Source organism: Marinobacter zhanjiangensis, from assembly GCF_014651935.1.
Lineage (GTDB): Bacteria > Pseudomonadota > Gammaproteobacteria > Pseudomonadales > Oleiphilaceae > Marinobacter > Marinobacter zhanjiangensis.
In genome coordinates this window covers 114,023-573,259 of the sequence record NZ_BMXV01000001.1, presented here as the reverse complement: position 1 = coordinate 573,259, position 459,237 = coordinate 114,023, and the positions used below count along the sequence as shown (strand labels likewise).

Genomic DNA, 459,237 nt, shown 5'->3' with positions numbered 1-459,237 from the left:
TGTCCGGCTCACATGTACAGCACTGAGCCCGAGTGCATCCGCCAGCACACTTTGAGTCAGGGGCAGCGACAGGTGATTCTCCACAAAGGTATTGGTGCGCTGCAGGCGGTATGAAATTTCAGCCAGAAAGTGGGCCAGTTTCTGCCGGGCGGAGCGGCGACCGAGATTGACCAACCTCTCCAGCAAAATGGCCTGGTCCCTTGAGGTGATCATGAACATGACGCTGCAAAGCACCAACGAACTGGAAAAAATATGGTCAAGATGCGTCCTCGGGAAGGCGCACAGTTCGGCATCGCTGAGCATGACGACGCTGGTGATGCGCTTGCGGAAGGAGAATTCCCGCAGCCCCACGATATCTCCGGGCACATAGATATCCAGCACCTGGCGTGTGCCGTCTTCCAGGTCACGGAAGGAGCAGGCCCAACCCTTGCTGAGGGTGTAGAAGCTGTCGGATGGATCACCCTGTTGCCAGAGAGGAGTGTTTTTGGGCCACTCGCGCGGTCCCTCTTCCAGCGAAAGTAAAAGCTGCTGGTCTTTCTCGTCGAGGGCCGCATAGGACTCGAAGTGCTTGACGATACAACTACCGTCGGAATTGTCGCTCATATTTTTTCCTTGATTGAACACAGCTTGAACGCCCCGTTCGCCGGGCAGTGTGAATACTTCCGTACTCGGCCCCCATAACCTGGGTTATCTCTTGCCGAAAATCCTCATGGTAGCGTTATTTAAACATTGAACATAACGACCTTAAGGAGGATTGAGCAGCAATGCTACAGACAACGGAGTTCTATCCGACCCGTGAACGCTATACCGAAGGACGTTTTCCCCGGAATGAGCCGGTCATCCATGCAAGCCCGGTACAACGTGCTGAAGGACCGCTGAGCGAATACGAGCTGGAAAAATACGAAAGGGACGGTTTCCTGTCTATGGAAGGCTACTTTTCACCGGAGGAAGTTGCGCCTTTCTTTGATGAACTGGACCAGATCGAAAAGGATCCGGTTATGTGTGAAAAGGACCAGGTGATCATGGACCCGAACCAGCAAAAGGTCCGTTCAGTCTTTGATATGCATAACATTTCCAGCGCTTTCGATCGAATGACCCGCCATCCCCACCTGCTGTCCATGGTGCAGCAACTGCTTGGCAGTGAAGTGTATATCCATCAGTCCCGTATCAACGACAAGTCCGGCTTCTGCGGCAATGGCTTTGAATGGCATTCAGATTTCGAGACCTGGCACAGTGAGGACGGCATGCCGGCCATGAGGGCAGTCAGTGCCTCCATCATGCTGACCGACAACAACGCTTTCAACGGGCCTCTTATGTTGATTCCGGGTTCACACCAATCCTTCGTGCCATGCCCGGGCGAAACCCCGGACAACAATTGGACCGAGTCCCTCAAGACACAGACCGTTGGCGTTCCTCCCCGTGAGGCCCTCGCCGACCTGGCAAACGCCGGGGGCATCGAACAACCTCTCGGGCCAGCCGGGTCATTGCTGCTGTTCGAGTGCAACACCCTGCATGCGTCCAATGCCAATATGTCGCCATGGCCGCGGTCGAACCTGTTCTTTGTCTACAACAGTGTCGATAACCGCCTTCAGCAGCCATTCTCGGGAAAGGCCCCGCGTCCGGGATTCCTGGGTGCGCGGGAAAATACCCGACCGCTTACGGCGGTTCGTCCCTGATCGCGGAACGTCCCTGAAAGGAGCGGAGCAGTGTTTCTCACTGCTCCTGGGAGGCTGTCATAGTGCGCGTGTATGTCCCTGTTGTCCTTCTCGATAGTCGTGCAGGACGATAGCCGCACAGGACAGTTACCACCTCATTTGTTGCCTTGATACACACATATCGAGACACATGCCCTGTACTGCTGGTGTTTTCCGGTCTATTACTTGAATCCAGGGAAGGAGGAAAGTTATGGATATGCCCACGTTCGACGAGCTCAGGGATCTGGCCCAGCGTGACCCGGAAGGCTTTGAGGTATTGCGCGCGCAATTGATCGAGGACTGTATTTGCCGCAGTTCAGGGAGCAATCAACACCGGCTGCGGGGTATTCAGTTTGTCATCGACGCCCGGCGCCGGGTAGCCGGCAGTCCCATGAAGGCCCTGCTGGATATTCAGGCCATGATGTACGATTCGTTTCTCGACCTGAAACAGGCGCTGCTGGTTCGGCGGCCTCCCTCCGGGTCTCCTGCGCCAACTGGCGCACGAATCCTGGAGTTCCGGCGGTCCTTGCCATTCGTGGATTAGCCTCTGTCCTGGCCCTGATATCTCCACCGATCCGGCCGCCCCGTACGTGAATCCCGGGGGTTTGGCAATGCAATACTCTGAGTTAGGCTGGCTTTAATTCACCGGTTGAGGCCAGTCACGACTATGGCAAAGACATCAGAAAAGTTCAGCAACAAGTCACCAACAATCCCTGATCTGGACGGTCACCGTGTTTCGTTGATTGAAAAGGAAGGTCTGACAGTCAAGCAACTGGAGCCTCTGGGCGTTGAAGTCTATGGCGCTGACGTTCGTCACAGGCTCCCCGGGCCGGTTATCGAGGCGTTGGCCGTGGAAATGGCGAACCGGGGCTTCGTCGTGTTCAAGCATCAGACGGATCTCTCAGCGGATGAGCTGGTTGAGGCGAGCAAATGGTGGGGCGCTGGCGAAATCCACTCTACCCATGGTGTTCATCCTGCAACCCCCGGAATGAACAGAGACATCTTTCGCTGCTCCAACGACAACCGCCATGGCATTCTGGGGGTTGGCCCGCAATGGCATAACGACGGCAGCTTTGAAGCCGGGACTTTCTCCCATTCCGCCTACTACATGGCTCGCGCGCCTGAACACGGGGGCGGTACACACTTCGCCCATCAGGGGGCAGCCTTCGATGTTCTTCCCGAGGCAAAGCAGGAATTCTGGCAACGCCTTGTCTCTGTCAATTCCACTACCGGAGTGACTCACCCTTTGGTTCACACGCACGCTGTGTCCGGGCGAAAAAGCGTATGGCTTCATCTGGGAATGACCGGTGCTGTTATCGAAAGGCTGCCGGAGCACGGCGTCCCTGTCGAACAACTGCAGAAACAACCGGCAACCACTGACCAGCTCCGACTGCTGAACGAAGATGAAATGAAGCAACTTTTCAATGACTATAACGATCTGATGAATGCGTCGTTCGAAAAGGGATACGGCATACGTTATCACTACGACAACGGCGATCTGCTATACATCGATAACTGGGCACTGGCCCACAGGGCGGCGCCTGAAGCTCATCTGCCTGCCGAAAAGCAGGGTTTGAGAATCATGGATCGTGTCACTATCAAGTCGAAGCAGAATCTGGCGCCCCACTTCGGATTGCCGCAACACATCAATATATCCGGGCCGCACCCGCTCAATAAAGACGGTGTCTGGCAGGCAGGTGGCGTGGGATTCCGATGGAAAAATGACATCCCCATGCAAAACTGATGGTAATCCCAGCGGACAGTAACGGTACTCAGGTATTCAACAGCAGAATATTCCGTGAGTACCGGCAGTGTCTGCACCATTTGTGCCCGCTGCAGGGGTTGGCTGGCCTGGTTGGACCTGGCTAACCCAGCGCCGAGGAAGGCCACCCGGGAAGCATATAGCCAGTTGCCCTTCCGGCTTCAGGATCAAGCAGCGCCATTGCAGTCGTAACCGTGCAACTCAAGCCCTTCACGCAGATGGTCGGCCAGCAGGGGATGATCGATCAGGTATTGAGCTGTTTCCGGCGACCATTGATCCCTCGCCTGCTGCACAATGCTGTCCCACTCATCCAGTACGTAATCCCCTCGCCCCAGCCAGAGCAGGGCAACCACTTCATGCTGCTGATCGGGCTCCAGATCTTTGACGATGGCTTCAAACTCGCTATAGCTGGTGTTGTCTCTGTGATCGGCCAACATTTGCTGGGACCAGTCATCGACCGCGTTGCTACCTTCCTCCGGAATGCTGACAGGTTCACGAACGTTATAGGCCTGGGCCAGCTCGATCAGCCTGCATACGGTGTCTGGATTAACGTTCAACATGTCGTTCCTCCCGGGGTCTGATTTTTGATGTCCTGTTAACTAAAACTTAGTCCGGCCGCGGATAGTTTCAATGGCTGGCACCAATCTGTGGTCGCGCAGGACAGTCACCACCTCTAGAATGCTCTAAAGACGGTGGCTTAAAACCCTTGGCCACTATTGTTTCATTCCTGACCGAGACCGGAGGGCACTTGGCCTTAAGGATACTGACCCTCAATACCCACAAGGGTTTTGGCCATTTTAACCGTAAATTTCTGTTGCCGGAGCTGCGGGAAGCCGTGCGGGCAGTTGCGGCGGACGTTGTGTTCATGCAGGAAGTGCAGGGAGCCCATGAAAAAAAGGCTTTCCGTCATGCGCGATGGCCTGACGCCCCCCATTATGAGTTTCTTGCGGATTCCATCTGGCCCCACCATGCGTATGGCCGTAACGCCGTTTATCCAATGGGGCATCATGGTAATGCCTTGATGTCCAAGTTCCTTATCATCGACTACAGGAATGTTGACGCGTCAATCACAAAGGCCGAGAAGCGCGGCCTGCTTCATTGCCGAATTGACAAGCCTGATGATAGCGACAAACCACTGCATGCTTTTTGTGTGCACCTGGGCCTGCTGGAGAAACATAGACAAACTCAGCTTGAACAGTTGTGCGATCTTGTGAGCTCAATACCGGAGTCCGAGCCGGTTGTTGTCGCCGGCGATTTTAATGATTGGCAGGGAAAAGCACGGAAGGTGATGGCAAGCTGCGGTCTGACAGACGTTTTCGAGGCCAGATGGGGCGGTCCCCCTAAAACCTTTCCGGCGATTTTCCCTTTGTTTCGCCTTGATCGAATCTACGTCCGGGGCGTAAGCGAGCATGAGCCGATCAAACTACCTAACAGGCCCTGGGCACACCTGTCTGACCATGCGCCGCTTGCTGCGGAAATCACGCTATGAACGAGGGGATGGTAAGAGGAAACTCGATCTCTTTGTTGGTGAACGGCGATGAATTTTTCGCCAGGATCCTGGAAGTTATTGATGCCGCTGAACTGGAAATACTGATCGAGACTTTCATGCTTCGGGATGATCTCGTGGGTAGAAAAGTTCAACATGGATTGATAGATGCCGCCCGTCGCGGGGTGTGGGTTTCTGTACTGGCTGATGGGTATGGTACGCACTTTCTCCCACAAAGCTTTATTGATGAAATGAGAGCGGCGGGCATTGTCTTCCGTCTCTACCATCCTCAGCCCCAATGGCTGAGGATAAGAGCGAATATTTTCAAACGGTTACATCGTAAGATTCTGGTGGCGGATGGCCATACCGCGTTCGTGGGAGGGATCAACCTGGAAGCCAATCATTTGTCTGAATTCGATGCAGAGTGCAAACAGGATTACGCTGCTGAGATACAGGGCCCCATAGTCAGGGATATCCAGCAATTCGCCCGTCAAGCCATTCAGGCCCAGTTTGACAAGAAGTTTGACTTTGTCCGCCACGGTGCAAATCCAGGTTCCGAAATACAAAGCCAGGACGCCACCCTGCAGCTCGTTACAAGGGATAACGACAGATTTCGGACAAGCATTGAAGACCAGTATCTGGAAAGAATTCGTGCGGCCGAGCACCGCATCACCATCGCGAACTGTTATTTTTTCCCAGGCTATCGAATTTTAAAAGCCCTCAGGGATGCAGCACGCCGAGGCGTTGAAGTCCGTCTTCTTACTCAAGGCAAACCGGACTCCATAATGGCAAAAAGAGCTGCCTTCACCATTTATGATTTTCTCGTCAAATCAGACATCCAGGTGTATGAATACTGGGAGCGTCGGCTGCATGCCAAAATCGCAGCTTTTGACAATGAATGGGCAACGATCGGATCAAGCAATCTCGACCCTTTGAGTTTTTTCCTGAATCTTGAAGCCAATATCTTTGTTCGGGATTACGACTTCAATCGTCAGACTCAGGAGGCAATAGAGAATCTTATAAACCGCAGTAATGTTATAAAAATCAATGATTCCTGGCTTGAACAACGCACCTTGTTGATGGGGTTCCTCAGTTTTCTCTCTTATCACTTGGTGCGCCATCTTCCCGGTTTGACCGCCTGGGTTCATAAGCGGGAGAGAGCGAGCGAAACTGGCCCGGGTCACCTCCGCTCCCGGAAGCCTGGTTCTGACCGCAGGCGAAACCATGGATAGGCACCGGCGAGGGAATGCAGAAGTTTCTGAAACAAGCCGTGTTCAGGCCTGAAGTGCTGAAACTTTGGGCCCGGCGCCTTGTGACGGCCGGTTTCCTGGCCCTGGTGGTCTGGCTGCTTATAAACCATGCCCAGAAAACGGATTGGGAAGCTGTAAAAACCGCGCTTGCCGGTTACTCCCCATCCGTTATCCTGATGGGTTGCGCTCTGGCTCTGGCCTCTTACCTGGCTTACGCGTCTTACGATCTTTTCGGGCGCTACTATGTAAAGCACGACATTTCCTTACCTGGCACCATGAAAATTGCCTTCATCTGCTGTGCTTTCACGCTCAACCTGGGAGCATTGATCGGAAGTCTGGGTTTTCGCTACAAGCTGTATAGCCAGCGCGGCGTCGGGAAAGGGGATATTGCTCACATTGTGGGCATGAGCCTGACTACAAACTGGCTCGGCTATGGCCTTCTGGCCGGCATCGTATTTGTCACAGGTAATGTGTCGATGCCTTTCGGCTGGCCTGAAAATAACCTTGCCATGACGGGTGTGGGAGCCCTCCTCATTGGGATTATTCTCGGCTACCTGGGCCTCTGCCTGTTTGGGGCCAGGCGCTCCTGGAATATCCGCGGTCAGGTCATTACCTTGCCTTCCATAAAAATCGCGATTCTCCAGATGATGGCGTCCTGCGCCCACTGGCTTTTCATGTGTGCCGTTATCTTCATTTTTCTGAATCCGGAGATCAGCTTTTTTTACCTTCTGGGCGTTCTTCTGATCAGCAGTATTGCAGGTATCATAACCCATGTGCCGGGTGCTCTCGGGGTGCTGGAAGCTGTCTTTCTTGCATTACTCGCAGACAAGGTGGACCCGGCCCGCATACTGGCAGCATTGATCGCCTACCGGGCCGTGTTCTATCTTCTGCCGCTGGCACTAGCGTTGGTGGCTTATCTGGTGAGCGAAATTGCCATCAGACGGTTGGGGAGGGAGAAATAATGTTACGTACGCAAAGTACTTGCGTGCCTTTCCGCGTTTCTTACGTTTCTTTTCTACGTTTCCTCGTCGTGACTTTGCCAAGGGCTATCTGAGCCACAGTCCGCCGGCTCCACACCCGGCACGAAATCGGCGTCGAGCCCGTAATCGTCGAGGATCTTGCAGAGCCGTCCATCCGCCCGGATCTCTGTGATGCCGCGGTCGAACGCCCGGGCAATAGCCTTTGACCGATCAGGGTGTTGCGGGGAAAGCGCCAGGTAACCCGCGTGGCGTTCTTCAAGGCAGCCCGCGTTAACGAGGCCAGCGTGATTTTCCGAGTAATCAAGCAGTAAGCGGTCATCGAGAAGTGCGTCAAACCGTCCCATCCGGACAAGGTCGCGCAGCCGCCTGGGGATATCATCACCCATGATGAGGGTGGCACCCTGGTCCAGATTCGCGGCAATGTAGGCGTCAATGGCTTCGTTATAACTGTAGCCGGATGTCGCCGCGAAGTGGATGCTGTCCAGTGACTCAGGGCCGGCATAACGCCAGGGGCCATCCTCGGAAACGTAAAAGCAGTACTCACTCACCGACACCGCCTGCCGGGGAAAGATGAAACCCGGGGTTTCACCCCTGAACGCGGGTACGATGGCGTCTACATCTCCCCTGGCGGTTTCGACAAGCGCGCGGTCATAGGGCAGATTGCGATAATTGATGCTGTGCCCGGAGGCTTCCAGAGCGATACGGGTAATCTCGACCGCGAATCCCCAACGCGCCTTGTCCGCCTCACAGGCATAGGGGCACCAATAGGCGGGTGCGGCAACGGAGACCGTCAATGATTCCCCGGCTGGTGCCTCAGACTCGTCAGCCCAGGCCGGCAACGACCAGAGCAGCCCTATCAGATTTACAGTCAACGCCCTGAACCAGACGCCATATCCGGGCGACACACGATTCCCGGCCAAGTCATACCCCTTCGGTAAGCGGAACCACACATCTGACAATCCTAGAGTAAGCCAGCCAACTATGCGCGATAACAGGCCCTGGAGCTCGATGTACGGACAGGAAATCGGTTGGTCCCGGTTGATTCCGGGGAACTCAAGAGCAAACGACCTGGTTGCGCCCCCGGTCTTTGGCCCGATAAAGGGCCTGATCGGCACGGTGCATCATGGTATCCGCCGTGTCACCTGGTTGACGGCTTACCAGCCCTGCGGAGGAGGTCTGCCCGTAGGGCACGAGTTCAAGCATACGCTCAAGCACCTTGCGACCCTGTCCCCTGTTGGTATCCGGAAAGATAGCGACAAACTCCTCGCCACCAAACCGGGCCAGCAGGTCGGCTGAGCGCATCTCCTCCTGCCAGGCGGTTACCACTTCCTGCAAAAGAGCGTCTCCGGCCGAGTGCCCATGGGTGTCGTTGAAAGCCTTGAAGTGATCAAGATCCAGAAAGGCCAGACTCAGAGGCGCATCATGGCGCTCGGATCGGGCCATTTCCCTTGCCAATTCGTTGTCCAGCTCTCTCCGGTTGGCAGCACCGGTCAGAGGGTCGAGCTTGGACAGCCGCTCAACTGCCTCGGCTTGCCGTTGAGTTTCCGTCAGCAGGCCCGCCATGCGGTGCATCATAAGCAGAAACAGCAGAATCGAGGCGAAGGCGGCAACTTTCACGGCTTCAGTGTTGGTACCTTCATGGAAAAGAATCACCGTTGGTACGAGTATGGTTGCTATCCCCAGGATGACGATGCGGCGTTGGGATAGTTCCGAGTTCGGTGTACGAGTGCGCGTTCCGACAGAGGCCGAAGGGTGGTGGGCTGCGGCGACAAAGAGTGCATAGGACAGCAGCCAGAGGCTGTCCGTAAATCCGCCTGGAGCGTACCAGCCGACCAGGTTGCCGTGAGCATAAAGCAGGTCAGCGGCCAGATAGGACAGCATGCCGACGAGAAGAAACGAATTGGCGAGGATCCGTTCACGCTGCAGGAACACCAGATACAGGATGAAAGGGAGCAGGATCAGGTCGGCCACGGGGTAGGCCGCCGAGATGAGGAGCTGACTTGTGCTGAGTTCAGGATTGTTCTGATAGGGAACAATCAACAGAATCCAGCCCAGGACCGCCGCCGATGTACCCACGATAAGCGCATCGCTCAGGGCGCCATCGCTATGCCCTTTCCGCCGCCCGAGCACGTACAGGGCGCCCATGAACAGCGGGTAGACCGCCAGGTAGAAGATATCGGCAGCCGATGGGAAGGGTGAAAGACCGAGAAGATCGAGCCAGTACCAGATGCCATGGCCAATGGCGGCCAGAAACAGCGCGCTAGCGATCAGTTTCCAGGCCAGTGGCTGAATCAGCTGGCGGTGGCTATACGCGGCAAATCCGACGGAAAGCGCGGCGATCACGCTGGTGAGAACGTAAACGATGCTGGCCAGCTGTCCATAGGGCAACACAACATACAACAACGCCAGCATTACACAGATCCCCGGCCACCACTGCCAGGCGCGAGTCCGACTGGTTGCGGGGTTGCTGCCGGGATCATCCATGGGCTTTTTCTGAGCGTGGTGTTTGGCCGACAGTCGGTATTCTTTCGGCATCAACGCCTCGAAACATAGAGTGATCCGGCCCCTGTGTGCCTGTATTCATCAAATCAGCAGGGAAAATGGAAGACGGTCCGAAAGTCCCCGGCCTTCGCTTGACTGGTCACCATGATAAAGTTTTTCTGCAGGAATGCCGGAGAAATTCTGTAACTGAATGTTTGAGAGTGACTGTCCCTGTAGCAATACTCTGTCGTAATGACTGGTCCTGGCTATGACCGAAGTGGGCCGGTGTCACTCATTCAGGTTGCGTTCATGACCTCCGCTGCTATATTCGGTATCGAATGTCGGGCCAGTAAAAAGAAAAATTCCGAAAATATCAGGTTCATTAATGCGAACAACAATAACGGGAGAATGAACATGCAAGGAACAGAGTTTCGTGGTTTCCACAGTCTTGCCGGCAAAGTGATGATGGCTGTTCTCGGCGTATTGCTGTCAGGAGGTATGGTAATGGCAGATGCCAATGAATGGCGAGTGATGGAAGCAACCGATGGCACGGATGTTCACTACCAGTACTGGGCAGCCGACTCCCAGCCCCATGCCGTGGTGCAGGTTGTGCACGGGGCTGCGGAACATGGCAGTCGTTATGACCGTTTTGCCCAATTCCTGAACCGTCACGGGTATGCGGTTTATGCCACTGACCATCGTGGTCATGGTCGTACCCTTGTGCGTTCGGAAGAGCTGGGCGACGCTGGCCCCGACGCCTGGAATAACTTCGTCAAGGATGAGATGCAATTGAGCGCCATCATCCGTGATCAACATCCCGATGCAGACCTGGTGCTTTTCGGCCACAGTCTGGGTTCGTTCATGGCGCAGGACTACATTACCCGCCGGCCGGAGCTGATCGACGGCCTGGTGCTGTCCGGCACCGCCTATGGCCCGCCGCCGCCCCAGGATCTGCTTGACGCCGTTGACGCTGCTGCCGAGGAGGCGCCGTTGGCGGATTCGGAGATCTGGGCCGGTATTTTTACCGACTTCAACAAGCCGTTCAGCGAGGAACCAGGCTTCCAGTGGCTGAGCCGTGATGAGGCGGAAGTCCAGAAGTACGTGGATGATCCTCTCTCAGGGTTTGCCTTCAGCAACGAGCTGGTGCGGGATTTCTTCCATGGCATGGCGGAACTTCGGGATCCTGCTCGCGAGCAGGAGATTCCCAAGGATCTGCCGGTACTGGTCATTCAGGGAGAGCTGGACCCGGTAGGCAATAACCTGGAGGCCACCAGGGCACTGTTGGAGCGCTATGAAGAGCTGGGGCTGACCAAAGTTGAACATGAGTTCTATGATAACGCCCGACATGAACTGCTGAACGAAACCAACCGCGAACAGGTCCAGGAGGATGTCCTGGCCTGGCTCAATGAGCTGACCCGCTGATCAGTGTCTTGCCGCGGAGACTCCGGGCGGATTAGCCCGGATCACTGCGGCGGCTCATTGCCTTACCGAGCACCGTTGTTGATTAGTGGCTGTCCCAGTGATGTCGTCCGGGAAACCCCGAATTCGATGTTGGCTACCGCAAATCGACGTCCGATAACCTTCTGGTAGCTGCGGGCGCTGAGTTTGATGCCAGCAATTTGAGGTTTCTTTTGAGAGTGTCTGTCCCTGTGATCCTGATCCGTCCCGTCCCAGTTACCGCCGCCTGCTCCAGTGGACTGCGACCAATCGGGTTGAAGCAACTACCCCCCGGGGTTAAGGTTGGCCGCGAGCCCTTCCAAGATTGACCGGCTCAATGGACGAGTTGAACAAATATACACAAGGAGTCTTTTATGACGCAGGTGATTTCCCTCACATCCAGGTCCTTTACCAGAATTCTGATTATGTGTGCCATGGTCAGCAGCCTGCTGGCGGCTGGAATTGCACAGGCTGAAACGTTGACCAGTACCCGGATACAGTCTTTCCTCGATACGCGGGATGACCTTGCCGGATTTGACGATGACTACCCGGGACTTCAGCAGGCTTCTGAGGAAATAAGGGACATGACCAGTCCCCTGTCCAGCGCCATTCCGGCGCTGGAGCAGTTCCCTGAGGCTCGTAAGCATTTGGAGAAGACTGTCACTGAACACGGTTTCGATAGTGTTGAGGATTGGGCGAACGTTGGAGACCGCATTATCCTGGCGCAAATTGCCATCTCAATGCAGGACATGTCTGCTGAGGAACGTGCAATGAGTGAAGAAATGATGAGTGCTGATTACGGAGAAGACATGCCCGAATACATGAAAGAAAGGGCCAGGGAGATGGCCGCTGGGGCAAGGGCGATGAGGTCAGCGGCAGAAGCAGTACCGCCGGAAGACATTGAAGCGGTTAGGCCGTTCATGAACCAACTGGATCCGGAAGAGTACAAATAGAACTCGCTTGCGGGAGGCCGTTCGTCGAATCAATGCCAGATACCCTGGATCGGTACTGTCGATCCGGGGCAGAACACTTACCGCACTAGTAGCTAATTGGGATAGTTGCTGAAAGCTGAATGGGTTTTATACAGCAATCGTTGCGACCCGCTGAATGTTTTGGGACTGTCTGTCCCGTGGCTCGGTTATCGATCCCAGGTGTTCACAACTCAACCTGTATTTTCGTGAGCTATTCGGTTGGTAGACCGGGGAAGGTGGGGTACTCTCTGCCGTCTTGGTGTGAGCTGAATATGCTTCATACGTGAAGATCTGCTTTTTACAGGATGTAAAAGATGGCCAATGGATTGACGGTTTTTCTCGGTGGCGCCGGGATGAACGGAAGTTATCAGGAAGATATGATCACCAGCCTGCGCCAGGCGGGCATCTCGAACCCGGCCTATGGCAACTACTCTGGTTTATTCAAAGGCGTCGATGAACATCTGCCTTCATCTCTCGATACCTTAGGCGACGCTTCTGCGGTTGTTTTCTACAATCAGGATAAAAACGACCCGATTGCCCTCCAGTTGGTCAACACGAACCAGTGCAAGGTGGAAGGAAAGTACAGTGCCTTGGGATTGGTGGTTCATGAATACTCTGGAAGAAACAGCCTGGGCGAAGAATGCGCCCGGTACGTCCTTCGCTATGAATTGTCCACTCCCAGGGACGTAAACTTCTCGCTCCAGACGATTGGCATCAATAACCAGCGACCGCAGAGAGGACAGTTCAACTTTATTGGATATTCCTGGGGAGCCGTTATTGCTGCCCGTACTGCCCTCTACTATGCCAATCTGCAGGTAGAAGTTGATCACCTGGTCTTGGTCGGCGCCCCGATCAATTTAAGTCTACTCAGGGCCGTTCGGACCCATGCCCACATCAGGAACGTCATCGTCATAGACCTCAAGCAGCATGGAGATCCGATTTACGCTGGCATGAGCGATGCTGAACTGATCACCTCCGTGCCTATCCTAGCCTCACAGATGAGAAGTGGATCGGGCGAGGGGCATTTTTACTACGCGGTTGAAAACGGAGATGGGCAGACTCGTCGCCATCTTCTGGCACGATCTCTGTTCCAGAAGGGGCTACGTTGATGGCAATCCTGCGTACGTTGCTGGTTATTCAGCTTCTTGCCTGTCTTTCGCTTTACAGCGCCAGGACCTTTGATTGGAGACTGATCGACGGGTCGCCGGCGCTGGATTGGGTGTTCATGTTCGCCTATCCAATGGCATACGCCGTTTTCGTTCCGGCCCTGATACTGCTTGTCACGGACATTATTCGTTTTAAGCGCAGAACTCCGATTGTTGCCATAGGGTGGATCAGCTTTGATGTGCTCTTTCCCATACTGAGCTATGTGATTTTCGAGCTGTATTACAATCAGATCGGACAAATGTAACGTTGTTGGGGGCGGCTCCTGACCCCAGTAGCTAGTGTGGATACTTGCTGACGGCAGCACGCTCTGCTTTTATACAGCAATCGTTGCGGCCCGCTAAAGGACGCATGACTCGCCCCAGGGAACAACTCATCTCCGTCGCCGAGACGCCCTACTACCATGTCGTTTCCCGCTGTGTGCGGCGCACCTTCTTATGGGGGTTCGACTCTCATACCGGCATAAGCTACGAGCATCGGCGCCAGTGGATCGAGGAACGGATTCGGTTACTGTCCTCCCTGTTCGCCATCGACCTGTGTGCCTACGCGGTCATGTCCAATCACTATCACCTGGTGGTGAAGCTCTGTCCTGAGCAGACGGAATCGTGGAGCAACGAGGAAGTACTGACTTGCTGGACCAGCCTGTTCAAGGGGCCGCCCATCGTCCAACGTTTTCTCACAGGTGAAGTTTTACATGAAGCAGAGCACCGGTACGTGGAGCGGATGGTGGCTGTCTATCGTCAACGCCTGACGGATCTGAGCTGGTTCATGAAGTGCCTGACCGAATCCATCGCCAAAGAGGCCAATCGGGAAGATGGCTGTACCGGACATTTCTGGGAGTCCCGTTTCAAATCGCAAGCCCTGTTGACCGAGCAAGCATTGCTCAGCTGCATGGCTCACGTGGATCTTAACCCCGTGCGGGCGGCCATGGCGGAAACGCCAGAAACCTCTGATCACACCAGCATCAAGGAGCGATTGGCTCCAACCTTCAATCTGTCCGAGGCAATCCAGGCCCAGACCGAGCAACTGTTCCTGAGGCAGTTTCCCGTGGCCCTGAAGCCGCTGATCAATTTCGAGGAAGCCGTCAGGAACGAGCCCCAACGGGGCATCCTGTTCATCTTTCAGGGGTAGGCGTTACCGAGGACTTCATCGACAGGCAGATTTGACCCCGGGGTGGCGTTCATATTTGTCCCACGTTTCTAGGATTTCAGGATTGATACCTGAATGATCGCTTGGGGAAGCTCGTTACCTGATGAATCGCGATCTGAACACATAGAAGCCGCCTGGGTGCTTGAGCACCTGACTATACCTCTTCACCCATACCCGTATGCTTGCCATCCAGGCTCACCAGGTTATTCTCTTTCCAGTAGTCCTTCACCCCTCCTCTCCCTCTCTTCTCAGCCCAGCTGGTGAGGGTGTTCCGCTCGCCCAGGAAGGTATAGTACGGAACCGCGAAGCCGCAGGACGTCTGTACGAGCTCAATATTAAGGTCAAAGATCTGGCGTGCTCCGGTGTAGCTTGGGAAGTGCTCAATCAGCCCAAGCCAATTGTCGTCTCTCGGATAGATGACGACTGCCTTGCCGTACACCCTCAGAATCAGCGGCTGCTTGTCGAAGGAGCAGAACATGAGAGTCATGCGGTGGTTTTCCAGCACATGGGCTGCGGTTTCGTTGCCACTGCCGGTCAGGTTGAGCCAGATCAGTCTGTCTGGCCCCAGAACTCTGAGGCTATCCATGCCTTTTGGTGAGATGTTGACCAACCCTTCGGCGCCGGCGGACCCGACAAAGTACAGGTGCTGGGCATTGATGAAATCCGTGTGTTCCGGGAGCAGCTCCCCAAACTTTTTGGCCACCGTATTACCTCCTGTGTAAATAGAACGTTAAAGCTCCCAGAGCCCATGATCATCAAAGCCGGCAACCAGCACACAACCAAGCTCAAGATCAGTGACATGGAGGTGGACGTTCTGCGTCAACGCGCCTGCTTCCATATAGACATACCGCTTTCCACGTTCGCCTAAGGGCGGCTGGAGTCCAAAATGCTCAACGGGAACGGCAAAGTTTGCGGCTACGCCAATCAGGATGGCAGAGTCAGCCAGGGCTGATCGCCAATGCCCACCGCCTGTATGGTTTCAGAGGACGGCAAGTATTGAGAGTGTCAGTATTGAGAGTGCCTGTCCCAGATATTCCGATATTCTGTAGTGACTGCCCCCTTTGTCTCCAGTTTCTTTAGGGCGCAGGCTTGACCGTGGAGTATGCTCCACCGTTTACAGTTCAGATCCTCTCTAACGGATCTGGAGTAAACATGACCAAGAAATCGTCAATCCTCACCACCAAACGACTCGCCTGGTCCGCCGTCGCCGCATGTGTCGGTTGCTGTGCTATACCGGTGATTGCTCTTGCCTTCGGTTTTACAGCAATTGCCGGTTTGGGGGTCTACCTGGAGCAGGCGGCCCTGGGATTTTCCATCGCCGCGTTGATCCTGTTCCTGTATCTGGCCTTCAGGAAAAGACAGCCGAGTTGCCATACCAATTGCTCGTGCAAAGGTACTGCTGCCAAGAAGATCTAAGCTTTCCGTGTGGCAAAGCATGTGGGCAGACCACCGCTGATGCCACAACCAGAATCGCAGGCCTGGCGTACCGAAACCAGTCTCTCCTGGTACTCTTTCAGGAGAGAGATCTTCCGCTGGAGCAGTTCGAGCTTCTGAGCTAACTGCTCCGGCAGATTTCCACAGGGACGGGACACTGTCGCCAACACCTCAAACAGTTCTTTCATCTCAGTCAGCGTGAAGCCCAGCTCCTTTAGCTGTCTAATGTGGTTCAAACGCTCCAGGGCCTGCGGTGGGTAGTCCTTGTAATTGTTCTGCCGTTTGAGATCTTTCCCCGGCGCGAGCAGTCCGAGCTTTTCATAATACCGAATTGTGTCACGGGAAAAACCGGACGATGAGGCGAGCTTTCCTATTAGCATGGTTGTGAGTTTTCTCCCTTTGTCTCACTGCACTCTGAAACGTTACCGTTGGATTTCAGTCAGGCGGCGTCTTGCTACGGACTCCCACCGCAACCGCGGGCATTCAGAATACGGTTCATCGAAGCTGGAAACTTCTCCAGCAGTGCAAAGAGACGAACAGGACGAGGGGCAAAATTGCCGCCGCAATTCGGGCACTGATGGTTCAACACATCGGATGCACAGGACCTGCAAAAGGTGCATTCGAACGTACAGATGACCGCTTCGGTGGAATCCGGCGGCAAATCCTTGTCGCAACACTCGCAATTGGGCCTCAGTTCAAGCATAGAGCTCTCCTTGCTATTGAAACCGGGAAACCAGAGCACAGACGCCATAGCGAACGCCGGCCCGGTACACTTCCAAGCATAGCATCAGACCAGGGGGCTACCGTTGGGAGTTTCTGTCCCAATTACTGCTTAGTTGATATCTCATGTAGAACTCATATCTACCTCCGACTCATCCGGCCAGGTAAGAAGCGGGAGCAAGCCCGTTTTCAGCTCAATGCTCTTCGCAACCCATCGGGCAAATACCCGATAGTTCGGTTGCTCCTGATTTTTAAGCCACAGTATTTGCAAGGTGACTGACGGTGCATCCGGACCTGAAAGAGGGATAACCGAGAGGCCGGGCAAATCATGTCTTGCGATCGACTCTGGTACGATACCCACACCATTGAAAGAACGTACTCCATTGAGCATCGTTTGTAACAGAGCGACCTCCAACTCCACTTGCGGGACAATGCCATAAAGGCTCAATCCTCGCAGTACCGAATCGAACACGGTAGGCGCGTGATTTCGGCTAAAAACCACAAGCCGCTCTTTGTCCAGGTCTTTCAACCCTACCCCTGCCAGACCGGCCAAGCGATGGTCGTTCTGCACCACTATGGCAAGGGATTCTTTGGCGATATTGTTGACCCGAATGTCTTTCGGCCAGATGCCATCCTCTGGATTGCTAACGGCTGCGAAGGCAAGCTCAAGTTCCTCCGCGAACAGAGCTTCATCCGGGGAGCGATCAGTCTGGTCAAGCGGCTCGATTCGAAGTTCCGGTGTTAATCGAGCGAAATCTTCCAGCCCGACAGGAGACATCAGGAAGTAAACGTACTCGATGAAGCCGATTCGCAATCGGTCCGTGTTGCTGGAAAGGGTTCGTGTTTCTTTAAGCGCCTCATCTACTGCTTCCAAAATACCCTGGGCTCGCTCAGATAATGTCTGGCCGGCAGGTGTTAAACGGATCGCTCCTTTTTCTCGCCGAACAAGCGGCACGCCAACGATTTCCTCAAGTCGCCGAATACTTCTGGAAAAAGGTGGTTGAGCAATGTGACAACGGGCGGCGGCACGCGTGAAATGCCGGGTTTCGGCCAAGGCCAGCAGGTGTCGCAGTTGCTCAAGAGACGGACGCATTTTCAGTACCCGCAAGGTATCAAAGGATACCTACAAAGAATTGGTTGTTCTTCCAGCCCACAATATAGCATTCACCTAGCCGATACAGTCTGGTTCGCGGAGGATGGCTCCGGAGTTAACACAATATCGGCCCGGAAAACTAAAAATAAACAACAACATGTTGGAGAACGACGATGTCAGTACAAGAGGTCTCCCATCAAGATAATCAGCAACACGGGTACTGGGATGATGGTTCACTGATCATTCGGGCTTCGCAGGTGCCGTGGACAGAATGGGCACTCCCGGGCACCTGGTTCAAGCTGCTGGATTACGACCGCAACCGCTCTTATAGCGTCATCCTCCTCAAGATTGATCCCACCGCCCCGTCCACCCCGCACAAACACGTTGGCGCCGCAAACGCCTATATCCTCGAAGGCGGCTTCTCATACGAGCACGGCAGCGTACGTGCGGGAGATTTTATGGTCGAAGCAGGAGGCGTCACCCATACCCCGCAGATACATGAAGATGGCTGTATCCTCCTTGGCTTCATGTACGGGGTAGTTGCCGGCTTTAATGAGGACGGATCGCTTGCCGGCATCATAGACGTTGACTGGATGATTGATCAGGCAACCGCGAACAATGCATTTGAGCATCTGAGTAACGTATTGCGTACCTGAAAAGTAGGAAGCTGATATGAGACTGAAGGACAAAATTGCGGTCGTAACAGGTGGTGGTAGTGGCATCGGTCGAGCAGCTTCAATTGCTTTCGCAAAGGAAGGTGCCAAAGTCGTGGTGTCCGATATTGATCTTCAAAGCGCTCAGAGCACTTGCGAAAAAATTGAGAGTCTGGGTGGTGAGTCCATTGCTATCGAGTGCGATGTGGCCAATCACGACCACGTAAACGCATTGGCAGAGAAAACAAAAGATTATTGGCAACGGGTTGATATTCTCTATAACAATGCCGGTATAGCAGGCCCCCCGGGAGGAATCGACGCACTGGATAAAGACGCATGGCAACAGGTGCTGGATACAAACATTAATGGCACCTACTACTGCTGCAAGGCATTCATTCCATTATTTCCTGAGGCCGGGGGATCCATAATCAACCAGTCTTCCGTTGCAGCGCTGGTTGGCGGTGGCCCCCCGCATGTGGGACCAGTCGCGGCTTATACGACGGCCAAATCAGCGATAATAGGGCTGACTCGTTCAATTGCCTACCAGTTCGGAAATCAGGGTATTCGTTGCAATGCCTTGTTACCGGGAACGATCGAAACTGGAATGACCGGACCACTAATGGAATCTGCCAAATACACCGAAGGTGTAAACAGGGCGACGCCTCTCGGTCGATTCGGTCAGGCTGAGGAGGTCGCGAAAGTTGCCTTATTCCTGGCAAGCGATGAATCAAGCTTTGTCACTGGCGAATCAATTGTGGTCGATGGAGGGTTCGTTATTGCTCAAGGTCCCGTATACACGGAAATAGACCTTTGACTCAGGGCAGGGGCGGAGCTTTTTCCTACCGTCCCTGCGCCTACCAGCTCGAGCACCACCCTCAGGAAGTTATCGCCCCAAGCACTTCGAGAGCAATCACCACACCATCTACCTGGAATTACTGGACTACCCTGGTCGAATCGTAAAGCAGGACAAGCAGGGAAGCCTTCCTTTTTGTAATTGACTGCCCCAGTTGCCGCCCAAGTTACTGTTTTTTTATAGTGACTTTCCCGATCTTCGTCTATTACTTGAATCCAGGTGAAGGAGGAAAGTTATGGATACGCCCACGTTCGATGAGCTCAGGGATCTGGCCCAGCGTGACCCGGAAGGCTTTGAGGTATTACGTGCGCAATTGATTGAAGACTGTATTTGCCGCAGCTCGAGCAGCAGTCAGCGCCGGGTAGCCGGAAGTCCCATGAAGGCACTACTGGATATTCAGGCCATGATGTACGACTCGTTTCTCGATCTGAAACAGGTTCTGTTGGTTCGGGAACCCCCTCTGGTCCCTCTGTGCCGACCAGCGCACAAATCCTGGAGTTCCAGCGTTCCCTGGATTAGAGGAGACTGTCGAGGCCTCTCTGTTTTCCAGCGAATGCCGTGCTTGCCCCCTATTCGTCTGGCTGGCCCGGGCTGATGAAGTGCTATACAGAGCCAAGGCCTCCGGCCGGGACCGGATAGTCTTCGCAGATGAGGCGGAGCAGCCCGCTACAGCAACGGCCTGAACGGATCTTTGCTGACCATCTTGCCATTACTCCCGTCGTCACGAAGGTAACGGAATAGCCGCACGGACTGTGCTAGCTGAACGGGCGTCAGTCTGCGGGCACACGGTCGCCCACGAGCTGATCCGCCTGCAGGCGGGTCAGCGAGACGGAGCGCGTCAGCACGGCGGGCCAGGCTCTCGCCAAGGTCACGGCTGCCTTGCGCGCTGCCAGGTACTGCAGGCCATTGCTCAAGAGCCGCGCGCGGCGAACCGGTGAGCGGAAGGCCCGATGGGCCTGGTGCTGATATCGCCGGCTTCCCGATCCGCTCAGGCAGGCCCTGGCGGCGAGAAACCCCGAGTGCAAGGCGATGGCCATGCCATCCCCGGCAAAGGAGGGTATCACTGCGGTCTGATCACCCAGGCGGAATAGCCCCGGGCGCGCCGCACCGGGGGGATGAAGAAAGCCATAGGGCGTCCCGTGAACTGCCAGCGGCCGGCTCCATAAGGACCTGCAACCGACCAGGCGTCGCTCGAGCAAAGGCGACGTGCCACACAACCATTGCAGTATGCCGGGCCAGCTTCCGTTGCAGCTCTTGTACCGGGCTTTGGGCAACAGAAAGCACAGATTGGCTTTACCGTCTTCAACGGGCTCCAGGCCAGCATAGCCACCGTCGTAGAGGAAAACTTCCACATGGCCGCGGAGCTCGCGCTGCTGTTCACGTTGCAGGCGCAGGTGCATTTTCAGCCCGATCAGGTCCCGGTTTTCCGGCTTTACCGGTCGTCGCCACTGCCGCAGGTCGCGTTTTCCGGTGGCCAGGAAGACGTTCCTGGCCACAAAACGGGATTCGGCGGTCGTGATCACCCACCCTTCACTGCCCTCTTGCAGACCGCGAACCGCGACACCGCGGTGAATCTCGGCGCCGCACTGTTCGGCCTGCTCCAGCAATGCCTCGTCCAGCCGTCGGCGGGAAAGACTCCAGGCATTGAACGGCAGCCGGGTTTCAGACTCGGTAGCCCCGGAACAGAGCCGTAGCCGTCGGATTGGCTGTGCGCCCAGGTGCTTCAGATCCACCCCCAGCAGGGCCAGGTAATAAGCGGTATCCCAGCTGATGAACTCGCCACAGACTTTGTCATGGGGGCTCTTTTCCCGCTCGAGCAGGGATACACGCTGCCCGGCACGGGCCAGTTCGATGGCCGCCGCTGCCCCTGCGGGACCGCCGCCAATGACCACCGTGTCATGAAGATTCATGGTCTTTCACGCAGGACAGACAAAGCCGGAACGGAAAGAACCACTGTATGCGCACGTGCTGATCCAAATCGGCCAGGGCCAGCAGCCGCCGCCAGTCCGCGACACTGAAGGCGCGGGCGACGGAAACTGCAGCGTCGTTCCTGATCAGGCGATTGCGGCTCAGGGCTGCCGTGGCAAAGCGGATGAAATGGTAGGGGACGGGATGACGGTGCAGGTCATTGATAAACCACCCTTTGCGGGCCCGGCCGTGCATCCACTTCAGAAAGTCCACCAGCTGGTGGTCGGTCAGATGGTGGGTGAACAGCGAGCTGATCACCAGATCAACGGGACGATCTGGCTCGAAAGCGAACACATCAGCCGTGACATGGCGCGCCCGGGAGCCGGGGGAAGAGCGCTCCGCTGACTGCCTGGACCAGGGGTTGAGGTCGACCCCGATGAGCTCCATGTTGGCGGAGCTCCGGGTTTTCGCTGCCGTGTTTTCGATACGCCGCAGCATGTCGCCGCCGCCACTGCCGGCATCCAGAATGGTTAATGGCTCAGGGCGCTTCAGCCAGGGCCGAAGCCAGCGCAGCGTGGGCCGGTAGGCCAGGGTCAGCTGGTTGATGGTTTCCAGGCTTTGCAGACAATGGTGAAACTCGGCAAAGGAAAGGCCGCCCTGATCCATCAGCTCTGTCTCATTGCTCCGTTGTCCCAGGTTAGCCATTGCATGATCCTTTTCAGCAGGCATTGTCCGCTTACCGGCATCGTTACAGAGCGAAGCGCATGCTCTCCACGGTGAGCCCGGGGCCGAAGGCCATGGCACAGCCGGGCCCGGACCGTGGGTCACGGTTCAGGATATCCTGGAGAACAAACATTATAGTAGCGGACGACATGTTGCCGAACCGGCGGAGCACGTCCCGGGATGAGACAAGCTGCTCTTCGGAGAGCTGAGCGCCACCCCGCACGCCGTCCAGCACTGACCGGCCGCCCGGGTGAATGGCCCAGTGGATGACGTCCGAGCGCGTGAGCCCGTCGAGTATGTCACCCAGATGGTCCGGCAGGCCCCGCGCGATGGCGGCTGGCACCTGCCCGGACAGGTGCATATCAAATCCCTGGTTGCCAATCTGCCAGGTGATGAGCTCGCCGCTGCCCGGTATGACGGTGGTATTGAACCCCTGCAGTGCGATGCCCGCAGGCTCTGCCGTAACGATACCGGCAGCACAGCCATCGGCGAAAATCAGAAACGACAGCATTTCCTCCAGCGTGCCAGTGGACTTGAGGTGAAGTGTGCAGAGCTCAAGGTTCAGTACCAGTACCCGTGCGTTGTTTTCGGAACGGACAATGTGCCTGGCCAGCTTCAGGGCGTTGAGCGCCGCAAAACACCCCATGAATCCCACCATGGTTCGCTCCGTGTCATCGTCGAGACCGTAGTGATCAACAATCTGTTGATCGAGCCCCGGCGCATAGAACCCGGTACAGCTTGTGACAAGAATATGAGTGGTGCCCGCCAGGTCAAGTTGGTCCAGGGCGCGTCGTGCGAGCGTGAAAGCATGACGCTCGTACCATTGCATCCGCTTTCCGGTGTCGGGAAACCCCGCCTCGTCATAGAAGCCCTCGGTGTCCAGGCGCTGGCTGTCGCTGTGGGGCTCGAGGAAGGAATAGCGATGGTCAATCTGAGCACGGCTGGCCATACGACGGAACAGGACCCGGTCCCGCTTGTCTGCAATCAGTTGAGGGCAGTAATCGACGAACTTCTGGTGAACATCGAAGTCCGGCACCGCAGTGGCAATGGTGTTCAGGTACGCTGTGACCATCGGTTTTCCTTAAAGGAATGTCTCAACGCTGTCGTAGTGAGCCTGGTTGCCGCGACCTGGCTTGCAATTTGTAGGGTTAGAACGACTATATCTGAAAAGGCATCGACGACCCGGCCGTTCGTTCATTCATTGCACCACCTGGTCGATTTCACGCTGCATTTCAGGGGTTATCTCGGTGGAACGAGGGGGAAGCGGCGCCCCACCCTGTTCGCCATTCTGCGCAATATCGCTCAGCAGCAATTTCATCTCGGCTATTTCGCGGACCTGAGCCGCAATGATCTGATCCGCGAGCTCGCGAACGCGTGGATCACTAATGCTCGCCCTCCGCGAGTTATTGATGGCAATGGAGTGGTGGGGAATCATGGATTTCATGAAGTCGACATCCCCGATTACCAACTGGCTTCTATTCGCAAACAGCAAAAACACGCCCAACAGGGCAGCCACAACAAGAACCGCGATTTTGGTTCCCACACCTTTGTACATCGACCACATGAATCCCAGCATTACGATAGTCATGACACACCCCATAACCAATGAAGCGATCAGACGGTTGACGCTGAACATGGCGTGGTCGAATGAATAGACGAGCTGATACATCAAGAAGAACATGACGAATACCGACGTCGCGATCATCGCCGCGAATCGGCCCCAGCCCATTCCCATCATCTGTTGCTTTTGTTGTTCCATCCCCTGGCCCTCAGCGTTGGTTCTGTTCCTGCTGGCATCGAACTACTCGACGCCTCTACAAAACAACGTATGCCTGTTTTACCCCTGCCGCAAGAAAGCTACGGGGTGGGTACAGCTGCCAATGATGATGCGGAGTTGTTGGAATAGGGCCCGGAGGGGGCTGGTTGGCGGCTGCCCCCCACGGCGTTAGCCGAGAACCATCAATAGTGACGATCCCTTAATAGTGACGGTTCGCGTCCTCTGGTCTATTACTTGAATCCAGGGAAGGAGGAAAGTTATGGACATGCCCACGTTCGATGAGCTCAGGGATCTGGCCCAGCGTGACCCGGAAGGTTTTGAGGCATTGCGCGCGCAATTGATCGAGGACTGTATTTGTCGCAGTTCGAGGAGTAATCATCGCCGGCTGCGTGGTATTCAGTTTGTCATCGACGCCAGGCGCCGGTCGGCCAGAAGCCCGGTGAAGGCACTACTGGATATCCAGGCCATGATGTATGACTCGTTTCTCGATCTGAAACAGGCCCTGTTGGCTCACCAGTCCTCCTCTGAGCCCTCTGTACCGACCAGCGGACGAATCCTGGAATTCCGGCGATCCGTAGATTAGAGCAGATCGTCGAGCCCCCGCTAGTCACGCTGCTGTCGTTGATTTTCTTCTTGAGAGGACATCTTGAGAGCGCTTGTCCCTGACGACCCTCCACACCAGAAATCATCAACTCAGTGTTCGTCCCCACCATACTCGGAATGCCTTTCCTGGCTGTCCCTCAGGTCGTCCGGAGCCAGACGCCTCGCAAGTGTTTACCCCAATTATGTAGTTTGAGTGTGTCTGTCCCTGCCTGTTTCCCGATAACGGGTGCAGGCGATTGCCGGGCGGCACTTTCAAATCTTCCAACTGTATAGCCAGGTTCACGTATTCAAGTTTTCTGGTGGCTATCGGCGCAACATCCGCAGTCAAATTTCTTTGACTTGCCCTTGGAGTAGAGCTCTTGAGTTCTTTTATCAGCGAAAGATTTGATCATGCACGAAAGCGTATTTCGTCACGTGACACGTGTAAACGTCGAAATCGTCTTTTGAGAGTGGCTGTCCCAGCTTCCGCTTCCTATTTACAGGGGCAGAATTGACGGCCAGAGGCCACGGTTTTCCGTCTCAGGGATGTTTACTATCATGACAACATAGGGGTGAGCCTTGGATGCGGGAATGGGGTCCGACTGACTATGAGTCATCTCCCATTCCCGCTTGTGCAGCAGATGGACGAACCACTCGGTCCCCTATTTGTGAATGATTTCCTCCTTAAGGGAGTAGGCGATACCGAGGACTTCATCACACACCGGGCGTGGATAGTCCATCTCGTTCATGGCCTGCATGATATCGTCAACCACGGCCACATATTCGGCCGAGCTGACGTTCATGCCGGTGTGTGCCTCCAGCATCGACCGGCCCGTGTACTCTACCGGTCCGCCGGAGCCGGCCGCGAGGAATTCCTTGACCTTCTCGCGGGCCCTGGCAGTGGCCTCGTCGGACAGAGCCTGGTATCTGGGGCCGGCAACATCGTTATGGAGGTGGAGATCGACAATGCGGTCTACAAGCTTGTCGATACCAGGTTGGCCGCCGAGTCTGTTGTAAAGGGTGTCGCGCGTAAGGATGTCGTTCATAAGAAATACTCCTTTTTCATAGGGTTTTCGGCAGGTGCACCAGGCACCTACCCAGAGGGGCGTAACAATCCTTGTTACATCGGAACAGGGAGGGCTGAGTAATGGACGAGACGGAACTTTCGCGGATTCACGGGGCGCTGGATGCCGGTGACTTTGCCCGGGCAAGGGAATTGATAACCGCATTGTCTGTGGCGCCGACTGCCGAATTGTTGGAGCTACGGGCCAGGGCAGCGTATGGCAGCGGAGACCTGGAAGAAACGCTGACTGCCTACAGTGAGCTCTACCGCTTTCATCTTGACGCCGGCGACGCCCACGAGGCGGCATTCGCGGCGGTGATGGTGGGCATGTATCTGATGATGGATACGGGGCTGATGGCCACTGTACGGGCCTGGCTATCGCGGGCGGAACGCCTGATGAAAGGGGCACCTGACAGCCCGGTCTGGGCATGGCTCGCGGCAGTACGGACCTATGAGCGTCTGATGTGCGGCGATATGCCGGGTGCGGGGCAGTGGGCCCGAAGGGCGATGGAGCTAGGTCAGAGGCACGGGCTGGCTCCGCCGTCCATCATCGGACAGGTGGCCCTGGCAAGGGTATGGATCTATAACGGTGACGTTGATGAAGGGCTCAGCTCCCTCGACGACGTAGCTGTAGAGCTGAGCGCCGGGAATCTCGACCCCCTGACCACAGGGCAGATGTGGTGTGAGGTGATCTGCGCGATGCAGTGGATCGGGCACCATGATCGCGCCGAGGAATGGACCGAAGCCATGGAACGCTGGCGTCAGGGGGCCGCGTTCGGGGGACTCAATGGCCGCTGCCGGGTGCACCGGGCGGAGATCCTGCGGTTGCGCGGGCCTTGCGACGCCGCCGAGCAGGAGGCGCTGCAGGCGTGTGAAGAGTTGCGCCCGTGGATGCGGCGGGAGTTTGGCTGGCCACTGACCGAACTCGGCAACTCGCGGCTGCGCAAGGGAGACTTCGTGGGCGCCGAAGAAGCCTACCTGGCGGCGCATCAGAACGCCTGGCTGCCCCAACCCGGGCTCGCATTACTGCGACTGGCCCAGGGGCGAGTCGACGAAGCCGTTTCAATGATTGAAACGGCGCTCGAGCATCCGTTTGATATTCCATCGAAGGAACGGCCTCCTTCGGGCAGCCTGCAGCGGGCGCCCCTGCTTGAAGCCCAGGTGGTCATTGCCCTGGCAGCGGACAAGGATGACGATGCCCGTGCCGCGGCAACGGAACTGGCTGCCATCGCGAAAAAATATCAAAGCCGTACGCTGAAAAACTCCTCGCTGGCAGCGGCAGGACGCCTGGCACTCCGTGACGGGCGCGCAAATGACGCCATCCGGCTGCTCACCGAAGCTGTCATGGAATGGTCCGAGTTGCGAATGCCCTTCGATGCGGCAGATCTGCGGATAGTGCTGGCTACCGCTCACCGGGAGGCGGGGGAGGATCGCATCGCAGAGATGGAACTGGATGCCGCCTGCCGGGCCCTTGAAGACCTCAACGCCACACCCTGGGCGGAGCTGGCTCGCCAGCGGGAACCGGTGGTGCCAGTGCGGCCGTGCGCAGAAACCGAGCATTGCCTGTTTTGCTGCGAAGGTGACATGCGAACGGTTACCTTCGGCGGCACCACCGTACGCCTGAAAGACCTCAAGGGCATGCGTTACCTGGAGCGCATGCTGACGGAACCCGGGCGGGAATTCCATGTGCTCGATCTGGTTTCGGTGGAACGTGGGGCGCTCCCCGCCAACGCCTCGTTGGCTGCACCCCGTATTGATGCCCAGTGCGGGCTGGAGGTATTCGACTCGAAGGCCCGTAAGGCCTACCGGCAACGGCTGACCGAGGTGGAGGAGGACATCGCGGAAGCGGAAAGCCAGAACGACTTCCGCCGCGCCGAGCTGGCACGTGCTGATCGCGAGTTTCTGGTCGACGAACTCCGCCGCGGCGTTGGTCTGAATCACCGGGCCCGGACCGTCGGCGACGGCGTGGAGCGTGCACGTACCGGCGCAACCCGCTCATTGCGTTATGCTCTGGACCGGATTGCCCGGCACCACCCCAGTCTTGGCGAGCACCTGGCGCGGACCGTGCGCACCGGCACCTACTTTGCCTATGAACCTGATCCTCGTGCGCCTTTGCATTGGACGACGTAAGCCTGTCCCTGCCAGAGCGGAGGTTTCTTTTGAGAGTGTCTGTCCCAGTTATTCGACCCACTCTGGCACCGAGACTGAGGGGAGAAATCCCAGGGTTTTTCTACCGTTCTCGCCCTGTGGAAGAATATCTAGTGCTCTGGCAACTCTTCACCCGAACCTCCCATCTCCACCGGTACATCCCTGAGCTTTGGCAAGCCGTCCTCGATGGGCAGAACCCGCTCCTGGTAATGCACGTGGACTGCGGGTTGGAACGGGAATTCCTTCAAAAGGGCTGCATACACGTCTATCAGCCCGAGGTCAGGGTGCTCGGTAAACAGGTGGCCACCACACCGGGTACACCACTTTCGGTGGCTTTGAGGTGTTTTGCTGAACCCGGTGATATGGGTTTCGCCCTGTTCAATGGTCAGGGCTTCAGGCCGCCAAAGGGTAAAGGCATTGACGGGCCCGGCGGACCAGAGCCTGCAGGATTCGCAGTGGCAGTACCCCTGGGCCTCCGGTTCCCCCGTTAAAGCCAACTCCACCGAACCGCAGAAACAGCTGGCAGTATAAGTCTGAGTGACGTTCATACCGCATCTCCTTTTTTTCTGGATGGCCGACGAACAACCTCAGTATGTTGGCGTCAGGACTCGTCGGGAAGGGTCGAAAATGACAAGATAAGGAGGTGTTCCTGCCAACACGGAGGTCATCGGATGATCGAGGTTGTGGTTACGCTGGTCGAGGGTGGCATGCCCTCCACGGCAGTAGCACCCGTGGAAATCTTCGGCTGTGCAGGCCGGCTATGGAACGAGATGCGTGGCCTCCCGGCCCAGCCACCGTTCAGGGTCCGAACGGCCGCCCACCTTGGCCGGCCGGTCCGCACTGGTGTGCGCTTGACCCTTACACCCGATTGCGACCTGGTCGATGTGGAAACTGCCGATCTGGTTATTGTTTCCGCCATCGGCGCAAATGTGGAATCGGGTTGCGCAGCGAACCAGGACCTATATCCCTGGCTTCGCCACTGGTACCGGCAAGGGGCTGTTGTAGCTGGAGTTTGTGCAGGGGTTGCGCTGGTTGCCGAAGCAGGTCTGCTTGATGGCCGACCGGCTACCACTCACTGGGGCGTTGCCGAGGCCTGTCGAAGACGTTTTCCACAAGTGGACTGGCACCCGGAGCGATTTCTGACGGAATCAGGCAACGTGTTATGCAGTGGGGGCGTATACGCGTCTGTGGACTTGAGTCTGTACCTGGTGGAGAAATACTGTGGCCATCAGGTGGCCATGGAAACCGCCCAGGCCCTGTTGCTGGAAACTCCAAGGACCTGGCAGTCCGGTTACGCCCTGGACCCGCCAAGAATCAGCCATGAGGATAGCCCAGTTCGGCGGGTTCAGGACTGGCTGTTCCGCCACTTCTGCTCCCCAGTGAAGGTCGAAGATCTTGCCCGGCGGGCTGCAATGACCAAGAGAACCTTTGCCCGGCGGTTCAAGGCTGCAACCGGCGAAACCCCAATGAACTATCTGCATCAACTTCGCATCAATGCAGCCAGACATATGTTGGAGAACAGCTCTCTTACGGTTCAGGAAGTCAGTCAGGCGGTGGGTTATCAGGACCCGGTATTTTTCCGGCAAATCTTCAGGCGCCACACCGACCAGACACCCCGGCAATATCGGGACCATTTCGGTGTAGATGCCCGGGACCAACTGGCAACCGGTGCCCGGTTCCCGCACCGGTAACCGGCGCCCCCCCAAATAGCACCAGGCGGACAAAGCCAATCAGCCAGGACAGCGGACTGAGGACAGTCACCATACCGGTAGCTAGTGTAGATACTTGCTGAAGGCAGCACGTTCTGCTTTTATACAGCAATCGTTGCGACCCGCTAAAGGACTGGCATGACTCGCCCCAGGGAACAACTCATCTCCGTTGCTGATACGCCCTATTACCATGTGGTCTCCCGCTGCGTTCGGCGCACCTTCCTGTGCGGGTTCGACTCTCACACTGGCATAAGCTACGAGCATCGGCGTAAATGGATCGAGGAACGGATTCGGCTACTTTCCTCGCTGTTCGCCATTGACCTGTGCGCCTACGCCGTCATGTCCAACCACTACCACCTGGTGGTGAAGCTCTGCCCGGAGCAGGCGAAACAGTGGAGCGATGGGGAAGTACTGGCACGCTGGACCAGCCTGTTCAAGGGGCCGCCCATCGTCCAACGTTTCCTCGCAGGTGAAGTTTTACATGAGGCAGAGCATCGGTACGTCGAGCGGACGGTTGAGGTCTATCGAAAACGGCTGACAGATCTGAGCTGGTTCATGAAGTGTCTGAACGAATCCATCGCCAACGAGGCCAACCGGGAAGATGACTGTACCGGGCATTTCTGGGAGTCTCGCTTCAAATCGCAAGCCCTGTTGACCGAGCAGGCATTGCTCAGCTGCATGGCCTACGTGGATCTCAACCCCGTGCGGGCCGAGATGGCTGAAAGGCCGGAAACCTCGGATCATACCAGCATCAAGGAGCGGCTTGCTCCAACCTTCAATTTATCCGAAGCCATCCAGGCTCAGACTGAGCAGCTGTTCCTGAGGCAGTTTCCCGTGGCCCTGAAGCCACTTCTCAACTTTGAGGAAGCAGTCAGGAACGAACCCCAACGGGGCATCTTGTTCAGTCTCAACGACTACCTGGAACTGGTGGACTATACCGGTCGAATCATAAAGCCGGGTAAGCGGGGAAGTATCCCTGAACACTTGCCACCAATCCTCAGCCGGCTAGAGCTGACTCCCGACGAATGGCTGGCGGAAGCCACGGAATTCGAAGCCCGCTATCAGGACAACCGCAGAGCTCACCTGGACCGACGACGATCGGCGGCCTGACCTCCCCAAAGACACTTCACTGATTGACGTACGGGCCTTGCCTGGGGCTCCGCTCGGCCGGATTTTGGCTGAATCAACCGAAAAACCTGGAATCCTATGCTGACCACCGGAAATCGGCTTGAGATTAGGTTTCAGAAGCTGCGGGTGCTGAGACTGGCGTTCGCGATCTGAGGTTTCTTTTGAGAGTGACTGTCCCTGTCCGGTCTGACTGTTCCTGAGGCAGTTTCCCGTGGCCCTGAAGCCGCTGCTCAACTTCGAGGAAGCCGTCAGGAACGAGCCCCAACGGGGCATCCTGTTCAGTCTCAATGACTACCTGGAGCTGGTCGACTATACCGGACGAATTGCAAAGCCAGATAAGCGGGGATGCATCCCGGAGCACAAGCCTTTGATCCTCAAGAGACTGGGGCTCACACCTGACGAATGGCTGACGGAAGCTACGGAATTCGAAGTCCGATATCAGGACAACCGCAGAGCCCATCTGGACCGACGACGATCAGCGGCCTGACCTTCCCAAAACACTTCACTGATTAGCGTACGGGCCATGCCTGGGGCTCCGCTTGGCCGGATTTTGGCTGAATCGTCCGCGAAACCCGGAATTCGGTGCTGACTACCGGAAATCGGCTTCAGATAAGCTTCCAGAAGCTGGGGGCGCTGAGTCTAAAACCTGAGATCTCAGGTTTCTTTTGGGAGTGCCTGTCCCAGTTACTCGATCCGAAAAACCCCGGTTTCGATACTGACTACAGGAAATCGACCTCCGACAACCTTCTGGACGCTGCGGTCGTTGAGTATGATGTCAGTAATCTGAGGCTTCTTTTGAGAGTGTCTGTCCCTGCATCGATGTCTGTCCTGGTCAGAGTGTCTGTCCCAGTAACCGAGTAACCGTAACCCACTTGCTGCCACCGGGGGGCGTCCATATATGTCCAAGCTGGTGCCCAAAAGTTGCAATTTCGAGGGGATATCGTAGTTTTAGAGATATTGCCGGGGAATTAGATGCCCCGGCGACGGAGAATAACATCTGCACACATGCGCAATAATGTTTTTCTCCAGAATGGCGCCTTTTAGCATGGTGGCGACAGGGAGGGCTGCTATGTCCGATCAAAAGAATAAGCGGGACCACGATTCCGAAAAGGGATCAAGTTCCTCTTGGAAAGAAATGCTTGCCAGACACCCTTGGGGGGCAGCCGCCTTAATCGTAATTGCCGTGTTCGCCGGCCTTTTCCCTGCGCTGAAGCTGGCCGAGTTGAACCAACTTCAGACGTTTGTCATTGTCTTGAGCATTCTGGGCTTCCTCTTAGCCGTCTTAGTCGCCTTCATCTGGCTAGCCTCTCGCAACCACCCTTTATCCCCCGGCCAGGAACCACCCTCCTCGACTTCGGGCCAGGATCTAGAACCGATTCCCCTCCATGACCGGTTGACGGACATATGGGGGAAACAGCGCCAGCCGGATTTTGAAATGCCCGACGGCGAACACAATGAGACGGCAGCCTACAGCGCGGTCGACGCCATTGGGCGAACCGCTGTGCTATGGTCCCAGTGCTCCCCACAGGGACAGCGATTTATAGCCGACAATGCAGGGCAGCTCATGCTCAGCTGGATGGATTTCCTACACCAGCACGCGATCTCGTTGCCCTCCGGGAAACTGTTGCTTTCTCAAGTCAGTGGCGACAGCCAAAAAATGATTGAGGAGATTCGCCGCCATGGCATCCAAGCGTGAATACAATCGCCCCAAAGACAAGCTTGAATCAGACATTCTCGACCATCTGGACAAAGTCAGATCGCTGCTAGAACGATACAACGAGAATGAGGCGTATGAGGATGGATTCGCTCCAACTAGGCCCTTTGCGGAGAGGATAGGTAGGGATAAAGGGAGCCAGGCCACAGATGTCGACTTTCGTAACCAACTGGTGGATACACTCATAGAAACTCAGCTTCAGGCCATTGTGGGGCTTCCGCCCGATCGCCGTAAGGTGCAATGCCCCGACTGTGGCAGCGAATTTAATCCGCGCAAACGATAAGGGGACAGAACCCCTTTTTGAGCTTCTTGAGGGGTATTTCAAAGTGCCTGTCTATGCTGGCTGCCCACCCGCTTCATCGGCAGGCAGACTTGATCCCGGGGAGGCGTCCATATATGTCCCGGTTACGCCTAGAGTGACTGTCCCAGTTATTGCTCTACTGTCCCAGTTATTGCTCTCTTTTGAGAGTGTCTGTCCCAGTTGTGCTTGAAATCAGGGGCTTTCTTGCGGCTGTTTGGTGGAGACGGCGGGAATTGAGCCCGCCTCTCTGAACAGTTAGGAGTGACTGTCCCTGTTACTCTCCATGCTGCGGGGAGGCGTCCATATATGTCCCAGCTATCCTCGGTTCGCTATTGATCTTGCGATAGGAAGCTAATATCACCCTTTGAGAAGCGATAGCCCCAATAAACCACTACGGGGAGAAAAAACGCTATAAAAGCACCGGGCTTGCCCGTCTGAGCAAAGAGAAAAATGGGCCATAAAGAGTAAACTACTGATACGGCGAGCGCTATTCTGTCTTTTTGATTCATAGGAGAACCCCTCTTCATGGTAAAGAGAGCACGCTATCAAAACGACTGCTAAAAAGATAGGAAGCGTAGCGAAACTTGTCTGAATCGGAATTTTAAGAACGCCTGTCCCCGCTACCGCTCCAGATAAGCTTCCAGAAGCTGCAGACGCAGAGACTGGTGTCCGCAATCTGAGGTTTCTTTTGAGAGTGTGTGTCCCAGTTATCGCTTTGAGAGTGACTGTCCCTGCTGTCCTGTCTCAGAACATGTGTAGTTCATCGCATTACGTCTAACTATGCTACCCACGAATGTCTTTAGGAGTGACTGTCCCAGTTACTCCCTTCAATCTTCTAAACTAACACCAAATTTCATAACCCTACGTTTATTAATTTCGCTCTCGGATGCTATGATTCTTAACGCTGCAGTCGCCCTATCTGCAATTTCCATTTGTTTCTCGTTGGCGTTTGAAAACTGACCAAACCTCAAGCAGGTCGTAACAAACATCGACAAGCGGCGACCGCTCGTACGTTTAAATAACTCAAAGTATTCATCGACACTAGTATTGGAAAGAACCACTAGGTCTCGCTGATTCCAGCTTTTAGTGTGGGAAATACGCTCTAAAACATCATCGACACTTTCCGATTTAATCGATTCTTTGTATACCTTATCGAACCTGTCGACAATCTCTTGATCCCGAAGATCACCGAAAACATCGCTTTTTTCTAAATTAAAAAGCTCTGGCTCATCGCGTCGATTGTCGATGTAGACCTCAATTATCTCTGATGCCCTTTTATCTTCGCCCAACTCTCTGAATAAAGATACAGTACCATTTAGATTGACAAGGGTGATGTAGCTACAGTTCTCCTTGAAACTTCTGTACAGTCGATCAATCACTTCAGCAGCGTTATCATTAAACGTATCATGATACAATCTCCAGGCTTCAGAGAATGATCCTTCGGACTTCGAAGCAATAACCTGTTGGTTTTTGGAAGCTGCCTTGTCTTTTATCTCATTCTCAATATAGAATCCGGTTCTAACTGCCGCAGCAATTAAAAGATCTAGCTCATCTGTCAAGTGATAATTATATGCTTGTAAATTCGTTTGCCATTTCTTTTCTTGATCACCAATTTTGTCGTCTCCTATACCAAGTAGCGCATAGCCTTTTTTGGTGATAAAATCTAAAGGAGGGATGTTATCTTGGGATTCAGAGCAGTAGTAGCTCCAAGAAAAAAGCACAGTTGAGTGTATGATCTGATCAGATATCTCCGGCTCGAATTCTTCTACCAGCGGCAAAGCTAGTTTTACCAACCGCTCAATCTTCTTAAGTATTCTGATGTTTCGAATACCAAGACTTGTCGTTAATTCCTTCAATCTATCTTGGTATGGTGTGCCGTCCGAATACGCAATATCTGCGCATTCCTTAGGTTCTGGTGCGAAAGCTAATTCTATATCAATCACCTTTTCACGATATTTTTCGTAATCTTCAAGTCCCTCCTCTCCATCATTGAGTAAAATAACGACCTGGCATTTTTTTTGTTCTTTTAGCAAGGAAGCGAGCCCCATTACGTCCTTAATAGATAAATTTTTCCCCTTTCGTTCCAGGTCATCAATACAGATCAAATGCTTTTCTAGGGATAAAAATGAGAAAGATTCTATTGCTGGAGCAAAATCTTTCAAAAGTGAAGAGCCTTTTACAAGCTTTACCGTCTTCCTTCCTAAAGACGCGAGTAGGTCTGCTGAGTTTCTCTTGAAAGTATCGACATTGGCTTCCGTTCCAATTAAATTTCGGTCGATAACGTTTTCGAAAATCGAATATTTGAATACATCGAGAGAATTTATCCCAAACAGTGAAATATAGGAGTATTTTTTTAAACTTATTCGATTTTCGTTCCGTGCCTCGACGAGATACTTGTTCCAAGTAAATGTTTTTCCAACTCCCCATTCGCCCTTTATAGCCAACACTCCAGGAACTTCAGAGGCTAGAAATTTGTCTATTTGGTTCTTAATTATTTCTATTGTCATAACTGCGATATTAACTATTCATTATGCTTTTAGTTTCACTATGAAAATAGTGACCATTAGGGCTGACTCGATAATTACTATGTGCTATCTAGTTCTTATACGTAGTATTGCAGTATGGGTGTGTGATCTGGCCGTTATCAGAGTTTCCAATCCCACCATCTTGCTTTTTACTAATATGATCTATTGATATAGAATTTATATGTATATATCCGTTGCATAGTTTGCATCTTGATGCACTCTCAAGCGATGATCTTAAGAAAACCTCTGATTTAGTATTTTGATTGAAGTCGGGGGTTTTCGGCTGATCACCCTTGTAGGAGATGTTGAGATAAGGGTAGTCTTGGGCCAGATGGTTGCCTATACTTTCAATTTCACATCCTTCGATAACTAACTCAATAATTCTTGAATACAAATCCTTAAGCTGCCGGTACCCTTTTAATCCGCTACCATATTTTACCGTAACTTGGTTTGTGAGATATTTGTATACGATAAGAGTCTTCTCTAATTTTTCTCGAATATCAATAAATTCATTGAAACTATGAGACTTTTCAAAATCCTTAATCAACTCTACCCAGGCCATAAAAGCGGTTGGTTGATAGCGACCTTTTTCACTATAAAAGTACACTGCTGGATGTAAGCCTAAGGAAGATGGATGCGTAGTCGTGAATCTTCTTATTATTTTCAACGTATTCTTCAAATGGTCTACTGTAGCTGAGCCATCTTCATCATTATCTACGTTTTTTTCCGCGACGTTATTGGAAAGCTTAACAAGGTCAAATATCAGTGGGAGAGTCCTTGATGAGTAACCCTTTCCTGCCAAAGGAAGGTCTAGGGTCTTTATTGGTGTTTTCATTTCTGGTGTAAACAAATTTTCATTTATTTCTTTGGCTATATTTTCAACATCACTTTGCGCTTTGGCATCGAATTTTTTCCAGTACTTATGACCGGTACCTGACCTTAGAATTGCCCGGGATGCCATTGCATAGGGTTTTTTTCTAGCTTTCAACAGCGAAATTTCAGTATCACTAATTGGTGTGGCTTTTTGATTAATCGTAAAAAATGAGTGCTCTGCTTTTTCGGCGCTACCAGTAACCCACTGAAGCTGAAGTGATAAGAAGCCTAGTTTGTTTGCCATGGCTAATGAGTCTGGGTTAGCTTTATCTGGATCCTTTATTGCTTCCATTAAGCTGGAGTACGAACCGACTTCACGGTCGACGTGGCGTTTTGTCTGCTCTGCGACCTTTTTCTGTTCCGAATCAACGTCATGATTAAAAAACGATTGAGAGATGAATCCATCACCATAATCATCGTTAACCCAAGAGATTAATGCACTTAAACGATGAGCCCCATCAATTACAAAAATATACTGGCCTGCTTGCCAGAGGATAATTGATGGGATTAAATCACCTTCCACGAAACTTTTGACGAAAGAAGCAATCTTGCTTTTGTCCCAGTCCGAAGTTTCTCGTTGGAAATCCGGTTTCCGGAGCGAAGAATAGAAGAAACCTTGTCCCTTTACTAGTTCGCTAACCTTAAGTTTGTCACCTAGGTTCTGAGCCTCAGTTCCTCCGTCTACTTCGAAATCTTCACGTGGGATGAGAGCGTCGAGATTGACTTTTGACATACTGTTTTTTCTCCTAGGTCTGTGTCATTTGTGCAGCGAACGGTTTATTAGATTGAGATCGGTGTTATTGAAATACGTAGAATTGTAGATAACTAAAAGAAAGTTCGCAGTTTGCCCATATTCGAATTTTTTTAAATTAGAGAGATATAAACCATCGATCGCTCACATCGTGAAATATCTCAAGGCGTGGTCCTGCCTCCAATAAATATACGAACTAAAAGGTGGCATAACAATCAGGTCTACGGATTGAGAGGCAGACGGAAGGCCGAACAGACCTAAAAAGGACGACGGCCTCGTGGATCAGGCTGTGCGCCCTGTCTTCAGGAAACTCCAGACAACCCAACAACCCAATCAATAACCGGCCCAGGATAAACCCCAATAACCAAAATCAGCACAGCCACAACCATCAGAGTCAAACCCCCAACCCGACTCCCCCAGTCATGCACAGCATCCCGACGACGCATCCCAGGCTCCGGCATATACAAGGTCACCATTACCCGCAGGTAATAGAACAGTCCGATAGCACTACCAGCAACAATGCTACCAACCAGCCACCACCGGGCATCAGAAACACCTAAAGCAATCACATAAAACTTCCCAATAAACCCGGCCGTCAGCGGAATCCCCGCCAACGACAGAAAGCTAACCGTCATCACGGCAGCCAACCAAGGCCGGCGCCAGAACAGCCCCCGGTAGTGGTGCAGCCCAGCAGCATCTTCACCGCCGAAGGGGCTGGACACCATGGTAACCACACCGAACGCCGCAAGGGTGGTGACCAGGTAGGTGATCAGGTAGACCCCGGTGGTTTCCACGGCGAGTTGTCCGCCAACCACGATGGCCACCAGCAGGTAACCGAAATGGGCGATGGAGGAATAGCCCAGCAGCCGTTTCAGGTTGGGCTGGAACAGGGCCAGCAGGTTGCCGCCGAGCATGGTGATCAGCGCCAGCATGGTGAACAGGGACCGCAACCACTCACTGTCGAAGATGGGCGCGACCATGATCAGCCGCAACAGCACCAGGAACACCGCCAGTTTGCTGACCGTCGCCAGGAAGATGGTGGCCGGTGCCGGGCCGCCCTGGTATACGTCCGGGGTCCATAGATGGAAAGGCACGATGGACAGCTTGAAGCCCAGGCCCACCACCATCAGCACGGCGCCGGCCAGGGTCCAGGGGTCGGGGGTGGCGGCCAGCCCCGCGGCGAGGCCGGCCAGGTCCATGCGCCCGGTGCGGGCGTAGATCAGCGCCATGCCGAATAACAGGAAAGCGGTGGCGGCGGCGGACAGCACCAGGTACTTGATGCCCGCCTCCAGGGACCGTTCCGCCCGGAAGCTGTAGGCCAGCATGCCGTACAGGGGCATGGACAGCAGCTCCAGGCTGATAAACAGGGTGGCCAGGTGGTCGCTGGCCACCAGCCCCAGGGCGCCGGTGACGGCGCACAGCAGTAGCAGGTAGAACTCTTCCCGGGGGCCGATATAGCCGGTCAGGTAGTGGTGGCTCAGGGCTACCGTCACCAGGGCGCACAGCAGCACCAGCACGCTGCCCATGATGGCGAGGCCATCCATGGTCATCAGTGGCGGTGACGACAGGGCCCCGGAGGCCACGGGCACGCTCAGCAGGGCCAGCACCAAGCCGCCGGCGGTTACCAGCGCGGTGACAGCATGGTGCCTTTGCCAGGCGATACCCAGCATCACCACCACGGCAGTGGTGGCCACAATGATCAGCGGCAGTATGGCGATCAGGCTTTCCAGGGTCAGCATCAGTTCACCTCCCCTGCCCGGGCTGCCAGGTCGGCACCACCTGTGAACAGCTCCGCTATCGGAGCGGATACGGCGGCGGTGGTATCCAGCAGCGGTTGCGGGTAAAGCCCCACGGCGATAGTGAGCGCTAACAACGTCAGCATCATGCCGTACTCCCGGGCATCAGGCCCCTTCAGCGGTCCGGTTCGGTACTCGGGGCCGTAGTGCACCCGCTGCATCAGCAGCAGGGAATAGATGGCCGCCAGCACCAGCCCAACGCTGGCGATAACCACCACCACCGGCGCCCCGGGGAAGGTACCGAACAGGATCATGAATTCCCCCACGAAGTTGGCGGTGATTGGCATGCCCAGGGAGGCGGCGACAAAACACAGGGTGAACCCGGGCAGCACCGGTATCCGGCTCCACAGCCCGCCCATCACGCGCATGTCCCGGCTGTGGATGCGCTCATACAGCTGGCCGCTGAGGATGAACAGCCCGGCGCTGGAGAAGGCATGGGCCACCATCAGGATGATGGCTCCCTGGATGGCCAGTTCCGACCCGGAGTACAGGGCGATCAGCACAAAGCCCATGTGGGAGATACTGGTGTAGGCGATCAGCCGCTTGATGTCCTGCTGGCCGCAGGCCAGTACCGCGCCGTAGATAATGCCCACCAGCCCCAGGGTCATGGCCACCGGGGCGAAGGCCTCGGACTGTTCCGGGAACAGCGGCAGGGCGAAGCGGATAATGCCGTAGGCGGCGGTTTTCAGCAGGATGCCCGCCAGGTCGACACTGCCAGCGGTGGGCGCCTGGGCGTGGGCGTCCGGCAGCCAGCCGTGGAAGGGCACCACCGGCAGCTTCACCGCAAAGGCGACGAAGAAGCCCAGCATCAGCCAGAAGGCCAGGGGCTCCGGTACATCGGTACCCCTCAGCGCGTCATAGCTGAAGGACAGCTCGCCGGTGTTGCTGAAATGCACGAACACCAGCGCCAGGATCGCCACCAGCATCAGCAGGCCGCTGGCCTGGGTGTAGATGAAGAAGCGGGTGGCGGCACGGATGCGGGTCTGCCCCGGGGAGCCACTGTGGCCCCACAGGGCAATCAGGAAATACATGGGCACCAGCATCATTTCCCAGAACAGGAAGAACAGGAACAGGTCCAGGGCCAGGAAGACGCCTACTACACCACCGAGGATGAACAGCAGGTTCAGGTGGAAGAAGCCCACCCGTTGCACGATCTCGCGCCAGGAACAGAGCACCGCCAGGGTGCCGAGGAAGCCGGTCAGCGCCACCAGGATCAGTGACAGGCCGTCCAGGGCCAGGTGGATCTCGATGCCAAAGCGGGGAATCCACGGCGCCCGCCATTCCAGCAGCCACTGGCTGTTACCGTCGACGGGGAGGCTGAAGTCGCCGGTCAACCAGAGGAAAATGCTGATCACCAGCACGAACAGCATGGTGCCCAGGGCAATCCAGCGGGGCGCGTGCTCACTCCAGCGTTCTGCCTGCCAGCTCAGCAGGCCCCCCAGGAAGGGAATCAGGATCAGCCACACCAGGATCATGCGCCACCTCCCGGTGCCAGGGCCAGGGCGACCAGTATCAGCGTGGCACCGAATACCATCACCAGGGCGTAGCTGCGGGTACGCCCGTTCTGGGCGCGTACCAGGCCAGCGTTAAACACCCGGGCAACCACCGCCGGCAGATTCATGATCATGTTGATAAAGTCGAATCGCAGCATGCGTACACTCCATTGCCAGGGCCGTACCAGCACACGGTCGAACAGGGCATCAAAGCCCCAGGCGTGGTGCCACAGGGTCCAGAGCCTGGCGCCGGCGCCCTTGCGGGCTATGTCGTCAAGCCATTGCCGGCGCATCAGGAACAGCCACCCGGCCAGGGCAAGGCCAGCGATGGCGGCGCCCATGGCCAGTACCTGCAGCAGGGTGTGACCGGAGTCGGTGGTCTCGCCAGGCGCCTGGGGGAAGAGTTCGCCCAGGCCCGGGTAAATCCAGGCGCCGATAAAGGTGGACAGCACCGCCAGTACCACCAGCGGCAGGTGATGGGTGAACACATTGGTGCCGGGCTCTGGATGGCGGGCGTGGTCACTGCCCGGCTCGCCATGGAAGGTGCCCAGGATCAGCCGCACGGTGTAGAGGCCGGTGAGCACCGCCCCCAGCAGGCCAACGATCAGCAGCCCGGTCTGGTCCGCGGCCATGGCCTGCCACAGGATCTCGTCCTTGCTGAAGAAGCCGGCGGTCACCAGCGGCAGGGCCACCAGTGCCGCGCCGCCCACGATAAAGCCGCCGTAGGCCACCGGCAGCTTGCGCCAGAGTCCGCCCAGCTTGCCCATGTCCTGCTCGTGGTGGCAGCTGATGATCACCGCACCGGCGGAGAGAAACAGCAGGGCCTTGAAGAAGGCGTGGGTGACCAGGTGGAAGATGGCGGCATCAAAGGCCCCTACCCCCAGGGCGAGGAACATGTAGCCGATCTGGCTCATGGTGGAATAGGCCAACACCCGCTTGATATCGGTCTGGGCCAGGGCCGCGAAGGCCGCCAGCAGCAGGGATGCCGCACCGATCACGCCCACCAGCAGCATCACGTCCGGTGCCAGCAGGAACAGCCCGTTCAGGCGGGCGATCAGGTAGACGCCGGCGGTGACCATGGTGGCGGCGTGGATCAGCGCCGACACCGGCGTGGGGCCGGCCATGGCGTCCGGCAGCCAGGTGTGCAGCGGTACCTGGGCGGATTTGCCCAGGGCGCCGCCGAGTACCAGCAGGGCGGCCAGGTTGGCGGTGGTGCTGCCTGGTTCCCAGAGTTCCGGCGCCCGGGCCAGTATGGTGGCGATATCCAGGGTGCCCAGTTCCATGAAGATCAGGAACAGCCCCAGCGCCAGGAACACATCGCCGATGCGGGTCACCACAAAGGCCTTGAAGGCGGCCTGGCCATTGGCGCTGTTCTGGTAGTAGTAGCCAATCAGCCCGTAACTGCACAGGCCGACGCCTTCCCAGCCCAGGAACAGCAACAGCAGGTTGTCCCCCAGCACCAGCAGCAACATGCTGAATACGAACAGATTCATCCAGGCGTAGAAGCGGGTGATGCCGGCCTCGCCAGTCATGTACCAGGCCGCGAACAGGTGGATCAGGAAGCCCACGCCGGTGATCACCGACATCATCACCAGCGTCAGGCCATCCACCGCCAGCCCGATGGTGGGCTGGAAGTCTCCCACCGAGATCCAGTTCCACAGGGTCACGCCCTGACTACCACCGGTATGGGTGAGCACTGCCCACAGGGTTGCCAGTGCCGCCAGCCCTACGCTGCCCACACCGACGGTCGCGCTGGCCCGGGGACCCAGCCGCCCGGCGGAAAAGGCCAGGATCAGAGTGCCCACAAGGGGAAACAGGAACGAGAGTATCACCGCCATTGCCATCATCCGCGCATCCTGCTGGCTACATCGAGATCAAGAGAACGGAAGCGCTGGTACAGCTGGATCATCAGCGCCAGGCCCACGCTGGCTTCCGCCGCCGCGAGTGTAATCACCAGCAGGAACATGGCCTGCCCGTCCGGCTGGTTCCAGGCGGTGGCGCCCACCACGAAGGCCAGCGCCGCCGAGTTGAGCATCACCTCCAGGCTCATCAGCACAAACAGCATGCTGCGCCGGAGCATCAGCCCGGCCAGCCCCAGGCTGAACAGGATGCTGGCCAGGATCAGACCGTGTTCCATGGGGATACCGTTCATGGGGTGCCTCCACGGTTCTCGTTATTACGCAGGGGGTTGCTGCGCCGGCCCACGTGGGACGCGGTCACCAGCGCCGCCAGCAGCAGGATGGCGGACAGTTCCACCACCATCAGCCAGGGGCCGAACAGGGTCATGCCCACGGCTTTGGCGGTGAGCAGTTCGCCGTCAATGGTCTCGCCCACGCCACCCTGGCCGAGCAAGGCCACCAATGCTGCCAGTAGTACCAGGGCCAGCACCGAGGGCCCCAGCCAGTAGCGGGGGTGGGTCCAGGTCTGCTCCCGTTCGGCGTCCGGGTGCAGGTTGAGCATCATCACCACGAACACGAACAGCACCATGATGGCGCCGGCGTAGACGATGATTTCCAGGGCACCGGCAAAGGGCGCCCCCAGGGCAAAGAACACCAGGGCGACGGCAATCAGCGACACGATCAGGTAGACGATGGCATGCACCGGGTTGGTGCCGGTTATTACGCCCACGGTGGCCAGTACCGCCACCAGGGAGCTGAGGTAGAAGGCCAGTTCCATTACGCTTTCCTCCCGGTGTCAGGGCAGCAGGGTTCGCACATCTTCCGGTGCCTCCTCGTTTCTTGCCTCGCCCTTGTCCTTGCCGCCAATGGCCATGCCCGCCACCTTGTAGAAGTGGTAGTCGTGGTCCTTGCCGGGACCATTGATCAGCAGGTCTTCCTTCTCGTATACCAGCTGCTGGCGGTCGTATTCGCCCATCTCGAAATCCGGTGTCAGCTGGATGGCGGAGGTGGGGCAGGCTTCCTCGCACATGCCGCAGAAGATGCAGCGGGAAAAGTTGATGCGGAACCACTCCGGGTACCAGCGGCCGTCGTCCTGCTCTCCTTTTTGCAGGGAAATACAGTCCACGGGGCAGGCGACGGCGCAGAGGTTACAGGCTACGCAGCGCTCCTCGCCGTCCGGGTCGCGGGTCAGCACGATGCGGCCCCGGTAGCGGGGAGGCAGGTAGACCTCTTCCTCCGGGTAGTTCACCGTTTCCCGCTTGCGGAAGCTGTGCATGAACACCATGCCCAGGGTGCGCAGCTGGGTCCAGGTGGCCGGTACCAGCCAGAGCACGGTTCGTATGACTGGGACTTTGGTTTTTTCCATAAGTCCTCCCTATGAGCCGATCAGGAGCATGACGGCCCCTGTGGCCAGTAAGTTGATCAGTGTGAGCGGCAGGCAGACCTTCCAGCCGAAGTTCATTACCCGGTCATACCGGGGCCGGGGCAGCGCCGCCCGCAGCAGGATGAACAGCACCAGGAAAAAGCCGGTCTTGAGAGCGAACCACAGAATCGGTGGCAGCCAGGGGCCATGCCAGCCGCCGAAGAACAGGGTGACGATGAGCGCGGAGATCAGCACCATGCCCACGTACTCGCCGATGAAGAACATGCCGAACTTCATGCCGGAGTATTCCACGTGATAGCCGTCGGCCAGCTCCTGCTCCGCCTCCGGCTGGTCGAAGGGGTGACGGTGTGTCACCGCGACGCCGGCGATGAAGAAGGTGGCAAAGCCGAAGAACTGGGGAATGATGAACCAGAAGCCTTCCTGGGCATTGACGATGTCGCGCATGTTGAAGGAGCCGGCCAGGGCCACCACCCCCATCAGCGACAGGCCCATGAACACCTCGTAGGACAGGGTCTGTGCCGAGGCCCGCATGGCCCCCAGCAGGGCGTACTTGTTGCCGCTGGACCAGCCGCCGAGCAGCACCGCGTACACGTTGACGCCCGCCATGGCGAAGAAAAACAGCAGCCCGATGTGCATGTCCGCCACGCCCCAGCCGGGGGTGATGGGAATGATCACGAACGACAGCAGCAGCGAGGCAAAGGCGATGATCGGCGCCAGCACGAACAGCGGCCGGTCCGCAAAGGGCGGAATCCAGTCTTCCTTGAAGAAGATCTTCAGCATGTCGGCAACCAGCTGCATGGTGCCGAAGGGCCCGACCCGGTTGGGGCCATGGCGGTCCTGCCACAGGCCCAGCAGCCGGCGTTCCACCACGGTCAGGGCCGCGCCCAACAATACCGCACCCAGAAGTATCACCAGGGCCTGGAACATGGCCCAGACGATGGCGGCCAGCTCGGGCGTCCACCAGCTCATGGCTCACCTCCCGTGGTCTTGCTCAGGGTGAGTGCTTCGCCCTGGGCCAGGCCTGGCAGTAACCCGGCAGGCAGGCCGGCCCAGCCGGTGGGCCAGTCATCCTGCTCATGCACGGTCATTGCCGGGCTGTCGCCGAGCACCAGGGTGTCGCCGTGGTGAACGTCCAGCGCCTCGGCATCGATATGGCACAGGATTACCACCGGCGTTGCCATCCGTTGCTGGATGGGCTCGGCCCGGGCGGAGGTTTCGTCGCCGCCGAACAGGCTGGGCAGTACCAGGGCCCGCAGTGTGTTTTCAGCAGTGGCGGCGGCAGGAATACGCAAGGAATAGTCCCGGTGGCCAGGCTGGCGGTGGATCAGCCGTATGCCGGGGTCGCCCCCGCTCAGGTGGCCGCCCACCTCGTCGGTGAACTTGTTCCAGGCCTGGGGCGAGTTCCAGCCCGGGGCCCAGGCGAAGGCGACCTGTTGCCGGGGATGATCGAAGCCACTGTAGCCCTCCATGGAAAAGGCAAAGGGCGTGTCCTCATCCTGCGGGGGCCGGGGTTCGCTGACCGACAGGTTGGCGCGCATGGCGGTACGCCCGCTGTAACGATGGGGTTCCCGGGCCAGGCGCAGGCCTTCGATGCGGTAGCCGGCTCCCGGTGCCGCCTCCACCATGCCGGTCAGGGCCGGGTGGGCTTCGGCGCAGGCGGCAGTGATTTCATCCAGGTTGACGTCGGTGGCGTCTTCCCGCCGCAAGCCGGCAGCCAGGGCGTGCAGCCAGCGCCAGCTCTCGTGGATGCGGGCCTCCGGGCGCAGGTAGCCGGGTTCGTACACCTGGAAGAAGCGCTGGGCACGGCCTTCCAGGTTGACCAGAGTACCGTCGCCCTCGGCGAAGCTGGCGGCGGGCAGGGTAAAGCTGGCCCGTGCCAGCGTGGCTGTACGCTGATGGTCCAGCACCACGCGGATGTCTGCCCGGGCCAGGGCCTGATCCACCCGCTGGGCAGGAAGCCGCTGGTAGAGGTCATTTTCCAGCACCACCACGGCGTCAGCGCGGCCTTCGGTCAGCTCGTCCATGGCCCAGTCCAGAGTCTGGCCGCCCATCAGCGACAGCCCGGTGCTGTTGGCTTCCCGGCGGATCAGTACCAGCCCGCCCTGTCTGGCGCGCCGGGCCAGGGCCTGGGCAATGTTGCCGGCGGCCTGCAGCACTGAGTCCGACACCAGGCTGCCACCGCTGACCACCAGTGGGCGCTCTGCCGCCATCAGGTCGTCGGCGATGCGCTGGGCGGTGTCCCGGGTCGCCGGGTCGAGGTTGTCCACCACCGGTGCCGCCGGGTCGATAATATGGGCGACCGCAAACCCCAGCCGCGCGATCTCCTCCGGTGCCAGGGGGTAACGTGTGGCTACATCATCCAGCTCGGTGGCGGTGGGCCAGGCGATATGCAGCGGGTGGTAAACGTCCTGCCCCAGGGTTTTCAGGGCCTCGGCGTTCCAGGCCGGGATGCCGATCTTCTCGCCCATGGCTTCGCGCCGTGACAGCGCCGCCTGGCGCATGTTCAGGCCGAGGCGGCCGGCGCTCTGCACCGGGTCTTCCCCCAGCACCAGAATGGCGTCGTGGTTTTCGATCTGCCGGGGTGTCGGGGTGTGCAGGCCGGTGGTGCGCTGGAGGTCGTCCATCAGCGCCAGGCAGGCCTGTTCCCGGGCTTCGATGCCGGTGGAGAAGTTGTCGGCGCCCACCAGTTCGCGCAGCTGGTGGTTGCTCTCCAGGCTGGCCCGGGGCGAGCCGATGCCGATCACCCGCTGGCTATGGCGCAGGGTGTCGGTGATGCGGGCCAGGGCCGTGTCCACTTCCAGGGTGGTCGGCTCCTCGTCCGGCTGTTGCCGCCATTCCGGTAACAGGGGACGGTCACTGCGGTTGACGTAGCCGTAGCCGAAACGTCCACGATCACAGAGGAAGTAACCATTCACTTCGCCGTGGTAGCGGTTCTCGATGCGGCGAATGCTGCCATAACGCTCACCGGGGCTGATGTTGCAGCCCATGGAGCACTGGTGGCACACGCTTGGGGCGAACTGCAGGTCCCACTTGCGGGTGTATTGTTCGGAATGGCTCTTGTCGGTGAATACGCCGGTGGGGCATACCTCGGTCAGGTTGCCGGCAAAGGGGCTTTCCAGGGTGCCTTCGGCATAGCGCCCGAAATAGACGTTGTCTTTCGCGCCAAAGGCGCCCAGGTCGGTACCGCCGGCATAGTCGTTGTAGAAGCGCACGCAGCGGTAGCAGGTAATACAGCGGTTCATCTCGTGGGCAATGAACGGGCCCAGCTCCTGGTTGCGCCGGGTGCGCTTGCGGAAACGATAGCGGCGCCGGTCATGGCCGGTCATCACGGTCATGTCCTGCAGGTGACAATGGCCGCCCTCCTCGCACACCGGGCAGTCGTGGGGGTGGTTGATCATCAGCCATTCCACCACGCTGGCGCGGAAGGCTTTCGCTTCCTCATCCTCGATAGAAATACGGGTCTGGTCTGCCGCCGGAGCCATGCAGGACATCACCAGCGAGCCCTTGTCGTCGTCCTCGTCCTTGTACTGACGCACCGCACACTGACGGCAGGCGCCGACACTGCCCATGGCCGGGTGCCAGCAGAAATAGGGGATGTCCAGGCCCAGGGACAGGCAGGCCTGGAGCAGGTTCTGGGCCCCGTTCACCTCGTAGTCTTGTCCGTCCACATGAATAATGGCCATGGTTCAGTCCCGTTGCTGCGTTGTCGTGCTGACAGTCATGCTGTTCATATCTGCGCCCTCACACCTCTGCCCCTATACCTGTCCCACGGGAATCGGATCCTCGTGGGCTTCGCCCCGGGGTTTGCCGACACCCTGCTCGAATTCGTGCCGGAAATGTCTGAGGGCGGTTTCCAGCGGCATGGCCGCGCCGGGGGCATGGGCGCAGAAGGTCAGCCCGGGGCCACAGTCCGCCGCCAGCTTGTCCAGCAGTTCGATATCCCCTTCCTCACCCTGCCCGTGTTCCAGGGCCTGTAGCAGCTTGACGGTCCAGGGCAGGCCGTCGCGGCAGGGGGTGCACCAGCCGCAGGACTCCCGGGCGAAGAACTCCTCCAGGTTGCGCATCAGCGCCACCATGCTCATTTCCTGTGGCACCACCGTCAGCAGGCCGGTGCCCAGACGGCTGCCCTCCTTGCCCACGGTGTCGAAGTCCAGGGGTAGGTCCAGGTGCTCCGGCAGCAGGAAGCCGGTACTGGCACCGCCGGGCAGCCAGGCCTTGAGCTGGCGGTTATCCCGCATGCCCCCGGCCCGTTCGAGGATCTCGGCACCGGTGGTGCCCATGGGCAGTTCCCACAGCCCGGGCTTTTCCACCGGGCCGGACACGCCGTAGAGCTTGGTGCCGCCGTCTTTGGTGCGGTCTCCGGACAGGCCCTGGTACCAGTCGGCGCCGTTGAGGATCACTGCCGGCACGTTGCACAGGGTTTCCACGTTGTTGACCACCGAGGGCTTGCCCCAGGCCCCGGACTGGCCGGGGAACGGAGGCTTGGCCCGGGGATTGGCGCGCTTTCCCTCCAGGGAGTTGATCAGGGCGGTTTCCTCACCACAGATGTAGCGCCCGGCGCCGGTATGCACGGCAATATCGAAGTCGAAGCCGCTGCCGTTGATGTCCGGCCCCAGCCAGCCCGCTTCCCGCGCCTCGTCGATGGCGCGATTCAGCACCCGCGCCGATTCCACATACTCGCCCCGCAGGAAGATGTAGCCATAGAAGGAATTATTGGCGTAGGCCCCCAGGATCATGCCCTCGATGAGCAGGTGGGGCTGCTGCTCCATCAACAGGCGGTCCTTGAAGGTGCCCGGCTCCATCTCGTCGGCGTTGCAGATCAGGTAGCCCCGAGGCATGTCGCCGCCCTGCAGGGTCAGGCTCCACTTGAGGCCGGCGGAGAAGCCGGCGCCACCGCGGCCGCGCACATTGGCCTCTTTCATATTGGCGATAACGGCCTGGGGGTCGCCTTCATTCAACGCCTTGCGCACAGACTGGTAGCCGTCCTTGCGCAGGTACTCATCAAGCCAGACCGCCTCGCCGTCGTCCCGCAGCCGCCAGGTCAGCGGATGGGTGTCGGCACTGCGCTCGGTCTCCGGCTGCAGCAGGCGGCTGCGATACTGCGTTGACTGGCGCTGGCTGGGGATGGACTGGCTCATGGGTAGCCCTCCAGCAGGCGGGGCAGGTCGTCGGGTGTGACCGGCCCGTAGGTGTCGTTATCGATCATCAGTGCCGGGGCGCCGTCACAGGCCCCCAGGCAGCACACCGGCAACAGGGTGAAGCGGTTGTCACTGGTGGTGCCGCCGTAGTCAACGCCCAGCTCATTCACCAGCGCCTGTTTGAGTTCGTCGAACCCGGTCAGGAAGCAGGAGCTGCTGTCGCATACCAGGACTACGTGGCGCCCCACCGGCTGGCGGAAGATCAGGCTGTAGAAGGTGGCCACACCCTCCACGGCACCGGGGCCAATGCCCAGCACCCGGGCAATGGCGGGAATGGCGTCGTCCGGCACCCAGCCATGGCGGCGCTGCACGATCTTGAGGGCGTCGATGCAGGCGGCCTGGGGCTGCTCGTAGTGTTTCAGCTGCTCCAGGATGGCGGTTTCGTCCGCCGGGTGCAGCTCGAAGCCGTCGCTGCCGATCAGTGTGCTGGTGGATACGGGCTCTGCCATGGTTAGCGGTCCACGTCTGCCATTACGAAGTCGATACTGCCCAGGTGGGCAATCAGGTCCGGTACGAAGCCACCGCGCATCACCGCCGGTATCTGCTGCAGGTGCGGAAAGCTGGGCGTGCGGATGCGGGTACGGTAGCTCATGGTGTTGCCGTCACTGGTCAGGTAGTAACTGTTGATGCCCTTGGTGGCTTCCACCATCTGCAGGGACTCGTTGGGTTTCAGCACCGGCCCCCAGGACACCTGCAGGAAATGGGTAATCAGGGTCTCGATGTGCTGCAGCATGCGTTCCCGGGGTGGCGGTGTAGTGAGCGGGTGGTCCGCCTTGTAGTCGCCGGCGGGCATGTGGTTTACGCACTGCTGGATGATACGCAGGCTCTGACGCATCTCGTCGATGCGCAGCTGGCCCCGGTCGAACACGTCGCCGTTTTCTGCCAGGGGGACCTCGAAGTCAAAATTCTCGTAGCCGGAATAGGGCCGCTGCTTGCGCAGGTCGAAATTGCAGCCGGTGGCTCGCAGGTTGGGGCCGGTGACGCCCCACTCCAGGGCTTCGGCGGTGTTGAAGGCGGCCACATGGCGGGTACGCTCGCGCACCAGGGCGTTCTCCATCATCGCCTTTTCATACTCCCTCAGCCGGGGTGGCATCCAGTCGAGGAAGCCCTGCACCAGCTTTTCCCAGCCCTGGGGCAAATCCTGGGCAACACCGCCGATGCGGTACCAGGCCGGGTGCATGCGAAAGCCGGTTATGCCCTCGATGACTTCGTAGGCCCGCTGGCGGTCGCTGAAGGTATAGAACACCGGCGACATGGCCCCCAGGTCCTGCAGGTAGGTGCCCAGGAACAGCAGGTGGCTGTTGATGCGGAACATCTCCGCCATCATCACGCGGATGGTCTTGACCCGGTCCGGCACCTCGATGCCGGCCAGCTTCTCCACCGCCAGCACGTAGGGCAGGTTGTTCATCACCCCGCCGGTGTAGTCGATGCGGTCGGTGTAGGGAATGAAACTGTGCCAGGACTGACGCTCGGCCATTTTTTCGGCACCCCGGTGGTGGTAGCCGATGTCTGGCACGCAGTCGACAACCTCCTCACCGTCGAGCTGCAGCACCAGACGGAACGCGCCGTGAGCCGACGGGTGGTTGGGGCCCAGGTTGAGGAACATGAACTCGGCGCCGTCCCGCTCCCGCTGCATGCCCCAGGCTTCCGGGTCGAAGCGCATCGCTTCCTGCTCCACGTCCTGGCCCTCTACGGTCAGGGTGTAGGGGTCGAACTCGGTGGCCCGGGCGGGGTAGTCCTTGCGCAGGGGGTGGCCGTGCCAGGTTGGTGGCATCAGGATGCGTTGCAGGTGCGGGTGCCCGGAGACACCGACGCCATACATGTCCCAGATTTCCCGCTCATACCAGTTGGCGTTGGCAAACACTGACGTCACGCTTGGTACGGACAGGTCGTCCTCCCTGAGGGCCACCTTGAGGATCAGGTCTTCGTTCCGCTCCACCGACAGCAGGTGGTAGAAAACGGTGAAGTCGGAATCCGGCAGCCCGTGCCGGTGGCTGCGCAGGCGTTCGTCCACCGCCGACAGGTCGTAAAGCATGTTGAAGGGGGCCGGCTGTTCTTTCAGGTGCCGCAGGAGGTCCACAATCCGCTCACGGCGCACCCACAGCACCGGCATGCCCGCGAGCGTCGGCTGCACGTGCACAATGTCCTCCCGGAAGTTGTCCAGCAGGCCCGGTTCGGGGTGACTGCCGGGGTTATCCCGGGGTTGGGTGTCGACGGTGTCTGTGGTCATGGTCCTGGTTCAGCTCCTGGTGCAACGACAATCAACGCGTCAGAGTTTGTCCGGTGTCCGCAGTTCCGTGGTCTGGATGCGGCGGTCCCGCCATTTTTCCCGCTGGGAGGGCATGTCCGCCTTGTAGACGCCCTGGTCGCCTACCACCCAGGACAGCGGCCGGCGCTCCTGCTGGATTCCATCCTGCAACAGCTGCAGCCCCTGCAGGAAGGCCTCGGGCCGGGGCGGGCAGCCGGGTACATAGACATCCACCGGCAAAAACTTGTCTACGCCCTGCACCACCGAATAGATGTCGTACATGCCGCCGGAGTTGGCGCAGGAGCCCATGGAAATCACCCACTTGGGCTCCAGCATCTGATCGTAGAGCTGTTGTATGACCGGTGCCATCTTGATGAAGCAGGTGCCGGCAATCACCATGAAATCCGCCTGCCGTGGGGAGGCGCGGATGACCTCCGAGCCGAATCGGGCAATGTCGTGGGGCGCGGTGAAGGCGGTGGTCATCTCCACGTAGCAGCAGGACAGCCCGAAGTTGTAGGGCCACAGGGAGTTCTTGCGGCCCCAGTTGACGGCGTTGTTGAGCACTTCACTGAGCTTGCCGGTGAACACGTTGCGCTCGAGCTGGCGCTGGACGGGATCCTCCGACGGCTGCTGGCGATCCACCGGGTATCGGCGCTCGCCTTCGGGTTCTGCTCCGGCCCTGGTCAGGGTGTAGGACATGGTTTGCCTCCATGGGCATCCGTCCCGGTGGTCAGCGGACCACCGGCCAATGCAACGATGATGCGTCGGTTCAGTCGACCGGTCTGTTGCCTCGTGACGCCTCCGGTGCCCACTCCAGGGCGCCGGTGCGGCTGTCGTAGAGCAGACCAGCCAGCAGTATCAGAATGAATACGGTCGCGCCCCAGAAACCGGACCAGCCCACCTCGGGGATGACAATGGCCCAGGCAAACAGGAACACGGCTTCAATATCGAAGATCACGAACAGCATCGCGACCAGATAGAATTTGACGGAAAAACGCAGGCGGGCATCGCCGGTACCGACAATGCCGGATTCGAACGGGAGGGCTTTGCTGACACCATGGCTGCGGCCGCCCAGCAGGCTGGAAGCGCCCACCATGAAGGCACACAGGCCCAGAGTGGCGACCACAAAGAAGCCGGTGGCCCAGTAGTTGGCCAACAGGTCGGTAACGGTGTCAGTCATTCGCTCTCCCTGGCAGCGTGACGGCTGCCGTTGAGAAAACCATTAGTGCTTCAGGATGAAGCTATAATTAAAAACTAGCAACCGCTGGTCGAATGAGCAAGCGTGGAACCCGGAAAATCAATGACCTGGATCATGGTGTCCCGGATTGGGTACCAGAACGGAACTGCAGCTCAGCCAGGCGCGCATAGAGCGGATTGCGGCGTAGCAGTTCGTCATGACTGCCGTGGTCCAGCAGCCGGCCTTCATCCAGCACCAGAATGCGGTCGGCATGGCGCACTGTGGCCAGGCGGTGAGCAATGACCAGGGTGGTGCGGTCGGCCATCAGCCCCGGCATGGCCTGTTGCACCAGGTGTTCGCTTTCCGCATCCAGGGCGCTGGTGGCTTCGTCCAGCAGCAGGATCGGGGCGTCTGCCAGTAGCGCCCGGGCAATGGCCAGGCGTTGCTTCTGCCCGCCGGACAGGCCCAGGCCGGTGTCGCCCAGTGGCGTGTCATAGCCCTGGGGCAGGGCCTGGATAAAGTCGTGGGCATGGGCGGTGCGGGCGGCGGCCATGATCTGCTCCAGGCTGGCCTGTGGGCGGGCGTAACGAATATTATCGGCGATGGTGCCGTGGAACAGGGCCGGGGTCTGGGGCACCAGGGCAAAACAGCGGCGCAGTGCCGCCGGGCTGAGCTGGCGGCTGTCGATGCCGTCGATCAGGATCTGCCCCTGTTGCGGGTCGTAGAAGCGCAGTAACAGGTCAAACAGGGTCGACTTGCCGGCGCCGGAGGGCCCCACCAGAGCTACGGTTTCACCGGCGTGGATGGTTACGGACAGGTCCCGGATCACCGTCACGTCGCCCCGGGTCGGGTAGCGGAAGCTAACCTCCCGGAATTCGATGTCACCGTCAACGGTTTCCGGCAGGGACTGGCTGCCGGCGGCTTCCGGGTCGATTTCCGTTGGCGTCTGCAGCAGTTCGAAGATGCGGGCTGCAGCCCCGGCGGCCCGCTGGAGTTCACCGATCACTTCGCTGAGGGCGCCGGCGGACACGCCCACCAGCAGGCTGTAGAACACGAACGCCGCCAGCTCCCCCGGAGTGATGCGCCCGCCAATCACATCGAGGCCGCCGATCCAGATGACAATGCCGACCGCGCCCATCACCAGAGTGATGGCGATGGTCATCAGCCAGGCCCGCTGGCGGATACGGTCGCGGGCGACGGCAAAGGCGTTTTCCGCCACCGCCGCAAAGCGTTCCCGGTCCACCGGCTGGTGGTTGAAGGCCTGTACCGTCTTGATCTGTGCCAGGTTCTCGCCCACGTAGCTGCCCACATCCGCCACCCGGTCCTGGCTCAGCCGTGACAGTTTGCGTACCCGCCGGCCGTAGAACAGGATCGGCACGATCACCACCGGGAAGCCGAAGATGATCACGCTGGCCAGCTTGGGGTTGGTGACAAACAGCAGCACAATGCCGCCGAACAGCATCAGCAGGTTGCGCAGGGCGATGGACACGGTGGAGCCGATCACCGACTGCAACACCGTGGTATCAGCGGTGAACCGGGACTGGATTTCCAGGCTGCGGTTATGCTCGTAGAAACCCGGGTGCAGGTTGATCAGGTGGTTGAACACCTGCTTGCGGATATCCGCCACCACCCGCTCGCCGATCCAGGACACCAGGTAGAAACGGGAGAATGAGCCCACCGCCAGGCCCAGTACCAGCACGAAAAACAGGCCAATGGCTTTGGCCAGCATGTCCGGCGACTGGGTGGCCAGGCCCTGGTCCACCAGGATGCGCAGCCCCTGCCCCAGGGACAGCGTGATGCCGGCGGTGATCACCAGCGCGGTCATGGCGCCGGCAACGGCCTTGCGGTAGGGCAGGATGAAATCCCGGGCGAGGATCAGGGCTCTGCGATTCTTGCTGGCGATGGCGGTTTCTCCTGGGCTGTTCAGGGTTCACGTTCGTAACCCGACATTCTACGGTCTATCATGCCCGATTGATCCACCCCCGAACGGAAGCTGCCCCTTGCGCGCCTACGCCGACAACGATTACCCCGACAACCACAAGCCGGACTGGAAGATCATCGCCGGGCTCTGGCCCTACCTGGCGGAATACCGGGGCCGGGTTGTGCTGGCGGTGGTGCTGCTGGTTGCGGCCAAGCTGGCCACCGTGGCGACGCCAGTGGCGCTCAAGTACATCGTTGACTACCTGGACACCACCAGTGCCGCGGACGTGGTGTTGTGGATTCCGGTGATGCTGGTGGTGGCCTATGGCTCGCTGCGGTTCGGCAGCACCCTGTTCAGTGAGCTGCGGGACGCGGTGTTCGCCCGGGTGGCGGAGCGGGCCATGCGGCGGGTGTCCCTGCGGGTGTTCCGCCATCTCCATAATCTCGCCCTGGGGTTTCATCTGGATCGCAAGACCGGTGGTCTGGCCCGGGACATTGAGCGGGGCACCAATGGCATCAGCTTCCTGCTGCGCTTCACCCTGTTCAATATTGTGCCCACCATTCTCGAGATCCTGATGGTCTCCGCCATCCTGTTGTGGGCGTTCAGCCCCGGTTATGTGGTGGCGATCCTGGTGGCGGTGGTGGTGTACGTGGTCTTCTCGATCCGCGTAACCGAATGGCGTACCCACTTCGTGCGGGAAGCCAACGCCCGCGACAACCAGTCCAACTCCCGGGCAGTGGACAGCCTGCTCAACTACGAGACGGTGAAGTACTTCAACAACGAGGACTTCGAGGCGAAACAGTACGACGAGGACCTGGAGGAGTGGGAGCGCGCGCGGCTCAAGAACCGCCTGTCGCTGGCGGCGCTGAATACGGGGCAGTCGCTGATTATCGGCGTGGCGCTGGTGGTGATCATGGCGATGGCCGTGGCGGAAGTGGCCAGTGGCGCCATCACCCTGGGGGATTTCACCATGATCAACGCCTACCTGATCCAGCTGTTTATTCCGTTGAATGCCCTGGGTTTTGTCTACCGGGAAATCCGCCAGGCGCTGGTCAATGTGGAACGTCTGTTCGGCCTGCTGGGTAAGGCGCCGGCGGTTACCGATGCGCCTGATGCCGGTGAGCTGAACACGGCTGGCGGCACGGTCCGGTTCGAGGGGGTACGGTTCGGCTACCAGCCGGACCGTACCATCCTGCACGATGTCAGCTTCGAGATCCCCGCCGGTCACAAGGTGGCGGTGGTGGGGGCCAGCGGTGCCGGCAAGTCCACCCTGGCGCGGTTGCTGTTCCGGTTTTTCGATGTGGATGCCGGCCGTATCACCATCGACGGCCAGGATATCCGCACCGTTACCCAGGACAGCCTGCGGTCCGCCATCGGTGTGGTGCCCCAGGACACGGTGCTGTTCAACGACACCCTGTACCAGAATCTGGCCTATGGCCGCCCCGGCGCCTCCGAAGAGGAAGTCTATCGGGCAGCACAACTGGCTCACCTGGACCATTTCATCGAGTCACTGCCACAGGGGTATCAGACCCGGGTGGGTGAGCGTGGCCTGAAGCTGTCCGGGGGCGAGAAGCAGCGGGTGGCCATCGCAAGGGTGTTTCTCAAGAACCCGCCGATCCTGATCCTGGATGAGGCCACCTCATCGCTGGATTCCGTATCCGAGCAGGTCATTCTCGAAGCCTTGCGGGAGGTGAGCGAACAGCGCACCACCCTGGTGATTGCCCACCGCCTGTCCACGGTGCGGGACGCGGACACTATCCTGGTCATGGCCGACGGCGGCATGGTGGAGCGGGGCACCCACCGTCAGCTGCTGGCGGCCGGTGGGCGCTATGCGGACCTGTGGCAGCGCCAGCAGGAGGGCAGCGAGCCTGATGCCTCGCCGAAGCAAACGGATTGACCGGACTCAGGCCCCGGCCACGGCGATGCCGCCGAGCTTGGTTTCCAGGTATTCCTCGATACCTTCATGGGCGCCTTCCCGGCCCAGGCCACTTTCCTTCATGCCGCCAAAGGGGGCGGCGGCACTGGTGGGATTGATGTCGTTGATACCAATGATGCCGAAATCCAGCCCCTCGAACACCCGCATGGCCCGTGACAGGTTCTCCGAGTAGATGTAGGCGGCCAGGCCGTAACGGGTGTCGTTGGCCATGGCCAGCGCTTCCTCCTCGGTGTCGAAGGGAATCACTGCCGCCACCGGGCCGAAGGTTTCTTCCCGGTAGATCAGCATCTCCGGAGTGACATCCGCCAGCAGCGTGGGGGCATAGAAGTGGCCGCCTGCCAGCTCCGGGGACTGCAGGCGTTCACCACCGTTCAGCACCCGGGCACCCTTGGCCACGGCATCCTTCACCTGGTTGTCCACCTTGCGCACGGCCAGGTCATTGATCAGAGGGCCGATGCGTACGCCCCCTTCCATACCATCGCCGGCCTTCATGGACCCGATACGCTTGCTCAGCTCCGCCAGGAACGGCTCCATCACCTCCCGCTGGACCAGAATCCGGTTGGGGCTGATGCAGGCCTGGCCGGTGTTGAGGAACTTCACCAGCGACAGACCTTTGGCCGCATGAACCGGGTCGGCGTCGGCAAACACCAGCGCCGGGGCATGGCCGCCGAGCTCCATGGACACACGTTTCATGTGCCGGGCGGCCCGTTCATTGAGCAGTTTGCCCACGGCTGTGGAGCCGGTAAAGGTCAGCTTGCGCACCCGTGGGTCCTCGCATAGCGCCGTGCCTACCGGCACCGGGTCCTGCTTGGTGATCAGGTTGACCACACCTTTGGGAAAGCCCGCCTGCTCGAAAATGCGGAACATGGCCATGGCGCATAGCGGCGTGCTCTCGGCGGGCTTGAGCACCACCGTGCAGCCGGCGGCCAGGGCCGGCCCCACCTTGCGGGTGATCATGGAAATGGGGTAGTTCCAGGGGGTGATGGCACCCACCACCCCTACCGGCTGCTTCTGTACCCAGAAGCGCTGGTCCGGGCGCGCGGAGGGGATGCTGTGGCCATAGAGTCGTTTGGCTTCCTCGGCGAACCACAGCAGGAAGTCGGCACCATACTGGACCTCGTTCAGGGAGGCCTTCAGGGGTTTGCCCTGCTCCCGGGTCATCAGCTCCGCCAGTTCCCGCTTCTGCTCGATCATCAGCTGCCAGGCCCGGTACAGCAGTGCCGAGCGCTCGTAGGCGGTGGTTCTGCGCCAGCTGAAGAAGGCTTCGTGGGCGGCCCCGATGGCCTCGTCGATATGGGCGGAGGTAGCATTCGGCACCTGGCCGATAACGTCGCCGTTGGCGGGGTTGGTCACGTCAAAGGTGTGGCCGGGGTCGGTCCAGCTGCCGTTTATGTACATATTCTCGATACCGTGTTGTTATGGGTCGGGGTTACAGGGCTGTTTCACGCTATCGTAAACATCCTGGTTATTCCTGCAAAGATCAACTGTATCAATGAAGCAGTAACGTGGGAGCAGTAACATGAGTGATCTGCATGGCTATTACCTCGAAGATATAACAGTGGGCATGAGCGCCAGCTACGCCAAAACCATCACCGAAGCGGACGTGGTGCTGTTCGCCGGCATAACCGGCGATGACAACCCGGTTCATATGAATGCTGAATTTGCTGCCGAAACCGCCTTCGGCCAGCGCATCGTTCATGGCATGTTCAGCGCCGGGCTGATCTCCACGGTGCTGGGTACGCGCTTGCCGGGACCGGGGGCGATTTATCTTGATCAACAGGTCAGCTTCAAGGCGCCGGTGCATATCGGCGATACGGTGACGGCGACGGCGACCGTAGAGGAGATCGACGAGCGCCGCCGCCGGGTGAAGCTGAAAACCGTGTGTACGGTGAAGGGAAAAGTGGTGGCGGCAGGCCATGCCACCAATATGGTGGACCGCCGGCCTCAGGACTGAGTGGTCACCACGATCCGGTTCCGACCCTGGTGCTTGGCTTCGTACAGGGAGTGGTCGCACCGGGACAGCAGGTCGCGCATGGAGGACAGGCTGTCTTCCCAGGTGACCACACCGCCGCTTATGGTCACTGTAAAGGACTGGCCTTCGCCATTGTCGAAGTGCTCCCGCTCGGTGGCCTGGCGCAGGTCTTCGGCTACATGGCGAGCCGCCGGCAGGTCGGTATTGGGTAGCAGTATCAGGAATTCCTCGCCCCCGGTACGGGCCACCACGTCGGTGCGCCGGACACGGCTTCGCAGTACCCGGGCAAACTGCTCCAGTACCTGGTCTCCCACCAGGTGGCCCCAGGAGTCATTGATACGCTTGAAGTGGTCGATATCCAGGGCGACCAGCGAGAATACATCACCGTACCGCTCGGCGCGGGCGATCTGCTCTTCAATGGTGCGGAGCATATAGCGCCGGTTGTGGAGGCCGGTCAGTTCGTCGGTGACGGACAGCCGCTCCAGCTCCAGTTCCAGCTGCTTGCGTTCGGTAATGTCCATTACCATGCCATGCCAGACGATGCGCCCGACTTCATCTTCTTCCGGTTGCGCCACCCCTTCCATCCAGCGGATGTCATCGTTGACCCGGATCCGGTACTGGCAACGCCATTCGGTCATGGATCGGGCCGAGCGTCTGATGGTCTCCATCACCTCGCTTATATCATCCTTGATGATAATGTCGAACAGTGCCGATGGATCCTCGAGAGTGTCCTCGGCGGGTATGCCGTAGAAATCCATACTCTTGCGGCTGACATAGGTGAAGCGGTAGGTCCCGTCCCGCTCCAGCACGAAGGTGTAGATCACCCCGGGCAGGGATTCCGCCAGCCGTTGCAGCCGGTGCTGGGTCTCCCGTTCCTCGGAGATGTCGAGGTGGGTGCCGCAGACCCAGTTTGCCGTCAGCTGTTCGTCTTCCAGGCGCTGGCCCCGGGTGTGAATCCAGCGCCAGTGGCCGTCGCGGTGGCGAATGCGGACGACACAATCGAAGTGGGGCACATCGCCCCGCAGGTAGGCCCCCATCCGCTGCTTGGCATTCTCGGCATCGTCCGGATGCGTTATGGACTGCCAGAGCTCATACGTCATCGGCTCCAGCGCTTCAGGCTCGTACCCCAGCATCTGAGCCCAGCGATCATTGACGACCACTTCGCCGGTGTCGAGATTCCACTCCCAGGTACCGGCGCGGGTAGCATCGATGATGGCCTTGAGCCTGGTTTCCGGGGAGAGTTTGGGTCCTTTGGGCATGGACTGATCCGAATTGATGATTTTATGACCACTTATGGTGCAAATAATAACCGCCACAATGGATAGATAACAGTGACAGGGGTCCCTGACCTTTGGAGTTGTGCGGCTCATTCATCCTTGCATGGTGCGTTATCAGCGTTATCCTCGCCCATAATAGACTCGACACTTTGATGTGACGTTGCTTTACGGTTTCAGAGGTTTTGTCACCTCGTTTCGGGAGTAGCCCATCGTTTGAGGGTATTCGAGGATGAAAGCATGGGCACAAGCAAGATTGGGAAGAGCATGCAGCCATGAGCAAGACCGACCTGTTTCGCCAAATGGCGACCTATAATCAATGGATCAATGACAGTCTTTATGAGGCTTCCACCCGTCTTGATGCCGGTGAGTTGGCAAGGGACCGGGGTGCCTTCTTTGGCTCTATCCTGGGCACGCTGAATCATATTGTTGTGGGTGATACCCTGTGGCTCAAGCGTTTCGCTACACACCCTTCCGGAACGGAGACGTTGCGTGCCGTGTCGGCCTTGCCAGCCCCTTCCAGCCTGGACCAGATCCTGTTTGAGGACTTCCGCAAACTCCATGAACATCGCCGCTGGCTGGACGGCGAAATCATCCGCTGGGCCGACGGCCTGACAGAGGCAGACGTGGATCAGGTGCTGGCCTACCGGAACAGCAAGGGCAAGCCCTTCAACAAGCGACTCTCCTATCTGATCCTGCATTTCTTCAATCACCAGACACACCACAGGGGCCAGATCTCCACGTTGCTGTCCCAGGCCGGGGTGGATATTGGTGTAACGGACCTGGTGGCCCTGATACCGGACGAATGATAAAACTGACCAGAACCACGCAAGAGACCCGCCATGGACGAATACCGCGTTAATTTCTTAACCGCTGATGACAAAGCCGAGTGGCAGCCCCTGTTCGAGGGCTATGCCGACTTCTATAAAACCCCCATCACCGATGAGATTGCTGATCGGGTATGGCAATGGCTGCTGGATCCGGCTCACGAGCTTGAAGGATTGATGGTGCGGGACCGGCACGGCAAGGCCCTGGGGATCGTGCACGTGCGTGCCTGCCCCCGGTCCCTGGCTGGCGGATACATCGGTTTTGTCGACGACATGTTCGTGGCCCCGGAAGCGAGGGGAACCGGGGCCGCCGATGCCGTGGTAACCCATCTGAAGGAGCTGGCTGAGCAGCGTGGCTGGTCTGCCCTGCGCTGGATAACCCAGCACTTCAACGAGCGTGGCCGTGGGTTCTACGACCGCCATACTGGCGGCCCCAGCGATTTCATCGTGTACCAGCTGAAGTGTGGTCAATAAGTACCAACGGACAACCTGAGGGAGCCTGATCTGACCTGAACCGGGTGCGGATATGCGGTTTGATGGTTTTTCGCCAGCGACTTATCCGACGATGTGCGAAGAGCTTTGGCAATAAGTCAGGTTGAGTCGGACACTTGTCTGAGGGAACCCTTTTAATAGAACGAAAAGGAATTTATATGGTATTTCAGATCACACAACCAGTATTGGAAGGACAGCACGTCAGGCTGGAGCCTCTTTCGGAGGACCACGTGGATGGCCTGTTTGAGATAGGCCAGCGGCAGGACGACTGGGCATACATGCCGACCGGCGCCTTCACCAGCCGGTCGGAGGCCCAGCAATGGGTGCAACAGGCACTTGATTTTGCCCGTAAGGAGCTGCATTACACCTACGTGCTGGTCGAGCCCTCAACCGGCGCTCTCATGGGCAGCACCCGTTACCTTAACATCCGTGCCCGGGACCATGTCCTGGAGATTGGCTACACCTGGCTGGGTCGTGACTACCAGCGCACGGCGGTGAATACCGAGGCCAAATACCTGCTGCTCCGACATGCCTTCGAGGTGTTGGGAGCCTTCCGGGTGGAGTTGAAGACGGATGCCAGGAACCAGCGGTCGCAAAAGGCCATCGAGCGGCTTGGGGCGCAGAAGGAAGGCGTGCTTCGCCGGCATATGGTGGTTCAGGACGGGTTCGTGAGGGATTCCGTCATGTACGGCATCACCGATCTGGACTGGCCGGATGTCAGGGATGGACTACTGAAGAAATTGGGATAGCGGGAAGGAATGGTCGGCGTGGCAGGATTCGAACCTGCGACCCCTTCGTCCCGAACGAAGTGCGCTACCAAGCTGCGCCACACGCCGAATGTCCGGCGGTATTATACGTATTCTATGGTTGATTGCCAGCCCCCCGCGGCACTGGGAAAGAATCTTTTGGCCCGCTTTCAGGGTTGGACCCTTTGCCGGGTAGAATAGCCGGATACCCTGATCAACAACGGGAGAAGGCTGTGCTTCGACTGTACAGATTTACCAACGGACTCATTCGCGAAGTTCCGGTGACGGACAAGCCGCTGGAGCCCCAGGTCCGGTCGGCCGACTGGATTGACTGCTATGAGGCAAGCGAGGAAGAGAAGGCCATCCTCGAGAAACTGCTGATGACGGATGTGCCGGAACAGGATGAGGTGGACGAGATCGAGGCATCCGCCCGCTGTTTTGTCGATCAGGCCGGCATCCACGTGCATTCATTGTTTCTGACCCAGAGTGAGGGCCGGCACACCACGGTGTCGGTGGCCTGCATTCTCCAGCCCGAACGACTGATCACCATCCGCGATGACGAGATCGCCGACTTCCGCCTGATGCGTATGCGCGCGCGCCGGGGGCAGCTGGAAAGCAACCATCCTTCCGAAGCCCTGGTGACAGTATTTGAACAGAAGATCGAGAATCATGCCGACAACCTGGAGCATATTCACGACCAGCTCGACAAGGTGTCCTACCTGGTGCTGGAGGATGAAGACGCCGAGCTGGAGGAGGCCATCAGTCAGCTGGCCAGGCTGGAGGACAGCAATGGCCGCATTCGCCTTTGCCTGATGGACAGCCAGCGGGACATTTCGTTTCTGGTCAGGCACCTGAGACAACACCCGGAGTTGCGGGAGACCTGTCGTGAAATCGCCCGGGACATTGAGACCCTGATGTCTCACAGCGCCTTCCTGTTCGAGAAGATCAACTTCCTGATGGGCTCCACCCAGGGCTTTATCAACATCGAGCAGAACCAGATCATCAAGACCTTCTCCATCGCCGCCGTGGTGTTCCTGCCGCCCACGCTGATTGCCAGCATCTACGGCATGAACTTCGAGTTCATGCCCGAGCTGGAGTGGCTGCTGGGCTATCCGGGGGCGTTGGTGCTCATGGTGGGATCCGGCTTTGCGCCTTACTGGTACTTCAAGCGCAAGGGTTGGTTGTAACCATAGAGGTCGCCCAACGAAAAAAGGCTTCCCGGTCAGGGGAAGCCTTTTTCATTTCAGACAGATGTCTCAGCTGCCTGGCAGCAACGAGATGTCCGCCACCCGCAGGAACAGGTTGCGCAGACGGTTGAGCAGCGACAGCCGGTTGTTGCGCACGGCCTCGTCGTCCGCCATCACCATCACCTCGTCGAAGAACGCATCTACCGGCGCCCGCAGGCTGGCCAGGGAGCTCAGTGCCGTGGCGTAATCACCTTGATCGAACAGCGGCACGACTTTTTCAGCCTGCTCGCTGACCTGCTCCGACAGGGCAATTTCCGCCTTGTCCTGTAGCAGGGCGTTATCCACATGCTCACCGACAGAGTCACCGCCCTGCTTGGTAAGAATATTGGACACCCGCTTGTTGGCCGCGGCCAGGGCTTCGGCTTCCGGCAGCTTGCGGAACGCATCCACGGCCTTCACACGACGGTCGAAGTCCAGCGGCCTGGTGGGCCGGCGGGCGTGTACTGCCTGGTAGACTTCCGCGGCGATGCCCTGTTCTTCGTAATGGGCCCGGAAACGCTCCAGCATATAGTCCACCACGGTGTTGGCGGTGTTCTGCTCCGTCAGCTGGCTGAAGTTCTTCTCGGCCCATTCACAGCAGGTCTGCAGGTCCAGCGGCAGTTCCCGCTCGATGATAATGCGCAGCACACCCAGCGAGGCCCGGCGCAGGGCAAAGGGGTCACGGGTGCCGGAGGGCGGCTGGTTGATGCCGAACAGGCCCACCAGTGAGTCCAGCCGGTCGGCAATGGCCACGGCACAGCCGGTCAGTGTTGACGGCAGGCTGTCGCCGGCAAAACGGGGCATGTACTGTTCGTTCAGGGCTTTGGCCACGTCTGCATGCTCGCCGTCGTTGGCGGCATAGTACTGCCCCATGATGCCCTGCAGATCGGTGAACTCCAGCACCATTTCAGTAACCAGGTCGGTTTTGCCCAGCATGGCGGCACGCTCGGCCAGGGCCGGGTCGCTGCCGATGGCTTCGGCGATTTTTCCAGACAGGGCCGCGACACGTACCGACTTGTCATGGATGCTGCCCAGCTTGTCCTGGAACACGATGGGCTTGAGCTGTTCGATGCGGTCTTCCAGCCGGGTCTTGCGGTCGGTCTCGTAGAAGAAGGCGGCGTCTGCCAGGCGGGGGCGGATGACCTTCTCGTTACCGGAGATGACCTGCGCCGGGTCCTTGCTTTCCAGGTTGGCCAGGGTGATGAACACCGGCAGCATTTTCCCGTCGCGATCCACCACGTGGAAGTACTTCTGATGCTCCTTCATGGAGGAAATCAGGGCCTCCGCAGGCACTTCCAGGAAGCGCTCCTCGAACCGGCCCAGCAGCGGGACCGGCCATTCGTTGAGGGCGGTGACTTCATCCAGCAGGTCCTCGTCGATCACCGCCTTGCCGCCCACTTCCTTTTCGGCGATTTCTGCCACGCCCTGACGGATAATGTCCCGGCGCTCGGCGAAGTCGGCAATCACGTAGCCTTCCTGCTTGAGCACGATCTCGTAGTCATTTGGCGTGGAGACGATAATGGCACGGGGGCAGTGGAAACGGTGACCACGAGTGGTGTTGCCAGGCTCGAGACCCATGATGGGTGCGTCGATGACGGTGTTGCCGTACATGAACACCAGCCAGTGCACCGGCCGCACGAACTCGGTGCGGTGGGCGCCCCAGCGCATACGCTTGGGAATCGGCAGGCCGGCCAGGGCCTGTTCCACCAGCTGGGGCAGCAGTTCCACGGTGGGCTTGCCCTGCTCCACGGTACGGTGGACCACCCAGGCACCCTTGTCGGTTTCCAGGGTGTCCAGCTGCTCCGGGGTCACGCCCAGGGAACTGGCAAAACCATTGAGAGCCTTGGTGGGGTTGCCGGCGTCATCGAACGCCGCCTTCACCGCCGGACCGCGTTTCTCCACCGGCTTGTCCGGCTGGGCATCTTCCAGCTTGCGGACCCGAACCGCCAGGCGACGGGGCGCGGCAAAGGCCTCCACCCTGTCGAAGGCAATGCCGGCCTCTTCCAGGCCGCCACGGATGCCCTGGGCAAAGGCATCGGACAGGGGTTTCAGGGCCTTGGGAGGAAGCTCCTCGGTGCCCAGCTCAACCAGAAAATCCTGAGTAGCCATGATTATGCGTTCCCCTTGTTGGCCTTGTCGGCGGCCTTCTTGCCTTTCTTGCCCTTGCCGGCATTCTCTTCAGCAGCCAGGACTTCCTTGCGCAGCGACTCCGGCGCCATGGGAAAACCCAGGGCCTTGCGGCTGTCGAAGTAGGCCCGGGCCACCGAGCGCGCCAGGGTACGAACCCGCAGGATGAAACGCTGACGCTCGGTCACGGAAATGGCGTGGCGGGCATCCAGCAGGTTGAAGGTGTGGGAGGCCTTGAGTACCTGCTCGTAGGCGGGCAGTGCCAGGCCCGCGTCGATCAGGCGGGCACTCTCGCGCTCGTAGACATCGAAGCTGTGGAACAGGAAGTCGGTGTCTGCGTGCTCGAAGTTGTAGGTGGACATCTCCACTTCCTGCTGGTGGAACACGTCGCCGTAGGTGACCACGCCGTCCGGGCCTTCGGTCCACACCAGGTCATACACGCTGTCCACGCCCTGCAGGTACATGGCAATGCGTTCCAGGCCGTAGGTCAGCTCGCCGGTGACCGGGTAGCATTCCAGGCCACCCACCTGCTGGAAGTAGGTGAACTGGGTCACTTCCATGCCGTTGAGCCAGATCTCCCAGCCCAGGCCCCAGGCGCCCAGGGTCGGGGATTCCCAGTTGTCTTCCACAAAGCGGATGTCGTGCACCAGCGGATCCAGGCCCAGGGCCCGCAGGGAGTTCAGGTACAGCTCCTGGATGTCGTCCGGCGAGGGCTTGAGCACCACCTGGAACTGGTAGTAATGCTGCAGGCGGTTGGGGTTTTCGCCGTAGCGACCGTCGGTGGGGCGGCGGCTGGGTTGTACGTAGGCAGCATTCCAGGTTTCCGGTCCGATCGAGCGCAGGAAAGTGGCAGGGTGAAAGGTACCGGCCCCCACTTCCATGTCCAGCGGCTGGAGAACCACGCAGCCATGCTGCGCCCAGAAATTCTGCAGTGCCAGGATCAGCCCCTGAAAGGTCTTCAGATCCGGTGTAGACGGTTGTGATGCCATGGTTGTCACGACGCTTGCCTGCTGTTCAGTCTGAGTGTTGCGGGGAGGCTGAAAGACAGGAAACCCGAGCCGGCCCGCATCGAAAGGCCGGTATTATACGCGCCAAGGGCGGGTATTTCTAAGACTGTGACGTTATCTTCGCCAGAATGCAGGTGTCAGCAAGACCAGCAGGGTGAAAACCTCCAGCCGGCCCAGCAGCATGGCGAAGCACAGCACCCACTTGGCGACGTCGTTGATGTTGCCATAGTGATAGGCCACCTCGCCCAGGCCGGGGCCCAGGTTGTTCATGGCGGAGGCGACAGCGGTCCAGGCGGTGACCTGGTCCAGGCCGGTGGCCAGCAGGATGATCAGCATGGCCACGAACATGAACATGTACACCGAGAAGAAACCCCACACCGCCTGCAGTACCCGATCAGATACCGGGCGGTTGCCCAGTTTGACCGGAATCACCGCATTGGGGTGAAGCAGTCGCTTGATCTCCCGGGAGCCCTGGCGGTAGATCAGCAGCACCCGCATGACCTTGAGGCCGCCACCGGTGGAACCGGCGCAGCCACCCATGAAGGCAAGCACGAACAGCATGAATGGCAGCATCAGCGGCCACTGGCTGAAGTCGGCGGCGCCGAAGCCGGTGGTGGTGGCGATGGAGACCACCTCGAAGATGCCCTTGGATATCGCCTTGGTGGGGTCCAGGGTGGCGGTGTATATCAGTACCAGCACAGTGACCACGCTGACCGCCGCCAGAATGCTGAAGTAGAAGCGGAACTCGGAATCCTGCCAGTAGGCCCTGAGACTGCGCTGGCGGAACGCCATGAAGTGCAGTGCGAAGTTGGCCCCGGAAATAACCATGAACACCACCGCGATCATCTCGATCAGCGCGCTGTCGAAGTAGCCGATACTGGCGTCGTGCGTCGAAAAACCGCCAATGGCGATGGTGGAAAAACTGTGGCCGATGGCGTCGAACCAGCTCATACCCGCCAGCCGGTAGGCAATTGCACAGACGGCGGTCAGGGCGACGTAGATATACCAGAGCGCCTTGGCGGTTTCGCCGATGCGGGGGGTGAGCTTGTTGTCCTTAACGGGGCCGGGCACTTCGGCCCGGTACAGCTGCATACCCCCGATGCCCAGCATGGGCATGATGGCCACCGCCAGCACGATGATCCCCATGCCCCCGAGCCACTGCAGTTGCTGGCGATACCAGAGGATGGATTCCGGCAGCGAGTCAATGCCGGTAATAACCGTGGCGCCGGTGGTGGTGAGCCCCGAGACGGCTTCGAAGAGTGAGTCGATATAGGTATAGGGCGCGTTGTTGCTGAGGTAGAAGGGAATGGAGCCGGCCACGCTCAGCACCACCCAGAACAGGGTGGTGATCAGGAAGCCGTCCCGCACCCGCAGGTCACCGGACACGCGCCGAAAGGGCAGCCATACCACCAGGCCACCGATCATGACCATCATCAGGCCATTGGCAAAGCGCTGCCACTGGCCGTCGTCGTAAAGCAGGGAGATGCCCAGGGGCGGCAGCATGGTGAGGCTGAACAGCATCATCAGCAGGCCGAGTACCTTGGCAATCACCGGCAGACGCATTCTAGAGTCCCTTAGCAGCCGTTGCGGTTGGTGTGATCATCAGAAGAAGGTCAGCCCCACCTGGAACAGCTTCTCCACCTCGCGGATGCGGGTCTTGTCCACCAGGAACAGCACCACGTGATCATCCGGCTGCACCCGCAGGTGGTCATGGGCAATCAGTACCTCGTTGTGGCGGACAATGGCGCCGATGGTGGTGCCCTGGGGCAGCTTGATCTCGTCCAGGCGCTTGCCGACGACCCGGGAGGAACGGTGATCGCCGTGGGCGATGGCTTCGATGGCCTCCGCGGCGCCCCGTCGCAGCGAGTGCACGTTAACCACGTCGCCCTTGCGCACGTGGGTAAGCAGGCTGCCGATGGTGGTCTGCTGGGGCGAGATGGCCACGTCGATTTCCCCGCCCTGGATCAGGTCCACGTAGTCCGGGTTGTTGATCAGTGTGAGCACCTTTCGGGCGCCGAGGCGCTTGGCCAGCAGCGAGGCCATGATGTTGGCCTCGTCGTCGTTGGTGACCGCGCAGAATACATCGGTGCTTTCGATGTTCTCTTCCAGCAGGATGTCCTTGTTGGCGGCGTTGCCCTCCAGCACGATGGTCTTGCGCAGGTTCTCCGACAGCATCACGCAGCGGTCCCGGTTCTGCTCCAGCAGCTTGACCTGGTAGCGGCTTTCCAGGGTGTGGGCCAGGCGCTGACCGATGTTACCGCCACCGCAGATAAAGATACGTTTGTAGGGTTTCTCCAGGGGCTGCAGTTCGCTCATGACCGAGCGGATATGGTCGGTGCCGGCGATGAAGAACACCTCGTCGCCATCTTCGATCACGGTGTCGCCCTGGGGGATGATGGGCCGGTCCTTGCGGAAGATGGCGGCCACCCGGGTATCAATGCGCGGCATGTGGGTGCGGAGGTAGGACAGCTCATGGCCCACCAGCGGGCCGCCCTCGGTGGCGCGGATGGCCACCAGCCGTACCAGGCCGTTGGAAAATTCCAGCACCTGCAGGGCACCGGGATACTCGATCAGCCGGGTGATGTGCTGGGTGACCAGATGTTCCGGGCTGATCAGTACATCCACCGGGAAACCGTTTTCTCCGAACAGCTCCTTGCGGGCCAGGTAGGCGTTCGCCCTCACCCGGCTGATCTTGGACGGGGTCCGGAACAGCGAAAACGCCACCTGGCAGGCGACCATGTTGGTTTCATCGGAGTTGGTCACGGCGATCAGCATGTCGGCGTCTTCGGCGCCGGCCTGCCGCAGCACCGTGGGATAGGAGGCAAAGCCCTGAACCGTGCGGATATCCAGCCGGTCCTGAAGCTCCCGCAGGCGCACCCCGTCGCTGTCGATCACGGTGATGTCGTTGGCCTCGTTGGCCAGGTTTTCCGCAAGACTGCCGCCGACCTGACCGGCTCCGAGGATGATGATCTTCACTGGCTCTCCTCCGGCCCGCCTTTCACCAGGCAGGCGTAGAAAAATCCGTCGTGGCTTTCGGGGTCCGGCAGCAGTTGTCGCCCATGGCCGGTGTCCATACCCCAGGTGACTGTTTCGTCGAGCAATCGGGCATCCGCCTGCTGGCCGAGGAATCGCCGGATTATACGGCTGTTTTCCTGTGGAAACACGGAACATGTCGCGTAAACCAGCCGACCGCCAGGCCGCAGGGTCTGCCAGAGGCCCGACAGCAGGCCCATCTGGATGGTGGCGAGGGGGGTGATATCCGTCTCCCGCCGCAACAGTTTGATGTCCGGGTGCCGGCGGATCACGCCGGTGGCGCTGCAGGGCACATCCAGCAGGATCGCATCAAACGGCTGTCCGTCCCACCACTGGTCGATGTCGGCCGCATCGGCTTCTATCAGTCTGGCAGAGAGTTGCAGCCGGTCCAGATTCTCCTGGATCCGGGGCAGGCGATCGGCGGATTCGTCGATCGCCACCACCGTGCCCTGATTGTCGATGGACTCGAGGATGGCGCAGGTCTTGCCACCGGGGGCGGCACAGGCGTCGAGTATGTGCTGGCCCGGCTCGGGCCTGAGCCACCGGGTACACAGCTGGGCGGCCTCGTCCTGAACGCTGACATGGCCGTCAGCAAAGCCCGGCAGCAGGTCGACGGGCACCGGTTTGTCCAACTGGATGCCTTGGCTGGCGAATCTGGTGGCCCGGCCCGGGATGCCCGCTTCCTGCAGCCGGGCCAGGTACTCGTCCCGGCTGCCATGCATCCGGTTGACCCGCAGTGTCATGGGGGCCTGGGCATTGTTGGCGTCCAGTATGCCCTGCCAGTGCTCTGGCCAGTTGTGGCGCAGTTTCTCGATCATCCAGTTCGGGTGGCTGTAGCGAGCCTCGTCGCTGGTGGGATCAGGGGCACCTTCCCGCTCCGCCGCCCGCAGCACACCGTTGACCAGCCCCGCCAGCGGGGTCTTGCCCAGGGCCTTGCAGGCTTCCACGGTTTCGTTGAGCACGGCGTAGGAAGGGTTTTCGCTGAAGCGCAGCTGGAACAGGGCCACCAGCATCAGGTGGTGCACAATACGATCCTGCCTGCGCAGGGGCTTTCGCAGGCGACCGGTCAGTTCACCATCGAGCCGGTGGAACCAGCGGCAGGTGCCGTAGCACAGGGCCTGCAGCTGTGGGCGAAGGTCCGGGTCGAGGGTGTGGGCCTCTGCCGGCAGACACTGGTTCAGGGATTCGCCCTGCTCCACGGCCTGGATGACGCGGGCGGCGACGGCGCGCAGGGGTAGCTCACGGTCCATCAGTGCAGCACCTGGCCGGGCTGCAGCACCGGCTTGCCGCCGTTGATCAGGTCGGACACGGACATGGCCCGGGTCCCCGGCAGCTGCACCCGGGTTACCCGCAGGATGCCATCGCCGCAGGCTACATCGACGCCGGCGCGTTCACGGGTCAGCACAGTACCGGGCGGCTGCGTGGTGGTGTCATCGACAGCAAAGGCTTCGTGGATCCGAACTCGCTGACCGTCCAGCTCGACATCGGTACCCGGCCAGGGGTTGAAGGCGCGGACCTTGCGGGCGATATCGACGGCACTGGCCTGCCAGTCGATATGGGCCTCGTGCTTGCTCAGCTTGTGGGCATAGGTGGCCTGGCTTTCGTCCTGGGGCTCGGCGTCCAGGCCCCGGGTATCCAGCGCCGCCAGGGCTTCCACAATGGCCCGGCCGCCCATGTCCGCCAGCCGGTCATGAAGGCTGCCGCCGGTATCGTCGTCATGAATGGGGGTGCGTTGTTTCAGCAGCATGTCGCCGGTATCGAGGCCGGCCGCCATCTGCATGATGGTGATGCCGGTTTCTGCGTCGCCGGCTTCGATTGCCCGGTGGATGGGGGCGGCACCTCTCCATCGGGGCAGCAGCGAGGCATGGATGTTGAGGCAACCCAGGCGGGGGATGTCCAGCACCGCCCGGGGCAGGATCAGGCCATAGGCGGCCACCACCATGACGTCCGGCTGCAGGTCACGCAGCCGCTGTTGCTCGGATTCGTCCTTCAGGGACTCGGGCTGGTACACGGGAATATCAGACTCCACCGCGGTCTGCTTGACCGGTCCGTACTGCTGTTTACGGCCCCGTCCTGCGGGACGGTCGGGTTGGGTGTAAACCGCGACAATGTCATGATCGGTGGCCAGCAGTGCCCGGAGGGCAACGGCGGCAAAATCGGGGGTTCCGGCAAAAACGATTCTCACAGCGGGTTCCTGTTTCTGGCTGCGTTGGCAAACGAAAAAACCGGGTGCTTTACCCGGTTTTCGTTGTCATGCTCTGGCCTGATGGTGGTATCAGGCGCTTTTCTTGTGAAGCTTCTCGAGCTTCTTGCGGATCCGGTTGCGCTTCAGGGCGCTCAGGTAATCCACAAACAACTTGCCGTTGAGGTGGTCCATCTCGTGCTGAATGCATACGGCCAGCAGGCCGGTGGCCTCCAGCTCATAGGGTTGGCCGTCGTAGCCGATGGCCCTGATGCGAACATGTTCGATGCGATCAACGTCCTCGTAGAACCCCGGCACTGACAGGCAGCCCTCCTGCATGGGCTGGTAGTCGCCGTCGAGCACCTCCACTTCCGGGTTGATGAACACCCGGGGATCGCTCTTGTCCTCGGACAGATCCATCACGATGATCTGCTCATGAACGTTGACCTGAGTCGCTGCCAGGCCAATACCCGGCGCGTCGTACATGGTTTCGAACATGTCGTCGATCAGCTTGCGGTGCCTGTCGGTGACTTCCTCCACCGGTTTGGCAATGGTCCGCAGCCGTGGGTCCGGATATTCAAGAATGTTCAGAATCATAATTGCCTGTGCTTGCCTGAGTTGCCATGATCTCGCAAAGAGGTCTGGCTGGTGTCACAAAATGCGATCGCGTACCGCGACTTTTGCTGTCTACTGGCTATCATAATCGGGACGACAGGTCCGTATTCCCAGGGGAGACAGCGTCCAATATCCATATTATCCCCGGAAGTATCATTGAATACAAACTGATCAGGCGATAGCCAGAATCTACTGCAAGTCAGGAATATAAGGTCACAATTTCGTTACTTTCCTCTATATTAGAGGGAAGTACGCTTTCAAGGCACGCGCGATGAAGGATTTTACAATGAGGAAACTGCTGTACGCTCTGGCAGCCGTGATGTTGCTGTCCACATCCTGGGCACAGGCACAGGGCCCGGAGTTCCGGACCGATCACCCCGAACGGTATGTCGTGAAAAAGGGTGATACCCTCTGGGACATCTCGTCACGGTTCCTGAACAACCCCTGGTACTGGCCAGAGATCTGGCACGTGAACCCGCAGGTGGACAATCCCCACCTGATCTATCCCGGGGATGAACTCGCGCTGGTCTATATCGATGGCAAGCCCTACCTGACGAAGACCAGCAACGGTGTGGTCAAGCTCTCGCCCAAGGTGCGTTCCGAGGCCATCGACACACCGATTCCGGCCATACCCCTGGACGCTATCGACAGTTTCCTGACCAAGACCCGTATTGTCACGGAAGAGGAACTGAACGGGGCACCCTATGTGCTGGAAGGTACCGAAGGCCGGATTATAATGGGCGCTCTTGACCGGCTCTATGCCCGTGGCGAGGCTCCGGCCCGCAGCGTCGGCGTGTTCCGTCGCAGCCGCTCCTATACCGATCCGGACACCGGCGAGTTTCTGGGCCTGGAGGCACGCTCCATCGGCGACGGTAAGGTGGTCGAGGAGAACGACGATATCCTCACTGTGGAACTGATCCGCACTCGCGAAGAAGTGCGCATCGAAGACCGTCTGCTGGCCCGCGAGGATCGTCGCATCAACACGGCGTTCACACCCAGTGCACCGGATGGGCAGATCGAAGGCAAAATGATCGCGGTGGAAAGTGGTGTTAACCAGATCGGTCAGTACAACGTCGTGGTACTGAACCGTGGTAAGCGGGATGGCCTGGAAGTAGGCAACGTGCTGGCCGTGCTGCAAACGGGGAGTATGGCCAGGGATCCTGTGACCGATGAGATGGTGCAGCTCCCCAGTGAACGCGCCGGTTTGCTGATGGTATTCCAGACCTATGAGAAGCTCAGCTATGGTCTGATTCTCCAGGCCACCCGTGCCCTGTCCGTGGGTGATCAGGTGGTGAATCCGTAACGGCCCGCCCGGGCCGTTATTCAATCTGCAATCCATGGGCTGCCAGGACGGCAGCCCGATTGACAGGGAGGTTGCCCTTGCCTACGTCGGTCAAAGCACCCGGCACTGCATTTCTTTCCTCATCGTCAGCCCCCTGGTTGTTGCTGGGCCAGTTGCCCCGTTTCAGTGGCAAGCGCTGGCTGGCAGTCTGCGACGCCTTTGCCGATCCGCTGGAGTTTCTTGACGCTTCTGCCGCCACCCACAAGGCCTTTGGCGCCGGGGCGGAAGCCCGGGCGGTGATGGCCGCCTGGCAACAGGGCGATCTGGATTTTCCTCTGTTGGCCGACATAGCGGCGGTGTTCGACATCTGCCAGCAGCAGTCAATACAGTTGCTGGGCTGGGGTGAAGAGCACTATCCGGAACCCCTGCGCCATATTCAGGATGCCCCGGCGGTGCTCTATTTGCGGGGCCGGGCGGAACTGCTGAGCCGGCCCCAGATCGCCATCGTGGGGTCCCGAAACGCCACCCGCGCCGGCCTGGACCATGCCTGGCAGTTTGCCGGCGCGCTGACGGAAAAAGACTACGCCGTCACCAGCGGGCTGGCTCAGGGCGTGGACGGTGCCGCTCATGCCGGTGCCCTGGCGGCAGGAGGCGATACCGTTGCCGTGGTGGGCACCGGGGCGGATGTGATCTATCCCCGCAGCCACCGGGCGTTGACCGGCCAGATCATCGAGCAGGGGGTGCTGGTGTCCGAATACCCGCCGGGTACCCAACCCAGGTCGCAGCATTTCCCGAAGCGCAACCGCATTATCAGCGGCCTGAGCCGTGGCATCCTGGTGGTGGAGGCGGGATTGCGTTCCGGGTCCCTGATTACCGCACGGCTGGCGCTGGAACAGGGGCGGGAGGTATTCGCCATTCCCGGCTCCATCCACAATCCGCTGGCCCGGGGCTGCCATTCCCTGATCCGCCAGGGTGCCAAGCTGGTGGAAACCGTGGATGATATCGAGGAGGAACTGGCCGCCTGGTGGAACCGGCCGGTGGAGGCGCGAACACCGGAGCCGCCGACAAAACCACCGCCTGCGCCCCAGCCGGAGCTGTTTGCCACGGCGCCCGGGCCGGCACCGGTACCGGATCATCTGGACCCGCGGGAAATCGCGGTACTGAATGCTTTAGGGTATGATCCCTGCTCTACGGATCAACTCTGTGCCGCCACGGGGCTGCCGGCGGACCAGCTGATGCAGTCGCTGCTGTTGCTGGAGATGGAAGGGCTGGTGGAGTCCGCCCCCGGGGGTTACCTGCGGGTGTTCTAGGATTCTGCCGCACTGTGGCGTTCAGACGGGACATTAGTGGAGCATTATGACAACCGCCACAAACCTTGCCACCCCCTGGTCCCGCCAGCGCCTCCGCCATGTCCTGGAGGGGGACGGTGTCATCGCCTATCCCACCGAAGCGGTCTGGGGTCTGGGGTGCAATCCCTGGAGCGAGTTCGCGGTAGACACCATCCTCGCCCTCAAGCAGCGGCCCATGCACAAGGGGCTGATTCTGGTGGCGGCGTCGGTGGAGCAGATCGGCTTCCTGCTGGATCCGCTGCCGCCTGCGGTTCGCCAACGGGCCGAGAGCCACTGGCCCGGGCCGGTGACCTGTGTGGTACCGGACGTGGCCGCACGGATTCCCCACTGGGTACGGGGCGACCATGACACCATTGCCGTGCGGGTCAGCGCCCACCCCCTGGTACAGCGGTTATGCCGGCTGGCGGGCATGCCGCTGGTGTCTACCTCCTGCAATCCGGCGGGTCGTGAGCCCGCCCGGGCCCCCTGGCAGGTACGGCGCTACTTCCCCGATGGTATTGACCTGATGGTATCCGGTAGCCTGGGAGATTCCCGTCAGCCCAGTACCATTATCGATATCACCACAGGCCAGAAGCTGAGATAGGAGGCCCGATGACCGATCCCGCAACGCCGGATTCCGAAGCCGTCCGCACGTATCTGTTGAACCTGCAGGACACCATCTGTCAGCGCCTGCAGGCTCTGGACGGCAAGGCAGAATTCGTGACCGACGCCTGGGACCGTCCCGAAGGTGGTGGTGGCATCAGTCGTGTGATCACCGACGGTGCCGTATTCGAAAAGGGTGGCGTCAACTTTTCACGCGTCATGGGTGAGCAGATGCCGCCCTCGGCCACCGCCCACCGTCCACACCTGGCCGGCGCGCCCTGGCAGGCCATGGGCGTGTCGCTGGTGATGCACCCGAAGAACCCCTATGTGCCCACCTCCCACGCCAATGTGCGGTTCTTCGTTGCCACGCCCAAGGACAGCGAACCGGTGTGGTGGTTTGGCGGTGGCTATGACCTGACCCCCTACTATGGTTTCGACGATGACTGCCGGCACTGGCACGAGACCGCCCGCAATGCCTGCCAGCCGTTCGGGCCTGATATCTACCCCCGCTACAAACGGTGGTGTGACGAATACTTCTACCTCAGGCACCGCCAGGAACCCCGGGGTGTCGGCGGTCTGTTCTTTGATGACCATAACACCGGCAGTTTCGCCGATGACTTCGGCCTGATGCAGTCTGTGGGCTCCAGTTTCATCGCGGCCTACGAGCCCATCGTGCAGCGTCGCATGGACCACCCCTGGGGCGAGCGTGAGCGTGAGTTCCAGCTCTACCGGCGTGGTCGCTACGTGGAGTTCAACCTGGTCTATGACCGTGGCACCCTGTTCGGGCTGCAGTCCGGGGGGCGCACCGAATCCATCCTCATGTCGCTGCCGCCATTGGTGCGCTGGGATTACAACCGAACACCGGAGCCGGGTACCGAAGAGGCGCGGCTGACCGACCATTTCCTGACCGGACGCAACTGGCTGGAGGAAGACGATGCACAATGACCTGTACGCCGTGGTGGGCAACCCTATCAGCCACAGCAAATCCCCCCGTATCCACAGCCTGTTCGCCGCCAACACCGGTGAGGCGTTGGAGTACACCGCCATCCAGGCGCCGCTGGAGGAGCTTGACGAGACGGTGCGGGATTTCTTCGCCAAGGGTGGCAAGGGGCTGAACGTCACGGTGCCGTTCAAGGAGCAGGCCTGGAAAATGGCCGACCAGCGCAGCGAGCGGGCCGCGAAGGCGGGTGCCAGCAATACCCTCTATCAGGATGACGAGGGTCGGCTGATCGCCGATAACACCGATGGTGTGGGCCTGGTGACCGACCTGACGAAGAATAATGGCGTCAACCTGTCGGGCAAGCGGGTACTGATCCTGGGCGCCGGCGGCGCCGTTCGTGGGGTGCTGGGGCCGATCCTGGCGGAACAGCCCGCTGAGCTGGTCATTGCCAACCGCACGCTGGCCCGGGCCGAGGCGCTGGTGGAGCTGTTTACGGATGAGGCCGGCGATACTGCGCTGTCTGCCAAGGGGGTCACCGACGTGGCCGGTGCGTTTGATATCATCATCAATGGCACCAGCGCCAGCCTCCAGGGCGATCTGCCTCCGGTATCCACGGAGGTGGTTACGCCGGATACGGTGGTCTACGACATGATGTATACACCGGGCGTCACCACCTTCAACCAGTGGGCACTGGATAACGGCGCAGTTCAGGTGCTGGACGGGCTGGGCATGCTGGTGGAGCAGGCTGCGGAGTCGTTCCGAATCTGGCGGGGTATTCGCCCTGAAACCGTGCCGGTGATGGACGAGTTGCGTAATAACTGAAGCAGGTCACCGTTTGCCCACCGGGCCTTGGCCCGGGGGCAGCAAACTGGGCTATGCTGTGGGCCACTATTAAACCTTCACCACCGCGTCTTGCTCTCAAGGCCCTCTGTGGCCAGTAGGTTAACGAATTACCCGGACGGGATACTTGCATGGATATTCTGACCCTGGTCGGGCTGGTGGCAGGGGTGGCGATTGTCATAATCGCCATGCTGGCCAATGCCTCCGCACTGACGTTCCTGAACCTTCCCGGGCTGGCCATTGTCCTGGGCGGTACCTTTGCCGTAACCCTGATCCGGTTCCGCATGACCACCGTCAGCAGTGCCTTCAGGCTGGCCCTGAAAACCGCCTTTACCGACCGCCTGGACCGCCCCAGCGACCTGATCCGTGAGGTTGGGGAGCTGGCGCGGGTGGTGCGCAAGGACGGCATTCTCGGCCTGGAGAGCCACGAAACGGAAAACGAATTCCTGCAGAAGGCCATTAACCTGTGCGTGGATGGCCACCCGCCGGAAATGGTGGAAGAGACCCTGGCCCAGGATATCCAGCAGGTGAGCGAACGTTACGAAGTGGCCGAGCGGGTATTTCGTGGTATTGGCGAGTCCGCACCGGCCATCGGCATGCTGGGTACCCTGGTGGGCCTGGTGCAGATGCTCAATACGCTGGATGACCCGTCTTCTATCGGCCCGGCCATGGCCATCGCCCTGCTGACCACCCTATACGGCGCGTTCATTGCCCAGCTTATTGCCCTGCCCCTGGCCGACAAGCTGCAGCTCAAGGCGGACGACGAGCGCCGCAACCAGCTGCTGATCGTCACCAGCATCCAGAATATTCTCCGTGGCCAGAACCCCCGGGTAATTACCGAGATACTGTCGTCGTTTGTCAGCCCGGATCAGCGCCAGGCTCCGGAAGCCGGCCAGGAGGTCTGACCGGTGGCATCCCCGGTGCTCACGCGTCGTACCAGTGTGCGCAGGAAGAAGGGAGGTGCACCTGCCTGGATCGTGACCTTCGCCGACCTGGCAACCCTGCTGCTGACGTTTTTTATCCTGCTGTTGTCCTTTGCTGAAATGGATGCCGAGAAATACCGGGCCATGGCCCAGTCCATGGCGGTGGCTTTTGGCAGTGCCAATGTGGTGGGCGAGGACGTGGGTGGTTCACCGCTGACCCTGATCGAGTCGGATACCGTGTCGTTGCCCGAACCCCCTGACACTCCCCGGGACGAGGCGGAATTCATTGATGACCGGGGGGCCGCACCGGACGTTACCAGGATACCGGAAGGCATTGTCGAGCTGTCCTCGCGGCTGATCAACGAACTGGAACAGCAGGTGGCCAATGAGTCCCTGAGCATCAACTACGATCAACAACAGGTGGTTATCCGTTTCTCGGAGCAGGCCACGTTCAATTCAGGCGAGGCGGAGATCAAGCCGCCGATGCTGCCGATTATCGACCGGGTGGTGGATGTGCTGTCCCGGTGCAGTGGCGATATTATCGTTGCCGGTTATACCGATGATGTGCCCATCACCAGCAGCCGCTTCCGTTCCAACTGGGACCTGTCAGCGGCGCGGGCGGTGTCGGTGGTCCATGAGCTGGTGTTGAACCGGCAGATACCTGCCGAGCGGGTCATTGCCGCCGGCAGAGCAGAGACACAGCCGCTGGCGCCCAATACCAACCCGGACAACCGTGCCCTCAACCGGCGGGTGGAAATTGCCATCCGTGAACCTGAATGCGACGATTCAATGCCCACCCGGGAGCTTCCGGTGGAAGTGCTACCCTGATATCCCCCGGTCCGGGTCGAACATTATAACCTGATAGATAATTCGTCTAGGTCAGGTGAGCCCGGGGCCGTTATACTGCTTCGCCCCATTTTCCTGGCAGCTTTATAACGAGAGAGATCATGAGCGGACCTGAAAAACCGAAAGTCATCGGCGAGGAGTGGAGCGACGAACGGGTAAAGAGCTTCCTGTTTCTGAGCCCCTATGACGCCCGCATCAACCCTGATTATTATGTCCTGATCAGCGCGTATGAGGGCATGCGCGCGGAGGATTTCGAGCGTTTCATCGGTTTCTTCGTGGAGGCGGGCCGGGACCTGAACGCCAAAGACAGTCAGGGCGAGACCATCCTGGACCATGTATCCCGCCACAAGCGCATGACGGCCTATGCCGATATCCTCAAGGCCGCAGGCGCAAAAAAAGCGGCCGAGCTGGAATAACACTCCGGCCCGGCCGCTGGTGTCCCTGGAAGGAGGACGGGAGGTCAGTCGACCTCCACCTCGATGGCTTTGGGTTGCGCCGGTTCCACCTTGGTCAGGGTCAGTGACAGGACACCATCCCTGAAATTGGCCTTGACGCTTTCTTCGTCCACATTGTCCGGCAGGGTAAACCGGCGCAGAAAGCTGCCGTAGACCCGTTCCACACGGTGTTGTTTGTCGTCACCGGTTTCCTCTTCCTGCTTGCGTTCACCCTGAATGGTGAGCACGCCGTCATGGACGGTAACCTTCACGTCTTCTTTCTTCATTCCCGGCAGTTCGGCATCAATCACGAAGGCTTCCTTCGTTTCCTTGATGTCGACAGCCGGAGCCCAGTCGTTACGACGGAACAGGTCCTTGCCTTCACGCTCACCATTGGTGGCAGGCAGCCCGAAGTAGCGGTTGTAACGGTTAATCAGGTCTTCAAACTCGTTGACCGGATTCCAGCGGGTAAGATTGCTCATAATGAAACTCCTCCTGTGAACCTGAATACGATGTCTGGATTCAGCTTCATTCGCGGAACAGCTCCATCACGGTGGCGCCAACCGGATGGTTTATCCGTGAACGTCTGCTGTTTTCGAATGTAAGAACGGGTTGGAGTTTTTCAAGAGGGGCGAATACCATTATTGCTCAGCCAGGTAGTCGTCCTTCAGCTTCACATAGTTCGCAGCGGTGTATGTGAAGAAGGTTTTCTCATCGTCGGTCAGTGCCCTGGCCTTCTTGCAGGGAGAGCCGACATAGAGGTGGCCGGATTCCAGAGTCTTGCCTGGTGTCACCAGGCAGCCGGCGGCGATGATGACGTCGTCTTCCACCACCGCGCCGTCCATGATGATGGCGCCCATGCCCACCAGTACGCGGCTGCCGATGGTGGCGCCGTGGATCAGGGCCTTGTGGCCGACGGTGACGTCGTCGCCCAGTGTGGTGGGCCAGCCACCGGGGTTGAAGTCGGAGGCGTGGGTGATGTGAATCACCGTGCCATCCTGGATGCTGCAACGGTCACCGATACGGATCCGGTGCATGTCGCCCCGCACCACGGTCATGGGCCAGACCGAGCAGTCGTCACCCATTTCCACATCACCAATCACCACCGCTGACTCATCCACCCAGGATCTTTCACCGAATTTTGGTGTGTAACCCTTGTGAGAACGTATATTCGCCATTACATAGACCTAATTAGCCAAGACATTTGCATACCGTTATCTTCACAGATAATCCGGTAAATATCATTGATCCAAATTTGCCATCTGAGACGAGGCCAAATGAACAATCCACTGCTTACCGATGACCTGCTCCCCAGATTCGATCACGTTCGTATCGAACACATGGAGCCCGCCATTGACCAGATTCTCAGTGATAACCGCGTACAGATCCAGGATCTGGCCAGCCAGGACGACCCGTCGTGGGATACCCTGGCCCTGCCCATGGAGGCACTGGAAGATCGCCTCAACAACGCCTGGTCGGTTATCTCGCATCTCAATGGCGTGATGAACAACGAAGACATTCGTGCCGTCCACAAACGTTGCCTGGAAAAGCTGACGGAATACACCACTGAAATCAGCCAGAACGAACAACTCTGTGCGGCCTTCAAGAGAGTGGCTGAACGGGAGGACTTCAAGGACCTCAGTGAAGCCCAGCGCAAGATGGTCAACAACACCCTGCGGGACTTCCACCTGGGCGGTGTTGACCTGCCCGAGGAGAAGAAGAAAACCTTCGCCAACCTGTCCCGGGAGCTGTCCGACCTCTCCAGCCGTTTCAGCGATAACGTCCTGGATGCCACCCAGAACTGGTACAGGCACATTACCGACGAGAGTGAGCTGGCCGGCGTGCCCGACTCCGCCCTGGACGGTGCCCGCCAGGCCGCCAGACAGAAAGATCTGGACGGGTTCGTGATTACCCTCGACTTCCCCAGCTTCTTCCCGGTGCTGACCTATGGCGACAATCGCGAGCTGCGCCGTGAAGTCTACGAGGCCTTTGTTACCCGTGCCTCCGACGTGGGTCCGGACGGCGGCAAATGGGACAACACCCCGATCATGGCGGAGATCCTCAAGCGCCGCCACGCCCAGGCCAAACTGCTGGGCTTCAATAATTACGCCGAGCGCTCCCTGGCCACCAAGATGGCCTCCAGCGTGGACGAGGTGCTGGAGTTCCTGCACGAACTCGGGGCCAAGGCCAAGCCGGTGGCGGAGCAGGAAGTGAGCGAGCTGAAAGCCTTCGCGAAAGAGGAACATGGCGTTGACGACCTGGAAGCCTGGGACATCGGCTACTACAGCGAAAAGCTGCGTCAGAAGCGTTACGACATTTCCCCGGAAACTCTGCGCCCCTGGTTCCCCGCCGAGCGGGTAATCTCCGGCATGTTCCAGGTGACCGAGAAGCTGTTCGGTGTCCAGATCGAGCAAAAACCCGAGGTGGAAACCTGGCACAAGGATGCCACGGCCTATCGCATCTCCCGTGACGGCGAGGAAATCGCCTGGTTCTACCTGGATCCCTTTGCCCGTGAGGGCAAGCGTGGTGGTGCCTGGATGGCCGACTGCCGGGTACGCTGGCGGAACCAGCGCGGCCAGCTGCAGCTGCCGGTGGCCTTCCTTACCTGTAACTTCACCCCGCCCGTGGAAGGTAAGCCCTCGCTGCTGACCCACGACGAGGTCACCACCCTGTTCCACGAGTTCGGCCATGGCCTGCATCATATGCTGACCAAGGTGGACGTGGGGCACGTATCCGGTATCAATGGTGTGGCCTGGGACGCGGTAGAGCTGCCCAGCCAGTTCCTGGAGAACTGGTGCTGGGATCCCGAGTCCCTGGCGCTGATCGCCAGCCACCACGAGACCGGCGAGCCCCTCCCCAAGGATCTGCTGGACAAGATGCTGGCGGCGAAGAACTTCCAGGCCGGCATGCAGATGGTACGGCAGCTGGAGTTCTCGCTGTTCGACCTGCGCATGCACGCGGAATTCAGTGAGCAGGCCCCCACCAATCCGCTGGATATGCACCGGGAGGTCCGCAAGGAGATCGCCGTGGTGCGGACGCCGGAGTTCAACCGTTTCCCCAACTCCTTCTCCCACGTGTTTGCTGGTGGCTACGCGGCCGGTTACTACAGCTACAAGTGGGCGGAAGTGCTGGCGGCCGATGCGTTCTCGCTATTCGAGGAGAACGGCATCTTCGATCCGGAAACCGGGCACTCGTTCCGGCAAAACATCCTCGAGATGGGTGGCTCCCGTGAGCCGGCGGAACTGTTCAAGGCCTTCCGTGGCCGGGAGCCGGATGTGGATGCCCTGCTACGCCAGTCCGGCATCACGGACCACAACCACGCAGCCTGAGGAGTCAGACAATGGCCCGTACACCGAAACGCTTTATCGCCGGGGCCGTCTGCCCCCGGTGCGCGGCCATGGATAGGCTGACCATGTATGCCGATGACGACGGCGTACAGCACCGGGAATGCGTTTCCTGTGGCTTCACCGACAGCCAGGGGGGCGACGGCCCCTCCGGCAACCCGGAACTGGAGACGCGGGTGAACACGCGCTCCAATGAGGAAGATCACACGGTCAAGCAGGTGGTGTTCTTCAAGTCGGATAACACAGACGACTGACTAAAGGGCTAAAAAAGCTGTTTGCTGTTTAAAGCACCATCGCTGCCAGCCACCCGAACACCAGCAACGGCAGGTTGTAGTGCAGGAAGGTGGGCACCACGGTATCCCAGATGTGGTTATGCTGACCGTCGACGTTGAGGCCGGCGGTGGGGCCGAGGGTGGAGTCGGAGGCGGGTGAGCCCGCATCCCCCAGGGCGCCGGCGGTGCCTACCAGGGCCACGATGGCCAGCGGGCTGAAGCCCAGTTCCAGGGCCAGCGGCACGTACAGCGCGGCGATGATGGGGATGGTCGAGAAGGACGAGCCGATACCCATGGTAATCAGCAGGCCCACCACCAGCATCAGGAACGCCGCCAGGGCCTTGTTGTCACCAATGGTCGCTACCGAGCCCTGCACCAGGCTGGCGATGTCGCCGGTTTCCCGCATCACTTCCGCGAAGCCGTTGGCGGCGATCATGATGAAGCCGATCATGGCCAGCATCTTCATGCCTTCGGTGAACAGGTCATCGGACTCCTTCCAGCGCACCACGCCGGACAGGTTGAACAGCACGAAGCCGGTCAGCGCGCCCAGGATCATGGAGCCCAGCCACAGCTGCACCACGAAGGCGGCGGCAATGGCGATGATGGCAATCAATAGGGTCTTGCCGCTGTAGGGGGTGTTGACCCGCTCGGTGCGCTCGATTCTGGTCAGGTCATAGTGGCGTTCACCCCGGTAACTGAACAGCACCGCAATCAGCAGACCCACCAGCATGCCCAGTGCCGGCAGTGCCATGGCCCTGATCACGCTGAGGCCGTCGATGGCAATGCCGTTGTCGGCCACGTTGGCCATCAGGATCTCGTTCAGGTAGATGCCGCCAAAGCCCACCGGCAGGAACATGTACGGGGTGATCAGGCCAAAGGTCAGCACGCAGGCCACCAGGCGCCGGTCCAGGTTCAGCTTTGCCATCACGTACAGTAACGGCGGCACCAGCATCGGGATGAAGGCGATGTGGATTGGCAGGATGTTCTGGGACGACATGGCCACCGCCAGCAGCAGGCCGATGATCAGCCAGCGGACGCCTTTGCTCGCAGCCGCCGGGGCGTCGCCGGCATCCTGGTTGCCCACCATCGCCAGGGCCCGGTCCGCCAGGGCGTGGGCCAGGCCGGATTTGCCGATGGCCACGGCAAAGGCACCCAGGGTGGCGTAGGACAGCGCCACTGTGGCACCGCCGCCCAGGCCGCTGTTGAAGGCGTCAATGGTGGCATCCAGGGACAGACCGCCGAGCAGACCGCCGACCACGGCGCCAATGATCAGGGCAACAACAACATGAATGCGGGCAAGGCTCAGTACGAGCATGACGATAACCGCAGCGACAACGGCGTTCATGGTAAGACTCCGTGAATGGCATCGGCCCTTGTGAGGCCTTTTGCGCTTGATTAAGGATTGGACAGGTTGATTCGAAGGGGCGCTAATGTGCAGGAAAGCCGTAGCGGAGTCAAAGATGCCGGGGACGTCGAGGGCCCCGGCACGGAGGATCAGTCACTTATGCGGGTAAAGCGGGGCACTTCCTCCCCGGCCACGGTCACCGACTCGTTGAACATGTCCAGCGGCCGCACCCACAGGCTCTGGTCGCCGTACAGGCATCGGTACACCACCAGCCATTCTTCCGTCTCGCTGTGGCGGGCGGTGTCAATCACCTGGTAATCCTTGCCCTTGTAGTGGCGGTAGCGACCGGGGAGTACTTTCCGGGGCATGGCGATACCTCAGTTCTTCAGTTTGTAACGGCCCGGCCCCAGAAAGATCAGGGCCAGCGCGGTGAACAGGAAGAAACCCTGCAATTCCAGCGCCCAGCCGCCGTTGCCCCCGAGTTTCATCAACTCGTGGGTGTGCACCAGGGCGATGGCGACCAGCATGTTGAAGACGATCAGCAGGGCGCCGATGCGGGTCTGGTAGCCCACGATTACCATCAGCGGCGCCAGCAGCTCGCCAATCAATACACCATAGGCGAAGAATGCCGGAATGCCATGGCTGACCAGCTGGCCCTCGATAAAACCGACACCATTAAGCAGTTTGCTGATGCCATGAAACAGCAACAGGCCGCCCAGGGTAAGACGCAGGATCAGTTTGCCGAGATCGGGATGGTCCATCGGGGAGGGTACTCCGGTCATGGGACGTTCAGTGAATTGGAAGCCGCCAAGGTTAACGCCCGCGGTTACAAACGCCAAGTGTGATGATCACACCCGGGCTAACGGTGGGTGATCTGTGGGTGCAGCTCCACCAGGCGCTCCAGCAGACGGTTCTGGGCGCTGGTGCTGATGCCGTTGTCCTCCATGGCCAGCACCAGTTGCTCCGCCAGGGCATTGAACTGGGTTTCGGTGACGTTCATGCCGTCATGGACGTCGGTCATCGGGCGTCCGGTGTAGGTGCAGGGGCCGCCACTGAGTTCGCAGAGCTGATCCGTCAGGTTAGTATGGAACTGCACCACGTCGATGTCCTTGAACTGAAAGGCAATCCTGTCGTCCTCGACAATCCGGTACATCAGGTCTTCAACCATCTCGGCAATGCCGGCACGTTTGCCCAGGTCCTGATAGAGGCTGTCTTCCGATGGGCCGGGGGTGGCACAACCGGCGACCAGGGCCATCACGGATATCAGCACGGACACACGCAGTAAGGTCGTCATCATGGCTCTCCTCAGAAACTGCCCTGCAATGAAAGGTAAAGGCCCCGCTGATCCTCCAGCCCGGCAATATCGCCCAGGTCGGTCCAGGCGGCGGTGACGGAGACACGGCGATCCGGAACCCAGGCGACGAAGGCGTCCCACCAGTCATCCTCGGTGGCAAATCCCAGGTTGTCCGGCTTGTGCCGGTATTCGGCGCCGGCGATCCAGCTGCGGTTTAAAAACAGGCCGACACTGGTTTCCAGCATGGCCTTATAGCTGTCATTACGGTCACCGCCAAAGCCCAGCAGCCCGCCCTGGTTGGCCCTGGTGCCCCGTACCGTGGCGTTCACCAGCAGGTTGCGGTCGGCCACGGCGGCGAAGAACAGCTTGCTGCCGGACAGGTAGACATCGGTGCCCTGGTCATCGTCTGCGCCAATGGCCTCCGGTATATCGAAGTCCCGCTGGCGCTTGTGCTGCAGGCCCAGGGACCACTGGCCATAGTCGCTGTAAAGTACATCGCCGAACAGCCGTGCCTTGATGCCGAAGATATCCTGGGACAGTTCGTCCTCGCCGAGGGTGGCACCCAGGGTGTCCAGGTCCAGGGTCTGGCGGGCGATGCTGACTTCCACACGGTTGTGCCAGTTCAGCGCCGCGCCGGTGACGTTCAGCGTGAAATCGTCCACCTCCGCCCGGGACAGGGTGACAGTACCGCCCCATTCCTGATCACTGGCGTAGCCCGCCAGCAGTGCCCAGGGTACCAGCCCGCCGCCAGCGCTACCCTCGATGGTGGTAACGCCACCGGTGGCCCACAGCCGGCTGCCGGGATCGGCAAGGGCCGGCGTGGCAAGGGTCAGGCCGGCCACCAGTGCCAGCACCGGTGCGCCGTGGTTTGAACAATGGGTCATGAAATATCTCCGGTCATCGGACGCAATGTGGCGGCCTGTTCGCGGAAGTCACCAGCCCAGCCGGGCAGGTCCGCGGGTGGCATGGGCCGCGCCATGTAGAAGCCCTGCCCCTTGTCGCAGCCCCAGCCCTGTAACAGGCGCCAGCTGTCCAGGTTCTCGATGCCTTCCGCCACCACCGTCAGGCCCAGCCCGTGGGCCATGTCGATGGTGGAACGCACGATCAGTTGGTCCTGGGGCTCCTGGTTCAGGCGCAGCACGAAGGACTTGTCGATCTTCAGTTCCTGCACCGGCAGCTGGCGCAGCTGGGACAGTGACGAGTAACCGGTGCCGAAATCGTCCACTGACAGGCTGGCACCCATGGCCCTGAGCTGATCAAGGGTGTGCCGGGCGGACTCGGTATCCGTCATGATCGCGCTTTCCGTGACCTCGAAGGTCAGCCAGTGGACGTCGATGCCCTGCCCGCCGAAGGCCTGGCGGATATCATCGGGCAGACGGGTATTACTCAGGTCCAGGGCAGACAGGTTGATCGCCGCACCGATCATCAGCCCTTCCTGATGCATGACCGCAAGGTCGCGGGCGATACGGGTCAGGATGAAGCGGGTCAGGTTGCGGATCTGGCCGGTCTGTTCCGCCAGCAGGATAAATTCCTCCGGCGAGACAAACCCCAGTTCCGGGTGGTGCCAGCGTGCCAGGGCTTCCACCTGGACCATGCGGGCGCTGTCCATGGCAATTTTGGGCTGGTAGACCAGGTTGAGGCCGTCGTTGGCAATCGCGTGCCGCAGATCCTGGGTCAGGGTCAGCTCCCGCAGGTGCGACTCGTCGCCGCCTGACTCATAGGCAGCCACCTGTTGCGGGCTGTCTTCCGCCCGTTTCAGGGTCAGGCGCAGTCGCCGGCGGATCTCGTCCGGGGTGGTGGCATCCCGGGGCAACTCGAGCCCGGCCACGGCAACGTGCAGGTTGATGGGCGTTTCACCAATGGTGGTGCTGGCCTGCAACTGATCCCTGAGCCTGGTCAGCAGGGTTGCCAGCGGGCCCTGATCCGGGTCGGTCAGGACCACGAATTCGTTGCCGCCGGAGCGGGTCAAAAGCCGGGTCTTATCGGGCAGGCAGGCTCGCAGCCGCTCGGCGGCCAGCACCAGCACCTGGTCACCGAATTCGAAGCCGAGGGTGTCATTGAGGGCCCGGAACCGGGTCAGGGTAATACCGGCCAGTAACAGGGGCTGCTGGTTCGCCAGTGCGTTTTCCAGCGTCTCGTTCAGGGCCTTGCGGTTGGCCAGGCCCGTGAGTTCGTCGTGGAAGGCATTGAACCGGATGCGCTCCTCCCGTTCCCCCACCCGCTTTTGCATGGTGGTCAGGGCGTTCTGGAGGGTGCGCAGTTCGCGGGTTCTGGGCGGTGGTGGTTCGGGGGCGTTTCGGCCATCGCCAATGGCGGTGGCGAAGCGGGCCAGATCCAGTACCGGGCGCCCCAGGGCCCGGGCCGTCAACAGCACCACCATGCCGGACAGGACCACCGCCACTAGCAGGATGAGTGCCAGGTCGGCGGCGCGGTCATAGTAGTTGGCCAGCGCCTGCTCCCGGTCGATGAGCAGTACCGCCTGTACCGGTGAAGGCTGAGCGGAACCCAGCTGCAGGGTCCGCGAGAAGAAGCTGTTGGTCTCCTCCATCTGACCGTTATTCCCCGGGGGCGGCAGCTGGCCCATGCTGTCTGGCGGCCGGCTCGACGCCAGCACCGAAGCGCCGGTACGGTCGCGGAAGACCACCTCGGTGCCGGTCAACCCGGCGAGCCGCCGCGCAAAGTCGTCGTCCAGGGCGAAACCCGCTACCAGCCAGGCCCGCAGGCCTGCTCCCCGTACCGGCACGACAAACATCTGCAGGGCCCGGTTGCCGGTACTGAGGATCTGGTCTGCCTGGCCCTGGTCATTCGCCCGCGCCAGTAATTCCGGCAAAAACCGCTGTATGTCAGCTTCCTGTGTGCCGATGCTGGCCAGGGCGGTGCCTTCGCTGTCCAGTACAATGGCAATATCGGCCCCGGCGCGACCGGCGTGATTGTCCAGGGCGCTTGCCATGGTGGCCTGGTTGTCGCTGGCAATGGCCGAACGGAAGCCGAAATCGTCCACCAGTACCTGCAGGTTGCCGGTGAGCAGTTCGCTGCGTCCGGCAATGATTTCGGTGGTTACCCGTGCCGCCACATCAAGGCTGTCGGCGGCTCGCTGTTCCTCGTCTTCCAGCAGGTACACCATGAAAGAAAGGCCCAGAGCCAGGGCGGTGGCTGCCACCAGGGACAGCATCGCGACCAGCAGGCGGCCACGAAACCCGAGTCCGTCCAGACTCACGGTTACAGGTCCCGGAAACGTTGCTGCAGGCGGTCGAGGGAAGAGTCCGTTTCCGGCGCGGGGCGAACGTCCAGCGCAAGGGGTATCGCTTCGCCGCTGGCCCCGTTGACGGCAACCTCCACCAGATTGGTGTTGTCAGCCAGCCGCGGATGCCATGCGCGGACCTGCCGGGGAAGCGGCTGGTCGTCGGGCCAGTCGAGGGTCAGTTCGCCGGTTTCATTGCTGACACCATGCTGCTGGTCGGTCACCAGGATGAATCCCTGCATCCGGTCATGGATATTGCAGCCCAGCTCCACCACGCCGGTGGTGTCAAAGCGGACCGGTGCTTCGGGAACACCGGCATACAGTTCAATTTCGAAGGTCCTGGCGGGCGAGAACGAGTAAACGTGGTGCTGGGTATTGTCCCGGTTGGGGAAGTTGACCGCGGTGCCGCGCGGCACCACCAGTACGTGGGGAACGAACTGACGATTCTCCTGAATCATGCTGGCGTCGGCTGTGGCACTGTCCGCTGACCGGGGCAGCACAATGACGGCATTGGCCAGCGGCATGCCGCTGTCGGCGCCGGTCACCCGAAACGAGACAGTCCCGGCAGCAGCCAGCAAGGGAGCCACGGTAATACACACTATCAGAGCCAGTCTGAACATCATTAGCGCCAATCGCTCGGTTGGTCGGTCAGGGCATCAGGGTAAACCGGATGTGATTCCGCGTCAGCAGGTTTTCCCAGTATTCCTTCATCCACATCCTGGCCGCTTTCTGCAACTCCTCTACGAACGGATCCAGATTCAGTTCATAGTATTCGGGCGAGCCCGCCAGGTTCAGCGTGGTCAGGTTGATGGATTCGTCCAGCTCATTGGCAAAGGGTTCGCCGATCAGCTGGTGGGCCAGCAGGTTGGCCTGGGTGACCTCCACATCCACCACCTGGCTGCGACGGGTGGACAGGTTGTTCTCGTACATTTCCTCCATCAGCCGGTGGCACAGGTAAGCCTTGATCAGCAGGCCGTCGAGGCCGTCGTACCGGATCAGCATGATGGACGGCTGGGTAAAGTAGCAGATGGCGGTCTGGATGAACGGATCGAACAGCCCGCGCTTGCCGGACTTGCGGGCGCAATCATCGATACAGTCAATCAGGCGGGGAGCCATTTCGATGTACTCGATGGCGAACTGGAACAGGCACATGGCCGGCTGGTAGCCCTCGACGGTCACGCTGGCGGGCAACCGTGATGCCTTCGCTCGCATCTGACGGAGGAATTCGCCAGATCGGGCTTCCTGCCGACGGGCCTGATCGATGATGTTCAATACTGCCTCTGGAGTCATGTCAGACAATGCCGGGTTTGCTTCATCATTGCAGGGAATCCCGCTCCGGGCGCCCTTTGTTGGAGTGTAGTTGAGATTTTTTCCGATGCCGGAGGGATTGGCCCTCACTCATGGCGGAACCATGACCTGTTTCCGGTTCGCACCATGAACACCGTCGCCATGGTGCCGGCTCTGGCCAGCATCAGCATGATCAGGGCAAACCACAGGCCATGGTTACCCCATGACGTGGTCAGCCACCAGGCGGGCAGGAACACCGCCAGTGCGGAGAACAGCATGGTGTTCTGCATGTCCCGCGTACGCGTGGCGCCGATGAAGATACCATCGAACAGGTAGCCCCATACCGCGGTCATCGGCAGCAGCCATAGCCATGGCAGATACTGGCGGGCCGTGGCGCGCACTTCCTCGATGCTGGTGAGCAGGCCGATCAGCCAGTAACCGCCCGCGATGAACAGAACGGTGAACAACACCGAACCGATCAGCGACCAGCGGGCGGCGGTGCGGCAGGCTACCATAAAACGCCGGTGGGAGCGGCGGCCCACCGCCTGCCCCACCAGCGCCTCGGCGGCGTTGGCAAAGCCATCCAGGCCATTGGAAATCACCAGAAGAAAGGTCAGCAACACGGCGTTGGCCGCCAGGATGACCTCGCCCTGTCTGGCGCCCTGGGCGGTGAAGAAAGCCAGCACCAGCAACAGCGCGATGGTTCGCACCAGCAGGTAGCGGTTCACCCGGATCAGTGCCAGATAATCCGGCCACTGACCGAGCAGTTCCCGCAGGGTGGCGCGATGGTCCGGCAGGCGCTGCCAGACCAGCCACAGGCCCAGGGCGGTAGCACCGTATTCGGCGGTGACCGTGGCCATGGCGACGCCCCGGCTGTTCCAGCCCAGAACGGTGACGAAAAGCACATCCAGAACAATGTTCACGCCGTTGGCCACGATCAGCATGATCATTGGCCCGCGGGGAAGCTGGCAGCCAATCAGCCAGCCCACCAGGGTGTACTGGCACAGCACGGCCGGGGCGCTCCAGATGCGGATGGCGGCATATTCGGCGGCCAGTTCCGATACCTCCGGGCCGGGATTCATCAGCGCCAGGCCAGTGGCAATCAGGGGCGTCTGCAGCGCAATCAGTATCAGCGCAATGGCGCACGCCAGTAACAACGAGCGCAGCAGCAGGGCGGTCTGGCCGGTGGTATCCCGGCGCCCGAACGCCTGGGCGGCAAGTCCGGTGGTGCCCATGCGCATGAAGCCGAAGGTCCAGTAAAGGATGCTGAACAGGTTGGCGCCCACGGCGACCGCGCCCAGATACTGCGGGCTTTCCAGGTGGCCCAGTACTGCCGTATCCACCAGCCCCAGAAGCGGTACGGTCAGGTTGGTGAGCATGAGGGGCCAGGCCAGTCGCCAGAGATGACGATCCGAGCGGGTCAGTCTGTACATTCCGGATTCCGTCGTCGGTTGCCATGATATAGGTCAAAAAAGAATAAGCTTATTTCCATAAAATTTTTCAAAATGTGCCCAAGGTTTTGAGTGTGACCTAACTATCTGTCTATACTGCGTTCTGGTTATCCGTGAACAGACTTCCCGACGATTGCCCTGTTGCGTGTGCGAGCGCGACAGGTTCCAATATATTCCGGGGGGCGAACTTCCAACCGACAGCTGGAAGTGTCACGCAGATCCGCCAGACATCATGACAGGCAGCCGTCACGGGAGAGACGAGCGCTCGAAGTGTGTCTGTCATGAACAAGAACAACATTCTGTGGAGACGCGGTATGCACGTGCACGTAAAACGGGCAGGTGCCCTTGTTGCGGGACTTTTATTGTCCGCTCCGGCTCTGGCCGAGTGGACCCTGAACATGTCCCCGGGGGTCACCGAAACGAGTAACCAGGTCTATGGTCTGCACATGACCATCCTGTGGATATGCGTCGCCATCGGCGTCGTGGTCTTCGGGGTCATGTTCTGGTCCATTTTTGCCCACCGGAAATCGAAAGGTCACAAGCCGGCCAACTTCCACGAGAACACTGTCGTGGAAATTCTCTGGACTATCATACCCTTTGCCATCCTGGTCATCATGGCCATTCCCGCCACCGCGACTCTGGTCGACATGTACGATTCCGAGGAAGCAGAGGTCGAGATCAAGGTCACCGGTTATCAGTGGCGCTGGCAGTACGAATACCTCGATATGCAAGGCAACGAGGATAACGAGTTCGGGTATTTTTCCAACCTCGCCACGTCACGTGACGAAATCAACAACCGGATGAACAAGAACGAGAACTACCTTCTGGATGTGGATAACCCTATGGTAGTGCCCGTGGGCAAGCGGGTGCGCCTGCTGATTACCGCCAATGATGTCATTCACTCCTGGTGGGTTCCTGCTTTCAGCATCAAGAAGGATGCGATCCCCGGTTTTATCAACAAGGTCTGGTTCCAGGTGGACGAGCCCGGCACCTATCGTGGCCAGTGCACCGAGCTGTGCGGCAAGGACCACGGTTTCATGCCAGTGGTCGTGGAAGCGGTGCCGGAGGAGGAGTACAACCAGTGGGCGGCGAACCAGCGCGAGGCAGCCGAGAAGGAGCGCCAGCTCACCGAGAAGGACTGGACCCTCGACGAGCTGGTTGAGCGGGGCGAGGGCGTGTATGCCTCCTACTGCGCCGCCTGTCACGGTGACGACGGGTCCGGCGGTGGTGCGTTCCCGTCCTTGCGGGGCACATCTGTAGTGACTGAAGATATGGACGCCCATCTGGATATTGTGGTCAACGGCGTCAGCGGTACGGCGATGCAGGCCTTTGGTGGCCAGCTCAGCGAAGCCGACCTGGCCGCGGTCATTACCTATGAGCGTAATGCCTGGGGCAACAACACCGAAGAAATGGTGACGCCGAAAGAGATTTTCGACTACAAGAATCAGTAACAGATAGCCGATTGGCGGGGCCTGGCCCCGCCATCTTCGCCAGATAACAAGATATCGCCAGCGAGAAAACAGGCGGCAACGGGGGTTTCAAATGAGTGCGGTCGCAGATACCCACGCCCAGGACCACCATCATGGTCCCGCCAAGGGCATAACCCGGTGGCTGTTAACCACCAACCATAAAGATATCGGGACCATGTACCTGATATTCAGCTTCACCATGTTCCTCCTCGGGGGCAGCATGGCGATGGTCATACGGGCGGAACTGTTCCAGCCCGGGCTTCAGATCGTGCAACCGGAATTCTTTAACCAGATGACCACCATGCACGGCCTGATCATGGTGTTCGGCGCGGTCATGCCTGCGTTTGTGGGCCTGGCCAACTGGATGCTGCCACTGATGGTCGGCGCGCCGGATATGGCGCTGCCACGGATGAACAACTGGAGCTTCTGGCTGCTGCCGGCGGCGTTCCTGATGCTGGTGTCCACCCTGTTCATGGAGGGCGGCGCTCCCAACTTTGGCTGGACGTTCTACGCGCCCCTGTCGACTACCTACGGGCCGCCGAGCACTACCTTCTTCATCTTCGCGGTGCACATCATGGGGATTTCCTCGATCATGGGGGCCATCAACGTGATCGCCACCATCCTCAACCTGCGCGCGCCGGGCATGACCCTGATGAAGATGCCAATGTTTGTCTGGACCTGGCTGATCACGGCCTTCCTGCTGATTGCGGTAATGCCGGTTCTGGCCGGTGTGGTGACCATGATGCTGATGGACATCAACTTCGGCACCAGCTTCTTTGATGCCGCCGGTGGCGGTGATCCGGTGCTGTTCCAGCATGTGTTCTGGTTCTTCGGTCACCCCGAGGTGTATATCATGATCCTGCCGGCCTTCGGTGTGGTGTCTCATATCATCCCGGCGTTCGCCCGCAAGCCGCTGTTCGGCTATGCCTCCATGGTGTATGCGGTGGGCGCCATCGCCCTGCTGTCGTTCGTGGTCTGGGCGCACCACATGTTCACCGTGGGCATCCCCATCTTCGGGCAATTGTTCTTCATGTACGCCACCATGCTGATTGCCGTGCCCACCGGGGTGAAGGTGTTCAACTGGGTAGCCACCATGTTCCGCGGCTCCATGACCTTTGAAACGCCGATGCTGTTCTCGGTGGCGTTTGTCATCCTGTTTACCATCGGTGGCTTCTCGGGGCTGATGCTGGCCATTGCACCGGCGGATTTCCAGTACCACGACACCTACTTCGTGGTGGCCCACTTCCATTACGTGCTGGTACCGGGTGCCATCTTCGGGATCTTTGCGGCGGCCTACTACTGGTTGCCCAAGTGGACCGGCACCATGTATGACGAGACCCTGGGCAAGACCCACTTCTGGTTGTCCTTCGTGGGCATGAACCTGGCCTTCTTCCCGATGCACTTCCTGGGTCTGGCCGGCATGCCCCGCCGTATTCCGGACTACGCGCTGCAGTTCGCGGACTTCAATATGGTGTCCAGTATCGGCGCGTTCATGTTCGGTGCCACCCAGTTACTGTTCCTGTTCATCGTGGTGAAGTGTGCCCGGGGCAACGGCGAGAAAGCATCCGCCAAGCCCTGGGACGGCGCCGAAGGCCTGGAGTGGACGGTGCCATCGCCGGCGCCCTATCACACCTTTGAAACGCCCCCGGAAGTAAAATAGGGGTCGTTTTCCGGCGGCAGATACCCCGGTCGATTCCGGGCCAGGGTGTCAGTCCGGGGTCCGGCTGGCGGGTGACCGCAGTGAACCCGGGTGCCATTTCCCGTAGCGAGTGACACGACAACAATAAATGAGAACGGACAGGCCACCGGACAGGCCTCTGGAGAAAAGCATGGCGAACAACCAGCAGACGTACTATGTACCTGAACAGAGCAAGTGGCCCATTGTGGCCACGGTCGGGATGCTCCTCACCCTCTACGGGGTAGCGTCCATCATGGTCAGCGGGTCACAGGGCGAATCCGCCCAGGGCGCCTGGATCATTTTCAGCATTGGTAGCCTGGTGATGGTCTACATGCTGTTCGGCTGGTTCGGGTCGGTGATCCGCGAAAGCCGCGCAGGGCTTTACAGCGATCAGATGGATCGCTCCTTCCGCTGGGGTATGGCTTGGTTCATCTTTTCGGAGGTGATGTTCTTCGCGGCCTTTTTTGGGGCCCTGTTCTATGCCCGTGTGTTCGCGGTGCCGTGGCTGGGCGGTGAGGGCGACAAGGGCGCCAGTGCCATGTTGTGGGAAGGTTTCCAGGCCACCTGGCCGCTGATCAACAACCCGGATCCGGAAGCTTATCCCGCCCCCGAAGGCGTTATCGGGGCCTGGGGGCTGCCGCTGGTCAATACCATTCTGCTGGTCACGTCGTCATTCACCGTGACCGTGGCTCACCACGCCCTGAAGGAAAACAATCGCAAGAAAGTGAAGATCTGGCTGGCGGCTACCATCGTGCTGGCTCTGGTGTTTCTGGGGCTGCAGGCCGAAGAGTATGTGCATGCCTACCAGGATCTGAACCTGACCCTGCAGTCCGGTATCTACGGCAGCACCTTCTTCATGCTGACCGGCTTCCACGGCGCCCACGTCATCCTGGGCACACTGATCCTGATCGTGATGTTCATCCGCATCCAGAAGGGGCATTTCACCGGCGACAACCATTTCGGGTTCGAGGCGGCCAGCTGGTACTGGCACTTCGTGGACGTGGTCTGGCTCGGGCTGTTTGTCTTCGTGTACGTTATCTGATCCTTGCATACACCCCGGGCAGTCTTGCCCGGGGCCGTTTCCCACGGCTCAACGGTAGGGGGTAGGATTGAGGTCAAGGCCGCCCTGCCATAGCGCCAACAGGATAACGACCAGCAGCAGAATGCTGAGCCCTACCCTCACCGCCAGCAAATGAACTACCCGCCGTCGACCGCCATCATCCTTGATAAGGAAGAACAGCCCGCTGAACAGGCTGATAATGACGGCCAGCATCAATACCACGATCAGGATCTTGAGAAGCATGGGTATCGTCCCCGGATTGGATTCCCGTTATTGTTGTCAGTATTCGCATCGTAGGTATGGGACTATAACAGAGCATGTCTGAACATGAATCCCGTGGCCGTGTCTGGAGGCCGGACTGGCGGCTGCTGTTGCTGGCCCTGGTGTTGTTGCCGGTGCTGCTGGGACTGGGGTTCTGGCAGCTTGGCCGCGCGGCGGAAAAGGAACAGTTGCTGTCCCAGTGGTCGGATCCTGCCCGGGCGACCGAGTGGGGGCAGCTGGATATTGACGGTGCCGTCACCGGTCAACCGATCAGCCTGACCGGTGACTACGGCGCGCCGGTCTGGCTGCTGGACAACCGTACCCGGGACGGCGCACCGGGCTATGAGGTACTGTCGCTGTTCCACCCCGACCAGGGGCCACCGGTACTGGTAAACCGGGGCTGGGTGCTGGCGGAACGGCGCCGGGACCAGCTGCCGGAGATTGATACTCCGCAAGGGCCGGTCCGGTTGCTGGCACGGGTGGCGGACTATCCGGTACCGCCGGTACTGGCTGGAGAGCCCACCGCCGGCGAACAGGCCGACCGCTGGCCGCGTCGGGTCCAGGCGCTGCCAAAAGAGCAGGTGGTACGGGTGGAGCCGGAGGTGGCCGCGAGAACGGTCAAACTGGATGATTCGAATCAACCGGGTGCCTTCCGGGCAGACTGGGAACCCGATATGATGGAGGCCCAGACTCACTATGGGTACGCCCTGCAGTGGTTCTCCATGGCGGCCGCGCTCATCATACTGACAATAATAGCGAGCTTTCGTAAGCAGGAGTCCTGAATGACCGACACGACTGCCCAGCAGCATGAAACCGAACCTACCCCCGAACAGGTCCGCCGCGGTCGTCGTACCGCCATGTTGTTGTTTGCCATCGGTTTTGGCCCGATGATCCTCGCCACGATCATGTATTACAGCGGTTGGCTGCACCCGGAGACCCGCAGCAACCACGGCGAGCTGATCGAACCTGCCGTGCCGGTGGCCGAGCTGAATCTGGTGGATGCCGATGGTCAGCCCCTGCAAACACGCTTTGGCCCCCAGCTTGAGAATCCCAAGTGGATGCTGGTCGTTACCGCGCAGACCTGTGGCGAAGGCTGCGAACAGCTGCTTTACCTGGCGCGGCAGGTCAATATCGCCCTCGGCAAGAACGCCAACCGGGTCAGTCGTGCCGCCTGGATTGGCACTGTGCCTCCGGAACTCCAGTCCCGCTGGCGCAACGAGTACAGCTCCATGGAACGACTGCGGTTGGCACCGGGCGCGGAAACGGCATGGCCTGAAGCCGTCAATCCCGCAGAGAGCCCCCGTATCCTGGTGGTGGATCCCTTCGGTAATGTGATGATGCACTACGGCAACGAGCACACTGGCAAGGAGATTCTTGAGGATCTCAAGCACCTGATGAAACTGTCCCAGATTGGTTAACATCGCCCAGCCAGGGTCGGTGTCAGAAAGGAAACGGGTTGTGGCGGAAGAACAACAATATTCCATGGACCAGCATTCCATGAACAGACAGGGTCAGGCCCACCGGGTGATGGCCCGTTGGGCGCTGATTGCCGCGCTTTTTACCGTTGTGGTGGTGATGTTGGGCGCCTGGACGCGTCTGGTGGACGCCGGGCTCGGTTGTCCCGACTGGCCGGGCTGCTATGGCTTTCTGACGGTTCCCCAGAGTGAATCCAGCATTGCAACCGCCAACGCCCGATTCCCGGAAAGCCCGGTGGATGCCTCCAAGGGCTGGCCGGAGATGATCCACCGCTATGCCGCCGGTACTCTGGGGCTGATCGTGTTCGGTCTGGCCGGCTATGCGGTCAGGCGCCGCCGGGAAGGGGTGCCGGTAAAACTGCCGCTGTTTATTGCCGGGTTTATTGTACTGCAGGGGCTGTTTGGTATGTGGACAGTCACACTCCAGTTGTGGCCCAAGGTGGTGGCACTGCACCTGCTGGGCGGGTTCACTACCCTGAGCCTGCTGACCTTGCTGACACTGAGGCTCCGGGGCCGGCACAGGCCGCTGCCCCCGGACCGGGAGAGTGCCCTGGCCCGACTGCGGCCCTGGTTGTACGGCGGGCTGGCCCTGGTCATCCTGCAGATTGCCCTGGGCGCCTGGACCGCCGCCAATTACGCCGCTGTGGCCTGCCCGGACCTGCCCACCTGTCAGGGCCAGTGGTGGCCTGAGAATATGGACTTCCGGCATGGTTTTGATCTGCTGCAGACCATCGGCCCCAACTACCTCGGTGGCCAGTTGACAGCCGATGGCCGGGTCGCTATCCATGTCAGCCACCGCCTGGGGGCGATAATTGTACTGGTCTATTTCTCGGCTCTGCTGCTGGCGCTCTGGCGTCAGGTACGGCACACTCCGCTGCAGTCCATGGTGCTCTTGACCGCAGCGGCCCTGGTCGTGCAGATTGTGCTGGGTCTGGCCAATGTGGCGTTCCATATTCCCCTGTCCGTCGCGGTCGCCCACAATGCCATGGGCGCCGGCTTGCTACTGACGGTCATTCACATGCTCTGGCGCGTCCACGGCACTGCACGACAACCGGTCGCAGAACCGGACAAGACAACAACAAATCATCACGAGGTACCTGCATGAGTGACCAGGCCAAAGCTATGGCTGCCGAATCCTCCGCCAGACAATCCGTTTCCTGGCGGGACTTCCTGGAGCTGACCAAGCCCAAGGTGGTGGCGCTGATGATTCTCACCGCCGTCATTGGCATGCTGCTGGCCGCGCCCGGTGTGCCAGGCTGGGACATACTGCTGTTCGGTAACCTGGGTATCGCACTGCTGGCCGGTGCCGCCGCTGTCGTCAATCATGTTGTAGACCAGAAGATCGACACGGTGATGGCCCGCACTCGCCGGCGCCCGGTGGCGACCGGACGCGTCAGCCAGCTGGATGCGCTGTTGTTCGCCACCGTGCTGGCCCTGGGCGGCATGATGATCCTGATGTGGCAGGTCAATGCTCTTACCGCCTGGCTGACCCTGGCGTCGCTGGTGGGCTATGCCGGTATCTACACCCTGTTCCTCAAGCGGGCCACGCCCCAGAACATCGTGATTGGTGGCCTGGCCGGGGCGATGCCGCCGCTGCTGGGCTGGACCGCCGTCACCGGCCAGGTGGAAGGCCATGCCCTGCTGCTTGTGTTGATCATCTTCGCCTGGACGCCGCCGCATTTCTGGGCCCTGGCTATTCATCGCAAGGAAGAGTACGCCAAGGCGGGCATTCCCATGCTGCCGGTCACTCACGGCAACCGCTATACCGAACTGCATATCCTGCTGTATACCCTGATGCTGCTGGCCGCGACCCTGCTACCATTTGCCACAGGCATGTCGGGCTGGATCTATCTGGCCGGCGCCACGGTTCTCGGGTTACGATTCCTGCAGTATTCGGTCCGCCTGCTTCGGGGTGACGACCGGCGAGTGGCCCTGGCGACCTTCAAGTACTCCATTACCTACCTGATGGCCCTGTTCGTGGTGTTGCTGGTGGACCACTTCTTTTATTTCTGAGAACGCCAGGTTAGACAGGAGACATCATGGATCGCTCGATCCGGCGTACGCTGGTGATATTGCTGCTGGTTGTGGCCCTGATATTCGGCTTTGTCGTGTTCCAGCAGATGGAGTCGCAGGATCAGGAGCCAGAACCGGCCCCGGACCTGAGCGCCATGAATACCTTCGTCTACGACAAACCCAGGGAGCTGGCCGACTTCACCCTCACCAGCGAAGAGGGCGGGACCATGACCCGGCAGAGCCTCGAGGGCCAATGGACCTTCGTGTTTGTGGGCTATACCAATTGCCCGGATATCTGTCCCGCTACCCTGTCCACCCTCAGTCAGACCGATGAACGGCTCCCTGCGGAGCTGCCCGAGCCGAGCTACCTGCTGGTCAGCGCTGATCCGCAGCGGGACACCCCTGAGCGGCTGAAGGAATACCTGGACTTCTTCGGCGAGGATTTCCACGGCGTTACCGGCGATATGGATGTGCTGCGGAGCCTGGCCCGGAGCGTGGGTGCCGTGTTCGTTCATAGCGACGACGGCGACGGCAATACCCTGGTGGACCATAGCGGGCATCTGGCCCTGATCAATCCGCAGGGCAGCATGACCGCCGTTATGCAGCCACCCCATGATCCGGACAAGCTGGCCGAGGCTTACCGGGAAATCTACCAATGGACCCGTCGCAACCAATCCGGTGCTGGCTGACAGTCCCGACCAACCGGCGCCCCTGGCGGTGCCCTGACCCAACCCGAGGAAGACCATGCTATACGTACGAGCGATCCTGAACGTCAAACCCGATCAGCGTGAGACCCTGCTGGAAGCGGCCAAGCCATGCATCGAGGCGACCCTGAAAGAGCCAGGTTGTCTGGAGTATGAGCTGCACACCAGTCTGTCCGATCCCAATCGCCTGGTGTTTCTGGAAGTCTGGGAATCCGCCGAGCACCTCGAACCCCACGGCAAGAGCGACCATATGAAAGCGTTTGGCAAGGTGGCTGCCGGCTGCCTGGCAGGACCGCCGCGAATCGAGTACATTACCCCCGCCAAGGTAGATGTGAAGTAACCCGAGGAGCTTCCCCAAAGGCTCCCTGACACCCTTCCGGAGCCGTAATGACTGAACACCGGTCCGCCCCCGATCCGCGCCAACTCGCCATCGTCGTGCTGGCCGGTGCCACGATGTTGCTGGTGGTCCATGCCCTGGGCCGCTTTATCTACACACCCCTGCTGCCCTATCTGGTCGGCGACGGCCAGCTCACTGCCAGTGAGGGGGCGTCGGTGGCCACCTGGAATTACCTGGGTTATCTCATCGGTGCGCTGCTGGCGGTGCGCTGGTACCGCCCGGACCAGATCCGTATCGCCCTGCCTGTTGCCATGACGGTGCATGTGATCACGACCCTGCTGCAGACCCAGGTGGAGCCGGCGTCGTGGCTGTCCGGCCTGCGTCTGATCAACGGCATTGCCAATGGTGTGGTGTTCGTGCAGGCGCCGGCACTGATCCTGGAATGGCTGGTACGACGCAATCGCACGTCCGCCAGCGGTCTGATCTATGTGGGGGTTGGCGCAGGCCTGCTGTTATCCAGCTTTCTGGTGTCCGGTACGGCGGACCTGCTGTCCGGTCCTGCCCGCTGGTGGCCAGCGGCGTTACTGTCGATTCCGCTCGCGGCCTGGGCAACCTGGCGCCTGGTAAAACTGGACGTGCCGGCACGGATCCAGCGGGACGATGGCTCCTTTGCCGACAAGGGCCCGCTGCTGGACCGGGCCAGCATCCCCCTGTTCCTGTCCTACGCTGGCGCCGGCCTGGGCTATATCCTGCCCATGACCTTCCTGCCACTGCTCACCAAGACCCAGTTGCCGGAAGGGCACTGGCTGGTGGATGGTTCCTGGCTGCTGGTGGCGGTGGTGACCATTCCCGCGCCTATCGTGTGGAGCTTTCTGGGCTCCCGCTTCGGCGATCTGGCGGCGCTGCGTCTCAACTACCTGATTCAGTTTCTGGGGGCGCTGGCGGTGGTGATCTGGCCCGGCCCGCTGGGCATTGTGCTCTGTGCCCTGCTGGTGGGCAGTACCTTCGTGGGCACGGTGCTGTTGACCCAGCGCATCGGCCGGGCCCTGCATCCTCACCAGGGTCCGAGGCTGTCTGCGGCCATGGTGGCCCTGTACAGCGTCACCCAGATGGCCGGCCCGTGGCTGACCCGGCAATGGCTGGACGCCGGCGGCACCCTGATAGGGGCCTTCACGCTGGGCGCCATTGCCCTCGGCTGGGGCCTGTTGCTGGCCCTGTTTGTGCCCCGGGCCGAGGACTGGCACGCTCGCTAGTCTTCCTGCTTCCCGATTCTGATTGACTTGAACGCCATGCTGCCCATTGAACAGGTTTTGCCCGAACTCTTGCGCACCCTGGAACAGCACGCCACGGTCCTGCTGCAGGCGCCGCCGGGTGCCGGCAAGACCACCCGGGTGCCGTTGGCGCTGCAGTCGGCTCCCTGGCGGGACGGTCGCAAGGTCCTGATGCTGGAGCCCCGTCGCCTGGCCGCCCGTTCCGCCGCCCGCTATATGGCCCGCCAAAGGGGCGAAAGGCCCGGGCAGACCGTGGGCTACCGCACCCGCCTGGACACCCGGGTGTCATCCGAGACTGTGATCGAGGTGGTCACCGAGGGCATCCTCACCCGTCTGATCCAGTCCGACCCCCTGCTGGAAGACTACGCCGCCGTCCTGTTCGATGAATTTCATGAGCGCTCCCTGCAGGCGGACCTGGGTCTTGCCCTGGTTCGGGAATCCCAGCAGGTGCTGCGTCCCGACCTGCGGATCCTGGTGATGTCCGCCACCCTGGACACCGGGCCTCTGACGAAGCTCCTGGGGGGCGCTCCGGTGGTGTCCAGTGAGGGCCGGGCGTTCCCCGTGGCGGTGTTCTACCGCCCCCTGAAGACCACGTCTGGACGTCCACCCCGTCTGCTGGATCACGTGGTGAGCGTTATCCGCGAAGCCCTCGTGGAACAGCCGGGCTCCCTGCTGGTTTTCCTGCCGGGCGCCGGCGAAATCCGCAAGGTGGAGCAGCTGCTTCGCCCCCACCTGCCGCCAGCCACTGAGCTCGCGCCCCTGTATGGCAATCTCAAAGGCGAGGCCCAGGACAGGGCCATCGAGCCGGCGGCGGAAGGCCGGCGCAAGGTGGTACTGGCCACCGCCATCGCGGAAACCAGTCTGACCATTGAGGGCGTGCGAGTGGTGGTCGACGCCGGGCAGGCTCGCCGGGCGGCGTTTGACGCCAACAGTGGCATGACCCGCCTGATCACCGGCCGCGTCTCCCGGGCCGCCGCCGAGCAGCGCAAGGGCCGGGCCGGCCGGGTGGAGCCAGGGGTGTGCTATCGCCTGTGGAGCGAGTCGGAACACCAGGGCCTGGCGGACTACACGCCACCGGAAATCTTGTCCGCGGACCTGGCGCCCCTGGCCCTGGATCTGGCCCAATGGGGCGCCCGCGACCCTGCCGACCTGGAGTGGCTGGACCCGCCGCCACAAGCCCACTGGACCCAGGCTGTAGAACTTCTGCAATGGCTGGACCTGCTGGACGGGGAAGGCGCCATCACCGACCACGGTCGCCGTGCCCGGGAACTGGGCATCCATCCGCGGCTTGCCCATATGGTGGTGAAGGGCCGTGAACTGGGTTATCCGAAAAACGCCGCCCGGCTCGCTGCCTTGCTCGGTGAGCGGGATCTGCTGGGACGGGGTGCAGGTGCCGATGTGGTCTACCGGCTTCAGCTGCTGGACGGCCAGTACCATGCTCCGCAACTGGACCGGAACCGCCTGGATGCCGTTCGCCGTTCTGCCGACCGTCTGTTACCGGCCAGAAGCGCCAGGGACCAGGATGATGCTCTGCCCGCCGGCCGTCTGTTGGCACTCGCTTACCCGGACCGCATTGGCCGGCGTCGCCCCGGTGACGCCAACCGGTATCAGCTCAGCAACGGCCGCGGCGCCAGTCTGGCCGAGGAAGACGCCCTCGGTCGGCAACCCTGGATTGTGGCCGCGGATCTGGACGGCCAGGCACGGGAAGCGCAGATCTACCTCGCCGCTGCCACCGACCGGCCTACCCTGGAAGCCGATCTGGCCAGGCATATGGAAACCACCGAAGAAGCCCGCTGGGACGATAACCGGGGCACGGTAATCGCTCGCCGGGTGACCCGTCTGGGCGCTCTGGTGCTGGCGGAGCAGCTGCTCCCGGATCCGGGGCCGGAACAGCTTCAGCGCGGCCTGCTTACCGCAGTCCGGGAAAAGGGCCTCGACAGCCTGCCCTGGACCGGGGCCGCGCGCCAGTGGCAGGCAAGGGTCCGGCAGATGCGGGACCTTGAACCGGACCAGTGGCCCGATGTGTCGGACGAGGCACTGGTGGCCACCCTTGAGCAATGGCTGGCCCCTTTCCTGGCCGGCATCCGCAACTGGAAGGGCCTGCAGCAGATCCCGTTGCACGATGCTCTGCAAAGTCTGCTGCCCTATGATCAACAGCAGCGACTGAGCCGTGAGCTGCCAACCACGCTGGAGATTCCCACTGGCCAACACCTGCGGCTGGACTACACCGCCGACAACGGTCCGGTGCTGGCCGCCAAACTCCAGGCCCTGTTCGGCTGGACCGAAACCCCGAAGCTCGCCGGTGGCCGCCTTCCGGTCATCATCCACCTGTTGTCACCTGCCCAGCGCCCACTGGCCGTCACAGCGGATCTGGCGAATTTCTGGAAGCAGGTCTACCCGGAAGTCCGCAAGGAAATGCGCGGGCGCTACCCCAAGCACCCCTGGCCGGAAGATCCGCTGACGGCGGAGGCAAGGATGGGGACCAAGAAGTCCGGAAAGTGAATACAAACAGGCAATACGGTATGTTTGAGGGCCCAAGTTCTTTGAATTGGTTAAGGAAACACTCATGATTGCCAGGGAATGGAAATGCCGGGTCCCCGAGGCCCACGCCGAGGGCTTCACGGCTTATCTGTACGAAACCGGGGTCCGGGATTCATCGGCAACGCCGGGCTTTCTGGGCGCCCAGATCTTCCGTCGGCCGCTGATCGGTAAGATCGAACTGACACTGGTCACTTACTGGAAAAGCCTGGATTCGATCAAGGCATTTGCTGGCGAGGACATTTCCCGGGCGCGGCTTTATCCTGAGGACGAGGTTTACGAGCTTGAGCCGGATGTTGATGTTCAGCATTACGAGGTTATCGAACACGGATTTATCCCGGGGGGGTTGTGACAGAAAGGTTGGGTATCTGAACCATGAAAAAGCCCGAATTTCTTTACCATGGTTCCCGACAGCGCATGGATGTGCTCAAGCCCTCGCAGGGGGTGGGCTACGGAAAGGAAGACGACCGATACGGTATCTACGCTGTGTCAGAATGGGCATTGGCCATTCCATTTGCTATCGCATACCGGCCACTTGCGGAAAACGCCACCTTTTTCGTTGATACTGCGACCCTGCCACCGCGCATTCTTCTGAAGAACACCGATGTTGAATGGGACGAAACGGGATACCTCTATACCGTCAGGTCTGATTTATTTGAACAGGTGGATTCTGACCAGTGGATTTCAACAGATCTGGTGGAACCTGTCAGCATGGAGGAGATTCGGCCGGAGGATTACCGGAGTTGGATCGAATACATAGCTGAAAACTGATGGCAGATTCTAGTCTGCCGGAATAGCGCAGGAGTTGGTCCGACAACTAGATCAGGAGGAACTATGTCACCAATCAAACCAGGAAGGATTTGGGGTTCAGGTCTGCTTTTGTTGACCCTTTTCCCCGGCTGGGCGCTTGGAGAGCAATCGCCAGTAAATAGCACGTCGCTGGTTCTGGAAGTCCGGTATTGCGAATGTGCTGTCGTCAATCCCGATGGCCCTCAAGTTGACGTATTGCCGGGCTTTCTCGAGGAGTCGACCCGGTTGCAGGCTGACGTTCCTGAAGCCGGTCGCGGCAGCCTTTCTACTGACGATATTTCCCTGACTTTCGAAGTGGGTGATGTGAAGGACTCACCGGGAACCTATCGCTTCACCCATTCAGGTTCGTACGCGACTGGCACCGGATACAGCTCCAGTAAGGCGGACCTTATGCTAATGGAGGGTCAGTGGGTCCCCCTTGTGCAGATCGGGCAGAAGTCCACCGGGGAAAACACAGTGTATGGCGTGGCCGCACGCCTGGTTGACGTCAGGGGATCATGATCATCGAGGGTAGCGACCACCGCAGTATTTAGCGCCCGACACTAGAATGTCGGTAACTCACTAAGGCTTCGCCACCTCAACCCGATCCCGGCCATTCTTCTTGCCCAGGTAAAGCGCGTCGTCCGCCCGGCTGACAGAAGCCTCAAACTCCTCATTGCCCCGCCACTCCGTCACTCCCAGGGTGGCGGTGATGGAGAGCGTCTGACCCTCGTCGCTCCGGAAGGTCTGAGCCGCAATCGACTCCCGCACCCGTTCCGCCACGCAGATGGCCCGGTCCAGGTCGGCATCCGTGAGCAGGATCAGAAACTCCTCGCCACCCCAACGGGCCACGCTGTCGCTAGGGCGCATGGTACGGTTCATCAGGCGGGCGGTGTCGGCCAGCACCTGGTCGCCGAAGGCGTGGCCGTAGCGGTCATTAAGCTGCTTGAAGTGGTCCAGATCTACCAGAATAACGGCAAGCTGGCGGGCCTCTGATTGCCGCTCGGCTGCCAGCAGCCGCGCTTCGTCGGTGAGGCTTCGGCGGTTTCGCAGGCCGGTCAGCAGATCCGTAGCGGCCATGTTGCGCAGGTCGCGCTCCGACTGTCGTGAGGTACGGGCATAAACGTTGATCAGGGTACCCAGGGCAGCAAAGCAGAGGATGCCGTTACCCACGCGCAGCCAGGTCAGGGTCTTTTCGGCAAGGGGGAACCAGGGATCATGGAGGATACTGATCAGTTCCAGTCCAGCGAACAGGCCGGTGAGGACCAGTAAGCCGACCAGCCGGGTCAGGGAGTGGCCGCGGGGGTCGATATAAACCAGCGGCACCAGTGCCAGCAAGAGGTAGTGGAAGCCACTGGCAGCGCCCAGTGCCAGGGTGGCAATGCCGGCGTGGGCGATAATCTCCAGCCAGGCTAGCACCAGGGTGACAGGGCGCAGAACGGGGAAACGCATGCCGGTCAGGCACAGCGCGTAGAGCATCACGCTGAACACGTTGAACGCCACCAGCAACCAGACATCCAGCAGCCAGAACAGCACCACGAATGCCAGGTGAGCCCCCAGGGCTGCGATCAGGCCGGTGGTGGCAAGACGACGGAAGCGGACCACCACGCTGTTAAAGCGGGTGATGGGAAGGCTATCCGCTGGCCGTGTTGCGGGGATGGAGGCTGCCATGCTGTCAGTCCTTGGTCTGGCGACAACTGGAGCATAACAATGGCAGCGGGTAGCCGGTGCGCGCTGGTTCCGCTTCGGTGTTAAATGTGGTTAAAGGTGACCGGAATGCCGATCAGTGTTTGCCGGCCTGGTCTGGCCCTTTCAGCCCGGGCCCGCCTGTGCGGGCGATGGGCGGGTCACTCAAGCCACCCGGCAGGTCTTCAGCTGTTCATTCAGGGCCGCCATCACGTGGGAACGGGTGAGCACGCCGACCACGCGGTTGTCCTGGTCGACCACCGGATAGACTTTCGGTTTCTCTCCGGCGAACAGGGCCGCCAGAGCCAGTTCTGATATCTCCGGTGTCACTGTTACAGGGTTGCGGGTCATGATGTCGCTGATACGCACCCAGTTGTCACAGTGATAGCTGCTGCTGGCCAGTGAGCGAATACAATCCTGTTCGGACAGAAACCCCGCCAGCTGATAGTTGTCATCCACCACCGGTAAACCGGTGTAGCCGCTGGAGAGGATCTGGTCCACGGCGCGGCTGAGGTAATCCCGTTCATGGAGAGCGGGCGTCCATCGGGACATCAGGTCTTGTACGGTGCGCATGGGTTGTCTCCTCGGGTATATGAATACGTCTGATTCACAGTATCCGCACACAGGAGGGCCCTGCCCAATCGGACTTTCCAATGCGTATAATTCTCTAAAGCTATGAATAATAGTGAGCTGATAGCTTTATGGCATCTCAGGCCCGCAGGATCAGCAGCACACCAGTGACCAGCAGCACGCCATACACTGCCTGCCGGAAGCGGTCCTCGTTGAGCCGGTGATGCAGGAATTCACCCACCAGCACCCCCACTACCAGCAGGGGCAGGTACCACACCAGCCGGCCGGCACTGGCCATCAGGCTGCCATCGAGCAGGTAGAAGGCGCTCAGGGTCAGGTTCAGGGTGAACCAGACCGTCAGCAGGGTGGCCCGGGTGCGGCTCTTGTCCAGCTGGATGCCCGCCAGGGCATAGACCAGCAGCGGCCCGCCGGAGGCAAACAGGCCGTGGGTGACGCCGGCGCCAAAGGTGATGATACGGCTGGTCATCAGGCCGTGGGGTACCGCCACGCGGCCACCATACAGCCGCCACAGCTCCTTGCCCGCGAACCACACCACCAGCAGCCCGAACAACACCTTGAGGATGCTGGCGCCCAGCCAGGGGGTCAGCAGGTAACCGGCCACGGTGCCGGCCAGCATCAGTGGCAGGATCAGCGTGGCCAGCAGGCGCCAGTCAATGTGCTGGCGATGTTTCCAGGTCAGGTAGCCGCTCATGAATACGTTCAGCGGCACCAGCACCGGCAGCATCTGCGGAATTGGCAGCAGCACTGCCCCCAGGGACAGGGCAATGACGATGGAGCCGAAACCGGTGATGGCTTCGATGGTGTAGGCCAGCAGGATGGCAAGGCCAAGCCACAGCCAGGGATCGATCATGTTATGGAGCCTTTGTCCGGTGTTCGGGGGCGGCAGGGTCGCCATGGTCGTTCAGATCGCCGGCAAATCTTTTGCGAACGGCCCGCAGGTAAAGCGCCGGGGCGATTCGCCACAGCAGGCTGCCGAAACGGGAGACTGGTTCGGGCAGCAGCCAGCGTTTACGACGGGCCAGGGCCTGATCGATCATGCGGGCCATGTCATCGGCACTGGACATACCACCAATGGTGGAGCGGGCGTGACGGGCCTTGTTGCCGTCCGCGCCCAGGGCGTTGTGCTCGATCGGGGTGTCCAGGAAGCTGGGGTACACCATCAGCACATGCACCCCCCTGGGCTCCAGTTCCAGTCGCAGCACTTCGAAGAACTGGGTCAGGGCGCCCTTGGCGGCGCAATAGCCGGCGCGGCCGGGCACCGGCATCCAGCCGGCCATGGAACCGATGGTGATGATGCTGCCACCGCTTTGCTCAAGCAGGGGCAGCGCCAGCTGGGTCAGCTCCACCGGGCCCTGCCAGTCCACGGCCATCACTTTGCGAAAAACCTTCGGGTCGGTACTGGCGGCGGGAGAGCGATGGGTAATGCCGGCGTTGTTCACCAGCAGGTCCAGACGGCCGAAAGTGTCTTCAGTCTCACGCACCAGCCGTTCAAGGTCCCCGCGATGGGTGACATCCACGGTAACGACGAGCACCCGGGTGTCATCCCCCAGTTCATGTTGTCGTTGCAACAGGGCTTCGGCGTCAATGTCGGCCAGCACCAGACAATGGCCGGCCCGGTACCAGTACTGTGCCATGGCCCAGCCCAGGCCGCTGGCTGCGCCGGTGATCAGGGTAACGCTCACAGGTCTCCCTTCCTCCTGGCATTTTCAATAAAGTAATCGAGGGTTTCCGCTGAGGTTTTTCTGAGCCGGTAACCGAATTCCTCTTTCAGCCTGCGGTTGCTCAGTACCGGGCGGTAGCGCAGGAAGTTGACCTGTTCCGGTCCCACCGGTTTGCCCAGCCATTTCGCCACCTGCAGCCCGGTCTTGACGACACTCACCGGCAGCGTCAGCAGCGGCTTGTCGAGTTTGCGGGCAATGTCCTGAATGGTCAGGGCGCCATCGCCGGCCATGTTATAGCGACCCGATTTGTCTTCACGGATACCCTGCTCCATGGCGTCGAGCACGTCCTGGTCCCAGATGAACACGAACGGCGAGTCGCTGCCACGGATCGCGAGCAGTCGCGGCGACAGGAACAGCGCGGTGATCTGGTTGCGGGTTTCGGCACCCAACACCGTGCCGGGGCGGAAAATGAGCTGCTTCAGCTGCGGCTGTTCGTTGCGGTATTTTTCAAGCAACTCTTCCACTTGCCGCTTGTGGTCCGAGTAGGCAAACTCCGGGTTGCCCCGCAGTGGGTCGTCCTCGTCGATCCAGGCGGGGTTGTCCGGGTGGTAGCCATAGGCCGCACCGGAGCTGGTCACGGTGATATGCTGAACCTTGGCGGCAACACAGGCTTCCAGCACGTTGCGGGTGCCGTTGACGTCAATGTCGTAGTCCCGCTGCCGGTCCGGGGAGGCCTGGAGGATGGACGCCAGGTGGATAACGTGGGTGATGCGGTATTCCGCCAGGGTCAGCACGAGATTGTTATCCCGCACGTCCAGTACTTCCAGGGGAAAGTCCAGGCCTTCGCGCCAGTACAGGTCGGTGCCGATGACGAAGTAGTCCTTTGCCAGCCGGTTGCCCAGCTGGTGGCCGATATAGCCGGCGGCGCCGGTGATCAGGATGCGTTTTTCAGTGGTCATGGAATCAGCTTTGTTGGTGAACAGGTTCAGGAAGCGGGCGGCGGGCCCAGATCTGCGACAGGGTCAGGCCGGACACCAGGTGCCAGACACCCCAGAAGGCGGTGATCAGCATCATGCCCCCCGCCTCGGGGAAGAAGGTGAACAGGATGACCAGCCCCAGCCCGGAGTTCTGGATGCCCACTTCCATGGTCACCGCCCGCTGGTCCGGTACCGACAGCTTCATCATCCGCGCCATGCTGTAGCCCAGTGCCAGCGCCAGGATGTTATGGCCAACCACCAGCCAGAAGAAGGTGTGGAACTTCGCCAGGAACAGGTCCACGTTATTCAGAAAGGCGATGGCCACGAATGCCAGGAACACCAGCAGCGAGACAAAGCGCAGGGGCTTTTCGCTGCGTATTGCCAGCCTGGGGAAGCGTCCCCCGGCCAGCATGCCCAGTACCAGTGGCAGTGCCAGTACCAATAGCACCAGCATGAGTATGTTCTCCGGTTGCAGGGCAATTTCCTGCAGGTAGCCACGGGTATGAGGGTTGAGCCAGCCGTAGAGGGCAAAGTTCAGTGGCGTCAGCACGGTGGCGGCCAGGCTGGAGACGGCGGTCATGCTCACGGAGACGGCCACGCTGCCCTTGCCCAGCCAGGTCATGATATTGGAAAAACTGCCGCCCGGGCATGAGGCTACCAGGATCATGCCCAGGGCCAGCTGAGGATCGATCTTCAGGGCCCAGGTGAACAGGCAGGTGGCCAGGGGCAGCAGCAGGAACTGGGCAAGCAGCCCGGCAACCGGAGCCCGGGGGATGGTGAGCACCCGCTTGAAGTCCGCCGGTTTCAGGTTAAGGGATACGCCGAACATCATCAGCGCGAGGATGGCGTTCAGCGTGATCAGGCTGGCGGGGTCAAACTGCACCGTCATACGGTATTACCCCTTCTGGTCGGTGTCGAGTTCAGCGATATGGTCTGCCAGAGTCTCCAGGTAGGCGTCCTTGTTCACATAGTAGGCCATACGAGCGAGCTTGATGTAGTTGTAGCCGCCGTCCAGGCGTTCGCCGGCCCTTTCCTTCTTTTTCTGTCGCAGGGCGCCGGCGGCGGGGGTGTCCCTCTGCTGCTCGCGGATGTACAGGGCCGCCAGCCGCGCCTGCTGGTTGCGACCCTCCCAGCCCAGGCCGGTGGCTTCCACCATGCCCATCATGAACAGGTTGTCGTAGTCCGGGTGCATCATGTTCAGGTACAGCCGGGGGGCGTCCTCCTGCTCTGGCCAGTTGAGATGCTTCCGGTCGATGAAGGGGTAATCCAGCAGGTAGCCGGTGGCCGTCAGGATCAGGTCGTACTCGCCGCTCTCACCGTCGCTGTAATGAACGGTCCTGCCCTCGACCCGGTCGATGCTGCGTCGGGGGCGGATATCACCGTGGCCCAGATGGTGCAGGATCAGGGAGTTGATCACCGGGTGCGATTCGTACATCCGGTAGTCCGGGTCCGGCAGGCCAAAATCCGAGGGTTTGCCCATCACCAGGCGGATCAGCGCCGCATCCATCCGCTGTTTGACGGGCCGGGGCAGCTTCAGCTTGCCGCCAATGGTGTCGATGGGCTTGCCCTTGAGGAACTTGGGCAGGAAGTAGTAGCCCCGGCGCAGGCTCATGTCCACCGAACGGGCGTGATGTACCGCATCCACGGCGATATCCGCACCGGAGTTGCCACAACCTATGATCAGCACCCGCTTGTCGCGGAAGACTTCCGGGCTGCGGTAGTCGGCGGAATGCATCAGTTCGCCGGTGAACTCGCCGGGCAGGGGCGGTTTATTGGGGGTGTGCAGGGTGCCGTTGGCGATCATCACCCCGTCGAAGGTGCGGGTCTGCTGCTGGCCGTCGTATTCAGTGGTTACCTGCCACTGATCCCCTTGCGGCTCAACGCTGACCACCCGGGTATTGAACTCGTAGTGCTGGCGCAGTCCGAAATGGTCCACGAAGTCACGGAAATAGGTCTTCAGCTCGTGGTGGGCGGGATACTGGGCCACCGAGTCTTTCATGGAAAATTCTTCGAACTCGGTCATGCGCTTTGACGAGATCAGGTGAGCGGTTTCGTACATGGTGCTGTGGGGGTTGTCGATGTCCCACAGGCCACCCACATCGCTGTGAAGTTCGAATCCGGTAAAGGGGATGCCCTGTTTCTGGAGGTTGCGGGCACAGGCCAGGCCCATGGGGCCGGCGCCGATCACTGCGTACATGATAGTGTTCCTGCTTTTGTTGTTATGATCCCGTATCTTAGAATTTGCGGAGCCGGCTTTCCTGACCGGACGGGACACAAACCACGACAATTCGGGCCATGATCGGAAGTTCTCCCAGTGTAACTCACCTCTACGCCCAGGCGATCCTGCAGGCGGCCCGGCGCCGCGGCATTGTGATGCCTGAGTCTGTTACCTGTGAGGTGGTGCCAGGTCAGCGGGTGCCACTGGCGGTGCAGGATCAGCTGTGGGACGAATACTGTCGGGCTTCCGGGGAACCATTGGCCGGGCTGGAGATTGGCTTGGCCCTGCAGATCGGGCATCTCGACAGTGCCGGCATGCTGCTGGTCAGCTGTGACACCCTGCGGGAAGGGCTGGAAGCGCTGGTGGAGTATGCTCCGGTGGTGGGTGACGGTGGCGAGTTTTCGATCTCGGAGGACGATGAATGGATCCGTCTCTGTTACCAACCCGGCTACCAGGTCCGTGTGGCGGAGCGGGTGGAGGCCGTGATGGCGTCGCTGGTGCGGCTGGCAGGCTGGGCCACGGGCGAGACTCTCGAGCCGGAGACCCTGCTGCTGGCCCACGAGCCCCTGGCCGAGGAGGCCTTGTATCGTGAGCGCCTCGGTATGCCGGTGGTGTTCAGTGCCGGGCAAAACTGCCTGCGACTGCCGCGGGAGCAGGGTGATCTGCCGCTGATTCAGGCTAACAGCGCGTTACGGGATCATCTGCGACAGCTGGCGGATCATACCCTTGAATCCCTGGGGCACCAGAGTCTGAGCAGTCAGGTGAGTGGTCTGGTACGGGAACATCCGGGCTGGGGCAAGGAGCGGGTCGCGTCGGAGCTGGCGGTTAGTGGCCGTCACCTGAACCGGTTGCTGGCGGACGAGGGGCTGTCGTTCAAGGTGTTGCGGGAGCGGGAATTGCACCGGCTGGCGGTGGATCTGTTGCGGTCCGGGCAGACCGTGGTTTCGGTCAGTGGGCGTCTCGGGTTTTCCGAAGAAGCCGCTTTTGCCCGGGCATTTCGACGGTGGGAGGGGGTTAGTCCTTCTCGTTTTCGGTCTTCTGGTTATGGAGTGGGACGTTAAACTTTTTTGCCGGTAAGGGAGTGCTGGTAGGTCTTTCGCCGCCGCAAACAGGGGTCATCCATGACCCCTGTTTGCGGCGTAGAAAGCACCCCCCACCCCACCGCCAGACTCCGCAACAATCAGGCTAGGAAGCCAGCTATCAGTTACTCCACAAGCTCCCGGGACGTCTCAAGATAAGCAGCGCCTTGCTCGCTAACCGTCTCGGTATCGGCACTCTCGGAAGCCAGATGAACCTCCTCCAGGGTCTCCGCCAGCGAATCGAGCTCTTTACTCATTTTCGCAATGGCGTTTTCCAGCGTGTAGCTCAGCTGGTGAACCTCACTCATGGCCTCCGGGGTCAGTTCGCCTTCCATAACGGCTTCAAGCTTGTCGTTGTACTCCGAAAAGTTTGCGACGGCTTCAGGGAGCGTATTGGATGCTTTGCCTTCAAAGTGCACCACGTCGGTGGCAACCGCCAGGCCGGAAAAAGAGAGTGTTGTGATCAGGGTGCTGATTCTGAGTAATGATGTCATGGGATTCTCCTTTGTTTGAACGAGAATCATTATCTATTACGTTGAGGCGCCAGGCCATGACTGATATCAACTTTCCGGAAAACGCTTGCCAGGCGGCACACAGGCCCTCAAGAGAAAATCGTCCAGTACCTTTGTTTTCCACGCGTCAGGCAGCTAACTTGTTGAGATACCAACGCAAGGAGGAACACGGAATGGGAACCCAGAAAATCGTAGGTATTGTTCTGCTGGTGGTGGGTGTACTGCTTTTGTTTTTCGGTTACCAGGCTTCCCAGTCAATGGGCGAGCAGTTGGCAGAAACGGTGACGGGTCGTTTCAGTGATGAAACCATGTGGTACATCATTGGTGGTGTCGCGGCGGTTGTAGCAGGCGCGTTTCTCGCGTTCTTCAAGAAGTAGCAGGTGGCAAAGGCCCTCAGGCCTTGACATCCACATTGGCGCCCACACGATCAGCAGGATTCGCCCCCGTCGTGGGCACTGCCGTGTCGGTTACGCTTTCCAGCAACTGCATCGCGCCCTGCTCTTGCATATCCATGGCCTGTTTCATCACCATGATCTGGGACTGCTCGCTGACTCGTTGCTGATTCATCTGGGTACTGGCCGAAGCCATGGCGGCAACATCTGACATGACAGCTCCAACTGATGGTATTTTGATCAGGTTAACAGTCGCAAGGCTGCAGGTGAAAGCTCTGGTTGCAATCCTTTACAAAACTCATGTTCCTCAAGGTGTTGCCGCAACCCGAAACACCTTGAGTTATGGGTATCCCCGTCCGTCTCGCGGCGCTCCGGGCATTGTATGAGCGCCGGGCGTAACCTGCCGACGTGACGCATCAGAGCATCTGACACGGAGTCGTGTTTTGAGCATTTCCATTCTGATTCAGGCCGCCGGCGGCCTGGCCCTGTTCCTGCTGGCCATGGGCATGATGACCGATGGCCTGAAAACCTTCGCTGGCGCAGGTCTCAAGCGTCTGCTGGAACGCTGGACGGACCGGCCCCTGCGAGGTGTGGCGTCCGGCGCCCTGATCACCGGCGTGGTGCAGTCGTCAAGTGCGGTGACGGTAGCGACCATCGGCTTTGTCAACGCGGGAATGCTGAATCTGTCCCAGGCTATTGCCGTGGTTTTCGGCGCCAACGTGGGTACCACGGTGACCAGCTGGCTGGTGGCGCTGGTGGGCAGTGGTTTCAAGATCAGCGCCATGGCACTGCCCATTCTCACGGTTGGTGTGATCCTTCGCATCGTCGGTTCCGGCGGCCGCTGGGCCTCGCTGGGGGAGGCCCTGGCAGGATTCGGTCTGTTTTTCCTGGGGCTGGAGCTGCTCAAGGACTCCCTGGGCGGTCTTGCCGGTGGCTTCAGTGCCAGTGTTGAGGGGGGCGGCGGTGATCACTGGGCTGTCTATCTGGGTATCGGCTTTCTTATTACGCTGTTGACTCAGTCGTCGTCCGCCACCCTGGCGATTGTGCTGACAGCGGCCAGTACCGGCGTGATCGGTCTGGAAGCTGGGGCAGCCGGTGTTATTGGTGCCAGCCTGGGCACCACGTCGACCGCGGCGATCGCCGTGCTCAATGCGACCGCCAATGCCCGCCGGCTCGCGCTGAGCCACATCCTGTTCAACCTGGTGGCCGGGGCGGTTGCGCTGGCGCTGCTGCCGCTGGTTCTGTTCCTGGCCGGGGAACTCACCAACTGGCTGAACCTGGAGGGGAGTCCGGCTATTCTGCTGGCGGTGTTTCATACCCTATTCAAACTGATCGGCATTGCCCTGCTGCTGCCGTTGATACCCTGGCTGGCCCGGCAGCTGGAGCGTTTCTTCCGTAGTGCAGAGGAAGATCTCGCCCGTCCCCGTTATCTCGACAAGACCGTGTCTGCCACCCCGGAACTGGCCGTGGAAGCACTGGGGCGGGAGCTGGAACGCATGCAGGAGCTGGTTACCGGCCTGGTTCATGCCGCCCTGACCCGGGAGGGCATGACCGAAGCAGCAGGGGCCCGGCAGATTGCCGCCATTCATGAGCTTTACCTTGCGGTTACCCGCTTCGCGGCAAAAACCCGGACCGAAAAGTTGTCCCCGGAGGTGGTGGAGGAGTTGACGGTGGCGGTCCGTACCGGCCGCTATCTGGCGGAAGTGGCGGAGCAGGTAAACAGCATTATTCGCTTGCGCCAGAGTCGTCGCTCGCTGCCGGAGCAGACCGTCCGGCTGCTGCTTGACCGGTATCTGGACTGGATCAACCGGCTGCTCACGTCGGAAGCGGTAACAGATAGCCGCGTGGACGAAACCGGGCCACTTTATCAAAGGCTAAAGGCAGCGGTATTACATGCCATGGTGAATGGTCAGCTTGACGAAGACCGGGGGCAGTCGATGCTGGACGATCTCAGCGCCCTGCGGCGCCTGCTTGACCAGGGCCTGAAGGCCATGGCCATGCTGAACCGGCCGGTTTTGCCGCGGGTGGCGCCAACGGAAGAGGACTAGCTCCCGGACGATTCCGCCCGTGCCGGCTTCAGGTCCAGTGTGCGAATCAGCGGCAGGACCAGCACACTGTAAGCGATCATCACCAGAATGCTGTGGCGCACGTCTCCGGTCATGTCGGAAACGACACCCCCCAGCATGGGGATGGTGAAGGCCAGGGTGTAGCCCACCAGGAAGGTGCCGGCAGACAGGCGACCGGTTTCCCCGGGCCTGGCCAGCAACGGCGGCAGCGCCACCAGCAGGATCAGCAGGATGCCGGCCACAAAGCTCATCAGGGTGGCACTGGCAATGGCCCACCAGCCCTCCAGGGCGATAGCGCCTGTGGTGCCGGCAACACTGATGACAGCGGTAACGGTGATCATGGAGCGGCGCCCGACCCATTGCCGGGCCATTTTCAGCATCATCAGGGACGCGAAGACCTGGGCAATGTTGTAGCAGAACAGGGCCTGGGACAGCTTGTCGAAGTGTCCGGTCTGAGCCAGCAGGTTGCCCATATAGGCATTGAGTCCGAAGAACATGGATGCCGACAGGCCCAGCAGCAGCCCGAGTTTCAGGGTCAGCGGATTCGACCAGTCCGGTAACCAGGCCGCCCGTTCCGTGGGTCGTGCCAGATCCCGTTTTGGCAGAAATAACGCTGCGGCGACCAGTAATGCCGGCAACGACCAGGCCAGCAGGGTCAGGCGCCAGCTGTTTTCCAGCAGGGGCACCAGCAGTGGCAGGGTGATCCCGGCGCCGACAAACTCCCCCATCAGCATGCCATTCATGTATATGGCGGTGCCCATGGCGACATGGTGGGGCGGTAGCCACCGGGGCAGCAGCGCCGGCAGCGCCGGCTGCATCATGGCAATGCCCAGTCCCATCACGGCGCTGGCGGTAAGCAGGGTAACGATTTCCGGTGCCAGGCCCCGGGCGGCGGACCCCATGGCCATGACCACCATGGCCAGCACCAGCGTATTGCGCGGCCCCAGCCGTGATATGGCCAGGGAGCCGGGCATGGCACCGATGGCCAGCATCAGTATCGGCAGCGTGGTGAGGGCGCCGGTCAGGGTCTGGTTAAGCCCCAGGTCTGAGCTGATAAACGGCGCCAGGGGTGGCGCCACCAGAATGGGCACCCGTAGGTAAAGTCCTGCCAGCCAAAGCAACACCGCCACCGGCAGCAGCGAGGCTGGCGGTGGCGGTGTGCTTGCGGAGGTGTGAGTCACCGTTGAAATAATGCCTCGACGGGATCAGTCGGTGTCGGCGATGTAGGCACCGTCTTCGTCGTGCACTTCACGTCCGGTGACCGGCGGGTTGAAGGAACAGATCAGGCGCATGTCCTCGGTGCCACCGTACAGGGTGTGCTTGTCGTGCTTGTCGAGAGCATAAAGGGTACCGTCGGTGATTTCGTGTACCTCACCCGTGGCCAGGTCCTTGATACGACCATTGCCCGCGACACAGTAAACCGCTTCGAGGTGATTCTTGTACCAGAACGTATGCTCGGAGCCCGCCTTGATGATGGTTTCGTGGAAGGAGAACCCCATTCCGTCCTTTTTCAGCAGCAGGCGGCGGCTGGTCCATTGCTTGTCGCTGACTTCGCGCTCGGTACCAATAATGTCCTGTACTCGTACGATTTTCATGGGCGTACCTCATGGTGGTTGGTTGGCCATAATCGGGTAACACAGTCTTACAATATAAACATCAGAGCTTTCCCGGGTTCAACTGTAATCGCCGGATGTCACCCGCCAATGGCGGTAATGGTCCATGGATGAATGAATGGCTGACTCCAGGGCCTGCTGTTCATCGGTGCCGAGTTTCCGGCCCTTGCGCAGCTTGCCGAGGGCATACTGGATGGCCTTTCTGCGGGGGCTGTCCAGCTGTTCCAGCCAGTGGCTGTCCGAGGGCGGCAGTTCCAGCGGATCGCGTCCGGCATGGTTGCGTTCACTGATATGCCACCAGTGGTCCACGGCCCTTCCCAATACAATATAGCCGAATTGCAGGTCTTGTACCGGACCAAAGGTGACGGTCTGCAGTTCGCCGGTACCCTGGGGGGTTCCCGGCCGCAGGGCCTGTATGGCCAGCCGGTCACCGTAGAAGTAGCTGCCCGCGGCGCCGATAAGGCCACCAATCAGTGCCCCGGCGCCCAGGGAGTGGCCCAGGGTGAGCGCGTCGATGCCGGCGCCGCCAACCGCTCCCGCGCCGAAACCGGCGGTGGCCAGGTAGCGACGGCTTACGGCCCATGCCTGGCGGGTGCTCTCGCTGAACAGGTCATGGTCGTGATGCCAGCTCAGCTCCGCCTCTTGGCGGGCGATCCTGTGGTGCTGGTACAGGCTCTCGATATCCCGGCGCAGGCGTTGTTCCCGCTGTCGCTGGTGTTGATACCACTGTTCCCGCAGACGGGCTTCCAGAGCCTCGCGGCTTTCGCTACCGGGGACGGGCAGGGATCTGGGCAGAGTACGGCTTTCCTGGTGCCGCATCATGTCAGTCAGGGCCCCTGCGATCAGACGCGCTGATTGCCACTGGCGGTCGTCCCGCTGCTGCTTCAGGAAACGGGTGGCATCTTCCAGGGGGCGCTCCCACTCGGGACGCAGTTGGCCAAAGGCCTTGAGCAGGCTCAGATGTTGCTCGAACGGGGCGTTAACGGCGTCAAAACTGCGGACAATCTGGAAGAACTGCCCCAGGGCGGACTGCCAGGTTGCAGTGTGGTCGTCCGGCCCGATGCGGTTGATCAGCGCCAGGCTGGGCTGTCCGGACCAGCGCAGGATGGTCATTTCCGCCTCCTGCTCGGCGGTATAGGGCACCGAGCCATCCACCACGTAGATAATGCCTGCCCCCTCGATGATGGGTGTCAGCAGTTCACACTCGTCCCGGAACTTCGGGTTATCCCGGTGTTGGTGAACAAACGCCGCCACTGTATCCGGCCGGTCGGAGGCCGACAGGCTGTGGGCTTCCAGCCATTCCAGTACCCGGCGGGGGCGCTGGAAGCCGGGGGTGTCCACCAGGGTGTACAGGGTGCGGCCATCCACCGCCAGCGGGTAGGTCTGACTCTCGCGGGTGGTGCCCGGCTCCAGCGCGATAGCAATGCGGTCGTTCTGGGACAGCGTGGCTACCACGCTGGACTTGCCACGGTTGGGGTGGCCCACCACGGCGAATACCGGCGCCTGGTCAGTGCTGGACATGGTTGGCCTCCCCGTTGTCCGTGGCTGCCACCCGAATGCCCTGCCCGGCCCTGTCGGCAAATCGCAGCCACTGGGCCAGTTGCTGATCGGCCGGTCGCCGGGTGGGCGTGGTGGCCAGGGGCAGCAGGGTCAGGGTGATATCCGGAAACTGCATGGCCGCCTCCTCAAGGAAATCCTCCAGCTCGGCGGTGGGTGGTTCCCAGGCGCGGGTCACCACCAGCAGATCGCGGTCACCGGGCCCACGTCGGCTGGCCAGGTCAGCCAGGGTGCGTCGGTCCGCCTGCAGGCTCTGGCTGCCACCGGCCCGCAGGGGGGGCGCGGAGGTCTCGGTCAGGACACCCTGCGGTGATGCGCCAGCCCAGCAGACGATCAGTGGCGTGTCGGGAACCGGCACTGTATCCGTTGAGGCGTCGGCGGGCAGCTGGCCGCTGTCCGTGGTATCGCTGCCGGTCTCCACCGCGGGCGTTTCCATGCGCCACAGCAGCGCCGGATAACCCGGATGATGGCGCAGTGCACGACGGCTCTTGCGGCGCAGGTCCAGGGTGGCCAGGCCCAGCAACAGTAACCGGGGCAGGATGGTCCAGGTCAGCCACGCCATGGCCACAAAGGGCCACCAGGCCCCCCAGCGGGCGGAATCGGTCCCGGGGGTGGTGTCTGCCAGCCGGAAGAAGCGGGTGTCCGACACCAGTTCCAGTGAAGGTGTTGCCACCGGCAGCCAGCCGGACCAGGGAGCCGCGATCCACGATACAATGCTGTGCCAGGCTTCGGCGGAGGTCTCCAGGGTGGTGCTCCAGCCGAAGGCCAGGTCCTGTAGCACCACCGAGCCCAGCAGCGTAACCAGTCCCGTGAGGCCGAAGGCCAGGCCGGCCGCCTGGGCGGTGCGAGCCATCATCGGGCCAAACAACGGCATCAGGGCCGGGGACGGTTGCCGTTTCTCCAGCCGATGCTGCAGGCTGTGAACCAGTGGTGCCCATGGCTGCCACCCGGCCAGTCCCTGTATGGCAGTGATCAGGGCCAACACCAGTTGCAGCAGGATGACACCGAGAATAACGGTGATGTTGATCTGCTGGCCGCCATCGTAGAACAACAGGCCCGACATGGTCACAATACCCAGCAGGGCGCCGAGGCTGACAAAAGCGCTGGCAAAACGCTGCCAGAACCGCAGTTCCGGCGGGTAGCTGACAGTGGCTGTCTCGTTCAGGGCCTGGAGCTGGGCCAGCCAGTGACCCATATCCGGAGCCTGGTTGCTGCCCCGGTCCAGGGCATAGCGGCGGTCACGGCGGTGCAGAAAGGCCGGTGACTGCTGCTGGTCGCGCTGGTATTGACGATCAAAGGCCAGCAGGGTCTCAAGGTGGCCGGGCATGCAGTATCCTTGTATCAATGACAGGCCACGAGAGTGTAACCGATGCCCCACCATTTGATGAATCTGCGCCATGTGCCGGACGACGAGGCGGACGAGATCCGCGCCCTGTTCGGTGAGCATGAGGTGAACTATTACGAAACGCCACCGTCGTTCTGGGGCATCAGCATGGGAGGCTTCTGGGTGCATGACGAGGTGGAGGCGGAACGGGCAAAGGCCCTGCTGCGGGAATACCAGTCGCAGCGCCAGAACCGTCAGCGCCAGGCCTGGGAGGAGGCACTCCAGGCGGGCAAGGGGAGCGGCGTCCGGCACCAGTTCCTGCGCAAGCCGATTACGGTAATCGCCGCCCTGTTGGCGCTGGTGTTTATCCTCGGCGTTTCCCTGGCTCCGTTTCTGCGGCTGGGCTAACCTCACCAGGTTACAAACATTGGCAAAAAAGAAATCTCATGTCACATTCCTGTCGACACCCGGCTATCCGGGGTTGGCCCGAGAGACGATCGACGCCCAGATGACGCTGTTCTAAAGACGAACCGAGGCAACCGTAGCCGGCCAGGTATGGCCTACGATTGAGGAGATAATAACAATGCGACTGGAAAACCGTACTGCCCTGATTACCGGCGCTGGCCGGGGTATTGGCCGGGCAATTGCCGAACTTTTTGCCCGCGAGGGCGCCCGGGTAGCCATTGCCGATCTGAGTCACGATAGTGCCAGCGAGGCTGCCGAATCGATTCGTGCCGCCGGTGGCGAGGCCATGGCACTGGTCATGGATGTCACCGACGAGCAGGCCGTGGACGATGGTTTCAGCCAGCTGGCGGACCAGTGGGGCGGCGTGGATATTGCCGTGGCCAATGCCGGCGTACAGCACATCGACCCGGTGCACAAGCTGGCTTACGCTGACTGGCGCAAGGTGGTAGACGTTCACCTCAACGGGGCCTTCCTGGTAACCCGGGCCGCTCTGAACCAGATGTATGCCGGCACCGGCGGCACCATGCTGTACATGGGCTCGGTCCACTCGCTGGAAGCCTCGCCCCTGAAATCCCCCTACGTGGCGGCCAAGCACGGCATGCTGGGGCTGTGCCGGGCGGTGGCGAAGGAAGGCGCGGAACACGGGGTGCGCAGTAACATCATCTGCCCGGGCTTCGTGCGCACGCCGCTGGTGGAAAAGCAGATCCCCGAACAGGCAAAGGAGCTTGGCATCTCCGAGGAAGAGGTGATCCGTAACGTAATGCTGAAGAACACCGTGGACGGTGAGTTCACCACCGTCGAGGATATCGCGGAACTGGCCGTGCATCTGGCCGCCTTCCCGTCCGCCGCCCTCACCGGCCAGTCCATTGTGGTCAGCCACGGCTGGCACATGCAGTAATCAGGAGGTTCGGATGAGTACCACAGAACAATCACCAGTCGTCTGGAGCCCATCGCGGGAAATACTGGACGAATCCCGCATGGGCCGCTTCAGGCGCTGGCTCGAAGGCCAGGGTTATGGTCCGTTCGCCGATTATCACGCCCTGCACCAGTGGTCCATTGACGACCTGGAAACCTTCTGGCAGAAACTCTGGGACTACTGCGGACTGGTCTGTGAGACACCGGCGGACAGGGTGCTGGGCAGTCGCGATATGCCGGGGGCGGAATGGTTTCCCGGCATGAGGCTGAATTTTGCCGCCAACCTGCTGCGACTGGCAGACGGCGACCACGCCGACCGGGAAGCCGTTGTTGCCTGTTGCGAAACCCGCCCGGTGCTGCGGCGTACGTATCGTCAGCTCAGGGCGGACGTCGGCGCCCTGGAAGGGTTCTTGCGCCACCAGGGTGTGCAGCAGGGCGATCGGGTAGCCGGCATCGTCACCAACGGCTATGAAGCCATCGTGGGTATGCTGGCGACCACCAGCATGGGCGCCATCTGGAGTTCAGCCTCGCCGGATTTCGGGGTGGGCGCGATCAATGACCGATTCGGCCAGATCGAACCGGCGGCGGTGATCGCGGTCAACGGCTATGGATACGGTGGCAAGGTCTTCCCGCGCCAGCAGGCGTTCCGGGAACTGATTGATCAGCTGCCGTCCCTCAAGTGCGTGGTCAGTATCCCGCAACTGCCGGACGAGGATCCCATCTCCGGCGACAAGGTGACCACCTGGGACGATGCGATTGCCGCCGGTTCCGGCCAGGCGCCTTCCTTCACGCCGCTGCCACCGGACCATCCCGTATATATCCTGTATTCCTCCGGCACCACCGGCCAGCCCAAGTGTATTGTGCATGGCAGTGCCGGAATACTGGCCAAGCATGCCAGCGAGCTGATGCTCCACGGCGATGTAGAGCCGGATGACCGTTTTCTGTACTTCACCACCTGCGGCTGGATGATGTGGAACTGGCAGGTATCGGCCCTGATGACCGGTGCCGCCGTGGTCACCGTGGACGGTTCCCCGGGCTATCCGGACCTGAACATGTTGTGGGAGACCGTGGCCCGGGAGCGGGTCACCCACTTCGGTACCAGTGCCCGATTTATTGCCGGCTGTCGCAAGGCCGAACTGAAACCGGCCCGTGACCTGGACCAGAGTCACCTGAGGGTAGTCTTCTCCACCGGCTCGCCGCTGCTGCCGGAAGACTACGACTGGGTTTATGGCGATGGCGCGCCGCAGGTGCTGCTGGGTTCCATTGCCGGTGGCACTGATATCTGCGCCAGCTTCGTGGGCGCGACTCCGTTGCTGCCGGTACGCCGGGGTGAAATCCAGTGCCGCCTGCTGGGGGTGGATGCCGTGGCCTACGGCGATGACGGCAAGCCGGTCAGCAAAGGCCGTGGTGAACTGGTCTGCCGGCAGCCGCTGCCGTCCATGCCGGTGCGTTTCTGGAACGATCCGGACGGTGAGCGCTACCGTAAGGCCTATTTCGACACCTTTCCCGGGGTGTGGGCCCATGGTGACTTTATCGAGTTCACCGAGCACGGGGGTGCCATTATCTACGGTCGTTCCGATGCCACCCTGAACCCGGGCGGTGTGCGCATTGGTACGGCCGAAATCTACCGCCAGGTGGAAACCATTGCGGAGGTGGCCGACAGTCTTGTGGTGGGTCGCCAGGTTGACGGTGACGTTGAAGTGGTGTTGCTGGTGGTGCCGGCAGCCGGGCATGAACTGACCGATGCCCTGCAGCAACAACTGCGTCGGCGCATCCGCGAAGGGGCCAGTCCCCGGCACGTACCGAAGCACATGATTGCCGTGCCGGACATCCCCTACACCCGCAGCGGCAAGAAGGTGGAGCTTGCCGTGGCGCGGCTGCTCAATGGCTCTGCAAAGGCGGATAACCGGGATGCCCTGGCCAATCCCGAAGCGCTGGACAGCATTGCTGAACGGCTGGCCGGGGCGGGGCTGATCTGACATCCGGGGCGGGGTCTTATACTAAGATCGTAACCCGGCGTTCGAAAAAAATGCTATCTTATAGCACTTATCAACAGACCCTGATCAGTCATTGTTCCGTCATGGGTTCACAAGACCCTTGATGCTGATGGTGACCGTCCTGAATTCATCTATTACCCAGAGGACGAAGATGACAACTGAAAACCCCACGATTGTCTATACGCTGACCGACGAAGCGCCTGCCCTGGCGACCCGCTCCCTGCTGCCGATCCTGCAGACCTTTACCACACCGGCAGGCATCACCTTCGAGACCAGCGATATCTCCCTGGCTGCCCGTATCCTGGCAGTCTTTCCTGATTACCTCGAAGAAGACCAGCGCGTTGTTGATGCACTGGCCGATCTGGGTGAATACACCAAGGACCCGGACGCCAACATCATCAAGCTGCCCAACATCAGTGCTTCTATCCCCCAGCTGCGCGCGGCCATCAAGGAACTGAACGAACAGGGCTACAAGGTCCCCGAGTACCGTGAAGATCCCGAAACCGATGAGGAGAAAGAGGCTCAGGCCCGTTACTCCAGGGTTCTGGGCAGTGCCGTGAATCCGGTTCTGCGTGAGGGCAATTCCGACCGTCGCGCGCCGGCCGCGGTCAAGGCGTTCGCCCGCAAGCATCCCCACTCCATGGGCGAGTGGAGCCCCGCATCCCGGACCCACGTGGCCCACATGCGCGGTGGTGACTTCTACTCCAGCGAACAGTCGGTGACGCTGGACAAGGCGACCAGTGTCAATATTGTGTTCGAGAACAAGTCGGGCAAGCAGACAGTGCTCAAGTCCGACCTGGCGTTGCAGGAAGGCGAAGTACTCGACGGCATGTTCATGAGCAAGAAGGATCTGGTGAAGTTCTTCGAGGATGCCATCGAGGACTGCGAGAAAACTGGCGTGATGTTCTCCCTGCACGTCAAGGCGACCATGATGAAGATCTCCCACCCGATCGTTTTCGGGCATGCGGTGAAAGTCTTCTACCGGGAGCTGTTTGATAAATACGGCGACCTGTTCGATGAGATCGGGGTCAACCCGAACAACGGCCTGTCCTCCGTGATCGAGAAAATCAAGCAGCTGCCGGAATCGAAACAGGAGCAGATCCAGGAAGATCTGCACAAGACCTACGAGCACCGCCCGGAAATTGCCATGGTGGATTCCGTCAAGGGCATCACCAACCTGCACGTACCCAGTGACGTGATCGTGGATGCGTCCATGCCCGCCATGATTCGTAATTCCGGCAAAATGTGGGCCCGCGACGGCAAGCTGAAGGACACCAAGGCGGTCATGCCGGAGTCCACCTATGCGACCATCTACCAGGAAGTGATCAACTTCTGCAAAACTCACGGTGCCTTTGATCCGACCACCATGGGCACCGTGCCCAACGTGGGTCTGATGGCCCAGAAGGCCGAGGAATACGGCTCCCACGACAAGACCTTCGAGATCCCCGAAGACGGCACCGTGCGGGTTGTCACCGAAGATGGCACCGTGCTCACCGAGCACGAGGTTGAGGCAGGCGATATCTGGCGCGCCTGCCAGACCAAGGACCTGCCGATCCGTGACTGGGTCAAGCTGGCGGTGAACCGCGCCCGCGCCACCGGCATGCCGGCGGTGTTCTGGCTGGACGACGAGCGCCCCCACGATGCCCAGCTGATCGAGAAGGTGAAGACCTGTCTCAAGGATCACGACACCGAGGGCCTGGACATCCGCATCATGTCGCCGGTGCGCGCGATTCGCTGGACCATGGAACGCCTGATCCGGGGCCTGGACACCATCTCCGTGACCGGCAACGTACTGCGGGACTATCTCACCGACCTGTTCCCGATTCTGGAGCTGGGTACCAGTGCCAAGATGTTGTCCATCGTGCCGCTGCTGAACGGCGGTGGCCTTTACGAAACCGGTGCCGGTGGGTCCGCGCCCAAGCACGTGCAGCAGCTGCTGGAAGAGAACCACCTGCGCTGGGACTCCCTGGGCGAGTTCCTGGCCATTGCGGTCTCGCTGGAGGAACTGGGCGAGAAGCAAAGCAACCTGCGTGCCCGCCTGATGGGCGAGGCCCTGGACAAGGCCACCGGGCGCCTGCTGGAAAACAACCAGTCACCATCACGGGTAACCGGCGAACTGGACAACCGCGGCAGCCACTTCCACCTGGCCCGCTACTGGGCCGAGGAACTGGCCAACCAGGACGAAGACAAGGACATGAAAGAGTTCTTCACCAAGCTGTCCAGACAGCTGGAAGACAACAAGGACCAGATCCTGGAAGAGATGAGCGTGATACAGGGTCAGCCAGCGGATATCGGTGGCTACTACCATCCGCCGGCGGACAAGGTCTGCAAGATCATGCAGCCCAGCGAGACCCTCAACAGGCTACTCGAGGAAGCTCGCCAGCAGGCCCCTGCCAAGTAAGCGGCAAGCCTGAATGAGAAAAACCCGGTGGGCAGCGTTGCTCTCCGGGTTTTTTTGTCGCCACGGAATCCACGGAAAGACACGGAAGGAAAAGATGAAAAGATCGTTCTAGCCACTAAACCCACGAAAGAACACGAAAAAATGATTACTGAATAAGAAAGTCTTTGGTTGTTAAATTTCGTGTTCTTTCGTGGATTTAGTGGCAAATCCTCTTTTTCTTTGTCTTTTTTCCGTGTCTTTCCGTGGATTCCGTGGCAAAAAAATCATGCCCTGATGGTGGCGAATGAGGCCCGGGTCAGACTTGCCAGGTCAGCCGGCGCCAGCTCGATTTCCAGCCCCCGGCGGCCGGCACTGACGTGGATGGTGTCGAAGGTCTGTGCTGACTCGTCAATAACGGTCTTCAGCGCCTTCTTCTGCCCCAGCGGGCTTACGCCACCCAGCACATAACCCGTGGTGCGCTGTACCTTCTGCTTGTCCGCCATGACCACCTTCTTGGCCTTTGCCGCCTTCGCCACCCGTTTCAGGTTGAGGCTGTTGGAAACGGGTACGATCGCCACCACCAGTTCCCCGGCGTCGGTCTCCACCACCAGGGTCTTGAACACCTGGTCCGGATCAACTCCCAGCTTCTCTGCCGCTTCGGTGCCATAGGAATCGCTCTTCGGATCGTGGTCGTATTCGTGTACCTGGTGAGTAATGCCCACCTGGCGGGCAAGATCAATGGCAGGGGTCATCAAGGCTCCTCAACGCGGCTGAAAACCGTGAGCATAGCGCTAAACGCAGCGTGAGTCAGTGCTCGCTGTGGGCCACCTCCCGAGCCGGCGGAATGGTCAGCATCAGCACGAACCCGACCAGCAGGAACGCCAGGATGGTGCTCATGCCCCAGCGCTGGCTGCCGCTGACGGCGGTGACCCAGCCTACCAGCAACGGGCCCATAAAGGCCGTGGCCTTGCCGGAGAAGGCGAACAGCCCGAACATCTGGGTCTGCAGATGAGGCGGTGCCACCCTGGCCATGTAGGAGCGGCTGGCGGATTGCAGCGGGCCCACGAAGATGCCCAGGGTCATGCCGAAGACCCAGAACCAGAGGGCATCCGTAGCCACCAGTATCGCCACGGCGCTGAGGGTCAGCCCTATCAGCGACAGCAGCACCGTATTGCGACCGCCAATGGCGTCGTCTACCCAGGAAAAGGCCAGTGCACCCACGCCCGAGGTGACATTCAGCGCGATGGCGAATTGCAGCACCTGAGTCTGATCCATGCCGAAGGTGCCGGCAGCGTACACGCCGCCAAAGGTAAAAATGGTGGCCAGCCCGTCGGTATAGAGCATACGGGCAATCAGGAAGCGGACAATGATCCGGTACTTGCGGACCTGCCGGATGGAGTCCGCAAGCTGGGCGAGCCCCGCCCGGACGGACGATGCCAGCGACAGACCTCGGGATGGCCGGTCAGGAATCAGAAAAAACGATGGCAGGGAAAACACCAGGAACCAGACGGCCACCAGCACAAAGGTGGCCCGCACGTGTTCGAGGTTGTCACGGTCCAGCCCCAGCCAGTCGGTATCGCCTTCGATAAAGCCGAACAGCGCCACCACCAGACAAGTCACACCGCCCAGGTAGCCCAGGCCCCAGGCCCAGCCGGACCAGCGGCCTACCCGCGCCGGTGAGGCGAGGTCCGGCAACATGGCGTTGTAGAAGATAAAGGCACATTCCGCTCCGAGAATGCCGAGGCTCACCCAGAAGGCGGCAAACCACAAATCGCCGCTGCCTGGCGCGACGAACCAGAGCATGGCGGTGGCGAACACACAGAGCAGGGTAAAGCCAATGAACCAGGGCTTGCGGCGACCATTCTGGTCGGCAATGGCCCCCAGTATCGGCGCCAGGATGGCGACCGCCACCCCGGAAAGGCCGACGATATTGCCCCAGGCTTCGGTACCCGCGACATCATCCTGGATCACCGACTGGCTGAAATAGCGGGCGAAGACGAAAGTCAGGATGATGGCGAAAAAGGCACTATTGGCCCAGTCATACAGCGCCCATGACCAGAGCGCCCGTCGGTTTTCGCCGGTGGAGGTGTCGCGGTGGCCAGCCATCATGGAAAACAGTCCTGTCAAAGTACGAGGTGGTAAGGCGCTTATGAAAAATACTGTGACGGTTGTAAAAAACTGTGTCAGTGGTCGACGTTACCGATGCGACACACTACTGTTCACTATGGGCCCTCGGGCAAACCAGCCGGGGAAATGGCCCCACAGGGTTCAGTCGTGCCGACAGCGATGTAACCTGTCACCCATGTCCTCTGAAGAACCGCCAACTGATGAACCATAGCAAAAGAAGTGGAACCCCGGTAACACGATCTCTTAAGGTTGCCCTTGCCTATCTCGTGGTTGGTGGCCTCTGGATACTGTTTTCTGACGCCGCCGTGGAACAGGTGGTCAGCGATCCGGAGATGCTGACCCGGCTGCAGACCTGGAAGGGGTGGGCTTTTGTTGCCTTTACCGGTGTTGTTCTCTACCTGGTGATGCTGCGGCAGTTCCACCGTGACCGGGAGATGCTCGACCACCAACTGGGCCAGCAAGAGGAAATCCGCCGCCTGAGTCAGTTCCAGCAAAGCGTGATCGACAATGCCAATATCTGGATCAACGTACTGGACCCCCAGGGGCGGGTGCTGATCTGGAACCGGGCAGCGGAGGAGATCAGCGGTTTTTCCAGTGATGTCGCAACAGGCAGTGACAGTATCTGGGAAAAGCTCTACCCGGATCCGGACTATCGCGCCTGGGTGCTGGAAAGGGTCAGCCGTATCCTGTCGGGGCAGGAGGAGGTCGAGGGCCTGGAAACCACCATTGCAACCCGTCACAACGGCGAACGGGCCATCGCCTGGCACTCGCGCTCGTTTCTGGATTCCGCCGGCAGGGTTGCCGGCTCCATTGCCATTGGCATGGATGTTACCGAAAGCCGGGCGGCAGAGAGCGCCCTGAAAGCACGGGAACGACAGCTCAGCACCATCATGGACAACCTGCCCGGCATGGCCTATCGCTGCCTGTACGACGACTACTGGACCATGAAGTTCATTTCCAGCGGTTGCCGTGAGCTGACCGGTTATCAGCCGGAAGACCTGGTCGATAATCGCCGCCTGCCCTGGTCCGATCTGGTGTTTGCGGACGATGCGGCTAATGTGACCGCAGCGGTTGAGGACGCCATTGGCAGCGCCGAGCCATTTTCCGTGGAATACCGCCTGCACCGGGCGGACGGTCAGATCATCTGGGTATGGGAGCGTGGCCGGGGGGTTGAGGACGGCGGCGGTATGGTACTCGAAGGCATTATTCTTGATGTCACCGAGCGCAAGGAGCTGGAGGCGCGGTTATCTGAAATGGCAGCCATCGATCCCCTGACCGGCCAGTTCAATCGGCGGGAGACCGAACGCATCCTGCAGGAGGAGGTGGCCCGGGCCGAACGCTATCACCGCAAGCTGGCAGTGCTCTGGGTAGATCTGGATCATTTCAAGAACGTCAATGACACCTGGGGGCACGCGGTCGGTGACGAGGTGCTCAGGTCGATCAGCCTGCGGCTGGCGGAAAGTGTGCGCACGGTGGACACGCTGGGACGTTTTGGCGGTGAGGAGTTTATCGTCGTGTTGCCGGAAATGTCCGTTGACGAAGCCTGGGAGGTGGCCGAGCGCCTGCGGGGGCGAATCGCCGATGAGCCGGTCAGGGTCTCTTTCGGGATGGCGCTGGACCTGACCATCAGCATTGGTGTTGCGGTCTACCCCGACCACGCCGATTCGGCGGATACCTTGTGCAACCTCGCGGACAAGGCCATGTATCAGGCCAAGGAGCAGGGACGCAATCGCACGATAGTTTTCAGCGGGGTCTCCGGCTCGACTGAATCGGGTGAGATCCAGCACCTGGGGACACCAGCCGGCAAGTCAGATGGTGCGTAACTGCGCCTCGAGAATACCCAGTACCGACGATACGATATCGCGGAAATCCGTCTGTGTCTGGGTGCGCTGGATGATCTCGTGGCGTTTTTCGTCCAGGCGCTCGAGTTGCGGAACCACCCGTCGGATGCCTTCGGTGATGACTTCGTAAGGGTAGTGGTGGTCCTGAATGCTGAGCTTGTTCAGCTCTGCCACTTCCTGGTGGAATATGCTGATGATGTCGTACAGCATATCCTTGTTGCCGATGGTGCTGGCTTCCCAGTAGGCGTCATCGAGGAGTTCAAGCAGGGACAGGTATTCTCTGAGGGTATCGGCAACGGACGTCTGGCTCATGACAGGCTCCTTGTTATCATGAGCCAGACTATAGCAGTTTATGCTACCTGCCGGGCAATCCAGGAATCGTAGCGACTTGCCAGGGCCTTGACGTAGCGGGCCTCGGCGCCGTCCAGGCTGGCCAGAACGCCGTTGAAGATCCAGCCCCGCTCGTACAGCCCGAGTACGCTGCGCTCGTCCTCCAGGTTGACCCGCTGATTCAGTTTTTTGCAGATTGCATCCAGCAGCGGCATTTTTTCCGGACGACGGATAGGGCCAGGCCGGCGGCTGGCCGGTATGTTGGTGGCACGTCTGGGTGTTGGTCTGTTCATGGCACTCTCCTTACCGTTTTGCGGCTGCAAAAACCAGAAAACCCGGCCTCACGGGACCGGGTTTTCATGCGGGAGACTGCATGCCCGGTCGCCTGAGCTTCCGGGCAGGGCCGAAAGCGTTACCTGATAATCACCATGCCACGGGCCGGCATCAGGGCCTTGCTCCGCGTGCTCGCAAAAGACTGGTGTGTTGGTCGCTTCAAGCCCATTGGGGACTCTCCGTTGTATTCATAATACGGTTGAGTATTGCCGGCACTTCACTTGTACAGCCAGCTAATCATCAGTGTATCGCGGACGTCAGGGTTTGCAAATGGGTGACAGGGGCAAGGGTATACGCAGAAACCCTGGCTTCGGCAAACGCGTACAGACACTCAGCAGCCCTGCGAGGATAATTTCCGGCGTCACGTGTTTTACGTTGTGCAATCCACAGCTTCACTGTCAGTGACTGTGTGATCTCTCCTTTATTGTTTGGCGCTACGGGTTTCCCGCAGCGCCTTTTTTTTGTGGTCAGGTGTCTGCGGCCAGGGTTCTGCCTGTCACCATCCACCGGCCACTACAGCTTGCCCAGGGAAGGGCGCTGCTCATCAGGGGTGCCGGCGGTCACCTGACACCAGGTGGTATGGAGAATGCGGGCATCGTTGGCGGCCCGGTGAACCGGCAGACCGAGGTCGTCGATCACCTTGTGGCGCGTGGCGGACCAGTGCTGGACCTGGGCCGGAGAAAGCAACATGGAAACCGATTCCAGCTGGAAGGAAGGCCGCATGTTGGCGGCCCTGTACAGGCGGTGGAGCCAGAAGCTGTCGAAGGTCCAGGCATCGCAGAATACCTCGCCGTGCAGCAGTTCGTTCAGGTGATGGGCTACCTGGCTGACACTGAGCCCCTCTTCGACCAGTGTGTCGCGACTGATGCCGTGAATGGCCTGAGCGCTGTCAGACCAGTCATGCCAGAGAACGTGAGGCCTGATCAGCCAACTATGGAGTTCCCCGTTCGGCAGGCACAGACCGACCTCGATCGGATAGCTGGCGATCAGGTCGAGGCTGGAGGCCTCGAAGTCAATAAAGGCCGGTGCGGTGAGCTGGGTCATCGGCATGTTGGTCAGTTGCTGGGCTGTCTGCAAAGTGTAACCGTCCCTGTGGTTTGACGCGAACCCATAGTGTCGGGTGGCTGTTACAATAAAAAGGCAATACTACCCTCTGGAAAGGATTTTGTGAGTCAGGTACTTCCGAGGGGTGCAGGGATGCTAAACGAATCCTCGACGGATGATCAGTATCCATTTGGTAAGCGGGAGGTCAGGTGCCGAAAACCATTATCGTGATTTACTCCGGGGGTATGGATTCGTTCACCCTGCTCCACCGGGCCCTGTCTGAAGGGCATCGGGTGCATGCGCTGTCATTCGACTATGGCCAGCGTCACGTCCGCGAACTGGAAGCGGCAGCGGGGGTCTGCACGGAGCTGGGTGTGCCTCACAAGGTGCTGGATATCCGCTCATTGCAGGCAGTGATGGCAGGTTCCGCCCTCACCGGCGGTGTTGCCGTCCCCGAGGGGCACTATGAGGAAGAGAGTATGAAATCCACGGTGGTTCCCAACCGCAATATGATTCTGCTGTCCCTGGCCACCGGCTATGCAGTGACGGTGGAAGCGGATGCGGTCTGGTTCGGGGCCCATGGCGGTGATCATGCCATCTATCCGGATTGCCGCCCGGAGTTCGTTGAGAAAATGGACGCGGTGTGCCGCGTGGCGAACTATGAGCCCGTTGCCATCGAGGCGCCCTACATTCGCGCCAGCAAGACTGACATCCTCGCGGATGGTCTTGCCATGGGGCTGGACTACAGCCAGACCTGGACCTGTTATAACGGTCGCCAGAAGGCCTGTGGCGTTTGCGGTTCCTGCGTGGAAAGGCTGGAGGCGTTTGCCGCCCACGGCGTGACCGACCCCCTGCCATACGAGGCCCGCAACTGATGTACCGTGTAAAGGAGGCCTTCTACACCCTGCAAGGCGAAGGCGCCCAGGCGGGGCGGGCGGCGGTATTCTGCCGGTTCAGCAAGTGCAACCTGTGGAATGGCCGGGAGTCCGGCCGGGCGACGGCGGTGTGCGACTTCTGTGATACGGATTTTGTCGGTACCGACGGCCAGAACGGCGGCCGCTTCGAGGCAGCCGAAGCACTGGCGGCCCATGTGTCGGCCCTGTGGCCCTCCGATCCTCGTGCCGACCGCGATAACGGCATTCGCCCCTATGTGGTCTGTACCGGGGGTGAACCTCTGCTACAGCTGGATGAGCCATTGATCGCCGCCTTCCACCAGCAAGGCTTTGATGTGGGTGTGGAAACCAACGGCACGCTGCCGGCACCGGTCGGGATCGACTGGCTCTGTGTCAGCCCGAAAGCCGATGCGGCCGTGGTTATCGATGAATGCGATGAGCTGAAAGTGGTCTACCCGCAGCCCTTGGCCATGCCGGAACGTTTCCTGGCCATCCGGGCCAGTCATTATTTCCTGTCTCCCATGGCGTCCCCGGTCACGCCTGAAAATGGCCGGGACCCGGTCAAGGCCAGCAATACCCGCAAGGCGGTGGACTACTGCCTGCAACACCCCCGGTGGCGCCTGACCATCCAGATGCACAAGATCGTGGGCATCGATTGATTACAAGCTGATATCGGTGATGACCGGGTTGTGATCGGAAGCGCGCCAAAGGAAATCGTCCGGTACCGGTGGTGCGTTTTCGGCATCATAGGCCCAGAGCCGGGGCTCCTCGGCATTCACTGACCAGATATGACTGGCCCTGACCTGTTCACGCAGTGGCTCGTTGGCGACATGATAATCTAGTGTCCCTTGCCGGCCATGGTAGCGGAAGGTCTGCTGTTCCAGGCCATGAAAGTGGGCAATCAGGTCGGTATAGCCGGCGTTGGCGAGCGCCTGGATGGGCGTTTCCCGGGCATAGGCGTTGAAGTCGCCGGCCAGCAGCACCAGGCTTTCCTCGCCGGTGTCGGGTGGCCGCCAGTGCGCCAGTTGCAGCGATGCCGCTTTGCGGGCGGCGGCATAGCAACCCTGACCGTCACCGGCGTCCTTCTGGGCCGGTGGGGCGTTGCGACAACTCTTGGATTTCAGGTGCACCGAGACGACCGTGACTGTCTCTTTCCCGCCGACCAGGCGAAAGCCCTGTGCCAGCGCCGGGCGGTGCCACCGCTTGAATGCCTCTGTGGTGATCAGCGAGGCCGGCCCCTGCGTCCGAACCCGGTCATGCCGGTACAGCAGGCCATTGCGAATGGCATCGTCATGACGGTTGGTGCCGCCCTGCACGAAACGCCAGTGTTCTCCCAGCGCCCGGGCCAGCTGTGCCGGGGCGCTGTTCTCGCCGTAGCCATCGTTTTCCAGTTCCGACACCGCCAGGATGTCCGGTTCCGTGGCCCGGATCTGATGAACCAGTCGTGCCAGTTGTTGCTGGTAGGCCCGATGGCTGGAGGCGCCGCGGTCAGTGGGGAAACCACCGCCCTGACCATCGCCGTTGAAAAGATTCTCCAGGTTGAGGGAGACCACCCGCAGGCTGGCCTGAGGATCTCGTGCTGGCGGCATGTCACGGGGATTGCTGTCGAGGATATCGGGCCGGTAAAGAGACTGAAGCCGCCAGTGCCCGAAACGGTATTCGAGGACCCCGGCCACTGGCGCGATCTGGTCGCCGACCCGTAACGGACTGGCTGGTGCCCCTTCGGGGCCGTACAGGAAGGGAATCGGCCGGGGGTGCTTGCGACGGTAGCCATCGTCCAGGATCAGCCGCTGCCGCTCCTGTTGTTCCTGAAGGCTTCGGGCTTGCGGGCCCGGTGCCACGATCTGGGTGGGTATCCATTGCAGGACAGGCGAGAGCACCAGTTCGCCGTAACGCGCCAGGTTCCAGGTGTCGGTAATCGTCAGCGGAGCTACTGTCTGCACCAGCATGCCCTCAAGGGCTTCCCGGTCGTCCGGCAGTGAGGCACCGGCTTCCAGGGTCCGGGGCTCGGGCAGGCCAGGACGGTCGCAAACGTGAATCTGTGAGACGCCGGTCAGTGAGGTCAGGCCGTAGTATTCCGTGACTTCACCACTGACATGAACCCGATCCCCCGGTTCGCCACCGTTGGCAGTGGTGTGGATAAACAGGCCCTCGGACGTGGAGTCGTCGTTGTCCTGTTCCGCCAGTGCCTGCTGCAGGTAAAACCCCCGGAATCCTCCTGGATGGCGTAGGTCCACCGTGACAATCCCGTCCACACTGACCTGCCGGCCAACCATGGGGGATTCATTTCCCTGCCCCTGAATGTCGGACACCGGTACGTGGGGGCTTTCGCAGTTTGCCGCCGATACCGGAATGGCGGCAATGATCAGCAGCAGGGCAATGATCTTTCGTGGCATGCAAGTCGGTTCCGCGCCGGCAGTGGGGTCTGTCAGGGCCGGTGCCGGTCAGACGGTATCGGTCTGGTTCAGCGTCGCCGCTGGCTGGTGGCCGGGCTTCAGCCAGGCCGGCAAGGCGTCGGCGTTGGTCAGTTCCAGCGGTTTGGCGTCGACGTCGTCCTCGCGCCCCCCTGCCGTCAGCCCGAGCATCGGCATCAGCCAGGGCGCCATGGCTTCGCGGCAGCGGACCTCCATCGGCCCGTCCTCGAGGCCGAAATCGGCGCAAACCAGGCGGCGCTGGGCGGAATTCAGGCCGGCGGCAGGTTGAACCTTCAGGCTGATCATGCGGTTCCAGCGCTCGTCGTGCTCCTCACGGTGACGGGATTTGTCCCGGGAAACCTGGAGCTTGCCGGTGAGACGGCTGAGGCGGAAATCGGCGAAACCTTCCCTGCGATCGCTCCAGGCACGTACGTGCCAGCCCTGGCCGGTCATCACCAGCGTGTGGGGCTCGAGGATCAGTGGCTCGCCGTCCGGATGGTCGAGGGTGAGGTAGCGTGCTTCCAGTTTGCGTTTCTGACGACAGGCCGTAATAACGGCACGAGTCACCTCCGGGCTGGCCTGGCGGCAGGGGGCCCGCACCACACAGCTGTCTGGCAGTCCGATATCGAGGTTCTCGAAACAGTTACTCAGGGACTGGTGCCGGCAGGCCAGCTCCAGATACTCTTCCGGCTGCCCCCGGGTGACCACGGGCTGGAAATCCGTGGCGGGGATGTAGCCTTTGAGGTGTCTGTCGTACACCAGGTTGCCGGGTGCCAGTTCTCGCAGATAGGTATTGATGTCCTTCGACGCCTGCTGACGGCCAATGCCAAAGCCGTGGCAGATGTGATTGGTGGTAAGACGACCTTCCCAGAGGGCAACAATCTCTATCAGTCGATAACGCAGCAGTAAATCCCAGCGAATGGGCCATTCCGTTTTTTTCATAATGTCGGGCTCTTGGTGATGGCTAACAGAGGTCAGGTCGACAGCGACCGATCCATGATCACCCAAACGATGTTAGCAGCATTATGGTGCGTCGGTGTGTTACGGGCCCTTAATGTAAAACTTTGTAAAACCTAGGCGCGGCGCGACTTCCAGAGGTTTTTTGAGATGTTTTTGGGTGGTCATGACAGACACGTTTCGGCAACTGCTTAATAGGTGAAAATGTTGTTGGATGCTTAAATAGAGGTTGCTGGTCATTCAGCAACGGATTACCCGTGGCAGACGGGCCCTGCAGGAAAACCTGATTGTCCCCGGAGAGGTACTGATGACCCGAACGGTGGCGTCTTTGTCGGCGCTGATTCTTAGTATTCTGCTGTTGGTCAGCGGTAATGCGTTTCTCACCACGCTGCTGGGTATCCGCCTGAGTCTTGAGGCGATCGAGCCTTCGGTGATCGGTTGGGTGCTGGTGTGTTACTCGATCGGTTTCGTGCTGGGTACCCTTTACGTGCACAAGGTGATCGGCCAGGTCGGGCACATACGTGCGTTTGCGGTCTTTGCGGCCCTGGCTGCGGTAACGGCGCTGGTCTATCCGCTGGCGGTCAACATGGTGTTGTGGGCCATCCTGAGGGTTATCTCGGGTTTCAGTATCGCCGGGGTGCTGGTGGTCATCGAGAGCTGGTTCAGCAGTCGTGCCACCAACACCAACCGTGGCGCTCTCTTCGCCGTCTACCAGATCGTGTTTTACATTTCCGCTGCCGGTGGCCAGCTGGTGGTGAACCTGGGTGACCCGGCCGATTTCATACCCTTTACCCTGGCAGCCATCCTGCTGACCCTGGCGCTGATTCCGCTGTCGCTCACGCGGATGGCAGCGCCGGTCATCGAGTCTACCGAGCGACTGTCCTTTTTTACCCTGGCGAGGCAATCGTTTACCGGCGCGGCCGGTGCGCTGGTGTGCGGAGTGCTGATCGGTTCCTTCTACGCCCTGGGCCCGGTGTACGCCACCATGGCGGGACTTGACGTGGCAAGAACGTCCCTGTTCATGGCAGCGGCCATCGTGGCCGCCATGATCCTTGCCTGGCCCCTGGGCCGGATCTGTGACAGGTTCGACCGCCGGCGGGTGATGTTCGTAGTGTCGATGATTGCGGCCACCACGGCCGTTGTAGTGGCCATGACCGGCAGCGCCAATATTCCGTTGCTGATGGTGCTGGTAGGCGTGTTTACCGGATTTTCGGCAACCCTCTATCCGATCGCGGTGGCTATTACCAACGATCGCATGGAGACCCATCGAATCGTGGCGGCCAGTGCCACACTTCTGCTGAGCTACGGTATCGGCAGTGTCATCGGCCCCATCGTCATGGCCAAACTGATAAGTGTTCTCGGGCCCTCCGGACTGTTCTGGGGCAATGCCGGCTTCCTGGTGTTGCTGGCCAGCGTGACCAGCTATCGCATCAGCCACACCCCCGATGTGCCGGTGGCCGATCAGGAACACTTCGTGGCGGCCATGCCGGAGGCCTCTGTGGTGCTGGCGGAGATCGATCCGCGGAATGAGGACTTTTATCTCACGCCGGGCATGGAAGCCGAGGTTCGGGGGCCGGATGACCCCGAACCACGTATTTGACCTGGCGCAACTCTGATCATTGTGTAACTTGTGTTCGTCTCAATGATTAGCTTACTATTGCTGAATCTTCAGAAACAGGAAGCGAGACATGGATCAGCAAACTCTTCGAGATCAGTTTCCTTTCGCCGTTGCCCGGGTCACCCGGCGCTGGCGCAAGTTATTGGATGAACGCCTGAAGGATCTGGGCGTCACCCAGGCTCGCTGGTCCACCATGGTTTATCTGCAGCGTGGTGGTGAAGGCCTGACCCAGCGGGAACTGGCCCACCTCATGGCCATTGAGAACCCCACCCTGGTCCGCCTGCTCGACAGCCTGGAGGAACAGGGCCTGATCGAGCGCCGCCCCTGCAAGCGTGACCGCCGCGCCCGTCGCCTGTACCTGACGCCAGCCGGTGAGCGTTTCATGAACGACCTCAACGAGCGGGGCAACATACTGCGGGACGAGATGCTGGCCGGTATCGAGGACAAGGATCTGGAAGTCGCCCTGGGCGTGTTCGAGAAGGTCATGGAAAACGCCGTCAATCTGAAAAAATAGTCTGGCAGTCGACAAAACTGTGTCAGGTAACACCAGCGCCGGTTGAGGTTTTTCAGCCGGCTCGCTATGATCTCATCTCCTTCAGGGGAGTAGTTTCCGCAGCGATTGCTCGTTGCGGGTGATGGTCAACACACTTGGGGCACATCCCCATGGCCATCACGTTCCCGGGTACTGCCCCACGGCGGTGTCCTGCGGAATTAACAAGACCTGGGGAACGGTCACCTCCAGCGGGCGGAGGGTGGCTGTTCCTCGTGTCTTGATATTCCGCCCGGGAAAAGAACACTCTATGGACGCCTTCCTCGCTTCTACCCTGTCTGTTGCCATCGCCGAGATTGGTGACAAGACCCAGTTGCTGTCACTATTCCTGATCAGTCGATTCCATCGCCGTACCCCCATCATTTTGGGAATCCTGGTTGCGACCCTGGTCAACCATGGTTTGTCGGCCCTGCTCGGGGCCTGGGTGGCGAGCTGGTTGCCCCAGGAATGGGTGCCGTGGCTGGTGGCCTTCAGTTTCGTGGCCATTGCCCTGTGGTTGTTGTTTCCGGACAAGGATGAAAGCGAGGATTCCAGGCTGCTGGGACTGGGGGCCTTTGCCGCTACCACGGTCATGTTTTTCCTCGCGGAAATCGGTGACAAGACCCAGATCGCAACCGTGGTACTGGCGGCACGGTACGACGCCACGTTCTGGGTGATCGTAGGCACCACGGTTGGTATGCTGTTGGCTAACATCCCGGTCATTATAGCTGGCAAGTGGCTGATGCAGCGTTTGCCAATGGCGACGGCCAGAATTGGTGCGAGCATTCTGTTCATCTGCCTGGCAGTGATCACGGTGATTGCTGCCTTTAACGGAACATGAAGTGCAACAGCGGACCGGGACCGCTGGAACTCCGGCCCTGGCTGGAGGTCACACTGTCTTTGGGATCAACACGCCCGTAACCTCGGGCCATCGGTAACGTCAGGAACACCAGAATGGTTAGCACCAAGGTTATTGGAGTCACGGTTTTCAGCCTGCTGATGTGGGCTTCTGCAGGGCCCGTCACGGCACAGGAGGCAGGTGGTCGTCAGGCTGGCGACGGCGCACCGGCAGAGATTGAGGCGCCAGCGGGGCAACCCGGTGAGAAGCCCGAACAGAGCCGGACCGGCGCCCCGGTCTGGGTGCTGGAAGGTGATCTGGCGGGCAAGCTGCAGACCATGACCACCGAGCATGAGGATACCTTCGCCGATATCGGCGACCGCCGCAGCCTCGGGTACCTGGAACTGGTCAAGGCCAACCCGGGTGTGGATCCCTGGCTTCCCGGTGAAGGCACCCATATCACCCTGCCTCGCAAATATGTGCTGCCGGATTCCCGCCGCGAAGGCATTGTTATCAACCTGGCTGAATACCGGCTGTACTACTACCGTGATGGCGGTGTCCAGGTGTTTCCGGTCGGCGTGGGTACCGATGACAACCCCTCTCCCCTGACCGATGCCGAGGTGACCATGGGGATTTCCTCCCCCGCCTGGTACCCCCCTTCCAGTATCCGTGCGGAATACGAGGCCAACGGTGAGCACCTGCCGCGAATGATCCCGCCGGGGCCTGAGAACCCTCTGGGGCCTTATGCCCTGATCCTGAGTGAAAAAGGCTACCTGATCCATGGCACCAACAAGGGTTTCGGCATTGGCATGCAGGTCAGTCATGGCTGCTTCCGCATGTACAACGACGATATCATCGGGTTTGCCAAGCTGGTGGACAAGGGAACGCCGGTGCAGGTGGTTCGGCAGCCAGTGAAGATCGGCATGCGTGATGGCCAGCTCTGGCTTGAGGTGCATCGTGCACGCGAGGAATACCCGGAAGATGAAAAGGAGCGCCTGTGGCAGCAGGTCACCGAGAAACTTGCCGGTTTCACCGAAGAAGTCGAGGGGCTGGAAGTCCAGCGCCGGGAAGTCGAGCTTGCGGTTGATCAGGCTGACGGCATTCCCCGTATGATAGGTGAGAGGGTGCAGCAGGTTGCCAGCCGCGATGGCGATACCGCGGGCGCCGGTGAACCGTCGGAGAAAGCAGCCGCCAGTCCGTCCGGTAACAGCCCGCCTTCGCCCCAGCGCTGGTTCTGAGCCGGAGGTGGCCGCAATCCCGGGCTGCCCGTGTCGGCCTGGCTGGTCCGCCAGGCGGTAATACCACGCAAGGGAGCAGGGAATGGAAACACTGACATCATCGCGCTTTCGTCTCGGTCTGTGGGTTGGCCTGATATTGCTCGGGCTTGGCCTTTCAGTGGGTCAGTGGGCGCTGGCGCAATCCGACGCCAACCGTTCGGCGGTGGTGCTGACCATTGACGGTGCCATTGGCCCCGCCACCATGGACTATGTCGTGCGCGGTATCGAACAGGCCGAGCTGGATGAGGCGGCTGTTGTCGTTCTGCGCATGGACACGCCAGGCGGCCTGATGGATTCCATGCGCACCATCATCAAGAGCATTCTCGCGTCCGAGGTGCCGGTAGTTACCTGGGTGACCCCCGCCGGCGCCCGGGCGGCCAGCGCCGGAACCTATATCCTTTACGGCAGTCATGTGGCGGCCATGTCCCCTGCCACCAACCTTGGCTCGGCCACGCCCGTGCAAATGGGTGGCATGCCGGGCAGCAGTGAACCCGCCGAGAATGACGGTGATGGCTCCTCGTCCGGGGAAGAGGGGGAGGCCGGGGACAGCGAGCCGTCATCTGAGGGCAGCACCGCGATGGAGCGCAAGGTGATGGAAGATGCGGTCAGCTATATCCGGGAGCTGGCGGAGCGCCATGGACGTAACGCCGACTGGGCCGAACGGGCGGTGCGTGAGGCGGTGAACCTGGGCGCCAGTGAGGCCCTGGAACAGAACGTGATCGATGTGGTGGCGGACGACCTGGATGACCTGCTGGCCCAGATCAATGGTCGCCAGGTGGTGATGGCCAACGGCGAGCGCACTCTGGATACGGCCAATCTGGCTATCGTGCGCCAGCAGCCGGACTGGCGCACCGATCTGCTGTCGGTAATCACCGATCCCAACGTTGCCTACTTCCTGATGATCATCGGTTTCTACGGTATCATTTTCGAGCTCGCCAATCCCGGCAGCCTTTATCCGGGGGTCATCGGCGCCATTTGTCTGGTGCTGGCCCTGTTCGCCTTCCAGGTGCTGTCAGTGAACTACGCCGGCCTGGCTCTCATTCTGTTGGGTCTCGCCTTTATTGTCGGTGAGGCCTTTGCGCCGAGCTTTGGCATGCTGGGGGTCGGCGGCATCGTCGCGTTCGTGCTGGGTTCGGTTATCCTGATGGATGGCAGTCACCGTGACATTTCATTGCCCACCGTGGGGGGCACCGCTGCCGTGGCAGGTGGCTTTATTCTGTGGACCGTGACACGGTTCATGGGACTGCGGGGCAAGCCGTCGGCTGTCGGTGTGGAGCATGTGTCCGATACGCGATGCCGGGCGCTTGACGATTTCAAACAGGATGGCGACCTCTATCGTGGTCACGTGCAGCTCGGTGGAGAGCGCTGGAATGCTATCAGCAAGGAACCGATAACCAATGGCCAGTGGCTGAAGGCAGAGCATGTCGACGGCCTGACGGTGGAAGTCAGCCCCGGTGCCGAGCCATCCTTGGCTCACCAGGTTGGCCAATCAACCCAGACCCGGTCTGGGCAACAGTAAGGAGGCATTATGTTCGGTGAACTGATTCCCTGGATTGCACCTATTGTGGTGTTACTGCTGATTCTGGGTTCCGCTATTCGTATTCTGCCCGAGTACGAGCGTGGCGTGGTGTTTTTCCTGGGTCGTTTCCAGGGCGTGAAAGGGCCGGGTTTGATTATCATTATTCCTGGCATCCAGCAGATGACGCGAGTCGACCTGCGGGTAGTTGTTCTTGATGTACCCAGCCAGGACGTGATCTCGAAAGACAACGTGACGGTGCGGGTAAACGCGGTTCTCTATTTTCGGGTAGTGGATCCGGAAAGGGCTATCCTGCAGGTGGAAGATTTTGGTTCCGCCACCAGTCAGCTTTCCCAGACCACCCTTCGGTCAGTGCTGGGTAAGCATGACCTGGACGAGATGTTGTCGGAGCGGGACAAGCTTAACTCGGATATTCAGGAGATCATTGATGCCCAGACCGAAGACTGGGGTATCAAGGTGGCCAATGTGGAAATCAAACACGTTGACCTGAACGAGTCCATGATTCGCGCCATTGCCCGGCAGGCAGAGGCGGAACGGGAGCGTCGGGCCAAGGTTATCCATGCCGAAGGTGAGCTGCAGGCATCGAAAAAACTGTTGGAGGCGGCCGAGGTTATGTCCGGCAATTCCGGCTCCATGCAGCTGCGTTACCTGCAGACACTGGCTGACATGAATAACAGTAATTCGTCGACTATCGTGTTCCCGCTACCGATGGATTTCATTGAAACCTTTATGAAGAACGTGCCGAGGGGGCCTTCCGCGCCAGCGGGGTCAGGTAACGGTGGTCAGGGAGTGGGTACTGACGGCTAAGCCATTCAGGCACAAAAAAGGCCGGCATTTGCCGGCCTTTTTTGTGCAGTTGCTATCCCACCATTACTTCTGGCTGGAACGCTGAAGCATGCGACGAGCGCGCTCGTTTGCTTCGTCTGCAGACTGTTGAGCTTCCTTGGCTTCTGCCAGGGCCTGCTCGGCACGGCGCAGGGCAGTGTTTGCCTTGCGGTCGGCATTGTTTGCAGTGCTCAGGGCGTTGCTGGCGGTCTGCTCTGCAGAGTTGGCAGTTGCGGACGCTTCATCAATAGCAGCCTGATCAGTAGTGGCACAACCGGCAGTCAGAGCCGTGGCCAGTGCAAACCCTGCGATCGTCAACTTACGCATGTCTTGAATCCCCTTATTAGTCGTTATACTTCCTGTGTTTCAGAAGTTCTGAATGAATAACATCCTGTTAAACCGGGTCCGATGGGCTTCCCCACCGGGTGCAGTTACAGTGTAAAACACTCCAGACAAAAATGTTAACTCGAGATAGGTAAAAGTTCTTAGGTAATTACACAAACTTAAGTATGGGTTCAGGAACTTTCTGAATCCACTGGAATTTCAGGCGTGTCAGGGCAGTATGCGAATGGGGGTGCCCACATCCACCAGTTGCCAGATTTCGTCCATTTCCTCGTTGGTCACGGCAATGCAGCCGTCGGTCCAGTCCAGGCCCTTGTAGGCAAAGGCCATGTCTCCCACATCGTTGGGCAGGCCGTGGATCATGATGTTGCCGCCGGGCCTGAGGCCCCAGGACGCCGCCAGCTCCCGGTCTTCGGGGTTGGGGTAGGAGATGCGGATGGACTTGTAGAAGTCACTGTTGGGGTTGCGCAGATCGATGGTGTAGCTGCCCTCGGGGGTACGGCTGTCGCCCTCGTACAGCTTGTGACCTTTCGGGGTCTTGCCCAGGGAGATGCGGTAACTGCGAACAATCTGGTCGTTGGCCATCAGGTAAAGGCGGCGTTCTTCCTTGCGGATGACCAGTTGACTGATCTCGCCGTAGGCGTTGGTGCCAGTATCGGCCATGGCCAGCGTCCGGTTTTCATTGGCCAGGGCCCCCGCGACGAACAGAGTCAGGGCCAGGCATACCGGGACGGGGATAGTGTTACGCAGGAGAGTCAGTAGCAAGGTCATGGCTCAATAGTATCAGGGCTGAATGAATTACGGTTTCGTTACCTTATAGCATAATGCCAGTATTGTGAGCAGGTAACTTTTGTGGGGATATGTCACAAAACCTTTCCCTGCTTGCGGAGTGTATCAACATTCGGTCACGACTCGGCCATTTTCAGGCCAACCTTGGTCACCCGATCCGACTCCGTTGCCCGTGCCACCAATACGACGGGCCCGAGAGTCACCTTGTCGCCCACCACCGGATGACCCTTGGTGCGCTTGGCAAAGCACTCGGCCAGTGACAGCTCCGGCGGCAGCTCATCGAACTCGATACCGTAGACCTGCTCCACATCCCCCAGCAGGGCATCACCGTTAAGCACGAAGTCACCGAAGAATGCCCGCTCAGCCAGGTGCCGTGGTGCCTGTTTGCCCGACAGTGATTTGCCCAGCTCCCGCAGTGCCGAGGGCACCGCGAAAACGGCGACGACGTCACCCTGGGAGATCTGCAGGTCCGGAGCCGGTGGCAGACACTCGCGATGGCGGAAAATACCGGCGATGGCGGTGTTATCCGGCAGAGACAACCGGCCCAGCGGGCGGGGGTCCTGCCAGTGATCGCCCCGGAGGGGGAACAGCATCAGCTCGTGATCGCCGGCCGCTGGCACATCCAGGGGCAGGCGGCGGTAGGGTTCCCCGGTGGCTGGTACTTCCAGGTTCAGCTTGCGGGCAAGGGGGGCCAGCGAGGTGCCCTGCACAAGCAGTGATACCAGCACGATAAAGAATGCAAAGTGGAAGATGTCCCTGGCTTCCGGCAGCCCCGCCATGATCGGAAACAGCGCCAGTACGATCGGTACCGCGCCACGCAGGCCCACCCAGCTGATGAAGAACAGTTCACGACGGTTGAACCCGAAAGGCCAGAGGGTGCTGAACACCGCCAATGGCCGAATCACAAAGATCAGTGTCAGGGCGAGGATGAGGCCGCCGCCGGCCAGTGGCAGCAGATCCGACGGGCTGACCAGCAGCCCCAGCATCAGGAACAGACACAGCTGGGCCAGCCAGGCCAGGCCGTCGTGGACCTGGAGGATCATCGGCATCATCCGTACCGGACGATTACCCACAATCACACCGGCCAGATAGATGGCAAGAAAGCCACTGCCGCTGAGGATGTTGGTGCCGGCAAATACACACAACCCGGCGGCCGCGACCATCAGTGGGTACAGTGCCGGGGTCAGGCGAATCCGGTTGGTCACCTCCACGATCAGGAAGCCCCCCAGAACCCCGACAAGGGTACCGATGCCAAACTGGCGAACCAGCATCAACAGTCCATCGGCGAGGCTCGATGCGCCATTGGCACTGAGCAGACTGACCAGCATCAGGGTCAGGAAAATGGCCATCGGGTCGTTGGAGCCGGACTCGATTTCCAGGGTGGCACTGACCCGTTCATTCAGATGCAGGCCATGACCCTGAAGCAGGGAGAATACGGCTGCCGCGTCGGTGGAGGATATGATGGCGCCGATCAGCAGGGCGACCATCCAGTGCAGGTCGAATATCAGCCAGGCACAGAGGCCGGCCAGGGCGGCCGTGATGAAGACCCCCACGGTGGCCAGCATGACCGCCGGTTTGAGGCCAACGCGGAAGGTTTCAGCCCGGGTCCGCATACCGCCATCCAGCAGTATCACCGCCAGGGCCAGATTGCCAATGACAAAGGCCAGCTCGAAATCGTCAAAACGGATGCCGCCGGCTCCGTCCTCCCCCATTATCATGCCCACCACCAGGAAAATCAGCAGCACCGGCATGCCCACCCGGCTGGAAAGCGGGCTGAGCAGTATGCTCATGACGAGCATGGCGGCGCCAATAAGGATCAGATAGGGGTCCATGAATACTCCAGGTGAAAAGACGTCCGGGCGGCCAAAGGGAAAACACGATTCGCCTGAATCGGCGCACGCTCCGGGTTCCTGCCAGCGGTACCCTGAATACTAGCAGCCTGTCGGACTTGGGTCTGTTGTACTGTGGAAAAGCCGGATTTGGTTATTTTCAGTCCCTTTATCGTCAAATAGAACCACTATTCGCCTCGAAAGAGACTAAAATCTGCCTCAAACGGGACGCTAGTGCCTGCGAATACTGTATTTCCCGGGGTGTTGCCTGTTTCGACGGGCAGGCTTATATTGGGATCATGCGGGTGTAGCTCAATGGTAGAGCAGAAGCTTCCCAAGCTTAAGACGAGGGTTCGATTCCCTTCACCCGCTCCATCCCGATGTCCCTGAACATCCTCATACCTCCAGTATTCATCTTTAAATCAGCTAGTTGCAAGCAATCGACGAATTTATACGTCCCTGTACATCCTTCTATATCGGGCCCCCTTTTGTATGGGCGTTTGTATGGTAATTTTGATGGCGAACTCTCCCATACAAATCAGGACGCAGTAGCTGTGAAACGCACCGAGATCAAACGCACTCCTCTGGCTGAAATGGTTCTCAGAAGCCTTGAGCCGGAGAGCAAGCTTTACCGGGTAAGGGGCGGCGACAATCTGCTTTATTTCACGGTTGACTCCAAGGGCGCCAAGAGGTGAGAGGTCAGATTCAAGGCGCCCGGTGGCCGGTGGAGCTGGATGGGCGTCGGAGGCTATCCGGCGGTGAGTGCAAAGCTGGCTCGCAGGGAGACCGATGTCATCCAGGTCAGGGGCGCTCGGGATTCGCAAAAATAGTCAGACGGGCGGTCGACCAACCGGTGTTCGGGTCAGGAAATCAATGAAATACTCTCGGTAGGCAGGGCGCCTCAGCCCGAAGGGGATGAGCAGAGCATTTTCTTGTCTCGTGCCGCAGTTCCCAGAAAAACCGGCAGGTTGGTGCCTGAAGTACTGACTGCCTGCCATGCGAGGCTTTAGACTTGGACCCGTCTCAAACAAGGAAGGTGAAAAGGAATGGAATGTCCGAGTATTGTTGATCTCCAGCTCAGTGAAAAAGATCGGAAAGCCCTCGAAGCTATCCGGAAAGCAGAACGAAATGGGGACTGGCTGGAGAAAGCCCTGCCCGTCGGTGTGCTGGCAACGATCTTCCTGGGGAATAAAGCGCCCGAAGCCTCATTCAATATCGCATCCACGGACTGGGTCCTGTTTACTCAGTCCATGAACAGCATCAGCCCCATCGTGCGCAGAAGGGTTTCCGATATCGCGAAGATGCAACGTCTGCGTCAGGGGCTCACCTATCAGCAGCGCCAGTTCTGGGAAGCTGTAGACAATGGCTGCAGAGGTCGGTAATGAAAATTCTGATTCCAGCTTTTTTCGCGTTTCTGGCCTCCGGCATCTCTCATGCTGAAGAACAGGACATTGAACACCGGTATCTGGCCGAAAAAATCGCCAACTATGGTTCAGCAATTGAACGGTGCGAGGCAAAAGCGAGTTCGCGTGAACTCCCGTCCCCTGAGGTGATGGACAAGCTAACCAGCCTTGAGCCGGACACTGCTCGTCATTTCCTCGTAACGTCCAGTGCGATGGCACAAAGAGCCTGTGAAAAACCGGAACTGACAGAGCTGGCCTATGCGATCGGGCGACTGGAGGAAGTCAACCTTTCCGACAAGGCGAGCGCTGTACTGGAGAATACCCGCCCGCTGTTATTCGGGCCGGGCAGCTGGGAGCTTGAGCGGAAGTACATCGAGCTGCCTGAGAGCATAAAGACAGATCTGATGGCAACGGGGTACTTCGATGAGCCCTTTGACGATATCGGTATCCTGGAATCGCTCAACCGCTAAGCCAGGCCGGAGGAGCCTGCCCCGCCTGTAAACAGCTAATGGCCGGGTTCGTGGCGATTCGTGGAATTTTACCAATCGCTACGAATGATTTTCTACATCAAGAACTGCCCAATAGTCTGTTCCCGTCAAACATTGCAAAAGATAGAGGTAAGGTTGGTCTCGCGATTATGGTATTCCGATAACATGTCTTGGAAATGCACCAAGAGATCATCGAATGCGCGCCGTCATCTTTTCAGTTCTGGCTCCCCTGCTTCTATCGGGGTGTGCGGGATCATCAGCGATAAACGAACCATACAGCCAAGACGCTGACCACAGCCGGGCATACAATCTGGCCCGATCCGTCGGCCTGGACGAACTGGAAGACGTGGAGGTTTCCCGGGATCAGTTGTCACGAGGCCTGGGTGATGCTGTGTCTATCGGTCTGGACACATTTTCGTTGATGGATCCCGATCTTCTTGATCTCAGTTTTGGTTCGGCTTTCGGGATGGGCCTGCTTTTCTCAATGGCTGAACCAACCGATCAGATCAAGCGCCACTCTATCATTGCATGGGTGCCTGAGTCCGAGATCTCCGCGAATGACCAGGACGCCGTCGAAGCGCAGGCATTGAGGTGGGTATCTGACTCAATGACCGCGGCCACCGTCACTGCGATGGAGGAAATGGGGTTCACTTATGAGCTGGAGATGCAGCATAAGGACATTGGTCTCCCGTTCGTTTTCTCCGATTACAAAACTCGTATCACCGCTGTGACGCCCGATGGGGATCAGTGTATGGCCCGCTTTAATGTGAGGGAAGGAAGTGTCTCAAAGCGATTGCCTTTACCCGATATGATCGGTCAGAACGGGTATGGCTATCGACTGAATGCCGGCCACGATCGTCGGAATCCGGAGGGCTTCGCCTTGTGTTATAGCAAGGACAGAGACCTCAGAGAGTTAAACCTGAAACTCGGGGGACTGGTGAGTGAGAACCTTCCACCAACAATATTCATGTACCGGCCTCCCGTAGATTTCGGTGAGGATGGAGTTCGACCTCCTTTCGTGCTTGATCAAGGGAAATCGCTTTTATTCGTCACTGTGAGGGACGGTGTAGAGCCAGACGATTGAGTTAGGCAGGCCAGATCCGGTCAAACATTGCAAAAAACTGGGTGGGGGTTGGTACCTCCGTACGGGTCAGCGGCCAGAGGGAATGAGAAAGGTTAAGACTAGGTATCAAGACCTAGGCAACCGATTCTATTGCCCCGATCGGGTGGTAATCCCCCCGTTTTTAGCGGGGCTTGTATGGCGAACCAGGTTTTAGACTCTAAGTGTTTGATTAATAATCATAGTTAGATTCCCTTCGCCCGCTCCACTTCTGGCTTCGATGCCCTCCTCTTCCGTGGAGTTTTCACAAGCTGACCTGAAACAGAGCGACAACTCCTGACAATGGTGCCCGGGTTTGATCCGGATCAAACCGGTGAAAACCAATTGCGATATCGTTGACCTGTGACCTGCTCAAGGGTTCTATTATTGGTGATGGTATCAGTGACTCAAGTCGGGCGCTGATCAGTCGGTGGTGAAGCAATTTCACTTCGTCAGTGAAACGACGGTTCTGTCTGGAAACGATTATGTCTGCTCGTCAGCTTATCGCGGCATTTCTGAGCATTCTGCTACTGGCAGGCGGGTCCTCCGTGGGCGCGGTTCCCGGGCAGAGTGATCATGCCGGTATGGTGGCGGCGGAGACGATTGGCTGCGGCGGCCTGGACCATGAAAGTGCCGCTGAATCCGACAATGACGTACCAATGGACTGCAACGAGCCGAAGCAGTCTCAGTGCCGCATCAGCGCGGCTCCCCAGTGCTCCTTTGTGTTGGTATTCGGCCCGGTGGCGGGCTCGTTATGGGCACCGGCGCAGCTCCCTGGCCAGTTCATCGCCATACCGGCACGGACGGCCTACCAGAATCCTATTCCTGAAGTACTGACTCCCCCTCCTGACTTCCTCTCCTGAACGCTTTGTTGCTGTAGCAACGCTGAGGCTTTTATACCTCACATCCATAGCTGTTCAGGCTAGTGCGCATACCTCAACCGCGTCCGGATTTGAGACCGCCATGCCTGGAAGGAGATCCCGATGAAAAGCACAAAACTCAAACTTGCAGGCGCCGCCGTGGTTCTGGCCGCCGCAATCGGCAGTATGGCCGTATACGCTCACCAATCCGAGCACGGTGGCATGGGCATGATGAGTGGCCATATGGGCAACATGGAAGGCATGGAGGGAATGATGGAAATGATGTCTTCCATGTCTGAGGAAGACCATTCCGCCATGCATACCGCCTGCCTGAAAATGATGGACAGTGCCAACCAGAGCGAGAGTGGGACAACCCACTCTGATCATCACGACGGCGAATTGAATCAGTAACTGATCGGCTGTTCAGGCGCCGGCATCCGGTTGTTATCCCGTTGCCGGCAGCGACCACTTTACTTCGAAGGTAATAACGATGAAAACTCAAGCTACTCTGGGCCTTGTCGCCCTCGTAATCGGTGTCACTGCCATCGGCTTCAAACTGCAAGCGGCCGAATCCACGCCATCGCAGGCAGTGTCCGCTCCGGCGGACCGGATTATAACCGTTCACAAGAGCCCCAGCTGCGGATGCTGTGGGGGGTGGATCGAACACCTCGAGCAAAACGGTTTTGATGTGAAAGTGGAAAACACCGACAACATCAACGATATCAAGATAGAGCATCAGGTGCCCCGGGATCTGGCCTCATGCCATACCGCCCTCATTGATGGCGCGGTAATAGAAGGGCATGTAGAGGCGACTGATATTGTTGACTACGTTGAGTCGGAAACCCGCCCCTTCGGTGAGAGGACAATCGGCATTGCCGTCCCCGGTATGCCCCACGGTGTTCCGGGAATGGAGACCGGTCGTCAGGACAGCTATGACGTGATGGCCTTTGCCGCCGGCGGGCGTGCTGAAAGCGTAAAACGCTACGAGTACTGATGATGCCGGACCTGGCAACCTGGGGCATCACGGCCGCCTTTTTTGGCGGCCTGGTGTCCTTCTTCTCGCCGTGTACGCTGCCGCTGGTGCCGGGCTACCTGTCCGTAGTCACTGGTGGGGCTGTCAATGATGGTGTCAACCGCCTGAAGGCCTTCTGGCTGAGCCTTTGCTTTGTGCTGGGGTTCAGCCTGGTCTTCATTGCGCTTGGCGCCAGTGCAAGTCTGCTGGGGCAATGGCTGATGGCCTACCGGCAGGAAGCCAATCTGGTGGCAGGCGTGCTGATTGTGCTTATGGGGCTGTTCATGCTGGGCTGGTGGAGCATGCCTGCGCTACAAAGAGACTGGCGCCTGGGACAGGCCCTGGAAGGAGGCCGCCCGACCGCCTCCTTTCTGCTGGGTGTGGCGTTCGCCATTGGCTGGACCCCATGCATCGGACCCATTCTGGGAGCCATACTGGCGCTCAGCTCGACCCATGCCAATGCGGAAGCGGGGATGTTATATCTCGCTGTCTATTCGCTGGGCCTGGCACTGCCCTTTCTGATAACTGCGCTGTCCATCGAGCACTTTCGTAAACGCGTTCGCTGGCTCAGCCGCTGGAGCCAACACTTGAGGATGCTGGCGGGCGCGGTGCTGGTGATCATGGGCGTGATGGTGGTCACCGGCCAGATGACCCGCCTGGCATCCTGGATGCTGTCGGCCTTTCCCGTGCTGGGCCAGCTCGGCTGAAAACCCCGGGCAGGCCGCTGTCAGCGATGGAGTGCTCACGACCTGGTCGCCACTGAGCACCGGTTGCGGGTCCGGAAGGCGAACGAACTCGACGGTAAAACGAAATGTCCCGTAGAGCAACAGAAACAGACCTGACGCTGCGCCAGCGTGTACCGGGTCGATTTGTGGATACTTGAGCATTGGCTCTCCAGAACAATCTGAAATGCGCGGGTTAATGTCGTGTGGCATAGTCGACTCGACTTAATGAAAAAATCGACTGCGCCGGTATCCTTCAACGAGCTTGAAAAACAGCATTTATTGAACGATGCAGACCTGAAACCAGACTGAACTTCGAAAAGGATAGTTCTTGCAAAAAACTGATACCTCGTCAGAAAAGACCGAAGCAGAAAGACTGAATCAGCACTGTAGTTGCGTGACTCTTGATCGACATGCCATTACCAGGAGCCTCGCTGACCAGTTGGGTGATGACGCCGACGGGGTTCTGTCCAGTCCGGCCTGGGACCAACTCTTTTCAGACGTCGCCGTTTTCGTCCCCCCTCCGGATCTGGGTCAGATGAAGGCTACGGTTCAGGCCCTGGAGACCGCTGCCGCGCTGCCCGGCTATCAGCGACAAGTACTTGGCTGGGCTCCGCAAAGTGCGCAGTTCGATCCTGGCCCCGCAGGCGTCTTCATGGGCTATGATTTCCACCTTGGTGAGGATGGACCTCGCCTTATCGAGATCAATACCAATGCCGGGGGAGGGTACCTCAATGCCATGCTGGCACGTGCCCAGTCACAGTGCTGCGGTGGCTCCACGCATGTGGCCGGGGCCGAAGACTTCGATGAGGAGGTAACCGCGCAGTTCGAGAGCGAATGGCGCGCCCAGCGTGGCAGTGGACGGCCGGAGAGGATTGCGATCGTCGATGATGAGCCTGCAAGCCAGTACCTCTATCCGGAATTCAGGCTGGCGCAGCAGTCATTACGAAGCCATGGTATCGACGCCGTCATACTCGCGCCGTCTGACTTTCGATATGAATCGGGCACACTATATGGTGGCGGCAAGCGAATTGACCTGGTTTACAATCGCCTGGTGGATTTCGGACTCGACGCATCCGGGCACAGCGCCCTGCGCACTGCCTGGTTGGAGGGAGGTGCGGTCATTACCCCCAATCCCCATATCCACGCTTTGTTCGCCGACAAGCGCAACCTGGCGGTGATGTCCGATCAGGCGTCTCTCCAGGGGTGGGGGTTGAGTGCTGAGAATGCCGAATTGCTGCGCTCCGGTATTCCCCGGACCGTGCTGGTTACGGCTGATAATGCCGATGCTCTCTGGCAACAGCGACGGCAGTGGTTCTTCAAACCTGTCGCAGGCCACGGGAGTAAGGGAGTGTATCGGGGCAGCAAACTGACCAAAAGTACGTTCAACCGTATTCTGGAAAGCGACTACATCGCCCAGGCCCTGGTGCCTCCCTCGGAACGCCTGGTGTTAGTGGATGGAAAGCGGGAGATGCTCAAGGTCGACGTGCGGCTGTATACCTATCGTGGCGCTCTGCTGCTGGCGGCAGCAAGGCTTTACCGGGGTCAGACGACCAATTTCCGTACGCCCGGCGGCGGATTTGCGCCTCTTCTCCTCAAATCTGCGAACACAACAGGTTAAAACCGGATCCGTTTGCAAAGGTGATCATCGCGCTCCGCCGTCACGCAGCCGCAACAACACCGAATGACCAACAACCGGCATCACCCTATTCCCTGGCACAGTGACAGGGAATAGGGTGTTGAAGCGCAACCGGATCATGCCGGTAGTCGGGTTAATTGGGGCTCAGCTTGTTGTTCAGCGCGAGCCCCGCTGGTTACGATCCATATGCTCCAGCATCTGCTCCATCATTAGCTGCATCTGGTTCATGCGATTTTCCATCATTTGCATGCGCTGCCCATAATCCATATCAGCACCCCCGGCGCGATTTCCCCGGGAGTTACCGGACTGCTTCTGGCCCTGATTGTTCATCATGCCCTGGCCGTTACCCATCATGCCCTGGCCGTCGCCCATCATTCCCTGACCACGCCCCATCATGCCTCCACGCATCATCTCCATGTGTTCCTGCATGGATTCCATGTGCTGGTCCCTCAGGCGCTCGCGTTCCGCGCCCGGGTTGGCATCATGCATCTGCTGCATCATTCCCTGCATCCGGGACATGTTGTCATGCATCTGCTGCATTTGTTCCTGGTTCATCATTCCACCCTGGGGCATCTGCCCGGAATTTCCCTGGGCAAATCCCAGCACGGGGGCGGATACGAGAAGTGAACACGCCATTAAACGGGTAAATTTGTTCATAGGATCCTCCTGACAATCTGCATCGATCTGCATTGATCTGCATCGTCTTCAGTAAAGACCATGAAACTGAATTCTGGCTGAAAAAAGCCGGAATCTGTCGGGCAGAAACGGTCTTCCTTGACCTGAATCATCCGATACCTGTCAGAACATGATCCGGGCGCCTATCACCGCAAACCAGGCTTCGGCTCCGCCGCCGTCAGCTTCGGCGAAATCCGCAGTGTCGCCATACTTGCGCTCGTGGACCACGCCCACATAGGGCGAGAAGGCCCGGTCGATCAGCTCATAGCTCAACCGCAACCCGACCTCGGTGGAGTTCAGTCTGCTGCCGACGCCGATCTCCCGGTCCTCGGAAAAGGCCACCAGGGTTTCGAAGCTGGCGGACAGGATCCAGTAGTTGGTGAAGAGCAGCTCATACTCCGCCTCGAAGTCGGCCGAGGCGTCGCCTTCATCACTGACGTACAGATTGGTGTCCACTTCGACCCAGTAAGGTGCCAGGCCGGTAAGACCCGCCACCCCGTGGACTCGGTCCGGCCCTTCCGGGGTATCCATTCCGTCTTCTCCTGTGCAAGGATTGCGTTGTAACGCCTGTCCCCTTGCTCTGGAAATTGAGCAATGTCCAGAAACGGTTGCTACCATGGCCCGGTAACCTGAATCCTTGCTGAAAACGCCGGATTATCTTTTGTTCAGGCTGAGTTAAGGTGGCTCAGTAACACTGGCTGGTACTTGTGCCAACTTCGGAGATGCGTGGCGAATGAGATTGCTTTTGGTGGAAGATGACCGCCTGCTGGCGGAAGGGCTCAGAGGGCAGCTGGAGAAGGCAGGGTTCAGCGTGGATACTGCAAACACAGCCCGGGAGGCGAGGCTCCTGGGGGAGCAGGAGGATTACCGGGTCGGCATCCTCGACCTGGGGCTGCCCGATGGCAACGGCCTGGATGTGCTGGGGCAATGGCGCGGCCATCATGCCGACTTTCCAGTGCTTATCCTGACCGCAAGAGGCGACTGGCAGGACAAGGTCAACGGCCTGAAAGCCGGTGCCGATGACTATCTGGCCAAACCCTTCCAGACCGAGGAGCTGATTGCCCGGCTCCATGCCATTGTGCGGCGCAGCGAAGGGCGGGTGCTGGACTCGCTGAAGGCCGGGCGTTTCGAACTGGACGAGAACCGTCAGATCCTGAAAGCGGATGATGGCGGGGAGTTCAGCCTGACCGGTACGGAATTCCGGCTGCTGCGATGTCTCATGAGCCGCCCCGGTCAGGTGTTCTCCAAGGAACAGTTGATGGAGCAACTGTACAACCTGAACGACAGCCCCAGCGAGAACGTCATCGAAGCCTACATCCGCCGGCTGAGGAAGCTGGTGGGTACCGATGCCATCAAGACCCGACGTGGTCAGGGGTACCTGTTTGATGCCAGTGTCCGTTAGACCACGCTCCGTCAGGGCAACGCTCCTGCTCCTGTTGCTGCCGGCGGGTATCGCCCTGATGGCGCTGGCCTGGTTTATTCATGGTGCCCTGCTGGAGAGGATGTCCCGGGATTTCGTGGAAAGCCGGTTGAAAGACGAGGCGGCCTTCCTGGAGCACCAGATACATCAGTCCGGTGGCCGGCTTGATACGCTGCGCACCGGTGATTACTTCCAGGAAGTGTTTCACCATGCCTTTGCGATAGCCTCACCCTCCCGGCAGACGTTTTCTCCCGAGTCGTGGGCGCCCCTGTTGAGGCCTCTGCTGGCTGGTGAAGGAGACGGTATCGAGAGGGTTCATGATGCCACTGTGGCTGACGCACCGTCTGATATCCTCGCCTACCGCCGGTCGTTTCTGGTCGAAGGCACCGCCATCGTGGTGATAGTGGCGGAAGATATGGAGGCGTTGAAAAACAGCCAGGGCGCATTGCATGCCTGGACGGCCATAGTCTCGATTCTCCTGATCCTCCTGCTGGTGGGCAGTATCTGGGTGGGGATAACATTGTCTTTGCGCCCGGTTGTGTCGCTCCAGGCTGCCCTGAAGAAATTACAGGGTGGGGAAATATCGCGAATCAACGTCGATGGTCCCGACGAATTCCGTCCGCTGGTGAGGCAACTCAATCAGTTGCTGGATTCACTGGATCTGCGTCTGGAGCGCTCGCGGGAGGCACTTGCCAACCTGTCCCATAGCGTCAAGACACCCATAGCCGCAGTCCGGCAGATTCTGGAGGATACCAACCGTCCCCTCGATGAAGACCTCAGGCGGGAAATGGCGTCGAGGCTCGATGACATCGACAGGCAACTGGAGACGGAAATGCGGCGCAGCCGGTTCGCGGGCCCGCAGGTGGGTAAAAGCGCCTACCCGGTAAAACAGGCCCGCGATCTGCTATGGATGCTGGGTCGCCTGTACCCGGACAAATCCTTCGAGATGGCCACCGAGCTTACCCAGGAGCGTCGTTGGCCGATCGAGGAGCACGATCTCAGCGAGATACTTGGCAACCTTCTCGACAATGCCGGCAAGTGGTCGTCCCGTTGCGTGGAGCTGTCACTGGTGGAAACCCGTGAATACATGCAGATCATCGTCAGTGACGACGGTCCCGGTGTCGCGGAAAGCGCCAGGGACCGATTGGGCAAAAGGGGGTTGAGGCTGGACGAGCAGATTCCCGGACATGGACTGGGGCTGGCGATCGTGCTGGATGTTGTTCAGCGTTATGAGGGCAAGATGGAATTCTCGTCCGGGTCAGCGGGCGGCCTGCAAGTGGAGATTGTTATCGGTTACTGATTGCTGCTTTCGGATCCACGTTGAACTGAAGCCTTTCGCTACCGTTAAGTACTTGGGGATCAATGGATTACCAGGCCTGGCGATAGGCTGCCCTGCCAGCAAAGCGACATGTCCGGCTCGACCATTGAGCGCCAGAATATCTGATGCGCCGGGCCGGACCATCCCGTCCGGCACGGCGCCGGACGGAACACCTTGCTCCGGGGCTGCTACGGCAGGTCGGTAACGGCGCCGATGGATGCGGAACTGACGGTGCGGGCATACTTGGCCAGCACACCCCGGGTCGACCTGGGGGCGGGCGCCTGCCACGCCTGGTGACGCCGTTGCATTTCCTCGTCGGTGATATCCAGTTCGATGGTGTTGTTCACCGCATCGATAGTGATGGTATCGCCGTTTTCGACCAGTGCAATGGGCCCGCCTTCAGCGGCTTCCGGGGTGATATGGCCCACCACGAAGCCGTGGCTGCCGCCGGAGAAACGGCCATCGGTGATCAGGGCCACGTCGCTGCCCAGACCCTTGCCCATGATGGCGGACGTGGGGGTGAGCATCTCCCGCATGCCCGGGCCGCCTTTCGGACCCTCGTAACGTATCACCAGCACGTCGCCAGCCACCACGGTACCGTCCATGATTCGCTCCTGGGCTTCTTCCTCGGAGTGGAATACACGGGCCTTGCCGGTGAAGTGGGTGCCTTCCTTGCCGGTGATCTTGGCCACGGCGCCGGTGGGGGACAGGTTACCGAACAGGATGCGCAGGTGGCTGTCGGCCTTGATGGGGTTGTCGAAGGCGTGAATGATGTCCTGGCCCTCAGGATAGGCGTCTACCTCCGCCAGGTTCTCTGCCAGGGTCCTGCCTGTGACGGTCAGACAGTCGCCATGGAGCAGGCCCCGCTCCAGCAGCATTTTCATCAGCGGCTGGATGCCGCCAATAGCCACCAGCTCCGACATCATGTAGTGACCGGAGGGCCGCAGGTCCGCCAGCACCGGTACCTTCTTTCCGATCTGCACGAAATCATCCAGGTCCAGCTCCACGCCCACGGTGCTGGCCATGCCCAGCAGGTGCAGTACCGCATTGGTGGACCCGCCCAGGGCGATGACCACGGTGATGGCGTTCTCGAAGGCCTTGCGGGTCATGATGTCGGAGGGCTTGATGTCCTCATCCAGCAGTTTCAGTACCGCAGCGCCGGCGGCTTCGCAGTCCGCCAGTTTGGTGTCGGATACGGCATTCTGGGCGGAACTGCCGGGCAGGCTCATACCCATGGCCTCAATGGCGGAAGCCATGGTGTTGGCGGTGTACATGCCGCCACAGGAGCCGGGGCCGGGGATGGCGGTTTCCTCGATCTGCTTCACCTCGATCAGGTCCATGTTGCCCTGGGCGTGGGCACCCACCGCCTCGAATACCGAGATGATGTCGGTGTGGTTCTCGCCGGGCTGGATGGTGCCGCCGTAGACGAATACCGAGGGCCGGTTCAGGCGTGCCAGGCCCATGATGCAGCCGGGCATGTTCTTGTCACAGCCACCAATGGCCACCAGGCCATCGAAACCCTCGCAGCCGGCGACGGTTTCGATGGAGTCGGCAATCACTTCCCGGGACACCAGCGAGTACTTCATGCCCTCGGTGCCGTTGGCAATGCCGTCGGATACGGTAATGGTGTTGAAGATCAGGCTTTTGCCGCCGGCTGCGTCAGCACCCTTGGCCGCTTCCCGGGCCAGGCCGTCGATGTGCATGTTGCAGGGGGTCAGGTTGCTCCAGGTGGAGGCAACGCCTACCTGGGGCTTGCGGAAATCGTCGTCGGTGAAGCCCACCGCCCTCAGCATGGCGCGGCTGGCGGACTTGCCAAGGCCATCCACCACCGGAGCGGAGTGGCGGCGGCGTTTGTCGTCGGTCATGGCGGTTTTCCTTTTTTTGAATCAGGGGATCCGGAAGACTAGTGCGATACAGGGGGCTGCGTAAAGGCGCCAAGGGCAGTGATAATGTCTTCAGTGAGGGTTTTCACGTGCTCGGCATCAATATCCCGCTGGGCCAGTGACCTCAGCCCCATGATCTGGGCCTGAATCAGGCGCGCCAGGCGGCGGCTGTCGACTCCCGGTTTTAGCTCACCCTGCGCCCGTGCCGTTTCCAGCAGCTCCACGAGGTAGTCCTCGACGGCCTGCAGGCGCTTGTTGACCAGGGCCCTGAGCTCCTCCTGCTCCTCGGTGACTTCCAGCAGGGTTTTCACCACCAGGCAGGCCCGCGCCGGGGAGTCGGGGGCGGTCATCTGCACCGTCAGTGAGCGCAGATAGGCAAAAATGCCGTCCATGATGGTCGCCGAATCCTCCAGGGATTCAGCCATGGATTGCGACATACGGCCGGCGTAGATATCCAGCGCTTCCCGGAACAGACCATCCTTGTTGCCGAAGGTGGCATACAGGCTGCCGGGCCGCATATCCAGGGCTTTCTCGATGTGTTTCATGGACGTGCCGCTGTAACCCCGCTCCCAGAACAGGCGTACGGCATCTTCCAGGGCCTTGTTTCGGTCAAACTTTGCAACTCTGGGCATGGTTAAACGTCAACGTTCAGAATTTGAACACACCATAACTTGAATGATCGATCAAATACAGCAAGGAGAAGTTTGCCTGGAAGAAGAATTCCTGATGCTGGTGTAATTTCCTGACGCCCTGGGCGTCCAACCAGTGAGCAGTGATCCTCGATGGTTGACGCAGGGTTCCTTACCCTTCCGGCGCGTTACGGTTATAGTAGCGCGCCATTTTTGTTTTTTGCCGGAGCACAACCCGTTTTGGAACCCCTGCAACGCCAGAAGCTGATGATCCGGGTACTGGCCGTCGCCGGTCTGGCCCTGCTGTTGGCCGGGATCTGGGGAGTCCTGATGGCTCTGGGGGCACCGACCTCCCTGTCTCCCGCGAATCTGGCGGCCTGGCTTCAGCAGGAAGGCCCCTGGGGACCGGTGTTACTGGTATTGCTGATGATACTGGCAGTGGTGGTGGGTCCCATCCCGACATTGCCGGTAAGCGCCGCTTCCGGGCTTGCCTTTGGCATGGTTCCGGGCACACTGATCGCAGTGACCGGTGCCTCCGTGGGGGCCATGGTGGCGTTCTGGACCAGCCGTGTGCTGGCCCGCGATTATTTTCGTCGCAAGTTGTCCGGGCATCCGGTCTTCGCCGAGGATGCGCCCCAGCGATCCCTGTTCTGGGGCATCCTGTTTACCCGTCTGGTGCCGCTGTTTTCCTTTGCCCTGATCAGCTATGCCGCAGGTCTGACCTCCGTCGCCGCGCTGCGGTTCCTGGTGGCCTCGGTGGTCGGTATGTTGCCGATGACCTTCGTGTTCGCCGGCCTGGGGCAAACACTGGATGTGCACCCGGTATGGACAGTGATTGCGGCGGCACTGGTGCTGCTGGTGATGACGCTGATGCCTTTATGGTGGCGTGGCGGTCGCCGCCGCTGATCTGGACAAGTCCGGTACGCAACTGCTAAAACCGGGGAGTATTTCTGAAAGCCAACAGGAGCAGACCATGAAGGTTCACGTGAACGGCATTACCGAGGGGCAGCCGGTCCCCGAGAAATTTGCGTTTGGTGTCTACAGTGAAGAAGACCACATGAGCTTCGGCCCCAACCGTAATCCGGATGTCAGCTGGGAAGATGCACCGGAGGGCACAAAGAGCTTTGCCGTGGTGATGTACGATCCCGATGTGCCCAGTGTGGCCGACGATGCCAACCAGGAGGGCAAAACCGTGTCGAAGGATATTCCCCGGGTGGATTTTTTCCATTGGCTGCTGGTGGATATTCCCGCCTCCATCAACCGTATTCCGGAAGGCGAGGACAGTGACGGCGTCAGCCCCAAGGGCAAGGAACCCGGTCCCGGCCCTATTGGTATCAGGGGTGTCAACAACTTCACCCAGTTCCTGGCTGGCAACCCCGACATGGCCGGCACTTATGCGGGCTACGATGGGCCCTGTCCACCCTGGAATGATGAGCTGGTGCACCACTATCACTACGAGGTTTATGCACTCGATGTGGAGTCCCTGGGTCTGACGGGGGAATTCGATGGCGACGCCGTGCGCAAGGCCATGGAAGGGCATGTGCTGGCCAGCGACCGTGTCACCGCCACCTATACCCTGAACCCGGATCTTCGCTAGTTGTTTACTCCCCGGCTGTAACATCCGTGCTCTTCCGGTGTCGGTGAGTCACACTGACTGCACAGCACCTGGAGAGCCGGACACCTGCCCGCCTTACGGTTCCTGCCTGCCTCCATGGGTTTACATATTGGAGAGCGCACGCCATGACCTCACGAGTCATTCTGTTTGATGTGATAGAAACGTTATTTTCCCTGGCGCCACTGAAGGACCGGTTCCTGCGCAACGGTGCCCCGGAAGAGAGTGCTGACCTGTTCTTTGCACAGCTGTTGCGGGACGCGTTTGCCCTGTCAGCCGCCGGTGTTTTCAAACCCTTCCCCGAGATCGCGCAGGGCACCTTGCGGGTGCTACTTGAGAGCAAGGGCCACCAGGATGTCGACAGCGCAGTGAAGGATATCCTGTCCGTCTTTGGCGAACTGCCTGCCCATCCGGATGTGAAAGCCGCCCTGGAGTCCGTTCATCAGGCTGGCGCCAGGGCCGTGCTGCTGACCAACGGCTCCCGGGCCAACACCGAGAAACTGGTGGCTGGTGCAGGCCTGACCGAGCTGGTGGATGACGTAATTTCCATCGAGGATTACCAGATCTGGAAGCCGCGGTCCGATGTATACCGGGAGGCCTGTCAAACCTTTGGCGTCAGCCCGGCAGAGGCAACATTGATTGCCGCCCATGCATGGGATGTCCACGGCGCCATGCAGGCAGGGCTGGATGGTGTGTGGGTAAGGCGTCAGGATACGATTTTCCACCCACTGATGGGTAAGCCCACTTCCATGGCGGACTCGTTGCCCGAAGCGGTAAAGGCGGCGCTATAAAGCAGGTGCGGCGCCTTACCCTCTGCCCCGGCTCTCCAGCGCTTCGTCCACCGCGTTGTCCAGCTGTCGGGCGTACTCTTCGTCCATACGATAATCCGAGTGGCCCCTTATCAGGCGAACGCTTTCTCGCAGATTTCCGATGAAAGAGCGGCAGTCCCTGCACATCAGCAAATGCATTTTCACGGAAATGGCATCCGTGGCTCCGAGTTGTCCGTCAATGTAATCACTGCCAATTCTGGCCAGATCTCGACACATCAGCATTCGCCGGTCTCCTGGAAGTCTTCTACCATCAGGTAAATTTTCTGGCGGGCACGGTGAATCAGTACCCTCAAATTGGACGCACTGATATCGAGAATGTTACACACATCCTCTGCTTTATGCTGGTGGGCCTCGTAGAGCATGACCGCGGAGCGCTGCTGTTCCGGCAGCGCGGAAAGATGCTTGTCGAGGCAGTCGCTGAGGGCCTCGTTTTCCATCAGGGATTCGGCGTGTTCCTCGAACCTCAGCTTTGGCGGTGTCGCCCAGCGCCCCCCGGACTGGAAACGGTCGGCAATGCCGGGTTCCAGCTCCTCACCAAATTCACTGGATACCTCCCGGTTGGCGGTGCGCAGCCGGTTCTTGCAGCGGTTTGCAACAATGCGATGCAGCCAGGTCTTCAGCCCGGAGCGGCCTTCGAACTTCTGGATGGCTTCCACGACATTGACCCAGGTTTCCTGAACCACATCTTCGGCGCTGGAGCGGTCGAGGTAATAGCGGGCCACGGCGAGCATGCCGGGTGAGTAGTTCCTCACGGCCTGGTGGAAGGCTCGCTGCTCTCCGGCCTTGAGGGCGGAGACCAGATCGCTTTCATCGATGCTCTGTGCTGTCTGCATGTCCATAGTCCGTTGTGTGTCCCGGTTTATAATCGAGTATTTTCCTGTCAGTAGGACGGTTGATTCGAGGTCCGGTTCCCGTTTATTTGAGCAAGCATTCAAAATATAGCATAGCCCTGATGAGATGCTGGCAACGGCAAAAAGGCCCCACTCGCGAGAATGGGGCCTGTGGGGACTTGACCTTTCAGGTCAGCATTTCAAATGCGGGAGTTTCCCGCGCCATCGTAAAGATCGGAGATGTCGATATCCGCCGGTGCGGCATCCTGAGGGCTGAGGCTTTCATCAGCAGTCTCAGTGGCCTTGCCTTGCTCACCTGCCTGCTCCTTGGCCCTCTCTTCTTTGGCGACAATTTGCTCCTGGATGGTCTGCTCAAGTACCTGTTCCATCCACTTCTGCTGGGCGTGACCAACAGAAGCCGTGGCGGTCAGTACCAGGCCGGCGAGGATGGCGGCGAACTTTCTGGATGTGATGGTATGGCTCATGGTGTCTTCTCCTTTCGGCGTTGTTGCCGTCTCTCAATGAGTTCGGATAATAGACCCGCTGAGGCCATGGTTGTTACGGCCGTAACGATGAGATAATTTGTTGAACTTGTTCATAAAAAATCGGGTTGACGCCGTGTAATGAAGACCTGTTTTATGTGTCAGTGAACGGATTTGCGCCTGTTATTCGCCATAACCAACAACAAGAGCCGTACCCATGTTCAACTGGATCTCCAAAGCCCTCGCCAGATACCTGTCCAAACCTGTGGCAAATTTCTCCGTCAGTACCTCCACCTGGGAAGCGCTGGTGGCCACTATCAGGCCGGGAGACGTACTGTTGGTGGAGGGCGATACCCGGGTCAGCGTGGCTATCAAGTACCTGACCCAGTCCACCTGGTCCCATGCAGCCCTTTATCTGGGTGATCAGGCGGCCATGGGGCAGAGTCGAAACGGAGAGCAGAACACGCTGGTGGAGGCAGACCTGGAGGAGGGTATCCGCGCCATCCCGTTATCCTTCTATCGGCATAGCCATACCCGTATCTGTCGTGCGGTGGATCTTGAGGCGGAGGATCTGAAGGCATTGACGGCGTATTCCCGCGAACGCCTTGGCCACCAGTACGATCTCAAGAATATCGTTGACCTGGCGCGCTACCTTTTCCCCACCCCGCCAGTGCCGGCGCGGTATCGCCGGAGAATGCTGGCACTTGGCAGTGGCGATCCCACCCGGGCGATCTGTTCGTCCTTCATAGCCGAGGGTTTTCAGCAGATCCGTTATCCCATCCTGCCCGAAGTGTTCTCTTTGCCCTCGAACGATCCCCGGTGCCGGGAGTGCGAGCGGGAAATCTACCGGATTCGACACCACTCCCTGTTTGCGCCACGGGATTTTGATGCCTCACCCTATTTCGAAGTGATCAAGCCCACGATTGCCCAGGGCTTCGACTATCGGTCACTGGAATGGCTGAAGTCCTGAAACCCTTTCGAGGTTCAGTGGGGGCCGGGCTTTTGCTTCAGGAGTCGCTCAAACCGGCGATCCTTTCGGACGTCAGGTGAGCAGAGTTCATCCGCAACCAGACAATGGCAAGCACAACCAGGGTTATGGGCACCAGCATCATCAGGTTCAGTGTTTCCCAACCAAGGTGGTGCAACAGTGAGCCCGACATCAGAGATCCCACTGCTACCAGGGAAAAGATGGACAGGTCATTGACCCCCTGAACCTTGCCCCGCTCCGCTTCGGAGTGGGTGGTGGATAACAGCGTACTGCCGCCCACGAACAGGAAATTCCAGCCGATACCGAGCAGTACCAGGGCAAACCAGAAATGGGCCAGGGTGTTGCCAAAGACCGCGATGGCAACAGTACCCGCCAGCAGGATGCTGCCGGCGAGGAGGATACGACCCACACCGAAACGGGCAATCAGGCTGCCGGTGAAGAAGGAGGGAGCGTACATGCCCAGCACATGCCACTGCATGATGAAGGCAACCTGACCCATCTCGAAGCCCCGGGCGCGCATGGCCAGTGGCGTGGCCGTCATGACCAGTATCATCACCGCGTAACCGATGGCTCCGGCGACGACGGCAACCTGAAAGGCGGGTTGCCCGGCAATGGTTTTCATGGGGCGGGTGGTCTCGCCGGGTTGTGGCTCACCACCGGGAGGAACCTTCAGCTGGCTCAGCAGGCCCATGGCCAGCAGGGCGAGAATGGCAATCACCAGGTACGGGCCCCCGGAAGGAACACCGGCGATCAGTCCGGTTGCCATGCTGGCATTCCATGGCCCGAGGAAGGCAGCGGCCACGCCCCCGGCCAGCACGAAGGAAATCGCCCGGCCGCGGAAGGCCGGGCTGGCAACGTCCACGGCCGCAAACCGGTAGTACATGGCAAACCCCTGGTACAGGCCCAGCAGTAAACTGCCGAGACAGAATAGCCAGAAAGATTCCAGCCCGATGGCGGTGAAACTCAGCAGGCCGCCGGCGGCACCACCCATGAGGGCGCCGGTCATGAACCCGCGACGACGGCCGACCCGCTTCATGAACAGGGAGGCTGGCAGGGTGGACACCACCGTGCCCAGCATCATGACGGCGATGGGTAGGGTTGCCAGCCCGGGCTCGGGACTCAGTTGCTGCCCCACTACGCCACTGAGTGTCATCACCGTGATGGCCGCCACCATGAACAGGGTCTGGCTGACCACCAGGATGGCTACATTGCGTTTTTCCAGATGGAAGGGGTCCATGAAAGTCTTGCTCCTTGGATAGGGCGAATTCAGAACACCAGCACCTTGTCGGCGTTCAGGGTGGCCTCGGCGAGGGCATCCATGGTGCTGCGTTCGGCCCCCTCGACGATCTCATCTTCAGTAAGCCCTCGGGCATCCATGCAGGTGCCGCAGAGCAATACCTGCCCCTTGATGGCGGCCCGCTTGAGCATGCGTTCCGCGTTGTAAAAGCCATCCGGTGTTTTCTGTCCGGTTTTGGCCCCGGCAACGGCATCCCCCATGAGGAACACCGTGACTTCGGATTCCTGTTTGATCAGGGCGTGGGCCAGCCGTAATCCGTTATAGAGCCGCTCGGTGCCGTAAGGGGGATCATTGATGATAATCAGCGCCTTCATAGTGGTATCTCCATTCCTGTCTTGCCATCATTCTATTAAATGGTAGAATATAAGAATATAGCAGCCTGTCAAGTTCAGTCCATATTCAGGTTCTTGCTTCTTGCGTGACGCTTCCCCGGAAGCTTTGGAGAGACAGAAAACGATGACAGACCGACAGGATCTTCTCGACACCCTGGCCCAGGTTGGCAAAGCCCTGGGTAACGGCCACCGGCTTGCTCTGCTGGAACGTCTGGCGCAGGGGGAAGCTGCGGTGGAGACCCTTGCCACCACAGCCGACCTGACCGTCGGCAATGCCTCCGCCCATCTGCAGCATCTGCGCAGGGGGGGGCTGGTGACTGCCAACCGATCTGGCAAGCAGATGATCTACCACCTGACGGATCAGCGCATCGTGACACTGTTAAGCCTGATGCGGGATGTGGCGGAAACCAATCTTGCGGAAATGGAGCGGCTGGTCAGCCGGCTGTTTGCTGAAGACAACTCCGATGGTGCCCTGGAGGCCATCTCGCAGGATGAGCTCTTGTCCGGGCTCCGGCGTGGCTCCGTTACCCTGCTTGATGTGCGCCCGGAAGATGAGTTCGAGGCAGGGCACCTGCCCGATGCCATCAATATTCCACTGGAGCAGCTGGAAGCCATGCTCGATGAGCTGCCGAAGGACCGGGAAATCGTCGCCTACTGCCGGGGGCCCTACTGCGTGCTGTCCCATGAGGCGGTCCAGAGACTGCGGGCGCTGGGCTACCAGGTCAGGCGCTTTGACGAAGGCTTTCCCGAGTGGAAAGCCGCCGGCCTGCCGGTCCACTAAGGCGAGGCACTGCCATGGCCGACACTCTGCTTGCCCATGAACCTGTGATCCGGGCTGGCTTTTTCCTGTCCGTGCTGGTCATCATGGCCCTGTGGGAGGTCTTTGCGGCTCGCCGTCCCCAGGCGATTGGCCGCGGTACACGGTGGCCGTCCAACCTGATGATCGTGGTGCTGGATACGCTGGCGGTTCGGGTGCCGGATTCCGGGTCGTGGAAGGCGGTGTGAGGCACGAAGCGGGCGCGTCCGTCGGTGCGTCATGTCAGAGCTGTTTGCCACCGCCCCGGATGTCAAGGGTAGCAGTAACTGGCATCAGGGTGGTCAGGCCGCGCAGCAGGACAACTGCTTAACATCTTTGGTAAACGTCTGGGCACAGAGCTTCAGTCCTTCCACCATGGTGAGGTAGGGAAACAGCTCGTCACCGATTTCCTGCACCGTCATGCGTGCCCGGATTGCCATCACTGCTGTCTGGATCAGCTCACCCGCCTCGCCGGTTACCGCCTGCACGCCCAGTAATCGACCGGAACCCTGTTCCGCCACCATCTTGATAAAGCCGTTGGTGTCGAAGTTCACCAGCGCCCGCGGCACGTTTTCCAGGTCCAGGAAGCGCGTGTCCACTTTGAGGCCCTGGCTGATGGCCTCGGCTTCGGTCAGGCCAACTGTGGCCACCTGGGGGTCGGTAAAGACCACCACTGGCATGGCGCTGAGGTCGAGGGTGGCGTCGCCGCCGGTCATATTCACCGCTGCCCGGCTGCCTCCTGCCGCCGCGACGTAAACAAACCGGGGCTGGTCGGTGCAGTCACCAGCGGCATGGATGCCCGGCACGGTAGTCTGCATATGATCGTCCGTGATAATGCTGCCGCCCCGGGTTTCCACGCCGATCGCTTCCAGGTTAAGGCTGTCCGTATTCGGGGTGCGCCCTGTGGCGACCAGCAACTGATCCGCCCGCAAAGTACCAGCATCGGTGGCCACCACAAACTCATTGTCGAGGTAGTCCACGCGGCTTGCCTCGGTTTGTCTGAGCACCTCGATGCCCTCGCGGTGGAACGCCGCCTCCACGGCTTCCCCGACCGCTGGATCTTCCCGTGATAGCAGGTGGCTTCGGGCCAGCACCGTGACCTGGCTGCCCAGCCGGGCAAAGGCCTGGGCCAGTTCTACTGCGACGGCCGAGGCACCGATAACCATGATCCTGCGGGGAATCTCCTCCAGGACCAGCGCACTGGTGGACGTCAGGTAGGGCGTCTCGGCAAGACCGGACACCGGTGGTATCGCAGGTCGGGCGCCGGTGCCAATCAGGGCCCGGTCGAAGTGAACGGTTTGCTCACCGCCGTCACTCGATCGGACCAACAGGCTCCGGGTATCGAGAAACCGGGCGTCGCCCTGCAATACCGTGATGTCCGGATGGTCCCGCAGAATGCCCTCGTACTTGGCATTGCGCAGTTCCCCGACCCGGCCCTGCTGTTGCGCAAGCATTGCGGGGCGGTTTACCTCCGGCGCCTGGGCGCTCAGGCCGGCATCAAACGGGCTTTCACCGCGCTGGTGCGCGATATGAGCCGCTCGAATCAGGATCTTTGAGGGTACACAGCCGATATTTACACAGGTGCCGCCAATGGTTCCCCGTTCAATCAGAGTAATGCGGGCACCGCGCTCCGCCGCTTTCAGCGCCGCCGCCATGGCGGCGCCACCGCTTCCGATAACGGCAATATGTGGGTGTTTGTCACTCATTGAGTCCGGATTTTTCATAAGGTCGCTCGGTAGCCAGATGCGGGTCAGGAGTCTAAGCTTACTTCCGTACCTGACTACGGAATCAACAGCCATGACCACAACGTCCATGACCATCGGCACCCTCGCAAAGCGCGGCGGCACCCATGTGGAAACCATTCGCTATTACCAGAGGCGGGGGCTGGTGGCGGTTCCGGAAAAGCCCTACGGCGGCATCCGGCGTTATGATGAGGCAGCACTGGCGCGGCTGCACTTCATCCGCTCGGCCCAGTGGCTGGGTTTCAGCCTGGATGAGATTTGTGAACTGCTGAAGCTGGACGACGGCACCCATTGCGACGAGGCCCGGGCCCTGGCCGAGCACAAGCTGGATGATGTACGCCGCAAGATCGCCGGCCTTCGACAGATGGAACTCACGCTGGATAACCTGGTGGAGCGTTGCCGGTGTAGTGAGGACCCACAGCAGTGCCCGATTATTCACTCGCTGCAGGGTAACCCTGATTCGCCGGCCGAGGGGGTGCGGGAAGGAGTGCTGGCGGGAGTGCAGCGGTGAGCGGCTATCCCGCTGGCTCTAAAAGTGCTTGCGGCTGACAGTGATCACGCGGCGGGCAGCGAATTACCCGGACGAAGCCTTAACGACGAGAATCTTCCGAGACCACCATCGGTTCACAAAGGAGTACTGACAACCATGAGTCAATCAACGTCCAGGCCTTTCGGTGAACACGACCACCTGAACGCGATCTCCGATCAACTGGACGTCTCCGACGATGTACGCCGGCGACTGGCGCTGTCGATGCAGACCGTGCAAGTCAATATCCCGGTCCGCATGGACGACGGCTCCTTGCAGTTTTTCGAGGCCTGGCGCGTCCAGTACGACAATACCCGCGGGCCCACCAAGGGCGGTATTCGCTTTCATCCTGACGTCAGTGCGGAGGAAGTGACAGCGCTCAGCTTCTGGATGATGATCAAGTGCGCGGTGGTGGATCTGCCCTTCGGTGGTGCCAAGGGCGGTGTCTGCGTTGATCCCAAGACGCTCTCCCTGCAGGAGCTGGAACGCCTGTCACGGGGCTATGTTCGCGCGTTTTACGATGTTATCGGACCCGATCGCGACATACCTGCGCCGGACGTCAACACCAACGAAACCATCATGGGATGGATGAGCGACGAATTTGCCCAGATCGAACGCCGGCAGGTTCCGGCCGCCATCACTGGCAAACCGCTGGGACTGGGCGGCTCCAACGGACGCATCGCAGCCACCGGACGCGGTGCGCTGCAGGTGCTGGATCTGTGGGCCGAGCGCCAGGGCAAAGCGCCGAATGACCTTAAAGTGGCGGTCCAGGGCTTCGGTAATGCCGGCTACCACTTCGCCAGACTTGCCCACGAGCGCGGCTATAACCTCGTCGCGCTGTCGGATTCCAGAGGCGCCATCCACTCTGCGGACGGACTTGATCCCGTCCCGGTCTGGCAACACAAGAACGAAACCCGTGAGCTCAAGGGCATGGTGTATTGCGATACCTCGGTCTGCGAGGAACCTGAAACCGACCAACTGACGAATGATGAACTGCTGGCGCTCGACGTTGATGTGCTGGTGCTGGCCGCAATGGAAAACGCGATCACAGAGCACAATACGGACTCCGTGAAGGCGCGGGCCATTCTGGAAATCGCCAACGGGCCGGTCAGTAGCGCGGCCGATCGCACATTGGCAGAGCGCGGCGTGCAAGTGCTTCCGGACGTGCTGGTCAATGCCGGCGGGGTGATCGTCAGCCACCTGGAATGGGTGCAGAACCGCATGGGCGATACCTGGTCCGAAGAGGAGATCAACCAGCGGCTGTCAGAGCGCCTGGGCCGCGAGGCCGACGCCTGTTTCGAGAGCGCAGAGGAAGGCAACACAACGCTGCGGTCCGCAGCGTACAGGCAGGCCATCGGCCGCATAAGCGATGCCATGGAGCGCCAGGGTACCCGCGAATACTTCACAGACACTTCCCACTGAGCGGCTCGGCACACAATGGAATGAGTTTTCACTCGCACAAGGCAGAGAGGCATCGGCCAGGATGAGTCAAAGTCGGCAAGACCGTGCAACGGGCGCCATTATGGGCGCATTCGTGGGGGAAGCCCTGGGCATTGGGCCCCACTGCTATTACGACCTGCAGGACCTGCGTCGCACCCATGGTGACTGGATTGACGATTACACCACCCCGCAGCGGTCCCGGCCACTACACCAGCGATTCCTGGATGGCCTTGAGTGCTCGGATGAACTGCAGCAACTGGCTCAAGCGCTGGCCTTGGCCTCTCCAATGCCGGGTTAACCATTACGCCTGCCTGGTCAGAGCGGCTGCTTGGTTGGCCGGATGATAATCTCATTCACATCAACATCCGCCGGCTGTTCGATGGCGTAAGTAATCGCCCGCGCAATCGCGTCGGCGTCAATGGCCATCTCGTACATCTCATCCACACCCTTGGCGGTCTCGGGGTCACTGATTTTACTGGTCAACTCGGTCGCCACGGCTCCTGGCGAAATATTGGTGGAGCGGATTTCCCCGTCGCCTTCCTGGCGAAGACCTTCTGAAAGCGCCTTCACGGCATACTTGGTCGCGGAGTAGACCGCGGACGCAGGAAAGACCTTGTGTCCAGCGACCGACGAGAGATTGATGATGTGGCCGACATGCTGCTCGCGCATGGTGGGCAGCACGGCGGCGATGCCGTAGAGCACGCCCCTGATGTTGACGTCGATCATCTGGTCCCACTCGTCGACCTTGAGCTCATCAAGGGGCGACAGTGGCATCAGGCCGGCGTTATTGACCAGTACGTCGATGCGACCATAGGCTTCCTTCGCTGCCCTGGCCAGCGACTCGAGCTGAGCGCGGTCAGTGACGTCGGTGACCTGGTAGATGGCTTCACCACCCTGCTCCGTGATCGCGTCACGCAACTCCACGAGCCGTTCCTCACGCCGGGCAGCAAGCACCAGCTTTGCGCCACCCTTGGCCAGGCGGTGGGCGGTGGCTTTACCGAGACCACTGCTGGCACCGGTAATGATGACGACCTTGCCATTGATTTCTGACATGGTTTTTTCTCCTGTGAATACGAATGATTGAGGGCTGCGAGCGGGGTGTTACACCGGCGCCAGGGATGATCACGGCAGGAAAATCGACTTCACGTTGACGAATTCCTTCATGCCAAAGCCGCCGTGTTCCCGTCCGTATCCGGAGTTCTTGACCCCGCCAAAGGGCATATTCGGATCAGCGGCTCCGAACGAATTGATGCGGATCATCCCTGTATCGAAGTAATCGCGAGCCAGCTTCAGGGCACGTTCCTCGTCTTTTGAGAAGATCCCGCCGCCCAGACCATAGCGGCTTTCATTGGCCAGTCGCATGGCGTCCTCGTCATCCCTGGCGCGGATAATTGAGGCGACAGGTCCGAAGATTTCGTCGTCGTAGGCCGGCATTCCGGGCGCGAGCTCTGCCAGCACCGTGGAGGGATAATAGGCACCCGTGCGGTCAGGCACTTCGCCACCGCAGAGGACTTTTGCCCCCTTGGCGACGCTGGCGTCTACCTGTTCCTTGACCGTGTCAAACTGGTCCTGGCTTGAAAGCGGCCCAAGCTGGGTATCTTTATCCGTGGGATCGCCCATTTTGATGCCTTGCATTTGAGCGACGAAAGCTTCGACAAAGTCGTCATAGACCTTGTCGGTCACGATGAAGCGCTTGGCGGAGATGCAGGTCTCTCCGTTGTTGTACAGCCGCCCCATGACTGAAAATTTCACGGCGGTTTCGATGTCGGCATCATCCAGCACCAGGTAGGCGTCGTTCGACCCCAGTTCGAGCACGGTCTTCTTCAGTGCCTTGGCGGCCACTGCGCCGACGTGGCGCCCGGCGCCGTCGCTGCCGGTCAGCGTGACACCGCGGACCTTGGGATGGGCAATCAGCTTGTCGCTGGTGTCGTGGTCGATCACGATGACCTGAAACAGGTCCTCGGGCAGGCCGGCCTCGATGCATAATTCCCGCAGGCGCAGGCCCGACCCCGTGCAAATGCTGGCGTGCTTCAGAACACAGCCGTTGCCCGCCATCAGATTTGCCGCCAGCACACGAACCGGCTGGTAGATGGGAAAGTTCCAGGGCTGGATCGAATAGATGACGCCAATAGGCTGATAGCTGACAACGCCCCGCTTGCCGTTGAGACCCTGCGCACGCTCCTCATCGGCCAGCGCGGCGGGTCCGTTTTCAGCGGCGTAATCAAAGAGTGCCGCACAGAGCTCGACCTCGCCCCTTCCATCCTTCAGGAGCTTGCCGGTCTCGTTGGTCATCAAGGAAGCCAACTCATCGGCATTGTCGCGTAATTTCTGTCCGATCTTCCTGAGATAGGGGGCCCGTTCCTGATGGGTCAGTTCGCGCCATTGCAGAAACGCCGCATGGCAGGCCTCGAGTCGCTCCGTCGCGTCCTTTTCGGTCATGACGTCGTACCTCTGAATGGCTTTTTCGGTCGCGGGATTAATGGTGGTGATAGTCGACATGGTCACTCCTTCCGGATCTGACGGGGGTGCGTGCAGGGCGGGCGCCATGCACTCCTCCTACGTCAGCGTGGGTGCTATTGATGACTGTGGTTTGGGTCGATGGAAGGAGTTTCACCCCCTTGACGGGATCTGTCTGTTCGATAACGAACGCATACGCCGCGCTGGCGCTGCCGCAGTTGTTTCCGCTCGGTACGGCAACGCACCGACATGGCCATCATCATCTTTGAAACTGTTTGTCGACATGATTCGACGCGTCATGCCGGTCGTCCTTTTCTACAGGATTCCCGCCTCGTCAGTGGTCTCTGACGTGGATCGACAAGTTCCGATTTTCATTTATGCGTCAGTAGGTTTTCTGGAAACCCGCCGAATTGGTCGTAATCTCGGCGCCTCAATATCCGATACGGAGAGGGCCAGCAAAATGACCGGTTGAGCACCAATTCGGACGGGAGTTCTGGCCGGGACAATGCGGGGCCGGTATCAGAGATACCGGCTCGACCAGGCCACCAGCATGTCCGCGACATATTCCGCATCGGCGGCCCGGGATAGCAGGTGGTCGGCCTTGTCCAGGGAAATAAAGCTCTTGGGGTGCCTGGCCGCCTGATAGATGGTGGCCGCTTCGTTGATATCCACAACCTGGTCAATCGGCGAGTGAAAAATGATCAGCGCCTTGCGCAGGTTGCGGATATGGTCCGGGGTATTCCATTGCTTCAGGTCTTCCAGCATCTGTGACTTCACGTTGAATGTCCGGCCTGCCAGGTTCACTTTCGCCTCCCCGGCCTGACGAATCTCCGTGGACTTGTTGTCAAACAGGTGCTGGACATGATGCGCGGTGGCCGGGGCTCCGATGGTGGGGGTCGATAGATTGTCGTCTATAAACACAAGCAGGTGGTTCTTGTTACAAAAAGGCGGCAGAACCCTGTAACAAGCCGGCGTGATGAGTGTCCCCGGTTACTGGTAAGCCATGCATCACGAACAGTCGTAAAGACACACATTCAGCACAGGAGATTTCCATGAACCAGAACACGCCAGCTGATGCGGCTCCGCGCCTTATCAATGCTCTTGCCGGGGGCTGGGTTGCCGATGCGGCCAGTCTCGGGCTGCACTGGTTGTACGACAGCCAACGCATTGTCGAGGTCGGTGGTCATTCCCCTGAGTTCCTGCCACCGAAGGCGGAGTACTTCGAGGGTGTTTTTGGCTACTTTGCCCATGCCGGCAAGCAGCCCGGCGATGTCAGCCACTATGGCGCCGCCACCGGGGTGCTGACAGACAGCTTGCTGGCCAGTGAGGGTCGACTGGATATCCGCGATTATCAGCGGCGCTTCCGGGCGTTTTTCGGCCCTGGTGGCCAGTGGCAGGGTTATATCGACAACCCTACCAGGGTAACCCTCGATAACCTGAACACCATCGAGCAGAAAGCCATTGAACAGGCCCAGTCGGGCACTTCGGCAGAGCTGACCGATAAGCAGAAGCGGATACTGGTGCAGAAGGTCTTGCCTTACACCCGGCGCCTGAGCGGGGATCAACTGGCTGACCCGGTTCGCAGAGCCATCAGCCTGACCTATCAGGAATCCGGGGTACAGGAAGCAGGGGTTCACCTCGCCGAAACCATCGACCAACATTTGCTGCCGGAAAGCGGCGCCGACGACATGCAACTGCCTGCAGTATCGAAATTGCCGCCACTGGTGGCCCGATATTGCGGCAGTGATAGCTTGATGGAGGTTACGGAAGCGGCTGTACGGGTGACCAATCACAATGACGAAGCCGTGGATTGGGCAAAATGCGCCGCGATACTTCTGGACCAGCTTTTCCAGGGAAACCCCCTATCGGCGGCCCTGGAGGCCGCCAAAGCCGAGGCGCCGGACCGGGAGAGCCTGAACAACGCGCAAGCCGGTTCATCACTGGATGCGGTCAAAGCCGGCGACACTTTCGGGCGCACGTGCTATCTGCACGAAGCCATGCCGGTGATCTTTCACATCCTCAGCCATGTCGACAGTTTTACCGACGCCGTCCGCGCCAACATCCATTGCGGAGGCGATTCCTGTGGCCGGGCCTGGATCATCGGGCCGGCCATGGCCGCACTGCATGGCGTGGGCGGTGAGCGCGGCATCCCGCTGAGCTGGTTGGCGCGTGTAACCGGTGCCGCTGATATCCTCACGGATATCGAGAGGCTGGTTAATAGCCAATGATACGCATCATTGCCCATTTTTCGCCGACGACTATGCTTCAAGTAAGATGCACGCTGGGAGGAAGTTGTTATGAAAGCGCTATTGATCAATATGTTATTGACGACTGCCCTGCTCGCAAGCGCACCTTCGCTTGCGCAGGATGATCCGTTGAGGGTCGGGATGTCCGGCCAGTATTTCCCGTTCACCTTTGTAGAGCAGGATAAGCTCAAGGGTTTCGACGTTGATGTCATGAACGCCATTGGTGAGGAGATGGGGCGTGACATCCAGTACGAAACCGCCAACTTCTCGGGCCTGTTTGGCATGCTGGAATCCGGTCGTATCGACACCGTTGCCAACCAGATCACCATCACTGAAGAACGGCAAAAGGCGTATGTTTTCAGTGACCCCTACGTCTATGACGGTGCCCAGGTGGTGACCAAAAAAGGCAACACCGAAGTAGAGGGGGTGGAAGACCTCAAGGGGAAAACCGTCGCCGTCAATCTGGGCTCCAATTTCGAGGACCTGCTGCAGGAATTGCCCTACGCGGACCAGATCGACATCAAGACCTATGAAAGCAATCTGGAACGGGACACTGCCCTGGGCCGCGTGGATGCCTTTGTGATGGACCGGGTCAGCGCCAGCCAGATCATCAAGGAGAAGCCTTTGCCTCTGGAGCTGGCCGGCCCCACCTTCTCGCAAATCACCAACGCCTATCCGTTCCGCGATACCGAAGCGGGCAGGGCCCTGCGGGACGAGGTCAACGAGGCCCTGGCGGCCCTGCGTGACGATGGCACCCTGGCGTCCATTTCCGAGAAATGGTTCGGTACGGATATCACCCGGCCCTGAGGGGCGCCCACCAAGGCCTGATTCCCTATGGACGTGTTGAACGTCGATTACATGCTGGGGCTGGTACCTGTCCTGCTCAGGTACCTGCCCCTGACCCTGCAACTGGCCGGTACGGGGATGGTGCTTGCACTGATTCTTGCCTGCCTGTTTGCCGTTATCCGGGTGCTTCGTATTCCGGTGCTCAACCAGCTGACCATCGTGTTCATTTCGTTCTTCAGGGGCACACCCCTGCTGGTGCAGTTGTTCCTGTTCTACTACGGATTGCCACAACTGGTCAGTGCATTAACCGTGATAGACGGCGTTACCGCAACCATCATGGGCCTGACCATGCACTTCTCGGCCTATATGGCCGAATCAATCCGTGCCGCCATCGTTGGCGTTGATCGCAGTCAGACTGAAGCGGCGCTGTCGATCGGCATGACCAACGGTCAGATGATGCGGCGGATTGTCCTGCCCCAGGCCACGCGGGTGGCCTTGCCAACCCTGATGAACTACTTCATCGACATGATCAAGGCGACCTCCCTGGCATTCACCCTGGGGGTCACGGAACTAATGGGTGCCACCCAGAAAGAGGCTTCCGGCAGCTTCCTGTACTTCGAGGCGTTCATTGTGGCCGCCATCATGTACTGGGTTGTGGTTGAACTGCTTTCAAAACTACAGAACCACCTGGAAATCCGCCTGAACAAGGCCTATAGCCGATGATCAAACTGGACTCACTGAGTAAACATTTCGGCTCGACGGTGGTACTCGACGGTATCGACCTTACCATTGATAAGGGCGAAATCGTGGTGATCATCGGGCCGTCGGGAACCGGTAAATCCACCCTGCTGCGCTGCATCAATTTCCTGGAGCAACCCACTGCCGGCACCATGACGGTGGGAGACCTCACCGTGGATGTGAAAAAAGCCAACCGGGCGGAGATTCTCTCCATGCGGCGGCGAACCGCCTTCGTGTTCCAGAACTATGCGCTGTTTGCCAACAAGACAGCACTGCAGAACATCGCCGAGCGTCTGCTGGTGGTGGATAAGTGGCCCAAAGAAGAGGCTTACCGACGGGCCCGCGAGATTCTCGACCAGATTGGCCTGGGCGAAAAAGCCGATGCCTATCCCGCGTCCATGTCCGGCGGCCAGCAGCAGCGGGTTGGTATCGGCCGCGCCATGGCCGCCGGCGCCGAGGTCATCCTGTTTGACGAGCCCACGTCGTCGCTGGATCCGGAGTGGGTGGAAGAAGTTCTGGGGCTGATGAAACAGCTGGCGTCAGAGCGCCAGACCATGATGGTGGTCACCCACGAAATGTCTTTCGCCAGGGACGTAGCCGACCGGGTAATCTTTATCGACGGCGGCCGGATTGTGGAGCAGGGGCCACCCAGCGAGATCTTCTATAACCCACAGGATCCCCGGACGAAGGATTTCCTGAAGAAGATTCTGGCCACTAACCCGGTATAACCGGCTCTGTCCCCGCCGTCGCTGCCGCCTGGAACACGTACGGATCACCATTGCGGTCGGGTTCACCGAACTGACCGCAAAATGTCACTGCTTTTTCATTTGCCTTTGCCAGCCTGAGGCCATGACAAGGAAACCATCAGGGCCGGGCATGCAACAGTATCGCAGCGTTTTCATTTCTGACGTTCATCTGGGTACACCAGACTGTCAGGCGGACTATTTGCTGGATTTTCTGGACAAGGTTCGCTGCGACACCCTCTATCTGGTGGGCGACATCGTGGATCTGATCGCGATGCAGCGGCGCGTGCATTTCCCGAAATCCCATGAAATGGTGATACACAGGCTGCTGGCCATCGCCGACAGGGGCACCCGGGTGGTCTATGTGCCGGGGAACCATGATGAGTTCATGCGGCGTTTCTGTGGCCAGACGATCAGCGGTGTGGAGATCCACCAGAAGATTGTCCACACCACTGCGGACGGTCGGCGTTTCATGGTCTGTCATGGAGATCAATTTGATCAGGTAGTCCGCTGCAGCCCGCTGATGCTGCTGGTCGGTGACCGTGCCCATGGCCTGTTGCTGCGGCTGAACCGATGGTTCAACGCCTGGCGACGCCTGCAGGGCAAGCCCTACTGGTCGCTGGCGGCCTGGCTGAAAGGTCGTATCGGCAAGGCCCGCACCTTTATTCGCCGCTTCGAACTGGCGGCGCTGACTGCAGCGGAGAAGGGCAACTATGACGGCTTCATCTGCGGGCACATCCACTCCGCGGGGTTTCTGCGCAGCACAGACGGCCTTTACTGCAACGATGGCGACTGGGTGGAACACTGCACCGCGCTGGTGGAGGGCTTTGATGGCCGGCTGCAGCTCCTGCACTGGTCCGAGCAGCCTTCGGTAATCGCTACGGAGCCTGATGCTCCGGCGCCGGAGGTCAGCGGTGACAGCCGCCCGGTGATTGATATCCTGCCGGCGGCCTTCCTGGAGCAGGTCAACCGGATCTAGTGTGCCTTCCCGCCATGCGCCTGTAACCGGTCTGTTTCGCCGCCTCCGTGTATCAGGTCGCTGCTGCCCTCTCCCAGCCATCGTGTCGTGGGTCAGATTTTCTGCTACTCGTTGTAAAAATCCACCGAATCCTTTGACATCAGTAAAGCGCCGGATAAGGTGGTGATTTAGCCGGGTGCCGACCACTTCCGGAACCTTGTCGCGGGGGCGCCCCGGACAAACCAGTGATCTGGTCTCGTCGCAATAACAATCACAGTGACCGGTAAAGTGAGAACACCATGTTACGAGTAGTTGCCTGTATCGATGGCTCCCGGGCTGCCCCGGCCGTCTGTGACTATGCCGCCTGGGCCAGCCAGCATATGCAGGCCCCCGTTACCCTGCTCCATGTGCTGGACGAGGAGCGCTATCCGGTGGCACCGGACCTGGCAGGCAACATCGGCCTTGGCAGCCGGGAACACTTGCTGGAAGAGCTGGCGGACCTGGATGCCAGGCGCAGCAAGCTGGCTCTGGAACATGGCCACAATATGCTCGATGAAGCCGGCACCCGTGTGCGCGAGGCGGGTGTTGAGGACGTGACCAAGCGCCAGCGCCACGGTGATCTCACCGAATCCCTGATGGCTCTGGAGGACCAGACCCGGCTGCTGGTCATGGGGCTTCATGGCGAAAGCAGTTCCGACCGTGACCTGCATATTGGCAGCCAGCTCGAAACGGTGATCCGTAGCCTGCACCGTCCTATCCTGCTGGTCCCCGACGAATTCACGCAGCCCAAAAGCGCCATGCTCGCCTTTGATGGCAGCAAGACCGCGTTCCGCAGTGTCGAGCTGCTGGCCCGCAACCAGGTACTCAAGGGCATGCCGCTGCATATCGTGATGGTCGGGCCGGAAACCGGGGACCGCTGGGAGCAACTGAAGCAGGCGCAAAGCATGCTGTCGGTTCCGGGGAGCGACATTCAGCTGGCTATACGCGCCGGCGACGTGGAGCCGGCGCTCCATGGGTACCAGCAGGAATATGATATCGATATGCTGGTAATGGGCGCTTATGGGCACTCCCGTATTCGGCAGTTTCTGGTGGGCAGTACCACGACAACCATGCTAAAGACGGCCGAAAAGCCTTTGGTGATTCTGCGATAATCTGCCGGGGTTTGGACTGCGGATACCAGTACTTCGTTAACAGGGTCTTGCCGGCCACTGCTTTGTACAGAAAATAACCTTGAAAACAAGACTGTTTCGCTTGCTTATAAAATGAAATAATCCCCATCTACTGTATTGTCGTACTTTGTTCCGGTGTCTGGGCCCGGCAAGAACGCCTGTACCAACCCGGTTCACTTTGATATTTGTCAGGGATTCTCAACCATGCGCACGTTTCTCCGTTTTGTCATTGTTATCGTGCTCCTCGGCGCGGTGCTCGGAGGCATTTTTGGCTACAAGTTCTTCCAGTTGGGCCAGATGAAGGAGCAGATGTCCCAACCACAGCCACCGGCGGCGGTCAGCGCCACCAGGGTGGTCGCCGAGCAGTGGACCCCCTCCATCAAGTCTGTCGGCAGTGTAGAGGCCATTAATGGTATTCGTGTCGCCAACGAGGTGCCCGGCGTGATCCAGGAGATTGCTTTCGAGTCCGGCGATACCGTGGAACAGGGGGATGTGCTGATCCGGCTGGATTCACGGATCGACGAGGCGGCCCTTCGCACCCGCCGGGCCGAGGCCCAGCTGGCGGCCCAGGAATTCAAGCGCATCGAGGATCTGCTGCCGCGCCGGGCGGTTTCCCAGTCCCAGTTCGACGAAGCCAAGGCCAATTATGATGCTGCCCGGGCCCGGGTGAACGAGGCCGAGGCCCAGCTCAGCAAGAAAGTGATTCGCGCGCCCTTCGATGGCAATCTGGGACTCAGGCTGGTGGACCAAGGCGAGTATATTGCCACCGGTACTCCCATTGTCGAGATCAACATGCTCGACCCCGTCTATCTGGACTACACCCTGTCGGAGCGGGAGTTGCCAAGGGTAGACCGGGGTTACGAGGTCGTGGCTACGGTCGCGGCAGTCCCGGGGGAAACCTTTACCGGTGAGGTCAGTGCCATCAACACCTCGGTCAATCCGGAAACCCGCACAGTGCGCATTCGCGCGACCCTGCCAAACCCGGACGGCAAGCTGCGACCCGGCATGTTCGGCACGGTCATGACCCGGCATCCGGATCAGGAGACGGTACTCACCCTGCCGCGTACAGCCGTGTCCTACAACACCTATGGTGACTACGTGTTCCTGATTGAAGAAAACGACAGTGGCCAGCTCACGGTCACTCGCCGCTCGGTTAAGACCGGTGAAGTGCGGGGCAACCAGGTCGCCATTACCAGTGGTGTGGAAGAGGGTGACCGGGTTGTGGCCAAGGGCCTGCTGAGGCTCAGGGCCGGCCAGCCCATTGAAATCCAGCAGGATGACTCGTAATGCGCTTCACTGATGTTTTCGTCCACCGGCCGGTCCTGGCCACGGTGGTCAGCCTGTTGATCCTGCTGCTGGGGGCACGTGCCGCCCTGGAAATGGAAATTCGGGAATACCCGAAGCTGGAAAGCACGACGGTTACTGTCGCTACCGCATACCCGGGGGCCAGTTCCGAACTGGTGAAGGGCTTTATCACCACGCCTTTGCAACAGGCCATGGCGGAGGCCAGTGGCATTGACTATCTCACGTCCACCAGCTCCCAGGGCATGTCCGTCATCAACGCCAAAATGGAGCTGAACTACGACGCCAACGATGCGCTGGCGGAAATCCAGGCCAAGGTGGCCAGCCAGCGCAACGTGTTGCCGGGGGAGGCCCAGGATCCGGTGATCACATCGGAGACCGGAGACTCCACGGCGCTGATGTATATCGCATTCTATAGCAATGATCTGGATGTTCCCCAGATTACCGACTACCTGACCCGGGTGGTGCAGCCCAGGCTGCAGGCCCTGGCCGGGGTGGGCAAGGCGGATCTGCTGGGGCGGAAGTTTGCCCTGCGCGCCTGGCTGGACCCGGAGCGCCTGGCAGCCGTGGACATGACGCCCCAGGAAGTGGTCAGTGTGCTGTTGCGCAATAACTACCAGGCGGCGGTGGGCAACACCGAAGGCAAGTACACCAAGATCAGTCTGACCAGCGACACCGATGTGTCGGACCTGGGCCAGTTCCGGGACCTGGTGGTGAAGGAAGTCGACGGCTCCATTATCCGTCTGCGGGACATTGCCCGGGTGGAGCTGGGTTCCCAGAGCTACGATAACCTGGCCCTGTACAAGGGACAGCCGGCCACTTATGTGGCTATCGAAATGACACCCGGCGCCAACCCGCTGACCGTCGCGCAGCTGGTCAAGGACGAGCTGCCCGATATCGAAGAGCAACTGCCCTCCGGCCTCGAAGTGCGCCTGGCCTACGATGCTTCACAGTTCATTGATGACTCCATCAAGGAGGTCATCAAGACCCTGCTGGAAGCCCTGGTCATCGTGCTGGTGGTGGTGTTCCTGTGCCTGGGGTCGCTGCGAGCGGCGCTGGTGCCTTCGGTGGCGGTGCCGCTGTCGCTGATCGGTGGTGCCTTCGTGATGCTGGTGATGGGTTTCTCCCTCAACCTGTTGACGCTGTTATCGATGGTGCTCGCGATCGGGCTGGTGGTGGATGATGCCATCATTATGGTGGAAAACGTGCACCGGCATATCGAACAGGGTGAGTCGAACTTCGATGCTGCCCTCCATGGTGCCCGCGAAATGGCGGTTCCGATTATCGCCATGACCACCACCCTGGTGGCGGTTTACGCCCCCATCGGCTTTATGGGCGGGCTTACCGGCGCGCTGTTTATCGAGTTCGCCTTCACCCTCGCGGGCACCGTGATCATCTCGGGCATCGTCGCCCTGACGCTGTCGCCGGTGCTGGCCGGCGCCGTGCTCAAGCCCCATGGCAATCCGAGCCGTTTTGAAGAGAAGGTCGAGAAGACCTTCAATGGGCTCGCCAGCCTCTACAAGCGGGCACTGGCGTCGCTGATGTCCACGATTTCGGTGGTGATTTTCTTCGCCGTTATCGTCTTCGCATCCATCTTCTTCATGTTCATGTTCAGCCAGAGTGAGCTGGCGCCGGAGGAAGACCAGGGCATCCTGTTCTACCAGGGCAAGGGCCCGCAGACCTCCACGCTGGAATACCTCCGTGATGAGGGCAGTGAAGTCCAGCAACGGATGACCACCGTGGATGGCTATGAGGAAGACTTCATGATTCTGGGCATCACCGGCCCCAATGAGGTCTTTGGCGGCTTCAAGATGGCGCCCTGGAGCGAGCGTTCGGTGACCCAGTTTGATGTCCAGCCCAAACTGAACGCCGAGCTGAACAAGGTCACCGGTCTGCAAACCGCGGTATTTGCGCCCTCGTCTCTGCCCGGGTCCGATGGCCTGCCGTTCCAGTTTGTGATTACCACCGGCGGTGACTACGAACAGCTCAACGAAGTGGCCAGCGAACTGCAGGGCAAGGCCATGCAGAGCGGCAACTTCATGTTCCTGCAGAAGTCCATTGCCTTCGACAAGCCGGTGGTGCAGATCCAGGTAGATCGTGACCGGGTGGCCGATCTTGGGCTGTCGATGCAGGATGTGGGGCAGGCCATGTCGAGCATGCTGGGGGGCGGGTATATCAACCGCTTCAGCATGGAAGGGCGCTCCTACCAGGTGATACCCCAGGTAGAGCAGGACTTCCGCATCAGTGAGGCTGACCTCAACGAATACTATATCCGGGCGGATACCGGCGAGCTGGTGCCTCTGGGCAGCGTGGTCAGCTTCGAAGACAGCGTGGAGCCTTCCCAGCGGACCCAGTTCAACCAGCTCAACTCCATCACCCTGCAGGGCGTGGTGATGCCGGGGGTGGCCATGGGTACGGCCATGGAGTGGATCGAAGAGAATGCCACGGAGATCTTCCCCCAGGGCTTCAGTTCCGACTACAAGGGGCAGAGCCGGCAACTGGCGACCGAAGGCGCTGCGCTGACCATTACCATGATGTTGTCGCTGCTGGTGATTTACCTGGTGCTGGCGGCCCAGTTCGAGAGCTGGCGCGACCCGCTGATCATCCTGGTGTCGGTACCCCTGTCCGTCGCTGGTGCCATGGCGTTCATTGTGCTGGGCTTCACCACTGTCAATATCTATACCCAGGTGGGGCTGATCACCCTGATCGGCGTGGTCGCCAAGAACGGCATCCTGATTGTGGAGTTTGCCAACCAGCTGCAGATCGAGCGCAAGCTGGGCAGGCGAGAGGCGGTACTGGAAGCGGCGGCGATTCGTCTGCGGCCGATTATCATGACGTCTCTGGCGCTGATCTTCGCCATGGTGCCGCTGCTGATTGCGGTCGGGCCGGGCGCCCAGAGCCGCTTTGCCATCGGCCTGACCATCGTCGCCGGCCTGGGGATCGGCACCCTGTTTACGGTGTTCGTGTTGCCGGCCTTCTACATTCTGCTGGCGCGGGATCATAATGCCGGCCGGCATGAAGAGGCCGAGGCCACAGGCTGACCAGGGACAGAACCGGTCCATCAAAAAAGGAGGCTACGGCCTCCTTTTTTGATGGCAAACTGCTGCGAGCAGGACCACCGGTCGCCGCACCCTTATGGGTTCCGGATCCGCAATCACCGGTGGGGGAGAGCACCCCGGAAACAACAGTTGATTGAGCCGTGTCGGCCTGCATCCCGTATTCCCTGCTGTCCTTGCTGACGATTTGCACGCTACCCTGTAACAGATGGCGGCTGGCTGTGTCTGGTAACCATCATTCCTGCTCACTGGAAGTTCTGAACCATGTCCAAACAGAAACTGATTGTTTTCGCCGTGATTGTCGCCCTGGTGGTGGCCTTCGTGTTCCTGGGAGGCCCTGACCTGCTGACCCTGGAGAATCTTAAGCAGCATCAGGCGCAACTGAACGACTGGATCGCGAACAATCTGCTGCTGGCGGTGTCGCTGTATGCGCTGGTGTATGTGGCAACCACCGCATTGTCACTGCCGGGGGCCACGGTGCTGACCCTGGCGGGCGGCGCCTTCCTGGGCAACCTGGTGGGCCTGTTGACCGTGTCACTGGCCTCCACCATCGGTGCGTCGCTGGCCTTCCTGGTGGCCCGCTTCCTGTTGCGGGACACCCTCAAGCGCAAGTACGCCAAAACCGTCCGCCGGATTGATGAGGGTATTGAAAAGGACGGCGCTTTCTACCTGGCTACCCTGCGCCTGGTACCGGTGTTTCCCTTCTTCCTGATCAACCTGGCCATGGGTCTGACCGGCATGAAACTGCGCACTTACGCTCTGGTCAGCTGGCTGGGCATGCTGCCGGGTACGTTTGTCTATGTGAACGCCGGCACCCAACTTGGTGAGGTCAGCAGTATGGGCGACATCGTCTCGGCGGACCTGTTGCTGTCCTTTGCCCTGCTGGGCCTGTTTCCGCTGATTGCCAAGTTCGTGGTGGGCTTTATTCGCCGGCGCCGGGTCTATCGTGGTTTTCAGAAGCCGCAGTCGTTTGATTACAACCTGCTGGTCATCGGCGGCGGTTCCGCCGGGCTGGTGGCCGCCTATATCGCAGCGGCGGTCAAGGCAAAGGTGGCCCTGATCGAGCGGGACCGGATGGGCGGTGACTGCCTGAACACGGGTTGCGTGCCGTCGAAAGCACTGATTCGCAGCGCCAGGGCGGCGGATACCCTGCGCCATGCCGATCGTTACGGGCTGGATTCCGTCCCCGTGTCCGGGTCCTTTGCCAATATCATGGGGCGGGTGAAGCGCATCATTGCCAAGGTGGAGCCCCATGACTCTCCCGAGCGTTACCGGAGCCTCGGTGTCCACTGTATTGCCGGCAGTGCCGCCTTTGTGTCGCCCTGGGAGGTGGACGTCACCCACAACGATGGCCGTCGTGAGCGCCTCAGTGCCCGCAGTATTGTGGTGGCCACCGGGGGCAAGCCCTTTCTGCCGCCGATTCCCGGGCTGGAGGCCATGGCGCCGCTGACCTCGGAGAACCTCTGGGACCTGGAAGAGCAGCCGGACCGTCTGCTGGTACTCGGCGGCGGTCCCATTGGCTGCGAGTTGTCCCAGGCGTTCGCCCGGCTGGGAAGCCAGGTCATCCAGATCGAAGCCGGTAACAGGATTCTGGCGAAGGAAGACGAAGATGTGGCGGAACAGGTGCAGGCGCAGTTCCGCCACGAAGGCATTGATCTCCGGCTGAACCACAAAGCGGTTGAGTTCAGCGAGCAGGACGGAGAGAAGGTTGCCTGGTGCGACCATGACGGTGAACGCGTACGCATCGCCTTTGATCGCGTGCTGGTGGCCGTGGGCCGCGCGGGCAATACCGAAGGGCTGAACCTGTCGGCCCTGGGCGTCGAGCCAAGGGGCAATGGCACGGTGCCGGTGGAAGAAGACATGTCCGTCCGCTTCCCCAACGTGTTCGCCTGTGGCGATGTGGCGGGCCCCTATCAGTTCACCCACGCGGCTTCCCATCAGGCCTGGTATGCGGCGGTCAACGGCCTGTTCGGCCAGTTCCGTCGCTTCCGGGTAGACTACCGGGTGTTGCCGTGGGTGACCTTCACCGCCCCGGAGGTTGCCCGGGTGGGCCTGAGTGAGGATGAAGCGCAGCAGAAGGGCGTCCATTACGAGGTGACCCGCTATGGGCTGGATGACCTGGACCGTGCCATCGCCGAAGATGAGGATCATGGTTTCATCAAGGTGCTGACGGCCCCGGGCAAAGACAAGATCCTTGGTGCCGTGGTGGTTGGCGCCCATGCCGGCGAGATTCTGGCGGAATTCACCCTGGCGATGAAACATGGCATCGGGCTCAACAAGATTCTGGGTACCATTCACCCCTATCCCACTTGGAACGAATCGGCCAAATCTGCCGCTGGTGCGTGGAAGCAGGCCCACGCACCGGAAGGCGTGCTGGCCTGGCTGGCGAAGTTCCACCAGTGGCGCCTGGGCAGTGGTCAGTCTGCCGCATCCGCCCGTACAAAGGATGAATCTGTAACATAATGCGCGTTGCCGTGTCTGAGGAATCACAGAAAATGAAAGCGGAGCATCTATGCCCCTGACAGCAGAGAAGATCATACCCACGACCGAAGTACTGGAGCCCCGCGCCCGGGACAGCTGGACCCACACCCGGGACGGCGACCCCCGGGGTTTCATCGATTCCGACCAGTTGAAAGAGTTATGGATTCACACGGGCACTGCCTGCAACCTCTCCTGCCCCTTCTGCCTTGAGGGATCCCATCCGGGGGACGGGCGTATCCCGGGGATGAAACTCAGCGATGTCCGCCCCTTTATCCATGAAGCTCTGGACATGGGCGTGGAGCAGTTTTCGTTCACCGGTGGTGAGCCTTTCGTGATCCGGGATTTCGTCAATATTCTCGATTACGCCAGCCAGCACAGGCCCTGTTTCGTGCTGACCAATGCCACCGATCCGCTGCTAAAGCGCCGGCACCAGGTGCTGCCGTTGCTGGACAACCCTTACCCGATTCATTTCCGCGTCAGCCTCGATTTCCCGGATGCCGCCCGTCACGATATGGATCGGGGCGAGGGCAGTTTCGACAAGGCCCTGGAGGGCATCCGCTGGCTGGTGGACCAGGGCTTCAAGGTGTCCATTGCCCGCCAGAGTGATCCCGTGGAAGACCCGGAGCAGGTGGAGTGGGATTTCCGTGCCATCTTCCATGACCGGGGCATTCCGCAAACTCTGGCATTCACCGCTTTCCCGGATCTGGGCACGCCGGGCTCTGACGACGGCAGTCCGGAAATCACCGAAAACTGCATGGAAAAATACCCCACCAGGGAAAGTCGTGCCCACTTCATGTGCACCTACACCCGCATGCTGGTGAAGAAGAACGATCAGGTGCGGGTCTTCGCCTGTACCCTGGTGGATGACGATCCCGACTACGACCTGGGCGGCACCCTGGCGGAAAGCATGGATGAACGCATCATGCTGCGTCACCACCGGTGCTTTGCCTGCTACCGCTTCGGCGCGAGTTGCGGGGCGCCTGAGTAGCCTGAGTGAGGCGCTTTCTCCCTTGTTGGCGCCGAATAAGCCCCTCTCCCTTGAGGGGAGAGGGGTTGGGGTGAGGGTGGGGCGGCCCAGCGCCTACGTCTGCCTTAAGGCGCCCTACGGGCGCTCCCCCTCACCCTAACCCTCTCCCTCCAGGGGAGAGGGGATAAACACAGCGGAGTTTATCGGTCGCTCCTACCATGGACTCAGTCAAGAGGAAAAAGAATGACAGGCACTGAGGCCACCCTGTTCTGGGGTTTCCTGATCGTTTACGGGGCGGTGATGTACGCCCTGTCCCCGAAAAGCCGCAATGCCGCCTCCTTCTACAAGGGAGCCGATGACAAGGGAAGGCCGGTAGGCCAGTGGTCGCTGACCGCCTCCATCTTTATCAGCTGGATTTTCGCCAAGTCAGTGACCAACGCAGCCAATCTTGGCGCTGCCTACGGGGTGACCGGGGGCCTGGCCTATGCCGCCTACTGGCTGTCGATCCCGGTGGCCGGCTACATCATCTACCTGATCCGCACCCAGACCGGCTCTGGCAGCCTGCAGGAATTCCTTACCTCCCGCTTCGGGCGCCTGGCCTCCCTGAGCTTTGCCGCCGCCATCCTGATCCGGCTCTATAACGAGGTATGGAGCAACACCGCCGTAGTGGGCGGCTATTTCGGCAGTCCCGGCGAGTGGCCCTACTACACCGCCGCCATGGTGTTCACGGCCTTTACCCTGGCCTACAGTCTCAAAGGCGGCTTGCGCAGCTCCATCTTTACCGATGTCATTCAGGCCGTGGTGTTCGTGTTCTTCGTGGCGGCGGTACTGTTCCTGATCATACCGGCCAACGACACCAGCACCCTGCTGACCACCGGCGAGTTCCGTCTCGACGCCGGCATGGACCTGCTGCTGGTGGCCGGGCTGCAGTTGTTCAGCTACCCCTTTCACGACCCGGTACTCACTGACCGGGGGTTTGTGAACCGGGAAAAGACCATGCTGAAGAGTTTCGTGGTGGCGGGCCTGCTGGGGTTCGTGGCGGTGTTCATCTTCAGTCTGGTGGGGGTGCATGCGCAGTTTAATGGTATTGCCGCGGATGGCAACGCCCCTGCCGCTGTCGGCCAGTCCCTGGGGCTGACGGCGCTGTTCCTGATGAGCGTGGTGATGATGACCTCCGCCGGCTCGACGCTCGACTCCACATTCACGTCCTTCTCCAAGTCCATTGCCGTGGACCTGCCCCGCCTGATGCGCAGCGCGGCTGACCGGTTGCCGAGTATCAAGGTGGGGGCGGCGGTGATGATCATTTTCGCCGTACTCGGCAACCTGCCGATGTTTGCCGGTACCGATATCCTCAAGGCGACCACCATCTCCGGTACCATGGTGATGGGGCTGGCGCCGGTATTCCTGTTCTATGGCTTCACCCGCTGGTCGCCCTGGAGCTTTCACCTGAGCTTCTGGGGCGGGCTGACCCTGGGGGTGCTGATGACCATTGGCTGGATTCCCCAGTCCTGGGCCATTGGTGAAGGGGCCTATGCCCTGCTGCTGGGCACCAACGCCTGGGGCATCCTGATCTGTACCGCCGGCTTTTTCCTCCCCCTGGTGATCCGCCGGCTGGCGGGGCGGGCGCTTCCGACTGCGGAAACAGGCTCATGATCGAGGGCCGCACCTGTCCGCTGCATTATCGTTACCGGCCCGGTGATCTGGTGCGCAACCCGCTTGCCTGTGATGCTGACGTGCTTTACGTCGTCGGTGGGCTGTATGGCAACCCCCTTGCGCTGGATGAGGTGGAAGCCATGGCCGAACGGGAGCGGGCCCGGGGGCAGCGAGTGCAACTGCTGTTCAATGGCGACTTCAACTGGTTTAACGCCGATGATGAGCTGTTCCGCAACATCAATGCCCGCGTGCTGGACCATGGCGCGATAACCGGCAACGTGGAGTACGAGCTGGCCCGCCCGGGCGACGGCGCCGGTTGCGGCTGTGCCTACCCGGAGTTTGTGGACGATGGGGTGGTTGAGCGTTCCAATCGCATCATGGCACGCCTTCAGTCGGTGGCGGCAAACCATTCCGATCTGCAGGATCGGCTGGCGGGTCTGCCCCGTTACCGATGCCTGTTGTTTGGAGGCCTAAAGGTTGTTGTTCTGCATGGTGATCCCGAGTCCCTGGCAGGATGGGGGTTGTCCCATGAAGTGGTTGAATCCCAAGGGGTCGAGGCGCTGGCTGACTGGTTCCACGAGACCGGCGCCGATGTCATTGTCAGTAGCCATACCTGCCTGCCGGTCATGCGCAGCCTGACCGTCGATGGCCGGCACCGTCTTTTCCTGAATAACGGCTCCGCGGGCATGGGCAACCTGGCGGGAGACACGGCGGGTCTGGCGGCCCGTATCGCCGTATCCCCACCGCCGGAGGGGGCCTTTTCGCTGCCGTCCGTGCTGCCATTCAGCGCGGCGCTGGTGCCAGTGCACTTTCCCCTGAAATCCTGGGTGACCCTGTTCGATCGGCTCTGGCCGGCGGGTAGTGACGCCGCCCTGTCATATCGCCATCGTATCCTTAACGGAACGGGTCTGACCGTGAAACAATTGATCCACGACATAGGAGCGGGTGGAAAAGTGATCTAGTATTACTGAACGTGATCGCTGCCGGAGATGTCTGCCGGTGGCTGAGGCTCGGTTCAGGCCACTTGGCCCGGTTGATTTTTGTTTTGTGGTCTATATAATTCACCACTAACGTTTGCAGCGAAAAGGCTGAACATGACAACCGAAGGTTCAAATACCACCGCCATCACCCTCCGCGTACCGGTCAAGGATGATGGCTACCGGCTTCATCAGCTGGTCGCGGAGTGCCCTCCGCTGGATCCCAACTCCATCTACTGCAACCTCCTGCAGTGCAGCCACTTTGCCGACACCGGCGTGGCCGCGGAGATAGACGGCGAACTGGTCGGCTTTATCTCCGGATATATTCCCCCGCAGCAGCCCGACACTGTTTTTGTCTGGCAGGTGGCCGTTCACGAGAAGGGTCGCGGCAAGGGGCTTGCCAAGAAGATGCTCAAGGAAATCGTGGGCCGTGAAGCGTGCCGTAACGTTACGCATATGGAAACCACGATCACCGAGGACAACGAAGCATCCTGGGCACTGTTCCGTTCGTTTGCCCGGGACATGGGCGCTGAAGTGAAGTACCACGAGCATTTCGAGAAAGAACTGCACTTCGGTGGCCAGCACGATTCCGAATTCCTGCTTCGTATCGGGCCCTTTACCCGGAAGGGCTGAGTCGATCGCAACCACATGGTTTCAATGGGCAGGCAGAGGGCCAGAGGAACCTCTGCCACTGTTGCCCCTGACACTGTGCGGTGTGCCGGTCGCGACCGAACCCCGTCCGGGCACCCCGCATTTCCACCTCGAACCTATATGCTAAGAGGCAAGACAATGGAAATCTTCAAGTCTACTGAATCCGAAGTTCGCGTTTATTCACGGGCTTTTCCGGTCATTTTCAACCGGGCCAAGAACGCGCACCTGTATACCGAAGACGGCAAGGAGTATCTGGACTTCCTGGCCGGCGCCGGTTCCCTGAACTACGGCCACAACAATGACGTGCTGAAAAAGGCACTGCTGGAGTACATCGAGTCCGACGGCGTCAGCCAGGGCCTCGATCTGTTCACCACCGCCAAGCACGACTTCATCGAGTCTTATAAAAAGCACATTCTTGAGCCCCGCGGCCTGAACTACAAGATGCAGTTCACCGGCCCCACCGGAACCAACTGCGTGGAAGCGGCCCTGAAGCTGGCCCGCAAGGTGAAAGGCCGTACCGGTATTATCTCTTTCACCAATGGCTTCCACGGTGTTACCACCGGCGCTGTCGCCGCGACGGGTAACAAGCACCACCGCGGTGGCGTGGGTACGCCACTTGGCAATGTGGATTTCATGTTCTATGACGGCTACCTGGGTGAAGATGTCGATTCCCTGGCCATCATGGACAAGGTGCTCTCCGATGGCTCGTCCGGTTTCGAAACCCCGGCCGCGGTGATTGTGGAAGCGGTCCAGGGCGAGGGTGGTCTGAATACCGCACGCGCCGAGTGGTTGCAGGGTCTCGAGAAGCTTTGCAAGAAACACGACATGCTGCTGATTCTGGATGATATCCAGGCGGGCAATGGCCGCACCGGTGAGTTCTTCAGCTTCGAGTTTGCCGGCATCACGCCGGACATGGTGACCGTATCCAAGTCCCTGAGCGGCTATGGCCTGCCCATGGCACTGGTGCTGTTCAAGCCGGAACTGGACATCTGGGAATCCGGCGAGCATAACGGGACCTTCCGCGGTAACAGCATGGCGTTTGTCACCGCTCGTACCGCAATCGAGACCTACTGGAAGGACGACGCCTTCGCCAATGAAGTGAAGGCCAGAAGCAAGGTGCTGGGTGATGCCCTGCAGTCCATCTGCGACAAGTACCCGGGCGAATTCCACGTCAAGGGCCGTGGCCTGATGCGCGGTATCGAGGCGAAGAATGCCGAGCTGACCGATGCCATCACCGCCCGCGCCTTTGAAAAGGGGCTGATTATCGAGACCAGTGGCCCCAACGATGAGGTTATCAAGTGCCTGATGCCGCTCACCACCAGTGAGGATGACCTGAAAAAAGGTGCTAGAATTCTGGCTGAGAGTGTGGACGAAATCATGCAGGAAGGGATCAGTGAAGCGTCCTGAGACACTTGCTGATCTCCCTGACCATTCATTCTGCAGGATAACAACGGAAACACCATGACTAGCCAATTGCATACCGTCGAGAAGATCGGCGGTACCTCCATGAGCAACTATGAGGCGGTCCGTGACAACATCATCATCGGCGACCGCAAGAAGGAAGATCTTTACCAGAGGATCTTCGTGGTTTCCGCCTACGGCGGGGTCACCGATGAACTTCTGGAGCACAAGAAAACCGGTGAGCCGGGGGTCTATGCCCTGTTCGCCGACGCCGAGTCCGATTGGGCCTGGGCGGATGATCTCACCAAGCTGGTGAGGTTCCTCACCGACATCAACGGTGAGCTGTTTGCCGACCCCATGCTCAAGCAGCAGGCGGACCAGTTCATCACCGACCGTGTCGAGGGTGTGCGGGGCTGCCTGATCGACCTGCAGCGGCTGTGCTCCTATGGCCAGTTCCAGCTTGAAGAGCACCTGCTGACCGTCCGCGAGATGCTGGCCGGCATTGGCGAGGCACACAGTGCCTTCAACACCGCCCTGAAGCTGCAGCAGGAAGGCATCAACGCCCGCTTTGTGGACCTCACCGGCTGGCGTGACAACGAGCTGCTGCCCCTGGACGAGAAGCTCAAGCAGGCCTTCGATGCGGTTGACCTCACCCGTGAACTGCCCATCGTGACCGGCTACGCCCAGTGCAAGGAAGGCCTGATGCGCACCTTCGACCGGGGCTACAGCGAGATGACCTTCAGCCGCGTGGCAGTGATCAGCAATGCCCGTGAAGCCGTTATCCACAAGGAATATCACCTGAGTTCCGCCGACCCCAACATTGTCGGCGCCGACAAGGTGGTGCCCCTGGGCCGCACTAACTACGACGTGGCGGACCAGCTGGCCAACCTGGGTATGGAGGCCATTCACCCCCGTGCCGGCAAGGGCCTGCGCCAGAACGAGATTCCCCTGCGGGTGATGAACACCTTCGAGCCGGAGCACACCGGTACCCTGATCACCGGCGACTACGTCAGTGAAAAAGCCCGTGTCGAGATCATTGCCGGTGCCAAGGGCATATTCGCCATCGAAGTGTTCGATCAGGACATGCAGGGCGAGCCGGGGAGTGACCGCCGGATTCTCGACATCCTGACCCGCTTCAAGGTGCGCTTCGTATCCAAGGATACCAATGCCAACACCATTACCCATTACGTGAACAGCACGCTCAAGCACGTCAAGCGGGTGGTGAAGGCTCTTGAGGAAGAGTTCCCGAACGGCGAGCTCAGTACCCGCAAGGTGGCCCTGGTGTCGGCTATCGGCAGTGACATGAAGGTTCCGGGTATTCTGGCCCGGTCCGTGAAGGCACTGGCCGACGAGGAGATCAGCGTACTGGCCCTTCACCAGTGCATGCGCCAGGTGGATATCCAGTTTGTGGTGGATGAAGACTACTACGAGAAGGCGATCGTGGCCCTCCACGGTGTGCTTATCGAGCCCCACAACCACGAATATGCCATCGTGGCTGCCTGAGGAAGCCCTTCCTCGCGGCAACAGGTTATCGTCGGGTCGGACCGGTCGCTCGGCCCGGCGGTAAGGGAGGTTGTCTTGCCTCCTCACCGGTGAGTGTGCGGCCTTTGATTGCCGGATGCTCGCCGGTCTCCCTTCTTCCGTCGCCTTGCTCTCCTGCCTCTCTATCTGTCTTTCCCCTGCAATCGTCGCTCTCAGGCCTTGCGGCAATCCGCGTCATATCCGGTGTCGTACAGACTTTAAACACCCCTGACCTATGCGGGTGATCCAGTCAGAAGCCAGAACCGGAGTGCCAATGAGTAAACTGATCTTCGATGAATTTCCGGAGAGCCTGGTAGCGCGGTATTTCCGGGATGTATCCGACAACGACATGCTAACTGTTGAACGCGAGCAGCGGCTGGCGCGACGCCTGTCACGAAGTTTTGCGACAGTCGGTGAGCTTGCCGGCCAGCCGGAGCCCGCCACGATTCGTGAAGCCAGGGCGTGTTATGACGCCCTGCCCGACAGCGTGCGTGCCCGAAGGGCCCGATTGCTGGTGGAAAGAAGCCGCGAGCTGCTGATTCGCAGCAATCTGCGGCTCGCCGTCCATATCGCACGCCGCCATGAGCATTCCGGTGGCAGCGGCATGTCCGACCTGATCCAGGAAGCCAACGTGGGGCTGATCAAGGCGGTGGACCGTTTTGATCCCGCCCGGGGCTTCCGTTTCTCTACCTATGCCTACTGGTGGATTACCGAGGAGGTGCGTCGCAGCCAGAAGCGTGGGCAGCGGGTGGTACATACCCCGGATCACATCATTGACGAAATCCGGCAACTCCAGAGTGTCACCATGCGTCTGCACCATCGCCTGGCCCGCACGCCCCGTCAGAGCGAGCTGGCGCAGGAAATGGAAGTATCGCCTTCCAGGATCAGCGAGATCCGTGGCTTTGCCGCTGGCGAACTCTCCACGGAGCTGCCCCAGGGCGGTGAGGGCAGTGCCTCTCTGGGCGACACCCTGATGGATGATCAGCTCGACCCGGCAGACCTGATGCGCGGCCGTGATCGCGTTCGCCTGCTGGCGGGACTGATGGTTCAGCTGAATGAACGGGAGCGGGAAGTGCTGAAGCGGCGTTTCGGCATCAATCTGCAGTCTGAACAGACCTTGCAGGTCATTTCCGACGATCTTGGCATCAGCCGCGAGCGAGTACGGCAGATCGAGAAAGCGGCTATCCGTAAGCTTCAGCAGTTGCATCTCGAGGAAAGTAATCCGGAAACCGGAGCACCCTGAACACTTGTGTTAAAGGCCATTAGTCTGTGCTCAGGGTAGGGCACGGGCGCTGCTCAGTTCATCACCATCCATGCCAGCACCATCAGCTGGCATGCGACCACCACGGCGGTGAGGCCGGTGCGTAGTTTGCGATACCACCGGGGCCAGTAGTTATACAGCCAGCGAACGTCAATCAGACACACAGCCAGGTAGAGCACGGGATAGATCACCGCCCGCCATCCCATGGGCAGCAGCAGGGTAAGGCCTCCGGCCAGGAAAAGCACCTGGCTGATAACCAGGGTCACCACCGGCGACAGCGGGTAGCAGCGGTTTTCCAGCTGCATGGCCACCGGCCAGTAGACGCCGGACATGAAGGCCAGAATGCCGGCACTATAGATGTAGAACCATTTGATCAGCCAGGCGTCGTGGGCCGGCATCAGAAACAGGCCGAAAGCGCCGATCAGGAAGGGGATCAGACCCGCCAGTCCGACCAGCATGGCAAGACGCTGGACGGCAATCACCTGCTCTGCCTCTGAAGCTGGATGCGCAGGGGATCTACTCCGGCGGTATCCATGCCCACCATCTCGTTGTAGGCGGAGGCGTGAACCACTTCGGTACGGTCGATGGGGATATCCCGCAGCGTGTCCTGGGCTTCCCAGCTGCTGCGGAACAGACGAGTCCTGCCCCCGGGGTCTGACAGTATCAGGGTCTGGTCGCCAATTCGCAGCCGGGCCATATAACGTTGACCTTCCAGGGACAGGATTTCCAACAGCTCTATGGGCCCGGTGCCGGGCCTGTAGAGTTCAGCAAGAGTAATACGCACAAGCGGCTTCCCAGTCTCGGTCGATGGTTTCGGTGTAGCAGCTTGTACGCGCCGGGCTCAGGGGAAGATCATCGGGCGCTTCAGAAAAGTGGCCCCAGCATCACGCAGTAGGTCAGCGAATCAACCAAACGGGACACTGGTACCCAACTGGCGGCAGGGTTCATGGGCCGGGCACTGAACCAGGTGGTCGTTGACCATGCCGGTGGCCTGCATGAAGGCATAGACAATGGTCGGTCCGACAAAATTGAAGCCCTGTTTCTTCAGGGCCTTTGACATGGCTTCCGCTTCAGCCGTGGTTACCGGCACCTCGGCGAACGTCTGCCACCGGTTCTGGATGGGCCGGTAGTCCACGAATGACCACAGGAACTCGCTGAAGGAGTCGCCCCTCTCCTGCAGAGCCAGGTAGCTGCGGGCGTTGCGGATGATTGACTGCACCTTGAGGCGGTTGCGGATAATGCCGGGGTTGGCCAGCAACGCCTCCACCTTGCGGTCGTCATAGCGGGCAATCTTCTCCGCATCGAACTGGTCGTAGGCGTCCCGGTAGTTGTCCTGTTTGCGCAGGATCGTGAGCCAGCTCAGGCCCGCCTGCTGGCCGTCGAGGCACAGTTTTTCGAACAGCGCCCGGTCACGGGTCTCGGGCCGGCCCCAGACCCGGTCGTGGTAGTCCACGTACAGCGGATCCGTGCCACACCAGGGGCAGCGTTCGCCCTCACGGGGCGGGTCCGTGGCGGTCATGCCCGGGCCTCCTGTGCGGGTGACAGCTGCTTCACCGGGCAGATCACCCAGGGCTGTTCACCCAGGCGTTCCAGTTCTGCCGGTCGCATATGGGCTTCATCATTATTGTGGACCAGATGCAGCTCAGGTGCTGCTTCGGCGGATTCATCCTGCCAGACCACGGCAATCATGAAGCCTTCCGCTTCGGTCAGGGCGGCGTGCCAGTTCTCACCCGGGCGATCACCGGTCAGCTCCAGGTTGGCGGTTACTTCCAGGGTGCGAAGGTTCCCGGCAATGCCCCGCCGGGTGGCCTTGAGCCAGGCTTCCTTCAGCGTCCAGACCTTGAGAAAGGCCTCCTGACTGGATTGCGACAGCAGCCAGTCCTGCTCCGCGGGGGTGAACCAGCGGCGTGCAATCTTGCGCCAGCTGGAGTCCCGGAACACGGGTTCGATGTCCACTCCGATGCCGGTGTGCGATGAAATGGCACAGGCCGACATACCATGGCTGTGACTGAGGGACAGGAACCAGCCCTCCGGCTCGGCGGAGACCACCGGCCGGCCATGGACCGGCTGGCACAGGTGGGGCGGCCTGCCACTGACCCCATAGAGTCCCTGGCGTATCAGCCAGCGGCTGTGCACGTATTCCATCAGCCGCCCGGTGGCCATACCGGAGGCCACTTCCCGCTCGTACTCGCCCAGCCAGTCGGGAAAGTCATAGGGCTCCAGCGGTTGCCGGCCCAGCCACACGGATATGCTGGCGCGCGCCGGCTCAGGGTTGGAGTCGTTGGATTGTCCAGCCATCATGGCTCCTGAGATATTCGAAACGATCATGCAGGCGGCTCGGGCGCCCCTGCCAGAATTCAATACGGTGGGGCACCACCCGGTAGCCGCCCCAGAAGGAGGGCAGCGGTACTTCCCCGTCACCGAACTTGCGTTTGATTTCGGCTACTTTCTGCTCCAGCAGCCCGCGGGAGCTGATCACCCGGCTCTGTTCCGACACCCAGGCGCCCAGCTGACTGCCCCTGGGACGGCTGGAGAAATAGCGCAGGGATTCCGCCTTGCTGACCCGGGTTACCTCGCCCTGCACAATGACCTGGCGATTCAGGCCGATCCAGGGGAACAGTAACGCAGCCTTCGGGTTTTCTTCCAGTTCCCCGGCCTTGCGGCTGCCGTAGTTGGTATAGAAAACAAAGCCCTCCTGGTCGAAGTATTTCAACAGTACGGTGCGCAGGTCCGGCTGCAGATCGTGCCCGCTGGTGGCCAGTGACATGGCGTTGGGTTCCAGTATGCCGGCCTCGCGGGCATCATTGAACCAGTGCTCGAACTGGCGGACAGGGTCGCTGTCCAGCTGCTCGCGATCAAGGCCTTCGCTCTCGAAATCGCGGCGCATATCACCTATGTCCATCGGGCTTTCCTGTTATAAAGGTTGGGTTCGGGTCTACGGTTATATATTCTTTCAGGATCAGGTGCACTTGAGAACCGCAAAGGAGTGAATGCAGTGACCGAAACTGCCCAACGCAAACCGGCTTACCGCCGCTGGTGGTTCTGGCTGCTGGTTCTGGGGCTGGTCTATCTGGTGACCGGTTTTGGCCTTATCCCCCTGTACCTGTCCTCCGCCATTCCGGAGCGTTTCCAGCAGCATCTGGGCTGGTCTGCGGAGGTCGCCGACGTCGGCTTCAATCCCTTTACCTTTTCCTTCTCGCTGGAGGCGCTGTCCGCCACTGGCCCATCGGGCGAACAGGTTCTGGAGGCGCAAGCGATCGAGCTCAACCTGGGGCTGTTCGATCTGGTGCGCGGCACGGTGCATGTGGAGCATCTGGAGCTGGACAATCCGTTCCTGCGGGTCGACCTGCTTGAGAACAACCGCATCAACCTGATCGAAGATTGGCGCGAGCAGCAGAGCGCCAGTGATGCCGACCCCGATACCGAAGAACAGGCACCCTTCGCCGACAACGTTGTGTTCGATGAAGTCGTGATCAACGGTGGACGGCTTCTTTTTCGGGACTTCACCGAAGATGCCGAGGGTGAGTCCCGGGAATTTCTGATCGACTCCCTGGAGCTCACCCTGCTGGACGTGACCAGCCGGGAGAGCGCCGAGGCCGGAGAATACAGCCTGCAGGCGGTGATGGACGAACAGGTGCTGGACTGGAGTGGCACCCTCAACCTGGATCCGCTGTGGTCCAACGGCCGCCTTGCCCTCAGCAACGTCTCGGCCGAGACCGTACAGCATTGGCTGGGGCAGTATCTGCCCTGGTCCCTGCAGGACGGGCGCATCTCTCTTACCGCCGCGTTCCAGCTTGCCTTTGATGACCAGGGCCTGGCGCTGGCAACGCGGGAAGGGGAAGTGACCGCCCGCGGCCTGGCGCTGACGGACCCCGGTCAGCCGGAAAGCACCCTGGCCAGTGCCGGCAATCTGTCCCTGAATGGTGTGTCGTTCAACCTGGAAGGGCCTGAACTGGTGGTTTCCAGGGTGCAGGGGGAGGCGCTACACCTGAACGCGGTCATGGGGAGTGACGGGCAACTGAACCTGACCCGCCCGTTACAGGGCCCTGCCGCCGGGGAGGACGGAGATGCCGGGGGATTCCGGTGGTCGGTAGGCGATCTGGCAGTCAGCGGCAGCACCATCGACTGGCAGGACAATCGCCCGGCCACGCCGGTACAGCTGGCGCTGGAGGATCTGGAACTGAACCTGGGTGCCATGACCGAGCAGCTTGAGGAGCCCGTCAGCTACCAGGTTCGAACCAGCCTCGATGAAGGTGGCAGTGCCTCCGCCAACGGCCAGTTTACTCTCCACCCGCTGACCTTCGAGGGTGGCATCAACCTGGATCAGGTAGTTCTGGCTCCGTTCAACGGCTATTTACAGCAGTTCAGCCAGATGGACATCCGCGACGGCACGCTCAACCTGGCCGGCAACATCGATATCGATGTCCAGGATGATCCCCTGACCGGTACCTTCAGCGGACGGGGCAGTGTCAGTCACTTCAACGGCCAGCTTCCCGATGAGCCGGAGCCAGTGGTCACCTGGCGAGAACTGCGGCTGGATCCCATCGAATACAACTTTACGCCAGCACGACTCGAGATCGGCACCATGACGGTGTCCGAGCCGGAACTGAACGTGATCAACTACCGTGACCGGCCCCACAATGTCACCCGCCTGCTGCAGCCTGCCGAGGCAACTGCGGACGATGATCAGGCCGACACTGAACAGGAGCGGCAGGGCATTATCTTCCGGCTGTCCCGGATGGACATGGCCAATGCCGAGATCCGCTATACCGACCAGACGCCCCGGCCGGCCTTTACCAGCCGGCTCCATGACCTCACGGCTACCGTTTCGGGCCTGAGCAATGTCACGCCGCAGCAGGGGCAGTTCAGCATTAGCGGAATAGTGAACGACTCTGGTGAACTGCGGGCGGATGGCACCATTGCCACCCTGGGTACCGACGACCGTTCACGGTTCGACGTGACCCTGGACGGCCTTTCGATGCCGGTCATCAGCCCCTACTTCGGTTTCTATCTGGGTTATCGGGTGGATGGCGGCAGACTGTCAGCCGATGGCACCTACAATCTCTACGGCAGCAGGCTGGAATCGGATACGACGCTGGTTCTGGATCGCCTCGAACTGGGGGAGGCTGTGCAAAGTGACACCTCCATCACAGCCCCGGTCAAACTCGGTCTGACGTTGCTCCGTGACAGCGACGACCGGGTCACTCTGGATATTTCGGTGAATGGCAACCTGGCGGACCCCGAGTTCAATCTGGGGCCGGTGATGATGAAGACCCTTCGCAGTGTGCTGGTAAAGGCGGCCATGTCGCCGTTCAGCCTGCTGGGCTCGGTGGTCGACCTGGCCGGATTCTCACCGGACGAGCTGGGTGAGGTGGCGTTCATGCCGGGGGAGACAACCCTGGTAATGGGGGAATACACCAAGATGGAAAAGGTCGCCGAGGCACTCAAGGTCCGCGACGGTCTGGTCCTGAACATCCGGGGCCGGGCGGTGGAGAGTGTCGATATGCCGGCACTGGAAGCAGACCTGGCGGAGGATGAAAGCCTGCAGGAAGGGGCTCTGGATGCTCTGGCCGCGCAACGGGGTCAGTCGCTCAAGCGCCTGCTGACAGACGAGTATGGCGTTACCGCCGAGCAGATTTTCCTGCGGGCCCACGAGGTGCAGCCCGGTGAGGGCGAAGCCGATCAGGTGGCCATTGAATTCCAGCTGGAGGCACGATGAGCCGCCGGCGCGCCAGTCATTTTTTTGCCTATATCGGTCGCCTGCGGTGGATTCGCCGCTGGGGGCTGATGCGCAACGCCATCGACGAAAACGTAGCCACCCACTCCTGGGAAGTGGCCACCATAGCCCATGCCCTGGCGGTCATCCGTAACCGGGAGTGCGGCGGTAGCGTCAACCCCGAGACGGCCGCTACAGCGGCCCTTTACCATGACGCCACCGAAGTGATCACCGGCGACATGCCAACCCCGGTGAAGTATCACTCCGCCGTCATGCGGGAAGCCTTCAGGGATATCGAGCACAAGGCGTCGGATGAGTTGCTGGCCCTGCTGCCGGAGCATCTGCGTGAGGACTTTGCACCCTACATTCAGGAATCCCGCTGGGACAGTGATGTGGCGGAGCTGGTAAAGGCGGCTGATCGTCTGTCGGCGCTGCTGAAGTGCGAGTCCGAGATCCATGCGGGCAACCGGGAATTCGAGCCGGCGGCGCGGCAGATACGCCAGCGTCTGGAGCAGGACAATCTGCCGGAAGTGGCTTATTTCCTGGAGGTCTTTGCCCCCGGCTACAGTCAGCCGCTGGATCATCTGCTGGGAGGCCAGGATTAGTCAGGCCGCCAGAACCTGGTTGCGGCCACCGTTCTTGGCCTGGTAAAGGGCCTCGTCAGCCCGCTTGAAGGTGGATTCCAGGGTTTCCCCTGTCTGGTGCAGAGCCACACCCTGGGAAACCGTGACCCGGTAACCCTCCGGCAGGGCCTCGAAACGGAGCGCTTCCACGGCACGCCTGATGCGATCGGCAGCGGGCACGGTCATCTCGGGTGTGGTTTCCGGGAAGATGATCAGAAACTCCTCCCCGCCAATGCGCCCGATGTAGTCGCCCTTGCGAATGGCGGCTTCAATGGTCTGGCTGACCTTGCGCAGTATCTCGTCCCCGGCCTGATGGCCATAGGTGTCGTTGATGCGCTTGAAATGGTCGATGTCCAGTACGCTGATGCCCAGTGCCTTGGGGCCGGCGGATTGCCGTTCGCTGCGGGCCACTTCCTTCTCGAACTGTTCCATCACGGTACGGCGGTTGGGCAGGCTGGTCAGCGGATCGCGGGTTGCCAGTTCCACCAGTTCCAGGTTGGCATGCTTGAGGTCCCGATTGCGAATGCCAAGCTCCTGGCGCAGGTTGGAAATAAAGCTGCCAAGGTAGGCGACAATGGACAGTACCGAGCCATAGGCGAACAGGGTGACCGCTTCCAGAGGCCAGTAGACATATTCCGGTTTCCTCCAGGTAAGCAACACTACCAGGCCCAGATAGCCAAGCCAGTACAGCCAGGCGATGGTCAGCATCTGACGTCGATTGAGGGCCAGGGTGCCGAACATCAGCCCACCTGCGCCCAGCAGCAGGAAAACGATGCGTCCCTGGGGCAGGGCGACAAAAAACATGACATAAAGGGTAGGCACGATGGGCCAGAGAATTTGGGTCATGGTCATGCTGGGATCGCGGAAGCGAAGGTTGATCCCGAACTGCAGCATCAGCACCAGCACCGTGCCGATCAGGATGCTGCTGGCAAGGAATACCATCGCCGGCGCAAGGGGCAGGAACCCCCCCAGATACAGGCCGACTACTGCGAGCGTGGTGCAGCCGTGGTTGGCAAAGCCCCAGGCCATGCGTTTGAGGCGCAGCGCCTGGACACGCTGAATCCGCTGTTCAATGGTTTCTGCCGACATGTCTTCATCTGACCCTGGCAAGAAGTCCGTGTAGTAGAGCAGCGGGCCGTTGTTACCCGGCACGGTATCTGAAACACAGACTCTCGACTCGGTTCTTATAGTGTTGTTTTAAAGTGCGCCAAGATTATCACGAATTTCGTCGATTGAGGCGCTACTTGATTACAAATGCCACCCCAAAATCCTACAGATCCATTAATTCGGGGATAGATGAAGTCCTTATCAGTAGGCGAGCAAATCACCCGGACGGGACATAATAACTGTAGCAGAGTTGTATAGGTCTGGAAGCGTCGGCGCTTCGTAGCATTGGCGACACGTTGCCATTACAGTCAGTATTACAGGGCAACGGCCTGAAATCATTGCGCACGCCCGGGCACTCAGGGGTTTCTTTGACCGACGGGAGAGGGATATGCCCAGACACTCCAGCCACTGCCACAGGGTCTGCCGCGGCCTGGTGGTTTTTGTTTCCATTATGGTGACCATGGCGGTGGCAGCCCAGGATATGCCCGGGGTACAGCTGTCGGAAGTCATCAAGCGGCCAGTCTTCGAAGAAACCCGCCTCAACGGCACCGTCAACGCCATGAGGCGTTCCCGTCTGTCTACGTCTGTGGCGGGTCTGGTAGACACCGTCAGTGTCAATGTCGGCGATACCGTTGCCCAGGGCGAAAGGCTGATCAACCTTGATGACGAACAGGCCCGTTACGAGCTGAGCAGTGCCCGGGCCCAGCAGCAGGAGGCCCAGGCGAGTCTGGAGGAGGCCCGGCGGCGTTTTTCCGAGGCTCAGTCGGTAGGGGCGGGGCGCAATATTGCCGCCACCGAGATCCGCGCCCGGGAGTCGGCAGTAGCTGTTGCGGAAGCGGCGCTGGCCCGTACCAGGGCCGAGGTCAGCCGCTATCGCACGGCTCTGGAGAGGCACCGTATCGAAGCGCCTTTTGCCGGTGTGGTCAGCAGCCGTGGCAGCGATGTGGGCGAATGGGTCACCCCGGGCGATGAACTGATGACCCTGGTGGATCTGGATAATCTGCGGCTCGACTTCCAGGTGGCCCAGGCTTATTTCCCCAGGCTGGATGACGACTCGGAACTGTTGCTGGTTTCCGGCCCGGCCGGAGATGAGCCTGTACCCCTGACCATTGCTTCCCGGGTGCCGGTTACCGATGCGGCGTCCAGAACCTTCCTGCTGCGGGCGACGGCTCCGGACGACGTGCCGTTGATGCCGGGCATGGCCGTTGAAGCAGTATTACGGGTCAGTACCGGCGCGCAGGGACTGACCGTTTCCCGGGACGCCATCAACCGCTACCCCGAAGGCCGCGTAACGGTGTGGATTGCCGAGCCGGCAGAGGAAGACGACCGTTACACGGTTACTGAAAAGCGGGTGCAGACCGGATCGGGATTCCGCAACCGGGTGGAAATCCTCGACGGCCTGGAGGCCGGTGACCAGGTGGTCTCAAGGGGTAACGAGTCGCTGAATGAGGGCATGACGGTGCGTATCTCCCGGCGGGAGGCCCGCTGATGTTCGCAGCGGTGATACGCCATGGCACCCTGGTGACCGTGGTCACCCTGATCATCGCGATCCTGGGTGCGGCAGCGGCCCTGCGCATACCGGTGCAGATGATCCCGGACCTGGAAACCCGCACCGTCACCGTGGAAACCAGCTGGCCCGGGGCCACACCTCAGGATATCGAGAAGGAGATCCTGATCGAGCAGGAGCGTTTCCTGCGCAATGTGCCCAACCTCAGCCGCATGACCGCTACCGCCGGCAGCGGCAGTGCCGAGATCGAGCTGGAATTCCCCTTCGGTGTCGATATCACCGAAACCCTGATCCAGGTGAACAACGCCTTGAGCCAGGTGCCTTCCTACCCCCGCAATGTGGACGAACCCCGCATCGTGGCGGCATCCTTCTCCGCCAACGCCTTCATGTACTTCCGGGTGTCCACACTGCCGGACAATCCCCGGGAACTGGACATCCAGTTGATGCGGGATTTCGTGGAAGACCGGGTGCGCCCGCGCATGGAGAGCGTGGCGGGTGTGTCGGAAGTCACCGTGGGCGGCGGCGCCAGCCGGCAGATGCAGATACGGGTGGACGAGTCCGCTCTGTCCCAGCGCGGCCTGACCCTGCTGGATCTGCGCAATGCCATCACCAGCCGTAACCAGGATGTGTCCGGGGGCGAGATCGAGTCCGGCAAGCGACGTTACCTGCTGCGAACGGTGGGCCGGTTTGACGACATTGAGGCTCTGGAGGCCCTGGTGGTGGCCCGTCGCGGTGACAGCGTGATCCGGCTGGCAGACGTGGCGCAGGTGAGCCAGGGCCCGTCCCGCATCAGCGAACGCTCCATCATCAATGGCCAGGAGACCCTGGGCCTGCAGGTGCGTCGTGAAAGCGGCTCCAACGTCATCGACATCAAGTGGGCCATGCTGGAGGAAGTGGAGGCCATCAACCGGGAGCTGTTGGAGCCCGCCGGCATGGAACTGGCACTTACCGCCGATGATGCCCGCTACGTGGAAGCCTCGGTGGCCAATGTGTGGACCAATCTGGGCATCGGCGCGGTGTTTGCCACCCTGGTCATGTTCCTGTTCCTGCGCTCCGCCAAAGCCACCTTTGCCGGGGTGGTGGGCATCCCCCTGTGTGCCATTGCGGCATTTATCGGTCTGATGATCACCGGGCGCACCATCAACGTGATCTCCCTGGCGGGCATTGCCTTTGCCATCGGCATGACCGTGGACAATTCCATCGTGGTGCTGGAGAACATTGAACGACACCGGCGGCTGGGCCTGGATCGTTTCGAATCGGCCCTGAAGGGCGTGCAGGAGGTATGGCCGGCGGTTCTGGCGTCCACCATGACCACCATGCTGGTGTTCCTGCCGATCCTGTTTATCGAGGAAGAGGCGGGGCAACTCTATTCCGACGTCGCCATCGCCATTTCCGCCGCCATCCTGGCCTCCATGCTGGTGGCGGTGACCCTGATACCCACACTCAGCGCGCGGCTGGATTTCGGTAAGCAGGGGGCGCAGACGGACGAGCATGGCAACGTGATCACCGGAGGCTGGGTGGCCGCGGTCATGGGGCTGGTTCGCTGGCTGGTGGCCTCACCGGCAAGAAGGCTGGTGGTGATTCTGGCCACCATCGGCGTGAGCCTGTGGGTGATCCTGTTCCTGACCCCGCCGGCGGAGTATCTGCCAGAGGGTGAGGAACCCAAGACTTTTGCCTCCATGAGCGCGCCACCGGGCTATAACCTGGCGGAAATGAGCGCCATTGCCGAGCAGGTGGAGGACCACTTCCTGCCCCACGTGGATGCCGATGGCGAGGCCTATGCCAGCGGTGAAACCCGGGTGCCGCCCATGGCCTACCTGAACATGCAGGTGTCACCCACCGGGTTGCGCATCATAGCCGAGACCCTGAATCCGAACCATATCGAAGCCCTGATGGACGAGATCACCCGATTCTACCGGCTGTTCCCCGGCATGCGGGCCTTTGCCGCCAAGGGCTCTATCATCTCCAGCAACGACGGCGGCACCCGCAGCATCAACCTGGATATCTCGGGGCCGGACCTGGTGTCCATCTATGGCGCGGCCAATGCGGCCTATGGCCGTGCCCGTGAGATTTTCGACGATCCCCGCATCCAGAGCCAGCCCTCCACCCTTACCCTGGCCCAGCCACTGATCCAGGTACGCCCGGACTGGGACCGGGCTGCGGAGCTGGGCCTGGGCACTGAAGCCATCGGCTTCACCGTGTCGGCGATGACCGAGGGCGCCTATGTAGACGATTTCTTCCTCGATGACGACAAGATTGATATCTACGTGTATGGCAGCCAGGGCCGGGACACGGAGCTCTCCCGACTGCCGGATATCATGGTACACACGCCCACCGGCAGCACCCTGCCCCTGTCGAGCCTGGCCACCATCGAGGAAACGGTGGACACCAGCCAGGTGCGCCGGGTGGATGGCCGCCGCACGGTCACCCTTAACGTGATTCCGCCGGGGGATGTCCCCCTGGAAGCCGGAGTGGAGCGGGTGCGTACCGAGTTGCTGGACCACATGCGTGATTCCGGGGCGCTACCCTCCAACGTCAATGTGGATATCTCCGGCGCCAGCGACCAGCTCAATGCCACCCGCGATGCCCTGACCGGCAATTTCATTATTGCCCTGGCCATCGTCTACCTGTTGCTGGTGGCCATTTTCGCCCACTGGGGCTATCCGCTGCTGATCATGACCGCCATTCCCCTGGGTGTGGCCGGTGGTATCGTCGGTCTTGTGCTGATGAACGTGGTGGGTGGGCTGCTGCCGAAGATAGGCCTGCAGCCGCTCAGCCAACCATTCGACATGATCAGCATGCTCGGCTTCCTGATCCTGATGGGCACGGTGGTGAACAACCCCATCCTGGTGGTGGAGCAGGCCCGGCACAACCTGAGGCAGAAGGGCGTTGATGTGGTGGAGGCGGTGGTTGCCGCGGTGCAGACTCGCCTGCGGCCCATCGCCATGACCACGTTGACCACCATCTGCGGGTTGTCACCGCTGGTGTTCCTGCCCGGCGAAGGCACCGAGTTGTATCGGGGTGTGGGGGCCATCGTGTTGTTTGGTCTGATGGGAGCGGCTACGGTGACGGTGACGTTTTTGCCGGCACTGACGGTGTTTGTGTTGGGGTTTCGGCGGAAGGCCTGACCACTCCGCCTATGTTCCTCGTGGCTGGAGTATGGGGGGTGAGGCGGAGCCGTGGATTTGTTTCTTCCGGAAATCGAAAACTCGCTGCGCTCAGACAACGATTCCCTGCAGAAACAAACCCCCGGCTCCACCTCCTCTGGCCTTGGAGGGGCTTTTGGAAAAAGCACGGAAGCCGTTGAAGGGGAAAGCCGGCTTCCGTGCCTATGCGCTGAGGATCAGGCTGCTTCGACCAGGGTCTTTGCCTTGCTTACCTCAAGCCTTACCGCTTTCCCGTCCAGCAGCACTCGATAGGTCCTCACTTTCACGCTGTCGTCTTCCAGGCACTGGCCGGTAACCAGGTTGAAGTGTTGCTTGTACAGCGGTGAGGCCACCACTGGTTCGCCCTTCAGGTCACCGGTGATGCCCCGGGCCAGCACATTGGCGCCACTGAACGGGTCGGTGTGGCTGATGGCGAACAGCGCCGGCAGACGGTGGGGGATATAGAAAATGGCCACGGGGCCCTCCGGGGTCCAGACAGCGATGCCGGATTCAGGTACCAGGTCGTCGACGGTGCAAACGATGTCCCATTGGCTTGTGGTTCTCATGATGATGCTCCTTGTTTCAAAAATGTTCACTGTCTGATGCTGCCGCCCCGGAGTTGTGGCGGCTCCGGGAGTTTTTTTCTGCAGGGAATCGTTGTCTGAGCGCAGCGAGTTTTCGATTTCCGGAAGAAAAAGACTCCCGGGGCCGGCGCAACGGATTCCCGGCGGACCCGAATGTTCAGGCCGGCTCGGCGTCAGTCTCAAGCAGGGGCCGCCGCTGATCCCGCTCGGTAGTCCACACCTGAACCGGATCCTTCTTCTCCGGCGCATTCACGAATTCGCGGAAACGTTTGCGCTTCTCCGGATCCTCCACAGCGGTCTTCCACTCACACTGGTAAGTGCCCACCAGATCCGCCATGTGCTGTTCCAGCTCCTCACCGATACCCAGGCTGTTCTCCAGAACCACCTCTTTCAGGTAGTCCAGGCCGCCTTCCATGTTTTCCATCCACACGCTGGTGCGCTGCAGACGATCGGCGGTGCGTACGTAGAACATCAGTACACGGTCAATGGTCTTGATCAGCTGCTCGTCATCGAGATCGGTGGCGAACAGGTCCGCATGACGGGGGCGCATGCCACCGTTGCCGCAGACGTAAAGGTTCCAGCCGTTCTCGGTGGCGATCACGCCGATGTCCTTGCTCTGCGCCTCGGCGCATTCCCGGGTACAGCCGGACACGCCCATCTTGACCTTGTGGGGCGCGCGCAGGCCCTTGTAGCGGTCTTCCAGGAAAATCGCCATGCCCGTGCTGTCCTGCACACCGTAGCGACACCAGGTATTACCAACACAGGATTTCACCGTACGCAGGGACTTGCCGTAGGCGTGGCCGGTCTCGAAGCCAGCGGCGATCAGCTTTTCCCAGATTTCCGGCAGCTCGCTCAGGGTGGCACCGAACAGATCGACCCGCTGGCCGCCGGTGATCTTGGTGTACAGGTTGTACTCCTTGGCCACCTCACCCAGCACGATCAGCTTGTCCGGGGTGATCTCGCCACCCGGTACCCGAGGCACGATGGAGTAGGTGCCGTTCTTCTGCATGTTGGCCATGAAGGTATCGTTGGTGTCCTGCAGGGGCACATGGTCCGTGGCCAGGATGTGCTCGTTCCAGCAGGTGGCCAGGATTGAGCCCACCGCCGGCTTGCAGATATCGCAGCCATGGCCGCTGCCGTGCTGTTCAATCAGTGTGCGGAAGGTGCGAATACCATTGACCTTGACGATGTTGAACAGGTCCTGGCGGCTGTAAGGGAAGTGCTCGCAGATATCCTTGCTGACTTCCACGCCGCGCTTTTCCAGTTCGCTGTCCACCACGTTCTTGAGCAGGGCGGCACAACCGCCACAGCCGCTGCTGGCCTTGGTTTCACCCTTCACGGCACCCAGGTCCGTGGCGCCGGCGTCGATGGAGCAGCAGATGTCCCCCTTGCTGACGTTGTGGCAGGAGCAGATCTGCGCGGTGTCCGGCAGGGCGTCCGGGCCCAGGGTGGGGGCGCCGCCCTGGCTTTCCGGCAGGATCAGGGATTCCGGATTTTCCGGAAGGTCGATGCCGTTGAGGGCGTACTGTAGCAGGGTGTCGTAGTGGCTGTTATCGCCCACCAGAATGGCCCCGAGAACCTTCTTGCCATCCTCGCTGACCACCATGCGACGGTAGTGCCCCGCCTTCTCGTCATTGAAGCGGATGTTGCGGGCGCCCGGGGTATTGGCGTGGGCGTCGCCAATGGAACCTACATCCACGCCCAGCAGCTTGAGCTTGGTGCTCATGTCGGCACCGGTGAAAGCGGCCTCTCCGTCGCCATTCAGGACGGCGGACAGGGTGCGGGCCATGGTGTAGCCGGGGGCCACCAGGCCAAAGATCTGCTTGTTCCACAGGGCACATTCGCCGATGGCGTGTATGTGTGGGTCCGAGGTGGTGCATTGATTGTCGACGACAATGCCGCCGCGCTCGCCAATGTCCAGCTCGCACAAGCGGGCCAGGGCGTCCTGGGGGCGGATGCCGGCGGAGAAGACGATCAGGTCCGTCTCCAGGAAGTCGTCGTCGCTGAAGTTCATGCGCAGGCGACAGTCTTCGCCGTCGACAATGCCGGTGGTGGCCTTCTCGTTGTGTACCTGAACCCCCAGCTCCTCGATCTTGTTACGCAGTACGGCGCCGCCGTCCTCGTCCAGCTGCACCGGCATCAGGCGCGGGGCGAATTCCACCACGTGCGCGTCCAGGCCCAGGCTCTTGAGGGCATTGGCCGCTTCCAGGCCTAGCAGGCCGCCGCCGACCACCACACCGGTTTTGGCGCCGGCCGCACAGGCGCGGATGGCATCCAGGTCGTCCAGGGTGCGATAGACAAAGCAGTTGTCGTTGTCCTTGCCGTCAATGGGCGGCACGAACGGATAGGAACCGGTGGCCAGCACCAGCTCATCGTACTGGTAATTGCCCTTCGCCGTGGTGACGGTGCGAGCCTCCCGGTCAATGCCGGCGACCTGCTCGTGCAGGTGCAGGTCGATGTTGTTTTCCGTGTACCAGTCAGCGGTGCCCATGGCCAGGTCGGCGTGGGTAGAGCCACTGAAGTACTCGGAAAGATGCACGCGGTCATAGGCCAGCTGCTTTTCTTCACCGAACACGATGACGTTGTAGTCATCGGCTGCGGGGGAGGCGGCAAACTGTTCCAGGAAGTGGTGGCCTACCATGCCATTGCCGATCACGATCAGGGTCTTGTTACTCATGGTTCTGTCCTCTCTCAATATCTCGAATTCTGTTGTTCAGGCCGCTTGTTGGCAGTACTCGGGGCCGAAGGCGAGGTTGGCCCGCCAGGGGGTCATGTCATGGCCCAGCTCGATCTGCTCGGCGTACCAGGGGCCGTCGGTGGTGTCGCCAAACAGCACCGTGCCCACCAGGCGACCATCGCTCAGCAGCAGCCGGCAGTAACGGTTGTGCTCATAGTCGTGCCAGACAATGGATTCGGTTTGTCCGTCCTCACCGGTCTGGCCGCAGGAAAAAATCGGGATACCACTGATCTTCAGTCGGGTAGGCTGGCTGGCGGACTGGAAAATCTGGTCGCTGGCAGGCTCGCGAAGAACGCCTGCAAGAACCTGTGCCTGCTGATAACCCGGGTCCACCAGGCCAAAAGTCTGGCCATCGATTTCGCAGCACTCACCCAGGGCGTAAATGTCCGGGTCACTGGAGCGCATCCGGCGATCCACCTGAACGCCACGGCCACAATCGAGGCCCGCCGTACGGGCCAGCTCGGCGTTGGGGGTAATACCGGCGGCGGTAATCACCAGGTCGGTGCTGATCAGGGTGTCATCATCCAGCTGAACGGCCCGTACGCAGCGCTTGCCCAGCAGGGCCGTGGGTGAGTGGCCGGTACGAATGCTCAGGCCGCGTTCTTTCAGGCTATCGGCCAGCAGTTGGCTGCCGGTGGTGTCCAGCTGGCGGTTCAACAGGTGCGGATTGCGATGCAGTACGGTGACGGCCATGCCGCGACAGCGCAGGCCTTCGGCGGCCTCCAGGCCGAGGAAGCCACCACCGATGACCACGGCCCGGCCATGGCGCTTGCTCAGCTCGATCAGCCGGCGTGTGTCCCGCAGATCCCGGAAGCTCAGCACACCGTCCAGGTCCTCGCCCTCGATACCCAGTGGGGCGGGACGGGCGCCGGTGGCCAGTACCAGGGTGTCGTAGTCGAAACTCTCGCCGCCGGCGATCTCGACCCGTTTATTGTCACGGTCAATGCCGGTCACCGGGGCGCCGTAGTAACGCTCGATACCTGCGGCATCGAACCAGTCGTCTTCCTTCAGGCGGATCTGTTCCAGGGTGGCATCACCAGCCAGTACGGACGACAACAGCACGCGGTTGTAGGCGGCGTCCGGTTCTGCACCCAGCACCACGATCCGGCTGAACGGGTGGCCGCCGTCGTGCAGCTGCTCCAGCAGTCGCTGGGCCACCATGCCGTGTCCGCAAATTACCAGTGTGTTCGAGTCCATAAGGCTGCTCCCGTTAGGTTCCGGTTGGCTCTGGCGGGACCAAAAAAAGCCGGAGCATCAGGTCTCCCGAGGGAGAGCGATGGTCCGGCGCCAATGCCAACAACGATGTTCTGTGGGGCCGGCGGCCCCTGGATGAATGGTCCGGCCGGTCCATGGCCGGGACGATCATCCGTACCTGAGTTAAAGCGAGTACCGTGCCAGCATTAATTAATCCTTTCAGTTCATAAGGATAAGATGTTTCCGGGGTTTTTCGGCCGGGGCAGCCCTGCCCTCTGAACGTTCACCACCCGGTTTTCTGCACCGATATCGAACACACCAGTGACTTTTGCGGGACACTAGGCAATCGCCCGCAATCCACGGCGACTGTCGCTGTCTGCCTCATCATCCCGGGTATCGTCCTTCTTCTGCGCCTGATCCGGGAAGCGCTGCTTCTCATAGAGGAACGACATCACGGCCTGACGGTAATGCACATAGCCCGGGTCGTCGGCCAGTGTCACCCGGTCCCGGGGACGGGGCAGCTCAATGGCCAGGTCCTCGCCCACCGTGGCGGCCGGCCCGTTGGTCATCATGATGATCCGATCCGACAGCAGCACCGCCTCGTCCACATCGTGTGTAATCATGATCACCGTGTTGTTCAGATCCTTCTGGATCTCCATCAGCGAGTCCTGAAGATGCGCCCGGGTCAGCGCATCCAGCGCCCCGAACGGCTCATCCATCAGCAGCACACTGGGCTTCATGGCCAGCGCCCGGGCGATGCCCACCCGTTGCGCCATGCCCCCGGAAATCTCCCCGGGGCGCTTGTCGATGGCATGGTCCATATGAACCAGCGCCAGGTTGTGCAGAATCCACTCCTTCCGCTCTTTCCTGCTCATGGACTTTCGGAACACCTGCTGCACCGCCAGCTCCACATTCTCGTACACCGTCAGCCAGGGCATCAGCGAGTGATTCTGGAACACCACCGCCCGCTCGGGCCCGGGCGTTGTCACCTCATGTCCATTGAGGACACAACCGCCCTTAGTGGCGTTAAGCAGGCCGGCGACGATGTTCAGCACGGTAGACTTGCCACAGCCGGAGTGGCCGATCAGGGAAACAAACTCCCCCTTGTTGATTTTCAGGTTCAGATTGTCGAGGGCGACAAAGGGGCCAGATTGGGTATCAAAGGCCATCTGGACGCCTGTCAGTTCTAGATGCGACTTACTCATTTCGTTCTCCCCAAAGTTGGAGGAGCAGTGGGTGGGGAAGTGGTTTGCCGGACCGTCGAAAAGAGGGACCTTTTCGACGAGCCTACATGGACGTATTTACGGTGTGTCCGGCAAACCACTTCCCCAGCTACTGCGGCGTTCTCCATACCAAAAGTTATTCGTTCCAGGCCACCTTGCGCTGAATCAGCAACATGCCCCGATCCAGCAGGAACCCGATAAACCCGATGGCTAGCACCGCCACCATGATCCGGCTCAGGGATTCACTGCTGCCGTTCTGGAACTCATCCCACACAAACTTCCCGAGGCCGGGGTTCTGGGCCAGCATCTCCGCTGCAATCAGCACCATCCAGGCAATCCCCAGAGACACCCGCAGTCCGGTAAAGATCATCGGAATCGACGACGGCAAAACCACCTTGCGCACATGGGTCCAGAACGACAGCCGCAGCACCTTCGACACATTCACCAGATCCGGATTGACCGCCGCCACCCCGAAACTGGTATTGATCAGCGTCGGCCACAGGCTGCACAGGGTCACCGTAAACATCGACGTCAGGAACGCCTTCTCGAACATCGGGTCGTCACTGACATAAGTGGCAGACACCACCATGGTCACCAGTGGCAGCCACGCCAGCGGCGACACCGGCTTGAACACCTGGATCAGCGGATTGATCGCCGCATTCACATGCCGGTTCAGCCCGATCACAATGCCCAGCGGCACCGCGATGACCGTTGCCAGGAAAAAGCCCGCCAGCACCGTCACCAGACTGGTGCCAATCTGATCAATAAACGTGGGCGCCCCCGGGTAGCTGCGGATCTTCACCTCCGCATCCGGGTTTTCGGCCAGGATGCGCTCGTTACGCTGCTCCTGCATGGTCACGTACTTGTCCGCCCGCGCCCGCTGGTCCAGGTGCTCCTGCCACAGGGCCCCGGTCTGTTCGGCCACATCGGCCGGCCCCGGAAAGGCGCCCAGGGAGGTCTGAACCTGGGGTGCAGCCACCTGCCAGAGACCGGCAAACACCACAATGCCCACCAGCGGCAACAACAGTTGCTGCGCCCGTGAGGCCAGCTGACGCGGGTTGAAAAAGTCCGCCAGGGTGGCCAGCCAGCGGCCGGCCAGAGTGGATGGATTGGTTTGGCTCAGGGTGCTCATAGCCGTTCTCCCTTAATCTGGGTTCAGTGGCTTCAGGGCGACTCTTTGCCCTTCAGCCCGATATCAAAGCTGTCGATGTAGGCGTTGGGCTCACGGGGCGTGAAGGCGACGCCGTCGATCAGCTCACCCTGGTGAGGTCGCACAAAGTTCTCCGCCTCCAGATCCGGGAACTCGTCGGCTGACAGGGTGCCGTCCTCGATCAGCGAGCGGGCGGCCTCCTCGTAGATGTCAGCCCGGTACACTTCCCTGGCGGTCTTCATGTACCACTCGTCGGATTTGGCCTCCGGAATCTGGCCCCAGCGACGCATCTGACTCAGATACCAGATGGCATCGGAAGGATAGGGATAGGTGGCGAAGTAGCGGAAGAACACATTGAAGTCCGGTACCTCGCGCACATCGCCCTTTTCGTACTCGAAGGTGCCGGTCATGGAGTTGGCGATGACTTCCTCATCTGCTCCCACATAATCGGAGCGGGCCAGCAACTTCACCGCTTCCTCCCGGTTGGCGTTGTCGTTCTCATCCAGCCAGTGGGCAGCACGAATCAGTGCCCGCAGCAGCCTCACGTGGGTGTTGGGGTTTTCCTCGGCCCACTCCCGGGTCACGCCAAACACCTTTTCCGGGTTGTTGGGCCAGATCTCATAGTCGGTGATCACCGGTACGCCAATGCCCTTGAACACCGCCTGCTGGTTCCAGGGCTCACCAACGCAGTAGCCCTGGATCGTGCCAGCCTCCAGGGTGGATGGCATCTGCGGGGGCGGCGTCACGGACAGGTGCACGTCGGCCTGCAGGGTGCCGCTGGTATCGCCTCGTTGGGGGGCGTAGTAGCCGGGGTTCAGGCCGCCGGCCGCCAGCCAGTAGCGCAGTTCATAGTTGTGGGTGGAGACCGGGAACACCATGCCCATGCGGAAACGCTCGCCCTGGTCGCGATATTGCTCAACCACGGGCTTCAGAGTGCTGGCGCTGACGGGGTGTTGTGGTTTGCCGTCCTCATTGTCTGGGATCTGCTGTTTCATCGTTTCCCAGACATCATTGGAGACGGTAATGCCGTTGCCATTCAGATCCATGCTGAAGGCAGTGATAATGTCGGCCTGGGTGCCGTAGCCAATGCTTGCGCCCAGCGGCTGACCCGCCAGCATGTGGGCGCCGTCCAGCTCACCGGTGATGACACCGTCGAGTAGCACTTTCCAGTTGGCCTGAGCCTCCAGTTCCACGAACAGGCCTTCATCGATAAAAAAGCCCTGCTCCCAGGCCACCGCCAGAGGCGCCATGTCCGTCAGCTTGATAAAGCCCAGTTTCAGGTCCGGCTTCTCGGCCGGGCCAATCTCTGCGTGAGCAGTGCCTGTCAGCCCCAGAACCAGGGATGCGGCCAGTATCAGATTCCGTTTCATTGCTTCCCCCGAAGGTCTTTCCGTTTGTACTCGCAAAAAAAAACGCCTGTCCCCCGGTTTTCAGAAGGACAGACGCCAATGTCTGCAGATCAGTCAGAATGTTTCGAAGCGGTCCACGCCATTGGGACCGTTCCTGGTCAGACCCTTGCAGCTCCCATGCCAGTTATTAATTCTCTTTTTTATCAGAAGGTTGCAGTTTCTCGGCAGTGAATCGGCACGACATGGGCTGTAGGTAGCGGTGCGTTTTCGGGCGTTATGCACCAGCGATGGGCGGACAGGCATCCGCAAAGGCAGGGGAATCCACGTCAATTCGCCGGTATACCGAGCGGGCTGACGCCCACAACCGACTGTGGTGCCGTCAGTTTGGCGGTTTTCCTGTACCCGATACCCGGCAGCAGGCCTCCGTGGACCCATTATTGCTTGATCGCTGGCAGCACATTATCGGTATCCCGCCTGGCGCGTTTTCAGCAGGTGGGGCCACAGCGGGCAACGACGCCCGGCTGGTCTGTTTCCGAGTCCTGGCTCCGACCGGATTTCGTGAGAAGCATGCCAGCCGGGTTTTTTTGTGCCCCGTCCATCAATACAGGGAATTTGCGGAGCGACCGTGAGCAATCAGACGCTACAACAACCCCGTCGAACCACCTGCCCCTATTGCGGAGTGGGTTGCGGCGTGATGGCAACCCCCCACTCTGGTGACCGCGCCGGCGACAGCCCGCCGGTCGCCGGAGACCGCGACCACCCGGCCAACTACGGGCGGCTGTGTGTGAAGGGCTCCAGTCTTCATGAAACCACCGGCAGCGACGTGCACACCCTCTACCCCCGGGTGCTGGGCAGACAGGTTTCCTGGGATCGGGCGCTGGACGAGGTCGCCGGTGCCATTCGTGCCGCGATGGAAAATCATGGCCCGGAATCGGTGGCCTTCTACCTGTCCGGTCAGCTGTTGACCGAGGACTACTACGTGGCCAACAAGCTGGCCAAGGGCTTTATCGGCACGCCCCACGTCGACACCAATTCACGCCTGTGCATGTCGTCGGCGGTGGCCGCCCATAAACGGGCGTTCGGCGAAGACGTGGTGCCGGGCTGCTATGAGGACCTGGAGCTGGCGGATCTGCTGGTGCTGACCGGCAGCAACACCGCCTGGAACCACCCGGTACTGTATCAGCGCATGAAAGCGGCGGATCGCCCCGGGCGCCGGGTCGTGGTGATCGATCCCAGGCGGACCGCCACCGCCGAGCTGGCGGACCTGCACCTGGCCCTGAAGCCGGGCACCGACACGCTGCTGTTCAACGGCCTGCTGGTGTGGCTTGCGGATACCGGGGCCCTGGACCACGACTATATCGGGCAACACTGCAACGGCTTTGACGAGGCGCTTGATGCGGCCCGCCGCAGCGCCTTTGCGCCACAAAAGGTAGCGGAGGCCTGTGACCTGCCGGAGCAGGATGTGGTCACCTTCTACCGCTGGTTTGCCGACACGGCGCGGACGGTGACCGCTTTCTCCCAGGGCGTCAACCAGAGCTCGGCGGGTACCGACAAGGGCAACGCCATCATCAACTGTCACCTGGCCACCGGGCGCATCGGCCGCTCCGGCGCCGGACCGTTTTCCCTGACCGGTCAGCCCAATGCCATGGGGGGGCGGGAAGTGGGTGGCCTGGCCAACACCCTGGCGGCTCATATGGAATACGATACGCCCGGCGCCCGGGAGCGCATTGGCGAATTCTGGAACACCGACCGTATTCCGCATGCGCCCGGGCACAAGGCGGTGGACCTGTTCGATGCGGTGCATCGTGGCGAGATCAAGGTGCTATGGGTCATGGGCACTAACCCGGCGGTGAGTCTGCCGGATTCCGATCATATCCGCGAGGCCATGAAACACTGCCCGGTGGTGATCGTGTCCGACTGTATTGCCCAGACGGATACCACCGAACTGGCGGATATCCTGCTACCAGCGGAAGGCTGGGGCGAGAAGGATGGCACTGTCACCAACTCGGAGCGCTGTATCTCGCGCCAGCGCCGGTTTCTTCCAGCCGCCGGCAATGCCCGGGCCGACTGGCGCATCCTGGCAGACGTGGGGCAGCGGCTGGGCCATGATGATGCCTTTCGCTGGTCCAACGCCGCCGAGGTGTTCCGGGAGCACGCCCGACTGTCGGCACTGGACAATGACGGGGCCCGGCAGTTCGACCTCTCGGCGCTGGCGGATCTGACCGATGAGGAATACGAGCAACTGGCCCCGGTGCAGTGGCCGGTAAACGGAGAACACCCCCATGGTCGTGCCCGGCTGTTTACCGATGGCGGTTTCAGTACCGGTGATGGCCGCGCCCGCTTCGTGCCGGTACAGCCCCGTATGCCGCAAACGCGGCCGGAACACCCCGGCGAAGTCATTATCAACACCGGCCGCATCCGCGACCAGTGGCACACCATGACCCGCACGGCCCGCTCCCCCCGGCTGGTACAGCATCGATCGGAGCCGTTTATCGAGCTGCACCCGGACGATGTGGCGCAACTTGGCCTTGAAGCCGGTGGTCTGGCGCGACTCACGGGCCGGGATGACAAGGGGTCTTTCCTGGGGCGGGTCCGGGCCGAGCCGGGGCAGCGGCCGGGGGAGGCGTTTGTGCCCATTCACTGGAGCCGCCAGTTCAGCCTTGCCGCACTGGCCAGTTCGCTGATTGCTCCGGTCACCGACCCCGTCTCCGGGCAGCCGGAGTCCAAATATGGCGTGGTGTCTGTCAGGCCGGTTCATGCCGCCTGGCATGGTCGTCTGATTCGGCCCCGGTCGGCGCCCGGTGGCTGGCAGGCAGACTACTGGACCCGGGTGCCCCAGGCCCACTGTGATGCCTGGTGGCTGGCTGGCTGCAAACCCGTGGCCTGGCAGCGGCAGGTTACCCGCTGGCTGGGTGGTGCCCCGGATCTGGTGCTGGAGGACAGCGCCTCGGGACTCTATCGCGCCGCGAGGCTTCAGGACGGGCGGTTGCAGGGGGTGTTGCTGGTGGCCCGCCATGCCGATGAACTGCCGGATATCAGCTGGTTGTCGTCCCTGTTTGACGGGCGGACCCTGAACGGTCAGGAACGTCGGGGGCTGCTGTCGGCCCGTGATGTGGACGTGGCGGATACCGGGCCACTGGTGTGCAGCTGTTTCGGGATTGGCGAGTTGCAGATTGAGGCAGCGATTCGTGATGGCGCCAGGGATGTGGAAACCCTGGGCCGGCAACTGAAGTGCGGCACCAATTGCGGGTCCTGCGTTCCGGAGCTCAGGGAATGCCTGGCGGTTGCCACGGCGGAACCGGCTGAGGCCGCACCCTGACGCTGTTCCGGGTTCAGCCGGATTCCAGCATGACAAAGGGCACCCGGAATCGCAGCCCCCGGGACGCGCCGGTGCCCTCCACGGTGCAGGTCCGGCGGTTGACCTTGAGGATCTCTCCCTCCCGGGCGGCCCGGCCCTTGCCGAACCGCACCTGATCCCCTTTCTGCCACTGCCCTGCCTGCTGTTGCTGGCAGGGCATGGTCATCGCCCTGTCGTCCAGAAACAGGCCCTGTCGTCTGGCCAGGCCTGCCAGGTGACTCCGGGTATGCTCTGCCAGCCCATCGCCATTGAGCTGGTCCAGTATCTGGTAGAAATGGTGGTTGTGCACCGAACCGTGGTAACGCTTGCCGGCATGCTGTTGCAGCAGGTGGGCAAACTCGTGGGTGCAGGTATGGGCCAGCAGGTTCAGCACCGAAATCTCGCCGCCAAAGTAGCCCCGGCTGCGTATCTCGCGGGTGGACAGCCAGCTGGCGGCGGTATCCGGCGCCTGCTTCGCCATGACCATGCGAACGCCATAGGTGATCAGGTGACGCTGATAACGGTGATCATAGCGATGATAGGTGGCACGCCCGGACCCGGTACGGCACTCCAGGTCGGCGCGGGGCCGTGTCTGGCGTACCCGGTCACGATAGCGGGACCAGAGGGTGTCGCGGGTGGTGTCGCACATCAGTCGGGCGATGGCCCGGCTTGCTTTCGGATCAGGTGTCATGTGGGTACTGCGCTGATTGACTGGTGTCCCGTCTGGCTAATTCCTTAATCTAATGCTTGTCTCTGAGGACTCTGACCAAGGCGCCAGTCTGCAGGTGTGGTGGTTCCACATCAAGGACTGGCAACACAGGCTCAGAGTCCTCAGAGGCAAGCCCTTCGGGAGCTTCTGAGAAGCCGAATAGCGTCGTTGTGCTGTCTCGATTTGGAACCACCAAACCTTCACCAGCACGCCTAGCTCTTCGGCTTCTCAGAAGCTCATTAGGTTAAGGAATTAGCCAGACGGGACATTAGCGCAACTTGTACCCTACCGGCAGGGTGTAGGTAAAGCTTTGGCCGGTCATGGACTCGGGTACCTCCGGTAGCGGGCTGGCGTCACGCAACAGCTCCAGCGCGGCCTCATCAAGCAGCCTGTGGGAGGAAGAATCCCGCAGCCGGGCCTCCAGCAGTTTGCCGTTGCGGTCGAATTCGAAGATTACCACGGGCGTTCCCTCCTGGCCCAGGCGCCGGGCGCGACGGGGGTAGTCCCGGTAGCGTGCCAGATGGCTGGCCAGCTTGCCCAGGTACTGGTCCACGGCTTCATCGTCGCCGGCGACCAGTTCCACCTGCTCCTGCTGCGTCGCCTGGTCCGCTCCGACATCCGGTTCCGCTGTGTCCGCTGCGGATTCCGCCTCGACAGGCGACGAATCTGTCGCTTCGGGAGCCGGGGTTTCAGTGGCCGTGGGTTCCACCGGCTGTGGTTCAGGCTCGGGCTCTGGTTCCGGTCTTGGTTCGGGTTCCGGCGTGGGCTCTGGTTCAGGCTCTGGTTGTGGTTCAGGTTCAGGTTCAGGTTCGGGCTTTGGTTCTGGCTCTGGCTTTGGTTCTGGCTCTGGCTTTGGTTCTGGCTTTGGTTCTGGCTGTGGTTCAGGTTCGGGCACAGGTTCTGGTTCAGGCTCCGGTTCCGGTTTTGGCTCAGGTTCCGGCTTTGGTTCTGGCGCTGATTCCGGTTCCGATGGTTGCTCTTCCGGTTTCGACACAGGTGTGCCACCTGCCAGCGACACCTTCAGCGCCGGCCTGGTGACATTGGCATTGCCCTGGGTCTTCAGCTCCAGCGTCGGCACGGATGGTATGGCCAGCCACAGGGTCACCGCCGTCAGCAGCAGCGCGATCAGGAGAATGACGGCCCGGGCGGTGTTGCTCATTCCGCGGGCTCCGTCAGCAGGATGACTTCATCATGGCCGAGCTCCTCCAGCCTGCGGAACAGGGTGTCCAGCTCGCTCATGGCGGTGATGCCCGCGGCGCCGATGCGCAGCGGCTGGTCCAGTTCTCCGGCAGGCGGCAGGGCACTGGCGAGGTTATCCAGGGACACCGGCTCGTTGGTTACCAGGAACCGGCCCTGCCGGTCGATCACCAGGTCGGCCTCCGGTTGCTCGCCGGCCTCCGCTGCCGTCATCTCTGGCAGTTCCGGTAGTGGGGTATCGGTCAGCTGGCCCGCCACGATAAAGAACATCAGCAGCAGGAACACCAGGTTGATCAGCGGCAGCAGGCTGTCTTCCACCCGTTCCAGCAGCGTCTTGCGATCCTCAAAGGGTTCCGGGGTTAATGGGGTCATGGTGACGGCGTTGTCGTATTCCCGGAGGGTGAGCGTTGCCAGCGGGCGTCGATGCCGGCGTTGTCCAGGGTGCTCAGGGTGAGGGTGAAGCGATCCAGGGGCACGTCACCGTCGGTGGCCAGCCGGACTTCCCGGTGACCCGCACTGACCAGTTGCCGGCTGAGTGCCCGCGGCTGCCAGTTCCTCTCCTGCCAGCGTACCTCGCCGCTGGCCAGCAGCTGCAGTTGTGGCAGCGGTTCGCCATCACCGCCCCGGCCGGAAGCCGTGTCGTTTTCCAGCTCCAGGTAGCCGGTGGGCAGCAGGTAACTGGTCACCATGAAAAACACCAGCAGGATGAACACCACATCGATCAGGGGCGTCATCCGTATGGGCATGGGACGTGGGGGCCGGGGATTAACCAGCGGCATGGGCGACCCGGGCCGGCTGACGGGATTCTCTGGTTTCCACCGCGCGGTTGTCTTGCCGTGCCGGCTCCTGGCGGGCCTCGGCGGGCGCGGTGATTGTGCCCGCGTTGAGAATATCCAGCAGTTGCTCGTTCATCTGGCTGTTGAGCCGGCGCAGCCGGAACTCGGCCCAGGCGGCGATGGCCGCAAAGGGGATGGCAATCACCAGGCCGGCGGCGGTGGTGGTCAGCGCCTCGTAGATGCCACCACTGAGCTGGCTGGCACTGGCGCGCCCCTCGGTGGTGGCCATGGCACTGAAGGCTTCCATCATGCCCATGACCGTGCCCAGCAGGCCCAGCAGTGGCGCCAGAGCGGCAATGACTTCGATAATCTTCAGGGGCGCCTCGAAGGGTTGCAGGGCCTTCTGGGCACCCAGGGCGAGATTTTCCCGCAGGTTGTCCGATGGTTCGCCACTGTTGACGCCGGCCATGGCCCGGCGGGACAAGGCCAGCATCGGATTGCAGCGGGCGAAGAGCGAGCCGGATGATGCCGGTGGATGGCTACCGGACTGCTTCCACTGAGCGACTTCACGGCGGACCCGGCCATGGGACCGGGGGGCAAACAGTGCGCCGGTAACCGTCAGGTAGAAAAAGGTCAGCAGCCCCAGAACGGCCAGGGTGATCAGTACGTACATGACCGGGCCACCCATGGCAACCAGGTTTTGCAGGGGGGATTCCACGGAGTTCAGACTGGCGGTGTCAGGCATGGCATTGATCCCGATGGAAATAACAAGTTAACGAAAACGATAACAATTTTTATTAGTTTCTTCCAGTAAAACTATGGCTGCCCGGCAACGGGCCCGGGGTGGTCTGTTAGACTGCGGTCATCGGATCGGTGTATACGCGATTTGACGGACCCGGGCCGTTTGCCGCCCGACCCGACATCAATCCGGGTCCGGGTACCTGCAGGGCATACCGCGACGCATGAGGTTTGTGAGAGTGCCGACAACATCGGGGGAACGCATTAATGCGGGCATGGTTTGACCGGCTGGCAAACCGGGGCGTGGTGCTGTTTGTGGGTGCCATTGTACTGACCGTGGTCATTGTCAGTCTGGTGAATATGGCCATCAGCCGTCAGGAGCTTGAAGGCCAGACCCGCAGCCAGGTGGCCACCATGGCAGAAATGATTGCCTATGAGCTGGACCGGAAACTGACCGATCGATTCGGGGTGCTGGCGGAAGCGGCGGACGCCATGAAAATGGACGCCATTTCGTTTCGCCAGTTTTCCGGCCTGATCATGGAGCGCCAGCGCCCGGTCTCCCACCTGTTCGAGAACCTGTTCCTGTTTGACCAGCAGGGGCGGGTGCTGGAGAGCTATCCGGAAGTGCCCGAGGTGCAGGGTGCGGACCTTTCGGGACGTCAGTACTTCCGGGACACCGTAGCCCAGCTGACTCCGCAGATTTCACAACCTTTTTCCTCCCTGGTCCGGGAACTACCCACGGTGGTCATGACCGCTCCGGTGTTTGACCACAATGGCGCGATGGTGGGCATGCTGGCGGGGTCGATTGTGCTGACGTCCGACAATTTCCTGAGCGAGGTCAGCAGTACCGTTATCGGGGAGCAGGGATACATCAGCGTCATCACTCACGCAGGCTTGATTCTGGTGCAGGAGGGGTACTCCAGTGGCATAAAGGCCATTGATGCCGATAACCAGGCGGACCTGGCCGGGATGGGAGGGTTCGAAGGGGTGACCCGGGGACAGTCCCGCGGTGGAGAGCCAGCGCTGGTCGCGATCCAGCAGCTGAATATGGCCCCCTGGTTTGTATCCGCGACCTGGCCCCTGGAGGACGCCTATGCGCCTGCCAACCGCCTGGGGGAGGACCTGGCCTGGATCGCCGCCATGGTGGTGCTGGTGCTGATGCCCCTCGCATTCTACCTGTTCCGGCGCTACCTCAATCCGCTGGTGGATCTGGCGGAGCAGATCCGGGAACGTCACCTGGGTGTCCGGGAAGCGCCCGTGGATGCCGGTGGCTACCAGGAGTTCCGGGAGCTGGCGGATACCTTCAACCGGGTCATGTCTGAACGCGGTGAAGTGGAGGCCCGCCTGCGAGCCGAGCAGCAACGGGCAGACAGCATTCTCCGTGTTCTGCATGAGGGCGTGGTGATGACCGACACCCGGGGTAATATCCGCTACGCCAATGCCGCCGCCGCGGTCTTTCTCGGGCCGGTGGACAATCCGGTCGGGGGGGCTCTGTTCCAGCTGGTGTCTTTCGAGGCCGGAAACGAGGAATGGAGTGCCAGCCACTTTCTCGAGAGTGACGAAATTCATGCCATGGACGGCGTATTGCGAAACGAGAGCGGCCAGACGCTTGATGTGGAAATCACCATGCTCCACGTCAGCCGGGGCGAGCCGGACGAACGGCTGGTATTCGTGATCCGTGATGACAGTGAACGCCGGCAGCACGAGCAGCAACTGTCCTGGCAGGCGACCCACGATAGCCTGACCTCACTGCTCAACCGCCGGGCCTTCTCTGCTGACCTGGTAAAATGGCTGGGGCAGGCATCCAGCCTGGAGTCCCCGACGGTGCTGATAGTCATCGACCTGGATTACTTCAAGCCGGTCAACGATGAGGGCGGCCATTTGCTGGGAGATGAACTGCTGCGCCAGCTGGCCGGTCTCCTGCGGCGGTCGGTGCGCAGGTCGGATATGGTGGCCCGCCTCGGTGGCGACGAGTTTGCCATACTGCTGCCGGCGTGTGGCCTGGACCGTGCCCGCGAGCTGGCGGAACAGGTGCGTGCAGATATCGAAGCCTTCCGCCTGCAGAATGACGGCCACGACTTCGGGGTCACCGCCAGTATCGGCCTGACCGATCTGAGTGCAGCGGACAGCGGGCCGCGGGAGGTCATGGCCCGGGCCGATGAGGGGGCCTATGCCGCCAAGGCCCGGGGCCGTAACCAGGTGGTAGCGGTGCCTGCGACAGACGCAGGATAATGTCCCGGGCGGAACGCCAGATCAGCCCGCCCACTGCAGCCACGCCAGCCACAGCAAGCGGGCGGCCAGCAGTGTCAGGAGCACATTGAATACGTTACGAAAGGCGCGGTTTCCCAGCCGGCCCAGCAGACGCAACCCCAGCCAGGTACCGGCAAAGCCGCAGGCAATCATGGCCGCGAGGAACACCGCCCAGTCCCGGAACATGAAACCGGCGAGCCCGAACACCAATGCCTTGGGCAGGTGCTGCAGGGTCATGGCGGTGGCGAAGGTGGCCACGGTGGTGAAGCGATCTGTGTGAATCTGCTTGATAAAGGCCGCCACCAGCGGGCCCGTGGCGCCCACGAACAGTGATATGAAGCTGGTCAGCGCCGAAGCCGCCAGAATGCCGCCCCGGCCCAGGGCCATGGGGGGCAGCTTCGGACCCCAGCACAGGTACAGCACGAACAGGGCAATGGTCACCTGCCATGCCCAGGGTGGCAGGCTCACCAGCACCAGGCTGCCGGCCAGCGCGCCCAGCACAACACCGGGGGCGAACGCGGCGATGACGCGCCAGTCCACGTGCCGCCAGGTCAGGGTCATGCGCCCGGCGTTGGAGCCCAGCTGGATGATGCCATGGACCGGAATGACGGCGGCCGGTGGCACCCACATGGCCATCAGGGCCAGCAGCATGACACCACCGCCGGCGCCCAGTGCTGCGGTCACCATGGACGTGAACACCGAGCAGGCCAGCAGCAACAGGGCAATGTCCGGGGTCAGCCCTGGTGGCAGGAATGACAGCAACACATCCTCCGGCATGGTTCAGAACGAGCTGGAAACGGCCTGGGCCGCCAGTTCCACATCCGCCACATAATACAGCGATGCCAGCCCCAGTCGATCCCGGCCCAGATTGTGGAAGATCATGCCGAAGGCAATGTCGCCGGCGCTGAAGCGTTCATGGTTGTCGGCAAAATAGCGGGCGGGGCCGTTAAGGTCTTCGTCATCCAGCAGGCGGCGAATGCGGGTGGCCCCGCCGTGGTAGGCCTGGATCAGCAGCAGGGTAAACAGCCGCTGGCGTTTCGCTGTCGGCAGGGCGGCGAAATACTCGTTGATGGCCGGTTCCAGGATGCGGGCGTTCTGACTCATGAGCTTCATGGCACAGTCCAGTTGGGCAAGGCGGTGCCAGTGATTGCGCGTCGCCACACCACAGTCGGACAGTACCTGGGGCGTCAGCTGCATGACGCCCTTGGCATCGGCGGTGGAGTGGGCGCGGGTGCGTCCGCCGCTTTCGATCATCAGCATGCCGGCCAGATAGCGGGGCAGTTCGTCGGGCAGTGACTGGCGCTGTTGCTGGCTGCGGGTGTTGAAGACGTACAGCAGTGCCTCATGGAGCGTACCGGGCTTCTCCTGTGACGCGAAATCCAGGTCGTCCCAGAGGCCCCAGAGCCGAGCGCCGGGTTCTTCCCCCAGGTAGCGGTCGCGGGCCTCATCGAGCCGGGCATGGGGCTGGTCGCAGCCCAGGGCGAACGGGTAACCGGTGGTGCTGGTGTCGCCGGGGGTCCAGCCGGAGGCCCGGCCTTCCCGGGCCAGTTTCTCCCGCAGGCGGTTGAGACGTTGCTGGGTTTCCGCGCTGGTCTCCGCGTTACTGGTGTACCCCAGGAACTGGCCCCGGTGGTCGAACAGCAGGTGTCGCTCAGGGTCGGCGCAGTAACCGGACTCTTCCAGCACCCAGCGGCGTATGTCCAGCACATTGTTGTACACTCCCTGGCTGGACCAGTAGGGCGCGCTGCGGATAATGGCCTGCCAGTCTTCCACCGGAGCGGTGGGGTTGCTGTGGGCCAGCAGGGGGAGGCAGCACAGGATCAGTACACCTACCCTTCGGGGGTGGCGGGAAAGCCGGAAAAGGTGATGCATGGGGTCCTTCACTCGATGTCGCCTGGCGCGATCCGTTGCCGCCCAGACTCCAGTGGTGGATTTGTCGGCATGTCGCAGAACTACTGATAAACTCCAGAGAGTTATACGCAAGGTATACCTTAACTACATCCGGAATCCCAACAACAACGGATTAAGTCCATGAAACCTTCCGAGTACCTGCAATACGACGCCACGGGCCTGGCCGATCTGGTACGCCGGGGCGAAGTTTCCCGGTCAGAAGTCACCGAGGCCGCTATCGGGCGTGCTGAAGCCCTGAACCCTGCCCTCAATGCCATTTGTCTGCCCCAGTATAGTGAAGCCCGCCAGCAGGGCGCTGTTGACGGGCGCCTGGGTGGCGTTCCCATGCTGCTCAAGGACCTGGGGCAGGAACAGGCGGGCCAGCCCTGCAGCATGGGCAGCCGGGGGTTGCGGCACCGGATCATGGATCAGGATTCCGCGTATGTCACTCGGGCCCGTAGCGCCGGACTGGTCTTCCTGGGCCGCACGGCGACACCGGAATTCGGCCTCAAGGCAGTGACCGAGTCGGCCCTGTGGGGGCCGAGTCGGAACCCCTTGGGTAAAGACCATACGCCAGGCGGCTCCAGCGGCGGTTCCGGCGCTGCAGTGGCCGCTGGCATAGTGCCGGTGGCCGGTGCCAACGACGGCGGTGGTTCCATTCGTATTCCCGCCGCCTATAACGGCCTGGTGGGGCTCAAGCCCTCCCGCGGCCGGGTCTCCTGGGGCCCGCAGACCGGCGAAAGCTGGCTGGGCGCGGCGGACAACCATGTGGTGACCCGCACCGTCCGCGACTGTGCCGCCATGCTGGACGTGCTGGCGGGCCCGGTTACTGGCGACCCCTTCCGCATCGAGTCACCGCAGCGGTCATGGAGTGATCTGGCCGGCGAGACACCGGGCAAACTGCGAATCGGGCTGATTACCGGCTCACCCTATGGCGGTGATGTGCACCCGGACTGTGTGGCGGCGGTGCAGGATGCCGCCCGGTTGCTGGAGTCCCTCGGGCACGAGGTGGAGGAGGCCGCGCCGGCGGTGGACGGAGAAGCCCTGGCCCGGTGCTATCTGGGTATCTATTTCGGGGAGGTGCCGGCATTTATCGATATGGCCCTGGCGGAGGGGGCCGGCAAGGATGACTTTGAGCTGGATAGCCGGGTGCTGGCGATGCTGGGGCGCAGCTTTCCGTTACCGGAGTACGTCCGCATGCGCCAGCAATGGAATCACTTTGCCCGTAGCCTGGGGGCGTACTTCGGACAATACGATCTCTACCTGAGCCCGACCACCGCCCAGCCCCCGGCCACCATTGGTGAACTGGACCTGCCGCCGGTCATGAAAGTGGTGTCGAAACTGCTGGTGAAGGCCCGTGCCGGCAAGCTGCTGCATCGTACCGGCATGATTGACCAGCTCGCCATGGAAAGCCTGGCACGAACGCCGTTTACCCAGCTGGCCAACCTTACCGGCACGCCGGCCATCTCGCTGCCCCTGGGGTGGGATCCACTGGGTATGCCGGTGGGCGTTCAGTTCGGCGCGCCAAATGGCGGAGAAGCCCGGTTGCTGCAGCTCGCCGCCCAGCTGGAGGAGGCGGCGCCCTGGTACGGACGTTACGAGCAGCTCTGGCAAACCACCGGTGAATGATAAATATCAGGCTCGGACTTGTGATCTGACGCCGCAAACACCACGTTTATCTTTGGGGGCGTAACAGGCTATGCTGTGATTAACGGATCGCAGCGACCGCTGCCCCGTTCTCCGGAACCGGCCGTCGAGGCTGTTTCCACTTTATGATGGCATCGAGGAGGCGAGTACCATGAACCAACCGATGGCAATCGAAGAACTGGTGTCCGTAGCGCAGGCGGAAGCCATGGGTGAGCTGGATGCGCCGATCATGGCCATCGTGCTTTCCAGCGAGCAGAGCTACGACCTTCCCATCAACTCCCTTGAAACCGATGCCGACAAGGCCCGGTGGGCCCTGATCCTGCGTGCTGCGCGGGAACACGTTGAAGCAGACGCCGTGGCCCTGCTGTATCCGGCCTGGACCACCATCCGTCAGCGCAATGCAAAGACGGAAGCGCCGAAGGAGCAGGACGATGGTCCCGAACCTATCGATACGCTGTTCGTGCAGCTGCACACCCGCGACCGTATCTACTGGCGTGGTTTCGAACAGATTCGCGACCCCCGTCACCAGCGGATCGTGGGCTTCCGGACCATTGGCGCCCTGTCCAACGAATACGAACGGGAAGAGGCACCCTCGGTGACTGCCTGGCTCAACACCCTGTTCGAGCCGTTGCCGGAAGAGGGTGAGGAAACCGCCGTGGACCGTGAAATGGCGGACCTGCTGGAAGAGCCTGAAGTCAGTGCCGCACTCTATCCGCGGCAGATGCGGGCCTTGCACTGAAGCTGTGCCAGGACCCGGGCGCTACTGACCCGGGCGGCCGGCCATCAGTGTCAGGCAGAGCTGGGCATGCTGCAGGAAGTGGCTGAACGCCTGCAGGTGTTCCTCGCCGGGCTCATTGCCGTTGGCGCCGAAATCCGCGTAGAACATACCCAACATCCGGCCATTGGTCACCAGCGGCCCGATCAGGGCGGGTACCCTGCCAAGCCAGGGGTCAAAGTCCTGTTCCGGAGTCGGTTTGCGTGGCTGGTAGACGGTGCAGGTGTCCCGGGGCAGAAGTGCCCCCAGGGGTCCGCTGCCATTGCGTGGCACCATGAAATGGTTGCGCCAGCTATCGGTCTGCGGGCCTGCCCCCTTGCGCAGGATCAGGTAGCGACCTTCCCGGTCAGACATCAGCAGGGCCACCCGCTTGAGGCCAATGCCCCGCTGGATACCTTCCATCACCAGTTGGAAGACGGTATTCAGGTCCGGTTTTTCCGTCAGGCTCTGGGCCAGTTCCCTGAGGATTCGCAGTTGCAGGTCGGCATCGATGTCCGGTGGCGGTGGCGTTTCGATATCGCCGGTACCATCAGGCATCAGCGACTGAACCTGGGGAATGCCCAGGGACACGGCAACTTCGCCAGCTTCGCCCGCATTCAGCCTGACCCGGTCGCGGATGACGGCAGGGGGCTCGTCCAGCTCGCTCCCCAGGGTCTCCATCATGCGGTCCATCTCCGGCGTGCGCCAGCCATCCTCGGCCAGCTCCGCCATGGTCACCGCATGCCGGGCCAGCCGGCTGGCATTGGAGTTGGCGCGACTGGATGACACCACGTCACGAATGAAGGGGCCAAGGGCCCAGGCTTCCGCCAGCCCGCGGGTAATTTCCGGGAAGGTGGTGTGAAGTACGGCCTTTTGCGCTTCCACGTCGGGCTTGCCGGCCCTGAGAGCCTGTTCGAGCTCACTGGCCTGTTCGGTGTCACAGGCCCAGAATGTCAGCTCGCCGATGTTCATCAGCAGCGCGCCGATGAATACTTCCTCCTGGGCCTGGTCATTGCGCCTGGGCAGCAGGTTGCGGGCCTGCACCGCCGCATGAATGGCCCGGGCCAGGCACTTGAGCAGGTGCGGGCGAGAGGAGCGCTTGAGCAGCGAGTCCACGATCAGCGAGGAGATCGCCATGGACTTTACCGAGTCGAATCCGATCAGGGTGATGGCACGGCTGACGGTGCTGACCTGTACCCGGGTCTGGTTGTAGAACACGGTGTTGGACAGCCGTAGCACCTGGGAGGTGAGCTGGGCATCGTTGATGATCACTTCAGCCAGCTGGTTGACGGTGCTGCTGTCACTGTCTGTGAGCTCGTTGATCCGTTTCAGCGTATTGGCCAGCACGGGAAGCTCGACACGGCTGAGGTAGGAGACCCATGCCTGGGTGGAGGTCATCCTTGTCTCTGGGGATGTCGGGTCGCTCACGGTATGCGGTGCCTCTGGATAATAAGTGTACTTGTAAACCAGATAAGCATACTACACCTTGCCGGCATCGCCCCGGCCCGTGATACCAACGGATACAAAATCCAACATTCGGGTTTGCCAGGTGATTGCGTTATAATCAGCGGCTTTTCGTGCCGTGCCCACAAGGTGTCGGCCAGCACCTCAGGAAGGTTCGTGACTTGTGATTGAACTCGACCAGGTTCAGAAATCCTATCAGGTGGGTGACCGGGCGATCCCTGCGTTGAAGCCCACCGACCTGACCATCGACACCGGCGAGGTGTTCGGAATTGTCGGCCATTCCGGTGCCGGCAAATCCACCCTGGTAAGGCTGATCAACCTGCTGGAACGGCCCACCGGCGGGCGGGTGCTGGTGGACGGCGAGAACGTTACCCACTACGACGCCGCCGAGCTGCGGGCGTTCCGGCGCAAGGTGGGCATGATCTTCCAGCACTTCAATCTGCTGTCGTCGCGGACCGTGGCGGACAATATTGCCTTTCCCATGAAGCTGGCGGGGATCTATTCGAAGGCGGAGATCCGCTCCCGGGTGGCGGAGTTGCTGGCCCTGGTCAGTCTGACCGACCAGGGCAACAAGTACCCGTCGCAGCTCTCCGGTGGCCAGAAGCAGCGGGTGGGTGTTGCCCGGGCGCTGGCGTGCCGGCCCACCATCCTGTTGTGTGACGAGGCCACCAGTGCCCTCGACCCGCAAACCACGCAATCGGTGCTGCGCCTGCTGGCGGAGATCAACCGCGAGCTGGGGCTGACCATTGTGCTGATCACCCACGAGATGGATGTGGTGCGGCGGATCTGCGACCGGGTGGCGGTAATGGACGGTGGCGAGATTGTGGAGAGCGGGCCGGTAACGGATGTTTTCCTGCACCCGGAGCATCCCACCACCCGGGATTTTGTCTTCGAGAGCGAGAATATTGACCGGGAGGAGCTGGAGCGGGACTTCAATCAGGCCAGTGGCCGGATCCTGCGGCTGACCTTTCGGGGCGAGAGCACTTACAAGCCCTTGCTGGGGCATGTGGCGCGGGCGTCCGGGGTGGATTTCAGCATCCTGTCCGGCCGTATCGACCACATCAAGGATACGCCCTATGGCCAGCTGACCCTGTCCCTGGTGGGCGGTGACCTGGAGAAGGCCATGGCGGAATTTGATGCCGCGGATGTCCATGTGGAGGTGGTGCGATGATGGAATCACTGCTGGGTAACGTGGACTGGATGGAGATCGGGTGGGCCAGCTGGGACACTCTGGTAATGGTGGGCATGTCGCTGTTGTTCAGTGTGGTGATCGGTCTGCCCACGGGCGTGTTGCTGTTCCTGACCGGCAAGCGGCAGTTGCTGGAGCAGCCGGTGGCCTATGCCATCCTGTCGTTTGTGGTGAATGTACTGCGGTCGGTGCCGTTTATCATTCTGCTGATTGTGATGATTCCGGTGACGGTGATGATCATCGGCACGTCACTGGGGGTGGCGGGCGCGATTCCGCCGCTGGTGGCCGGTGGTGCGCCGTTCTTTGCCCGTCTGGTTGAGACGTCCCTGCGGGAGGTGGACCGGGGCATTATCGAGGCCACCCAGGCCATGGGCGCCAATGTCCGCCAGATCGTATTGGGCGCGCTGTTGCCGGAGGCTTTGCCGGGCATAATTGCCGGTATTACGGTGACGGCGATTACCCTGGTGTCCTATGCGGCCATGTCCGGTGTTGTCGGTGGTGGCGGTCTGGGTGATCTGGCGATACGTTTCGGTTATCAACGGTTCCAGACGGACGTCATGGTGATTACTGTGGCTCTTCTGGTGGTGTTTGTGCAGTTGCTGCAGATGCTGGGCGACCGGCTGGTTTTGTATTTCAGCCGCAAGTAGATATGCCTGTGGGCTTGGGGGGAGGTTGCCCGGTTCGGTGGCCTTTTTCCGGACACGCCCGGCAAGTACATCCCTGTAGGGCTCGACGAGCGCCGTCCCTGGCGCTCGACGGTCCGGAAAAAGGCCCCCGAACCGGGCGCCCCGGACAGTTTTCGTGCCTGCTTGGCCACACCTTATTATTGAGTATCATCTGGAGGTAGTGTTATGAATCTGAAGAAAACCCTGATTGGCCTGACCGCATTCGCGGCCTTTTCCGGCGCACAGGCGGAAGAAACCCTGTCGGTAGCGGCCACGGCTGTGCCCCACGCAGAAATTCTGGAATTTGTTAAGCCAAGCCTGAAGGAACAGGGTGTGGATCTGCAGGTGAAGGTGTTCACTGACTACGTCCAGCCCAACATTCAGGTGGATCAGGAGCGGATGGACGCCAACTTCTTCCAGCACCAGCCATACCTGGACGAGTTCAATGATGGTCGGGGTACCGATCTGGTGACCGTGACCGGCGTGCATGTGGAGCCGTTCGGTGCCTATTCGCAGAAAGTGGATTCTTTGGATGCGCTGGAAGAAGGCGCCACTGTAGCCATCCCCAATGACCCGACTAACGGCGGTCGTGCGCTTCTGCTGCTGCAGGACGCTGGTGTGATCAAGCTGAAGGATGAGAGCAAGATCACTGCGACTCCGCGGGATATTGCCGAGAACCCGAAGAACCTGGACTTCAAGGAACTGGAAGCCGCAACCCTGCCCCGTATCCTGAACCAGGTGGATCTGGCGCTGATCAATACCAACTATGCGCTGGAAGCGGGTCTGAACCCGGCGGAAGACGCGCTGGTGATCGAGGGTGAGAACTCTCCCTACGTGAACATCCTGGTGGCTCGTCCTGATAACAAGGACTCCGAAGCCATGCAGAAGCTGGCTGACGCGCTGACGTCAGAGGACGTGCGCGAGTTCATTAACACGCAGTATGAAGGGGCGGTTGTGCCGGCGTTCTGATGTCGGTGGATGTCTCCCGGCTCCCCTGAGTCGGAACCGTAAAAAAGCCGGCCAGGTTTCCCTGGCCGGCTTTTTTGTGCGCCGTTGGCTTATTACTCGCCGGACCAGTTTGATCTGGGGTCCGGTGTCATGCGCAGGTAGGACTTCACGGCCTTGTAGCCTTTCGGGAAGCGTTCCTTGATCTCGTCCTCGTCCTGCAGTGAGGGCACGATAACCACATCTTCGCCCCGCTCCCAGTTGCCCGGGGTGGCGACCTTGTGCTCGTCAGTCATTTGCAGGGAATCCACTACCCGCAGAACTTCGTTGAAGTTGCGGCCGGTGCTGGCCGGGTAGGTGATGATCAGGCGGATCTTCTTGTTCGGATCAATCACGAACAGGGAGCGGACCGTCAGGCTGCTATCGGCATTGGGATGGATCATGTCGTACTTCTCGGACACGGTGCGATCCTGGTCCGCGATGATCGGGAAATTCACTTCGCAGCCCTGGGTTTCGTTGATGTCGTTGATCCACTCCTTGTGGGAGTCCACCGGGTCCACGCTCAGAGCGATGGCCTTGACGTTGCGCTTGGCAAATTCGTCCTTCAGCTTGGCGGTCAGGCCCAGCTCGGTGGTGCACACTGGCGTGAAGTCGGCCGGGTGGGAGAACAGAATGCCCCAGCCGTCACCCAGCCACTCGTGAAAGCGGATGGTGCCTTCACTGCTGTCCTGTTCGAAGTCGGGTGCGGTGTCGCCTAGACGTAAACTCATAGCTTTTCCTCCGTTATTGATACTGCGACCTGCAGGCCTCTGCATGGCCCATCGTGTTGGCAGTGTGTGGATCTTCCGGCCCACCGTTAGCGACCGGGTGCCGGAAACTCCGTTGTTTGTTGGTTATTTATGGGACCGGTGCAGCCATTCAACAAGGGTATGGCCGTACCGGTTTTATATTTTTTGGTCATGTTCATAGTCAGCTGCCGACACGGCGCTCGTTCTCGAAGTGCTCTCTGGTCAGGCGGAACACCACCGGGCTGAGCAGGATCAGGGCCACCAGGTTGGGCAGTGCCATCATTGCATTGAGGGTGTCCGCCAGCAGCCAGACGAAGCCCAGGTTGAGGGTTGCGCCGATGGGAATGGCGATAATCCACAGTACCCGGTAGGGCACGATGGCCTTGACGCCGAACAGGAATTCGACGCTGCGCTCACCGTAGAAGGACCAGCCCAGGATGGTGGTGAAGGCGAAGATCGCCAGTGAGATGGCCACCACGTAGTTGCCACCGGGGAAGCCCAGGGCAAAGGCGTCGGCGGTGAGTGCCGCCCCGGATTCGCCGCTGCTCCAGGCGCCGGTAGATATGATTACCATGCCGGTGATGGTGCACACGATGATGGTGTCAATGAAGGTGCCCAGCATGGCCACCATGCCCTGGTTGATGGGGTTTCGGGTCTGCGCGGCGGCATGGGCGATGGGGGCCGAGCCCAGGCCGGCCTCGTTGGAGAAGATGCCGCGGGCAACACCGAAGCGGATGGCGGCCCATACGGCGGCGCCGGCAAAACCACCCTCGGCGGCGGTACCGGTAAAGGCATCGCTGAACACCATGGCGAAAGCGGCAGGCAGTTCGGCGGCATGAACCGCCAGCACGATCAGGCCGATGATGACGTAGGAAATGGCCATCAGCGGTACCAGGGCGCTGGCTACCTGTCCGATACGGCGGATGCCGCCGATCAGCACCAGACCCACCAGTGCCGCCAGCACCAGACCGGTGAGCCAGTGAGGCAGGGCAAAGTTGGTCTGCAATACGTCCGCCACCGAGTTGGCCTGCACGGTATTGCCAATGCCGAAGCCGGCGATGGCGGCAAAGATGGCAAAGAGCACGCCCAGCCAGGCCCAGTTCTTGCCCAGGCCGTTGCGGATGTAGTACATGGGGCCGCCCACATGAGCGCCCCGTTCATCCACCTCGCGGAATTTCACCGCCAGTACCGCCTCGGAATACTTGGTGGCCATGCCCACCAGGGCCGTCAGCCACATCCAGAACAGGGCCCCGGGACCGCCCAGGAAGACGGCGGTGGCGACACCGGCAATGTTACCGGTGCCGATGGTGGCGGAGAGGGCGGTCATCAGCGCCTGGAAGGGTGGGATTTCACCCTCCGATTCCGCGTCACCGCCGGTACGGCCTTTCCACATCAGCCGGAAGCCTTCCCCCAGGCGGAGGATTGGCATCAGTTTCAGGCCCAGGCTCAGGAACAGGCCCACGCCCAGGATCAGGACCAGCATGGGCGGGCCCCAGACCAGTCCATTGATAAATGACACAGCGTTGCTGATTGCTTCCATGGTGTGCTCCGTTGCAATTCCCCCGGGCGACAGGGGCCGCGGCAGGGGGGCGATAAGGTAATGGGGAATCCAGTTGCAGTTTAGTCACTGGTTACCGGATGTAAATGTTTCAAATCAGCAAGTTGGGTAATCGGACACATTCAGGTGAGTTAATGACATTTCGTTTTCGCGGGTTCTTGCCTAAGGTAGGGGCGTATGCGGCAGTTTTTTGTTGAAACCGTAACGGGACGAAAACGAACAGGAGGACGTTCATGATGCGCTCACTGAAAGCGTCGGACATCATGTGGAACCATATAGAACCGGTCAGGCTGGGTACCCCCCTGCCGGCTGTCGTGAAACATTTGCTCCAGAACCATGTCACCGGGCTTCCGGTCGTGGATAATGGCCGCAAAGTGGTGGGGTTTGTGTCGGAGCAGGACTGCATCCACGCGCTGCTGGTCAGCAACTATCACGGCGAGGGCGAGCCCTCGGTAGACGACGTAATGAAGGCCGAGCCGGTGACCATCAGCCCGGAGATGTCCGTGGTAGACCTGGCCCAGAACCTCGGGCACGGCAGGCCCAAGGTCTATCCGGTTGAGGATCATGGCCGTCTGGTGGGTATCGTTACCCGCACATCTATCCTGGCGGAACTGGCCCGGGTGGGTGCCGGTATTGATGTGGGGCGCTTTGCCGCGGCCGACTGACCTTACCCACCGCCACTCTTTTCACTGCGAATAACCGGGAGATGAGGTATGGAACGTCTGGCAAGTAATGTCTGTTTCGGAGGCGAGCACCGTCGCTATCGGCACCGGTCAGCGGTGCTGGATTGTGACATGGAGTTTGCCGTGTTCCTGCCACCGGTCGCCGTCGGGCGCGAGCCCAGAACTGTGCCGGCGCTTTACTGGCTGTCCGGCCTGACCTGCACCGACCAGAACTTCATGCAGAAGGCCGGTGCCCAGCGCCGCGCCGCCGAGCTGGGCATGGCGATTGTCTGCCCGGATACCAGCCCTCGGGGCCTGGGCCTGCCAGGGGAGGACGACAGTTACGATTTCGGCACAGGCGCCGGCTTCTATGTAAATGCCACCCGGGAGCCCTGGGCAAGGCACTATCGCATGCACGATTACGTGGTGGCGGAGTTGCCGGCGTTACTGGAGAGCGAGCTGCCGATTACCGGACAGCGCGGCATCAGTGGGCATTCCATGGGTGGGCATGGGGCGCTGGTCTGTGCCCTGAGAAATCCCGGCCAGTACCAGTCCGTATCGGCTTTTGCTCCCATCGCCAACCCGAGCAACTGTCCCTGGGGCCGCAAGGCATTCAGCGGATACCTGGGTGATGATGAGCAGGCCTGGCGGGAGTGGGACGCCACCCTGCTGATTCCGGAAGTTCGGGAACGCCTGCCCCTGCTGATCGATCAGGGCACGGCGGATGAATTCCTGGAGGAGCAACTGGCGCCTGATGCGCTGGTGGATGCCTGTGAAAAGGTCCACCACCATATTGATCTACGGATGCGCCGGGGTTACGACCACAGTTACTTCTTTATTGCGTCGTTTATTGACGACCATCTGGACCATCACGCCCGGGCCCTTGGCCTGAAGTGAGCGCGATGGTCACGATGATTGGACGGCGCGGAGCGGTCAGGGGTTGACCGCCAGCAGTACTTTGCCGGTGCTTTCGTTGCTGGCGAGGTAGGCGAGGGCGTCGTTGGCCTGTTCGACCGGCCAGGTCCGGTCGATAACCGGTTTTATCTCACCGTTGGCCAGTCTCGGCCAGACATGCTCGTAAAGGGCATCCATGACCTCGCCCTTCACACTGACTGGCTGTGCCCTCAGAGTTGAGCCCATCACCCGCTGGCGCTTCATCAGCATGGCGCCGGTATTCAATTTCGCCTCCATGCCGCCCATCAGGCCGATCAGCACGATCCGGCCTTCCATGTTCAGACACTTCTGATTCTCGCCGATGTAGTCGCCACCGACCGGGTCCAGCACCATGTCGGCACCGCCCCATTCCTTCACCGCGTCGGCGAAGGAGCCGTTATGGCGGTTCCAGGTACCGGTGGCCCCCAGGCTGCGGCAGAAGTCGAGCTTGTCGTCGCTGCCGGCGGTGGCAAATACCGGGTTGCCCATGGCGATGGCCAGCTGGATGGTGGCGGTGCCCAGGCCACTGGCTGCGGCATGGACCAGTACCCGCTCGCCTGGTGTCACCCCGGCGACCATGTACAGGTTCATCCAGGCCGTGGCGAACACTTCCGGCAGGGCAGCGGCCTGCTCCAGGGAAAGCCCGGCGGGTATCGGCAGAACCTGCGCCGATGGCACGTTGACCTGGCTGGCGTAACCGCCGCCGGTAAGCAGGGCACAGACCTTGTCACCGGGTTCCAGGTGGGAGACATCATCGCCAACGGCAGCCACCCGGCCGCTGACTTCCAGGCCGAGAATCTCCGAGGCACCCGGGGGCGGCGGGTAGGCGCCCTTGCTTTGCATCAGGTCGGCCCGGTTCATGCCCGCCCAGGACACGTCGATGGCCACTTCGCTGGGGGCCGGGTCCGGCTGGTCCGGGTGTTCTTCCCACGTGAGCAGGTTTTCTTTTACGGCGATGGCTTTCATGGCAACTCCTGTTGGAGAAAGGGATGGTCTGGCGGCTGCGCCCGAATCCTGTTCCTGGCTTCCGCTTCCTGACATCTTTCTGACAGGTGTGGCGGAAAAGCAGCGCCCGTTTTATGAATTTGCAGATCAAGTTATCACCTGAGCTGCGGTTAAAGAAATCACAACCTATTACATTAATTAACATCCATGCCGATAGCGAACGCGTATATCGTCGCCGTTAGTCATCGCTTTGCCAGCATATTTGAGGAGTTCGGTCCTTGTCCGATTACAGCGTAGCGGTGTCATGCGCACTCGCAGATGCCCAAAAAAAGCTGACGGTAACCACCGTGTGCGTGCTGATGGTCATTGTGCTGGCCACCCTGTGGCAGCCATCGGCACCGGTGCTGACCGGCCTGGTGCTGGCAGGGGCCGTGGTTCTTCTGGGTGCCCTGGTGGTGGTTTTCGGCCAGCTTCGGACGCAGGCGGACAGCCTGTTGACGAATGAAAGCCGGCATGAAGAAGGCCTGTACCAGCTGCTGCAGTCAGTGATTCAGTCCGAGCAGGCTATGTTGAGTGACTTGCAGGGAGAGTCTGACCAGATCCGCGCCTTGCTGGATGATGCCGTGCCGGAACTGGGCGATCTTTTCATTCGCCTGGAGTCCCATACCCGTCGTCAGCAGGACGTCATGGCGCCATTTGCCGGGGAATCCTCGGCCGATTCCGGCCCCGGCTATCGGCAGATGGTATCGGACGTGGGTGACGTCATGGGGCGTTTCGTGGACACGATCGTGGACATGAGCCGGGTATCGGTGGAACTGGTGGACGTGATGGAGCAGATCTCCTCGGAGATGGAATCCGTCTATCTGACACTGGAAGACATGGATGCCATCTCCGCCCAGACCAACCTGCTGGCCATCAATGCCGCTATCGAAGCGGCCCGGGCCGGCGAGTCCGGTCGTGGTTTCGCGGTGGTGGCCACCGAAGTGCAGTCCCTGTCCCGGCGGGCCGCGGAATTCAGCGAGCAGATCCGCGGCAAGGTTGGCCACGCCCGCTCTCATGTGGCCCGTGCGGAAAAGTCCATCAACGACATGGCCAGCCAGGACATGAACTTCTCGCTGCAGTCCAAACGCTCGGTGGACAGTCTGATGGCGGAAGTGGAAGAACTGGACCAGACCCGCAGTTCGGCCGTAACCGAGCTCGGTGATATTGCCGCCCAGGTGCAGCAGGACGTGGGCGAGATCGTCACCCGCATGCAGTTCCAGGACATGGTCACCCAGGTGATCCAGCGTATCCAGGAACGCATTGCCCTGGTGGAGCGCCATTGCGGGATTCTGGAAGAGGAGCTGGACTCCGCCCGGGGCGGGCAGCTGAACGAAGGCCAGGTGGATACCCTGACGCGTCGTCTGTCCACGCTCCGGGAAGAATACGATGCCATCCGCGACAGCGCGGTCAGTCAACGCAATATGTCGGGAGGAAGTGTGGACCTGTTCTGAACGGGCTGCGGTTCCAGGAGTAGTTGTGATGCAATTCCACGTTAACAGCACTATCCACCAGGGTGTCGCCACCCTTGCCTTGCAGGGAAGGTTTGATTTCAGCCAGTACTCGCTGTTCAAGGAACAACAGGAAAAGATGCTGGCCGAGCCGGGACTCAAGGCCGTGGTGCTGGACCTGCGGAGTCTGGACTACCTCGACAGTGCTGCTCTGGGCATTATGCTGGTGCTGCTGGACCGGGCCCGGGAGGTCAACGCGCCAGTCACCATTCGCAACGCGCAAGGTGTGGTGAGAGAGATACTCGATGTGGCGCATTTCGATCGCATGTTTACCATCGAGGACTGAGAGACCGTGTCTGACCTGACCATGACCCCGCCAGACACCGGCCACGAAAGTACGCCCGTCCAGTCATTGCGAGTGTTACTGGCGGACGATGACGTCGCCACACGGTTACTGATCCGCGGCTTTCTGGAACGCCAGGGGCACCGGGTAGTGGAAGCGGCCAATGGTGAAGATGCCCTGCGTGCTTTCCACGCCAGGCCGGATTTCCAGCTGTTTATTGTCGACGTCACCATGCCGATCATGGATGGACTTTCCCTGTGCCGGGCGCTTAAAGAAACCCTGGCTTCCTGGGTTCCCCTGATCCTGATCAGCGCCAATGACCAGGAAAATGACCAGGTTCAGGGTCTGGATATCGGCGCCGACTATTACATGACCAAGCCCATCAGCTTTCCGCTGCTCACTGCCACGGTGAAAGCGGCGCAACGGGTGGCGCTGCTGTACAACGACCTGCGGCAGAAGAATGCGGCGCTACAGCGCTACTACAACAAGAACCGGGCCGACAATGATCTGGCCAGGCAGCTGCTGGAGAAGATCACCCGGGCCGGGGAAAACCGGGTGGTGGACGCGCAATATGTGGTTACGCCCGCCGGTGACTTCAGTGGCGACATGATCGTCTCGGTGCGCAGCATGGCCCAGCGCCATTACTGTTTCGTGGCGGATGCCACTGGCCATGGTCTGCCGGCGGCCATCACCCTGATGCCGGCGGTGGAAACCTTCTATCAGCTGGCGGAAGAAGGCTATGCCCTGTCCACCATTGCCCGGGAGCTCAACGACCGCCTCCAGAAAAGCCTGCCCCGGGGGCATTTCCTGGCGGCCACGCTGATCATGCTGGAGCCCCACACCCATCGCCTGGAAGTCTGGAACGGCGGCAGCCCCCCGGCCTACCTGCTGGAGCCGGAAAGCCGTGAAATCACCGCCAAGTTCACGGCCCGGCATCCGCCGCTGGGTGTGCTGGCGCCGGACCTTTTCGAGAGTGATATCGAGTCGACCATTTTCCACCCGAGCCAGACCCTGGTGGCTTGTACCGACGGAGTGGTGGAAGTGGAATCGCCGGATGGCCGCATGTTTGGCAGCAGAGGGCTGGAGCAGTTGCTCACCGACCCGGAGCGAAACGAAGACCTGGTGGAGGCGGTGTCGGACTGCCTCGACCGGTTTGCCGGTTCAAGGCAGCCCCTGGACGACCAGACTCTGCTGGTGCTGCCATTGGCCAGCCTGTCCCGGTCCAGCATAGGGGGAGTGCCTGTCATTCGCGAGCAAGACGAGACGGATGGTGCGGATCCGGTCAGCGGTGGCTGGTATTTCAGCCTGGGCGTGAGGGGAAATGCCCTGAAGGAGGCCGAATTGGCCCCCATGGTGAGCAAGGTGCTGGCAGAGATCGGACTGTCCGGCCAGTCCGCCGACCGGGCCCAGGTGTGTGTCATCGAATTGCTGAGTAACGCCATCGATCACGGGGTGTTGGGGCTGGACTCGCAGATGAAACATCAGCCCGATGGTTTCGAGATCTACTTCCAGGAGCGTCAGCAGCGCCTGCAGAGGCTCGCGGAAGGGGGTGTGTTCCTGCGGGCCAGTCTTGACCGCCACAAGGACAAGGCGGTGTTGCGAGTCTCCATCAGCGACACCGGCGAAGGTTTTGAAGATATGAAGGCTCCGGCCGATAACCACTATCCCAGTGGCCGTGGTCTGAAACTGGTGGAAAAACTGTCGGACCGGCTGCGGTTCCATGACGGTGGAGCCACTTCCGAATTCGATATCGTGGTGGATGCGGTGACGTCGGCCCCACGCTGAACCCCGCCCAACCCGGACCAGGAGAACCAGACAATGCCCAAAACCGTAATGATCGTGGACGACTCGGTGTCGATTCGCCAGATGGTCAGCCATACCCTCAAGGGAGCCGGCTACGCCGTGGTGGAAGCGCCGGACGGCCAGAGTGCCCTGGACAAGGCCCGTCAGAGCGCCCTCGACCTGGTGGTGACCGATATCAACATGCCGCGGATGGACGGCATAGCGCTGACCAAAGCCCTGCGCGCCGACGCCCGTCACCGCCGCACCCCCGTACTGGTGCTGACCACCGAGGCCAGCGACGACATGAAGTCAAAGGGCAAGGCCGCCGGCGCCACCGGCTGGCTGGTCAAGCCCTTCGAGCCCGCCAAATTGCTGCAGGTGGTACAGAAAGTCATCGGTTGACCCCTCCGCCAGGAGGCAGGCGTCGCCAGTACCCATCGGTAAAAACACCGGAACCCGAACCAAGCGGAATGCCAGGATGTCCGATAACGATTTCCGTGCTGTCTTCTTCGAGGAAGCGGCCGAACACCTACAGACCATCGAGGACGAGCTGCTGACCCTGGATGCGGATCCGGGGGACAGTGAGGCGCTCAATAGCGTTTTCCGGGCGGCCCATTCCATCAAGGGCTCCGCCGGCATGTTCGGGTTTACTACCCTGGCGGAGTTCACCCACCATCTGGAAACCCTGCTGGATCTGGTGCGCAAGGGCCAGGCAGTGCTGGACGATGACCGGGTAGAGCTGACCCTGCAGGCGGTGGATGAGATTCGCGCTATTGTGGATCGGCTGCGGGACGGTGAAGAGTCGCCCCCGGCCGATACTGATCTTACCCGGGCACTGGTTGCCGCGGTGGCCACCGCACAGAGGGGCGAGGCCGCCCCTGGTGACAGCGCCGTGGGTGACGACGAGGGCTTCGGTCTGTTTGATGATGAACCTGGACAACCGGCCCAGGAAGACCGGGAGTTCGGCGGGGACGACGACAGCTTCGGGCTGTTCAGCGACGACGAAGTTGCCGCCGATCCGGACGAGGACGATGGCTTCGGTTTCTTTGATCAGGAGGAAGCGCTATCCGGCTCCGTCGCCAGTGCCGCTTGCGCTTCCTGGTTCGACGAAATGTTCACCGAAGGCGAGGATCACGGGCCAGCACCATCGTCGGGTGAGCAAAACACTGCCAGCGGCGATACTGAAAACAGCCCGGGTGAGGCCCGGGAGACAACGCCTGCGCCCCGGTCGGATGACCCCGAAACCGACGGCGGTTTCGGCTGGCTCAACCGGCCCGAAGCCGGTGCGGAGGCCGAAACTCCGGCACCTGCGCCGCCGTCCCGTCCCGCCAGACGGAACAACGACGGCGGTGGTTCCCTCCGGGTGTCCCTGGAAAAGGTTGACGAACTGGTCAACCAGATCAGCGAACTGGTGATTACCCGGGCCATGCTGCAGGAAACCGCCGACCAGCTGGACCCGGCGGCCAATGAACGACATCTGGCCACCCTGGAAGTGCTGGAGCGCAACACCCGCGAGCTGCAGGAGTCGGTGCTGTCGATCCGGCTGCTGCCGGTCAGTTCCCTGTACAGCCGCTTTCCCCGGGTGGTGCGGGACCTGTCCCGCAAAATGGGCAAGCAGGTGGAGCTGATCCAGCTGGGGGAGCAGACCGAGCTGGACAAGAGCCTGATCGAGAAACTGGCGGACCCGCTCACCCACCTGGTACGCAACAGTATCGACCACGGCATTGAAATGCCCGAACAGCGTCTGGCGGCCGGCAAGCCCGAGAAGGGTCAGGTGATCATGACCGCCGAACACGAGGGCGGCAACATCGTGATCGCCATCAGTGACGACGGCGCCGGCATGGACCGTAACAGGATCCTGGCGAAGGCCCGCAGCAACGGTATCGAGGTGTCTGACGACTGGTCCGACGATGCCGTGTTCGGCCTGATCTTCGAGCCCGGTTTTTCCACTGCCGCGGAAGTCACCGATATCTCCGGCCGCGGCGTGGGTATGGACGTGGTCCGTCGCAATATCCGTGAGCTGGGCGGCACGGTGGACGTGGACAGCCGGCTTGGTGACGGCTCCCGCTTCACCGTGCGCCTGCCGCTGACCCTCGCCATCACCGACGGCATGGTGGTGCGGGTCGGTGCCGAGCGCTACGTGCTGCCCCTGGCCACGGTGGTGGAGTCACTGCAGCTGACGCCCGACGATATCCACGAGGTGCAGGGCAAGGCCCGGGTGATCCATCGCCATGGTGATTACCTTTCCCTGCTCGACCTGGCCGCCATTCTGGATCCGGCCCGGCCACGGCAGGAAGGTGATGACAACCTGGCGGTGGTGGTGGAAAGCGAGGGCCGCCAGGTAGCCCTGCTGGTGGACGAACTGGTGGGACAGCAGCAGATCGTGATCAAGAATCTGGAATCCAACTACCGCAGGGTAGAGGGATTCTCCGGCGCGACCGTCATGGGAGACGGTACCGTCGCTTTCATACTGGACGTCAGCCATTTCGTGGCCCGTTCCGACTCCGGCAGGGATGCACCGGTAATCACTCCAAACAATCGAATCCCTGACTAGATAGGAAAGAGCCATGCCAAGAACACGCGGACTTACTCTTCGCGGCCGGTTGATCCTGGCCTTCGCGGTCGTACTAGCCATGATGCTGATCCTCACGGTGGTAGGCATCGCGCGGGTCGACTTCATTGATCAGACACTGACCGACATTTCGGAAGACAATGCCGTCAAACAGCGACAGGCCATTAACATGCGTGGCAGCGTCCACGACCGGGCGATTGCCGTCCGCGACCTGGTGTTGGTTGACGACCGGCGCGAGCATGAGCAGCTGGTTACCCTGATTCGTGACCTAAGGGCCGATTACGTTAAAGCATATGATGCGCTGGATTCGGGCCTGTCCGGCGCAGGAGCGACAGAGCGGGAGCGGCGGCTATTCAGTGATATTGTCGACACCACCGAGGAGGCAAAACCCCTCGTAACCAGCATCATCGAGGAAACCCGCCGCGGCAACATGGCCAGCGCGACGCTTACTCTGAAGCAGGAGGCAGGCCCGCTGTATGTCCGCTGGCTCAATGAGATCAACGCGTTTATCGATTATCAGGAGGCCGAAAGCCGGGCTCTGTCGAATGAAGTGTACGAGGTTGCAGGAAGTTTCCAGACACTGATGATCGCCATGTTCATCGTCAGCCTGCTGGTGGCCGCGGTGGTGATCGGGCTGCTGCTGCGCTATCTGAACCGCTCCATCGGTGGCGAGCCGGAAGAAATGAAGGCCTTTGTATCGGCCATCGCCGCCGGCGACCTGACGGTCGAAGCGGAGACGCGCCATCCGGAGAGTGTTCAGGGCTCGGTGATCGTCATGCGTGATCGCCTGCGGAGTATCGTTGGCAATATCCGCGAAGGGGCGGGAACGATCAATATGGCCTCCGGCGAGATCGCTACCGGTAACACCGACCTGTCCAAGCGTACCGAGGAACAGGCAGCGAACCTGGAAGAGACTGCCGCCAGCATGGAGGAGATTACTTCTACCGTACGCCAGAACGCCGACAATGCCCGCCAGGCCGACCAGCTGTCGAACCAGGCCACCGAAAACGCTGAAAAAGGCGGCGAAGTAGTGAATGACGTAGTGCGCCGCATGGTGGATATCCGCGATGGCTCCCGTAAGATGGCGGAAATCATCAATGTGATCGACGGCATTGCCTTCCAGACCAATATTCTCGCCCTTAATGCGGCGGTGGAGGCCGCCCGCGCAGGCGAGCAGGGTCGTGGCTTTGCCGTGGTGGCCACCGAGGTGCGTAGCCTGGCACAGCGCAGTGCGTCTGCAGCCAAGGACATCAAGGTGCTGATCGAGGAGTCGGTGGACAGCATTACCACCGGCAGTGAACTGGCCAACAAGGCCGGCGACTCCACGAAGGAGATTGTTGCGAGTATCCGTAAGGTCAGTGACATTATCGGTGAAATCTCTGCGGCCTCCGACGAGCAGACCACCGGTATCGAGGAAGTCAATCAGGCCGTTTCCCAGATGGATCAGGCGACCCAGCAGAATGCGGCACTTGTGGAAGAGTCGGCGGCGGCGGCAGAGTCCCTGCAGTCCCAGGCAGAAGAGCTGGAAGCATCAGTGAAGCTGTTCAAGGTGACGGAGGGCGACCAGTCGGCGACTCATCACAGAGCGCAGCCGCGCCCCCCTTCCAGCGCGGCAGCTCGCCCCGAAGCCCGCAAAACGTCTGCCAGGGCGGAGCCCAGGCAGCCGCCGAAGAGTGTCCAGGAGAACGATGATGACTGGGAAGAATTCTGAGGCTGGCGCTGCCCAGGTGGCAGCGGCCGCCGGGGCGGAACGTGAGTTTCTCACCTTCCGGCTCGGGGAAGAAGAATACGCCATTGATATTCTCAAGGTGCAGGAAATCCGGGGCTATGGCGGGGTAACCCGTATTGCCCGGGCGCCGTCCTTTATCAAGGGCGTGATCAACCTGCGGGGCACCATCATTCCCATTGTGGACCTGCGGGACCGTTTCGGAGTAGGTGAGCTGACCTATGACGAGTTCACCATCGTTATTGTGCTGAACCTCTCCGACCGGGTGGTCGGCATCGTGGTGGATAGTGTTTCTGACGTCATGCGCCTGACCGAGGACCACATTCGCCCGGCGCCGGACTTCAGTACTGCAGTGGACACGCGTTACATCGAGGGGCTGGCCGATATGGACGATGGCATGGTGATCGTGCTGGAAATCAACGGCATGATGAGCGACCCCGGGATGGAGCTTCAGAACGCGGAGTTGGGGTGAGGAGCCAGGCATGACCGGAGCTCCGGAACACCGAGAATTCGCCTACACGGAGCGGGACTTCCGGCGGGTTCAGGCGTTGATCATGGCCCGGATAGGTATTCACCTGGGCGCCGGCAAATCCCAGATGGTATACAGCCGCCTCGCCCGGCGGCTGCGGGCCACGGGTATGACGTCGGTCTCGGTCTACCTGGACCAGCTGGAGGATGGCGAGCATCTGGAATGGCAGAATTTCATCAATGCCCTGACCACCAATCTCACCTCGTTCTTCCGTGAGAATCATCACTTTGAGACTCTGGTGGAGTATTTTCGTGACCATCCCGCATCAGAGCCACTGACTGTCTGGTGCTGCGCTGCCTCAACCGGCGAGGAGCCCTACAGCATTCTGATCGCCCTGCGGGAGGCTTTTGGTCCCGGCAAGCCGGTGCACCTCATCGCCACGGATGTGGATACCCAGGCGCTGGCTTCTGCCAGAGCCGGCGTCTATGCGATGGAACGGGTCAGCAAGCTGTCCCGGCCAGTGCTCCGCAAATATTTCCACAAGGGGCGTGGCCCGCAGGCTGGCATGGTGCGGATCAAGCCGGAATTGAGGGAGGCGGTGGAATTCCGCCAGGTTAACCTGCTGGATGGTCGCTGGCCGGTGGAAGCCCCCTTGGACGCGATCTTTTGCCGCAATGTGTTTATCTACTTCACCCCGGAGACACAGAAACAGTTGCTGCGACGGTTTCGTCGCCTGTTGCAGCCGGAGGGGCTGTTCTTCGCCGGCCATTCGGAGAGCCTGATTTCCTCGGGCGAAGGCTATCACTCCCTGGGGCGAACCGTTTTCACCCCGGACCCGACTTTCACCGGAGTTTCATCATGAGACCCCGGCAGGGCCCGCAAGGCACCGCCACAACCCGCTATTTCGACAGTCATTTCCAGCGCCCGGCGGTGAAACTGAGTCCGGGGGAGTACCATATTTCCGGCGACCAGGAAGTGCTGGTGACCGTACTGGGTTCCTGTGTTTCAGCCTGTATTCGCGACCCGGTGGCCGGGGTTTCCGGGATGAACCATTTCCTGTTGCCCAGCACCAACCGCGAAGACGAGTTGGTACTGGCCCGTTACGGCATCCACGCCATGGAGGTGCTGATCAACGGCCTGCTTGCCCGGGGAGGGCAGCGCGAACGCCTGGAGGTGAAACTGTTCGGTGGCGCCAACCTGATGCGCAGCCGGAACACCTCCAACGTGGGCCACAACAACGCCCGCTTTGCCAGCGCCTTCATGTCGCGGGAAGGGCTTTCAGTGGTTACTTCCGACCTGTTCGGACACGATCCCCGCAAGATATGGTACTTCCCGGAATCCGGGCGGGTCATGCTGCGGCGCCTCAAGGTTACCCGCAACGACACCATCATCCGCCGCGAGGTGGAATACTCGAAGGCCCTGGCGGAGCCGGCGGACTCCGGGGGCGATGTGGAGCTCTTTGGTTAGATCTGTCGCGGAAACGCGGAAGGAAAAACGAAGGTTTAGCCACGGAATCCAGTCCTTTTCCGTGTTTTTCCGTGGATTCCGTGGCCAATTCAGTGTTTGGCGTTCTTTCGCGCATTCCGTGGCAAATAACTGTCTTCAGGGGGTAATAGGTGATTCGGGTACTGGTAGTAGATGACTCCGCGCTGGTGCGCCAGGTGCTGACCGAGCTGATCAACCAGGCACCGGACCTGGAGGTGGTGGGCGTGGCCCCGGACCCCTATGCGGCGCGGGAGAAGATCAAGCAGCTGAACCCCGACGTGATCACCCTGGACGTTGAAATGCCGCGCATGGACGGTATCGAGTTCCTGGAGAAGATCATGCGTCTGCGGCCAATGCCGGTGTTGATGGTGTCGTCTCTCACTGAGGAGGGTAACGAAACGACCCTGCGGGCACTGGAGCTGGGGGCGGTAGACTTTGTCACCAAACCCCGGGTGGGTGTCGCCGACGGCCTGGCGGAATACGTCGAGGATCTGCATCAAAAACTGCGTGCAGCAGGCCGGTCCCGGGTTTCCCGGCGGTCCGGGCGGGTCTCGTCAGCGCCGCGTCGCTCTGCGCCGGTGGCACCCGTTGGCGTTGTCGCCAGCGAGAAGCTGATCCTGGTAGGGGCCTCTACCGGGGGTACCGAGGCGATCTGGCAGTTTCTTCAGGGTATGCCGAGCGATGCACCTGCCATTCTGATTACCCAGCATATGCCGGCCGGATTTACCCGATCCTTTGCGCAACGGCTCGACAGTCATTTGCCGTTGCGGGTACAGGAAGCCGGCGAGGGCCAGCGGTTACGGCCCGGTCACGTCTATATTGCCCCGGGCGGCCGCCACATGACGGTCATACGCAGCGGCGCCGATTATGTGGTGCATCTGACCGATGACCCGCCAGTGAACCGGCACCGACCTTCCGTGGACATGCTGTTCGGGTCAGCGGTGCAGAGCGCTGCCGCCAACAGTGTGGCGGTGATGCTCACTGGCATGGGTGACGACGGCGCCCGGGCCATGCTCAGGCTGCGTGAGAGAGGCGCCAGCACCTTCGCCCAGGATGAGGCTACCTCGGTGGTCTACGGTATGCCCCGGGAAGCCGTGGCCCTGGGGGCCGTAGATGAGGAGCTGCCACTGGACCGGCTGGCGCAGGCGGTATTGAAGGCCGTATCGGGGCGCAGTACCCGGCTGGGATAACCGGGGGTGCCCCAGTGGCTCAGTAGATCAGCGAATTAACCAAACGGGACACTAGGGTTCGCGATCAATGGTCCGCGCAATCGTCGGCGCCAGTTCGGTCAGAATGGCCTCGGCCCTCGTAAAGCAGCGCCGGGCCAGTTGCGGCTGGTTTTGCTTCATTGCCTGTTCCAGCTCCGAGGTCGCTTCGCTCAGTTCATCGTCACCGAAGTAGCCCGCCAGTCCCTTGAGGGTGTGAGCCGCATCGGCATGATCCAGCAGCTGCTGGTCTGCCAGGGCCTGGCGGATAGCGTCGATATGGTCAGGGTAATTGTCGAGGAACAACTCCAGGAATTGTTCCTTGAGCAGCTGGTCGTCGCCGAATGCCCGCTGCATGGCGGTGGAGTCCAGCAGAGAATGGCCGACCGGATCCGGCGCCGCCGGGGTGGCCGGTGCCTGGCTCGCCACGGTAACGGTCAGCCGGTCCAGCAACTGGTTCAGCGCGTCGTGGGTAACGGGTTTCTCCAGGTGGGCATCGAAGCCTCTTGCCAGCATCTGGCGCCGATGATCCCGGCCGGAGTGGGCGGTACACGCAATCAGCCGGGGCAGTCGGCGACCAGCCTCCGCCAGGCGTTGCCTGGCCTGATCCAGAAACTGGAAGCCGTCCATTCCTGGCATCTGGATATCCACGAACACCAGGTCGGGACGGATGTTGTCCAGCATCGCCAGGGCGCGGCGTCCCGACCCGGCGGTATAGACACGGTGAGCACCGGCATTGAGCAGCATCGAGTCAAGAACCTGGCGGTTCACCTCGTTGTCGTCCAACACCAGCACGTCCCGCAGGGGTGTCCTGCCGTACTGACCGGTATCGGTGTCAGGCAGGGCCTGCGGGGATTTGGCCCGGGGCAGGGTGACAATGGTATGGAAGCGGGCGCCCTGCCCCCGCGCGCTGTCCAGGGCCAGGTCGGCCCCCATCAGTTGCAGCAGCTGCCGGCTGATCGCCAGGCCAAGGCCTGAACCGCCATGGGCGCGGGTGGCAGAGTTATCCAGTTGCTCGAAATGTTCGAAAATCCGCTTCTGTTCGGCCTCCGGAATGCCGGGGCCATTGTCGGCCACCGCGAGTTCCAGCTGCACCTGTCTGTGATCCTTTGACAGGGCCCGGGCCTGCACCCGGATCCGGCCCTGCTCGGTGAACTTGACGGCATTGCCCACAAGGTTCATTACCACCTGTTTTATGCGTGTGGCGTCCCCCTGTACCCAGATGTCGTCAAGTCCCTCGACCGCCAGCTCCAGCTCCGTACCCACTTCGGCGGCCCGGGCGCGGAACAGTTCCGCCACCTCCTGCAATTCCGCAGCCGGGTTCATGGGGGCCGGGTCGAGACTCATGTGACCACTCTCGATATAAGACAGGTCCAGAATGTCATTGAGCAGCCGCAGCAGGTGGCGGGAAGACAGGTTAAGAGTCTGCACCATGGACTGCAGGTTTTCCGGTGCGCGATCCTGCATCAGTTCCGCCATCCCCAGGATACCGTTGAGCGGGGTACGCAACTCATGGCTGATGTTGGCCAGGAAGTCACTTTTGGCGCGGTTGGCCCCCTCGGCGGCGTCACGGGCCTGCCGCATCGCCAGCTCCTGTTCCTTGCGACGGGTGATGTTGGTCTGTGACGAGACAAAATGGGTAACCTGACCCTGTTCATCCCGGATTGGCTCGATATAGACATCCAGCCAGTAGGACTCACCATCGCGCCCGTAGTTGAGGATTTCCTGGCGCACGGCCCGGCCCTGATCCATTTGTTCGCGCAGCCAGCGTCGGGCATCCCTTGAAGTGTCCGGACCTTGCAGAAACTCTCCCGGACGCCGTCCGACGACCTCGTTGAGCGGATAACCGGTCTGCTTCTCGAAACTGCGGTTGACCCAGGTGATGTGCTCGTCCTTGTCGGTGATCACGACCAGATTCTGGCTCTGCATGGCGGCCTGGCTGAACAGGCGCACATTGGAGCGGGCTTCCCGCGCCTCAAGGCGGGAGGCCCGCAGGGCGGCCTGGTCGTGGATGATTACCAGCAGGTTGTCGCGGCCGTTCTCACGGGCATTGATCAACCGCACCCAGGTGGTAACCGTGTCTTCGGCGTTGAAGCGGACACGGGTTTCCAGGGTGTGCTCACCCTGGGTGTCGGCAATGAAGTCCTGCAGCTCTAGGACCGGGAACAGCTCACTGAACACCATCGATGACGTGTCGCCGTCGGACTCGAGCCGGCCCTGCATGGCCTGGTTCGTGTAGAGTACCCGGTCCCGGCGCAGATCCAGCAGCAGTACATAGAGGTCGCTGTTGTCCAGGATGCTGCCAATGTAACGGTTCAGGGTGGCTTCCACCCGCCGCTCCAGTCGCTCGGTGACCTGGGCGGCGAGCAGTTTCAGGCCTTCCCGCTGATCGGGGCGCAGGCTGCCGGGTTCGGGGTTGAACACGCACAGGGTGCCGATGGCACTGCCGTCGGCGGTTATCAGGGGGGCGCCGGCGTAGAAGCGGATCATGGGACCGCCGGTCACCAGCGGGTTGTCGGCGAAGCGCTGGTCCTCTGCGGCATCCTCGATGATGAACAGGTCGTCCTGCAGGATCGCGTGGCTGCAGAAGGCCACGTCCCGGTGAGTTTCCTGCACGTCCAGGCCACCCTGGCGGGACTTGAACCACTGCCGGTCACGGTCGATCAGGGTTACGGTGGCATAGCGGGTATTGCATAACAGGGTGGCCAGCCGGGTTATGTCGTCGTAGAGCTGTTCCGGGGCCGTGTCCAGTACATCCATCCGCAGCAGGCGGTCGAGGCGTTGCTGTTCATTTTCCGGCAGGGGCGGTGACTGCATGACAACTCCGCAAGCGGCGAACGAATGACTTTTGATGAAGCCCGGTATGGGGCGAACCAGATGTCGGCCGGCCATAACGGCCATTCAGCACCATACTGAACCAATATACCACCGTCAGGGGCGATACCACTTGTCCGTGGTCATTGCTATCGGCACCCGTTTTACTCGCCCTGCTCCCCGGTGGTAACGACCTGGTCGCCAGGCTGGGCCGACGGGTCGAAATCCCACAGTTCCTGGAAATCCATGGGTGGCATCATATCAACCTCCTCCACGGCACGGATGTTGAAGTCCAGCCTGTCTGTGTTCCGTTCATGGCCATGGGCAAAGCGGTTGCCCCTGGGGTCGGTAATGGCCTTCGCCCGGTGACCGCGAATGTGTTGCGGCCGCTGGGTGATCACCGCCACCTCGTTGTTGGCCAGGCGTACCAGGGCGCCGGGAGGGTAGGGCGTCAGGGCGTTCAGCAGGGCCCGGAACAGGCCCGGGCGCGGGCTGTTGTGGGCGGCATCGGAAATCGCCTTGCGCGCCTGCGGAATACTGAACCTGGGGCGATAGCCGCGGCGGCTGATCAGCGCGACATAGTGTTCCGCCAGTGCCATGACGTGGGCTTCCGGCAAAATCTGGTCGCCGGTCAGCCGCTCGGGGTAACCGCTGCCGTCGGAGCGCTCGTGATGCTGCATCACAATCTTCAGCAACAGGCGGTTCTCGATGCCGGCCTCGTGCAGGGCCCGGGCCGCGAGCTGGGGATGGCGGTGGATGATCAAGCGCTGCTGGTCGTTGAGGGCATTGCTGGAGGCGTTGAGCTTGTCGAGAATGGGCATCAGCGCCAGATTGGCGGACAGGGCGGCCGCCATCAGCACGATGATCCGGCCCTCATCCATATCCAGTTCACGGCCCGCGAAATGGCAGACAATGGCGTAGAACAGCGACTGCTCCGTGGCGGTGGGTTCCACGGAATAGAGATGTACCAGTGCCAGCGAGGCATCCGGCGCCTGCCGGCAGATGCGGTCGATCAGCCGCGCCAGCCCGAGCAGTTTCAGGCGTGCGTCCGGATGCCGGCCGGAGATGGCCTCGTAGGTACGGCTCAGAGTCTTGAGCAGTGCCCGGTAATCGGCGAAGGGGTTGCGCTCTTCCGCCGCGATTTCTTCCTGTACTTCCTCGTCCGGGTTTTCCGCCTGCCGGGGGTAGAACATGCCCCGTTTGTAGAGCTGTTCCAGCTGGGCGTCGCTCTGGATCACGAACCCCTGGGCGAGCAATACCTCACCCTGGCTGTCGAATACCGGCCAGGGCAGGGGCTTGCCTACCACCAGTACGCCGGGGGCTACCCGTACCAGGCTCTGGGCCGGTTCCGCCCGGTTATTCTCCGGCATGGCTGATCACAGTGCCGCGGCCGGCGGTAACCATCTGGTCCCGCAGGTCATCCGGAATCGGCGTCTTGCTCAGGGTGTCGGTGTCCACCATCACGTAGATCACCTCCGCCCGGGCGATGGGCTCGTCGTCGGGGTAGCGGACGAAGTCGATGGCCAGGGTAAACGAGGTATTGCCCAGATGCTTCACCGTCACCCGGCCGCAGAGCACATCATCGAACCGGGCGGGCGCCGACCAGTTGAGGGTCATGCTGACCACCTGCATGTCGAGACCCCGGTCCAGCATGTGCTGGTAATGGCCGAACACCTCCCGGATGTACTCGTTGACGGTGATATCCACGTAATCGGCATAGCGGGCATTGAATACCACCTGCTGGGCGTCGCATTCCGCATAGCGGACCCGAAAGCGGTATTCCAGGGGGTTGTCACTCATGGAGGCTCCTGTTTTGTTCATTGCCCCAAGTGTACCCGGACCGACGGGTTTGTCACCCGTCGGATTCTGATTTACCACCGTATCGGTCAGAGCGAGAACTTGCGGACCAGTTCTGACATTTCCTCCGCAAGGCGTGCCAGCTCCTCGCTGGAGGAGCGGGTCTGGTTGGCGCCGGTGGCGGACTCGGCCGCAAGGTCGCGGATATTGACGAGGTTGCGGTCCACATCCCGGGCCACCTGGGCCTGTTCCTCGGCCCCGCTGGCGATGCTGGCGTTGCGGTCGTTGATCTCGGTGACGGCCTCGGCGATCCGGGCCAGGGCGTTGCCTGCCTCGCGGGCGATGGACAGCACTTCACCAGAACGTTCGGAGCTGCTGGCCATGGCCTGGCGGGCGTTCTCGCTGCCGTTCTGTACGGCGGAGATCATGGTTTCGATCTCGGTGGTGGAGTCCTGGGTACGCCGGGCCAGACCACGAACCTCGTCGGCCACGACCGCAAAACCGCGGCCGGCCTCACCGGCGCGGGCCGCTTCAATAGCGGCGTTGAGAGCCAGCAGGTTGGTCTGGTCGGCAATGCCCCGGATCACGTCCAGCACCGCGCCGATATCGCCGGCCTTGGTGGCCAGTTCCTCGATATGGTGCACGGTGTTGTTGATGTTGTCGGCCAGTCCCTCCATGGCCATCACCGTGTCCTGGACCTTCTCGCGGCCGGCCTGGGAGTGCTGGTTGGCCTCGCGGGAGGAATCGGCGGCGGCATTGGCATTCTGTGCCACGTCATCGATGGCAGTGGTCATTTCGTTGACGGCGGTGGCGGCCTGGTCAAGCTCCTCACTTTGCTGGTTCAGGCTGCGGCTGGATTCCTCGGTCACCGAGTTGAGCTGCCCGGCCGTGGATGCCAGCTTGCCGGAGGAGGCCGTGATGGTGCCGATGGTGTTGCGAAGATTGTCCTGCATGGTCGCCATCGCCTGCATCAGCTCGGTCATCTCATCGCGGCCACTGGTGTCGATGCGGGCGTTCAGGTCACCGCCGGCAATGGTGCGGGCAACGCCCAGCGCATGGCGCACGGGGAGCGCGATGGAGCGTGTGATCAACAACGCCAGGACCAGGGTCAGGGCAATGGCGACCAGAACCGCGACAATGACCCCATTGCGGACATTGCCGGCCTTGCGGTCCGCCTCCGCGGAGGCCTGCTCCACCCGGAGTGTCTGCAGATTCAGCAGCTGGTCCAGGATGTCGGACATTTCCTCGGTGATCGGCTCCAGTTCTTCATCGCGAACCTGCCGTGCGCTGTCTGCCTCGCCCCGTTCGGCATAACGGATAACATTGCTGTGGGCCTCCCAGAAGCGCGCCTCGGTTTCCTTGAACCGGGCATACAGCTCGCGGTGCTGATCGCTGCGAATCATTCCCTCGTAGCGTTCCTGTGCCTTGTTCAGCTTGTCCCTGGTGTCCACCAGCCGGCCGATGAGCGGGGCCCGGGTGGCCATGGTGGTCGCGCCGATCATGGTTTCGGTATGGATCCGGGTGCGCTGGAACAGCTCGTTCAGCCGATTGACCGTCATGATGGCGGGAGCCCGGTGATCGGTCACGCTCTGCAGTTCCTGCTTGAGCGCATTGGTCTGGAAGAGGGCAAAACCACCCAGGCCCGCGAGCAGCAGGACGAGAAAACCAAAGGCCAGCGCCAGACGCAGGCCGACACGCAACTGTCTGAACATAGCAATCTATCCGATAGTGTTGTATTTAAAATGGTCAAAGGGGAGCAATGATACCGGGATCCGTGGGCGAGAACCGTTCCAAAATGTTAACTGGTTCCGTTTGGCTACGACCTTGACCTGCCCTTAACACCGGCTGACTTCATAGGGCGCGCCGGATCCCTGTCCAGGCTGTCGGGGGAGTCAGGAACCGAAGGGAGTGAGGGCGGGGGAGTGCAGAAACTGGCGGGGCGGTGCCTCATTCCGTGGAAGCATCGTAATACACGAACGCCTGGCGGATATGGTTGCGTATCTGCTGGTCATCCCAGGGCTTGGTCAGGAACTTGTAGATGGCCCCCTCGTTGATGGCCTCGGTCACGGATTTCAGGTCCGTGTAGCCGGACAGCACGATACGCACGGTGTCGGGATAGATGTCCTTTACCTGGCTGAGGAATTCCGTGCCCGACATGGCCGGCATGCGCTGGTCCGAGATGATGACCTGGACGTTGTTGGCCGCCAGCAGTTCGAAGGCCTCGGTGATACTGGTGGTGGACAGGATGCGATAGCCGTCCCGGCGCAGTACCCTGGAAAGCGCCCTCAGGATATTGGCTTCGTCGTCCAGCAACAGCAGCGTGGGCTTCGAGTCATGAGTGTCGTCGGTACCCCCGGCATCTTCGTTGTCGCTGGCATTTCCCCGGGTCGCCAGGAACTCCGCAAATGCCTTGAAGGGCATGGGTCTGGCGAACAGGTAGCCCTGCAACAGCTGACAGTTGTTCTTGCGCAGGAAGGCCGCATGGGCCTGGGTCTCGACCCCCTCGGCCACCACTTCCAGGGAAAGGTGGTGAGCCATGGACAGGATGCCCTGGGTAATGGCGGCATCACGGCGGTTGCTGATCACGTCCTTGACGAAGGCCCGGTCGATCTTGATTTTGGTGACCGGCATGATCTTCAGGTAGCTGAGGCTGGAAAAACCGGTGCCGAAGTCGTCAATGGCAATGCCCACGCCCAGGTCGCGTAGTCTGCCAAGTCTGTCGACCACTTGATCGGTGTCGTAGAGCACTGAAGACTCCACAATTTCCAGCTCCAGCCGTTCCGGTGCCAGACCGGTCTGGCGCAAGGTGTCGGTCACCAGGTCAACGAATCCTTCCTGACGCAACTGTACCGGGGACACATTCACCGATACCCGGTAATCCCGGTAACCCATACCCAGCAACCGTATGGCATCCCGGCAGGCCTGCTGCAGCACCCATTGCCCCAGCTCGATGATCTGGCCGGTATCCTCTGCCAGCGGAATGAACTGAATGGGCGCCACCAGGCCCCGGCGGGGATGGTGCCAGCGGATCAGCGCCTCGGAACCGCGGATCTTGCCGGTACGGCTCTCCACGATGGGTTGATAGAACAATTCGAGCTGTCCCTGCTCCAGGGCTCTCTGCAGGTCGTTGCGAAGCTCGACCCGTTCGCTGGCTTCCACGTTGAGGTCAGAGGCAAACCACTGATAGGTATTGCGGCCATGCTGCTTGGCCCGGTACATGGCCAGGTCTGCCTGCTGGACCAGCACCATGGGATCGTCGATGGAGCCGTCGTCCAGGGCAATGCCGGCGCTGGCGGTCAGTTGCAGGGTCCGGTCCTGAATCTGGTAGGGCGCTGCAATAGCGTGCAGCAACTGCTCCACGACCTTGATGACATCATCGCCGTGGGCCAGGTCCGGCAGTACCACGATGAACTCGTCACCGCTGCCTCTGGCGACGGTATCACCGCTGCGAACCCCCTTTTCAAGGCGGGTGGCAATTTCCACCAGCAACTGGTCGCCTACCCGGTGGCCGAGGGAATCGTTGACCGGTTTGAAGCCGTCCACATCAAAGAACAGCACGCCCACCTTGCGGCGGTAACGCCTGGCCATCTGGCAAGCCTGAATCAGGCGGTCCTCCAGCAGGGAGCGATTGGGCAGGCCGGTGAGTACGTCATGACTGGCGTTGTAGGCCAGCTTGCTCTCCGCCGACTTCTTCTCGGAAATATCGTTCTGGATACCGATGAAGTGGGTAACATCGCCGCCACTGTCGCGGATGGGGGCGATATAGAGATCATTCCAGAAGGGGGTGCCATCCTTGCGGAAGTTGCGCAGTACCACGGTGACTTCGCGCTCTTGCCGAAGGCTCTGGCGGATTTCCTCAAGGGCCTGCCGGTTGGGCTCATCGCCGTCAGCGCCTTTTTGCAGAAACCGGCAGTTATGGCCGATACACTCTTCAGCCCGGTAACCGGTAATCTGCTCGAAGGCCGGGTTGACGTAGACAATCGGCATCTGTGGCTGGCGGGCATCGGCGATGACAATGCCGTTGGAGCTGGACTCGATGCCCTGTTTCATCAGCCGCAGCTGACGGCCGTTCTCGATACGTTCGGTGACGTCCATCACCATGACAAGATCCAGTTGCCGCTGATTCAGCTGCATGGCCTGACTGCGGACTTCCACGTAGAGCTCGGTGCCGTCCATGCGGCGGTGTACTTCGAGGCGGCTTCCCGGCTGGGCAAACACGCCCTCGGAGTTGAGCAGCCGTGGCAGCCCGCCGGGTTGCTCCTGCGGGCTGATCAGGTCCGCCAGGGTGAGCGGGGCGGCCTCTTCCGGGGCCATGCCGTACAGGGTCCGGGCCGCCTCGTTGACGGAGACCACCTGGCCGGTATCCGGTTCGGCCAGCATCATGGCCACGGGGTTGCTGTTGAACAGAACCCGGTACCGGGCTTCACTCTGCAGCAGCCCGGTGACGGCCAGGGCACGGTCGATGGCATAGCGGATACTGCGGATCAGTGACTGGGCATCCACCAGCCCCTTGACCAGGTAATCCGCCGCGCCGATTTCCACGGCCTTGAGGTCCAGGTCGTGGTCACCCTGGCCGGTCAGCAGAATCATGGGTGTGCTGATGCCTTCCCGCTGGGCCTGACGGATCAGATCAATGCCTGATTCCGGCCCCAGGCGGTAATCCACCAGCGCGACATCGTGCTGGTTGTCGCGCAGTGACAGCAGGCCGTCGTCGGCGTTGTCGATCCAGGCCAGGTCGAAGGGCGCGGCACTGCCTTCGTGCAGCAGATCACGGGTGATCAGGACGTCATCCTCGTCATCTTCGATCAGCAGAACACGCAGGCGGCTTTGGTCATCGGACATGAAGCGTTCAGACATAATACTTTGATTGCCCTGGCAGTACGGTGGTTCGGGACCAGTAGTGGGTCAGTGAGCGGGTGATTTCCAGCAGCTCCTCATAGCTGACCGGTTTGACAACGTAGGAGCTGGCGCCGAGGTCATAACAGGCAGCAATGTCGTTTTCGTCCCTGGAGGTGGTAAGCACTACGATGGGAATGCCCCGCAGGGCCGGATCGGCCTTGAGTTCCGCAATGATGTCACGACCGTTCTTGCCGGGCATGTTCAGGTCCAGCAGGATCAGCTGTGGCAGGGCCCGCCGGGCACGGGCGTCCGCCAGGCCGTCGACGATGGCGTCACCGCTTTCGAAGAAGGTCAGCCGCAGGGAAGCATCGCTTTCCAGGAAGGCATCCCGGATCAGCAGGCGGTCGTCGGCGTCGTCGTCGGCAATAAATATACGCATGGGCAACGTGTGGCTCATGATTGACGACTCTCTCTGGCCTGGCTGGTGAGTTCACGGGATTGACTGAAGTGTATCCGGAAGATCGCACCCGCTCCGGGTTGACCGTCGGCTACGATGGTACCCTGGTGGCGTTCCACGATCTTACGGACAATGGCCAGCCCGATGCCAGTGCCAGCGAATTCATTCTTGCTGTGCAAACGCTGGAAAGGCTGGAACAGCCGGTCCGCGTACCGGGCGTCGAAACCGGACCCGTTATCCTGCATCACCAGCGTCCAGCCCCGCTCAGTGATATTTTCAGGATAGACGAGGATTTCCGGCTGCACACCCGGGCGCCGGAATTTGATGGCGTTACTGAGCAGGTTCTGGACTACCTGGCGTAGTTGCGAGGGGTCGCCCTGCAATGGTGGTAGTGTGGACACCTGGATATGGGCATCGGCCGCGCTGATGGCCATCTCCAGATCCTGAAGAACATCGTCTGTGATCCGGTTCAGGTCACAGCTCTGGAACGGTTGTGCCCGGGTGGATACCCGGGAGTAGGACAGCAGGTCCATGATCAGCGTCTGCATGCGCCCGGCGGCGCCCCGCATTCGTTGCAGGTAGTCCTGTTCACGCTCGTCGAAATGCGCCGGGTCTTTCAGCAGCCGGTCACTGAAGGTCTGGATCTTGCGCAGTGGCTCCTGCAGGTCATGGGAGGCCACAAAGGCAAAATCCTGCAGCTCCCGGTTGCTGCGTTCCAGCTCGGCCATGGTGGCTTCCAGTTCCTGTTCCGCCCGTTTGCGCTGGTTGATGCTGTCGAAATAGACGGCAAGGCCTTCCCCGGAGGGGTAAGCCTTCACATCGCACCAGAGGTCCAGCGGTTCGAACCAGGCTTCAAATGACGTGGTCTCGCCTGTCGCCATGGCATGCCGGTAGTGTGCCTCGAATTCGGTGCCGATAATTTCGGGGAAAACCTCCCAGAGGCTGTTCCCGAGAACGACCTGGCGGGAGCTCTGGGTCAGTTCCTCACAGCGCTGGTTCATGAAGGTGAACCGCCATTCACGGTCCAGGGTAAAAAAGGCGTCGGTGATGCTTTCAAAGATCCTGGACTGCCGTTCTGCCAGCCGGCGGATCTGTTCACTGGCTTCCTTGCTGGCGGTGATGTCCTGGAAGGCCCCCTGCAGGGCAACAATCTGGCCCTGGTTGTCACGAACCGCCCGGCCGATGGCCCGCACCCACCGAAAGCGACCAGTGGCCGTGCGGATGCGGGCTTCAATATCGAAAGGCAGGCCCAGCTCCATGGCGAGCCGGACAGACTCCTCTACCAGCGGTCGGGTCTCGGGCGTGTAGTAGTCAAGCGCATCCTCCAGGCCAGGTTCCTCCCCGGGCGTCAGGTCGTGTATTTCATAAATCGCATTGGACCAGACGGTCTTGCCCGAAGGCACGTCGACCACCCAGCCCCCGAGGCGACCAATATGCTCGGCCATGCCCAGCAGGTCGTCCTTCTCCCGGAGTTCCTTCTGCACCTGCTTCTCATGGGTGATGTCGCGGGCGGAGCAGAAGATGCGCTGATTGTGCATGGCGGCATTAAGGCGCATCCAGCGCAGACTGCCGTCCTGGTGGTGTAACTGGATTTCCAGTTCGTAGACGGTGTTGCCCCTGACCAGTTGTGCAACGGCATGCTCCACCGCTTTCCGGTAGTCCAGGTGAACGATGTCCAGGTAGGGGCGCCCCACCAGGTCACTACGCACATAGCCCAGTGTGGTCAGAAAGGCCTGGTTCACCTCCAGAAACTGATTATGGGCGACGATGCAGAACATTTCCGGGGTCAGGGAGAAGAATGCTTCCCGTTGCTGGGCCAGTTCTTCAGCTTTCAGCTCTGCAGTCATGTCCCGGCCGATGCAGAACATTGTGCCGTCCGCTGATGACGTCCTCGCCGTCCAGTCCAGGGTAACCAGGTGTCCGTCCCGATGGTGATAGCGGTTGCGGAGCTGGCGGGTCTCCCGTGATTGGCGGGTACGGAGTTGATCGGCGGCCTTTTGGCTTGCTTCCCAGTCATCCGCAAGCACGAAGTCGCGGGCAAAATGCCCCTCCATATCCGCCGGCGCGTACCCGAGAATGCGTTTGCTGGACGGGCTGACAAAGCGGAACATGCCATCACGGTCGATGATGCAGAGCAGGTCGCTGCTGAAATTGATGATGCGCTCGTTGGTTTCCCGCAGTTCCTGCTCCCGGGAGAGGTGCTCCTGTAACTGGTCGTTGATCTGGCGCAGGTGATGGTTCTGGGCGGTGGCCATGGCACTGAACAGACGGTTGACCATGATCAGCACGGTGAGTGCCAGACCCCCGAACAGGATCAGGGTTTCCGTCAGGTAGTCAATGACTGATCGTTGCGCGGGAGGTTCGGTGGTTGCGGCGGGCAGGTCGAGCGCAATTCGGGCCAGGTACCAGCTGGTCACGGTAATGGCGATACCCAGCACACCCACCCAGAGCACTGGTTGCCGGTAGTCGTGGAAACGGTCCTGATACAGCCGGGACACCTTGAGCAGTGCGCCGCCACCGATGATCAGGAATATCGCGGTAGCGGGATTAAGGTCCGGCAGCAGCGTTAACCGAGCCCAGGAGGGTACCCCGAGACCGGGCGCAAACAGGTTTACCACGCCCATGGCAATGGTCAGGCCAGCAATGGCATGGATGGCTGATGAGGGCGCTGATGTCCGGGTGGCCAGTAAATAGCCAAGGCATAGTATAGCCATCGCGGCGGACAGTCCCGGCAAGATGCCCACTTTTGGCATGTCCAGGTTGATCAGTGCAGTATTGGCCAGGGCCAGTGGCATAAGCAATGCAGTCCACCCCAGCAAGGCTGCGGCCATCAGCTGACTCAGGCGCCTGGAGGCAAACGCCAGCGCCAGACACAGGCCACCGGCAAGGCCGGCCAGGGGGCCACCTACCGGGTAAATGGTCTCTGGCTGCCCGGCGAGGATGGCCAGCGCCAGGTTCGCGGACAGGGCCAGCCCCAGACCCACCAGGCACAGGCCCAGAGCGAACATCAGCGACCAGCTCAGGGCCTCGCGGTTGGTAAGGTCAGTCATGAAACTCCTGGGGCCCCAGCACCCGGAGAATTTCCTCGGCGGTGGTCCGTCCGGCTACGAGCTTTTCAAGGGCATCATCCAGCAGAACCTTCATGCCCTGCTTGCGGGCGATGGTGTCGATCTGCATGGCACTGGCGCCCTCGGTAATGGCAACGCGCAACTCATGGTTCATGGTGAGCACCTCATGCAGTGCCACACGCCCCCGGTAGCCCTTGTGGCAGCGTTCGCAGCCCTTTCCCTGGTAGAAGGTGATGTCTGGTTGAGCGAATTCCGGGCCCAGCTGTGCCAGCACGTCTTCCGGCGGCGCCACCTGCTCGCGGCAGTGCGTGCAGATGCAGCGCACCAGCCGCTGGGCGATGATCGCTTCCAGGGCCGAAGCCAGCACGAAGGGCTTCAGGTCCAGGTCCAGCAGCCGGGCCACGGTGGCGGCGGCAGAGCTGGTGTGCAGGGTGGAGTACACCAGGTGCCCGGTCATGGCGGCGTGGAAGGCCACGTCGGCGGTTTCCTCGTCGCGGATTTCCCCCAGCAGGATCACGTCCGGGTCCTGTCGCAGGATGGCCCGCAGCACGGAGGCGAAGTCCAGCCCGATGCGGTCCTTTACCGGCACCTGCCCGGCCATGTCCACATGAAACTCCACCGGGTCCTCGATGGTGACGTAATTGCGCTCCGGCGTAGCGTTGTGTTGCAGCAGGGCATACAGGGTGGTGGTCTTGCCACTGCCGGTGGGGCCGGTAGCCAGGATGATGCCCTGGGGCTTGCCCACCACATGGATCAGCCGTTTGCGATTGTGCTCGGACAGCCCCAGCTGCTCCAGGGACTGGGCCGAGGACTGCCGTTCCAGTACCCGCATGACCACCTTTTCACCATTGATGGTGGGCAGGGTGGAGATACGCAGATCCACGATGCGCATGGGGGTCTTGACGGTAATGCGGCCGTCCTGGGGCTTGCGGCGCTCGGTGATGTCCATCTCCGCCATCACCTTGATGCGGGACACCACCGACATCAGCAGGCTGGTGGGAATGTGGATCTTGTCCTGCAGCACCCCGTCGATACGGTAACGCACCACCAGCGACTTGGTGCGGGGGTGAATATGAATATCGCTGGCCCCCAGGCGCAGGGCCTCCAGAATCACGCCATTGACCAGGCGGATGGCGGGTGGCTCTTCAGAACTGCCCAGCAGCTGTTCGAGGTTTTCGCTTTCTTCGTCGTCCAGCACGATCTCGATGCCCTCATAGGGGTCATCGGTGCCGACTTTGGTGGTCATTTCATCGATGTTATCGGTCTGTTCGCCGAAGATCTCGTTGAGCTTGGCCTGCATCTGACCCGCCTCCACCAGCAGGGGGTGGATGGTGTAGCCGGTCATAAAGCCCAGTTCATCGATCAGGTTGATGTCCATGGGATCCACCATGGCCAGGCGCAGACGTTTGCCCTGAACCCGCAACGGCAGAACGAGCTGGCGCAGGCAGACGGACTGAGGCACCAGTGACAGCAGGCCGGGGTCGGCCTGGAATTCCCGCAGGTCGATTTCCTCGAACATCAGTTCGTCCCGCAGCAGGTCCCGCACTTTCCGGAAGTCCACCCAGTCGTGCTTGAGCAGCTGGCGTACCACCGGCGCCTTCTGGTTCTGCATTTCCCGGTGCAGTTGCTGGATCTGCTGGGGGTTCAGCCAGCCCTTCTTGTGCAGCATGATCGCCAGCTGGCTGCGGTTGGTGCCACCGAGTTTGGCGATGGTCTCCAGGTCCTTGTTCTGTTTCTGGTTCTGCTGTTTCAGCTCGCGTGTCTTCTCGATCAGTTCGTACTGTTCCAGGGCCAGGGCAATGGTCAGGCGCAGGTCGTCATCGTTCCAGGGCTTGAGGATGAAACGGTAGACCGCGCCATCCTTGATCGAGCCCATGACCGCGTCGGTGTTGGCCTGGCCGGTGAGCATGATGCGAATGGTCCGGGGCCAGTGCTCGCGGACGGTACGCAGCAGCTCGCTGCCATTCATGCCCGGCATCATGAAGTCGGTCATGATCAGCTCCACCGGCTCCCGTTCAAGCACTTTCAGGGCCTCGGCAGCGTTCCTGGCGAACAGCAGCTCGTAGTTCTCCCGTTTGAAAACCCGTTTCAGGGCGGAAAGGATGTTGGGCTCGTCATCCACCAGTAGCAGGCGATAGGGCTGGCGCTTGCCGCTGTCCGCGGTGGCGTCATCCTCGCTCTGTGAGTCGCCGGTAAAGAGGGATGCGTAACGTTTTGCCATGGTTATCCTGGTCGGGTTAGGAGGCCTGCGGCAGCAACATGGTGACCCGGGTGCCGTTGGCCTCGCGGCTTTCCAGTCGAATCAGACCCTTGTGGGCCCTGACCGTGTCCCGTGCCACCGTCAGTCCGAGACCCGTGCCGGAGCCTACCGGGCGGCTGGTGAAGAAAGGGTCGAACACCTGGCCCTGAATATCCTCGGCCATACCACAGCCGTTATCCTGGATAACCACCGCGATGTTACCGCTGTTGTCGGTGGCCGTTTTCACCACGATGCGGCCGTCTTCCGGGATGGCCCTGGCAGCGTTGTCCAGCACATTGTAGAAGGCTTCCGATAGTCGCGCCGGGTTGCCGGGTATTTCCGGCAGCTCGCCGAGACGTTCATCGATGGTCAGCCTGCGGTCAGCGTAGCTGGTTTTTAGCAGGTGCAGGGCCGCCTTGAGCAGGTCGTTGATATTGCAGTGGGTGTAGTCTGCATGATCAATGCTGGAGAAGGTCTTCAGGTCCGCCACGATGGTGGCAATGCGGCTGGAGCCATCCAGGGATTCGGACAGCAGGTCGCGGAAGTCTTCCAGCAGTTCTCGGGTTTCCCTGTCATCCGGCAGCTTGGCCTCCAGGTCGTCCAGGTAATCGCCCGCCACTTTCAGGTTGCTCTTGATGAACCCGATCGGGTTGTTGATCTCATGGGCAATGCCGGCCGCCAGTTGCCCGACGGAGCGGGTCCGGGCGCTTTCGTAAAGTTCCTGCTGGGCTTTCTGGATGGTGGCGACCTGCTCCTTTACCCGCTCCTGTAACTGGCCGGAGAGTGTCCGGTAGCGGGCTTCGGATTCCTGCAGTGCCTTGTGCTTGCGTTGCAGTTCGGCGTAGCCGGCTTCGGTGGCGTCATGGTGGATGTCGGCCGCCAGGCGGTACTTGGCGACAAAAAACAGGATGAAGGCGACCAGTTCGGCGGTGGCTTTGAGGCTATCGGCGTCGCAGTCGGCGCTGAGCCAGCCGACGGTTTCCAGGTTGAACTCCACCGGTATCGCGCCCTGTCGTTTTTCTTCACTCAGGGATACCTGGCCAAGACCCAGGCGGGCAAGGCTGGCCTCCAGGCGTTGGATCTGCGACGTTTCCAGCAGGTCGGACAGGACAGGATCGTCTTCAAGGCGTCGCATCTGACCCCCTTGCACTGAGTCGTTCCACGAAGGTTGCTCTTTCAATACCATGATCCCTTGCCAGCCTGAATTCCTGGTCGGCCACGGTGTAGAGACGGTCCAGCAGTTCACGGAACGTCTCCACCACCCCGGTACCGTTGAGGGCGCTGGCCATCTGCAGCGGTGACCAGGGGGTGTGGGCCCAGCGTTGCTGGAGTTCGTCCTCGGCAACGGTGTCGGGCATGTCCCGCTTGTTGAACTGGATAACGATGGGCACCGCTTCGATGTCCAGGCCGACTTTCTCCAGGTTTTCTTCCAGGTTGCCGAAAGCCATGGCGTTGTTATCCTGCTGGTTGCGCTGGGAGTCCGCCACGAACAGGATGCCGTCGGCGCGGGACAGCACGGCCTTGCGGGTGCTGTCGTGCTGCACCTGGCCGGGAACTGTGTAGAGTTTCAGACGCAGGTCCAGGCCATGGCCGCCTTTCAGTCCGATCGGCAGCATGTCGAAGAAAAGGGTGCGGTCGTCGCGGGTTTCCAGCACCATCAGCTCGCCAATGCGTTCCGGCATCAACTGACTGTGCAGCTGCATCAGGTTGGTGGTCTTGCCGCTGAGTGCAGGGCCGTAGAAAACCACCTTGAGATTGAGCCGGTTTTCCTCGGGAATGAAATCAGCCATGGCAGTGGTCAGAGAACGTCGTTGATAACGATAGAACCATCCTGATCCCGGCGTACCCGGGTAATGCCCGGGTTATCGTGCTCCAGCCGCAGCAGCTCTTCCTCCCGCTGGCGCAGCAGGTCATTCTGGCGTTTTACCTGGTCCAGTAGCTGGCGGTTTTCCAGGGTGACCTGGTAAAGGTCCACGGCGGAGCGTATAGCGGCCTGGATCTCGTATTCTTCCCAGGGCTTGGACAGGAACCGGTAGATCTCGGCGCGGTTGATGGCATTGATCATTGACTGCCGGTCGCCATGGCCACTGAGCATCAGGCGGATGGCATCGGGCTGGCGCTGACGGGCGAACTGCAGGAAGGTGACCCCGTCCATCACCGGCATCTTGTAGTCGGAGACAATAACGCTGTAGGCGGTGGACTGAAGCGCGTCGATGGCAGACTCGGCGTCGGTAAAGGTGTCCACCTGCCAACCCTCGTCGCGCAGCAGTCGCCTGAGGGCGGTCAGGATATTGGCTTCATCATCCAGCAACAGGATATGCGTCATCGTCAGCCGGCCTCCACGTTTTGCCCGTCGGCATCATCGGATTTACAGATAAACAGGGTGTAGCGAGTGCCCCGGGGTTCGCCCTTCTCGAACGCGATCAGCTTGTCGATCAGGCGCTCCGTCAGCTCCTTGCCTTCATTGAGCAACAGCATGCCCGAAGCCGCGTGGAGATCCCGGGCCAGCACCATGCCCGGCTCCAGGCCATGGGTGGGGACGGCGATCATGGTGTCGTCTTCCGGGTAAAGGTCCGGTGCATTGTTCTCCAGCAGCTCGGTGAAGGTTTCACACAGTTCCGGCTGGTACAGGCGGCCACCCTGGCGCTTGATGGTCCTGATGGCGTCCTCGCGGGGCATCTTGTGGCGCACCACCAGCCCGGCCTGCATTTCAATGAAATCCACGGTCAGGCGCAGTATGCGGGCGCCCAGGGGAATGGCCTCGCCCTCGAGCTCGTCCGGATAGCCCCGCCCGTCCCAACGCTCCCGTTGATGGCGTATGAGTGCCGCCGCCCCCTGTAGCGGGTCCAGCGCCATCAGCAGTTGCTCGCCGGCTTCCGGATAACGCCGGTAGATTCTGTCCTGCTCTCGGGTCAGTTTGTCCGAGGGAGCCCTGAGCATCTCGTCAGACCAGGCCAGCTTGCCAAGGTTGTAGAGGGCGGCCGCCATTTCCAGGTCTCGGGTCGCGTTTTCCTCCATTTCCAGGTGGGCAGCAACGGCCCTGGCCAGGGAGCTGACCTGAGCGTTGGTCTGCAGGTCCGCCGGTAGCCGTTGGTTGAACAGGGAAGCGAAGACCCCGGTGGTGGTGACATAGCTTTTCCGTAACTCCGCCAGGGTTTCGTCCAGCATGTCGGTGGTCTGCTGAAGCTCGGTGGTTCTTGCCGCCACCTTCTGCTCCAGCGTCTCGTTGAGGGTTTTTAGCTCGCGGTTCTGCTTGCGGGCCAGTTTTTCCAGCGCCAGCCGGCGACGCTCCGAATACTGGAAGGCCAGCGCCTGCTGGATGGTGGTGCGCAGGTCGTCGTCTTCCCAGGGTTTGCTGATGTACTGGTAGATCCGGCCGTCGTTGATGGCCTTGATGGTGGAGTTCATGTCGGCGTAGCCGGTCAGCAGGATACGCACGATCCACGGCCAGCGCCGGCGTGCGGTGCTCAGCAGGGTGGGGCCATCCATGCCCGGCATGCGGGCGTCTGAGATGATCAGGTCAACCCGTTCGTTTTCCAGTACCCCAATGGCGGCATCACCGGACTCCGCGGTCACCACCTCATAGGGCTCCCGGCGAAGAAGCCGCTTGAGGCTGCGCAGGATGTTCTCCTCATCGTCCACCAGCAGTACCCGCAGGTTGTCCGGCAGCTTTTGGGCGTTCTCGGGCTGCTGGCGCTTTTCACTCATCGGAAACCGCTCCCGGCTGTTCTATCGGCAAGCGGATGCGAAAGAGCGTGCCCTGGCCGGGCGTGCTGGCGGCGGTGATCTGTCCGTGGTGTTTCTCGATAATATTGAAGGACAGGGAGAGTCCAAGGCCGGTGCCCTTGCCAACCGGCTTTGTGGTGAAGAACGGATCGAAGATACGGGACAGGTCTGCCGGGTCGATACCCTTGCCCGTGTCCTCGAACTCCAGGGTGACATGATCCCCCTCATGGCGGGTACGAATGGTGATGGTGCCGGTGTTTTCGATGGCGTGGGCGGCGTTCACCAGCAGGTTCATGATGACCTGGTTGAGCTGGGATATGATGCAGCGGATTTCCGGGAGGTCGCCGAAGTCCCGCACCACCTGTGCCCTGTACTTGAGTTCGTTGTTCACCACATTGAGGGTGGTTTCAATACCCCGGTGCAGGTCGGCGTAGCGGAATTCCTCTTCCTCTGTATGGGTGAAATCCTTCATCGCGGCGATGATGGTCTTTACCCGTTCGATGCCCTCCCGGGATTCCGCCAGCAGGTCCTCAAGGTCCCCTCGCAGGAATTCGTAATCAATACTCTTGCGGATCTGGTGGAGGTCTTCGAGGGAGTCTGCCCTTTCCACCGCGTCGGTCAGCCGGAACAGGTCCGACAGGTAGTGCTCCAGGGTTTGCAGGTTGGAGTACACATAGCCCACGGGGTTATTGATCTCATGGGCCACGCCCGCCGCCAGCTGGCCAATGGCCGCCATTTTCTCGGACTGGTGCAACTGCCGGTTCGCTTGCTGAAGGCGGGCCGAAAGCTCCTGCGGTGGCAGGTCCTCTGGCATGTTTGAAGGTGTATCGGCCATGGCGGAAACCACACTCTGGTCTGGGCGGGTGAAGCGATATCGTGTTTACATGAAAAGAGTATAGAACCCTGTCACAGTTCGTTGGGTAACGTTTAGTATCCGGTGTCTTTGAGGGCGACGTATTTTTCAGACAAATTGTCACCCTTTGTCACTATCTGGTGACGATCTGTCTGATCTCGGCTGGTCAGGCTGCTCGCGTGTAGAGAAACAACCGCCACCCCAGCAGCAATGCCGCCGAGGCCAGGCCGGCGGTGATGCCGGCCCAGAAGCCCGGGGCGCCCATGGCGTCGATAATCAGATCGGTGAAGGTGAGGACGTAGCCCAGCGGCATGCCCACGCCCCAGAACGAGAACAGCATGATGAACATGGGGATGCTGGTGTCCTTGTAGCCGCGCAGGGCGCTGATGCAGGTGACCTGGATAACATCGGCGATCTGAAAGGCGGCGGCGAATTTCAGCAGCAGGGTGGTCACTCGCTGCACCTCCGGGTCGCTGGTGTAGAGCCGGGCGATGGCCTCGGCGAACACGAACAGTGAGCTGGCGAACAGCAGTGCGGTCAGGCCCGCCAGGATCAGCGAGCTGCGGGACAGCAGGTGGGCGGTGCGCGGTGTGCCGGCGCCCATCAGGAACGCGATCCGCAGGGTGAGTGCCATGCCGATGCTCAGGGGCACCATAAAGGTCAGCGAGGTTACGTTCAGGGCAATCTGGTGCCCCGCCACCACCACCGGCCCCAGTGGCGCCAGAAACAGGGCGATGACCGCGAACATGCTCGCTTCCACAAAGATGGTGAAGCCGATAGGCAGGCCAATTCGCAGGATGTAGCGCAGGTTCTCCGGGTCCGGTTTTGCCCAGTCGGCGATCAGGTGGAACTGCCGGTAGACGGGGCTGCAATTGAGGTAGACCACCATGGCAATGGCGGCGATCACATTGGAAATGGACGTCGCCCAGCCGCAGCCGACGCCGCCCATTTCGGGCAGGCCGAACTTGCCGTAGATCAGGGCCCAGTTGAGGGGCAGGTTGATGAGGGTGCCCAGCACCGAGAAGGCCATGATCACCCGGGTGTGTCCCAGTCCATCGGTCAGGCCCCGCAGGGCAACCATCAGCAGCATGAAAGGCACGCCCCAGGCGAAGGCGTCCAGGTAGCCAACGGCAATGATGGTGGTGTGGGCATCCAGGTTCATCAGGCTGAACAGCGGCTGCATATTGACCAGCAGCAGGATCATCAGCGCCGCGCTGGCCGCTCCGATGTACAGGCCCTGCCAGGTAGCGGGCATGATGCGCCCGGTCTCGCCGGAGCCGTTGTAGCCGGAAATGATGGGCTGCAAGGCCCCCAGTACACCCATGAAGAACAGGAACACCGGCATCCAGATGGCGCTGCCGATGCCCACGGCCGCCAGGTCTTCCGCGCTGGCGTGGCCGGCCATGACGGTATCGATCACGCCGTTGGCCATCTGGGCAAGCTGGGCAATCAGGATGGGCCCGCCCAGCAAGGCCAGGGTGCGCCATTCCGTCAGTATCCGTGGCACCAGTGGCGCCCGGGTATCCGGTACCGGTTGGTGTTCTTCGTCCAGCATGGGTGGGTCGCTACCTGAAGTCGCCTGAAGGCGGCCTACTATACACGCCAGCCCCGGTTTTCGGGAAAGCCGAAGGTGATCGCAACGGCAGTGCCGGGATTATCCGGCGGCGCAGGCCAGGGCCACAAAATCCTGGCGCAGATCCGTCGTTTCGTTCTGCAGGTGTTGCCAGTGACGGTTGTCGGCGGCCGCCAGCAGCTGGTGGGTCAGGCGGACAATGTCATTGGCGTTCTGCACGGCGCGGGCCTGGCTGGCTTCGCCCTGATAGTGCTGATAGTTGAGGATCATGTCCCGCAGCCGGTCCTCGAAGTCCGGTTGTTGTCGTTCAGCCAGCAACCCGGCAAAGGCGGATTGCCACTGCTGCCGGCCCTCCAGCCAGGCTTCGGTGGCCCCTTCCCGGCTCGCCACCCACTGCCGGATCACGGCAAGCTGGCGATCGTTCAGCCCGCCCAGCCACCGCTCGGCCCGCTCGCGGATCCTGTTCACGGCATCGTCGGGGGTGGACTCCTGAAGATATTCCTGTCGATATTCCGCCTGTTGCGCTTTCATGCCGGCTACCAGCTCATTCACCTGCTCGTCGCTCAGGCTTTGCAGCAGGCGGCTGGCTACCGGCACGATCCGCTCGCTCAGGGGCTCCAGGAAACGGGCGACGTGCTCACGATGGTAGGTGATGCGCTCCGGCGGGAGTTCTCCGCTTGAGGTTTCCTGGCGCAGTTCCTGCAGCCAGTCGGAGTAAAGCGGGAGCTGCGTCTCGCAGTGCCAGTCTCTGAGTCCCCGCAGGTCGGCGCGCAAGGCATCGGCCTGGTTGCCGGTCAGGTCGACGTAGTCCTCGACCCACCAGACCGCTCCCCGGTCTGCAAACCGGTATGACAGACGCGTCGAGCTGCAGGCACTCAGCAACGCCAGCATCAGTATCACGCTGATGATGCGGAGCATGTGGGTCGGTGAGGCGAAACGCACTGGCAGAAGTCCTTTTGAAATTTCGTTATCCTGTGACGTCATGTCTGCCCTCTCAGATGCTCAGGCAAACTATGATAAAAGAGTAGCAGCACTGGAATTGGTACGGTCATTTCGGGCAGTCGGATGTCTGCAAACGGATTCGGGAGACGTTCCTTGGCTCAGAAGGCTTCATTGCGCGTTCAGCAACTTGTCTTTGCGTTCTACATGTCCGGAATCATGTCGCTGCTTATGTCCGGCGTGATCACGGGGATCAATACCGGCCTGACAGGGTCCTTCGTAAAACGCTGGCTGGCCGCCTGGTTGATAGCCTGGGCCGTGGCGTTTCCGCTGGTGATATTTGTGGCCCCTCTGGCCAGGCGTATGACTGAGGCCACGAGCCGTTGGCTGGGGCGTTTCGGGCCCGGAGATGCTGAGTGAAACTACTCCTGCTCGCAGGCCTTTGGCTGGTGCTGACCAACGGTAATGCCGAAGCCTGGGGCTTCGGGCTGGCGGTGGTGGCGCTGGTCTGGGTGATCTCGGTACGGCTTTTCCCACCCGGTGAATACCGCTTGCAGCCGTTGCAGTTGCCGCGGTTTCTGGGCTGGTTTCTGGCCCGGTCACTGGTGGCGGGGTGGGATGTGAGCCGTCGTCTGCTGGCCCCGACCCTGGAGATTGCCCCTGGTGAGCGTCAGGTGGCCCTGGCTCTGCCGGAAGGCAGTCCCCGATGGTTGCTCGCCAACCTGCTTTCGCTGATGCCGGGAACACTCAGTGTTGAGGTTCAGGGGCAGGCATTGCTACTACACTGCCTGGATACCCGACAGGATGTACACGCCGATGTGGCGGAGGCCGAAAGGCGGGTGGCGCGGCTGTTTGGTCTTGAGCTCAGGCCGAAGGAGGACCCATGGCCCTGGCACTGGAGCTGACCGCCGTCTGGCTGTTACTGACCCTGCTGCTGGGACTGGTGCGCATCTGGCAGGGGCCGAAGCCGGGGGACCGGATTCTGGCCTCTCAGCTGATCGGCACCACTGGCGTGGCCATACTGCTGGTACTCGCCAGTGCCCAGCAGATGCCCCCGCTGAGGGATGTGGCGCTGGTGCTGGCACTGCTGGCGGTGCTGGCCACGGTCGCTTTTGTCACTCGTGAAGTGCGACTGGACAAGGAGACCGGTGATGACTGACTGGCTGCCCTGGGTGCAGATAACCCTGTTGGTGGCGGGGTGCTTCTTTTTTGCCGTTGGCACACTGGGTCTGTTCCGGCTGTCGGAAACCCGTGATCGTCTCCATGCCCTGACCAAGGTGGACAATCTGGGGCTGGGGCTGATTGCGGTGGCACTGCTGCCCTCTGCGCCGACCATCGGGGATGCCCTGAAGATCGTGCTGATCTGGCTGGTGGTGCTGGCCGCCAGTGCCACGTCTGCCCACCTTATTGCCCGGGCTGCCGGGCATTCCGGCGACGGGGAGGAGCCATGACGTCCTGGCTGCTGGATGGCCTGGTGGTGTTCATGCTGCTGGCCACCGCGGTGTCGGTGCTGGCCTCCCGCAGCCTGTTCCGGGCGGTGGTGATGTTCATTGCCTTCGGAATGCTGATGGCCCTGGCCTGGGTGCGCTTGCAGGCACCGGATATTGCCCTGGCGGAGGCGGCGATCGGCGCCGGGCTGACCGGTGTACTGCTGCTGGATGCGGTGGCACACTTCCGCCGTGGGCCGGACAAGGAACGTGGGGGTGCGTCGTGAGGGATCGCTTGCGGCTGGCCGCTGTGCTGGTTCTGTGCGCCGTGTTTGCCATGGCACTTGTGGGGACTGTCTGGCAGATTGCCGGCCAGCCGGTAGGCGGCACCCTGCCGGAAACCGTGGCCGATGCCATGGCGGACAGTGGCGTCGATCACCCGGTAACCGCCGTACTGCTGAATTTCCGCAGCTACGACACCCTGCTGGAAATCGGGGTGCTGGTGATCGCTGCCATCGCCGGTATCTCCATGGCCCGGCTGCCGTCCCTGGAAGACCCCGAACTGCGCACCCATGATTCCCTGCTGCATGCCCTGCAGCGCTGGTTTCTGCCACTGATGTGGCTGGTGGCAGGGTATCTGCTGTGGGCCGGTGCCGTGCAGCCTGGTGGCGCCTTCCAGGCCGGGGCCGTGCTGGCCGGCACCGGTGTTCTCATGCGCCTGGGCGGTATGCCTATGAACTTTCTCCAGCCCAGGTTGCTGTTGCGGGTGGGCCTGGCGCTGGGCTTTGCCGTGTTCCTGCTGGTGGCGGTGGTCAGTGCAGCGGGCGGAGACGCCTTTCTGGCCTATCCCGAAGGCATGGCCAAGCCACTTATCCTGTTGATCGAAATCTTCCTCACCCTGTCCATCGCCATGGTGCTGCTGTCGCTGTTCGTGGCGGCTCCGGTCAATGACGCCCGCGAGCCGGCGGAGGGAGAGTCGGAATGAGCGTGCATCTGCTCTATGCCTTTGCCGGGGCGGGTGTGTTCACCATCGGGCTGTTCGGCATGGTGTTCATGGTGCATCTGCTGCGCAAGCTGCTGGCGTTCAACCTGATGGGGTCCGGTACCTTTCTGGTACTGGTGGGGCTGGCCCAGCATCGCAACGGGGTCGATCCGGTGCCCCAGGCCCTGGTGCTCACCGGTATTGTAGTCGCCATCGCCGCGACCGCTCTCGCACTGGTGCTGATCAGGCGCTATTTCCACCTGACCGGGCAGGTAACCCTGGAACCCGGGAGCCGGGACGATGAGGGGCATTCATGATGTCCTGGCTGATGGCCGGGCTGCTGTTCACCCCCCTGGCCTGGGCTGTGGTCTCACTGCTGGTGGGTTTCCGCACGGGGCGATGGTTGAGCTGGGTGGGGATGGTGCTGCAGGTGGGCGCCTCGGTGGCGCTCTGGTTCGCGGTGGCCCGGGAGAGCGGCTTTTACTATGCCCTGGGGGGCTGGCAGGCGCCCCTGGGCATCGAGCTGCAGGTGGACGGTCTGGCGCTGACTTTCGTACTGCTGACCGCCGCTGTCGCCAGCGCCTGCGGGCTTCACGCCGGGGTCTACCTGGATCCGGACAAACCCTGGCAGCGCTATTTCTGGCCCCTGTTCTGGTTTCTCTGGGCCGGTCTGAATGCGGTCTGGCTGGGGGCGGACCTGTTCAACCTGTATGTGGGGCTGGAGCTGATCACCCTCTCTGCCGTGGGTCTGGTGGCTCTGGGCGGTGATGCCGGTGCATTACGGGCATCGCTGCGCTACCTGCTGGCGGCACTGGTGGGCTCGATGGCGTATCTGCTGGGCGTGGCGCTGATGTATGGCCAGTTCGGCACCCTGTCGCTGGCCGGTATGTCGCACCTGGCTCAGGAGTATCCCGGCCTTGAGGGTGCCGGGCTGGCCATGGCGCTGATGATGACGGGCCTGGCACTGAAAACCGCCCTGTTCCCGCTCCATGGCTGGCTACCACCGGCCCATGGTATCGCCCGGTCACCGGTCAGTGCGCTGTTGTCGGCGCTGGTGGTCAAGGCGTCGTTCTTCATCGCGGCGCGGCTATGGCTGGAACTGGGGCCGAACCTGGGCACGCTTGCCCTTGCTCAGCTGGCGGGCGTGCTGGGCGCCCTGGCCGTGTTGTGGGGCAGCTGGCTGGCCTGCCTGCAGCCACAGCTGAAACAGGTGGTGGCCTATTCCTCGGTGGCGCAGATTGGTTACCTGTTCCTGCTGTTTCCGCTGACCTGGGGCGTGACCGAGGCGGTTTCGCAACAGGCACAGCAGGGTATGACCCTGCAGGTGATCAGCCATGCCCTGGCCAAGGCGGCCATGTTCCTGGCCGCCGGCAACCTGATTTTGTCCACCGGCAGTAACCGGGTCAGCGACCTGGCCGGTGTCAGCCGCTTCCTGCCATTTTCGCTGTTCTCCTTCGGCCTGGCGGGGGTATCACTGATGAGCCTGCCGCCCACGGGCGGGTTTGCCGCCAAATGGCTGCTGCTGCAGGCCAGCCTCAACAGCGGCCAGTGGTGGTGGACCCTGGTGCTACTGGCAGGCGGGTTGCTGTCGGCAGCCTATGTGTTCCGCATCTACCGGGCCTCGTTCGTGGAGCATTCCGAACTGGACCAGTTCTATCATCCACCGCGCCGCCTTGAGGCCATTCCCATGATGCTGGCACTGATGTCCCTGGGGCTGGGCCTGGTGGCGGAGCCATTACTGTCAGTCATGGCGCTGCCCTTCGGGGAGGGAGGCTGATGGCTGAGGACTTCTGGCTCAACCCCTGGCTGCCGCTGATGGCACTGGCTACATCGATGGTGGCGGCGGTGGTGATCTTCGCCTTGCCGGAAGAGCGCCATGGCCTGCGCACCGGCGTTAACCTGGCGGCCTCGTTGCTGAAGCTGGGGCTGATCACCGTGATGGTATGGGGCGTGTTCCAGGGGTTGGAGTACCGGCTGGACTTTACCATGATGCCCGGGATCGAGTTCGTGTTACGGGCTGACCCCCTGTCGATGATGTTTGCTGGCCTGTCGGCGGTGTTATGGGTACTGACCACGGCCTACGCCGTGGGCTATCTGGAATATTCCCCCAATCGCAGCCGTTTCTTCGGGTTCTTCAGCCTGTGCGTGGCCAGTACCACGGGTATTGCCCTGGCGGGCAACCTGTTTACCTTCTTCCTGTTCTACGAAATGCTGACCCTGGCCACCTACCCGCTGGTGGTACACCGGGGCACCGAAAAGGCCCTGGCGGCTGGCCGTACCTATATCATTTATACCCTCAGCGGTGGCGCCCTGCTGCTGTTGGGCATGGCCTGGCTGTATGCCGAGACCGGCACCCTGGAATTCACCCAGGGTGGTTTTGTAGAGGGGCCGCTGACGCCTTCACTGGCGATCATTTTCGCCCTGCTGATTGCCGGTCTCGGGGTCAAGGCGGCACTGTTTCCGCTCCATGGCTGGTTGCCCCAGGCCATGGTGGCACCAGCGCCGGTCAGTGCCCTGCTGCATGCGGTGGCGGTGGTGAAGGCCGGGGCCTTTGGCATTGTGCGGGTGGTCAACGATGTGTTCGGTATCGAATTCGCCCGCGACGAGGGACTGTTGTTGCCGCTGGCCTGGCTGGCGGCCTTTACCATTACCTATGGTTCGCTGCGGGCCCTGGCGCAGCAGGACCTGAAGCGGATGCTGGCGTTCTCCACCGTCAGCCAGGTGTCCTACATCGTGCTGGGGCTGTGCCTGGCAAGCCCCCTGGGCATGGTGGGCGGGCTGGTGCATCTGCTGCACCAGGGCATCATGAAGATCACCCTGTTTTTCTGCGCCGGCAATTACGCCGAAACCCTCGGGGTGCACCGTATCGACGAGCTGGATGGCGCCGGCCGGCGCATGCCGGCCACGTCGATAGCCTTCACCATCGGCGCCTTTGGCATGATCGGGGTGCCGCCGCTGGCGGGGTTCATCACCAAGTGGACCATGGGGCTGGGAGCGCTGGAAGCGAATATGCCCTGGGTGGTCCTGGTGTTGCTGGTCAGCAGTGTCCTCAACGCCGCGTATTTCCTGCCGGTGGTGCATCGCCTCTGGTTCCGGGCCCGGGAACGTGACTGGCCGGAAGAGGTCCGCTGGGGCCGCCTGGAGACCATGAGCTGGCTGCTGTGGCCGCCGGTACTGACGGCAGCCGCGGTGGTGGCCATCGGTGTGCTGGCCTCCTTCCAGTTCAGTCCGCTGTCGTGGGCGGAATTACTGGTTAACCGGGAGTACCTGCCATGAGCCCGGAGATGACGTTTCTGGTGCTGGCGGCGGTGGGTCTGCCGCTGGTCTGGCTGTTGCTGGTGCCGGTAGCCGGTCGCTGGCTGCGTTTCGGGTTGCCGTTGCTGCCTCTGCCGGCCCTGGTGCTCGCGCTGGTTCCGGGGGACTGGCAATGGGCATTGCCCTGGCTGTTGCTGGACAGCCTGTGGCTGCTGGATGACCTTCGACGGGTGTTTCTGGTATTGACGGCCCTGCTCTGGTGCAGTGCCGGGCTGTTTGCCATCGGTTATCTCGATGGCAAACATCTGAAGCGGTTTGTGGTGTGCTGGTGTCTGACCCTGTGCGGCAACCTGGGGCTGGTTATCGCCGGTGACGCCGGCAGTTTCTACAGCTTCTTTGCGTTGATGACCTTTGCCAGCTATGGGCTCGTGGTCCATGACGGTTCCGTGGAAGCCCTGCATGCCGGGCGCGTGTATATGGTTATGGCGGTGCTGGGGGAAATGCTTCTGCTGGCCGGGTTGATACTGGCGGTGGCGGTTACCGGCAGTGGTCAGCTGGCGGATTTGCCCGAGGCGATCGCAAAGGCTGACCACGCGCATCTGATAACCGGATTACTGTTGACCGGTTTCGGGGTCAAGGCAGGCTTGCCCATGTTGCATTTCTGGCTGCCCCTGGCCCACCCCGTGGCGCCCACCCCGGCCAGTGCGGTGCTCAGTGGCGCCATGATCAAGGCGGGGCTGCTGGGCTGGGTGCTGACGCTGCCGCTGGGTCACGAGGGCTTCCGCGACTGGGGTGACGCACTGGTTATCGCGGGGGCCGTGGCTTCTCTGGGCGGGGCCTTGATCGGCGTATGCCAGACACAGACCAAGGCCGTGCTGGCGTATTCCAGCATCAGCCAGATGGGGTTGATGCTGTTGCTGGTGGGGGCTGCTTTGGCCACACCGGAGCGGGTGGACCTGATCCTGCCGGTGATTGCCCTTTACGCACTGCATCATGGCCTGGCCAAGGGGGCCCTGTTCCTGTCCTCGACGGTCAGGCTTCCCCGGCAACGTGTGAGTCGCGGGCTGTTCTGGTTGCTGATTGCCCTGCCGGGGTTTGCGCTGGCGGGGCTGCCCTGGACCAGCGGCGCCCTGGCCAAGCTGGCCATGAAGGAGGTGCTCAAGGCGGATAAGCTCGCCATGGTGACGGCACCGTATCTGGCCCCGCTGATGACCGCCGGGGCGGTGGCCACCCTGTTGCTGGTATTGCGGTTTCTCTGGCTCCAGCGACTTAAGGATGAGACCGGGCGGAACCCGCTGGCGCTGACCCTCGGGTGGTCGCTGGCCACCCTTGGCTCGCTGCTTCTGTTCTGGTGGTTGCCGTGGCAGGCAGAAGGGCTGGTGGCGTCACCCCGGTGGCTGCCCGAATCCTACCAGTACTGGCCACTTCTGTGGCCGATCCTGGTGGCTCTGGTCATCGGTGGCCTGGCCGCCAGACTGATTCCCCGGGCGCCCCGGATTCCTCCGGGGGACGCGCTGGTGCTGCTTGAGCTCGGGGGACGCTGGTTGTGGTCCTGGCTGGAGCGTCCGGTCTTCCGTGGACCACGCGCTCCCGCTTCGCTGAACCGGCTGTGGCGGCATTTGCCAGGCTGGTCCGCCAGTGCCGAGCAGGGGCTGCGCGCTGGTGGCATTCTGGCCCTGACCGTTCTGATACTGCTGATGGCGGCATTGCTATAACGGGCGCTGTTTTCGCATCCAGCGATACCGGATTATCCCGGAACTGGTAACCGGGGATACGCCAATCCATTTCATGTCAAAAAATGTCAAATTTCCTGCATCCAATTCATCCAGACTCCCGTAAATCGCTTTGACACACAGGTCAGGGACTGAACCTGTGCAGGTTCGAACCACTGTCATCCGATAACAAAATGATTTCTCCAAACAGGGAGCAAATATCATGAATCGTTTATTGGCTGTACCAGTGGTGCTTGCCGGCGCCCTTGCGATTTCCGGTTGTAATGACAGTTCGAGTTCCAGTGACAACGACAGCGGCCCGGTTTCTCAGGTGCGGATTATCCACGCCTCGCCGGATGCGCCGCCGGTGAATGTACTGGTTGATGACGAGGTTGCCGTTGAGGCTGCGGACTACAAGCAGGCCGCGGTGCTGAATCCGGAAGCCGGCAGCTATCAGGTTGCGGTGGAAGGCATTGTGCCCGGAGGAAATGTTACCGTGATCGGCCCGGTGGATTTCACCTTTGAGGAAAACGTTCGCTACAACGTGGTGGCGGTTGGTGAAGTGGGGGGCATCGCCCCGGTGGTGTTCGAAGATGAGCCTGGCTTCAGTTCCAGCGACGAAGTACGGGTGCGCATTGGCCATCTGGCGCCCAACGCTCCCAACGTGGATATTTACGTGACAGCCGCCGGTGATGGTGATGACCTGTCTGCCGTTGATCCGTTGCTGGTAGACGTTCCGTTCGAAACGGTTGCGGAACCGGTAGAGGTAATAGCCGGAGATTATCGTATCCAGGTAACAACCGTGGGGTCCGCCGACCCGGTTTTTGACAGTGGTCGGGTCACCTTGCCCGCCGGCGCCGATCTGTTCGTGGGCGCGGTGCAGAACACCGGTGCCAACCTCACAGACAGTGGTGCCAGCCCGGTCAGCCTGATGGTAGTCAACGGCGCTGACGTATCAGAGATCTTCGACGTGGATCAGGGCGCCGGGGTGAGAGCGGTGCACAACTCTGCCAATGCCCCCGAGGTGGATGTGCTGGTGGACGATGTACCGACCCTGACCGGTATTGCCTTTGGCGAAACCGCTCCAGCGGCTGTTCTTGACGGCTATGCAGCCCTGGCTGGCGGAGACTACAACGTCAAGGTAACACCAGCGGGCGCAACCACTCCGGTGGTTCTCGATGAGGACCTGACACTGGACAACGGCCAGGGCTACTCTGTATTGGCGGTGGGCCTGATCGACGACGCCGACACCCCCATTGAGGCTCTGGTGCTGGAGGACAGCGTTCGCAGCATCGCCACCCAGGCGTCGCTGAGGGTTGTTCATGGTTCCACCCAGGCCGGTAACGTCAATATCTACCTGCTGCCGGAAGGTCAGGATGAGATTGGCAATGCGGAGCCGGCGCTGGCCGATGTGCCCTACAAGGCGGTGACCGACTATCTGCCGATTCCCGAAGGCACCTACAATCTGCGGGTGACCGATCTGGACGGCAATGTTGCCATCAGTGCAGATAACATCGGGCTGGATAATGGCGGTGTCTACACCGTGATTGCCCGTGATGGTGAGGATGGCAACGGCTCGGTATTGACCGACTTCGGCCTGATCCTGCTGGACGACTTCATTACGGCTATTTGAATCTCGTCAGGGGTGTGCCTGTGCGGGGTGCGGGCACACCCTCTTCCTTTCTTACTCCATCAGCACCGCGGACTTCACCAGGGCAATCACCGTCTGCCCGTTCTCAAGCCCCAGTTCCCTGACCGATGCACGGGTAATCCGTGACAGCAGTATCTGGCCGTCGTCCAGCCGACAGGTGATGGTGCACCGGTGTTCATCCGCCTCCTCTATGCGCTCGATACGCACCGGCATCCGGTTGCGGATGCTGATGCCCACGGGCTCCTGTGTGGCCAGGCTGACGTCGCTGGCCAGTATCCGTAACCGGTGCAGGCTGGTGCGGTGGCTTGAGTGGCCGCTGACCTGGAAGGGCACCGAAGGCCGGCCCTCGCCGCCACGGGTAACGAACTGCCACTCGCCATCGCCGGTGTTGGTGAGCTGACCCTGAAGCACCGCGGCGGGGCCTTCATCACTGAACAGGGGAGAGTCCGGACGGGTCAGTGCCTCCCGGAGTGTCTCGATGCGCTCCAGGCGCCCCCGGGACATGAAGGCCACATGGTCGGCAAGCTGTTCCACTTCCCGGGCGGAATGGGTCACCAGCATGATGGGCACGCCGGTGCTTGCGGGCAGGTCGGCCAGGAACGGCAGAATCTCCCGTTTGGCGGTGGTATCCAGGGCCGACAAGGGTTCGTCCAGCAGCATCAGTTGCGGGCTGGTCAGCAGCGCCCGTCCCAGGGCGACCCGCTGGCGCTGTCCCCCGGACAGGGTCTGCACCGGTTGTTGTGTCAGGTCGTCCAGATCCAGTAACCGATAGATCATTTCCGGGTGCAGCCGGCGTTGGGCTGGCGGGGTCCGCTGGTAACCGTAGCGCAGGTTGGCCTCCACCGACAGGTGGGGCAGCAGGCTGGATTCCTGGAACACCAGCCCCAGCCGCCGGCGGTTCAGGGGCAAGTGCCGGCGGCCCGATTGCCAGATCTGATCCCGGAAGCGCACTTCCGCTTCCCGCGTGCGTTCCAGGCCGGCAATCAGCCGCAGCAGTGTGGTCTTGCCGCAACCGGAGCGCCCATACAGCGCCGTAATGCCTTCGGTCGGCAGGGTGTCGTTGATGGCGAGAGTGAAATCCCCGCGCTGGAGCCGTGCCTGTACCTGGAGCGTCACGGCCTTACCCCGTCGACCCGCCGGTTGAAACTGTACACTGCCACCAGCACCAGGAAGGCGAATATCAGCAGCCCCAGGGAAAGCCGATGGGCGGCGGCATAGTCCATGGCCTCGGCGTAGTCATAGATCAGTACCGACAGCACCTGGGTTTCTCCGGGAATGCTGCCGCCGAGCATCAGGATGACCCCGAACTCCCCCAAGGTGTGGGCAAAGGTCAGGGTCGCCGCCACGATAAACCCGCCCCGGCACAGGGGCAGGATCACCGTAAACAGCCGGTCCACGGAGCCAGCGCCCAGGGAGGCCGCCACTTCCACCGGCCGTGTGCCCAGGTGTCGAAAAGACTCCATCAGCGGCTGCACCGCGAAAGGCAGGGAATAGATGACCGAGGCTACCAGGATACCTTCGAAGCTGAACGCCAGGTGAGTCAGCCCCATGGCCTCCAGGGCCTGGCCCACCGGTCCCCGGGGGCCGAGGGCAATCAGCAGGTAGAAGCCCAGCACGGTCGGCGGCAGAACCAGCGGCAGTGCCACCAGTGCCTGAACCACCGTGCGGGAGGGTGATTGCCGGTGGGCCAGCCACCAGGCCAGGGGCGTGGCCAGTACCAGCAGGATAACCGTGGTCAGGGTGCAGAGTTTCAGGGTGACGGCAATGGCCTGCCAGTCCTGGGGAGAAAGCTCGAACATGCAGTCTCAGTCCCTGTCCGGGGTTTCAAAGCCATACTGGCGGAGGATGGCACCGGCCCGGGCAGATTGCATGAAATCCCGGAAACGCTGGCTCGCCGGGTTCTCCGCACCATGGTTGGTGATCACCATGGCCATTGCCAGGGGCCCGTGAAGGTCCCGGGGAAGCAGGGTGAATGGTCGCCCGGCCAGCTCCGGGGAATAGGTCAGCGACCACGCGATCAGGCCCGCATCCGCCGCGCCGGATTCCACCATGGCAGCCGTCTGACCGATGTTTTCCCCGTAGACCAGTTTCGGTTGCAGATCCTGCCACAGTCCCAGTGATTGCAAGGCTTCCCGGGCCCGTTGGCCGTAGGGCGCGTGGCGGGGCTGGGCAATGGCAATGCGCTGAATAGCGTCGCGACCAAGAGCCTCCGGCGTGAGTGCTTCACGCTGCGGGTCGGCGTGCCAGAGCACCAGTCGTCCCAATGCGTAGATTTCGGGCTTCGAGCTGGCCGAATCAAGACCGACGAGCTGCTGTGGATAGGCGGTATCCGCCGACAGGAAAACGTCGTAGGGGGCACCATTGACGATCTGGGTGGCCAGCTTGCCGGAGGCGCCGAATATCATGGTGACAGGTGTTTCCGGATATTTCTGTTCGAAGGCTTCGGTCAATGGCGCCATCGCCAGACGAAGACTGGAGGCAGCGGCAACCGTCAGGGCGCTGGCCGGGGTAGCAAGACTCAGAGTCAGCAGGCAACAGAGCAGGGTAATGCGCATGATTCGGGGACAGTCTCCGACGTTTTGTTTCAGCCTACCGGATTCGAAGGGTCCGTCAAAGACCGTTGTAGCAGCGCCTTCATGTGATTGGCGCCCAGGGCCTCCACCCGCTCGATATTCCGTCGCGGAATGGCGTCGGTATCCGGATAGGCGGCTATGGCCTTTTCAAGACTGGCCTCACGTAGCAGATGAAGCATCGGCCAGGGGGAGCGGTTGGTGTAGTTTTCCGCCGCATCGGCGGCGGTACCGGCGAACTGGTAGTGGGGGTGAAAGCTGGCGATCTGGATCACGCCTTCCAGTTCCAGGATTTCCACCAGGCCATCGGCCATCGCCAGGAAATCATTGTAGTCATGGAAATCCTGCAGAACCCCCGGGTGAATCAGCAGGGTGGTCTCGATACTGTTGTCATCGACCAGTTTCAGCAGTTCCCGTTGCAGGTCGCCCAGCAAGGCATCCGGTGTCTGCACATCGGTCACGGCAAAGCGAACGCGGTTATTGATCAGCTCGCGGCGGGCGAAGGGGCACAGGTTAAGGTCGACAACCACATCTTCCACCCAGCGACGGGTGGCCTGGACAACGGCTTGCTGATTCATGGTGCTGGAGTTCCGGAAAGTCAGGTCATTTTGATAGTAAGCCATGATACAGTGCCGCCCTCAAAAAGGGTGGATGGATATCATGATACTGCTGATTCTGGTCACGGCGCTCTGGGCCTTTTCCTTCAGCCTGATTGGTGAGTTCCTGGCTGGCCATGTGGACAGCGATTTTGCCGTGCTCAGTCGTGTGCTGATGGCGTCACTGCTGTTCCTGCCGCTGACACGCTGGGCGGGGGTGCCGGGGCGGCTGAAGCTGGGCATCATGCTCACCGGTGCCCTGCAGTTCGGTATCACCTACCTGTGCCTGTATCGCTCGTTTGCCTACCTGACGGTACCGGAAGTGCTGCTGTTCACCGTGTTCACCCCCTTGTACGTCACCCTGATTGATGATGCCCTGTATCGCCGGTTCTCCCCGGCGGCCCTGATGGCCGCGGCAGTGGCTACCCTCGGAGCCGCCATCATCCGTTACGACGGCCTCAGTCAGGAGTTTCTGACCGGATTTCTGCTGCTGCAGCTGGCCAACCTGACCTTTGCTTCGGGCCAAGTGGGCTACAAGCATCTGATGCAGGCGTTTCCGTTGCCTGCTGTTCCTGCTTGGCGCACCTTCGGTTATTTCTTTTTCGGCGCACTGGTGATTGCGCTGCCGTCCTTCCTGGTGTTCGGCGACCGCTCCATGCTGCCCGTCACCGGGCTGCAATGGGGTGTGCTGGTCTGGCTCGGGCTGGCGTCCTCCGGTCTCGGGCTCTTCCTGTGGAACCGCGGTGCCTGCAAGGTGGATGCCGGCACCCTGGCAGTGATGAACAATGCCCTGGTGCCGGCCGGGCTGGTGGTGAATCTGTTGATATGGAACCGGGATGCGGACCTGCTCCGGCTGCTCATCGGTGGTGCGGTGATCGGCTTCTCCCTGTGGCTCAATGCCCGTTTTCATCCCCGGGCAAGGCTGGGTCTGGCGACGTAAACCAACGGCATCGCGATCAACCGGACCTGGCCCGGTCACAATCGCTTACACACGATGTGGTTTCTCATTGTTATCATTGCTGCCCGTTGACTAAAGTCAATATAAAGCCAGCCGATACCACCTCCGTAGTTTGCAATACGCCAGCCTGGTCCGACCGTTGCACTGGTCTTGCGAGACCATTCCGGTGTCGGCGTGTACATCGACCATCGTTCAGGAATGCTATCCCGTCATGCGCAATAACGGCCCCGTTACCCAACGCGAAGCGAAAATGAAGCCGGGCAGCCGGCTGATCACGACCACGTCGCTGAAGGGCGTGATCACCTACTGCAACGATGATTTCGTGGCGATCAGTGGTTTTGACCGGGACGAGCTGATTGGACAGGCCCACAATATTATCCGCCACCCGGATATGCCCCAGAGCGTATTCAAGGCCATGTGGGACACCATCAGTGCCGGCAAACCCTGGATGGGCGTGGTCAAGAACCGCTGCAAGAATGGCGACCATTACTGGGTGAGTGCCTACGTTACGCCGATACTGGAAAACGGGCAGATGACCGGTTACGAATCGGTTCGTGTCGAGCCTACCCGTGAGCAGGTGGCGCGGGCCAGCCGTTTGTACCGCAGATTGTCTGCCGGTAAGGGGGCCTTTGCCGCCAGCACCCGGCTGCAGTCGATTGCCCGCACTGGCTGGCCGATGCTGATTCCACTGGCAGCAAGTCTGGTGGCTCTGGGATGGGGAGCGTTCTGGCCGGGTGCAGGGTTGATTGTTGCGGGTTTCGTGGTCGGAGGCGCCCTGCAGACGGCATCGTTGAGTGCCCGCCTGCGGTCGCTGATCAATCTTCGTCCGGAGGCCTTTCGTGACCCCCTTGTGGCCCGGACCTATACAGACGAAAGCGGTCTGTTTGCCGAGCTAGGCATGGTACTGATGAGTGAAAAGGCCAGGATCCGTACCGCGCTGGCGCGTATCGAGGACCGTGCCGGTGATTTGCTGCAAACCGCCCGGGAAGGCCAGAACCAGATTGCCGAAGGGGCCAGGGCCATCGAGCAGCAGCGGGAGGAAACCGATCAGGTGGCCTCGGCCATGAACGAGATGACCGCCTCCATCCAGGAGGTGACCGACAACGTCAACAGTAACGCCGACGGCGCCCGCCAGGCCAATGAGCTGGCCCGCCGTGGTGGCAACCTCAGCGGTGAAGCGTTGCAGTCCATCGAGCAGTTGGTGGCGCAGGGTACGACCATTGGCGATTCAGTCGGCCGCCTGGGCGAGTCCACCGACAAGATCGGCGATGCGGCACAGTTGATTTCCGATATTGCCGAGCAGACCAACCTGCTGGCCCTGAACGCCGCCATCGAGGCTGCCCGTGCCGGTGAGCAGGGCCGTGGCTTCGCCGTGGTGGCGGACGAAGTGCGCTCCCTCGCACAGCGCACCCGCCAGTCCACCGTGTCCATACACGATGTGATCGAGAACTTCCGCGCCCAGGTGGACGAGGTGGTCACCGCTACCCGCGAGGGTGAGGAAATCGGCAACCAGGGGCTGGCCAAGGTACGGGAGACGGAAGCGGCACTGAAGGACATCATGCAGACCATCGAGGGTATTTCAGACAGCTTCATGACCATGTCTGCGGCCTTCGAGGAGCAAAGCCAGGTCTCCGAGGAGATCAACCAGCAGGTGGTCCGTATTGCTGGGCTGGCGGATACCAGCACCGAAAAGGCCGATGGTGCCCGCGGTGCCAGTGAGAACGTCAGCCAGCAGGCCCATGGTCTGAACGATCTGGTGGCGCGGTTTGTCAGCCGGCAGTAAGCGGCTGTTCCGGCTCCCATTCTCGTAGACAACCCGGTGTGGTGGCGGCCCTCCTCTGCTGCACCGGTCCCTCCTGTTACATAGTTAACCCGCCATTTTACAAACTATCCGGCTCCCGAGGTGGCATCGGCCGCCCGACACTGGCAAAATCCGCCGCCAACAGCTGGTTGCAGGCAGGGAACACCATAGCCAGCTACTCTTATTTCCTATCCGGATTCAACTGTATCAGTACAGGGTTCTATTATGTCTGAAAATAGCCTGACCAGCCGCGGCAACTGGTCGTCCCGCATGGCCTTTATCCTGGCCGCTGCGGGCTCTGCCGTGGGCCTGGGCAATATCTGGAAGTTCCCCTACATGACCGGCGAGAACGGGGGCGGCGCCTTCGTAATTGTCTATCTCGCCTGTATCGCCGTGATTGGCGTTCCCATCATGATGGCCGAGGTTTTTGTGGGCCGTAACGGGCAGCGCAACCCGGTGGCCAGCATGCGGCTGGTGGCCGAGCGTAACCTGAGCAACCCGGCCTGGCGACTGTCCGCCATTATCGGTGTGCTGGCGGCGTTCATGATCCTTTCCTTCTATTCCGTGATCGGGGGCTGGTCTGCCTCCTACGTGATGCACTCCGGCATGGGTGACTTTGCCGGTCAGGATGCCGACGCCGTGGGTGCCATCTTCAGTGCGTTGCTGGCGAGCCCGGGCATCCTGCTATTCTGGCACACAGTGTTCATGGCGCTGGTGATTTTTGTCGTTTCCCGTGGCCTGAAAAGCGGCCTGGAGCGGGCGGTAAAGATCCTGATGCCGGCCCTGTTCCTGCTGTTGCTGGTGGTCGTTGGCTATGCCACCACCACCGGGCATTTCATGGAGTCTCTGGATTTCCTGTTTACTCCGGATTTCAGCAAACTGACCTGGGATGCCGTTCTGCAGGCGCTGGGGCAGGCCTTTTTCACCATGAGCCTGGGTATGGCGATCATGATGGCCTACGGCTCCTACCTCGGCAGGGATGTCTCCATTGGCCGTGCCGCCGTGGGCGTGGGCATCATGGACACCCTGGTGGCCCTGCTGGCGGGTCTGGCGATTTTCCCGTTTGTCTTTGCCAATGGCCTGGAAGCCGGCCAGGGTCCCGGTCTGATCTTCGTGACTCTGCCACTAGCCTTCGGTCAGATGCCCCTGGGTGTGTTCTTTGCTACGTTGTTCTTCGTGCTGCTGCTGTTTGCCGCCTGGACCTCCGGCATTTCGCTGCTGGAACCGGTCACCGAGTGGGTGGAAGAAAAGATGGCCATCACCCGCACGGGAGCCGCCATTCTTGCCGGTGTTGCCTGCTGGTTGCTGGGTGTGGCGTCAATCCTGTCCCTGAACGTGTGGTCTGACGTCTACCTGCTGGGCATGTTTGAGCGCTTCGAGACGACCGGCATTCTGGATCTTCTGGACTTCTTTACCGCCAATATCATGCTGCCGTTGTCCGGTCTGCTGACCGCCCTGTTCGTGGGCTGGTGCGTGGCGAAGGAATCCCTGCAGGCGGATATGGCCATGTCCGATGGCATGTTCACCCTGTGGCGCAACCTGTTGCGTTATGTCACGCCGATTGCGGTGCTGGCAGTGTTCATCTACAACCTGTTGTAAAAGCAGAAAGCACACAACCAGAAAGCCAGGGGCCGGGTGTGTCTTCCGAAACAGTCAGAGAACAGGGTTCTCGTTTCGGAAGGCATGCCCGGCCCCTGGCGTTTTGTGCCAGGTATAATGGTGCATTCTGAAAGAACGGGTTCGGGGACTTCTCTTAGAAATGAAAACCCTGTTTTCTGACTGTTTCAAAGGAAAATCCCCGAACCCGTTTGCGTTAGCCTGAAAGGCTTAAGTCCGTGCAATAAAAAACCCGTGAGCCTCCTCAGGCCCACGGGTTTTTTTGTGGTTGCCGGTCCGCTTACAGTCGGAAGCGGGCCACCTGGCTCCTGAGATCTTCCCCCAGTCGCGCCAGTTCGTTGCTGGAGGTGGAGATCTGCTCAGCCGCGGTGGCGGACTGGTCGCTGACATCGCGGATCTGGGTGACGTTCTGGTTGATGTCTTCGGCCACGGAGGTCTGCTGCTCCGCTGCGGTGGCAATCTGGCTGTTGTATTGGCTGATGTTTCCCACGGCCTCGGCGATCTCGCGGATGGTTTCGCCGGTCGTGCGGGCGCTGTCCAGGGTCTGGCCGGCGAGGGTGGTGCCGCTCGACATGGTAGAGACGGAGTCCTCTGCACTGTTGACCAGGTTGGTGATCAGCGTTTCGATCTCGGACGCGGAGCTCTGGGTACGCTGGGCCAGGGAGCGAACCTCGTCCGCCACCACGGCGAAGCCGCGGCCCTGCTCACCGGCGCGGGCGGCTTCGATGGCGGCGTTCAGGGCCAGCAGGTTGGTCTGCTCGGCCACCGACTTGATAACGTCCAGCACGGTGCTGATGTTCTGGGTATCCGTCTGTAGGCCACGCAGCCGTTCCATGACCGTTTCCACCTGGCCATTGAGCTGGTTCACATAGGACAGGGTTTCCTCGACGGCAGCCTCACCGGCAGAAGCCTTTTCGTTCGCGGTGGTGGCGGCGCCGAAGGCTTCCTCGGCACTCTTGGCTACCTCGCTGACCGTGGCCACCATCTCGTTCATGGCAGTCGCCACCTGATCAGTTTGGTCCCGTTGCCGCGTCACGCCCTCGCTGGTCTCAGTAGTTACCGTGGACAGCTCTTCAGCGGAGGAAGCAATGTTGGTGGCGCCGGAATCAATATGCCGCACCAGCTCCCGCAGGCTGGTTACCATGGCGCTCAGGGCGGACAGTAGCTGGCCGAGTTCATCGGTCCGTTTGCTGGTGACGGTCTCCTGCAGGTCGCCGCTCGCTACCCGGGTTGCCAGGGCCACTGCTTCACGGACCGGATGCAGAATACTGCGGGTCAAAAGCCAGGACAGGGCAGATCCGAAAATCACGATCACCGCCAGAACACCGGCGATCAGCATCATTGCCTGTTGTCGTTCGGCAAGCATCTCCTGCTGCTGAGCCTGCTGCAGGGCACTGGCCATTTCAGCGCTTTCCTCGGCGGTTGCCACCATGTCGCCCTGGATTTCGCTGGTACGGTTCTCCGCGTCGACAACCGCCCGGAAAGCGTTGAGATATTGCTCGATCAGTCCAGCCAGCGACTCTTTCAATTCCTTGTCCAGAAAAGAGGACTTAATAGAGCGCTTCGCTCGCTCACCAGTGCTGAGGAGCTGTTCCACGGCCTCCTGTTGACCTTCCACCAGGAAATTACTTTCCAGACGACGCATCTGCTGGATGGCGGCGTTAGCGGCATAAAGCTGGTCTTCACCCGCAAAACCGTTGATGACACCCCGGGTTGCCAACTCCAGCTCTTCCAGGCTTTTGGCCCTGTTCTGGCGGACTTCGACGAGTGAGGTCAGTAACTCATCGTAGCGGTCGACATCTTTGACAATGGTATCAAGCCGTTGCTGACCCTCATCAGACGTCACTCTGCCCCGCAGGTCCCGGGCGGTGTTTCGTGCTTGCGTTGTCAGGCCAATGGCTTTATCCACGAAGCTGGTGTCGTTCTGAAGCAGGAAATTTTTCTCGGCCTGCCGTGCCGACAGCAGTGTGGTTTCGATGCTGGAGGCGTCGGCGAGGATAAGCGATCGCTCACTATACTGCTGCAGGGTCAGCAGGCCGATACCGCCGACTATTATCGTCAGCACGATCAGTACAGCAAATCCCAGGGCCATTTTCATGCCCAGGGACAAACTGAGGTTGGAGAAATTCTGCGGCAGATGCATTGCTGGCTCCGGCAATCTTGTTATTGAAGAAACTGGGTTATAGATCGGTTATCGGCCGCAACCACCATTTATTTAGCAGCCGGCCATTTGACCGTGGCGGAATCTTCATGGGGAGGGCGCCGGCTCAAGTGCCGGCGAAGGCCGTCATGTGAAGCCACGACCAGTGGCTCAGTTAATCGGGGTGGGGGTGATCAGGCAAGGGGCATTTGGTAACAGAGTGCAACGATCCCAGTGCATTCGCGGCTGCCTCAAGCCGGAACCAGAAACGCCGGCCTGAATCAGGCCGGCGTTTTTGTGGCGAGGTCTGCCGTCAGAAGAACAGGTTTGGCAGGTAGGTGACGATTTCGGGGAAGATCATCAGCAGGATCAAGCCTACAATTTCCACCAACACGAACGGGATCACCGATTTGTAGATATCCTTCATGGTGATGCCCGGCGGCACAATGCCCTTCAGATAGAACAGGTTGAACCCGAAGGGTGGTGTCATGTAGCCGATTTCCATATTGATCACAAACAGGATGCCGAACCAGATCGGATCGAACCCCAGGGACTCCACGATAGGCAGGAATACCGGCAGCGTTATCAGCATGATGCCCACAGGGTCCAGTACCATGCCCAGAACGAAGGTGATCAGCATCATGGCGATGATCACACCCCATGGTCCGCCGGGGATACTGGCCATCCAGCCTTCAATCATCGGCTGCGCACCCATGCTCTGATAAGCAGCGCTGAAGGCGTGTGCTGCAAACAGGATCCACATGATCATGCCGGTCAGCTTGAAGGTGCGGATGGACGCTTCCTTCAATAGTCCGAATTCCAGCTTGCGGTAGACCGCGGCGGCAATCAGGGCGCCCAGAACACCCATGGCGGCTGCTTCGGTGGGCGTGGTGATGCCCCCCATGATGGAACCCAACACCATGATCACAATGAGAATGGGCAGTGCAACGGAGCGCAGGGCCAGCAGTTTTTCACGCATTGTGCCCCGGTCCTCGGGAGGCAGCGCCGGTGCCAGATGCGGCTGCAGGCTGCTGCGGACCAGGATGTAGATGGCAGTCAGTACCATCAGCAGAATGCCCGGCAGAATACCGGCGGCAAACATCTTGCCGACCGAGACACCACTGATCAGCGCATACAGGATCATCATGATGCTGGGGGGAATCAGGATGCCCCAGCCGCCACCGGTATTGATCACGCCCAGGCACATGCTGCGGTCATAACCGCGCTCCATCATGGCGGGCAGGGCGATGGTGCCCATGGCCACGACGGCGGCACCACTGATGCCCACCATTGCGGCAAAAATCGCACAGATAAAAAGGGTACCGATGGCGAGACCGCCGCGCAGTCCCCCGAACCACAAATGCATGGCCCGGTAAAGATCCTTTGCCACGCCGGTTCGTTCCAGAATCATCGCCATGAAAACGAACAGGGGGATGGCCACCAGGGTGAAGCTGCCCATGGTGCTCCAGATCTGGGAGGCCACCATGTAGAAGGAGCCAACGCCCCAGGTGAAATACAGAAAGATAACGGACACGCCGCCCAGCACAAAGGCCAGGGGCAGGCCCAGAAATACGAAAAACAGCAGCGACCCGAAGAAAAGCAGGGTGAGGACTTCAATGCTCATAGTTGCTCTCCCTTGGGATCATGCTCTGAATGGTCCTCGGGCCGGTAGTAGCTCAGGTTGCAGGCGATGGCGATGTCTTCCAGCAGCTTGACGATACCCTGTAGTAACAGCAGGGCAGTACCTATAGGGATGCAGGCTTTTATCGGCCAGATGGGCGGATTCCAGGCAGAATAAGAGGTCTCCCAACTGCTGATGGATTTGCTGGCCATCTCAAAGCTGAAATACAGCAGCGCCAGGGTAAAGAGAAAGAAAAGAATCGATGTGAACACATCGACTGCGGCCTGCATGCGCGTGCCGAGAAATGACTGGATCAGGTCAACGTTAACGTGCCCCCGATGCGCCATGAGGTATCCACCGGAAAGCACGGCGTAGGCGCCGAACATCAACTGCGTCAGTTCGTTGGTCCACATAGTGGGAGAGTTGAAGGCATACCGCAGGAAAACTTCCAGCAATATGAACACGAACATGGCAAACACCAGAAACGACACGGCAACGCCTATGGCCTTGTTGAGTCTGGTAACGCCGTTCATGAATGCGGTGATCGCACGCATGGGGCCTCCGGGAGGGGTCATGTGGCTTGCAATAAAAAGCCGGGGGCCTGTTAAGCACCCCCGGCCGGCTCGGTTCGGCTTACAGGTAGCCGAGATCGCCCAGGTAGTCCTTCAGCATGGCAAGTGCTTCAGCAGCCTTGTCGCTGCGCTCGCCTTCCTCGTCCCACATGGACTGGGCTGTCTGTACCAGGTGGTCCTGCACTTCCGGAGGCAGGGTAGTCACCTCGACACCCATCTCATCGATGGCCTTGGCCAGGGTGATGCGCTCTTTGTACAGGTACTCATTGGTGCGGAACCAGAACTGCTCCTTCAGCACGTCCTTCACCAGTTTCTGCAAGTCTTCCGGCAGCTCGTCCATGGCCTTCTGGCTGACGATGATAACGTCAGTGCCGGCAATGTTCAGGGCGGGCTGCACGTGATACTTGGCAATCTCGTACAGACCCATGGAGTACGCACCCTGGGCTGCGCCCCAGTGAGCACCGTCAACGATGCCGGAATCCAGTGCGGTGTACAGCTCGCCACCCGGGATGTAGGAAGCAGCCGCACCGGCTTCGGTCAGGAACTTCTGCAGGGCACCAGAGGAGCGGATTTTCAGGCTCTTGAACTCTTCCAGCGAGTCGACAGGCTCCTTGACCACCATCTCGGTGGGATACACCTTGTCAGTAGCCCAATAAACGCCGTCTTCGGCGGCTTCTTCACGCAGCATTTCCTCGAAGCCCAGGACCTGGTGGAAGTAGGCTGCTTCCCAGACGTTGCGGAAGGCAAACGGCAGACCGGAAGCGATACCCGCCAGGGTCATCTCGTTGGACGCATAGGCCGGAGAAATAGTGCCCATTTCCAGGATGCCACGGCTTACCGCGTTATAGGTTTCCTTGGCACTGAACAGCGAGCCAGCTTCGAACAGCTGAAGTTCGAGACGACCGTCGGAGCGCTCTTCAAGCTGTTCCTTCAGGCGACCCAGGCTGTCCTCGTAGGAGCTGGATGCGCCCGGCCAGTGAGACTGCACTTTCCAGGTGAAGGTTTCTTCCTGTGCGGAGGCAGGGGCGGCGATCAGGGCGGCAGTGGCGCCCAGGGTAAGTGCCGAAGCAAATACCGTCAGTGATTTGCGAACGTTGTTAAGCATTACTTCTTAACCTCTTTGTTGTTTTCCAAGGGGACGTCCTGTCTTGATTTCATCTAGCGAAACTTGTGACTGCAGAATGGATCTGCGTTTCCCAAATTTATCGCAATCGGGCGAGGGTTTGCAATAACTGCCGGGATTCCCTGGTCAGATCGTGTAACCGACCCCGGGACAAGGTCCCGGGTACCCTCGGTAAAACATAGCGTATGCAAGCGAATTTGTCCGCCTGCCCGACGGATTTTCAGGACTGATCCGGCCAAGGCAGGCCATCCGGAAACCGTTGTGCCTGTATCAGGCGCGCGACCCGGATCAGCGTTTTTTCACTCCAGGCCGGGCCGATGATCTGTACCGCCCGTGGCAGGCCGTCATCACCGAAGCCCACCGGGAAGCTGATGGCGGGCAGGCCCACCATCATGGCGACGCCCGCCCAGGCGGTAATGTCCAGATAGGGTTCGGCCTTGCCGTTGATGGTCAGGGTGCGTTCCATGGCGGAAGTGTCCTGGCTGTGGGGGAACGGCAGGGTATTGGTTACCGGGCAGATCAACAGGTCATGGTCTTCGAAGAAGCGGGCCCAGGTGCGTTGCAGTTGCGCCCGCTCCTCATCTTTCTGCAGCCATTCACCGTGACTCTGCAGGGCGGCCCTGGCGAACCGGTGACGGTATTCGTCGCCTTCCTCGGCAGCAATCTTTGCCAGCCGGTTGCGGACCTTCTCCGGCAGACCCACCCCCATGGCGCCGCCGAGCAGATGGTAATAAAGACGATGGCTTTTCTCCAGGGTCAGTCCTTCCGGCCGGGCATCTTCCACGGCGGCACCCGAGGACTTCAGGTCTTCACAGAAACCGATCAGGCCACTGAGCACCTCGTTGTCCACCGGCGCCCATTCGTCGTTGAGCCAGGTGGCGAAGCGGTAGTCTGCCAGCGGTTTCGGATCCGGCTGCGGCAGATTTACCTGCCAGGCTGACATGTCGTCATCGGGGCCGGCCAACAGCTCCAGTTCCGCCTCCAGGTCATCCAGGTGGCGGGTCAGCGGGCCGCCGACACCCATGTCCCGTTTGCCAACACTGCCTGGTGCACCGGGCACGTGGCCGCGCATGGGGATCAGGCCCAGGGTCGTCTTGAGGCCGTAGATGCCACAGAAAGCCGCCGGGGTGCGAATGGAGCCGCCAATATCGCTGCCCAGCTCAAGGGGCGTCAGGCCGGCGGCCATGGCGGCTGCGGCACCGCCGGAAGAGCCTCCCGGAGTCAGGTCGGTATTCCAGGGGTTGTTGCTGGTGCCATAGATATCATTGAACGACTGCAGGTCACCGGCGAACTCCGGCACGTTGGTTTTGCCGAAGATGATGGCGCCGGCGTCCAGCAGCCGCTGTACCGCCACGGCGGTACGGGGCGAGACGTGATCCTGGTAGCCCTTGTGACCGGCGGTGGTGGGCCAGCCCTCCAGCTCCCAGGTTTCCTTGATGGTCATGGGTACACCGTGCAGCGGACCCAGGTCGACACCGTCCCCGGCCGCCCTGTCCGCGTCCCTGGCCTGTTCGCGGGCCTGGTCTTCGCGCAGAACCACGATGGCGTTCAGGGCCGGGTTCAGGCGGTGGGTACGCTCAAGAAAATGGTCCAGCACCTGTTCGCTGGTGTAGTGCCGGGCCTTGATGCCGCGGGCGAGTTCGAATGCGGGGATTCGATGAAAATCCATGGGGACTCCCTGGTGATTGTTCTGGTTTTGTCGAGCGCTCGTTCGGTTTGACAACCATAGAATATCCCATCGTTTTGTGGAACAGTATTTCAGAATTCGCCAACCGATCAGGAGCTCCCGTGATTCAGACTGAGAAGAAAAATGGCTATGTCCATCTGTTGATTGCCCGCCCGGAAAAAAAGAACGCACTGACCCGTGACATGTATGAAGCTCTCTCGGACGGGGTCAAAAAGGCGGCCGATGATCCTGACGTCAATGCCATCGTTATCAGTGGCGATGGCGGCGTCTTTACGGCTGGCAACGACCTGGACGACTTCCGCGCCCGGGCCACGGACACCACGCCCAAACCATCGGCCGGGCTGGCTTTCATCGAAACGCTGATGAACTGCGATACGCCGGTACTGGTGGCGGCAGAGGGCCTGGCGATCGGCATTGGCACCACCATGCTGCTGCATGTTGATGCCGTCTATGCGGGTCGCTCCACGCGCTTCAAGACCGCATTCGTGGATCTCGGCCTGGTGCCGGAGGCGGCCTCGACCGTGACCATGCCGTTGCACCTGGGGTCCCGCAAGACGGCGGAGCTGTTGCTGATGGGGGATGTGCTGGCGGCTGATGAAGCGGCGGAGATCGGCCTGATCAGTCGTGTGGTGGACGATGGCGAGGCGCTCAATGAGGCATTTGCCGCTGCTGAAAAGCTCGCTGGCAAGCCCCGAGAGGCCTTGCGGGCCAGCAAGCGGCTGATGAAGGCGCCCTGGCAGGCCATGGTAAAGGAAGCCATGGAGCGTGAGCGTGAGGTGTTTGCCGAGCGTCTGACCTCGGACGACTGCCATGCCGCCCTGGCCCGCATGGGCAAGAAGTAGAACCCGCCTCAACCATGCAGGCAGGAGCCTGCGGGAACTCCTGCCTGCGTTTGCCTTGGATGGCGCCCACGCTTATACGGCGTAGCCGGGGTTCTTGCTGTCCAGCAACCGGGTCAGCGCCGGCCAGGTCAACGCCGAAGCCTTGCCCAGGGACTGGGACTGCTCGCGGGTGGTCTCGATGGCCTCCTGAGAAGGCAGGCAGTACGGCGTCGGGGTCTTTACCTGAATCTCGCAGGCTTTCATCAGAAAGTAGAGATAAGTGAAGCATTCCGGTACCGAGCCGCCAGCGGTCAGGATGCCGTGGTTGCGCAGCATCAGCATGTTCTTGTCGCCGATGTCCCGGATCAGTCGCTCCCGTTCGTCCAGGTTCAGGGCAACCCCTTCATAGTCATGATAGGCCATGTGGTCCAGGCACAGCATGCCGGTCTGGCTCAGGGGCAGCAGGCCTTCCTTGTGGGCGGATACGGCAACGGCGTCAGCGGCGTGAACGTGCATCACCGCATGGGCGTCGTCCCGGCCCATATGCACCGCGCTATGGATGGTAAAGCCGGCCGGGTTGACCCGGTCGATGCCGCCCGCCTGCACAACCTGACCTTCCTGATCCACCTTGACCAGCGACGAGGCTGTGATTTCGTGGAAAAGCAGGCCGTAGGGGTTGATCAGAAAATGGTGGTCCGGTCCGGGCACCCGGGCTGACAGATGGGTAAAAACCAGGTCATCCCAGCCAAACAGGGCGACCAGCCGGTAGGCGGCAGCCAGTTCCGTACGGACTTTCCATTCCGCTTTCTTCAGTTCATCGGTGTCCATTTCATTGGAGCCGGTGATATTGGAGTCGTTCATACTGCGCGATCCTCTTGTTGTTGGACATCGGGAGCTGTTTAAACGCTCCCTGTTGTTGGGGGTGCATGGTTGTTGGGGGTGCATGACAGTGTAGCCCACAAAAAAGGGACGGTCCCTACGGGACCGTCCCTAACACTCTCCGACTGGAGGAGAGACCCGACAGGTTCGTAACTACCGGTTACTGATCAGCTGGCTTCCAGCAGGGACGCGTAGCGCTCCAGATGGAAGTCATCGTCGCCCAGCTGGTGGCCGATCATGACCAGGCGCTTGGCATAATGGGCAAAGCTGTATTCCCAGGTCATGCCGATGCCACCATGCATCTGGATACCGCTTTCGGAAATGAAATGCCCGGCACGGTTGATAACGCTCTTGGCAGCGGCCAGAGTGCGACGGCGCTCGTCATTCTGTTCGGCGTCGGCATAGCTGGCCGCCAGGATCGCCATGGAGCGGGCCTGTTCCAGCTCGGACATCATGTCCACCATGCGGTGCTGCAGCACCTGGAATTTGCCGATGGGCACACCGAATTGCTTGCGCTGCTTCAGGTACTCCAGGGTCAGCTCGTTGGCTTCTTCCATGCAGCCAACCGCTTCGGCGCACAGGGCTGCAATGGCGCGACCAGTCTGATATTCGATCACGTCTGCCGCCTTGCCTTCCTCGCCCAGCAGGGCATCAGCACCAACCTTGACGTTGTCCAGGAACACATCGCAGCCCTTGGCGCCATCAATGGTCGGGTATGAGCGACGTTCTACGCCCTCGGCGTTGGCGTCGATGGCGAACAGGCTGATGCCATCGGCATCGCGAACGTCGCCGGAGGTGCGGGCAGACACGATGAACACGTCAGCACAATGGCCGCCGATGACCACGGCTTTGCGACCGCTCAGGGTGTATCCGTCACCGGATTTCTCGGCGCGGGTTTCCACTTCGTTCTGGTTGTAGAACGCCTGCGGCTCCTGCAGGGCAGCGGCCACTTTCAGTTCGCCAGAGGCGACGCCTTCCAGGTACTTTTCCTTCTGGGCGTCGTTGCCGGCCTGGCTCAGAATGCCGCCACCGAAGACCACCGACTGCATGTATGGCTCGAGGCAAAGGCCACGGCCCAGCTCGGTCATGACGGACTGGATTTCAACACCGCCACCGCCAAAGCCACCCAGCTCCTCGGGGAAGGGGACGGCGGTCAGGCCTAGCTCGCCCAGCTGCTTCCAGAAGTCTTCGCTGAAGCCCAGCTCGGTTTCGCTGAATTCCAGACGCTTTTCAAAACTGTATTCACCGCGAACCAGACGCGCCACGGTGTCCTGCAACATTTGTTGCTCTTCGCTCAGAGTGAAGTCCATGGTCGCCTCCTTATAGTCCCAGAATCATTTTGGATACGATATTCTTCTGGATCTCGTTGGATCCGCCGAAAATCGACAGCTTGCGGTTATTGAAGTACTGAGCGGAGAGCGGCGCGGCGTTCTCGTCAGACAGGAACTCGCCCTCGTAATCAAGGCTCATTTCCTCTTCAATAAACGGCAGGGCGTAGGGACCAATGGCGCGACGGGCCAGGTCGTTGATCGCCTGGCGGATCTCGGTACCCTTGACCTTGAGCATGGAGCTTTCGGCACCGGGTACGCCACCGCCTTCAACCGCCGCAATGATGCGAAGGTTGCTGATGGTGGCGGCCATCAGGTCGATTTCCACCTTGGCGATACGCTGGCCGAAGGTAGGATCTTCCAGCAGCGGTTTGCCATTTTTCAGCCGGCGTGAAGCCAGCTCCTTGAGGTGGGTCAGCGCAGCCTTGGACATGCCAATGCCGGCCAGGCCGGTACGCTCGTAGGTAAGCAGGTACTTGGCGTAGGTCCAGCCCTTGTCTTCTTCACCGACCAGGTTTTCCACCGGTACCTTGACGTCCTGGAAGAACACTTCGTTGACTTCGTGCTCGCCATCCAGGGTGATGATCGGGCGCACGCTGATGCCCGGGGTGTTCATGTCGATCAGCAGGAAGGAAATGCCCTCCTGGTTCTTGACCTCGGTGTTGGTGCGCACCAGGCAGAAGATCATGTTGGCGTGCTGGCCCAGGGTGGTCCAGGTCTTCTGGCCATTGACGATGTAGTGGTCGCCATCGCGAACCGCCCGGGTTTTCAGGGATGCCAGGTCGGAACCGGCACCGGGCTCGGAGTAGCCCTGGCACCACCAGTGCTCGCCGCTGAGGATCTTGGGCAGGTAGTACTGTTTCTGTTCTTCGGTGCCGAACTTGATGATAACCGGCGCCACCATGTTCACGCCAAACGGGACGGTGCGCGGTGCGCCGTAGGCGCAGGACTCTTCATCCCAGATGTGCTTCTGAACCGGGGTCCATTTCACACCGCCGTATTCCTCGGGCCAGTGGCTGGCGTACCAGCCCTGGTCAACGAGGATCTTTTGCCAGCGCTGGTGGTCTTCCTTGGTCATCTTGCGGAAGCCCTTGACCTTGGCAGCGATGTCGGCCGGCAGTTTCTCATCCAGAAAAGCCCGCACTTCGTCGCGGAAGGCGAGCTCTTCAGCCGTGTAGTTCATGTTCATGAATCAGCCTCTCGGTTCGTTCTAGCGAAAACATATACCGCATAGCAGAATATACCTATGATGGCGGAAGGCCGTTTTCGTGTCAATTCCCCCCGCCTGTCCACCAGCGGTGGACACTTGCCTGCCAGGCACGTTCGGTCCGGCCCGTGTCATGGGCGGATGCGGGCTCGCCAGGCGGTATTCCGGGCTTTCCATAACGGAAACCATGTACCGCACAGCGAAACACCAGAGTCGAAGTCATGCCTTTCTGGTACAGGTGCCACTCGGGCACACAGAACAGACCCACTATCTTAGCGGAAGGTTTCCGGGAATGCGCGTCGCCGGGCGGGAGGGATGCATGCTTTGGGTTATTGCGGGCACAAAAAAACAGGGCCCGAAGGCCCTGTTTCTGGTGGCAGGCGGTGAACTGCCTTATTTGAAGGCCTGCAAGCCGGTCTGGCCACGGCCGAGGATCAGGGCGTGTACATCGTGGGTGCCTTCGTAGGTGTTGACGGCTTCCAGGTTCATCACGTGACGGATAACGTGGTACTCGTCGGAAATACCGTTACCACCGTGCATGTCGCGGGCGACCCGGGCAATATCCAGCGCCTTGCCACAGTTGTTGCGCTTGAGCAGTGACACCGAATCCGGTGTCGCCTCGCCGGCGTCCATCATCCGGCCCAGCTGCAATACCGACTGCAAGCCCAGGGTGATCTCGGTCTGCATGTCGACCAGCTTCTTCTGGATCAGCTGGTTGGCGGCCAGGGGCTTGCCGAACTGCTTGCGCTCAAGGGTATAGTTGCGGGCAGCGTGCCAGCAGAACTCGGCGGCACCCAGGGAGCCCCAGCTGATGCCGTAGCGAGCCTTGGTGAGGCAGCTCAGCGGGCCTTTCAGGCCGGTGACATCCAGCTTGTTGGCTTCGGGTACGAAAACCTCGTCCATAAAGATGGAGCCGGTTTCGGACGCGCGCAGGGAAAACTTGCCCTCGATTTTCGGTGTGTCCAGGCCCTTGGCGCCTTCGCGCTCGATGATGAAACCGGTGATTTCGCCATCCAGCTTGCCCCAGATCACACACACATCGGCAATCGGCGAGTTGGTGATCCAGGTCTTGGAGCCACTCAGCAGATACCCGCCGTCGACCTTCTTGGCGCGGGTTTCCATGCCGCCGGGGTCGGAGCCGTGGTTGGGCTCGGTCAGGCCGAAACAACCAACCCACTCGCCGGAGGCCAGCTTGGGCAGAATGCGCTTCTTGGTCTCTTCCGGTGCGTACGAGAAGATCGGGTACATCACCAGGGAGGACTGTACGCTCAGGGCGGAGCGGTAGGCGGAGTCCACGCGCTCCACTTCCCGGGCGATCAGGCCGTAGCAGACGTGGTTCAGGCCCGGGCCGCCGTACTCTTCCGGCAGGGTGGCACCGAGCATGCCCAGTTCACCCATGTCGGTGAAGATGCTGCGGTCGAACTTCTCGTGGCGGTTAGCCTCGATGATGCCGGGCATCAGGCGCTGGTCGCAGAAGCTGCGGATACTGTCGCGAACCTGACGCTCGGTCTCGTCAAGTTGCTTGTCGAACTGAAGCAGGTCGTCCCAGGGTGCGGAAGCCATAATGTGTCTCCTGAAATTCATAGTGGCGGCGCTGTCAAAATGTCGCACCGCCCGGTTTCTGATACGGCCTTGGGCCGGATTCTGATCAGTCCGTGAAACGCTCGATAACAGCCGCAATCCCCTGGCCGACGCCAATACACAGGCTGATCACGGCGTAACGGCCTTCCATGCGTTCCAGCTGACGGGTAGCCGTCAGCGCAATCCGCGCACCGGACGCACCCAGCGGATGGCCTACGGCAATGGCGCCACCATTGGGGTTCAGGCGCGGGTCAGTCTGGTCGATACCCAGTTTGGTGGTGCAACCAAGCACCTGGGCAGCGAATGCTTCGTTGATTTCGATAACGTCCATGTCCTTGATGGACAGGCCGGCCCGGGCCAGGGCCTTCTCACAGGCTTTTACCGGGCCAAAACCCATGACCCGGGGCTCTACGCCGGTAATGGCTGCAGACACGATGCGGGCACGGGGCCTGATGCCGGCCTTTTCGCCGGCTTCCAGTGAGCCGATGATCAGGGCGGCGGCGCCGTCATTGACGCCGGAGGCGTTGCCGGCCGTCACTACGCCACCTTCAAACAGTGGGCGCAGGTTCGACAGAGCGGCTACATCGGACTGCGGGCGCGGATGTTCGTCCTGGTCCACGGTGACCGGCGGCTTCTTGCGACCCTGGGGCACGTCGATGCCGAGGATTTCCTCGTCGTAGAAGCCCAGTTTGCGGGCACCCTCGTAGCGAGCCTGGCTCTGGGCAGCGAACTCGTCCACCTTGTCGCGGCTCAGGCCCAGATCCGCGGCGATGTTGTCGGCGGTCTGGGGCATGGTGTCGCTGCCGAACTCCGCCTCAACCCGCGGGTTGGGGAAGCGGGCGCCGATGGTGCTGTCGAACATGCGGAAGTCGCGGGAATAGGGGGCTTCGCTCTTGGCCATGACAAATGGCGCACGGCTCATGCTCTCTGTGCCACCGGCCACGAACAGATCACCCTCGCCACAACGCACCGCGCGGGCGGCATCAATAACAGCGGCAAGGCCGGAGCCGCACAGGCGGTTGACGGTCAGACCGCCGGTTTCCACGGGCAGGCCTGACATCAGGCCGGCGTGACGGGCGACGTTACGGGCATCTTCACCAGCCTGGTTGGTGCAGCCGGCGATCACATCCTCGTAGGCGCTGAGCTCGAAACTGTTGCGCTCAATCACGGCCTTGATGACGCTGGTCAACAGGTCATCCGGGCGAACTTTCGCCAGGGCTCCGGCGTGGCGTCCAAAGGGTGTCCTCAAGCCGTCGTAGATATAGGCGCTCATGATTTCTCCTGTACAGGTGATCCGCCGGGAAGGTCTCGCCTACCGGGCGTTGGATAAACGTTCTTATGACCTTTCAATGATAACGGAAAATGCACCCTGCTTGTTTTGGCAAAAATGATAATGTAGTTTCATTGAGCGAAATTCAGTTTTATCCAACGTCAGGGTGGCTAAAGATTAATCCGGCAAATGCGCAAATGCAAGCCATCCGGTAGCCTCTGGAACGTCACCCCAGCCTCCAGGGAATCGCCTGTTCAATGAGTCGTTACCTGCTTTCCCTGGCTGTCGTTATCGAGCTGTTTGCGCTTGTTACGTCAGTCAGGTTGTTCAGTATAGTCGCCGGTTGCCTGTTTTTGGGCTATTTTGCCGTTTTCCTGCCACGGATTTCGCCCTATGCACGGAGTCTGTTGCTGGTAACGCTGGTGCTGGTGGCCGGTCTGGCGGCTAGCGGGCACCTGGACCAGGCCGGGTTGCTGGATGCGGCTGAATCTGCCGGCTTCTATGGTGCGTTCCTGGGTAGCCTGGGCATGATGCAGTGCCTGGTGCGTCGCTTCGAAGTACTCCGCAGAATCCACGATGTGTTGCTCGGCGGTGCCCCGATGCTGCTGTATCCGAAATACGCGGTGACCACCCTCAGCATTGCCTCGGTGCTCAATTTCGGCGTTATGAACCTGCTGTGCGGAACCCTGACCGACACCCTGGACGAGCGGAACATTCACGGCGAATCCCGGCTGAACTGGATTCGCAGCGTGCTGATCAGTGCCCTCAGAGGCTTTGCCCTGGTGCCACTGGTGGCGCCCACCAGTGTCGCCGTTGCCATTATTACCCGGGAAGTGCCGGCAATCTCCTGGTCCCAGCTGCTGCCCTACGGCCTTGCCGTTGCGGCCCTGCTGATCGGCGTGGGCTGGGTACTGGAGCAGGCCCGGTTCCGCAAGGTCAGTGAGGAGCGGGTCAAGCTGGAGGGCTGGCCCCAGGGCTCCCGCACCCTGATCGTGGTGGTCTCCCTGATGCTCGGCGGCATGGCGGCGCTGGTCTACACGGCGGGTTTCAACGTTTCCAGGGCCGCTATGATCGCGGTGCCCTCGGTCACCATCCTTTACATGCTCTGGCGGGAGCACAACCCGCTGGCAGTGTTCCGGGAGGCCACTGGTAACGTTGCCTCCATGAGCAATGAAATGGCGATTTTCGCGTCGTCTGCCTGTCTGGGGGTCGCGTTGATGATTTTGGTGCCGGACGACCTGATCTCCGGCGTGGCGGCGCGGGAACCGGGAGTCTACCTGGTGGCGGTGGCAGGAATGTTGCTGCTGCCGTTGCTTTCTGCCATCGGCATCATCCCCATTACCTCCCTGAGTATCGTTGGTGGCCTGTTGCCTCAGCTGGAGGCTGCTGGCATGGATATCCTGCCCGTTGCCGTGGCCCTGACAATCGGCTTTTCCCTGGCCATGATGCTTTCACCCATGGGGCCGGCGGTGACCCTGCTGGCGCGGTTCGGGCGGGTTTCCCAGCTCAAGGTTGCGTTCAGCTGGAACGGTCTGTTCGTGGCGGCTGCACTGCCGTTGTTGCTGTTGTTCCTGGCGCTGCTGGTCTGACCGTCAGCGGGCCGTGTCCGGGGCGCTCTGCCGTTTGTGGATCCCGGCGTCGAGAGCCCGGAACACGTAAGCCACCGTCAACAGGCCGTCGAATGCGATAGTAAAGGGAACCCCGAAGCCATTACCACGACCGAATTCTGAGACCTGGTTCCGTTGACCTGCCACCGCCATCGCGGGAATATTATGGCAAAGGGATGATCAGCCCCGTTGGGGGCAACACACAGGATTTCAGGGATGAAACCAGCAACGCCTGCCAATGCGGCACCTTCGGTGCCCGCTCAAAACGCCTTGTCCGCTTGTATCCCGCCTGTCGGGTCCCTTTCTCAATCGTGTTCAACCTGGAGTGGGTATGCTCTCCATCAGCCGTTTTCCGGTCGTAATCGGTGTTTTTCTTGTGCTTGTTATCAGTGAGGTGTCTGCGGGGATGTTTGGGTTTGGGAAGAAATATGACGTTCATCTGTTTCCACCCGTGCAGGGAAGGATTCTTCTGGATGGAAGTGCCCTGTCGGGGGTCACTGTTATTCGGGAGGCTACCTATGATGAGGCCGAGATACAGGAAACCCGAACTGATCAGGAGGGGCACTTTTCCTTTCCCGCGTGGACAATAAAATCCCGGACACCTGGCAAGCCCTTCGTGGAAGACCGATTGAGGCAAGTCATCATCGTTAATCATCGAGGCAGTAAATACGTACTTTGGTATTACGTCACTGGTCGCATAGATGGTGAAAAGGTTGTTGCGGAGAAGCTCCAGACACTGAATTGCGACCTGCAGAACGAGGAGATCGATCACCATTTTCAGAAAGCGGAGAATCCCGACTTTACGCACAATATTTCCAGCATTTGTCGCTGGTAAACGGATGTCTCATCAAAACATAAGGAAATGTTATGAAGCAGCTAACTCCGAAGCTCGCAGCAGAATTTGCCGATATCGTATACGAAGTCAGGGAGCCTGGGCCCGCAGGTGTTGTCCAGGTCAAACCCTCCGAGGCGCTTAAGCAGGTTTTCGATGTGAAGTTAGGTAATGGCCCTGTTATGGCTGAGACAGGAGGATTCTGGGGCTTTTTTCAGAGAACCTCCGGCTTCGCCATGGTGGCTGATGGCAAGAACAATTTTGCCGGGCATCATGTCGTTGCAGTGCGAGGGACCAAAACCAACCACGACTGGCTGACCAATGGCAACGTCGGGCTGTCCTCCAGTACCGGTGGCGCGATGGTACATGCCGGATTCAATGAAACCTTCGAAAGCATGAAGCCCGGCCTCGAGGCGCTGCTGACACCTCGCCTCAACCGAGGGCCAGTGGCCGGGATACATTGTATTGGCCACAGCCTCGGTGGCGCTCTGGCGTCCCTGGTTTCTGACTGGATCCATAAGCGGTACCGGCTTGATGCCAACCTGTATTCCTTTGGCGCTCCAAGAGTTGGTATGAAAGGGTTCGCGACCAAATCCAGTTTTGAGGTCAACAAGCTATACAGATGTACCCACGGCGCTGATCCTGTGCCTGCAGTACCTTTATGGCCGTTTATGCATGCACCGGTTAATGGTATCGAATATCGCCTCGATAGAGGGGAAGGTATGAGTGCCGAGGCCCATGCCATGGGTGAGGATGCGGTGCCGGGTTACCGCAACACTGCCCAAAAGGGCGACTGGGACATGCTCCACCAGAACTCAATGAAATACCTCAATAATCCGGTGAGACTGGACTATGCACGCCGCCATGAGGCTTCGTTTTCAAACTACTGGGCAGAGAAACTCTCCGCTGCGCTGGTAACGCTTCTCAAGGACGCCGGATACTATTCTGCTGTATTGGCCCAGGCCGCCATCAGTACCTCATTAACCTTCTACGACATCCTTGCCCATACGCTGGAGGACATCGCCAAGGCATCAAAGTCGCTGGCTGAGCAGACCCGGGGATTGCTGGGCCACATGCTGGCATTTGCCCGGGCTGCAGTCACCACCGTAGTGGACCTGACCTTCAGGTTCATAAGGTGGGTTTTCGATCGGACTTCCGAAGCGTTGTATGCCGTGGTCAGGCAGGCCATTGATAGAACTTGACGGTTCTGAGTGACGACCGCTCGAATACTTTTGAAGGGGGTGTGTACGGCTCCCCCATTCCGCCCCAGGCCTGCTAAGCTGAACGGAATATTTCCAATCTGACCGCGCAACGGAGGCACCATGAGGCGAGTGGTCTTTAACCAGAAAGGTGGTGTGGGTAAATCCAGTATTGCGTGCAATCTTGCTGCAATCGCTGCGTCGCGGGGCAAGCGGGCGCTGGTGGTGGACCTGGACCCCCAGGGCAACTCGACCCTGTACCTGTTGGGTAAGTCGCCCGAGGGGCTGAAGGATACGGTGGCGGATTTTCTGGAGCAGACCGTAACCTTCACCGTGTTCAACCGGCCGCCGGAAGAATTTGTCCATGATACCCGTTTCCCGGGCCTGTCTGTCATGCCCGCCAGCCCGGAACTGGAATTCCTCGAGCGCAAGCTGGAGGCCAAGCACAAGATCTACAAGCTGCGGGAGGCGTTGAAGAAGCTGGAGGACGACTTCGATGAGATCTATATCGATACGGCCCCCTCCATGAACTTCTATGCCCGCGCGGCCCTGGTGGCGGCGGACCGTTGCCTGATTCCCTTCGATTGCGACGATTTCTCCCGCCAGGCCCTATACAACACCCTCAATGAAATCGGCGATCTGCGGGAAGACCATAATGAGGACCTGGTGGTGGAAGGTATCGTTGCCAACCAGTACCAGCCCCGCGCCCGGTTGCCCCAGCAGGTGATCCAGGAGCTGCTGGACGAGGGGCTGCCGGTGGCATCGGTGCGCCTGTCCAGCTCGGTGAAGATGAAGGAATCCCATCAGCGCCAGGAGCCGCTGATCTACATGGCGCCCAGCCATGGCCTGACGGTCCAGTATTGCGAGCTTTATGACGCCCTGGACAGGGCGCCGGTCAGCAGTTCTTCGGAGGCTCGTTGAGGTTCTGGTGCCGTTCAGGTCAGCGAATGTCCGAACGGCACGCTAGTCAACCACAATCTCGGGCACTGGCCGCTCGGTTTCCCTGGTGTGCTGTTCGATACGTTCCAGTTCAACAATGATGCTCCGGGCAACCCCTTGATAGGCCTGGGACAGGGAACCCCCGGGCTCACCCAGCACAACCGGTCGCCCTGAATCTGCGCCCTCACGGACACGAATATCCAGGGGCAGCTCCCCTAATACTCTGGTGCCGGCCTGCTCGGCCATTCGCGCCGCGCCCCCTTCCCCGAAGATATGCTCCTCATGGCCGCATTCGCTGCAGACATGGGTGCTCATGTTCTCGACGATCCCCAGCACCGGCACATTCACCTTTTCGAACATGGCCAGGCCCTTGCGGGCATCCATCAAGGCGATGTCCTGAGGCGTGGTGACGATAACGGCGCCGGAGACGGGGATTTTCTGGGCCATGGTGAGGTGGATATCGCCGGTGCCCGGGGGCAGGTCCACGATCAGGTAGTCCAGATTGTCCCAGCGAGTGTCGTACACCAGCTGTTGCAGTGCCCGGGTCACCATGGGCCCGCGCCAGATTACCGGCGTCTCCTCATCCATCATGAAGCCAATGGACATGGTCTGGATGCCATGGCCTATCATCGGTTCCATCTTCCCGTCCCGGGTTTCCGGCGAGCCGGTGATGCCCAGCATCCGGGGCTGGCTGGGGCCGTAGAGGTCGGCGTCGAGCATGCCGACCCTGGCGCCTTCCGCTGCCAGGGCGAGGGCCAGATTGGTAGCGGTGGTGGATTTGCCGACGCCGCCCTTGCCGGAGGCAACGGCGATCAGGTGCTTGACCCCGGGCACGGCGCGGGGGCCGTTGGCCCCCGCATCGCCACGTGGGGGCATGTTGATCACGGAACTGGACATAAGCCTTCTCCTATTTTTCCACAAAGGCACGTTCGATGACGTAGTCACCGGGTTCGCCCTGCTGGGGTGAGCCCTTGAACCCCAGGCTATCGAGCATGGAGGTCATGGAATCCAGCATGGCCGGACTGCCGCAGAGCATGGCCCGGTCGGTCTCCGGGTTGAGCTGGGGCAGGCCCAGGTCTTCCGCCAGTTTGCCGTTCTCGATCAGGGTGGTGATGCGGCCCTGGTTGCGGAAGGGTTCGCGGGTGACGGTGGGGTAGTACACCAGTCCCTCCCGGATGTACTCGCCCAGGAACTCATGGTTGGGCAGCTCTTTGGTCAGGTAGTCGTGATACGCCAGCTCACTCACCTCGCGCACGCAATGCACCAGGATCACCTTGTCGAAGCGGTCATAGGCTTCCGGGTCACGGATAATGCTCATGAATGGCGCCAGCCCGGTGCCGGTGCCGAACAGGTAGAGGTTCTTGCCTGGGTTGAGGTCATGCATCACCAGGGTGCCCACGGGCTTGCGGCTGATGAACAGGTCGTCGCCCTCCTTCAGGTGTTGCAGGCGGGAGGTCAGCGGGCCGTCCGGCACCTTGATGCTGAGGAACTCCAGGTACTCGTCGTGGTTGGCGCTGGCGATACTGTAGGCCCGCAGCAGCGGCTTGCCGTCCACCGGCAGGCCGATCATCACGAAGTGACCGTTTTCGAAGCGCAGGCTCTGGTCACGGGTGGTGCGGAAACTGAACAGGGTGTCGTTCCAGTGATGAACGCTGATAACGCTTTCTTTTCCCAATGCAGCCATGATGTTTCTCCTTGGACAGTGATTTTGCGAATCAGTGGTAATCAGGATGAATAAAGGGCCAGGGTGGCCATGGCGCTGATGATCAGCAGGCCGCTGAGACTTGCCAGCAGCGCCATGGGGCGCCAACCCTGGGCGATAATGGCGCCGAGGCTGGTGCGCATGCCCAGCGCCGCCATCACCACCAGCAGGCAGGCGCCGGAGGCGGTCACCAGCAATTGGCGCAGCTCTTCCGGTAGCAAGCCCAGGCTGTTGAGCGCGAACAGCGCCACGAAGCCCAGCAGGAACCAGGGATGGTCAGCGGGGCCCGAGCTACGGTCATTCAGCAGTGCCCCCAGCAGCAGGATCAGCGGTGCCAGCAGGGCCACCCGCAGCAGCTTCGTGAGGGTGGCGATGTCCCCGGCGCTGTCGGACACCAGGTAACCGGCGCCGGCGGCCTGGGCCACGTCGTGAATGCTCGCGCCCAATAACAGGCCGGTATGAAGCTCACTGAACCCCAGCCCTGAAAACAACGGCGGAAGTAGCAGCATGGACAGCGTGCCCAGACCGGTAACGCCCACCACGACCCCCAGGAGGCGCCGCTCCTCCAGCTTGCCCTGGGGAATCACGGCAGCCACAGCGACTGCCGCTGAAACCCCACAGATCGCCACGGCAACCCCGGCCACCAGGCTCTGCATGCGGGGCAGGTTCAGCCAGTGCCCCAGCAACAGCGCACTGCCGATGGTCAGGGGCACGCAGCTGAGCACCACCAGCAGGGGCAGGCTGCCCACAGCCATCAGTTGTTCCGCGCCGATGCGCGCACCCAGCAGGGCAACGCCAATCCGTAGCACCGGGCGGGCACAGAACTCCACCCCGGGGCGCATGCGCTCGTCACTGGCCTGGCTGGCAAAGCCGAAGCCCAGCAGCAGCACCAGTACCAGCGCCGGGGCGCCGTAATGCTCCGCCAGGAAACTGCCCGCCAGGGCCACCACCACGCACAGGGCCGCGCCCGGGTAGCGCCGTTTCAACGGCACCGTCCACGGGTGATCCAGGGCGCGCAGGCTAGTGTTCATGACACCTGCTCACACAGCTGGCGCAGGTAGGACCAGGGATAGAGCCCCCGGTTGTGGCCGTCGCTGAAGTGGAACTGCATGGCACTGACACCGTGCACATTCAGGTTGTCGATGCCGATGTCCGCGTCGATCAGGCTGATGGCGCCCTTCTGACGGGCATTGCTACAGCTGGAACAGGCGCAGGACTTCCTCAGTACCAGGCAGCTCAGCTGGCTTTCCAGGCCGTCGGGCCAGGTGATTTCCACCATCTTCTGTTTGCCGCGCAGGCGGACCTGGCTGGGTGCTTCTGTCCTTGTGTCGGTTTGGGCAAGGGCTTCAGCGGTCATGGCGTTACTCCTTCAACATCAGTAGTCGGTTTTCGGATAGCAGGCTCAGCGGGTGCTTCCGGCATCTGAACCGTGTTCACCGGTATCTCCAGGGGTCGGGCGCTGCTCTGGCTGGCGGTCATGAGTGCGACCAGTACCGCCAGCGTTTTCAAACTCGTTATGACAAGTTGCGGCATCAGTTAACGCTCCAGAAACTGCAGCTTTTCCCCCTGATCAATCCACTGCTCGGCTTCCGGCAGGGGAGTGCCAGCCTCGCTGATCACTGGCCACACCTGGGCCAGTTCGGCATTGAGTTCGATAAAGTGGCGCTGGTCGTCCGGCAGATCGGACTCCTCGTAAATGGCGTCCGCCGGGCACTCCTGCACGCACAGGCTGCAGTCGATGCAGGTTTCCGGGTTGATCACCAGGAAGTTCGGGCCTTCGTGAAAGCAGTCCGCCGGGCACACGTCCACGCAGTCGGTGTACTTGCAGCGGATGCAGTTTTCGGTGACAACAAAGGTCATGGATTCTCTCCTTTGCAGAGACAGCCAGTGGCCGCCCCGACCAGACCCACAAGATCCGGTCAGGGCAGACGCTCAGGCTGCGTTGTCCAGTTTCGACATCGCCCAGCGGGCCAGCTTGCGCACGTCCGGGTCCGGGTCGTCCATGGCACTTTGCACGAAGGGCAGGCCGTCGCTGTGGCCGATGGTGCCCAGGGCGCCGATGGCGGCCTTGCGCAGGTTGCTCATGGCATCCTGGGAACACTCCCCCAGTACCGGAATGGCCTGTGCGGAACCCAGCTTGCCCAGGGCATCCACGGCCTTTTCCCGCACCTGCCAGAGCTCGTCCCGGGTGGCATCCATCAGCGCCGGCAAGGCGGCCTGGTGGTCCAGCTTGCCGATGCTGTTGGCGGCCTCGCAGCGCACCTGCCAGTGGTCGTCGGTGAGCAGGCCGATCAGGGCCTGGCCCACCTGCTGCGGGCTGGCATAGACCAGGGCGCCGGTGGCGGCCCGGCGCACTTCCGGGTCCTCGTCGTGCTGGGCAGTTTCCACAAGGGCAGGCAGGTTTTCCGGCTGCTTCAGCCAGCCGATCACCCCCACCGCTTCCCGGCGCACCACCGGATCGGTGTCGCCGAGTCGTTTCAGGGCCGGGCGTTGCGAGCCCGGGTGGCGCAGCGGCTTGAGGGCCCGCAGGATGCCGGCCACCACGAATCCATCGGAGCTGGAGTCCAGTGCCTCCAGCAGCGGCTCGGCCACGGCGGGATCCTTGAGGTCCGCCAGGGCGTGGGCGGCGGCATTGCGCACCACCTCGTCGTTGTCACCCAGTGCGGCGATCAGGGCGTCGGCCATGTCCTCGGCTTCGAACTCGTCCACCACCTTGGCGGCTTCCTGGCGCACGGCGGTGTCGCTGTCCCGCAGGGCAAGCAGCAGCAGTTCCACCGCTTCCGGCTCACCGGAGTCCACCAGGTCGAGCACACCGACACGGCGGATGCCGGGGTCATCGGAGGCCAGCTTGACGGCGATGGCCTGCAGTTCGGGGTCGTCGTAAGTCTTCATGGCTCACCTCAGCTCAGCAGGTAGGGGATGTTGACGGTGACGGCATCCGTGGGGCAGTCCGCCTCGCAGGGCATGCAGTACCAGCACTCGTCGTATTTCATGTGGGCCTTGCCGGTGTCCTCGTTGATCCACAGGACATCCAGGGGGCACACATCAATGCACACGGTGCAGCCCTTGTCGGCGATGCACTTGTCTTCGTCCACGGTGACCGGGACGGTGGAATGATGATTGGCGATAGGCATGGTCGTTTCCTCTCTTGTTTCTTGAATTTGAAAGCCGTTATGAATCAGGCGTTGGCGGCTTTCTGGACCCGCAGCTTGTTGTAGGCGTCCTTCTCTTCACCGAGGGACACGATGTAGTCGGCAATGGGCCGTTTGCCGCTGGCCATGTTGCCGTTCTCGTCCTTGTACAGGCGGGTGTGGCAGAACCAGTCCTCGTTGTTCTGTTCCGGGCAGTCCACCCGGTAGTGGTAGAGGCCCCAGCGGGATTCAGTGCGGTACAGGGACGCCCGGGCTGCCATCTCGGCGCAGTCGATAATGGACTGCACTTCCATGGCCCGGAGCAGTTCATGGGGGTCGCGGGCACAGAGCTTGTCGACGTCCTTGCGGACGTTAAGGATGCGTTCCAGACCGATCTCCATCTTCTTGGTGACCTTGGGCGGCTGTAGGTAGTCGTTCACCAGCCGGCGCACCTTGTACTCCATCTGCTCCGGAGGAATGCCATCGGCCCGCTTCATGGGCGCCTGGATGCGCTCCAGTTCGGCAACGATAAAGTCCTCATCCAGCTTGATGTCACCGCGGGTCTTGACGAACTCCGCCGCGCTTTCACCACAGATCTGGCCGTACACGAAGGCCCCCAGCATGTAGTTGTGGGGCACGCTGGCCATATCGCCGGCGCCATAGAGGCCGGGCACGGTGGTGGCGCCGGTTTCGTCGGTCCACACACCGGAGGCGGAGTGGCCGGAGCAGAAGCCGATCTCGGAGATGTGCATTTCCACCATGCGCTGGCGGTAGTTCACATTCCGGCCCTCGTGGAAGCGACCACGGCTGGGGCGCTCGTTGGTGTGCAGCACGGTCTCGATTTCCTGGATGGTTTCCTCCGCCAGGTGATCCAGCTTGAGGAACACCGGGCCGGTGCCGGATTCCAGTTCCTTGAAGAACTCCAGCATCATCTGGCCGGACCAGTAGTCGCACTCGATGAAGCGCTCACCGAAGGCATTGGACGTAAACCCGCCCAGGGGGCCGGTCACATAGGCACAGGCCGGGCCGTTGTAGTCCTTCAGCAGCGGGTTCACCTGGTAGCACTCCAGGTTCGCCAGGTCGGCGCCGGCGTGGTAGGCCATGGCGTGGCCATCACCGTTATTGGCCGGATTCTCGTAAGTGCCGAACAGGTAGCCGGACGTGGGCAGGCCGATGCGGCCGGCGGCGCCGGTGGCCATGATCACCGCCTTGGCGCGGATGATGATGGGCTCGGCGGTGCGGGTGTTCACCCCGATCATGCCGGCGATATTGCCGTCCGGGTCCTTCAGCAGCCGGGTGGCGGTGTAGCGGTTTTCAATCTCCACCCGGTTGCGGCGCAGACGGCGGTAGAGGATCTTCTTGACGTTGTGGCCCTCCGGCATGGGCAGCACGTAGGTGCCCAGGTGGTGCACCTTCTTCATGTCGTAGTCGCCGGTCTCGTCCTTCTGGAAGTGCACGCCCCAGGAGTCCAGCTTCTCGATCATCGGGAACGACCGGGTGGCATAGGCCATCAGCGCCGGCTGGTGGACGACACCATCGTTGGCGATGGTGATTTCCTTCACGTACTGCTCGGGCGTTGCGTGGCCCGGCACCACGGCGTTGTTGAGTCCGTCCATGCCCATGGAGATGGCGCCGGAGCGTTTGACGTTGGCCTTCTCCAGCAGCATGACCTTCAGGTTCGGGTCCTGCTCCTTGGCGGTAACCGCGGCCATGGGGCCGGCGGTGCCGCCGCCGATAACCAGTACGTCGGTGTCGATTACGGGAATGTCGTTGATCTTCATCATCAGGTGCTCCTATTTCCGGTCGATCCGGAATTGGTATTTGAAGGAATCGCCGCGATAGCAGAGGTATTCGAAGTCGATGGGCCGGCCGTCCCGGTTATGGGTCAGGCGTTCCACCCGCAGGATGGCTTCGCCGGCCCGGAGGTTGAGGTATTCCCGGGTTTCGTCATCCGCGAGGATGGCGTCCAGGCCGATATCGGCACCGCCCAGGGGCAGGCCGAAGAGGTTTTCCAGCATCGGGAAGATGTCGCCGGACAGGTCGAGGGCGAACATCTGCCGGCCCACATCCAGAGGGAAGTAGCTGTTCTCGATGCAAACCGGCTCCCGGTTCAGGTAGCGCACCCGCTTCACTTCCACCACGTCGTCACCGGCGTGTAGGTCAAGCGCTGCGACCACGGCCTTGGGGGCCTTCATCTGCTGGATGCTCAGCACCCGGGCGGAGGCCTCGTAACCCTGAGCGGCCATGGCCTCGCCGAAGCCCTCCAGGCGTTGCACGTTCTGCACCGCCTTGGGCTTGCTGACGAAGGTGCCCTTACCCTGGGCCGAGAACACCAGACCTTCGTTGTGCAGGTCCCGCAGGGCCTGGCGGATGGTGATCCGGGACACGCCAAAGGTTTTCATCATGGCGTTCTCGGAGGGCAGCCGCTCGTGGAACTGGTACTGGCCCTCGAGGATCTGCCGCCGCAGGCTGTCGCGAATCTGCACGTAGAGCGGCAGTGGCGAATGCCCGGCCATCAGTTGGGTGGCGTTGTTCATCGTGTGCCCTCCCGCTTGTCATGACAGGTCATGGCGAGTGCAGTCGAAGTCGGGTCAAAGAGGTTCATGGTTTACCCCGCCTTGTTCTGCTGCTGGAACGCGTTGAGGGTTTCCTGGCGGATCAGCTCCAGGCATTGGCGCTTCAGGTCCATAAACTCCGGCGTAGTGATCAGGGACTGCTCCCGGGGTCGGGGCAGCTCGACAGGAATGTCGGCGATGATCCGGCCAGGGCTGGCGCTCATGACCACAATGCGGTCGGAGAGGAACACGGCCTCGTCGATGTCGTGGGTGACGAACACCACGGTGTTGTGGAACTCGCTCCAGATCTCCAGGAGGTTCTCCTGCATCATGGAGCGGGTCTGGGCGTCCAGGGCGCCGAAGGGCTCATCCATCAGCAACACGCTGGGGTAGTTGGCCAACGCACGGGCGATGCCCACCCGCTGCTGCATACCGCCGGACAGGGTGTTGGGATAGGCGTTCTCAAACGCCGCCAGACCCACCAGTGAGAGGAAGGTTCGGGCGATGCTGGACGCCTCCGATTTGCTGGCTCCGGCCATCAGCGGACCAAAGGCCACGTTTTCCTTCACCGTTTTCCAGGGGAACAGGGAGTGCTGCTGGAACACCATGCCCCGGTCCGGGCCCGGTTCGGTGACCGGCTTGCCATCCACCATCACTTCGCCCTGGCTGGGCTTCACGAAACCCGCCACGGTGTTCATCAGGGTGGATTTGCCACAGCCAGAGGGGCCCAGCAGACACAGGAACTCGCCCGGACGTACCGTCAGGCTGGCGCTCTGCACGGCCATGTGGGGGCCACTGGCGGTATCGAAGACAATGTCCACGTCCCGCACCGAGATCCGTCCCCGGTCCTCGCCGGTCTTGTTCCCCTTGCCCTGCAGGCGGCTGTGGTCCAGCACCGCCAGTCGGTTGTCGTTCATCATCGCTGCATCACTCATGACTGACCTCCTTTTACCTGCCACTTGAGCAGCGGGTTACAGGCCTTGCGGATCAGCAGCGTGCACAGGGTGCCCAGGCCACCGATGGTGAGCATGCCGATGATGATCTGCGGGTACTGGATCAGGGTGTAGGAGTTCCAGGTGTAGTAACCAATGCCGTACTGGCCGCTGATGATTTCCCCGGCCAGCAGGGAGAACCAGGCCACGCCCATGCCGATGGCCAGCCCCGCCACGATGGACGGCATGGCCCCGGGCAGCACCACATGCCAGAGGATGGCCCGGTTGCTGGCCCCCAGGCTGCGGGCGGCGCGGATCAGCACGCTGTTGGTCTGCTCCACACCATGGATGGTGTTCAGCACCACCGGGAACAGGGCCCCCAGAAAGGTGATGAAGACGATGCTGGCCTGCTCGGTGGGCAGCATCAGGATCGCCAGGGGAATCCAGGCCACCGCCGGAATGGGCCGCAGCAGCTCGATGTAGGGCAGGATGATGTCTTCCGCCCATTTGGAACGGCCCATGGCTACACCCAGAACGACGCCGATCACCACGGCCAGGCCGTAGGCAATGGCCACCCGTTGCAGGCTGTGCATGATGTGCAGGTAGAATTCCTGGCCACCCAGTTCCGTCATCAGCGCTGAGCCCACGGCGGTGGGGGCCGGAATGTTGTCGAAGTTGATGTAGACGTTGAACCCGTTATCGGATGCCAGTTGCCACAGGACCACCGCTGCAATCAGTGCCACCACCCGTACCAGATAGCGGCTGCCGGTGGTGCGGAACCACAGGCCGGTGGGCGAGGGACGTTTCGTTGCTGTCGGGGTGTTGGCAGCGGGCCGTGGCGTTTCCGGCGCCGACACGGACGGCGCGGGAGTCGCCTCTGCGACGGCCTCCGGCCCCGTGGTTTTCAATGCTGCGTTGCTCTTGCTGTCCATTGTCTGCTCCTCGGACCTTGCCGGGCGGATACCGCAGTACCCGCCCGGGAGTGGGTCACTCAGCCATGGCGACGGCACTGTCCCCGGTGATCAGGGTGCCGCCGTTTTCAGCGATGAACTTGTCGGAGTCGGCCTTCTTCAGGAAGGCCACGACCTCACCATCGGTGCCGCGCACCAGGTAGGCCGCCTTGCCGAACAGCTTCAGGCCGGTGAGGTTGTCGTAGACGTAGGTGGCGTTGATGTTGCCGACCGCTTCTGACTGGGCTGCCAGCATGTCGGATACGCTGTCGTAGGTGACGATGCCCTCGTCGGCGAACCAGATTTCCGCAGGCTTGAGGTCCGGGTTATTGGGCTCGGTATCGACAACAGTGCTGACCAGGGCCTCGTAGTCCATATCCATGGTTTCGTAGGCGTTACGCAGGTAGCTGTCGTCCAACCAGCGACCGAAATCCAGGTCGGGGATGCCCACTTCCCGCTGCAGCAGGGCGTGGTCGTATTCCAGAGCGTCGACCCATTCCGGCTTGACGCTGGCTTCGAAGGTGGTGATGCCACCCTCGCTGAAGTAGAGGTAGAGCACCTCTTTCTCCACGCCGGTCCATTCGGATACTTTTACCGCCGCTTCCATGGGGTCGTCCTGGATCCACTTCTGGGCTTCCAGGGTGGCGGTCAGATAGCCCTCGACCACTTCCGGGTATTCATCGGCGAAGTCCTTGCGCACCACGGTGCCGTGGAAGGTGGGGATCTCGGCTTCACTGCCGTCGTAGATCTTGCGGCCAGTTTCCCGGTACTCCATGATTTCCGACCAGGGGCAGAAGTCGGCATGGGCGTCGATGCGACCCGCCTGAATGTTGGCGGCGCCCACGGGTGGGCTCTGGTTGACGATCTGCACCTTATCGCTGAGGCCAGCTTCACTCAGGGCCTTCAGGGTCATGCCCCAGGCAGCGCTGCCTACCGGTACGGAAAGCTGTTTGCCTTCCAGATCCGCCAGGCTCTGGGCATCGGAGTCGATGGGTACCACGATGCCGTTACCAGTGCCGCGCAGGTTGTAACCGGTAACCGCGATAAAACGGGTTTCCTGCTTGCCGGTTTCCTGGAACTTGGCGCCATTGACGATCAGGGGGTAGTCCCCCATTACCCCGAAATCCAGCTTGCCGGCCAGCATCTGGTTGGTGATGGGCGGGCCGGAATCGTAATCCCGGTAGATGATCTCGTAATCAACGTCTTCGTATTTGCCGGTAGTGGGCAGGTGCTTTTCCAGCAGCTCCAGTTTCTCAAGGATGATGCCGCCAGGGATGGTGTTGGTCACCATGCTCTGGTGGCCGATACCGACGCGGATGGTTTCTGCCGATGCGCCGGCCGCGAGGAGCGTCAGCGAACTGCACAGCGTAATTGTTGCCAGTGTTTTTGAGTCTCTCATCGTTCTAGCCTTCCTGGTTGGTCCACTTGTACTAACAGGTCATGATGCCTGCCAGTGATGTTGCAGTCGGCGTGCCAGAAGCGGATTGGAAAGCGCTAAGTCGAGGGATTCAAAAAGATTATTGGCGGGTCATGAATGGCGATAATGAAAAAATGAACAGTGCTGTCATCGCCCGGATTTGGTGCGATGGTGACAAAACGGTTCCAGACCGGCGCAGGGGTTTCGCAGGGGCCTATAACAAGTAGTGCAAGTGGTTAGCAGGGTATCTGCTCATTGGCCGGCAGAGGGTGTCGCCATCAACCGGCCCCGATTCTCCTCGGCCCGCTCCCTCAGAAAATCCCAGGTCACCCGCATACGGGCGATGTGGCGCAGTTCTTCCGGCATCAGCATCCAGAAGGTCCGGATAAAGCGGATCTGATCCGGCAGGACCACTTGCAGGCGGTCATCGATGTCGGCGGAGAAGGCGGGCAGTATGCCGATGCCAGCGCCGGTGGCGATGGCTTCCTGCTGGGCCAGTACGCTGGTGCTGCGGATGTTGACCTCGCCGGAGCCGGCGATTTCGTTCAGAAACAGCAGCTCCCGGCTGAACACCATGTCGTCCACATAGCTGACAAACCGGTGCTTGCCGAGCTGGTTGCGGTGACGGATGGGACCGTGGTTCTCCAGGTACTCCCGGCTGGCGTAGAGCCTGAGCACATAGTCGGTGAGTTTGGTGACGATGAACGGCCCCCGTTCGGGGCGCTCCAGGGTGATGACAATGTCCGCCTCATGGCGGGACAGTCGCAGGGCCCGGGGCATGGCCAGCAGGTCCAGGTGCAGGTGAGGGTAGCGGCGGATGAGGTGGCCCAGTTCCCGGCCCAGCATGATGGTGCCATAGCCTTCGGTGGCGCCGATGCGAACCTGGCCGGAGAGCTGCTCGTCCGCTTCCGGCAGGCTCTGTTCGATGCGCACGCTGGCGCTTTCCATCTGCTCCACCTGGGGCAGCAGTTGTCGTCCCGCTTCGGTAAGGCTGTAGCCGGTCTGCTCGCGGATGAACAGGGTCATGCCCAGGCTTTTCTCAAGGGCGTGGATGCGCCGTGACACGGTGGTGTGGTCCACGCCCATACGGCGGGCTGCCGCTGTCAGCTTGCCGGCCCGGCTCAGTTCCAGGAAGAATTTCAGGTTGTCCCAGTCCATTTATTGCTCACCTTGTGCATTTTTGCAGAACGGCGTTGCATCAAGCGCCATTGTAGCTTTGAAAAATGCACTGCTACTATCCGGGGAGCGTCATTTTTCAAAGTCACTACAAGAACAACACCGGAGAGCCCCCATGAGTACACAGGTGCCAAGCGTCAAACTGCTGATTGACGGCGAATTTGTTGAATCGAAGACCAGTGAGTGGCGGGATATCACCAACCCGGCCACCCAGGAAGTGCTGGCACGGGTGCCTTTTGCCACGACGGAGGAGCTGGAGGCCGCGGTCAGTGCGGCGAATGAAGCCTTCAAAAGCTGGCGAAAGACACCCATCGGAGTCCGTTCCCGTATCTTTCTCAAGTACCAGCAACTGATCCGCGAGAATATGAAGGAACTGGCGGCCACTCTCACCGCCGAGCAGGGCAAGACGCTGCCCGACGCGGAAGGGGATGTGTTCCGGGGGCTGGAAGTGGTCGAACACGCGGCCAGTGTTGGCACGTTGCAGATGGGCGAGTACGCCAACAATGTGGCCGGTGATGTGGACACCTACACCCTGCGCCAGCCCATCGGTGTCTGTGCCGGCATCACCCCGTTCAACTTCCCGGCCATGATTCCACTGTGGATGTTCCCCATGGCCATCGCCACCGGGAATACCTTTGTGCTCAAGCCGTCAGAGCGTGACCCCATGGTCACCATGCGGCTGGTGGAACTGGCCGTGGAGGCGGGCATCCCCAGGGGCGTGCTCAACGTGGTCCATGGCGGCCCGGATATGGTGAATGGCATCTGCGATCACCCGGATATCAAGGCGGTGTCGTTCGTGGGCTCCACCCCGGTGGGCACCCATGTGTATAACCGTGCCTCCGAGGCGGGCAAGCGGGTGCAGTGCATGATGGGCGCCAAGAACCACGCGGTGGTGATGCCCGATGCCAACAAGGAACAGACTCTCAATGCCCTGGTGGGCTCCTGCTTTGGCGCCGCCGGCCAGCGCTGTATGGCGGTGTCGGCCCTGGTGCTGGTGGGCGAGGCCCGAAACTGGCTGCCGGAACTGGCCCGCCGGGCGGAGAAGCTGAACGTCAATGCCGGTACCGAGGATGGCACCGATATTGGCCCGCTGATCACACCCCAGGCACTGGAGCGGGTGACAGGCCTGGTCCAGCAGGGTGTCAGTGAAGGCGCCAAGCTGGTACTGGATGGTCGTGATGTCAGCGTGCGGGGATACGAGAAAGGCAGCTTCATCGGGCCTACCCTGTTCTCCGGTGTTACCCCGGACATGGCCATCTACAGGGAAGAGATCTTCGGGCCGGTGCTGTGCGTGCTGGAAGCGGAAACCCTGGATGAGGCCATCGACCTGGTCAACGCCAACCCCAACGGCAACGGTACCGCCATTTTTACCCGCTCCGGGGCCGCGGCCCATCGTTTCCAGGAGCATATCGACGTGGGTCAGGTGGGTATCAACGTGCCCATTCCCGTGCCTGTGCCCTACTTCTCCTTCACCGGTTCCCGGGGTTCGAAGCTTGGTGACCTGGGCCCCTATGGCAAGCAGGTGGTGCAGTTCTACACCCAGACCAAGACCGTCACCTCCCGCTGGTTCGATGAGGACGAGCAGGTCGGTTCCGTGAATACCACCATCAACCTGCGGTAGGCGAGGAGACACGTTATGGCTTATGACACGATTGTTACCGAGGTGAAAGGCCGGGTTGGCCTCATTACCCTGAACCGGCCCAAGGCCCTGAATGCCCTCAACAGCCAGTTGATCGAGGAACTGAACCTGGCGCTGGATGAGTATGAGCGCAACCCGGATATCGGCTGCATCGTGCTGGCCGGCTCCGAGAAGGCCTTTGCCGCCGGCGCCGACATCAAGGAGATGTCGGTACTGGAATACCCCCAGATCTACCTGGATGACTTCTTCGCCCAGGCGGACCGCATTGGCCAGCGCCGCAAGCCGATGATTGCCGCCGTGGCCGGCTTCGCTCTGGGCGGCGGCTGTGAGCTGGCACTGATGTGTGACTTTATCTACGCCGGCGATAACGCCCGTTTTGGCCAGCCGGAAATCAACCTGGGTGTGCTGCCGGGGATCGGTGGCACCCAGCGCCTGACCCGGGCCCTGGGCAAGGCCAAGGCCATGGAAATGTGCCTCACCGGTCGCCAGATGGATGCGAAGGAAGCGGAAACCGCCGGCCTGGTGGCCCAGGTTTTCCCGGTGGACCAGTTGCTGGAGGAAACCCTCAAGGCCGCCACCACCATTGCCGAAAAGTCCCTGCCCAGCACCATGATGACCAAGGAAGCCGTAAACCGGGTGTTCGAGACCAGCCTGGCGGAAGGTGTGCGTTTCGAGCGGCGGATCTTCCATGCCATCTTTGCCACCCATGACCAGAAGGAAGGCATGAATGCCTTTGTGGAGAAACGCAAGCCGGACTTCAAGCACCAGTAAGCCAGCAACGCCCCGGACAACAACAAAATTGGAGGCTTCAATATGAAAATCGGATTCATCGGCCTGGGCAACATGGGCGCGCCCATGGCCAGCAACCTGCTGAAGGCAGGTCACGAACTGACGGTATTTGACCTGGTACAGAGTGTGGTCGACAAGGCGGCCTCCGAGGGTGCCACGGCAGCGGCAGATATTGCCACCGTGGCCCGTTGCGGTGCCGAACTGATCATCACCATGCTGCCGGCGGCCCGCCATGTGAAAGGGGTTTACCTGGAAGACGACGGACTACTGGCCCACGTCCCCAAAGGCGTTCACCTGGTCGATAGCTCCACCATCGACCCCATGACCGCCCGGGATGTGGCCGCGAAGGCGACGGCCCAGGGTAACCCCATGCTGGACGCGCCGGTGTCCGGGGGTACCGGCGGTGCCCAGGCGGGCACACTGACCTTTATGGTGGGTGGCGAGGATCAGGAGTTTGCCTTCGCCCGCCCGGTGCTGGAGACCATGGGCAAGAACATCGTCCACTGCGGCGGCGCCGGTAATGGCCAGGTGGCCAAGATGGCCAACAACATGCTGCTGGGTATCTCCATGATTGGTGCCGCCGAGGCCATGACCCTGGGCGTATCCATGGGTATGGACCCGGAAGTGCTGGCGGGGGTCATCAATACTTCCAGTGGTCGCTGCTGGAGCACCGACACCTACAACCCCTACCCGGGGGTGATCGAGACGGCCCCCTCCAACCGTGGCTATTCCGGTGGCTTCGGCATGGACCTGATGATCAAGGATCTGGGCCTGGCCACCGAAGCGGCGAAGGCCAGCGGCCAGCCGGTGGTGATGGGTGGTCTGGCCCAGCAGCTGTACCAGTCCATGAGTTTTGAAGGGCATGGCCACCTGGATTTCTCGGCCATCATCAAGCGCTATATGAAGGATGAGGAATGAGTGACAACCAGCCAGAAGTAATTGTCGAGGTCAGGGGCCGTTACGGGTACCTGATCCTGAACCGACCCAAGGGGCTGAACGCCCTGACCCTGGGCATGGTGCAGACGATTCACCGGCAACTGGATGACTGGGCCACAGACGGCGCCATTGATGCGGTGGTGTTCACGGGGGCTGGCGAGAAGGCCTTCTGTGCCGGCGGCGATATCCGGGCGCTGTACGACAGCTACCACTCCGGCGAGACCCTGCACCGGGTGTTCTTCGAGGAGGAGTATGCCCTCGACCAGGCGATCCACCAGTATCCCAAGCCGGTCATGGCACTGGTCAACGGCATCGTCATGGGCGGCGGCATGGGGGTCTTCCAGGGCGCCAGCCTTCGCATCGTCAGCGACCGGGCACGGCTGGCCATGCCGGAGACCGGCATCGGCTATTTTCCGGATGTGGGCGCGACGTATTTTCTCGGCCGGCTGCCTGGCCGGTTGGGGGAATACCTGTCGGTGACCGGCAGCCAGCTGAACGCGGCTGACGCCCTCTACGCCGGGCTGGCGGACCTCTATGTGCCGGACGAACACTTTGCCGCCATGGATGCGACCCTGGACAGCGTGGACGCCGCCAGCGATGACAGCCTGAAGGCCGGATTGTCCGCCGTTCTGGCTGACCCGGGGGAGTCGCGCCTGGCACGGCTCCAGCCGGTCATCAATGAGCATTTTTCCAAACCGACCCTACGGGAGGTGCGGGACTCCCTGCGCCAGGAGCAGCGGCCGGACTACGCCGACTGGGCGAAAGACACCCTCGCTGCCGTTGAAGGGCGCTCGCCCCTTGGCATGGCGGTGGCCCTGGAGCTGGTGCGCCGGGGCCGCGATCTTTCACTGGAGCAGGCGTTCGCCCTGGAGCTGGCTCTGGATTACCAGTGGTTTGATCACGGCGACATGGTCGAGGGGATCCGGGCGCTCATCGTGGACAAGGACAAGTCGCCGAACTGGCGGGTGGCCAGTATTGATGACCTGAGACCGGAACACGTTTCCGTCTTTTTCGACGAGGCAGGCGGCTAAGGGTTATGCCAGTGTCGGGCAATAACTGACCTTTCGGAATCGGACGAGCACAACAAGAGACACCGCCATGCAGGATATCGAGTTCAATGAAGACCAGCGGATGATCCGCGACATGGCCCGCCAGTTTGCCCAGAGCGAACTGGCCCCCAGGGCCGCGGGATGGGACAAATCCGGTTACATAGACGACGCCGTGATCCGGCAGATGGGCGAACTGGGCCTGTTGGGCATGGTGGTGCCGGAGGAGTGGGGCGGCAGTTTCGTGGATTATGTCGCTTACTGCCTCGCCGTGGAGGAAGTGGCAGCGGGCTGCTGCGCCACCAGCACCCTGATGAGCGTGCACAACTCCGTGGGCTGCTCGCCGGTGCTCAACTATGGCACCGAGGAACAGAAAGAACGCTGGCTGCCTTTCCTGGCCAGCGGCCAGACCATCGGCTGCTTCTGCCTGACGGAGCCCCAGGCCGGTTCCGAGGCCCATAACCTGAAGACCCGGGCCGAGCTGAAGGACGGTGAATGGGTACTCAACGGCGCCAAGCAATTCGTCACCAACGGCAAGCGTGCCGGCCTGGCAGTGGTGTTCGCGGTTACCGACCCGGACCAGGGCAAACGGGGGCTGTCTGCCTTTCTCGTGCCCACCGACAACCCCGGCTTCCGAGTGGACCGGATGGAGCACAAGCTGGGTATCCGTGGTTCCGACACTTGCGCCATCACCCTCGAGAACTGCCGCATACCCGAAGAGAACCTGCTGGGGCAGCGGGGCAAGGGCCTGAACATCGCCCTGTCCAACCTGGAAGGGGGCCGTATCGGCATTGCCGCTCAGGCGGTGGGCGTGGCCCGAGCTGCTTTCGAGGCGGCCCTGAAATACGCCCGCGAGCGGCAGCAGTTCGGCGTGCCGCTCACCGAGCATCAGAGCATAGCCAACATGCTGGCGGACATGCACACCCGCCTCAATGCGGCCCGCTTGCTGGTGGTTCACGCCGCCCGCCTGAAAACCGCCGGTCAGCCCTGCCTTTCCGAGGCCTCCCAGGCCAAGCTGTTTGCCAGCGAGCTGTCGGAGGAAGTCTGCTCCCACGCCATCCAGATCCACGGCGGCTACGGCTACCTGGAAGACTACGGCGTGGAGCGCCTGTACCGGGATGCCCGCATCACCCAGATCTACGAAGGGACCAGCGAGGTGCAGCGCCTGCTGATCGCCCGGGAGCTGAAGAACCTGCTCTGACCGGTGACCCGTCCGGTTGGCGATAGAACCGGAAGGGTCACCCATCGTCCTGCCTCATGGAAGAGGCACTTTTGTCACAAATTCTCTCCCGCCCTGCCGGTTCGTCCGTTCCGACGATGTGTGACCTTGCTTACCAAATGATCATGATATGAACACTCCATAAACTGGTGCGCGACCCGTTGCCGCGCCCGTTGGCGAGGAAGCCGTTTATGTCTGATCTGCCCCCATCCCTGAAGATCGAAGAGTCCGGCGGCGTGGCCCGCGTCACGCTGGCCCGGCCGGATGCCCTTAACGCCCTCGATCGCCCGCTGGTCCAGGCCCTGCGTCGCTATTTCAGTGAGCTCTACTACCGCCGCGATATCCGTGTTGTCGTCCTGGGCGCGGAGGGCCGGGCTTTCTGTGCCGGGCTGGATCTCAAGGAACAGGCGCAAACCCCCATCAACCCGAGGGTAGGCGGTGCCCTGGACGAGCAGCGGGCGGTACGGGACATTATGGTGGCCATGCGGCGTTGCCCCCAGCCCATTATCAGCATTGTTCAGGGCGCCGCCAGTGGCGGCGGCTTTGCCATCGCCCTTGCCAGCGATATTCGCCTGCTGACACCTGACGCCCGACTGAATGCGGCCTTCATCAAACTGGGGATCAGTGGCTGTGATGTGGGGGTGAGCTACTTCCTGCCGCGGATGGTGGGCAGCTCCGTGGCGGCTGAGTACCTGCTCACCGGTCGCTTCATGGACGCCGAACGGGCCCGGGAACTGGGGCTGACCAGCATGGTGGCACCGCTGGAGGAACTGGAAACACACGCCGAAGGACTGGTGGCCGACATGCTTCGGGCAACGCCTGTGGCCCTGAGGCTGACCAAGGAAGCCCTGGGCCTGGCCATTGATGCACAGAGTCTGGAGGCGGTGGTGGCACTGGAAGATCGCAATCAGATTCTGTGCATCCAGGACGATGACTTCCGGGAGGGTGTGAGCGCTTTCCTGGAGAAACGTGAACCCCGCTATGGGCCCGAAGGAGAACAATCATGAAAGCAGAAGAACTGATGTATCGCGAAGGGCTCCTGAACGGTGAGCGTATCCTGATAACCGGTGGCGGTACCGGCCTGGGCAAGGAAATGGCGGAAGCCTGCCTGATTCTCGGAGCCCATGTGTATATCTGTGGTCGCCGGGGCAGCGTGCTGGAAGAAACCGCCGAAGCGCTGACCTGGCGCCACGGCGGCAGGGTGACCCCCATTCCCTGTGATATCCGCAGCCCCGAGGCCATCGACGAGATGGTCCAGAAAATATGGGACGACGGCGGCGCCCTTACCGGTCTGATCAACAATGCCGCCGGCAACTTCGTCAGTCGTACCGAGGATCTATCCCACCGGGCCTTTGATGCGGTGGCCAATATCGTGTTCCGGGGCAGCTTTCTGGTCACCCAGAGCTGTGGCAAACGCTGGCTGGCGGAGGGCAAGCCGGCGTCGGTGGTGTCTATCGTCACCACCTGGGTCTGGAACGGGTCTCCGTTCGTGGTGCCCTCGGCCATGTCCAAGGCCGGGATTAATGCCATGACCCAGTCACTTGCGGTAGAGTGGGGCAACCGTGGTATCCGCCTCAACGCCATCGCACCGGGCCTGTTCCCCACCGAAGGCATGAGCAAGCGCCTGGGCCCGCTGGGGGAAATGGACCTGGGTGACAGCCCCATGGGACGCCCGGGCCGTCATCCGGAACTGGCCAATCTGGCGGTGTTCCTGCTGGGCCCGGGTGCCGAATACGTCAACGGTCAGACCATCGCCATCGATGGTGGCCAGTATCAGGCGGATGGCGGTAACTTCACCGCCCTGTCAGCCTGGGGCGACGACGAATGGCGGCGTGCCCGGGAGGCAATTTCCGCCATCAACAACCAGGACAAGGCCAAACGCTCCACCTGAGCGGGCCAGCTGTTATCGAGGAAGTCACTATGTCTGAAACCGTACAGGTCATCCGCACCGAACATGAAGGCGTGGTCGAGATCCGCCTGAACCGCCCCGACAAGATGAACGCGTTGGATACCGGCATGTTCAACAACCTGGCCAACGTCGGCGAAGAGCTCAAGAAAGACCCCACCCTGCGGGCGGTGGTGATCAGCGGTGAAGGCCGCTGCTTCTGTGCCGGCCTGGATATGGGGAATTTCTCGAAAATGGCCGAGGGTGGTGGTGCTGGTGTTAGCGGCAATGGCCTTGAGCCCCGCACCCACGGCGCTTCGAACCTGGCCCAGTACGTGGCCATGGTGTGGCGGGAAGTGCCGGTGCCGGTCATTGCCGCCGTGCATGGGGTCTGCTTTGGTGGCGGGCTGCAGGTGGCCCTGGGCGCGGACATCCGCTATGCCACGCCGGACTCCCAGTGGGCGGTGATGGAAGTGAAATGGGGCCTGGTGCCCGACATGGGTGGCATGGTGCTGCTGAACGAACTGGTCCGCCCGGACGTGTTCCGGGAGCTGTGCTACACCGGCCGCATCCTCACCGGCCAGGAAGCATGCGATCTGGGCCTTGCCACCCATGTTGGCGGCAACCCCCGGGAAGAAGCCCTGGCCATGGCCCATACCATCGCCGGCAAGAGCCCCGACGCCATCCGCGCCATGAAACGCATGCTCAACAGCGCCATCACCTCGAAGGAGCACGCCGCCCGCATCCTGCTGGAGGAGTCCCGGGAGCAGGACCGCATCATCGGCAGCGCCAACCAGGTTGAGGCGGTGTACGCGAATCTGGAGAAGCGGGCTCCGGCGTTTGTGAATCCCGAGGTGTGAGGCTATTGGTAGCCCCTCGCCCTTGAGGGGGGAGGGGATATAGACCTGTAATCCGGCGTAAGCCCCGTTGCCCTCTGGAAAACGAGTCAGGCCCTGTCTGGCTTCCCGGAATACTACAGCCGTTCCAATGCAATCGCCGTTGCCTCGCCCCCGCCAATGCACAGTGACGCCACACCGCGCTTCAGGTCGTAGGTCTGCATGGCGCCCAGCAGTGTCACGATAATCCGTGCGCCAGAGGCACCCAGGGGGTGGCCCAGGGCGCAGGCGCCGCCGTGGACATTGACCTTGTCGTGGGCAATGTCCAGTTCCTTCATGGCGGCCAGGGGCACCACGGCGAAGGCCTCGTTGATTTCGAACAGATCTACATCCGACACCGCCCAGCCGGTTTTTTCCATCAGACCCTGAATGGCGCCCACGGGCGCGGTGGTGAACCATTTCGGCGCCCGGGCATGACTGCTGTGGCCACGAATGGCGGCCAGGGGCGTGAGGCCCCGCTTTTCCGCCTCTGACTGGCGCATCAGCACCAGCGCTGCCCCCCCATCGGAGATGGAAGACGCATTGGCGGGGGTCACGGTACCATCCTTGCGGAAGGCCGGTTTCAGGGATGGAATCTTGTCGGGTCGAGCTTTGCCCGGCTGTTCGTCCACGTCCACCATGCCGCGGCCGGTGTCCACGGGGGTTATCTCGTTGCGGAAATGGCCCTTTTCGATGGCTTTCAGGGCCCGGTCCAGGGAGGCCAGAGCGTAGTCATCCTGCTGCTCCCGGGTGAAGCGATAGTGATCGGCGCAGGCCTCGGCGAAGGTACCCATCAGCCGACCCTTTTCGTAGGCATCCTCCAGGCCATCGAAGAACATGTGGTCCAGCATCTCGGCATGGCCCAGGCGGGCGCCGTTGCGCATCTTGGGGACCAGATACGGCGCGTTGGTCATGCTCTCCATGCCGCCGGCGGCGATGATATCGGCGCTGCCGACGGTGATCAGATCATGAGCGAGCATCGTCGCCTTCATGCCGGAGCCGCATACCTTGCTGATGGTGGTGCAGGGGGTTGAGAGGTCCAGCCCGGCACCCAGCGCCGCCTGCCGTGCGGGAGCCTGGCCCAGGCCGGCGGGTAGCACATTGCCCATCATCACTTCGCTGACGTCAGAGCCCCCCAGGCTTGACCGCTGCAGCGCCGCCCTGAGAGCAGACGCCCCAAGGTCGGTTCCGGACAGGGCCTTCAGATCGCCCTGGAAACCACCCATGGGGGTGCGGGCCATGCTCGTAATAACAATCGGGTCGTTTGTCACGGTATTTTCCTTCAATCTTCAGTGTTCGGCTTCGATATATTACGCCCTGTGGCGGTGATCCAGAACAGCCGGAACATCTCCAGCAGCATAAGACCGAACGCCAGGGGCACCATCAGTATCACCGGCCAGATCGGCCAGTGGGTTGAACTGATCTGGAACTGTCGGCCACTCTCGACCGAGCTCCAGGCGTATTCGGTGACATACCACATGACTATCACGAATATGACGATTTCCACCAGCAGCACCAGTGACGCCATAATGCGGTAGAGCATAGGCGGGAGCCGGGTCTGCAGCATGTCGAATTTTGGAAACATGCCGTCCCGATGGGCCAGGGGTATGGCCCAGAACACCAGCAGCGGGAAGGCCACCCGTTCGATCAGGTTATAGCCCCCCGGTATCAGGTCCATCTCGAATACATATCGCCCGAGAACGCTCAGTACCGTCATGATCATGATGGCGAACAGACAGAACCCTGCGCCTACGGAGGCCAGTCCACCTTCAATTTGCCCAAGTCTTTGCCAGAATCCCATGGTTTTCTCCTTAGCGCATCTGACCGGGTAGCCAGGTCACGACGGATGGGAATGCCAGCAACAGGCCGGTAACAATGATACCCGCCGCCAGCGCAAATATGGTGGCGCCACGGAATACCTGCGACGCCGGATGCCCGGCAGCGCTGGCGGCGGCGAAGCTGGCCAGTCCGACAGGCGGGGTCAGCAGGCCCAGGGCAATCATGGTAGAGGCACTGACCCCAAACCACAGCAGGTCAATACCCGCTGCCTCCAGCACGGGAAGGATAATGGGTACCAGCAACACGATCACGGCGGCGGACTCCAGAAACATGCCGGCCAGGAAAAAGACTGCCAACAGGATGACGGCCACCAGTCCGGGGTTGGACATCAGCGGGTCCATGACGGCTATCAGCTCATTGGGCAGTCGTGAAAAGGTCAGGAAGCGGGCGAAGATCTTGGCCCCGATCACCAGCATCATCAGGGCTGCGGTGATTTTCACGGACTCCGACAATGCCCGGAGAATATCCTGATGTCCCACGCGCCGCATGAGCAGCATGCCGGTCATGGCGGTGAAGGCCCCGATGGCGCCGGCTTCGGCAACGGTAATGATGCCCCCGTAGATACCGCCAAATACCACCACCATCAGGGTGACCACAAACAGAAAGGCGTTCCGGCTTTTACGGCGACTGTCGGCTGCTTCCGGTTCATCCGGTACGGTGCCGTCGGCGTCGGCCTCCTTGCGGATTTCACCAAAGACTTTCAGGCAGACCACATAGATGGTGATGCACAGTAAAGCGGGACCGATGGCACCGATGAACAGGTGCCCGATGGGAACGGAGGTCAGTGAACCGTAGATGATCATGATCAGGCTGGGTGGCACGATGGCCGACAGTGACCCCGCCACGGCAGCAATACTCAGGGAGAACCGGCGGGTATAGCCCACCTTCTCAAGTTCCGGCGAGGCCACGGAAGCCAGAGAGGCGGAGCTGGCGGCACCCGAGCCGGATACCGCCCCGAGCAGCGAGCCGGTCACAATGGTGGCTATGCCGAGGGGAAAGCGCCGGTAGCCACTCATGCGATGGCCCACCTGGAACAGATCATTGATGATGCCCCCCCGGAGCAGCATCTGAGCCATCAGCAGGTACAGGGGGACAATCGACAGAGAATAGATCGAGGCGGTGTAAAAGGTGTCCGGGCCGATGATGCCACCCAGTGGCCCGATACCGATATAGAGGGCGATACCGATGATGCCGGCGCCGAAAAGAACGGTGGCCACATTCTGGCCCAGCGCGAGGAATACGGCGAACCAGGCGAGGACGATCCAGATAACAGTCGTTGCAGACACGGCGGGTTACCTACAAGGTTGGAAGGAGAGAAAGAGCGGTGATGGTCGTCACACCATCACCGCTCGCTGATGGACCTCAGTTGAGCTCGAGGTACTCGGCCGCACCTTCCGGGATCTGTCCACCACGCTCCATGATTAGCTCGGCCCATTGTTGGGCTGCTGCTCTGGCCGGGTGGCCATTATCTTCAAGCTGCTCGATCCAGCGGATCCAGGTCTGACTGGCCGCCTCTGACATGTGCGCCTGCATGTCTTCAGAAAGATCTTCGATCTGGACGAAGGTGATACCGTCTGCGCTGGTCTCCTCACGTACCGTTACTTCCCGCTTGTCGATGTAACGGGCATTGGCCATCGCTGTTTCCCGGGCAATGCGGTCCCAGGTCTCACGCTGCTCCTCGGTGAGTCCCTGCCAGGTTTCCTCGGTCATGGAGAGGTAACTTTCCCAGTGCCCCATGGAAATCCCGGTGATGGCGTATTCGAGAAGCTCTTCAAAGGAGTAGGAGGGCCAGTCCGCGACCGACAGGATAGTGCCTTCCACGGTATTGCGTGAGAGAGCTTCATAGGAGGCGGCACTGGTCATGGTAACCGGTGTCGCGCCCAGCTCTTCCAGCAGGATGGTGTGCAGAGGGGAGCCTGCACGGATGGGAAGCCCCATGATGTCGGAAGGTTCTTTCAGTTCGATACCGGTGGTTGCCAGCGAGTAGGCGGAAGTGGCGCCGACAGGCCAACCACGGATGCCCTTCTCACCCAGCTCATAGTCGTAGAAGGTCTTGCCATCCTTCAGCTCCTGATCGGAGTCCATCAGTTCCAGCAGTGCATCGGTGACCAGTTCCGAAGTGGTTTCCAGGGTTGGCAGTTGCGTCACGTCGGATAACGGGAAACGGCCTTCGTGGTAGGGGGCCAGCAGCGGCGCGGCTACGTGAATAATGCCGTCTCGAAGACCATCCAACTCCTGGCCGGGGGTAACCAGGGACCCGGAATAGTAGGCTTCGAAGTCAATGCCGATATCGGCTGCCTCGATGGCTTCTATAAAGGGGTCCATGTGTTCCCCGGCCCAGAAGTGTTGCTGTCCGATGCCGGATGAAATGCGCATGGTTTCGGCGGCGGCTGTTCCGGTAAACCCGATCGAGCCTGCCAACAGACTTGCGGCGGTCAGTTTTAAAAAGTTGCTCTTCATTACGATTCTCCCGTGGCCATGAAGAGGGCCACCTGCAGTTGCGTGTTGTATTTGTTGTGTGCGGCTTCCGTGCTTCCCCGGCAGTTCGGGTCGGGGGCAGGTTACTCCTATAAACCGGATGTAGCGTCAGTTCGACAGGCGTTTTCCGGACAGCAACTCCGCACCCCGGCGCCCGAGGGCAACCGCGAGCGCGCCGACCTTTGCAGCATTCTCCGAAGCGGCATTGCCAGACTCGGCGCGCTTGGCGATACCCTGAAAAATAACCGCCCAGCGGAACAGGGCGAAGGCGTGGTGGAAGGTGGTCAGGCCGTCACTGAAACCGGCCGCTTCCAGGTAGGTGTCCTCGAATTGCTGGCGCTCCGGAATGCCCAGAGCCTTGAGATCGGCACCCATCAGTCCACCGTATTCTTCCGGGGTGATGTGCCACATGGCGGTGGCATGGGCCAGGTCGGCCAGAGGGTGCCCCAGGGTGGACAGCTCCCAGTCCAGCACGCCCACGATGTGGGGTTCTGTCGGGTGCAGCATCAGGTTGCCGATGCGGTAGTCGCCGTGCACCAGAGTGGAGGTTTCGTCGCCGTCATCGTTTTCCTTCAGCCAATTGGCGAGCTGGTCGATCTCTGGAATCTCCCGGGTTTTAGACAGCTCCCACTGTTTGGTCCAGCGATGGATCTGTCGACTGAAGAAGGGACCCTTGCGGCCGTAGTCCTCAAGCCCTTTTTCAGCGATATTCACACGGTGAAGATTGGCCAGAACCCGGGCCTTGTGGTCATAGATGGCGAATCGTGCGTCGGGGGTGTGGTCCGGCAGAGTGCTTTCATGAAAAACCTGACCATGCAGTCGCTCCATCAGGTAGAAGGGGGCGCCGAGCAAGCTCTTGTCTTCCTCCAGTCGCACCATGTCCGGCACTGGCACCCCGGAGCCAGCCAGGGCATCCATGATGCGGTATTCCCGGTCCACCCGGTGGGCACCGGGCAGTAGTTCGCCGTTGGGTGCCTTGCGCAGCACCAGTTCCCGGTCATCGATGGTCACGAAGTAGGTGGGGTTGGACTGGCCACCGGAGATTGGGTCGATGGACAGGTCTCCGGCGTCAATGGATGCCGAGAGCTCAGGAAGGTGTTTTCTGAGGTAGCTGAGAAGTGCCTCCGGATCAAAGTCTGTCTGACTTGCGCGCTTTGATGTCGGCTGTTGCCCGTTGGTGCTCATTGGTAAGGCCTTTCGGGGCGGATAACCAAAGAGGATCGCCCGCTGGTTTGTTGATTATCAGGAGTGAGTCTAGACGATATGCCAGGGTTGGCCGCCCAAGTATCGTCGCAACAGACGATTTTCTGCCATGAGGAGGATTGATCCGGGTGTTCGAATCAATATCGTCGGAATGGACGATTTCTTCGCTGAATCGCCCCCGCAATCTATTCAAAAGATAAAAACAACAACCAATGAGCCGCTTCTGGTAATGATCCGCCCGGCGGGGACAGCTGGAATGTGGAAGCGGGTCAGTACATGGAGGCGTTGTGAGCATACTGGAAATCAGCCAGCTGTCGCTATCCTTCGGTGGTGTGCATGCGCTGCAGGATGTCAGCTTTCAGGTGCCCCGGGACACTATCACCACAGTGATTGGTCCCAATGGTGCGGGCAAGACCTCACTATTCAACTGTATCTCCGGCTTTTATAAGCCACAGGAGGGTGAAATCCGCTATCAGGGCCAGCCCCTGAAGGGCGTCAAACCCCCGAAGCGGGCTGCCATGGGGCTCGCTCGTACCTTCCAGAATATTGCCTTGTTCCGGGGCATGACGGTGTTGGACAATATCAAGCTCGGTGCCCACGTGCACATGAAGACCGGTCTGCTGAGCTCACTGGCCTATTTTGGCCGCGCTCGCCGGGAGGAAATGGAGATTCGCGAGGAGGTGGAGCGCCGGATCATCGACTTCCTCGAGATTGATCATATCCGTCGTCACCCGGTAGCGAGCCTGCCCTATGGCCTGCAGAAGCGGGTCGAGTTAGCCCGGGCCCTGGCCATGCGCCCCAAAGTGCTGATGCTCGATGAGCCCGTGGCAGGTATGAATCGGGAAGAGAAAGAGGACATGGCCCGGTTCATTCTGGATATCCGTGAAGAATGGGATATCACGGTGCTGATGGTGGAACACGACATGGGCATGGTGATGGATATCTCCGATCATATTGCCGTGCTCAACTTCGGTCAGGTGATCGCCGAGGGCGAACCGGAAGATGTTCAGCAGAACCCCGAAGTCATCAAGGCCTACCTTGGCAACAGCGATATCGACAGCCTCCGGAAACGGCTCAATCCGGATCGGGAGGCGGCCTGATGGACTGGCTGTTTTTTGGTGAAATCAGCCTGGCGGGGCTGGCCATGGGCGGTCTCTATGCCCTGATTGCCCTGGGTTTCGTCATCATCTACAAGGCCACCCGGGTGATCAACTTCGCCATCGGCGAAATCATGATGTTTGCGGCTTATCTCTTTCTGGCCTTTGCCGGCGGCATGGAAATGTCACCCTGGGTAGCGGTGCCGCTGGCGGTGCTTGGCGGCGCCCTGCTCGGGGGTGTCATCGAGAAAACCATGATTCGGCCCATGCTGGGGGAGTCACCCATTTCCGTGGTTATGGTAACCATCGGCATCGCCAGTATCCTGGTGGGGCTGGTGGAAATGATCTGGACGTCCAACCCACAACTACTGCCATCCTTTCTTCCTCGTGAGCCGGTGTTTATCGGGCCCATGTATCTCGCTCCCAAGATTGCCTATGGCTTCTTGATAGGAATGTCCGTGCTGGTCCTTTACCTGCTGTATTTCCGGTTTTCCCGGGGCGGGGTGGCACTGCGGGCCACGGCGTCGGATCAGGCGGCGGCCTACTCCATGGGCATCAATGTTCGCCGGGTATTCAACCTGGCCTGGGTATTTGGCTCCCTGGCCGCGTCCGTGGCCGGCATCCTGGTGGCAGCCACCGGTGGCCTCAGTCCCCAGTTCGGCATCATCGGCCTGAGTGTGCTGGTGGTGGTCATCGTCGGTGGGCTGGACAGCATCCTCGGTGCACTGATCGCCGGGGTGTTTATCGGCTGGCTGGAAACCGTTGCCGGAGCCTACCTGGGTGGGGAATATCGCATGCCAGCAACCTTTGCGGTGCTGGCAGTGATCCTGGTTTTGAAACCCTACGGTCTCTTCGGTACTCACGAGATAGAGAGGGTCTGATGCGCATCGGCGACGCCAAACAGACGTACCTGGCTGATGAGGCCATCTGGACCAGCAACACCCAGAAAATCTGGTTTGCTCTGCTGCTGGCCGCACTGCTGGCCTTTCCGTTTATGGCCAGCTCCTACCTGCTTTACCTGGGGTGCCTGGTGGGCATAGCGGTAATCAGTGCCACCGGCCTGAACATCCTGACCGGCTACACCGGGCTGATCTCCCTCGGCCAGGCAGGTTTTATGGGGGTGGGTGCCTATACCGTGGCCTGGCTGTCCAACAATACCGCCTTGCCATTCCCGGTGACTCTGCTGGCGGCAGGATTGTTGGCGGCTGCGGTGGGGATTCTGGTGGGCCTGCCATCCTTGCGAGTAAAGGGACTTTACCTGGCCATCGCCACGTTGGCGGCCAGTGTGTTCCTGCACTTCATTTTTGCCGAATGGGAGCCAGTGACCGGTGGCATGGAAGGCCAGAGCCTGCAGCCTGCCCACCTGCTTGGTCTGGAGTTCCGCAGTGACTTTGCCATGTACTTCATCATCCTGCCGCTGGCAGTTCTTGCGTTGCTGGCAGCAAAAAACCTGTTTCGGACCCGCGTCGGTCGTGCCTTTATCGCCATTCGTGACCGTGACATTTCGGCAGAAATCCTGGGCATCCCCCTGCTGAAGTACAAGCTGATGTCCTTTGCCCTGAGTTCGTTCTATGCGGGGGTTGCCGGTGGCCTGTTCGCCTATTTCTACCGGGTGGTAACGCCGGAGAGCTTCCCGCTGTCCATGTCCATTTTCTACCTGGCGGCAGTGATCGTCGGGGGCATGGGCAACCTTTTGGGGGGAATTCTGGGCGCAGCTTTCATGACCCTGGTGCCGGAAGCACTGAAACTGCTGACGGCGGTGATGACGCCTATTTGGCCCAATGCACCGGTGTTCATGTCGCCGATGCTGGAGATTATTTTCGGTGCCCTGATCGTGGGCTTCCTGATTTTCGAGCCCCACGGGCTGGCGGAGATCTGGCGCCGCATACGCCGATTCTTCCACCTGTGGCCATTCCGTAGCTGAAAACGCTACGGTCAAAACAGACCTGACCACACCAACAACAAGAAGCAAGGAGAAGACCCATGTTCAACCAAGTGATGCGAAAGGGTCGCCGGCTGGCCGGTATCGGCAGCGTGGTAGCCGCCCTGGGGCTGGCAGCACCGGTTCTGGCCCAGGACAAGGAACCGATCGTATTTGGCGGTTCAATCCCTCTCTCCGGAGTGTTTGCCTTTGCCGGTATCCACATTCACGCAGGCCTGACGGACTACACCGACTGGATCAACAGCCAGGGCGGCATCAACGGTCATCCGGTGGAGTACGTCATGGAAGACACCGCGTACGAGGTGGACCGATCCGTGGCCGCCTTCAAGAAAATCTCCGGTAACGATAACCTGGCCACCTATTACGGCGACAGCACCGGGTTCATGAAAGCTATCGCCTCCGAAGTCAACGAGATGAACTCCGTGCTCATGAGTGGCGCGTCCTTTGCGACCGCGCTGACCGACAATGAGCAATACCCCTATCAGTTCATTCCCGGGCCCAACTACAGTCAGATGTTCGGCATCATCCTCGAATATATCGCCAGCCAGGGTGAAGGTGGCGACATGCCTACGGTGGCTTTCGTCTACAGTGATACCGAGTTTGGCAAGGATCCCATCGAAAACGGCAAGGCCCGTGCGGCGGAACTGGGTATCGAGGTGGTCGAGGAAATTGTCACCAAGCCCGGCAGCGTGGATGTCTCCGCCGAAGTGCTGAAAATGCGCAGGGCCCGTCCTGATTACATCGTTTTCCATGGATATATCCTGTCTCCGATCAACGAATTCATGGTTCAGATGCGCCAGATGGGGCTGGACACCCAGTTCATGGGCACCTTCTGGTCCTCCGACAAGTTGATCATCGACAAGATGGGTGAGGATGCCGATGGCTACATGGGCGTCATGCCCTATAACTACTACGACAGTGAGGAAGGCGGACCCATGCTGGACGCACTGCGGACCCAGGCGGAACAGAGCGATCCCGAAGCGGGCTACCGTCCTACCGGTTACATGCAGGGCTGGTTCAACGCCATGGTCTGGACCGAGGTGGTCAAGCGTACTCTGGACGCAGGCAAGGAGCTGACCGGTGACAATATGGCCGAGGCTCTGGCTTCTATCGAGGACTGGGACACCGGAGGCATTATCGGGGTTCCCGTAACCGTGAAGAACATGTCCTTCCCGGTCGGCCGTATCTGGCGGGTAAACGCGAAGGAAGGTCGTTACGAGCCGGTATCTGACTGGATTCACCTCGACTGAGGGCATTATGGACGCCGTTCTGGAAGTCGATAACATCGAAGTTGTCTATAACAAGACAGTGCAGGTCCTCCGGGGCCTGTCCCTGAGCGTTCCCCACGGTGCCATTGTGGCACTGCTGGGGTCCAACGGAGCCGGCAAGTCTACCACCCTCAAAAGCGTCTCTGGTCTGCTGTCCCTTGAGGATGGCGAACTTACGGCTGGCGATATCCGCTTCAATGGCGAGAGCCTGAAGAACCGCCCACCGGAAAAAATGGTGCGGGATGGGCTGTTTCACGTCATGGAAGGCCGTCGGGTATTCGAAGACCTGACCGTAGAGGAAAACCTTGTCGCCGCGACCTACGCCCTGACCGGTCGGGGGCAGTCCCGTACTCAGGGTTATGAACTGGTTTACGACTACTTCCCACGTCTGCGGGAACGCCGTCGTCAGCTGGCCGGCTACCTGTCCGGCGGCGAGCAGCAGATGCTGGCCCTGGGGCGGGCGCTGATTGCCCGGCCGGAACTGATCATGCTGGATGAGCCTTCACTTGGGCTGGCCCCCTTGCTGGTGGAGGAAATCTTCGAAATTGTTGCCCGTATCAACCGTGAGCAGGGCACGGCGATCCTGCTGGTTGAACAGAATGCCGCCGTGTCCCTGGCCCTTGCGTCCTATGGCTATATCATGGAAAACGGCAAGATTGTGATTGACGGACCGGCGGATAAACTCACCTCCAACGAGGATGTACGGGAGTTCTACCTTGGCGTCGGTGCCAAGGGGGAAGAAGCCCGCAGTTACCGGGACATCAAGCATTACAAGCGCCGCAAACGGTGGCTTTCATGACAGCGCCTGCACTACCTGAACTGACCCTGCCGCAGATGCTGCGGGAGCATGCCCGCCAGCGGCCCGGTGACCTGGCCCTGCGCCAGAAGGACTTTGGCATCTGGCAGGCCATTGACTGGCAGACCTACTATCGCCGGGCCTGGCAGTTCGGCCTGGGGCTGAAGGCCCTGGGGCTGGAACCCGGCGGCCATGTGGCCATTATTTCCGAAAATCGTGAGGAATGGGTGATCGCCCAGATGGGGATCGGCCTGGTGCGGGGAATCTGTGTCGGGGTATACCCCACCAGCCCCTGGAATGAAGTGGCCTACGTGCTGGAGCACAGCGACACTACCATGGTCATCTGCGAGGACCAGGAACAGACGGACAAAATTCTGGAAGCCTGGCCCCAGCTGCCTTATCTGCGACACAACATCGTCATCGACATGAAGGGGTTGCGCCACTATCCGGACCCGCCCACCCCTTTCGGGGAAGTGGAGGCCATGGGTGCCGCCCATGAGCGGGCACACCCCGGGATTGTGGACCAGCTGCTGGATGAGCAGTCCATGGATGAAACCGCTCTGATGATCTATACCTCAGGCTCTACCGGCCGCCCCAAGGGGGCAATGATTTCCTGGCGGAATCTGTACGCGGCAGCGCCCGGGCTGATCGAACTTCTGGATATCGGCGAGCATGATACCAGCCTGTCCTATCTGCCCCTGTGTCATGTGGCGGAGCAGGCGTTCACCAATATCGGGCCGCTGTATGTTGGCAGTACAGTCAGTTTCGGGGAGAGCCTGCGCACGGTGCAGGAAGATCTGCGTGAAATCGCGCCAACGTTTTTCCTTGGGGTGCCTCGAATCTGGGAGAAGTTGCATTCCTCAATCTACATCAAGATCCAGGAAACCGGTCGCCTGCGTCGGTCCCTGTTCAACCGGGCCATGGCGGCCTGCGCGCCCCTGGCCACCAAACCGAAGTCGCAGTGGAGCCTGTCAGACAAGGCCCGCTATGGCCTTTGGTACTGGTTGGTGTTCCGGGCCCTGCAGAACTACGTGGGACTGCGACGCTGTCACATCGCCATGACCGGTGCCGCACCCATATCTTCCGGTATCCTCGAGTTCTTCCGCACCATCGGTGTGCCGCTGGTGGAAGTCTACGGCCAGACTGAAAGCACCGGTGTCGCCACAGCCCAGCCACCGCGCGATATCCAGCTGGGCACGGTGGGCAAGGCCGTGAGAGGCGTAGAGGTAAAACTCGGTGACTACAATGAGATCCTGTTACGGGGCAACAGCATGTTCCCGGGCTACTACAAGAACGACGAGGCCACCGCCAAAACCCTGAGGGACGGCTGGCTCCATACCGGCGACGTCGGGGAATGGCAAGGTGAGCACCTGCGCATCGTGGACCGCCTGAAGGACATAATGATCACCGCCGGCGGCAAGAACCTCTCGCCCACGGAGATTGAGAACACCATCAAGGCCAGTCCTTACATCAAGGAATGCATCGTTATTGGTGAAGCCCGCAAGTTCATCAGCGCCCTAATCCAGATCGATTTCGAGACCGTCGCAAAGTGGGCAGAGCAGGAGCGGGTGGCCTACACCACCTTCCGTAGCCTGGCGGAACATGAACAGGTCAACGCGCTGATTCAGGAAGAGGTTGACAGAGGCAACGACCAGTTACCCCAGGTTGCCCAGGTCAAGCGCTTCAGCCTGCTCACCAAGGAACTGGACCACGACGATGACGAGGTAACGGCCACCATGAAGGTGCGGCGGAGCAAGATCTACGAGAAGTATACGGAGGTCATCGAATCTCTCTACGCAGGTTGAGAGATCGCGGGGTCTGACCCATTTTTCCGAAGGAAAATAGGGTCTGATCTAGCCCCATTTTTCGGAAACTAGCCCCCAATCCGCTCCTTCAACCCGGCTTTCACCAGCTTGCCATTGGCATTCCGCGGCAGCGGATCTTCCTGAATAGTGACATAGTCCGGCGTCTTGTAGTCCGCCAGGTTTTTCCGGCAGAACTGGCGGATATCGTCTTCCGTCACTCCCTGTTCCTCCACCCTGGTGACAAACACATGGATTTTCTCACCCAGTACCTCGTCGGGGTGAGGGATTACCGCGCATTCCACCACCGCCGGGTGCCCGGTGATCAGGTTTTCCAGCTCCACGCTGTAGATGTTGTAGCCACCCCGGTTGATCATGTCCTTTTTACGGTCGAACACCCGCACGAAGCCCTGCTCATCCATGGAGCCGATGTCACCGGACTTCCAGTGCCCGGCGGTGAATTCGCGGGCGTTTGCCTCCGGATTGTTCCAGTAGCCCGGGACCACCATGGGGCCGCTGATCCACAGTTCACCGGACTGTCCCCGGGGTACCTCGCGGCCAAGGTCGTCCATGATTCGGACATCGCCGCAGGGTACGGGTTGACCCACACTGTCTGCGTGCTCGCCGGCGTCACCCAGAGGCAGGCAGGTGGAAGGAGAGGTAGTCTCGGTGGCGCCGTAGGCGTTGATCAGTTCAAGGTCCGGCAACTGGTCCCGGAGTTTTTCGATGGTACTCTCCGGCATGGGGGCGCCGCCAAAGCCGCCGATGCGGAATGCACTCAGGTCGTGATCGCGGAAGTTGGTGCGCAGCAGGCACAGGTTGTACATGGCCGGCACCATAATAGTGTGGGTCACTTTCTCGCGGGCAATCAGAGCCACCGCTTCCACCGCGTCGAAGGCGGGAATCACCACGATGGCGCCGGCCACGTGGGTCATGGTCAGGATATTGGCCACCAGACCTGTGACGTGGCTGCCCGGCGCCACCAGCAGGCTACGTTCACCATCCCCCAGGGCCATGGTGTGCTGAAAGTGCATCACCGAGTGGAGAATGTTGAAGTGGGTCAGGATCACACCTTTGGGTGTACCGGTAGTGCCGGAGGTGTAGAGAATGACCGCCGGATCCTCCTCGTTTGCGGTGGGCAGGGGCAGATCGGTACCGGCGGCTTTCAGCAGGTTTTCAAACGGCTCGCTGTAGGTGTCTTCGACCCCGATGGCAAACCGGTGAAGGAGGCCCGGCAGGACCTCCGGAGATGGCAGCTTGCCGCTCTGGTCGGCGGTATAGACCACCGCCCGCGCATCCGAGTGCTCCAGCATATAGCGCAGCCCTGGAGCCTGCTCGCGGGTGTTCAGTGGCATCACGATGGCGCCGGCACGCAATACACCGAGCACGGTCAGCACCAGCTCGGTACTGTTGCCGATCAGCAGGCCAACCCGGTCTCCGGGCTCCACACCCCGATGGCGAAGCTGCGCTGCCATCGCATCTGCCCGGTCGGCCACTTCCTGATAGCTTAGCCGCTGCCCATCGCAGACAATGCAGTCAGCCCCCGGTGCCCGTTCCACTGATGCCAGGAAGGAGGCCAGCACACTTTCCGGACGCTCCTGATAACAGTGTACCACTCGGTCACCGAAATGGTGTTCGTGGCGGATGGTAAAGTTCGCGGTGGTGCTCATCGGGTTGCGTCTCCGGGTTCGGTGTTACGGGTGCTGAAGCATTGGTGTTGACAGGCGGACCAGGGCGTCGCCCACAACTTTGGTTTCGCCGTGCTGGTTGATAACGCTGAGCTCGAGCCACGCTCGCTGTTCGCCTGCTTCCTTGAAGCGCTCGGTAATCCGTCCCTGGCAGCTCAGTTTATCGTGGACATGGGAGATGGCCACAAAGCGCATGCCGAAACTGATCAGGGTATCCTGTGGCAGCCAGTTGGTGAGCATCCGGCCGAGGTAGGCGGAAGCCAGCATGCCATGGGCAAAAACGTCATCCATGCCATGATAGCGGGCGAAATCCAGATCTACATGAATCGGATTGTGATCACCGGACGCGCCGGCATACAGTGCCAGGGTCAGTCTCGAAACGGGAGGTGTGGACAAGGGCGGAATTTCATCCCCGACCTCGAACGTTGCGGTGTCGACATCAGTACGCATGCGGCTTTACCTGTGACGGATAATAATGGTGGAACGAAGGTCGGCCAGCTTTTTCCGGTTCGACTCGTCGCTTTCCCGGAAAACTGCAGTGTCCCGTACCACGAACTCCAGGGCGCCGGCCTTTTTCTGGTAAATGTCGGTGATCCGGGAGTCAAAAGTCAGCCGATCTCCGGCGCAGGCAACCTGGTAGTAATTGAAGCGTTGTTCCCCGTGAAGGACCTTGCCCAGTTCAATACCCAGAGTGTCCATGTAGTCATAGGGGTTGTCCCGCTCCATGTCCAGACAGAAAAGGAACGTGGGCGGCACCGGTAGCGACACCCAACCTGCTGCTTTTGCGGCCTCTTCTTGCAGATACACGGGGTTGGTTTCGCCAATAGCTCTGGCGAAGAAACGCAGGCGGCCCTTTTCGACGACCTGAGTGTGGGGCGGTAAACGGAAACCGATAAATGTCTGGTCGATCATGGCTAAACCATCGGGAAGGTCCCGCCAGCTGAAAGCGCTGGCGGGAGATGGGGTCAACCGGTGCTTACCGGTTTGAAGTCACCGAACTCTTCCCGGAGCTTGGTCTTCAGCAGCTTGCCGGTGGCAGTGTGGGGAAGCTCGTCCACGAACAGTATGTCGTCCGGCAGCCACCACTTGGCAACATGCTCTGCCAGGAACTGCATCAGGTCCTCCTTTTCCGTGTTGGTATTGTCCTTGAGTACGACGATCAGCAGAGGGCGTTCCTGCCAGGTCGGATGAGCAATGCCGATCACGGCAGCTTCGGCAACGTCAGGGTGAGAGGCTGCGGCGTTTTCCAGCTCGATGGAGGATATCCACTCACCGCCGGACTTGATCACATCCTTGGAGCGATCTACCAGTTGCAGGAAGCCGTCGGGGTCGATGGTGCCTATATCGCCAGTGGGGAAGAAGCCCTCGCTGTCCAGCTTGCTGCCTCCTTCCTGACGGTAGTAGCCACTGGCAATCCACGGGCCCTTCACATAGAAATGGCCGGAGGTTTTGCCGTCCCAGGGTAGGCGTTCGCCGGCATCGTTGACGATCTTGATCTCTACGCCCCAGATGCCACGGCCGGCCTTGGTCTTGAGCTTTGCCATCTCCTCATCACTGAGGCTGGCATGCCTGGGCAGCGGTTTATTAATGACGCCCAGCGGACTGGTTTCAGTCATGCCCCAGCCCTGAACCATGTCGATGCCGGACTTGCGGAAACGCTCGATCATGGCAATCGGCGGTGCCGAGCCACCCACGCCGACACCGGTCAGGCTCAGCTCGTCCAGACTGGCACCGGGTGTGGAATCCAGGTACTGGAACAGCATCAGCCAGACGGTGGGTACCGCCATGGAGAAAGTGACGTTTTCGTCTTTCATCAACTGGTAGACACTCTCGCCATCCAGATGCTGGCCGGGCAGCACGACCTTGGCGCCCACCATGGGGGCGGAGTAGGGCACGCCCCAGGCGTTGGCGTGAAACATGGGCACAATCAGCAACATACTGGTCTTGCTGCTGATTTCGAACGCATCCGGCGCCACCTGCATCAGAGAATGCAGCACCGTGGAGCGATGGCCGTAGAGAACCCCCTTGGGGTTGCCGGTGGTGCCGGAGGTGTAGCAAAGCGAAGAGGCAGTGCGCTCGTCAAACTCGGGCCAGTCGTACTCTTCGCTGGCGGCTTCCACCAGATCCTCGTAACAATGCAGGTTGGGCAGGTCGATGTCCGGCATGTGCTCCCGGTCAGTCATGGCCACAAAGGCCTCGACAGTCTCCAGTTGTGGTGCCAGCTGCGCCACCAGATCCGCGAAGGTGATATCGAAAAACAGTACCTTGTCCTCGGCGTGTTTGATGATGTAGATCAGCTGTTCCGGAAACAGGCGCGGATTGATGGTGTGGAGGATGGCGCCGCTGCCGGACACGCCGAAGTACAGCTCATAGTGGCGATAGGTATTCCAGGCCAGGGTGCCCACGCGGTCCTGGAAGTCTGTGCCCAGAGTCTGCAGGGCGTTGGCCACCCGCTTCGAACGGTTACGCAGCTCGCGGTAGTTGGTCCTGTGCATGGGACCTTCCACGGTCTTGGTCACGATTTCCGTTTCCGGGTGGAAAGTAGCTGCGTGCTCGATAAGTGACGAGATGAGCAGGGGCTTGTCTTGCATCAGTCCGTGCATTGTATTCTCCCGATGTTGTTGTGGTTGTGGCCGGACGTATCACACAGTGTCTCTTAGCACAAAAGCCCCGACCTCGTCTGATTCGACGATTTGACCTGTCGGTAGCAGGCGGTGCTGCAGTGATCTCGTCGGAACGGACGAGGCCCATTTCCGCCAGCCTTCCTATGCTGATGGATGGCCGGGATTGCCCGGCTTTATTACCGACAGCAATCACACAACAACAAATGCACCCGGAGCAGGTGCTATCAGGAGCTGTTATGCATTCGCTGAAAATGCCCCGTTTTATCCGTCTTGCCGTGCCACTGGCCGTAACTGGCACCTTACTGGCCGGCGCAGCCCATGCCCGTACCATCAGTTATGCCACCGGCTATGCCCCTCAATCCATCGGTGCTGAGGCGGGTGAAGCCTTTGCCGAGGCCATGGAGACTTATTCCGGTGGAGCGCTCAGTGCGAAAGTTTATCCCCAGTCGTTGTTGAGCTTTTCGGAAACCCCCTCAGGCGTCAGGGACGGTATGGCCGACAGTGGGCTGGTGTTGACGCCCTACTTTCCAGCGGAGTTTCCCAGCACTAACCTGGCAGCGGAAGTCTCCATGCTGCTGGAGTTGACCGACGCCCCGGCGGAGTCGGCAGGCCTGGCCTACGCCGGTGCCATGTCCGAATACCTGTTCAATGATTGCCCGGAGTGTGCCGGCGAGTTCGAGGCCCAGAATCAGGTGTTTATCGGTGGCGGTGGTACCTCACCCTACATGCTGCTATGCAACACTCCGGTGCGCAATCTGGAAGAACTGGAGGGCAAGCGGGTGCGGATCGGTGGTGCACAGTGGTCGCGGTGGGCGGAAGACCTCGGGGCATCGCCGGTATCGGTGCCGCAGCACGAAACTTATGAGGCCCTCAGCCAGGGCGTGGTGGACTGCACCATCCATTCGGCACCGGAGCTCACCATTGTCAATCTGATGGAAGTAGTGACTGATATCACCACAGGTGCTCCGGGAGGCGTATTTGCCGGCGTAGGCAACACGGTCAATCGTGATGCCTGGTCCAGTCTGAGCGAAGATGAGCGCACCGCTGTTCTCCATGCCTCTGCAGTGCTCTCTGCGGAGCTGAGCTGGGGCTATGCTCAAGCTGCCATGGACAACATGGAGACCGCCCGGGAACTCGACAGAATCGATGTCCATGATGCCAGCGATGCCATGAAAGAGCAGACCCGTGAGTTCATTCGTCAGGATCTGGACAACATGGCCGCCACCTATGCCGAAAAATATGGTGTCACTAACGCCGATGAGATGATCGAAACCTTTCGTCCGATCCTTGAGAAATGGGTTTCTCTGGTGGAAGGGGTGGATAGTGGTGAGGCCCTGGCCGACCTCTACTGGAAAGAAGTCTTCTCTAAAGTGGATGTGAGCCGTCATGGTTTGTGAGTGCCGGGCAACAAAAAGACCCTCGCGACAGGAGATCTGAACCATGATTTTGCACAAACCTGAATTGATCGAGGAATATACCCGCAAGGGATACTGGGGGCGCAGGACCCTGCTTGAGCGTTTCCAGGCCAACTGCGAGGCTCATCCCGACCGCGAGGCGGTGGTGGATCCCCCCAACCGGGACGAACTGGTGGGAACGCCGGCTCAACGCCTGAACTGGGCTGAATTTGGCCGGGCGGTTGATGCCACCGCTTCGGAACTGTCACGTCGTGGCTTCGGCAAGGACGACGTACTGGTCGCCCAGTTGCCCAACGTGTGGGAGCTGGCCATGCTCTATCTGGCTGCGGCAAAGGCAGGCGGACTGCTTTCGGCCCTGCCCATGCAGTGGCGCCGGAAGGACGTGGGTTATGTGAAGGAAATGACCGATGCCCGGTTCTATGTTTCCGCTGAGACCTTTCACGATTTTGACTACAAGGCACTGGGTCAGGAACTGGGGTTCGAACATTACATCGGCCTGCGGGAGCTGACGGATTTTGCCCGTGGCGAGCCGGGAGAGGCGGTGAGTGCACCGGTGGATGCCAACGATATCTTCACCCTTTGCTGGACCTCGGGCACAGAGGCCGACCCCAAGGGCTGCCCCATGAGCCACAACAACTGGGAGTACCTGATCAGCCTGGTATTCACTACCTGCGGCCTGGAGAAGGGCGATCGCATTTTGTGTGTGGCACCGCTGGTGAACATGACGGCGGTGGGGGTCAACTACGTGCCCTGGCTGGCGGCCGCAGGTACGCTTGTGCTGCACCATCCCATTACCCCGGATATCCTGTTGCGACAGCTGGTGGAAGAGCGAATCCAGTACACCATCCTGGTGCCGGCGATGCTCAATATGATTGCCAAACTGCCCAATGTAGATCAGCTGGACCTGTCCAGTATCCGTACGATCACCACCGGTTCGGCACCCCCGTCCGCGTGGTCCATGCAGGAGTTCAAACGCCGCTGGGATATCGACATCGTCAACATCTGGGGCCAGAACGAGGGTACCAGCCTGGTAGCGGGTCCGGCGGACGTTCCAGAGCTGGATATGCGGGTGGACCATCTGCCCTGGTGGGGCAAGAAAGGCGTTGAGTGGCCATCCGGCATTTATGGGGTCGAAGTGAAGATACTGGGTGATACGGACGAGGAAATTACCGAGCCCGGTGGAATCGGAGAGCTGTGCTATCGCAGCCCGGGGCTGTTTGCCGGCTATTTCCAGCGCCCGGATATCACCGAGCGCTCATTCACCGATGACGGTTTCTTCCGTACCGGTGATCTGTTCATTGTTCAGGACGAGAAACACGTAGGCTTTTACGACCGCAAGAAAGACATGGTCATCCGCGGTGGTTTCAATATCTCCAGTGTGGAGGTGGAGAATGCCGTACTGGGCTTCGACAAGGTGCAGGACGTGGCGGTCATTCCCCAGCCGGACGACGTCATGGGAGAGCGGGTCTGTATCTGCGTGGTGCCTGCAGACGAGGACAACCCGCCGACCCTGGAGGAAATCAACGACTACCTGAAGGAGCAGGGTATGAGCGTCTACAAGCTGCCGGAAAAGATGAAGCAGATCGATGCCATTCCGCGTAATCCGGTTGGCAAGATACTGAAAAAAGAGCTGCGGACCATGTAAAATGTTGCCGGACCGGGGCTCAATGCCTCGGCCCGGCAAACGCTTTCCTTTTCCTTTACATACCGTACTGATTTACATCAACCTTCGAGAACACTTTGTCCCAGTAGAGTTGTTGCAACTCTTCACCGGTTTCCACGTCCTGTACCAGTTCGAGCCAGTGGTTCAGCCGCTCACGGAACTCGGCGATCATCTCGTCGGAGCGTTCCAGGCCGTGTTTGTCCTGATAACGGGCCGCAATGGTAGCGATGTCATTCTCGATGAAGCTGCGGGTGGCCGCCTTGAGCTCATCGCCGGCCTCGTGCACGGTGATGTCTTCCTTCTCCTCGATCAGCACCCGGTTTTCTTCATGCTCCTTCACGTACAGGCGACCCAGTTCGGCGATGATGGCGGCCGAGCCATAGAGTACCGCCTCCCGGTTCTCCGGCGACAGGCTTTGCCAGGCATTCGCGTTCATATGAGTGGCAATGCCTCCGAAGATGCCACCGGGAACGCCCACGGTGATGTCACTGGTCACTTCAATAAAATTGAAGTTGGTCAGGTCGGGCAGGTTATGGGCGGTACAGTCCAGCACGCCCTGACCCAGGCCTTCATACACTTCGTTTACCGCCATGGAGACCGGTGAGGCATTCATGGCTTCCGCCCACCGGGCCCACTGGGGTCCGCCGATACGGATCCGCTTGCCTTCGATATCCTCCATGGTTACCACTGGCTTGTTGCAGATCAGGGTATAAGGTGTGCTGCCGCCAATCCCCAGGAAGACCTGATTGTTGTTGGTGTATTCGTCCAGACATTCAGGACAGTTATTGAATACATATTCGGAGATGGCACCACCAAAGGCGTAGGTGGCTTCCCTGGCGGAGGTGTCGTCCAGCTCCAGCAGCATGGTCAGTTCCGTCAGCATGATGGTGCTGGGAAACTGGCTCTGGAAATAGGGCGTCAGCACCGCGCCGAAATCTGCCATGCCATCTCTCAGACCAGGCGGGGTCTCCATAAAACTGAGCAGTGACTGCATGTAAGGTTTGACGGTCAGATCACCATCGCTGCGCTCCTCCAGAGCATTGGTAAATACCTCAATGCTCTTGGAACCGATGGAGTTGGGCGTGGCACCGGAGGCAAAGCTCAGTTCCCTGGCGTCCACATTGCCTGCGACCAGCATACCGGCCAGTGTGGCGCCGGCGACAAAGCCGGCAAGCGGGGTTTTCAGGTAAGTCATGGGGCACTCCTGTCTGTTTGTTGTTGTCGTGTCGTTGTTCAGCTCACCTTGCGGTCCCGGTCGGACCAGTGCTCTTCCCTCAGCTTATACTTGAGCAGTTTGCCCGCGGGGGACACGGGCAGCTCATCCCGGACTTCCAGGCTGCGGGGAATCTTGTAGTTGGCAATCAGGGACTTGCAGTGTGTCATAAGGTCGTTCAGGTTCAGGTCCTCGCCTTCCTGCACGACCACCGTGGCGTGAACCCGCTCGCCCCAGTCCTCGTCCGGCACCCCAATCACTGCGCACTGGGCGACCTGGGGCATCTGGAGTACCGCTTCCTCCACTTCTGCGGAATAGACGTTCTCGCCGCCGGTAACAATCATGTCCTTGATTCGATCCACCACATAAACGAAGCCGTCATCGTCCATGTAGCCGGCGTCGCCGGTGTGCATCCAGCCATTACGCAGTGCCTGGGCGGTCTGCTCGGGCTTGTTCCAGTAACCCTGCATCACCACAGGGCCCCGGGCCACGATCTCGCCCCGAGTGCCATTGGGTACGGTGTTGTCCTCGCCATCCACAATGCGGATCTCCACCATGGGAAGGGGGCGGCCGGCGGACATCATCTTGCCGCTTTCAAAGCCTTCGTCGGTGTGCCAGTCCTTGGTGAGAATGGTGACGGTGGGTGACAGTTCGGTCATGCCATAGGCCTGCAGGAAGCCGGCCTTTGGCATGGCCTGCCGCGCCTTGCTCAGCAGGGTGCTGTCCATTGGTGAGGCGCCGTACATCATGTGTTGCAGGCCACTGAGGTCGTAACTGCCAAACTCGGGATGCGCCAGCACCATGCGCAGCATGGTGGGCACCAGGAAGGTCTCGATCACCTTTTCGTTCTGGATGGCCTCCAGAACGGCCTTGGGGTCGAACATGGGGATGATGACGTTGGTGCTGTGACGGGCCACCGCCTGCAGAATCAGCCCGGTGCCGGCAACATGGAAGGTAGGGGCCGCGTGCAGCGTAACCGAGCGTATCGGCATGTTTGCTACCGCCTGTGAGCCCAGTCCGTTGCTGAACAGGTTCATGTGGCTGAGCATCACTCCCTTGGGCTTGCCGGTGGTACCACCGGTGTACATAACGGCCGCCAGGTCGTCCTTGCTGCGCAGGGTATCTTCCATTTCCTCGTTGTCGCGGACCAGGTCCTCGAAATTGTGGGTTTTGGCGGGTGCTTCCCCGTCGCCGGCATAGATCACCGTCTGCAGGGATTTCGAACCCTCCATTAGCGGGATGATCATGGGGCTGAAGGTATCGTCCACGATCAGGAAGGTACTGTCACAGTCATCCAGGGAATAGATGATTTCCGCCGGACTCCAGCGGATATTCACCGGGTTGATCACGCCACCTGCCCAGAAGGTCGCATAGATGGCTTCGGCGTAGCGATCCGAGTTCAGGCTCAGGATCGCCACCCGGTCGCCTTCATTCAGACCCAGCTGCTTGAGGCCCGCTGCCAGCCGTGCAACCCGGGAAACAAATTCCCGGTAACTGTGGCGGCGGCCGCTGCAAACGGTTGCCGTCTTCTCCGGGGCCTCGATCAGGGCCTTATGAAGCGGTTGTGTCAGATACATTCGATGGGTTCTCCGTGTGTTCTTATTGTTCCGGATGTTCGTGGTTGTTTGTTGATCAGCAAGCATCAAGCTAGGTCACGACTGACAGGTCAGCTATCGTCGAAACCGACGAATTGTTCATTTTTGCGTCAGCAACAGACTGAGAGGGTCAGGCAAGAGGCGGGGCAGGGAGCCACTCCTGTGTCGGAGGGCTCCTGGAGGGAACTGGCTTATTGGCCGAACTCGTCATTGCAGGCCTTGTGCATGGCCTCACGATATTCCGAGCTAAGTCGCTGGCACAGTTCTGCCGCCGAGGGCTCGTCGTCGATGGCGCCCACACCATGGCCGGCGGACCAGACGCTCTTCCAGGCCTTGGCCTCGTTTTCCATATCCAGGCCGGCATGCGCCTCAGTGCTGTCGAGATCCAGGCCAGCAGCATCCACACTGGGGCGAAGAAAGTTGGCGTTTACCCCGGAGACCTTGGATGTATAGACGATGTCGGCCACCCGGGTGTCCCGCACCATTGCCTTGTATTCGGGTTGCACCATGGACTCTTTCGTGGCCAGGAAGCGTGTACCAAGATAGGCGAGATCAGCACCCATGAGTCGGGCAGCTGCAACCTGGGCGCCGGTACTGATGCTACCGGCGAGGATGACCGTGCCGTCGAACACCTGGCGGATCTCCTGAACCAGTGCAAAGGGGCTCATGTTGCCGGCATGGCCACCGGCACCGGCGGAAACTGCAATGATGCCGTCAACGCCCGCCTCGGCGGCCTTTTCCGCATGGCGGCGGTTGATTACGTCGTGGAACACCAGTCCGCCATAGGAATGTACCGCCTTGACCAGTTCCGGCACGGCACCCAGTGAGGTGATCACCAGTGGCACCTTGTGTTTCACCACCTGCTCCAGGTCCGCTTCCAGTCGCGGGTTGGAACGGTGGACTATCAGATTGACGCCGTAGGGTGCGGCATCCTGTCCGGCCAGACGGCCTTCGATTTCTTCAAGCCACTCAACGAAACCCTCCGTGGATCGCTGGTTGAGAGCGGGAAAGGTGCCTATGACACCATTCAGGCAGGCTTCCACCACCAGATCCGGGCCGGAGGTGAGGAACATGGGGGCGGCAATGGCCGGGACCTTGAGCCGGCCTTCGAACGACGCGGGAATTGGCATGGCAGAAATCTCCTTCAATGTGCGTTTAGGCGAAAACGGGCCTGAGAGCCGGTTTGCGGCATCGGATCATCCTCCCATGTTAATGACCGGGTCGATTCGTCCAATCTGACGATTCTTTTGATGGTTGAGGTCGATTATTTTTGTCTGAACACAATAAAAAAACGGGGAAGTTATGCATTGGCAGGACCATATCGATACCGGCAGGCTGCAGGCATGGATGGTGGATCAGGGGCTGGGTGAGGGTAAAATAACCGGCGCTCACCTGCTTGGTGGTGGCACCCAGAACCTGCTGTTGCGCTTTGACTACAATGGCCGGGGTCTGGTTCTGCGCCGGCCGCCCCCTCACCTTCGCAGCAACTCCAATGAAACCATGCGCCGTGAAATGCGCATGCTGGAGGCCCTGGCAAAGTCCGATGTGCCTCATCCCCGGCTGGTGGCCGGTTGTCCGGACGAGAATGTGCTGGGCGCTGCTTTCTATCTGATGGAGCCTGTCGATGGCTTTGCTCCGGTCAATGGTCTGCCAGCACTTCATGCTTCGGATTCAGCTATCCGGCACCGCATGGGTCTGTCGCTGGTGGAAGGCATCACGGCTCTGGGCGCGGTGGACTACGAAGCAGTGGGCCTGACCGGGTTTGGCAAGCCCGAGAACTATCTGCAACGCCAGGTCAGCCGCTGGCGTCATCAACTGGAAAGCTACGCTGACTTCCCCCACTGGTCCGGCCCCCGGGCCATTCCTGGCGTGGAGACGGTTGCCGACTGGCTGGAACGCAATCAGCCGCCGTCGTTCGAGCCGGGCATCATCCACGGTGACTATCACCTGGGTAATGTGATGTACCGCCATGACAGCGGTGAGCTGGCCGCCATTGTGGACTGGGAGCTGACTACCATTGGCGACCCGCTGCTGGACCTGGGCTGGCTGCTGGCCACTTGGCCCGGAGAAACACCGGCTGAGGACACTATCGAAGAGTTCCGGGTAGAGCCCTGGGAAGGGTTTCCCGCAGCGGATGAACTGGTGGCGCATTACCGGACCCGGACGCAGCGGGATACGTCCGGTATCGACTGGTATGCGGTGCTGGCCTGCTACAAGCTCGGTATCATCCTGGAAGGCACCCATGCCCGTGCCTGTGCCGGAAAAGCGCCGAAAGCCACAGGGGATCAGCTACACGCCAGCACCGTAGCGCTGTTCGAGCGGGCGCTGGGCTGGGTGCGCTGAGGGTGAGCCTGGTGTATCAGCCGCTCTTGTGTGAAGAGGGAATGGCGTAGGTCACCACGGCATGGGCCACCGGCTTTTCCAGATGCCCTTCTGAGTAGATGTTCACTTCGGTCAGCACGGAGCGGCGTCCCAGATGCAGCAAGGTACCCTTTGCCAACAGCGCCTTGCCGGACTCCGGCTTGCGCAGGAAGTTGATGTTCAGGTTACTGGTGACGGCCAGTGGCACGATGCCGATATGGGATAACACCACCACATAGGCGGCGGTGTCGGCGGTAGCCATCATGGTGGGACCGGAAACCGTACCGCCTGGGCGCAGATGGGTCTCGTCCACCGGCTGGCGAACCCAGGCGCCCTGTTGATCTACCTGTTCGACGGTGATGGTTGCCTGGGGAAATTCGCTGCTCATGAATGCCTGCAGCTCGTACGCATCAGCCTGGATCGCCATCTCTCGTTTCCTCGGTCATTGTTATATCGGTTCAGTAGTCCGGAGTGGCCTGTCCGGCCTGCTCCAGTGCTTGTTGCATGGCCAGTTCGAGTGCCGGTAGCTGTTGGGCGGCTTCACTGACGGCGTTTATATCCATGGCCTCTGCCCGGGCAATTTCACCCAAAGCGCTCCAGGCATCAGCGCTGCGCTGACAGGCTTCTGTGGCGGCGGCAAAGCTTTGGTCGCCAGTGGCCTCCGCCACATCACGACAGAAGCTGGCTTCCAGTCGACGGAAAAGACCGCCGCCCGTGCCCGCCTTTTCAATGAAGACCGGCAGGCTTCTGACCGCAGCGGACAGTTCTTCGGGGCCAAGACGGTAGGGCCAGGTAATGATGTCATCGGCGAAGGCCCTGACGCCCTCTACGCCAGACGTCACGAGGCTGCCTTCCGGCAGGCTGGACACATCGAACAGCAGGGCGTCCTCACCACCCAGCACACGGGCGGCCGAGGCCGCTGCTGCCCGGGCACTGGTCAGCAGGTCGGGAAGCTGCGCCGGAAATCGCATCGGATAGGTTGCAAACCGGTTCGGCCCCGGAAAACCATTGGAACCGTGGGCCCGGCGGAAGGCCTCCATGGGCACTTCCTGGGTGTCTTCCCGGTCATTGTCCACGATGAATACCGTGTTCCGGTCGTTATCGTAGCCGATGATGACAACATCATGCCGGGTGTTGGACAGCCTGACCCGCAGGTAGGGCAATTCAGCGATATCGCACCAGACCATCACCGGACGGCCATGGTCGATTTCGTCTTTGACCCGGTGCCAGGCATCCCAGGCGTTATCGGTCTGCTGTCGGTCGGTGTCGATGTCCAGCCGCCGGCAGAAATCGAGTTCCATATCGGCGTTGCGGCCCACCAGGTAAATGGGGGGTGTCAGGCCGGGATACCGGGTGTACATGAAAGACAGGCCGCCCCCCAGGCCGAACACCAGGCCTTCACCCGGTAACCGGTCACCGGACAGTCCGTCCCAGCCGAGCCCAGCCCAGTGCAGCAGATCCCGCAGGGCGCCTGAGCCGCAATGGCCGCCCAGTTGGTGGGGGTAGGGTTCGATAATGACCCGGCTCATGACAGCTTCCTCCCCGAACACTGATAGAAGTGCTGGTGACACGGGGATCCGCAGTGGGTCATCCGGCTGGCGACGCTAGGGCGGTGATAGGGCACTTTCGGTTCCTCAGGTTCTTTTTGTTTTTCGCTGCCACCATAGCCTGGCCAGCAAAGCCGGGCATCGTCCGATCCGACGATGCCCGGTGAAGGGCCAGGGGGTAGTGTCAAAGGACAATACCAGCACATCAGCAGGCGACACCAGGAGACAAAAACAATGAATGATCTGGACTATAGCGGCAAGACGGTACTGGTAGTAGGTGGCTCCAGCGGCATCGGCAACGGTATCGCCCAGGCCTTTCGTGCCCGGGGTGCTAAGGTGCACGTGTGGGGTACCCGGGCCTCGGCGGACGATTATGACGCTGCTGAAGGTTCGGATCTTGGCGGTCTGCACTATGCGCAGGTGGATGTGGGCGATATGGATGCGATTGAACGTGTTCAGCCCGCCTTCGACAAGCTCGATGTGCTGATTTTGTGTCAGGGTGTGGTGGTCTACAAGCGGGGCGAGTTTGAGCGTGGCGGCTGGGATCATGTCATCAATGTGAACCTCAACAGCCTGCGGGCCTGCGCCATGAAGTTCCATGACCAGTTGGCCGCCAGCAAAGGGTCGCTGATCATTGTCAGTTCCACTGCGGCCTTCCATTCCACCAAAGGCAATCCTGCCTACAACGCTTCCAAGGCTGGTGCGGTGGCCCTGGTGCGTACACTTGGCGAGGCCTGGGCGCCGGAGGGTATTGCAGTGAATGGCATTGCGCCAGGCTTCGTGGCCACCAAGATGACCAAAGTGACTACGGACAACCCCAAACGCCGCGAAATGGCAGAGGCGGCAATACCCGTAGGCCGTATGGGACTGCCTTCGGAAATGGCAGGCCCGGCGCTATTCCTGGCTTCGCCGCTGGCCTCCTACATGCGGGGCCAGACCCTCATCGTGGATGGCGGTCTCACCTTGTCGTGATGCTGCGAATCCCGCCTCCACAATCTCTGGAAGGCGGGAGCAGCTTCAGGCATTTCTGGCCATCAGCCCGCCATCCACCGGAATGACGGTTCCCGTGAGATAAGAAGATGCCGGCAGGCAAAGGCTGACCGTTACGTGGGCGACTTCCTCCGGTAAGCCATAGCGGCGTAATGCTGTGCGTCGTTTGGCGAAAACCTGCTTATGCTCCGGCTCGATGAACGCGGTCATGGCGGTATCGATAGGCCCCGGGCAGATGCAGTTCACGGTGATGCCTTCGGGCCCGAGCTCCACGGCCAGAGCACGGGTCAGTCCGCTGACGCCAGCCTTGGCGGCGGCATAGGCGCTGTCCTGCGCGGTGGCACCAAGGGCTTCGGTGGAGGCAATGTTCACTATACGTGGGTGCGATGACTGTCGAAGCGCGGGCAAAGCAGCCCGTATCATCTGTTGCTGCGCAGTCAGCAGAACCGACAGACAGCGGTCCCAGACGGTGTCGTACTGGTCATCGTCAATGGCTGCAAACCCCGAGATACCGGCGTTGTTGATCAGGACATCAAGGCCGCCGAAGGCCTTTTCCACTTCTGCAACGACATTACGAATTGCTTGCAGATCGCTCACATCCAGATGCCAGGCTTGGGCCTGATAGCCGGCGTTGGTGAGTTCCTCCGCCACAGACCGGGCACCGTCAGCGTCATAATCCGTCACCGCGCCCCGGGCTCCCTCGCTGGCAAACACGGCAGCGGTCGCCCGCCCCATGCCGCTTGCGGCTCCGGTCACCAGTGCCCGGCTACCTTTCAGTGAACGGCTCAGTTCAGTGATTCCATACATGGCTCAGCCCTCCCCGTCGAGACCGAACTTTTCCCGGGCCCGGCGCACCTGCTCGGACTTCAGGTAATCCGGGAATGGACCCTCGGCCGGTTGTACCGCCTTGAGGACTTCCCGGGCGACGGTAACCTTGTGCACTTCCGTGGGCCCGTCCGCCAGGCCCACATGAAAGGAATTGATGATCCATTCGGCAAAAGGCATGTCGTGGGATATGCCCAGTGAGCCATGGATCTGCAGGGCGCGGGCGGCAATCTCGTTGAGGATCCGCGGCATGACCGTTTTCACGGCCGCAATGTTCTTGCGGGTGGCCTTGTAGTCATGGCCCTGATCCAGCAGCCAGGCAGTTTCCAGAATCAGCAGGCGGAACTGGCGCAGCTCCACCCAGGAGTCGGCGATTTTTTCCTGCACCATCTGTTTCTTTGACAGCTGCTCACCCTTGGTGAAGCGTGACACCGCCCGCTCGCACATCATGTCGAAGGCCCGGGTGGCCTGGGCCAGGGTACGCATGGCGTGGTGCATGCGACCTCCGCCGAGGCGAACCTGTGCCACCACAAAGGCATCCCCCTGTTCCCCCAGCATGTTCTCGGCCGGCACCCGGACGCTCGTCCAGCGCAGGTGGGCGTGGGTGTCCTGGGGCTCACCATAAAAGCCGTAATTGCGGACAATTTCGATACCCGGGGTATCCGCCGGCACGATGAACATGGACATCCGCCGATAGGGCGGCGCATCCGGGTCGGTCACCGCCATGATGATGAAAAAGCTGGCGAAACGGGCGTTGGAGGCAAACCACTTCTCGCCGTTGATCACCCATTCGTGGTCTTCCCGGACCGCCGAGGCTTCCAGCACCAATGGATCGGCACCGCCCTGGGGCTCGGTCATGGTAAAGCAGGAGACGATCTCGTTATCCAGCAGCGGGTCGAGGAACCGTTTCTTCTGTTCCGGGGTGCCGTAATGGGCAAGTATTTCGGCGTTGCCCGTATCCGGGGCCTGGGAGCCGAATACGATCGGGCCGAATCGGGAACGGCCGAACTGCTCGTTCATCAGGGCCAGCTTGAGCTGGCCGTAGCCCTTGCCGCCCAGTTCCGGTCCCAGATGGCAGGCCCAGAGTCCGCGCTCCTGCACCTGCTTCTGCAGTGGTCTTACCAGGCGCTGAAACTCCGGGTCATGAATGTTCCACTGGCTGCCCAATACATGGTCCAGCGGCTCCACCTCGTCCCGGACAAACTGGTTGATCCAGTCCAGCTCCTGCTGGAAATCCGGGTCTGTCTCAAAGCTCCACATGGCCAGCTCCTCTGGTTACGGCCCTAGAATCTGGGCTCCCGCTTTTCCAGAAAGGCCATTACCCCTTCCTGAAAGGTCGGACTGTCGATCAGCCCCTGTTGACGCTCAGCCTCATAGGCCAGCTGTTCCGCGAGGGTTGCGGTATCAGCCCGGTCGAAGGCCTGGCGCAGTTCCGGAGCGGCGTGATTGGGGCCCGCCGCCAGCCGTCTTGCGATGGCGATGGCTTCGGATTGCAGGTCCTCGTCGGGCACGGCTTTCCAGATCAGACCGTCCCGGACCGCATCGTCTCCGTACATGCGTTCTCCCAGAAGGCTGACCGCCATGGCTCTGGCGCGGCCGATCAGTCGTGGCAGGATCCAGGTTGCGCCGAGATCGGGCAGGATGCCCAGTTTGGGAATGAACGGGAACAGAAAGTAGGCAGACTTGCCCGCCACCACGATATCCGCCGCCAGGGCAATACTGGCGCCGGCACCGGCCGCGGCCCCGTTGACCGCCGACACCACCGGGAAGGGCAGATCCCGCAGTTCCAGGGCCATGGGGTTGGACAGGTCTTCCATCAGGTTCTTGACCTGGATGCCCAGGCTGGGACCGTCGGAATCCGGGCTCATGGAGCCCAGATCGGCGCCGGAGCAGAAGGCTTTGCCGGTTCCGGTCAGAATCAGTACCTTGATGTCATCGCGGCTTCTGATTTCCTGGAGGGCGTCACGAACCTCCTCCTGAAGCGGCACCGACATGGCGTTCATGGTTTTGGGCTGGTCCAGAGTGAGGGTGGCTATGCCTTCCTCAATGGCCAGATGAATGCGTTCGTAGCTCATGGCCGCGTCTCCTGTCAGTTGCCCGTGGGGAATTCGTCGTAGAAGCTGCCGCCGGTTTCCGCCAGCTTGCGGATGGTGGCAGTTGGTTCGTACTGTATGCCCAGGTGACGGTACTGCTCACACTGTTCCAGGATAGCCTTTGCGCCCAGGCTGTCGGCATAGCGCATGGCGCCCCCCTTGTCCCGGGGGAAGCCCACGCCCATCAGCAGGGCTGTATCCAGCTCTTCGGCGGAATTGACGACCTTGTCTTCCAGGCAGTGTACGGCTTCGGTGATCATCGCCAGCATCATGCGTTGCTGGATTTCCTCAACACTGAAATCCTTCTGGCCGTCGGGCTGGATCTCCATCAGCAGCTCGTGGGCTTCGGCGCTGGAATGCTTCTGGGGTCGGCCGCTGTCGTCCGGCGTGTATTCGTAGAAGCCCTTGCCGTTCTTCTGGCCGAGGCGATCTTTCGATTTCATCAGCCGGAAGGCATCATTCTCGATATGTGGCATGCGCTCCGGGTAACCGGCAGAGATTACGTCGGAGACGTGGCTACCGGTGTCGATACCGATCACATCTTCCAGGTAGGCCGGGCCCATGGGCCAGCCAAAGGCTTCCATGGATCTGTCCACATGTTCAAAGTCGGCGCCTTTTTCGACCAGCTGCAGGAACGCCCGTGTGTAGGCTGTCAGGATGCGGTTCACCAGGAAGCCGGGGCAGTCCTGTACCACGATCGGTGTCTTGCCCATTTTCAGGGCCCAGGTGACGGCAGTGGAGACGGACTCGTCAGAGGTGCGGGTACCCTGAATGATCTCCACCAGCGGCATGACCGGCACCGGGTTGAAGAAGTGCATACCCACGAAGCGTTGCGGGTGCTTCATGTGCTGGCCGATATCGTCAATGCGCAGGCTGGAAGTATTGGTGGCAATCAGGGTGTCGTCGTGGACCACGGCTTCCAGCTGGTCCAGTACCTTGTGCTTTAGGCCGAGGTTTTCCACCACCGCTTCGATGACACCATCGACCTTGTCAAAGCCCTCGTATTCCAGGGTTGGCTCGATGGTGGCCAGCACCTGGCTCGCCTGTTCCTGCGTCATCTGCTCCTTCTTGATCAGCCGGTCTACCTGGCTGGACGCGGTTTTCATGCCCAGGTCCAGTTGCTCCTGGGCGATGTCCTTCATGATTACCGGCACACCGTGAGCGGCATTGGTAATGGTGATACCCCCGCCCATGATTCCGGCGCCCAATACCGCGGCCTGATTGACCGGGCGGGCCTGGTCACCGTGTTCCTTGAAAACCTGTTTGAGTTCGGCGGAAAGTCCGGACATGTGTTTTCCTCCTGCTGTCTGAATGCTGCTGTCAGAAATAGCGTGACCAAGCCCCGCTGTCGTCGTCCGAACCGACGAAGCGGGGCTGGTGGTGGTCGGTGGCTGTCTCAGATACCCCGGAAGCGGGCGAATTCGTCCAATGAGGCGCGGCGGGTGCGGAGCTGGTTAACCGGGTCATCTTCATCCATGTAACCGATGGACATGCCGGTAAACAGCATGAGGTCTTCTTGAGGATCGAGGAATTCCTTCAGGGTTTGGTGATACAGACTCCAGCATTCCTGTGCGCATGAGTCCAGGCCCTCCTCGCGAAGCAGCAGCATGACCGTCTGCAGGAACATACCCAGGTCCGACCACTGGGGCGGGCCCATCTGCCGGTCCACATAGCAGAACAGCGCCAGCGGAGCACCAAAGAACTGGTAGTTGCGGGCAAACCAGCCCATGCGGGCGGCTTTGTCTTCCCGGGGGATGCCCAGCAGCCCGTACATGTCTTCCCCCACCTGGAAGCGATAGTCCCGGTAGGGCGCCTTCAGGCCCTGGGGGTAGACATTGTATTCCGGGTCCTCGCCCTTTGGCGCCTCCTGCACCCGGGTGGCCATGAGCTCCTTGAAGGCTTTGAGGTCGTCGCCGCCCACGACATAGAGTTGCCATGGCTGGACGTTCCCGCCGGAGGGTGATCGTGCGGCCTTTTCCAGCACCCGGCGGATAACGGCGCCGTCTACGGGCTGGTCGGTAAAACCGCGCACTGACATACGGGTATCGACGGCTTCGGTAACGGTGCTGGCCTTGCTTCTCATGGACGGTTCTCCCTGGTGGAGTGTTTCTTGTGGCATTATCAATCAAGCCATGGTGGCGCCCGCCGGACCGGTTGGCAATCGTCGCTTACGACGAAGCAGGTTGCGAAACCGGGTGGGAATATGGATGCTTGAGATCCAATTGTTTACAGGAATTCCGTCACATCATGAATGCAGAATCACAACCCGGTGCCGTATTCCGCGGCATCCTGACCCCCCGTTATACCGACCAGGACACCTGGCGCCATGTGAACAATTCACGGGCGTATCAGCTGCATATTGAGGCCCGGATGCAGGCGCTGGTCAAACGTTTCGGGCCGGACGCCTGGTTTTCTGACACTGAGCGGCTGCGGCCTTTGCGGGCGATTACCCAGTTCAACGCAATGAGCTTCTACGGCAGCAACATAGACTTTGTGGTGACAGTGTCGGGTGCTGATCACGACAGGCTCCATATGCGCACCGAGTTGCACCAGAACGATGAGCTTGTGGGCATTCAGGACGTCTGGTTGGGTGCCTTCCTGAACCATGAGCGCGTGGCCCTGCCGGAGCATATCTACAGCAGCTTTCGGGCGGATGTGGATGCTGATCCGGTTGCCATGCCCGACGAAGGTTACAGCCAGTACGCCGACGATTTCTCCCGGTTTCCCGTTCACCGGGAGCTGACCCCTCGTTATGCTGACCTGGATGCCGACAGCCAGCGTAGTGAAGCGGCGATTGCCCGCTATATGGAACAGGCCCGGTTTGGCACTCTCCAGAGTGTCGAAATGGGTGGCCTGGGTCTGTTGATTGCTGCCCTGGACGTTACCTACGGCCACTACCGTCCGAGTTCCACCCCTGTGGAGCTGGTAACCGGAGTGAGCCATGTGGGTAACACATCGTTCCATCTGACCGGTGGTGCCCAGAGCCGTCACGGCGTCCACGCCATTGGCAACAGCGTTATGGTGGTGGTGAACCTGGCGACCAACCGGCCGGCACCAATAACCGATAACATCCGGGAGCAGTTGGAAAAACTCCGTCTGTAGCGGATAGATGCCATCGTCGGACACGGACTGGCTACTGTGAACAGTTCGTCGGTTCCGACGATGGTGAGGCCCCTGGTGGCTACCTACACTGATCTTGAGACTACGTTGCCCCGATACCGGTACAACAACAAAAAGATCAGGAGGTCCACATGATTTCGCGTAAATCCCTGTTATCCCTCGGCGGTGTATCCGCATCCATTCTCACTGCCGCGCTGCTGGCCGCGCCGGCCCAGGCCCGAACACTATCCTATGCATCGGTCTATCCGGCCGGCTCGGAAGCCGACAAGGCCGTGCATGAATGGGCCGACAAGCTGGAGGAATACTCCGACGGAGATCTCACGGCCAAGATTTTTGCCATGTCATTGCTGAGTGCTTCCGAGGTGTCTGCGGGTGTACGGGACGGTATGGCGGATGTGGGTTACCTGCTGACCGTGTACTTTCCCGCCCAGTTTCCTCATATCAACCTGATCAACGAATCTGCCATGCAGGTGAACCTCATCGATCGTGACCGGCTTAACGGAATGGGTACCTATGCCTTCGAAGGGGCTGTCACGGAGTTTCTTTTCTTCAATTGCCCCGAATGCATGCAGGAACTTGCCGCCCAGAATCATGTGTACACGGGCAATGTGGCCAGCAGCGGCTATGGCATGGTATGCAACGAACCTGTAGTGGAGCCGGCAGATCTTGAGGGCTTGCGCATGCGGGTCGCAGGGTCCCACTGGTCCCGCTGGGTGTCGGAATTCGGCGGCTCCTCAGTGTCCATGACCATAAGCGAAATTCGTGAAGGTCTCAGTCAGGGCGTCCTGGACTGCACCATTTCGTCACTGCCTGAAATCACCAACCTGAATCTCACCGAAGTGGTTACTGACGTGACTGTGGATCTGCCCGGAGGTATCTACGCCGGCTCCAGCGGTGCCAGCGTCAACCAGGATGTGTGGCGGTCGCTGTCCGAGGATCAGCGCCGGGCCATGCTCCGTGCAGGCGCCTATCTTACGGCCATTACGCCATGGCGTTACGAACAGACCCAGGATGAAGCCCTGGAAGCGGTACGTGAAAGTGGTGGCAACATCCACAACGCCTCGAAGGAATTCCATGAAGCAACCGAAGCGTTCGTGAAAGAAGATCTGGAAACGATCGTGGGCTATTACCAGGAGCGCCACGGCGTTGAACGGGGTAAAGAGATGCTGGACGAGTTTGCAGTGTTGCTCGACAAGTGGGTTGATCTGGTGCAGGGCGTTGAAAGTGCGGATCAGCTTGCGGAGATCTACTACGACGAAATTTTCGCAAAAGTGGATGTGTCGAAGCACGGGCTCTGACAAGCGGCGCTGGCCCTTTATTGACCGGGTCACCGAGTTGGCCCGGTTCACCTGGTATCGAAGGTAATGTGAGGAAACAATGGCAGGTCCACTGACTGGCAAGCGAGTGATCGAAATGGTTGGCTTGGGCCCGGCGCCATTCTGCGGCATGATGCTGGCGGATATGGGAGCCGAGGTCATCCGCATCGACCGGCCGGGCGCCGGCAAAGACGGCGCCTGGAAATATGACATTCTGTCCCGGAATCGCACTTCGGTGTGTCTCGACCTGAAGAAGCCGGAAGGCGTAGAGGCGGTACTGGCGCTGCTTGAAAAAGCCGACGCACTGATTGAAGGCTTTCGCCCGGGTGTGATGGAAAAAATAGGGCTGGGCCCGGATGAATGCATGACGCGCAATCCGGCACTGGTCTATGGTCGCATGACCGGTTGGGGGCAGCATGGCCCTTTGGCTCACGCCGCTGGTCATGACATGAATTACATCGCCATCAGTGGCGCCCTGCACGCTATTGGTCGTGCCGATGAGCCGCCGGTGGTCCCGCTGAATCTGGTAGGAGATTTTGGTGGCGGCGGCATGCTGTTAACCGTGGGCGTGCTGGCCGCAATGCTGGAGGCGACCGGCTCTGGAAAGGGGCAGGTGGTGGACGCCGCCATGACCGACGGCGCTGCCCTGCTGTCTTCCATGATGTACGGTTTCAGGGCGGCCGGGCAGTGGAGTAACAATCGGGGTGAGAACATGCTGGATGGTGGCGCCCACTTCTACGACGTCTACACCTGCGCTGACGGGAGGTATGTAGCGGTAGGCGCCATCGAACCAAAATTCTACGCCGAGTTGCTTGAGCGCTGTGGACTGGACCAGCAGGCCTTCCAGCCTCAGATGGACCCTCGCCGCTGGCCCATGCTCAAGTTGAAACTGGCGGATGTGTTTCGCACCCGCACCCGTGACGAGTGGTGTGAGATCCTGGAAGGTACCGATGCCTGCTTTGCGCCGGTGCTGGACTGGGACGAGGCGCCCCTGCACCCCCATAACCAGGCCCGCAATACCTTCGTGGAGTCGGGTGGCTTTACCCAGCCCGCGCCGGCACCACGCTTCAGTCGGACTCCTTCGGATACGCCGGAGGCACCGACTGCGCCGCAGGAAGATGCTACCGGCATTCTCTCCAGGTGGGGAGTGCCGGATGATCTGATCCGCTCCCTGTGAACCGTTTTTATGAACCGAGGACACTATTATGTCGATTGATCTGACACCGAGCTGGCAGGACGAAGAACTGTCCATGTTCCGTGATAACGTGGGTCGTTTCTTGGAAGCCGAAGTGGCACCCCATGATGAAGAAGCCCGCAAACAGGGCCATGTGGGCCATGAAATGTGGCGCAAGGTCGGTGAAATGGGCCTGCTGTGCACTGATATTCCCGAGCAGTACGGCGGTGCTGGCGGTGATTTCCGTCATGAAGCGGTGGTTGCCGAAGAGATGGGCAAACGCGGACTGACAGGTCTGAATCATTCCGTTCACAGCATTGTGGCCCATTATTTCCTCAACCACGGTACCGATGAGCAGAAGGAAAAATATCTGCCGCGTATGGCCCGGGGTGAACTGGTGGGAGCCATCGCCATGACCGAGCCCGGTACCGGGTCGGACCTGCAGAGCATTCGCACACATGCCAGGAAAGATGGCGATCACTATGTAATCAATGGCTCGAAGACCTTCATTTCCAACGGCTTTCTGGCCGGTGTGGTGCTGGTGTGCGTGAAAACGGATACCAGCCAGGGCGCAAAGGGCATATCCATCATGGTCGTGGAGACCGAAAACCAGCCGGGTTACCAGGTGGGTCGTGTCCTGGACAAGATCGGCTTGAAGGCTCAGGACACCGCGGAGCTCTTCTTCGAAGATGTCCGTGTCCATGAAGGCCAGTTGCTCGGAGGTGTTGAGGGCAAGGGGTTCTTCCAGCTGATGGGGGATCTGCCTTACGAGCGTCTGTTTATCGGCGTTGGTGCCCAGGCCGCCATGGAGGGGGCTTACCGGGCAACCCTGGATTATGTACGCGAGCGCACCGCCTTTGGTCAGCCCATTGCTGACTTCCAGAATACCAGGTTCAAGCTGGCTGAAATTGCCACCACCATCAAGGTGGGCCGTGCCTTTGTCGACGAGTGCGTCGGAGACATGCTGGAAGGAAAACTGGACACCACCAAAGCGTCGATGGCCAAGCTCTGGGGCAGCGAGAACCAGTGCCGGGTGGTCGACGAATGTCTGCAGTTGTTCGGTGGCTATGGCTACATGAACGAGTACATGATTGGACGCATGTACACCGATGCTCGCATTCAGCGGATTTACGGCGGTACCAACGAGATCATGAAAGAGGTGATCTCGCGGTCTCTGTAGGTTCGGTGCCAGTAAATGCCTGGCCACGGAATCCATATATGGATTCCGTGGCTAAAAAGCCTTGTCAGTAAATGCCGTTAAACAATCCCCAGTCTGCGGGCAATGGCCACCGCCTGGGTCCGGCTGCTGGCGTTGAGCTTGGAATTGATGTTCCGCAGATGAGTGCGGACCGTGCTGTCGGAGACAAACAGTTTCTCCGCCATAGCGCTGTTTGAATAGCCTTCCGACAGCAGCTGCAGCACCCGGATTTCCTTGCGTGTGAGGGGATCGAGCAGGGTGTTCTCGGGCTCCGGCGCTGCCGCTGGTTCCTGGATTTCCGGTCCGAAGGCATCCAGCAAAGATTGTACGTAGCTGGCCAGTATCGGGTCGGTACGCTCACTACCTTCCTTCTGGTTCTGGGAGAAAAGCAGGACCAGTGCACCCGCAGCGGCGCCTTCATCCACCAGCAACCGCAAATAGCCCTCCGACGATGCGACGTGCAGCACATCGCCCATCACCGTCATGGCTTCCTGCGATCGTGTGTTCTTGTGAAGGGCGATTGCTTTCAGGAGTTTCAGCATAAGGGCCCGTCGGAAACGTTGTTCATCGTTTGCGTAAGCGAGTTCCCGCTCAATATCCTCCAAAGCTTTCTCCGGATGGCCGGCGACTATGTCCATGCGGATTTCCGCCAACTCCCGATACTCAAGATCGTTGGCCGGCAGCCTCAGGGTCTGCACCCGCTGCCATAGTTCAGCATCTCCGGCCCGGTCCAGCTCCTGGCGTGCAGCGTCAAACCGCCTTTGCAGCAGGAGCAGCCGGGAACGCTCCAGGCGCGTGGTGGCCACCACGCGACTCAGGTTGCGGATATGACCCAGGTGTTCCAGTTCGGTGAGAATGCGAAAGGCCTGATCGATTTCGCCCCTGGAAAAGGCGATTCGTGCCAGCATGATATCGCTCAGCAACATATGATCTGGCAGGCCCACATCCCGGGCCAGGGGGCCGTAGACGTGGAGTAGTCGTGCGGCCAGGTCCAGCTGATTCTGCTCGTAGATGGCTCCGGCATGGAGCACGCCTGCCCACGCATTGCCATTGGCCTGGCTGAACGAGGATGCTTCGCGGGTTGCCCCCACGGCCAGGCGAAAGCGTGCAGCCGCCTGGCGCTGGCGGCCCTCCTGCATGTCGATGATGCCTTCCACTGTTTCCGAATACATCACATTGAACGCGCTGGCGTAAGTGCCTTGCGCATCCCGTGCAAAGTCCAGCAGTTGACGGGCCTTGTTGTACAGACCCATCACTGAATAGCTGCTGGCCATGGAGTTGATCAGGGCCATATCTGCGAAAGGTTGGCAGGTGGGCAGCTCCGGCAGGCCCAGTTCCCCGATTTCGATCGCCTCCTCCTGCTGGTCCATCATGGACAGGGTCAGTGGCCGGATGGCCATGACGTGGGGACGGATCTGCGGATTGGTGGACTGTTCCAGCCCGGTTTCCTCCAGCATTTCCAGGGCTTCAGTGGGGCCTCGGGTAAAGCAAAGGGCCCAGACCCAGGTCATCTGCAGCTCTTCATCCTGCTTCAGGCGCTCGGGCGGAATGATGCTGAACCATCTGGACAGCAGCCGCATGCGCCCCTGAGAAAGCAGGTTGGCTGCATGACCTCGTAACAGGCTGAGTGCACGCTGGTAATCGCCACTTTCAAGGGCGTGGTCAATGGCAGGTACTGGCCGGTTTTCCTGTTCGTACCACCGTGATGCGGCGAGATGAAGTCGGGGAATTTCTTCCGGGTGTTCGGCATTCAGCTGAGACTTGAGGAACTCCGCAAAAAGACTGTGGTAACGATAGGTCTGATCGTCGTTGTCCAGCGGCGTCAGGAAGGTGTGACTGTTGGCCAGGTGTGACAGCATGGCCCTGGCGTTGGTATGGGGCAACAGCGCCTGGCAGATGGAAACGTTAAGGTGCCGCAGGATGCTGGTGTGCAGGAGAAACTCGCGCACCGGTTCCGGTTGCAATGCCAGCACGTCATAGGCCAGGTAATCGGAAATGGTCTGGTTGGCTCCGGAAAAACGCTCGATAAAGGTTTCTGGCGAGTCGTGGCCTTCCAGGGCCAGTGATGCCAGCCAGAGGGCGGTCACCCAGCCTTCCGTGCGGTCGTGGATTCGCAGCAGATCTTCCTGGGTCAGTGCCAGCTGGCGGCGGGATATTAGAAAGTCCGTCGTTTCATCCATCGAGAAACGCAGCTGTCGGGCATCGATTTCCAGCAGCTGACCCCGGGCCCTCAGCCGGCCAAGGCCAAGTTCCGGCAGGTTGCGGGTGCCAATGATGAACTGTCCCCGTCTGGGCAGGTGCTCGACGATCTCTCGGATCAGACCCAGTACCGCAGAGTCCTGGACCCGTTCGAAATCATCCAGAAACAGGGCAAAAGCCGACTGGTGTTCTGACAGACGCGCCACGATATCAAGAGCAGCGTCGCCTGTGGAGGTAAAGGCACGATCATACGGGGTGGAGGGCGGCTCCTTGCCATCTTCTGTAAGTCTTGATACGGCGGCATTGAGGTACCAGAGGAAGCGGGAAACATCGTTGTCGGCATCGTCCAGGGTCAGCCAGGCCGTCACCATGCCCTGTTCTTCCATGCGGCCCATGCACTGGCTCATCACGGTAGTCTTGCCGAACCCGGCGGGAGCGCGGACCAGCACCAGGCGGGCAGCAGAGGCCGACAGTACCTTGTCAACCACGCAGGTACGGGGAACCTGCGCCGCCCTGGACGTGGGCGGATTGAGCTTGCTGGTCATCAGAACCCGGTTGGGTGAAGCGCCTGCCATTGCTAACTTGTCCTTATTCTCTATGGTGGAGGCATCTTTTGTTATGTGGGTGCGATGCCTTCCACAAGGACAACAGTCTATGCTGACTTCCGAGTGGCCCGCAAGTATCGCTTTGCTGGTGGAAATGCTTACAAATCAACCCTGTGAATAACGCATATTTCTCAGGAAGGCCCCTGTCCCCCAATTCGTCGGATACGACGATGCCGCGGGTCCGCGCAGCCCCTAACCTGTGATGAAAGCATGCAGTGGTGCGTTCGATCCACAAGCCAGAACAGGTTCTGACACACTGCTGGACCAACAGATACCTGGATAAAAAGGAAACCCTATGAAGCTCGACTCTTCTATCAGTGCGGTGGTCACCGGCGGGGCCTCGGGTATTGGCGAGGCAGTGGCCCGCCGACTGGCCGCTTCCGGCGTCAAGGTTGCGATCTTCGATTTCAATGAGGAGCGCGGTGAGGCCATCGCCTCCGAGTTGGGCGGGGTATTCTGCAAAGTGGACGTAACCTCCGAAGAGACCGTGGATGCAGGCCTGGAAAAGGCGCGGGCAGCCATCGGTCAGGAGCGGATCCTGATAAACTGCGCAGGTACCGGCAACGCCCACAAGACTGCCAGCCGGGACAAGAAGACCGGTGAGGTAAAGCACTTTCCACTGTCGGAATTCGAGAAGCTTATCCAGATCAATCTGATCGGCAGCTTCCGTTGTGCGGCGAAGTCGGCTGCCGGTATGCTGGAGCTGGATGGGCTGCAGGACGGCGAGCGGGGCGCCATCGTCAATATTTCATCGGTTGCCGCCCAGGATGGCCAGGTCGGTCAGGCAGCCTACTCTGCCTCCAAGGCGGGCGTGGTGGGGATGACCCTGCCCATGGCCCGGGACCTGATGAACGACGGTATCCGGGTCAATACTATCATGCCGGGCCTTATCAATACTCCGCTGATGAGTGGCCTGCCGGACAACGTCAAGGACGCTCTGGCGGCGTCAGTGCCTTTCCCCAAGCGACTGGGTGAGCCGGATGAGATCGCCTCTCTGGTTGAGTTAATGGTGAGTAATGGTTACTTCAATGGTGAGAGCGTTCGCCTGGACGGTGCCATCCGCATGGCGCCCCGATAAGAGTCGGAAAACGCATTTCGTCGCTTCCGACGACGCCGGAGTAGTGTGTGAACGCAAGAATGGCGTCCCACTCTCCGGCACAATCCGACCCTGATCTGGTCGGACTGTACCTGAATCAATAGCGCCGCAGGGCGGCCGAAACGAGGATCCAGACATGGCAGAAGCATATATCGTAGCCGCAACCCGCACCGCCGGTGGCCGCCGGGGTGGCCGACTTTCCGGGTGGCACGCCACCGATCTGGCGGCGGAAGTACTGAACGACGTGGTGGACAAGGCCAAGGCCGATCCCAAACTTATCGACGACGTGATCATGGGCTGTGTCAGCCAGATTGGCGAGCAGGCCACCAACGTAGCCCGCAACGCCGTGCTGGCGTCAAAGCTGCCGGAGTCCGTTCCCGGCACATCCATCGACCGCCAGTGTGGCAGCTCGCAGCAGGCCGCTCACTTTGCTGCACAGGCCGTGATGTCTGGCTTTCAGGACATCGTGATCGCATCCGGCGTGGAAAGCATGAGTCGCACGCCCATGTTCTCGCCAGTGGCCCTGGCTCAGAAGGCTGGCATAGCCGAGCATTACATGGGGCCGAAGATCAAGGAACGGTATCCGGACATCGAATTCAGCCAGTTCATGGGTGCGGAAATGATCGCCAAGAAGTACGGCCAGTCGGCTGACGATCTCCACCGCTTTGCACTGGGAAGCCACAAACGTGCCATTGCAGCCACCGAGGCGGGGAGGTTTGACAAGGAAATCCTGCCGCTGCAGGCCAGGTTTCAGGATGGCACCGTGCTGGACGAGATGCACCGGGTTGATGAAGGCATCCGTTTTGACGCCACCCTGGAAGGCATTGCCGGCGTCAAGCTGCTGCAGGAAGGCGGTGTGATCAACGCCGCCGTGGCCAGCCAGATCTGTGACGGTGCCACCGCAGTGATGATTGTCAACGAAAAAGGGCTGAAAAAGCTGGGCGTGGAGCCCCTGGCCCGTATTCATCACATGAGCGTTATCGGTCACGACCCGGTAATCATGCTGGAGGCTCCGATTCCGGCGACCCGACAGGCCCTGGAAAAGAGTGGCATGAGCATTAACGATATCGACCTGTTCGAGGTTAACGAGGCTTTCGCGCCGGTACCCCTGGCCTGGTTGAAGGAAACAGGTGCGGATCCTGATCGCCTCAATGTGAACGGCGGCGCCATAGCTCTGGGTCATCCTCTGGGCGCATCCGGTACCAAGCTCATGACTACCCTGGTTCACGCCCTGCATGACCGTGGCGGGCGTTATGGCCTGCAAACCATGTGTGAAGGTGGTGGCATGGCCAACGTCACCATTATTGAGCGGCTCTGATGACAGTGCGGGTGGCCCTTGACAGCCGCCCGCACTAGCACCGCAACCAGGCACACAATAACAATGAGCCCCCACTGGGCAGGAGGTTGCAGGATGTTTGCAATCGGTCGGTTTCTGTCAAATATAACCAACCTGATCTCGATCATCGGTGGTCTCGCTATCGCACTGATGATGTTCCACATCACCTTCGATGTGATCGGGCGCTATTTCTTCAATGCGCCTATTCCCGGCACCATCACCATTGTTTCCTATTACTACATGTCCATTGCGGCCTTTGTTCCCCTGGCATTCGCCGAGCAGAAGGATGCTCACATCTCGGTTGAGGTGATTACCGAGCACATGCCGGCCTGGATGCGCAACAATCTGGAACGCCTGGCAATGCTGTGCTCGCTGGTGGTGTTCAGCTTCCTGGCGGTGCGGACGTTTGGCGAGGCCGAAAGCAAGCGCGCCATGGGTGCGTCCATTGTGCAGGGCAACTCGGACATTCCCATCTGGATAACCTATTACATGCTGCCCCTGGGCGCTGGCCTGATGACCCTGGTGGTGTTGTACAAGTTGATCAACGGTTTCCTGCCAGGCGAAAGCGGCCTTGATACGGATCGCGCCAAAGCCGACGAACTCGACCCGGACTGATGAGAGATAACAACAATGAGTGATGTTCAGATTGGCCTCACCGGTCTTGGCTTGATTATTTTCCTGATTGCGCTGCGCATTCCTATTGGCGTTACGCTGATCGGGGTTTCCTTCGGCGGCTTGTGGTATCTGATGGGCTTCAATGTTGCCTGGGGTTCCATTGGCATCGTGCCCTACCAGTTTGCCGCCAACTGGGTGCTCAGTTCGGTACCCATGTTCCTTTTGCTGGGTTTCATCTGTTATCACACCCAGCTCACTCAGGGCATGTTCCGGGCGGCGCGAATGTGGTTGTCCGGTATCCCCGGTGGGCTGGCTATCGCCGCCGTGTTCGGTTCTGCCGGGTTTGCAGCGGTGTCCGGCTCGTCGGTGGCCTGCTCGGCGGCCATGGGCCGTATTGCGGTGCCGGAGATGGTGAAGTACCGCTATAACCCGGAACTGGCGACCGGTACGGTGGCCGTGGCAGGCACCATCGGCGCGTTGATACCGCCGTCCATCATCATGATCCTGTACGGCATTATCGCTCAGCAGTCGATTACCGGGCTGTTCCTGGGGGGCATCTCCGCCGGGATCATCACCGCGATCGGCTACATCACGGTGATCCTGGTACGGGTGAAACTCAAGCCCGAGCTGGCCCCGGATACCAATGAAAGTTTTCCCTTTGCCGACAAGGTCTGGGCACTGAAAGACACCTGGCCGGTAATCCTGATCATGATCGGCATTTTCGGTGGCCTGTTCGGTGGCATCTTCACGCCCACCGAAGCCGGCGCCGTCGGTGCCTTTCTTTCATTGATCGTGGCAGGCATCAAGGGCAGCCTGACCTGGGTGCGCTTCCGGGACGCCATTCTGGAAACTCTCCTGACGACCAGTGCCCTGATCATTATCGCGGTGGGTGCGAGCCTGTTGACGCGGTTCCTGGCACTTACGGGGGCAGGTGATTTCCTGTCTGACTGGATCATCGGTCTGGACGCCGGCGCGGTAGTGGTCCTGCTGGCGATCGTACTTATCTACATCCTGTTGGGCATGTTTCTGGAGCCCATCGGCGCCATGTTGCTGACCCTGCCGATCGTGCTGCCAATCATTGATAACCTGGGCCTCAGCCTGCTGTGGTTCGGTGTGGTACTGACCAAGTTGCTGGAGGTGGGTATGATCACGCCGCCCATCGGCATGAACGTGTTCGTGATCAAGAGTGTGGTAGGCAACCTGGTCACGACGGCCCAGGTCTTCCGGGGCATCTTCTGGTTCCTGATGATGGATCTGTTCGTGCTGTTCCTGCTGATGACCTTCCCCGAAATCATTCTGTTCCTGCCAGGGCTCGGGTAATTCGCCCTGGCCGGGTCTGAACCAATTTTCCGGGTTAGTCCGAACGAAAAAAGCCAGATCGGGGCTCCTGATCTGGCTTTTTCGGTTTCATGAAGCCCAACTGAGCAGGTGAGTCTACGCGGCATGCGTATTCTTTCGCTACAGGGCTCCCCAAGGGGTGAGGGCCTGAGGCGACTACTGAGACAGAAATGCGCCAATTGCGCGATAGGTATCCGAACACGCCTGCGGCACCAGGTCCTCCAGATTCAGGTAGGCGTGGATCATGTCCGGGTAGTCCCTGAGTTCGCAGGCTATCCCGGCTTCCCGAAGCTTGCGGGCATAGGCCACGCCTTCGTCGTGGAGCGGGCAGTAGCCGGCCGTGATCACCAGGGTGGCCGGCATACCCTCCGGCACCGGCATGTGCAGCGGTGATGCCGTCCGCCGGTCTTCTCCGCTGGCAAAATAGTGGTCGAAGTACCAGCGGATGCGTTCCGCTTCCAGCAGGTAGCCTTCACCGTGTCCGCTGATGGATGGATGCTCCAGTGTGTAATCCAGGCTCGGGTAGATGAGCATCTGGTGGGTCAGGTTAAGGTTCGTGTCACCGCCCAGTTGATGGCTGATGGTGGCGGCATAGGTGGCGCCACCGGAATCCCCGACCAGGGCCAACTGGCGGATGAAGGCAATGTCCTCGGTTTCCAGTATATCCCACACTTGGCGCGTCACATTCAGGCAGTCGTTGAGGCCCCCCGGGTAGGGGGTTTCCGGCGCCAGCCGGTAGTCCACCGACACCACCAACTGGCCTGTGGCCTCGGCCAGTTTGCGCGCAATGGGTTCATAGACCGCGACGCTGCCGGCCATATGGCCGCCGCCGTGGAAGAACAGAATGACAGGCCGGGCGACACCGGGTTCGGGGTCATAGAGTCGAACGGGAACGTCGCCTTCAGCGGTGGCTACCTGTACGTCATGGACCCGGGGCAGGTCAGGCGCCCGGGTGACAAAGGTGGCAGTCAGGCCGGCCAGGCTGTCCCGCACCATGTCGGGCGTGGCTTCCACGCCCCTGGCTTTTTGCTCGGCAACCATGGCGTTGAGCTGATCGAGCCAGGCGCGCAGGTTGGGGTGTACGTCTGTCATCGGTTTGACTCCGTCGTGAGCGGCCTCAGTGCTGGAACAGCACCAGTGCTTCGCCATCACAGATCAGGCGGCCATCGCGGCCGGTACAGGTGGTTGCCAGGTTTACCAGCGCCTTGTCCCGGCGCAGGCGGCGAATGCTGACACTGGCCTGCAAGGGTTCATCGGCTTCGGCTGTGGCGTGGAACGTCATCGCCTGTTTCAGGTAATTGGTGCCGTGGCCGGGCAGGTCCTCCCCCAGCAGGCAGGAGAAGAGGCCCGCAATCAGCGGTTCCGGTACCCCACTCCATGCCTGGTCCAGTTGGCACAGGTCGCACCATTCCTGTATGTCCGTGGCGGAAAAACGGCGTTCGAGGTGCGCGGTCTGGCCTTCGTTCAGTGCGTCGAAACGTTTCAGGTTCATGATGCTTCCCTTGCGGGCAGGGTCAGCTGGCACTCGCCGGCAAGGCAGGTTTCGCCGTCGGGCCCCGTGATCGTGGCTTTCAGGTAAAGTTGCGGACCGTCGCGACGCTGCTCCTCTACCACCAGTTCCAGTGTCTTGCCGGCGTAAGCTGGTGCAGGGAATATCAGGTTCTGGTTTTTCAGGGTTGAACCGGGCCAGTTCTGGGCCAACAGGCTGCGCACCACACTGAACAGCAGCATGCCGTGGGACACGGTCTGGCCGAAGCTGGTGCGGGCCGAAAATTCCGGATCCACATGGATCGGATTGTGGTCGCCACTGAGACGGGCAAACCGGTCAAAGTCTTCCTGGGTGAGCACGAAGGTCTGCTCGCAGGGAATGGTTGCATCGATCATGATCAGTCCTGTCTGAGGGCCTGTTTGGTGACCTTGCCCAGAGCATTGCGGGGCAGCTCATCCACCACGCGGAAATGCTTCGGAACCTTGTAGCCGGCCAGTCGCTCGCGGCACCAGGCGCTCAGGTCCTCCGGCTGAGGCTCCTCGCTGTCCGGTTTAAGGCACAGGAAAGCCTTGCCCACCTCGCCCCATTTCTCGTCCGCTACGCCAACCACCGCCACTTCGCTGACGGCCGGGTGTTCGACCAGTACCCGCTCCACCTCGGCGGGATAGACGTTCTCGCCGCCGGAAATGAACATGTCCTTCCAGCGGTCGACAATGTAATAGCAGCCATCCTCGTCACAGCGGGCGACATCGCCACTGTGCAGCCAGCCGTCCGGCTCGATGGCCTCGCGGGTGGCGTCCGGGCGGTTCCAGTAGCCGGGGGTGACGTTCGGTCCACGAATCAGCAGCTCTCCGGATTCCCCCGGTGCAACGTCCTGGCCATCGGTGCCGACAATGCGGATTTCCGTCAGCAACTGAGGCCGGCCCACGGAGCCGATCTTGTCCAGCACGTCAGCTTCGTCGAGCAGGAACACCGTGGGGCCGGTCTCCGTCATGCCCATGCCAGTACGCACGCGGATGCCTTCTTCCACAAACTGCCGCGCCACCGGGAGTGCCAGTGGTGCACCGCCACAGCCCCAGGAGCGGACATTGCGCAGGCGCTCGCCGCTGAACGATGGATGCTCGAGAATGGCCTGGTATACCGCTGGCACACCGAAGAAAATGGTGGCACGCGTCTCCAGTACATCCATGGCCTGATCCGGGTCGAACGCGCGGGCAACCAGCACTGTGCCGCCTGCCAGGAAGACTGCAGACGAATAAAGGTTGATGCCGGCGGTGTGGAACAAAGGCAGCACGTTGAGCAGGGTGTCCTGGCCGGTCAGGTCCACCGCCAGCCCGATGTTCAGGTAGTTGCTCATCATCATCCGGAAGGTCTGGATGACTCCCTTGGGCCGTCCCGTGGTTCCGGAGGTGTAGAGCAGATACCAGGGTGTGTCCGGGTCCCTGTCGGGGTGGGGGGCAAGATCTGGCGTGGTATCAGCCAGGTCTGTGTCGTAATGACGACAGTCACCGGCCTTGCCGTCCAGGTCCACCAGCACGCGGGTATGCCCGGAGGCCCTCAGCTTGCGGGCACTGTCGGTGAACTCCTCGCCGAAGATCAGTGCGTCCGGCGTGCAGTCTTCCATCAACTGCTCCAGCTCCGGCTGGGCCAGGCGCCAGTTCAGGGGCACCAGGATCAGTCCGGCCTTGGCACAACCGAACAGCATGGCGAAGAACTCGGCCCGGCTGTGGCCGAGAAAGGCCACCCGGTCACCTTCCTGCAAACCCCATTGGCCTAGGGCGGCAGCGGCAAACCTCGCGGCCTGCTCGTTAAGTTGCTGATAAGTGTAGGCGATGCCCGAGGCCAGGTCTTCCAGGGCCGGGCGGTTGGGGGTGACGCGGGCGCGGTGACCCGCCAGATCGAACATGTTCATGCATTCCTCCCGAGAAATTCAGCCATGCCCTGATCGGCTTCATCGGTGATGATCTGTTCCAGAAATTGCTCAAGCTCCCGCTCCAGTGCCGCCGCTGCCCGCTCCGGGTCAGGCCGGTTCAGTCGCAGTGTCCGTGCCATACTGCCGGCCTTGTGCCGGGCGAGCGTGGTGGCAATGGCCAGGGCTTTCGACAACTCAGCGCCGGCAGCAGAGCTGTACTGGACCAGTCCCCAGGCCACAGCCTCGTCCCGCGAAATGGTGCGATTGGTCAGTTGTACATCCAGTGCCCTGGCCCGTCCGATGCGCTCCGGTAGCAGGGCGGTCCAGCCGCCATCAGGACTGTAGCCCACGACCGTATACCAGGGAGCAAAGCTGGCTTTGGGGCCGGCGACCACGATATCGCTGGCCAGTACCAGGCCAATTGAGCCACCGGTCACCATGCCCTGAACAGCCGTTACCGTGGGCACTGGCAAGGTCAGAAGCTGGCCGATGACGGTATTGAGCGTACCGACCACGGTTCTGGCGTAGCTGTGACGGTCTGCCCTCGGCGTGTCGTAAAAGCCGGCCACATCGCCGCCGGTGGAAAAGGATTTGCCGGCAGCGTCGATCACCAGTACGGACGGGGACTCCTGCCGGCACTGCTCGAGGGCGCGGCTGAGATCTTCCAGCAGTTCCGGTACCAGGGCATTGTGGCGTTCCGCCCGGTTCAGCGTCAGGCGGCCGATGCCATTGGATTGACGGTAGATGACGTGTTTATAGGGCATTGTAGTCATCCCCGTTCCCTCCCGCTCAGCGCCAGCCCGTTACGCAACAGGTCCGACATGGTCTCCACAATGGGGTCGAAGGCGTCCTCGCCTTGCTTCGCCCGCTGGTCCCAGAGAGCGTATTTCATGCCCAGAAAATGGGACAGCCCCATCAGGGCCCAGGCCCGGTGCTGGTTATTGCCAGCGCGAATTTCGCCCTTGCGGGCAGCGGCATTGAGCATGTCGGCATAGCCTCTGGCGAACGTCTCGTAATACTCCTGGTAGATGGCCTCATCCACGAACTGGGCTTCCTGCAATACCCGGTACAGGGACGGGTGGTCTGCCAGATACTGGAGAAACGCCCGCAGCCCCTGTTCTTCCGCTTCCAGCCGCTCGTCGGTGCTGATTACTTCGGCGGCAAGGTGAGCCCGGAGCTTGTGACCCAGGTCCATGACCAGTTCCCGCAGGATTTCCTCCTTGCTGCTGAAATACGTGTAAAAGGTGCCCTGGGCTACGCCAGCAGCCCTGGTAATGTCGGTTACGCCGGCCCGGTGATAGCCGAGGGTGCCGAAGGTGTCTTCCGCCGCTTTCAGTATCTTCGCCCGGGTGCGGGCACCCCGGGCCGTCTTCGGTGCGCCCGGAGACTGCGGGGCCTGTATGGTTGTATTCATCAGCCATGTCCTTTCGCGTCGATCTGGAGACGGAGCACCGTCCTCTGCCCCGGGGCGGGGGCGGCCAGTAACAGTTTCTATCATTACTAAACATGAACGGGTCGTCAACTAAACTAGAGTCGAGCCAAGCGGGTGTCAAGCTCCGTGAGGTCGCATGATAAGGGGGCTCGAGGGGTGAGAGTGGGAAAATCTATCGGATTCTGGTTGTTTGATAGCCAAAAAAAGATGATTTTTTTTCTTGATAAAACCTGAATCAGTTGTCATATTTTGAGTCGAGCAACAATAATAAAGTGGGGCCAGCCGACAGGTGGCCCTTCATGTAGTCACAGAACAGCCCGACAACAATAAGAGGGGATCACCGTATGAAGCGCATCATGCTTGCAGCTGCCATTTCGATAGGCGCTCTCTCTGCCCAGGCGGCAGAAGATTCCATCCGTATAGCCCATGTCACCGGGTTCACGGGCCCGCTGGCTCCTTACGCCGAACAGCTGGATGTCGGCCTGAACATGGGTTTTGAATACGCGACCAACGGCACCATGGAAATCGAGGGGCGCCCCGTTGAGCTGTCCACCAAGGACACCCAGCTGGACCCGGCCCGGGCTCGTGCTCTGGTGGAAGAGGCTTACGCCGAGGATGACGCACACATCGTCGTGGGACCGGTTTCCTCCGGTGTTGCCCTGGCGACCCTGCCGTTGGCCCAGGACTATGAGCGCATCATCATGCCCGAAGGTGTGGCAGACGCCATCACTGGCGAGGAGTGGAACCGCTACGTGGTCCGGGTGGGACGCAACTCCTCCCAGGATGCCGTGTCCAACGCCGTTGCGCTCGGTGAGCCGGGGGTTTGCGTATCCACTATTGCTCAGGACTACGCATTCGGTCGTGACGGCGTAGCAGCTTACAAGGAGGCCATGGAAGCCGAAGGTGGCAAGATCGTCCATGAAGAGTACCTGCCTACCGACGCTACAGACTTTACTGCGGCGGCTCAGCGGTTGTTCGACTCCCTCAAGGACCGTAGTGACTGCGAAAACGGCAAGTACATTTTTGCGATCTGGGCCGGTTCGTCCAACCCGCTGGGTCGAATTCAGGATCTGGATCCGAGTCGCCACGGTATCAAGCTGGCCACCGGTGGCAACATCCTGGCCGCGATGGTGGGTTATGCTGACTTCCCGGGCATGCAGGGTGCAGGCTTCTACTACTTCGAGTCGCCGGACAATGAAGTTAACGACTGGCTGGTGGAGCAGCACTTTGAACGCTACAACTCTGCCCCGGACTTCTTTACTGCCCAGGGATTTGCCCAGGCGATGGCCATTACCGAGGCTATCCGCAAGGCCGGTGGTTCCACAGATGCCGAGGACCTGATTGCAGCCTTTGAGGGACTGGTGTTCCAGACCCCCAAAGGCGAGATGGAAATTCGCGCCGAGGACCATCAGGCGATGCAGGATATGTATCACTTTGAGATTGAGGTTCAGGAGCGTGACGACTGGTTTGACGACCGTACCGTTAAAGCAGGTGTGCCCGAGCTGATCCGGGTTATCGACCGCAAGGAAATGGACATCCCGGTCCGCAACTGAACGATTCCCTCCCACAGGCCCCCGGTTCCCCGGGGGCCGCATGATTACAAAAACGCAGCCGGAGTTGTTCATGTCAACCGAACAAGCGGTTCTTGAAACCCGTGACCTGACCATAAACTTTGGTGGCCATGTGGCGGTCGACCGGGTCTCCTGCCAGTTTCACAAGGGGACCCTGACCTCCATTGTCGGGCCCAATGGCGCCGGCAAGACCACCTGGTTCAACCTGATTTCCGGTCAACTGAAAGCCAGCGCCGGCCAGGTGCTCCTCAACGGTGAGGACCTTACCGGCCTGTCCGCGCCGCGCCGGGCAGACAAGGGCCTGGGCCGGGCCTTTCAGCTGACCAACCTGTTTCCGAATCTCACCGCCCTGGAGAATGTCCGGCTGGCGGTGGCCGCCCGTCATCACATCGGCCATGTGTTCTGGCAGATGGCCAGCCACCGCCGGGATCTCACCGAACGGGCCATGGCATACCTCACCCAGGTCAATCTGGGCGGGCGTGCCGAATACCTGGTGTCCGGGCTGCCCCACGGCGACCAGCGCAAGCTGGAAGTGGCATTGATGCTGGCGCTGGAACCGAAGGTGTTCATGTTCGACGAGCCCACCGCCGGTATGAGTGTGGACGAGGTACCTGTGATTCTCGACCTGATCGCCGATATCAAGAAACAGCAGGACAAGGTGGTGCTGCTTGTGGAGCACAAGATGGACGTGGTGCGTTCCCTGTCGGACCGTATTGTGGTCCTGCATAACGGTGAACTGGTGGCCGATGGCGAGCCGGCCGAGGTAATTGCCTCGCCGGTGGTGCAGGAAGCCTATCTGGGCGCCTCGCCAGACGTCGAAACGGAGGTAGCCCATGGCTGATCCCATCCTGACACTGTCTGGCGTAAAGGCGGACATCGACCAGTACCACATCCTCCATGGTGTCGATCTGACGGTTCCCAAAGGTGAACTCACCGTGCTGCTGGGCCGCAACGGCGCCGGCAAGAGCACCACCTTGCGCACCATCATGGGCCTGACCACCCTCACCGGGGGCACGTTGACCTACCAGGGGCAGGACATCAGCCGATGGCCAACACCGAAAATTGCACGCGCCGGTATCGCTTTCGTGCCCGAGAGCATGGGCATTTTTGGCCTGCTGACGGTACGGGAGAACCTCGTTCTGGCTGCCGTTAACGGCCCCATGGACGAAGCGCGCCTGCAATGGATCTTTGATCTGTTTCCACCCCTGAAGAAATTCTGGGACAAGTCTGCCGGTACCCTGTCCGGCGGCCAGAAACAGATGCTGGCCATTGCTCGTGCGGTGATTGAACCCCGGGATCTGCTGCTGGTGGACGAGCCCACCAAGGGGCTGGCACCGGCCATTATCAACGATCTGGCGGATGCCTTCGAACAGCTCAAGGCGCAGCAGGTGAGCATCCTGCTGGTGGAGCAGAACTTCAACTTCTCCCGCCGTCTTGGTCAGACCGTGGCGGTCATGAACGATGGCGCGGTAGTCCACGCTGGCACCATGGCCGAGTTGGCCGAGAATGATGAGCTGCAGCAGGATCTGCTGGGCCTCGGACTGGGAGCGCATCAATGACTGAGGAGACCACTGCCATGCCGATGTCCGATACCGGGGCCGAACGACAGCGCCGCCGCCCCATCGAGTGGCTGAAAGATGTGCGGGACAACAAGGCCCACCTGTTTCTGCTGGGCATCATGTTACTGGCTTCCGTGGCCGTGATTGATTTCCGGACCTGGCTGGTGCTGACCATCAGCGGGGTGGCCATGGGCGCCATGCTATTCCTGATGGCGTCGGGCATGACCCTTACCTTTGGCCTGATGAGTGTGCTCAATCTGGCCCATGGAGCCTTTATATCACTGGGGGCCTTCGCCGGCGGCACCGTGCTGGCCTTCTGGCTGGATGGCTTTGCCGGCTCACCATCGTTTCTGCTCAATCTGGTGGCCATTGTTCCGGCGCTGCTGTTCGCGGCCGTGGTCGCCGGTGTGGTGGGGCTGGTGTTCGAAAAGCTGGTGATCATGCCGGTGTACGGCGACCACCTGAAACAGATCCTTGTGACCGTGGGTGGCTCCATCATCCTGATGCAACTGATCGAGGTGGTCTGGGGGCCCAATGAGATTCCGGTCACTCGCCCCGACTCCCTCAGCGGTGCTTTTTTCGTGCCGGAATTCCTGCCCCTGATCGGTGGCATCGTGCTTGAAAAATACCGCCTGGTGGCCGTAGTGCTGGGCCTGGCCATCTATGCCGCCATGCTGTGGGTAATCGACCGTACCCGCATCGGCATTCTGATCCGCGCTGGTGTGGAAAGCCGTGAGATGGTGGAAGTTCAGGGCTACCGCATTCATCTTCTGTTCCTGGGTGTGTTCGTTGCCGGTTCCGCACTGGCGGGCCTCGGCGGCGTCATGTGGGGCATGTACAAGGAACTGCTGACGCCCCATATGGGGGACGAGATGATGATCTCGGTCATTGTGGTGATCATCCTCGGCGGACTGGGCTCCATTCGCGGCTGTTTCTACGGCGCGCTGCTGGTGGGGCTGATCAATCTCTACATCGGTTTTGTGGAGCCCCGCCTGGCGGCGGTGGCGACCGTGGGGCTGATGGTGGGCGTACTTATGTGGCGGCCCCAGGGGCTGATCCCGGTGATCAAGGTTTAGGGAGAGGCAAAGATGTTGAGAAGAATTCTGTCTGAGGATTACCCCCGCAGCAAGCCGTTGACAGCTCTGCTGCTGATCATCGTGGTCAGTCTGGTGCTTGGTCCGTTCCTGTTTGATGGCATCCGGGCGTTCACCACTCTGGGCATGATCTGCGTGTTCATCATGGTGGTGGCGGCCTACGATCTGATGTTGGGCTATACCCACATTGTGTCCTTCGCTCACACCATGTTCTTTGGCATCGGTGCCTACGGGGTGGCGATGGCCATAGAGAGCATGGGCAATAGCTTTGGCGCGATATTGGTGGGCCTGGTGGGCGCACTGGCGATAAGCTTCGTGCTATCACTGCTGCTGGGTTTGCTTTCGCTGCGGGTGAAGGCCATTTTCTTTGCCCTGGTGACCCTCGCGGTTGCGTTTGCGTTCCTCAGCCTGGTGACCCAGCTGTACCACGTCACCGGTGGCGAGGATGGTATGCGGGTGCGAGTGCCCCGGGAGCTGGGGCCGGCCTTCCGTCCCTTTGAGGCGCCGTTGCCCGGTATTGATATTCCGACCCTGCTCAAGGGCTTGCTGACCCAGCCGTGGAACCTGGGGCAGGTATGGCAGGAGTCACAGTTCGACTTGCGCTTCAATGGCCGCAATGTCATGTACTACGTGCTGGTGGCGATGGCCACCGGGGTGTTCCTGTTCCTGCTTCGCCTGGTGAATTCGCCCTTTGGCCGGGTGCTGCAGGCGATCCGGGAAAACGAGTTCCGGGCCGAAGCGCTGGGTTACCGCACCGTAGTCTACCGCACCGCCGTGGTCATCCTGGCCGCCCTGGTGGCGACCCTCGCGGGAGCCGGTTTTGCCCTCATCAACCGCTATGTGAATCCGGAAAACACCCTCAATTTCGAGCTGATGGTATTTATCCTGCTCATGTGTGTGATTGGTGGCATGGGAACTGTATACGGCGCTGTCGTGGGTAGCACGCTGTTCATCCTCGCGCAGAATTACCTGCAGGACCTGCTCAAGTGGGTAGGGCAGTACACCGCCGGCATTCCGGTGGTGGAGAACCTGCTGGGGGCCGACCACTGGCTGTTATGGTTCGGGGTGCTGTTCGTCCTGAGCGTATACTTCTTCCCGGCCGGGGTCGTGGGGCAGCTCAGGATCTGGTCGATGCGCCGACGTAGTCGGCAGTCGCCCCCGCCGTCCGGGCCGGCGGCCGAACCCGAGCCCGAGCCACAAACCTGAGCCGCGGCACCGGGGATCTGACCCGATTTTTCGGTTCTCAGATTCGTCGTAACAGACGATGCCGCCGAACTACGTAGGGGGCAAACTGTTACCACGTACAAGAACAACAGGATGCCCGCAATGACCGACAAGCGTCAGAACCAGCGATGGGTACTGAGAAAGCGCCCCGAGGCGGAGATTACCGCCGAACACCTGGAACTGGTAACGGAGCCGGTTCCTGAACTGCAGGACGGACAAGTCCTCATTCGGAATATATATCTGTCACTTGACCCGACACATCGCCTGTGGATGAGTGACCGTGAACAATATCTGCCGCCTGTCCGGGTGGGGGATGTTATGCGTGGTGGCAGTCTGGGTGTGGTTGAGGAATCACGTTCCGACCGCTTCAGTGCCGGTAATATTGTCAAACCCATGGTCGGTGGCTGGGAGGCCTGGACCGTTGCCGACGACAAGCTGGTTCGCCCTGTCGATCGTCATCCGGACATCCCCCTGTCTGCCTATATGTCTGTGCTCGGCTCCACCGGGATCACCGCCTACTTCGGGCTGCTGGATATCGGCGATCCCCAGCCGGGTGAAACCCTGGTGGTGTCTGCAGCGGCGGGCGCGGTTGGCTCCATTGTCGGGCAGATCGGCAAGCTCAAGGGCTGCCGGGTGGTAGGCATTGCCGGTGGCCCTGAAAAATGCCGGTGGTTGACTGAAGACCTGGGCTTTGACGGCGCCATCGACTACCGCAATGAAGACGTTCCCGCCGCGCTGGACCGGCTCTGTCCGGACGGTGTGGATATCCAGTTCGAGAACGTGGGTGGCGACATCATGGACGCCGTCTATAACCGTCTGAATCTCAACGGCCGTTTGTCCCTGTGCGGCATGATCTCCCGTTACAACGACGAAGGCGTCATGCCGGGGCCCCGGGATTTCGGGCGGGTTTTGATGAAGCGACTGACGGTGAAGGGCTTTATCGTCCTGGATTACCAGAAGCGGTTCCCCGAAGCCCAGGAAGCGTTGACCGGGTGGGTAAGCCGGGGTGAGATCCAGTGGAAGAACCATGTGGTGGAAGGTCTGGATAATGCCCTTGATGGCCTGGCGCTGCTGTTCACGGGCGGTAATGACGGCAAGCTGATGGTCCGGGTATCCGATGACCCCTAGTGTCCCGTGTGGTTAATTCGCAGTAGGTCAGCAAATTAACCACACGGGACACCAGTTTTCTCCTGTAGCGAGCGACCTCGAGCAGAGGCGATAGACAGCCACCATACTGTCACCGGAGGCCTGTTTCTGGGCGCTCCGGTTTTTTCGTCCGGGGTCTGACCCCATTTTCACCGAGGTGCAGTACGCCCCATACTTGCTATTTGAATTCCGGCTCTCCCTGCCAGTCGAAAAATTCGGGCATATCAGTCGATACCTTGTCGGGGTACTCCGCCGGGCGTTTCTCCAGGAACGACGCTACGCCTTCTTTCGCGTCCGCCGACGCGCCACGGGCCTGTATTGCCCGGCTGTCCAGCTGGTGGGCTTCCATGGGATGGCTAGCGCCGGCCATACGCCATAGCATTTGCCGGGTCATGGCGACAGATACCGGCGCGGTGTTGTCGGCGATTTCCCGGGCGATGGCCACGGCGGCCGGGTAGAGTTCTTCCGGGGCGTGGACCGATTCGACCAGGCCACGTTTTTCCAGCTCATCAGCATTGATCAGCTTTCCGGTCATGCACCATCGTAATGCCGTGGACAGTCCCACCGCCCGGGAGATAAACCAGGAGGACGCCGCCTCTGGCACGATGCCCCGGCGGGCGAAAACGAAGCCGTAGCGGGCCTTTTCCGAAGCCAGGCGGATATCCATAGCCAGGGACATGGTGGCGCCCACGCCCACTGCCGCGCCATTGATGGCACCGATCACTGGCTTCAGGCTGCGGAAGATGCGCAGTGATACCATGCCGCCGCCGTCGCGGTTGACGCCATTGGCCAGCGGGTCAGGCGCGTTGCCTTTCTGTTCCTCATAGTCGAACGTGTCGGCTCCGCCGGACAGATCGGCGCCCGCGCAGAAGGCCTTGCCGGCGCCAGTGACGATCACTACTCGCACGGCATCGTCGGCATCGGTCTGGTCAAACGCGGCAATCAGCTCTTCCATCATCTGTAAGGTAAAAGCATTCATCCGGTCAGGCCGGTTAAGGGTGATGGTGGCAATGCCGTCTTTGACGTCGAGGGTGATGGTTTCAAACTGGCTCATGGAAGCTCCTTATCCGCAGATCATGGCGGAACAGCCGCCATCGATGTAAAGGATCTGTCCAGTGGTGTGTTTGCTGGCGTCGGAGGCGAACATCACGGTTGCGCCCTTGAGGGCCTCGTCGTCGCCGGTCTGACGCAGGGGTACATTGCGCACCAGACCTTCATCACCGTGCTGGTCCCGCAGGCCTTTGGACATCTTGCTGGGGAAGTAGCCGGGGCCGATGGCGTTCACGGTAATACCGTGTACGCCCCATTCGGCGGCCAGTGATCGGGTAAAGGTCACCACGGCGCCTTTGCTGGTGTTGTAGCCTATGGCCGTCATCAGGTCACGGTTACCACCAATGGCGGCGTTGGAGGCGATGTTGATAACCCGGCCGTATCGGCGCGGAATCATGCTCTTCTTCGCCACTTCACGGGTCAGCAGGAACAGGTTGCGCACGTTCAGGGTCATCACCTTGTCCCAGCCATCCATGGGGTAGTCTTCGGCAGGGGCACCCCAGGTGGCGCCGGCATTGTTCACCAGGATATCGATATGCCCCAGGGTGCTGATGGCCTGGTCTGCCAGCGCAATAACGTCGTCTTCACTGGCCAGGTTGGCCACGATGGGTGTGACGTCGTGACCGGCCTCCCGCAGTTCCTCGGCCGCTTCGTTGAGGTCGGATTCCTTGCGGGCACTGATTACCAGCCGTGCCCCGGCTTCTGCCAAGGCATGGGCCATCTGCAGGCCCAGTCCGCGGGAACCTCCCGTTACCACGGCGGTGCGGCCCTTCAGATCGAACAGTTGCTGAATGTTACGTGGGGGGGAATCGCTCATGTTGCCCATCCTCTTGTGGTTTTTGTGATGCTGACACCCTGACGTGGTCAGTCGCAAAGAGCATCGTCCGTTGCGACGAAAACACCCCGGGTGCCTGATTCGTCGGTTCAGACGATGCCCCGGAGCCACTTCAGGCCGACGATGGACAAAACAAGGAGACTGCATCATGAGCGACTATACCGCCGTCGAATACCACGCCCGCGACGCCGTGGCCTGGATCCGTATGAACCGTCCGGACGCCCTCAACGCTTTCAACGAAGACCTGCGCCGTGATCTGACAGCGGCCCTGGCCCGTGCCGCCGGCGATTCCGCTATAAAGGTGGTCGTACTGGCCGCCAGCGGTCGTGCCTTCAGCGCCGGTGCCGACCTGATGGAGGACAACGCACCGGACAAGTCCGACGTGACCAGGCAATTGCTGGAATCCTACAAGCCGATTCTCGACGCCATTCAGTCCATGCCCAAGCCGGTGATTGGTGTGGCCCCGGGCGTTGCGGCCGGAGTGGGGGCTTCAGTACTGATGAGCTGTGATCAGGTGGTGATGGCGGAAGAAGCCCGCATCTATATGGCGTTCAGCCATATTGGCCTGGTGCCGGATGGTGGTGCCACCTGGTTACTGTTCCAGACTCTGGGGTACCACCGGGCTTTTGCCCTGATTACCGAGGGTGGCAGCATCAGCGCCAAAGAGTGCCAGGAACTCGGCCTTGCCCGGGCCGTGGTGCCTCAGGATCAGGCCGAGCAGGTCGCGGCCGATATTGCTGCCACCCTTTGTGAGCGCCCGGCGCTGGCTACTGCTGAAGCCAAGGCGCTGCTTCGCAAGGCGGCAACTGCGTCTTATGACGAGATTTTCCAGGCGGAAGCCATTGCCCAGAAGCACTGCCTGCAAAGCCCCGAATCCCGGGAGGCTATTGCCCGCTTCAAGAACAAGAGCAAATAAGGCTGTCCCTGCAAAGCGCATTATCCCGACGGGGAGTGACTGAGCCATGGCCCATTCTGCGCCTGAATTCGAAACACCTGCCAATGAGGCAGACATGCAGGAAAAGCTGACACGCGTTGCGCAACGCCTTTTGTCCGGGGCGCGGGTAGAAGGCTTGAGCCGGCTCACTGGTGGTGCTAACCAGCAGATGTGGTCGCTGGAGGCTGTATCCGAGCAGGAACGGATGCCCATGATCCTGCGACAGGCCAGCACCTGGAACCAGGGCGCCGAAGGTGTGATGCAGCTGGATGACGAGGCCCGACTGGTTATCCGTGCCGGGGCGGGTGGGGTACCGGTGCCCCGTGTTCACGAAATTCTGAGGCCTGAAGACGGGCTTGGTACCGGTTATCTGATGGCCCGGGTGGAAGGGGAAACCCTGCCACCGAAAATCCTCAAGGGCGACCGGTATTCACGCGCCCGTCAGGTTCTGGCCGGGCAGTGTGGTGAAGTATTGGCGGGTATTCATCGGCTGGACGTGAGTGATCTGACCTTTCTGCAACCGGCGACACCAGCGGATGTGGTAGCGAATCTGTACCGGGAGTACCAGGGCTACGGCGAGGCACGTCCGGTGTTCGAGCTGGCCTTCCACTGGTTGCGGGAACATTTGCCGGAAGTGCCGGACAAGCTGGCACTGGTGCACGGTGATTTCCGGCACGGCAATCTCATGGTGGACGAGCAGGGGCTGGCGGCCGTTCTGGACTGGGAGCTGGCATTTGTGGGTGATCCCATGGCCGACCTGGGCTGGCTGTGTGTGAACTCCTGGCGGTTCGGCAATATCGATCTTCCCGTTGGTGGCTTTGGCAGCCGGGAGCATTTGTTCGATGGCTACGAGGCTGCCAGTGGCCAGCGGCCCGACCCGGACCGTGTCCGGTTCTGGGAAATCCTTGGCACCCTGCGCTGGGGCATCATGTGTCAGGGCATGGCCGCTTCCTTTGTGGCGGGACACGACACCTCCCCGGAGCGGGGCGCCATCGGACGCCGGGCCTCGGAAACTGAAGTGGACCTGCTGCGTGAGCTGGTACCACTGAACCCCTGACCGGAGATTGTTATGCAGGATCTGCCCGAAAACACCGCATTGCTGGCCTCGGTGGAGGCCTTCCTGAAAGAAGAAGTCATGCCACAACTGGACCCGGCGGGTGGGTTTCGTGCCCGGGTGTCCGCCAATGTGTTGGGTATGGTGCGTCGCCATCTGGAACAGGCAGGCCTGGACACGGCCCACGACGAGCGGGAGTTGCTGACCCAGCTCACCGGCCGGAAGGGCACACTGGCGGGACAGACCGCGGAACTGTGCCGGCTTGTTGCTGATGGCACTCTCACCCCGGACAACCCCCGGCTGAGGGATTACCTGTGGCTTACCACCCTCGCCAAATTGGCGGTGGACCAGCCGAAATACTCTGGTTACCTGCGGGCCCGGGACGAGTGGGCCGGGTTTCAGGCCGACCCGAACCCGCAGCACTGATCTGCAACCTTTTTCCGATCTGACACCTGGAGACGACTGATGGATTTCAACCTGCCCCGGGAGCTGACCGAGTATCTGGCCAAGCTCGATGAGTTTATTGAAAAGAAGATCAAGCCCCTGGAAGAAAAGGATGACAACATCCGTTTCTTCGACCATCGCCGGGAGTGGGCCCGCACCGACTTTGAGGGCGGTGGCCTGCCGCGCAAGGAATGGGAGGACCTGCTCAAGGAAACCCGCCGCATCGCCGATGAAGCGGGTCATCTGCGCTTCCCGCTGCCTGCGGAATTCGGTGGCAAGGACGGCTCCAATCTGGCCATGACCGTAATCCGTGAGCATTTCGCTGCCAAGGGGCTGGGCCTGCACAACGACCTGCAGAATGAGCACTCCATCGTTGCCAATAACCCCTTTGTCCTGTTGCTGAGGGACTTCGGCACCCGCGAGCAGTACGCCGAGTTCGTGGACAATATGCTCAACGAGGAATACCAGCTGGCCTTCGGTCTTACCGAACCGGACCATGGCTCCGACGCCACCCATATGGAAACCCGGGCTGTGCCCGAACAACGGGATGGGGTTGATGGCTGGCTGATCAACGGCGAGAAAATGTGGACCACCGGCATGCATACCGCCACCCACTGCGTCACTTTCGTGCGTACCAGTGGCAACGACGGTGATGCCAAAGGGATCACCGCCCTGATCGTGCCTTCCGAAACACCGGGCGTGAAGGTGGAGGAATACCTGTGGACTTTCAACATGCCCACAGACCATCCCAGGGTCAGTTTTACTGATGTCTGGGTGCCGGATTCCGCGATTTTCGGTCCATTGGGCGGTGGCCTGGCCATTGCCCAGCACTTCGTACACGAGAATCGCATTCGACAGGCCGCGTCCAGTCTTGGGGCTGCCGATTTTTGCATCCGCGAGAGCGTCGACTACGCCCGTAAGCGAAAGCCGTTCGGGCAGGAACTGGCCCGTAATCAGGGCATCCAGTTCCCCATGGTGGAACTGGCCACTCAGGTGGAAATGCTGCGCCTGCTAATCCGCAAGACCGCGTGGCAGATGGACCAGATGTCCAAGCCGGAAGTGGCCAACCAGCTTTCCGACAAGGTGGCCATGTGTAACTACTGGGCCAACCGGCTGTGCTGCGAGGCGGCGGACCAGGCCATGCAGGTACATGGTGGCATCGGTTATTCCCGCCACAAGCCCTTCGAGCATATCTACCGGCACCACCGCCGCTACCGGATTACCGAGGGGTCGGAGGAAATCCAGAAGCGTAAAGTGGGGGCCTTCCTGTTCGGTTACCTGGGCCCGAACAAGTGGAAAGAGGCATAACCCTGAATTTCGTCGCTATCGACGACGCTGGTGCGCCGGCGTCGTTCACATAATGGCGCCAGACATTCAAGACCATAACCACAAGAGAGACTTCCATGTACCTGACCCAATTCCTCCACAAGGCCGTGCGCGAATACCCCGATGACGAAGCGGTGGTATTTGGTGACCGGCGTCAGACCTGGGCCCAGCTCACCGATCGGGTAGCCAGTGTGGCCGGAGTGCTGCAGAGCCTGGGTATGGGCGAAGGCGACCGTGTGGGCATTCTGGGCCTGAACTCCGACCGCTATATGGAAACCGTTTTCGCCGCCTTGTGGGGTGGTGGTGTGTTCAATACCGTCAATATCCGCTGGAGCGCTCCGGAGATCGCCTATTCCCTGGATGACTGCGACACCCGCATTCTGTTCGTGGACGACGAGTTTGCCCCGATGGTGGCGAAAATCCGGGAAAAGTCGTCCGTTCTGACCACCATCGTCTACATGGGGGATCAGCAAACGCCGGAGGGCGCGGAAGATCTGCGTTCACTGATGGACGGGGCCGCTCCCGTGCCCGATGCGGGCCGGGGTGACAAGGACCTGGCCGGCATTCTTTACACCGGCGGTACCACCGGTAAGCCCAAAGGCGTCATGCTCAGTCACGGCAACCTGTATCTCAGCGCCCTGAGCACGGTGATTCCCGCCTGTCGCCGGGAACGTGTCGTGGGCCTTCACTCGGCGCCGTTCTTTCATGTCGCGGGCATTGGCCTGATCTTACAGCTGGCCATCCGTGGTGGCACCCACGTGATTCTGCCGAGGTTCGAACCGTTGCCCGTCATCGAAGCCATTGAACGGGAAACGGTGCTGGAAACCTTCCTGGTGCCCACCATGTTGCGGGCGGTGCTGGACCACCCGGAATTCGACCAGTACGACACCAGCTCCCTGCGCTGTCTGATCTATGGGGCCTCGCCCATGGACAGCACGCTGCTTAAGCGGGCCATGGCCAAACTGCCGAATGCCGACTTCCTGCAGATGTACGGCATGACCGAGTTGTCTCCCACCGTGACCATGCTGCTGCCGGAAGTGCATGCCGATCCGGCACAGCATGACAAGCTGATGTCGGCCGGTAACCCCACCCATATTGCCGAGATCCGCATTGTCGACCCCATGGATAACGAAGTGCCCCGGGGCCAGGTCGGGGAAATCTGCGCCCGGGGACCGATGGTCATGCAGGGCTACTGGAACAAGGAGCAGCAGACCGCGGAGGCCATTCGCGACGGCTGGATGCACACCGGCGACGCCGGCTACATGGCTGACGACGGTTATGTGTTCCTGGTGGATCGCATCAAGGACATGATCGTCACCGGCGGCGAGAACGTCTACTCCGTCGAGGTGGAGGATGTCCTGCTGCAGTATCCGCAGGTGGCCCAGTGCGCCGTGATCGGTGTGCCGGACGACAAGTGGGGCGAGCGGGTTCATGCGGCGGTGGTCCTCAGGGACGGTGAGGAGCTGGACGAAGCGGACATCACCGCCTTCTGCAAGGCGCACATAGCCGGCTACAAGTGCCCCGGCAGCTACGAGGTGCGGGACGAGCTGCCCATGTCCGGCGCCGGTAAACTGCTGAAATTCAAACTGAAGGAATCGCACTGGAAGGGCCGGGGGCGGAACATCGGCTGATCCTGGTCAATTCGTCGCAACCGACGATGGCATGTCCAGGCACTCATCCTAGAGTGGACACTGGCAATCATCATCAACAAGAACAATGAACCGATCGGTCTCCGCTGGAGACCATCGAAACGGAGGTAAGCACGATGAACCTATTCACTCGCAACAGCCTGGTTACTGTGGCTGCGGCCGGCCTGATGTTGTCAGGTACGGCGATGGCGGAAACCCTCAGCCATGCCACCGGCTATCCGCCCAACACCATCGGGGCCAATGGCGCCGAGGCTTTTGCCAGCGCCCTGGAAGAATATTCCAACGGTGACATGGACGCCAAGGTCTATGCCAGCTCCCTGCTCAGCTTCTCGGAAACCTCGCCGGGTATCCGGGACGGCATGGCGGATTCGGGCTTTGTGCTGATGTCCTACTATCCGAAGGAGTTTGCGGTTTCCAACCTGGCGGCTGAGCTGAGCATGCTTGTCCAGCTGGACAATGTGCAGGACAGCACCGCCGGGCTCGCCTTCATGGGGGCCATGGCGGATTTTGTGTTCAACTACTGTGATGAGTGTGTGAACGAGTTCTCCGCACAGAACCAGGTTTTCACCAGTGCCTCGGCCAGTGACAACTACATGCTTCAGTGCAACGAGCCGGTGGCCAGTATGGAGCAGCTGGAAGGCAAACGCATCAGGACGTCCGGCCCCCACTGGGCACGCTGGGTGGAGCATGTCGGCGGTTCCCCGGTGACCATGTCGGTGAGCGACCAGTACGAAGCTTTGAACCAGGGCGTTCTCGATTGCACCATTTCATCAGCCATTGATATGGATATTTTCAAGATCAAAGAGGTGGTCACCGACATAACTCCGGGAGTACCGGGTGGTGTCTATGGTGCCACCGCCTTCAATAACATCAACCGTGATGTCTGGATGGGCCTGAGCGAGGAACAGCGCAAGAACGTCCTGCGCGCATCCGCTGCGGGCGCGGCCCGCGTCAGCATGGACTATCATGTGGGTGCGGCAAGGGAAGTGGCGGCAGCCGAGGGCCGGGACATCACTGTTCATGAGCCAACCGCCGAACTGGTTGACGTGACTAACAGTTTTATCAAGTCCGACATTCCCCGGATAGCGGATAACTATACCGAACGCCATGGCGTCAATAATGCCGATCAAAAGGTTGAGCAGTTCCGTGAACTACTGGCCAAGTGGGCTGAACTGGTTCGCGACGTGGACAGTGCCGAGGCCCTCACAGACATCTATTGGAACGAGCTCTATTCCAAAGTCGATGTGAGCAGCTACGCACTCTGATTGCCACCAGGCTTTCGCCGCAGTGCTCACCTGTCCCCTAGTCGGGAGAGGGGCTGGGTGAAGGGGCGACTCCAACTCCGGAGTTCGCCTTTCCCCCCTCTCCCTAACCCTCTTCCGCCAGGGGAGAGGGGATAAAGAGGAGGCGAATCAAGCCCCCTGATCCACTGGTAATGATCCCCGAGGCTCCCATGTCCACCCAGGAATCAGCCGAACTCTCCCGCTTCCGCCAACAGGTCCGCGATTTCATCGAACAGAACGCCGACGAGGAAATCCTGGAAGCCGGCCGCAAGACCACCAGTTTCTTTCCGCCCTTTGACCAGGTGATGAAGTGGCACCGTATCCTGCATGGCCAGGGCTGGTCTGCCATCCGCTGGCCCGAGGAGTACGGCGGTACCGGCTGGGATGTGCCCCGGCAATTGATCTTCGAGGAAGAATGCCGTCGCGCCGGTGTACCGCTGCTACTGCCCCAGAGTATTGCCATGGTGGGGCCGGCGATCATCCATTACGGAACCGAAGCGCAGAAGAAGAAGCACCTGCCGGGCATCCTCGCTGGTGAGGATTTCTGGGCCCAGGGCTATTCCGAGCCCAACGCCGGCTCCGATCTGGCTTCTCTCAAATGTCGGGCCGACCGGGACGGTGACCATTATGTCATCAATGGCTCCAAGACCTGGACCACTTACGCCCACCACGCCAATCGTATGTTCCTGCTGGTACGTACCGGCGGGGGCGCCGGCAAACCCCAGCAGGGGATCAGCTTCTTCCTGATCGAGGACCTGAGCGACCCGGGAATCGATATCCGCCCCATCATCGGGCTGGACGGTGTGCCGGAGCAGTGTGACGTGTTTTTCACCGACGTGCGGGTGCCCCTGGACTGCTGTCTGGGGGAGGAGAACGATGGCTGGTCCGTAGCCAAGTACCTGCTCGAGCACGAGCGGGGCGGGGGCACCTCCTTTGCCACCACCTTTCGCCATGAGCTGGACCTGATCCGCCGTCTGGCGGGGCGGACCGGCGACGGGTTCGGCGGCATGCTGGCGGATGATCCGGTGTTCCAGGACCGGTACATACGGCTGGCCCTGGAAGTGGACACCCTGGAGGCCACCGAGGAAGTCTTCGCGAGCATGGAGAAAGGCTCGCCCCAGTCCGGCCCCATGAGCTCCATGATCAAGGTTACGTCCATGGAAGCCATCCAGCGCATCACCGAACTTGCCATTGACGTAGCGGGCTCCCCGTCACTGGCGCTGCAATTGGCCGCCCTGACGGTGGGCAGCGGCGTTGAGCCTATCGGTGACGAGGATGCACTCACCCTGATGCCGAAGTACCTGAACAACCGGGCCGCCTCCATCTTTGGCGGCAGTAACGAAATCCAGCGCAATATCATCGCCAAGAGCCTGCTGCGGTAAGGAGACGGACCATGAGTACCCTGAACCAGGAAACCCGCTCCATGCTGGAAGACAGCGTCAATCGCTTTGTCCAGGGGGAGTACACCTTCGATGACCGCAAGCATAACCTGAAGGAGCATCACGGCCAGTCTCCTGACCACTGGCACACCTTCGCCGAGATGGGCTGGCTGTCGATTCCGTTTCCGGAAGAGCAGGGCGGTCTCGGGGGTGATATAACCGATACCCTCGGCGTCATGAAGGTGTTTGGCAGGGGTATGGTCACCGAACCCTACCTGAGTGTCATCACCGCCGCGCGTCTGCTTTCCCCTGCCAACTATAAAGGTGAGGTCGCAGAACTGCTGGATGGCATTCTCAGTGGCGAGCGTCAGGTGGTGTTTGCCAGTGAGGAGCCGGGCAGCCGGGGCAACCCGCTTGCCGTGGCCCTCAAGGCGGAACCGGATGGCACGGGCTACCGTTTGAGTGGTGAAAAAATCGCCGTCATGCATAGCCTGACAGCCGGCCATGTGCTGGTGTCCGCCCGCAGTGCTGGTGGCTATACAGATGAACAAGGTATCGATCTGTTCCTGCTGGCGCTGGATGCTCCGGGTGTAGAGGTCACCGGATACCCGATGATGGACGGCCACCAGGGGGCAAACATCACCTTCAATGGCGTGTCGGTCAGCAAAACCCAGCAGCTGACCGGGGCTGGAGGCGCTGCGGCCCTGATCTTGCAGGCCAGCAGCGAGAGCCTGCTGATGCTGGCGTCGGAAGCGGTGGGCATCATGGAAACCCTGGTTAGGAAAACCGTCGCCTATACCCGGACCCGCAAGCAGTTTGGTGTGGCGCTGGCGGAATTTCAGGTACTCCAACACCGCATGGCCGACATGTACATCGAAACCACCAGCCTCGCCAACCTGCTGGCCCAGACCGCGAGCCGGTGGCTTGAAGCTGAAGCACCTCAACAGGCCATCCTGGCCTCAAAACTCAAGGCCCGGCTGGGCCCCGCCGCCCGCTACGTGGGTCAACAGGCTGTGCAGCTACACGGCGGTATTGGCATGACTGACGAATTGGATATTGGCCACTACTTCAAGCGGCTGACGTCCATCGAGCTGCAATTGGGGAATGCCGAGTGGCACCGGAAACGGCTGTGGCGGGAGATCGCGGCATAGCCGGGGTCAGGCCGCTACCTGCTCGTAGGAAAAGTCAGGAATGTCGGTGCGCTTGCTGGCATGCTCAAACGTGATGGCGCAGATCTGCCCTTCCTGATCGACATCTATGGTAGTGTTTTCGTCCAGGTCACGGGTCTCGAATATATCCGTTACCCGAAGCTCAATATACAGGGTGTCTGAATCCTGAAAATACTTGATTTTCACGGCCGGAACCTCCGATCAAAAAAGGCGTTGTGCACTGTTTCGCCATCTTCAAGAAGAATAACACGTAAATAGCGACTCTGCGCCTGCGGTATGGCTCGCCATAACCGGATACGACCATCCTCCTGACGTTCAGTGTATTGTGGTTTACGAACGGTTTCAGCGACCCAGTCCATGTGTATGGCAGCTCGGTCTGGTCTTTTTCGCATGGAGTCGAAGTATTTGGTGGTCTTCAAGGGGCAACGTCCTTTGCCTTTACTGGTCCTGTAATCGATAGACTGCCTGAGAAATAGTGAGGGCGACTTACCAGTCGCCCAAACGTAAAACTTCAAACTGCCGTTCTGGATCTGTGACGCTATCCCGGCAAAATCAGTCCTTGACCAGAATCAGATCGTGCTCAGGGGTCGGGCGCTGCCCGTCTACCGGCACCAGCGATGCCAGGTCACTGCCGAACAGTTCGCCGATACGCAGGGTACCTACGCGCTCACCCTTGCGCCAGGTGATGGGCTGGCCGTTCGGGGAGCGAACCAGGGTGCCCGGCTCGTGAATGGCCAGTTCATCGCCCGCTTCCAGACCGTTGGCACGGCCTGCTGAAAGGTACAGGCGGCCGTCGTCGGCGCGGAAGGCTTTCATGGCCCAGGGGGCGATATCGGCCCGTTGTGAAGCCAGCTCCAGCAATTCCTCACCCTGCTTACCGGAGGTCAGCTCTGTCGTGCCCCAGCGGGCGCCGCTGGCGGCATCCAGAATCGTCACGGACGATCCGTCCTCAACGGTGACCACAAGACGTGAGCCGGGGTAGGCGGCCAGGGCTTCGGCGCAGTCCGCCGAGGTTGTGTCGTCACAGGCCGGGGTGTTGACCAGGGCGTCCCGCAGTTCGGCCCGGGGGATCAGTCGGAAACCATAGTCTGCAGCAGCGTTGTCCAGTTCGCGGTAGAGGTAATCAGAGGCGCCTACGATAGCGAGGTTAGTGCGGAGCTGGCCGCTAGCTGGTGTGGCTTGGACAGAAGATGACGATACTGACTGAGAGCGTTCATCGGCGCTGGAGTCGCCACGCTCCCAGAATGGAGTGCTCCACTCAGGCTCTTCACGACCAAGAGCTTTATCTGCAGTATTCACTTGTTCTTGAGCCTGTTGGTCGGAGGCACAGGCTGTCAGTAAAAGTACCGCAGAGGCTGCTGTGAGCAGAAAACCAGATCGTATGGGGTAAAACATGTTGGTTGGTATCCTCAAAAACAAAAAAAGGCAGCATGGATAATACCATGCTGCCCGAGGGTCGCTAAAAACAGGTTAACTCGTCGGTTTAGAAGTCGATCGACAGGTTTGCGGTAACGGCCATGGCATCATTCTCGTCCCAGTCGCCATCGACGTTGGACAGAGAGTTGCCGGAAAGGCCGCCAACGTCGTTGTTGGTCAGCAAACCTGCGGTGAGCGAAGTCTTGACGGCATCGTTAACCTGGTAGTGAGCCTGCAGGTCGTAAACCATAGAGCTGTCATCATCATTGCCATCATCGACAGTCAGATGACCAATAGCAGCCTGCAGCTTGAACTGTGGTGTCAGGTTCAGGCCAACACGCCCGATAAGCAGTTGCTCGTCGAAATCTTTCAGGCCAAGACCCCCGCCCATGCGATAGAGGCTCGCGGCGCTAGCGGTGGACTCAGGGTTGGTGTTTACAACGCTTGCGTAACTGTCAAAGCCAGAGGAGATCAGGCCGCCGTCTTGTGAGCCAACATACTGGAAGTCCAGTTCTGCCATGCCCACAGACGAACCAACACGTACGTATTGAGACAAGTTGGACTCAGTGAAGTATTGATCGTTATTGAGATAGACAAAATCACCAGTAGCAGGATTAACAGTACTCGTATCCTGTGCTTCGACGCCACCGTTGAATACATAGTTGAAGCCAACAGCAAAATCGACGACACCGCCAAGATTGCCACTCACGTAAGGTGAGAACAGGTGAACATCGTCTAACACGTAAGCTGCATCGGCGCCATCGAGGACAGGGCTCGCAACACCACCTTCATAGTCCTTCAACCAGTGCACCCAGAGGAGGCCGATGTTCATGTCAGCGGCGCGGGTAATCAGGCCGGCTGCCACCATGTCACCATCATCCTGGTTCTGGAGAGGTGAAGTATCCTGACGACGGTCGTAAAGGACTACCGCGGTACCGATTTCGGTCGGGAAGATGCCGCTGATGCGGTCACGGCGGTCGTCACATACCAGGAAGCAGTTGTTCCAGCTGGCAGATTGCCGACCTACTCGGAAGATGTTGCCACCCAGAGGTATTTGTACGTAGCCGAGATCCAGGCGAACATTGTCACCTACGTTACCAGTGTTGTACGCACCATTGTTGGCACTGCCAACCGGAGTGTTACGACCGCCGTCACCTGTCCAGCGGTCGCCGGCCAGTTCAATGCTGGTGATGAGGGATACGCCGGACTCGTGCTTGAAGTTGCCTTTAAGGCGGATAAGGTGAGCAAAGCCGTCATCGGTGTCGCTCTGGTATTCACCGGGATTTTCTGCCTCATTCTCTACGGCGAAGGCAGTTGCTTCGTACTCAACACCAAAATCGGTTTCCAGGGCATTCGCGACGTTGGCGCCGGCGATTGCCATGCTCAGGATGGATGCGGTTCCCAGTGCCTTGGTCAGCGGGCGGGAAGTGATCTTGCTTTGTTGTGCCATGGTTTTAAACCCTTATTTTTGTCTAATCGACTCGATTGTTGGACTCAGTGACGCTTTTCTACGTGCTTGTTTTTGCTTTGGTTATCACTTGGTGCTTTGTCAAACCTCCGGTTGTTATCCCTGTGGCCAGTTCATGTCAGGCGCAGAAAGCCTGTGGGTGTTCTGGTCGACTGCCGCCTCTGCCAGGTGCAAATCGCAACCCAATCAAGGCGGTTATCAGCAAAAGCTCAAGTACAGTCTTAGCAGAGAATCCGGTAAAGGCAATAGCCTTTGCGGGCTGGGACAACACTTTTTTTCGTGTGTCTGATAAGAGTCACACTTCCGTGGTGCTTTTTTTGTTCTCTGCTCCGACTGCAGCCTATCATTGGCCGCTTCAGTCAGGATGCCTTCCAGTTAGCAGTCCTCGGGATAGTAGGAATAAATTTTTTGTCATGCAATAGCCACGATCACTTTTTTGCAGTTTTTTGAGAATTGGTAATGCACAATGAAACAGGTGCTTTCCTATGCGTCGGCCGCGAAAGGCCGCCCACCGGAGTGGGAGGCCGTGGGTACAGGGGCGCTCCGGCACAGTGCGCTGCACCTTCCTTTTCAGGCTGCATCCTGTTATCAAATTGCGGTTGGCATCTTGTGTCCAAATTAACTAAGCTGTTCCGCAAAGCAGAACGTTATACCGAAAAAGCTTCTGTCCGCAGTGAGCTGGTCCGTCGGATCCCGGTTTGCATGGTGGCGGAGTCTGTTTTGTCATGAGGTTTCGCGCTGGTCCGATTCTTGTAGGTTTTTCGGTGAAACCATGGCCGTGAGGCGGTAGCGCACGTAAACTGCGCGGCTTCTGACGTTTGCATTCATTTTTACTGAAGTGCCCTGGTGGTCATGCTGCAATCCGGTGCATTCGGATTGGCGACCATGGGGCTTGTTGAGGCACCGGAAACTATGACCTTGAGCAATACAACAAAAGCAGATCTGGTCGAAGCGTCCCCGGATGCACCGGAAAAGCCGGAGAAGGACCGCAAGTTCGTAGAGGCCCTTTCCCGGGGGCTGGATGTGCTGCGCGCGTTCAGCCAGGGTTCGGTCATCCTGGGCAACCAGGACATCGCCCGGCTGACCGGGCTGCCCAAGCCCACCGTGTCCCGCATGACCTACACCCTGACCAAGCTGGGGTATCTCAGTTACAACCCGGTGCTGGAAAAGTACCAGCTCAGCTCCGGCGTTCTGGCACTGGGTTATGCCTATGTGTCCAACCTCAAGGTGCGCCAGCTCGCCAAGCCCTACATGGATGAGTTTGCACGGCGCAATAACATGTCCGTTGGTCTGACCTGCCGCGACCGTCTGCACATGATTTATGTGGAGAACCGGATGCCGCCGGAGGCTTCCCTGCTGCGCATGGAGATCGGGCTCAAGCTGCCCATGGCAACCACCGCCGCCGGCCGGGCGTATTGCTCGTCTCTCTCTGAGGATGGTCGCAAGATCGTGATGGAGGCCCTGGCCGAAAAATACGGACCGGAAGCCTGGCCGGAAAAGAAGGCTGGCCTGGACCGGGCGCTGGAAGATTATCGGGAATATGGCTTCTGTCTGACCCTGGGCGAGTGGGACCGCAACATCAACGCCGCCGGCGTACCGGTTCGCCTTCAGGATGGCACCACGATGGCGCTGACCTGTGCAGCGCCTTCCTATCTGGTGTCTGGTGACAAGCTGCGCAGTTCCATCGCCCATCAGCTGGCGATGCTGGCCAGCGACATTGAGTCGCTCGGGGTTTAGGTTTTTTCCTCCCCTCTCCCCAGCGTGGGAGAGGGGCCGGGGGTGAGGGGGCGCCCGCAGGGCGTTTCAGGTCCAGCAACGGAGCTGAAGTCTCCACCCTCACCCCAGCCCTCTCCCGTCAAGGGAGAGGGGGTTTAAGTCCCGCGTAGTTTTCTGCCTTCCGTCGGTTTTTTTCTCTCCTGCCTCAAGAGGCGTACAATCTCTTACACAAAGTTACCTGGTTGCTGTTTAGCCAGCCAAGGTTGAAACATTCCGCAAACTTGTATTAAATCACTGGTCTGTTTCGCGTAATAAAACTCTATTCCATGATTTCGCAAGGAGGATCTATGTCCGACGTCGTAACCTATAACCGCGAAGGCGCCATCGGCGTTATCACCGTTAACTACCCGCCGGTGAACGCGCTCAGCCACGCCGTCCGTACCGGCATCCAGGGCGCCATTCAGCAAGGTCGTGATGATGCGGACGCGAAGGCTCTCCTCATCGTATGTGACGGTCGTACCTTTATTGCCGGTGCAGACATCCGTGAGTTCGGCAAGCCCATGCAGGAGCCGGGGCTGCCGGAAGTGGTCAACTTCATCGAAGCCACCGACAAGCCCGTCGTCGCCGCCATCCATGGCACCGCCCTCGGTGGCGGTCTGGAAGTGGCCCTGGGTTGTCACTATCGCGTTGCCGTGCCCAGCGCCAAGGTTGGCCTGCCGGAAGTCAAGCTGGGCCTGCTGCCCGGTGCCGGTGGTACCCAGCGTCTGCCGCGCCTGACCGGTGCCCAGAAGGCCCTGGAAATGATCACCAGCGGCGAGTTCGTGGCCGCGAAGGACGCTGCCCAGTTGGGCATTGTTGATGAACTGGCCGACAACGACGACGTCAAGGCTGCCGGCCTGGCGTTTGCCCAGAAGGTTGTCGATGAAGGCAAGCCGGTGCGCCGGGTCAGCGAGCAGAACGACAAGCTGGAAGCCGAGAAGGGCAGCGATGTATTCGACAAGTTCCGCGAAGGCCTGAAGAAGAAGGCCCGTGGCCTGCTGGCACCGTTCAAGTGCACCGACGCGGTGGAAGCGGCCTTTACCTCTGCCTCCTTCGAGGAAGGCATGAAGCGCGAGCGCGAACTGTTCGGCGACCTGATGGACTCTGATCAGCGCGCTGGTCTGATCCATGCGTTCTTTGCCGAGCGTGAAGTTTCCAAGGTTCCGGGCCTGCCCAAGGACACCCCGGTCCGTGAGATCAAGACAGTGGGTGTGATCGGCGCCGGTACCATGGGTGGCGGTATTGCCATGAACTTTGCCAACGCCGGCATTCCCGTGACCATTGCGGAAGTGAAGCAGGAAGCCCTGGACAAGGGCCTGAGCATTATCCGCAAGAACTATGAAGCCACTGCCAAGAAGGGCCGTATCACCCCGGAGCAGGTCGAAGAGCGCATGAGCCTCATCGACGGCACCCTGACCTACGACGATTTCAAGGACAAGGACTTGGTGATCGAGGCCGTGTTCGAAAGCATGGACCTGAAGAAGAAAATCTTCAGCGAACTGGACGAGAAATGTAAGCCCGGTGCCATCCTGGCCTCCAACACCTCCACCCTGGACATTGACGAGATCGCCTCTGCCACCAAGCGTCCGGAAGATGTCATCGGCCTGCACTTCTTCAGCCCGGCCAACGTTATGAAGCTGCTGGAAATCGTTCGCGGCGAGAAGACCTCCGACGAAGTGAAGGCCACAGGCATGGCGCTGGCCAAGAAGATCAAGAAGGTCGGTGTACTCGTCGGCAATTGCAACGGTTTCGTGGGCAACCGCATGCTGCACAAACGTGGTGCTGAAGCCATGGCCCTGGTGGACCATGGCGCCAGTCCCCAGCAGGTGGACAAGGTGCTGACCGACTTTGGCTTCCCCATGGGTCAGTTCGCCATGGGTGACCTGGCGGGTATCGATATCGGCCACAGCATTCGCGAAGAGCGCCGCAAGGCTGGCGAGGATGTACCGCCGAGCTGGATGGACAAGCTGGTAGAGAAGGGCCGCCTGGGTCAGAAGACCATGGCCGGTACCTACAAGTACGAGGAAGGCAACCGCAAGCCGATCCCGGATCCGGAAGTGGACCAGATCATCGCCGATTTCCGTAAGGAGCAGGGTATCGAGCCCCGCGAGATCAGCGATCAGGAAATCCTCGAGCGCTGCATGTACGTGATGGTCAACGAAGGCGCCAAGATTCTGGACGAGGGTATTGCTGACCGCTCGCTGGACATCGACATCACCTGGATCTACGGCTACGGCTTCCCGGCCTACCGTGGCGGCCCCATGTTCTGGGCGGACCAGATCGGCCTGGACAAGATCCTGGATGCGGTCAAGAAGTACCACAAGGAAGTCGGCGGCAAGCAGTGGGAGCCGTCGCCGCTTCTGGAGAAGCTGGTAGCCGAGAACAAGAAGTTCGGCGACCTGTAAGCAGCTACTGATTTGCTGCGGCCTGGTCTCCCCTCTCCCCTGGAGGGAGAGGGGCCGGGGGTGAGGGGGGAGCGGCCCATTCCGATGCTCGTTTCAGGCACCCTTCGGGTGCTCCCCCTCACCCTGGCCCTCTCCCGCGTTGGGGAGAGGGGATGTACTGCCCAACACGCAGTCCGCAGCAAAACCTTTTTCAAGAGGACAAAAGAATGTCTGATGCAGTTATCGTCTCCACTGCCCGTACCGGTCTTGGCAAGTCCTACCGGGGTGCGTTGAACAATACCCACAGTGTTGATATCGCTGGCCACGTTATCCAGCACGCCGTTGAGCGTGCCGGTATCGACCCGAACATCGTCGAGGACGTGATTCTCGGCGCCACCTTCCACGAAGGTGCACAGGGCAAGAACATGGCCCGTCTGGCCGCTGTTCGCGCCGGACTGCCGGTGACTACCGCCGGCCTGTCCATCAACCGGTTCTGTTCCTCCGGCCTGCAGGCCATCGCGCTGGCCTCCCAGCGTGTGATCTCCGAGAAGGTGCCGGCCATGGTCGCCGGTGGTGTCGAGTCCATCTCCCTGGTACAGAACGACAAGCTGAACCAGTTCCGCGCCACCAACGAGTGGCTGATGAAGAACAAGCCGGAGCTGTACCTGTCCATGATCGAGACCGCGGACATTGTGGCCCAGCGCTACGGTGTCAGCCGCGAGGCCCAGGACGAGTATGCGCTGATCTCCCAGCAGCGCACCGCTGCCGGTCAGGAATCCGGCAAGTTCGATGACGAGATCGTGCCCTACGATGCCACCATGCTGGTGAAGGACAAGGAAACCGGTGACGTCAGCGAAAAGCAGGTCACTTTGACGAAGGACGAGTGCAACCGTCCGAACACCACCCTGGAAGGTCTGCAGGGCCTGGACCCGGTGCGTGGTGAAGGCAATTTCGTCACCGCCGGTAATGCGTCCCAGCTGTCCGACGGTGCCTCCGTGTGTACGGTGATGAACAGCACCTACGCCGAGAAGAACAACATCGAGCCCATGGGCATCTTCCGTGGCTTCGCCGTCGCTGGTTGCGAGCCGGACGAGATGGGTATTGGCCCGGTGTTCGCCATCCCGCGTCTGCTGGAGCGCAATGGCCTGACCATGGATGACATCGACCTGTGGGAGCTGAACGAAGCCTTCGCCTCCCAGGTGGTCTACTGTCGTGACCGTCTCGGCATTCCTATGGAGAAGCTGAACGTCAATGGTGGCTCCATTTCCGTGGGCCACCCCTACGGTGTCACCGGCTCACGCCTGACCGGCCACGCCCTGATCGAGGGCAAGCGCCGCGGCGCCAAGTACGTGGTGGTGACCATGTGTATCGGCGGCGGACAGGGCGCCGCCGGCCTGTTCGAAGTGGTATAACAGGGCGGATCGAAGAGGGGGCGGGCGAGAGTTCGCCCCCTTTTTTGCTTTTAGCCACGGAATCCACGGAAGGACACGGAAAGAAATGATCGAAAGAGAGAAACAGATCAGCACGGATGAAACGGTTAAAATGTAAAAATCTTTTGTCTTTGTCCGTGTTCTTCCGTGGATTCTGTGGCAAAGATTCCAAAAAATGAGGAAAACATCATGAGTCGTCAGGCCAAAGCTGTCGTTTGCCGAGAATGGGGTAAGCCTGTTGAGGTGGAAACCATCACCGTTGATGCCCCCAAACGGGGCGAGGTCACCATCAAGGTGGCTGCCTGTGGCGTCTGCCATAGTGACCATTCCGCCACGACTGGCAAGATCCAGTACCCGCCACCCCTGGTGGTTGGTCACGAGGCCGCCGGTGTCGTGGTCGATGTGGGTGAGGGCGTAACCGGCCTCAAGGAAGGCGATTACGTGGTTAGCACCTTCATTACCATGTGTGGCAAGTGCCGCAACTGTGTTCGTGGTCGTCCGGTGCTGTGTGAAAACGCCAAGAAGTCCATGGTCACTCTGCCGGACGGTACCGTGCGCACCCACGGCAAGGACGGTGAGGATCTCTACGTGTTCGGCGCCTGCGGGGTGATGGCGGAATACGCCACCCTGCATGAGGACAACTGCGTCAAGATCGACGAGGGTGTGCCCATGTCCAGCGCCGCGTTGGTAGGCTGTGCGGTTATTACCGGTGTCGGTTCGGTGTTCAATACCGCCCAGCTGGAGCCGGGCTCCCGTGCGGCCGTATTCGGCATCGGCGGTGTTGGCCTGAACGCCATTCAGGGTTGTGTGACCGCCGGCGCTGAAATGGTCATCGCCGTGGACACCAACGAGAAAAAGCTGGAGATGGCGAGGGAATTCGGCGCCACGCACACCATCAACATCAACGAGGTGGACGACGTCAGCAAGGCCATCAAGAAACTGAGCGGCGGTGGCGTGGACTATGCCTTCGAGTGCGTGGGCAACGGCAATGTCGTCGAGCAGGCGTTCAAGGCCCTGGGCCGTGCCGGTACCGTAGTGGTGGTCGGCGTGGCCGACATGAAGGACAAGACGTCCATCAGCACCTTCGCCCTGCCCGCCGACGAGCGTACCCTCAAGGGCAGCTGGCTGGGTTCGGCAAGACCCCAGTACGATTTCCCGAGAATCCTGAATCTTTACAAGGCCAATCGCCTGAAGCTGGATGAACTGGTCACCCAGACCTACAGCATTGACGAGGCGCCCCAGGCGTTTGAAGACATGCTGGAAGGCAAGAACGCCCGTGGCGTGATCATTTTCGAATAACACAGACTCCCATAAGGAGCGCAATAATGAACAACCTCAGCAAGAACTACATCAACGGCCAGTGGGTCGACTGGTCCGGTGACACCATCGACGTTCACGAGGGCACCAAAGGCGAGGTGATCGCCAAGGTTCCGTCCTCTGACCGGGCTGCCATGGAGCAGGCCATCGACGCTGCCGATGCGGCGTTTGAAAGCTGGAGCGAAACCCCGCTGGAGCAGCGCATCAAGGTGATCAAGCAGCTGCACGAAGGCCTGCAGAAGCGCGCCCCGGAAATCGCCCAGGCGGTCGCCAGGGAAGTAGGTATGCCCATCAAACTGGCGGGCATGATCCAGGCCGGCATGCCGATGAAGGTGACCGAAACCTACCTGGACATGCTGCCGGACTATCCGTTTACGGAGAAGTCAGGCAACTCCGAAGTGCAGTACACACCGGTGGGCGTGGTTGGCTGTATCACCCCCTGGAACTACCCGCTGCACCAGGTGATCCTGAAAGTGGTTCCGGCACTGGCTGCTGGTTGCACCATCGTGCTCAAGCCCAGTGAGGTGTCTCCACAGAGCGCCTTTATCCTGGCGGAAATCCTGGATGGCACCGACCTGCCCAAGGGCGTGTTCAACATGGTCTGTGGCCTGGGTCAGGAAGTGGGCGACACCCTGATCAAGCATCCGAAGGTGCGCATGGTGTCCTTCACCGGGTCCACCCGTACCGGGAACCTGATTGCCCACGCGGCCGCGGATGACTTCAAGCGCATTGCCCTGGAGATGGGCGGCAAGTCTGCTTCCGTCGTCCTGCCGGATGCCGACCTGAAGGAATCCGTGAAGGGCACCTTTATGAACTGCCTGATGAACAGCGGCCAGACCTGTACCGCCCTGACCCGTATGCTGGTGCACAAGGACCAGCACGACCAGGCCTGCGAGATTGCCGGTGGCATTGCCAATGGCGTGGTACTGGGCGATCCGCTGGACGAGAACACCCGTCTGGGCCCGCTGGCCTCCGCGGACCAGCTCGACAAGGTGCGTGATTACATCAAGCTGGGTGTTGAAGAGGGCGCGACTCTGGTAGCCGGCGGTGCCGACGCTCCGGAAGGCCTGGAGGACGGCTATTTCGTCAAGCCTACGGTATTCGGTAACGTGGATCCGAACAGCCGTATTGCCCAGGAGGAAATCTTCGGGCCGGTGCTGTGCATCATTCCCTACGAGACTGAAGAAGAAGCCATCCGCATTGCCAATGGCACGCCTTATGGCCTGTCTGGCGCGGTGTTCTCCGGCGATCAGGACAAGGCCAAAAAAGTGGCCGGCAAGATGCGCACCGGCCAGGTGTTCGTCAATGGCGGTGCCTTCAACCCGCTGGCGCCGTTCGGTGGCTTCGGCCATTCCGGCATCGGCCGCGAGTTCGGCAAGTGGGGCCTGGAGGAATTCCTCGAGGTTCGTGCACTGCAGTTGTAATACCCCGGTCTGATCGGGTAAATATAGAAGCCTAACGAAACGGGTAGTCCTGCAGGCATGGGGGCTGCCCGTTTTTTATGGGCCGGTCGGCGGCTTTATCGGCCGCGCCTCCGGGTCACGACACCAACAATGAGAGGACAGCCCCGTGAGCAGTATCTGGACCATTACCCCCACCATTGAAAGCATGCAGGAGCGGGTTGTTAATACCGCTGTCGACAACATGGGCATCGAGTTCACCGGCGCGGGTGACGACTACATCAGTGCCCGCATGCCGGTGGACGCCCGTACCGTGCAGCCATTCGGTATCCTCCATGGCGGCGCTTCGGTGGTGCTGGCGGAAACCCTTGGCAGTGTGGCCACCAACCACTGCCTGAAAAAGGAAGGCACCGCCGGTGTGGGTCTGGAAATCAATGCCAACCACATCCGCTCGGTCAAATCCGGATGGGTCCACGGCACGGCGCGCCCGCTGCACCTGGGCGGCTCTACCCAGGTCTGGGAGATCCGTATCGAGACCGAGGAAGGCAAGCTGGTGTGTATTTCGCGGATTACCATGGCAGTGATCAATCTGTAAGTGCACAGCATTGATTGGTACCCCCTCTCCCCTGGAGGGAGAGGGTTAGGGTGAGGGGGGAGATCCCAACTCCGAGCTTGCCCGCTCCCCCTCACCCCCAGCCCCTCTCCCTCCAGGGGAGAGGGGATCACAGGGGGAGTTCGTCTGAACATTGCGGGCACTCGTCCAACATTCTGAACAACAACAGGAGAACTCTCCCATGCAACTGGGCCTCAAAGGCAAAAATGCCGTCGTGACCGGCGGCAGTAAAGGTATCGGACGTTCCATCGCCCTGGCACTGGCGGCGGAAGGCGTCAACGTGGCCATCTGTGCCCGCAGCGAAGGGCCGTTGAGCGATACGCAGAAAGACATCGAGGCACTGGGTGTCAAAGGCTACAGCGAGGCCTGCGATGTGGCTGACAAGGGCAGCCTTGACGGTTTCCTGGAGAACGCCCGTCGCGAGCTGGGCAGCGTGGATATCCTGGTCAGCAATGTGTCTGCCCTGGGCGCGGGCAACGACCTCAAGGCCTGGGATGCCAATGTCACCCTGGACCTGATGTCCACGGTGCGGGCGGTGGACAAGGTGCTGCCCTGGATGAAGGAGGCCGGCAACGGCAACATCATTATCCTGTCGTCCATCTCCGGTATCGAGGTGGGCACCACCCAGCCCTATGCGGCCACCAAGGCGGCACTGATCAGCTATGCCAAGTCACTGGCGGTGGATCACGGCCCCGAGGGCATTCGGGTCAACAGTATCGCGCCGGGTTCCATCAAGTTTCCCGGTGGCGTCTGGGACAAGGCGGAAAAGGCCAATTCACCCCGCTATCACAGCACCTTGGAGCGGATACCCTGGGGGCGTTTCGGCAAGCCGGAAGAAGTGGCCAACGTGGCGGTGTTCCTGGCCTCGGACGCGGCCAGCTGGGTAACGGGTGCCTGTATTCCGGTGGATGGGGCTCAGCACCGTTCCAATATGTAAAAGCCGGAAGCATGGAAAATGGGGTCAGACCCCAGTTTCTGAGGCTTCAACGGAATTCTGAGGCACCCGCAGGTCGAGAAGACTTTCCGGGACCTTCGAAAAGATGGGCCTTTTCGAAGGATCTACAGGGAAGTATTCACGGCGTGTCCCGGAAAGTCTTCTCGTCCTGTGGGGGCTGGCACCAAAACCAGCAGGCTCGAAATCGGTTCAACCCTCGGTTCAGGGCTTTCCGCCCAGCAATATCCTCACTGCCAGGCAGGCTTCCTCCACTTCTTCGATATTCGGTTCCCGCCCCAGGATAACGTCGGAATACAGGCACGACTCCGCCAGCCGGACCATGAAGTAGGAGAGGCTTTCCACCCGCATGGGTGGCTTTTGCAGATAGCCCCTGTCGATCTGGTCCTGGATCATGATCGTGTTGGCCTCCACGACCCGGCCGTGCATGGTGGAGGCGGAGGAGGTGAGCACCCGCAGGGCGTGCTCCGGGTCCTGCTTGACGAACTTCTGGAGGGGCTTGGCGGTAATCAGTTCGATGTTGACTCGCCGGTAGACTTCCACAATGTAGTCGACGCCATGCCCGGGCGTGGAGGCCACGATCGAACTGCGGATCGGCATATACAATGACCAGAGAATGTCCCCCAGCAGGAGATCCTTGTTGCCGACCCACCGGAACAGGGTCGCCCGGCCAATGCCCAGTTCCTCCGCCAGGTCAGCCAGATGCAGGCGCTCGCCCTTGAGCCAGATGCGCCGGGCCTTGTTGAACGCATCCTCCGGAGTGGCACCGGAGGATCGCTTGCGGGTTTTTTGCAGTTCGCGCTGTAACGGAGAATGAATAACTGCCACGGGGGTCTCACTTCTGGCACGAAAAAGGCAGCAAACATGTTTCAGTTACTACCTTTTTTGACATTGTTTTTGTTACATAGGCTACACGTTTCTGTTGGAATAGAGCCAGCGCTCTATTTTGAGACGATACCTTCCCCGGTAACGTCTCGCAAATGAGTACGACTTTCCAACATATTCAATATAAAAACAATAACCCATTTGGCAAATGGGCCATGAAACCCGGGAGCTGGTGAATGCTGTTTGTATCAGCGCTGTTTTTTTTGTTTCTGGTCACGCTCCTTCTGGCCCGGTATGCCTGGGTACGGCGTGAAGTGCCTGCCGCCAGGGCGGTAGCGGCCATGATGGCCGGGATCAGCTGGTGGACGCTGTGCTACGCCCTCGAGCTGCTCCACGCTTTTGAGCCTGGCCTGGTACCCGAACCGGAAGCCATGCCGTTATTCTGGTTCAAACTGATGTTTGTTGGCGTTTGCGTGCTACCGGCGGCTTTTCTGATCTTCGTGCTGCAGTATACCGGTGTGCGGGAACGCATCAGCCCACGTCTGGTCTTCTGGCTGGCGGTCGAGCCGGTGCTGGTGGTGACCATCGCGCTGACCGACGGTCTGTTCCATGACTGGTTCCTGGCGGGCTTTACCTCAAGCGAGACCCAGCAGTTCAAGGGTGGGCCAGCGTTCTGGCTACACACCCTCTATTCCTACCTGCTTACCCTGGTGGCCTATGCCTTGCTGATCCGGTTTATTGTCCAGACCCGGGTTTATCGCAAGCAGGCTGTCATGTTGTTATTCGGCGGCATGGCGTCATCAATCGCCAACATACTGACGATTCTGCAAGCCCTCCCGGAATCCCTGCAGGGGCTGGATATCAGTCCGTTCGGGTTTATGGTCACCGCAGTGCTCATGTTGCTGAACATCCGCAAGCAGGGTTTTCTGGATGTCATGCCTATCGCCCGGTCGCTGGTTTTCGAACACATGGCCGATGGTGTGCTGGTGACCGACGCCTACGGTCGTCTGGTGGATCGCAATCCCGCTGCCCGTTACTTTTTCGAATACGGCGACCGGAACCTGGAGCGCGGCCTGCCGATCACCGAACTGGTGCCCGGTCTGGTGGACGGTGGCCAGGTGGCGCCTGAAATCGAGGCGAACGGGCGTATTCTCAGCGTTCAGCGCAACCTGTTTCACACGGCCACCGGCAAGTTGCGGGGGGTTGTCTATGGGTTCCGTAATGTCACCGACCTGAAGCAGATCGAAGCAGACCTGCGGGAGCAGCTGAGCAACAACGAGGAACTGCGCCATGCCCTGAAAGAGGAGTCCATCCGGGACCCGTTGACCGGCCTTTATAACCGGCGCTGGCTGGACGAGGTGCTGGAGCGGGAAATACCGCGGGCGCTTCGGGAGCAGAGCTCCCTGAGTTTCTGTCTGATCGACCTTGATTTCTTCAAGCGGGTCAACGACACATGGGGGCATGATGTGGGCGACCGGATTCTGGTTGCCCTGGCCCGGTTGCTGAAAGATGGCAGCCGCAAGCATGACGTGGCGGCCAGGTTTGGTGGCGAAGAGTTCGTGCTGGTGTTGCCGGGGCTGGATGCCACGCGGGGGCGGGAAGTGGTGGATCGGCTACGGCACGCCTTTACTGAACTGGATTTCGGCCCGGACGGGCCCGCCAACCTGACGTTCTCGGCCGGGCTGGCGGTGGTGCCGGATCATGCCACGGATCGGGAGAACCTGTTCAAGATGGCGGACCGGGCGCTGTATGAAGCCAAGGAAACCGGGCGCAACCGGGTGGTGATTAGTGTCCCGTTCAGTTAATTCGCTGACCTGCTGACCTACTGCGTGTAGATCAGCGAATCAACCAAACGGGACACCAGGCAGGGCTGATCCACCAGCCGATAACCGGGGCCCCGGTTATACCCGGAACTGGGATACCAGTTCCCGCAGGCGCTCGCCCAGGCGGGCCAGCTCCTGGCTGGCGTCGTTGGTCTGGGTGACGCCGGTATCGCTGTTCTGGGCCGCTTCCACGATACGCACCACGTTCTGGTTGATCTCCTCGGCCACGTGGCTCTGTTCTTCCGACGCGGTGGCAATCTGGGTGACCTGATCGTGGATATGCTCCACGGACTGCTCGATGGTGTTGAGGGCCGAGCTGGCGTGGTTGATGCGCTCCACGGTTTCCTCGGACAGCCCCTGGGAAGACCGCATGCGATCCACGGCACCGCGGGTTTCGTTGATAAAGCCATCGATCATCTCGCGGATCTGACCGGCGGATTCGCCGCTGCGCTTGGCCAGCTGGCGCACCTCGTCAGCGACCACGGCGAAGCCACGGCCATGTTCACCAGCGCGGGCCGCCTCGATGGCTGCGTTGAGGGCCAACAGGTTGGTCTGGTCGGTGACTTCGTGAATCACGTCCAGCACCTTCTGGATCTCGTCGCTGCGGGCCGCCAGGGCTTCGATGGCTTCCGCGCTTTCCATGATGTTCTGTGACAGCTTGTTCACCGACTGCTGGGAGCCGGCCATGGTCTGACCACCGTCCTTCGCCAGCCTGTCGGCGTCGGAACCGGCCTGCTGTACCTCACTGGCGTTCTTCGAGATCTGGTGAATGGTGGCTGCCATTTCGGTGATGGCCGAGGCGATCTGGTCGGTCTCGGATCCCTGGGTCTGCACTGACGAGCGGGTCTCCTCCGCCACCCGGCTGAGTTCCTCCGCCGCTGATGCCACCTGGTTGGTGGTGTCGCCCACTTCCCGGATGGTTTCATGAATCTTGCTCACAAAGGCGTTGAACTGGCGACCCATGTCGGCAAGTTCGTCGTTACCCTCATCTGGCAGGCGACGGGTCAGGTCGCCTTCACCTTCGGCGATGTCCTGCATGGTCCGGGTGACCCGGTGCAGAGGTACTGTGACCGTACGGCCCATGAACATGCCGAAGCCGACGGCGATCAGCACGATCAACACAGTGATGCCCAGGATGGTCAGCAGGGCGCTGGTGATCTGCTGGTCGATCTCCTCCCGGGCAGCAGCCACGGCCTGTTCGATATCAGTGATATAGACGCCGGCCCCCATGACCCAGTCCCACTTGTCCAGGGTGATGGAGTAGGACAGCTTCGGCTCAGGTGTTTTTTCCTCTGTGGCCGGGTTGTCGAATTCGTAGCGGAAGAACCCGCCACCATTGCGCCCGACCTCGAACAGTTTGGCGAGCAATCCCCGGCTGGCGTCGGTGGAGTCCTCGGAGGGGCCTTCCATGCTTGGATCCGGTGCGTAGATCAACATGTAGGAATCGTCGCGGTAGGCGTAGAGGTAGTTATTATCACCGAAAACGATGGACCGGAGTTTGTCCCGTACCCGTTCCTTGGCCTCATCTTCCGGGTAGGTCCCGCTGTCATACTCCTCGCGGATCAGAGCCCGTGCGCCTTCTACCAGGTTCTTGAGCCCGGTTTTGTGAGCTTCCAGCAGGTTGCTGCGTAACCGCTCGACTTCGGCCTCGCCGTTGGCCTGCAGCTGATCGGTGGTTACCCATGCCACGGCCCCCGCTGTCACCAGCACGGGAACCAGAGTGGCAATCAGCAGACGTGAACGAATGCGCAGTCGCTCAAACAATTTCATGTTAAAACTCCGGGGATTAGTTTAAGGACATCAGGCCAGGAAAGTTGTGCGAATATTAACCGGGTTTGTGGCGGGGCACCGTTCCAAAATGTAACGCGACACGCCGCCTTTGCTTACGTAACGGCTTCTGGTGTTTTTTCTTTAGGGCCCGCTCCGGGTGACCATGGCGACGCTGAAAAACTTCTACGATATGCCTGGTGTCTGGATAGATATTGCCGCTTATCACGACCTGAAGGTTCGCCGCTACCATGTACAGGGGCTGGTGAACGAGATCGACGGCTCCAGGGTCTTCCGGGACGAGTTTCCCGGCAAACGTTATTTCTCGCCCTTCACCCTGCGCCGGCGCCTGTCTGAATAAGGGTGATTTGTTAATTTGTGTCAAAAGAACGTGACTGGTTGCTCGTCAGCGCACAACGATAACCGACATGGCCGTGGTGCGCTGGCAAGTTTCCGGGAAATAATAAAGAATGAGTCCAAATCCCATAATGCCCGCAAGACACACGCGACAGGAGTGGTGACTGTCAGGCTCCTGTTTTGTAGTCAAAACAATAAGATGGTCGGCCAATATGTACGAGACTATGCAAAAAAAACTGATCCCCGCACTGTGTATTTCGTTGCTGGCCCTGGCCAGTGTCAATACCACCCAGGCTGCCGTGTCCCAGGCCCAGGCCAATCGCCTGGGTAATAGCCTGACGCCTTTCGGGGCGATCCGGGCCGGGAACCCGGAAGGCACTATTCCCCGCTGGACTGGCGGTGACACCACCATCCCCGACGGTTACCAGGGTAATGGTGATCACCATGTCAATCCTTACCCCGACGACAAGCCGCGCTATGTGGTGACCGCCGACAATATCGAGGAATACCGGGATATGCTGCCGGACGGGGTGGCCGCTTTGATCAACCGGTACCCGGAAACCTTCAAGGTTCGGGTGTTGCCGACACGCCGGACCCACACCGCGCCGGACCATGTCGTCGAGAATACCAAAGACAATGCCACGTCGGCGTCTCTGGTGGATGGTGGTAATGGCATCAAGAATGCCTTCGGCGGACATCCCTTCCCGATCCTCCACGGTACCAGCGAGGAAAAGGCCAAGCAGGCCATCTGGAACCACACCACCCGCTGGCGTGGCCGCTATGTCAAGCGGGAATTTTCCGAAGTGGTGGTTGTCGGCGGCAAATTCCGCCCGGTTACCATGCGCCAGGAGATATTCTTCAACTGGAACATGAAAGGCGGCAGCACGGAAACCCTGGACAATATCGCCAACTACTACCTGTCCACGGTGATCGCGCCGGAGCAGTACGCCGGGGGCGGCATACTGACTCACGACACCCTGGACCAGGTCAAGGAGCCCCGCAAGGCCTGGGGCTTCAGTGCCGGTGAGGTTCGCCGGGCGCCCAGCCTGGGCTACGACGCGCCCATTGCGTCGTCAGGTGGTCTGCGTACCGTGGACGACACCGACATATATAATGGAGCGCCGGACCGTTTCAACTGGGAGTACAAGGGGCTGGAAGAAAAGATCATCCCCTACAACAACTTCGAGCTTACCAGTGACAAGTACACCTACGATGAAGTGCTCGGCGACCAGCACCTGAACCCGGACCTGATGCGCTGGGAACTGCACCGGGTGCATGTGGTGGAGGGGATCCTGCGGGAAGACTCCCGCCACCTGTACCACAAGCGGGTGTTCTATATTGACGAGGACAGCTGGAACATTGCCGTGGCTGATCAGTATGACGACAAGGGTAACCTGTGGCGTGTATCCACCGGCATGCTCAAGAACTTTTACGATCTGCCCGGAGTGATAAATGCGCTTGATGTCTTCCATGACCTGCATAAAGGCCTTTACCACGTCTCCGGTCTGGTGAACGAATCCGGGAGCGCCCGCCTCTACGAGGACGAATTCCCGGGCAAACGATACTTCTCACCGTTTACGCTGCGTCGCCGTCTCTCCGATAACTGAGGCGATTTGTGAAATGTGTCACAGGGAAGTGACACGACATGCCATCCTCCCCGACACTTCCTCCCCCGAAGCGCCAGACAACCACCGCGCACCACCCTTAATCTGTCTACAGGTTTTCGAGCGCTCGCTCATTGAAAGAGCTTTCCCGCCTATCGAAAACCATCCGGCTTTCGGACAACCGTGCCGGTCTACAAAAACAACAGATCAAGGCTGACTGAATAATGAAACTTCAAGATAACAACACATTCTGGCGAATGTCTCTGAGTACTGTGCTGGCGGCAACCCTGTTGGCGGGTTGTGGTGGTTCGAGTTCCGGTGATGACGACGATATCGAATCCGGGGTATCGGGACCCACACGCGCCACCCAGCAAGGTGAGGTCGAAGGCGTAGAGCAGGGCGATATGCTGGCGTTCAAGGGGATTCCCTATGCCAAGCCGCCTGTTGGCGAGCTGCGCTATGCAGCACCGGAGCCAGCGGAAGCCTGGGAGACGCGGCTGAAGGCCACAGAGTTCGGGGGCAGCTGCCTCCAGCCCCAAGCCGAGGACAGTACGTTTGGTGCCGCTGGATCCACCGAAGACTGCCTGTACCTCAACGTGTATCAGCCTGAAGAGGCCAACGGCGACAATGCCGTAATGGTCTGGATCCATGGCGGTGCCTTCGAGACCGGTTCAGGGAACGCCTATGACCCGGCCGGCCTTATTGATGAGGGTGTCGTGGTGGTCACCATCAACTACCGGCTGGGCGTGCTGGGCTTCCTGTCCCATCCGGATCTGGCTGCGGAGGATCCCAATGGTTACTCAGGTAGCTGGGGCCTCCTGGACCAGCAGCTTGCCCTTCAGTGGGTCCACGACAATATCGAGAACTTCGGCGGTAATCCGGACAACGTGACTATTTTTGGTGAGTCTGCTGGTGGCGCAAGTGTCATGTCGCTCGTCGTTTCCCCAACAGCGACTGAGTTGTTCGATAAAGCCATCGTACAGAGCGGCGCTTACACTGGTAGTCAGCCAGACCAAGCTACCGTTGAGGGTGGCGGCGCCACTTTCTACCAAAACCTTGACTCTGCGTGTTCCGATATTGATTGCATCCGTTCGCTTGACGCCTCCGTGATTCAAGCTGCTCAGGCGGATGCCGATCTTGATTTCGTTCCCAGTCGTCGCGGTGACGTCATGCCCGACAGCATCAGCACAGCGCTTGCCAATGACACCTACAACATGGTTCCAGTCATGACCGGCAGTAACCTGGACGAATGGCGCCTGTTCGTGGCGATTGGGGAGCTGACCCGATTTGCAGCGGGACAATCGCCGGAGGAGGCCGTCCTGGGCCGGGATGATTATGCACCGGAAGTCGCCAGCCTGCTGGAAGTTCCGGAAACAACCGCGCAGATGATCATCGATAACCAGTACCCACTGGCTGACTATGACAACACCAGTGTCGCGGTGGGCGCTGTGGGAACAGACGCCGTATTTTCATGCGGAGCCCTGGGGCAGATCGGTCAGATGGTTGGCCATAATACGGTGTACGCCTATGAGTTCACGGATCGGGCTGCTCCGAAGATCATTCCTGAGGGCAACAGTTTTAATCTGGGTGCTGCCCATGCTTTCGAAATCCAGTACATTTTCAATTCCCGTGAAAGTCGCCTGGCGTCGCTGGACGATGGCGGGCGTGGTATGACGGAAACGCAAGCTGACCTGGCCGATGCCATGACGGCCTATTGGGCCAACTTTGCCAAGTCGGAGGACGGCAATCCCAATTCGACTGACGGCACTGGCGTGAGCTGGCCATCGGTCAACTCCACCGGAGAAATGATTGAGCTTGATCCCGACGGAATTGCCACCAAGAGCACTACGCAGTTCGGAGATGAGCATAAATGCGGCTTCTGGGGCAGTTTCGGAAGCGCGACCTGATCCCGACCAGGAAGGCCTGAGATAACCGCACGTAATCAGGGCGACCTTCGGGTCGTCCTACTTCTTTGTAAATCCCCGCCCCCTGATGAATAATGGACCACCATTCCAATAACCTGAACATTCACTCACCACATATCCATCAGGGGAGTTCCATGAAGACAAGAATCACTGAACTGTTTGGCATCGAGCATCCGATCATCCAGGGCGGCATGCACTGGGTGGGCTATGCGGAGCTTGCCGCTGCCGTTTCCAATGCCGGCGGCCTGGGCATTATCACCGCGCTGACCCAGCCTACGCCGGAGGATCTGGCGAAGGAGATCGCACGCTGCAAGGAACTGACCGACAAGCCCTTCGGCGTCAACCTGACGTTCCTGCCTTCCTTTCAGGAGCCCCCCTATCCCGAGTACATCCAGGCCATCATCGACGGCGGCGTAAAGATCGTGGAGACCGCCGGTCGCAGCCCGGAGAAGTACATGCCAGCGCTGCATGAAGCCGGCATCAAGGTGATCCACAAGTGCACGTCCGTGCGCCACGCCCTGAAAGCCCAGAAGATCGGCTGCGATGCGGTGAGCGTCGACGGCTTCGAGTGTGGCGGTCACCCCGGCGAGGACGATATACCCAACTTTATCCTGCTGCCCCGGGCCGCCGAGGAACTGGACATTCCCTTTGTGGCCTCCGGCGGCATGGCCGATGGCCGCAGCCTGGTCGCTGCCATGGCCCTGGGTGCCGACGGCATGAACATGGGTACCCGCTTCCTGGCGACGAAAGACGCCCCGGTTCATGATCGTGTCAAGGAAACCATCGTCGAGTCCGATGAACTACAGACCCGCCTGGTCATGCGGCCACTGCGCAACACCGAACGGGTGCTGAAAAACGCGGCGGTTGACGAGATTCTCCGCATCGAGAACGAGAAGGGTGCCGATACCCAGATTGACGACATCCGCCATCTGGTATCCGGTGCCAAGGGCAAGCTGGTGCTGCACGAGGGCAAGATGGACGAGGCGGCCTGGAGCTGCGGCATGGTGGCCGGACTGATCCACGATGTGCCATCCTGTGAGGAACTGATCAACCGCATCATGAGCGAAGCGGACAGTATCATTCGTGATCGCCTCATGGGCGCTCTGTAAGGAGACAGCACCATGGCAGACGTCAACCTGCTTACCGACGGCGGACAATTCTTTGAAGGACCCCGCTGGCGCGATGGCCGCTGGTGGGTATCGGATTTCTACCGTCAGGCCGTCTATACGGTGACCGTGGACGGGCTGGTGGAAAAGGTGCTCGACGCGCCTCATCAGCCTTCCGGACTGGGCTGGCTGCCGGATGACTCACTGCTGTTTGTCTCGATGGTAGACCGCAAGGTCATGCGGCGGTCGCCGGATGGCGAGGTCAGCGAATACGCGGATCTGTCCGACCATGCCACCGGCCACGTCAATGATCTGGTGGTGGCCAATGATGGCAATGCCTGGGTGGGCAACTTCGGTTTCGACCTGATGGCAGGGGCCGACCTGGCACCGGCGAAACTGATGCGGATTGACCCGGAAGGCAACCTCAGCGTCGCCGCCGAGGACCTTTATTTCCCCAACGGTATGGTCATCACCCCGGATCAGAAAACCCTGGTGGTGGGTGAGACCTTCGGCAACCGCATGACCGCCTTCACCATTGCCGATGACGGTGAGCTCTATGATCGCCGGGACTGGGCCGAGTTTGGCCCCCGGCCGGCAGTGGGCCCCCGGGCCGATATGCTCAAGCAGCTTGCCATAGGCCCCGACGGCTGTAGTCTTGATGCCGAAGGCCAGATCTGGATAGCCGACGCCTTCAACCAGCGTTGTATCCGCGTTGCCGAGGGTGGTGAAATCACCGACGAGATCGGGGCGCCCGACGGTCTGGGTGTCTTTGCCTGCATGCTGGGCGATACCGATGGCCGCACGCTGCTTATGTGCTGTGCCCCGGATTCGTCCGCCAAACGCCGCAAGCAGGCCAACGAGGCCGCGCTGTATACCGCACGGGTGTCGGTCCCCCACGCCGGCAATCCCTGACGATTTTCATCCCCTTCCCGGGCCGACCTGGCCCGGGACACTTTCCGATGCACTTCGGTTACCTTCGGGCTCCCCATTGCACTCTTTAGTCCTGTCTTTCGTATACAGGTGGCAGGGCAGGGGGAACCCCCGACGGGTTTGCCCCTCTAAGCTTCATGAAACACCTCACTGGCAGCCGGCCTGACCGGTGTCACTGACTAACGGGGGCTAATGTGTCAAGACAACGAACAATCCTGATGGCTCTGATCGCTATGGGCGCGCTGATGGCGTGGGCATTTGCAGGAGCTCAGGACAACAGCGAACAGTCGGAGTTTGCCCCGGACGACCCGGACCTGGCGGTGGCCACCTTTGCCGGTGGCTGCTTCTGGTGTGTTGAGGCCGGGTTCGAGAAGATTCCCGGTGTGGTGGAGGCTGTCTCCGGCTATGCTGGCGGTACCGAGCCGTCGCCCACCTACGAACAGGTCGCCTCCGGGCAGACCAGTCACACCGAGGCGGTACAGGTGTACTATGACCCGGATAAAATGACCTACGAAGGGCTGCTGGAAGGCTTCTGGCGGTTTATGGATCCCACTGATGCCGACGGCCAGTTCGTGGACCGTGGCCAGCAGTACCGCCCGGCCATCTTCTACCACAACGAGGAACAGAAACGGGCGGCGGAAGCGTCAAAGCAGGCGCTGGCGGAATCCGGCCGCTATGACGACCCGGTGGTGATTGAAATCACGGAGCTGGATCAGTTTTACGACGCCGAGAAATATCATCAGGACTATTACAAGAAGAACCCGATCCGCTACAAGGTCTACACCTTCAACAGTGGTCGCTTCCAGTTCATCGACGAGTACTGGACGGAAGAAGAGCAGGACCTGGATTTCTCGCAGTTCCGGCCGGGGTCCGATGGCAACAATGCCGGCAACGACGCTGGCTCCTTCAGTCGCATTGTCACGGGCGCGGGCTTTGACGCCGACAGCTTCACAATGCCGGACGAGGATACCCTGCGCAGTCATCTGACGGATCTGCAGTACGAGGTTGCCCGGGAAGACGGCACCGAGCGGGCCTTCGACAACCCTTACTGGGACAACAAGGAGCCGGGCCTGTACGTGGATATTGTCTCCGGTGAGCCGCTGTTCTCCTCCCGCGACCAGTACAAGTCCGGCACTGGCTGGCCCAGTTTTACCCGTCCGGTCAGCCCGGATGCCGTGGTGGAGCGGGAAGACAACAAGTTGTGGATGAGCCGCACCGAAATCCGCAGCCAAAACGCCGACTCGCACCTGGGGCATGTGTTTGACGATGGCCCGGCCCCCACCGGGCTGCGTTACTGCATGAATTCCGCCGCTATGGCATTCATCCCGCTGGACCAGATGGAAGCCGCCGGCTACGGTGAGTACATTGACGAGGTCCGGGAGCCCTGAGCCCCCGGCGCTCTACAGCCAGAGGTCGCGGACGGGCGTATCCGGTCCGAAATGATGCCGGATCTGCGCCTGTAGCAACTCGGCAGTGGCAATGGCATCAATCAGGGCATTATGGCCGGGGTAGTGGGGCAGATGGTATCGCTGCCGGCTGTCCGCCAGCCGGATGGATACCGGCTGGTGTCCGAGTAATCTCTGCCACCGGCTGGGGTTGCGATCCGGGTGCAGGTGCGACTCGATGGCCATGGTGTCGATCAGCGGAAAATCGATGCCTTCCTTGAGGCGCCAGTGCATGGCCACGTTGAAGAAGGGTCGTTCGATGGCGCGGTAGTGCACCACGACAATACGGCCCGCCAGGGCCGGCAGCAGATCCCCCAGAATTTCCCCAAGGTCCGGCGCGTTTTCGATATCCGAGTGGGTGATACCATGGATAGTCACCGATGTCTGATGCAGGGGCAGGGCCGGCCTGACCACCCAGTGCCGGGCCCCCGGCAGACTGATCCGGTCCAGGGTGAAGGGCACCAGGCCGATGCTGACAATGGAGTGCTGGTCCGGATCCAGCCCGGTGGTCTCGAAGTCCACCGCTACCATCGGCACCTCTGACATGGGTGTTTCCGGGGCTACACAGCCGGCCTCGTAGAAGGCCTTCAGCCGTGGGTCTCTGGCTTCGCCGGCAAGCGCCGCCAACCGGCCGGGCCAGTCGCCACGGGCCGGCTGGTCCGGGGTTGGCTGCTGTTCGTTGTTGCTCATGGTGCTCCCGCAAGCTACCTGGGAATAGTGGCGTTGTAGCGATACCGAAGAAACTTCTGGGACTGGCTGACAATCTGGAAAGCTTCTTTCAGGTGACTGCGCTCAAACGGTGACAGATCTTCCGGTCGCACGTTGTTGTCCGGTTCGCGACCCTCTTCCAGGGCCAGCGCCTGGTGGCGGATGCGCACGATGGCAATAAACTCCATGGCGTCCCGCAGGTTGTCCACGCCGTCATCCGGCAACAGCCGGGTCTTGGCGATGTCTGTCAGCCGGCCGAAGGAGTTCTGCCGGCGGGAGCCGCAGGCCAGGGCATGCACCCGGATCAGGTCGGACACCGGTGCCGTGCCACGACGCTTCAGGTTGAAGGTCTTGCGTTCCTGGCCGTTCTCCTCGAGCACAAACTGGCGGAAAAAACCCAGCGGTGGCGTACGGTTCAGGGCATTGCGGGCCAGCATCGCCAGAAAGCGCTGGCTGTTCTGGGCCCGGGTGGCAATCAGCTCCTTGAGGGTTTCGGCAAAGCTCATTTCCCCGTGCACCCCGTCCAGGTCGAAGAAGATGTTGCTGTTCAGCAAGGCCTCTGCCTTGGGGTTGTCGATCCAGTCAATGAAATAGCTCTTCCATACCGACAGTGGCTGTCGCCACTTCTTGTTGGTGGCCATAATGTCACCGGTGCAGTAGGTGTAGCCGCACTCCGCCAGGCCGTCACTGACATATTTCGCTAACGCCAGGAAGTACTCGTCGTGCTGCTCCGGGTCGAAGCTGTCGTCCAGTACCATGGCATTGTCCTGGTCGGTCACAAGAAGCTGCTCGTCCCGGGCCATGGAGCCCAGTGCAAGGAAGCAGTAGGGCACGGGGGGCGGACCCAGTTTCTCCTCGCCCAGTTTCAGCAGTTGCTGGGTAAAGCTGCGCCCGATACCGGCCATGGCGCTGCCGATCATGTGGGAGTTGGCGTCTTCGTTGACCATGCGCACAAAGCTGGCCCGCACGTCCTTGCTGACCGCTTTCAGACCTTTCACGTCCTGCTGCCGGTAGATATTACTGACCACATACAGGCTGTTCTGGGATTCGTACTTGAGGATGTCAGACAGGGCGATCACGCCAACGGGTTTGCCATTGGCCACCACCGGCAGGTGATGCACGTTGTTATGCAGCATCTCAAGCATGGCTTCGAAGATGAAGGCATCCGACCGCATGGTGATCAGTTTCCGGGACATGATGTCGGCAACCGGCGTTTCCGATGGCAGGGCATCGGCTACGGCGCGGGTGCGAAGGTCCCGGTCGGTGATGATGCCCACCAGGTCGCCCACGTTCTCGCCGCTGCCCTCAATCAGGGGCAGTGCGGATACCCGTTGCTCGGTCATGATGCGGGCGGCTTCCTGGAGACGGACAGTGGCCGGAGCCATCACCGGTTTCCGGTTGATCAGCCGCGACACGCGGGAGGTCATCAGCTCATTGCCCTGTTGTGAGCTTCTCACGGCGCTTCGCAACCGGTTGTTATCCTCGATTTCCACGAAGTCGGCGAACACTTCCTGGGTATCGAACAGGCGCTGGAACATCGGGTAGGGGATCAGGTAAACCAGCGTGTCCTCGATGGCGATGGCCGGAAAACGCACCTGACGGCCCATCAGCAGCCCGAACTGACCGAAGATCTCACCTTCGCCCGCCCGGTTATAGAGTTCGCCAGAACGCCGGAAGACCTCCACGGCACCGCTGCGGATGTAGTGCAGGTCTGTATTCTTCTGGCCCAGCTCCAGGATTTGTGCGCCGGCCCGGAAGTAGGCAATCTCGATACTGCCTGCCACCTCATCCAGCATCGACTCAGGCAGCTCGGAAAAGGGGGAGTGTTGCTGAAGGTGATTCCGGATGTCGATCAGTTCCGCTTGCATGGTCGAACCTGTAATCCTGTTATGTTCTACGCAATATAGCAGGCAAACCGGTGGTGCCGCGAATGCAGCGCGTCCGGTCAGGGTGGGCCGGGCAGCGACCGGGTGGTGGTCCGCTGGCGGCTTGGGTGGAAAATCCCGGGATGTGCGGCGGTCCGTGTCAGGACGGTGCCCCGGTTACGTAGACTGTGTCTTTGACAGGCATGGGAAGTCGGGCAATCAATCGCGATGGTTGTGACTTGGTGGTTACGGGAGGTATGGAATGAACAGGATGCCCACCCATGGTGGCCGGTTGATCGAAGCCGCCCGACGCTGGGGCGTTCCCCTGGATCACTGGCTGGACCTGTCGACGGGCATCAACCGGCGGGGCTGGACGGTGCCGCCATTGCCTGCCCGGGTGTGGCGACAGTTGCCGCAGGAGGACGATGGCCTTGACCTGGTGTTGCGGGAGACCAGACGGGCACCTGGCAGTGCCGGCTGTCTGCCGGTGCCTGGCAGTCAGGCGGCCATCCAGGCCCTGCCCCTGTTGCGGTCGCCCTGCCGGGTAGGTGTGCCCGGGCCCGGATTCTCGGAACATGCGCGCTGCTGGGCCCTGGCCGGCCACCAGGTGGTGATGGTGTCGCCGGAGCAGGTTCGCCGGGGGGATGACTGGCTGCGCTCACTGGATGTGCTGGTGTGGGCCAACCCGAACAACCCCACCGGCGAGACGGTGGGCCGTGAACGGCTGCTGGACTGGCACTCGGAGCTGGTGGGCCGTGACGGCTGGCTGGTGGTGGATGAAGCGTTTGCTGCCGGTTATCAGGGCCTGAGCCTGGTGCCCATGTCATCCGCGCCGGGGCTGGTGGTGTTGCAGTCGCTGGGTCCGTTCTTCGGGCTCGCCGGGGTGCGGGCCGGGGCGGTGTTCGCCGAGCCAGCCATTACCGACGCCCTGGCCGCCCGGCTGGGGCCCTGGTCGCTCAGTTCCCCGGCCCGATACATCATGGCGCGGGCACTGAAGGACACGATCTGGCAGCAACAGGCCCTGGAGCAGCTGCGGTCCGACAGTGATCGTCTGGATCGCTTGTTGCAGGGCATGGGCCTGCCGGCCACCACCGGTACCCTGTTGTATCGCTATCTGGCCCATCCCGATGCCGCGCTGATGGCGGACTTCCTTGCCGGCCGCGGCATCCTGGTGCGGTATTTCGACGATCCGCCCGCATTGCGCATCGGCCTGCCCGGCGACAGTTTCGAGTGGGAGCGCCTGAAACGGACCCTGCAGCACCTGATGAATGTCGTTGACCAGGGCAGGGCGGGTTGCTAGCCTGTCGCCCTGTTTTTCAGGTGTCCTGCTGTCATCGTGGCACGGGATGAAACGGGAAGTCGGTGCGCCCTGAGGCAATCCCGACGCTGCCCCCGCAACGGTAATTGAGATGAGTGGCCAGACCAGCCACCGGGTTAACCAATACAGCCACTGCGCCTACGGCGTGGGAAGGCGGTTAACCGGAACCTGACCAGGGTTCGCTCATAAGCCCGGAGACCGGCCTGTAAACACACCCGGAGTTGCGGAGGGCTGCTCGGGTAGGCGACTCCCGGTATTATCCTGCCCTCCGTCCTGCCTGCCCCACTGACCACTCCGCAATGTATGTCTTGTAACCCCGTGCGGGTGCGCGCGGTTTGTGGAGTAGTCCGATGGTCAGGTTTACCGTTATTGTGGCAGGTGTCTCCCTGCTCTCCCCTTCCCTGAATGCTGTTGCCCAGCAATCTTCCGAAACAGAAGCCCTTGATCCGATCGTGGTAACGGCCACGCTGGGTCCGAAAACAGTTGGCGAGAGCCTTTCTTCTGTCACGGTAATTGACGAGGCGGATATTCAGCGCCAGCAACCGACTGAATTCCGCGACTTGCTCCGGGGCCAACCGGGGGTGAACCTGGCTTCGGAGGGGGGCTATGGCAAGACCACCAGTCTGTTTCTGCGCGGCGCTGGTAGCTCCGGTACCGTAATGCTGCTCGACGGCATCCGGTTGCGCTCTGGAACGGCCGGCATTCCCCCCTGGCAGTTTCTGCCTGCCGATCTGATGGGGCGTGTTGAGCTGGTGCGTGGCGCCAAGAGTTCGCTTTATGGTGCTGATGCCGTTGGCGGCGTGGTCCAGGCATTTACGCTGGAGCCCGACGCCGACCGCCAGGGCTGGGCTGAGGTTACCGGCGGCTCCCATGAAACCCGTGAAACCAATGTGGGTGTTGCAGGCCGGGTCGGGCAAACATCGTATCTGGCCAGTGGCCTGTATTCCGATACCGATGGTACGAACTTGCGCTCTGGTGGTGAGGACAAGGGCTTCCGTAACGCAGGCGGACTCGCCAAACTGAGTCATCGCTTTGAACAAGGGGGCGGGGCAGGGCTGACTGTTTTCCAGTCCGAGGGAAATACTGAATTTGAAGGTGGCGATACCGATTTCACGATCAGGGCGGTCGGGTTGTATCTTGAAGCCGTTGCCAGTGACTACTGGCGCACGCGAATCCAGTTCTCCGAGTCCAGGGATGAGCAGGAAACCTTCGGTAGCTACCCCAGTACCTATAATAGCCTGTCCCGTTCTGCTCGCTGGGACAACACTCTGACCGCCGGCAGCCATGAATTGGTGCTGGGCTCCGAGGTCATGGTGGACGAAGTGGATGGTAGTGATGACTTTACCGAAACCAGCCGCACCAATACCGCAGTCTTTGGCCAGGGGCGCCTGAACTTCGGCCCCACTGAGCTGATGCTGAGCCTGCGTCTGGATGATAACGAGGCCTTCGGTAAAGAGGAGACCGGCGGCATTGCCTTCGGCCATCAGTTTGACCGGGCGCACCGTGTGCGGGTGAGCTATGCAACGTCTTTCAGGGCGCCTACCTTCAATGACCTGTATCTGACCACACCTTTTTATACCGGTAACCCGGACCTGAGTGCGGAGCAGGGCCAGATGGTGGAGCTCGGTTTCTCCGGCCGCTATGCCAGCTGGTTCTGGGATGTGGCCGTGTATCAGAATGATGTGGACGACCTGATCACCTACGTGTCTGACCCGGTCACCTGGCAGGGCACCATGGAAAACATAGAAACAGCCAGAATTCGTGGTGTGGAGTTGTCATCCGGATATGAAACCGGAAGCTGGGACCTTGTCGCCGCGCTGACCTACGCTGACTCGGAAAACCGTGATACCGGAGCCCGTCTGCCGCGCCGCGCCACCAAAAACCTGAGACTGGACGCTGACCGGCAATTTGGTGAGTGGTCTGTGGGTGCCAGTCTCATCGCTGAGAGTGATCGCTATAACGATCCAGAGAACACCAGCCTGTTGCCCGGTTATGGCACGGTGGATCTGCGCGCTGCGTGGAACTTCATGCCGGGCTGGTCCGCAAGCTTCAAGGTAGATAACGTACTGGACCGCCGCTATACCACGAGCCAGGGGAGTGACAGCGTTACTTTCGAACCGTTCGATTATCTGGCACCGGGGCGCACCTATATGGCGTCGTTACGTTATGATTTCAGCCGGTAAATCTATAACTCAGGCGGTTGTGGACCTCTTATGAGTAAAAACGGGCTGACCACTATGGTCTTTCTGCTCTTTTTGCTGTCACCGGCCTCGGTGGTGGCGCAACCGGGTTGTGTCCATGACGCCCTCGGGCGGGAGGTTTGCCTGGATAAGCCCGCCGGGCGCATTGTTTCCCTCTCCCCCGGTGCCACCGAGCTGATCTTCTCGGCCGGTGCCGGAGATGCCCTGGTAGGCGCTAGTGCCTGGAGCGACTACCCGCCGGAAGCCAGGGAGCTGCCCAGGGTGGGGAACAGCGACCGGGTGGATCTGGAGGCGATCCTCGCCCTGGAGCCGGATCTGGTCGTTGGCTGGACGGATGGCAACTCCAGGGCGCAGCTGGACCGGCTGCCAGAGCTGGGTGTACCCGTGTTCTGGCTGGCACCGCGAACCTTTGAGGACATTGCCGCGGCAGTAAAAACCCTGGGTCTGCTGACCGGTCACCCCGAGCTGGCAGAGCGGCAGGCCCGGGACTTTCTGGCCGGCATCGAGGCCTTACAGTCACGGCACGGGGCATCCGAACCCGTGCGAGTGTTCTACCAGGTATGGGACCAGCCACTGATGACCGTCAACGGCGAAGAGCTGATCAGCAAGGCCATTCAGGTGTGCGGCGGCACCAACGTGTTTACGGACCTGCCGCGGCTGGTGCCCCGCCTGTCGGTGGAAACGCTGCTGGCCGCGAACCCGGAAGTGATCGTGACCGCCGGCAGGGGGGAGGCTGACCAGAGCTGGCTGGAACGCTGGCGGGACTACCCGACGCTTGCCGCCGTGGCCAGCGACAATCTCTTCCTTGTCTCGCCGGATCTGCTTCAGCGGGCCACCTTCCGTATGCTGGACGGCACCCGGGAACTGTGCGACCTGTTGGAGCAGGCCCGTGCCCGCCTCTGAGGCCTTTCGTCCGCTGGTGCTGCTGGCCCTGCTGGGGCTGGCCACCATGGTGCTGTCCGTCAGCGTGGGCAGTGCCGGGTTATCCCTTGCCGACACCCTGGCGGCACTGACCGGCAGCGGCAGCGAATTGAACCGCACGCTGGTGCTGGAGCTGCGCCTGCCAAGAACACTGGCTGCTTTTGCCACCGGCGGCCTGCTGGCGGTGGCCGGCGCCCTGATGCAGGTGCTCTTGCGCAACCCGCTGGCAGACCCCTATGTGCTGGGGCTTTCCGGTGGCGCGGCGGTGGGGGCCCTGTTGAGTATGTTGGCGGGGCTGGCCGGGGTAATTGTTACGGCGTCGGCCTTTGGCGGCGCGCTGCTGTCGACCCTGATGGTATTCGGACTGGCCCATGGCACCGGCAGCTGGACGCCGTCCCGCCTGTTGCTCACCGGGGTGGTCGTTGCCGCCGGCTGGGGTGCGGTCATCACCCTGATGCTGGCGATTGCCCCGACCCGGGACCTGCCCGGCATGCTTTACTGGCTGATGGGCGATGTGGCCTATGCCGGTACGCCCTGGCCGGCGTTTGTGCTTTTGCTACTGGCCTGTCTGTTGGTGCTGCCCGCCGGACGCAGTCTGAACGTGCTGGCTCGTGGCCCCCTGCAGGCGGCTGCCCTGGGGGTGAATGTGCGCCCCATGGAATGGGGTATCTATATCGGCGCCAGCCTGTTGACCGCCACCGCCGTCACCACAGCCGGCAGCATCGGTTTTGTCGGCCTTGTGGTGCCCCATATGCTGCGCCTGCTGCTGGGTAACGACCAGCGGGTTATTCTTCCTGCTTGCGCCCTGGGTGGCGGTGCCCTGCTGGTGCTGGCAGACACCCTGGCCCGGGTGGTGATTGCCCCGGAACAGCTGCCGGTGGGCGTGATCACCGCGTTGCTGGGTGTGCCTACGTTTCTCTACCTGCTGTACCGGAGCCGCTGATGGAAGCGCTGCAGACCCGCCAACTGGTGATCGACATTCCTGGCAGGGCGAATGGTTCGCCACTGGATCTGACGGTTGAAGCCGGCCAGACGTGGGGCGTTCTGGGCCCCAACGGCGCGGGCAAAACCACGCTGTTGCATACCCTGGCGGGACTACGCCCCCCACGGCAGGGAGAGGTGCGGCTGGGTGAGCGCTCACTGTCGGCGTTGCGGCGGCGCATCGTCGCTCAACGGCTGGGGCTGGTGTTCCAGGACCGCCAGGACGGTTTCCCGGCTACGGTGCTGGAAACCGCCCTGATCGGTCGCCACCCCTGGCTGTCTCCCTGGCAGATGGAGGGCGGCGACGACCTGGCCCTGGCAGAGCAGGCCCTGGAAGCGCTGGATGTAGCGCACCTGTCGGACCGGTTGGTGAACACCCTGTCCGGGGGTGAGCGCCAACGGGTGGCCATTGCCACCATACTGACCCAGAACCCGGATATCTGGCTGCTGGATGAGCCCACTAACCACCTGGATCTGCATCATCAGGTGGCGGTGCTGCGGCTACTGGAGGATCAGGCGAAATCCGGCAAGGTAGTCTTCATGTGCCTGCACGATCTGAACCTGGCCGCCCGCTGGTGTGATCACCTGTTATTGCTGTTCCCCAATGGCGAGGCCTGCTGGGGGCCAGCGGAGCAGATGCTGATGCCATCGGTGCTGGAGCGATTGTATAACCAGAAACTGATTACGGTGGAGGCTGATGGGGCGCCGGTGTTTGTGCCTGTCAGGAGCTGAACTTTGGTGGAAGGACTGAAGCCGGGTGAGATCTTCCGGGACACGCTGTGGATACAGTATCTGGCGACTCGCGGATGTGAAGCACCCCATGCGGCATGGAGTTCAGCAAACGCGTTCGTATCGCAGCCCGATTTTCTTCAACCCATTGTTCTGCCACGCGTTTAGAGGGCTCTTCTTTCAGAGCTCGTTCTAGGGTAGCAGACAAGTTAATGTTCAGGTCACGGGTCTTACGCAACAGATCGCTATTGATTGAGAGGTTCGCCGCTTTTTTGGGTGCTGCTGAGTTGTAGAGTTCGGCCATTGGAGCCTCCAAGTGGCTGTTGTCGGACGCACCTACGCTGGCGCTCGGGCGCGCCGCCAACCCACGGCGTTAGCCCGGATTGCCACTCCTGAGTAGTGATACTATAGTGACACTATTAGTCTGATTCAGGGTGAGCCCATGAAAGTTGAGCTTGTTACAAACCTTAAGCGCCAAGCCACAAAAATCTTGGCAGACCTGCATCTGTCCAAAGAGCCGGTACTGATCACGGAACATGGCCAGCCATCGGCCTATCTTGTTGATGTGCAGGATTACGAGTTCATGCAGCGTCGGCTTGAGCTGCTTGAGGGGCTCTCACGAGGAGAGCGAGCTGTACTTGAGGGAAGAACGTACAGTCAAAGTAAGGCCAGGGAGAAAATGAGTAAATGGCTGAAGTAATCTGGACGGAGCCCGCCCTTCAAGAACTGGATGCCGTCGCTGAGTACATTGCTCTGGATAAACCTGGTGCCGCAAGTCATCTGGTCCAGGAAGTTTTCGATAAAACCGACCGCCTGGAAGATTTCCCCCAATCCGGGCGGATTCCTACAGAGCTCCCTGATTCGGTATACAGGGAGGTAGTGGTTCCACCGTGTCGCATTTTCTATCGTGAGGATGAGCAGCGGGTTCTCGTCCTCTATGTTATGCGAGAGGAGCGGCAGCTTCGTGCCTACATGCTTGGGAACAGCTAATCAGGCGCGCCACTATTCTAAGGGTATGGCACGAGCTGGAAGGTGAACGATAGCCCTTTAACCAGCCGCTGTTGCCGGATTTTTTTTCCGCCGCTGCGCGGCTTCAAAACTGCCGAAAAGCTTCGTTAGCACCTCAGGCCCGACGATTTTCGTTCACGTCATTCGCAAGCCAGGCCTTGATCAAAGACTGATAGGGCATATCCCGCTTGTTAGCCTCGATCTTGATCCGGTCGAGGACAATGCGGCCTGTATGGCACTCGTATACGCCACAACCTGGGTCGCCCTCCATCGAGGAATTTTTTGCTATCGTGAATACTGACAAAAATGGCTGTTTTTTCGGGTAACAAATAGCCAAACCATGCACCGGATGCCACGATTCCGGCTTCCCGTCTGGAAAACGCTTTCTTCAGAGGTCGGCTTTGCCCCGTTTCAGGGTCGCCTCCGTGCCCGGCGTCGATGAACAAAGACGTACCAGGTTACACAAGGAGATAATGTGATTGACTTTATAGCACCCGTAGCGGCCTGGTGCGCCGCTTTGATTGAAACCATCGGAATCGGCGTTATTACACTGTTTGCACTTTATGTGTTGTATGACGCTATAGCCCGGATTCTCAAAAAGGAAGAGAGCGAATCCATTTTTCAGGAGCTTCGTCAATCACTTGGTCGTGGCATTTTGCTTGGGCTTGAGTTTCTGATTGCATCGGACATTATTTACACGGTGGCCGTCGAGTTGACCTTTGAAACAGTAGGGGTTCTGGCCATCGTTGTGCTTATCCGTACCTTCCTCAGCCTGACGTTGGAAGTGGAAATGTCCGGTAAATGGCCCTGGCAGGGTCAGCCGTAGTTGGTTGTCAGCCCCGCCGGCCAGCCCGAGTGTTTTCCTGGTCTACTCTTGTACTCTGGTGGCGGCCGCACCGGTAGTGTCTCGCATCAGGAATGTGTGTTATAACGATATAACAATATCAAAGGTTAGCCAGATCTGGAGCCAGTACAATGATGGTTTTTCGTTGGTGCCTGCTTTTCCTCTGGGTGATGGCGGGGTCTGCGCTTGCAGAGCTCCAGATCAACGAGGTGGAGCGTGGTGTTTTCAGGGAGGTTCTGCAACTCGATGGCCTGATCGAGGCGGTGCAGCAAAGCACGGTCTCCGCGCAGACCAGCGGCACGGTGATGGAATTACCGTTCGATGTGGATGACTCCGTACCTGCCGGGGCATTGCTCGTGCGTCTGGAAGACAGCGAACAGCAGTCGCGGCTGAACCAGGCGGAGGCCGGCCTGGAAGAAGCACAGTCCGGCCTGTCAGATGCACGCCAGCGGTTTAACCGGATTGAAGCGTTACAGGGTGAGGGGCTGGTGTCGCAGCAGGAGTATGACCAGGCTCGCAATAACCTGGCAGCAGTGAGGGCCCGGGTGAGGAGTGCCGAGGCGGCAGTGGCAGTGGCCAGTGAGCAGCTCAGCTACACCCGCGTTGTTGCACCTTATGATGGCATCCTCACCGAACGGCATGTGGACATCGGCGAAGCCGTCAGACCCGGCCAGCCGTTATTGAGCGGCCTGTCCCTCGAACAATTGCGGGTGGTGGTGGACCTGCCGCAGCAGTATGCCGACATCGCGAGGAGCCAGCGCCGGGCGCTGGTAACCTTGGGCGCTGGACGCCAACTGGAAACCGGCGAGATGACATTTTACCCCTACGCTGATCCCCGGACACATACCTTTCGCCTCCGCATGAGTCTGACCGAGCCCAATGGCAGCCTGTTCCCCGGCATGTTGGTGAAGGTCAGCGTTCCGGTCGGCAGTCGCGAGAGTCTCTGGGTGCCGGCCAGTAGCCTGATACATCGCAGTGAACTCAGGGCCGTGTATATCCTGGGCAGTAACGACCAGCCTCGCCTTCGCCAGGTAAGCACGGGCGTCCTCGATGGCGACCGGCTGGAAATTCTGGCGGGCGTCAGTGAGGGCGAGCGGGTGGTGACCAATCCGTCTGAACTGGTGGGCAGCGAGCGCCTGACTCTGCCTGACGCCGCCGAGCCTGGCGGGGAGGAAAGCCGGTGAGCGACGAAAAGCCGCGCGTTGGACCTTCCGGTGCCATTGCCCGGGTTTTCCAGGATAGCAAACTGACACCGTTGCTGGCGGTGCTGGCGGTGGTGCTGGGTATCCTGGCGGTGATCATTACCCCGAAAGAAGAAGAGCCGCAGATTGACGTTACCATGGCCGACATCATTGTGGGCTTCCCCGGTGCCAGTGCCCGGGAGGTGGAAAGCGCCATCGCCACTCCCGCCGAACAGGTGATGAGCGAAATTCAGGAGATCGAGCACGTTTACTCGGTATCGCGTCAGGGCCAGGCAGTCATTACGGTTCAGTTTGAAGTCGGTGTGCCCAGACAGGAGGCGCTCGTCCGCCTTTACAACAAGGTCTACTCCAACCAGGACTGGTTACCTGCCAATCTGGGTGCGACCCAGCCCCTGATAAAGCCCAGGGGTATTGACGATGTGCCGGTGATGACCCTGACACTTTACGATCCGGTAAATGGTCACACCGGTGAGGAGCTGACTCGCCTCGCCCACACGCTGGAGGTGGCTCTCAAGCAGGTGCCTGGTACCCGGGATATCTACACCGTGGGCGGAATACCGGACCGTGTTGATATTGTCTTTGATCCGGCCCTGCTGGCCGGTTTTCAACTGACGGTCAGCGACATCCAGAATGCCCTTCAGGCGGCTAACGCCAGTAGTCAGGAATCCCGGGTGACCCGCAATAATCTGTCGATACCGGTGCAGGTGGGCACGTTGCTGGAAACCGTGGGAGACGTGCGCAGCCTGGTGGTCGGCATGCACGACGGTGCTGCCGTGCGCCTGGACGATGTGGCATGGGTCCGTCGGGGTGGCACCGTCGCGGATCAGAGCGTGATGACGGGCTTCGGCCCGGGCGCGCAAACCGGGTCCTCCCATGAGCCTGGTCAGGTTTACCCTGCGGTCACGCTGGCCATCGCCAAGAAACCCGGCGAGAACGCCATCGATATCACCACCGCCATCGAGAAACGCATGCAACGGCTGCGCAACCGATCTCTGCCAGCGGGTGTGGAAGTGCTGGTTACCCGTAATTATGGTGAGACGGCCTCGCAGAAAGCCCGCACACTGATATCGGACCTGATTTCCGCCACTCTGGCAGTGATGATTCTGGTCCTGGCCGCCATGGGCTGGCGGCAGGCGTTGATCGTCGGGATTGCGGTGATGATCACCCTGTTGCTGACCCTGGTGTTCTCCTGGGCCTGGGGCTTTACCCTTAACCGGGTGTCCCTGTTCGCGCTGATTTTTTCCATCGGCATTCTGGTGGATGACGGTATCGTTATCACCGAAAACGTCAATCGTCGCATCCAGAGTTCCCGCCGAGCGGTGAAGGAAATAATCCCGGTGGCGGTGGACGAGGTGGGCACGCCGACCATCATGGCCAGTCTGACCATCATGGCGGCACTGCTTCCCATGGCCTTTGTCAGTGGCCTGATGGGCCCCTATATGAGCCCGATTCCGATCAACGCCTCTGCTGGCATGGTAATTTCCCAGATCGTCGCTTTTGTGGTGGCGCCCTGGCTGGCGTTCCGTCTACTGCGGCACAAGAAAGGGCAAGCGGCTGAAGAGGCGGGCGAGGCTTCCAATTCGGCCGACGGGGTCAACCCCAAGTCCCTTCGGGTGTTCCGGATCCTGCTATCGCCATTTCTCGGCGACCATGCCTGGCGGCGTCGATTGCTGGCATTGGTGGTGGTGTTGCTAACGGTTGCCGCAGTTTCGTTGCCGGTGTTCCAGGCCGTGATCCTGAAAATGCTGCCGTTCGACAACAAGTCCGAACTGCAGATTGTGGTAGATATGCCCGAGCGCACGCCCATGGTACAGACCCAACGTGTGCTGCTGGAGATGGGCCACTACCTGGAGACCGTCGACGAGGTGGTAAGCTGGCAGACCTATGCCGGTACCGCATCTCCGATCAACTTTAATGGCCTGGTGCGGCAGTATTATCTGCGCAGCGGGCCTTATCAGGGCGATATCCAGGTCAACCTCGTTGGTGACGAAAATCGGGTGCGGCAATCTCACGCCATCGCCCAGTCCCTGCGCGGACCGCTGACGGACATTGGTGATCGGTACAATGCTGAAGTGAAGGTGGTCGAAGTGCCCCCCGGACCCCCGGTTTTCGCGCCGGTAGTGGCGGAAATCTACGCCGTGGATAACGAGCACCGTGCCGAGCTGGCCATCCGGGTGGCCGAGAAAATGACCAGAGTGGAAGGTCTGGTGGAGATCGATACCACCCTCGAAGCGCCTACCCGGCAGTGGGAGGTAATCGTGGACCGGTCCCGGGCTGCCCGCCTGGGTGTTTCCGAGGCCCAGGTGGTGATAGCCCTGCAAACAGCCCTGGGCGGTCGGAATATCAGCTTCCTGCACGATGAACACGCCAAGTATCCGGTGCCGATCCGAATCATCCTTGGAGAGGGGGACAAGGCCCGGCCTTCTGCTCTGTTGTCCGTGAACGTGCGCGGCCGTAGCGGCCAGCTGGTGCCGTTGGCCAGTATTGCCGAGGTTCGGGAAGCGGACTGGATGGGTGCGATCTATCACAAGGATCTGCTGCCAGTCACCTACGTGACCGCGTCAATGGCCGGTGAGATCGATTCACCCCTGTATGGCATGTTCGATATGGTGGAGATGCTGAAGCAGGACCCGGGCGCGCCGGAGCAGTATTTCATCAGCCAGCCAGTGTTGCCGGGGGAAGGCGCTCTGAAATGGGATGGTGAGTGGCAAATCACCTACAAGACCTTCCGGGATATGGGTGCTGCCTATAGCGTGGGGATCTTCATGATCTTTGTGTTGCTGGTCGCTCAGTTCCGCTCCTATATCCTGCCGCTGGTGATCATGGCGCCCATACCGCTGACGCTGATCGGCATCATGCCCGGCCACGCCTTGCTGGGGCGGGAATTCACCGCCACCAGCATGATCGGGATGATTGCCCTTGCGGGCATCATTGTCCGCAACTCCATTCTGCTGGTGGTGTTTATCCGGCAACTGGTAGACGAGGGCGTGGAACTGGGCGAGGCGGTGGTGCTGGCGGGAGCGGTCCGGATCAAACCCATCGCCCTCACGGCCATCTCGGCCATGGTAGGGGCTTACTTCATCCTGGATGATCCCATTTTCAACGGACTGGCCATTTCGCTGATGTTCGGGCTGGCGCTGTCGACACTGTTGACGGTGGTGGTCGTGCCCCTGCTGTACTACACCTTCGCCCGCTGTGGCTGGCTGGGGCCGGTCGGTGACCAGGAGAAGGCCTGAGGTTTGCGCGGCTCACAACAGGGAGATTGAACGTGCAGAAACGCGTTGTTCGCCGCGCTTCAGGGGATACCCGGGTGCTGCTATGGTGGTGACAACTTCCCGCTCAGGAGAGAGCTCCGTGCACCAGCCATGGCGCCCCGCGAATCACGTGGCCTGGCTCTGTCAGGCGCCACAGCTGCTTGACAGCCCGCAGACCTTTGCCCTGGCGGATTATCTGCCGGAGGACTGGCGCTCGCGGCTGGCAGGCTGGGAGGCAAAGCCGGATACCCGCCCTGCATCCCTGACTGAGCCCGCCAATCCCCGCCTGGGCTATTACTTCGAACGACTCTACGAATGCGTGGTGACACAACTGATGGGCTGGACCCTGCTGGCGAAGAACCTGCAGGTGCGGGATGCCGCCGGGCGAACCCTGGGTGAGCTGGACTTCGTGTTGCGTAACCCCCGTACCGGTGCCGTTGAACACCACGAAATTGCGGTGAAGTTCTACCTTGGCTATGGCGGGAAAGGGTGCAACACGCTGTGGTATGGCCCCAACAGCCATGACCGGCTGGATGTGAAGGCCCACCGGTTGCTCGACCATCAGAGCCGTCAGGGTGAACGGCCGGAAACCCGGGCACTGCTGGCGGAGCTGGGCATCGACGGGCCCGTGGTGCCACGGGTGTTCATGCCCGGCTATCTGTTCTACCCTGCTGCTCAGAAGGTCGACCTGCCGGATTTCGTGCCCCGGGACCACTTGCGTGGGCATTGGCTCTATCACCAGGACACCTTGTCCGTGGATACCCGTCACTGGGTCCCCTTGCACAAGCCCCACTGGATGGGCCCCTGGTCACAGGCGGAGCGGCCGGATGAGGCCGTGTCCGCCGAGGCCCTGGCCAGCGTGGAGGAACAGTACCGGCCGCGGCTCTTCGCCGCCCTGGCGCAGGCCCCCGGCAGCGGCCTCTGGCAGGAGACGGCGCGCACCTTTGTGGTGCCATCTCGCTGGCCAGATAGAATGCGGGATCAGAGTTGATCGCCCCTAAGCTCGCGAACCTGTTGTTCCAGCGTGGCCATCGACGCCTGCTCTGGTGGCACGGGGTCGCCGGCCCGCAGGTGGACTTTCGACCAGAACCGCTTCGGTAAGTGCCGGAAGGCCGGCCCGCCGCGGTTGCTGAAGAAGCTGCCCCACAGTCCCTGCAACGCCATGGGTACGACCGGTACCGGCCGGCGTTGCAGAATCATATCGACTCCCGATTTGAACGTATTGATGTCGCCATCCCGGGTCAGTTTGCCCTCTGGAAAAATACACACCACGTTGCCCGCCGCCAGCTCATCGTCGATGCGATCAAAAGCCGCCTCGTAGATGTCGGGCACCTTCGATTTCGGTCCGATGGGAATGGTCTTCGCCAGCCGGAAGAAGCTGCCGATCAAGGGGATGGAAAAAATCTGGTAGTCCATCACGAAGCGCACCGGGCGGCGGACGGCGCCGGCGATCACCAAGGCATCCACGTAGGACACATGGTTGCACACCAGCAGCGCCGGGCCTTCTTCCGGTATACGTTCCAGATCATAATGCCGCACCCGGTAGATGGTGTGAGACAAGACCCAGATCACGAAGCGCAGGGCGAACTCCGGCACCTGCTGGTACACGAAGGCAGACACCACCAGATTCATGACGGCCAGTACCAGGAAGAACTCGGGAATGCTCAGCCCGAACAGGCCGAGCATCAATATGCCCAGCAGTGCGCTGGCCACCATGAACAGGGAGTTGAATACGTTGAGAGCGGCAATCACCCGGGCGCGCTTGTCCGGCACGGTTTCCCGCTGCACAAAGGCGTACAGGGGCACGATAAACAGCCCGCCGAAAATGCCGATGGCCAGCAGGTCGATGGCCACCTGGCGGTAGTAGGCGTCGGTAAGAATCATCCACCAGTCCGAGGGTATCGGCTGCTCGGGCATGTTCAGGTACAGGTCGACACCGAACAGGCTCAGGCCCAGGGAGCCGATGGGCACAATGCCCAGCTCGATGCGGTGTCCGGACAGACGCTCGCAGGCGATCGAGCCGGCGGCCACACCAATGATGAAAATGGCCAGCAACAGGGTAACTACGGTCTCGTCGCCCAGCAGAGCAGACTTGGCAAAATTCGGGAACTGGGTCAGGTAGGCCGTGCCCAGAAACCAGAACCAGGAAATCGCCAGAATGCCGAGGAAAACCCGGTGGTTCTCCCGGGCAATGGCCATCAGCTTCCAGGTTTCCCGCAGCGGATGCAGGGACACTTTCAGATCCGGGGCCGCGGCGGGTGCCCTCGGGATCAGCAGGGCGGAGACCAGCCCGGCGAGGGCTAGCAGGGCGACAGCCATCGCCACCAGTTGCTGTCCCTGGGGCCATTTCATCATCACTCCAGCCACCAGGGTGCCGAGCAGGATGGCGATGAAGGTGCCCGTCTCCACCAGGCCATTACCGCCCACCAGTTCCTGGTCCTTCACCACCTGGGGCAGGATGGCGTATTTGACCGGCCCGAAGAAGGCGGACTGGATGCCGGTCAGGAACAGCAGCAGAAGCAGAACCTCATACCAGCTGTACCACAGGGCCAGTGCTGCCAGCGCCATGATCACTACCTCCGCCAGCTTGATCCAGCGAATCACTGAGGACTTCTCGTAGCGGTCTGCCACCTGCCCGGCAATACCGGAAAACAGGAAAAACGGGAGGATGAACAGCATGGCCGCCAGGTTGGTGACCACATTCAGTGGCATGCCCAGTAGGCCGGCGGCGCTGTAGGTCACGATCAGCAGCAGGGCGTTCTTGAACAGGTTGTCATTGAAGGCGCCGGCGAACTGGGTCAGAAAAAAGGGCAGGAACCGTCGCTCGGACAGCAGGCGAAACTGGCTCTTGTCTTCCATGGGCACTGATCTCCTTGTTCGGGAAACGTCATTGTAGTCGAACCGTACTGTGTGATCTGGCAACAGTTGCCGGCATGAATAGCACAGCGGCACATGCGGCGTTATGCGCCATAATGGTGCGAAATAGCAGCCTCCCCGGCCCGTCAATCAAATGGAGTGCGAACAATCCCGGCCTAGTGGCTGAAAAGCCGGTGGAAAAACGGTTACCGGCACAGAATCTGCACTCACAGGGAGTAAGGACACACCATGCAACCGAGGCCCATGGCCGGGAGTGACCGTGATACTTGCCACTGATCTGGACGGAACCTTTCTCGCCGGCGATCCGGAAAATCGCCTGAAACTCTACCAGCTGATCTCCACCCATCCTGACCTGACCCTCGTCTACGTTACCGGGCGCGGGCTGGAGTCGGTGCTGCCGCTGCTGTCGGACCCGACCCTGCCGCAGCCGGATTACATCATCTGCGATGTGGGTTGCACCGTGGTGGAAGGAGCAACCCAGCAGCCGATCATCGAGATACAGGCGGAGATCGAGAAGCGCTGGCCCGGGGAGCACGTGGTGGAGGATGTGATGGCCGCGTTTGACGGCCTCAGCCGCCAGGAAGTCCCCCAGGAACGCCGCTGTTCGTTCCTGTGTGAACCGGACGCGGTCACCGATGAGGTTCTCGCGGCGGTCCGGGAGTTGTCCTGCGACCTGTTGTATTCCGCCGGCCTGTACCTGGACGTGCTGCCGCCGGAGGTCAACAAGGGGCGCACCCTGCGGGACCTGGTGAATCACCTGGGCGCCGACCCGGAAAATGTGCTGGTAGCCGGCGACACCCTCAACGACCTGTCCATGTTCGAGCAGGGCTTTATCGGCGTGTGCGTGGGCGAGTCGGAGCCCGGCCTGCTGGACGCCACCGAGAGCCGCGCCCGGGTCTACCACGCCACCCTGTCGGGTTGTGGCGGCATTCTCGAGGCTATCGGCCACTTCGGCTTCCTGGGCCCCCATGGGCTGGCAGCCGAGGCCCGGGATATCCTCAAGCCCGGCAAGTCCGACCTGGTGATCGTCTACCACCGCCTGCCCTATGAGGAAGTGGTGGAGAACGGCACCCTGGTACGCCGGCGCCCGACTTCGCCCAACGGCATCATCCCCACGCTGTTGAGCTTCTTTGCTGACGGCAAGGCCGGCTCCTGGGTGGCCTGGTCGGTGCACGACCCGTCGCTGGGTGCCTTCGAGACCCATACCGAGGTGGACACCAGCCGTTATGCCCGTTTGCGGGCGGCGCGGGTGCAGCTCACCAAGGAGGACGTGGATATCTTCTACAAGCAGTTCTCCAAGGAAGCCTTCTGGCCCACCCTGCATACCTTCTGGGAGCGGGCCACGTTCCGCGAGGATCACTGGCAGGTTTTCCTCAAGGTGAACCGGCTGTTTGCCGAGCGCACCGCGGCGGAAGCCTCGGAAAACGCCGTGGTCTGGATTCATGATTACAACCTCTGGATGGTGCCGGCGTTCCTGCGGGAACTGCGCCCGGACCTGACCATTGCCTTCTTCCACCACACCTACTTCCCCTCGGCCGACGTGTTCAACGTGCTGCCCTGGCGCCGGGAGATTGTCGGCAGCCTGCTGCAGTGTGACTACATTGGCTTCCATATTCCCCGTCAGGCGGAAAACTTCGTGGATGTGGCCCGGGGTGTCACTCCGCTGGAAGTGGTGGATCGCGCTGGTTGTGCCCCCCGCTTTCTGACCTATGGCTGTGCCGTGGGGCTGGACGAGATGACCACCACTATCCGCGTCAGCGATCGTGAAATCGGGCTGGGCGCCCACCCAGTGGGGCTAGACCTGAGCCGCGTGGCCCGGGCCCTGGAACAGGACTCGGTGCAACAGCGAATGGAGGAGTTGCGCACAGAGCTGGACAATACCCGGCTGGTGCTGTCGGTGGAGCGCCTGGACTACACCAAGGGCATCCTGGAAAAACTGGAGGCCTTTGACCGTCTGCTGGATGAACACCCGGAACTGGTGGGCAAGGTCACTCTGATGATGGTTTGCGTGCCGGCGGCCCGGGAGATGACCATCTACCGCCAGCTGCAGACGGACATCGAACAGGCGGTGGGTCGCATCAACGGCCAGTACGCCCGGGTGGGCTGGACGCCGATCCAGTTCTTCTTCCGGGGTTTCCCGTTCGAGGAACTGGTGGCCTGGTACGCCATGGCCGACGTGATGTGGATTACCCCGCTGCGTGACGGTCTCAACCTGGTGGCCAAGGAATACGTGGCCGCCCAGGGCATGACTGATGGCCGCGGCGTGTTGGTGCTGTCGGAATTTGCCGGTGCGGCGGCGGAGCTGCGCGGCGCCCTGCTTACCAACCCCCATGACCCGGTGGAGATGGCCCGCACCTGTTACCTGGCCCTGGCCATGCAGAAGGACGAGGCCAGGGACCGCCTGCAGAAAGGCTACGAGGTGGTCAGCCACTATGATATTGAACTGTGGGGCCGGGAATTCCTGGAGGCCGTGGGAGAGTGCCGAAAAAAGCGCCTGGCCAGTCAGGGCAAGCGGGTAAAGCCCCTCACTTCAGTCGCCTGAAAGAATCTGAATCCACCGAATAACAGGGAGCTGCAATGAGCCTGCGTAATGCCGTCCAGCTGATGTGCTACCCCAACCGGATTGGTCGTAATCTGGCGGACCTGGGCACCTTTATCGAGCGTCATCTGGAGGGCGCCATCGGTGGCGCCCATATCCTGCCGTTCTATCCTTCCAACGCCGACGGCGGATTCTCGCCCCTGACCCACACCGAGGTGGACTCCGCCTACGGCGACTGGTCGGATATCGAGCGCCTGGCGAAAGACTACGACATCTGCGCCGACCTGACGGTGAACCACATTTCCGACCAGTCCGCGGAGTTTCTGGACTTCGTGAAACATGGCTACGAGTCCGAGTACGCCGACCTGTTCGTGCACGTTCATACCTTCGGCGAAATCAGCCCGGACGACCTCGCCAAGATCCATATCCGCAAGGAGAAGGAGCCCTTCCGGGATGTGACCTTTGCGGATGGCAGCACCGGGCAGGTCTGGTGCACCTTTACGGAACGGCAGATCGACCTGAACTACGAGTCGCACAAGACCTACGAGCTGATGGAACACTACATCCATTTTCTCACCAGCAAGGGCATCAAACTGCTGCGGCTGGATGCCTTCGGCTATACCACCAAGCGTATCGGCACCAGCTGTTTCCTGGTGGAGCCGGAGGTGTACCGTATCCTCGAGTGGGTGAACGAAACGGCCCATCACTACGGCGCTGAGTGTCTGCCGGAAGTCCATGACCACACCAGCTACCAGTACGCCATTGGCCGGCGCAACATGCACCCCTATGGCTTTGCCCTGCCGCCGCTGGTTCTCTATTCACTGATGGCTGCCAACAGTGTGTACCTCAAGCACTGGCTGCGCATGTGCCCGCGCAATCAGATCACCGTGCTGGACACCCACGACGGCATCTGTATTCCCGACGTGGAGGGCGTGCTGCCGGACCAGGCCATTCAGGATCTGATCGACAACATCGACGCCCGCAGCGCCGACCCGATCCTGCGCCGGTCGGCGGCCAACATTCACAGCGTCGGCTCCATCTACCAGCTGACCTGCACCTTCTACGATGCCCTGATGCAGAACGACGATGCCTATATCGCGGCGCGGGCGATCCAGTTTTTCACCCCGGGCATTCCGCAAGTCTACTACGTAGGCCTGATGGCCGGTTGTAACGATCAGGAGCTGATGGACGAAACCGGCGAGCTGCGGGACATCAACCGGCATTTTTATTCCCTGGAAGAAACCGACGAGGCCATGCAGCAACCGGTGGTCAAACGCCTGCTGACGCTGATGCGGTTCCGCAGCCAGTACCCGGCATTCGACGGGCGCTTCGAGCTGAACTATTCCAACAGTTCCAGCGTGGCCATGGCCTGGCGTCACGGTGACTACTATTGTCACGTGTTCGTGGACCTGAACTTCAATACTGCCCGCATCCGTTACCTGGACCCGGATAACGGCTTCAGTGAGCGGACCCTGGAGTGCTGAAAAGGTGTGCTACGCTGAGATAATCACTGGCAACTTTACAGGGAGATGGCCATGTACCTGTCTGTCCAACTCAGTTTCTACCCGTTCACGGACAACCATAAGCCACCCATCCGCGATGTGATCGATCGCCTCCAACGCAGTGGCCTGGAGGTTCACGCCAACCGCATCAGCACCCAGGTGTTCGGCGAGTACGACCAGGTCATGCGGGTGCTCTCCGACACCATGAAATGGGCCTTCGAACAGTACGGCCAGGCGGTGTTCGTGGCCAATTTCATCAACGGTGATCGCCGGCCCGAAGGCTGATCGGGGGCGCGGGCCTGTCTACCCAACCGCCAGGGGGCAGGGCGTTCTGGTGGTGATGGTCACGAGGAGTTCATAACCCTGTCACGCTTGCCATGAACACTGGAGGGGCATGAACGGTCATGCCACAGTATTCAACTAGGGAGCGGTTTATGAAACTCAAGCGTCTGGGTTCGTCGGTTCTCGCGGTCACCACACTGGTGGCTGCGGTTTCCCTGCCAATGTCCGCGTCGGCCAGGGGGTGGCAGCATGAAGGCGACCTGCCTCCGGGGCTGGAGCGCCTGCAGGAAAAGTTCGATCGGTTGAAAAAGGACCTTCGCCACCATCGTGCCGAGGCCAATCTGGGCCCGCGCCCGGCCTGGCTGGTCAACGATATGGATGAGGGTCGCCTCAAGAAAAGGCTGCAGCGCTGTGAGAACAAGCGTATGCGGCCAACGGATTTCTCCATTGGCCACCGGGGTGCACCGCTGCAGTTCCCGGAGCACACCATGGAGTCCTACGTAGCGGCGGCAGACATGGGTGCCGGTATTCTGGAGTGTGATGTGGCGTTTACCGCGGACCGCGAGCTGGTGTGCCGCCATGCCCAGAACGACCTGCACACCACCACCAACATCGTGACCATTCCCGAGCTGAACGCCAAGTGCACACAGCCGTTCGTGCCGGCGGACCCGGAATCCGGCACGCCGGCCCGGGCGGAATGTCGTACCAGCGATATCACCCTGGACGAGTTCAAGTCGCTGGAGGGCAAGATGGATGCCTCCAACCCCATGGCAACCACACCTGAAGAGTATGTGGGCGGCACCGCCGACTGGCGCACCGATCTTTACGCCAGCCGGGGCACCCTGCTCAGCCACCGGGAAAGCATCGAGCTGTTCCAGGCCCTGGACGTCAGGATGACACCGGAACTGAAAACGCCCGTAGTGGATATGCCCTTCGAAGGGGATTACACCCAGCAGGATTATGCCCGCCAGATGATCCGGGATTATATCGACGCCGGTGTTAAACCGGGCGACGTGTGGCCCCAGTCGTTCCTGCTGGACGACGTGTTGTTCTGGGTGAACGAAATGCCGGAGTTCGGCCGCCAGGCAGTGTTCCTGGACCAGCAAGCCATCACCCCGGAAACCTCGTCACTGGCCTATATGGAAAGCCTCAAGGCCCGGGGTGTGAATGTCCTGGCGCCAGCATTGTGGAAAATGCTCACTCTCAATGGTCACCAGGAAATCGTGCCATCAGAGTACGCCGAGAACGCCCGTGCCGCCGGCCTGGACCTGATCGCCTGGACCGTTGAACGCAGTGGCCCGCTGGCCGATGGCGGTGGCTGGTACTACCAGACCGTGACCGACGCCATCAATAACGATGGCGACGTGATGAACGTGATTGATGTACTGGCACGGGACGTGGGAGTGATCGGTATTTTCTCCGACTGGCCGGCCACCACCACCTACTACGCCAACTGTATGGGTATTCGGTAAGCCCGAAGCCGGGACGTTCCGGACGTCGATGAACTTTCCCGGCGGCACCCGGTCCGGTATTCTGGAATCCCAAATCCAGTTTTACCGGGCCAACGGTGTTCATGTCAGCAGAACTTTTCACCCGACATTTCCTCGGCAGCTTCTTTCTCCTGATCGGCATCCTGTTTGCCTGTCGTGCCCTCGGGTTGTACGCCCGGCTGGGGTTCAGCCATATCAACTATGGCGAAAGCGGCAGCGCCACCTGGTGGAACCGCCAACTGTTCAATGTCTTCCGCGCCGCGATCCTGCTGGTGTGCCTGCTTCGCATCCTGTGGCCCATTGACCCGTGGCTGGGAATCATCGGCTGGCTCTATCATCCGGTCGTGCTGCTATTCGGGGTGGCGGTATTACTGTGCTCTTTCGGGCTGGCCAGTTACCTTCAGGCGTACATGAGCGCCGACTGGCGATCCGGGATTGACCGGGAACAGGCTCCCAGCCTGCTTACCTCGGGGCCCTACGCCCGCAGTCGCAACCCTCTGTTTCTGGCCATTATCCTGGGGCAGGCGGGTTTCTTTCTGGCACTGCCCAGTGTGTTCTCTCTGATCTGCCTGCTGGTGGGTGTGTGGGTGATACGCCGTCAGGCGCTGGCGGAGGAAGCGGCACTGGCCGAGCACTATGGTGAGCCCTACAGTCACTATCGTCAGCAGGTGCCCCGCTGGCTCTGAGTCAGGGGTAACCACCCTGCCACGGCTATACCCGCGGCAATCAGCATCGCCCAGCCAATGGGAGACTCCAGCCCAAGCAGGGTGGCGCCACCGGTCATGCTCCACAGCAGGGGCACAGGCAGTGCCAGCGCCAGTCGCCAGCCAGCCAGGGTGGTCAGGGCAATGCCCAGAGTGGTGAGGGCAAGTGGGTCGGGAAACAGCAGCCAGGTATCCGCGGCCTGCATCCTTCGATCATCCAGTAAAAAGCCCAGGGGGTGGATCAATGTACCCCAGATCACCAGCATCAGCCCGATTCGGTACCGGTGAGGTCGACAGGCTGTCACCGGCCCGGTCGTCATGGCAAACACCAGGAGCAGCGCGCCCAGGATTACCAGCGCGGGAATGGCCCAGTCGACCGCCCAGTTAATGGCCCGGTACTGCTGCCACAGGAACGACCAGGTCACGAACCACCAGAGTGCGCCGGCGCTGGCCAGGGCAAGGCGGCGACCCTGACTGCCCCGGCGGGCAATCAGCCAGACCACCAGTACACCGGCCAGTGGCGCCAGTATCGCCAGAGGCCACCAGGACTCGTTGTTGCCGGTTACCAGTGCCCAGTAGACCCGGGGGGAAAACAGCAAAAAGTCCCGGGGGTGATAGCTCAGCAGCGCATCCATTACAAGGCGCGAATCGTGTCGGCAATGCGGGCCCTCAACGCCTGGTCGGGCAGCGGCTGGCTCGCGGCTGCCAGGTTTTCCCGTACATGGTCTACCCGGGTGGTGGCGGGGATGGCGCAGGTGACGGCCGGATGGCTGAGGATGAACTTGAGGATCAGCTGTGCCCAGGACTCTGCGCCCACCTCGCCGGCCCAGTCCGGCAGGGGCTCGCTGGCCAATCGTTCGGTGAGGGCGCCCCGACGGAACGGGCGGTTGACGATCACGCCAATACCTTTTTCCCGGGCCAATGGCAGCAGACGGTCCTCCGCCTCACGATCCACCGGGTTGTAGGTCAGCTGCACGAAATCGATGGGCTCGCTGTCCATGATCCGCTCCACCTCCCGGTGGCGGCGCCCATGGGAGGTGGTGATGCCGATGGTTCGCACGGCGCCGTCGTCCCGCATGGCCCTGAGGGTGTCCATGTGTGCCCGCCAGCTCACCAGATTATGCACCTGCAGCAGATCAAACCGGTCCACCTGCCACAGTTCGGCGGATTCCCGGCTCTGCTGGCGACCCTGGTCCGCGTCCCGCGTCCAGATCTTGTCGGCGGAAAACACCTGCTCGCGGGCATTCAGTTTATCCAGACCATAGCCCACGGTGTTCTGGGACGAGCCGTACATGGGCGAGGAGTCGATCATGGCGCCACCGCCTTCGAAGAACGCTGCCATAACGTCCGCGCAGTTATCCAGCAAACGCTGGTTGTTGCCGACATTGAAGGTGATCCAGGTGCCCAGGCCAACGGTGGGAAGGGTGATGTCCGCCGTGGGCAACGGGCGGGTAAGCGGACCGCTGTCCTGCGCCCGTGCCAGCGAAAAAGGTAACGCGGACAGACCAGCGCCTGCCGCCAGGCCCTGTAGCAGGCGCCGCCGCTGTAGTGACCATTGGTCTGCCATGACTGTCTCCGGTCAGAAATATAACTTCACTGACCCTGACAATAACCGACAGTTCCTGAAAGTCCAGTTTCCCCCGGGGTGACCCTGGCAGGTCAGGGCTCGCCGTCAGTGGCTTCTTCGGACTCGGACTCCGGCGCCGGCTGGTAGTACACCTGCAGCATGGTTCTGGCGCCCTTCATATGGGTTGCAGTGCGGGCGTCGGTAGGCTGGATGCGGATATTGGGAATGCGGTAGGTGTCCGGGCCGTCGATACGGGTATCGTCACTGGCCTTTTCCAGAACCTGGGCGTGCTCGCCGCTGTCACTGCGCAGAACGGTATAGTCCGGCAGCTGTTCCCGGTACCAGTCGACCACATCGTCCGGGGTCATCAGGGTCAGAAACACGGCCAGGGGCAGGCTCTGCACGGTGTCCTCACCGGTGCTTTTGTCGATACCCCGGGTGGCATGAATGATCAGCTTGCTCTCGGGGACGACTGGCAGGGTGACCTTTCCCTCGCCGTCCTGGGTGATATCGCTCAGGGTTGAGTGTGCGCTGGCGCCGGCCACGAGCAGGCTGCCAGCGAGCAGGGCTATCACGGAAGTTGCCAGTAAGCGGGTTGGCGTCATGGTTCTCGTTTCCTTTCGTCCTTGTTGGCGACCGGTCGGGTTGACTTGCACGACAGGCGGGCCTGGTACCGGCCTGCTATCGGCGCGGGGACCTCCAGCTCCCTCGGACCGGCTATCCTGCACCACTGTCGTGGCGACTGACATCGAACGGTTGGCAATTTACCAGACTGTAAGGTGCCCTGCCGGTGGTCCTTGCCGGTTATACTGGTTGCGCCTTGTTAACCACTGACTGGAGAGTGTCATGCAATACCTTCACACCATGGTTCGCGTGAGCGACCTGGACGAATCCCTGCGTTTCTACTGCGATCTGCTCGGGCTGAAGGAGATCAGCCGCAAGGAGGTGGAAAAGGGCCGCTTTACCCTGGTGTTCCTCGCGGCACCGGAAGACGAGCAACGGGCGCGGGAAGATCGGGCGCCGATGATCGAACTGACCTGGAACTGGGACCCGGAGGAGTATGCCGGGGGCCGCAACTTCGGCCACCTGGCCTACGGGGTGGATGACATTTACGAGTTGTGTCAGCACCTGCAGGACAACGGCGTCACCATCAACCGCCCACCGAGGGATGGGCGTATGGCGTTTGTGCGCTCTCCGGACGGTATATCCATTGAATTACTACAGAAAGACGAACCCCTGCCGATACGTGAACCATGGGCCAGTATGGAAAACACAGGTAGCTGGTGACCCGGTTGCCGCCAATAAAAACCACAACGTTCTGACGCCAGACTGATTCCGAGCAGGGGGGGGGGTATACATGCAATCTTCGTCCGCCAGTGCCGAAGCGGTGTCCCACGGGCATCCCTCGGCTTCCGACAAGCCTTCCGGCGTCAATCGCTGGCTGCCTTCACCAACTGCGCTGCTATTGATTGTGCTACAGGTGGCGCTGGTCGCGGTGGTGGCGTGGCTGTCCTCCGGCACTGTTGCCCTCATTGCGGTTGTTCTGAGCGTTGCCGTTGTGGCCCTTGCCTGGTACCTGGGTATCCAGTCCCGCCGGGATCGCAGCATCAGCCAGGTATTCGAGCGGGCTCTGGGCCAGCAGATTGATCTTTCCGAAGGCCTGACGGCGAATGATGATTCCGAGGAGGCCCGGGCGCTGAGAGCGTTCAACAAGCGCCTGCGGGAGATGATCCTGGACTTCCAGCACCAGAGCATCAGCATCTCCCTGTCGTCCGCCCGCAGCCGCTTGCTGGCGGAACTGGCCAACCGTGACGCGAACGGCCAGCAAAGCCTGTCGGAGCAGATTTTCCAGGCCAGTAACGAAACCACCACGGCGTTGCAGGAGATCTCCGGTCGCACCACCACTATTACCGAAATGAACACCCGTAATCTCGACGTGGCCCGGGAGTCCAGCCAGCAACTGGAGGAAGCCCGCTTCCAGGTGGAGACTATCAATAACGCCATGGGTGAGTTCCAGCAGAATATTGCCCGGCTGGAGGATTCCTCCGGCCAGATCCAGAAGATACTCGGCACCGTGCAGGATTTCTCGGAGCAGACCAACATGCTGGCCCTGAACGCGGCCATCGAGGCGGCCCGTGCCGGTGAGCAGGGGCGGGGCTTTGCCGTGGTGGCCGATGAAGTGCGCAATTTGTCGGTCCGCGTGGGCGAAGCGGCCAGCCAGATTGGCAGCCTTCTGGAGGAGATGATCAACGCCATGTCCGGGGCGGGTAATCAGGCCCAGTCAATCATGACCCAGAGCGCCACCGCTGGCGAATCCGTCAAGGCGGCTGCCGGTCAGTTCGGCACCATGGTGAACGACTTCACCCAGGCTCACGAAGACCTGTTGATGGTGAGCAGCTCCCTCGAACAGCTGACGGCCACCAACACCGAGACCCATGGCCATGCCTCGGAAATCCGTGACCGCAGCGAGCAGATCCGGGAGGGCATGACCAACATCTACACCCAGGCGGATGCCCTGCGGGACAACACCAACCTGGTGCTGCAGGCCCTGTGTCGCTTCAACCTAGGTGAGGGTCCCCTCGAGAGCATGACCAACAAGCTGTTTGCCCGCCGTGACCAGCTTCAGGAAATCATGGAAGACCTCCGTCAGGAGGGCTACAACCTGTTTGACTTCAACTACAAGGAAATTCCGGACACCGGTGGGCAGAAATTCTCCACCAGCTGGAACGAGGCCCTGGGCAAACGCATCCAGCCGCTGCTGGACGAGTGGGATCTGGGGGGCAAGGACGGCATCATCTACACCCTGCCCACGGACCATAACGGTTACCTGCCGATTGCCCGCAGCGCCAGTGCCCAGCCCATGACGGGCGACCCCAAAGTCGATGCAGCCCGCAGTGTGCACAAGCGTATTACCGTGCGCGGTCAGGAGCTGGAGAACCTGCGCAAGTGTACCTACCTGAGCATGGGTACCTTTGTGCTGCCGGGCACCACCAATGTGGTGCTGGTGATCTACGTACCCTTGTATGTGGATGGCAAGAAATGGGGTGTGATGACCTCCGGTATCGTTCCGAAAGCGGTGGGCGTTGATAAATGACCCAACAGGCCATTCTCTAGTCTCCATTCAACATCCCCTCTCCCTTGAGGGGAGAGGGCCAGGGTGAGGGTGAAAGGCGGTCTAGCTGTGGAGACGCCGGCTCCACCCTCACCCCAACCCCTCTCCCCTCAAGGGAGAGGGGCTTAAGCGCCCTTTCCTTACTCGCTTTCTTTCCTCCCGACATGAGCTCTCCTCCCACAGGTGCTAACATGCGCCTTTTACCCGGGGAGTCAGACCATGGGTCTTCTGTTTGAACAGATCGACAGCCAGCCTTCGCCACTGGGGGAGATTACCCTGCGTCGCCGCCGTATTCCGGCCCTTGGTGAGCGGGACATCTACGAGGTCAAGCTGGGGGAGGAGTTCCTCATGTCCAGCATGTTTGTGGATGCCGAGGTGGCGCTGGCGGATCTGACCCTGGAGGTGACCCAGGGGGACGATCTCGCCGTGGTAGTGGGTGGTCTCGGCCTTGGCTATACCGCCGAGGCAGCCCTGCGCCATGACCGGGTGGGGGGGGTGCTGGTAGTGGACGCCCTGGGTACCGTCATCCGCTGGCACGAGGAAGAAAAGGTGCCCCTGGGCCGGGCACTCAATGACGACCCCCGCTGCCGTTACATTCATGGCAGTTTCTTCGAGCTGGCCGACCCGCAGCAGGGCTTCGACCCGGACCAGCCCGGGCGTCAGTTCGACGCTATCCTGCTGGATATCGATCACTCTCCCCGGGCCCTGCTGAACGAATCCAACGCCACCTTCTACAACGCCGAGTCCCTGGGGCGTATGGCCGAACAACTCAGGCCTGGCGGCATGTTCGGTATGTGGTCCAACGAGCCGCCGGACGAGGACTTCCTGCAGGTTCTGGAACAGGTGTTCGTGGCCCCGGAGGCCCGGGTGGTGTCTTTCTTCAATCCGTTCCAGAACCGGGAAGCCACCAATACCATCTATCTGGCCAGGGCGAAGGGAGAGACCGATCAATGACCGACACCGCCATTGACTGGGCCAGCCACACCGCGGCCGTCTGGCGTCGTCACCGCCAGGGCCTGCGGGCGATTCGCCGGCTGGACCCGGTGCGCTGGGACCAGCTGCAGGGCATCGAGCGGCAACAGGCGGAACTGGCCCGCAACACCGAACGCTTCCTCGCCGGCAAGCCATCCAACAACGTGCTCCTGTGGGGCTCCCGGGGTACCGGCAAGTCCTCCCTGATCAAGGCACTGCTGAACCGTTATGGTCAGGATGGCCTGCGCATGATCGAGGTGGACAAGGACGACCTGGTCAACCTGCCGGAAATCGTTGACGACATCAGTGAGCAACCCTGGCGCTTCGTTATCTACTGTGACGACCTGTCCTTCGAAACCGGAGAGTCCGGTTACAAGGCCCTGAAAAGCGTGCTGGAAGGGTCCCTGGAGCTGCCGCCGGAGAATGTGCGGGTCTACGCCACCTCCAATCGTCGTCACCTGATGCCGGAGTTCATGTCGGACAACCTGCAGAGTGAGGTGAAGGGTGGCGAGCTGCATCCGGCGGAAGCCATCGAGGAGCAGGTATCGCTGGCGGACCGGTTCGGGTTGCAGCTGTCGTTTTATCCCTTCCCGAAAGATGTCTACCTGCAGGCCATCGATGCCCTGTTCCCGCAGGTCACCGACCGGGAAACCCTGCACCTGTATGCCATGCGCTTTGCCACCAGCCGGGGCGGGCGCAGCGGTCGCACGGCCCAGCAGTTCTACCGTCAGTTCAGCGGCGACTTCCGCTAAGCATCAGCGCCGGGCAGATCCACCTCAAACCTCACCCCGGCCACGCCCTGATCGGCATGATTGCCGGCCCGCACGCTGCCGCCATGGTGCTCGGCAATCAGCCGCACGATCAGCAGCCCCTGCCCCAGATGGCCTTCGCCGCTGCCTTCCCGGACCGACACGAAGGGGTTGAAGATATCCCGCGCCAGGGCTTCCGGCAGGGCCGGTCCTTCATTGAACACCGACAGTCGCAGGATCGGCCCGGCCCGGACCAGGGAGACAACAATCTGTCCGCCCACAGGCGTGAAGTCCCGGGCGTTGTCCACCAGCTTGTCCAGCAGTTGCACCATCAGTTCCGGAGAGCCGGTTATCGGGCAGCCGTGGGCGGGACCCCGGTAGCGGATCTGGTGGTCCGGATCCAGGCTCTGGTAGGCGGCGGTGGCTTCGGCCATCACTTCTGCCAGATCAAAGTTTTCCGGTTCGGCCTGATCGAAGCTCTGCTCCAGCCGGGCCGCCTCGCTCATGCCCTGCAGGATCTGGCTGAGCCGGTCGGTGGCACTGCGGGCACGGTCCCGGTAGCTGGCCCGTTCCTCATCGGAAGTGGCATGGTCGAGGTTGTCCAGGGACGAGCGGATTACCGCCACCGGCGTTTTCAGCTCATGGGACAGGCGGCGTGAGAAGCTCTCGAGGTAGTCGGTATAGCCCTGCAGGCGCTCCACCATGTGGCCGAACTGGCGGTTGAGCTCCCCCAGCTCGTCCCGGGCGCGGCTGGGGGGAATGTTGGCGAGTATGCGGCCATCGGGATCGACACTGGCATTTACCGCCCGCTGCAGCCGCGCAATGCGCCAGGACAGCCAGCTGGCATAGCCCAGCAGCACCAGCATCAGGCCGACGATCAGTAGTACGCTGCGGGCAATCACCGAACCCAGGGTATTGCCGGACAGCGCCAGGATCTGGTCCAGGGATTGTTCCAGTACCAGTACCCGGCCATCTGCCAGTGGCGCTGTTGCCATCAGGTAAACCTCGTTATCCGGGTGCCGGACCAGGCCGCCGCTGTCCGGCGTCTGCCGATGGGTCTGTTCATCCCGGAAAGACGCCGGTTCCGGCTGATAGAAGCGGACCAGGGCGCGCAGGGCGTTCAGGGTGATCTGTTCCATTACTTCCAGCGGCGACAGACTGTCGAAAGCGGGGCCATTGTCCGCCAGAGGCTGCTCGCTGCGGGCAATCAGCCAGCCTGCCGGCTCGCTCACCAGCACCCGTTGCCCGGACGAGAGCAGGGTGTTCAGCCGGGCTTCCAGCGCGGGGTTGCGGCCAGTCACCACAGGCAAGGGGTACTGCCGGGTTCCCGCAGTCTGGAGGAGCTCCGGGTTGTCCGGATCCGGCCACACCACTTCCATGGCAAGCTCGTCCCCCACCTGCAGCCGCGGCAGGCGCAGCTCTACCTGGTAGCCATTGCCCCGGCTCTGCCAGACCCCGCTGAGGCGGTGGTCCTGCCGTCCAAGGCTGAAGGGAAGCCGGCCTACTACCTGACCGGGGGCGGAGGTGCGGATAATCCGCTCATTCACCAGCGTGTCGGACCGCCAGCGCAGCCGCAGGAATTCATGGGGCTGGTCGGGGCTGGCGGGGTTGTAGTAGAGCGGGTCGGGGCGCTGCACCCGCAGCAACAGGTACAGGTACCGGCCATGGACGGCGGCCTGCCAGGCAAGCACATCCTCGGCGTCTGCGGTGGTCTGCCAGGGCTGTTCGCCCTCCTGGTAACCGGGCCAGTCGTCGCCGTGGCCATCGGGTTTGATGGGCTGGTGCGCCTGGCGGATGTAAATGGCGCTGTCGTCGCCGGTCAGCGGTTCCGTGCCCTCCAGTTCCGACGACGCCACGTCGGCCATGCGCCGGGCCTGGGTCTGCAGCTGGCTGGCGGACTGGTCGCGCAGGGCCTGGTCCAGCTCCAGCACGAACTGCAGCCCCGCCCAGGGGATCAGCAGCATCAGCAGGCTGGCGAGGAACAGCTGGCGCTTCAGGGACAAGAGCTACACCTCACGGGCGTACCAGCGATAACCCATGCCGTAGGCGGTCTGGATGCCGTCGAAGTCCGGGTCCACCTGCTGGAACTTGCGGCGGATGCGTTTGATATGGGAAGTCACGGTGTTGTCGTCCAGCACGGTACTGGCTGCCTGCATCAGCTGCTCGCGGTTGCGCACGTGGCCGGGGTGGCGGGCCAGTGCGTGGAGCATCCAGAACTCGGTGACGGTCAGATCCACCGGCTGGTCGTCCCAGGCTACGGTCATGCGGTCCACGTTGATGGTCAGGCGGCCCCGGGTCATCACTTCGTCCGGCTGCTGCAGGGCCTCGGCCCAGGCGTCCGCCCGGCGCAGCAGGGCGGTGACCCGGGCCAGCAAGTGATCCAGGCTCATGTCCTTGGTGACATAGTCGTCGGCGCCCAGGCGCAGGCCATGGACCGAGTCGATATCACTGTCCCGGGCGGTGAGGAAGATGATGGGCACGGTGGCGGACAGCCGGCGCAGGTCCTGGCAAAGCTCGAAGCCGCCTTCCGGCTCGTCACCCAGGCCCACATCGATCACCGCCAGGTCGGGGAGGGCGGTTTTCAGGGTTTTCCAGGCACTCTGGCGATCACCGTATACGGCCACACTGTAGCCCCGGCGCTCGAAGGCATCCCGGTAATTTTCCCGGATGGCGGGCTCGTCCTCCACCAGCACGATCTGTTTCTTCATCGCCGTTTCCACTTCCTTTTTGAATCTGGTCCAAATGTAACCACCCCGGGGGGAGGGGACAAGCTGACAGCCTCCTGATTGACGGCTATTGCCACAATTCATCATTTTCTGGCCGGATCCTGGCCAGATTGCACCACCGGATCGACGTTTCCTTTCGTTTTAATGGTTTCAGGTACACACCACGTTCAACCCGAAAAAGGAACCTGAGCCATGCTGCCCAGCCAGCCATTACCGGAATACCGGACAAAGATTCAGACACCACGCCGGCGGCGCCTGAGCTACCGTCAGGTGCGCCGGATCGAGGGGGCCAGCCTTTGGTTGGCAATGCTGATGCTGCTGTTTGTCCAGCCGCTGTTCGAGGACGCCAGGGCAACGGAACGCCAGGTGGAGGAAGGCACCGGCGAATTCCATTACCTGGGTGACCAGGGGCGGGTGCCGGCTCCGGTGCTGAGTACTGATTACAAGGTGACGGTGACCGGGCTGATTGCCGAAACGCGTCTGCGCCAGAGCTTTGGCAATACCTCGGATCAGTGGCAGGAGGGAGTCTATACCTTTCCGCTGCCGGAGAATGCGTCGGTTCATGCCATGACCATGACCACCGACGAACGGGTGATTGTTGGCGAGATTCGGGAGCGGCAGCAGGCCCGCCGGGAATACGAACAGGCGAAGCAGGAGGGCCGTCAGGCGGCGCGGGTGGACCAGCAGCGCCCCAACCTGTTCACCACCCGCCTGGCCAATATCCCACCGGGCAGGACGGTGACCGTGGAACTGAAATACCAGCAGCTGGTGCGTTACGACAGTGGCGAATTCAGCCTGCGCCTGCCCACCACCCTGACACCACGTTATATTCCGGGTGTGCCAGCAGTGCCGGAAGACACGCAGTGGACCGGTGGCTGGGCGGTGCCCACCACCGAAGTGGCCGACGCTCACCAGATTACTCCACCTCAGGTGGCCCGGGATGGCGTGGCCACCGGTAGCCACGAGGCGACCATTGCCATCGAATTGCAGGCCGGGCTGCCGGTGAGCAAGGTGAGCAGCCCGAGCCATCAGGTGACCGATGTGCATGGCAACGACAGCATCCGGGTAACAGCGGTATCCGGAACGGTGGCCATGGACCGGGATTTCCAGCTGAGGTGGCGACCCGTTCGCGGCCAGGAACCGGCCGCCGCCGTCTTCCACGAAACCTGGCAGGGTGAAGATTATCTGCTGGCGATGCTGGTACCAGGTGAGCAGGGCAGCCGGGTGCTGACGCGGGAGCTGATCCTGGTCATCGACACCTCCGGCTCCATGGCCGGCGCCTCCATCCAGCAGGCCCGGGAAGCCATGCTGACATCACTGGATACCCTGGGGCCGGGCGATACCTTCAATGTCATCCAGTTCAACAGCCACACCAGCCGGTTGTTCCCGCAGCCGGTGACTGCGGGCGCCGACAACCTTGAGCGGGCCCGCCGTTATATCCGGGGCTTACAGGCCAATGGTGGCACTGAGATGGCCTCTGCCCTGGACGCGGCCCTGGATGGTGACAAAGAATCCACCATCACCGACCTGCGCCAGGTGGTATTTGTCACCGATGGTGCGGTCGGGAACGAGCAGGCTTTATTCGGCCAGATCCGCGACCAGCTCGGTGGCAGCCGGCTGTTCACGGTGGGTATCGGCTCTGCCCCCAATATGCATTTCATGGGGCAGGCCGCGCGTTTTGGTCGTGGTACCTACACCGCCATCAGTGATCTGTCGGAAGTGTCCCGCCAGTTGGATACCCTGTTTCGCAAGATGCAGTCACCGGTGCTGACAGATATCGACGTGAACTGGCCGGCTGGTGTGGAGGCCGATGAGCAATTCCCGGCAAGAGTTGGTGATCTCTACCTGGGCGAGCCCATGATGCTGCTGGCCCGGGGCGCTTCGCCCGAAGGAGATCTGGCGGTGTCCGGCTCGCTGCCTGGCGGCCAGTCCTGGCAGCGCGGACTGGCTCTGGAGCAGGCCTCGTCGGGAGCTGGCATCCATCGCCTGTGGGCCCGGGCGCAGATCGACCAGCTGCTGGACCAGGGTTTGTCGGGCCAGGTCGGAGACGATACCCGGGAGCAGGTGCTTGCCTTGGGTCTGAGACATCAATTGGTGACGCCCTACACCAGTTTCGTGGCCACTGACAAGACCCCGGCAAGGTCTGTGGAAGAGGACTTGGAGCAAGCTGCGGTGCCCTCGCTGATGCCCGCTGGCAGCCCGCATCAACGCATCGGCTACCCGCAGACCGCTACGCCGGCGCCTTTGCTCATGCTCAGCGGGTTGCTCGGGTTGTTGCTGTCCGGTCTGATTGCGGCGATCCGCCGCTGGAGGGTGTAACCATGGGGCGCCTGTTACTGTTGGTGGTCACCCTGTCCGCCGGCCTGTTGCTGGCCGGCCTGTGGATTCCCTTCAAGGCCGTGGTGGCCCAGGAACTCCTGACCATGGCCTGGGCCCGGACCCAGGCCAGCCAGGTGGAAAGCCGGCCCTGGCCCTGGGCGGACACCTGGCCGGTGGCGAGGCTGCAGTTGCCCGGGGAAAAGTCTGCGCTGGTGGTACTCTCCGGCGGTCACGGCGAAAGCCTGGCTTTCGGGCCGGGGCAGGTGACCGGCCCAGGCCTGGGCGAACGGCCCCGGTCACCGGTGGTGGTTGCCGGCCATCGCGATACCCACTTCCGGCCGCTGAAGGACATTCGCCAGGGGCAGGAGATCCGCCTGCAGTTCGCCGACGGGGCGTGGCGCCGGTACCGGGTGGACTCCCTGAAGGTTGTCGACAGTCGCCAGCAACAGATGGACCTGAGCCACTACAACCGGAACTCACTGGTGCTGGTGACCTGCTATCCCTTTGACGCTCTCGATGCCAATGGCCCGTTGCGTTTCGTGGTGGAGGCCAGCCGTGATATGGCGTGGCCGGCGGACGATCAGCCGCCGGCCGGCGTCTGACGGGCAGGTTTCGTCGGGCTCTCTGCCGGTCTCCGTCTCGGGGCGTTTGTTTTTATACGCTTGCATGCACCTGAAAATAACGGCAATCTCGGTTCATCCAGGCGCGGGCGGTTGCGTCAACAGTGCCGCCCGTTTCTACCCCTCTACCAGGGAGTCACACGGATGAACCTGATTCTGTTCCTCATTATCGGTGGTGTTGCCGGCTGGCTGGCCGGCCTGATCATGAAAGGCCGTGGCTTCGGCCTGCTGGCCAATATCGGTATCGGTATTGTCGGTTCGTTTGTCGGCGGCTTCGTGTTCGGCCTTCTGCAGCTGCAGGCAGGTGGCCGGATTGGTGAGCTGGTCACCGCGACCGTAGGTGCTGTTCTGCTGCTGGCCGTGGTCAGCGCTATCAAGAAGGACTGATTTATGCTGATGCCTGTTACTGCGGTGTTTGCCGCTGTTACCGCAATTCTGCTGCTGTTCCTGTCGGTCCAGGTGTCCCGGTACCGTCTGAAGTATCGACAGGGCCTGGGGGTTAACGACGACCAGGAGTTCGAGGTGGCGGTGCGCGCCCATGGCAATCTGGTCGAATACGCGCCGATGGCGCTGATCCTGATGGCGGTTGGCGAACTCAATGGGGTCAACGGGCAATGGATCTACTGGGTGGGCATGGCCCTGGTGGGTGGGCGCATCCTGCACGCTTTCGGCATGTTCAATGGCCACGGCGGGCCCCATAAGGCGCGGCTGGTGGGCATTCTGCTGACCTGGTTCAGTATTCTGGTGATGGCGGTGCTACTGGTCTGGAACGTGATCCAGGTTCAGCCCTGACGGGGGCGGTTCTGCGGGAATCGTGTCCGGCCTGCCCTGACGATATCATCATCGGGCAGACCGGGAGGTTGGTCAGATAACAAGGGCCAGGGTTTCTTGCGGTTGCTCGCAACGTGAATTCTTACCCGTTGTGCAGGCCATTTGGCCGGAGGCTGAAGCCTCCGCGTCTGCGTGAACGTCCCCGGTTTCTTCCGCCTGAACCTGTTTGCTGGCCTGGGCTGCCTCCATGGCCGCTGCGCGGGCAATCAGCTCCGGGCTATCCAGTACAAGTACCGTCATGTCGTGTTCCTTATCTTATTGGGTCAGGCTATTGTTCTGATTCCCGCATACTATCGTTGGTCTGCGGGAGCTTGGCAATACCTGGTGTTCTGCGTGGGTGATTCGCTGTCCTGATTTAATGACATTGCTATGACGCCTGTGTGACATGCGCTGTTCCTCGTTTCAGGAAATTGCCGGCAGATGTCCTGCCGCCCATGACTATTACAGCGCGAAAAGCTGGCCGGGCTGTGGTAAAAAACCGGGTAATCACCGACCTATTGTGATGAAAAGTGGCCGCCAATGCTGATTATTCCCGCTGAGAAGAAAGTCGACTGGAAACGTCCGCCCTGGATGACCTTCGCGCTGATGCTGGCAAGTCTGCTGGCGTTCCTGCTCTACCAGGGCAAGGACCCGGAGTTGACGGAAGGCGCTGTGCGCAGCTACCTCGAGGCGGAGCTTGACCGGCTGGAAGCGCCGTTGTACCAGGACTACCTGGAGCGGGAAATCAGCCTGGAGGGCAACACCGACCTGCAGGTCACGCTGGACTGGGTCGAGTACCTGAAGACGGAGGGGGACCGTGTCGGCCTGGCCTCGATCATTCTGTCCGACCAGGCGTTCTACCGGTACCTTCAGGACAACCGTGACCTGCTGATGACCAGCCGCGAGCGCAGCCTGTGGCAGTCGCAACGGGAGCAGATCCAGCAGCAGTACATCTCACGGCTGAGCGCCTATGAGGCGGGGCTGATGCCGTCGGACCTCAATTTCTACAGCCTGATTACCTACCAGTTTCTTCACGGCGGCTGGGATCATCTGATCGGCAACATGCTGTTCCTGTTTCTGCTCGGGTTTACCGTGGAAAAGGCCCTGGGCCCGGGGCGTTACCTGCTGGCCTATCTGTTGTGCGGGGTGGTTGCGGGGCTGACCCACGTGGCCTTCAACTGGGGCGAGGCGGTGCCGTTGGTCGGTGCTTCCGGGTCAGTATCCGGGCTGATGGGAATGTACGTGGCCTTCTTCGGCCTCAGGAAGATCCGGTTTTTCTATTACCTGGGCGTCTACTTCAATTATTTCCGGGCCCCGGCGCTGGTGATCCTGCCCATCTGGGTGGGCAAGGAGATCTACCATTACTGGGCTTCCGGTGGTGACGGCATCGCCTATCTGGCCCACGCCGGCGGGCTGCTGGCCGGCGCCGCGTTGATCCTGCTGTCGGGCAGGGGCTGGTTCCAGGCCCGCGAGTCGTTCTACGAACCGGAAGTGGAAGAGCAGGACGAGGCGTTCACACGGGAGTACGCCAGGGCCATGGAAGCTCTGGCGCGGATGGATTTCACCCAGGCGCGGCAACGTTTCGAAGCTCTCTGGCAGGCTCACCCGGACCGGCCGGTCATCCTGGAGCACCTGTACCATCTGGACAAGCTGCGACCGGACCAGCCCGCCTACCGGCAGCGGGCGGTTGCCCTGATGCACCAGTATCTGCGCCTGCAGCAGCCGGAAAACCTGCTGGCTACCTGGCAGGAGTACCTGGACCTGGCAGAATCCGACCAGCCCCTGCCCCCGGAGGAGCACAACCGGGTTCTGTTCGCCGCCCTGCGCAGTGATGACCTGAAACTGGCGGAAAAAGCCTTTGCCAGGTTGAAGGCGACCGGCGGCGTGGACATGGTACGGGAGGCGGGCCGTCTGTTGGCCGAGGAGTTCAGCAAGCGGCAGATGGAGCCCAGGGCCAATGAATACCGGATGTTGTTGAAGGGCCTCTGACGGCGTCGGCGGCTTTTTTCAGAGTTTTCCGGTGGCGTGGGTCTGGTGCCCGCTGTGCGAAACGTCTCCGATTTGTCTCGGTCATCCACTTCCGGTACCCTTCCGTACATCGGTGTATTGTTGTTTTGTTGTGCAATTCATTGTAAATAAACGGTAATTCTGAAAACCCTGAGGCCGGATGGGGTTCAGGGCATGACAGACAGCCCAGTGATAAGGCATTATTCTATCGGTTTTCCGCCTCCGGTTTTTGCTGGGCGGAACAGAATTCCATTGTGACACCGGCAGCACCACCACAATAACCGCCAGGCGGACCCTGCAGGGGTCATTGTGTGCTGCCCCCAAGGAGAGCAAGCATGACTGATCTGGATACCTTCCGTCAGGAGACCCGGGCGTGGCTTGAAGAGAACTGCCCCCAGAGCATGCGTTCCCCCATGAAGAGCGACAAGGACGTATGTTGGGGTGGCCGCAATTTCAAGTTCCAGAGCGAGGACCAGCGCCTCTGGCTCGAGCGTATGGCCGACAAGGGCTGGACCGCGCCCGACTGGCCCACCGAATACGGTGGCGGTGGTCTGTCCCGCGAGCAGCACAAGGTGTTGCTGGAAGAGATGGCCCGCATCCAGGCGCGCCCGCCGCTGAACAGCTTCGGCATCTGGATGATCGGCCCGGCCATTCTCAAGTTCGGCTCCGAGGCTCTCAAACAGCAGCACCTGCCACCCATCGTGCGTGGTGAGATCCGCTGGTGCCAGGGGTATTCCGAGCCGGGCGCCGGTTCCGACCTGGCGGGTCTGCAGGCCAGGGCCGAGGACAAGGGTGATCACTTCATCGTCAACGGCCAGAAGATCTGGACCTCCTACGCTGACAAGGCCGACTGGATGTTCGCCCTGGTGCGCACCAATCCGGATGTGAAAAAGCAGGAAGGCATCAGCCTGGTGCTGTTCGACATGGAAACCCCGGGTGTCTCCACCCGTCCCATCAAGCTGATTTCCGGCGAGTCCCCCTTCTGTGAAACCTTCCTGGACGACGTCCGCGTAGAGAAGGATCAGGTGGTGGGCGAGGTCGACAAGGGCTGGACCATTGCCAAGTACCTGCTGACCCATGAGCGCAGCATGATCGGCAACATGGGCAGCACGGCCGCCGGCCAGAAAACCCTGGCGGAACTGGCGGTGGATGCGGTCGGCCTGGAGGATGGCAAGCTGGCAGACCCCATGCTGCGGACCGAGATTGCCTCCTGGGCCATCGACTCCATCGGCTATGAGCTGACCGCCGAGCGGGCCAAGGACCAGGCCAAGTCCGGCCAGGGCGTGGGCAACGTATCGGCCATGCTCAAGCTCGCCGGTACCGAACTGAACAAGCGCCGCTATGAGCTGCTGGTGGCCGCCTATGGCAGTGAAGGTCTGCTCTGGGAAGGGGATGATCGCCCCGCCGGGGCCCTGCCCCAGGAGTGGCTGCGCACCAAGGGTAACTCCATTGAGGGAGGCACTTCCGAAGTGCAGCTCAACATCATCGCCAAAAACATTCTCGGATTGGGCTAAGGGCGGAGACCATCATGCAAAAGCTTGTACTGACTGAAGAACAACAGATGCTCAAGGATGCCGCCCAGGGCCTGTTCGGCGAACAGGCGCCGGTATCCCAGCTGCGCAAACTGCGGGACGAGAAAGACCCGCTGGGTTATGTGCCGGAGTTCTGGAACCACGCAGTGGAACTGGGGCTGGCGGGTACGCTGGTCCCGGAAAGCCACGGTGGTTCCGAGTTCGGCCATGTGGGCATGGGCCAGGTGATGGAAGAGGGTGGCCGTACACTGGCGGCATCTCCCCTGTTTGCCTCCGGCGTGCTGGGCGCCTGCGCCCTGATCCTGGCGGGCAATGACAGCCAGAAAGAAATTCTGAACGGCATCGCCGACGGCAGTCACCTGACAGCCCTGGCCATTGATGAGACCGGGCGCCACCAGCCCCTGCGCGTAGCGACAAAGGCGGAAGCCCAGGGCGACGGTTTCGTGCTCAATGGCAGCAAGACTTTTGTGGTGGACGGGCACATTGCCAACACCCTGATTGTGTCAGCCCGCACCAGCGGCGGCGAGCGGGACGAGTCCGGTATCACCCTGTTCCTGGTGGACCCGAAAGCGGAAGGGGTGACTGTGGAGCGCACCATTTTCCCGGACGGTCGCAACTACGCGAAAGTGACGCTGGACAATGTCGCCGTGGGTGCCGATGCGGTGCTGGGCGAGAAGGATCAGGGTTCCGCCCCACTGCAGAAGCTGCTGGATATCGGCAGCGCTCACCTGGCGGCGGAGCTGCTGGGTCTGTCCAGCGAAGCCTTTGATCGTACCGTGGCCTACATGAAGGAGCGCAAGCAGTTTGGCGTGTACATCTCGTCCTTCCAGGCCCTGCAGCATCGTGCCGCGCATATGTGGAGCGAGCTGGAGCAGGTCAAGTCCATGGTGCTGAAGGCCTTTATGGCACTGGACGCCGGTGACGAGCAGGCCTCCATGCTGGCCAGCGCGGCCAAGGCCAAGGCCAGTCAGGTGGCGGAACTGGTCACCAATGAAGGCGTGCAGCTGCACGGTGGTATGGGTATGACCGATGAATACGATATCGGCCTGTTCATGAAGCGCGCCCGCCCAGTGCAGTTGCTGCTGGGTGACTTCCGCTACCACGCGGATCGTGTTGCCGGCCTCAAGGGCTTCTGACGCCTGGCTCACTGATAACTGTAGTGATGAAAACGGCAGGGCCCCGGGGTCCTGCCGTTTTTGTTTCAGGGTGAGCTGCTGCCAAGGTCTGCAGCGGGGGCAAAGCTGGCTTTGGGACCTTTGAGGGGCTCCCGCTGCTCTGCCTGGGCCAGATAGGCCGCAATGGCTGCTTTGGTGTCCGCGTCCCCGGTATTTTTGTCGGCAAACTTCAGGAAGCTGGTGGCCTTGTCCCACTGTTCAAAGCCATTGGCCAGTATGCGGGCCACCAGGATATAGGCGGGAGCAATCTGGTCGCTGTCCGGGAAGCGTTTGTGGAAGTCCTTCAGCAGTTGCAGGGCCGGCTTCGGCTCGTGCTGCAGGAACAGCAGGTCGGCGCAGGCCACCACCAGATCCGGGTCCTGCGGCTGGAATTGTGGGTCGTGCTGGCGTAGCAGCGTGAGCAGGGTTTTCATGTCCCGATGGCGGCGATGGGCAGCCATCCAGCGCAGCAGCTTGGCGTGGTGGCGGGTCAGCGCGTCCAGGTCATGGCGGGCCAGGGATAGCTGGAAGAGCTGGCTGAGCCGGTTGGGGTTGGCCGGGTCCCGTTTCAGAGCCTCCTCCAGGATGCTGGCGACACGGTTGTAGTTGCCTTCCTTCAGGTTCATGTCGATATCTGCATCCACACGGCGGGAACGATCCCGATTCGGGTCGGCCGGCTGTTCTTCGTCCTGGAAATCACTG

The 459,237-nt window shown here is 60.6% G+C and carries 426 protein-coding genes, 2 tRNA genes, 2 pseudogenes and 1 riboswitch (2 of these 431 only partly in view); of the genes and pseudogenes, 230 read left to right on the top strand and 200 right to left on the bottom strand.

All coding sequences use genetic code 11. From position 1 onward, the window contains the following. Nucleotides 1-603, bottom strand: partial view of a Crp/Fnr family transcriptional regulator gene (locus IE079_RS02655; RefSeq protein WP_189572351.1) — the 5' portion only. It extends 138 nt beyond the left edge of the window; 603 of the gene's 741 nt are visible here — the first part of the coding sequence; the start codon lies at nt 601-603; its stop codon lies off the left edge, out of view. 161 nt (nt 604-764) lie between these two features. On the opposite strand from IE079_RS02655, the gene thpD reads away from it, so the two are divergent. The 3 genes from thpD to IE079_RS02640 all read left to right on the top strand — a co-directional run bounded on the left by thpD (nt 765) and on the right by IE079_RS02640 (nt 3,438). Then, nucleotides 765-1,676 (top strand): ectoine hydroxylase, encoded by a 912-nt coding sequence (thpD, locus tag IE079_RS02650; RefSeq protein ID WP_189572348.1) that lies wholly within the window; start codon nt 765-767, stop codon nt 1,674-1,676. A 229-nt stretch (nt 1,677-1,905) separates the two neighbouring features. Beyond that, nucleotides 1,906-2,238: a DUF3135 domain-containing protein gene (locus IE079_RS02645; protein ID WP_189572345.1), complete on the top strand. Its 333-nt coding sequence runs from the start codon at nt 1,906-1,908 to the stop codon at nt 2,236-2,238. A gap of 123 nt (nt 2,239-2,361) precedes the next feature. Then, nucleotides 2,362-3,438: a TauD/TfdA dioxygenase family protein gene (locus tag IE079_RS02640; RefSeq protein ID WP_189572342.1), complete on the top strand. Its 1,077-nt coding sequence runs from the start codon at nt 2,362-2,364 to the stop codon at nt 3,436-3,438. Between the two features lie 185 nt (nt 3,439-3,623). Here the strand turns inward: IE079_RS02640 and IE079_RS02635 are convergent, their stop codons facing one another. Beyond that, nucleotides 3,624-4,016 carry a DUF3775 domain-containing protein gene (locus IE079_RS02635; protein ID WP_189572339.1) on the bottom strand — a complete coding sequence of 131 codons (393 nt, stop codon included), beginning with the start codon at nt 4,014-4,016 and terminating at the stop codon, nt 3,624-3,626. Nucleotides 4,017-4,162: 146 nt separating this feature from the next. On the opposite strand from IE079_RS02635, the gene IE079_RS02630 reads away from it, so the two are divergent. Genes IE079_RS02630 through IE079_RS02620 form a run of 3 tightly spaced genes read left to right on the top strand, consistent with a single transcriptional unit; the run spans nt 4,163 to nt 7,154 of the window. Then, nucleotides 4,163-4,945: an endonuclease/exonuclease/phosphatase family protein gene (locus tag IE079_RS02630; RefSeq protein ID WP_227712265.1), complete on the top strand. Its 783-nt coding sequence runs from the start codon at nt 4,163-4,165 to the stop codon at nt 4,943-4,945. Next, nucleotides 4,942-6,174, top strand: a complete 1,233-nt coding sequence (gene clsB / locus IE079_RS02625) for a cardiolipin synthase ClsB (RefSeq protein ID WP_189572335.1) — start codon at nt 4,942-4,944, stop codon at nt 6,172-6,174. The genes IE079_RS02630 and clsB overlap by 4 nt, the downstream gene beginning before the upstream one ends. 14 nt (nt 6,175-6,188) lie before the next feature. Next, complete coding sequence (locus IE079_RS02620; protein WP_189572332.1) at nt 6,189-7,154, top strand: lysylphosphatidylglycerol synthase transmembrane domain-containing protein; 966 nt, start codon at nt 6,189-6,191, stop codon at nt 7,152-7,154. A 53-nt stretch (nt 7,155-7,207) separates the two neighbouring features. On the opposite strand, the gene IE079_RS02615 is transcribed toward IE079_RS02620, so the two are convergent. Further along, on the bottom strand, nt 7,208-7,966 hold the full coding sequence (locus tag IE079_RS02615) for a transporter substrate-binding domain-containing protein (RefSeq protein ID WP_227712264.1): 759 nt from the start codon (nt 7,964-7,966) through the stop codon (nt 7,208-7,210). A gap of 259 nt (nt 7,967-8,225) precedes the next feature. Next, entirely contained in the window at nt 8,226-9,707 is a 1,482-nt protein-coding gene (locus IE079_RS02610) for a GGDEF domain-containing protein (protein ID WP_227712263.1), read from the bottom strand. Nucleotides 9,708-10,067: 360 nt separating this feature from the next. On the opposite strand from IE079_RS02610, the gene IE079_RS02605 reads away from it, so the two are divergent. From IE079_RS02605 to IE079_RS02585, 5 genes are all read left to right on the top strand, one after another. Next, nucleotides 10,068-11,075, top strand: a complete 1,008-nt coding sequence (locus IE079_RS02605; RefSeq protein WP_189572322.1) for an alpha/beta hydrolase — start codon at nt 10,068-10,070, stop codon at nt 11,073-11,075. A 389-nt stretch (nt 11,076-11,464) separates the two neighbouring features. Next, entirely contained in the window at nt 11,465-12,043 is a 579-nt protein-coding gene (locus IE079_RS02600) for a hypothetical protein (RefSeq protein ID WP_189572319.1), read from the top strand. 332 nt (nt 12,044-12,375) lie between these two features. Next, a complete protein-coding gene (locus tag IE079_RS02595) occupies nt 12,376-13,170 on the top strand; it encodes an alpha/beta hydrolase family protein (RefSeq protein ID WP_189572316.1) in 795 nt (264 codons plus the stop codon). Then, on the top strand, nt 13,170-13,472 hold the full coding sequence (locus tag IE079_RS02590) for a hypothetical protein (protein ID WP_189572313.1): 303 nt from the start codon (nt 13,170-13,172) through the stop codon (nt 13,470-13,472). The genes IE079_RS02595 and IE079_RS02590 overlap by 1 nt, the downstream gene beginning before the upstream one ends. Before the next feature lie 104 nt (nt 13,473-13,576). Then, on the top strand, nt 13,577-14,356 hold the full coding sequence (locus IE079_RS02585; protein ID WP_189572310.1) for a transposase: 780 nt from the start codon (nt 13,577-13,579) through the stop codon (nt 14,354-14,356). A 172-nt stretch (nt 14,357-14,528) separates the two neighbouring features. Here IE079_RS02585 and IE079_RS02580 read toward each other — a convergent pair whose 3' ends face one another. Beyond that, nucleotides 14,529-15,077 carry a pyridoxamine 5'-phosphate oxidase family protein gene (locus tag IE079_RS02580; protein WP_189572307.1) on the bottom strand — a complete coding sequence of 183 codons (549 nt, stop codon included), beginning with the start codon at nt 15,075-15,077 and terminating at the stop codon, nt 14,529-14,531. A 449-nt stretch (nt 15,078-15,526) separates the two neighbouring features. On the opposite strand from IE079_RS02580, the gene IE079_RS02575 reads away from it, so the two are divergent. After that, on the top strand, nt 15,527-15,790 hold the full coding sequence (locus IE079_RS02575; protein ID WP_189572305.1) for a hypothetical protein: 264 nt from the start codon (nt 15,527-15,529) through the stop codon (nt 15,788-15,790). On the opposite strand, the gene IE079_RS02570 is transcribed toward IE079_RS02575, so the two are convergent. The 3 genes from IE079_RS02570 to IE079_RS02560 form a co-directional block, all read right to left on the bottom strand. Further along, nucleotides 15,787-16,188, bottom strand: coding sequence for a MerR family transcriptional regulator (locus tag IE079_RS02570; RefSeq protein ID WP_189572302.1), 402 nt, complete (start codon nt 16,186-16,188; stop codon nt 15,787-15,789). The two genes, IE079_RS02575 and IE079_RS02570, sit on opposite strands and share 4 nt — an antisense overlap. A 74-nt stretch (nt 16,189-16,262) precedes the next feature. After that, complete coding sequence (locus IE079_RS02565; RefSeq protein WP_189572299.1) at nt 16,263-16,511, bottom strand: DUF1272 domain-containing protein; 249 nt, start codon at nt 16,509-16,511, stop codon at nt 16,263-16,265. A gap of 141 nt (nt 16,512-16,652) precedes the next feature. Then, nucleotides 16,653-17,621 carry a LysR family transcriptional regulator gene (locus IE079_RS02560; RefSeq protein ID WP_189572297.1) on the bottom strand — a complete coding sequence of 323 codons (969 nt, stop codon included), beginning with the start codon at nt 17,619-17,621 and terminating at the stop codon, nt 16,653-16,655. A 173-nt stretch (nt 17,622-17,794) separates the two neighbouring features. On the opposite strand from IE079_RS02560, the gene IE079_RS02555 reads away from it, so the two are divergent. From IE079_RS02555 to IE079_RS19075, 3 genes are all read left to right on the top strand, one after another. Continuing rightward, the gene (locus IE079_RS02555; protein WP_189572294.1) at nt 17,795-18,277 is read left to right on the top strand and encodes a cupin domain-containing protein; all 483 of its coding nucleotides are present in this window, start codon (nt 17,795-17,797) and stop codon (nt 18,275-18,277) included. Nucleotides 18,278-18,293: 16 nt separating this feature from the next. Beyond that, the gene (locus IE079_RS02550) at nt 18,294-19,088 is read left to right on the top strand and encodes an SDR family NAD(P)-dependent oxidoreductase (protein WP_189572291.1); all 795 of its coding nucleotides are present in this window, start codon (nt 18,294-18,296) and stop codon (nt 19,086-19,088) included. A 274-nt stretch (nt 19,089-19,362) separates the two neighbouring features. Continuing rightward, nucleotides 19,363-19,722, top strand: coding sequence for a DUF3135 domain-containing protein (locus IE079_RS19075; RefSeq protein WP_189572288.1), 360 nt, complete (start codon nt 19,363-19,365; stop codon nt 19,720-19,722). Between the two features lie 175 nt (nt 19,723-19,897). Here the strand turns inward: IE079_RS19075 and IE079_RS02540 are convergent, their stop codons facing one another. The 4 genes from IE079_RS02540 to IE079_RS02525 all read right to left on the bottom strand — a co-directional run bounded on the left by IE079_RS02540 (nt 19,898) and on the right by IE079_RS02525 (nt 23,517). Further along, complete coding sequence (locus IE079_RS02540) at nt 19,898-21,037, bottom strand: NAD(P)/FAD-dependent oxidoreductase (protein ID WP_189572285.1); 1,140 nt, start codon at nt 21,035-21,037, stop codon at nt 19,898-19,900. Further along, the gene (locus IE079_RS02535) at nt 21,024-21,740 is read right to left on the bottom strand and encodes a methyltransferase domain-containing protein (RefSeq protein WP_189572282.1); all 717 of its coding nucleotides are present in this window, start codon (nt 21,738-21,740) and stop codon (nt 21,024-21,026) included. The genes IE079_RS02540 and IE079_RS02535 overlap by 14 nt, the downstream gene beginning before the upstream one ends. 43 nt (nt 21,741-21,783) lie before the next feature. Then, complete coding sequence (locus IE079_RS02530; RefSeq protein WP_189572279.1) at nt 21,784-22,830, bottom strand: type III polyketide synthase; 1,047 nt, start codon at nt 22,828-22,830, stop codon at nt 21,784-21,786. 126 nt (nt 22,831-22,956) lie between these two features. Continuing rightward, on the bottom strand, nt 22,957-23,517 hold the full coding sequence (locus IE079_RS02525) for a DUF305 domain-containing protein (protein ID WP_189572276.1): 561 nt from the start codon (nt 23,515-23,517) through the stop codon (nt 22,957-22,959). A gap of 277 nt (nt 23,518-23,794) precedes the next feature. On the opposite strand from IE079_RS02525, the gene IE079_RS02520 reads away from it, so the two are divergent. Beyond that, on the top strand, nt 23,795-24,118 hold the full coding sequence (locus tag IE079_RS02520; protein ID WP_189572273.1) for a DUF3135 domain-containing protein: 324 nt from the start codon (nt 23,795-23,797) through the stop codon (nt 24,116-24,118). 661 nt (nt 24,119-24,779) lie between these two features. Here the strand turns inward: IE079_RS02520 and IE079_RS02515 are convergent. Then, nucleotides 24,780-25,163 (bottom strand): truncated hemoglobin, encoded by a 384-nt coding sequence (locus IE079_RS02515; RefSeq protein WP_227712262.1) that lies wholly within the window; start codon nt 25,161-25,163, stop codon nt 24,780-24,782. Nucleotides 25,164-25,264: 101 nt separating this feature from the next. Between IE079_RS02515 and IE079_RS02510 the strand changes: the two genes are divergently transcribed. After that, entirely contained in the window at nt 25,265-27,310 is a 2,046-nt protein-coding gene (locus IE079_RS02510; protein WP_189572270.1) for a tetratricopeptide repeat protein, read from the top strand. 128 nt (nt 27,311-27,438) lie between these two features. On the opposite strand, the gene IE079_RS02505 is transcribed toward IE079_RS02510, so the two are convergent. Then, entirely contained in the window at nt 27,439-27,876 is a 438-nt protein-coding gene (locus tag IE079_RS02505; RefSeq protein WP_189572267.1) for a GFA family protein, read from the bottom strand. Between the two features lie 123 nt (nt 27,877-27,999). On the opposite strand from IE079_RS02505, the gene IE079_RS02500 reads away from it, so the two are divergent. The 5 genes from IE079_RS02500 (at nt 28,000) to IE079_RS02480 (ending at nt 32,162) form a co-directional block, all read left to right on the top strand. Continuing rightward, the gene (locus tag IE079_RS02500) at nt 28,000-29,019 is read left to right on the top strand and encodes a GlxA family transcriptional regulator (RefSeq protein WP_189572264.1); all 1,020 of its coding nucleotides are present in this window, start codon (nt 28,000-28,002) and stop codon (nt 29,017-29,019) included. 156 nt (nt 29,020-29,175) lie between these two features. Continuing rightward, the gene (locus IE079_RS02495; protein WP_189572261.1) at nt 29,176-30,147 is read left to right on the top strand and encodes a transposase; all 972 of its coding nucleotides are present in this window, start codon (nt 29,176-29,178) and stop codon (nt 30,145-30,147) included. A 229-nt stretch (nt 30,148-30,376) separates the two neighbouring features. Further along, on the top strand, nt 30,377-30,652 hold the full coding sequence (locus IE079_RS02490) for a hypothetical protein (protein WP_189572258.1): 276 nt from the start codon (nt 30,377-30,379) through the stop codon (nt 30,650-30,652). Nucleotides 30,653-31,234: 582 nt separating this feature from the next. Then, entirely contained in the window at nt 31,235-31,861 is a 627-nt protein-coding gene (locus tag IE079_RS02485; RefSeq protein ID WP_189572255.1) for a hypothetical protein, read from the top strand. After that, nucleotides 31,845-32,162, top strand: coding sequence for a hypothetical protein (locus tag IE079_RS02480; protein WP_189572253.1), 318 nt, complete (start codon nt 31,845-31,847; stop codon nt 32,160-32,162). The genes IE079_RS02485 and IE079_RS02480 overlap by 17 nt, the downstream gene beginning before the upstream one ends. An 845-nt stretch (nt 32,163-33,007) precedes the next feature. Here the strand turns inward: IE079_RS02480 and IE079_RS02475 are convergent. From IE079_RS02475 to IE079_RS02400, 16 genes are all read right to left on the bottom strand, one after another. Beyond that, on the bottom strand, nt 33,008-34,687 hold the full coding sequence (locus IE079_RS02475; RefSeq protein ID WP_189572250.1) for a hypothetical protein: 1,680 nt from the start codon (nt 34,685-34,687) through the stop codon (nt 33,008-33,010). 88 nt (nt 34,688-34,775) lie between these two features. Continuing rightward, the gene (locus IE079_RS02470; protein WP_189572247.1) at nt 34,776-36,311 is read right to left on the bottom strand and encodes a DUF262 domain-containing protein; all 1,536 of its coding nucleotides are present in this window, start codon (nt 36,309-36,311) and stop codon (nt 34,776-34,778) included. Nucleotides 36,312-36,631: 320 nt separating this feature from the next. Continuing rightward, entirely contained in the window at nt 36,632-38,068 is a 1,437-nt protein-coding gene (gene nuoN, locus IE079_RS02465; RefSeq protein WP_189572243.1) for an NADH-quinone oxidoreductase subunit NuoN, read from the bottom strand. Next, on the bottom strand, nt 38,068-39,600 hold the full coding sequence (gene nuoM / locus IE079_RS02460; RefSeq protein WP_189572240.1) for an NADH-quinone oxidoreductase subunit M: 1,533 nt from the start codon (nt 39,598-39,600) through the stop codon (nt 38,068-38,070). Before nuoM ends, nuoN begins: the two co-directional genes overlap by 1 nt. Further along, nucleotides 39,597-41,465, bottom strand: coding sequence for an NADH-quinone oxidoreductase subunit L (gene nuoL / locus IE079_RS02455; RefSeq protein WP_189572237.1), 1,869 nt, complete (start codon nt 41,463-41,465; stop codon nt 39,597-39,599). The genes nuoM and nuoL overlap by 4 nt, the downstream gene beginning before the upstream one ends. Then, nucleotides 41,462-41,770: an NADH-quinone oxidoreductase subunit NuoK gene (gene nuoK, locus IE079_RS02450; protein ID WP_189572234.1), complete on the bottom strand. Its 309-nt coding sequence runs from the start codon at nt 41,768-41,770 to the stop codon at nt 41,462-41,464. Before nuoK ends, nuoL begins: the two co-directional genes overlap by 4 nt. Beyond that, nucleotides 41,767-42,294 (bottom strand): NADH-quinone oxidoreductase subunit J, encoded by a 528-nt coding sequence (gene nuoJ / locus IE079_RS02445; protein ID WP_189572231.1) that lies wholly within the window; start codon nt 42,292-42,294, stop codon nt 41,767-41,769. Before nuoJ ends, nuoK begins: the two co-directional genes overlap by 4 nt. An 18-nt stretch (nt 42,295-42,312) precedes the next feature. Then, the gene (gene nuoI / locus IE079_RS02440) at nt 42,313-42,882 is read right to left on the bottom strand and encodes an NADH-quinone oxidoreductase subunit NuoI (RefSeq protein ID WP_189572228.1); all 570 of its coding nucleotides are present in this window, start codon (nt 42,880-42,882) and stop codon (nt 42,313-42,315) included. Nucleotides 42,883-42,891: 9 nt separating this feature from the next. After that, a complete protein-coding gene (nuoH, locus tag IE079_RS02435; protein ID WP_189572225.1) occupies nt 42,892-43,869 on the bottom strand; it encodes an NADH-quinone oxidoreductase subunit NuoH in 978 nt (325 codons plus the stop codon). Further along, the gene (nuoG, locus tag IE079_RS02430; RefSeq protein ID WP_189572222.1) at nt 43,866-46,583 is read right to left on the bottom strand and encodes an NADH-quinone oxidoreductase subunit NuoG; all 2,718 of its coding nucleotides are present in this window, start codon (nt 46,581-46,583) and stop codon (nt 43,866-43,868) included. Before nuoG ends, nuoH begins: the two co-directional genes overlap by 4 nt. Nucleotides 46,584-46,655: 72 nt before the next feature. After that, the gene (gene nuoF / locus IE079_RS02425; protein ID WP_189572219.1) at nt 46,656-48,038 is read right to left on the bottom strand and encodes an NADH-quinone oxidoreductase subunit NuoF; all 1,383 of its coding nucleotides are present in this window, start codon (nt 48,036-48,038) and stop codon (nt 46,656-46,658) included. Continuing rightward, nucleotides 48,035-48,547 carry an NADH-quinone oxidoreductase subunit NuoE gene (gene nuoE / locus IE079_RS02420; protein WP_189572216.1) on the bottom strand — a complete coding sequence of 171 codons (513 nt, stop codon included), beginning with the start codon at nt 48,545-48,547 and terminating at the stop codon, nt 48,035-48,037. Before nuoE ends, nuoF begins: the two co-directional genes overlap by 4 nt. A 2-nt stretch (nt 48,548-48,549) precedes the next feature. After that, nucleotides 48,550-50,328 carry an NADH-quinone oxidoreductase subunit C/D gene (gene nuoC / locus IE079_RS02415; protein WP_265013620.1) on the bottom strand — a complete coding sequence of 593 codons (1,779 nt, stop codon included), beginning with the start codon at nt 50,326-50,328 and terminating at the stop codon, nt 48,550-48,552. Between the two features lie 39 nt (nt 50,329-50,367). After that, the gene (locus IE079_RS02410; RefSeq protein ID WP_189572213.1) at nt 50,368-51,045 is read right to left on the bottom strand and encodes a NuoB/complex I 20 kDa subunit family protein; all 678 of its coding nucleotides are present in this window, start codon (nt 51,043-51,045) and stop codon (nt 50,368-50,370) included. Between the two features lie 70 nt (nt 51,046-51,115). Next, nucleotides 51,116-51,526 carry an NADH-quinone oxidoreductase subunit A gene (gene ndhC, locus IE079_RS02405; protein WP_189572210.1) on the bottom strand — a complete coding sequence of 137 codons (411 nt, stop codon included), beginning with the start codon at nt 51,524-51,526 and terminating at the stop codon, nt 51,116-51,118. A gap of 130 nt (nt 51,527-51,656) precedes the next feature. Beyond that, nucleotides 51,657-53,426 (bottom strand): ABC transporter transmembrane domain-containing protein, encoded by a 1,770-nt coding sequence (locus IE079_RS02400; RefSeq protein ID WP_189572949.1) that lies wholly within the window; start codon nt 53,424-53,426, stop codon nt 51,657-51,659. A 97-nt stretch (nt 53,427-53,523) separates the two neighbouring features. Between IE079_RS02400 and IE079_RS02395 the strand changes: the two genes are divergently transcribed. Continuing rightward, complete coding sequence (locus tag IE079_RS02395; RefSeq protein WP_189572207.1) at nt 53,524-55,341, top strand: ABCB family ABC transporter ATP-binding protein/permease; 1,818 nt, start codon at nt 53,524-53,526, stop codon at nt 55,339-55,341. Nucleotides 55,342-55,347: 6 nt separating this feature from the next. On the opposite strand, the gene IE079_RS02390 is transcribed toward IE079_RS02395, so the two are convergent. Continuing rightward, entirely contained in the window at nt 55,348-56,778 is a 1,431-nt protein-coding gene (locus tag IE079_RS02390) for an NAD-dependent succinate-semialdehyde dehydrogenase (RefSeq protein ID WP_189572204.1), read from the bottom strand. Nucleotides 56,779-56,899: 121 nt separating this feature from the next. Here IE079_RS02390 and IE079_RS02385 point away from each other — a divergent pair, with 121 nt between their 5' ends. Then, nucleotides 56,900-57,334: a MaoC family dehydratase gene (locus IE079_RS02385; RefSeq protein ID WP_189572201.1), complete on the top strand. Its 435-nt coding sequence runs from the start codon at nt 56,900-56,902 to the stop codon at nt 57,332-57,334. Here the strand turns inward: IE079_RS02385 and IE079_RS02380 are convergent. After that, nucleotides 57,325-58,611 carry a sensor domain-containing diguanylate cyclase gene (locus tag IE079_RS02380; RefSeq protein ID WP_189572198.1) on the bottom strand — a complete coding sequence of 429 codons (1,287 nt, stop codon included), beginning with the start codon at nt 58,609-58,611 and terminating at the stop codon, nt 57,325-57,327. The genes IE079_RS02385 and IE079_RS02380 overlap by 10 nt on opposite strands. 290 nt (nt 58,612-58,901) lie before the next feature. Between IE079_RS02380 and IE079_RS02375 the strand changes: the two genes are divergently transcribed. The 3 genes from IE079_RS02375 to IE079_RS02365 all read left to right on the top strand — a co-directional run bounded on the left by IE079_RS02375 (nt 58,902) and on the right by IE079_RS02365 (nt 60,694). Further along, on the top strand, nt 58,902-59,435 hold the full coding sequence (locus tag IE079_RS02375; RefSeq protein ID WP_189572195.1) for a DinB family protein: 534 nt from the start codon (nt 58,902-58,904) through the stop codon (nt 59,433-59,435). Between the two features lie 33 nt (nt 59,436-59,468). Next, complete coding sequence (locus IE079_RS02370; protein WP_189572192.1) at nt 59,469-59,927, top strand: GNAT family N-acetyltransferase; 459 nt, start codon at nt 59,469-59,471, stop codon at nt 59,925-59,927. A gap of 176 nt (nt 59,928-60,103) precedes the next feature. Then, a complete protein-coding gene (locus tag IE079_RS02365) occupies nt 60,104-60,694 on the top strand; it encodes a GNAT family N-acetyltransferase (RefSeq protein ID WP_189572188.1) in 591 nt (196 codons plus the stop codon). Nucleotides 60,695-60,704: 10 nt separating this feature from the next. On the opposite strand, the gene IE079_RS02360 is transcribed toward IE079_RS02365, so the two are convergent. Continuing rightward, a tRNA-Pro gene (locus tag IE079_RS02360) sits at nt 60,705-60,781 on the bottom strand. 143 nt (nt 60,782-60,924) lie between these two features. Here IE079_RS02360 and corA point away from each other — a divergent pair. Further along, nucleotides 60,925-61,878: a magnesium/cobalt transporter CorA gene (gene corA / locus IE079_RS02355; RefSeq protein WP_189572185.1), complete on the top strand. Its 954-nt coding sequence runs from the start codon at nt 60,925-60,927 to the stop codon at nt 61,876-61,878. Nucleotides 61,879-61,947: 69 nt separating this feature from the next. On the opposite strand, the gene glyS is transcribed toward corA, so the two are convergent. The 7 genes from glyS to def form a co-directional block, all read right to left on the bottom strand. After that, on the bottom strand, nt 61,948-64,026 hold the full coding sequence (gene glyS, locus IE079_RS02350; protein ID WP_189572182.1) for a glycine--tRNA ligase subunit beta: 2,079 nt from the start codon (nt 64,024-64,026) through the stop codon (nt 61,948-61,950). Nucleotides 64,027-64,028: 2 nt separating this feature from the next. Beyond that, complete coding sequence (gene glyQ, locus IE079_RS02345; RefSeq protein WP_189572179.1) at nt 64,029-65,033, bottom strand: glycine--tRNA ligase subunit alpha; 1,005 nt, start codon at nt 65,031-65,033, stop codon at nt 64,029-64,031. Between the two features lie 132 nt (nt 65,034-65,165). Further along, the gene (locus IE079_RS02340; protein ID WP_189572177.1) at nt 65,166-66,614 is read right to left on the bottom strand and encodes a TrkH family potassium uptake protein; all 1,449 of its coding nucleotides are present in this window, start codon (nt 66,612-66,614) and stop codon (nt 65,166-65,168) included. 39 nt (nt 66,615-66,653) lie between these two features. Continuing rightward, nucleotides 66,654-68,027, bottom strand: coding sequence for a Trk system potassium transporter TrkA (gene trkA, locus IE079_RS02335; protein ID WP_189572174.1), 1,374 nt, complete (start codon nt 68,025-68,027; stop codon nt 66,654-66,656). Next, entirely contained in the window at nt 68,024-69,334 is a 1,311-nt protein-coding gene (gene rsmB / locus IE079_RS02330) for a 16S rRNA (cytosine(967)-C(5))-methyltransferase RsmB (protein WP_189572171.1), read from the bottom strand. The genes trkA and rsmB overlap by 4 nt, the downstream gene beginning before the upstream one ends. Then, complete coding sequence (gene fmt, locus IE079_RS02325) at nt 69,334-70,269, bottom strand: methionyl-tRNA formyltransferase (protein ID WP_189572168.1); 936 nt, start codon at nt 70,267-70,269, stop codon at nt 69,334-69,336. Before fmt ends, rsmB begins: the two co-directional genes overlap by 1 nt. A gap of 90 nt (nt 70,270-70,359) precedes the next feature. Then, complete coding sequence (gene def, locus IE079_RS02320) at nt 70,360-70,866, bottom strand: peptide deformylase (protein ID WP_189572946.1); 507 nt, start codon at nt 70,864-70,866, stop codon at nt 70,360-70,362. Between the two features lie 301 nt (nt 70,867-71,167). Here def and IE079_RS02315 point away from each other — a divergent pair, with 301 nt between their 5' ends. The 8 genes from IE079_RS02315 to IE079_RS02280 all read left to right on the top strand — a co-directional run bounded on the left by IE079_RS02315 (nt 71,168) and on the right by IE079_RS02280 (nt 78,059). After that, nucleotides 71,168-72,184, top strand: coding sequence for a LysM peptidoglycan-binding domain-containing protein (locus IE079_RS02315; RefSeq protein ID WP_189572165.1), 1,017 nt, complete (start codon nt 71,168-71,170; stop codon nt 72,182-72,184). A gap of 77 nt (nt 72,185-72,261) precedes the next feature. Beyond that, nucleotides 72,262-73,473, top strand: a complete 1,212-nt coding sequence (dprA, locus tag IE079_RS02310; RefSeq protein ID WP_189572162.1) for a DNA-processing protein DprA — start codon at nt 72,262-72,264, stop codon at nt 73,471-73,473. 46 nt (nt 73,474-73,519) lie between these two features. After that, nucleotides 73,520-74,095: an L-threonylcarbamoyladenylate synthase type 1 TsaC gene (gene tsaC / locus IE079_RS02305; RefSeq protein WP_189572159.1), complete on the top strand. Its 576-nt coding sequence runs from the start codon at nt 73,520-73,522 to the stop codon at nt 74,093-74,095. A gap of 8 nt (nt 74,096-74,103) precedes the next feature. Continuing rightward, nucleotides 74,104-75,039, top strand: coding sequence for an oxygen-dependent coproporphyrinogen oxidase (gene hemF / locus IE079_RS02300; RefSeq protein ID WP_189572156.1), 936 nt, complete (start codon nt 74,104-74,106; stop codon nt 75,037-75,039). Then, nucleotides 75,029-75,856 carry a shikimate dehydrogenase gene (gene aroE, locus IE079_RS02295; protein WP_189572153.1) on the top strand — a complete coding sequence of 276 codons (828 nt, stop codon included), beginning with the start codon at nt 75,029-75,031 and terminating at the stop codon, nt 75,854-75,856. Before hemF ends, aroE begins: the two co-directional genes overlap by 11 nt. Before the next feature lie 149 nt (nt 75,857-76,005). After that, complete coding sequence (locus IE079_RS02290; protein WP_189572151.1) at nt 76,006-76,779, top strand: MotA/TolQ/ExbB proton channel family protein; 774 nt, start codon at nt 76,006-76,008, stop codon at nt 76,777-76,779. Nucleotides 76,780-76,782: 3 nt separating this feature from the next. Next, complete coding sequence (locus IE079_RS02285) at nt 76,783-77,625, top strand: flagellar motor protein MotB (RefSeq protein WP_227712261.1); 843 nt, start codon at nt 76,783-76,785, stop codon at nt 77,623-77,625. 119 nt (nt 77,626-77,744) lie between these two features. Beyond that, complete coding sequence (locus IE079_RS02280) at nt 77,745-78,059, top strand: PA4642 family protein (RefSeq protein WP_189572148.1); 315 nt, start codon at nt 77,745-77,747, stop codon at nt 78,057-78,059. Nucleotides 78,060-78,103: 44 nt separating this feature from the next. Here IE079_RS02280 and IE079_RS02275 read toward each other — a convergent pair whose 3' ends face one another. Both IE079_RS02275 and IE079_RS02270 read right to left on the bottom strand, forming a co-directional pair. Beyond that, the gene (locus IE079_RS02275; protein ID WP_189572145.1) at nt 78,104-78,559 is read right to left on the bottom strand and encodes an Hsp20/alpha crystallin family protein; all 456 of its coding nucleotides are present in this window, start codon (nt 78,557-78,559) and stop codon (nt 78,104-78,106) included. 159 nt (nt 78,560-78,718) lie between these two features. After that, entirely contained in the window at nt 78,719-79,255 is a 537-nt protein-coding gene (locus IE079_RS02270; RefSeq protein WP_189572142.1) for a gamma carbonic anhydrase family protein, read from the bottom strand. Between the two features lie 99 nt (nt 79,256-79,354). On the opposite strand from IE079_RS02270, the gene prlC reads away from it, so the two are divergent. After that, nucleotides 79,355-81,406, top strand: a complete 2,052-nt coding sequence (gene prlC, locus IE079_RS02265; RefSeq protein ID WP_189572139.1) for an oligopeptidase A — start codon at nt 79,355-79,357, stop codon at nt 81,404-81,406. 11 nt (nt 81,407-81,417) lie between these two features. Beyond that, nucleotides 81,418-81,675 (top strand): YheV family putative zinc ribbon protein, encoded by a 258-nt coding sequence (locus tag IE079_RS02260; RefSeq protein WP_189572136.1) that lies wholly within the window; start codon nt 81,418-81,420, stop codon nt 81,673-81,675. 28 nt (nt 81,676-81,703) lie between these two features. Here IE079_RS02260 and IE079_RS02255 read toward each other — a convergent pair whose 3' ends face one another. The 9 genes from IE079_RS02255 to IE079_RS02215 form a co-directional block, all read right to left on the bottom strand. Beyond that, on the bottom strand, nt 81,704-83,038 hold the full coding sequence (locus IE079_RS02255) for a Na+/H+ antiporter family protein (protein WP_189572133.1): 1,335 nt from the start codon (nt 83,036-83,038) through the stop codon (nt 81,704-81,706). A 149-nt stretch (nt 83,039-83,187) separates the two neighbouring features. Further along, nucleotides 83,188-83,406 (bottom strand): DUF1653 domain-containing protein, encoded by a 219-nt coding sequence (locus IE079_RS02250; RefSeq protein WP_189572130.1) that lies wholly within the window; start codon nt 83,404-83,406, stop codon nt 83,188-83,190. 9 nt (nt 83,407-83,415) lie between these two features. Next, nucleotides 83,416-83,820, bottom strand: a complete 405-nt coding sequence (locus IE079_RS02245) for a DoxX family protein (protein ID WP_227712260.1) — start codon at nt 83,818-83,820, stop codon at nt 83,416-83,418. Between the two features lie 77 nt (nt 83,821-83,897). Beyond that, on the bottom strand, nt 83,898-84,335 hold the full coding sequence (locus tag IE079_RS02240; protein ID WP_189572127.1) for a group I truncated hemoglobin: 438 nt from the start codon (nt 84,333-84,335) through the stop codon (nt 83,898-83,900). An 8-nt stretch (nt 84,336-84,343) separates the two neighbouring features. Next, the gene (locus IE079_RS02235) at nt 84,344-85,216 is read right to left on the bottom strand and encodes a DUF3034 family protein (RefSeq protein ID WP_189572124.1); all 873 of its coding nucleotides are present in this window, start codon (nt 85,214-85,216) and stop codon (nt 84,344-84,346) included. Continuing rightward, nucleotides 85,213-87,549 (bottom strand): putative bifunctional diguanylate cyclase/phosphodiesterase, encoded by a 2,337-nt coding sequence (locus IE079_RS02230; protein WP_189572121.1) that lies wholly within the window; start codon nt 87,547-87,549, stop codon nt 85,213-85,215. Before IE079_RS02230 ends, IE079_RS02235 begins: the two co-directional genes overlap by 4 nt. 2 nt (nt 87,550-87,551) lie before the next feature. Beyond that, complete coding sequence (locus IE079_RS02225; protein ID WP_227712259.1) at nt 87,552-88,193, bottom strand: methylamine utilization protein; 642 nt, start codon at nt 88,191-88,193, stop codon at nt 87,552-87,554. A gap of 28 nt (nt 88,194-88,221) precedes the next feature. Further along, the gene (locus tag IE079_RS02220) at nt 88,222-88,863 is read right to left on the bottom strand and encodes a hypothetical protein (RefSeq protein ID WP_189572115.1); all 642 of its coding nucleotides are present in this window, start codon (nt 88,861-88,863) and stop codon (nt 88,222-88,224) included. Nucleotides 88,864-88,967: 104 nt separating this feature from the next. Further along, nucleotides 88,968-90,293, bottom strand: coding sequence for an MATE family efflux transporter (locus tag IE079_RS02215; RefSeq protein WP_227712258.1), 1,326 nt, complete (start codon nt 90,291-90,293; stop codon nt 88,968-88,970). Nucleotides 90,294-90,625: 332 nt separating this feature from the next. Between IE079_RS02215 and coxB the strand changes: the two genes are divergently transcribed. The 3 genes from coxB (at nt 90,626) to IE079_RS02200 (ending at nt 94,500) form a co-directional block, all read left to right on the top strand. Beyond that, nucleotides 90,626-91,762 carry a cytochrome c oxidase subunit II gene (coxB, locus tag IE079_RS02210; RefSeq protein ID WP_189572112.1) on the top strand — a complete coding sequence of 379 codons (1,137 nt, stop codon included), beginning with the start codon at nt 90,626-90,628 and terminating at the stop codon, nt 91,760-91,762. Between the two features lie 91 nt (nt 91,763-91,853). Then, on the top strand, nt 91,854-93,440 hold the full coding sequence (gene ctaD / locus IE079_RS02205; RefSeq protein ID WP_189572109.1) for a cytochrome c oxidase subunit I: 1,587 nt from the start codon (nt 91,854-91,856) through the stop codon (nt 93,438-93,440). A 169-nt stretch (nt 93,441-93,609) separates the two neighbouring features. Beyond that, the gene (locus IE079_RS02200; protein ID WP_189572106.1) at nt 93,610-94,500 is read left to right on the top strand and encodes a cytochrome c oxidase subunit 3; all 891 of its coding nucleotides are present in this window, start codon (nt 93,610-93,612) and stop codon (nt 94,498-94,500) included. A 48-nt stretch (nt 94,501-94,548) separates the two neighbouring features. Here the strand turns inward: IE079_RS02200 and IE079_RS02195 are convergent, their stop codons facing one another. Continuing rightward, complete coding sequence (locus IE079_RS02195) at nt 94,549-94,761, bottom strand: twin transmembrane helix small protein (RefSeq protein ID WP_189572103.1); 213 nt, start codon at nt 94,759-94,761, stop codon at nt 94,549-94,551. A 74-nt stretch (nt 94,762-94,835) separates the two neighbouring features. Here IE079_RS02195 and IE079_RS02190 point away from each other — a divergent pair, with 74 nt between their 5' ends. The 11 genes from IE079_RS02190 (at nt 94,836) to IE079_RS02140 (ending at nt 104,428) form a co-directional block, all read left to right on the top strand. Then, nucleotides 94,836-95,561, top strand: coding sequence for an SURF1 family protein (locus tag IE079_RS02190; RefSeq protein WP_189572100.1), 726 nt, complete (start codon nt 94,836-94,838; stop codon nt 95,559-95,561). After that, nucleotides 95,562-96,197: a redox-active disulfide-containing membrane protein gene (locus tag IE079_RS02185; RefSeq protein WP_189572097.1), complete on the top strand. Its 636-nt coding sequence runs from the start codon at nt 95,562-95,564 to the stop codon at nt 96,195-96,197. It abuts the gene before it with no gap. A 64-nt stretch (nt 96,198-96,261) separates the two neighbouring features. Next, nucleotides 96,262-97,359 carry a COX15/CtaA family protein gene (locus IE079_RS02180; RefSeq protein WP_189572934.1) on the top strand — a complete coding sequence of 366 codons (1,098 nt, stop codon included), beginning with the start codon at nt 96,262-96,264 and terminating at the stop codon, nt 97,357-97,359. A gap of 17 nt (nt 97,360-97,376) precedes the next feature. Further along, nucleotides 97,377-98,267 carry a heme o synthase gene (cyoE, locus tag IE079_RS02175; protein WP_227712292.1) on the top strand — a complete coding sequence of 297 codons (891 nt, stop codon included), beginning with the start codon at nt 97,377-97,379 and terminating at the stop codon, nt 98,265-98,267. A gap of 26 nt (nt 98,268-98,293) precedes the next feature. Continuing rightward, complete coding sequence (locus IE079_RS02170; RefSeq protein ID WP_189572091.1) at nt 98,294-98,956, top strand: SCO family protein; 663 nt, start codon at nt 98,294-98,296, stop codon at nt 98,954-98,956. Between the two features lie 55 nt (nt 98,957-99,011). Then, on the top strand, nt 99,012-99,311 hold the full coding sequence (locus tag IE079_RS02165) for a putative quinol monooxygenase (protein WP_189572088.1): 300 nt from the start codon (nt 99,012-99,014) through the stop codon (nt 99,309-99,311). Nucleotides 99,312-99,358: 47 nt separating this feature from the next. Next, the gene (locus IE079_RS02160; protein ID WP_189572085.1) at nt 99,359-100,561 is read left to right on the top strand and encodes a YbfB/YjiJ family MFS transporter; all 1,203 of its coding nucleotides are present in this window, start codon (nt 99,359-99,361) and stop codon (nt 100,559-100,561) included. A gap of 36 nt (nt 100,562-100,597) precedes the next feature. Continuing rightward, nucleotides 100,598-103,081: an ATP-dependent helicase HrpB gene (gene hrpB, locus IE079_RS02155; RefSeq protein WP_189572082.1), complete on the top strand. Its 2,484-nt coding sequence runs from the start codon at nt 100,598-100,600 to the stop codon at nt 103,079-103,081. A gap of 64 nt (nt 103,082-103,145) precedes the next feature. Next, entirely contained in the window at nt 103,146-103,469 is a 324-nt protein-coding gene (locus IE079_RS02150; protein ID WP_189572079.1) for an antibiotic biosynthesis monooxygenase family protein, read from the top strand. 23 nt (nt 103,470-103,492) lie between these two features. After that, complete coding sequence (locus IE079_RS02145; RefSeq protein ID WP_189572076.1) at nt 103,493-103,888, top strand: hypothetical protein; 396 nt, start codon at nt 103,493-103,495, stop codon at nt 103,886-103,888. A gap of 63 nt (nt 103,889-103,951) precedes the next feature. After that, complete coding sequence (locus IE079_RS02140) at nt 103,952-104,428, top strand: hypothetical protein (RefSeq protein WP_189572073.1); 477 nt, start codon at nt 103,952-103,954, stop codon at nt 104,426-104,428. Between the two features lie 60 nt (nt 104,429-104,488). On the opposite strand, the gene IE079_RS02135 is transcribed toward IE079_RS02140, so the two are convergent. The 7 genes from IE079_RS02135 to IE079_RS02105 form a co-directional block, all read right to left on the bottom strand. After that, a complete protein-coding gene (locus tag IE079_RS02135) occupies nt 104,489-105,577 on the bottom strand; it encodes a GGDEF domain-containing protein (RefSeq protein ID WP_189572070.1) in 1,089 nt (362 codons plus the stop codon). Nucleotides 105,578-105,757: 180 nt separating this feature from the next. Next, entirely contained in the window at nt 105,758-106,165 is a 408-nt protein-coding gene (locus tag IE079_RS02130; protein ID WP_189572068.1) for a CBS domain-containing protein, read from the bottom strand. 136 nt (nt 106,166-106,301) lie between these two features. Continuing rightward, nucleotides 106,302-107,033 (bottom strand): sulfite exporter TauE/SafE family protein, encoded by a 732-nt coding sequence (locus tag IE079_RS02125; RefSeq protein WP_189572066.1) that lies wholly within the window; start codon nt 107,031-107,033, stop codon nt 106,302-106,304. A 1-nt stretch (nt 107,034) separates the two neighbouring features. Continuing rightward, on the bottom strand, nt 107,035-107,865 hold the full coding sequence (locus IE079_RS02120) for an SDR family oxidoreductase (RefSeq protein WP_189572064.1): 831 nt from the start codon (nt 107,863-107,865) through the stop codon (nt 107,035-107,037). After that, complete coding sequence (locus tag IE079_RS02115; protein ID WP_189572061.1) at nt 107,862-108,803, bottom strand: SDR family oxidoreductase; 942 nt, start codon at nt 108,801-108,803, stop codon at nt 107,862-107,864. The genes IE079_RS02120 and IE079_RS02115 overlap by 4 nt, the downstream gene beginning before the upstream one ends. Before the next feature lie 4 nt (nt 108,804-108,807). After that, on the bottom strand, nt 108,808-109,710 hold the full coding sequence (locus IE079_RS02110; RefSeq protein ID WP_189572059.1) for a bile acid:sodium symporter family protein: 903 nt from the start codon (nt 109,708-109,710) through the stop codon (nt 108,808-108,810). Nucleotides 109,711-109,716: 6 nt separating this feature from the next. Further along, nucleotides 109,717-111,018, bottom strand: a complete 1,302-nt coding sequence (locus IE079_RS02105; protein ID WP_189572057.1) for a flavin-containing monooxygenase — start codon at nt 111,016-111,018, stop codon at nt 109,717-109,719. Nucleotides 111,019-111,116: 98 nt separating this feature from the next. Here IE079_RS02105 and IE079_RS02100 point away from each other — a divergent pair, with 98 nt between their 5' ends. Beyond that, a complete protein-coding gene (locus IE079_RS02100) occupies nt 111,117-112,100 on the top strand; it encodes an AraC family transcriptional regulator (RefSeq protein ID WP_189572054.1) in 984 nt (327 codons plus the stop codon). A gap of 143 nt (nt 112,101-112,243) precedes the next feature. On the opposite strand, the gene IE079_RS02095 is transcribed toward IE079_RS02100, so the two are convergent. Next, nucleotides 112,244-112,612, bottom strand: coding sequence for a DUF6746 family protein (locus IE079_RS02095; protein ID WP_189572050.1), 369 nt, complete (start codon nt 112,610-112,612; stop codon nt 112,244-112,246). Between the two features lie 56 nt (nt 112,613-112,668). Between IE079_RS02095 and IE079_RS18730 the strand changes: the two genes are divergently transcribed. Next, nucleotides 112,669-113,007, top strand: a complete 339-nt coding sequence (locus tag IE079_RS18730) for a DUF3185 family protein (RefSeq protein WP_227712257.1) — start codon at nt 112,669-112,671, stop codon at nt 113,005-113,007. Between the two features lie 16 nt (nt 113,008-113,023). Here the strand turns inward: IE079_RS18730 and IE079_RS02085 are convergent, their stop codons facing one another. Then, complete coding sequence (locus IE079_RS02085) at nt 113,024-113,236, bottom strand: YjfB family protein (protein ID WP_189572047.1); 213 nt, start codon at nt 113,234-113,236, stop codon at nt 113,024-113,026. Between the two features lie 229 nt (nt 113,237-113,465). Here IE079_RS02085 and IE079_RS02080 point away from each other — a divergent pair, with 229 nt between their 5' ends. Continuing rightward, on the top strand, nt 113,466-115,070 hold the full coding sequence (locus IE079_RS02080) for a Na/Pi cotransporter family protein (RefSeq protein WP_227712256.1): 1,605 nt from the start codon (nt 113,466-113,468) through the stop codon (nt 115,068-115,070). Here the strand turns inward: IE079_RS02080 and IE079_RS02075 are convergent. From IE079_RS02075 to IE079_RS02060, 4 genes are all read right to left on the bottom strand, one after another. Beyond that, nucleotides 115,067-116,269: an MFS transporter gene (locus IE079_RS02075; RefSeq protein WP_227712255.1), complete on the bottom strand. Its 1,203-nt coding sequence runs from the start codon at nt 116,267-116,269 to the stop codon at nt 115,067-115,069. The genes IE079_RS02080 and IE079_RS02075 overlap by 4 nt on opposite strands. Before the next feature lie 24 nt (nt 116,270-116,293). Continuing rightward, nucleotides 116,294-116,683, bottom strand: coding sequence for an ectoine synthase (locus tag IE079_RS02070; RefSeq protein ID WP_189572044.1), 390 nt, complete (start codon nt 116,681-116,683; stop codon nt 116,294-116,296). Nucleotides 116,684-116,761: 78 nt separating this feature from the next. Beyond that, complete coding sequence (locus IE079_RS02065) at nt 116,762-118,222, bottom strand: GTPase/DUF3482 domain-containing protein (RefSeq protein WP_189572041.1); 1,461 nt, start codon at nt 118,220-118,222, stop codon at nt 116,762-116,764. Then, nucleotides 118,209-119,585, bottom strand: coding sequence for a DUF2868 domain-containing protein (locus IE079_RS02060; protein ID WP_189572038.1), 1,377 nt, complete (start codon nt 119,583-119,585; stop codon nt 118,209-118,211). Before IE079_RS02060 ends, IE079_RS02065 begins: the two co-directional genes overlap by 14 nt. A gap of 42 nt (nt 119,586-119,627) precedes the next feature. Between IE079_RS02060 and IE079_RS02055 the strand changes: the two genes are divergently transcribed. The 4 genes from IE079_RS02055 to IE079_RS02040 all read left to right on the top strand — a co-directional run bounded on the left by IE079_RS02055 (nt 119,628) and on the right by IE079_RS02040 (nt 125,360). Then, the gene (locus IE079_RS02055) at nt 119,628-119,990 is read left to right on the top strand and encodes a DUF6164 family protein (protein WP_189572035.1); all 363 of its coding nucleotides are present in this window, start codon (nt 119,628-119,630) and stop codon (nt 119,988-119,990) included. Between the two features lie 175 nt (nt 119,991-120,165). Then, complete coding sequence (locus IE079_RS02050) at nt 120,166-120,945, top strand: 3-hydroxybutyrate dehydrogenase (protein WP_189572032.1); 780 nt, start codon at nt 120,166-120,168, stop codon at nt 120,943-120,945. A gap of 13 nt (nt 120,946-120,958) precedes the next feature. Further along, nucleotides 120,959-122,941 (top strand): acetoacetate--CoA ligase, encoded by a 1,983-nt coding sequence (locus IE079_RS02045; RefSeq protein ID WP_189572029.1) that lies wholly within the window; start codon nt 120,959-120,961, stop codon nt 122,939-122,941. Nucleotides 122,942-123,110: 169 nt separating this feature from the next. Continuing rightward, nucleotides 123,111-125,360: an NADP-dependent isocitrate dehydrogenase gene (locus IE079_RS02040; RefSeq protein WP_189572027.1), complete on the top strand. Its 2,250-nt coding sequence runs from the start codon at nt 123,111-123,113 to the stop codon at nt 125,358-125,360. Nucleotides 125,361-125,623: 263 nt separating this feature from the next. Here the strand turns inward: IE079_RS02040 and ybaK are convergent, their stop codons facing one another. Both ybaK and IE079_RS02030 read right to left on the bottom strand, forming a co-directional pair. Further along, nucleotides 125,624-126,091, bottom strand: a complete 468-nt coding sequence (gene ybaK / locus IE079_RS02035; RefSeq protein ID WP_189572025.1) for a Cys-tRNA(Pro) deacylase — start codon at nt 126,089-126,091, stop codon at nt 125,624-125,626. 55 nt (nt 126,092-126,146) lie between these two features. Beyond that, entirely contained in the window at nt 126,147-127,448 is a 1,302-nt protein-coding gene (locus IE079_RS02030; protein ID WP_227712254.1) for an MFS transporter, read from the bottom strand. 218 nt (nt 127,449-127,666) lie between these two features. On the opposite strand from IE079_RS02030, the gene IE079_RS02025 reads away from it, so the two are divergent. After that, a complete protein-coding gene (locus IE079_RS02025) occupies nt 127,667-129,289 on the top strand; it encodes a sensor domain-containing diguanylate cyclase (RefSeq protein WP_189572023.1) in 1,623 nt (540 codons plus the stop codon). Here IE079_RS02025 and IE079_RS02020 read toward each other — a convergent pair. The 3 genes from IE079_RS02020 to IE079_RS02010 form a co-directional block, all read right to left on the bottom strand. Beyond that, nucleotides 129,275-129,619, bottom strand: a complete 345-nt coding sequence (locus IE079_RS02020) for a hypothetical protein (protein WP_189572021.1) — start codon at nt 129,617-129,619, stop codon at nt 129,275-129,277. The genes IE079_RS02025 and IE079_RS02020 overlap by 15 nt on opposite strands. 38 nt (nt 129,620-129,657) lie before the next feature. After that, nucleotides 129,658-129,930 carry a hypothetical protein gene (locus IE079_RS02015; protein WP_189572019.1) on the bottom strand — a complete coding sequence of 91 codons (273 nt, stop codon included), beginning with the start codon at nt 129,928-129,930 and terminating at the stop codon, nt 129,658-129,660. A 553-nt stretch (nt 129,931-130,483) separates the two neighbouring features. Further along, nucleotides 130,484-131,014, bottom strand: coding sequence for a 3'-5' exonuclease (locus IE079_RS02010; RefSeq protein WP_189572919.1), 531 nt, complete (start codon nt 131,012-131,014; stop codon nt 130,484-130,486). Nucleotides 131,015-131,223: 209 nt separating this feature from the next. Here IE079_RS02010 and queC point away from each other — a divergent pair, with 209 nt between their 5' ends. Together queC and queE are read left to right on the top strand one after the other, a co-directional pair. After that, the gene (queC, locus tag IE079_RS02005) at nt 131,224-131,889 is read left to right on the top strand and encodes a 7-cyano-7-deazaguanine synthase QueC (protein ID WP_189572016.1); all 666 of its coding nucleotides are present in this window, start codon (nt 131,224-131,226) and stop codon (nt 131,887-131,889) included. After that, a complete protein-coding gene (gene queE, locus IE079_RS02000; protein ID WP_189572014.1) occupies nt 131,889-132,566 on the top strand; it encodes a 7-carboxy-7-deazaguanine synthase in 678 nt (225 codons plus the stop codon). Before queC ends, queE begins: the two co-directional genes overlap by 1 nt. Here queE and IE079_RS01995 read toward each other — a convergent pair whose 3' ends face one another. Together IE079_RS01995 and IE079_RS01990 are read right to left on the bottom strand one after the other, a co-directional pair. Continuing rightward, nucleotides 132,567-134,303: an ExeM/NucH family extracellular endonuclease gene (locus IE079_RS01995; protein ID WP_189572011.1), complete on the bottom strand. Its 1,737-nt coding sequence runs from the start codon at nt 134,301-134,303 to the stop codon at nt 132,567-132,569. It abuts the gene before it with no gap. A gap of 48 nt (nt 134,304-134,351) precedes the next feature. After that, the gene (locus IE079_RS01990) at nt 134,352-135,263 is read right to left on the bottom strand and encodes a WYL domain-containing protein (protein ID WP_189572008.1); all 912 of its coding nucleotides are present in this window, start codon (nt 135,261-135,263) and stop codon (nt 134,352-134,354) included. 322 nt (nt 135,264-135,585) lie between these two features. Between IE079_RS01990 and IE079_RS01985 the strand changes: the two genes are divergently transcribed. From IE079_RS01985 to IE079_RS01960, 6 genes are all read left to right on the top strand, one after another. Further along, on the top strand, nt 135,586-136,878 hold the full coding sequence (locus tag IE079_RS01985; protein WP_189572005.1) for an MFS transporter: 1,293 nt from the start codon (nt 135,586-135,588) through the stop codon (nt 136,876-136,878). Between the two features lie 88 nt (nt 136,879-136,966). Next, nucleotides 136,967-137,410, top strand: a complete 444-nt coding sequence (locus tag IE079_RS01980) for a MarR family transcriptional regulator (RefSeq protein ID WP_189572002.1) — start codon at nt 136,967-136,969, stop codon at nt 137,408-137,410. Nucleotides 137,411-137,696: 286 nt separating this feature from the next. After that, entirely contained in the window at nt 137,697-138,266 is a 570-nt protein-coding gene (locus tag IE079_RS01975; protein WP_189571999.1) for a TMEM165/GDT1 family protein, read from the top strand. Between the two features lie 113 nt (nt 138,267-138,379). Further along, a complete protein-coding gene (locus IE079_RS01970; protein WP_189571997.1) occupies nt 138,380-139,501 on the top strand; it encodes a L,D-transpeptidase family protein in 1,122 nt (373 codons plus the stop codon). 82 nt (nt 139,502-139,583) lie between these two features. Beyond that, nucleotides 139,584-141,059 carry an NfeD family protein gene (locus tag IE079_RS01965; RefSeq protein WP_189571994.1) on the top strand — a complete coding sequence of 492 codons (1,476 nt, stop codon included), beginning with the start codon at nt 139,584-139,586 and terminating at the stop codon, nt 141,057-141,059. Nucleotides 141,060-141,068: 9 nt separating this feature from the next. Next, nucleotides 141,069-141,884 carry a slipin family protein gene (locus IE079_RS01960; RefSeq protein ID WP_189571991.1) on the top strand — a complete coding sequence of 272 codons (816 nt, stop codon included), beginning with the start codon at nt 141,069-141,071 and terminating at the stop codon, nt 141,882-141,884. 63 nt (nt 141,885-141,947) lie between these two features. Here IE079_RS01960 and IE079_RS01955 read toward each other — a convergent pair whose 3' ends face one another. The 3 genes from IE079_RS01955 to IE079_RS01945 form a co-directional block, all read right to left on the bottom strand. After that, on the bottom strand, nt 141,948-142,229 hold the full coding sequence (locus IE079_RS01955) for an Lpp/OprI family alanine-zipper lipoprotein (protein WP_189571988.1): 282 nt from the start codon (nt 142,227-142,229) through the stop codon (nt 141,948-141,950). A 225-nt stretch (nt 142,230-142,454) separates the two neighbouring features. Beyond that, nucleotides 142,455-142,907: a L,D-transpeptidase family protein gene (locus tag IE079_RS01950; RefSeq protein ID WP_265013626.1), complete on the bottom strand. Its 453-nt coding sequence runs from the start codon at nt 142,905-142,907 to the stop codon at nt 142,455-142,457. Nucleotides 142,908-143,149: 242 nt separating this feature from the next. After that, nucleotides 143,150-144,865, bottom strand: coding sequence for a potassium/proton antiporter (locus tag IE079_RS01945; protein WP_189571982.1), 1,716 nt, complete (start codon nt 144,863-144,865; stop codon nt 143,150-143,152). A gap of 298 nt (nt 144,866-145,163) precedes the next feature. On the opposite strand from IE079_RS01945, the gene IE079_RS01940 reads away from it, so the two are divergent. From IE079_RS01940 to IE079_RS01900, 9 genes are all read left to right on the top strand, one after another. After that, nucleotides 145,164-145,237 (top strand) — tRNA-Gly (locus IE079_RS01940). Between the two features lie 179 nt (nt 145,238-145,416). Beyond that, nucleotides 145,417-145,557: a hypothetical protein gene (locus tag IE079_RS01935; protein ID WP_227712251.1), complete on the top strand. Its 141-nt coding sequence runs from the start codon at nt 145,417-145,419 to the stop codon at nt 145,555-145,557. A 351-nt stretch (nt 145,558-145,908) separates the two neighbouring features. Further along, complete coding sequence (locus IE079_RS01930) at nt 145,909-146,244, top strand: hypothetical protein (RefSeq protein ID WP_189571979.1); 336 nt, start codon at nt 145,909-145,911, stop codon at nt 146,242-146,244. Beyond that, entirely contained in the window at nt 146,244-146,735 is a 492-nt protein-coding gene (locus IE079_RS01925; RefSeq protein ID WP_189571977.1) for a hypothetical protein, read from the top strand. Before IE079_RS01930 ends, IE079_RS01925 begins: the two co-directional genes overlap by 1 nt. 214 nt (nt 146,736-146,949) lie before the next feature. After that, nucleotides 146,950-147,837 carry a hypothetical protein gene (locus IE079_RS01920; protein WP_189571974.1) on the top strand — a complete coding sequence of 296 codons (888 nt, stop codon included), beginning with the start codon at nt 146,950-146,952 and terminating at the stop codon, nt 147,835-147,837. A 500-nt stretch (nt 147,838-148,337) separates the two neighbouring features. Then, complete coding sequence (locus IE079_RS01915; protein ID WP_189571971.1) at nt 148,338-148,715, top strand: hypothetical protein; 378 nt, start codon at nt 148,338-148,340, stop codon at nt 148,713-148,715. Between the two features lie 120 nt (nt 148,716-148,835). Then, nucleotides 148,836-149,123 (top strand): hypothetical protein, encoded by a 288-nt coding sequence (locus IE079_RS01910; protein ID WP_189571968.1) that lies wholly within the window; start codon nt 148,836-148,838, stop codon nt 149,121-149,123. Nucleotides 149,124-149,202: 79 nt separating this feature from the next. After that, nucleotides 149,203-149,706: a DUF411 domain-containing protein gene (locus IE079_RS01905; protein ID WP_189571965.1), complete on the top strand. Its 504-nt coding sequence runs from the start codon at nt 149,203-149,205 to the stop codon at nt 149,704-149,706. A gap of 2 nt (nt 149,707-149,708) precedes the next feature. Then, a complete protein-coding gene (locus tag IE079_RS01900; RefSeq protein WP_189572913.1) occupies nt 149,709-150,431 on the top strand; it encodes a cytochrome c biogenesis CcdA family protein in 723 nt (240 codons plus the stop codon). Nucleotides 150,432-150,455: 24 nt separating this feature from the next. Here IE079_RS01900 and IE079_RS19070 read toward each other — a convergent pair. Then, nucleotides 150,456-150,611, bottom strand: a pseudogene (locus tag IE079_RS19070) (prolipoprotein diacylglyceryl transferase family protein); the annotation flags it as partial. Nucleotides 150,612-150,777: 166 nt separating this feature from the next. Here IE079_RS19070 and IE079_RS01895 point away from each other — a divergent pair. Next, nucleotides 150,778-152,067: an ATP-grasp domain-containing protein gene (locus tag IE079_RS01895; protein ID WP_189571962.1), complete on the top strand. Its 1,290-nt coding sequence runs from the start codon at nt 150,778-150,780 to the stop codon at nt 152,065-152,067. Between the two features lie 174 nt (nt 152,068-152,241). Here IE079_RS01895 and IE079_RS01890 read toward each other — a convergent pair whose 3' ends face one another. Together IE079_RS01890 and IE079_RS01885 are read right to left on the bottom strand one after the other, a co-directional pair. Beyond that, nucleotides 152,242-152,742: a hypothetical protein gene (locus IE079_RS01890; RefSeq protein ID WP_189571959.1), complete on the bottom strand. Its 501-nt coding sequence runs from the start codon at nt 152,740-152,742 to the stop codon at nt 152,242-152,244. 141 nt (nt 152,743-152,883) lie between these two features. After that, nucleotides 152,884-153,288, bottom strand: a pseudogene (locus tag IE079_RS01885) (copper resistance protein B); the annotation flags it as partial. Between the two features lie 205 nt (nt 153,289-153,493). Here IE079_RS01885 and IE079_RS01880 point away from each other — a divergent pair. Both IE079_RS01880 and IE079_RS01875 read left to right on the top strand, forming a co-directional pair. Continuing rightward, nucleotides 153,494-154,162: a response regulator transcription factor gene (locus IE079_RS01880; protein WP_189571956.1), complete on the top strand. Its 669-nt coding sequence runs from the start codon at nt 153,494-153,496 to the stop codon at nt 154,160-154,162. Next, nucleotides 154,146-155,480 carry an ATP-binding protein gene (locus IE079_RS01875; RefSeq protein ID WP_189571953.1) on the top strand — a complete coding sequence of 445 codons (1,335 nt, stop codon included), beginning with the start codon at nt 154,146-154,148 and terminating at the stop codon, nt 155,478-155,480. Before IE079_RS01880 ends, IE079_RS01875 begins: the two co-directional genes overlap by 17 nt. A gap of 206 nt (nt 155,481-155,686) precedes the next feature. Here IE079_RS01875 and ilvD read toward each other — a convergent pair whose 3' ends face one another. Together ilvD and IE079_RS01865 are read right to left on the bottom strand one after the other, a co-directional pair. Then, nucleotides 155,687-157,363 (bottom strand): dihydroxy-acid dehydratase, encoded by a 1,677-nt coding sequence (gene ilvD, locus IE079_RS01870; protein WP_189571950.1) that lies wholly within the window; start codon nt 157,361-157,363, stop codon nt 155,687-155,689. 38 nt (nt 157,364-157,401) lie between these two features. Continuing rightward, complete coding sequence (locus IE079_RS01865) at nt 157,402-158,013, bottom strand: TetR/AcrR family transcriptional regulator (RefSeq protein WP_189571947.1); 612 nt, start codon at nt 158,011-158,013, stop codon at nt 157,402-157,404. Between the two features lie 237 nt (nt 158,014-158,250). Here IE079_RS01865 and IE079_RS01860 point away from each other — a divergent pair, with 237 nt between their 5' ends. The 3 genes from IE079_RS01860 to IE079_RS01850 all read left to right on the top strand — a co-directional run bounded on the left by IE079_RS01860 (nt 158,251) and on the right by IE079_RS01850 (nt 160,413). Further along, nucleotides 158,251-158,916 (top strand): TVP38/TMEM64 family protein, encoded by a 666-nt coding sequence (locus IE079_RS01860; protein WP_227712248.1) that lies wholly within the window; start codon nt 158,251-158,253, stop codon nt 158,914-158,916. Nucleotides 158,917-158,983: 67 nt separating this feature from the next. After that, entirely contained in the window at nt 158,984-159,607 is a 624-nt protein-coding gene (locus tag IE079_RS01855; protein WP_189571944.1) for a YbhB/YbcL family Raf kinase inhibitor-like protein, read from the top strand. A 143-nt stretch (nt 159,608-159,750) separates the two neighbouring features. Further along, the gene (locus IE079_RS01850; protein ID WP_189571941.1) at nt 159,751-160,413 is read left to right on the top strand and encodes a haloacid dehalogenase type II; all 663 of its coding nucleotides are present in this window, start codon (nt 159,751-159,753) and stop codon (nt 160,411-160,413) included. A 15-nt stretch (nt 160,414-160,428) separates the two neighbouring features. On the opposite strand, the gene IE079_RS01845 is transcribed toward IE079_RS01850, so the two are convergent. The 3 genes from IE079_RS01845 to IE079_RS01835 all read right to left on the bottom strand — a co-directional run bounded on the left by IE079_RS01845 (nt 160,429) and on the right by IE079_RS01835 (nt 161,767). Further along, the gene (locus IE079_RS01845) at nt 160,429-160,674 is read right to left on the bottom strand and encodes a zf-HC2 domain-containing protein (protein ID WP_189571938.1); all 246 of its coding nucleotides are present in this window, start codon (nt 160,672-160,674) and stop codon (nt 160,429-160,431) included. Further along, nucleotides 160,668-161,285, bottom strand: a complete 618-nt coding sequence (locus IE079_RS01840; protein ID WP_189571935.1) for an RNA polymerase sigma factor — start codon at nt 161,283-161,285, stop codon at nt 160,668-160,670. Before IE079_RS01840 ends, IE079_RS01845 begins: the two co-directional genes overlap by 7 nt. Nucleotides 161,286-161,482: 197 nt before the next feature. Continuing rightward, nucleotides 161,483-161,767, bottom strand: coding sequence for a hypothetical protein (locus IE079_RS01835; protein WP_189571932.1), 285 nt, complete (start codon nt 161,765-161,767; stop codon nt 161,483-161,485). A gap of 214 nt (nt 161,768-161,981) precedes the next feature. Here IE079_RS01835 and IE079_RS01830 point away from each other — a divergent pair, with 214 nt between their 5' ends. Then, nucleotides 161,982-162,734, top strand: coding sequence for a YiiX/YebB-like N1pC/P60 family cysteine hydrolase (locus tag IE079_RS01830; RefSeq protein WP_189571930.1), 753 nt, complete (start codon nt 161,982-161,984; stop codon nt 162,732-162,734). Between the two features lie 37 nt (nt 162,735-162,771). Here the strand turns inward: IE079_RS01830 and IE079_RS01825 are convergent, their stop codons facing one another. After that, nucleotides 162,772-163,989, bottom strand: a complete 1,218-nt coding sequence (locus tag IE079_RS01825) for an MFS transporter (RefSeq protein WP_189571927.1) — start codon at nt 163,987-163,989, stop codon at nt 162,772-162,774. 29 nt (nt 163,990-164,018) lie between these two features. Continuing rightward, on the bottom strand, nt 164,019-164,363 hold the full coding sequence (locus tag IE079_RS01820) for a DsrE/DsrF/TusD sulfur relay family protein (RefSeq protein ID WP_189571924.1): 345 nt from the start codon (nt 164,361-164,363) through the stop codon (nt 164,019-164,021). A 142-nt stretch (nt 164,364-164,505) separates the two neighbouring features. Here IE079_RS01820 and IE079_RS01815 point away from each other — a divergent pair, with 142 nt between their 5' ends. Both IE079_RS01815 and IE079_RS01810 read left to right on the top strand, forming a co-directional pair. After that, nucleotides 164,506-165,162, top strand: coding sequence for an ArsR/SmtB family transcription factor (locus tag IE079_RS01815; RefSeq protein ID WP_189571923.1), 657 nt, complete (start codon nt 164,506-164,508; stop codon nt 165,160-165,162). Nucleotides 165,163-165,176: 14 nt separating this feature from the next. Beyond that, nucleotides 165,177-165,386, top strand: coding sequence for a hypothetical protein (locus tag IE079_RS01810; protein WP_189571921.1), 210 nt, complete (start codon nt 165,177-165,179; stop codon nt 165,384-165,386). Nucleotides 165,387-165,479: 93 nt separating this feature from the next. Here IE079_RS01810 and merA read toward each other — a convergent pair whose 3' ends face one another. Continuing rightward, the gene (gene merA / locus IE079_RS01805) at nt 165,480-166,901 is read right to left on the bottom strand and encodes a mercury(II) reductase (RefSeq protein WP_444543414.1); all 1,422 of its coding nucleotides are present in this window, start codon (nt 166,899-166,901) and stop codon (nt 165,480-165,482) included. Nucleotides 166,902-166,974: 73 nt separating this feature from the next. Between merA and merR the strand changes: the two genes are divergently transcribed. The 3 genes from merR (at nt 166,975) to IE079_RS18725 (ending at nt 169,183) form a co-directional block, all read left to right on the top strand. Beyond that, entirely contained in the window at nt 166,975-167,430 is a 456-nt protein-coding gene (gene merR, locus IE079_RS01800) for a mercury resistance transcriptional regulator MerR (RefSeq protein ID WP_227712247.1), read from the top strand. 135 nt (nt 167,431-167,565) lie between these two features. Then, nucleotides 167,566-168,867 (top strand): Glu/Leu/Phe/Val family dehydrogenase, encoded by a 1,302-nt coding sequence (locus IE079_RS01795; protein WP_189571917.1) that lies wholly within the window; start codon nt 167,566-167,568, stop codon nt 168,865-168,867. Between the two features lie 61 nt (nt 168,868-168,928). Continuing rightward, nucleotides 168,929-169,183, top strand: a complete 255-nt coding sequence (locus IE079_RS18725; protein WP_227712246.1) for an ADP-ribosylglycohydrolase family protein — start codon at nt 168,929-168,931, stop codon at nt 169,181-169,183. Nucleotides 169,184-169,200: 17 nt separating this feature from the next. Here IE079_RS18725 and IE079_RS01785 read toward each other — a convergent pair whose 3' ends face one another. Beyond that, complete coding sequence (locus IE079_RS01785) at nt 169,201-169,938, bottom strand: SDR family oxidoreductase (RefSeq protein WP_189571915.1); 738 nt, start codon at nt 169,936-169,938, stop codon at nt 169,201-169,203. A 69-nt stretch (nt 169,939-170,007) separates the two neighbouring features. Beyond that, nucleotides 170,008-171,384, bottom strand: coding sequence for an NAD-dependent succinate-semialdehyde dehydrogenase (locus IE079_RS01780; RefSeq protein ID WP_189571913.1), 1,377 nt, complete (start codon nt 171,382-171,384; stop codon nt 170,008-170,010). Nucleotides 171,385-171,430: 46 nt separating this feature from the next. Between IE079_RS01780 and IE079_RS01775 the strand changes: the two genes are divergently transcribed. Further along, nucleotides 171,431-171,814, top strand: a complete 384-nt coding sequence (locus tag IE079_RS01775; RefSeq protein ID WP_189571910.1) for a hypothetical protein — start codon at nt 171,431-171,433, stop codon at nt 171,812-171,814. 47 nt (nt 171,815-171,861) lie between these two features. Here IE079_RS01775 and IE079_RS01770 read toward each other — a convergent pair whose 3' ends face one another. Continuing rightward, nucleotides 171,862-172,263 (bottom strand): alpha/beta hydrolase family protein, encoded by a 402-nt coding sequence (locus IE079_RS01770; protein WP_189571908.1) that lies wholly within the window; start codon nt 172,261-172,263, stop codon nt 171,862-171,864. 131 nt (nt 172,264-172,394) lie between these two features. Here IE079_RS01770 and IE079_RS01765 point away from each other — a divergent pair, with 131 nt between their 5' ends. The 16 genes from IE079_RS01765 (at nt 172,395) to IE079_RS01690 (ending at nt 193,234) form a co-directional block, all read left to right on the top strand. Continuing rightward, complete coding sequence (locus IE079_RS01765) at nt 172,395-173,570, top strand: ADP-ribosylglycohydrolase family protein (protein ID WP_189571906.1); 1,176 nt, start codon at nt 172,395-172,397, stop codon at nt 173,568-173,570. Between the two features lie 69 nt (nt 173,571-173,639). Further along, nucleotides 173,640-174,395, top strand: a complete 756-nt coding sequence (locus IE079_RS01760; protein ID WP_189571902.1) for an amino acid ABC transporter substrate-binding protein — start codon at nt 173,640-173,642, stop codon at nt 174,393-174,395. A 27-nt stretch (nt 174,396-174,422) separates the two neighbouring features. Beyond that, nucleotides 174,423-175,097: an amino acid ABC transporter permease gene (locus IE079_RS01755; RefSeq protein ID WP_189571899.1), complete on the top strand. Its 675-nt coding sequence runs from the start codon at nt 174,423-174,425 to the stop codon at nt 175,095-175,097. Then, a complete protein-coding gene (locus tag IE079_RS01750) occupies nt 175,094-175,840 on the top strand; it encodes an amino acid ABC transporter ATP-binding protein (protein WP_189571896.1) in 747 nt (248 codons plus the stop codon). Before IE079_RS01755 ends, IE079_RS01750 begins: the two co-directional genes overlap by 4 nt. Before the next feature lie 148 nt (nt 175,841-175,988). Next, the gene (locus tag IE079_RS01745; protein WP_189571893.1) at nt 175,989-176,834 is read left to right on the top strand and encodes a UDP-2,3-diacylglucosamine diphosphatase; all 846 of its coding nucleotides are present in this window, start codon (nt 175,989-175,991) and stop codon (nt 176,832-176,834) included. Between the two features lie 278 nt (nt 176,835-177,112). Beyond that, complete coding sequence (locus IE079_RS01740; RefSeq protein ID WP_189571890.1) at nt 177,113-177,964, top strand: universal stress protein; 852 nt, start codon at nt 177,113-177,115, stop codon at nt 177,962-177,964. A 222-nt stretch (nt 177,965-178,186) separates the two neighbouring features. Beyond that, nucleotides 178,187-179,269: an efflux RND transporter periplasmic adaptor subunit gene (locus IE079_RS01735; RefSeq protein WP_189571887.1), complete on the top strand. Its 1,083-nt coding sequence runs from the start codon at nt 178,187-178,189 to the stop codon at nt 179,267-179,269. After that, nucleotides 179,269-182,325: an efflux RND transporter permease subunit gene (locus tag IE079_RS01730; protein ID WP_189571884.1), complete on the top strand. Its 3,057-nt coding sequence runs from the start codon at nt 179,269-179,271 to the stop codon at nt 182,323-182,325. The genes IE079_RS01735 and IE079_RS01730 overlap by 1 nt, the downstream gene beginning before the upstream one ends. 279 nt (nt 182,326-182,604) lie before the next feature. Continuing rightward, the gene (locus IE079_RS01725; protein WP_189571880.1) at nt 182,605-184,803 is read left to right on the top strand and encodes a dihydrolipoyl dehydrogenase family protein; all 2,199 of its coding nucleotides are present in this window, start codon (nt 182,605-182,607) and stop codon (nt 184,801-184,803) included. Between the two features lie 49 nt (nt 184,804-184,852). Further along, nucleotides 184,853-185,809, top strand: coding sequence for a radical SAM protein (locus tag IE079_RS01720; RefSeq protein ID WP_189571876.1), 957 nt, complete (start codon nt 184,853-184,855; stop codon nt 185,807-185,809). A gap of 222 nt (nt 185,810-186,031) precedes the next feature. Beyond that, nucleotides 186,032-187,441: a sodium:solute symporter family transporter gene (locus IE079_RS01715; protein WP_189571873.1), complete on the top strand. Its 1,410-nt coding sequence runs from the start codon at nt 186,032-186,034 to the stop codon at nt 187,439-187,441. After that, entirely contained in the window at nt 187,438-188,403 is a 966-nt protein-coding gene (locus IE079_RS01710; RefSeq protein ID WP_189571870.1) for a metallophosphoesterase family protein, read from the top strand. The genes IE079_RS01715 and IE079_RS01710 overlap by 4 nt, the downstream gene beginning before the upstream one ends. Nucleotides 188,404-188,535: 132 nt before the next feature. Continuing rightward, the gene (gene ectA, locus IE079_RS01705) at nt 188,536-189,051 is read left to right on the top strand and encodes a diaminobutyrate acetyltransferase (RefSeq protein WP_189571868.1); all 516 of its coding nucleotides are present in this window, start codon (nt 188,536-188,538) and stop codon (nt 189,049-189,051) included. Nucleotides 189,052-189,207: 156 nt separating this feature from the next. Further along, nucleotides 189,208-190,476: a diaminobutyrate--2-oxoglutarate transaminase gene (ectB, locus tag IE079_RS01700; protein ID WP_189571866.1), complete on the top strand. Its 1,269-nt coding sequence runs from the start codon at nt 189,208-189,210 to the stop codon at nt 190,474-190,476. 54 nt (nt 190,477-190,530) lie between these two features. Continuing rightward, nucleotides 190,531-191,973 (top strand): aspartate kinase, encoded by a 1,443-nt coding sequence (locus IE079_RS01695; RefSeq protein ID WP_189571864.1) that lies wholly within the window; start codon nt 190,531-190,533, stop codon nt 191,971-191,973. A 292-nt stretch (nt 191,974-192,265) separates the two neighbouring features. Continuing rightward, the gene (locus IE079_RS01690) at nt 192,266-193,234 is read left to right on the top strand and encodes a sigma-70 family RNA polymerase sigma factor (RefSeq protein WP_227712244.1); all 969 of its coding nucleotides are present in this window, start codon (nt 192,266-192,268) and stop codon (nt 193,232-193,234) included. A gap of 53 nt (nt 193,235-193,287) precedes the next feature. On the opposite strand, the gene IE079_RS01685 is transcribed toward IE079_RS01690, so the two are convergent. From IE079_RS01685 to pdxH, 5 genes are all read right to left on the bottom strand, one after another. Continuing rightward, a complete protein-coding gene (locus tag IE079_RS01685) occupies nt 193,288-193,734 on the bottom strand; it encodes a DUF3429 domain-containing protein (RefSeq protein ID WP_189571860.1) in 447 nt (148 codons plus the stop codon). Then, nucleotides 193,731-194,036 (bottom strand): DUF6482 family protein, encoded by a 306-nt coding sequence (locus IE079_RS01680; RefSeq protein WP_189571858.1) that lies wholly within the window; start codon nt 194,034-194,036, stop codon nt 193,731-193,733. Before IE079_RS01680 ends, IE079_RS01685 begins: the two co-directional genes overlap by 4 nt. A 120-nt stretch (nt 194,037-194,156) precedes the next feature. Next, complete coding sequence (locus IE079_RS01675) at nt 194,157-194,771, bottom strand: DNA-3-methyladenine glycosylase I (protein ID WP_189571855.1); 615 nt, start codon at nt 194,769-194,771, stop codon at nt 194,157-194,159. Beyond that, nucleotides 194,768-195,550: a 4'-phosphopantetheinyl transferase family protein gene (locus tag IE079_RS01670; protein ID WP_189571852.1), complete on the bottom strand. Its 783-nt coding sequence runs from the start codon at nt 195,548-195,550 to the stop codon at nt 194,768-194,770. Before IE079_RS01670 ends, IE079_RS01675 begins: the two co-directional genes overlap by 4 nt. Continuing rightward, nucleotides 195,519-196,154 carry a pyridoxamine 5'-phosphate oxidase gene (pdxH, locus tag IE079_RS01665; protein ID WP_189571849.1) on the bottom strand — a complete coding sequence of 212 codons (636 nt, stop codon included), beginning with the start codon at nt 196,152-196,154 and terminating at the stop codon, nt 195,519-195,521. The genes IE079_RS01670 and pdxH overlap by 32 nt, the downstream gene beginning before the upstream one ends. Before the next feature lie 93 nt (nt 196,155-196,247). Between pdxH and IE079_RS01660 the strand changes: the two genes are divergently transcribed. Both IE079_RS01660 and yfbR read left to right on the top strand, forming a co-directional pair. After that, nucleotides 196,248-198,971, top strand: coding sequence for a DUF748 domain-containing protein (locus tag IE079_RS01660; RefSeq protein ID WP_189571846.1), 2,724 nt, complete (start codon nt 196,248-196,250; stop codon nt 198,969-198,971). Continuing rightward, nucleotides 198,968-199,573, top strand: a complete 606-nt coding sequence (gene yfbR, locus IE079_RS01655) for a 5'-deoxynucleotidase (protein WP_189571843.1) — start codon at nt 198,968-198,970, stop codon at nt 199,571-199,573. Before IE079_RS01660 ends, yfbR begins: the two co-directional genes overlap by 4 nt. On the opposite strand, the gene IE079_RS01650 is transcribed toward yfbR, so the two are convergent. After that, complete coding sequence (locus IE079_RS01650) at nt 199,574-200,680, bottom strand: GGDEF domain-containing protein (RefSeq protein WP_189571840.1); 1,107 nt, start codon at nt 200,678-200,680, stop codon at nt 199,574-199,576. A 406-nt stretch (nt 200,681-201,086) separates the two neighbouring features. Between IE079_RS01650 and IE079_RS01645 the strand changes: the two genes are divergently transcribed. Together IE079_RS01645 and IE079_RS01640 are read left to right on the top strand one after the other, a co-directional pair. Next, the gene (locus IE079_RS01645) at nt 201,087-202,187 is read left to right on the top strand and encodes an efflux RND transporter periplasmic adaptor subunit (RefSeq protein WP_189571838.1); all 1,101 of its coding nucleotides are present in this window, start codon (nt 201,087-201,089) and stop codon (nt 202,185-202,187) included. Next, nucleotides 202,187-205,333: an efflux RND transporter permease subunit gene (locus tag IE079_RS01640; RefSeq protein ID WP_189571836.1), complete on the top strand. Its 3,147-nt coding sequence runs from the start codon at nt 202,187-202,189 to the stop codon at nt 205,331-205,333. The genes IE079_RS01645 and IE079_RS01640 overlap by 1 nt, the downstream gene beginning before the upstream one ends. 215 nt (nt 205,334-205,548) lie before the next feature. On the opposite strand, the gene nirD is transcribed toward IE079_RS01640, so the two are convergent. The 6 genes from nirD to IE079_RS01610 all read right to left on the bottom strand — a co-directional run bounded on the left by nirD (nt 205,549) and on the right by IE079_RS01610 (nt 213,609). After that, nucleotides 205,549-205,917, bottom strand: a complete 369-nt coding sequence (gene nirD, locus IE079_RS01635) for a nitrite reductase small subunit NirD (RefSeq protein WP_189571834.1) — start codon at nt 205,915-205,917, stop codon at nt 205,549-205,551. A 175-nt stretch (nt 205,918-206,092) separates the two neighbouring features. Further along, nucleotides 206,093-208,612: a nitrite reductase large subunit NirB gene (gene nirB, locus IE079_RS01630; RefSeq protein ID WP_189571832.1), complete on the bottom strand. Its 2,520-nt coding sequence runs from the start codon at nt 208,610-208,612 to the stop codon at nt 206,093-206,095. Nucleotides 208,613-208,648: 36 nt separating this feature from the next. Then, nucleotides 208,649-209,869: an NAD(P)/FAD-dependent oxidoreductase gene (locus tag IE079_RS01625; RefSeq protein WP_189571830.1), complete on the bottom strand. Its 1,221-nt coding sequence runs from the start codon at nt 209,867-209,869 to the stop codon at nt 208,649-208,651. Nucleotides 209,870-210,204: 335 nt separating this feature from the next. Continuing rightward, nucleotides 210,205-211,035 (bottom strand): ABC transporter ATP-binding protein, encoded by an 831-nt coding sequence (locus IE079_RS01620; RefSeq protein WP_227712290.1) that lies wholly within the window; start codon nt 211,033-211,035, stop codon nt 210,205-210,207. A 190-nt stretch (nt 211,036-211,225) separates the two neighbouring features. Then, nucleotides 211,226-212,221 (bottom strand): ABC transporter permease, encoded by a 996-nt coding sequence (locus IE079_RS01615; protein WP_189571825.1) that lies wholly within the window; start codon nt 212,219-212,221, stop codon nt 211,226-211,228. Nucleotides 212,222-212,253: 32 nt separating this feature from the next. Next, a complete protein-coding gene (locus tag IE079_RS01610; RefSeq protein WP_189571822.1) occupies nt 212,254-213,609 on the bottom strand; it encodes a CmpA/NrtA family ABC transporter substrate-binding protein in 1,356 nt (451 codons plus the stop codon). 604 nt (nt 213,610-214,213) lie between these two features. Between IE079_RS01610 and IE079_RS01605 the strand changes: the two genes are divergently transcribed. Beyond that, a complete protein-coding gene (locus IE079_RS01605) occupies nt 214,214-216,907 on the top strand; it encodes a nitrate reductase (protein WP_227712243.1) in 2,694 nt (897 codons plus the stop codon). 13 nt (nt 216,908-216,920) lie between these two features. Here IE079_RS01605 and IE079_RS01600 read toward each other — a convergent pair whose 3' ends face one another. The 5 genes from IE079_RS01600 to IE079_RS01580 all read right to left on the bottom strand — a co-directional run bounded on the left by IE079_RS01600 (nt 216,921) and on the right by IE079_RS01580 (nt 220,352). Beyond that, nucleotides 216,921-217,616, bottom strand: a complete 696-nt coding sequence (locus IE079_RS01600) for a hypothetical protein (protein WP_189571818.1) — start codon at nt 217,614-217,616, stop codon at nt 216,921-216,923. Between the two features lie 286 nt (nt 217,617-217,902). Next, nucleotides 217,903-218,793 (bottom strand): TonB family protein, encoded by an 891-nt coding sequence (locus tag IE079_RS01595; RefSeq protein WP_189571815.1) that lies wholly within the window; start codon nt 218,791-218,793, stop codon nt 217,903-217,905. Next, a complete protein-coding gene (locus IE079_RS01590) occupies nt 218,790-219,203 on the bottom strand; it encodes an ExbD/TolR family protein (protein ID WP_189571812.1) in 414 nt (137 codons plus the stop codon). The genes IE079_RS01595 and IE079_RS01590 overlap by 4 nt, the downstream gene beginning before the upstream one ends. Then, on the bottom strand, nt 219,200-219,577 hold the full coding sequence (locus IE079_RS01585) for an ExbD/TolR family protein (protein ID WP_227712242.1): 378 nt from the start codon (nt 219,575-219,577) through the stop codon (nt 219,200-219,202). Before IE079_RS01585 ends, IE079_RS01590 begins: the two co-directional genes overlap by 4 nt. 19 nt (nt 219,578-219,596) lie before the next feature. Next, nucleotides 219,597-220,352: a MotA/TolQ/ExbB proton channel family protein gene (locus IE079_RS01580; RefSeq protein ID WP_189571804.1), complete on the bottom strand. Its 756-nt coding sequence runs from the start codon at nt 220,350-220,352 to the stop codon at nt 219,597-219,599. A gap of 260 nt (nt 220,353-220,612) precedes the next feature. Between IE079_RS01580 and IE079_RS01575 the strand changes: the two genes are divergently transcribed. Next, on the top strand, nt 220,613-222,577 hold the full coding sequence (locus IE079_RS01575; RefSeq protein ID WP_194523915.1) for a sensor domain-containing diguanylate cyclase: 1,965 nt from the start codon (nt 220,613-220,615) through the stop codon (nt 222,575-222,577). A 21-nt stretch (nt 222,578-222,598) separates the two neighbouring features. On the opposite strand, the gene IE079_RS01570 is transcribed toward IE079_RS01575, so the two are convergent. Together IE079_RS01570 and IE079_RS01565 are read right to left on the bottom strand one after the other, a co-directional pair. Continuing rightward, a complete protein-coding gene (locus IE079_RS01570; RefSeq protein ID WP_189571801.1) occupies nt 222,599-223,360 on the bottom strand; it encodes a sulfite exporter TauE/SafE family protein in 762 nt (253 codons plus the stop codon). A 15-nt stretch (nt 223,361-223,375) separates the two neighbouring features. Beyond that, nucleotides 223,376-224,479 (bottom strand): lysozyme family protein, encoded by a 1,104-nt coding sequence (locus tag IE079_RS01565; RefSeq protein WP_227712240.1) that lies wholly within the window; start codon nt 224,477-224,479, stop codon nt 223,376-223,378. Nucleotides 224,480-224,626: 147 nt separating this feature from the next. On the opposite strand from IE079_RS01565, the gene IE079_RS01560 reads away from it, so the two are divergent. Both IE079_RS01560 and IE079_RS01555 read left to right on the top strand, forming a co-directional pair. Continuing rightward, nucleotides 224,627-226,114, top strand: a complete 1,488-nt coding sequence (locus tag IE079_RS01560) for an amidase (protein WP_189571798.1) — start codon at nt 224,627-224,629, stop codon at nt 226,112-226,114. A gap of 169 nt (nt 226,115-226,283) precedes the next feature. Further along, nucleotides 226,284-226,871, top strand: coding sequence for a hypothetical protein (locus tag IE079_RS01555; protein WP_189571795.1), 588 nt, complete (start codon nt 226,284-226,286; stop codon nt 226,869-226,871). Between the two features lie 21 nt (nt 226,872-226,892). Here IE079_RS01555 and IE079_RS01550 read toward each other — a convergent pair whose 3' ends face one another. Continuing rightward, complete coding sequence (locus IE079_RS01550; protein ID WP_189571791.1) at nt 226,893-228,284, bottom strand: HDOD domain-containing protein; 1,392 nt, start codon at nt 228,282-228,284, stop codon at nt 226,893-226,895. Between the two features lie 229 nt (nt 228,285-228,513). On the opposite strand from IE079_RS01550, the gene IE079_RS01545 reads away from it, so the two are divergent. The 3 genes from IE079_RS01545 to IE079_RS01535 all read left to right on the top strand — a co-directional run bounded on the left by IE079_RS01545 (nt 228,514) and on the right by IE079_RS01535 (nt 231,173). Next, a complete protein-coding gene (locus tag IE079_RS01545) occupies nt 228,514-229,521 on the top strand; it encodes a methionine ABC transporter ATP-binding protein (RefSeq protein ID WP_189571788.1) in 1,008 nt (335 codons plus the stop codon). Beyond that, the gene (locus tag IE079_RS01540; protein ID WP_189572893.1) at nt 229,521-230,186 is read left to right on the top strand and encodes a methionine ABC transporter permease; all 666 of its coding nucleotides are present in this window, start codon (nt 229,521-229,523) and stop codon (nt 230,184-230,186) included. The genes IE079_RS01545 and IE079_RS01540 overlap by 1 nt, the downstream gene beginning before the upstream one ends. 204 nt (nt 230,187-230,390) lie before the next feature. Next, on the top strand, nt 230,391-231,173 hold the full coding sequence (locus tag IE079_RS01535; protein WP_189571784.1) for a MetQ/NlpA family ABC transporter substrate-binding protein: 783 nt from the start codon (nt 230,391-230,393) through the stop codon (nt 231,171-231,173). Between the two features lie 92 nt (nt 231,174-231,265). Here IE079_RS01535 and IE079_RS01530 read toward each other — a convergent pair whose 3' ends face one another. Together IE079_RS01530 and IE079_RS01525 are read right to left on the bottom strand one after the other, a co-directional pair. Further along, entirely contained in the window at nt 231,266-231,919 is a 654-nt protein-coding gene (locus tag IE079_RS01530) for a peroxiredoxin (RefSeq protein ID WP_189571781.1), read from the bottom strand. A gap of 199 nt (nt 231,920-232,118) precedes the next feature. After that, entirely contained in the window at nt 232,119-233,477 is a 1,359-nt protein-coding gene (locus tag IE079_RS01525) for an alanine/glycine:cation symporter family protein (protein ID WP_189571778.1), read from the bottom strand. A 254-nt stretch (nt 233,478-233,731) separates the two neighbouring features. Here IE079_RS01525 and IE079_RS01520 point away from each other — a divergent pair, with 254 nt between their 5' ends. After that, on the top strand, nt 233,732-234,160 hold the full coding sequence (locus tag IE079_RS01520) for a CBS domain-containing protein (RefSeq protein WP_189572890.1): 429 nt from the start codon (nt 233,732-233,734) through the stop codon (nt 234,158-234,160). Between the two features lie 48 nt (nt 234,161-234,208). After that, nucleotides 234,209-235,054 carry an S-formylglutathione hydrolase gene (gene fghA, locus IE079_RS01515; protein ID WP_189571775.1) on the top strand — a complete coding sequence of 282 codons (846 nt, stop codon included), beginning with the start codon at nt 234,209-234,211 and terminating at the stop codon, nt 235,052-235,054. Between the two features lie 36 nt (nt 235,055-235,090). On the opposite strand, the gene IE079_RS01510 is transcribed toward fghA, so the two are convergent. Continuing rightward, the gene (locus IE079_RS01510) at nt 235,091-236,056 is read right to left on the bottom strand and encodes an NAD(P)H-quinone oxidoreductase (protein ID WP_189571772.1); all 966 of its coding nucleotides are present in this window, start codon (nt 236,054-236,056) and stop codon (nt 235,091-235,093) included. A gap of 257 nt (nt 236,057-236,313) precedes the next feature. On the opposite strand from IE079_RS01510, the gene IE079_RS19010 reads away from it, so the two are divergent. The 10 genes from IE079_RS19010 to IE079_RS01460 all read left to right on the top strand — a co-directional run bounded on the left by IE079_RS19010 (nt 236,314) and on the right by IE079_RS01460 (nt 247,092). Next, nucleotides 236,314-237,528 (top strand): methyl-accepting chemotaxis protein, encoded by a 1,215-nt coding sequence (locus tag IE079_RS19010; protein ID WP_308427754.1) that lies wholly within the window; start codon nt 236,314-236,316, stop codon nt 237,526-237,528. 28 nt (nt 237,529-237,556) lie between these two features. Further along, nucleotides 237,557-237,871, top strand: coding sequence for an STAS domain-containing protein (locus IE079_RS01500; protein ID WP_189571769.1), 315 nt, complete (start codon nt 237,557-237,559; stop codon nt 237,869-237,871). 6 nt (nt 237,872-237,877) lie between these two features. After that, nucleotides 237,878-239,653, top strand: coding sequence for an ATP-binding SpoIIE family protein phosphatase (locus tag IE079_RS01495; protein WP_189571766.1), 1,776 nt, complete (start codon nt 237,878-237,880; stop codon nt 239,651-239,653). A 33-nt stretch (nt 239,654-239,686) separates the two neighbouring features. Then, on the top strand, nt 239,687-240,052 hold the full coding sequence (locus IE079_RS01490; protein WP_189571763.1) for a response regulator: 366 nt from the start codon (nt 239,687-239,689) through the stop codon (nt 240,050-240,052). Between the two features lie 76 nt (nt 240,053-240,128). Beyond that, nucleotides 240,129-242,204, top strand: coding sequence for a chemotaxis protein CheA (locus IE079_RS01485; protein ID WP_189571758.1), 2,076 nt, complete (start codon nt 240,129-240,131; stop codon nt 242,202-242,204). A gap of 13 nt (nt 242,205-242,217) precedes the next feature. Next, nucleotides 242,218-243,933, top strand: a complete 1,716-nt coding sequence (locus IE079_RS19005) for a methyl-accepting chemotaxis protein (RefSeq protein ID WP_189571755.1) — start codon at nt 242,218-242,220, stop codon at nt 243,931-243,933. After that, a complete protein-coding gene (locus IE079_RS01475; protein ID WP_189571752.1) occupies nt 243,914-244,420 on the top strand; it encodes a chemotaxis protein CheW in 507 nt (168 codons plus the stop codon). Before IE079_RS19005 ends, IE079_RS01475 begins: the two co-directional genes overlap by 20 nt. 10 nt (nt 244,421-244,430) lie before the next feature. After that, nucleotides 244,431-245,279, top strand: coding sequence for a CheR family methyltransferase (locus IE079_RS01470; protein ID WP_189571748.1), 849 nt, complete (start codon nt 244,431-244,433; stop codon nt 245,277-245,279). Further along, nucleotides 245,276-245,884, top strand: coding sequence for a chemoreceptor glutamine deamidase CheD (gene cheD, locus IE079_RS01465; protein ID WP_189571745.1), 609 nt, complete (start codon nt 245,276-245,278; stop codon nt 245,882-245,884). Before IE079_RS01470 ends, cheD begins: the two co-directional genes overlap by 4 nt. Nucleotides 245,885-246,033: 149 nt before the next feature. Further along, complete coding sequence (locus IE079_RS01460; RefSeq protein WP_189571742.1) at nt 246,034-247,092, top strand: protein-glutamate methylesterase/protein-glutamine glutaminase; 1,059 nt, start codon at nt 246,034-246,036, stop codon at nt 247,090-247,092. A gap of 51 nt (nt 247,093-247,143) precedes the next feature. On the opposite strand, the gene IE079_RS01455 is transcribed toward IE079_RS01460, so the two are convergent. The 15 genes from IE079_RS01455 to IE079_RS01385 all read right to left on the bottom strand — a co-directional run bounded on the left by IE079_RS01455 (nt 247,144) and on the right by IE079_RS01385 (nt 269,457). Continuing rightward, nucleotides 247,144-249,924, bottom strand: coding sequence for a GAF domain-containing hybrid sensor histidine kinase/response regulator (locus IE079_RS01455; RefSeq protein WP_189571739.1), 2,781 nt, complete (start codon nt 249,922-249,924; stop codon nt 247,144-247,146). Between the two features lie 161 nt (nt 249,925-250,085). Next, nucleotides 250,086-251,291: an HD-GYP domain-containing protein gene (locus IE079_RS01450; RefSeq protein WP_189571736.1), complete on the bottom strand. Its 1,206-nt coding sequence runs from the start codon at nt 251,289-251,291 to the stop codon at nt 250,086-250,088. Continuing rightward, the gene (locus tag IE079_RS01445) at nt 251,278-251,721 is read right to left on the bottom strand and encodes an acyl-CoA thioesterase (RefSeq protein ID WP_189571733.1); all 444 of its coding nucleotides are present in this window, start codon (nt 251,719-251,721) and stop codon (nt 251,278-251,280) included. The genes IE079_RS01450 and IE079_RS01445 overlap by 14 nt, the downstream gene beginning before the upstream one ends. Before the next feature lie 86 nt (nt 251,722-251,807). Further along, complete coding sequence (locus IE079_RS01440) at nt 251,808-253,430, bottom strand: methyl-accepting chemotaxis protein (protein ID WP_227712238.1); 1,623 nt, start codon at nt 253,428-253,430, stop codon at nt 251,808-251,810. 235 nt (nt 253,431-253,665) lie between these two features. Beyond that, a complete protein-coding gene (locus IE079_RS01435; RefSeq protein ID WP_189572880.1) occupies nt 253,666-256,560 on the bottom strand; it encodes an EAL domain-containing protein in 2,895 nt (964 codons plus the stop codon). 7 nt (nt 256,561-256,567) lie between these two features. Then, a complete protein-coding gene (locus IE079_RS01430; protein ID WP_189571730.1) occupies nt 256,568-257,014 on the bottom strand; it encodes a response regulator in 447 nt (148 codons plus the stop codon). Next, nucleotides 257,011-260,064 carry a PAS domain S-box protein gene (locus tag IE079_RS01425; RefSeq protein WP_189571727.1) on the bottom strand — a complete coding sequence of 1,018 codons (3,054 nt, stop codon included), beginning with the start codon at nt 260,062-260,064 and terminating at the stop codon, nt 257,011-257,013. The genes IE079_RS01430 and IE079_RS01425 overlap by 4 nt, the downstream gene beginning before the upstream one ends. Continuing rightward, nucleotides 260,057-262,303 (bottom strand): ATPase, T2SS/T4P/T4SS family, encoded by a 2,247-nt coding sequence (locus IE079_RS01420; protein ID WP_189571724.1) that lies wholly within the window; start codon nt 262,301-262,303, stop codon nt 260,057-260,059. Before IE079_RS01420 ends, IE079_RS01425 begins: the two co-directional genes overlap by 8 nt. A 16-nt stretch (nt 262,304-262,319) precedes the next feature. Beyond that, the gene (locus IE079_RS01415) at nt 262,320-263,456 is read right to left on the bottom strand and encodes a sensor histidine kinase (protein ID WP_189571721.1); all 1,137 of its coding nucleotides are present in this window, start codon (nt 263,454-263,456) and stop codon (nt 262,320-262,322) included. Continuing rightward, nucleotides 263,443-264,111: a GTP-binding protein gene (locus IE079_RS01410; RefSeq protein ID WP_189571718.1), complete on the bottom strand. Its 669-nt coding sequence runs from the start codon at nt 264,109-264,111 to the stop codon at nt 263,443-263,445. Before IE079_RS01410 ends, IE079_RS01415 begins: the two co-directional genes overlap by 14 nt. 8 nt (nt 264,112-264,119) lie before the next feature. Next, a complete protein-coding gene (locus tag IE079_RS01405) occupies nt 264,120-264,647 on the bottom strand; it encodes a response regulator (RefSeq protein ID WP_189571715.1) in 528 nt (175 codons plus the stop codon). A gap of 2 nt (nt 264,648-264,649) precedes the next feature. Next, nucleotides 264,650-266,029, bottom strand: a complete 1,380-nt coding sequence (gene nosR, locus IE079_RS01400; protein WP_189571712.1) for a response regulator c-di-GMP phosphodiesterase, NosR family — start codon at nt 266,027-266,029, stop codon at nt 264,650-264,652. Continuing rightward, nucleotides 266,022-266,882, bottom strand: coding sequence for an ATP-binding protein (locus IE079_RS01395; RefSeq protein ID WP_189571709.1), 861 nt, complete (start codon nt 266,880-266,882; stop codon nt 266,022-266,024). Before IE079_RS01395 ends, nosR begins: the two co-directional genes overlap by 8 nt. A gap of 184 nt (nt 266,883-267,066) precedes the next feature. Then, nucleotides 267,067-268,452: an MATE family efflux transporter gene (locus tag IE079_RS01390; RefSeq protein WP_189572877.1), complete on the bottom strand. Its 1,386-nt coding sequence runs from the start codon at nt 268,450-268,452 to the stop codon at nt 267,067-267,069. 102 nt (nt 268,453-268,554) lie between these two features. Beyond that, nucleotides 268,555-269,457, bottom strand: a complete 903-nt coding sequence (locus tag IE079_RS01385) for a DUF6279 family lipoprotein (protein WP_227712236.1) — start codon at nt 269,455-269,457, stop codon at nt 268,555-268,557. A gap of 111 nt (nt 269,458-269,568) precedes the next feature. On the opposite strand from IE079_RS01385, the gene IE079_RS01380 reads away from it, so the two are divergent. The 11 genes from IE079_RS01380 to IE079_RS01330 all read left to right on the top strand — a co-directional run bounded on the left by IE079_RS01380 (nt 269,569) and on the right by IE079_RS01330 (nt 278,421). Next, nucleotides 269,569-269,832 (top strand): DUF2798 domain-containing protein, encoded by a 264-nt coding sequence (locus IE079_RS01380; RefSeq protein WP_227712235.1) that lies wholly within the window; start codon nt 269,569-269,571, stop codon nt 269,830-269,832. Continuing rightward, on the top strand, nt 269,829-270,317 hold the full coding sequence (locus tag IE079_RS01375; protein ID WP_189571701.1) for a Na+/H+ antiporter subunit E: 489 nt from the start codon (nt 269,829-269,831) through the stop codon (nt 270,315-270,317). The genes IE079_RS01380 and IE079_RS01375 overlap by 4 nt, the downstream gene beginning before the upstream one ends. Next, a complete protein-coding gene (locus tag IE079_RS01370) occupies nt 270,296-270,571 on the top strand; it encodes an MrpF/PhaF family protein (RefSeq protein WP_189571698.1) in 276 nt (91 codons plus the stop codon). Before IE079_RS01375 ends, IE079_RS01370 begins: the two co-directional genes overlap by 22 nt. Continuing rightward, nucleotides 270,564-270,863 carry a cation:proton antiporter gene (locus tag IE079_RS01365; protein ID WP_189571696.1) on the top strand — a complete coding sequence of 100 codons (300 nt, stop codon included), beginning with the start codon at nt 270,564-270,566 and terminating at the stop codon, nt 270,861-270,863. The genes IE079_RS01370 and IE079_RS01365 overlap by 8 nt, the downstream gene beginning before the upstream one ends. Continuing rightward, complete coding sequence (locus IE079_RS01360; RefSeq protein ID WP_189571693.1) at nt 270,860-271,126, top strand: Na(+)/H(+) antiporter subunit B; 267 nt, start codon at nt 270,860-270,862, stop codon at nt 271,124-271,126. The genes IE079_RS01365 and IE079_RS01360 overlap by 4 nt, the downstream gene beginning before the upstream one ends. Further along, nucleotides 271,123-271,824, top strand: a complete 702-nt coding sequence (locus tag IE079_RS01355) for an MnhB domain-containing protein (RefSeq protein ID WP_189571691.1) — start codon at nt 271,123-271,125, stop codon at nt 271,822-271,824. Before IE079_RS01360 ends, IE079_RS01355 begins: the two co-directional genes overlap by 4 nt. Next, nucleotides 271,821-272,138: a cation:proton antiporter subunit C gene (locus IE079_RS01350; protein WP_189571688.1), complete on the top strand. Its 318-nt coding sequence runs from the start codon at nt 271,821-271,823 to the stop codon at nt 272,136-272,138. Before IE079_RS01355 ends, IE079_RS01350 begins: the two co-directional genes overlap by 4 nt. Continuing rightward, nucleotides 272,135-273,598, top strand: coding sequence for a complex I subunit 5 family protein (locus tag IE079_RS01345; RefSeq protein ID WP_227712234.1), 1,464 nt, complete (start codon nt 272,135-272,137; stop codon nt 273,596-273,598). The genes IE079_RS01350 and IE079_RS01345 overlap by 4 nt, the downstream gene beginning before the upstream one ends. Beyond that, the gene (locus IE079_RS01340; RefSeq protein ID WP_189571685.1) at nt 273,598-275,097 is read left to right on the top strand and encodes a complex I subunit 5 family protein; all 1,500 of its coding nucleotides are present in this window, start codon (nt 273,598-273,600) and stop codon (nt 275,095-275,097) included. Before IE079_RS01345 ends, IE079_RS01340 begins: the two co-directional genes overlap by 1 nt. Continuing rightward, the gene (locus tag IE079_RS01335) at nt 275,094-276,791 is read left to right on the top strand and encodes a complex I subunit 5 family protein (RefSeq protein WP_189571682.1); all 1,698 of its coding nucleotides are present in this window, start codon (nt 275,094-275,096) and stop codon (nt 276,789-276,791) included. The genes IE079_RS01340 and IE079_RS01335 overlap by 4 nt, the downstream gene beginning before the upstream one ends. Before the next feature lie 220 nt (nt 276,792-277,011). Next, on the top strand, nt 277,012-278,421 hold the full coding sequence (locus IE079_RS01330; protein WP_189571680.1) for a DUF4397 domain-containing protein: 1,410 nt from the start codon (nt 277,012-277,014) through the stop codon (nt 278,419-278,421). Nucleotides 278,422-278,472: 51 nt separating this feature from the next. Here the strand turns inward: IE079_RS01330 and modC are convergent, their stop codons facing one another. From modC to IE079_RS01310, 4 genes are read right to left on the bottom strand one after another with little or no spacing between them, the layout of a single operon-like run. Further along, a complete protein-coding gene (gene modC / locus IE079_RS01325) occupies nt 278,473-279,555 on the bottom strand; it encodes a molybdenum ABC transporter ATP-binding protein (RefSeq protein WP_189571678.1) in 1,083 nt (360 codons plus the stop codon). Further along, the gene (modB, locus tag IE079_RS01320) at nt 279,552-280,238 is read right to left on the bottom strand and encodes a molybdate ABC transporter permease subunit (protein ID WP_189571675.1); all 687 of its coding nucleotides are present in this window, start codon (nt 280,236-280,238) and stop codon (nt 279,552-279,554) included. The genes modC and modB overlap by 4 nt, the downstream gene beginning before the upstream one ends. 6 nt (nt 280,239-280,244) lie before the next feature. After that, nucleotides 280,245-280,994: a molybdate ABC transporter substrate-binding protein gene (gene modA / locus IE079_RS01315; RefSeq protein WP_189571672.1), complete on the bottom strand. Its 750-nt coding sequence runs from the start codon at nt 280,992-280,994 to the stop codon at nt 280,245-280,247. Nucleotides 280,995-281,023: 29 nt separating this feature from the next. Continuing rightward, nucleotides 281,024-281,587: a DUF1415 domain-containing protein gene (locus IE079_RS01310; RefSeq protein WP_189572871.1), complete on the bottom strand. Its 564-nt coding sequence runs from the start codon at nt 281,585-281,587 to the stop codon at nt 281,024-281,026. Nucleotides 281,588-281,669: 82 nt separating this feature from the next. On the opposite strand from IE079_RS01310, the gene IE079_RS01305 reads away from it, so the two are divergent. From IE079_RS01305 to IE079_RS01295, 3 genes are all read left to right on the top strand, one after another. Next, on the top strand, nt 281,670-282,545 hold the full coding sequence (locus IE079_RS01305) for an EamA family transporter (RefSeq protein WP_189571670.1): 876 nt from the start codon (nt 281,670-281,672) through the stop codon (nt 282,543-282,545). 229 nt (nt 282,546-282,774) lie between these two features. Then, nucleotides 282,775-284,346 carry a methyl-accepting chemotaxis protein gene (locus IE079_RS01300; protein ID WP_189571667.1) on the top strand — a complete coding sequence of 524 codons (1,572 nt, stop codon included), beginning with the start codon at nt 282,775-282,777 and terminating at the stop codon, nt 284,344-284,346. A gap of 243 nt (nt 284,347-284,589) precedes the next feature. Next, the gene (locus IE079_RS01295; protein ID WP_189571665.1) at nt 284,590-285,963 is read left to right on the top strand and encodes a sodium-dependent transporter; all 1,374 of its coding nucleotides are present in this window, start codon (nt 284,590-284,592) and stop codon (nt 285,961-285,963) included. A gap of 298 nt (nt 285,964-286,261) precedes the next feature. Here the strand turns inward: IE079_RS01295 and IE079_RS01290 are convergent, their stop codons facing one another. From IE079_RS01290 to IE079_RS01270, 5 genes are all read right to left on the bottom strand, one after another. Continuing rightward, the gene (locus IE079_RS01290) at nt 286,262-288,124 is read right to left on the bottom strand and encodes a HAMP domain-containing methyl-accepting chemotaxis protein (protein WP_189571662.1); all 1,863 of its coding nucleotides are present in this window, start codon (nt 288,122-288,124) and stop codon (nt 286,262-286,264) included. 310 nt (nt 288,125-288,434) lie between these two features. After that, nucleotides 288,435-289,745, bottom strand: coding sequence for a TRAP transporter large permease (locus IE079_RS01285; protein ID WP_189571660.1), 1,311 nt, complete (start codon nt 289,743-289,745; stop codon nt 288,435-288,437). Further along, entirely contained in the window at nt 289,742-290,296 is a 555-nt protein-coding gene (locus tag IE079_RS01280; protein ID WP_189571657.1) for a TRAP transporter small permease subunit, read from the bottom strand. The genes IE079_RS01285 and IE079_RS01280 overlap by 4 nt, the downstream gene beginning before the upstream one ends. 79 nt (nt 290,297-290,375) lie before the next feature. Beyond that, nucleotides 290,376-291,419 (bottom strand): TRAP transporter substrate-binding protein DctP, encoded by a 1,044-nt coding sequence (gene dctP / locus IE079_RS01275; protein ID WP_189571654.1) that lies wholly within the window; start codon nt 291,417-291,419, stop codon nt 290,376-290,378. 238 nt (nt 291,420-291,657) lie between these two features. Further along, a complete protein-coding gene (locus tag IE079_RS01270; protein ID WP_189571651.1) occupies nt 291,658-293,106 on the bottom strand; it encodes an amidase family protein in 1,449 nt (482 codons plus the stop codon). 119 nt (nt 293,107-293,225) lie between these two features. On the opposite strand from IE079_RS01270, the gene IE079_RS01265 reads away from it, so the two are divergent. After that, entirely contained in the window at nt 293,226-293,966 is a 741-nt protein-coding gene (locus IE079_RS01265; protein ID WP_189571649.1) for an enoyl-CoA hydratase-related protein, read from the top strand. 72 nt (nt 293,967-294,038) lie between these two features. Here the strand turns inward: IE079_RS01265 and IE079_RS01260 are convergent, their stop codons facing one another. From IE079_RS01260 to IE079_RS01240, 5 genes are all read right to left on the bottom strand, one after another. Then, nucleotides 294,039-294,806 (bottom strand): class II aldolase/adducin family protein, encoded by a 768-nt coding sequence (locus IE079_RS01260; RefSeq protein WP_189571646.1) that lies wholly within the window; start codon nt 294,804-294,806, stop codon nt 294,039-294,041. Between the two features lie 185 nt (nt 294,807-294,991). Beyond that, a complete protein-coding gene (locus tag IE079_RS01255) occupies nt 294,992-296,134 on the bottom strand; it encodes an acyl-CoA dehydrogenase family protein (protein WP_189571643.1) in 1,143 nt (380 codons plus the stop codon). Between the two features lie 10 nt (nt 296,135-296,144). Further along, nucleotides 296,145-297,341, bottom strand: a complete 1,197-nt coding sequence (locus IE079_RS01250) for an acyl-CoA dehydrogenase family protein (protein WP_189571640.1) — start codon at nt 297,339-297,341, stop codon at nt 296,145-296,147. A 411-nt stretch (nt 297,342-297,752) separates the two neighbouring features. After that, complete coding sequence (locus IE079_RS01245; protein WP_189571636.1) at nt 297,753-298,922, bottom strand: acyl-CoA dehydrogenase; 1,170 nt, start codon at nt 298,920-298,922, stop codon at nt 297,753-297,755. A gap of 85 nt (nt 298,923-299,007) precedes the next feature. After that, the gene (locus tag IE079_RS01240; protein WP_189572868.1) at nt 299,008-300,216 is read right to left on the bottom strand and encodes a 3-oxoadipyl-CoA thiolase; all 1,209 of its coding nucleotides are present in this window, start codon (nt 300,214-300,216) and stop codon (nt 299,008-299,010) included. Nucleotides 300,217-300,467: 251 nt separating this feature from the next. On the opposite strand from IE079_RS01240, the gene IE079_RS01235 reads away from it, so the two are divergent. The 4 genes from IE079_RS01235 (at nt 300,468) to IE079_RS01220 (ending at nt 304,769) form a co-directional block, all read left to right on the top strand. Beyond that, the gene (locus IE079_RS01235; protein WP_189571633.1) at nt 300,468-301,799 is read left to right on the top strand and encodes a hypothetical protein; all 1,332 of its coding nucleotides are present in this window, start codon (nt 300,468-300,470) and stop codon (nt 301,797-301,799) included. 349 nt (nt 301,800-302,148) lie between these two features. Next, nucleotides 302,149-302,652 carry a DUF6795 domain-containing protein gene (locus IE079_RS01230; protein ID WP_189571630.1) on the top strand — a complete coding sequence of 168 codons (504 nt, stop codon included), beginning with the start codon at nt 302,149-302,151 and terminating at the stop codon, nt 302,650-302,652. Between the two features lie 32 nt (nt 302,653-302,684). Beyond that, nucleotides 302,685-303,851, top strand: coding sequence for a lipase family protein (locus IE079_RS01225; RefSeq protein ID WP_189571627.1), 1,167 nt, complete (start codon nt 302,685-302,687; stop codon nt 303,849-303,851). A 120-nt stretch (nt 303,852-303,971) separates the two neighbouring features. Further along, the gene (locus IE079_RS01220; protein ID WP_189571624.1) at nt 303,972-304,769 is read left to right on the top strand and encodes a ParA family protein; all 798 of its coding nucleotides are present in this window, start codon (nt 303,972-303,974) and stop codon (nt 304,767-304,769) included. Between the two features lie 42 nt (nt 304,770-304,811). Here IE079_RS01220 and apbC read toward each other — a convergent pair whose 3' ends face one another. From apbC to IE079_RS01155, 13 genes are all read right to left on the bottom strand, one after another. Beyond that, on the bottom strand, nt 304,812-305,663 hold the full coding sequence (apbC, locus tag IE079_RS01215) for an iron-sulfur cluster carrier protein ApbC (protein ID WP_227712287.1): 852 nt from the start codon (nt 305,661-305,663) through the stop codon (nt 304,812-304,814). Between the two features lie 31 nt (nt 305,664-305,694). Then, complete coding sequence (locus IE079_RS01210) at nt 305,695-306,471, bottom strand: ferredoxin--NADP reductase (RefSeq protein ID WP_189571619.1); 777 nt, start codon at nt 306,469-306,471, stop codon at nt 305,695-305,697. 41 nt (nt 306,472-306,512) lie between these two features. Continuing rightward, entirely contained in the window at nt 306,513-307,520 is a 1,008-nt protein-coding gene (locus IE079_RS01205) for a YeiH family protein (protein WP_189571616.1), read from the bottom strand. Beyond that, the gene (locus IE079_RS01200; RefSeq protein WP_189571614.1) at nt 307,517-307,846 is read right to left on the bottom strand and encodes a DUF971 domain-containing protein; all 330 of its coding nucleotides are present in this window, start codon (nt 307,844-307,846) and stop codon (nt 307,517-307,519) included. Before IE079_RS01200 ends, IE079_RS01205 begins: the two co-directional genes overlap by 4 nt. Before the next feature lie 179 nt (nt 307,847-308,025). Further along, nucleotides 308,026-308,349, bottom strand: a complete 324-nt coding sequence (fdxA, locus tag IE079_RS01195) for a ferredoxin FdxA (RefSeq protein ID WP_189571612.1) — start codon at nt 308,347-308,349, stop codon at nt 308,026-308,028. A gap of 72 nt (nt 308,350-308,421) precedes the next feature. Further along, complete coding sequence (locus tag IE079_RS01190) at nt 308,422-309,381, bottom strand: HEAT repeat domain-containing protein (protein WP_189571611.1); 960 nt, start codon at nt 309,379-309,381, stop codon at nt 308,422-308,424. Between the two features lie 8 nt (nt 309,382-309,389). Then, complete coding sequence (locus IE079_RS01185; RefSeq protein WP_189571609.1) at nt 309,390-309,623, bottom strand: 4Fe-4S dicluster domain-containing protein; 234 nt, start codon at nt 309,621-309,623, stop codon at nt 309,390-309,392. Between the two features lie 44 nt (nt 309,624-309,667). Next, nucleotides 309,668-311,404, bottom strand: a complete 1,737-nt coding sequence (locus IE079_RS01180) for a fumarate reductase/succinate dehydrogenase flavoprotein subunit (RefSeq protein ID WP_227712232.1) — start codon at nt 311,402-311,404, stop codon at nt 309,668-309,670. Between the two features lie 9 nt (nt 311,405-311,413). Beyond that, nucleotides 311,414-312,157 (bottom strand): GntR family transcriptional regulator, encoded by a 744-nt coding sequence (locus IE079_RS01175; protein ID WP_189571607.1) that lies wholly within the window; start codon nt 312,155-312,157, stop codon nt 311,414-311,416. Nucleotides 312,158-312,228: 71 nt separating this feature from the next. Next, entirely contained in the window at nt 312,229-313,110 is an 882-nt protein-coding gene (locus IE079_RS01170) for an ABC transporter ATP-binding protein (RefSeq protein ID WP_189571605.1), read from the bottom strand. After that, nucleotides 313,107-314,039, bottom strand: coding sequence for an ABC transporter permease (locus tag IE079_RS01165; RefSeq protein WP_189571603.1), 933 nt, complete (start codon nt 314,037-314,039; stop codon nt 313,107-313,109). Before IE079_RS01165 ends, IE079_RS01170 begins: the two co-directional genes overlap by 4 nt. A gap of 55 nt (nt 314,040-314,094) precedes the next feature. After that, nucleotides 314,095-315,456 carry an ABC transporter substrate-binding protein gene (locus IE079_RS01160; protein WP_189571601.1) on the bottom strand — a complete coding sequence of 454 codons (1,362 nt, stop codon included), beginning with the start codon at nt 315,454-315,456 and terminating at the stop codon, nt 314,095-314,097. Nucleotides 315,457-315,726: 270 nt separating this feature from the next. Then, nucleotides 315,727-316,632, bottom strand: a complete 906-nt coding sequence (locus tag IE079_RS01155) for a LysR family transcriptional regulator (protein WP_189571598.1) — start codon at nt 316,630-316,632, stop codon at nt 315,727-315,729. Nucleotides 316,633-316,765: 133 nt separating this feature from the next. Here IE079_RS01155 and IE079_RS01150 point away from each other — a divergent pair, with 133 nt between their 5' ends. The 8 genes from IE079_RS01150 (at nt 316,766) to IE079_RS01115 (ending at nt 325,024) form a co-directional block, all read left to right on the top strand. Continuing rightward, nucleotides 316,766-318,271, top strand: coding sequence for a CoA-acylating methylmalonate-semialdehyde dehydrogenase (locus IE079_RS01150; protein WP_189571595.1), 1,506 nt, complete (start codon nt 316,766-316,768; stop codon nt 318,269-318,271). Between the two features lie 15 nt (nt 318,272-318,286). After that, a complete protein-coding gene (locus IE079_RS01145) occupies nt 318,287-319,060 on the top strand; it encodes an enoyl-CoA hydratase (protein WP_189571592.1) in 774 nt (257 codons plus the stop codon). Nucleotides 319,061-319,102: 42 nt separating this feature from the next. Then, a complete protein-coding gene (mmsB, locus tag IE079_RS01140) occupies nt 319,103-319,996 on the top strand; it encodes a 3-hydroxyisobutyrate dehydrogenase (protein WP_189571589.1) in 894 nt (297 codons plus the stop codon). Continuing rightward, complete coding sequence (locus tag IE079_RS01135; RefSeq protein WP_189571585.1) at nt 319,993-321,045, top strand: enoyl-CoA hydratase/isomerase family protein; 1,053 nt, start codon at nt 319,993-319,995, stop codon at nt 321,043-321,045. The genes mmsB and IE079_RS01135 overlap by 4 nt, the downstream gene beginning before the upstream one ends. 67 nt (nt 321,046-321,112) lie before the next feature. Then, entirely contained in the window at nt 321,113-322,261 is a 1,149-nt protein-coding gene (locus tag IE079_RS01130) for an acyl-CoA dehydrogenase family protein (RefSeq protein WP_189571582.1), read from the top strand. A 209-nt stretch (nt 322,262-322,470) separates the two neighbouring features. Beyond that, nucleotides 322,471-323,286, top strand: coding sequence for an enoyl-CoA hydratase/isomerase family protein (locus IE079_RS01125; protein WP_189571580.1), 816 nt, complete (start codon nt 322,471-322,473; stop codon nt 323,284-323,286). Continuing rightward, the gene (locus tag IE079_RS01120) at nt 323,283-324,170 is read left to right on the top strand and encodes an SDR family oxidoreductase (RefSeq protein WP_189571577.1); all 888 of its coding nucleotides are present in this window, start codon (nt 323,283-323,285) and stop codon (nt 324,168-324,170) included. Before IE079_RS01125 ends, IE079_RS01120 begins: the two co-directional genes overlap by 4 nt. Before the next feature lie 29 nt (nt 324,171-324,199). Then, nucleotides 324,200-325,024, top strand: a complete 825-nt coding sequence (locus tag IE079_RS01115; RefSeq protein ID WP_189571575.1) for a crotonase/enoyl-CoA hydratase family protein — start codon at nt 324,200-324,202, stop codon at nt 325,022-325,024. Nucleotides 325,025-325,137: 113 nt separating this feature from the next. Here the strand turns inward: IE079_RS01115 and IE079_RS01110 are convergent, their stop codons facing one another. From IE079_RS01110 to IE079_RS01090, 5 genes are all read right to left on the bottom strand, one after another. Continuing rightward, on the bottom strand, nt 325,138-326,310 hold the full coding sequence (locus IE079_RS01110) for an acetyl-CoA C-acyltransferase (RefSeq protein WP_265013619.1): 1,173 nt from the start codon (nt 326,308-326,310) through the stop codon (nt 325,138-325,140). A gap of 11 nt (nt 326,311-326,321) precedes the next feature. Beyond that, on the bottom strand, nt 326,322-326,840 hold the full coding sequence (locus IE079_RS01105) for a TRAP transporter small permease (RefSeq protein ID WP_189571573.1): 519 nt from the start codon (nt 326,838-326,840) through the stop codon (nt 326,322-326,324). A gap of 10 nt (nt 326,841-326,850) precedes the next feature. Then, complete coding sequence (locus IE079_RS01100; protein ID WP_189571571.1) at nt 326,851-328,164, bottom strand: TRAP transporter large permease; 1,314 nt, start codon at nt 328,162-328,164, stop codon at nt 326,851-326,853. Between the two features lie 76 nt (nt 328,165-328,240). Further along, on the bottom strand, nt 328,241-329,338 hold the full coding sequence (locus IE079_RS01095) for a type 2 periplasmic-binding domain-containing protein (protein ID WP_189571569.1): 1,098 nt from the start codon (nt 329,336-329,338) through the stop codon (nt 328,241-328,243). A gap of 126 nt (nt 329,339-329,464) precedes the next feature. Next, nucleotides 329,465-330,541 (bottom strand): phosphotransferase family protein, encoded by a 1,077-nt coding sequence (locus IE079_RS01090; RefSeq protein WP_189571567.1) that lies wholly within the window; start codon nt 330,539-330,541, stop codon nt 329,465-329,467. Nucleotides 330,542-330,846: 305 nt separating this feature from the next. Between IE079_RS01090 and IE079_RS01085 the strand changes: the two genes are divergently transcribed. Genes IE079_RS01085 through IE079_RS01060 form a run of 6 tightly spaced genes read left to right on the top strand, consistent with a single transcriptional unit; the run spans nt 330,847 to nt 337,467 of the window. Beyond that, nucleotides 330,847-331,659, top strand: a complete 813-nt coding sequence (locus IE079_RS01085) for an ABC transporter ATP-binding protein (protein ID WP_189571564.1) — start codon at nt 330,847-330,849, stop codon at nt 331,657-331,659. Then, on the top strand, nt 331,659-332,537 hold the full coding sequence (locus tag IE079_RS01080) for a branched-chain amino acid ABC transporter permease (protein ID WP_189571561.1): 879 nt from the start codon (nt 331,659-331,661) through the stop codon (nt 332,535-332,537). Before IE079_RS01085 ends, IE079_RS01080 begins: the two co-directional genes overlap by 1 nt. Then, the gene (locus IE079_RS01075) at nt 332,537-333,580 is read left to right on the top strand and encodes a branched-chain amino acid ABC transporter permease (RefSeq protein WP_189571558.1); all 1,044 of its coding nucleotides are present in this window, start codon (nt 332,537-332,539) and stop codon (nt 333,578-333,580) included. The genes IE079_RS01080 and IE079_RS01075 overlap by 1 nt, the downstream gene beginning before the upstream one ends. A 59-nt stretch (nt 333,581-333,639) precedes the next feature. Beyond that, nucleotides 333,640-334,848 (top strand): ABC transporter substrate-binding protein, encoded by a 1,209-nt coding sequence (locus IE079_RS01070; protein WP_189571557.1) that lies wholly within the window; start codon nt 333,640-333,642, stop codon nt 334,846-334,848. 7 nt (nt 334,849-334,855) lie between these two features. Beyond that, complete coding sequence (locus IE079_RS01065) at nt 334,856-335,665, top strand: ABC transporter ATP-binding protein (RefSeq protein WP_189571554.1); 810 nt, start codon at nt 334,856-334,858, stop codon at nt 335,663-335,665. Next, a complete protein-coding gene (locus IE079_RS01060; protein WP_189571552.1) occupies nt 335,662-337,467 on the top strand; it encodes an AMP-dependent synthetase/ligase in 1,806 nt (601 codons plus the stop codon). Before IE079_RS01065 ends, IE079_RS01060 begins: the two co-directional genes overlap by 4 nt. A gap of 68 nt (nt 337,468-337,535) precedes the next feature. Here IE079_RS01060 and IE079_RS01055 read toward each other — a convergent pair whose 3' ends face one another. Genes IE079_RS01055 through IE079_RS01040 form a run of 4 tightly spaced genes read right to left on the bottom strand, consistent with a single transcriptional unit; the run spans nt 337,536 to nt 341,755 of the window. Continuing rightward, nucleotides 337,536-339,134 (bottom strand): class I adenylate-forming enzyme family protein, encoded by a 1,599-nt coding sequence (locus tag IE079_RS01055; RefSeq protein WP_189571549.1) that lies wholly within the window; start codon nt 339,132-339,134, stop codon nt 337,536-337,538. 24 nt (nt 339,135-339,158) lie between these two features. Beyond that, nucleotides 339,159-339,602 carry a MaoC family dehydratase gene (locus IE079_RS01050; protein WP_189571546.1) on the bottom strand — a complete coding sequence of 148 codons (444 nt, stop codon included), beginning with the start codon at nt 339,600-339,602 and terminating at the stop codon, nt 339,159-339,161. A 6-nt stretch (nt 339,603-339,608) separates the two neighbouring features. Further along, a complete protein-coding gene (locus tag IE079_RS01045) occupies nt 339,609-340,064 on the bottom strand; it encodes a MaoC family dehydratase N-terminal domain-containing protein (RefSeq protein WP_189571543.1) in 456 nt (151 codons plus the stop codon). Between the two features lie 53 nt (nt 340,065-340,117). Further along, nucleotides 340,118-341,755, bottom strand: coding sequence for a long-chain-fatty-acid--CoA ligase (locus IE079_RS01040; protein WP_189571541.1), 1,638 nt, complete (start codon nt 341,753-341,755; stop codon nt 340,118-340,120). 257 nt (nt 341,756-342,012) lie between these two features. Between IE079_RS01040 and IE079_RS01035 the strand changes: the two genes are divergently transcribed. Together IE079_RS01035 and IE079_RS01030 are read left to right on the top strand one after the other, a co-directional pair. Further along, the gene (locus tag IE079_RS01035; protein ID WP_189571538.1) at nt 342,013-343,173 is read left to right on the top strand and encodes a C4-dicarboxylate TRAP transporter substrate-binding protein; all 1,161 of its coding nucleotides are present in this window, start codon (nt 342,013-342,015) and stop codon (nt 343,171-343,173) included. A 43-nt stretch (nt 343,174-343,216) separates the two neighbouring features. Continuing rightward, the gene (locus IE079_RS01030) at nt 343,217-344,836 is read left to right on the top strand and encodes a class I adenylate-forming enzyme family protein (RefSeq protein ID WP_189571535.1); all 1,620 of its coding nucleotides are present in this window, start codon (nt 343,217-343,219) and stop codon (nt 344,834-344,836) included. A 55-nt stretch (nt 344,837-344,891) separates the two neighbouring features. Here IE079_RS01030 and IE079_RS01025 read toward each other — a convergent pair whose 3' ends face one another. The 3 genes from IE079_RS01025 to IE079_RS01015 all read right to left on the bottom strand — a co-directional run bounded on the left by IE079_RS01025 (nt 344,892) and on the right by IE079_RS01015 (nt 348,792). Beyond that, nucleotides 344,892-346,049, bottom strand: coding sequence for a C4-dicarboxylate TRAP transporter substrate-binding protein (locus IE079_RS01025; RefSeq protein ID WP_189571532.1), 1,158 nt, complete (start codon nt 346,047-346,049; stop codon nt 344,892-344,894). Between the two features lie 38 nt (nt 346,050-346,087). Then, the gene (locus IE079_RS01020; RefSeq protein ID WP_189571529.1) at nt 346,088-347,644 is read right to left on the bottom strand and encodes a long-chain-fatty-acid--CoA ligase; all 1,557 of its coding nucleotides are present in this window, start codon (nt 347,642-347,644) and stop codon (nt 346,088-346,090) included. A gap of 209 nt (nt 347,645-347,853) precedes the next feature. After that, nucleotides 347,854-348,792 (bottom strand): NAD(P)H-dependent flavin oxidoreductase, encoded by a 939-nt coding sequence (locus IE079_RS01015; RefSeq protein WP_189571526.1) that lies wholly within the window; start codon nt 348,790-348,792, stop codon nt 347,854-347,856. A gap of 172 nt (nt 348,793-348,964) precedes the next feature. On the opposite strand from IE079_RS01015, the gene IE079_RS01010 reads away from it, so the two are divergent. Beyond that, nucleotides 348,965-350,005, top strand: coding sequence for a phosphotransferase family protein (locus IE079_RS01010; protein ID WP_189571522.1), 1,041 nt, complete (start codon nt 348,965-348,967; stop codon nt 350,003-350,005). A 16-nt stretch (nt 350,006-350,021) separates the two neighbouring features. On the opposite strand, the gene IE079_RS01005 is transcribed toward IE079_RS01010, so the two are convergent. Beyond that, entirely contained in the window at nt 350,022-350,450 is a 429-nt protein-coding gene (locus tag IE079_RS01005) for a PaaI family thioesterase (RefSeq protein WP_189571519.1), read from the bottom strand. A gap of 31 nt (nt 350,451-350,481) precedes the next feature. Next, nucleotides 350,482-351,552, bottom strand: coding sequence for a BtrH N-terminal domain-containing protein (locus IE079_RS01000; RefSeq protein WP_189571517.1), 1,071 nt, complete (start codon nt 351,550-351,552; stop codon nt 350,482-350,484). A gap of 252 nt (nt 351,553-351,804) precedes the next feature. On the opposite strand from IE079_RS01000, the gene IE079_RS00995 reads away from it, so the two are divergent. Next, nucleotides 351,805-352,542 carry an SDR family NAD(P)-dependent oxidoreductase gene (locus IE079_RS00995; protein WP_189571514.1) on the top strand — a complete coding sequence of 246 codons (738 nt, stop codon included), beginning with the start codon at nt 351,805-351,807 and terminating at the stop codon, nt 352,540-352,542. 45 nt (nt 352,543-352,587) lie between these two features. Here IE079_RS00995 and IE079_RS00990 read toward each other — a convergent pair whose 3' ends face one another. From IE079_RS00990 to IE079_RS00970, 5 genes are all read right to left on the bottom strand, one after another. Then, the gene (locus tag IE079_RS00990) at nt 352,588-353,367 is read right to left on the bottom strand and encodes an SDR family NAD(P)-dependent oxidoreductase (RefSeq protein ID WP_189571509.1); all 780 of its coding nucleotides are present in this window, start codon (nt 353,365-353,367) and stop codon (nt 352,588-352,590) included. 3 nt (nt 353,368-353,370) lie between these two features. Next, nucleotides 353,371-354,645: an acyl-CoA dehydrogenase family protein gene (locus tag IE079_RS00985; RefSeq protein ID WP_189571506.1), complete on the bottom strand. Its 1,275-nt coding sequence runs from the start codon at nt 354,643-354,645 to the stop codon at nt 353,371-353,373. Nucleotides 354,646-354,668: 23 nt separating this feature from the next. Next, nucleotides 354,669-355,460: an enoyl-CoA hydratase-related protein gene (locus tag IE079_RS00980; protein WP_189571502.1), complete on the bottom strand. Its 792-nt coding sequence runs from the start codon at nt 355,458-355,460 to the stop codon at nt 354,669-354,671. A gap of 14 nt (nt 355,461-355,474) precedes the next feature. Continuing rightward, nucleotides 355,475-356,767 carry a 3-hydroxyacyl-CoA dehydrogenase NAD-binding domain-containing protein gene (locus IE079_RS00975; protein ID WP_189571499.1) on the bottom strand — a complete coding sequence of 431 codons (1,293 nt, stop codon included), beginning with the start codon at nt 356,765-356,767 and terminating at the stop codon, nt 355,475-355,477. A gap of 107 nt (nt 356,768-356,874) precedes the next feature. Continuing rightward, nucleotides 356,875-357,561 (bottom strand): nitroreductase, encoded by a 687-nt coding sequence (locus tag IE079_RS00970; RefSeq protein WP_189571496.1) that lies wholly within the window; start codon nt 357,559-357,561, stop codon nt 356,875-356,877. A gap of 164 nt (nt 357,562-357,725) precedes the next feature. On the opposite strand from IE079_RS00970, the gene IE079_RS00965 reads away from it, so the two are divergent. The 4 genes from IE079_RS00965 (at nt 357,726) to IE079_RS00950 (ending at nt 362,268) form a co-directional block, all read left to right on the top strand. Continuing rightward, nucleotides 357,726-358,580: a thioesterase family protein gene (locus tag IE079_RS00965; RefSeq protein WP_189571493.1), complete on the top strand. Its 855-nt coding sequence runs from the start codon at nt 357,726-357,728 to the stop codon at nt 358,578-358,580. Between the two features lie 149 nt (nt 358,581-358,729). After that, nucleotides 358,730-359,896 carry a C4-dicarboxylate TRAP transporter substrate-binding protein gene (locus IE079_RS00960; protein WP_189571490.1) on the top strand — a complete coding sequence of 389 codons (1,167 nt, stop codon included), beginning with the start codon at nt 358,730-358,732 and terminating at the stop codon, nt 359,894-359,896. Nucleotides 359,897-359,975: 79 nt separating this feature from the next. After that, nucleotides 359,976-361,091, top strand: a complete 1,116-nt coding sequence (locus tag IE079_RS00955; protein ID WP_189571487.1) for a CaiB/BaiF CoA transferase family protein — start codon at nt 359,976-359,978, stop codon at nt 361,089-361,091. 28 nt (nt 361,092-361,119) lie between these two features. Then, nucleotides 361,120-362,268 carry an acyl-CoA dehydrogenase family protein gene (locus IE079_RS00950; protein ID WP_189571485.1) on the top strand — a complete coding sequence of 383 codons (1,149 nt, stop codon included), beginning with the start codon at nt 361,120-361,122 and terminating at the stop codon, nt 362,266-362,268. Nucleotides 362,269-362,345: 77 nt separating this feature from the next. Here the strand turns inward: IE079_RS00950 and IE079_RS00945 are convergent, their stop codons facing one another. After that, nucleotides 362,346-365,060, bottom strand: coding sequence for a winged helix-turn-helix domain-containing protein (locus IE079_RS00945; protein ID WP_189571482.1), 2,715 nt, complete (start codon nt 365,058-365,060; stop codon nt 362,346-362,348). Between the two features lie 325 nt (nt 365,061-365,385). On the opposite strand from IE079_RS00945, the gene IE079_RS00940 reads away from it, so the two are divergent. From IE079_RS00940 to IE079_RS00925, 4 genes are all read left to right on the top strand, one after another. After that, nucleotides 365,386-366,168, top strand: coding sequence for an SDR family NAD(P)-dependent oxidoreductase (locus tag IE079_RS00940; protein WP_189571479.1), 783 nt, complete (start codon nt 365,386-365,388; stop codon nt 366,166-366,168). Between the two features lie 154 nt (nt 366,169-366,322). Next, on the top strand, nt 366,323-367,504 hold the full coding sequence (locus tag IE079_RS00935) for an acetyl-CoA C-acetyltransferase (protein ID WP_189571476.1): 1,182 nt from the start codon (nt 366,323-366,325) through the stop codon (nt 367,502-367,504). A gap of 93 nt (nt 367,505-367,597) precedes the next feature. Further along, nucleotides 367,598-368,137, top strand: a complete 540-nt coding sequence (locus tag IE079_RS00930; RefSeq protein ID WP_189571473.1) for a TRAP transporter small permease — start codon at nt 367,598-367,600, stop codon at nt 368,135-368,137. 15 nt (nt 368,138-368,152) lie between these two features. Continuing rightward, nucleotides 368,153-369,457 carry a TRAP transporter large permease gene (locus IE079_RS00925; RefSeq protein ID WP_189571470.1) on the top strand — a complete coding sequence of 435 codons (1,305 nt, stop codon included), beginning with the start codon at nt 368,153-368,155 and terminating at the stop codon, nt 369,455-369,457. Nucleotides 369,458-369,631: 174 nt separating this feature from the next. On the opposite strand, the gene IE079_RS00920 is transcribed toward IE079_RS00925, so the two are convergent. Genes IE079_RS00920 through IE079_RS00895 form a run of 6 tightly spaced genes read right to left on the bottom strand, consistent with a single transcriptional unit; the run spans nt 369,632 to nt 374,290 of the window. Further along, nucleotides 369,632-370,567: an alpha/beta hydrolase gene (locus IE079_RS00920; RefSeq protein ID WP_189571467.1), complete on the bottom strand. Its 936-nt coding sequence runs from the start codon at nt 370,565-370,567 to the stop codon at nt 369,632-369,634. Nucleotides 370,568-370,592: 25 nt separating this feature from the next. Continuing rightward, nucleotides 370,593-370,967, bottom strand: coding sequence for a hotdog family protein (locus IE079_RS00915; protein ID WP_189571464.1), 375 nt, complete (start codon nt 370,965-370,967; stop codon nt 370,593-370,595). Beyond that, the gene (locus tag IE079_RS00910) at nt 370,964-371,359 is read right to left on the bottom strand and encodes a MaoC family dehydratase (RefSeq protein WP_189571462.1); all 396 of its coding nucleotides are present in this window, start codon (nt 371,357-371,359) and stop codon (nt 370,964-370,966) included. The genes IE079_RS00915 and IE079_RS00910 overlap by 4 nt, the downstream gene beginning before the upstream one ends. A 2-nt stretch (nt 371,360-371,361) precedes the next feature. Beyond that, on the bottom strand, nt 371,362-372,876 hold the full coding sequence (locus IE079_RS00905) for an acyl-CoA synthetase (protein WP_189571460.1): 1,515 nt from the start codon (nt 372,874-372,876) through the stop codon (nt 371,362-371,364). Further along, complete coding sequence (locus IE079_RS00900; RefSeq protein ID WP_189571456.1) at nt 372,873-373,640, bottom strand: enoyl-CoA hydratase/isomerase family protein; 768 nt, start codon at nt 373,638-373,640, stop codon at nt 372,873-372,875. The genes IE079_RS00905 and IE079_RS00900 overlap by 4 nt, the downstream gene beginning before the upstream one ends. A gap of 5 nt (nt 373,641-373,645) precedes the next feature. Beyond that, nucleotides 373,646-374,290 carry a TetR/AcrR family transcriptional regulator gene (locus IE079_RS00895; RefSeq protein ID WP_189571453.1) on the bottom strand — a complete coding sequence of 215 codons (645 nt, stop codon included), beginning with the start codon at nt 374,288-374,290 and terminating at the stop codon, nt 373,646-373,648. A gap of 362 nt (nt 374,291-374,652) precedes the next feature. On the opposite strand from IE079_RS00895, the gene IE079_RS00890 reads away from it, so the two are divergent. From IE079_RS00890 to IE079_RS00865, 6 genes are all read left to right on the top strand, one after another. Continuing rightward, nucleotides 374,653-375,861 carry a substrate-binding domain-containing protein gene (locus tag IE079_RS00890; protein ID WP_189571450.1) on the top strand — a complete coding sequence of 403 codons (1,209 nt, stop codon included), beginning with the start codon at nt 374,653-374,655 and terminating at the stop codon, nt 375,859-375,861. 70 nt (nt 375,862-375,931) lie between these two features. After that, on the top strand, nt 375,932-376,720 hold the full coding sequence (locus tag IE079_RS00885) for an ABC transporter ATP-binding protein (protein ID WP_189571447.1): 789 nt from the start codon (nt 375,932-375,934) through the stop codon (nt 376,718-376,720). After that, entirely contained in the window at nt 376,713-377,438 is a 726-nt protein-coding gene (locus tag IE079_RS00880; protein ID WP_189571443.1) for an ABC transporter ATP-binding protein, read from the top strand. Before IE079_RS00885 ends, IE079_RS00880 begins: the two co-directional genes overlap by 8 nt. Then, nucleotides 377,435-378,514: a branched-chain amino acid ABC transporter permease gene (locus tag IE079_RS00875; protein ID WP_227712231.1), complete on the top strand. Its 1,080-nt coding sequence runs from the start codon at nt 377,435-377,437 to the stop codon at nt 378,512-378,514. The genes IE079_RS00880 and IE079_RS00875 overlap by 4 nt, the downstream gene beginning before the upstream one ends. Before the next feature lie 12 nt (nt 378,515-378,526). Further along, nucleotides 378,527-379,738, top strand: coding sequence for a branched-chain amino acid ABC transporter permease (locus IE079_RS00870; protein WP_189571441.1), 1,212 nt, complete (start codon nt 378,527-378,529; stop codon nt 379,736-379,738). Nucleotides 379,739-379,858: 120 nt separating this feature from the next. After that, complete coding sequence (locus IE079_RS00865) at nt 379,859-380,884, top strand: NADP-dependent oxidoreductase (RefSeq protein ID WP_189571439.1); 1,026 nt, start codon at nt 379,859-379,861, stop codon at nt 380,882-380,884. 196 nt (nt 380,885-381,080) lie between these two features. Here IE079_RS00865 and IE079_RS00860 read toward each other — a convergent pair whose 3' ends face one another. Next, a complete protein-coding gene (locus IE079_RS00860; protein WP_189571436.1) occupies nt 381,081-381,956 on the bottom strand; it encodes a crotonase/enoyl-CoA hydratase family protein in 876 nt (291 codons plus the stop codon). Between the two features lie 9 nt (nt 381,957-381,965). Continuing rightward, nucleotides 381,966-382,769, bottom strand: a complete 804-nt coding sequence (locus IE079_RS00855; RefSeq protein ID WP_189571434.1) for an SDR family oxidoreductase — start codon at nt 382,767-382,769, stop codon at nt 381,966-381,968. 166 nt (nt 382,770-382,935) lie between these two features. On the opposite strand from IE079_RS00855, the gene IE079_RS00850 reads away from it, so the two are divergent. From IE079_RS00850 to IE079_RS00815, 8 genes are all read left to right on the top strand, one after another. After that, nucleotides 382,936-383,703: an enoyl-CoA hydratase/isomerase family protein gene (locus IE079_RS00850; RefSeq protein ID WP_189571432.1), complete on the top strand. Its 768-nt coding sequence runs from the start codon at nt 382,936-382,938 to the stop codon at nt 383,701-383,703. A gap of 46 nt (nt 383,704-383,749) precedes the next feature. After that, on the top strand, nt 383,750-384,778 hold the full coding sequence (locus tag IE079_RS00845) for a phosphotransferase family protein (protein WP_227712230.1): 1,029 nt from the start codon (nt 383,750-383,752) through the stop codon (nt 384,776-384,778). 12 nt (nt 384,779-384,790) lie between these two features. Then, the gene (locus IE079_RS00840; RefSeq protein WP_189571430.1) at nt 384,791-385,201 is read left to right on the top strand and encodes a DUF6285 domain-containing protein; all 411 of its coding nucleotides are present in this window, start codon (nt 384,791-384,793) and stop codon (nt 385,199-385,201) included. Between the two features lie 39 nt (nt 385,202-385,240). After that, entirely contained in the window at nt 385,241-386,527 is a 1,287-nt protein-coding gene (locus IE079_RS00835) for an acyl-CoA dehydrogenase family protein (RefSeq protein ID WP_189571427.1), read from the top strand. A 95-nt stretch (nt 386,528-386,622) separates the two neighbouring features. Then, nucleotides 386,623-388,176, top strand: a complete 1,554-nt coding sequence (locus IE079_RS00830; protein ID WP_189571424.1) for a long-chain-fatty-acid--CoA ligase — start codon at nt 386,623-386,625, stop codon at nt 388,174-388,176. Between the two features lie 134 nt (nt 388,177-388,310). Then, nucleotides 388,311-389,459, top strand: a complete 1,149-nt coding sequence (locus IE079_RS00825; RefSeq protein WP_189571421.1) for a C4-dicarboxylate TRAP transporter substrate-binding protein — start codon at nt 388,311-388,313, stop codon at nt 389,457-389,459. Between the two features lie 188 nt (nt 389,460-389,647). After that, nucleotides 389,648-390,859 (top strand): acyl-CoA dehydrogenase family protein, encoded by a 1,212-nt coding sequence (locus IE079_RS00820; RefSeq protein ID WP_189571419.1) that lies wholly within the window; start codon nt 389,648-389,650, stop codon nt 390,857-390,859. Between the two features lie 11 nt (nt 390,860-390,870). Then, entirely contained in the window at nt 390,871-392,007 is a 1,137-nt protein-coding gene (locus IE079_RS00815; protein WP_189571417.1) for an acyl-CoA dehydrogenase family protein, read from the top strand. Nucleotides 392,008-392,013: 6 nt separating this feature from the next. Here the strand turns inward: IE079_RS00815 and IE079_RS00810 are convergent, their stop codons facing one another. The 4 genes from IE079_RS00810 to IE079_RS00795 form a co-directional block, all read right to left on the bottom strand. Beyond that, nucleotides 392,014-392,211, bottom strand: a complete 198-nt coding sequence (locus IE079_RS00810; protein ID WP_189571414.1) for a DUF2283 domain-containing protein — start codon at nt 392,209-392,211, stop codon at nt 392,014-392,016. Then, a complete protein-coding gene (locus tag IE079_RS00805) occupies nt 392,208-392,444 on the bottom strand; it encodes a hypothetical protein (RefSeq protein ID WP_189571411.1) in 237 nt (78 codons plus the stop codon). Before IE079_RS00805 ends, IE079_RS00810 begins: the two co-directional genes overlap by 4 nt. 133 nt (nt 392,445-392,577) lie before the next feature. Next, a complete protein-coding gene (locus IE079_RS00800) occupies nt 392,578-393,324 on the bottom strand; it encodes a hypothetical protein (RefSeq protein WP_189571408.1) in 747 nt (248 codons plus the stop codon). A 184-nt stretch (nt 393,325-393,508) separates the two neighbouring features. Then, a complete protein-coding gene (locus IE079_RS00795; protein WP_189571405.1) occupies nt 393,509-394,891 on the bottom strand; it encodes a hypothetical protein in 1,383 nt (460 codons plus the stop codon). Between the two features lie 960 nt (nt 394,892-395,851). Here IE079_RS00795 and IE079_RS00790 point away from each other — a divergent pair. From IE079_RS00790 to IE079_RS00760, 7 genes are all read left to right on the top strand, one after another. Continuing rightward, nucleotides 395,852-396,646: an IclR family transcriptional regulator gene (locus IE079_RS00790; protein WP_227712286.1), complete on the top strand. Its 795-nt coding sequence runs from the start codon at nt 395,852-395,854 to the stop codon at nt 396,644-396,646. A 326-nt stretch (nt 396,647-396,972) separates the two neighbouring features. After that, nucleotides 396,973-399,069 carry a 3-hydroxyacyl-CoA dehydrogenase NAD-binding domain-containing protein gene (locus tag IE079_RS00785; RefSeq protein WP_189571400.1) on the top strand — a complete coding sequence of 699 codons (2,097 nt, stop codon included), beginning with the start codon at nt 396,973-396,975 and terminating at the stop codon, nt 399,067-399,069. A 206-nt stretch (nt 399,070-399,275) separates the two neighbouring features. Continuing rightward, complete coding sequence (locus tag IE079_RS00780; protein WP_189571397.1) at nt 399,276-400,460, top strand: acetyl-CoA C-acyltransferase; 1,185 nt, start codon at nt 399,276-399,278, stop codon at nt 400,458-400,460. Between the two features lie 207 nt (nt 400,461-400,667). After that, nucleotides 400,668-401,777: a Zn-dependent alcohol dehydrogenase gene (locus IE079_RS00775; RefSeq protein ID WP_189571394.1), complete on the top strand. Its 1,110-nt coding sequence runs from the start codon at nt 400,668-400,670 to the stop codon at nt 401,775-401,777. Nucleotides 401,778-401,803: 26 nt separating this feature from the next. Continuing rightward, nucleotides 401,804-403,219, top strand: coding sequence for an aldehyde dehydrogenase family protein (locus IE079_RS00770; RefSeq protein ID WP_189571391.1), 1,416 nt, complete (start codon nt 401,804-401,806; stop codon nt 403,217-403,219). A gap of 184 nt (nt 403,220-403,403) precedes the next feature. Next, the gene (locus IE079_RS00765; protein ID WP_189572853.1) at nt 403,404-403,790 is read left to right on the top strand and encodes a hotdog fold thioesterase; all 387 of its coding nucleotides are present in this window, start codon (nt 403,404-403,406) and stop codon (nt 403,788-403,790) included. Between the two features lie 199 nt (nt 403,791-403,989). Next, nucleotides 403,990-404,745 carry an SDR family NAD(P)-dependent oxidoreductase gene (locus IE079_RS00760; RefSeq protein ID WP_189571388.1) on the top strand — a complete coding sequence of 252 codons (756 nt, stop codon included), beginning with the start codon at nt 403,990-403,992 and terminating at the stop codon, nt 404,743-404,745. Nucleotides 404,746-404,964: 219 nt separating this feature from the next. Here IE079_RS00760 and IE079_RS00755 read toward each other — a convergent pair whose 3' ends face one another. After that, entirely contained in the window at nt 404,965-405,588 is a 624-nt protein-coding gene (locus IE079_RS00755; RefSeq protein ID WP_227712228.1) for a QsdR family transcriptional regulator, read from the bottom strand. Nucleotides 405,589-405,821: 233 nt separating this feature from the next. Between IE079_RS00755 and IE079_RS00750 the strand changes: the two genes are divergently transcribed. Then, the gene (locus IE079_RS00750) at nt 405,822-407,390 is read left to right on the top strand and encodes a diguanylate cyclase (protein WP_189571385.1); all 1,569 of its coding nucleotides are present in this window, start codon (nt 405,822-405,824) and stop codon (nt 407,388-407,390) included. A gap of 96 nt (nt 407,391-407,486) precedes the next feature. Here the strand turns inward: IE079_RS00750 and IE079_RS00745 are convergent, their stop codons facing one another. Next, nucleotides 407,487-409,178 carry a methyl-accepting chemotaxis protein gene (locus IE079_RS00745; RefSeq protein WP_189571382.1) on the bottom strand — a complete coding sequence of 564 codons (1,692 nt, stop codon included), beginning with the start codon at nt 409,176-409,178 and terminating at the stop codon, nt 407,487-407,489. A 163-nt stretch (nt 409,179-409,341) separates the two neighbouring features. On the opposite strand from IE079_RS00745, the gene IE079_RS00740 reads away from it, so the two are divergent. The 6 genes from IE079_RS00740 to msrA all read left to right on the top strand — a co-directional run bounded on the left by IE079_RS00740 (nt 409,342) and on the right by msrA (nt 416,485). Next, nucleotides 409,342-409,536 carry a DUF1329 domain-containing protein gene (locus tag IE079_RS00740; protein WP_189571378.1) on the top strand — a complete coding sequence of 65 codons (195 nt, stop codon included), beginning with the start codon at nt 409,342-409,344 and terminating at the stop codon, nt 409,534-409,536. A gap of 220 nt (nt 409,537-409,756) precedes the next feature. After that, on the top strand, nt 409,757-411,139 hold the full coding sequence (locus tag IE079_RS00735) for a DUF1329 domain-containing protein (RefSeq protein ID WP_189571375.1): 1,383 nt from the start codon (nt 409,757-409,759) through the stop codon (nt 411,137-411,139). A gap of 269 nt (nt 411,140-411,408) precedes the next feature. Continuing rightward, the gene (locus tag IE079_RS00730; protein WP_189571373.1) at nt 411,409-413,043 is read left to right on the top strand and encodes a carboxylesterase/lipase family protein; all 1,635 of its coding nucleotides are present in this window, start codon (nt 411,409-411,411) and stop codon (nt 413,041-413,043) included. A gap of 152 nt (nt 413,044-413,195) precedes the next feature. After that, on the top strand, nt 413,196-414,170 hold the full coding sequence (locus IE079_RS00725) for an NAD(P)H-dependent flavin oxidoreductase (protein ID WP_189571369.1): 975 nt from the start codon (nt 413,196-413,198) through the stop codon (nt 414,168-414,170). 12 nt (nt 414,171-414,182) lie between these two features. Then, nucleotides 414,183-415,079: an SMP-30/gluconolactonase/LRE family protein gene (locus IE079_RS00720; RefSeq protein ID WP_189571366.1), complete on the top strand. Its 897-nt coding sequence runs from the start codon at nt 414,183-414,185 to the stop codon at nt 415,077-415,079. A 251-nt stretch (nt 415,080-415,330) separates the two neighbouring features. Then, on the top strand, nt 415,331-416,485 hold the full coding sequence (msrA, locus tag IE079_RS00715) for a peptide-methionine (S)-S-oxide reductase MsrA (protein ID WP_265013624.1): 1,155 nt from the start codon (nt 415,331-415,333) through the stop codon (nt 416,483-416,485). 12 nt (nt 416,486-416,497) lie between these two features. Here msrA and IE079_RS00710 read toward each other — a convergent pair whose 3' ends face one another. Continuing rightward, on the bottom strand, nt 416,498-417,232 hold the full coding sequence (locus IE079_RS00710; protein WP_189571359.1) for a 3'-5' exonuclease: 735 nt from the start codon (nt 417,230-417,232) through the stop codon (nt 416,498-416,500). A 14-nt stretch (nt 417,233-417,246) separates the two neighbouring features. Next, complete coding sequence (locus IE079_RS00705; RefSeq protein ID WP_189571356.1) at nt 417,247-419,118, bottom strand: putative nucleotidyltransferase substrate binding domain-containing protein; 1,872 nt, start codon at nt 419,116-419,118, stop codon at nt 417,247-417,249. Between the two features lie 259 nt (nt 419,119-419,377). On the opposite strand from IE079_RS00705, the gene cobD reads away from it, so the two are divergent. The 5 genes from cobD (at nt 419,378) to IE079_RS00680 (ending at nt 425,268) form a co-directional block, all read left to right on the top strand. Continuing rightward, nucleotides 419,378-420,415, top strand: a complete 1,038-nt coding sequence (cobD, locus tag IE079_RS00700) for a threonine-phosphate decarboxylase CobD (protein WP_189571352.1) — start codon at nt 419,378-419,380, stop codon at nt 420,413-420,415. A gap of 2 nt (nt 420,416-420,417) precedes the next feature. Further along, a riboswitch (cobalamin riboswitch) is annotated at nt 420,418-420,654 on the top strand. Between the two features lie 129 nt (nt 420,655-420,783). After that, nucleotides 420,784-422,616: a TonB-dependent receptor plug domain-containing protein gene (locus IE079_RS00695; protein ID WP_189571350.1), complete on the top strand. Its 1,833-nt coding sequence runs from the start codon at nt 420,784-420,786 to the stop codon at nt 422,614-422,616. 30 nt (nt 422,617-422,646) lie between these two features. Next, a complete protein-coding gene (locus IE079_RS00690) occupies nt 422,647-423,537 on the top strand; it encodes a cobalamin-binding protein (protein ID WP_227712227.1) in 891 nt (296 codons plus the stop codon). A gap of 46 nt (nt 423,538-423,583) precedes the next feature. Continuing rightward, nucleotides 423,584-424,498 (top strand): FecCD family ABC transporter permease, encoded by a 915-nt coding sequence (locus IE079_RS00685; protein ID WP_189572843.1) that lies wholly within the window; start codon nt 423,584-423,586, stop codon nt 424,496-424,498. Further along, nucleotides 424,498-425,268, top strand: coding sequence for an ABC transporter ATP-binding protein (locus IE079_RS00680; RefSeq protein ID WP_189571347.1), 771 nt, complete (start codon nt 424,498-424,500; stop codon nt 425,266-425,268). The genes IE079_RS00685 and IE079_RS00680 overlap by 1 nt, the downstream gene beginning before the upstream one ends. Here the strand turns inward: IE079_RS00680 and IE079_RS00675 are convergent. Beyond that, on the bottom strand, nt 425,258-425,569 hold the full coding sequence (locus IE079_RS00675; protein ID WP_189571344.1) for a type II toxin-antitoxin system CcdA family antitoxin: 312 nt from the start codon (nt 425,567-425,569) through the stop codon (nt 425,258-425,260). The two genes, IE079_RS00680 and IE079_RS00675, sit on opposite strands and share 11 nt — an antisense overlap. Before the next feature lie 138 nt (nt 425,570-425,707). Between IE079_RS00675 and IE079_RS00670 the strand changes: the two genes are divergently transcribed. Both IE079_RS00670 and IE079_RS00665 read left to right on the top strand, forming a co-directional pair. Beyond that, nucleotides 425,708-425,965, top strand: coding sequence for a type II toxin-antitoxin system Phd/YefM family antitoxin (locus tag IE079_RS00670; RefSeq protein WP_189571341.1), 258 nt, complete (start codon nt 425,708-425,710; stop codon nt 425,963-425,965). Beyond that, on the top strand, nt 425,953-426,255 hold the full coding sequence (locus tag IE079_RS00665; RefSeq protein ID WP_189571339.1) for a type II toxin-antitoxin system RelE/ParE family toxin: 303 nt from the start codon (nt 425,953-425,955) through the stop codon (nt 426,253-426,255). The genes IE079_RS00670 and IE079_RS00665 overlap by 13 nt, the downstream gene beginning before the upstream one ends. 133 nt (nt 426,256-426,388) lie before the next feature. Here the strand turns inward: IE079_RS00665 and IE079_RS19065 are convergent, their stop codons facing one another. Continuing rightward, the gene (locus IE079_RS19065) at nt 426,389-426,544 is read right to left on the bottom strand and encodes a CopG family antitoxin (RefSeq protein WP_373296159.1); all 156 of its coding nucleotides are present in this window, start codon (nt 426,542-426,544) and stop codon (nt 426,389-426,391) included. Here IE079_RS19065 and IE079_RS19060 point away from each other — a divergent pair. The 5 genes from IE079_RS19060 (at nt 426,495) to IE079_RS00640 (ending at nt 432,564) form a co-directional block, all read left to right on the top strand. Beyond that, complete coding sequence (locus tag IE079_RS19060) at nt 426,495-426,599, top strand: DUF3024 domain-containing protein (RefSeq protein ID WP_227712225.1); 105 nt, start codon at nt 426,495-426,497, stop codon at nt 426,597-426,599. The two genes, IE079_RS19065 and IE079_RS19060, sit on opposite strands and share 50 nt — an antisense overlap. Before the next feature lie 149 nt (nt 426,600-426,748). After that, the gene (locus IE079_RS00655) at nt 426,749-427,099 is read left to right on the top strand and encodes a DUF1622 domain-containing protein (protein WP_189571336.1); all 351 of its coding nucleotides are present in this window, start codon (nt 426,749-426,751) and stop codon (nt 427,097-427,099) included. Between the two features lie 149 nt (nt 427,100-427,248). Further along, on the top strand, nt 427,249-428,301 hold the full coding sequence (locus tag IE079_RS00650; protein WP_189571333.1) for an efflux RND transporter periplasmic adaptor subunit: 1,053 nt from the start codon (nt 427,249-427,251) through the stop codon (nt 428,299-428,301). Then, nucleotides 428,298-431,555, top strand: a complete 3,258-nt coding sequence (locus IE079_RS00645; protein WP_189571329.1) for an efflux RND transporter permease subunit — start codon at nt 428,298-428,300, stop codon at nt 431,553-431,555. The genes IE079_RS00650 and IE079_RS00645 overlap by 4 nt, the downstream gene beginning before the upstream one ends. Before the next feature lie 118 nt (nt 431,556-431,673). Continuing rightward, nucleotides 431,674-432,564 carry a DUF1853 family protein gene (locus tag IE079_RS00640; RefSeq protein ID WP_227712224.1) on the top strand — a complete coding sequence of 297 codons (891 nt, stop codon included), beginning with the start codon at nt 431,674-431,676 and terminating at the stop codon, nt 432,562-432,564. Here the strand turns inward: IE079_RS00640 and IE079_RS00635 are convergent. Continuing rightward, nucleotides 432,555-434,432 (bottom strand): MFS transporter, encoded by a 1,878-nt coding sequence (locus IE079_RS00635; protein WP_189571322.1) that lies wholly within the window; start codon nt 434,430-434,432, stop codon nt 432,555-432,557. The two genes, IE079_RS00640 and IE079_RS00635, sit on opposite strands and share 10 nt — an antisense overlap. 277 nt (nt 434,433-434,709) lie before the next feature. On the opposite strand from IE079_RS00635, the gene ggpS reads away from it, so the two are divergent. From ggpS to IE079_RS00610, 5 genes are all read left to right on the top strand, one after another. Then, complete coding sequence (gene ggpS, locus IE079_RS00630; RefSeq protein ID WP_189571321.1) at nt 434,710-436,992, top strand: glucosylglycerol-phosphate synthase; 2,283 nt, start codon at nt 434,710-434,712, stop codon at nt 436,990-436,992. Between the two features lie 35 nt (nt 436,993-437,027). Next, on the top strand, nt 437,028-438,473 hold the full coding sequence (gtfA, locus tag IE079_RS00625) for a sucrose phosphorylase (RefSeq protein ID WP_189571319.1): 1,446 nt from the start codon (nt 437,028-437,030) through the stop codon (nt 438,471-438,473). A gap of 51 nt (nt 438,474-438,524) precedes the next feature. Then, complete coding sequence (locus IE079_RS00620; RefSeq protein WP_189571317.1) at nt 438,525-438,776, top strand: hypothetical protein; 252 nt, start codon at nt 438,525-438,527, stop codon at nt 438,774-438,776. A 149-nt stretch (nt 438,777-438,925) separates the two neighbouring features. Continuing rightward, nucleotides 438,926-440,245 carry a glycerophosphodiester phosphodiesterase family protein gene (locus IE079_RS00615; RefSeq protein ID WP_227712223.1) on the top strand — a complete coding sequence of 440 codons (1,320 nt, stop codon included), beginning with the start codon at nt 438,926-438,928 and terminating at the stop codon, nt 440,243-440,245. 101 nt (nt 440,246-440,346) lie between these two features. Continuing rightward, nucleotides 440,347-440,949 carry a methyltransferase family protein gene (locus IE079_RS00610; RefSeq protein ID WP_189571315.1) on the top strand — a complete coding sequence of 201 codons (603 nt, stop codon included), beginning with the start codon at nt 440,347-440,349 and terminating at the stop codon, nt 440,947-440,949. Here IE079_RS00610 and IE079_RS00605 read toward each other — a convergent pair. From IE079_RS00605 to IE079_RS00595, 3 genes are all read right to left on the bottom strand, one after another. Beyond that, nucleotides 440,925-441,602 (bottom strand): DUF6064 family protein, encoded by a 678-nt coding sequence (locus IE079_RS00605; RefSeq protein WP_189571313.1) that lies wholly within the window; start codon nt 441,600-441,602, stop codon nt 440,925-440,927. The genes IE079_RS00610 and IE079_RS00605 overlap by 25 nt on opposite strands. Next, on the bottom strand, nt 441,602-442,534 hold the full coding sequence (locus tag IE079_RS00600; RefSeq protein ID WP_189571311.1) for an aldo/keto reductase: 933 nt from the start codon (nt 442,532-442,534) through the stop codon (nt 441,602-441,604). The genes IE079_RS00605 and IE079_RS00600 overlap by 1 nt, the downstream gene beginning before the upstream one ends. 92 nt (nt 442,535-442,626) lie before the next feature. Next, on the bottom strand, nt 442,627-443,139 hold the full coding sequence (locus tag IE079_RS00595; RefSeq protein ID WP_189571308.1) for a hypothetical protein: 513 nt from the start codon (nt 443,137-443,139) through the stop codon (nt 442,627-442,629). Between the two features lie 241 nt (nt 443,140-443,380). Here IE079_RS00595 and gloA point away from each other — a divergent pair, with 241 nt between their 5' ends. The 4 genes from gloA to IE079_RS00575 all read left to right on the top strand — a co-directional run bounded on the left by gloA (nt 443,381) and on the right by IE079_RS00575 (nt 447,370). Beyond that, the gene (gene gloA, locus IE079_RS00590; protein ID WP_189571305.1) at nt 443,381-443,821 is read left to right on the top strand and encodes a lactoylglutathione lyase; all 441 of its coding nucleotides are present in this window, start codon (nt 443,381-443,383) and stop codon (nt 443,819-443,821) included. 70 nt (nt 443,822-443,891) lie between these two features. Beyond that, nucleotides 443,892-445,628 carry a methyl-accepting chemotaxis protein gene (locus tag IE079_RS00585; protein ID WP_189571303.1) on the top strand — a complete coding sequence of 579 codons (1,737 nt, stop codon included), beginning with the start codon at nt 443,892-443,894 and terminating at the stop codon, nt 445,626-445,628. Between the two features lie 237 nt (nt 445,629-445,865). Next, complete coding sequence (locus IE079_RS00580; protein ID WP_189571300.1) at nt 445,866-446,600, top strand: polyamine aminopropyltransferase; 735 nt, start codon at nt 445,866-445,868, stop codon at nt 446,598-446,600. Next, a complete protein-coding gene (locus tag IE079_RS00575; RefSeq protein ID WP_189571297.1) occupies nt 446,597-447,370 on the top strand; it encodes an ATP-binding protein in 774 nt (257 codons plus the stop codon). The genes IE079_RS00580 and IE079_RS00575 overlap by 4 nt, the downstream gene beginning before the upstream one ends. Here the strand turns inward: IE079_RS00575 and IE079_RS00570 are convergent. Both IE079_RS00570 and pdsR read right to left on the bottom strand, forming a co-directional pair. Continuing rightward, entirely contained in the window at nt 447,367-449,370 is a 2,004-nt protein-coding gene (locus IE079_RS00570; protein WP_189571294.1) for an ATP-binding protein, read from the bottom strand. The genes IE079_RS00575 and IE079_RS00570 overlap by 4 nt on opposite strands. Nucleotides 449,371-449,373: 3 nt before the next feature. After that, nucleotides 449,374-450,075, bottom strand: coding sequence for a proteobacterial dedicated sortase system response regulator (gene pdsR / locus IE079_RS00565; protein ID WP_189571290.1), 702 nt, complete (start codon nt 450,073-450,075; stop codon nt 449,374-449,376). 210 nt (nt 450,076-450,285) lie between these two features. On the opposite strand from pdsR, the gene IE079_RS00560 reads away from it, so the two are divergent. The 4 genes from IE079_RS00560 to IE079_RS00545 all read left to right on the top strand — a co-directional run bounded on the left by IE079_RS00560 (nt 450,286) and on the right by IE079_RS00545 (nt 453,824). Further along, nucleotides 450,286-452,412: a marine proteobacterial sortase target protein gene (locus IE079_RS00560; RefSeq protein ID WP_189571287.1), complete on the top strand. Its 2,127-nt coding sequence runs from the start codon at nt 450,286-450,288 to the stop codon at nt 452,410-452,412. A 2-nt stretch (nt 452,413-452,414) separates the two neighbouring features. After that, a complete protein-coding gene (locus tag IE079_RS00555; RefSeq protein WP_189571284.1) occupies nt 452,415-453,014 on the top strand; it encodes a class GN sortase in 600 nt (199 codons plus the stop codon). Nucleotides 453,015-453,176: 162 nt separating this feature from the next. Continuing rightward, nucleotides 453,177-453,419, top strand: a complete 243-nt coding sequence (locus tag IE079_RS00550; RefSeq protein WP_189571282.1) for a GlsB/YeaQ/YmgE family stress response membrane protein — start codon at nt 453,177-453,179, stop codon at nt 453,417-453,419. Nucleotides 453,420-453,422: 3 nt separating this feature from the next. After that, nucleotides 453,423-453,824, top strand: coding sequence for an MAPEG family protein (locus IE079_RS00545; protein ID WP_189571279.1), 402 nt, complete (start codon nt 453,423-453,425; stop codon nt 453,822-453,824). Nucleotides 453,825-453,896: 72 nt separating this feature from the next. On the opposite strand, the gene IE079_RS00540 is transcribed toward IE079_RS00545, so the two are convergent. Further along, nucleotides 453,897-454,103 carry a hypothetical protein gene (locus tag IE079_RS00540; RefSeq protein WP_189571276.1) on the bottom strand — a complete coding sequence of 69 codons (207 nt, stop codon included), beginning with the start codon at nt 454,101-454,103 and terminating at the stop codon, nt 453,897-453,899. A 279-nt stretch (nt 454,104-454,382) separates the two neighbouring features. Between IE079_RS00540 and IE079_RS00535 the strand changes: the two genes are divergently transcribed. The 3 genes from IE079_RS00535 to IE079_RS00525 all read left to right on the top strand — a co-directional run bounded on the left by IE079_RS00535 (nt 454,383) and on the right by IE079_RS00525 (nt 458,517). Continuing rightward, nucleotides 454,383-455,831 (top strand): rhomboid family intramembrane serine protease, encoded by a 1,449-nt coding sequence (locus IE079_RS00535; RefSeq protein ID WP_189571273.1) that lies wholly within the window; start codon nt 454,383-454,385, stop codon nt 455,829-455,831. 353 nt (nt 455,832-456,184) lie between these two features. After that, nucleotides 456,185-457,363, top strand: a complete 1,179-nt coding sequence (locus IE079_RS00530) for an acyl-CoA dehydrogenase family protein (RefSeq protein ID WP_189571270.1) — start codon at nt 456,185-456,187, stop codon at nt 457,361-457,363. Nucleotides 457,364-457,377: 14 nt separating this feature from the next. After that, the gene (locus IE079_RS00525) at nt 457,378-458,517 is read left to right on the top strand and encodes an acyl-CoA dehydrogenase family protein (RefSeq protein WP_189571268.1); all 1,140 of its coding nucleotides are present in this window, start codon (nt 457,378-457,380) and stop codon (nt 458,515-458,517) included. A gap of 65 nt (nt 458,518-458,582) precedes the next feature. On the opposite strand, the gene IE079_RS00520 is transcribed toward IE079_RS00525, so the two are convergent. Beyond that, on the bottom strand, nt 458,583-459,237 hold the 3' portion of the coding sequence (locus tag IE079_RS00520; protein WP_189571265.1) for a DUF4013 domain-containing protein. It continues 818 nt past the right edge of the window; only the last 655 of its 1,473 coding nucleotides appear in the window; its start codon lies off the right edge, out of view; it ends in the stop codon at nt 458,583-458,585.

Bases quoted from the DNA above. Each gene is read 5' to 3' on its own strand.
- thpD (WP_189572348.1), top strand. From the start codon at position 765: ATGCTACAGACAACGGAGTTCTATCCGACCCGTGAACGCTATACCGAA.
- IE079_RS02645 (WP_189572345.1), top strand. From the start codon at position 1,906: ATGGATATGCCCACGTTCGACGAGCTCAGGGATCTGGCCCAGCGTGAC.
- IE079_RS02640 (WP_189572342.1), top strand. From the start codon at position 2,362: ATGGCAAAGACATCAGAAAAGTTCAGCAACAAGTCACCAACAATCCCT.
- IE079_RS02635 (WP_189572339.1), bottom strand. From the start codon at position 4,016: ATGTTGAACGTTAATCCAGACACCGTATGCAGGCTGATCGAGCTGGCC.
- clsB (WP_189572335.1), top strand. From the start codon at position 4,942: ATGAACGAGGGGATGGTAAGAGGAAACTCGATCTCTTTGTTGGTGAAC.
- IE079_RS02620 (WP_189572332.1), top strand. From the start codon at position 6,189: ATGCAGAAGTTTCTGAAACAAGCCGTGTTCAGGCCTGAAGTGCTGAAA.
- IE079_RS02610 (WP_227712263.1), bottom strand. From the start codon at position 9,707: ATGCCGAAAGAATACCGACTGTCGGCCAAACACCACGCTCAGAAAAAG.
- IE079_RS02605 (WP_189572322.1), top strand. From the start codon at position 10,068: ATGCAAGGAACAGAGTTTCGTGGTTTCCACAGTCTTGCCGGCAAAGTG.
- IE079_RS02600 (WP_189572319.1), top strand. From the start codon at position 11,465: ATGACGCAGGTGATTTCCCTCACATCCAGGTCCTTTACCAGAATTCTG.
- IE079_RS02595 (WP_189572316.1), top strand. From the start codon at position 12,376: ATGGCCAATGGATTGACGGTTTTTCTCGGTGGCGCCGGGATGAACGGA.
- IE079_RS02590 (WP_189572313.1), top strand. From the start codon at position 13,170: ATGGCAATCCTGCGTACGTTGCTGGTTATTCAGCTTCTTGCCTGTCTT.
- IE079_RS02585 (WP_189572310.1), top strand. From the start codon at position 13,577: ATGACTCGCCCCAGGGAACAACTCATCTCCGTCGCCGAGACGCCCTAC.
- IE079_RS02575 (WP_189572305.1), top strand. From the start codon at position 15,527: ATGACCAAGAAATCGTCAATCCTCACCACCAAACGACTCGCCTGGTCC.
- IE079_RS02570 (WP_189572302.1), bottom strand. From the start codon at position 16,188: ATGCTAATAGGAAAGCTCGCCTCATCGTCCGGTTTTTCCCGTGACACA.
- IE079_RS02565 (WP_189572299.1), bottom strand. From the start codon at position 16,511: ATGCTTGAACTGAGGCCCAATTGCGAGTGTTGCGACAAGGATTTGCCG.
- IE079_RS02560 (WP_189572297.1), bottom strand. From the start codon at position 17,621: ATGCGTCCGTCTCTTGAGCAACTGCGACACCTGCTGGCCTTGGCCGAA.
- IE079_RS02555 (WP_189572294.1), top strand. From the start codon at position 17,795: ATGTCAGTACAAGAGGTCTCCCATCAAGATAATCAGCAACACGGGTAC.
- IE079_RS02550 (WP_189572291.1), top strand. From the start codon at position 18,294: ATGAGACTGAAGGACAAAATTGCGGTCGTAACAGGTGGTGGTAGTGGC.
- IE079_RS19075 (WP_189572288.1), top strand. From the start codon at position 19,363: ATGGATACGCCCACGTTCGATGAGCTCAGGGATCTGGCCCAGCGTGAC.
- IE079_RS02540 (WP_189572285.1), bottom strand. From the start codon at position 21,037: ATGAATCTTCATGACACGGTGGTCATTGGCGGCGGTCCCGCAGGGGCA.
- IE079_RS02535 (WP_189572282.1), bottom strand. From the start codon at position 21,740: ATGGCTAACCTGGGACAACGGAGCAATGAGACAGAGCTGATGGATCAG.
- IE079_RS02530 (WP_189572279.1), bottom strand. From the start codon at position 22,830: ATGGTCACAGCGTACCTGAACACCATTGCCACTGCGGTGCCGGACTTC.
- IE079_RS02525 (WP_189572276.1), bottom strand. From the start codon at position 23,517: ATGGAACAACAAAAGCAACAGATGATGGGAATGGGCTGGGGCCGATTC.
- IE079_RS02520 (WP_189572273.1), top strand. From the start codon at position 23,795: ATGGACATGCCCACGTTCGATGAGCTCAGGGATCTGGCCCAGCGTGAC.
- IE079_RS02515 (WP_227712262.1), bottom strand. From the start codon at position 25,163: ATGAACGACATCCTTACGCGCGACACCCTTTACAACAGACTCGGCGGC.
- IE079_RS02510 (WP_189572270.1), top strand. From the start codon at position 25,265: ATGGACGAGACGGAACTTTCGCGGATTCACGGGGCGCTGGATGCCGGT.
- IE079_RS02505 (WP_189572267.1), bottom strand. From the start codon at position 27,876: ATGAACGTCACTCAGACTTATACTGCCAGCTGTTTCTGCGGTTCGGTG.
- IE079_RS02500 (WP_189572264.1), top strand. From the start codon at position 28,000: ATGATCGAGGTTGTGGTTACGCTGGTCGAGGGTGGCATGCCCTCCACG.
- IE079_RS02495 (WP_189572261.1), top strand. From the start codon at position 29,176: ATGACTCGCCCCAGGGAACAACTCATCTCCGTTGCTGATACGCCCTAT.
- IE079_RS02485 (WP_189572255.1), top strand. From the start codon at position 31,235: ATGTCCGATCAAAAGAATAAGCGGGACCACGATTCCGAAAAGGGATCA.
- IE079_RS02480 (WP_189572253.1), top strand. From the start codon at position 31,845: ATGGCATCCAAGCGTGAATACAATCGCCCCAAAGACAAGCTTGAATCA.
- IE079_RS02475 (WP_189572250.1), bottom strand. From the start codon at position 34,687: ATGACAATAGAAATAATTAAGAACCAAATAGACAAATTTCTAGCCTCT.
- IE079_RS02470 (WP_189572247.1), bottom strand. From the start codon at position 36,311: ATGTCAAAAGTCAATCTCGACGCTCTCATCCCACGTGAAGATTTCGAA.
- nuoN (WP_189572243.1), bottom strand. From the start codon at position 38,068: ATGCTGACCCTGGAAAGCCTGATCGCCATACTGCCGCTGATCATTGTG.
- nuoM (WP_189572240.1), bottom strand. From the start codon at position 39,600: ATGATCCTGGTGTGGCTGATCCTGATTCCCTTCCTGGGGGGCCTGCTG.
- nuoL (WP_189572237.1), bottom strand. From the start codon at position 41,465: ATGATGGCAATGGCGGTGATACTCTCGTTCCTGTTTCCCCTTGTGGGC.
- nuoK (WP_189572234.1), bottom strand. From the start codon at position 41,770: ATGAACGGTATCCCCATGGAACACGGTCTGATCCTGGCCAGCATCCTG.
- nuoJ (WP_189572231.1), bottom strand. From the start codon at position 42,294: ATGGAACTGGCCTTCTACCTCAGCTCCCTGGTGGCGGTACTGGCCACC.
- nuoI (WP_189572228.1), bottom strand. From the start codon at position 42,882: ATGGAAAAAACCAAAGTCCCAGTCATACGAACCGTGCTCTGGCTGGTA.
- nuoH (WP_189572225.1), bottom strand. From the start codon at position 43,869: ATGAGCTGGTGGACGCCCGAGCTGGCCGCCATCGTCTGGGCCATGTTC.
- nuoG (WP_189572222.1), bottom strand. From the start codon at position 46,583: ATGGCCATTATTCATGTGGACGGACAAGACTACGAGGTGAACGGGGCC.
- nuoF (WP_189572219.1), bottom strand. From the start codon at position 48,038: ATGAGCCAGTCCATCCCCAGCCAGCGCCAGTCAACGCAGTATCGCAGC.
- nuoE (WP_189572216.1), bottom strand. From the start codon at position 48,547: ATGGCAGAGCCCGTATCCACCAGCACACTGATCGGCAGCGACGGCTTC.
- nuoC (WP_265013620.1), bottom strand. From the start codon at position 50,328: ATGACCACAGACACCGTCGACACCCAACCCCGGGATAACCCCGGCAGT.
- IE079_RS02410 (WP_189572213.1), bottom strand. From the start codon at position 51,045: ATGTCCTACACCCTGACCAGGGCCGGAGCAGAACCCGAAGGCGAGCGC.
- ndhC (WP_189572210.1), bottom strand. From the start codon at position 51,526: ATGACTGACACCGTTACCGACCTGTTGGCCAACTACTGGGCCACCGGC.
- IE079_RS02390 (WP_189572204.1), bottom strand. From the start codon at position 56,778: ATGTACATAAACGGCAGCTGGACCGACCCCGGCCACACCTTTGACGTG.
- IE079_RS02385 (WP_189572201.1), top strand. From the start codon at position 56,900: ATGAGTGATCTGCATGGCTATTACCTCGAAGATATAACAGTGGGCATG.
- IE079_RS02380 (WP_189572198.1), bottom strand. From the start codon at position 58,611: ATGCCCAAAGGACCCAAACTCTCCCCGGAAACCAGGCTCAAGGCCATC.
- IE079_RS02375 (WP_189572195.1), top strand. From the start codon at position 58,902: ATGAGCAAGACCGACCTGTTTCGCCAAATGGCGACCTATAATCAATGG.
- IE079_RS02370 (WP_189572192.1), top strand. From the start codon at position 59,469: ATGGACGAATACCGCGTTAATTTCTTAACCGCTGATGACAAAGCCGAG.
- IE079_RS02365 (WP_189572188.1), top strand. From the start codon at position 60,104: ATGGTATTTCAGATCACACAACCAGTATTGGAAGGACAGCACGTCAGG.
- glyS (WP_189572182.1), bottom strand. From the start codon at position 64,026: ATGGCTACTCAGGATTTTCTGGTTGAGCTGGGCACCGAGGAGCTTCCT.
- glyQ (WP_189572179.1), bottom strand. From the start codon at position 65,033: ATGGCATCACAACCGTCTACACCGGATCTGAAGACCTTTCAGGGGCTG.
- IE079_RS02340 (WP_189572177.1), bottom strand. From the start codon at position 66,614: ATGCGTCTGCCGGTGATTGCCAAGGTACTCGGCCTGCTGATGATGCTG.
- rsmB (WP_189572171.1), bottom strand. From the start codon at position 69,334: ATGGACCGTGAGCTACCCCTGCGCGCCGTCGCCGCCCGCGTCATCCAG.
- IE079_RS02315 (WP_189572165.1), top strand. From the start codon at position 71,168: ATGAGGAAACTGCTGTACGCTCTGGCAGCCGTGATGTTGCTGTCCACA.
- tsaC (WP_189572159.1), top strand. From the start codon at position 73,520: ATGACAACCGCCACAAACCTTGCCACCCCCTGGTCCCGCCAGCGCCTC.
- hemF (WP_189572156.1), top strand. From the start codon at position 74,104: ATGACCGATCCCGCAACGCCGGATTCCGAAGCCGTCCGCACGTATCTG.
- aroE (WP_189572153.1), top strand. From the start codon at position 75,029: ATGCACAATGACCTGTACGCCGTGGTGGGCAACCCTATCAGCCACAGC.
- IE079_RS02290 (WP_189572151.1), top strand. From the start codon at position 76,006: ATGGATATTCTGACCCTGGTCGGGCTGGTGGCAGGGGTGGCGATTGTC.
- IE079_RS02280 (WP_189572148.1), top strand. From the start codon at position 77,745: ATGAGCGGACCTGAAAAACCGAAAGTCATCGGCGAGGAGTGGAGCGAC.
- IE079_RS02275 (WP_189572145.1), bottom strand. From the start codon at position 78,559: ATGAGCAATCTTACCCGCTGGAATCCGGTCAACGAGTTTGAAGACCTG.
- IE079_RS02270 (WP_189572142.1), bottom strand. From the start codon at position 79,255: ATGGCGAATATACGTTCTCACAAGGGTTACACACCAAAATTCGGTGAA.
- prlC (WP_189572139.1), top strand. From the start codon at position 79,355: ATGAACAATCCACTGCTTACCGATGACCTGCTCCCCAGATTCGATCAC.
- IE079_RS02260 (WP_189572136.1), top strand. From the start codon at position 81,418: ATGGCCCGTACACCGAAACGCTTTATCGCCGGGGCCGTCTGCCCCCGG.
- IE079_RS02255 (WP_189572133.1), bottom strand. From the start codon at position 83,038: ATGAACGCCGTTGTCGCTGCGGTTATCGTCATGCTCGTACTGAGCCTT.
- IE079_RS02250 (WP_189572130.1), bottom strand. From the start codon at position 83,406: ATGCCCCGGAAAGTACTCCCCGGTCGCTACCGCCACTACAAGGGCAAG.
- IE079_RS02245 (WP_227712260.1), bottom strand. From the start codon at position 83,820: ATGACCGGAGTACCCTCCCCGATGGACCATCCCGATCTCGGCAAACTG.
- IE079_RS02240 (WP_189572127.1), bottom strand. From the start codon at position 84,335: ATGATGACGACCTTACTGCGTGTGTCCGTGCTGATATCCGTGATGGCC.
- IE079_RS02235 (WP_189572124.1), bottom strand. From the start codon at position 85,216: ATGACCCATTGTTCAAACCACGGCGCACCGGTGCTGGCACTGGTGGCC.
- IE079_RS02225 (WP_227712259.1), bottom strand. From the start codon at position 88,193: ATGTTCAGACTGGCTCTGATAGTGTGTATTACCGTGGCTCCCTTGCTG.
- IE079_RS02220 (WP_189572115.1), bottom strand. From the start codon at position 88,863: ATGACTCCAGAGGCAGTATTGAACATCATCGATCAGGCCCGTCGGCAG.
- IE079_RS02215 (WP_227712258.1), bottom strand. From the start codon at position 90,293: ATGTACAGACTGACCCGCTCGGATCGTCATCTCTGGCGACTGGCCTGG.
- coxB (WP_189572112.1), top strand. From the start codon at position 90,626: ATGCACGTGCACGTAAAACGGGCAGGTGCCCTTGTTGCGGGACTTTTA.
- ctaD (WP_189572109.1), top strand. From the start codon at position 91,854: ATGAGTGCGGTCGCAGATACCCACGCCCAGGACCACCATCATGGTCCC.
- IE079_RS02200 (WP_189572106.1), top strand. From the start codon at position 93,610: ATGGCGAACAACCAGCAGACGTACTATGTACCTGAACAGAGCAAGTGG.
- IE079_RS02195 (WP_189572103.1), bottom strand. From the start codon at position 94,761: ATGCTTCTCAAGATCCTGATCGTGGTATTGATGCTGGCCGTCATTATC.
- IE079_RS02190 (WP_189572100.1), top strand. From the start codon at position 94,836: ATGTCTGAACATGAATCCCGTGGCCGTGTCTGGAGGCCGGACTGGCGG.
- IE079_RS02185 (WP_189572097.1), top strand. From the start codon at position 95,562: ATGACCGACACGACTGCCCAGCAGCATGAAACCGAACCTACCCCCGAA.
- IE079_RS02180 (WP_189572934.1), top strand. From the start codon at position 96,262: ATGGACCAGCATTCCATGAACAGACAGGGTCAGGCCCACCGGGTGATG.
- cyoE (WP_227712292.1), top strand. From the start codon at position 97,377: ATGGCTGCCGAATCCTCCGCCAGACAATCCGTTTCCTGGCGGGACTTC.
- IE079_RS02170 (WP_189572091.1), top strand. From the start codon at position 98,294: ATGGATCGCTCGATCCGGCGTACGCTGGTGATATTGCTGCTGGTTGTG.
- IE079_RS02165 (WP_189572088.1), top strand. From the start codon at position 99,012: ATGCTATACGTACGAGCGATCCTGAACGTCAAACCCGATCAGCGTGAG.
- IE079_RS02160 (WP_189572085.1), top strand. From the start codon at position 99,359: ATGACTGAACACCGGTCCGCCCCCGATCCGCGCCAACTCGCCATCGTC.
- hrpB (WP_189572082.1), top strand. From the start codon at position 100,598: ATGCTGCCCATTGAACAGGTTTTGCCCGAACTCTTGCGCACCCTGGAA.
- IE079_RS02150 (WP_189572079.1), top strand. From the start codon at position 103,146: ATGATTGCCAGGGAATGGAAATGCCGGGTCCCCGAGGCCCACGCCGAG.
- IE079_RS02145 (WP_189572076.1), top strand. From the start codon at position 103,493: ATGAAAAAGCCCGAATTTCTTTACCATGGTTCCCGACAGCGCATGGAT.
- IE079_RS02140 (WP_189572073.1), top strand. From the start codon at position 103,952: ATGTCACCAATCAAACCAGGAAGGATTTGGGGTTCAGGTCTGCTTTTG.
- IE079_RS02135 (WP_189572070.1), bottom strand. From the start codon at position 105,577: ATGGCAGCCTCCATCCCCGCAACACGGCCAGCGGATAGCCTTCCCATC.
- IE079_RS02130 (WP_189572068.1), bottom strand. From the start codon at position 106,165: ATGCGCACCGTACAAGACCTGATGTCCCGATGGACGCCCGCTCTCCAT.
- IE079_RS02125 (WP_189572066.1), bottom strand. From the start codon at position 107,033: ATGATCGATCCCTGGCTGTGGCTTGGCCTTGCCATCCTGCTGGCCTAC.
- IE079_RS02115 (WP_189572061.1), bottom strand. From the start codon at position 108,803: ATGACCACTGAAAAACGCATCCTGATCACCGGCGCCGCCGGCTATATC.
- IE079_RS02110 (WP_189572059.1), bottom strand. From the start codon at position 109,710: ATGACGGTGCAGTTTGACCCCGCCAGCCTGATCACGCTGAACGCCATC.
- IE079_RS02105 (WP_189572057.1), bottom strand. From the start codon at position 111,018: ATGTACGCAGTGATCGGCGCCGGCCCCATGGGCCTGGCCTGTGCCCGC.
- IE079_RS02100 (WP_189572054.1), top strand. From the start codon at position 111,117: ATGATCGGAAGTTCTCCCAGTGTAACTCACCTCTACGCCCAGGCGATC.
- IE079_RS02095 (WP_189572050.1), bottom strand. From the start codon at position 112,612: ATGACATCATTACTCAGAATCAGCACCCTGATCACAACACTCTCTTTT.
- IE079_RS18730 (WP_227712257.1), top strand. From the start codon at position 112,669: ATGACTGATATCAACTTTCCGGAAAACGCTTGCCAGGCGGCACACAGG.
- IE079_RS02085 (WP_189572047.1), bottom strand. From the start codon at position 113,236: ATGTCAGATGTTGCCGCCATGGCTTCGGCCAGTACCCAGATGAATCAG.
- IE079_RS02070 (WP_189572044.1), bottom strand. From the start codon at position 116,683: ATGAAAATCGTACGAGTACAGGACATTATTGGTACCGAGCGCGAAGTC.
- IE079_RS02065 (WP_189572041.1), bottom strand. From the start codon at position 118,222: ATGTCCAGCACTGACCAGGCGCCGGTATTCGCCGTGGTGGGCCACCCC.
- IE079_RS02060 (WP_189572038.1), bottom strand. From the start codon at position 119,585: ATGCCCGGCCACCTTGAGACCCTGCTGGCCTTTGATCGTCAATACCAG.
- IE079_RS02055 (WP_189572035.1), top strand. From the start codon at position 119,628: ATGCCCCACCATTTGATGAATCTGCGCCATGTGCCGGACGACGAGGCG.
- IE079_RS02050 (WP_189572032.1), top strand. From the start codon at position 120,166: ATGCGACTGGAAAACCGTACTGCCCTGATTACCGGCGCTGGCCGGGGT.
- IE079_RS02045 (WP_189572029.1), top strand. From the start codon at position 120,959: ATGAGTACCACAGAACAATCACCAGTCGTCTGGAGCCCATCGCGGGAA.
- IE079_RS02040 (WP_189572027.1), top strand. From the start codon at position 123,111: ATGACAACTGAAAACCCCACGATTGTCTATACGCTGACCGACGAAGCG.
- ybaK (WP_189572025.1), bottom strand. From the start codon at position 126,091: ATGACCCCTGCCATTGATCTTGCCCGCCAGGTGGGCATTACTCACCAG.
- IE079_RS02030 (WP_227712254.1), bottom strand. From the start codon at position 127,448: ATGATGGCTGGCCACCGCGACACCTCCACCGGCGAAAACCGACGGGCG.
- IE079_RS02025 (WP_189572023.1), top strand. From the start codon at position 127,667: ATGAACCATAGCAAAAGAAGTGGAACCCCGGTAACACGATCTCTTAAG.
- IE079_RS02020 (WP_189572021.1), bottom strand. From the start codon at position 129,619: ATGAGCCAGACGTCCGTTGCCGATACCCTCAGAGAATACCTGTCCCTG.
- IE079_RS02015 (WP_189572019.1), bottom strand. From the start codon at position 129,930: ATGAACAGACCAACACCCAGACGTGCCACCAACATACCGGCCAGCCGC.
- IE079_RS02010 (WP_189572919.1), bottom strand. From the start codon at position 131,014: ATGACCCAGCTCACCGCACCGGCCTTTATTGACTTCGAGGCCTCCAGC.
- queE (WP_189572014.1), top strand. From the start codon at position 131,889: ATGTACCGTGTAAAGGAGGCCTTCTACACCCTGCAAGGCGAAGGCGCC.
- IE079_RS01995 (WP_189572011.1), bottom strand. From the start codon at position 134,303: ATGCCACGAAAGATCATTGCCCTGCTGCTGATCATTGCCGCCATTCCG.
- IE079_RS01990 (WP_189572008.1), bottom strand. From the start codon at position 135,263: ATGAAAAAAACGGAATGGCCCATTCGCTGGGATTTACTGCTGCGTTAT.
- IE079_RS01985 (WP_189572005.1), top strand. From the start codon at position 135,586: ATGACCCGAACGGTGGCGTCTTTGTCGGCGCTGATTCTTAGTATTCTG.
- IE079_RS01980 (WP_189572002.1), top strand. From the start codon at position 136,967: ATGGATCAGCAAACTCTTCGAGATCAGTTTCCTTTCGCCGTTGCCCGG.
- IE079_RS01975 (WP_189571999.1), top strand. From the start codon at position 137,697: ATGGACGCCTTCCTCGCTTCTACCCTGTCTGTTGCCATCGCCGAGATT.
- IE079_RS01970 (WP_189571997.1), top strand. From the start codon at position 138,380: ATGGTTAGCACCAAGGTTATTGGAGTCACGGTTTTCAGCCTGCTGATG.
- IE079_RS01965 (WP_189571994.1), top strand. From the start codon at position 139,584: ATGGAAACACTGACATCATCGCGCTTTCGTCTCGGTCTGTGGGTTGGC.
- IE079_RS01960 (WP_189571991.1), top strand. From the start codon at position 141,069: ATGTTCGGTGAACTGATTCCCTGGATTGCACCTATTGTGGTGTTACTG.
- IE079_RS01955 (WP_189571988.1), bottom strand. From the start codon at position 142,229: ATGCGTAAGTTGACGATCGCAGGGTTTGCACTGGCCACGGCTCTGACT.
- IE079_RS01950 (WP_265013626.1), bottom strand. From the start codon at position 142,907: ATGGCCGATACTGGCACCAACGCCTACGGCGAGATCAGTCAACTGGTC.
- IE079_RS01945 (WP_189571982.1), bottom strand. From the start codon at position 144,865: ATGGACCCCTATCTGATCCTTATTGGCGCCGCCATGCTCGTCATGAGC.
- IE079_RS01930 (WP_189571979.1), top strand. From the start codon at position 145,909: ATGGAATGTCCGAGTATTGTTGATCTCCAGCTCAGTGAAAAAGATCGG.
- IE079_RS01925 (WP_189571977.1), top strand. From the start codon at position 146,244: ATGAAAATTCTGATTCCAGCTTTTTTCGCGTTTCTGGCCTCCGGCATC.
- IE079_RS01920 (WP_189571974.1), top strand. From the start codon at position 146,950: ATGCGCGCCGTCATCTTTTCAGTTCTGGCTCCCCTGCTTCTATCGGGG.
- IE079_RS01915 (WP_189571971.1), top strand. From the start codon at position 148,338: ATGTCTGCTCGTCAGCTTATCGCGGCATTTCTGAGCATTCTGCTACTG.
- IE079_RS01910 (WP_189571968.1), top strand. From the start codon at position 148,836: ATGAAAAGCACAAAACTCAAACTTGCAGGCGCCGCCGTGGTTCTGGCC.
- IE079_RS01905 (WP_189571965.1), top strand. From the start codon at position 149,203: ATGAAAACTCAAGCTACTCTGGGCCTTGTCGCCCTCGTAATCGGTGTC.
- IE079_RS01900 (WP_189572913.1), top strand. From the start codon at position 149,709: ATGCCGGACCTGGCAACCTGGGGCATCACGGCCGCCTTTTTTGGCGGC.
- IE079_RS01890 (WP_189571959.1), bottom strand. From the start codon at position 152,742: ATGAACAAATTTACCCGTTTAATGGCGTGTTCACTTCTCGTATCCGCC.
- IE079_RS01880 (WP_189571956.1), top strand. From the start codon at position 153,494: ATGAGATTGCTTTTGGTGGAAGATGACCGCCTGCTGGCGGAAGGGCTC.
- IE079_RS01875 (WP_189571953.1), top strand. From the start codon at position 154,146: ATGCCAGTGTCCGTTAGACCACGCTCCGTCAGGGCAACGCTCCTGCTC.
- ilvD (WP_189571950.1), bottom strand. From the start codon at position 157,363: ATGACCGACGACAAACGCCGCCGCCACTCCGCTCCGGTGGTGGATGGC.
- IE079_RS01865 (WP_189571947.1), bottom strand. From the start codon at position 158,013: ATGCCCAGAGTTGCAAAGTTTGACCGAAACAAGGCCCTGGAAGATGCC.
- IE079_RS01855 (WP_189571944.1), top strand. From the start codon at position 158,984: ATGAAGGTTCACGTGAACGGCATTACCGAGGGGCAGCCGGTCCCCGAG.
- IE079_RS01850 (WP_189571941.1), top strand. From the start codon at position 159,751: ATGACCTCACGAGTCATTCTGTTTGATGTGATAGAAACGTTATTTTCC.
- IE079_RS01845 (WP_189571938.1), bottom strand. From the start codon at position 160,674: ATGCTGATGTGTCGAGATCTGGCCAGAATTGGCAGTGATTACATTGAC.
- IE079_RS01840 (WP_189571935.1), bottom strand. From the start codon at position 161,285: ATGCAGACAGCACAGAGCATCGATGAAAGCGATCTGGTCTCCGCCCTC.
- IE079_RS01835 (WP_189571932.1), bottom strand. From the start codon at position 161,767: ATGAGCCATACCATCACATCCAGAAAGTTCGCCGCCATCCTCGCCGGC.
- IE079_RS01830 (WP_189571930.1), top strand. From the start codon at position 161,982: ATGTTCAACTGGATCTCCAAAGCCCTCGCCAGATACCTGTCCAAACCT.
- IE079_RS01825 (WP_189571927.1), bottom strand. From the start codon at position 163,989: ATGGACCCCTTCCATCTGGAAAAACGCAATGTAGCCATCCTGGTGGTC.
- IE079_RS01820 (WP_189571924.1), bottom strand. From the start codon at position 164,363: ATGAAGGCGCTGATTATCATCAATGATCCCCCTTACGGCACCGAGCGG.
- IE079_RS01815 (WP_189571923.1), top strand. From the start codon at position 164,506: ATGACAGACCGACAGGATCTTCTCGACACCCTGGCCCAGGTTGGCAAA.
- IE079_RS01810 (WP_189571921.1), top strand. From the start codon at position 165,177: ATGGCCGACACTCTGCTTGCCCATGAACCTGTGATCCGGGCTGGCTTT.
- merA (WP_444543414.1), bottom strand. From the start codon at position 166,901: ATGAAAAATCCGGACTCAATGAGTGACAAACACCCACATATTGCCGTT.
- merR (WP_227712247.1), top strand. From the start codon at position 166,975: ATGACCACAACGTCCATGACCATCGGCACCCTCGCAAAGCGCGGCGGC.
- IE079_RS01795 (WP_189571917.1), top strand. From the start codon at position 167,566: ATGAGTCAATCAACGTCCAGGCCTTTCGGTGAACACGACCACCTGAAC.
- IE079_RS18725 (WP_227712246.1), top strand. From the start codon at position 168,929: ATGAGTCAAAGTCGGCAAGACCGTGCAACGGGCGCCATTATGGGCGCA.
- IE079_RS01785 (WP_189571915.1), bottom strand. From the start codon at position 169,938: ATGTCAGAAATCAATGGCAAGGTCGTCATCATTACCGGTGCCAGCAGT.
- IE079_RS01780 (WP_189571913.1), bottom strand. From the start codon at position 171,384: ATGTCGACTATCACCACCATTAATCCCGCGACCGAAAAAGCCATTCAG.
- IE079_RS01775 (WP_189571910.1), top strand. From the start codon at position 171,431: ATGCACTCCTCCTACGTCAGCGTGGGTGCTATTGATGACTGTGGTTTG.
- IE079_RS01765 (WP_189571906.1), top strand. From the start codon at position 172,395: ATGAACCAGAACACGCCAGCTGATGCGGCTCCGCGCCTTATCAATGCT.
- IE079_RS01760 (WP_189571902.1), top strand. From the start codon at position 173,640: ATGAAAGCGCTATTGATCAATATGTTATTGACGACTGCCCTGCTCGCA.
- IE079_RS01755 (WP_189571899.1), top strand. From the start codon at position 174,423: ATGGACGTGTTGAACGTCGATTACATGCTGGGGCTGGTACCTGTCCTG.
- IE079_RS01750 (WP_189571896.1), top strand. From the start codon at position 175,094: ATGATCAAACTGGACTCACTGAGTAAACATTTCGGCTCGACGGTGGTA.
- IE079_RS01745 (WP_189571893.1), top strand. From the start codon at position 175,989: ATGCAACAGTATCGCAGCGTTTTCATTTCTGACGTTCATCTGGGTACA.
- IE079_RS01740 (WP_189571890.1), top strand. From the start codon at position 177,113: ATGTTACGAGTAGTTGCCTGTATCGATGGCTCCCGGGCTGCCCCGGCC.
- IE079_RS01735 (WP_189571887.1), top strand. From the start codon at position 178,187: ATGCGCACGTTTCTCCGTTTTGTCATTGTTATCGTGCTCCTCGGCGCG.
- IE079_RS01730 (WP_189571884.1), top strand. From the start codon at position 179,269: ATGCGCTTCACTGATGTTTTCGTCCACCGGCCGGTCCTGGCCACGGTG.
- IE079_RS01725 (WP_189571880.1), top strand. From the start codon at position 182,605: ATGTCCAAACAGAAACTGATTGTTTTCGCCGTGATTGTCGCCCTGGTG.
- IE079_RS01720 (WP_189571876.1), top strand. From the start codon at position 184,853: ATGCCCCTGACAGCAGAGAAGATCATACCCACGACCGAAGTACTGGAG.
- IE079_RS01715 (WP_189571873.1), top strand. From the start codon at position 186,032: ATGACAGGCACTGAGGCCACCCTGTTCTGGGGTTTCCTGATCGTTTAC.
- IE079_RS01710 (WP_189571870.1), top strand. From the start codon at position 187,438: ATGATCGAGGGCCGCACCTGTCCGCTGCATTATCGTTACCGGCCCGGT.
- ectA (WP_189571868.1), top strand. From the start codon at position 188,536: ATGACAACCGAAGGTTCAAATACCACCGCCATCACCCTCCGCGTACCG.
- ectB (WP_189571866.1), top strand. From the start codon at position 189,208: ATGGAAATCTTCAAGTCTACTGAATCCGAAGTTCGCGTTTATTCACGG.
- IE079_RS01695 (WP_189571864.1), top strand. From the start codon at position 190,531: ATGACTAGCCAATTGCATACCGTCGAGAAGATCGGCGGTACCTCCATG.
- IE079_RS01690 (WP_227712244.1), top strand. From the start codon at position 192,266: ATGAGTAAACTGATCTTCGATGAATTTCCGGAGAGCCTGGTAGCGCGG.
- IE079_RS01675 (WP_189571855.1), bottom strand. From the start codon at position 194,771: ATGACCGCCACGGACCCGCCCCGTGAGGGCGAACGCTGCCCCTGGTGT.
- IE079_RS01670 (WP_189571852.1), bottom strand. From the start codon at position 195,550: ATGGCTGGACAATCCAACGACTCCAACCCTGAGCCGGCGCGCGCCAGC.
- pdxH (WP_189571849.1), bottom strand. From the start codon at position 196,154: ATGGACATAGGTGATATGCGCCGCGATTTCGAGAGCGAAGGCCTTGAT.
- yfbR (WP_189571843.1), top strand. From the start codon at position 198,968: ATGAGCCGCCGGCGCGCCAGTCATTTTTTTGCCTATATCGGTCGCCTG.
- IE079_RS01650 (WP_189571840.1), bottom strand. From the start codon at position 200,680: ATGTCGGCAGAAACCATTGAACAGCGGATTCAGCGTGTCCAGGCGCTG.
- IE079_RS01645 (WP_189571838.1), top strand. From the start codon at position 201,087: ATGCCCAGACACTCCAGCCACTGCCACAGGGTCTGCCGCGGCCTGGTG.
- IE079_RS01640 (WP_189571836.1), top strand. From the start codon at position 202,187: ATGTTCGCAGCGGTGATACGCCATGGCACCCTGGTGACCGTGGTCACC.
- nirD (WP_189571834.1), bottom strand. From the start codon at position 205,917: ATGAGAACCACAAGCCAATGGGACATCGTTTGCACCGTCGACGACCTG.
- nirB (WP_189571832.1), bottom strand. From the start codon at position 208,612: ATGAGTAACAAGACCCTGATCGTGATCGGCAATGGCATGGTAGGCCAC.
- IE079_RS01625 (WP_189571830.1), bottom strand. From the start codon at position 209,869: ATGGACTCGAACACACTGGTAATTTGCGGACACGGCATGGTGGCCCAG.
- IE079_RS01620 (WP_227712290.1), bottom strand. From the start codon at position 211,035: ATGGCCTTTGATACCCAATCTGGCCCCTTTGTCGCCCTCGACAATCTG.
- IE079_RS01615 (WP_189571825.1), bottom strand. From the start codon at position 212,221: ATGAGCACCCTGAGCCAAACCAATCCATCCACTCTGGCCGGCCGCTGG.
- IE079_RS01610 (WP_189571822.1), bottom strand. From the start codon at position 213,609: ATGAAACGGAATCTGATACTGGCCGCATCCCTGGTTCTGGGGCTGACA.
- IE079_RS01600 (WP_189571818.1), bottom strand. From the start codon at position 217,616: ATGACACCTGATCCGAAAGCAAGCCGGGCCATCGCCCGACTGATGTGC.
- IE079_RS01595 (WP_189571815.1), bottom strand. From the start codon at position 218,793: ATGAGCAACACCGCCCGGGCCGTCATTCTCCTGATCGCGCTGCTGCTG.
- IE079_RS01590 (WP_189571812.1), bottom strand. From the start codon at position 219,203: ATGACCCCATTAACCCCGGAACCCTTTGAGGATCGCAAGACGCTGCTG.
- IE079_RS01585 (WP_227712242.1), bottom strand. From the start codon at position 219,577: ATGCCCATACGGATGACGCCCCTGATCGATGTGGTGTTCATCCTGCTG.
- IE079_RS01580 (WP_189571804.1), bottom strand. From the start codon at position 220,352: ATGCCTGACACCGCCAGTCTGAACTCCGTGGAATCCCCCCTGCAAAAC.
- IE079_RS01575 (WP_194523915.1), top strand. From the start codon at position 220,613: ATGCGGGCATGGTTTGACCGGCTGGCAAACCGGGGCGTGGTGCTGTTT.
- IE079_RS01560 (WP_189571798.1), top strand. From the start codon at position 224,627: ATGAAACCTTCCGAGTACCTGCAATACGACGCCACGGGCCTGGCCGAT.
- IE079_RS01555 (WP_189571795.1), top strand. From the start codon at position 226,284: ATGAACCAACCGATGGCAATCGAAGAACTGGTGTCCGTAGCGCAGGCG.
- IE079_RS01550 (WP_189571791.1), bottom strand. From the start codon at position 228,284: ATGACCTCCACCCAGGCATGGGTCTCCTACCTCAGCCGTGTCGAGCTT.
- IE079_RS01540 (WP_189572893.1), top strand. From the start codon at position 229,521: ATGGAATCACTGCTGGGTAACGTGGACTGGATGGAGATCGGGTGGGCC.
- IE079_RS01535 (WP_189571784.1), top strand. From the start codon at position 230,391: ATGAATCTGAAGAAAACCCTGATTGGCCTGACCGCATTCGCGGCCTTT.
- IE079_RS01530 (WP_189571781.1), bottom strand. From the start codon at position 231,919: ATGAGTTTACGTCTAGGCGACACCGCACCCGACTTCGAACAGGACAGC.
- IE079_RS01525 (WP_189571778.1), bottom strand. From the start codon at position 233,477: ATGGAAGCAATCAGCAACGCTGTGTCATTTATCAATGGACTGGTCTGG.
- IE079_RS01520 (WP_189572890.1), top strand. From the start codon at position 233,732: ATGCGCTCACTGAAAGCGTCGGACATCATGTGGAACCATATAGAACCG.
- fghA (WP_189571775.1), top strand. From the start codon at position 234,209: ATGGAACGTCTGGCAAGTAATGTCTGTTTCGGAGGCGAGCACCGTCGC.
- IE079_RS01510 (WP_189571772.1), bottom strand. From the start codon at position 236,056: ATGAAAGCCATCGCCGTAAAAGAAAACCTGCTCACGTGGGAAGAACAC.
- IE079_RS01500 (WP_189571769.1), top strand. From the start codon at position 237,557: ATGCAATTCCACGTTAACAGCACTATCCACCAGGGTGTCGCCACCCTT.
- IE079_RS01490 (WP_189571763.1), top strand. From the start codon at position 239,687: ATGCCCAAAACCGTAATGATCGTGGACGACTCGGTGTCGATTCGCCAG.
- IE079_RS01485 (WP_189571758.1), top strand. From the start codon at position 240,129: ATGTCCGATAACGATTTCCGTGCTGTCTTCTTCGAGGAAGCGGCCGAA.
- IE079_RS19005 (WP_189571755.1), top strand. From the start codon at position 242,218: ATGCCAAGAACACGCGGACTTACTCTTCGCGGCCGGTTGATCCTGGCC.
- IE079_RS01475 (WP_189571752.1), top strand. From the start codon at position 243,914: ATGACTGGGAAGAATTCTGAGGCTGGCGCTGCCCAGGTGGCAGCGGCC.
- IE079_RS01470 (WP_189571748.1), top strand. From the start codon at position 244,431: ATGACCGGAGCTCCGGAACACCGAGAATTCGCCTACACGGAGCGGGAC.
- cheD (WP_189571745.1), top strand. From the start codon at position 245,276: ATGAGACCCCGGCAGGGCCCGCAAGGCACCGCCACAACCCGCTATTTC.
- IE079_RS01455 (WP_189571739.1), bottom strand. From the start codon at position 249,924: ATGCAGTCACCGCCCCTGCCGGAAAATGAACAGCAACGCCTCGACCGC.
- IE079_RS01450 (WP_189571736.1), bottom strand. From the start codon at position 251,291: ATGCCGGAGAATAACCGGGCGGAACCGGCCCAGAGCCTGGTACGGGTA.
- IE079_RS01445 (WP_189571733.1), bottom strand. From the start codon at position 251,721: ATGAGTGACAACCCCCTGGAATACCGCTTTCGGGTCCGCTATGCGGAA.
- IE079_RS01440 (WP_227712238.1), bottom strand. From the start codon at position 253,430: ATGTTCAGACAGTTGCGTGTCGGCCTGCGTCTGGCGCTGGCCTTTGGT.
- IE079_RS01435 (WP_189572880.1), bottom strand. From the start codon at position 256,560: ATGTCCGATGACCAAAGCCGCCTGCGTGTTCTGCTGATCGAAGATGAC.
- IE079_RS01430 (WP_189571730.1), bottom strand. From the start codon at position 257,014: ATGAGCCACACGTTGCCCATGCGTATATTTATTGCCGACGACGACGCC.
- IE079_RS01425 (WP_189571727.1), bottom strand. From the start codon at position 260,064: ATGACTGACCTTACCAACCGCGAGGCCCTGAGCTGGTCGCTGATGTTC.
- IE079_RS01420 (WP_189571724.1), bottom strand. From the start codon at position 262,303: ATGGCAAAACGTTACGCATCCCTCTTTACCGGCGACTCACAGAGCGAG.
- IE079_RS01415 (WP_189571721.1), bottom strand. From the start codon at position 263,456: ATGCGACGCCTTGAAGACGATCCTGTCCTGTCCGACCTGCTGGAAACG.
- IE079_RS01410 (WP_189571718.1), bottom strand. From the start codon at position 264,111: ATGGCTGATTTCATTCCCGAGGAAAACCGGCTCAATCTCAAGGTGGTT.
- IE079_RS01405 (WP_189571715.1), bottom strand. From the start codon at position 264,647: ATGACGCATATCCTGTTGCTGGATGATGAAGCCAATATCCTGACCGCC.
- nosR (WP_189571712.1), bottom strand. From the start codon at position 266,029: ATGAGTGAAAAGCGCCAGCAGCCCGAGAACGCCCAAAAGCTGCCGGAC.
- IE079_RS01395 (WP_189571709.1), bottom strand. From the start codon at position 266,882: ATGGCCGATACACCTTCAAACATGCCAGAGGACCTGCCACCGCAGGAG.
- IE079_RS01385 (WP_227712236.1), bottom strand. From the start codon at position 269,457: ATGACGTCACAGGATAACGAAATTTCAAAAGGACTTCTGCCAGTGCGT.
- IE079_RS01370 (WP_189571698.1), top strand. From the start codon at position 270,296: ATGGCCCTGGCACTGGAGCTGACCGCCGTCTGGCTGTTACTGACCCTG.
- IE079_RS01365 (WP_189571696.1), top strand. From the start codon at position 270,564: ATGACTGACTGGCTGCCCTGGGTGCAGATAACCCTGTTGGTGGCGGGG.
- IE079_RS01360 (WP_189571693.1), top strand. From the start codon at position 270,860: ATGACGTCCTGGCTGCTGGATGGCCTGGTGGTGTTCATGCTGCTGGCC.
- IE079_RS01350 (WP_189571688.1), top strand. From the start codon at position 271,821: ATGAGCGTGCATCTGCTCTATGCCTTTGCCGGGGCGGGTGTGTTCACC.
- IE079_RS01345 (WP_227712234.1), top strand. From the start codon at position 272,135: ATGATGTCCTGGCTGATGGCCGGGCTGCTGTTCACCCCCCTGGCCTGG.
- IE079_RS01340 (WP_189571685.1), top strand. From the start codon at position 273,598: ATGGCTGAGGACTTCTGGCTCAACCCCTGGCTGCCGCTGATGGCACTG.
- IE079_RS01335 (WP_189571682.1), top strand. From the start codon at position 275,094: ATGAGCCCGGAGATGACGTTTCTGGTGCTGGCGGCGGTGGGTCTGCCG.
- IE079_RS01330 (WP_189571680.1), top strand. From the start codon at position 277,012: ATGAATCGTTTATTGGCTGTACCAGTGGTGCTTGCCGGCGCCCTTGCG.
- modB (WP_189571675.1), bottom strand. From the start codon at position 280,238: ATGTTCGAGCTTTCTCCCCAGGACTGGCAGGCCATTGCCGTCACCCTG.
- modA (WP_189571672.1), bottom strand. From the start codon at position 280,994: ATGCGCATTACCCTGCTCTGTTGCCTGCTGACTCTGAGTCTTGCTACC.
- IE079_RS01310 (WP_189572871.1), bottom strand. From the start codon at position 281,587: ATGAATCAGCAAGCCGTTGTCCAGGCCACCCGTCGCTGGGTGGAAGAT.
- IE079_RS01305 (WP_189571670.1), top strand. From the start codon at position 281,670: ATGATACTGCTGATTCTGGTCACGGCGCTCTGGGCCTTTTCCTTCAGC.
- IE079_RS01300 (WP_189571667.1), top strand. From the start codon at position 282,775: ATGCGCAATAACGGCCCCGTTACCCAACGCGAAGCGAAAATGAAGCCG.
- IE079_RS01295 (WP_189571665.1), top strand. From the start codon at position 284,590: ATGTCTGAAAATAGCCTGACCAGCCGCGGCAACTGGTCGTCCCGCATG.
- IE079_RS01290 (WP_189571662.1), bottom strand. From the start codon at position 288,124: ATGCATCTGCCGCAGAATTTCTCCAACCTCAGTTTGTCCCTGGGCATG.
- IE079_RS01285 (WP_189571660.1), bottom strand. From the start codon at position 289,745: ATGAGCATTGAAGTCCTCACCCTGCTTTTCTTCGGGTCGCTGCTGTTT.
- IE079_RS01280 (WP_189571657.1), bottom strand. From the start codon at position 290,296: ATGCGTGCGATCACCGCATTCATGAACGGCGTTACCAGACTCAACAAG.
- dctP (WP_189571654.1), bottom strand. From the start codon at position 291,419: ATGCTTAACAACGTTCGCAAATCACTGACGGTATTTGCTTCGGCACTT.
- IE079_RS01270 (WP_189571651.1), bottom strand. From the start codon at position 293,106: ATGGATTTTCATCGAATCCCCGCATTCGAACTCGCCCGCGGCATCAAG.
- IE079_RS01260 (WP_189571646.1), bottom strand. From the start codon at position 294,806: ATGAACGACTCCAATATCACCGGCTCCAATGAAATGGACACCGATGAA.
- IE079_RS01255 (WP_189571643.1), bottom strand. From the start codon at position 296,134: ATGGACTTCACTCTGAGCGAAGAGCAACAAATGTTGCAGGACACCGTG.
- IE079_RS01250 (WP_189571640.1), bottom strand. From the start codon at position 297,341: ATGAACATGAACTACACGGCTGAAGAGCTCGCCTTCCGCGACGAAGTG.
- IE079_RS01245 (WP_189571636.1), bottom strand. From the start codon at position 298,922: ATGGCTTCCGCACCCTGGGACGACCTGCTTCAGTTCGACAAGCAACTT.
- IE079_RS01235 (WP_189571633.1), top strand. From the start codon at position 300,468: ATGAGTCGTTACCTGCTTTCCCTGGCTGTCGTTATCGAGCTGTTTGCG.
- IE079_RS01230 (WP_189571630.1), top strand. From the start codon at position 302,149: ATGCTCTCCATCAGCCGTTTTCCGGTCGTAATCGGTGTTTTTCTTGTG.
- IE079_RS01225 (WP_189571627.1), top strand. From the start codon at position 302,685: ATGAAGCAGCTAACTCCGAAGCTCGCAGCAGAATTTGCCGATATCGTA.
- IE079_RS01220 (WP_189571624.1), top strand. From the start codon at position 303,972: ATGAGGCGAGTGGTCTTTAACCAGAAAGGTGGTGTGGGTAAATCCAGT.
- apbC (WP_227712287.1), bottom strand. From the start codon at position 305,663: ATGCCCCCACGTGGCGATGCGGGGGCCAACGGCCCCCGCGCCGTGCCC.
- IE079_RS01210 (WP_189571619.1), bottom strand. From the start codon at position 306,471: ATGGCTGCATTGGGAAAAGAAAGCGTTATCAGCGTTCATCACTGGAAC.
- IE079_RS01205 (WP_189571616.1), bottom strand. From the start codon at position 307,520: ATGAACACTAGCCTGCGCGCCCTGGATCACCCGTGGACGGTGCCGTTG.
- IE079_RS01200 (WP_189571614.1), bottom strand. From the start codon at position 307,846: ATGACCGCTGAAGCCCTTGCCCAAACCGACACAAGGACAGAAGCACCC.
- fdxA (WP_189571612.1), bottom strand. From the start codon at position 308,349: ATGACCTTTGTTGTCACCGAAAACTGCATCCGCTGCAAGTACACCGAC.
- IE079_RS01190 (WP_189571611.1), bottom strand. From the start codon at position 309,381: ATGAAGACTTACGACGACCCCGAACTGCAGGCCATCGCCGTCAAGCTG.
- IE079_RS01185 (WP_189571609.1), bottom strand. From the start codon at position 309,623: ATGCCTATCGCCAATCATCATTCCACCGTCCCGGTCACCGTGGACGAA.
- IE079_RS01180 (WP_227712232.1), bottom strand. From the start codon at position 311,404: ATGATGAAGATCAACGACATTCCCGTAATCGACACCGACGTACTGGTT.
- IE079_RS01175 (WP_189571607.1), bottom strand. From the start codon at position 312,157: ATGAACAACGCCACCCAACTGATGGCCGGGCATTCGCCACTGCCGCTC.
- IE079_RS01170 (WP_189571605.1), bottom strand. From the start codon at position 313,110: ATGAGTGATGCAGCGATGATGAACGACAACCGACTGGCGGTGCTGGAC.
- IE079_RS01165 (WP_189571603.1), bottom strand. From the start codon at position 314,039: ATGGACAGCAAGAGCAACGCAGCATTGAAAACCACGGGGCCGGAGGCC.
- IE079_RS01160 (WP_189571601.1), bottom strand. From the start codon at position 315,456: ATGAGAGACTCAAAAACACTGGCAACAATTACGCTGTGCAGTTCGCTG.
- IE079_RS01155 (WP_189571598.1), bottom strand. From the start codon at position 316,632: ATGGACTGGGACAACCTGAAATTCTTCCTGGAACTGAGCCGGGCCGGC.
- IE079_RS01150 (WP_189571595.1), top strand. From the start codon at position 316,766: ATGAGTACACAGGTGCCAAGCGTCAAACTGCTGATTGACGGCGAATTT.
- IE079_RS01145 (WP_189571592.1), top strand. From the start codon at position 318,287: ATGGCTTATGACACGATTGTTACCGAGGTGAAAGGCCGGGTTGGCCTC.
- mmsB (WP_189571589.1), top strand. From the start codon at position 319,103: ATGAAAATCGGATTCATCGGCCTGGGCAACATGGGCGCGCCCATGGCC.
- IE079_RS01135 (WP_189571585.1), top strand. From the start codon at position 319,993: ATGAGTGACAACCAGCCAGAAGTAATTGTCGAGGTCAGGGGCCGTTAC.
- IE079_RS01130 (WP_189571582.1), top strand. From the start codon at position 321,113: ATGCAGGATATCGAGTTCAATGAAGACCAGCGGATGATCCGCGACATG.
- IE079_RS01125 (WP_189571580.1), top strand. From the start codon at position 322,471: ATGTCTGATCTGCCCCCATCCCTGAAGATCGAAGAGTCCGGCGGCGTG.
- IE079_RS01120 (WP_189571577.1), top strand. From the start codon at position 323,283: ATGAAAGCAGAAGAACTGATGTATCGCGAAGGGCTCCTGAACGGTGAG.
- IE079_RS01115 (WP_189571575.1), top strand. From the start codon at position 324,200: ATGTCTGAAACCGTACAGGTCATCCGCACCGAACATGAAGGCGTGGTC.
- IE079_RS01105 (WP_189571573.1), bottom strand. From the start codon at position 326,840: ATGGGATTCTGGCAAAGACTTGGGCAAATTGAAGGTGGACTGGCCTCC.
- IE079_RS01095 (WP_189571569.1), bottom strand. From the start codon at position 329,338: ATGAAGAGCAACTTTTTAAAACTGACCGCCGCAAGTCTGTTGGCAGGC.
- IE079_RS01090 (WP_189571567.1), bottom strand. From the start codon at position 330,541: ATGAGCACCAACGGGCAACAGCCGACATCAAAGCGCGCAAGTCAGACA.
- IE079_RS01080 (WP_189571561.1), top strand. From the start codon at position 331,659: ATGGACTGGCTGTTTTTTGGTGAAATCAGCCTGGCGGGGCTGGCCATG.
- IE079_RS01075 (WP_189571558.1), top strand. From the start codon at position 332,537: ATGCGCATCGGCGACGCCAAACAGACGTACCTGGCTGATGAGGCCATC.
- IE079_RS01070 (WP_189571557.1), top strand. From the start codon at position 333,640: ATGTTCAACCAAGTGATGCGAAAGGGTCGCCGGCTGGCCGGTATCGGC.
- IE079_RS01065 (WP_189571554.1), top strand. From the start codon at position 334,856: ATGGACGCCGTTCTGGAAGTCGATAACATCGAAGTTGTCTATAACAAG.
- IE079_RS01060 (WP_189571552.1), top strand. From the start codon at position 335,662: ATGACAGCGCCTGCACTACCTGAACTGACCCTGCCGCAGATGCTGCGG.
- IE079_RS01055 (WP_189571549.1), bottom strand. From the start codon at position 339,134: ATGAGCACCACCGCGAACTTTACCATCCGCCACGAACACCATTTCGGT.
- IE079_RS01050 (WP_189571546.1), bottom strand. From the start codon at position 339,602: ATGCGTACTGATGTCGACACCGCAACGTTCGAGGTCGGGGATGAAATT.
- IE079_RS01045 (WP_189571543.1), bottom strand. From the start codon at position 340,064: ATGATCGACCAGACATTTATCGGTTTCCGTTTACCGCCCCACACTCAG.
- IE079_RS01040 (WP_189571541.1), bottom strand. From the start codon at position 341,755: ATGCACGGACTGATGCAAGACAAGCCCCTGCTCATCTCGTCACTTATC.
- IE079_RS01035 (WP_189571538.1), top strand. From the start codon at position 342,013: ATGCATTCGCTGAAAATGCCCCGTTTTATCCGTCTTGCCGTGCCACTG.
- IE079_RS01030 (WP_189571535.1), top strand. From the start codon at position 343,217: ATGATTTTGCACAAACCTGAATTGATCGAGGAATATACCCGCAAGGGA.
- IE079_RS01025 (WP_189571532.1), bottom strand. From the start codon at position 346,049: ATGACTTACCTGAAAACCCCGCTTGCCGGCTTTGTCGCCGGCGCCACA.
- IE079_RS01020 (WP_189571529.1), bottom strand. From the start codon at position 347,644: ATGTATCTGACACAACCGCTTCATAAGGCCCTGATCGAGGCCCCGGAG.
- IE079_RS01015 (WP_189571526.1), bottom strand. From the start codon at position 348,792: ATGCCAATTCCCGCGTCGTTCGAAGGCCGGCTCAAGGTCCCGGCCATT.
- IE079_RS01010 (WP_189571522.1), top strand. From the start codon at position 348,965: ATGCATTGGCAGGACCATATCGATACCGGCAGGCTGCAGGCATGGATG.
- IE079_RS01005 (WP_189571519.1), bottom strand. From the start codon at position 350,450: ATGGCGATCCAGGCTGATGCGTACGAGCTGCAGGCATTCATGAGCAGC.
- IE079_RS01000 (WP_189571517.1), bottom strand. From the start codon at position 351,552: ATGAGCCGGGTCATTATCGAACCCTACCCCCACCAACTGGGCGGCCAT.
- IE079_RS00995 (WP_189571514.1), top strand. From the start codon at position 351,805: ATGAATGATCTGGACTATAGCGGCAAGACGGTACTGGTAGTAGGTGGC.
- IE079_RS00990 (WP_189571509.1), bottom strand. From the start codon at position 353,367: ATGTATGGAATCACTGAACTGAGCCGTTCACTGAAAGGTAGCCGGGCA.
- IE079_RS00985 (WP_189571506.1), bottom strand. From the start codon at position 354,645: ATGTGGAGCTTTGAGACAGACCCGGATTTCCAGCAGGAGCTGGACTGG.
- IE079_RS00980 (WP_189571502.1), bottom strand. From the start codon at position 355,460: ATGAGCTACGAACGCATTCATCTGGCCATTGAGGAAGGCATAGCCACC.
- IE079_RS00975 (WP_189571499.1), bottom strand. From the start codon at position 356,767: ATGTCCGGACTTTCCGCCGAACTCAAACAGGTTTTCAAGGAACACGGT.
- IE079_RS00970 (WP_189571496.1), bottom strand. From the start codon at position 357,561: ATGAGAAGCAAGGCCAGCACCGTTACCGAAGCCGTCGATACCCGTATG.
- IE079_RS00965 (WP_189571493.1), top strand. From the start codon at position 357,726: ATGAATGCAGAATCACAACCCGGTGCCGTATTCCGCGGCATCCTGACC.
- IE079_RS00960 (WP_189571490.1), top strand. From the start codon at position 358,730: ATGATTTCGCGTAAATCCCTGTTATCCCTCGGCGGTGTATCCGCATCC.
- IE079_RS00955 (WP_189571487.1), top strand. From the start codon at position 359,976: ATGGCAGGTCCACTGACTGGCAAGCGAGTGATCGAAATGGTTGGCTTG.
- IE079_RS00950 (WP_189571485.1), top strand. From the start codon at position 361,120: ATGTCGATTGATCTGACACCGAGCTGGCAGGACGAAGAACTGTCCATG.
- IE079_RS00945 (WP_189571482.1), bottom strand. From the start codon at position 365,060: ATGGCAGGCGCTTCACCCAACCGGGTTCTGATGACCAGCAAGCTCAAT.
- IE079_RS00940 (WP_189571479.1), top strand. From the start codon at position 365,386: ATGAAGCTCGACTCTTCTATCAGTGCGGTGGTCACCGGCGGGGCCTCG.
- IE079_RS00935 (WP_189571476.1), top strand. From the start codon at position 366,323: ATGGCAGAAGCATATATCGTAGCCGCAACCCGCACCGCCGGTGGCCGC.
- IE079_RS00930 (WP_189571473.1), top strand. From the start codon at position 367,598: ATGTTTGCAATCGGTCGGTTTCTGTCAAATATAACCAACCTGATCTCG.
- IE079_RS00925 (WP_189571470.1), top strand. From the start codon at position 368,153: ATGAGTGATGTTCAGATTGGCCTCACCGGTCTTGGCTTGATTATTTTC.
- IE079_RS00920 (WP_189571467.1), bottom strand. From the start codon at position 370,567: ATGACAGACGTACACCCCAACCTGCGCGCCTGGCTCGATCAGCTCAAC.
- IE079_RS00915 (WP_189571464.1), bottom strand. From the start codon at position 370,967: ATGAACCTGAAACGTTTCGACGCACTGAACGAAGGCCAGACCGCGCAC.
- IE079_RS00910 (WP_189571462.1), bottom strand. From the start codon at position 371,359: ATGATCGATGCAACCATTCCCTGCGAGCAGACCTTCGTGCTCACCCAG.
- IE079_RS00905 (WP_189571460.1), bottom strand. From the start codon at position 372,876: ATGAACATGTTCGATCTGGCGGGTCACCGCGCCCGCGTCACCCCCAAC.
- IE079_RS00900 (WP_189571456.1), bottom strand. From the start codon at position 373,640: ATGCCCTATAAACACGTCATCTACCGTCAATCCAATGGCATCGGCCGC.
- IE079_RS00895 (WP_189571453.1), bottom strand. From the start codon at position 374,290: ATGAATACAACCATACAGGCCCCGCAGTCTCCGGGCGCACCGAAGACG.
- IE079_RS00890 (WP_189571450.1), top strand. From the start codon at position 374,653: ATGAAGCGCATCATGCTTGCAGCTGCCATTTCGATAGGCGCTCTCTCT.
- IE079_RS00885 (WP_189571447.1), top strand. From the start codon at position 375,932: ATGTCAACCGAACAAGCGGTTCTTGAAACCCGTGACCTGACCATAAAC.
- IE079_RS00880 (WP_189571443.1), top strand. From the start codon at position 376,713: ATGGCTGATCCCATCCTGACACTGTCTGGCGTAAAGGCGGACATCGAC.
- IE079_RS00875 (WP_227712231.1), top strand. From the start codon at position 377,435: ATGACTGAGGAGACCACTGCCATGCCGATGTCCGATACCGGGGCCGAA.
- IE079_RS00870 (WP_189571441.1), top strand. From the start codon at position 378,527: ATGTTGAGAAGAATTCTGTCTGAGGATTACCCCCGCAGCAAGCCGTTG.
- IE079_RS00865 (WP_189571439.1), top strand. From the start codon at position 379,859: ATGACCGACAAGCGTCAGAACCAGCGATGGGTACTGAGAAAGCGCCCC.
- IE079_RS00860 (WP_189571436.1), bottom strand. From the start codon at position 381,956: ATGAGCCAGTTTGAAACCATCACCCTCGACGTCAAAGACGGCATTGCC.
- IE079_RS00855 (WP_189571434.1), bottom strand. From the start codon at position 382,769: ATGAGCGATTCCCCCCCACGTAACATTCAGCAACTGTTCGATCTGAAG.
- IE079_RS00850 (WP_189571432.1), top strand. From the start codon at position 382,936: ATGAGCGACTATACCGCCGTCGAATACCACGCCCGCGACGCCGTGGCC.
- IE079_RS00845 (WP_227712230.1), top strand. From the start codon at position 383,750: ATGGCCCATTCTGCGCCTGAATTCGAAACACCTGCCAATGAGGCAGAC.
- IE079_RS00840 (WP_189571430.1), top strand. From the start codon at position 384,791: ATGCAGGATCTGCCCGAAAACACCGCATTGCTGGCCTCGGTGGAGGCC.
- IE079_RS00835 (WP_189571427.1), top strand. From the start codon at position 385,241: ATGGATTTCAACCTGCCCCGGGAGCTGACCGAGTATCTGGCCAAGCTC.
- IE079_RS00830 (WP_189571424.1), top strand. From the start codon at position 386,623: ATGTACCTGACCCAATTCCTCCACAAGGCCGTGCGCGAATACCCCGAT.
- IE079_RS00825 (WP_189571421.1), top strand. From the start codon at position 388,311: ATGAACCTATTCACTCGCAACAGCCTGGTTACTGTGGCTGCGGCCGGC.
- IE079_RS00820 (WP_189571419.1), top strand. From the start codon at position 389,648: ATGTCCACCCAGGAATCAGCCGAACTCTCCCGCTTCCGCCAACAGGTC.
- IE079_RS00815 (WP_189571417.1), top strand. From the start codon at position 390,871: ATGAGTACCCTGAACCAGGAAACCCGCTCCATGCTGGAAGACAGCGTC.
- IE079_RS00795 (WP_189571405.1), bottom strand. From the start codon at position 394,891: ATGGCACAACAAAGCAAGATCACTTCCCGCCCGCTGACCAAGGCACTG.
- IE079_RS00785 (WP_189571400.1), top strand. From the start codon at position 396,973: ATGTCCGACGTCGTAACCTATAACCGCGAAGGCGCCATCGGCGTTATC.
- IE079_RS00780 (WP_189571397.1), top strand. From the start codon at position 399,276: ATGTCTGATGCAGTTATCGTCTCCACTGCCCGTACCGGTCTTGGCAAG.
- IE079_RS00775 (WP_189571394.1), top strand. From the start codon at position 400,668: ATGAGTCGTCAGGCCAAAGCTGTCGTTTGCCGAGAATGGGGTAAGCCT.
- IE079_RS00770 (WP_189571391.1), top strand. From the start codon at position 401,804: ATGAACAACCTCAGCAAGAACTACATCAACGGCCAGTGGGTCGACTGG.
- IE079_RS00765 (WP_189572853.1), top strand. From the start codon at position 403,404: ATGCAGGAGCGGGTTGTTAATACCGCTGTCGACAACATGGGCATCGAG.
- IE079_RS00760 (WP_189571388.1), top strand. From the start codon at position 403,990: ATGCAACTGGGCCTCAAAGGCAAAAATGCCGTCGTGACCGGCGGCAGT.
- IE079_RS00750 (WP_189571385.1), top strand. From the start codon at position 405,822: ATGCTGTTTGTATCAGCGCTGTTTTTTTTGTTTCTGGTCACGCTCCTT.
- IE079_RS00745 (WP_189571382.1), bottom strand. From the start codon at position 409,178: ATGAAATTGTTTGAGCGACTGCGCATTCGTTCACGTCTGCTGATTGCC.
- IE079_RS00740 (WP_189571378.1), top strand. From the start codon at position 409,342: ATGGCGACGCTGAAAAACTTCTACGATATGCCTGGTGTCTGGATAGAT.
- IE079_RS00735 (WP_189571375.1), top strand. From the start codon at position 409,757: ATGCAAAAAAAACTGATCCCCGCACTGTGTATTTCGTTGCTGGCCCTG.
- IE079_RS00725 (WP_189571369.1), top strand. From the start codon at position 413,196: ATGAAGACAAGAATCACTGAACTGTTTGGCATCGAGCATCCGATCATC.
- IE079_RS00720 (WP_189571366.1), top strand. From the start codon at position 414,183: ATGGCAGACGTCAACCTGCTTACCGACGGCGGACAATTCTTTGAAGGA.
- msrA (WP_265013624.1), top strand. From the start codon at position 415,331: ATGGGCGCGCTGATGGCGTGGGCATTTGCAGGAGCTCAGGACAACAGC.
- IE079_RS00710 (WP_189571359.1), bottom strand. From the start codon at position 417,232: ATGAGCAACAACGAACAGCAGCCAACCCCGGACCAGCCGGCCCGTGGC.
- IE079_RS00705 (WP_189571356.1), bottom strand. From the start codon at position 419,118: ATGCAAGCGGAACTGATCGACATCCGGAATCACCTTCAGCAACACTCC.
- cobD (WP_189571352.1), top strand. From the start codon at position 419,378: ATGAACAGGATGCCCACCCATGGTGGCCGGTTGATCGAAGCCGCCCGA.
- IE079_RS00695 (WP_189571350.1), top strand. From the start codon at position 420,784: ATGGTCAGGTTTACCGTTATTGTGGCAGGTGTCTCCCTGCTCTCCCCT.
- IE079_RS00690 (WP_227712227.1), top strand. From the start codon at position 422,647: ATGAGTAAAAACGGGCTGACCACTATGGTCTTTCTGCTCTTTTTGCTG.
- IE079_RS00685 (WP_189572843.1), top strand. From the start codon at position 423,584: ATGGTGCTGTCCGTCAGCGTGGGCAGTGCCGGGTTATCCCTTGCCGAC.
- IE079_RS00680 (WP_189571347.1), top strand. From the start codon at position 424,498: ATGGAAGCGCTGCAGACCCGCCAACTGGTGATCGACATTCCTGGCAGG.
- IE079_RS00675 (WP_189571344.1), bottom strand. From the start codon at position 425,569: ATGGCCGAACTCTACAACTCAGCAGCACCCAAAAAAGCGGCGAACCTC.
- IE079_RS00670 (WP_189571341.1), top strand. From the start codon at position 425,708: ATGAAAGTTGAGCTTGTTACAAACCTTAAGCGCCAAGCCACAAAAATC.
- IE079_RS00665 (WP_189571339.1), top strand. From the start codon at position 425,953: ATGGCTGAAGTAATCTGGACGGAGCCCGCCCTTCAAGAACTGGATGCC.
- IE079_RS19060 (WP_227712225.1), top strand. From the start codon at position 426,495: ATGCGGCCTGTATGGCACTCGTATACGCCACAACCTGGGTCGCCCTCC.
- IE079_RS19065 (WP_373296159.1), bottom strand. From the start codon at position 426,544: ATGGAGGGCGACCCAGGTTGTGGCGTATACGAGTGCCATACAGGCCGC.
- IE079_RS00650 (WP_189571333.1), top strand. From the start codon at position 427,249: ATGATGGTTTTTCGTTGGTGCCTGCTTTTCCTCTGGGTGATGGCGGGG.
- IE079_RS00635 (WP_189571322.1), bottom strand. From the start codon at position 434,432: ATGGAAGACAAGAGCCAGTTTCGCCTGCTGTCCGAGCGACGGTTCCTG.
- gtfA (WP_189571319.1), top strand. From the start codon at position 437,028: ATGAGCCTGCGTAATGCCGTCCAGCTGATGTGCTACCCCAACCGGATT.
- IE079_RS00620 (WP_189571317.1), top strand. From the start codon at position 438,525: ATGTACCTGTCTGTCCAACTCAGTTTCTACCCGTTCACGGACAACCAT.
- IE079_RS00615 (WP_227712223.1), top strand. From the start codon at position 438,926: ATGAAACTCAAGCGTCTGGGTTCGTCGGTTCTCGCGGTCACCACACTG.
- IE079_RS00610 (WP_189571315.1), top strand. From the start codon at position 440,347: ATGTCAGCAGAACTTTTCACCCGACATTTCCTCGGCAGCTTCTTTCTC.
- IE079_RS00605 (WP_189571313.1), bottom strand. From the start codon at position 441,602: ATGGATGCGCTGCTGAGCTATCACCCCCGGGACTTTTTGCTGTTTTCC.
- IE079_RS00600 (WP_189571311.1), bottom strand. From the start codon at position 442,534: ATGGCAGACCAATGGTCACTACAGCGGCGGCGCCTGCTACAGGGCCTG.
- IE079_RS00595 (WP_189571308.1), bottom strand. From the start codon at position 443,139: ATGACGCCAACCCGCTTACTGGCAACTTCCGTGATAGCCCTGCTCGCT.
- gloA (WP_189571305.1), top strand. From the start codon at position 443,381: ATGCAATACCTTCACACCATGGTTCGCGTGAGCGACCTGGACGAATCC.
- IE079_RS00585 (WP_189571303.1), top strand. From the start codon at position 443,892: ATGCAATCTTCGTCCGCCAGTGCCGAAGCGGTGTCCCACGGGCATCCC.
- IE079_RS00580 (WP_189571300.1), top strand. From the start codon at position 445,866: ATGGGTCTTCTGTTTGAACAGATCGACAGCCAGCCTTCGCCACTGGGG.
- IE079_RS00575 (WP_189571297.1), top strand. From the start codon at position 446,597: ATGACCGACACCGCCATTGACTGGGCCAGCCACACCGCGGCCGTCTGG.
- pdsR (WP_189571290.1), bottom strand. From the start codon at position 450,075: ATGAAGAAACAGATCGTGCTGGTGGAGGACGAGCCCGCCATCCGGGAA.
- IE079_RS00560 (WP_189571287.1), top strand. From the start codon at position 450,286: ATGCTGCCCAGCCAGCCATTACCGGAATACCGGACAAAGATTCAGACA.
- IE079_RS00555 (WP_189571284.1), top strand. From the start codon at position 452,415: ATGGGGCGCCTGTTACTGTTGGTGGTCACCCTGTCCGCCGGCCTGTTG.
- IE079_RS00550 (WP_189571282.1), top strand. From the start codon at position 453,177: ATGAACCTGATTCTGTTCCTCATTATCGGTGGTGTTGCCGGCTGGCTG.
- IE079_RS00545 (WP_189571279.1), top strand. From the start codon at position 453,423: ATGCTGATGCCTGTTACTGCGGTGTTTGCCGCTGTTACCGCAATTCTG.
- IE079_RS00540 (WP_189571276.1), bottom strand. From the start codon at position 454,103: ATGACGGTACTTGTACTGGATAGCCCGGAGCTGATTGCCCGCGCAGCG.
- IE079_RS00535 (WP_189571273.1), top strand. From the start codon at position 454,383: ATGCTGATTATTCCCGCTGAGAAGAAAGTCGACTGGAAACGTCCGCCC.
- IE079_RS00530 (WP_189571270.1), top strand. From the start codon at position 456,185: ATGACTGATCTGGATACCTTCCGTCAGGAGACCCGGGCGTGGCTTGAA.
- IE079_RS00525 (WP_189571268.1), top strand. From the start codon at position 457,378: ATGCAAAAGCTTGTACTGACTGAAGAACAACAGATGCTCAAGGATGCC.